Source organism: Mesorhizobium sp. M0174, assembly GCF_040322275.1.
Lineage (GTDB): Bacteria > Pseudomonadota > Alphaproteobacteria > Rhizobiales > Rhizobiaceae > Mesorhizobium.
On sequence record NZ_JAMYTB010000001.1, the window covers coordinates 336,908 to 690,401 of the forward strand.

Genomic DNA, 353,494 nt, shown 5'->3' on the forward strand with positions numbered 1-353,494 from the left:
CGCGCTCCAGACCCAACTGCGCGCATTGGCTAAGGGAGCCATCGAGCAAAGCGCGGAAGGGCCAACCATCATCACCGGGAGGGCATCCAACCGTCGGCTCGCCATCGCCTTCTCGGGCCAGGGCGGCCAGTGGTGGGCCATGGCGCGCCGCCTGTTGAAGGAAGACCGTGCGTTTCGCCGAACCGCCGAGATGTTCGACGAAGTGCTGCGTCCGATGGTCGGCTGGTCGACCGTCGAGGAGATGCTGCGGGACGAGACGAAGACCCGCATCAACGATGCCGACGTTACCCAGGCATCCATCTTCACCACGCAGATATCCCTCTACGAGCGCTGGACAAAGGCCGGCGTGCGGCCTGAGCTTCTGATCGGCCACAGCTTCGGCGAGGTCGCGGCCACCTACGTTTCAGGTATCATCGATATCGAGACGGCGGCTCGCATCATTGCCAAACGCGGCCTCATCCCGCTGAAGAGCGAGCGGCGCGGTGCAATGGCCACGATAGGGCTGACGGTCCATCAACTCGAACCTTTGCTGCCCGGTGACGAAAGCGTTGTCATTGCCGCCTACAACGGCCCGATCGCGCAAACGATTTCCGGCATGGAGGACGCGGTGCTTGGCGTGCTGGCCAAGGTCGCGGAAGCCTATCCCGATGCGACGGCCCGCCGGATGACCATGGATTTCGGATGGCACAGCGCGCATCTGGAAGACTGCAAGGAATGGTTCCTCGGCGAACTGGGTCCGGTCGCCTGGAAAGAAGGCCGTCTGCCGATCATCTCGACGGTCACCGGCATATTCGAGACGAAGTTCGACGCCGACTACTGGTGGGCCAATTTGCGCCAACCCGTCAGCTTTACCAAGGCCTTGGATTTCACCCTCGATTTCGGCATCAATACTTTCCTGGAAATAGGTCCGCACCGCACGCTGACGCCGCTCATCCGAGGCATCTCGCAGGAGCGCGGGGTAGACGCCGCCGCGGTGAACTCGCTCGATCGCAAAACTGACGATTTCTGGACGCTGGCGCGGGCCGAGGGCAGCCTTCATGTTGCCGGCGTCGAATTCGACCGGCCGAAATCGTTGAGTGGCCACGTGGCCGTTCCCAAGTTACCCTGGAACAACCAGCGCCTGCTGAATACATCCGAGGAAACCAAGAACTTCCTGTTCGAGGCACCCCGGCACGCACTGCTTGGATGGCGCGACTTCACTGCGGCGCCGTCCTGGACGAACGAAATCACGCTCAGAGGCTTCAAATTCCTGGCTGACCATCGGGTCAGCGGCGATTGCCTCTTCCCGGCCGTCGGTTACATCGAAATCATGGGGGCCGCACTGCGCGACCATTTCGGCTCTGAGTCCGTGGAACTGCGTGATTTCAAGCTGTACGAAGCGCTTTCCATCGCGGAGGACGACGTCGTACTGTTTACGACGACGTTCGATCCGGTCGGTAGCAGGCTGCGCATCGCCACGTTCCATCGAGGTTCGGAGGATGGCTGGAGGACGCGTGCCGAAGCTTATGGCTTCAGCCACAAATATGAACTTGCACCAGCTCCTGCCGACCTGCTGCTGGATCGCCCGAACCTAGTCGAAAAGACGGAATTCTACCGTCTCGCCGAACGGCACGGGCTTGAATACGGTCCCTATTTCCAGTCGGTGAACGCACTCGACATTGTCGGCGACCGCCTGGTTGCCAAGCTGTCAAGCAAGGATCCCAACTTGGCGAAGCAGTATTTCGCCTTCCCCGGATTGCTGGACGCGGTGCTCCAGGCCGGCATCGGCCTGGCTTCACATCGAGACGGCGTGTGGGTTCCAGGTGAATCGCTGCCGCCGGCTAATGAAGACAAGGCCCAGTATCAGTTGCGCCTGCCGACCGGCGCCCGCAAGATCCTGCTGGGCGCTCCTTTGACGCCCGAGGTGATCGTCGACATCCAGCCGGGTCTCGACCCGTACTCGATGCGGTTCAGCGTGTTCTCGCCGGAAGGGCAGCCGCTCATCGTTCTCGACAACCTTCAGACCAAGGCGCTGGGCAAGGTCAGGAGCAGCAGGGCCAAGCAAGGTGCCGGCTCGGGCTCCAGTGTTTTCGAGGAGCATTTCGAGAAGCAGGAAGCCAAACCGGCAGCGCCCTCATTGCGTTGCGCCCACTGGTTGGTGGTGGGTGATGGAACGCAGCGCCTCGAAGCGACATTGGCTGAGCTGGTTAGCCGCGGAGCGACGGTCGAGGTCGCAAACCCCGCGCCGTTCCTGAACCTCGATGCGGATGAAGCGCTCGCCACGATCCGGGCATTCATGACCAAATCGGGTGGGACAGGTGGCATCCTGTTCAGCGCCGCCACCCCCGAAAAACTCGACGACAAAGCAGGCGGGGACGAGCTTCTCGCCAGGATCACGCCTATCGTGCACCAATTGATCACGCTTGGAAAAGTCATCGACCGGCTGCACAGTTCGTCCGAACAGCGGCCCGAACTGGTTGTCGTCACGTCCGGCAGCCGGCTTGTGCAAGGTGACCAGCCGATGAGCCTTTCAGGCCTGAGTGAGAGCGCCTTAATCGGCATTGCTCGCACAATGGCAAACGAGTTCAAAGGTTTGGGCATCCGCCTTATCGATGCGGATCCCACATCGCTGCAGTCGGGGGTGAGCATTTCGGGCGCCGTGCTGGAGGAAACCGCAGAGACGGAATTCATCCTGCGTGGCGCCGAACGCTATGTCCCGCGGCTGGAGCAACTGGCTTTGCACGAAGTGGCGCCGTTGCGGCGGACGCTGGAGACCGCGCGGGATTCTTCAAACTTCGCCGTCACCATGACGGGGCCTGGCACCATCGACAACATCGTACTACGCGAAATCGCCGATCCCGAATTGGCGCCAGACGAGGTCATGGTCGAGGTCGCCGCGGTCGGATTGAACTTCCGCGACATCATGGCGGCCACCAGCATCTTGCCGGACGAGTTGGAGAATGACGAGGCATACTGGCGCAATCTCGGGCTGGAGTTCGCCGGCACCGTCCGCAGGGTCGGCGAACGGGTGACCAATCTCAAGCCCGGCGATCGCATCATGGGTATGGGCAAGGGCTACCTCAGACGCTTCGCCAAGCTCCGGGCGGATCTCGCCATGCGCGTACCCGATGGTATTGATCTGATCCAGGCCGCGACCCTCCCGACAGCCTTCCTTACCGCTCACTACGCTCTCAAACATATCGGCCGATTGGCACAGGACGAAACCGCGCTGATCCATCTGGCTTCGGGTGGTGTCGGGCTCGCCGCCATCCAGGTCGCGCATGATGTGGGGGCTCGAGTCTTCGGCACTGCAGGCAGCGACACAAAACGCGCCTTCCTGAAGACATGGGGCGTGGATGAGGTCATGAACTCGCGCGCTCTCGATTTCGCCGACGAGGTGCGTTCCCTTACGCGTGGCCGCGGCGTCGACGTGGTGCTGAACGCGCTGTCTGGCAACGGCATCGACAAGAGTCTGGAGTGCCTGGCGCCCTTCGGCAGGATGGTCGAAATCGGCAAGCGCGATCTCGCCGACGACAAGCCGATCGGGCTTCGCTCGCTTTATCGCAACAACGCCTATTCGGTCATCGATCTCTCGACGCTCCCCGTCGAGAAGGAGAGCCTCTTCAGGCAATTGCTGGTGGAGGTGGAGGCTAAGGTTGCCGCCGGCGTCTATAAGCCGCTGGAGGCGACCCGCTTCCCGGCATCGCGCGCGGCAGAAGCCATGCGCATGCTTTCGCGAGCGCTGCACATCGGTAAGGTGATCGTCACTTTCGACGAACCTTCCGTGGACATCGAACTTGACCTCGGCGCACAGTTCGCCGTCTCCGCTCAGGCTTCCTACCTCGTCACTGGTGGGCTCAAGGGATTTGGCGTTGCGATCGCCGAGTGGCTCAGTCAGAAAGGCGCGGGAACCATCATCCTTGCCAATCGAAGCGGTGTTCCAGATGCCGAAGCGGCTGTGGCCATCGAGATCATGGAGCAACGTGGCACGCGCATCGTTCGCGCCGCTCTGGACGTGACCGATGCTACTGCCGTCGGCAGGCTGATCGGCGAATATGCTGGGGGTGACGCTCCTCTGCGCGGCATCGTGCACGGCGCCGCGGTGATAGAGGACGCTTTCGTCTCGCAGCTCGATGCAGGCAAGATCGACCGCGTGCTGAGGCCGAAGATAGCCGGCGGGTGGAACTTGCATGTCGCCGTTGTCGAACACGATATTCCGCTGGATTTCTTCGTGAATTTCTCGTCGATCGCGCAGGTTATCGGTTCGTCTGGGCAGGCCAACTACACAGCGGCCAACTCTGTTTTGGACGCAATCGCCACGTACCGCAGGGGTCGCAACCTGGCCGGCTCGTCCACCGCCTGGGGCATGATCGCCGGCAGTGGATTCGTTGCCAGGTCGGAAGCAATGACCAACTATCTCGATAGCGTAGGCATCAAGCCGGTTCAGGATTCTGAAGCGGCGGCGGCCCTGTCCTATCTTGTGCGCGCCAGATCGGAGAATCTCGGCTTTGCCAATATCGACTGGGCTGCGATCGCTCGCACGAACCCCGGCGCAGCGACGAATCCGAGGATTTCGCCGCTGCTTGGAGACAGAACCGGAGGGCGGTCTCGCATTCAGGCCGAGCTTGCAGCCGCGCCGCGCGAGGCGTGGGACGACCTGCTCGCCGACATGATCCGGCGCGAAGTGGCGAAAGTCCTCAAGGTCGAGGCAAGCGCCTTGGCGGATGACCGCAAGCTCAGTGAGCTCGGTCTCGACTCCCTCTCATCGTTCGAACTGAAAAATCGCGTCGAGGCTCAGGTCGAAGTCGACATCCCTGTCGCCAAGTTCCTGCAAGCGCCGACGATCGCGGGACTGTCGCGCCTCGTTGCTTCCGCTTTTGAGGCGAAACTGAAGGCGTCCGCCTTGCAGGTCCTGGCCGCACAAGCGAGTTCCGATGGCGTTGCAGCGCAGGAAGCCTTCCGGCCTCTTGGCCGCCAGGTCAATGCGATGATGCTGGACGGACTGCCGATGTCGTCGGCGGTCGCAAAGGCGGACAATCAGATCCTGGTCGAGACGAGTATTGAGCCTGGCGTGTCGCTGGCCGCGCTTGCGACAAGATTGGCGCGACTGGTCGAGCGACACGACGCGCTCCGGATGACCGGTGCGATATCGGCGTCCGGCGCCGTGGAGATAGGCTTCGAGGCTCAACCGATTGTTGAAGTGCTTTCGCCGGGCGGTCGTTTGGGCGATGTGGCGCTGCCTGGTCCGCTATGGCGGATCGGCGCGTGGCAGCGGCAGGATGGCGGTCACGAGCTACAAATCCGGGCTCATCGCGCGGCTGCGGACACGTTGTCGGTTCATCTTTTGCTTGCGCAGCTTGTGCAAGGCGAAGCAGAAGCGGTCGAAGCAGGGCCTAGTTTTACCGACTACGCGCGCGCAGCTCATCCGATGCCCGGATCGAGCGAGTATCGTCGCGACCTCGCCTATTGGAAGGAGATACTTCACCACGCGCCTGCGATCGCACCGATCCCCGGCCGCAGTCGTGCCGCGTCTCCCGTCGGTATGGGAACCAACAGGGGCCGTGTCGGGTTGCTGGAGATCACGCTTCCAGCAGCAGCATTCGCGTCGGGATCGGAGTTGCCGGCCGCGCGCTTTCTGGCCGCCTATGCCAAGGCCTTGGCAAGCCGCCTCTCGCTCCGATCAATCGTCGTCGACCGCTGGTATAGCGAGCGCGGGCAGGGAGCACCAAGCGGATTGATAGGCCCCTTGGATGGGTCCTATCCGATTGTCCTGCGAGCCATGAATGAACTCGGTTACGATCTGCTGAGGAAGGTCGAGCGTGCCGACGCAAACGGCCACGCGCATCGGTCAATGGATACGTCGTCTCTGGAACTGGCGCTCGAAGAAGATCTGCGCATTCGCCATGTTTCGCTGCGCCAATTCGGCTTCGCTTTTCTCGACCGTAGCCAAGTTACGGCGCTCGCCGCCTTGGACCATCCTCTCGATGCGATCCCCGCATCCGCGCACGAGATACAATTGTCCGCAGCGACCAGCGAAGCCGGCGTTGTCTGCCGGCTGACCGTGGATCTCGACGTTGTCGAAGAAGCAGCAGCGCGGTTGCTACTCGATCAGTTTCTCGACGAGCTTTCCTGCGAGCTCGAAACGTCAGGCCGCCTGGTGCCCATCGCAATGGGCTGGAGTCTGCGCGAGTGGTCCGGTCAGCCGAGTGGAGGCCAGGATGTCGAGCGCTCACCGCTCGACGGCGTGCCCAACGTCGAAAGAGAGATAGCAGTAACTAGCACGCAATTGGGATTACTGCGTTTCCAGGAACATCCAGACGCGACTTCGCGTGCGCGTGCCGCATTCATTGTAAGCAAGGAGTTCAAGATCCGGCCGCAAATGGACGCCGATCGTCTCAGACGGGCGATCGAAACGGTCATGGCGCGACACGAGGTGATGCGTACCCGGTTCTTCCGCAAGGGGGCTAGATACGGCGCGTATCTGGAAAGGACGCCGACCGATTTCTTCAGGGTCGAGCAAGTCGCCGACGAATCCGAAGCGTTGGAGCGCGCAACCGAACTCGCGCAGGAAGGCATAGATATCCAGGCGCCGATGTTCCGTGTCACCGTCATCCGGTTCGGCTCCGAGAGCGACCTTATCGTCGCCAAGGCACATCATCTCGTTGTTGACGGCTATTCCCTCGGCCTCATCGTCGAGGAAACAGTCAAGGCTTATCTCGGCCTGCCTCTTGATCCGGTGGAAATGAGTATCGACCGATTCATCCGGGATTTCGACCATGTCGGAAAGCCTGGTTCGTTCGAACGGCGCGACGCATTCCTGCGCAAGGTATTCGCCGAGCCCTTGCCGCAAATTCCCAATCTCGGGCGCAAGGCGAAAGGCCGCCGGACGAATGTCAACCTGATCGATTGCAGCCTTAGCGAGGACGTGACGCTCTCGATAGCCAGCGACCAGCAGGATGCGCTGCGCAAGCGTGCCAGGGCAGCCGGCACGACGGAAACGGCCATGATCATCGCGGCCTTTGCGCAGACCATCGGGTCGCGCGGCGGCGTGGACGATATGGTGATGCAGGTTCCAGCAGCGTTGCGCCACGACCGGCGGCTGGAGAACTATGTCAATTTCGTCGCCTCGGACGTCCCTGTGCGTGCGCGGCTGTCTCGGTTCGAGACAATCGAAGCGTTAGCCGGTTCGCTCGGAGAAGGGATCGAAGAGGCTATCCAGTTCGCGCCCTTCATGGATTCGAACTACTTCGGAGACGTGCATGACGAAGTCGTGGCCAAGGGCTCCTATACCTCCCTCTTCGTCGCCGGCACCCAAACAGTCGACAGATGGACACGCGCCACGCAGTCGGCCCCCCTTCAAAGGGCCCATGCCGGTGGCGAACTTGATCTCGGCATGTTCAAAGTGACGCCCCTGCCTGACATGCGACGAGAAAAACCACGTACCAGCGAGATGGATCTGCGTACCTTTCCGACCGCGAACGGTCTTGGTCTGACCTTGATATTCGACCAATTGGGCTATGACCGTGCAGAAGCAGAAGATATCCTGAGGGAAGTCATCGAACGACTGTTGGCTGGGCAACCGGCGGTCGATGCAGCCGAGCAGGCGGCGATATAGTGATGCGTCGATTCAGGGGTCAGCGGGGCCGGTGGAAGCCGGTGCAGGTAAAAGGCACGTGATTCGCTTCATCTTAATCTTGTTTGCCGTTCTGGCGGCAGTCGGGCTCTTTTCTGGTTGGTATATCTGGCCTGCTCAGGTGGAGTCCTATGTCGCCCAGCGAAGGCTGATCGCGCGTGAAATCGCCGGACCCGGCCTCCTTGGTGCAACCAACCAGGTCGTCGTGACGGCAAGGATCCAGGCATTCCTGGCCGACGTTCGCGTCGACCGGAATGACGAGGTAAAGACCGGCGATATCCTCGCCACGCTAAACGCGACTGAAATCGAGTATCAGCTTGCCGCAGCGGTCGCCAACGACCGGGCCGCGGCGGAGAGCGTGCGCGAGGCCGAATTGGAGCGTGACCGGCTGGTTATCGCCGCCCGTACTGCAAAGGCAGATCTGGATCGCAGGAAGAGCCTGCTCGCCAGCAAATCGATTTCTCAGGCCGAGTTCGACCTCTTCGAAGGCACCCAGAAGCAAGCCGAGGCCGCATTGGCGCGAGCGACCGCTAGCATCGAGCGCGCAAAGGCCCAGGCCGCGGCCGCCTCCGCCGAGGTCGAGCAGATACGGAGCCGTTTCGGCGAAACCTCGATACGCTCGCCTGTCAATGGGGTGGTGATTTCCCGCAGCCGCACGGTGGGAGACCTGCTTTCTCCGGGCGTCGAACTGATGCAGATCGTCGACCCGACGTCATTGCTGGTCATGGCGCGCTTCGACGAATCCGCGATGGGGTCGCTTCGGCCGGGGCAAGTAGCCAAAGTCACCTTCTCATCGGATCCGCAACGGCCCTACGCTGCTTCCATTGCGCGGATCGGCCGGCAGGTCGATCAAGAGACGCGCGAGTTCACGGTCGATCTTAAATTGCGCGAGGTGCCGGCGAACTGGGCTGTGGGTCAGCGTGCAAGCGTCACCATCCAAGCGGAATCGCCGTCACCGGGCATCGCGGTGCCACAGCGATTCCTGGCGAGAAACCAGGGACGGGTGGGTCTTTGGATTGCACATGACGGGCGGGCCTATTGGGCTCCTGTTTCGCTGGGCTACTCCAGCGGCACCGATATCGAGATCACGCGCGGCCTAAAGGTCGGTGATGTCGTGCTCAGTCCGACAGGCCGCTTCCAGTACCAAGCGGTTAACCTCCAGGCATTGAGCAGGTGAATCTCGCGGTCAAAGATATCAGGCATAACCTGCTGAGGTTCATCCTGACCGTTTTCGGCGTCGGCCTGCTGATGGCGGCGACGATCGGCATGCTGGGCATGTATCGCGGCATCGTCTACGAAGCCTTGATCGTGATCGACGGCATTGGTGCCGACCTCTGGGTCGTCGAAGGGGGAAAGTCCGGACCGTTCGCCGAATCCTCCGCCGTACCGGCCAATCTCGATCGCCGCGTGGCCGGTGTGGCCGGTGTGGCGGCAACGCGCCGGTTCATCCAATACAACCAGCAGTTCGAAATTGACGCGCTTCCGCTGCGAATGTCCGTCACTGGTGTGGACTATCCAAGCGACAGTGGCAGCTGGATACCGTTGATCGCCGGCCGGTACTTCCAATCAAATCGCTACGAGGCCATAGCCGACAAGACTTTAGGCCTGGTTGTGGGTGACGAGATCCGGCTTGGACGAGATAGCTATACGATTGTCGGCGTGTCGTCCGGGCAGGTCGACATGGGTGGCGACGGATTGTTGTTCGTCACCATCCCGGACGCGCAGGTCATCAACCGACTGCTGCCCAGCGAGGCGATCCTCCTCAACCGTGCGGCCAAGGGCAAGACGCGCATGGGTCTCGGCGACGAGACCGGAAGTGTCGCTGCGGTCATCGTCGAAACTCTCCCGGGCGCTGACAAGGAGGTCGTGCGTGACTCGATCAAACGCTGGGGCGACGTCGAGGTCCTCACGCAGCAGGACCAGGAAACGCTTCTACTGGACGGCCGCCTCGGCAAGCTCCGCGTCCAGATCCTGGCTTTCACGACGATGACGCTGCTGATCTGCTGCGCCGTCATAGCACTGACCATCTATACGATGACAATCGAGAAGGTCGCGCAGATAGCACTTCTGAAGCTGATCGGCGCCCGTGACCGGGTGATCATCGGCATGATTGCGCAGCAGGCGGGGCTGATCGGCTTTTGCAGCCTCGTTCTGGCCATAGCCATCTCGTTTACGATCTATCCGAGATTTCCGAGAACTGTGCTGATGACCGAATCCGATCTTGGCGTGTTGTCGTTCGTGCTGATGGCACTCAGCCTTGCGGCCAGCTGGTTTGCGATTCGTCGCGCGCTCGCGGTCCGTGCCCAGGAAGTGTTGGCCTGATGTCGAAGCGCCGCCTCGCCACGCTGGAGGTTCGGAATGCCAGCAAGGTCTACGAGAGCGGCGGCTCGCCGGTCACCGCGTTGGCGGCAGGTTCGCTGACCTTGAGCCCCGGCAGTGTTACCGGTATCGTCGGGCCCAGCGGCTCCGGCAAGACGACGCTGCTGATGATTGCCGGTCTGCTGGAGACACCGACAACGGGAGAGGTCCTGTTCGACGGCAAGGTGATTTCGCGTCCCGGTGCGAAGCTCAACGAGCTACGGGCCTTCAGGCGGACCCATCTTGGGTTTGTGTTCCAGAAAGCGAACCTGATCCCCTTTCTCACGGCCGCCGAAAACATTGCCATCGCCATGCAGGTCAATGATGTCGGTCGCCAGCAGGCGCAGGCGCGAGCCAGCCGGCTTCTCGCCGCGTTGGGCATCGAACATCGCGGCTCCAATTATCCTTCCCAACTTTCCGGCGGCGAACAGCAGCGTGTTTCAATCGCCAGGGCCTTGGCAAACGATCCCACCGTTATTCTAGCCGACGAACCTACCGCCGCACTGGATGGTACACGGGCGGAGATGGTGATGAAGGTGTTCAGGCATCTGGCGGACAGCCGCAATGTCGCGATCTGCGTTGTGACCCACGATACGCGCTGGAAAACTTATTTCGATTCGATGCTCGAGCTCGAGGATGGGCGGGCACGAGAGCCGTCTCCCTTTGGCATGATGGCTGAACGGCATTGATCACCGCTCGACGCGGCCATGGCGGTGTTCCCGCTGAGAAGATGTTATGGCGATCCAACACGCGCCGCCTTCAATGTCATGGGCTGCACCGGCCGAAAGGACTGTCAAAGACTTACGAGTTGCTGGCCGAAGCGGCGGTGCTGAGGTTCACTACGCGACACGCACCGTGCGCTGCCTCGGCTTGATCGCTGTGGCGAGCAGCAGGCCGGCGATGATGAGGGCGGCGCCGGCGAGATCGTAGTCGTGCAAGCTTTCGCCGAGGAACAGATAAGCGAGAACAGCGACGAAGGCGGTCTGCAGATAGAGCAGCATGCTGGCGCGCCCGGCGCCAAGCGTCTCGACGCTACGGTTGTAGAGATAGTACATCAGGGCGCCGCCCGGGCCAGCAACATAGGCGAGGGCCAGCAGGCCGTTCGCATGCAGCGCCGAACGATCCCCGGAAAACAGTTCCCAGAGATAAAGGGGCAGTGCGGCCAGCGCGCCGGCTCCCAGCAGCAGGACCACCATCGGCAGAAGCTCGATAGCGAATTTGGCGCGACGCAGCAGCACGGTGTAGAGGCCCCAGCAAAAGGCGCTGCCGACGATCCACAACTCGCCGGGATTGAATTGCAGCTGCATCAGCGCGGCAAGGTCGCCGCGCGCCACGATCACCACCATCCCGGCCAGAGCGACCAGCGCTCCAAGCGCTTTCCAGACACCGAGGGGCTCGCCGAGCACGAAGCGGGCAAGCACCATCGTCATGATCGGCGACAGCGCCATGATGATGCCGGCGGTTGTCGCGTTGGTGTAGTTGAGGCCCGTGTAGATCATGCCCTGACACAAGGTCAGCCCGATGGCGCCGATGACCAGCACCTCGATCACCCGGGAATGGATCAGCACGAGCATCGCCCCGTGATGACGATGGACGATAGGGAGCAGGATCGCGCAGGCAACCGTCAGCCGCCAGAAGCAGAGCGCCCAGGGCGGCATCTCGGGGGCAACCCACTTGGCGGCGATATAGACGCCGGCCGACAGGAGCCAGCAGAGCGTCGCGAGGGAATAGGCGAGCGGAAGTGATGCGCCGGGCGTCGCCTTCGCTACACTTGGATGTGCTATCGGCAGCGATTGGATATCCGTCTCCTCCCACCGCAGACTTTAGCAGATTTGCAGCGCCTTGCTAAGCAGCGACAACAGCTGTTTCACCAGCCAGTGCAATCGGTGGGTCATTGTGGGTCCCGCCGTTCACGGTCTCGTTCCTTTCCAACGCATGTTGGCCCATGAGCAACTCGATACCGAAAAGCGCAAGCCGTATCGATTTCGCGCGATACGAATGTGAGATTCATATCGCGCGACAGATATTCGGGCGGTTGCCACAATCTCCTCGCGCCATATTTCTACCGAGAGCAGATCTGTCGCGAATTCCTGGCCCTCGGATCACGCGCCGCTGTTTCGAAGCAATTGGAAGAATAAGCCACTGATTTCCGTTTACACAAAGAGCACGACGCAAATCCATGCGAAGGGACTTCCGATGCATGCCGGCTTCCGAGGAAGCGTACTCGTAGCGGTGTTGGGAGCCGTCATGGCGAGCTGCGCTGGCATTCCGGCGCAAAAAGCCGAGGCAATAATCGGCTATGGCCCCAACCCCACTTTACCGAAACCAAGACCGACGCTGATCCCGACTGTTAACATCGCCGAGGCGAAAGGCTGGCAGAAAGGAGGTATGCCGACCCCGGCGAAGGGGCTGGCAGTGAACGCCTTCGCTACCGGCCTCGACCATCCGCGCTGGCTGCATGTGCTTCCGAACGGCGACGTGCTGGTTGCTGAAACCAATGCCCCTGCCAAGCATGACGAAGGCTTCAGTCTTAGAAAGGTCTTCATGGACCTGGCTATGAAGCGGGCCGGCGCCGCAACCAAAAGCGCCAACCGCATCACGCTCCTGCGCGACACTGATGGCGACGGCATTGCGGATGTGCGAACGACGTTCGCGGAAGGCCTCAATTCGCCGTTCGGCATGACGCTGTCCAAAGGCAAGCTCTTTGTCGCGAATACCGACGCGCTTGTCGCTTTCCCCTATTCCAACGGCCAGACCCGAGTCAGCACGTCGCCGGAAAAGATCATCGACTTGCCGGCCGGGGACCTCAACCATCATTGGACCAAGGACGTGATCGCAAGTCCGGATGGACGCAAGCTCTATGTCACCGTTGGTTCCAACAGCAACGTTGGAGAAAACGGCATAGCCGCGGAGAAGAACCGCGCCGCTGTCCTTGAAGTGGATCGGTCGAGCCGTCGTACTCGGGTCTTCGCCTCGGGCCTGCGCAACCCGAACGGGCTCTCCTGGAATCCTGAAACTGGCGAGCTTTGGGTCGCCGTGAACGAGCGTGACGAGATCGGCGACGACCTCGTGCCGGATTACATGACCTCGGTTCGTGACGGCGCCTTCTATGGTTGGCCCTACAGCTACTACGGACAGAACGTCGACGAACGCGCCAAGCCGCAGCGCCCCGATCTCGTGGCGACGGCGGTCAAGCCCGACTACGCCCTGGGCTCTCATACCGCCTCGCTGGGACTGACCTTCTCCAAAGGCGCCCGGCTCGGTCCGGCCTACGGCAACGGCGCCTTCGTCGGCCAGCACGGCTCGTGGAATAGAAGCGTGCATAGCGGCTATAAGGTGATCTTCGTGCCGTTCCGTGGTGGCAAACCGAGCGGCCCTCCGAAAGATGTGCTCACTGGCTTCATCGGGCGTAATGGCGAGGCGATGGGCCGTCCAGTCGGCGTAGCTATCGATCAGACTGGCGCACTGCTCGTCGCCGACGACGTCGGTAATGTCATCTGGCGGGTCCGCCGGGCGAATGGCCGTTGAGCGTAGGTGCCTTTCTGATTCCGACCTCAGCCTTCGGCTACAGCGCCACGCCCGATATGACTTTCATTCGGCTGCGACTCAATGCAAATGCCAGTTGACGACACCGCGCCTGCCGCATGTCGGCCGCTACGGCGAGGTCTATTTTGCGCATGGCTATTCGGGCAAGGGTGAACCTGTCGACGCTGCCGTTCCCCGGCGGCACGGCGCTGAGCGGCCCGCTCCACGTGCTCGGCATGCTTTGGTACGCACGGCGCGACCGCATCAAACATTGAGCGCAGGCAGTGGCAACTTCTGTCCCGCAGGATCAAGCCTGCGTAGCCGGGACGCCGATAGACTTGCCTGCTTTTCCGCAGCTAATAGATCGATATGATTGCAGGATTAACCATTTCATAGCCCAGGCGCGGCTCCGATTTGCCTTTCGAAATCCCGCTGGAGGCAGTTCCGGTTGAACTGCGATCCAGCTTTGTTTCCCTGGTTTTCTTGATCGTGCTGCGCGACACGTCGGCGCAGGCCGACGCTGTGTTGACCACCCTCTTTTTCTCGTGCGCAACGGCTGCGGTGGATACGGCAATCACCATTGCCGCACAAATAATCGCCAATCTCATTGATTCCCCCCTTAGAGCACCGCAAACGTGTGGTCGACTGCCTTGAGACGCCGGCGAAGAGGTTACTCGCGCCTGGCCGATCCATGCGGCTTCCGACTGCCCAAGAATGTGACTACATTAGCTGAAGCGCAAGTAACCATTTCGGACTAGGCAACGGGTTCACCCTTCGACGGAAAGCGGCTGAGCTGCCGGCGAAAAGGCAGGCGTTTTAGCCGTTTCCGCCGCCGGGCGCCTTCTGAGAGCGACGCAGTCGATCGCGACGGAATGCGGCTATGCAGGAGGCTGGCAGAATAGACCGACAGCTCTGCTTCGAGCGCAACGCTCGCCGGCCAGAGGCTCGGAATCACCAAAGTCGACGACGGGATTTGGCTCGTCTCCGTCATGGACATACGTGCTCAAGGCTAACTCGGCGCAGCTTCGTTGCGGCACCGGCGGGCGCGTACAGCGGAGTGCTGGAATGGCAGCTATTCACCTCTCGCCAGTCCGCTTCCGGCGGACTGCAGCAACGCGGCATTTTCCACTTTGAGGCGAAGTAATTCTCAACTATGCTTGAGCTAGGCTTTTGGCATGGGGGATATTGCCGATGGTTTCGTCACGCAGGGGTGTCGTGCTCGGCGGCCTGGCGCTGGTCGCGGTGGGTGCAACCAGCAATATTGCTCAAGCCGCGGCGGCAAAATCCTTTTTCGCGGGTACCGCCAGCGACAACAATTTTGTCTATCGCAAGACCAACTTCGCCAAGATCGATAAGAGATGGCATCGCCAGATCGTCAAGTATTTCAGCAGCGAGCCGGTCGGCACCGTCGTGGTCGATACCCGCCACCATTTCCTCTACGTCATCATGGAAAACAAGACCGCCATCCGCTACGGCGTCGGCGTCGGCAAGGACGGCTTCAAATGGTACGGCCGCGCGACGATCGACCGCCGCGCGCTGTGGCCGGATTGGGTCCCGCCCCCCGAAATGCGTAAGCGCAGGCCGGAACTACCGCCCATGATCGCAGGCGGCGCGTCCAACAATCCGCTCGGGCCGCGCGCGCTCTATCTGCACCGCGACGGCGCTGACACCGGCTACCGCCTGCATGGCACGCTGGAGCCATGGAGCATCGGCACCGACGCTTCCAGCGGCTGCATCCGCATGTTCCCGGAAGACATCATCGACCTCTACCAGCGCTGCCCGATCGGCACCGCGGTGCAGGTCCTGCCGCATATCGCCGACCAGGCGCCCGCTTCCACCACTGTCGAATGATTGGCGCCTCATGAACCGCATGATTGAAAACACGCGCCGGCTGCTCGCTGCCGGCCTGCTGATGCTGGTCGCATCCTGCTCGACCAGCAACACGCTCGCCCCTTCCACGCCTGACATCACCAACACCGAGGTTGCCGGCTTCCAGAACGTGCAGCCGGGCAGCGAGGAGGATTTTATCCTCAATGTCGGCCGCCGCACCTATTTCACGCAAGGTTCGGCCGCGCTCGATTCTGTCGCCAAGGCCACCCTCGACACCCAGATCGCCTGGTTAGCAAAGCATCCGCGCTGGCTGCTCAAGCTGCAGGGGTTCGCCGACGATCCCGGCGCAAGTGAAATGGCGCTGTCGCAGCAGCGCGCCGATGCGGTGATGGACTACCTCGCCGCCGGCGGTATAGACCGCAATCGCATGTGGGCCAAGGGCTACGGCAAGGACAGGCTCGTCCGCGACTGCCCCGACACCGCCTGCAGGTCGCAGAACCGCCGCGTTGTGTCTAATTTGCGCGATGAGAGGGACGAGTCGTAGAGGTTGCTGTTTTTCTTGTGACTCGAAGCAGAGTCTCACATACGACGGCGGCATGGCTGCTTTGCGCCTAGGGCAGTCATACAGAAACTCAATGCCGACACTTTGAAGCGGACGTTGAAGGGAGCGCCCTGTGTGCGGCGATAACGCTGTTCCGGATCGCTGGGATACGCCCGCAGCCTCGGTGGCAAGCATAACGAAAGGAACCAAGCTGCCAGGGCCAGTTTCGAAGCCGGTTCCTGAAAAGGTCAATCCATGTCGCGCGCGTGTCGCGTGGATTTGCCGAGTGTCGCAGGAAATCCTTGCAAATCACCGGTAGCTGCTTGCAACATGGCGCGAAACACAATCGGCCAGCTTTAAGGGCTAGCCGATTGTCAAGTTTACTTGAGAAATTCTTGGTAGTGGGAGACCGCTACATCGCGACACCCACTATTGAGGGGGCGCTTTTTTGCTATCGTTGGCAAGCGGCCTGACAGCAAATCGAGATCGAGCAACCACGAACTCGACGATGATGGATGGGACGAACTGCGCCGAAAAAGCTGACAAATTCGGATACTTAACGTAAAACCTTGGGTCATGCGGTACCGAATGCAGTACCGTTCGGGCGATCAACCAACGATTGGCGAAATTTTGAACGGGCTACCATTACCGATGGCCTAAACACCATCTTCGTCCTTCGTTGCCGCAAGAAAGGTTCCCCAACCGCCGGATCAATCCGATCAGCCTGTGCCAACGCGCAACGGCTCCAATACTCAAACGTTTCGGGCGGGACTGAAGAGGTTAATGACTGCCGCACCCGGAGCAGTTCGACGTATTTCCTTATTTCGCTTGGCCTGCTGAAATGCAGCCGCATTTTTAGAAGGAACGACCGTCTGGCAGGACGACGCAAGCACTTGATGGCAAGGCCGTCGAGCGGATGGAGAAAGTCAGCGACGAACAATACCGCCGCTGAACCTTACCGGGCCGCAGCGTCTCGCACTTGGCGAAGTCTTGCGCTGCCGAGTCCTGCAATAGTGACAGGCACGCTGCCAACTCACCCCAGCCAATACCTCGGCCCCGGCCCCTTGCGTCCTGCCATATCGGCAGGGTTCGCAAGGCTACACCGGTCGATCGACAGACAGCCGCAACCGATGCACTCGGTAAGCCCGGACCTCAGGCGCTGCAACTCGGCGATGCGCTGGTCGATGCGCTTAGTCCACTGGCCCGACAACCGCGACCAATCCCGACGCGACGGCACGCGATCGGCTGGCAACTTGGCCAGCTCGGCGCCGATCTCCTCAAGAGTCAGCCCAATTCGCTGCGCGAAGACGATGAAGGCGATCCGGCGCAGCACGGATCGCGGATAGCGTCTGTGTCCCGAGCCGGCCCGCTCGGACGCGATTAGGCCGCGCTCCTCGTAGAAGCGCAGGGCCGATGAGGCGACGCCGCTGCGCCGCGACACGTCGGTAATGGTCAGCATGGAATCCATGCATGAACGAAAGCACGATTCCCGCTTGACTTCAAGTTAACTTGAACTTGTAGCAAGGGCCATAAAGCTTGAAGGAGCACCGGTAATGCAGTCGAATATTGATCTTCAAGGACTTCGCGTGGCGGTCACGGGCGGCACCTCCGGGCTCGGAATGGCGCTTGTGCGGCAGCTGACCGCGCAGGGTGCGTGCGTGGCCTTCGTCGCTCGCACCGCCGCGAATGTCGAACGCATTGCTGACGAGACGGGCGCGCACGGCATTGTCGGCGACGTCGGCAAGAAGGAGGACACCTACTCGATCGCGCTACAGGTCACTGCCAGCCTCGGCGGGCTCGACGTCCTGATCAACAATGCCTCGAGCCTCGGCCCTATCCCTCTGGCGCTCCTCGCCGATACTGAGTGCGAGGAGCTGGAAGTGGCGCTCGCGGTCAACCTGGTCGGCGCGTTCCGGCTGACGAAGGCCCTGTTCGGTGCGCTTGCCGCGTCCGCACGCGAGGGCCGTGGCGCGATGGTGATCAACATCTCCAGCGACGCGGCGGTGAACGCCTATCCCGGCTGGGGCGCGTATGGGGCGAGCAAGGCCGCTCTTGCCCATCTGACGGCGATTTGGGAGGAGGAGGCGAAAGCCGACGGCATACGGCTCCTCGCACCCGACCCTGGCGACATGGACACCCCGCTGCACGCGCTAGCGCTTCCTGACGCCGATCCGTCTACATTGAAACGCCCCGAACTGGCTGCTGCCGAGATCATCGAAAAGATGATCGACGCGCTACAGGTCCGCGCTACGCTTCACGCCGGGGCATGCGCATGATTGCCGCCGATCGTTCCGATCGGCGCAAAGCCAGGCTGTTGGTCGTCGAGGCGGACGGCACGATGCGCGACCTTCCGCGTGCTGGAATCGCGACGCTATTCGGTCCCGGCGATCAGGTCGTCGCCAATGACGCCGCGACCTTGCCTGCCAGCTTGCACGGCACGCACGTCCCAAGCGGTGAGGCGATCGAGATCCGCCTGGCGGGCTGGCTGTCACTTCCCGATCCAACCCGTTTCGTGGCGATTGCCTTCGGCTCGGGCGATCACCGCACGCGCACGGAAGACCGGCTGCCCCCACCTCCGCTGTCACCAGGCGATCGCCTCCGGCTCGGCTCGCTTGACGCCGTCGTCGAGCGCCTTCTCGACCATCCACGCCTTCTCGAGTTGCACTTCCCAGGCAACCGCGCAGCAGTGCTTGCAGGACTGGCGCAGCACGGCCGGCCGATCCAATACGCGCATGTTCCCGAGCCGTTGGCACTGTGGGATGTTTGGACGAAGATTGCCGCCGGGCCGGTCGCGTTCGAGGCGCCGTCGGCAGGCTTCGCGCTCGACTGGCGCACGCTCCAAGCCTGGCGTCGGCACGACGTTGGCTTTGCAACACTCACGCATGCTTCGGGCGTGTCTTCCACCGGCGATCCCGCGCTCGACTCGCGCCTTCCCTTCGACGAGCCATACCGCATCCCTGGGCGCACCGCGGCGCAGGTCGCGCGGGCGAAGCTGCGCGGCAGCCGCATCATTGCGATCGGCACGAGCGTAGTGCGCGCACTTGAGGCAGCCGCCAATCCCGGCGGCAATGTGCGTGCCGGAAATGGCATTGCGACAGGGTGCGTCGCGCGGGGCACGCGGCTTCGCGTGGTCGATGCGATTCTCACAGGCGTCCACCAGCCCGGCGAAAGCCATTTCGAGCTCCTGCGCGCCTTTGCCGACGATGCTCTGCTCGCTAAGGCCTCCGCAGCCTTCACCGCGTATCGATACCGCGCGCATGAATTCGGCGATTCCATGCTGCTCAATCGCCAACCGCTGCTTCTATCGCGCGAACAGAACCGTGCCGAGGTGCTCGAGACGAAGCCTCTACTCGAGGCGTGGCTATGATGTCGGCAGGTTCGGTGGCATTCCGGGCCGCACCGCGAACGTCAGCTTCGGAGAAGTGTAACAGACCGAAGGTTGATTGACGGTTCTCCCCAGGTCCACCCGGTTCCGAACCGGCACAACGCGCCAATTGCCGACCTTTCCGGCGAGTGTACCACTACCCACCGCGGCCCCGAGCATTCCCGACACCGAGCCGTTGGCATGACGTCGACCGATCGCTCCGCCGCGGCCTGGATCGACCAACCGCTGGCCCACGTCGCTGAAGCCATCGGCCGGACGACGATCGGTTCCTGGCCGAGCATCAGTCCGCCCACGATGAACCGCGCTCGCCGTCTGTGGACATGGTTGCCGCCGTGCTTGAGCGCGAGTGGTGGCGCCGTCGGCCGGAAGGTCGCGACGAATGAAACGCCGGCCCAGTTCAACCGGCGCGACGTCCTTCAAAGCTGGGGGGATCGATCTTCACCAAGCGGTCTGCGGCCTCGACCGCAGCTCGTATCCTGCTGCAAAGCGCGAGATTCTTGGCCAGCATTTCTTCAGTGCGTTGAAGCGCGAGCTCAGTCCGATGGATGCGCTGCCTGGCAATGGCAACTTCCGATGTCAAAATATCGGCCGCTATCCCGTGGCCGTGGGGTTCCATAGTATCCATCAGTTTCTAATACATGGGGGGCGATATCGTTCCCTGATATCGGGCGAGCGGGGTGCCGCCGTTCCTCTATCAGTGATGAGCGCTGCCTATATGGTCCGGCCGTCTTTGCAGCCGCGACAAAGGCGCGATGAGCCGAATGACCAACGCGCTCCCTGTCAACACAGCGCCAGAAACAGGGCGCCTCCTCGATCCGTCCTGATGCGGCCCGATGAACTGCGGGATATCAAATCAGCGGCCGACTACGCTGGCCGCGATGACAGGACCATTCGTGTGGGCAAAGCGATATGGGATCGGGCGCCAGAGTGGACGAGGTGCGCCCCATCGAAATTAGCCTGCCAGCCTTGGAAATGGTTCATGGCGAATGGGGCGCGCTGGAGAGGCTGCGCGCCGGCGACAGATCAAATCGATGCTGCGGCCGCGCTCGAGTTTCAAACGGGCAACCGGCGTTGGAGACGGTCGCCGGCCGCTTCACGTAATGGCGCGGCGGGCGAACGCCGCCGCGTCAACCCAGGGTAGCACATCGCCGTTCCGATCAAGTTCCTCCGCGACGATACGTCGGCCCGGTTCCTCGACAACCGCATATCGTCGTCGGGCGCCTCCATAGATTCGTTGAACCAACGACTGGAAAGGGTCGGTCTTTCGCGTTCCGTCAGAGTCGCAAGAGCGTGGGGTGAACGGTACTACATCCACACGGCCAGACGCCATTCCAACCGCTGATCCGTCTCGACCGCTTTCGGCCGCCTCGGCCGTTTCGCTAGGTCGCTTCGCCCGGCTTATGGAAGTTCGATCTCGCCGTCCACCACGTGGTTGAGGCCGGTGCCTTCCGCCGTCAGCGTCATGCGGACCTTCAGTTTCTTGCCGCCGATTTGCCCTTCGCGCACCGTCTCCTCGATCTTGCGCTGGGAGGTGACGCCGACTTCCTTCAGGAACTTGCGGATCGACATGTTGACGGCGTCTTCGCTCATGGCGGAACTCCTCTGTATCCGGAAGGGATTGTAAGGGAAGGCAAGGGATCAAGGAAGCAGGACGGTGACGCACGGTTTTATAGAAATAGACCTGGAGCCGGGAGGAGACGTCGGGTCCTTAAACTTGATCGACCCCTGGCAGGAGGAGTGGAACCGATCGACGTCTTGCGCAGAAGGAGCACTATGACGGCCATCTCGGCCTTGCTCTGACCGATCAGGAAAAGAGTGATCTGATCGAGTACCTCAAATCGATCTGATCAGCACTCGGCGCTTCTTTGGGTTCGATTGGGAGGAAAGATCATTAAAGAAGATCGTGGTGAGGTAATTGCGGGTCGGCACAACAGGCCAAGCGCTGTCTCGCCGGAAACTTCTTAAGGTGTCGATGACCGGCGCGGGCGATTGCAGGTGCAGGTGGGCTTGCTTCCTGCATGACAGGTCAGCCTGCGGCGCGCGGCACCACCCCAAAGCCTGTGGCGCTTTGTCAGGATGTTCCAAACAAGGGTCGCCGCTGCGGCGGATGCACCCGTGGAGCCGAAATGCAAGCGAGATTGTCGCGGGTGAAATCAGCCCCGATGGTTGGTGCCGCTTTTACAAAGCACGGCCGGCCTGATCGGTCGAACCCAGCGGAGACTTTCGTTGTCTGCTGCGCTGCGGGTGATGGTCTGCAGGCATCGCGTCGAGGATGTCGGGTCACATTAGGCATTCAACAAGTCCGGAGTCAGAGCCGAAATGATCGACGACCTTTCCAACATTTGCCTTCGCCATTGACCCCTCCCGGTCAAGCAACCCAAATATCAGCGTTCCTCTGGCGGCTTGACGTTCTGGAACTGCATCAGCAGCAGCAGATCATAAATGATTTTGAGTGCGCCGCAGATCAGGAAGGGCCATGCCCGGAACGAGGCAGCGAACAGAGCGCCCGCCAGGGCGGGACTGGCTGCGGCAGCCAAACTGCGCGGGACCGATGTGAAGCTCGCCGCGGCTGCCCGCTCCGCCGCCGTGACGACGGCCATGACGTAAGATGAGCGCGTCGGGACGTCCATCTGCGAAAGCGCGGCACGGATCAGCAGCAGGGCGAGCGCCAGAGGGAGCGTCGGCGCAAGCGCCGCCAGCATCAGGGCGATGCTGGACGGAATGTGTGTGAACACCATCGTGTTGATGAGTCCGATGTGCCGCGACAGCCAGGCGGCAACGGGGAATGAGAACGCCGAAAGGATGCCGGACCAGAAGAAGAAAAAGCCCGCTTCCGAAAGCGACAGGTCGAATTTTTCAAAAAGCCACAGGACAAGCAGCGACTGGACGAGGAAGCCGCCGGCAAAGGCATCAAGGCTAAAAAGGGCCGCAAGCCTGAAAACGATATTCCGCGAGGGGCCAAGCGCGGACGTGCTGCCGGAGTCCGACGTTGGACGGCGCTGCGGGATCTGCGCGTAAAGGAGACCGCCGAGCAGGCCCAGCAACGCATAGAGCACGAACATCGCCTTGATGCCGGTGAGTTGATCGAGGCCGGCTGGAGCCAGAAGATCAGGTGTCGCCGAAGCGAGCGCGCCAACCGCGGCTGCGAGCGCACCCACAAGGCTGTAGCGCGCGAACATCTTGGTCCGCGCGGCGTCGGTGACTTCGCGTGTGAGCACGGCATGCTCTAAGGGCACGAATACGCTGACGCTGCCGGCCGACGGGTTGATGGTGCCTGCGAAGGCGATCACCAAAAGCAGCGCGTAGTCGTGGACCACAGCAAAGGCCACACCCGTGGCGACCATCAGACTGGCGGCGGCAAGCAGGAGTTGGCGGTGATCGTGTCGGGCACCAAGGAGTCCGACGGCGATGGTCAAGAGCGCTGAACCAAGCAGCGATGCGGTTGCAATGATGCCGACCTGCAGAGGCGCGAAGCCTAATGCGAGGAGATATACCGGCAACAGAACGGCCACGAAGCCGTCGCCCATGTCCCGCAGGGCTCGGGCCGCAAAAAGAAAAGTCGCCGGGCGGATCTGCTGCACTGATCTAGCCTGACCTCATCACCTGCATTGGCGTCACCGGCTTTGGCAGCGTCGCTCGACGGGGCCGGAAGGATCATGACGGAGTCGCATTAGACATTCCAGCGAGGCGAATATCGGATTCAATCCTCGGGCTACCGCCCAACAATGCTGAATCATATCGTGTCAACGGCTTGCAACGACCGAAGACGCAACTGGCGCATATTGCACTTGGCTGTCAAGGTCGGGAAGAAGGGTCGGATCGCGAAGTTCCCCGCCGCATTGAACGTCCCAAGATGGCGCATAGTGCCGTTTCGGAACCGGGTGGACCGGGGGCAGGATCGCCAATCAACCTGGGATCATGTTGCAACCAAGTTCGAATGTCGCGTTGCTGGCAAGTAGAAATGTCGCATTGGGACGTTTCAGGGGTAGGCGCCAAGTCAGGATTGCGGGGTGACGTGCATCCTGGCTTCGCCGTGAGCGCCCGATCGGGGGCGATCAAGTATGGCACTTCGGCTTTACTAGCTTTGAGAGCGGCCACTTACGCGCGAGCTTCGTTGGCCGGTGTCGGTTGCGGGTGATCCGATATTCGTCCAGCATCGCGACGACATCTGCAATGCGAAGCTTGGCGAAGAGTTTGACAACGCAGATCAGCGCAAGATGTCCGACAGGCTCTCGGGCTTCTTCTCGCCAAGCGAGAGATCAAGGCCGGACAGAAGTTCGACGAGATGGCTTCGCATCAGGTCGGACGCGTTTTGTGCGTCGTGCTTTTCGATGGCATCGACGAGGGCGTGATGGGCGTGGCTTTCGCAGGTGGTGTCGCGGCGGCGCCAGTAGAGCGCGATGATCAGCGACGACCGCGACAGCAGGTCTTTGACGAAACCGGTCAGGATAGAATGGCCGGCGATTTCGGCGATGCCGACATGGAATTTTGCCGACAGCATGATGGCGTCGCTGTCGCGGCCGGCATGCAGGGCCTCGTGCTCTTTTTCGAGATGAAGCCGCAGTTGCGCGATCTCGGCCGGCTTTGCCACTTCGGCGGCAAGCGCCGCGACCTTGGGCTCGATCAGCGCCCGCGCCTCGAACACCTCGCGCGCTTCCTGCTTGGTCGGCTGGGCGACGAACGCGCCGCGGTTCGGCTCGAGCCGAGCCAAGCGGTCATGCGACAGCGCCTGCAGCGCCGCGCGTATCACCGCGCGGCTCACCGAATAGATCGAGGCGAGTTCGTCCTCGGGTAGTTTTGTGCCCGGTGCGAGGCGGTGGCTGACGATGGCGTCGCGCAGGCCGGCATAGACCGGAAACCAGCGCATCGTCGGCTTGTCGCCATCCCGTGGCTTTGGCCCAAGCAGGTCCATCGTCTCATTGTCCCGGCGGCCGGATCGCATAGCGGCACGAACACCGCGTTTCCGGCCGCACATCGAACATCCTGTGTGGGAATGTCAACAATTTTGCACGCATCAGGATACACGGCCGGAGGGCGAAAAGGGCGCAAAGATTCCGGCGAAGGATTTTTCGAGTGGAACCTGGTAGCCGCCGCGCTTTGAGGTCGACAGGCCAAGGCCGACGAGGCTCTCGCAGAGTTTTACTGCGCAGGCGACGCCGTCGAGCACGGGAAGGCTATGTTCGCGGCTGAGCGCGGCGGCGAGGTCGGCCATGCCGGCGCATCCCAGCACAATCGCTTCGGCCCGGTCGTCGCGGATGGCGCGCTCGATCTCCTCCGAAATTCGATGGCGGGCGTTGGAGCCGGGCACTTCGAGCTCCAGAACGGGAACGTCGCTTGCCCGCACCTTGGCGCAGCGGCTGGCGAGGCCGTAGCGAACCAGATTGTGCTCGATCGCCGGCACCGAACGCGACAGCGTCGTCACCACGCTAAATTTGCCGGCAATCAGGCTCGCCATGTGAAACGCCGCTTCGCCGATGCCGACCACCGGCATCTCCCGGACGCAGCGTACTGCGTCGAGGCCGGTGTCGTCGAAGCAGGCGATGACGCAGGCGCTCGCCGCCGGATGTCTCTGGATCTCGCCGATCATTCCCGGGATGGCGAAGACCTCGTCGAAATAGCCTTCGACGCTCGGCGGCCCGTCCTTCGGATTGACGGCGATGATCCTGGTGCCGGCCGAAGCCGCGCGGCGCGCCGCCTCGCCGATCTTTTCGGTCATGGACGCGGTGGTGTTGGGATTGACGACGAGTACGTCCATTTGCGCTTTCATATTTCGCCGCCGAGATAGAGTTTCTTGACCCGGTCGTCGCCAAGCAGCTCAGCCGAATGTCCGGCCAGCGCGATCTTTCCGGTCGTCAGTGCGTAGGCGCGCTGCGAGATGCGCAGCGCCATGCGCGAATTCTGCTCGACCAAGAGAACACTGACCTTTTCGTCGCGATTGATCGCCACGATGGAGCGGGCGATGTCCTGAACGAGCTTCGGCGCGACGCCGAGCGAGGGTTCATCGAGCAGCAGAAGCTTCGGTTTGGCCATCAGCGCCCGCCCGATCACCAGCATCTGCTGTTCGCCGCCGCTCATCGTACCCGCCGTCTGGGAATAGCGTTCCTTCAGGCGCGGGAAGCGCCCGAGCACCATGTCCAGCGTCCTTGCGATTTCGGCCTTGTCGATGCGGGTGAAGGCGCCCATCATCAGATTGTCGCGCACCGTCATGTAGGAAAAGACGCGCCGACCCTCCGGCACCATGGCGATGCCCATCCTGACCAGCTCGTCAGGGCGCGTTCCGTCGATGCGGTGGCCCTGGAAATGAATCTCGCCGCTGCGGACCTTCTTCAGGCCGGTGATGGCGCGCAGGATCGAAGATTTGCCCGCGCCGTTCGCGCCGATTAGCGCGACGGTCTCGCCCTCGTTGACGTTGAGCGACACACCCTTCAGTGCATAGACATGGTCGTAGTAGAGTTCGACGTCGGAGACTTTCAGCAGTTCGCTCATGGCTAAAATCCGATCGTCTCATCTTCGGCGCCGAGGTAGGCCTCGATGACCTTTTCGTTCTCCTGGATTTCCTTCGGCGTTCCCTCGGCGATTTTCACACCGAAGTTCAGGACGACGATTCGGTCGGAAATGTTCATGACGGCGGGCATATCGTGCTCGACCAGCAGGACAGTCACGCCGCGCTTCCGCACGCCGCGCACCATCTCCACCGCGCGCACGGTTTCGTCATGGTTCATGCCAGCGAAGGGCTCGTCGAGCAGAAGGACGGTCGGATTCGTGGCGAGCCCGATGGCAATCCCGAGCGCGCGCAGATGGCCGTGCGGCAGCGTGCTGGCGATCTCATGCCGTTGCGCGCCGAGACCGAGGAAGTCGATGATCTCGTCGGCCGAGCGGCCGAATTCATCTTCGTCGCGCCGTGCGGTATTCGTGCCGAGATAGAAGCCGGCAAGGCTGGCATTGGAACGCAGGTGATGCGCGATTATGACATTGTCGCGCACCGTCATGCCCTTGAAGATCGTCGTCTCCTGGAACGTGCGCACGACGCCCTTCCGGGCGACGATATGCGGCGCCAGGCCTGAAATCCGCTCTCCCCGGAACAGCACTTCGCCCGAGGTCGGATTGAGAAAAGAGGAAATCAGCTTGAACAGCGTCGATTTGCCGGCGCCGTTGGGGCCGATGACGGAAAGGATCTCGCGTTCGCGGACCGCGAAGGAAACATTGTTGACCGCGACCAGCCCGCCGAAGCGTTTGGTCACTGCCTTGATCTGGAGAAGGTCAGTCATGGTCCTAGCCCTGCTTCCTGCCGAACAGCCGGAGGCTGAGCAGGCCGTTGGGAAGGAACAGCATCAGCGCGATCAGCACCGACGAGAAGATCAGCAACTGGAACTCGCCGGTCTCGAACAGGAAATCCCAGCCGAAATAGAGCACGAAGGTGCCGATCATCGGCCCGAAGACGTAGCTGAGCCCGCCGAGGAAGCAGTTCAGCATGAAGTTCACCGAGTCGGTGACGGTGAAGCTGGACGGATAGATCGACTGAGAGATGGCGACGAACATCGCGCCGCCGAGACCGCCGAGGAACGAGGAGATGGCGTAGGCGATGACGCGCAGATAGGCGATATTGACGCCGATCGAGGAGGCCAGTTCCTCGTTCTGCTGCAACGACTGGCAGAGTTTGCCGATGCGCGAATGGACTAGGCGGTAGAGCGCTGCAAAGCACAGCACCATCAGCACAACCGACACCAGATAGAAGGCGGGACGCGGATTGGCGAGCGTCGCGAAATCCGGAAGGATGGTCAGCCCGAATATCGAGATGCCGCCGGGGAGCGGAATGCTGACCATGCCCTTGGCTCCGTTGGTGATCGGCAGTGCCAGTGCGAGCAGCCGCGCCACTTCGGTCAAAACCAGCGTGACCATGGCGAAATAGACGCCGCGAAGCCTGAGGATGGGCAGCCCGATCAGCACGCTTGCAGCGGCGCAGAATAGCCCAGCCAGCGGCAGTGTCAGCCAGAACGACACACCATACTGGACGACAAGGATGGCCGAAACATAGCCGCCCATAAGCGCGAAGGCACCCTGGCCGATATTGATGCGGCCGATGTAGAAAGTCACCCACACCCCGGCGCTGGCGATGCTGAGCAGCGCGACCGAAGTCAGCGTGTAGTAGAGGTCGAGCCGACCCGTCGCCTCGATCAGCCAGGGCACGCCGATGAGTACGACCAGCAGGAAGACAGCGACGCCGAGGATGTTGCGTGTACGCTTCATGTCGATCACCCCCACGGCTTGCCCATGAGCCCGTTCGGGCGGATGCTCAGGAACACCATCAGCGCGGCGAAGATGACGAGATAAGTGACGTCGCCATATTGGCGTAGCACCGTCAGGCCGACCGATTCCATCATGCCGAGGATGAAGCCGCCGGCGATCGCTCCGCTGACCACGCCGGCGCCGCCGATCATCACCATCAAGAACGCCTTGATCGAGATCGGCCCGCCGATGCCCGAATTGACGCCGGTGATGGCGACCAGCAGCCCGCCGACTATGCCGGCAAGCATCGCGCCGAGCGCAAAGCCGATCATCGAATAGCGGTCGACCTCGACGCCCATAAGCTGTGCCGCGACCCGGTCCTGCGCCAGCGCCCGCATGGCGCGTCCCGGCTTGCTGTACTGCATGAAAAGCACGAAGGAGGCGATGAACAGTATGGCGAGTGCGCCGACCAGCAGCCGGTCGTAAGGCATTATGAGGCTGTCGGAGACGAAGACGCCGTTGACGATCTTCGGCACGCCGCGCTGCTTTTCGCCGAACAGGAGGAGGATCACGGCGTCGAGGAAGAATGCGACCGCCGCCGCGAGAAGCATCGTACTTTCCTCCCGCACGCTTCGCCTAATGACCGTTCTGAAAAGGAATTTCTCGACCAGCGCTCCAATGACCAGCAGCGTGATCCCGGACGCGACGAGCGCGACGACGAAAGGCATGCCGAGCTGGCCATAGACGGTGTAGGTGATGAAGCCACCGAGAACGTACATCTGCCCATGGGCAAAGTTTAGCACGTTCATCAGAGCGAAGATCAGGGTCAGACCGAGCGCGATCAAGGCGTATTGCGCACCAAGATAAAGCCCGTTGGCGATGACTTGTTCCATCAGGATGGTTCCCGGCCATTCAGAGGCTCAAGGCGAATGCACGAGCCTCTGCGGCAATCCGCTTCAGTGCAATTGCGTCAATCGACTTGAGCGACGAAGAGCGTCTCGAACTTGCCGTCGCGGTATTCCGTGACCACCATCGGGACCGAAAGCTGGCGCTTCTGGCCAAACGACGTCATTCCGACATAGGTCAGCTTGGCATCGCCCTTCAGATAGGGATTGGGCGCCGAGAAAGTGTCGATCGTCTTCTTGAACTCCTCGACATTGTCGATCGCGGCCGGGTTCGCCTTCAGCGTCTCGATGATGTATTCGAGCGCGTAGACCTTGGTGTTGGACTCGTCATTGTATTCGCCAAACATTTTCGTATAGCGGTCGACGAACTCCTTCATCATGTCGGATGCGATTTCGGGCGTCGATGCGCCGCCGACTGAGATGAAACCGTTGGCCAACTCGCCCGCGCCCTCTTCCAGCACCTTGGCATCCTGCGCCGTTTCGGTGGAGATCAGACCTTCGTAGCCGAGCTCGCGCGCGGCGCGGATCAGCAGCGGAGCATTGCCGGGCGCGACACCCGAAAGCACCAGCAGGTCCGGTTTTTGCAAAACGATCGGCGTCAGTACCGGCGTGAAATCGCGGGTATCGTTTTGGTAGACGTCCGTGGCAGCTACAACCTCAAGCCCGAGCGCCTTTGCCGCGGCAACACCGCCATCCCGTTGACTCAGCGGATCGGATTCGTTGGCGGCGACAAAGGCGACTTTTTTCACGCCCCTGTTTTCCATGAGATATTTGTAGATCGCCGGAGCTGACTGGTAGTTGGCGATCATGCCGAGCACGGCGTTGGACGCCGGCGGGGTGTAGAGTTCCTTCGGGAATGCGTAAGGAAAATAGATGATGCCCTTGGATTCTGCCACGGGACGCACCGCCGCCGCGCCGTCGTCGACATTCGGACCGACGACATAGTGGATGCCCTCCTGGGCCATCTTCTCCATGCCGGCGATCGCCCGCTTCGGGTCCTTCTGATCGTCGAAGGTGACGATTTTGATGTCATAGGTCTCGTCACCAATCTTCACCCCGCCGGTTTCGTTGATCCAGGCGGCGCGCGTCTGCATCGAGCGGACGTTGGATGTGCCCCACGCAGCGGCCGCGCCACTCGTCACGCCGACAAAGCCGATCTTGAGTTCCTTGTTGGCGGCTTGCACTGTGATTGTGCCGCCGGCCATGATTGCCAGCGCAGAGACGGCGCCGAGTGCGGCGAATGTGATTATTGAACGTCTGTTGATCATTGTTCTTTCCCCTTTGGAGGCCGCGCATTGTTGCGACAGAACTCGACCGATACGCGGACTTTTGTGAGTCAAGGCTCAAATCAATTATCTGTCAACAAAACTTTTACAGATTGTTGACAATCTTGTGCGGTCGTAGAGGAAGGACGTAGGACCGGCACGGCTTCGTGTCGGCGATGGTGCGGCATCCACAAAATAGGAATATAATCCGCATCCCATCAAGGCACATAGACTTCGTCCCGCCCTCAGCGCATGCTCGTATCGGGGAGCTGAAGGGCAACATGGACGCGATCAACGCACACCGACAAAAGGGCGGCTGTGTTGCCGGCACTTTGTAAGCCGTTCCAACGTCAAAATTGTCGGCTTGCTTCCCGTCCCTCGCGACTGCGGGGTGGTCGTTTAATCGATTGACTCGCGTAAGGCACCGGCAGTTAATCTCCCCGCCAGGGCAAAAAGACGGGCTATGAAACTGGGAGCAAACGATGACTGTCCAAAAAGAAGACTATCGAACCAACAGAGCCGACTACGCCACAGCTGCGATGCATAGCCGAGCGACCGCTGAGGGCGATCGTGATGATTTGGTGGCGAGGAAAAAGTCCCTGTGGGTAACAGATCGGCGATCTGCAAAATTGGCTGCAAACCCGTCAGAAAGCTCGCCAGAACCCAAGGCAAAAGCGCGCGGTAAGTGAATCGTGCCAGCCACTTTCTTACCGCCGCGTACTTTGTTCGCATGGTTCAAGTACATTAGATTTGTCTAATGTACTAACCAGTCAGTCGAGCATTCCCGAACGCTCGCTGGTCAGGCCAAGCGGCCCCCTAACCCAAGCCGCTGGGCCGCCCCCTAAGGAAGTGCGTGTATCCCTGAGGCGGTCGTCGGTGACCCGCCTCCGTACCGCGGCCGGGATCGCAACCACGTCATCGACCCAACGCCCCGCATCGGTACCCCTCAAACGAATGGCAATTTTCTGTCCAGATGCGTTTAGTATCCATTCTCGGGAGACCCACGCGTGGTCGCGTGGGAGACAAGTGACTCCCCTTTAAAGGCATCGAGATGCTACCAGTGCTGAAAAGTCAGTTCCTTAGACCTAAAGATCGGGCGATTTGCCAGCGGGTTGTCGACCAGATAACCGCCGACGCTAAATGGTACAGCACTTCGATAGACGGTCAGATTCTGGTCTCGACCACGCTGAATCTCTTTCAATCAGGGGTCGTAAACGAAACGAATTTGCTGGCACATGTTCGCGCGCGGCGCCACGACTTCACTAAACTGACAGCCTAGCTCCACCCGGGCGGAAACAGCGCGCTAAGCTGCAGCATACACGTTTCCGCAACGAGAAAAGGCGGCAGATCGAGGTGCCAGCCCTGTTCTGGCTGAGTATCTTGTAGACACCAGCTTGACGCGCTTCAGAACAATGGTCTCGCCGTGCGGATGTTCGTCGAGGTCATCGATTCCGACCCCATGCTCAGCGATCCGGTCAAGAAGCCGGAGACCGGACCGGATGACCGTCGCCCTGGCAGCGCCTTCCACCGGCGCAGCGATCTGCTGTTCGATATAATCCATCTCTGGCTTCGCCATGAGGTCGAGAATGTGTGGGAACATCTTGCTGTACACGCGTGGTCGATAGCGGCTCTTTGTGCCGAGAACGCGGTTGGAGCGCCTGGATCCTCGGCGACGTGATGGTGCATGAGGCCCGACAGAACGGCGTCAACGGTCAGGTCGAATGTTTCCTGATCCCGGTTCCGGCGCTTGTTCGTCCTGAGCCCGACATGGGCCTCGCAGTTCAGGAGCAGCCCGATCGCTTCCTGGACGATAGCCTTGGTGTTCTCCGATGCGGCGAACCGATAGGCATTGAAGGGACTGTCGCGCTCTTCCTCTCCGTCATCGAGTTCGGTCACGATAGGGGTAGTCTGATCCATCTGCAAAATTTCTGGTCTTCAAAATAGCCACCCCGCATACGCGGTCGCATGAACGGCGATAAGCAGGCAAGGTGTCGCGGGAGCGCTCCTCGCTATGCCGCCCTGTCCCGCTTTGCCAGCTTCGCCACGGTCGCCCGAGAGCAGCCCATTACGTCGACAATCTGATTCCAGCTGCGCCCGTCTTCAGCATCGCCGAGGCAGCGGCGTTCCGCTTCGCGTCCTCCTGCCGGCCCCGCATACGCCCGTCGGCCTTGGCCTTCTCGATCCCTTGGACCTGCCTCCTTCTTCGGTCGGTGTAGTCCTTGCGGGCAATGGCTGCGAGCATGTCCAGCATCATACTATTGATCGCCTCGGCCATGCGCCGGGAGAACTCGTCGCCTCCATCACTGACAGCCTGCCAGGATGTCGGCAGGTCCAGCGCCACGACGCGCACCTGCTTCGCCTTCAGGTCGGCTCTCAGCTTCTCCCAATCGGCCTCGTTCAACTGGGAAAGACGATCAACTTGCTCCACCAAGAGCACGTCTTGGGGATGACAATCGCGCATGAGCCGATCCAGCTCAGGACGCTTCAAGGTTGCCCCACTCTCGTTCTCTTCATACCAGGCGGCCACCGCCAGACCGCGCTCTTTTTTGAATCGTTCAAGGTCTTCCCTTGCCCGTCCTGCGTCTTATTCCTTGGTTGATGCGCGGAGATAGGCCCTGATGAAAGACATGTTCGGAAACCCTCTTCAGTTCAGTTAAGATGGTTTCCGGTTTGGCTGGTACCGCTGGAGCATACCATACGAGACCGGGTGCCTCGGTGGGTCACTTGATGAAGGAATAGGGCGTCAGGAACGGCTGACCGTACTGACCGGGCCAAGACCCCAAGAACTTGACGGAATAGCCTTTGAGGAACCCCGGTCGCCGCGTCTCGAAGTTCAGCCATGTTTTGGGAGACGAACGCCATGACCGCGAACGATTGCCGAAACATTGCCCAATACCCGGTCACCCCAAGCTCCATGCCTTTGACAAACCTGAAGCTGAACTGATCTCCCACATTCTTCCGGCCCTGCGACATGGTGTAATCCGCCCCGAGGATGTCCAGAAATGCTTGGGGCAGCCGGCCTTGAAATCGTTCATAGTTTGAATGCCATCGCGCAAACACGCCACCAGCCGGGCCGACAATCTCCCCAGTAACCCAGTGGTGAAGGGCAAACCCATGCGAGCGGCGAAGGTAGTCATTACGGAGGACATGATCGGCCCGTTCGCCGCCAGCACTCCTCCGCCCTTCAACGTAGCGGCCGTCCTCCTTCGGTCTGCCCAGTTCGGCGATTAGGCTGGGATAGTTTCGGTACACAGATTTGATCGACCGCTTGACGTCGTCATGCTGTTCAGCCGTCGTCGGGTTGGGCAGGAAGCGGCTTGCGAACGCCGCGACATCGTCCATCTCGCGTGTCCCTTCAGTGACATTGCTTGCAGGTAGTCACTTCCCCGCCCTTCGGTCGCCACTTTCCATCGAACAGCCCCCTTGGCGGTACGTGGTCGATGTCGACGCCGCGAGTCGATCCGGCACAATAGATGCAGAACGGCTGCTTGCTCCGTAACTTCTGGCTCAGACTCACCATGTTGGGGTCCAACTCTCCGACACAACATGTTACGGCCTCGCTGGCGGAAAGCGAAGGGCGCATGGGGGAGTCTCGCGCGAGCCAGTTATCCGATCCCCCGCTCAGAAATTTCTACCAAACATTCCGCCCCCTTCACACGAAATCGTATGTTGATTTTTTACCACTGTGGATCATCAATGATCGCTTGGGTTTAGCTTGAGGGGGCTCCCAGGATGGGCGATCAACCGAACTCTCCACCCGCCGCAGCTGCCACGAAGGACCTTGTTCAGAAAGTGATCCTGCAAGCCTCTCGCGGTGAAGTCTTATCCGTAAAGGAGACCATCGCAGAGATACGCCGAGACTCTTCGTATCTGCTGGTTACTGACGATGAGCTGGTCTACCTTATAGTCACTGCGGCCCCGGCCTTCGGACTGTCAGTCGCGTTCGACCTCCACGAATAGTCCTCCCGGCAGCCCATTGGTTCGACCTCAGGTGTACGTCGGGACGACCGATCCGGGGTTGTGGGACCAAAGGCGGATCGAGGCGCGCTCTATAGGGTCGAGAGGGCAGGGGGTCCTCGCGCGAGCCAGTAATCCGATCCCCTGCTGAGAAATTTCTACCAAACATTCCGCCCATCATTCAAAGGAACAAATCCGCTCGCGGTGCAGTTCGGTCCTTTTAAGCATGCAGGCCCGAACATGGCTGAAATCGATAAAGCCAAACAGAAGGTTATTGCCGAAGTTGTGCGGCGGTGGATCACTTCAGAGGTAATCCGCAATCACCTTCGCAACCTGCTAAATCTGCCCGTAGAACGGGAGCTGCCGGCTGAGCAAAAGCATTTGCTGCAGGAACTTGATAGGGCCGACAAAGAGTGACTGTATGGCACTCCATTGGTTCTCCCCTCCGGTCCCCGTCAAGACCGAGCGTCCCGGGACCCTTCGCAACGTCAACAACGCCGAGACAGCCGGCGAGGAGCTGCTGAAGTGGACGAAGCGTGGCCCTTGCTGGGACCTCGCGGTGAGCGTTTGCATGGCCGTGATATTCGACGAGATGGAAGCTGAGGAGGCCCGTAAGGCATTCCTGGCTGCCGCTAAGGAGGAGGGTAGGCTTTTTCCTGATTAGCAGGTCGCATCGCTCTTCGCGCGAGCCAAATTCGATCACCGGTCCAGACATCTCTACCAAACATTCCACCCCCTCTAATTATCCCTCAATGGCAACCCATTGGTTCGTCCCTCCCGTGTTCGTGAAGACTGAAACCGGCGACAGGCATGGCTGCAACAATGCGAGGGCAGCCCTTGAGCAACTCAAGAGGTGGACCCGCAGAGGACCCGCTGGCACAAGGCGGTGAACCTTTGCCTGTCAGATCTAGAGAGCGATCCGATTGACCCTCAGGTGGTACGAAAGGGCTTTGAGGCTGCCGCCAAGGAAGCCAAGGTGTATCTCTCACCAGAGTAGGAACCCTCCACTCGTGTTCATCGAACCGGTTCGCCATCCGGTCCAGCAGCTTACGGGATGCCGCAATTACGCGGCGGGTTTCATCAAGTGAGAGCCGAAGGTCATCGATGTCTGTGCGCGCGCGACGCTCATTCAACCGAGAACTGTCTATTTGTAAGCGAGAGCTGTCTATCAAGTGATACCAATCGGAAACCATCTTTGCAGAGCTAGCGCGCCCGCATCTCAAACTTGATCATAGCCTCTAAGAACGTTTCGTTGGACTCGTCGCGAACGGTCATCACAAATTCTCGAAAGGGCCATCCGGCAGCTTATCCTTGGTAATCTCAACCAAGGCCTTTACCGCCTCCGCCTTTGCAGCTTCGAGGTCCGGGAGATCGGTACCAACAACGTCAAGGAAGACTTTGCCAGTGTCGGTGAAGTCGAAGAAATAGCGCGGCATCCCTACAAACACAGTAACGCGAGAATGGTTCACGCTTGCGTTGCGATTGGCTGTGCAGCGGGCGCTGGCCGCTCTAATGCGCGCAACGCTAACGAGCGTGACCTGACGTCTAATGATGTCCGCGATATTTGGTTAAAAACGTACCCGCCAAGACTCATCGCCCCGATCGGCTTAGAGTTACTTCCGAAAGGAAGCGCTCTCATGCTGCCATTGCCCCACGCCGTCGATCCAAAAGTAGTTGCCGAAATCAACAATCTTCTAGACCAGTACGCCGGGGCGGTACCGGTGCCCGTTCACAAGCTCGCCGCGGTTGTCCGGCTGCGCCTCAGAAGCCATCTTTCCATCGCGACTATTGAGGCGCTGATCGTGGACGAAGCCGAGTGTCGCCACCTGCCCATGCTGTTCGAACTGCCGGCAACACATGCGGCTGTAGTTTCATCTGCTCTGGGCCGTGCGATTTGAAGTTTAGGCGCTCTGCCCGTCTGGCAACGAAAAGCGGACCTCAGGTTCGCGAAGCGGTATGCCCACGGTCTTCGATGATGAGCGCAGAGCGGCCCCCTCATGGCAACCCATTGGTTCTCCCCTCCGGTGTACGTCAAGACTGACCGACTTGGGGTCACCTACGGCTGCAACAATGTCGAGGGTGCCGCCGAGGAACTCATGAAGTGGACCGAGAGGGGACCGAAGTGGAATCTGGCGGTGCAAGCCTGCAGCGACGCCTTTGAGGGCCAGGTGTCACCCAGGGATGTTCGTAAAGCCTTCGAGGCCGCTGCCGAGGAGGAGGGGGTGCTACGCTAAATCTAGCTAGGTCTCCATTCCGCTTTCCACCGCGTCTCACGTCTGATTACTGGTCGTTCTCAAACATTGGGAGAGAATTTATGTCTGATTTCAAAGTTGGCGATGTGGTGGAGCTAAAGTCTGGCGGTCCTAACATGACGATCAACGAGGCGCAGAGTGCCGGCGGGTTTATGTGTCAATGGTTCAACAACGACGGCGGGGCGTACAAGCTTGAGACCGTCAGGATTAAAGGTGAAATGCTCAAAGCCGTGCCGAAGTAGTCGCCGCGCCTTCCTGACAGGGGGTCCCACGTTGCCTTTGATTGTTACGAACGGAGCATTGCTTGATGGCGCTGATCTTGGAGAACGTTACCAAAGCCCAGAACCTCATGAGCAAGATCGGCCCACCCATCTGCCGATGTGGGCTTATCACGGCAGCAACTTCGCGGGCATGTGCCTAGAGTTCGATACTGCTGACCTCATGATCAGTGACTTCCATGCAGAGAAACTGCGCCCGGTGACCTATGCGCGCGCAACGCTCTGCCATCGCTCACGCTCGCCGACATGGGGGCGCAGCATCTCGAAGAGGCGGTGATTGCTCGCATCACGCGCAAGCGCGGTGAATGGGCTCACGAGAAGGAATGGCGCTTCGTTACTGGCCAAGCCGGGCCTAAGCACTTTCTCGACGATGCGCTTCGTCGCGTGTGCCTGGGTCCCCGTGTCAAACCTGAACACGCCGCGCGGGTATGCGAGGTGATGGACCGGCGACCGGTGGAGGGGGGAAATCAGGGGTTTTGAACTAGCGTTTCGCAGCATTAAGCCAGCTAGGCCGCTGGGCGAATGCGAGCGGGTCGGCATCGGCAAGTTCGATCCCGTGGAGGACCTGTTCGCGGAAGCGGAACTGAAGCAGTTTCTGACGGTGCCATTCGAGGCACTTCTTGAGGAATGCCGCCGAACCGCTTCGAGACCGAACATGGAGGCAATGGCCGGGATTGATCTCGCCGGCAGCAACAGAAACGCCATTTACTTCTGGACGACCTATAAGCTCCGGAGCGGCCGTGAGGTCTTTCACAAGCGTTACTTCGACCGACGATTGCGCCTTGTCCTCGGGAAGGACTAAGTGGGGCCAGAAGACGGGATCGGGAGCATTGCCGTGGAAGGTTTGGACGAAGACACTCGGAAACGGCGGGAGACGCTGACTGCAGTTCAGTATGGCGGGATTTATCCCCCTCACGAAGCGTTCTACATCCAGTCGATCATCTACGCCGAGCCGGCTTTCGCCCTAATGGCCGAGCGTGGCACAGGACGCTATGTCGGGAGCGCCTTTATCACCTTGAACCGGGAGATGCGGGAACGCTTCACTTGCGGCCGAGGAGTATGAAACGTGCGGTGCCCCCCGCCGCAGCGACAGCCTTCGCTATTCCTTCTTGTCGACCAGCGCCCGTAGTGCCGAGACGTCATGCAGCAATAACCTGCTGCCGCGCTTTTCGATCAGGCCTCTCTTGGCGAGGTCGCTCATTTCGCGCGAGACCGCTTCCCTGTGCGTGCTCATCGTTGCCGCCAGCTCGGAATGCGTCGGTGCCGGGCTTATGGACACCTCGCCGTCCACGAGTGCGGCTTTCTCCGCCCGATGCAGGATCTCGACGATCAGCCGTTTTCGCACGACCAGAGTGCTGTATTCGAATACCCGCTCGGTCATGCGCCGGAGCTGGGCAGACAGATGCTCAAGCAGCACCCAGGCAAAAGTCGGGTGGGTCATCACGATATCCCGGAATGCTGTGCCGGACAGCCGTGCAGCGCGGGTTGCCTCCAGCGCGACTACGCTGGCAGAGCGTGCAATCCCGTCAATGCCTCCGAGCTCCCCGAAAATGTCACCCGGTTCGACATCGCGATACGCTATCTCCCTGCCGTCCGCTGAAACCAGTGTCACGCGAGCACGTCCTTCCAGCAGGAAGAAGACATCGCGACCAGTGTCGCCGTGGGAAATGATTAGCTCGTTGTGTCGATAGCTGCGCTCGTGCCACCGTTTGGTCAGCGCGGCCAGGTCGGCATCGCAAAGTCTTGAGATGAAGGCCAGAGAGCCTGTCACAACGGTCTCTTGTTCAATCAAGTGTACTTCACCTTACTCCCTATCCAAGGAAATTTGATGGCCGTAGGTCCCGCTTTCCGGGATGCAAACTGGGAGCGGATTTCGCCAATGTTTTCCCCGGTGTGGGAATTCCCACAGCCGAGCCTGGTTCGACTGTCATATCCTTGTTGCAACGTCAGGCCCGCCGGCTCGTGCGCAAGCCGGCGAAGGGAAAGGGAACAGTCATGAAATTCTTGGCTCCCGTCACAAAACTTGCTGCGGGGTTTCGCAAATTCGTCGCGCCGCGCTACCGCCCGGAGCTTTATTACATGCGTGGCCCGGGGCCAGCCACCGCCCGCCGTATGGGCACGCCGCGGCAAAACCAATCCATCGACCACTACGCCTAATTTGCCTCGCGGACGCCTGACGCTCTCGCCCGGAGTGCCGTTCGCGCCGTTCCGTACCGGTCAATTCAGATCAATGAAGGGAGGATCTGATCATGGTTATAATTCATGCTGCCGCCATTGGTCCATTTCGCAGGTGGTTACGCCTCCGCGCCGAGCGAAAAGCTCTCTTGTCGGCAACGGACCAGTTGAGCCGTTTACCCGATGACGTCCTTGGCGACATCGGCATCTCACGTGACGAAATCATGTGCGATTTGCGAAGCCGCGCCATCCGTCATGCGGAGGCAGGCGCGGCCGGCACGACGATCGAGCGCACCAGGATCGCTTCGGCCTCGATCCCGAAACGGTTGGCCGCCGGCAGTGGCTACGCCTCGGCCGAGATCCCCTTTGGCTGGTCCACGAGCGCGCGATCGAGCCTTACATCGAGGTTTCGACAAGCAGCGGCGCGCGGACGGGACCTTCGAACGGCACTACACCTGCGACCCCAAGGACTGGATGTTGACCGACGGGAGCTGGGGAGGATCTCAAAATGATCATGTCAGTTGTTAAGTCCCTCGCGCCTGTGACGCTCGGCACCGTGCTGATCGCAATCAGTCCGGCTTCATTGTCGGCTTCTGACGCCCAGGACCTCGCGTTCGCTCACGCTGACATGCCAATCAAACAGCTGAAAGACGTCTATTTGGATTGCGAGCGGGGAGGCCGCCGGTGCGCTGGGGACGGACGATGTGATGTACTGTTCGATGCGCGAGTTCCGACTAGGCGCGCGATAGCAGTTTGCGCATAATCAACGATGCATGGCCTTCTGCACCGTGCGACGCGGCCCTGCGATCGACCACTTCGAACCATGTTTGGACCGCGCACTTCGCCGATCAGCGCAGTAACCAACCCGCGGAGTTCCGCGAGCGACAGCCTTCAAACGAATCAGTCGGTGGTAGCGTCACGCATAGGGTGAATCACGAACGCGCTCGCCTGCAAACCCCTTCGCCCGGAAATCTGCCCCGGTTACGCGGTTCGCCAGCAGACTGAGAAGGAGCGGCTTCAGCCGATCGCCGATGCTATTTGTTATCTTTGTGCCGAATGGCAGCTTTGCGCCCCGATTTCGGCCGTTCGACTATATCGTTCGAACTCCCGAAAGCTGTCGGGGCTCCGGCCCTCTCAAACCCTCCACCGCCGTTGTCGCGCATGTGCCGCGTGCCACCTGCCGTGCTTTCAGCGAGCCGACCTTACCTCCAGTCTGGAACCTAGCAGTCGCCCAACTGGTTCAACCTTCCGCCACGGCCGGGCAGGGGAGGGCGTGCAAAACGGTAGGCGCGACCTAAGAAACGGTCGCGGTTCGAGTCGGTAGAGGGATACCGCCAATACAGTGCTGTGACCGAGTTCGTTTGCTGACGGGGCCTCTTAATCAGCGCAAATAAGTCCGACTCCGGACTCTGCAACCAGTTTCAGCATAAATCACTACTAGTCGCGATCTGACCAAAGCCCCGCCGGAAAAAAACGGCAAGGCCTTTTCCACGGCAGGTTTGGCGAAGCGCGGAAGGGCACTCGGCCGCCCACGTAACCGGCGTGCACGGTGAAGACGAGAAGGACGCTCTTCCAAGCGCGGAGTTCGAATCCTCCCTCACCGAAAACGGCGTATTCGCGGCACGTCAGCTTACGACACAAATATGCGGGGTTGATGGTTCGACCTGGTAGATGGCAGAGATCAACTTCGGCCTCGCTAAGCGAAGTCGTGGGGTTTATCCGACAGCGGAATCAGGATACGCGACGAGCACCCCGTGCCGGGTCAACCTCGCCGTCGGCAAGTACCGATCGGTGCGGAACCAAGCGGATTCACGCTTGTCGGCAGCGGACGCCGGCGGTGGCGATCAGCACCCGAGCAGGCTCCTCATTAGCAAGACAAACGTCCAGAGCGGAGGCCAATCTTGGCACGCGACTGCGCCATCCTGAACGACCGCTCTCCTCGGCTTAGTCAAACATACCTGCGGAATGATGCGCCTGGCCGGTGACAAATGAATCTCTGCTGGACCGCGGATGATATGGGGAGGCGCTCGCAAATCGCGCCCTACGCGCGGGTTGATCGGTTGATTAACATCAAAGCTTGAATATCAGAAATGCGCCAACTGTGACGGCGGTGGTCACCGTGGCTCGAGTGTCAGCAGATGTGGTAAGGTTGAGTGTCGGCGAGTGGCAGAGGTCGAGCAACAATGACTTTGAGGCGAACCAGAGCTTACGGCGCATCCGGCTTGGTTCTAGCGGTTTGCACTGTGTTTGCTTGGCAGAACGCCACTGCCGCTCAAAATTGCGACGCAGCCGCGACGCCTGGCGTCAATTGGCACGAGTGTGACAAGAAGCTTCTCATCCTAGAAGGACAGGACCTGAGCGGGGCGAACCTGTTCGGTGTTGATTTCACTTCGACCGACCTCAGGAACAGCAATCTCGTTGCCGCAAATCTTGAGAAGGCAACGCTTGTGCGTGCTTCCTTGGCCGACTCGACCGCCAAAGGCGCCCGGTTCGACAGAATCGAGGGCTACAGGACCGACTTCAGCCGTATGGACGCGCAGGGCGCTGCGTTTGCGAGCGCGGAAATGCAGCGCTCGAATTTCCAGGACGCCAATCTGACCAATGTTGATTTCACAAAGGCAGAACTGGGGCGTGCGCAGTTCCATGACGCCGATATCAGCGGCAGCCGCTTCTCGTTTGCCAATCTCGCACGGGCGGACTTCCGAGGAGCGACGTTCACCGCGCCGATAGACTTTGACCGCGCCTTTTTCTTTCTGACCCGTATCGAGGGCGTCGACCTTTCCAATTCGGTGGGTCTGTCCCAGTGGCAGATCAACATGGCTTGCGGAGACGCCCGGACCGAGTTGCCTTCTGGCCTGACGAGGCCTGAAGATTGGCCCTGTCAATTCCAGCAGGAATAGTTGTCGGCAAGCGAACCGCGGCAATGCTACGCCCGACAGGATGAAACTGAGAACCCCCTATGTCATCGTGTGCGCTATATAACTTTTGCGACAGCCGGGGGCGGATGAATGGAATCGGGCGTATTTCTCCACTACCCACGCGGTCCGAGGCGGCAGAAATGGGGCCGAGCAGACCGTCCGCTGCTAGGGTACCCAGCACGCGAGCGGACATGTGAGACCTCGGTGCGAAGATCCGGGATCAGGCCCATTGCGGACGTACGTGTTGGTTCGCCTGTTGGCGCCGAAGCGCCTTATCGTTCAGTCTCGCGGCACACATAGATCAAATGAACCGTATCGTCATCGATCAATGTGCTCGACACCAGTTGCAGCGGAGGCCTTGCTTGCCCCTGCCGAGCACGAACGGCCTCACGTGCAGGTGATATTCCTCGATCAGGCCGGACTGGAGGGCATGGTATCGAAGCGCATCGGCAGCGCCTGGCTGAACTGGATACGGATGTCCAGCGGGATGACGCCCAGGAACTCGCGGCGCTCCTCGACGGCCATCTCGCGCAGATCGTGAGCGTTGACCGTTGAGGTGCAGGCGCTGCTCGCCGGCCTTTCTGCGCGTCGGCGCCGATCCCGATATTGAGGCGCTGGAGCGAACATGCCAGTTCGTCGCCGAGAACGCCGACGAGCTGCGCAACAAGAACCTCGCCTGCTGGCGCCTTGGAGTGAAAGAAACGAACCCCCTCCCTCGCTCTTGGCCCGTAGTTCCAAGCAGGCACTTGCTGGCGGACCTATTGAACCAAAAGACCTAGCAACGAACTGAAATCGACAGGGTCCCTTCATAGCGGAATTAGTCGCGCTAGGGGCCCGTAAGTCACCGTGTCGGGCCTTGGCGCACAATGGCATGTGGATAGCTAAGTTTGACCCGCGGCAAGCGTCGCTGGATGGTCACGAGAGGGCGCCACTCGCACAGTCCTAAGCGACAGCGCACACTAGGCGCGCTGCCACCGCTATCGAGACATCGCCGTCACAGCTACCGCACCGATTTTGCAGCGTCGATGATCACGTCTGCGACCGAACGAGGTTTGGTCAACATGATCAAGTGATTGCCCTCGAGCTCGGTGATATGCGCTTTGATGGCCTTGGCCATCGAACCTTCGAACGCCGGCGGGATCGCACCGTCAGCCTTCGCAACCACGAACCAACTGGGCTTGGTCTCGGACGCCGCCCGGGTCAGCCGTTCGTCGAAGAGACGGGCCGCCGATGGCTGCTGCGTCGCCGCGAGAACCGCAACCTCCTCGGGGCGTCGCGTCCTGAGCGAAATACTTGCCCAGCCCCTCCTGGGGTACGGTCAGGAAGTCGCCGCTGTCCTTCTGCAGGGGTCGACGTCCAAGGCGCCGGCGGACTTCCCGCCGTAGCGCTGGTGGCTGACTGGCCCTTCGGCAGGGCGAAGGCGGCAACGTAGACCAAGGCTTTGACCTTGTCCGCCGTTCCGCCCTCGGTGATCACCATTCCGCCCCAGGAGTGGCCAACGAGGATCACATCTCCCGGCGCGGCCTCGATGGCCCGTTCAGTGGCAGCGACGTCGTCTGCAAGCGAGGTCAGTGGGTTCTGGACGGCAACGACGCGAAGTCCGGCGCTCTGCAGCAATGGAAATGACCTTGCTCCAGCTGGAGCCGTCTGGGGGGCGCTACCACATATGCATGATTTACTAGTTATTTCAGTAACTTATTCGATTTTTGGTAGCGGGAGAGGGACTTGAACCCCCGACCCCAGGATTATGATTCCCGTGCTCTAACCAACTGAGCTACCCCGCCAGGGCGGCGAAGGCCCGAAATCCAGCTTAAATCGGCAGGCATATCGGCGCGTTCGCCAAGGTCGCGCGGATATAAGGTTGCGAGGCCAAGCCTGTCAAGCATCGAAGTGGCTGCCGCGCCGGCATATTGCTGGCGCCTAAAGCTTTGCCGGGCAGACATTGGGCGCACAGGCCGGGGTTGAGTTCAGCGAGGCACGTCGCTATGTCTCGGCCACGAAAGCCATGGTCATGAATTGATGAAACCGCGCATTGCAGTCCTCGGTTGCGGATACTGGGGCAGCAACCACATCCGCACCCTAAAGGCGCTCGGCGCGCTGCATGCGGTTTCGGACGTCAACCCTGCGCGTGCGGAGGGTTTTGCCAGCGAGCAGGATTGCCTGGCGATCGAGCCGGAGGCGCTGTTTGCCCGCGACGATGTCGACGCCATTGTCATGGCGCTGCCGCCGCAGTTCCATGCCGACATGGCGGTGCGCGCCGTGCTCGGCGGCAAGGACGTGCTGGTGGAGAAGCCGATCGCGCTGACGGTGGCCGATGCCGAGCGTTCGGTGCAGGCGGCCGCCGATAATGGCCGTGTCTTCATGGTCGGCCACGTGCTGCGCTTTCATCCCGCCTTCGAGACGCTGAAGGCGCTGATCGACAATGGCGAACTCGGCGAAGTCCGCTACATCCACTCGCATCGGCTCGGGCTCGGCAAGTTCCACACCGAAAACGATGCGTTGTGGGATCTGGCGCCGCACGATCTGTCGATGATCCTGGCCATCACCGGCACCGAACCGGTCGAGGTGCGCGGCGAAGGCGCTGCCCTTCTCGACAATCTCAGCGACTTTGCGCATCTGCATATGCGCTTTCCCAGCGGCTTGCGCGGCCATCTGTTCGCCTCGCGGCTCAATCCCTACCGCGAACGGCGGCTGACCGTGGTCGGCACCAAGGCGATGGCGGTGTTCGACGATGTCGAGCCGTGGGAGCGCAAGCTTGCCGTCTACCGCCATGCGGTGTGGCAGGACAGCGGCCAATGGGCGTTCACCGCCAACGAGCCGTCCTATGTGGCGGTCGGCGAGGGCATGCCGCTCACGCGCGAGCTGGAGCATTTCATCCACTGCATCGAGACGCGGGCCGAACCGCGCACCAGCGGTGAGGAAGCCATCCGCGTGCTGCGCATCCTGACCGCCGGCACCGTTGCCCACACCAGACCCTAAAGAGAAAACGCCCTCTATTCGGCGGGAACCCGCGCCGGCTGGACGGCAAGCCGCGTCAGCATCGCCTCGGCTTCGGCGCCGCGCTCGGAGCGCTCGATGAAGCCGCCGCCGAACACGCGCGCCTCGTTGCCGTCGCCGGAATAGAGCACGCAGGCCTGACCGGGGGCGATGCCGGACTCGCCGTCAACCAGCTCCACCGAAGTGACGCCGGCGCGGTGATGCAGCACCGCCGGGCGCGGCGGCCGCGTCGAGCGTACCTTGGCGAAAAGCTCAAGCCCGGCCGCCGGGATAGCGGTCAGCGGGCCATCGCCGAGCCAGTTCATGTTGCGCAAGAAGATCTTGTGGGTCTCCAGCGCCTCGCGCGGGCCGACGACGACACGGGCCCGGTCGGCGTCGAGATGGACGACGTAGAGCGGCTCGCCGGAGGCGATGCCGATGCCGCGGCGCTGACCGACGGTGTAGCGCAAAATGCCCTCGTGGCGGCCAAGCACGCGCCCGTCTATATGGACGATGTCGCCCGGATTGGCGGCAGCCGGCTTCAGCTTGGCGATGATGTCGGAATACTTGCCCTGTGGCACGAAGCAGATGTCCTGGCTGTCCTGCTTGGCGGCGACCGTCAGTCCCATCTCCTCGGCGATGGCGCGAACTTCAGGCTTCGACAGGCCGCCGAGCGGAAAACGCAGATAGTCGATCTGCGCCTGGGTGGTGGCGAACAGGAAATAGCTCTGGTCGCGGTCGGCGTCGACCGGCCGGTAAAGCGCGCGATGGGCGCCATTGGCGCCGGAGCGGATGTAGTGGCCGGTGGCCAGCGCATCGGCGCCGAGTTCCTTGGCGGTCGCGAGAAGATCGGCGAATTTCACCGTCTGATTGCAGGAGACGCAAGGGATCGGCGTTTCGCCGGCGACATAGCTCTCGGCGAACGGGTCGATCACCGCCTTGCGGAAGCGCTCCTCGTAATCGAGGACGTAATGCGGGATGGCGAGCGTCTCGGAGACGCGGCGGGCATCGTCGATGTCCTGGCCGGCGCAGCATGAGCCGGCCCGGTGCGTTGCCGCGCCGTGGTCATAAAGCTGCAATGTGACGCCGACGACGTCGTAGCCCTCGCGCTTCAGGAGGCCGGCAACGACCGACGAATCGACACCGCCCGACATGGCGACGACGACGCGGGTGTTTTCGGGGCGTCCGGGAAGATCGAGGCTGTTCATGGTTCTTTCGTTCTGCGCGGCGCTTCAGTGCCAATGGCCGGAATATAGGTCAAGCGTCTCGACTGCGCCAGCTTTGCCGGGCCGGTTCATTTTTCCTGCCGGGTTCAACGCGCATGCCGGCAGATGTTTCAAATGCCGATGAAAAGGCTAACGCCGCGTTCATGATCCTTACCTAACCATTAGGGTCTGCTTAGGCAAATTTTAAAGCTGTGGCGGTAATGTGGTGGGGATTGGGTCTTTGAGTTTTTTGTAGAGAGTACGATGACCGATCTAATTAGACCGCGAGTCAAATATGTTATCGGGCCAGACGGCAGCCCACTTACCATCGCCGATCTGCCGCCGACAAACACACGTCGCTGGGTTATCCGGCGCAAGGCGGAAGTGGTGGCGGCGGTGCGTGGCGGGCTTTTGAGCCTCGAAGAGGCATGCCAGCGCTACAAGCTCACCACCGAGGAATTCCTGTCCTGGCAGGCGTCGATCGACGAATACGGCCTTGCCGGCCTGCGCACCACGCGCATCCAGCAATACCGGCATTAGGCCGGTAAGGGCGCTGATCAGCGCCCTTACGTTTGCGAGGGGCGACGATCTGCAATTTCAGACCGTCAGCACCACCTTGCCGATCGGCCTGGTGGCGAGAAAGGCATGGGCGGCACCGGCCTGTTCGAGCGGAAACGCCTTTGCCACGTGGACGGCCAGCTTTTTCGCGTCGATCAATTTGCCGAGCTCCACCAGGGCGGCACGGTCGGGCACTACGGACATGCGCTCGACGCGGACGCCTCGCGTCCTGGCCTTTGCCTTGGTGGCATCGCTGACATCGAGCAGCGACACCAGAACGCCGCCAGCGGTGAGCACTTTCAGTGATTGCTCCGCATGCACGCCGCCGAACGGGTCCAGAACCAGATCGATGTCGCGGGCCTTCCCGGTGAAATCATCCCTTGTGTAGTCGATCACCTCGTCGGCGCCGAGCGAGCCGACGAAATCGAGCTTTTCCGGGCTGGCGGTCGCGACGACGTAAGCGCCGTGCGCCTTGGCGATTTGTACCGCCAGATGGCCGACGCCACCGGCTCCGGCGTGGATCAGCACGCGCTTACCAGGTTCGAGCCGGCCATGGCGAACAAGGCCTTGCCAGGCCGTCAGGCCGGCCAGCGGCAGTGCGGCGGCTTGCGCGTGATCCATGCCTTCGGGTTTCGGCGCAAGCTCATCAGCCGGGACAGCGGCGAGTTCGGCGTAGGCTGCCGCCTGTTTGGGAAAGCGCGTCATGCCGAACACGGCATCGCCGACCTTGAGGCCGGAGACGCCGGAGCCCAGCGCCTCGACAACTCCCGAAACGTCCCAGCCAAGGACAAAAGGCGGCTCGCCAAGCAGCGGATAGTGGCCGCCGCGCACCGCACCATCGACCGGATTGATGCCGGCCGCCTCGATGCGGACGAGCACTTCGCCGGCCTCGGGTGATGGCGCGGGGCGATCGGCAACGACGAGGACGTCGGGTCCGCCGAAGGAATTCTGAATAATGGCACGCATGGAAGGCTCTCCTGCTGGTTTTGATGTGCCACTATCATTTTGGATAGTTACATTCTCTTGTCTAGTATGTACCTTTTTGATATATACGCACCTCATGGATAGTGAAGATGTTTCCCCTTTCGGCTATGACGCCTTTCGGCGGTCGTGCCCGTCACACGCCGTGCTCGAGACGCTCGCCAGCAAATGGGTCTACCTGGTGATCTGTGCGCTGCGCCGGGGCCGGCTCCGCAACGGCGAATTGGCGCGCAAGCTCGAAGGCATCACGCCGAAAATGCTGACGCAGACGCTGCGTATCCTGGAACGCGACGGGCTTGTGCGGCGCGAGGTTTTCCCGGTCGTTCCGCCGCGGGTCGAATATGAGCTGACCGAACTTGGCAAGAACCTGGCAGGACTGCTCAATCAGATCAGAGCCTGGTCGGAGCAGCATGTGCCCGACATCAAAAATGCGCGCGCACGGGCGGCGGAACAGCAAGAAGATTTGAGTGCCTGAGGTGGGCACAGTTCGGTGCGCAGCAATAGCGCGCAAGCGCGACGCGCGTTAAAGTCTTGTTTTCAGCCGATCATGGCGCTGCGGCCGCCGGCTTCCGTGTCGCGCGCCTTGGTGTCGCGCGATTCCAGCATCTCGGCCTTGGAAAGCTCCGCTTCGGCTTCGCTCAGCAGTGATTCGGCGACATTTCGCTGCTGGGCGAGGTCGCTTTGCGAATTTCTAAGGTTGTCGCGGCGTAGACGTGCCGCCTTGGCGAAGGTCGGATAAGCAAAGTGATTGATGTCGGTGATGCCGGCCTTCTTCTCTTCGGCAGCGATCTGAAGTTCCAGCTCGACGGCCATGCGCTCGAATTCGGCGATCATCATGTCGAGCTGCAGCAGCTGCCGCCGCTTCTCGCTCACCTGAAATTGCTTCAGCCGAACGAGGTTTTCACGTGACTTCATGATTCGGTACTCCCGGAAACGCACACCTGCACATATCGTCCAATTCACCCGGCAAGGCCCAGGCGTGACCCGTTTCCACCGGCTTTCCCGGAACTATGGGAAACAAACTCCTAAAGTTTTTTGCCGGCGGTAACCATTCGTTTACGGGCATTGTTAATCATACGGCTCAGGACTTAAGGGCGGGTAAAAATTCTGCTTCTCGTCGCGAAACCCGGCCAACGAGTCCGAAGAGTCACTTAGTCTGGCTTATTAATGTGCCGCATTAACGGTTTGGGTCTGTGATTCGTTATTGGATTCAACAAGGTGTAGAAAGGGGTTAAAAAATCTGATACCGTCACGGACGGGGAATTAGGTTTTATTAACCATTCGATGGCAGCCTCTGCTCAGGGCAATCACTGCTCCGGTCCTGGACGGGTCGTGAAATGGTCCGGCAGCAGAAAAGGGGAATGAAATGCGCGTTCTGCTGATAGAAGACGACAGTGCAACCGCACAAAGCATCGAGCTGATGCTGAAATCAGAAAGTTTCAATGTCTATACGACCGACCTTGGCGAAGAGGGCGTCGATCTAGGCAAGCTTTATGATTACGACATCATTCTCCTCGATCTCAATCTCCCCGACATGTCGGGCTATGAAGTTTTGAGAACGCTTCGCCTTTCCAAGGTGAAGACGCCGATCCTCATCCTCTCCGGCATGGCCGGCATCGAGGACAAGGTGCGCGGCCTCGGCTTCGGCGCCGACGATTACATGACCAAGCCCTTCCACAAGGACGAACTGGTCGCCCGCATCCATGCCATCGTGCGGCGTTCCAAGGGCCACGCCCAGTCGGTCATCACGACGGGCGACCTGGTGGTCAATCTCGATGCCAAGACCGTTGAGGTCGGTGGCCAGCGCGTGCATCTGACCGGCAAGGAATATCAGATGCTGGAACTGCTCTCGCTGCGCAAGGGCACCACGCTGACCAAGGAAATGTTCCTCAATCATCTCTATGGCGGCATGGATGAGCCGGAGCTGAAGATCATCGACGTCTTCATCTGCAAGCTGCGCAAGAAGCTTGACGCCGCGTCTGGCGGGCAGAATTACATCGAGACCGTCTGGGGCCGCGGCTATGTGCTGCGTGAGCCCGAAGATATCCGCGTCAGCGCCTGAGCTAGGGGCGTGATCCCAAGGTGGGCGCCGGTTTTTTCGGAAAGAACCTGGCAAACAACAAGATAGAGCCGATCCGATTTTCGTCGGAATTGAACAGCTCTGATCAGGCGGCAACCTTCAAGGCGCGGAAGCACTCGAGCAGTTGCGGCCGGTTGAACGGCTTCAGCAGGTAGCCCTGGGCGCCGGCTCGTTTTGCCCGCATGATCGCCCCGACATCGACCTCGACCAGCGAAATCAAAACCTGCGGCAATACCGGGCTTTCCATGGCGCGCACGCGGCGGATGAGGTCCTGCGCCTGCATGTCCGGCAAGGCGCCGTCGACGACGATGATATCAGGCATGTCGGCCGCGCACATCTCGATCGCCTCGTGGCCGCTGGCGGCTTCGATCACCATCATGCCGGAACCGCCCAGGATACGCCTTGCGACCTTCCTGATGACGCTCGAATTATCGACGAACATGCAGCGTTTCATTCCCGGACCCTCTTGCCGTTTGGCGAACCGGCAGCGTCGTGGCATCTGCCGGGGAACATAGGCCGATCTGGTAAAGAAGCCGAAAAGCCGTTAGGTAAAACTTTCCTGAAGGTGTTTTTAGTGAAATCTTCTTTCGCAATGCTTCACGCAATCAATCTGCAAGCGCGTCTCTCACAAATATTAAGACCACGCCGTAAATAGGACTTGGAGAAAATACTTTCCCCGCTCTTTCGGAGAACTTCAGGCTGCCGAAAGGACGATCTCGTCGGCGGTCGCGTGGATCGAAATCGTCATGTTGGCTTCGCGGGCCAGGAGCAGCGTGTAATAGGGCTGCACCGAATGCGCGTCGATCGGCTCGTCCGGCCTGTTGCCGGAATGCAATTCCAGGAATTTGGGCGGCACGCGCAGCATCGGGCCGCTCGCCGCGAGTGCAAAGCGCGGCTCGGTCTCCAGGTTCTCCAGCGTGACCGCCAGCCTGCCGCCGCGCGGAATGGCGGCGTTGGCGACGAGGATGAGATTGAGCAGCAGCTTGACCTTGTTCTTGGGCAACAGCGCACGGGTCCCGTTCCAGACCAGTTCCGGCTTCTCGTTCTTCAGGAAGGCGATGGCCACGGCCTCGGCATCCCCGGTGTCGATCAGCATGCCGGCGGAACCGGCGGCGCCGAAGGCGATGCGGGCGAATTGCAGGCGGGCGGAAGCGTTTTTGGCGCTTTGGCGGATCAGTTTCATGGCGTCTTCGTCGGCGCCGCCCTCGTCGAGCAGCTCAAGCCCGTTGTTTATGGCGCCGACCGGCGAAATGATGTCGTGGCAGACCCGGCTGCACAAAAGCGCAGCCAGGTCGGGTGCGGAAAGGGTGAAAAGCTCGGCCATCGGCAAAAATCCCTGCAAATTTCACAACACAATGACCGGGCGATCATGATCACGCCTGTCAACACGAATCACGCTCTCTCCCAAGCATTCTGAATACACAGCGCTTATGCGTGCAGCAACAAATCCAAAATTTTGATTGTCGAAAATGGTGTGTTCACGCAGCAGGGTGCTGCGCGGGCGATGCGAAACAGCCTTCGAACCGCCATCTTCATGTGAGAGTTTAATGGTTGAAAAAGGATTACGGCATAGTTTGCCCCTAACAGTCATCCTTAACGGCCGCCAAAGAGCCGTACGGATGCGAGGCGTCGGCGAAAGTGCTCCCTGACGGAGATTGGAAGCATGGTTTCCCGATTCTACGACCGGACTTTTTTCCGTGTCATCTCAATGACGATCGCGCTCATCGGCCTTGTCGCCTTTTCGGCATCGGCGGCGCGGGCGCAGGAATACACGGCCCAGGAGATCGTCGATTCCGGTCATAAATTCTTCGGCGCGACATCGGGCGGGCTCGCCACCGTCGTCGAGAGGATTTTCGCCACCTATGGCCTGCCGAACGGCTATCTGCTCGGCGAGGAGGGGTCCGGGGCGCTGATCGGTGGCCTGACCTATGGCGAAGGCACGCTCTACACCAAAAATGCCGGCGATCACAAAGTGTTCTGGCAAGGCCCGTCGCTCGGCTGGGATTTCGGCGGCGAAGGCTCACGCGTCATGATGCTGGTCTACAATCTGGACGATGTGAGCAGCCTCTATAACCGTTTTGGCGGCGTCGCCGGCTCCGCCTATGTCGTCGCCGGCGTCGGTTTCAACGTGCTGAAGAACAACAATGTGCTGCTCGTGCCGATCCGTACCGGCGTCGGCGCCCGTCTCGGCGTCAATCTCGGCTACCTCAAGCTCACCCAGCGCGCGACCTGGAATCCGTTCTGACCGGCATGACGGAGCGACGGCGATTGGGCCTGTGATCCAGCGGCCCGAGCTTTGCCGCGACATACTCTTGCCGTGGCGCCGGATTTCCGTCATGCGAAGATGGCAAAGTCGACCTTTGGCGGTTGCCATGCACAACGGATAGTCATCTTGGTCCAGTCGATCCTGTTCTTTGTTCTCGGCTTTCTCTGCGCGGGCTTTCTGGCGCTGATGATTGCTCCGGCCGTGTGGCGGCGGGCGGTGGCGCTGACGCGCAAGCGCGTCGAGAGTTCGATGCCGTTGACGCTGGCCGAGATCCAGGCGGACAAGGATCGCATTCGCGCCGAGTTCGCGGTTTCGGTGCGCCGGCTGGAAATGACCGTCAAGTCATTGCGCGAGAAGGCCGCCGAACAGCTGGTCGAGATCGGCCGCGACCGCGAAGCCCTGAAGGAATTGGCGGCCGAGCGGCAGGACAAGAACCGGGTCGTCGCCGATCTTACAACCAGGGGCGAGGAGCTTCGCAAGCGCGATGAGCAGCTGCAGCAGCTGTCGGAGCGGCTTGCGGAGACCGAGCGCGCCCTCGAAAAGCGCGGGCTCGAACTGCGGAAACTGGAGCACATGTATGACGACGCCAGTTTCTCATCCAGCAGCCGGCAGATCGAGCTGGTGGCGCGCGAATCCGAGCTGCAGAAGCTGGCGAGCGACATTTCGCTGCTGCGCGGCCAGCGTAAGGAGGCGGACAGGCGCAGCCAGGAATTGGCAGCCGAAAGCAAGGCTTTGCGGGACGCGCTGAAGGCCGAGAAGAAAAGAACCGGCGACCTCGAAAAGAAAATCGAACGCCTGCTCGCCACGCTGGCCGATCGCGAGGACAGGCTGGAGCGCCGCGAGAAGGAACTGGTGCGCCTTCGCGAAAAGCCGAAAGGCGCTGAAAGGGCGCCTGCGGCGGGTCTTGCCGGCGTGCCAGGCAGTCAGGTCAATGTGGCCGCCAACGGCGACATCGAAAAGACAACCGCCAAGCTCGACGCCGACCGCGAGCGGCTGGAGGCCAGGCTGACATCGCTGGCACGCGAGAACAGGCGGCTGAAGACAGATCTTGCTGCCGTTGAAACGTCGAAATCACGGGCCGGAGATGATGCCGGCAGAGCCGGCGCGGCATTGCGCGAAGAGATGAACGATCTGGCGGCGCAAGTCGTGGCCCTGACGGCAAAGCTCGACGGGCCGGATTCGCCGATCGCCCGGGCGCTTGCAGCGGCTGAGGATACGCGGCCGGGGAGCGGCGGACGCAGCCTTGCCGATCGGGTGCGAGCGCTGCAGAAGGCCGCTTCGACCGACTGAGATACCGCAAGTGCGAGTGCGGCGGCTCCAAAGCGCGTCGCGTTCGACCGGCCTCATCGGACGCGCTTTAAGTTATCGCAAAACCGCTGCACGCTTTTGCGCAGCCTGCATCAGGCTCCGGAAAAATGATGCAGCGCGATGGCTGACGCGGCGGCGACGTTCAGGCTGTCGAAGCCTTGCGCCATACCGATCCGTAGCGTCTGCAGGCGGGCAAGCAGGCTTTCCGGCAGGCCTTCGCCCTCGGTGCCGAGATAGAGCGCCAGCCGCTCGTTTCTCTCGGCATCGCGAATGTCGATCTGCCCGCGCGGCGACAAGGCGAATTGGCTGAAGCCTTGCCGGTCGAGCATTGCGGTGCAGCCGGCGGTATCGGCAAAGCAGGCGAAGGGGACTTTCAAGGCCGCACCCACCGAGACGCGGATTGCCTTGCGGTACAGCGGATCGCAGCAGGTCGGGTCGAGAAGCACGGCATCCGCGCCAAAGGCCGCGGCATTGCGGAAGATCGAGCCCATATTGTCATGATTGGCGATGCCGACCAGCACCACGATCAGCGCGCGGGCGGGCAGTGCGCCAAGCAAGGCCTCGGCGGAGATGGCCGCGCCCTTGCGGCCGATCGCCAATATGCCGCGATGCATGTGGAATCCGGCAATCCTGTCGATGATTTCGCCGGATGCGACATAGATCGGAAGCCCGGCAGGCGCCTTGCGCAAGACGTCATCGAGGCCGGCCAGCCGGTTTTCGAGTACCAGCACCGATTCTGCCTCGAAGCGCCGGGCGGCGAGCAGCGTGTCGAGCACCACCTTGCCTTCGGCGACGAAACGGCCTTGCCGGCCGGCAAGATCTCGCTCCCGGATGTCGAGATAGGCTGCGACGCGGGGATCGTGCGGATCGTCTATGCGGATCGGATTCATGGCTTCCTCGGCGGACCATGGCGTCGGGCACGAATCGGGACTCGGTTTCGGAAGGCATGATGCCGGATCCGAAGCTCAGACCGTATCTCAGCGTCGAAATGGATGCACGCCGTTCTAATAGTCATCCAGTCACTGGGGCGCCGGGCCAGGATGGAATCTGCCCGGGCTTTGGCGACGGGGGAATATTGATTCCCGCGGTACGGCTCTTCGGCAAAGCCGCTTCAATGCAGAATTTCGATGGGGCGAGGGAACCGCACAGGGCCATGCCGCGTCATAGAAGCGGGCTCCTGCTGCGGTCCTGGAAGGACATCGATGATCAGGCTCCTCGTCGTCTTTGCCGCCACGCTTGCCCTTGCATGCGGCGTGGGCCGCGCCGCCAAGCTCGATCCTGCCACCGTCAATCAGGCCCAATTCACTGTCGGCGAACCGAAGGGTGTCGATCCGATGCTGCTGAAGGCGCAGATCCTTCTGGATCGCGCCCGCTTCTCGCCGGGCCTGATCGACGGTCGCCTTTCCCAGAACTTCGCCAAGGCCGTCGCCGCGTTTCAGGCGGCAAACGGACTTCCGCCCGATGGCAAGCTCAGTCCACAGACCTGGAGCAAACTCATCGCAACCTCCGCCAAGCCGGTGCTGGCGACCTATGAGGTGATGCGCAAGGATGTGCGTGGACCGTTCACCCGGCGTATTCCCGCCCGCTTGGAGAGGATGGCCCGCCTGCGGCGGCTCGGCTACCGCAATGCGGTGGAGAGGTTGGCCGAGCGCTTCCATGTCAGCGAACAATTGCTGAGAATGCTCAATCCGGGCACCAGCCTCAGGAAGCCCGGCAGGACCTTGGTGGTGCCGGATGTCGACAGGGGCGACCCTCCCGCCGGCGTCGCCACCATCGAGGTCGACAAGGGCGCTCGCCTGGTGCGTGTGCTCGACCGTGCCGGCAAATGGCTGGCGGTCTACCCCGCCTCGATTGGGAGCGAGGAGAAGCCGGCGCCAAGCGGCATGGCAGAGGTCAGGCGAGTGGTGCACAATCCTACCTATCACTACGATCCGGACTTCGCTTTCAAGGGGGTCAAGACCAAGCGGCCCTTCACCATCGCCGCCGGGCCGAACAATCCCGTGGGATCGGTCTGGATCGACCTTTCCATCGAAAGCTACGGCATCCACGGCACGCCCGAACCAGGCAAGATCGGCACGACCTTTTCGCATGGCTGCATCCGGTTGACCAACTGGGATGCCGAAGACCTTGCCTCCATGGTGCAGCCGGGCACCAAGGTCGAGTTCAAGGAGGAGATTGCGCAGGCCGCCGACGAGCGTGTTCAGTAGCAAGGCTGACTTGGCAGCAAAGCGGATTTGGCGGCAAGCGGATTTGGCGGGGTGTTCTCCGCCTCGGCCGCTCAAGTCCCGGCGCGACGCAGCCGGTGAGCCATCTGCGACAGTTCACCTTCGCCGAAAATGCCGTCCAGCATATGCAGCAATTCGCGCACCGCCCCGGATTTGCAGGAATAATAGATCATTTGCCGATCGCGGCGGGTCTCGACAAGGTCGGAAGCCCTGAGCTTGGCCAGATGCTGTGACAGGGCGGATTGGCTGAGCGACACCTTCTCGGCTATGGCGCCGACCGACATCTCGCCCTCGGCCAGATAGCTCATGATCAACAAACGCTTTTCGTTGCCCATCAGCGTCAGAAACGCAGCCGCGGTTCCGGCGTTGGCGACTAGTTTGTTCGAGACCATAGATCCCCCATGCCTTCTTGCTCATCCGCCGCTATGGGGGCAATAGCGTCGGATTCCATAGACTTTCCCTATAGATGCACGCCAGCGATTCAGCGTCACTCGCAAAGGTAGAACATTTCGCTCAAATCTCAAGGCTTGCTTTCCATGCAAGCCGATTAACTGTGCGGCTGTGATTAATTTGCCGATCGGCCTGCCTTTGCCATATCGACCAGGACAGGCCTGAGGTCGCGTGTCGCTGCCAGCGGCTCGGGGAAGAAAACCCGACAGACATTGTCGCCGGATACGAGATCCATCCCGTCGGCGTCGAACCCGGTGACGATCCAGCCGTCGCCCTCGGCCCCGCCGAAATGACTTGCGTAGAGGGCAATCGCATCGAGATGGTCGGCGTTCATATGGTCGAGTGCCGATTGCTCGCCGACGGCAAGCTCTTCGACGATCGCTCCCGTCGCGACCAGATCGGTGCGGTCGAGCAGATAGGCCTTGCCGAAGCCGCCGTTCAGGCTGGCGCGCTCCGGTTCGACCCGGAAGAGCGAGAAGTCGCCGAGTCCGGCATAGAGCTTCGCCTTGGGGTTGCGGTTGAGGTAGCGCCGCTCGGCGCGGGCGTGTTCGTTTGATCCGCGTTCAAGCCGCACGGCGCGGCAGACGAGCGTCAGTCGCGGATGCGCCAGCGGATCGCCCTTGCCGGGTTCGCCGACGAGCAACGAGCAGCGCGGGTCGGCCAGGATAGCGCCGGTGTGGGCGGACAGCATCGAGACCAGGATCAATGGCGTGCCGTCGATGTCGGTGGCGACGCCGACCCGGCTGGCCAGCGGCGAACCGGTCCCCGGTTCGAGCACCGCCAGCGCGCCGAAACGGGCGCTGCGGATCAGCGTCTTTGCCAGCCTGATCGCCTCGGCGTCGGTCGCGCGGATCACGTCTTTCCTGGGTTCGTCCAAAGCACCACCGTCGCTTTTATTTCGGCGCCATGCGGATGGCGCCATCGAGGCGAATGGTCTCGCCATTGAGCATCTGGTTCTCGACGATGTGCAAGACAAGTGCCGCGTATTCCGAAAGCTCGCCCAAACGGGAAGGGAAGGGTACTGCGGCGCCGAGCGAATCCTGCACCTCCTGCGGCATGCCGGCCATCATCGGCGTCCTGAAGATGCCGGGCGCGATGGTGCAGACTCGAATGCCAAAGCGGGGCGAGATCGCGCGCCACCGGCAGCGTCATGCCGACGACGCCGGCCTTGGACGCGGAATAGGCCGCCTGGCCGATCTGGCCGTCATAGGCCGCGACCGATGCGGTGTTGACGATCACGCCGCGCTCGCCGCCCTGTAGCGGTTCGAGCCTCGCGGTCCGGTCGGCGACCAGGCGGATCATGTTGAAGGTGCCGATCAGATTGACCTCGATCACCTTGCGGTATTGATCGAGTGGGTGCGCTCCGTCCTTGCCGATCGTCTTCAAGCCGATGGCGATGCCGGCGCAATTGACCAGAATGCGCGGCTCGCCGAGCGTCTCACCCACTTCCGCGACAGCAGCGGCACCGCTCTCCGCGTTGCTCACATCACATTGGACGGCGATGCCGCCGATGTCGGCCGCCACCTTGGCCGCCCGGTCAATGCCGAGATCGAGGACGGCAACCCTGGCGCCACGGACGGCAAGAGCGCGCGCCGTCGCCTCGCCAAGGCCAGAGCCGCCGCCGGTGACGATCGCAATCTGGCCGTTCGGGTTCATCTTGACGTTCGCCTCCCTGCCCAGACTAATGCTGCGAAGCCACCGTGCAACAGCGCCGGCACGGTCACGCCATCGCGGCGATGTGCTCGGCAATCCTTGCCTGGTCGGCGTGGCAAACCTCGCCCACCAGCCTTGCCACCGCGCCCGGCATGATCTCGTGCGCCAAAAGCCGATCGGGATCGACCGGACGCGGCATCGAGATCTGCCCGCGCGGCAGCCTCTTGAAGCCGAGCGGGCCGTAATAGGGTTCGTCGCCGACCAGCATCACGGCCGGCGCGCCGGCCTTGGCGGCGGCTTCCAGCGCGATTGCCACCAGCTTGCGGCCAATGCCGAGATTTTTGAAGGCCGGCCGCACGGCGAGCGGCCCGAGCATCAGCGCGCGGCCGGCACCGGCGGCGATACGCGTCATCCGTACCGAGGCGACGACGATTGCGCCGTCGACGGCCACGAATGACAAAGCGCGTTCGTGCGAGCCAGCTTGGCGGATCTTGTAGGCGGCAAGCACGAAACGGCCCGGCCCGAAAGCCTCGTTGTTGATGGCTTCGATTTCAGGATCATGCGCCGGAGTTTCCGGCAGGTATTTCACGTCGGCAAGGCTCATGGTCTTTGCGTTCCGGTATACGAGGAAAGGTTTGCTGCAAGCGGCAGCGTTCGCCAGTCAGCGCTTCATCAAGCGCGGGCGCTCTTTCGTCGTCGGTCGAACCGGATCACGGCAAAGTCAAACATGTGGATGTCCGCTACCACCAATTTTCAGCCGCCGCAATCGGCCGGCGCAGCCGACACGCACTCGACGCAGCCGTTGACGATCTGTTCAGCGTCGAGGATTTCCGCGGGGCCGCTTGCTGCCCTACATCGGGTAGGAACGCGAAAGGATATTTCATGGGATTGCTAGTCGAAGGCCAATGGCAGGACCGCTGGTACGATACCGGGGAGAGCGGCGGGAAATTCGTGCGCGCGCAGTCACAGTGGCGCGACTGGGTGACCCGCGACGGCGCGCCGGCCGAAGGACGAAAACGCGGCTTCAAGGCCGAGCCCGGCCGCTATCACCTCTATGTCTCGCTCGCCTGCCCGTGGGCGCATCGGACGCTGATCTTTCGCGTGCTCAAGAAACTCGAGGACGTGATTTCCATCTCGGTCGTCCATCATTTCATGGGCGCCGACGGCTGGACGTTCCTGGCCGAGGACGGCGCCACCGGCGACACGCTCTACGGCCTCGATTTCCTGCACCAGATCTACACCAGGGCCGATCCCGGCTATTCGGGCCGCGTCACCGTTCCCGTGCTGTGGGACAAACGCGAGCAGACCATCGTTTCGAACGAATCCTCCGAGATTATCCGCATGCTCAATTCGACGTTCGACGAATGGGGCGATGCCAAGCTCGATTTCTATCCGGAACCGTTGCGCGGCGAGATCGATGCGGTCAATGCGCTGGTCTATCCCGCGGTCAACAATGGCGTCTACCGTGCCGGCTTCGCCACCACGCAGACAGCCTACGAGGAGGCGTTCGGCGAATTGTTCTCGGCGCTCGAGACGCTGGAGGACCGCCTGTCAAAGCAGCGCTATCTCGTTGGCGGCCGCATCACAGAGGCGGACTGGCGGCTGTTCACGACACTGGTCCGCTTCGACCCGGTCTATGTCGGCCATTTCAAATGCAATCTGCGCCGCATCGCCGACTATCCGAACCTGTCGAATTATCTGCGCGACCTCTACCAGGTGCCGGGCGTTGCCGGCACGGTGAATTTGCACCACATCAAAGCGCATTATTACGGCAGCCACGAGACGATCAACCCGACGCGCATCGTGCCGGTCGGGCCAGAGCTCGACTATGGCGCGCCGCATGACCGCGACAGGTTCAGGAAGGCTGCCTGATTTTACCAGTAAGGCGATACCGCTGCGCCATCAAAAACCTCGGCAATCCGTCGCAAAGTTGCCGGCGTCGTTCCCTGAGGCAAGCGGTCGAGCGGGAAGAAGCCGGCTTCGGCGATCTCGCGGTCAGGCAGCTTGGGTGCTGGCTGGTCGAACTCCTCGACCAGATAAAGGCCGACATGATCGCGGCGGCTGGCGCGGCGGTTGAAATGCAGCGACTTCAGCACCGGCGGTCCGGTCAGCGCGATGTTGCCTTCCTCGAAGACTTCGCGTGTCAGCGCTTCGATCATCGTCTCGCCCAACTCGACGCCACCGCCGGGCAGGTGCCAGCCAGGAACATAGGTATGGCGGATGAGGAAGACGGAATTGGAGGGGCGGTCGTGAATCAAGCCGCGCACGCCGAGCGTCATCGGCCGCCGCAGTACGAAATACAGGTGAAACAGCCTTGCCCTGAGGCCCGGCCATCCGGTCTGGCGCAGCGCTTGCTCCGGATCCGGCGTCGTCATCGTCCGCGAAACCGTGAGTGGAAAGCGGCGCGCGCCTCGCCTATGAAGAAAAGATGTTCAGGCTCGCGCATATTTCCGATGTCCATCTGGGGCCGCTCCCCGATGTAACCTATCGCGATCTCGCCTCCAAGCGCGTGGTCGGCTACGTCAATTGGCAGCGCAACCGCCGCCGCCACATGCACGACGCCGTCATCGACACGATCGTCGCCGACATGAAGGCCAGCGGGCCGGACCATCTCGCCATCACGGGCGACCTGGTCAATCTGGCGCTCGACGGCGAACTCGAGATGGCCAAGCACTGGCTGGAGACGCTGGGCTCGCCCAACGACGTGTCGGTGGTGCCGGGAAACCATGACGCCTATGTGCCGGGCGCCTTCGACAAGACCTGCCGGTCGTGGGCGGCATGGATGACCGGCGACGGCGTCAATACGCCGGTCGACCGCAACACCTTTCCGTATCTGCGCGTACGCGGCGATGTTGCGCTGATCGGCGTCTCCACGGCGCGCGCCACGGCTCCGTTCATGGCCAACGGCTTCTTTCTGGAAGGCCAGGCGGAACGGCTGCGCGGCATGCTCGACGCCACAGGCAAGCGCGGCCTGTTCCGGGTGATCATGATCCACCACCCGCCGATGCGCGGCGCCGTTTCGCAGAACAAGCGGCTGTTCGGCATCTCGCGCTTCCACAGGGTGCTTCACCGGCACGGCGCCGAACTTGTGCTGCATGGCCATTCGCATGTGCCGTCGCTGTTCTTCATCGGCGCCCGCAAGACAAAAATCCCGGTGGTCGGCGTCGCCGCCGCCGGGCAGGCCCCCGGCAGTTCGCATGCGCCGGCGCAATACAATCTGCTCGACATCGACGGTGAAAAGGACAATTGGCGGATCAGGCTGACGCGCCGCGGCCTGACCGGGCCGGCATTGCCGCCCAGCGACCTGCAGACGCTGGAGCTTGGCGTCGAGGCCGAGGCGTCGATGGCTAGAGCAATTCCAGGAAAAGTGTGAAGCGGTTTTTCGGAATTGCGTCAGAACAAAGAGATAGAGCCGTTCAGCATTTCGGTGAAACGCTGAACCGCTTTAGAAGCTGATTTTCATCGCGACGATGCGATCCCAGAACAGTACGAGCGAAATCGCCAGGCCGACCAGGGCGCCGGCGGCGATCAGGCCGAGGCCCGAGAAGAACGCCGACCAGCCGTTGCTGCGCGCGGCGATCTGCAGCGGCGGCTCGGCCTCCGCCACCAGGGCGCGTTTGAGGCCGGCGACGGCTTGCTCGATGCCGCCTTCCATCATTCTCTGGCGTTCGACAACGCGCTCGGCGACATAGCGCGTCACCTGGTCGGCAACGACCTTCATGTCGGTCGATTCGGCGAGGACGACGCGGCCGATGCGTGTGTCCTTGAGAAAGCGGTAGGTGCGGCGGTCGCGTCCCATGGCGACATGGCTGACGGCGTCGATCCACAGCCGTGGCTGCAGGCCGGACGAGACGGCGAAGTCGAAACTGTCCATGTCGGTGGGCACGTCGCCGAAGACCGGTGCGAGTTCGGCGGCAAGCAGATCGAGCCGCATGCGATGCGCTTCGCGCATGTCGACGACGACATCGTCGCGGTCGGCGAAGGCGTTCTTGACGTCGCGAATGGCATCGGACAGTTTTCGCGACTGATCGATCTGGGTGATGTTCTCGCCTGCGTCCTTCATCGGCGTTGCCTCGCGGGTTAGGTTAACACCGAATTAACACAGCCGCCGGCAAAATGCACTTGCCAGATCGACGGGCCGGCAAGGGTTCGGTGGAAGGAGCACCTGCGCCGCGGCCGTCCCGCGCGAGGGCGGATCAGCTCGCCGCCGCAGCCAATTCTGGACGAGGCCGCCTGCTGCGGCGCCGCATGTTGCGACGGACAGCCTCGACGACCAGGCCGGGCGCTTCCTCGACCAGCATGTGGCCGGCTTCCAGCACGTGGTGCAGATGAAAATGCTTCGGCAGGCCGTCCGCCTGGCTGACGGGCAGCATCGCGTCGTTGGTTCCCCAAACCACCATGATTGGCATATTCAGCGTTTTAAGCCGCTCGCTTGGGATGACGCCTTGCCGATCAGCCCTGGTCATGGCGGCCCCGAGCTCGACAAGTGTCCGTAGCTGACCGGGACGCTGCCGCATCTCGTTGACGAGATCGACCCTATGCTGCGAAGGTCGGCTTTGTGGTCCCGACATGTCGGCAAGACAGGCGCGGATTTCATCCGTGCCGGCAGCGGCGGCGTAACGACGCAGCAGCGGACCATTGATCTCAGGACCGAAACCGCCCGGCGCCAGCAGCGTCAGCGAGGCTATTTTTTCCGGCTCGTTCAATGCCATCAGGGCGGCCACGGCGCCGCCCATCGAATGGCCGACGAGATGGGCCCGCTTAATCCCGCGAGCGGAAAAATCCGTAAGGACGGCACTGGCTGCAATCCTGGCCGGACCGCTGCCCGGAAAATCGAGCGACAGCCCATGCCCCGGCAGATCATAGGCCAACGTCCGCGCGCCGAGTGCCAGGGACGCGGCCACCTCGCGCCAGTCGTCGTGGCAGCCACCGAAACCATGCAGCAAGGCGATGGTTGTCGGGCCGGTGCCCCGTTCGGCAGCGTAAAGAGATGGGCTCATGCAAACTTTATGGATCAGATGCCCGGGGGCGGTCTTATGCGAGGATCAGTCTTTGCGGGAGATCAGACTTATGCGGAGATCAGTCTTATGCGCGATCAGACCTATGTGGGATCAGATTGGCCGGTTCAAATTGTGTCTGAATTGCGCTTTGGCCGTCCGGATGGCCAGTAAAATCTTCGCGATCACCTGACGTCGTGCACGCGCCGGGAGACGTCAGCTGGCGCCGCCAAGCCCGGCGGCGCGCAGGGCCTCCACCAGCCGGTTGGTCAGATCGGCGGGATATCTTCGCTCGACGAAGGTTGCGCGCGGATCGGCTGCGAATTTCGGGAATTTGGTGGTCAGTTCCTGCAGCAGCCTGCTCGCCAGCTTCTCGCGGCCGGCAGCTTTGGCACCGATCAGCCGCGCGGCCAGATAATGCGATTTCATTTCCGTCGTTCGCAAGCCGTCGCCGGCGAGCGTCGCCTTGTTCATGTCGCCCATCATGAACTCTCCGGCGAACAGCCCGTAATCCCACCATGTCGGATGGGCGCTGGCGATGTCCACCGCGTGAGCGATGATCGGGGTGCCCTCGCTGTACCTGCCGGCGAAAACCAGCCCGTAGCCATAGGCGGCGGCCATTGCGAGATCATACGGATTGAGCTCATAGGCCTTGCGCATCCAGCGGATCGATTCCGCGGAATCGCCCATGCGCGAGTTGAGATAACCAAGGGCGCGGTGCGCGTAGGGGCTGGTCGGGCCCATCTGGATGGCGCGATGGGCAAACGTCATCGCTTTTTCGATCGTCGCGTCGGCGGGGTAGGGATAGTGGTCGGTGACCGCTTCAAGATGCAAGGACGCGAGCTCCGAATAGACGAGCGACGACTTCGCCTTCCCGTTGGCAAGATCTTCGAGGCAGCGGTAGGCGGCTTCGTGCGTCTGGGCATTCTGGTCGAGATAATATTTGCCGTTGAGCACCAGGCACGCCGTCAGCCCGGTCTGGATGCCGCTCTGCTCGATGTAGTTGTAGATCGTGCCCGAGGCGGGAAGAGCCGAGCTCAAAATGCCGGAGATCTGGTCCTCGATGGCGGTGTTCGCGCTGTCGCCGGCGGTCAGGTTGCGTGACAGCAGCACGCGGCCTGTTGCCACGCTTTGCAGCTCGAGCATGATGTCGCCGCTGCGCGGCCCGGGCAGGACATCGAATACGAAGCTGGCGGCGTCGGTAACTGGATCGGGCGGGCTGTCGGCATCACGGCCGATGAAATTGATGGTGTCGAAGCCGCTAAGGCCGGCGCGCAGCGATGCGGCGACACGGCGAGCCACGTCGCTGTCGGCCTTGATGGCGATGTAGACCTGGGGAAGGTTTTCAACCGGAGGCGCTGCAATGCTGGCGGTCGCCACCGCGGTCTCGACCGCCGTGTCGCCGCCGGTCAGCAACACCACGCTGCCCTGACGAAGGATCAGCACACCCAGCATGAGGATGACCAGCGCGATCGCCAGCCAGAAGAACTGCAAATGGCGCTGCAGCGAAGGTGCAGCAGGGGCGACGGCTGGAACGCTCAGCAATGCAGCCGGATGTGTCCGGTTGCGGGCATCTTCCGGCGATCCGGGCGGGGCGTTTGTCGCCTCCTCTGTCGCCGGCTGCGGCTTGCTCTTTGCCTCCACCTCCGCCGGCAAGCGAATGGCATTGAGTTCGTAGGATGGAACATAGCCGCCGCGCGGAATGGCGATGCGGACCGGTTCGGCAACGCCCTCATTGGCGAAATACTGCTGCAGAAGCTCGCGCAGCCTGCCGGCCTGCACCCGCACCACCGCATCGGTCGACGGATCGAAATCGCCGTCCTTGCCGAAGACGTCCATCGCTATGGAGAAGCCCTTGAGCCGGTCGGCTTCGCCTGCCTGCTCGCGCTCGACGAGATAGCGGAGCAGCTTGCGCGCGCGCTCGGATCGTCCGAACGTTTCGCTGGCAAGCAATCGCTCCAGCGTTTCGCGCACTGCGGGGGCGGCAGGCGTGGTATGCTGCAAGTGTCGATCCCTTCGAATTCGGCACAGGTTGAGGTACAATCATATAGCGCTGGCGGCGCCTTACAAGCGTGTGCTTATGGTGCGATAGCGTACCCACCGGATAAAAGTCCGGTGGGCCGATGGCGCAAGTCTGGCAGTCTCGGCTAGCCGAGCTTTCGGCCGACGATGCGGTTGGCGGCCGAAACCACGGCTTCGAGCGAGGCGGCGACGATGTTGGTGTTGATGCCGGCGCCGAACAGCTTGCCGTCCGGATGTTCCATCTCGACATAGGAAATGGCCGAGGCATTCGAGCCGCGCTGCATGGAATGCTCGGAATAATCCAGCACCGACATGGGCACCCCGACATGGCGCGACAGCGCATCGACGAAGCCGTCGATCGGGCCGGTGCCGGTGCCTGATATGGTCACCTCCTTGCCTTTGTCGAGGATCACCGCTTCGACCACGCGCCGGCCCTTGACCTCGGTGTCGGGGTAGGTGTGGTGGTCGAGGAACTTCAGCCGCGCGCCGGGCTGGTCGACATAGGTATCGAGAAAGCGCTCGTAGATGCGCCTGGCCGGCACTTCCTTGCCTTCGGCGTCGGTGATCGCCTGGATGGCCTGGCTGAACTCGATCTGCAGGTTGCGCGGCAGGTTGAGGCCGTAATCCGCATGCAGCACATAGGCGATACCGCCCTTGCCGGACTGCGAGTTGATGCGGATGATAGCTTCATAGCTGCGGCCGACATCGGCCGGGTCGATCGGCAGGTAGGGCACCTCCCAGTGCGGCGTGTTGGCCTTGCGCAGCGCCTTCATCCCCTTGTTGATGGCGTCCTGGTGCGAGCCGGAAAAGGCGGTGTAGACGAGCTCGCCGACATAGGGATGGCGCTCTGGGATCTTCAGCTGGTTGGAGTATTCGTAGACGTCCTTCATGCGGTTGATGTCGGAGCAGTCGAGCTCGGGATCGACGCCTTGCGTGTACATGTTGAGCGCCAGCGTGACGATGTCGACATTGCCGGTGCGCTCGCCATTGCCGAACAGCGTGCCTTCGACGCGGTCGGCGCCCGCCATCAGGCCGAGTTCTGTGGTGGCGATGCCGGTGCCGCGGTCATTGTGCGGGTGCAGCGAGATCAACAGGTTCTCGCGGTTGTCGAGATTGCGGCACATCCATTCGATGCGGTCTGCATAGATGTTGGGCGTCGACATCTCGACCGTGGAGGGCAGGTTGATGATCAGCTTGTTTTCCGCCGTCGGCCTGACGATCTCGGTGACCGCGTTACAGATCTCCAGCGCCACTTCGAGCTCGGTGCCGGTAAAGCTCTCCGGCGAGTATTCGAAACGGTAGCCGCCGCCGGCCTTCGCCGCCATGTCGGTGATCATCTTGGCCGCATCGGTGGCGATCCGCTTGATGCCGGCGACGTCCTTCTCGAAGACGACACGGCGCTGCAGCTCGCTGGTCGAGTTATAGAAATGGACGATCGGGTTGGTGGCGCCCTTCAGCGCCTCGAAAGTGCGGGTGATCAGTTCCGGCCGGCACTGTACCAGGACCTGCAGCGAGACGTCGGCGGGCACGTTGCCTTGTTCGATGCACCAGCGGGCGAAATCGAAGTCGGTCTGCGAGGCCGACGGGAAGCCGATCTCGATCTCCTTGAAGCCCATGTCGAGCAGCAGGGCGAACATGCGCGCCTTGCGTTCCTGGCCCATCGGATCGATCAGCGCCTGGTTGCCGTCGCGCAGGTCGACCGAGCACCAGATCGGCGCCTCGTCGATCACTTTCGAAGGCCAGGTGCGATCGGCAAGGCCGACGGTCGGATAGGGTTGGTATTTGCGGGCAGCGTCCGGCATGCCCCTTGCGGGCTTGGTGGTTTCCTCTACGTTCAGACGGATATCTTCTCTTGCGTTCATCGTCTTTTCTCCCGGCGGCTCGCGGATCCAGCTTCAGGCGGATTGGTGGCGAGCGGCGCCTTTACCAGAATTTCGTTCGCTTGATGTGACGTGCCAATTTGTAGACTGGCCAAGGAGCGTGCGCGTGAGCGGCGAATTCGACCGCCGGGCGCTCCTTCAGCGAACCCGGCGATCGCCGATAAGGCCAAGAAGCAGCAGGGTGGAGGCAAGCGCGCGAACGGTCTGGCCGGCAATACCGGTCGGACGGGACGCAAAAGAGGTGGCGCGCGGGCTCATGGCGGTTTTCATACAGGAGCGGGCAAAGCGAGGCAAGTGGGAGCCTCGCTGTCGGCTTGGGGCTGTTCGATGCCAGGGAAATCAATCAAAAGGATGACCGATGCCGGCGCTGCCCTTCACGCAGGGCGGCGCAAACCTGTCGCGATTGTCCGGGGTAGCCACATTTTGTTCTTGCTTTGTGCCGGCAGCTATGCTACTAATCTGGGTATGGTGCTAATTGGCTCCAACGACCCGCCTCCCGAGGCGGGTTTTTATTTTCGGCGTCATGCTTCGAGGACTACCCTATCGTCCCATCCGGCCGCTCCTTCCAGAGCACCGGAATCCGGTCCAGGAGGAAAGACATGGACACGCCCGATCCCATCCGCCGCTTTGTCGAAGCCACCAATGCCGGCGACACCGAAGCCTTCCTGGACAGTTTCACGCCGGATGCCTTTCTGAGCGACTGGGGCCGGTCGTTCCGGGGCCGCGAGCAGATTGCGCGCTGGAACCAGTCGGACAATATCGGCGTGCAGTCCAGGTTCAGCATCCTCGGCATCGCAGCAGCGGACGGCACCTGCCGCGTTCGCATCGCCGTCGAAGGCAACGGTTTCAACGGCGAGGGCGATATGGTCTTCACGCTGGACGGCGAGCGTATATCGAGCCTGGTGATCAGCTGACGCAGCCCAGCTGGTCTTTACTCCCGCAGGCTTCTCGCCACCAGCCGCGCCACGCTTGGGCCGACCAGAAGCACGATCAGGAAGCGTGCCGATTGCAGCGCCATGACGAAGGATATGTCGACATGCTGCGCGGCGGCGGCGATGATGGCGACGCTGTCCATGCCGCCCGGGCTGGTTGCCAGATAGGCGGTCAGCGGATCGATGCCGAGCAGGCGGCTGATCAGGAAGCGAGGCCGCCGCAAAAGCCGATCAGGGCAATGATCGAGCCGACGATCTGCGGCAGCGCGCGGGCCGCGTGGCGCAAAATGGCCCTGGTGAAATTCAGGCCGATGCTCCAGCCGATCGTCGTATAGCTCAAGGCAAGCAGCCAGGGCGGCAACTGCATGGTCACGCCGAGCCCAAGATGGATCACGGTGCCGAAAATGAAGGTGCCGAGGAAGAACGGCGACGGCAGCCGGAAAATCTTGCCGGCGAGGCCGCCAACCAGCGCCACGCCGAAAGTCGCGGCTAAGCCTTGCGGGTCGACCGGTGGGAACCAGACGATGGCCGGCACCTCGATGCCCGAGGTGTCGACCCAGAGCTTGGCCACCAGGGCTGCCGTCATCGAGACGCAGATTACGCGCAGATAAAGCATGAAGGCGACGAGGCGCTGGTCGGTGCCGAACGCACCGGCCATCAGCACCATGGCGGTGGCGGCGCCCGGCGACGAGCCCCAGACCGCGGTGGTGCCGGGCAGGATGCGCCAGCGGCTGATCAGCCAGCCGAGCAGGCTGGATGCCGCGACCGTCGCCATCACGACCCCAAGGAACAGCGGCCATTCCTTGTAGAAGACGGGAAAGATATCGGCCGAGATGGAACTGGCGACCAGGCAGCCGACGACCGCCTGGGCTGAGCCGAACAGAACCCGCGGCACGCGCACCGTGGCGCCGTTGGTGCCGGCGACGATGGCCGCCAGCATCGGTCCGATCAAGAGCGCGGCCGGCAGGGCGGCGAGTTCCAGCGCGCCGGCAAACAGCACCGAGACCACCACCAGGACGGGCCACTGCCAGGCCTTGTGGATCCGCGCCAGGTGCTCGATGGCCGGCGGGTTCGGGGAAGAATCCATAGATGGGCTCTTAGACCGGCCGCGAAAAAATGCGAACCCTTTTTGCGGGGTTGGCCTTGGGTGACGACTGCACTAGGAGATGGCCGGCAGGCCAGAGGGGGGCGCTGTCCCGCCGGCCTCTCCCTCTATTCCGCCTTCACTGGCAAGCCGAACCCGCCAACAGGATGCGTCTCCACCTGGAACTCGAACCCGGCGATGATCGGCCGTGCCTTGGCGATTGCCGCCTGGATTTCGGGCAGCTGCAGCGAAGCCTTGTGGCTTTCGGCATCGGTCCACACCTCGGTCACCCAGATCGCGTCGGCATCGGCCGGATCGGTGGCGATGATGTAGTTCAGGCAGCCGGGCATGGCGCCGGTGCTGGCGAGCAGGATATCCATCATTGCGTCACGCTGGCCGCGCATCGCCCGCATCTTGCCGATCAGTCCGTACATTCGCTTTGCTCCGTTGAGATGACGCAACCAGGAGTATGCAGTTCGCCGTCTACGGCATCAACTGCCCGCCATTGACCTCGATCACCTGGCCGATGATGTAGCCGCTCAACAGATCGGAGGAGAGGAACAGATAGGCGCCGACGCAGTCCTCGGCCGTGCCGGCGCGGCCCTGCGGGATGGTGGCGATCATGCCTTTCATCTGGTCGTCGGTCGAGTAGCGCTCGTGGAAAGGGGTGGCGATGGTGCCGGGCGCCACCGCGTTGACGCGGATGTTGAAGCCGATCAGCTCCTTGGCCATGCCGCGCGTGACGTTGGAGACGAAGGCTTTGGCCGAGCCGTAAAGGCCGGCGCCGCCACCGGCGCCGTTGCGCGCGGCGATCGAGGAGGTGTTGACGATGAAGCCGCCCTGCCGCTTCAGCCATGGGATCGCCTTGCGCGAAGCTGTCAGCACGGAACGCGCGTTGAGATCCATCACCGCGTCGTAATGCGCTTCGGTCTGCTCGGCATAGGGCACGCGGCCGAGCATGCCGCCGGCATTGTTGACGAGGCCGTCGAGCCGGCCGAAATGTTGCGCACTGTCCTCGACGACGCGCTCGACATCGGCGGGGATCGAGAAATCGCCCTGGGCGAGGAACACGTCGCCGCCGCCGTTGCGAATGGTCGCGGCCAGGTTTTCGGCAGCCGCGCGGCTCGAATTGTAATGCAGCGCGACGCGGCATTTCTGCGCGGCGTAGGCGAGTGCGAGCGCCGCGCCGATGCCGGTCGAGGCGCCGGTCACCAGGACCGCCTTTCCGGCAAGGTCGGGGATGACCAGAGAGGGGCTGACAAGGGTGGTGGTGGCTGGCACGTCTATTCCTCCGGGGACTCTGCCTGCTCTTCGTAGGCCCTCGCAGTCCTCGCGTTCAAGTCCGTAAAAGTTTAGAGCGGTTCACCGTTTCACGGAAACGGCGAACCGCTCCCTCTTTGTCTTGACGCAATTCCGGACGGAAAACCGTTTCACACTTTTCCTGGAATTGCCCTATGGCCTGAGATAGGCGTAGCCCTGGCGTTGCAATTCGGCGAGCTTGACGACGCCGCCCCTGTCGGCTGCATGGAAGCCGTCGAGCAGGTCGGCCAGGCCGATATCCATGCCGTGCATGGTGTTGGCGCAAGCGTGCGGGCTGAGCCCATCCTGGACAAGGCCGGCGAACCGCCCGGAAATGGCGGCCGATATGCCCTTCGACTTGAAGGCGGCAAGTGCTGGGCCGTGCACGACAAGCGCGATGTCGACTTTGCCGTCGGTGCCTTCGAAGTGGTTCTTGATGTTGCCGAGCACGAAATTGACCTTGTCGAGGTCGCTGAGGTGATAGGCGACCTTTTGCCTTTCCTCTTCGGCCGCCGCCGGCTTGACTTCACTAGCTGCGGCCTTGATGGGGCGCAGCCCGAAAAGCCCGGCGGCCCCGGCAAGACCGACGCGGAAAATATCGCGGCGTCGCATGGCTTCATCTCCCATTTGGCCGGCCGGCGCAAATTGCGTGGCCTCGGCCTCGATCCTAACATAAGTTCACGCCATGTCTTGTCGGGGCAGGGGGAGCCAGCATGATATCAAGGACCGTGATGGGCGCCGGAGTTGGGGTTGCCTTGCTCGCCGCCGTCGCCGGCTCTGCTTTCGCCGATGACACGCTCAAACTCACCGAGCTCAGCCCCGACGGCAAGGACGCCTGCTTCGGCCGCGTCTATGACGCCGCGCATCTCAAGTCGCATCCGCAGCAGAAGGTGACGCGCATCTTCTTCTATTACGGCCGCGATCCGGTCAGCCGGCCAAACGAGGAGCCAAGCACCGGCATCGATTCCTCCTACAATGGCTTCATGGCGACGACGGTGCGCGGCGCCGAGGCGCCTGAATGGCTCGGCGGCTGGTGCAGTCATGAGTCGGAGGACGGCAAGACCGGCCCGATCCGTTGCGGCATGGACTGCGACCGCACCATGGCTTCGCTGAAGGTCGACGACAAAGGCCGGCTGATCGTCTCGGACGTGCAGCCCGACCTCTATCTCGACGCGGGATCGGAAGACGAGCTCGGCAAGGCGGAGTATGAAAGGCAGGCGCTGGGCAAGGACGACAACGGCTTCAGGCTCGACCCGATGCCGGCCGCCACCTGCAAGGCGGAGTTCGCGCGCATCGACCCGATCGACCCGGCCCTTGGCCCGCCATTGCGCGAGCGGCTGAAGCCGGACCAGCCCTTCTGCTACGGACGCGACTACGACGCCGAGCATCTCGGCTCGCATCCCGATCAGCTGACCCAGTCGATCAGGGTTTTCCGCGGACCGGTCGAGCTGGCGTCTTTCGCCAAGGAGGGCGATCCGGCCAATTGGCCAAGCGGCGCCGATATCGCCGTTTCGGTTACCACGCGGCAGAAATCGGCCAAGGTCACGCAGGTCTATAACTGTCAGGGCGAGGGCGACCAGTGGCGCTGCGCGGCGAGCGCGAAGACGGGTGCTGCCTCCTGCGATATCGGGCAACAGGAGGTCTTCCTTCGCCGCGGCGCCAACGGCACGATGATGCTGGCCAACCCGAACAGCGGTCTGCCGATCATCGATCTGTGTTCGGCGGAGGGCGACACAATGTCCGACGACAAGGTCTACCGGCTGGAGCCGATGCCGCAGGCTGCCTGCGGGCTGTAGCAGTTCAGAGACGCGATGCCGGCGGGACAGCACCCCCCTCTGTCCTGCCGGACATCTCCCCCTCAAGGGGGGAGATCGGCAGCTTCACCGACAGCGTTCTTCTTTGAAAATTGGCGAAAGCCGAAGCGACATCCAATCTCCACCCTTGAGGGGGAGATGTCCGGCAGGACAGAGGGGGGTGCTGTCCCGCCAACCTCAAGGTTTTGGATGGCGGCGTCCCGCTATCGCCTCACGCGAACGGCACGGCGGTCGTGCCTTTGGGCAGTTTCGCTTCGTCGTCGGGTTCGACATGGATGATGACCCGCACGGAAGGGATCTCTGCCTGCAGCGCGTCCTCGATGCGGTCGCAGATGACGTGGCTGGCGCCGACCGACATGTCGGCGTCGACGACCAGGTGGAACTCGATGAAGGTGGCGCGGCCGGCGATGCGCGTCTTCAGGTCGTGGACCTCGAGCGCGCCCTTGCAATTGGCCGAGATGATGTCGCGTATGCGGATATGTTCCTGGGTGTCGACCGCGCGGTCCATCAGCCCGTTCATCGACGAGCCGATGACGTGCCAGCCCTGCCACAGAATGTTCAGCGCCACGATCACCGCAAGAGCCGGATCGAGAACCTGCCAGCCGGTCAGTACGGCGCCGACCAGGCCGATGAACACACCGACCGAGGTCGCCACGTCGGTCATGATGTGCCTGCCGTCGGCAACGAGAGCCGGCGATTTTTCGCGTCGGCCGGTGCGGATCAGCGTCAAGGCCCAGACGGCGTTGATGACCGTTGCGACGCCATTGACGGCAAGGCCGGTCCATGGCTTTTCCAGCAGGGCGGGATGCTGCCAGGACCACCAGACCTCATTGAGGATCAGCAAGGCGGCAAGCACGATCAGCACGCCTTCGAGGACGGCCGAGAAATACTCGGCCTTGTGGTGGCCGAACGGATGGTCCTGGTCGGCTGGCTTGTAGCTGACCTGGATCGCCCAATAGGCGGCGGCAGAGGCAATGACGTTGACGATCGATTCCAGCGCGTCCGAATAAAGCGCGACCGAACCGGTGACGTACCAGGCCACCAGCTTCAGGCCGAGCACGACGCAGGCGACGACGATCGACCAGAAGGCGAGGCTGGCGACCTTCTGCCTGGCGGCGGCTTTGATTTCCGCCGCGGTCACTGGGGAAAAGATCCCAACACTGAGCCCTCGAACTAAGCGGCCTTTTCCTTGGCCTTGCGCGGCAGGTGCGCGACGATGTTCTCGATGATGCGCATGCCGGCATTGTGGCCGAGCGTCATGATCGATTCCGGGTGGAACTGCACTGCGGCGATCGGCTCCTTGCGGTGCTCGAAGGCCATGATGATGCCGTCCTCGGTCTCGGCGGTGACGACAAAACCATCGGGCAGCCGTACCGGATCGGCAAAGATCGAATGATAGCGGCCGACCGTCACCTCCTTGGGCAGGCCGGAGAAGATGATGCCCGGCTTCGACACGCGGATGCGCGACGGCTTGCCATGCATCGGGATGTGCAGTTGGCGCAGCTCGCCGCCATAGGCCTCGGCCAGCGCCTGCAGCCCGAGGCAGACGCCGAAGATCGGCAGGTCGCGCGCACGGGCCCGCTTGATGGTGGCGGCGCAGTCGAAGTCCTTCGGCGTGCCGGGGCCGGGCGAGAGCACGACCAGGTTTGGCTTCAGCCGGTCGAAGATCTCGTCCGGCACCGGTGTGCGCACCGTCGAGACATTGGCGCCGGTCTGGCGGAAATAGTTGGCGAGCGTATGGACGAAACTGTCCTCGTGGTCGACCAGCAGGATGTTGACGCCGTCGCCGACACGCGCGGTGCTGCGTTCGGTGCTGGCGGCATTGCCTGATTTGGCGTCGCGGATGGCGGAGAGCATGGCGGATGCCTTCAGTTCGGTTTCGGCTTCTTCTTCCTCGGGAATGCTGTCGAAGAGCAGCGTGGCGCCGGCGCGCACTTCGGCGATGCCATCCTTGATGCGGATGGTGCGAAGCGTCAGGCCGGTGTTCATGTCGCCGTTGAAATTGACCATGCCGATCGCTCCGCCATACCAGGCGCGCGGGCTCTTCTCGTTCTGCTCGATGAAGCGCATTGCCCATAATTTCGGCGCGCCGGTAACGGTGACGGCCCAGGCATGCGACAGAAAGGCGTCGAAGGCGTCCATGCCTTCGCGCAGCCGCCCCTCGATGTGGTCGACGGTGTGGATCAGGCGGGAGTACATCTCGATCTGGCGGCGGCCGATGACGCGCACCGAGCCCGGCTCGCAGACCCTCGACTTGTCGTTGCGGTCGACGTCCGAGCACATGGTGAGTTCGGATTCGTCCTTCTTCGAATTGAGCAGCTTCAGGATCTGCTCGCTGTCGGAGATGGCGTCGTCGCCGCGCTTGATGGTACCGGAGATCGGGCAGGTCTCGACGCGGCGGCCGTTGACGCGCACGAACATTTCCGGCGAGGCGCCGATCAGATATTCGCCCTCGCCGAGATTGATGAAGAAGGAATAGGGCGAAGGGTTGATGCTCTTCAGCTTGCGGGAAATCTCGGAGGGCTGGGTTTCGCAGCGTTCGTAGAACATCTGCCCCGGCACCACTTCGAACAGGTCGCCACGCTCAAAGCTCTTCATCGCCTTGCGCACCAGCTTGGCATATTCGCCGGGCTCGTGGTCGCCGCGCGGCGGGATGCGGTCGGCGGTCCTGAACGGCTCGACGATTTCGTCGCGCGGCAGGCCTTCGGTCGAGAAGCCATCGCCGGAATAGTCGTAGCGGTCGGTCCAGGCCTTGGTCGAATAGTGGTCGACGACGAGGATCTCGTCGGGCAGGAACAGCACGAGATCGCGCTGGCTTGGCTTGCGCTCGAGCTTATAGTCGACCGGATCGAACTGGAAGGCGAGGTCGTAGCCGAAGGCGCCATAGAGGCCGAGATTGGCATCTTCCTCGGTCTTGAACAAGGCGGTGATGGCACGCAGCACGGTGAAGACGGAGGGAACGCGGCTGCGTTCCTCCTCGGTGAAGACACGGCCGGGCTTGGCAACTTCGAGGCGGACGAGTTTGTTCGACGTCTCGGTGATCGTGACATCGTCAAGGCCGGCAAGCACCGTGCCGATCACCGGCAAAAGCACCTCGCCGCGGCGGTTCAGCGCCTCGATGCGCATGGCGCGGCCGCGTGCCGAGATCACCACCGGCGGATCGATGATGGCGGTGTCCCAGCGCGTATAGCGGCCGGGATATTCGTAATTCGAGGAAAACACGGCGCCGCGGCGCGAATTCAGCCCGTCGACATAGCCATCGATCGCTCCCTCATACGGCCGATCATGGCGCTGGCGGGTAATCGCCACGCCGCCCGCGGTGACGAAGCGCTCGGCGCCATTCTCCAGAATTTTCGTCGTCATTGCCGTCTCCATCAGCGTCTTTGGGGCATCGGACCCGGGAATGGCTTGAAAAAACAAATGGCCGCCCGGACATTCCGCTGCGGCCACCCTCTATTGTCACGCGAACGCGTTCGAACAGGCCGCTGTCAGCGAGCCCACCACCAAATGGTCTTGATCGAACGCATGTTCATGGCGATTCCCATAGCGGCGATTGGCCGGCCGCGCAACTGGATTCAAATGAAGGCTTCAATCCTCCAGCGTCCCCGACCTTGCATCGGCGCTCTTCCTGTCGCCGACCAGCTTCAAGAGGTCTTCGCCGGCGCGGATGACGCGCCGGGAACGCCGCGTCAGGATGAGGCCCGCCTGCGGCGCCAACACTTCCGTGCGGCCGTCGGGCTCGCCGGGCGCGTGGACGATGGTGGCAATGCGCGCACCCTTGGTGACGCGGTCGCCCGGCTTCACGTCGTAGAGGATCGCGCCCGAGCGGGGCGCCGGCATCATCTCGGTGTTTTCGAGCGGCGCGACAATACCGGTAAAAAAACTTGGCCCAACGAAGCTGCCAGGCGCGGGCAGCGCCTGATCCTGGATGACGCCGCGCGCCACCAGCAGCCGATAGAGCCCTTCGGCATCGGCGCCGGCCAGGGCGCCGTCAACATCGAGTATGCCGCGATATTCGACCGTGGTGGCGACGCGCCGGTCCAGGCGCGCCACGTCGGCTGGAGCGTTCTGATACGGCATGATCGAGGCGCCTTCGAAGGTGCCGTCGGGATCTTCGTGCCACAGCATCACCGCATCGACGCCCATGGCCGCTGCACAATCCGCCATGGCCGGCCACAGGCTGGTGTGGACATAAAGATAGGCGAGGCCCTCATCGTCGCAATGCAGGTCGAGCACAATGTCGTGGCCGATGGAGAGCTGCAGCAGCCGCGTTTTCAGCCGCTGGTCGACCGTGCCGTGCGTCGGCAGCAGGGCGACGTCGGGCGCGGCGAGCCGCGGAAAGCCGCGATTGAAATTGGTGCGCGTGCCCAGATGAAAGCGGCCCTGATGGTCGCCGTAAAGATATTGCGCGCGGCCGATCGGATTGGCCCAGGGCACGATGGTCATATTGCCGGTGATGCGGCCTTCGGCTTCCGCCTTGCTGAGCATCGGTATCAGCGTGTCGATGGCGACGACGCCCGGCAATTCGCCAGCATGAAGCGCCGCCTGCAGATAGGCGGAAGGCGCCGTCTTGTCCGACCCGGCGAAGCGGAAGACGGGGAATTCGTAGGAAACGCCTTCGCTGTCGCCGGCGATGCGTTCGATGGACTTCTGCATGCTGCCTCCGTCAAGAGTTCGGAAGACATGCCCGTCGCCGGCGCGCTTGTCGATTGGGCCAGCCAGCGGCGCTATGGGCGCAATGAGCCTCCCTGCGGGATGCGCGAGGGGTCGCGCGATACGCCCGGTTCACACCAGCGGCTTCAATTCCTGGGCGATGGTCGGCAGAAGCTCCGAGACGTTCGGGTGGATGTGGACGGCGCGCGCCAGCGTGCTGACCGGCGCCTTGGCATACATCAGGTCGAGCACGCAGTGCACCGCCTCGTCGCCGCCCGGGCCGAGCACCGAACAGCCGAGGATCTCCCTGGTGTCGGCATCGACCAGGATCTTCATGAAGCCTTGCGTCTCACCTTTTTCGACTGCACGGCTGACGCGGGTCATTGGCCGCTGGCCGACCAAGGCGCGGCGGCCGGATTTCCTTACCGCTATCTCGGTCATGCCGCAGCGGCCGAGTGGTGGGTCGATATAGAGCGCATAGGCCTCGATGCGGTCGCTGACCTTGCGCGGATCGTTGTCGAGCAGGTTGGCGGCGACGATCTCATAATCGTTGTAGGAGGTGTGGGTGAAGGCGCCCTTGCCGTTGCAGTCGCCCATCGCCCAGATGCCGGGCACGCTGGTGCGCAACTGGTCGTCGACGACGATGAAGCCGCGTTTGTCGACCTCGACGCCGGCTTTGTCGAGGCCGAGATCGTCGGTGTTTGGCGTACGGCCGAGCGCCAGCAGAACATGCGAGCCGACCGCAGCCGCCTTGCCTGGCGAGAAGGTCACGGCGATTTCGTTGCCTCGCCTGGCGAAGCGGATGTCGTCGGCGCCGAGATGGACGGCAATGGCTTCGTTTTCGAGGATCGACAAAATGGCGTCCGAGACGTCCTCGTCCTCGCGGCCGATCAGCCGCGGGCTCTTTTCGATCACCGTGACCTCTGAACCGAAACGGCGGAACATCTGCGCGAATTCGAGCGAGACATAGCTGCCGCCGACGACGATGAGATGGCGCGGCAGCTCGTCGAGATCCATCATCGACGAGTTGGTCAGGTAAGAAATGCCGTCGATGCCGGGCAGGTCGGGCACCGAGGCGCGCCCGCCGGTGTTGAGGAATATCTTTTCGGCGCTCAGCAGATCGTCGCCGACGCGCACCGTGTTGGCGCTTACGAAGCGCGCATGGCCGCGATAGAGCGTGCATTTGTCCATGCCGGCAATCCAGTCTTCGAGATTGCCGCGGGCGTCGTTGGAGACCTTGTCCTTGCGCGCCTTGATCGCCTTGTAGTTTACACTGACGGGACCGGAGAGCGTCACGCCATAATCCGCGGCGGAGCGGGCGAGATGCGCGGCATAGGCGCTTGCCACCATCGTTTTGGTCGGCGTACAGCCGGTGTTGACGCAAGTGCCGCCGACCAGCTTTCGCTCGATCAGCGCCACGCTCATGCCGGCCGCATTCAGCCGGCCGGCGAGCGGCGGGCCCGCCTGCCCGGCACCGACGATGATGGCATCGAATGTCTTTGCAGTCATGCCGCCGCCGCCACGATCAGAAGCCCGCCGGCGATCGCCACCGCGTCCTCGATGAAGGCGGCGGGCGGGTCCTTACCGAAGGCGGTGGCCAGGCGCTTGCGCGCCTCGGCGCCGCCCAGCGTGCCGATCACCGCACCAACGGCGCCGGCGATCAGGCCGCCTATGGTGGCGCCGCCGGTGGCGCCGATCACCGCGCCGGTGAACGCGCCCAGGACGATGCGCGTGCCGAATTGCTGCGGCACCTTGCGGCTCGGCGTCGATGGCAGCTGGTCGGTGACCAGTTCGGCGATGGCCAGGATGGTGAAGACGCCGACGGCGATCCAGTGGCCCATGAAGCTCGCCCAGGTGCCGGCGACCGGCAACCAGCCAAGCCAGGCGCCCCAGGCGACCCCGGCGGGCGCGGTCATGGCGCGAAGCCCGGCAACGACGCCAATCAGGAGTGCAAGAATGTACAGCATGATCGATCCCCTCGATGGCCGGCTTGGGACAGGTCCGAGAGAGCAAGCTACCATAGGTCGGGTATTTGACCAGAGGTGGTGTCGCCGCCGGCGCTTCCGTATTTTCACCACTTGTGCTTTGGCAGAGTTGAAACTGGAGTTGCGGCCATGACGGCGAGCGAACACACGAAAATGGCGGCGGGCGAGTGGTATCGCTGCCTCGATCCGGAATTGGAGGCGCTGCGCATCACAGCGCGTGACGCGGTGTTCGAGCATAACAGCCTGCCGCCCCGGCAGCGCGGCGACATCGGGCCTGGATTGCGGGCGCTGCTCGGCGCTGCGGGCGAGGGCGCCCGGATCGAAGCGCAGTTCCACTGTGCCTATGGCTTCAACATCTTTCTCGGCGACCGCGTCTTCCTCAATGCCGGCTGCACCATCCTCGACACGGCGCCAGTGCGCATCGGCAAGGGAACGCTGCTCGGCCCCAATGTGCAGATCTATTGCGCCGAGCACCACAAGGAGGCTGCGGGGCGGCAGGCAGGGCTGGAGATCGCCAGGCCCGTCGAGATCGGCGACAATGCCTGGAGCGGCGGCAGTGCCATCATCCTCGGCGGGGTCAGGATAGGCGACGGCGCCATCGTCGGCGCCGGTGCCGTGGTGACGCGCGACGTCGCGGCGAACACCACGGTGGTTGGTAATCCGGCACGGATAATCAGGAACGGCTGAGCACCTGTGCTTCCGTCGCCGGTCATGTCGTCGTTCTGGTGGACATGGGGGCGGCTGTGTCACTTGGCCGGAGGTGGATGCAACCGTGTGTCGAGCGCAAACGCCTCCTGGGTCTTCATGGCGTATGCCCCTCTGGCGAGGCTCGCGTCGAAGATCAGGTTCCAGCTATGCTGCGATACGGCGCTCGGAATCACAACGAAGCGGTGCCGTTGCAGAAGATCGTCGCCAAACGCCTGTTGTCCGGAGCTCGGAATGCCCGGGCGCAACCAGTTGGGGTTGGGCACGGCCGCAGGGTCGACGATATGCACATCCGCGACATCGCTGACGATCGCTGCCGTCATGACATGCGCTATCGTGTCGAGCGCCCTGAAGCCCTTATGGACCGCAACTTCGAGGATCGCAGTCGACGGATCGATCGAGCAGTAGACGGCGCGCACGCCCTTGCTGTTCCAGCGTCCGCCCACCCTGTATGCGCCCTCGCCACTATCCCATGCAGGCGCAAACGCGGCTTGATCCAGGCGCCATCCGATGAGGTCGGAGCCACCAAGCGCCGCCGGCAGCGGCGTCATGCATAAACGCCATATTCAAGCCGTTCCAGATAGTCTTCTACAAGCTCGATCCCCGGCGGTGTCGCCAGAAGGTCGATTGGACGACGCTGGTCGAGCCCAATCGCCGGGCGCTCCAGCCATTGCTCTGCCTCCACCTGCGAACCGAACACGTCGGTCGCTTTCGACAGGATCTCCGCGAACTTCCAGGTTCGTCCGCTCTGGTCCTGACTGAGAGGCTTGGAAGGAGCATCCTTGCGGCGCTGGTAGGTGCGTAGGCTCATGCCGACGGCCTTCTCCAGCGAATCAGTCTTCTGGATGAAGACGAGTTGCCCGATAAGATGGTCCAGCGCTGAAGCCGGCAGGCCGTGCAGAAGCAACTCGTGGGCATCCAAAGCGCTGCTGAGGCGCCTTGCCAGAATGCGGCTGCCGCCTAGCAATTTCGCCACCTTCTGAAGTTCATTGTTTTTTGCTGCTGGCGCAGCCTTTTCCAATACCATCGCCACGGCGAGCCCTCTTCGCGTCATCTGTCGCTTTAATATATGACAGATGACGCAGAGCCTTTCAAGTACGACAGGATCGAGAGCAGGGCAAATGCTCCGAGAAAAAGATAGCCTGCTCGGGCCGGATGGCAGTCCAACGTCGGCACTGAAGCGATTGCCCTGGAATCGAGCGCGAGCCGAATTTCACCTCGGCATGTGCGCCACGCGCTCCTCCTGAGCACTCTTCGAGAATTCGCGCCGGTACTGCGCCGGCGAGGTTCTGAGCCGCGCCGCGAAATGCTGGCGCAGCGAGGTGGCGCTGCCGAAACCGGCCTCGAAGGCAACCGTGTCCATCGATTTCTCCGTTGCCTCCAGCAGCCGCTGCGCCAGCTGGACGCGCTGGTCGGTCAGCCAGTCACCAAAACTGGTGCCGATCGTTTTCTGGAAACGGCGCGTGAACGTCCGGCGGGTGAGGCCGGCGTGACCGGCAACGCTGTCCAGACTGTGCGGCTCACCCAGGGTTTTGCGCACCGCTTCGAGAGCCTGGGTGAAGCGGTCCGCATTGCCGGTCCTGGCGATGGGACGTTCGATGAATTGAGCCTGCCCGCCCTGCCTATGCGGAGAAAGCACGATCTGCCGGGCCAGGCGAAGTGCCGCCTCCGCGCCGTAACGAGCCCGTACGACGTGCAGGCAGCAGTCGAGCCCGGCGGCGACGCCGGCGGATGTCACGACGTCGCCATTGTCGATGTAGAGCACTTCCGGTTCGACGAGAATGTCGGGATAGAGTTCCTGCAGCTGATCCGCGTAGGCCCAGTGCGTCGCCGCTCGCCGCCCCGAAAGCAGTCCGGTCGCCGCAACAGCGAACGTTCCCAAGCACAGCCCGACGATCAGCGCGCCGCGCTCGTGCGCGCCAAGCAACGCGTCGATCAATGCGGCTGGAGGCGAGCTCCCGAGATCCTTCCAGCTTGGCACGATGACGATGTCGGCGTCATCGAGCGCGGAAAGCCCGTGCGGGACGCTGATGGTCAGCCCGGCATCGGTGCGGATCGGCCCGTCCTCAATCGCGCAGACCCGGAAGTCGAAGCGCGGCAGGCCGAGCTCCGTGCGATCCGCGCCGAACACGAGACACGGCACGGAGAGATGAAACGGGCTGATGCCATCGAAGGCGATGGCGGCAACGGCAGGATCGGTCATGGGAGCTCCAGCAACGGGTGAGGCCGATTGTCCCAATTCTTTCGAATAATGTCAATCGGGACACTTTTTGCAATCCGGTGCCGAGTTTATCGTCCACCCATCACTGTCCAACGGGAAAGGAACCCCCATGTCGCACCCAGCCACAGGTAAAGCTCCACGCCGCGCCCTCATCGTCATCGACGTTCAAAACGACTATGACGGCGGCAACCTCGCCATCCAGCATCCGCCCTTCCGCGAGAGCGTCGTCAATGTAGCGCGAGCGATGGATGCGGCCACCGAGGCAGGCGTCAAGGTGGTGGTCGTCAAGCAGTTGGCACCGGAAACCTCACCGGTTTTCGCCAAGGGCAGCCACGGCGCCGAGTTGCACCCGGAAATCGCCAGGCGAAACCGCGACCACTATGTCGAAAAACACCTGCCAAGCGCCTTCACCGGCACCGACCTCGAGGAGTGGCTGCGCGCCAACTCTATCGATACGATCACTGTCATCGACTACATGACGCATAATTGCGACCTCTCGACGGTCATCCACGCCGTGCATATGGGCTTCGAGGTGGAGTTCCTATCGGACGCAACGGGGTCATTGCCCTACGCCAACAGCGCCGGCTACGCGTCGGAGGAGGAAATCCATCGCGTCATGACGATCGTCCTGCAATCGCGCTTCGCGGCCGTTCTCAAAACCGCCGAATGGATCGAGTGCCTGAAGACCGGCGTGGTACCCCAGCACGACACACCCTATGCCTCCAACCAGCGCGCGCTGGCGCGGAGCGCAGCGTAGGAGACCATTGCGGACAGGCAGAAGGGCGCCGCAGCGTTGCGGCGCCCTTTGCCGTACGAGCACTGATTATCCCTAAAACAGGCCTTCGATCTGGCCGATTTCGTTCAGGAAGATCTTTTCCGACGATGGCGCTTTGGGCAGACCGGGCATGGTCATGACCTCGCCGCAGATGATGACGACGAAGCCGGCGCCGGCAGACAGCCTGACCTCGCGCACCGGTACGGTGTGGCCGGTCGGCGCGCCGCGCAGATTCGGATCGGTCGAGAAGGAATATTGCGTCTTGGCCATGCAGACCGGCAGGTGGCCATAGCCGGCGTGCTCCCAGGCATGGAGCTGATCGCGCACCGACTTGTCGGCGATCGCTTCGGAACCGCGATAGATGCGCTGGACGATGGTGTTGATCTTCTCGAACAGCGGCATGGCGTCGGGATAAAGCGGGGCAAATTGCGACGCGCCGGATTCGGCCAATGCCACGACCCTTTTGGCCAGTTCCTCGATGCCGGCCGATCCCTGGGCCCAGTGCTTGCACAGGATCGCCTCTTCGCCCATCGAGGCGACGTAGTCCTTCATCGCCTGGATCTCGGCCTCTGTGTCGGAGTAGAAATGGTTGATGGCGACCACAGCCGGCACACCGAACTGGCGGATGTTCTCGATGTGGCGGCCGAGATTCGCACATCCCTTCTTGACCGCCTCGACGTTCTCCTTGCCGAGGTCCTCCTTCTTGACGCCGCCATTCATCTTCATGGCGCGAACCGTGGCGACGATGACCGCCGCTGCCGGCCTCAGGCCGGCCTTGCGGCATTTGATGTCGAAGAACTTTTCGGCACCGAGATCGGCACCAAAACCGGCTTCGGTGACGACGTAATCGGCTAGCTTCAGCGCCGTCGTGGTGGCAACCACGGAGTTGCAGCCATGCGCGATGTTGGCGAAGGGGCCGCCATGGACGAAAGCCGGGTTGTTCTCCAGCGTCTGCACGAGATTGGGCTGCATGGCGTCCTTCAGGAGTACGGCCATCGCGCCGTCGGCCTTGAGGTCGCGGGCATAGACGGCCGACTTGTCGCGACGATAGGCGACGATGATGTCGCCGAGGCGCTTTTCCAGGTCCTTCAAGTCGGTCGACAGGCACAGGATGGCCATAACTTCCGAGGCGACTGTGATGTCGAAACCGGCCTCGCGCGGGAAACCGTTGGCGACGCCGCCGAGCGAACAGATGATCTCGCGCAGCGACCGGTCGTTCATGTCCATGACGCGGCGCCAGACGACACGGCGGGTGTCGATGCCGAGCTCGTTGCCCCAATAGATGTGGTTGTCGATCAGCGCCGACAGCAAGTTATGGGCAGTGGTGATGGCATGGAAATCGCCGGTGAAGTGGAGGTTCATGTCCTCCATCGGCACGACCTGCGCGTAGCCGCCGCCGGCGGCACCGCCCTTGACGCCGAAATTCGGTCCGAGCGAAGCCTCGCGGATGCATACGATGGCCTTCTTGCCGAGGCGGTTGAGGCCATCGCCCAAGCCCACTGTCGTCGTCGTCTTGCCTTCGCCGGCCGGTGTCGGGTTGATGGCGGTGACCAGGATCAGCTTGCCGTCCTTGTTGCCCTTCACCGACTTGATGAACTCGGCCGAGATCTTCGCCTTGTCGTGGCCGTAGGGCAGAAGATGTTCACTCGGAATGCCGATCTTCTGGCCGATCTCCTGGATCAGCTTCTTCCTGGCGCCGCGCGCGATCTCGATGTCGGACTTCACTTCGGCCATGACGGCTTCCCTCTGGATTGGACGGATTTGACTAGTGTGGTCGCAAGAACAGCCCGGCATTGCAGGCGCGAGCATGTTCTACCCCTGTCGCTGCCCCGGCGTCAACTTTCATGCAACTATGTTTCCTGCGAAGAAAATACCTCTGCCGCCGGCCGCTCTGCTACAGGTTCTTTTTTGCGCCGGTTGCAGCGCCGTATAGAAGCCAGAGCAGGGGCGGTTCCACCGTCTCAAAACAGCCGCCTAATACGCGAAAAGCGACAGAAGCAACGGCGCAAATTCACCAGCGCCGGCTGTGCGGAACGATCCGCTACTGCGTCAGCACGTTGCTGATCTCGACCATGTTCGAGCGCACCCTGAGTATGTAAAAGCCCATCGTCGTCAGATGTGTCGGCAACAGCCAGCCGTCCTCGCGGCCATTGGCGATGATGAAGGGCTGGATGCGCAGCGCCGAGACGAATTGCGCGTCCATCGTATCCCACAGGTTCTGCAGGTGCTTTTCCTTGATGACGTCCTCGAAGTCGGCCTGTGCGCCCTTCATCAGCCCGTAATAGGCATAGAGCTGGCCATAGGCGAACCAGAAGCGGTCGTCGGCGCGCGTGTCGAACCAGCCATTATTGTGGTTTTCGGCACGCTCCTTGAGGATCGCCGAGGTCGAACCGATATCGGAAGAGATGCGGTCGATATACTGCTTGAGATTGTCGGCGCGGGCATCGAATGTCGCCTGGCACGCGGCCAGCCGGGCGTTGAAGGAGCGCAGCTTGCGCACCGCGTCGCGATAGTAGCTCGGCGTCGGCGTCTTGGGGCCGAACGGGTTCAAGCCGAAATACCAGGTTTCCTCATCGAACTGCAGATTGCCGCGGGCGTCCTGCAGGTCGGCGTCGATCTGCGAGGTGGTGCGGACGCGGCCGAGATTATCGGCAAGCTCGGTCGCCGTGCGCCGCACCGCCTGGTTGATGCCGCGCTGGAACGAAGCCTTGTTGTCCATGAACGGCGTGTGGTCCCAGTCGATGCCGAACAGGCCGAGCTTGTAGAGGATCATCGACGACACCCAGGCATTCTGGTTGACGTTGAAGTCGGTCAGGTCGGCAGCAACCTGGGCAATGGCTGAATTTCCGCAGGTCTTGGCCGTGTCGGTGCCGGCGCCGGCGGAAACCTGTTCACCGGCGGAGCTGTTGCGTTTTTCGAAAGTGTATTTGTCGACGTAATTCGGGTCGAAATTGTTCCACCACTGGGTGGCGTAGAAGAAATTGACATAGAGGCCGATCAGCACGAGCACAGCCAGTCCGAGCACCGCCTTCAGGATCCAGCCGCGTTGCGTGTACCAGCGCCCCGCCCACAGGAACGGCCACAGGATCGCACCGACGAGCAAGCCGATGCCGCGGCCAATCCACTGGAAAATCCGGGTGAAGAAACTCACGATCGGATCAAGCATGGCGATGTCACCCCCTCAGTCAGTCAAGCCATAGAGGCGTGTGCGAAACGCCACCTTGTCCTTCAAATATGTGGTTTTCAGAACGTCCACAACATGCGATCGCCAGGCGTCGCTGAAGCCGTCATAATCCCTGTAGAAGCCCGGCTTGTTGAAGACGTAACGCGAGACGAAGTCCTGCGGCACGAAGCCCGAGATCAGCTGGTTGGTCAGCCAGGCGTCGGGATGGTCCGGCTTGGCGCGGATGACCAGGAAGCGCTGCTGCGGGAACACATCTTCGATCTTGAGATGGCCGAGCTGGGCGATCTCGCGCTTGGCGGCGTTGAGGAAGGGAAAATTGCCGTCCCTGGTGATCAAATCGGCATGGCCGTGGATCCAGGTCTGCAGCCAGACCTTGTCGACATCGGTCAGATTGCGGTCGGGCTCGGCGTCGCGGATCAGCGCGCGCACCACCATTTCGGCGCGATGCTCGAGATAGCCGGAGGTTTCGATCCATGAGGCGCGCGGCAGCTCGATGCGGCCGGTCGAGGCGAGGAACTTGAACACCTTGTCGGCATCGTGGATCGAAAGGTAACTCACCTGCCACGGCCGCGAGCGGCGGAAACCGGGCGCTGTCGGGTCGCTGATCACCGTCGTCACGTCGGGATCGACGAACACATAGAGCCCGCCGAAATGGCTGGTCCAATAGGCATTGTGACGGAAGATCACCTGGTCCGGCACCAGCGCATTCTCGCGGATGTCGCCGCAGATCTTCGCCAGCTCGACCATGTGGGCCAGCATGGCGTTGTCGCGCCAGGCATCCGGCTCCTGCTTCAGCCGGTCGACCAGCTTGCCGAGTTCGGCGGCCTTACCGAGCACATCCTCGGCCGAGAGCACCTTGAATTCCACCTGGTTGATAGACAGCAGGTCCTCGATGTCGTCGACCTTGGGGACCGAGTCCTCGATCTCGCCGTAGATGACGTCCTTGATCGTCAGCGCATCGATGGCGCGCTGGTTCTTCGACATGAATTCGTACATCAGCAGCGAGGTGTTGGAGAATGCCGTGTGCACCACCGGCAGGTCGATCTGCGACGGCGTCAGGATGATGAAGCGGCGGTTGACCTCGTTCGGATCGAGGTAGCTGTAGTCGCCGCATTCCTCGGCGACCTGCGGCGAGAAGCCGGTGCGATCGATCTCGAAGCTTTTCAGCTTGGTCGGCTTCAGCCCGAAGGCGACCATCGCCTTGTTGTAGCGCTGGATCAGGTGCGGCTCGTCGACCGTCAGCAGCCGACCATAGATCAGCTCGTTGTCGCGCAACAGATCGGGCTTCTTGGCGGGGCTCATGCTTTCTTCTTCCCGTTCACGGGGAGAAGGTGTCCGAACGGCGGATGAGGGGCGCGAACGCCCCTTCTTCCCTTGTGGGAGAAGGTGGCCGAGCGAAGCTCGGTCGGATGAGGGGTGTTCCAGCTTGACGAATACCCCTCATCCGTCGCCTTCGGCGACACCTTCTCCCACAAGGGGAGAAGGGGGCGTCGGCGCATCTCACGCATTCCACAGCCCCTTCTTCTTCATCTCCTCGATCTCGCGGACGGCACGCTCCCGCAGCCGAGTATCGCGGATCATCTTGCTCACCGCGGCATCGTCGGACTTGTCGGAATAACGGAATTCGGAATCCGCATAGCGATTGATCTCCTGCATGACCATGTCCATCGAGAATGGCCCGCGCAGTTCCTCGATCATGGCTTTCTTGTCGTCGTAACCCTTGTGCATGAAGGCTTCCGGCTTTTCGAACCACTCGTCGGGCAATTCGATGTCCATGGCACGCATCTTGATCGCGTCGGTGACGTTCTTGATGGCGCGGCCGGTAAAGCGCGGCTCGGCATCCTTGATCATGTGCAGATAAGTGCCGATGTCGGCCATCGTCTTCGGTGCGCCGTTCTCCTTCATATAGCGCTCGTAGACCTTCATCAGCCCGTCTTCCTGCGGCTTTTCATGTTCCTCATAGGCCTCCATCACCGCGCGCTGGATTTCCTGGGCAGCGTAGAGCTTGTGCTCGCCGAGCGGGATCTTGTGGTTCTTGCCGGCGAGCAGAACGAAGATGTCGATGTAGTCGTCGCGGCTCTGCGGGCCATCGACCAGCCAGCGCGCGCCGGCGCGCTGGCGCAATGCGTCGTCGACGTTCTCGGGATAGTTGGAAAACATGCCGAACGAGCAATTGCCGCGCACCACGGTGCCGGCACCCCCGAACGCGTCCATCAGGACGCCGGTGATTTCCTGCTGGCCGGCCGAGGCGCGATCGTCGGAGCGGCGTGCGGCGACCTGGTCGATATCGTCGATAGTGCCGAAGCCGATGACGCGCGGGTTCAGCACATTGTTGATGAACTGACGGCAGTTCTGGCCGGACTTGCCCTGGTAGGAGGAGATCTGGTCGACGCCGAAATTCTCGTAGGCGAAGGGATAGCCGGCGACCTGGCAGTAGCCGTTGAGAAGGCCGGCGATCATCTGGATCAGCGTCGTCTTGCCGGTGCCGGGCGAGCCGTCACCGATGAAGGTGAACAGGAAGCCGCCGAGTTCGACGAATGGGTTCAGCTCGCGCTCGAAGTCGTAGGCCATCAGCATCTTGGCGAGCTTGACCGACTGGTATTTGGCGATGTGGTTGCCGACGACCTCTTCCGGCTTCTTGAAGGTCATGACCAACGGTTTTGCCCGCTTGCCCGGCGCGACGTCGAAACCATCGAGCGTGAAATCGTCGACGTCGATGCGGATATGCGCGTTCTCGAACGGGCCGATGCCGTCGAAGCGGCCTTTTCGCGCCAAAAGCCCATCGATGGCAATACGGGCAAAGGCGCGCGCCCGGGTCATCAGGTCGGCGTCGTCCTTCGCGCCTGATATCGCCCTGTCGAGGCCGGCCACGATCGATTTCACCGCATCCTGGGGCGTGTCGAACAGAAAGTCCGGCTCGGGCGTGTCGTTCGGCGCCTCGCCGTCGCTATCGATCAGCTGGAACAGATAGGAGGCGAAGCTGAAGGCGGAAATATAGGCCGAAGCCGACAGCAGCTTTTTGAATGTGGCGGCCTCGTCGCCTTCGAGCGGCGCGCGGGCGTTTTTCGCCTGCAGGCTTTCGAGGTCAGAGCCTTCGGCGAAGACATCGGATATTGCCAACGCAATGGCCAGCCCACGCCGGGCGCGAAACAGCAGCGTGTGCTGCGGGATGGTCAGCAGCTGGTCGTCGGGATGGACGGCAGCGACGGTTTTGGCGAACTCGACCTCGCGCGTGCGGCGAACCGAGCCCACCGAAACGGTCGAGACGAAGCGGCGGTTGGTGCCGGCAAGCGCGGTACCGGATTCGCGCGATGGGTCCTCCAGCACGACGATGCGGGTGATGAAACTTTGCGCAGTGGCGCGGTGCTTTTCGATTGCTGCTTCCGGGATGGTGGTCAGACCGGTGTCCATGGAGGATACTCCGCGATTTGATGGTCAGACGTCGCTGATGACCTGCCCTTTGGACAGGATATGGACCTTGTAGCCCGAAAAGATCTTCTGCGCCTCGCCGGCGGCGTAAAGCGACTGATAGGCCTCATGCGGAATCAGCGCGTGGTTCTCGTAGCTCGACACGCCCTGGCGTGCGGCCTCGAGATCGTCGGTGTTGATGAAGAATTCCTGCGTCGTCTTCTCGCTCGAAAACAGCCCCTTGCGGCCGGGCTTCTCGGCCTTGGAAAAGACCTCCTGGATAGTCCAGGTCAGCAGCCAGGCGTTTTCCGGCTTGCGCACTTTGGCCAGCACTTCGTTCACCGTCGAATTGTTGTCGGTAATGCCGGCAGAATAGAACGGGCCGAGCACGACGCGGCGCAGCTGCTTGGGATGCAGCGTCTCGAAATCCTTGTCGAGGTTGACCGCGATCGTCGCCGGCGACAGCGTGTAGGCGGAATTCTTCTCGGTGAAATCGTCGAAACGGTGGGCGAGTTCGGGATTGAGCAAGCCGTCGACCGGCAGCGGAATGTCGACCCTCTCATTAAGCTTGCCGCTGCTATCGACCAGCTGCCGGATCATGTCGTCGGAGGAATCCTCGACCGTCGCCATGTAGACCAGCGGCAGGTTGGCGCTGCCGTCGAAGCAGGCCCAGTGGACCAGATAATAGGGCCGCAGCGTCTTCGGGTTGACCGAAACCTTGGCCGTCTGGGCGAGCGTGAACGGGCCGAAGGTGGTCCCGCTCTTGACGTCTTCGAGGTAAAGCCGCTCGGCCATCGACTTCTGCAACGCTTCGGGAAATTCCTTGTGGCGCAGAATGAAGTCGGCCATTTCCTCGCGCAGCTCGCTGGCCGAAGGGATGACGGCGAGACGGCTGTCGGCCTGGAGGCGGTCGTTTTCCAGTTCGAGCAGGTTCTGGAAAACCGGAAAACCGCTTTCGGCGCGCGAGATGCGGAACGTCTCGGTGAAACCCAGCCGGTTGCGCCAGCACGAGAACGACTTTTCGAGCCGCGCAATATATTCGGCGACGACCTTGGCGACGATGCCGTGCCGATAGAGCGGCGAGCGATCGTCGCGCATGAACACTTCGAGGCCGCCAAGTGCAGCCGCGATCGCCGAGAAATAGCGCGCCGCGGCTTCGTTTTCGGGGGTCATGCTGCCAGCCCTTGGGAGCAGTGCACGTGCAGCAATTACGACTGCACGTAATTTGCCGAATTGTGCTTCTTCATCACATCGTCGAAGCGGCGGGCGAAGGCGTCGTCGGCGAGCTTCTTGCGGCGCTGGATGTCGGCGGTGGCGACCATGTTCTTCTCGTGCATTTCAAGCAGATCGCCGATGTGCTTTTGCGAGGCGGCACCAATGCCGGCCATGGTCTCCTCGGCGGTGTTGTCGACCTGGCTGCCCAGCGTGTTGATCTTATGGGCGACATCCTGCTGGGCGGCGGTCTTCAGCGAATCTTCCAGGGCCTTGTACAGCACGATGCGCTGCTCGGTATCGATGGTCAGCTTGTTGATCAGCGTCGATTGCGCCGCGATCTGATTGTTGAGCGAATCGACGAAGGTCTGGAACATCGAGGTGTAGCGCTCCAGCGTCTGGCTCTCGGCCAGCAATTCCTGCTCCTTGGCCTGCTTTTCGTTGTATTCCGTGGCCAGTTTCGAGCGTTCGCCTTCAAGCTGCGTGCGCTCCTTCTGGCTGGTCGAGGCGGCGATCTTGTTCTCGATGTCGAGCAGCATCGGGTTGAGTTCCTCGATGCGCTTCTGCACGGTCTCGAGATTGGACATGGTTGTCTTGCGGCGCTCGATCACCTGCGACAGGCTGGCCTCGGAGGTCTTGTAGCGCGTGTCGAGAACCTGCTTCTGCGCCTTGAGGATGCCGACGATGGTGTCGGATTTCGCCAACAGCTCCTGCAAATTGCCGGCCAGCGACATGTTGCGGACGCGGTCGGTGCGCATGCGCTGTTTGCGCTGGCTGGAGAAGACGCCGACGAAATTCTCCCAGCCGGTGTAGTTCTTCATGCTCTCGAATTCGGCGCCGAAGACGTTGGTGGCGTCCTCCAGGCCGATGATCAGGTCGGCGATATTGCCTTCCATCACCTTCTGCTGCTTCAGCACGTCCTCGATGCGGGCATTCTCGATGTCGAAATTGGCGTCGCCGATCTTCTTGTCGGCGGTGGCGAGCGTGTCGAGCACGCTACCGGACTGCTCGATCTTGGTGCGCATGTCCTCTACGACCTGCTTGGTCTTGGCAATCTCGGCATCGAAATTCTGCAATGTCGCCATTGGGGCCTCCCGCTTCGGCATCGGTTTTCGTGTCGCGAACCGCCGTGACTATATGTGCCGGGTTTGGCGAATGAAAGACGGAAGACGGGCGACACCAGGAAACGAGGCAACTGGGGTCACGCTCAGGGCTTGGGATCAGCCTTGAGGTAGGCGATGACATTGGCGATGTCCTCGTCGCTGGTCAGGCCGGAGAAGGCCATTTTATTGCCGGGGACCTTCTGCCGCGGCGCGCGCAGGTATTCGGCAAGGCTTATTTCGTCCCAGACCAGGCCGGCGGCGCCGGCGTCCTTCATCCCCTGCGAGTAGCGGCTGAGATAACTGTCCGCGGTGCCGGCGGTGCGTCCGACGACACCCAGCAGATGCGGGCCGACCTTGTCGCGTTCGCTCGTTGCCTCGTGACAGGCCATGCATCTGTTGAAGACCTTCTTGCCGAGAGCGGCATCGCCGTCGGCATGCGCGGCAAGAGCTCCGACGATGAGGAAAGCAGTTGCAGACGAAATGGCTCGAAGCATGGGAACTCCCCGACGGCTCTGGCTGAGAGGTTTTGAAAATAGGAAGCAAGCCTTAACAAGCGCCGCACGATGACGCGATCGCGGAACGAATGTCGGCTGGGCGGACGGATGGACGCAACGCGCTGGTCAGGTTTTGATGAAGCCGATGAAATCGTCGGGCATGGCGCGGCCCATTTCCTCTTCCCAATGGCGGCGGCAGAGTGAGACATAGACGTCCTTGCCGATCGCCACCTGTTCACCCTGTTTCGCCACCTTGCCGTCGGCCCCTAGGCGTACCACCATCGTCGCCTTGCGGCCGCAACGGCAGATGGTGCGCACCTCGCGCAGCTCGTCTGATATCGCCAGCAGGGCGCGCGAGCCGGAAAACAGCTTGCCCTGGAAATCGGTGCGCAGGCCATAGCACATGACCGGAATGTTCAGCCGGTCGGCGATGCGGGCGAGTTGCCAGACCTGATCCTCTTCGAGGAACTGCGCCTCGTCGACAAAGACGCAATGCACCGTGGCGTGGTCATGATGCTCGGCGACCCGGGCAAACAGATCGTCGCCGTCGCGGAACAACTCGGCCTCCGTCTCCAAGCCGATACGCGACGAGATCAGCCCGGTATCGCCCTTGCGGTAGTGGCCGGCGATGAACAGCATCGTCGTCATGCCACGCTCGCGGTAATTGTACGAGGCCTGCAACAGCATCGTCGTCTTGCCGGCATTCATCGTCGCATAATGGAAGTACAGCTTGGCCATGCCGTCCTTTTAAGCCGAGTTGCAACAAAGCGGGGAGGGGGAGCGCCTACATTCCACCGGGAAAAGACGACTTCCATCCGTAAAGCGGCGGGCGTGTCGCCGATCGGCCAGCCTGCGCCGTTGTTCGTGATTGCCTTAGTGCTTGAAACCGCAGCAGAATGGTGTTTGGCTGACGGAACAAAGGTGGAAATAAAACCGCCACTTCGCTTCACCGAGAACTGAAATGGGAGAATTTCTATGTCGCGCATGAGTTCATTCGTCGCCGGTCTCGGCCTGGCGGCTTTTCTATCCACGACTGGGGCCTTCGCCGGTGATGCGGAAAGCTGCAAGACGGTGCGGCTGTCCGATGTCGGCTGGACCGACATCCAGGCGACTACCGGCGTCGCCTCGGTGCTGCTCACGGCGCTCGGTTACGAGCCGCAGGTGATCCAGCTTTCGGTGCCGGTGACCTATGCGTCGCTGAAGAACAAAGACCTCGACGTGTTCCTCGGAAACTGGATGCCGTCGATGACCAACGACATCAAGGACTATACCGCCGAAGGCTCGGTCGAGACCGTCAGCGAAAATCTCAGCGGTGCCGGCTATGGCATCGTCGTTCCGACCTATGTCGCCGATGCCGGTGTCAAGACGCTAACCGATCTCGGCAAGTTCAAGGACAAGTTCGACGGCAAGATCTATGGTATTGAGGCCGGCAATGACGGCAACCGCATTATCCTCGATATGATCAAGGATCCGAAGACCAATCTCGAAGGCTTCGAACTGGTCGAGTCTTCCGAGGCCGGCATGCTCACCCAGGCCGAGCAGTCGATGAAGAACAATGAATGGATCGCCTTCCTCGGCTGGACGCCGCATCCGGTGATGGGCGCCATGAAGATCACCTATCTCGAGGGGATGGGCGACAGCGGCTTCGGCGCCGCCACCGTGCATACCAATGTGCGCAAGGGCTACATGAGCGAATGCCCGAACGCCGGCAAGTTCATCGCCAATCTGAAGTTCAACCTGGACATGGAAGGCGAGATGATGGACGCGATCCTGAAGGGCGCCGACGCCAATACCGCCGCGACCGACTGGCTGAAGAAACACCCTGACGCGATCACCCCCTGGATCGCCGGCGTCACCACCTTCGACGGCGGCGATGCGGCGGCTGGGGTGAAAACGGCGCTCGGAAGCTGACCCGACCATCTGGCATGACGAGACAAGGGGCAGCCACGGTAGAAATGGCTGCCCTTTTTCATATCCTGTGACAAGATGACCGTGCGGCGAAGGACGGCGCCGGCAGAAGAGGGGCTAGATGGATCCGATCTCCAAATTCCTGGTCAGTTACAAGATTCCCATCGGGGCATGGGGGAAGGCGTTTTTCGGCTTTCTCACCGACAATTTCGACACCATCTTCAGGGCTTTTTCCAACACCCTCAACTTCCTGCTCGACGGCATCGTCGACGGGCTGCTGTTGCTGCCGCCGGTTCTGCTGATCGCGCTGATCGCTCTGCTCGCCTATTTCCTGCAGCGCTCGAAAGGCCTGGCTTTGGCGGTATTCATTGGATTGCTGTTCATCCTCAACCAGAACCTGTGGAAGCAGACGGTCGAGACGCTGGTGCTGGTGGTCGCCGCCGCCGCCGTGTCGATGGCCATCGGCGTGCCGCTCGGCATCTGGGCCGCGCACAAGCCGAAGGTGTATCGCGTCATGCTGCCGGTGCTCGACCTGATGCAGACGCTACCGACCTTCGTCTACCTGATCCCGGTGCTGACCCTGTTCGGCCTCGGCAATGCGCCCGGCCTCATCGTCACCATCATCTTCGTCATTCCGACCTCGGTTCGGCTCACCCATCTCGGCGTCACCTCGGTGCCGAAATCGATCGTCGAGGCGGGCGAGGCGTTCGGCGCCACCAAACGCCAGCTGCTGTGGAAGGTCGAGCTGCCTTCGGCGCTGCCGACCATCATGGCCGGCTTGACCCAGTCGATTATGCTGTCGCTGTCGATGGTGGTGTTCGCCGCCCTTATCGGCGCCGGCGGCCTCGGCACCGAGATCAACCGCGCGCTCGGTTCGCGCCGGATCGACCTAGGGCTTGAGGCAGGGCTGGCCATCGTCGTGCTTGCCATCGTGCTCGACCGAATGACGCGCATCGGCGTGGGAGGCAAGAAATGACCGTCGCCGTCGATTTCAGAAATGTCGACATCGTCTTCGGCGCCGACCAGGCAGGCTCGCTGGCGCTGATCGACAGCGGCGCCACCCGCGCCGAGATCCTCGAACAGACCGGCAACGTACTGGGCTGCGCCGGCGCCAGCCTCACCGTGAACGAGGGCGAGATCTCGGTGCTGATGGGGCTTTCCGGCTCCGGCAAATCGACGCTGCTCAGGGCCGTCAACCGGCTGAACGTGGTCTCGCGCGGCCAGGTGCTGGTCAAGGACGGCGACGGCACGGTCGACGTCGTGACCTGCGACGAGGCGACGCTTCGGCGGTTGCGGCAGAAACAGGTGGCAATGGTGTTTCAGCAGTTCGGCCTGCTGCCGTGGCGCACAGTGGAGGAAAATGTCGGCCTCGGCCTCGAGCTCGCCGGCGTGCCTGAAGCCGAGCGCAAGGAGCGGGTGACCAAACAGCTGAAGCTGGTTCATCTCGACCAGTGGTCGAAGAAATACGCGCATGAGCTTTCCGGCGGCATGCAGCAGCGCGTCGGCCTGGCGCGCGCCTTCGCCACCGAGGCGCCGATCCTGCTGATGGACGAGCCGTTCTCGGCACTCGACCCGCTGATCCGGACCAAGCTGCAGGACGAGCTGCTGCAGCTTCAGGCCGAGCTGAAGAAGACCATCATCTTCGTCAGCCACGACCTCGAGGAGGCGCTGAAGATCGGCACCCACATCACTATCATGGAGGGCGGGCGCATCGTGCAGACCGGTGCGCCGGAAGACATCGTGTTGCGGCCCGCCAACGACTATGTCCGCGACTTCATCGCCAATGTGAACCCGCTCTCGGTGTTGACCGCGTGGAACGTCATGCGCGACCGCCGCGACCTCGAACATGGCGAGAACGGCTGGGTGTGGCTCGACCGGCGCAAGACGACGCGCTTCAAGATCGACGAGCATGGGCTGGTGGCGGCGGCCGAGCGCGACGGCAAGCCGGCGGTATGGGTGTCCTGCGCCGATGTCGAGGCACAGCCGGAGGAGACGGCGCAGGTGTTCTGGGCCAATCCCGGCACCTCGCTGAAGACCGTGATGCTGGCCATGCATCGCTCGCAGACCGCACCGGTGGCGCTGTTCGACGACCAGTCGCGCTTCGTCGGCGCCATCGGCGTCAGGGATGTGCTGAGCGCGGTGCTGCGAAGATAATTTTTCTCCTTGGCGAGAACCGAGACCAAACGCCGGCGCGAAGGAACGCCGGCTTAGCCCGATACCGCAAGCTAAACCGCCAGCGGCAATCTCAGTTCCGTCAACAGGCCGCCATCGGGGTGATTGGACAGGATGACCTCGCCGCCGGCGCCGCGGGCGATGTTGCGGGCGATGGTCAGGCCGAGGCCGAGGCCGCCGGTCTGACGGTTGCGCGACTGTTCCAGGCGCACGAACGAGCCGAACACGGCGTCGAGCTCGGCTTGCGGTATGCCCGGCCCTTCGTCATGGATCGCCAGCGTGATTGTCTTGCCTGATTGACGCAGGCTGAGATGCGCCCTCTTGCCATAGGTCACCGCGTTCTGGACGAGGTTGGTGACGCAGCGCCGCAGCGCGACCGGCCGCGCCATGCAGATCAAGCCGCGCGAGCGCCCGTCTTCATTCTCGAAGGAGACCTCGTCGAAGCCGTCGGCGATCGATTCTACCAGCGACCAGAAATCGATCCTCTCGCTCTTCTCCTCGGTCACCTCGAAAGTGGCGAAGTCGATGACCGAGCTGGCAATGCCTTCGATGTCGGCGAGGTCGTGCGCCAGTGCGGCGCGCACGGACGAATTCCTCAGCAGTTCGAGGCGCAGCCGCATCCTGGTCAGCGGCGTGCGCAGGTCGTGCGCCAGTGCGGCCGCAAGATGCTCGCGGTCCTCGACGTAGGCGCGCAGTCTCGCCTGCATGGCATTGACCGCCTTTGCCGCGGTACGCACCTCGCGGCTGCCGCTCTCGGCGATCGGCGGGCTCTTCAGGTCCTCGCCGATCCGCTTCACCGCGGTCTCCATCATCCTGTAGGGCGCCGTCAGCCGGCGCAGCGACCAGATCGAGGAAGCCACCACCAGCCCGGCGATTAAGGCATAGAGCGGCAGGCTATCGAAGCTCAGTATCGGCCCGGCCGGCGTGTTCGGTTCGGTGAAGTTCAGCCACTGGCCGTCGGCAAAGCGAAGCGAAGCCGTCAGCTTGTCGCTCTGGGCGAAATCGGCCGCCAGCACCAGCAGGTCGCGCTCGACCTGGCCGATATCGGGACCGGCGACCGTCCCACCGGGAGCGTCCGCTTCGTGCGTTGCCGGGTCGCGGCGGACCCGTGCATCGGTGATCCCGAACTTCGACAGCCGGCCGACCAATATGTCTTCCAGTTCGGCCAGCTCGTCGTCGCCCGCTATCGACGAGGTGACGGCGGGCGTGTCGGAGACGGTGAGCGCATAGGTGGCATTGAACAGCCCGGAGGCCGTCGCCTTGCGCTGTTCTGGGGTGGCATCATGCATCAGCTGCACCAGCGAGAAGGCGCGGTCGTTCAGCCGATAGAGATCGACGACGTCATTGGCGGCCGCACGGTCGCGCGAAACGATGTAAAGGGTCGCGATCTGGCTGATCAGCAGGCCGGCGATGACGATGAGCAGCACCCAGACCGGCAGCGTTTGCGGCAGGATGCGTCTCATTCGGAGGTCGTCTCAGGCAGGAACTGGTAGCCGCCGCTGCGCACGGTCAGGATCAGCTTCGGCGTTTTCGGGTCGTCCTCCATCTTGCGCCGCAGCCGGCTGACCAGAATGTCGACGCTGCGGTCGAAGCTGTAGCCGCTGTCGCCGCCGGACAGCTCGATCAGCTGCTCGCGGCTCAGTACGCGCTGCGCGCTCTTGACGAAGGTCTGCAGGAGATTGAATTCGGCCATCGTCAGCTCGATCCTGACGTCGCCGGGCGCCATTAGCCGGCGGCGCGAACAGTCCATCGTCCAACCGGCGAAATGGTAGATCTGCCGCGAGGCGGCGCGTCGCGGCTCGGCGGCGCCATTGCGTCTCAAGACGGCACGAATGCGTGCGAGCAGCTCGCGCGGATCGAAGGGTTTCGGCACGTAGTCGTCCGCGCCCATCTCCAGCCCAACCACGCGGTCGGTTGTCTCGGTAACCGCGGTCAGCATGATGATCGGCGTCGAATAATTGGCGCGCAACTCGCGGCAGAGCTCCAGCCCGCTCTTGCCGGGCAGCATGACGTCCAGGACGATCAGGTCGACCTGGGCGCGGCGCAGGACGGTCTCCATCTCGGTGCCGTCGGCGGCGACAGATGTATGCAGCCCTCGCCTCTGGAAGAATTCCTGAAGCAGGTCGCGAATGCCCTTGTCGTCGTCGACGATCAGTATGTGGGGGTCGGATTTCACAGGAAACCTGTCATTTGTGGATCGCCCAAGCGGTGCTTCGGCCGTCAGCCAGACGATAGAATTCAGGCCATAAGTTGGCCAGTGAAGATCGGCGGCCCGATCCGGGCTGCCCAGAAACAATCCAGAAACAAAATTCTACAATCCGGAAAAACTGCCGAAAAAAATCAAGGTCATAAGTGGTGCCGTGGCGGTCAGGTCATCGGCTGCGACACGCGTTACGGGATACGGATAGACCAATGCAAAGGTTCTCGATCAGTCTGATGGGTGCGTTGCTTTCCATTTCGCTCGTCACGGCCGCGGTTGAACAAGCCGATGCAAAACTGGCCGATGCAAAGGTGGCCAATGCAAAGGCGGCCGATGCAAAGGTGGCGACCACCCGCAGCGAGCGTTGCATCGATCTGAACCGCCAGTTTGACGAAGCCCTCGAAACCCATGCCGCGGCAACGCAGGTCACCGCGGCGAAAGCACTTCAAAGAAAGGGAAACCGGTTCTGCGCCAACAAGAAACAGGCACAGGGAATCCGGATGCTCGCGAACGCCTTGAAGCTGCTTGGAGTGACACCGATCGATCCCGTTCAGTGACACTCAATCCGATCTGCACAAAAAGGAAGTGAAGCCATGAAAAAGTCTCTCCTCTCCGCCCTCGGTCTCGCCATCGCGCTGGCCGTCTCGATGCCGGTTCTCGGCGCCAGCAGCGCCAATGCCGCGACCACCACCCCGGCTGCGACGACAACGACGACCGCTGCGCCGGCCAAGGCCGTGAAGAAGGTCGCTGCCAAGAAGACCGTCAAGAAGCACAAGAAGCACGCGGTCAAGGCAGCTCCGAAGGCCTGATCAAGCGACATCTTTCTACCCTATGAGAAGACCGCTCCAGTTGCGATTTGCCTGGAGCGGTCGTCTTTTTTGTTGCGTGCAGACAATGGGGGCAGTCCCGGCCCACACCCCCGTTGAACGCCAGACGGCAGTTCCCACATAGGCACGGACTTTTGAACTGCGCCCGCCGGGAAGCCGCTCGCGCGCGGTTGAATGGACGACCGCTTTTGCCCATGTCAAAATGACCGCAAAGCCGTCGTACTCAATTGCCGGTCCAATGCCTGAAATCACGACAAAACCCCGTACCAGCACGAAGCCGAAAGTCGAACGGCCGAAGCTCTACAAGGTTATCCTGGTCAATGACGATTTCACGCCGCGCGAGTTCGTCGTGACTGTGCTGAAGGCCGAGTTCAAGCTCAGCGAAGACCAGGCGCATAGGATAATGATTACTGCGCACCGGCGCGGCGTCTGCGTCGTCGCCGTCTTCACCAGGGATGTCGCCGAGACCAAGGCGGCGCGGGCAACCGATGCCGGCAAGGCCAAGGGTTATCCGCTGATGTTCACGACGGAGCCGGAGGAGTAGGGCTCCTTTTCCCTTCTCCCCTTGCGGGAGAAGGTGGCCGAGCGAAGCTCGGTCGGATGAGGGGTGTTCCAGGGAACGCCGACGCCTCATTTCTTCCGGCACCCCTCATCCGTCTTGGCGCCTCGCGCCAATCCACCTTCTCCCACAAGGGGAGAAGGAAGGACGGTGCCGCTACCGCCCTTCGCGGTACCACATAGAGCCCATCGCCAAAAGCAGCAGGCCGAGTCCGAGGAAGCCACCGAACAGCGGCACGCGCGAGACGGCCTTGAGCACGCTGTCGTCGGTGGTGCGCAGGCCGATCCAGTCATTGCCGGAAGCCGCTCCCGAGGAGCGGACCGGGACGATTGATGGCAGCATGACCGTGCTGGTGAGATTGCCAAGTGGCGAGGCCGGCGCCAGCCGGCGAACGCTGCCGCCGGTTGCCTCAGCCGGTGGTTTCAGCCGGTTCTCGGTGGAGACCACATCGGTGAATTCCGGGGCGTTGACCGGCCCGACATGGGCCAATGCCGTCAGGTCGCCATTGCCGACCTGGTAGAGACCGATTTCGCTGGTCTCGACGCTGCCGAGGAAGACACCTGGTTCGGATTTCTCGAGCCTGACGATCAGTGCCTTGCCGGATGGCGTGATGACTTGCGCCGGGCCGGGGTCGTCGCTCATCGTCTGGCGGCGGATTTCCAGCACCATGCCGCGGCCGTCGGCGGTCAGCCGCTCTTCCTCGAGTTCGGGCTCCTTCATCAGCCAGTGGGCGATGCGCCGGTAGAGTTGGACGTGGGGCCCACCGCCCTCGAAGCCGCGCGCCCACAGCCAGCCCTGGTCGGACAGAAGCATGCCGACGCGGCCTTCGCCCTTGCGGTCGAGCAGCAGCAGCGGCCGGTTGTCGGCGCCCTTCATCACCACCTCGCCCTCGGGGTTCTCGACCCCGATGGTACGGAACCAGCGGCTCCAGTGCGGCGGCTCGGTCGCGGAGCCGTCGAGCCCACGCGTTACCGGATGACGCTGGCCGGTATCGGTGAGGCGCGGATAGAAGGCCTTGTCGATGACCTCGCCGGTCGGCATTGCCGGCAGCGCCGACATCAGCGGCGTGCGGGCGATCGAGCTTTCGCCGGCATATTCGGGGCCTGCCGCGATCAGCAGCGCGCCGCCCTTTTCGACATATTCGGAGATATAGTCGTAATAGAGGATCGGCAGTACGTCGCGGTGCTGATAGCGGTCGAAGATGATCAGGTCGAAATCCTTGATCTTCTCGACGAACAGCTCGCGCGTCGGGAAGGCGATCAGCGACAATTCGTTGATCGGCGTGCCGTCCTGCTTTTCCGGCGGGCGCAGGATGGTGAAGTGCACGAGGTCCACCGAAGCGTCGGATTTCAGCAAATTGCGCCAGGTGCGCTCGCCCGCATGCGGTTCACCGGAAACGAGCAGTACCCGCAGATTTTCGCGAATACCGTCGATCAGCGCGATGGCGCGGTTGTTGGTGTCGGTGAGTTCGCCCGGCTCGTGGTTGATGGCGAGTTCGACAATGTTGCGCCCGGCACTGGGAATGGTCACCTGCAGCGGCATCGCCTGGCCGATGTTGGCGTGCTCGACCGATACCTGCTCGCCATTGACCGATACGCGGACATCGACCGGGCCGGTGTCGTTGTTGGTGGCGATGACGCGATAGGTCATGTCGAGCGGCTTGCCGACGAGGCCGAAGCGCGGCGCATTCTCGAAGCGAATGCGACGGTCCCTTTCATGCTCGTTGCCGGTAATCAGCGCATGCAGCGGGGCATTGAAGTCGGGTGTGCCGGACGGCGCGTCATGCACCTCGCCATCGGTGATCATGATGGCGCCGCCGATGCGCGATGGCGGCACGTCGCGGAAAGCATTTTCGAGCGAGGAAAACAACCGCGTCTCGGTGCGCTCGTCGGCGGCTTCGGCCTTGCCGGCTTCGACGACACGAACGTCGAACTGCTTGAAGCGGCCGAGACGCTGCTGAAGCCCGGCTAACGCCGCGTCGGTCTGCTTGGTGCGGTCGCCGATATCCTGGCTCTGGCTGCGGTCGACGACGACGGCGACGATGCTTTTCAGCGGCTCGCGCTCTTCGTCGAGGAACACCGGATTGAGCAGCGCCGCAGCCAGGGCAATCAGGGCTGCCAGGCGGAAAATCGCACCGCGCTGGCGAAACCAAAGGCCGGCCAGCGCCAGCAGCAGCGGCACCAGGACCACTGCGAGCAGCGGCCAGGTGATGAGCGGTTCGAAGGAGAGCGACCAGTTCATGGTCTACTGCCCCAGCCGTTCGAGCAGCACCGGGACGTGCACCTGATCGGATTTGTAGTTGCCGGTCAGCATGTACATCATGATGTTGACGCCGGCGCGCAGCGCATAGATGCGCTGCATCGGATCCGAAGGCACCGTCGGCAATAGCGGGTCGCCATTCTCGTCGACCGCCCAGGCGCCGGCGAAATCATTGGCGGTGATCATGATTGGCGAAACGCCGTCGCCGGTGCGCACCGGGCGGTTCTCGGTGTTGCTGGCTTCGAGCGATGCCTCGACCCAAAGCGGGCTGCCGGCAAAACGGCCAGGAAACTCCGGAAGAATGTAGAAGGATTTGGTCAGCACGTGGTCCGACGGCACCGGTTCCAGCGGTGGCACGTTGAGGTTGCCGAGGATGTCGCGCAGCCGCTCCGTAGCCGGGCTGGTCGAATCCGCACCAATGCCGTTGGCGAACTGGTCACGGGTGTCGAACAAGACCGTTCCGCCCTGCTGCATATAGGCGTCGATGCGGGCGATGGCGGCCTCGCTCGGCATCGGGGCCGAGGGATCGATCGGCCAGTAGATCAGCGGGTAGAAGGACAGTTCGTCCTTCGAGATGTCGACGCCGGCGGGTGCTCCGGGTTCGAGCGCGGTTTTTTCGATAAGAAAGCGGGTCAGCCCTTCGAGCCCGGCGCGGCTGATCGAATCGACACCCGGCTCGCCGGTCAGCACGTAGGCGATCCGGGTCTTTGAAATGTCCCCGATCGCCTCCGTATCTCCCGGTTTGGCGTCGTCGGCACGCGCGACGTCCGCGTGGCCAATCAAGGCGCAGAGCGCAATCAGCAGGACGGCTGCCGTCGCCGCAGCGCCGGCACGGCGCGGCCGGCGCGACAACAGGCCGCCCATCCAGAATACGGCAAGCGTGTCGAGCACCATCAGCACCAGGGCGGCCGTGACAAGCGGACCTTTGAGGTTGCGCTGCTCGTCGAAGGCATACTGGATGGTGGTGACCGGCACCGTGATTTCAGGCCGGGCCAGCGGCGTGAATGCGCTGTCGCCACCGAGCAGATTGTGAGCGAACACTCCTGTCTCGGAGCCGTAGAGGCCGGGCGGGTTTTCCAGCGTCACCGGCAGCGGGCCGGCGCCGGGCACCAGAGGCCTGGCATCCGGCGTCGGCGGCACCAGCGTGCCGTCGGCGGCGATCATGCGATAGGGTGCCAGCGACGTGGCGGCTGCCTCGGCATTGGCGACCGCCGAGCCCTGGTTGCGCGACAATTGCACGATGCGCCGCAGCATCTCGACGAAGCTGCCGGAGATCGGCAGATTGGACCACGTCGCCTCGGGGGTGACGTGGAACAGTACGAGGGTGCCCTTGTCCTTCTTCATCCCGGTCACCAGCGGCGTGCCGTCGGCAAGCGTGGCCCAGGTGCGCTCGACAATGTCGGGCGTCGGCTCGGCCAGCACCTGCCTAGTAACGGTGACCTCGGTGGGCGGCGCGAGGTCGGCGAAGGGACCGGTTTTCGGGAATTCGGTGACCGGCTGCGGCGCCGTCCATGACAGCGCGCCGCCAAGCGATCGCTCGCCGGTGCGCAGCCGGACCGGCAGCAGATCGTCGTCATTGCCGGCAGCGGCCAGCCGCGAACCGGCAAAACGCACCAGTGTGCCGCCCTTGTCGACCCAGTCGACCAGCCTCTGCCGCGCCTGTTCCGGAATGGTGCCGATATCCGCCATGACGATCATCGCCGGTTTCTGGTCGAGCAGTTGCGGAATGGCGTCGGCGAGATCGACGCTCGACGGCTCGACGAGATCGGCGAAGGGCTGCAGGGCGCGGCGGATGTAGTAGAGCGGCGACAGCAGCGGTTGCGCCTGATCGGCCTCGGACTGCGACAGCAGCCCGACGCGGCGGCGCTTTGAGCTCTCATCGAGCACGCGGACGGCACCGGCCTGGCGCTCGCCATCGAGCGCGATGTAGGCGAAGTCGTTGCGCAGTTCGAACGGCACCGCCATCGTGCCGGTCGCGGTGGTTCCGCCCGGGGCAAAGGTAAGCGTCGCGTCGGCAATGCGGCGGCCCTTGTCGTCGAACGCGCCGGCCGTCACCTGTGCAGGTGCCGGGTCGCCCGGTGCGCGGATGGCGGTCAGGGCGAAGCCGTCGACCTGGTTGTCGGCGCCGGTCAGGCCGGTCAGCGACAGCCGGTCGGAGACGGCCCAGACAATACGTGCCGCGTTCTTTGACAACAACGTGTTGAAGGCGGTTTCGTCGCCTTGCGCCGCCAAGCCATCGGCGAGCACTGCGACGCTGGCGCCCGGCAGCGACTCCAGGGCTGACGCGACGCGGGCGTAGACGGCGGGGCGGTCGGTCGGGATCGGCCGCGGCTTTGCCGCGCGCAGCCGGTCGAGCGCGGCAGCGGCATCGAAGGGACCGATCTCGGCATTCGGCTTCTCGGCGGTGAAAGCGATGAGCACCGGCACGCCATTCGAATTGGCATCGGCGATCAGCCGCTCGGCGGTGGCGACCCGCTTGCCCCAGTCGGCGGCACTTGCCCAGTCATTGTCGATCACCAGCGCCAGGGCGGCGCCCTCGGCGGGCAGCTTTTCGCGCGGGTTGAAGACGGGTTCGGCAAGTGCCGCCACGACAAGCGCGGCCATCAGCAGCCTGAGCAGCGTCAGCCACCAAGGGCTCTGCCGCGGCGTTTCTTCGCGCCTCAACACGCGGGCGAGAATCCTGAGCGGCGGAAACACCTCGGTTTGCGGCCTGGGCGGGGTGAGCCGCAGAAGCCACCAGATCACCGGCAGCGCCAGCAGGCCCCACAGCACCATCGGCGCCCCAAAGGAGAGCGGCAGCCAACTCATGCGCGGGCCCTCCCGGCAAAGCTGCCCTCGGCGGTCATCGCCATATGGATGCGCACCAGCGCCTCGGAGGCAAGGCGATCGGTATGATTCACGGTAAAGCTCCAGCCAAGCCGTTTGCACCAGGCGGCCAGTTCCTGGCGGCGGGCGGCATAAAGCAGGCGATAGTCCTCGCCCAGCATTTCGGCACGGCCGGCGGTCAGCTTGTCGCCGGTCTCAGGATCGGTGAATTCGGTGCGCCCGGCATAGGGGAAGCTTTCCTCGGCCGGATCGGCGACCTCGATCAGGTGTGCGCGTACGCCGTGGCGGGCGAGCACGTCCAGCCAGGCCATGGTGTCCTCGACCGGGTCGAGGAAATCGCTGACGAGGACGATGTCGCAGAAGCGGCGAATGCCGGACAGGTCGGGCTTTGCCGGCAGGTCGCCGGCGTGCATCAGTTGCGCCGCGATGCGCTCGGCGCCATTGCGGGCGGTGAACGGGTCGGTCAGGCCGGGCCAGGCAATGCGCTCGCCGCTGCGCGACAAAAGCTCGGCCATGGCCAGCGCCAGCACAAGGGCGCGCGATTCCTTGGAAACGCCGGCTCCGGTCGATTTGTAGAGCATGGAAGGCGAGGGGTCGGCCCACAGCCACACCGTGTGGGCGGCCTCCCATTCACGGTCGCGGACATAGGTGTGGTCGTCGCGGGCGGAACGGCGCCAGTCAATGCGCGAGGAATCGCCTTCGACATAGGGCCGGAACTGCCAGAAATTCTCGCCGATGCCACGCTTGCGGCGGCCGTGCCAGCCGGCAATTACCGTGTTGACGATGCGGCGCGCCTCGACCAGCAGGTCCGGCACCAACGAAGCCCGCAACCGGCCTCTGGCGAGCGCATCGCGCGTCGCTGCCGGTGCCTGCGCTTCACCGATGCGCGCCATCAAATCCCTTTCGCGAGCTTCGCCACGACGTCGCGAACCGTGGTGCCCTCGGCGCGGGCGGCGAAGGTCAGCGCCATGCGGTGCTGCAGCACCGGCTCGGCCAGTGCGCGGACGTCGTCGACCGACGGCGCCAGCCGGCCGTCATAGAGGGCGCGGGCGCGGGTGCACAGCGTCAGCGCCTGACTGGCGCGCGGGCCTGGGCCCCAGGCGACGTGCTTGTCGGTATCGGCGTTGCCCTGGCCGGGACGCGCAGAGCGCACCAGCTTGAGGATCGCCTCGACGACGCTTTCCGGCACCGGCATGCGGCGGATGAGCGTCTGGATGTCCTTCAGCCGCGCCGGCTGCAGCACGTTTTCAGCCTTGGCATCCTCGATACCGGTGGTTTCCAGCAGGATGCGGCGCTCCGCCTCGATCTCGGGGTAGAGGATGTCGACCTGCATCAGGAAGCGGTCGAGCTGTGCCTCGGGCAGCGGATAGGTGCCTTCCTGCTCCAGCGGGTTCTGTGTCGCCAGAACATGGAACGGTGACGGCAAGTCGTGGCGCACGCCGGCAATGGTGACGTGGTATTCCTGCATCGACTGCAGCAGCGCCGACTGGGTACGCGGTGAGGCGCGGTTGATCTCGTCGGCCATCAGCAGTTGCGCGAAGATCGGCCCGGAAATGAAGCGGAACGAACGCTTGCCGAATTCATCCTGCTCCATCACCTCTGAGCCGAGAATGTCGGACGGCATCAGGTCGGGCGTGAACTGGATACGGCGTGAATCGAGGCCGAGCACGATGCCCAGCGTTTCGACCAGCTTGGTCTTGGCTAGGCCGGGCACGCCGACCAGCAGTGCATGGCCGCCGGCCAGCAATGCGACGAGCGTGCGCTCGACGACGCTTTCCTGGCCGAAGATGACCCGGCCGACGCCGTTGCGAACCCTCGAAATGTCGGCCAGCGCTTTCTCGGCCTGCGCCACCATGTCCTTTTCGCTGATCGGGCTTTCCTTGATCATCACGCTCATGCAGCATCGATCCTTCTGGTTGGAAATACCGCTTGGCACAGTGGGTGCCGCAGAATGCCGCGATTCGGCCTCGCAGGGCGCCTGTCTTTGAATTTAAATCACAGACTTAGGCTGACAAGCGGAACAACAGTGACTATTTCGTGACCATGACGGAAGCCGCAGACAATCGTGAAGAGAGCCTGACGGCCGCGACCGAGGCGCGCGGGCTGCAAGCGCTGGTCTCGCGCGCGACGCGCGCCGGCAAGGGGCCGGCGCCGGTGGAACGCTGGAATCCGGCGTTTTGCGGCGATCTCGACATGGAAATCAAGCAGGACGGCACCTGGTTCTATCTGGGAACGCCGATCTGCCGGATGCCGCTGGTGCAGCTTTTTTCCTCGGTGCTGCGTAAGGACGAGGACGGCAGGACCTACCTGGTGACGCCGGTGGAAAAGGTTGGCATCCGCGTCGCCGATGCGCCCTTCATTGCCGTCGAGATGGACGTGTCTGGCGCGGGCGACGGACAAATCATCACCTTTCGCACCAATGTCGGCGACGTGGTCGAGGCTGGGGTGGGACACCCGCTGCGCTTCGTCGATGAGGACGAGACAGGTGGCCTGAAGCCCTATGTGCTGGTGCGCGGGCGGCTGGAGGCGCTGGTGGCACGGCCGGTGATGTACGAGCTGGTCGAGCACGGCGAAGAGATCGACATCAGTGGCAAGACGATGTTTGCCGTCCGTTCCAAAGGCGAGGTCTATCCAATCATGCCGGCTGAGAAACTGAAACGGCTGAGCGCATGATGGACCGCCTATGATGGATCAGGTGACGCAGTTGGCGTTTTCCGCTGCCGAGTTTCGCCAGCGCGTCGCGGCGCAGCCGCTGGCGCATGCCGGCGACGATTTTGGCGACCACCGCTTCAATCCGGGCCATCCCAGGCTGAAGCTGGCCAAGGCGCTGCGCGATGCCGCCGTTCTGATCCCGGTGGTCGACCATGGCCATGAAGCCACGGTCCTTTTGACCAGGCGGGCGGAGAAGCTGCGCAACCATTCGGGGCAGGTTGCTTTCCCCGGTGGCACCGTCGATCCAACCGATGCGAGCCCGGAAGCGGCGGCGTTGCGCGAGACATTCGAGGAGATAGGTCTCGATAGGGATTACATCGAGATCATCGGCCGTCTGCCGGACTACGTTTCCGGCAGCGGCTATCGCATCGCCCCGGTGCTCGGGATTGTGCGGCCCGGTTTCAGCCTGACGCTGAATTCCGACGAAGTCGATGCTGTCTTCGAGGTGCCGCTGGGTTTTCTGATGGACCCCGCCAACCACACCAGAGACAGTCGCATGTGGAACGACCTCGAATGGTTCTTTTACGAGATGCCCTATGGCGGCCAGCGCATCTGGGGCGTCACTGCGGGCATCATCCGAACGCTCTATGAAAGGCTCTATTCGTGAGCAATCCTGTGTCGATTGCTGGCAAGGCCGGCTGGCTCGGCGAAAGCCACTTGCAGCGCCTGCTCGCCGCGCTCACCGACGGCGGCGAGGAGGCGCGTGTCGCCGGCGGTGCGGTGCGCAACGCGCTCATCGGCCAGCCGGTCGCCGACATCGATATCGCCACCACAACGGTCCCCGAGGAAACCATCCGGCGTGCCGAGGCGGCGGGCTTCAAGACGGTGCCGACCGGCATCGAGCATGGGACGGTCACCGCGGTCGCCCAGGGCAAGGCCTACGAGGTCACCACGCTGCGTGCCGATATCGAAACCGACGGCCGGCGCGCCAAAGTGTCGTTCGGCCGCGACTGGAAAGCCGACGCTGAGCGGCGCGATTTCACCATCAATGCACTCTATGCGGAAGCCGATGGAACGGTCGTCGATCTGGTCGGCGGTATCGCCGATATCGAGGCGCGGCGGCTGCGCTTCATCGGCGATCCGGAAGCGCGTATCCGCGAGGATTATCTGCGCATCCTGCGTTTCTTCCGTTTCTTCGCCTGGTATGGCGACGGCAGGCCGGATGCCGAAGGGTTAAAGGCTTGCGCCCGGCTGAAGCAGGGCCTCGACCAGCTCTCGGTCGAGCGCGTCTGGTGGGAATTGAAGAAATTGCTGTCGGCGCCGGATCCCTCGCGGGCGCTGCTGTGGATGCGCCAAGCCGGCGTTCTGACCGCCGTTTTGCCGGAAAGCGAGAAATGGGGCATCGATGCCATTCACGGGCTGACCAAGACGGAGAAGGACCTGGCCTGGGCGCCGGACCCGCTGCTCAGGCTGGAAGCCGTCGTGCCGCCGGATGCCGCGCGCATGAAGACGCTTGCCGAGAGATTGAGGCTTTCCGTGAGCGAGGCAAGCCGTCTGCGGAATTGGGCGATCACGGCTGCCGTCGATCCGAAAACGACCGAAGGAGAGTTGGCGAAAGGGCTTTATTTTGGCGACCGCCAAGGCTTTGTCGATCGGTTGCGGCTGTTGCTTGCTTCCGCTCGAGCCCGCGCAGTCGAAGACAGTGACGCACTGCTCGAAGCCGGCGGCTTCTCGCGCCTGCTTGCCTTCGCCGAAAAATGGCAAAACCCTGTTTTTCCGCTCAAGGGCGCCGATCTGACGACACTTGGCGCGTCACCGGGGCCAAAGCTTGGTGCAACGTTGAAGAACCTCGAAAAGGAATGGGTCGAGTCCGGTTTTGCTCTCGATCGCGGCGCGCTGCTCAAGCGCGCCGCAGAGGCACTCGAATCCTGACCGTCACGCTGCGTCGCGGACCTTTTCGATGCGCGAGCGGATCGCCTCGATCATCGTCTCGCGAATCACCGTCTCGCCATGCGTCTCGCGCAGATGCTCGACGGCACGGCGCATGACCTCAGCCTCCTCCTCGGCGCGTGTGTGCCACTCGCAGCCGGGTACGAGCGACCCGCAATGGAATTCCTTCATCGGCTTCTCCTCATCTCCTCCTTGGAGCACCGCGCACTGACACGGAAGCTCCAGACCTTTGATTGCGCGATCCGGAAACCGCGTCCGGTATCCGGGCTACACGCTGGCCAGGTTAGCATAACACGATCGAATGGTTTTGGTTGCCTTAGAGTGCCGTGCGTCCAAGCCGACACGCGGTGATCGGGTTGCGAAAAGGCGGAGCATCGCTGCTCCGCCCTCTTACGCTACCCAGGAGTAAGACCTCGTCTTGCTCCAGCGGGCAGGACATCACTTCACGATCTTGACTGCCTCGGCAATTTTATCCTTGCCGTTCATATCCCACGTGACGCGGACCTTTTCGCCGACCTTCAGGCCAGGATCCTTGAAGGTCTGGGGCAACGTAAAGGTGGCTCCGTTATCCAGAACCAGGCTCATCGCCGTTCCATCAAAGCTTTTGATCGTGCCGGTGGTGTGCTTGCCCGCAGCGAATGCGGCAGTACCAGAGGCGAGAACGGCAGCGGCGGCTGCAGTCATAATAAGCTTGCGCATGGCATGCTCTCCTGGAAAATGCGGGCACCGCTTGGGAAAGGTGCCCCATTCAATCATGGGCCGTCCGGTCACGTCGGGTCGCGGCTCTCGGGAGTAAAGAACCGCCGGCGTTTCCCGGCCCCACGCGACAAATAGCCCAATCTTTACAATGGTATATTAGACGAAAAAGATATTTTTTGGCACGCCTTGCGCCACATTCGCCGTCAAATTTCGGGGATTTGGACCCGATTGCGGCTCACCTCGTGCTCACCGAGATTTTACGGCCATTTCACTTCTGGCGGCAGGCTGGACAGGATCGAGGCGACATTGCCGCCGGTCTTCAGCCCGAAGATGGTGCCGCGATCGTGAAGCAAGTTGAATTCGACATAACGGCCGCGGCGGATGAGCTGCTCGTCACGGTCGCCATCGGTCCAGTTGTCATTGAAGTTGGCGCGCACGAGATGTCCGTAGACGACGAGAAAAGATCGCCCGACGTCCTGGACGAAGTTGAAATCGGCGTCCCAGCCGCCTTTGTCCTCATCCGAATGCAGCCAGTCGAAGAAGATACCGCCGGTACCGCGTGGCTCGTCGCGGTGCGGCAGGTAGAAGTACTCGTCGCACCAGGCTTTGAATTTCACGTAGTCGGCGATCGCCGCGTTCTTCTCGCAGGCAAATTGCATCGCTCTGTGGAAGGCGATCGTGTCGGGGTCGTCCTGGCTGCGGCGGCGGTCGAGCACCGGTGTCAGGTCGGCGCCGCCGCCGAACCACTGGCGTGAGGTGACGACCATGCGCGTGTTCATATGCACGGCCGGCACGTTGGGGTTCCACGGATGGGCGATGAGCGAAATGCCGCTTGCCCAGAAGGACGGGTCCTCTTCGGCGCCCGGCATCTGCTTCCTGAATTCGGGCGAGAACTCGCCATGGACGGTGGAGGTGTGGACGCCAACCTTCTCGAAGACGCGGCCGTGCATCATCGACATGATGCCGCCGCCGCCCTTGCCGGCATCGCGTTGCCACGGCGTCTTTTCGAAGCGGCCGGGCGACCAGCTGGCCTGCGGCCCCCGCAGGTCCTGCTCGATCTGCTCGAAGCTGGCGCAGATGCGCTCACGCAACGTCTCGAACCACAGCCGTGCCTTCGTCTTCTTCTGTTCGATGTCGGCTGGCAGCCCCGCCGGTATTTCGGGTCGTTGCAAATCCTGTCTCCGGTTGCGGGCGTACCCCGACAAATGACTCGTCTTTTCCGGCCGCGATCCCTAATCTCTTAGGTGCAAGGGTCAAGTGTGAATGGAGGTCTTTCGTGCGCACCCCGGCAAGACCGCCGCTGGATGGCCTGAAGAAGAGGCTCGACCGTTCACGCGCCGAGAACGCGCGCATGCCGCGCGACGGTTTCCTGCGCGAGACCTTCGTGCTGCCGCGTTCCGACGCTCGTCTCAAGGCGAAGGAATGGTTCGAGCGCTTTCCCAAGCAGGCCTATTGGACCGAGATCGAGAGCTGGTTCGAGCGGCCGGGCGACGTCATCGAATTCACGATCAGGCGGCTGCCGGCGGCGGATTAACGCTCGATCAGCAAGCGCCTCGCGCCGGGCCCTCGGATGCTCAGCCGGTCGCCCTTATTCCGCAGCGGGCATTTGTCGATCGACATGCAGCCGCAGCCGATACAGTCGGTCAACCCGTCGCGCAGCTTCTTGAGCTGACTAATCTTCTGGTCGAGCTCGTCGCGCCAAGCCGTCGAAAGCAGGTTCCAATCCTCGCGGGTCGGCGTTCGTCCTTCGGGCAGCGATCGAAGGGCTGTGCCGATCTCGGCCAGCGAAATGCCGACCTCCTGCGCTACCTTGATGATCGTCACACGTCGCAGCACGTCGCGGCCGTAACGCCGTTGGTTGCCTGATGTGCGGTGGCTGCGGATCAGCCCGCGCGCTTCGTAGAAATGCAGCGCCGACACCGCCACGCCACTGCGCGTCGCCACTTGGCCGACCGTCAATTCCGTTGCCGCAGCCATCTCCGATTTTCCGCTTGACCTCAAGTTAAGTTGAGCTTGTAGCGAAGAAGCCTCGAAGATGCAAACGGCAGGGGATGGCGATGGGCGTCTGGATTAGAATGACCGGAGAGGACGCAGTGTTGCGTGAGGACGATGCCTTGGTCGCTGCGGCCGGCGATCGCGTTCACGTCCTAGCGAAGCTGCCGGATCGCCTCGCCCACCACCATCGCAACGGAAAGCGCGACGTTGATGCTGCGCGCCCGGGCTGCATCGGGATGGTCAGGCACGCATCCACCGCCTCGTGGACGGCATCCGGCACGCCTGCGGATTCGCGGCCGAACAGGAGAATGTCGTCGCCGGTAAAGGCGAAATCCGTGTAGGCGGCAGCTGCTTTGGTCGACAGCAGCACGAGCCGCCGCTTGGCAAGCTTGCGCCAGTCCTCGAAGGCGTGCCAGTCGACATGCCGGGTGAGCGCCGCCATTTCGAGGTAGTCCATGCCGGCCCGTTTCAGCGCCCGGTCACCGAGCGGGAAGCCCGCCGGTTCGATGATGTCGACGCCGAGACCGAGGCAAGCGGCGAAGCGCAGGATTGTCCCGGTGTTGCCGGCGATATCAGGCTGGTAGAGCGCGATGCGGAGACGGTCGTTCATTTCCGCGTCTTTCTAATAAGTGGCAGATCAGCCACAGAGCTCTCGCGGTTTTGGAAATTCCTGGACTGGCGGGTGGTCATTTTCTGCGAAGTCGGTTATACGGCCAGCATTGTCAACCCGAACCGATGGAGGGGTAATTCATGATGGCCATGCACATCCACCACCTCTCTCGTGGGCTTACCAGCCCGACGGCGGTTTCGGTACGACGATTCTCCTGACCTTCTAGACTTCTAATCGCACCGATTCCCGCCGAAACCTTTTTCGGCCTTTGAAGGAATCCTGCGATGTTTTTCAAGCTGTGCAAGGGGCTGAACGCCCCGCCTGAACACAATTCGAGCGATGTCACCTTTGCCGCACCGCGCATGCCCGCGGCCTGGGTTGGCTCACCCTTCTATCTGCATCTTCAAGTGGAGGACGGACCGATGTTCGATCCCTGTAGAATACCCGGCTCAAGAAGCCTGCACGAGCGCAAGACTGCGACCTGGGCACTTTTGATCGGCGAGACCCACTCGTCGGCGGTTCACGCCGAGACCCGCCGGCGTCCGCATCGCGGCATGCTGCCGGACGTCGATTTCTCGCGCGCCGTTCCGGACTATAGCCGGCCGTCGCTGGTGCGCCGGATCATCAGGCTGATCCGGCCTGGTGCAAAAACCGGCGCGAAAATCCGGATTGTCAAAACGTCGTCAGCATCGTCAAGCGAGACTGTCGGCGAAAGGCCCGCGACAACCTATATAGCGCGAAGCAGGGCCGGCGAGGCGGACGATACCGTATCGCCGGTCCTTGACGCCATGCGGTCTGGGGACCTCGTCCGTTCGCGTGCCGCGTGAGCGGGAAATTGTGAGCATCACTATGTTTAGCTGGTTTGAAAAAAGGCTCGATCCGTTCCCTGCCAAGGAGCCGGTCGAGCCGCCGCGGACACTGATCGCCTTCTGCGTGCATTACACGCGCGGCGCATGGCCCTACATCGCTCTCGATGCGGTACTGGTGACGGCCATCGCTCTTGCCGAGGTGTGGATGTTCGGCTTCATGGGCCGGATCGTCGACTGGCTGTCCGGACAGAATCGCGAGACGTTCCTGCAGACCGAAGGCTTGAAGCTGGCCGGCATGGCCTTCATCGTGGTTTTCGCGCTGCCGGCAACGGTCTGGTTCCATTCGCTGCTCAACCAGCAGACGCTGATGGGTAATTATCCGATGCGTATCCGCTGGCAGGTGCATCGGTATCTGCTCAAGCAGTCGATGAGCTTCTATCAGGACGAGTTTGCCGGGCGCATCGCGACCAAGCTGATGCAGACAGCGCTCGCCGTGCGCGAGTGCGTCATCAAGCTCATCGATGTGCTCAATTATATCGTCGTCTATTTTCTCGGCATGCTGTTCATTGTCGGCTCGGCAGACTGGCGGCTGGCTGCGCCGCTTGCCGTCTGGCTTGCCGGCTATGTCCTGCTGTTGCGCTATTTCATCCCGCGACTGGGCAAGGTCGGCGAGGAGCAGGCCAATGCGCGCTCGACCATGACTGGCCGTGTCGTCGACAGCTACTCCAATATCCAGACGGTCAAGCTGTTTTCGCATGCGCGGCGCGAGGCATCCTTCGCCAAGGACGGTATGGCCGGCTTTCTCGACACCGTTTACCGATCGATGCGGTTGGTGACGCAGCTCTACGGCCTGCTCTATGTCCTGAATTCGCTGCTGTTGTTTTCGGTCGCCTCGATCTCGCTATGGCTGTGGCTCGGCCAAGCCGTGACGATCGGCGCTGTCGCCCTGGTCATCGGCCTCGTGCTGCGGCTCTGGGGCATGTCGCAATGGATCATGTGGGAGATGTCCACGCTGTTCGAGAATATCGGCACGGTGCAGGACGGCATCGCCTCGATCTCGCTGCCGCGCCTCGTCGAAGACCGGCCTGGCGCCAAGGATATTGCCGTGACCAAGGGCGAGATCCGTTTTGAGGACATCCGCTTCCACTACGGCAAGCAGAAGGGTGTGATCGAAAGCCTGTCGCTGACGGTGAAGCCGGGCGAGAAGGTCGGCATTGTCGGTCGTTCGGGTGCCGGCAAGTCGACGCTGGTCAATCTTCTGTTGCGCTTCTACGACCTCGAAAGCGGCAAGGTCCTGATCGACGGCCAGGACATTGCGGCAGTGACGCAGGACTCGCTGCGCGCCCAGATTGGCATGGTCACGCAGGACACCTCGCTGCTGCATCGCTCGGTACGCGAGAACATCCTCTATGGCAGGCCGGACGCCAGCAACGAGATGCTGATCGAGGCGGCGCGGCGCGCCGAGGCGCTGGATTTCATTGCCGGCTTGTCGGACTCGAACGGCCGTAAGGGTTTCGACGCGCATGTCGGCGATCGCGGCGTCAAATTGTCCGGCGGCCAGCGGCAACGCATCGCCATAGCCCGTGTCATGCTGAAGGACGCGCCGATCCTCATTCTCGACGAGGCGACCTCTGCCCTCGATTCCGAGGCCGAGGCGGCCATCCAGGAGAATCTCTACAGACTGATGCAAGGCAAGACCGTCATCGCCATTGCGCACCGGCTGTCGACGATCGCGGCCATGGACCGGCTCGTGGTCATGGACAAGGGCCGAGTCATCGAGGAAGGTTCGCATGAGGAACTCGTTGCCAAAGGCGGGCTCTACGCCCAGCTCTGGCAACGTCAGTCGGGCGGATTCCTGCTCGACGACGGCCCTTCTTCCAACGATGCAGCCGCCAACGATGCAATCGCCAAGGGTGAAGCCGCCGAATGATGACTGCCATCTACCGCTGGTTCGAGAACTGGGTCTATCCATTCCGGGAGCCAGCGGACCTTCGGCCACCTGCTGGCGTCAGGGGTTTCCTCTGGCATTATGTCGGGCAGGCGAAGATCGCCTTCTTCGCCATGCTGGTGATCGGCGGCATCGCGCCGCTGGTCGAAGCCGGACTGTTCTATTTCGTCGGGCGGCTGGTCGACATCCTCGACCAGCTTCCCGGCGAACGCAGCTGGCACGCGCTGTGGACTGCCGCCGGCCCGGAGCTTGTCTTCATGATCGCGGTGGTGCTGGTCATCCGCACCATTGTCGTCGGCCTGTCGGCCCTGGTCGACGAGCAGACGATCACGCCGGGTTTCTATAATCTGGTGCGCTGGCAGGCGCATCGCCATGTCTCGCGCCAATCCTACGCCTTCTTTCAGAACGACTTTGCCGGGCGTATCGCGACCAAGGTCTGGCAGGCGGGACAGGCGACCGGCGATCTGATGGAAAGCTTCATCGAGGTCGTCTGGTTCATGGTCGTCTATACGGTGACGACGCTGGCGCTGGTCGCCGGGCTCGATCTCCGGCTGGCGGTGCTGGTGGTGATCTGGATTACCGCCTTCGGCTTGCTGGCCAGGCGCTATTTGCCGGCAATCCGCAAACATGCCGAAGCGACCGCCGAAGCCGGCTCGATGATCACCGGCCGCCTTGTCGATTCCTATTCGAACGTGCAGACGCTGAAACTGTTCTCGGCCGATGGCGACGACCACTACATCAGGAACGGCTTCGACATCTATCTCGACGCGCTGCGCCCGTTCACCCGCCGGCTGACAGGCGTGCGCATGGCGCTGACGATGCTGTCGGGCATCATGATAACGGCGATCGCCTGCTTTGCCGTTTACCTCTGGGTCGAGGGTTCGATCACAGTCGGCGCCGTGGCTTTCACGCTGTCTTTGGTGCTGCGGCTGAACATGCTGCTCGGCCGGCTGATGATGCAGCTCAACGGCATCTTGCGGAATCTCGGCGTGCTGGAAAATTCCAAGGCGCTGATCTCGCAGCCGCTCGGCCTGACCGATGCGCCGGACGCGAAAGAGCTTGTCGTCGGCGGCGGGCGCATCGACGTCAGCAATGTCGAGTTCCACTACGGCAAGGGGTCCGGCGTGCTCAACGGCATCGACGTCGTCGTGCGGCCGGGCGAAAAGGTCGGCCTGGTCGGCCCGTCCGGCGCCGGCAAGACGACCTTGGTCAATCTGATCCTTCGCCTCTACGACCTCGAGAGCGGCAAGATCACCATTGACGGGCAGGACGTCTCCAGGGTCACGCAGAATTCGCTGCGCGCCAATATCGGCGTCGTCAGCCAGGATACGGCACTTTTCCACCGCTCGCTGCGCGACAACATCAAGCTCGGCATGCCGGAAGCGACCGACGCCGAGGTGGTCGCGGCAGCGAAGAAGGCCGAGGCGCACGAGTTCATCCTCGGTCTGCGCGACAATCGCGATCGTATCGGCTACGAGGCCTATGTCGGCGAGCGCGGCGTCAAGCTCTCCGGCGGCCAGCGCCAGCGCGTGGCGATCGCCCGCGTCTTCCTCAAGGATGCACCGATCCTGGTGCTCGACGAAGCGACCTCGGCGCTCGATTCCGACATCGAGGCGGCGATCCAGGAAAATCTGGCAAGGCTGATGGAAGGCAAGACGGTCATCGCCATCGCGCATCGGCTGTCGACCATTGCGGCACTCGACCGGCTGGTGGTGCTCGACGAGGGCCGCATCGTCGAGCAAGGCACGCATGACGAGCTGGTCGGGCTCGACGGGCTCTATGCCAGGCTGTGGAAGCGGCAGTCCGGCGGCTTCCTATTCAACGAGGAGAGCGCGCTGGCCGAGACCCGGCCGGCGGAGTAGTTTCGAAAAACCGGAGTAGACCATGGCGGTGAGAATGCCCTCGAATTTCGGACGGTCCGGCGCGCAGGAGAGCGCGTTGGACCTGCTTGGCCATGAAATCCTCGGCGAGAAGGCGGCCGCGCTCGGCCGCGCCGGCCGGCGCGTCGAGGAAACATTGACGAGGCTGCGCGAGAATTGCGACAGTGTCGACCGTGCCCGGCTGCTCAGGGATGCAGCCGAAGCGGTGCACGGGTATTTCATCCAGCGCGAACTCTGCGGCCTGCGCAAGCACGACGCGGTGATCCGGGAATACAACATCCCCAAGGCCGTGCTGGCCAGGCTCGGCGCCAGCGCATGATCCGAACCGGAACTGGTTTGGATAGTGTTATTCCAGCCACTCGGTGATGAAGCTGCCGTTCTCGTGTATGTCGGTGGTTTCCAGCGGGCCTGGCCCGAGATTGGTGAATTTGTGCGGCGTGTTCGGCGGTACGACCAGGATCTGGCCGGCTGTGGCCTCGATCTGCCGGTCGCCGACGGTGAACAGACCGGTCCCGGTTCGGATGATGAAAATCTCGCAATAGGGATGGCTGTGCAGCCTCGGGCCGCCGCCGGTCTCCGGCAGGTAGTTAAAGATCAGGCAACTGCTGGAACCGTAAGGCCCGCATTGCAACTCGCCTTGCCAGTGGTCGGGCAACTGGTCGGGCGCTTTGGCCCATTTGTCGCGGTCGATGACATGCGCCATGGGGCGAGGATAAACCGGGCGAGCGTCCGCTGTCGAGGTGAACGCAGCCGTTTGGTTTTGCTGCTGTTTTCCAATCGTTCCGCTGGGCAAATTACGCCCCCGCGACAATCTGCCCTTGTGCCTTCGCCCGTCTGGACAAAAACAGGCTTCACGCATAAACCCAAGTCCCAAATGCCGGAGGAATTCGCTAGCCTGTTCGCCATGCGCTGTCGGGCCGGCGCGATTGAGCGGGGAACAAGCTCGGCCGCCGGCACGGAAGAGGCGAAAGGATCAGGCACCCGTGAGCGCAACCGACACCCAGGATCCCAACCGTCGTGATTTTCTCTACGTCGCCACCGGCATGGCCGCAGTGGTCGGCGCGGGCGCCGTTGCTTGGCCGTTCATCGACCAGATGCGTCCGGATGCCTCGACGCTGGCGCTTGCCTCGGTCGAGGTCGACGTTTCGTCGCTGACGCCAGGAATGTCGCTCGTCGTGAAGTGGCGCGGCAAGCCGGTGGTCGTGCGCAACCGCACCGAAAAAGAGATGAAGGACGCCGAGGCGGTCAATCTCGCCGAGCTCAAGGATCCAATCGCCCGCAATGCCAACCTGCCGGCCGACGCGCCGGCGACCGACGCCAATCGAACCACGCCGGGCAAGGAAGCCTGGATGGTGATGGTCCAGGTCTGCACCCATCTCGGCTGCATCCCGCTCGGCCAGGAAGGCGATTTCGGCGGTTGGTTCTGCCCATGCCACGGTTCCGTATACGATACCGCCGGCCGCATCCGGAAGGGGCCGGCGCCGGAGAACATGGCGGTACCGGTGTTCCAATTCGTTTCCGACACCAAGATCCGTATCGGCTGAGGCAGGGGATATTTCCATGAGCGAGGGACACTCGACCTATACGCCCAAGTCCGGCATCGGACGCTGGTTCGATTCGCGCATGCCGCTGCCGCGGCTGGTCTATGACAGCTTCATCGCCTATCCGGTGCCGCGCAACCTGAACTATGCCTGGACCTTCGGCGGCATCCTTGCGCTTATGCTGGCGGCGCAGATCCTGACCGGTATCGTGCTGGCCATGCACTATGCAGCCGACAGCACTCTCGCCTTCGATTCGGTCGAGAAGATCATGCGCGACGTGAATTCGGGCTGGCTGCTGCGCTATCTCCATTCCAACGGCGCGTCATTCTTCTTCGTCGCCGTCTACATCCATATTTTCCGTGGCCTCTACTACGGCTCCTACAAGGCGCCGCGTGAGCTGCTGTGGATCCTCGGCTGCATCATCTACCTGCTGATGATGGCGACCGGGTTCATGGGCTATGTGCTGCCCTGGGGCCAGATGAGCTTCTGGGGCGCCACCGTCATCACCGGCTTCTTCACCGCCATTCCGCTGGTCGGCGACTGGATCCAGCAGCTTCTTCTCGGTGGCTTCGCGGTCGACAATCCGACGCTGAACCGCTTCTTTGCGCTGCACTACCTTTTGCCGTTCATGATTGCCGGCGTCGTCGTGCTGCACATCTGGGCGCTTCACGTCGTCGGCCAGAACAATCCGACCGGCATCGAGGTCAAATCGAAGACCGACACGCTCGCCTTCACGCCTTACGCGACCATAAAGGACGGGTTCGGCATGATCGTGTTCCTGTTCGTCTTCGCCTATTTCGTGTTCTACCTGCCGAATTATCTCGGCCATCCCGACAATTACACCGTGGCCAACCCGCTGAAGACGCCGGCCCACATCGTGCCGGAATGGTACTTCCTGCCGTTCTACGCGATCCTGCGCGCCATCACCTTCAATATCGGGCCCATCAACTCCAAGCTCGGGGGCGTGCTCTGCATGTTCGGCGCGATTGTCATGCTGTTCCTGGTGCCGTGGCTCGACACCTCGAAGGTGCGCTCGGCAGTCTACCGGCCCTGGTACAAGCTGTTCTTCTGGCTGTTCGTGGCCGACGCCATCCTGCTCGGCTGGCTGGGCTCGCAGCCGGCCGAGGGCAGCTATGTATTCATGGCGCAGATGGCGACGCTGTTCTATTTCGCCTTCTTCCTGGTAGCGCTGCCGGTGCTCGGGCTGATCGAAAAGCCGCGACGGCTGCCGAATTCGATCACCGAGGCGGTGCTCGAGAAGAACAAGGGCGGCGGCGGACATCCTGCTGGCGCCATGACCGCCCCGGAAACCAAGGGCTGAGCATGATCCCGAAAAGTGGAAACCGGTACTCGGACAAGGTCATGCTCGAGACGATGACAGCGCGTCAGAGAATCTCAAGGGGAATTGGCATGAAAAAGATTCTCTCCTCGCTGGCGCTGCTTGGCCTTGTGGCCGCGGGCATGGGTGCCGCAAGCACTGGAGCCAGCGCCCAGGAAGAGGCGCACAATGAGGCGGCGCCGACGCATTTCCCGATACACGAACCGAAGGAAATGGACTGGAGCTTCGCCGGGCCATTCGGCACCTACGACAAGGCCCAGCTGCAGCGCGGGCTGAAGGTCTACAAGGAAGTCTGCTCGGCCTGCCATTCGATGAATTTGGTGGCGTTCCGTACGCTGGAAGGCCTTGGCTATTCGGATGCGCAGATCAAGACGCTGGCGGCCGAATATACGATCCACGACGGACCGAACGATGCCGGCGACATGTTCGATCGCCCCGGCAAGCCGTCCGACCATTTCCCGGCGCCGTTCCCCAATGTGGAAGCAGCGGCGGCGGCAAATGGCGGCGCAGCACCGCCCGACATGTCGCTGCTGGCCAAGGCGCGCGGCGTCGAGCGCGGCTTCCCGCGCTTCGTGTTCGACATCTTTACGCAATATGCGCAGGGCGGCCCCGACTACATCCACTCGCTGCTGACCGGCTACGACCAGCAGCCGCCGGCTGGCATGGTCATACCGGAAGGCACGCACTACAATCCGTACTTCCTGTCCGGCGTGTCGCTGAAGATGCCGAAGCCGCTCTCCGACGGCCAGGTTACCTATGATGACGGCGCGCCGCAGACGGTCGACCAGTACTCGCGCGACGTGTCGGCCTTTCTGATGTGGGCGGCCGAGCCGCACCTCGAGGACCGCAAGAAGACCGGCTTTCGCGTGCTGGTCTTCCTGCTGCTGTTCGGTGCGCTGGTCTACCTGACCAAGCGCAAGGTGTGGGCCGGCGTGGCGCACTGAGCCTTGCGATATACGAGAATGCGAGGGCGTCGAAAGGCGCCCTTTTCATTGCAGGCATGTCGATTGATCGTAGCCGACGCTGAGCAAGGCCCTTTGCCGGACAATTTTCCGTCAGGCATCACATGGCGGTAGCCGGACTTGGCGGCGCCGGGTTACGATTGGCCCATTCCTTTCACGCCTTCAGCCGAATCTGAATAGCCCGGAGAGCCGCTCGATGAAATCCTCGCTCGAAGAGACGCTGCTTGCCGCGATCCGCACCATTCCGGATTATCCCAAGCCGGGCATCCTGTTTCGCGACATCACCACGCTGCTCGGCAATGCGCGGGCCTTCCGCCGCGCCATCGACGAACTGGTGCATCCCTATGCCGGCCTGAAGATCGACAAGATCGCCGGCATCGAGGCGCGCGGCTTCATCCTCGGCGGCGCCATCGCCCACCAGCTCTCGGCCGGCTTCGTGCCGATCCGTAAAAAAGGCAAGCTGCCTTACGAGACGGTGCGGGTCGCCTACAGCCTGGAATACGGGCTGGACGAGATGGAGATGCACAAGGACGGTGTTTCTCCAGGCGAGAAGGTAATCCTCGTCGATGATTTGATCGCCACCGGCGGCACGGCCGAGGCGGCCGTCAAGCTATTGCGGCAGATCGGCGCCGATATCCTCGCCGCCTGCTTCGTCATCGACCTGCCGGACCTTGGCGGCCGAGAGAGGTTAGAGGCGCTCGACGTACCGGTGAGGACGCTGATCGGGTTTGAGGGGCATTGAGCGGTTCTTCCTTCTTCCCTGGGGGAGAGGGGAAGAACTCCGCTCACTCCACCTTCACCAGCACGGCACTTTCGAATTCGATGACCTTGTCGCCGGTCGAATCGAAGGCCTCTGAGCGGAGCGTCAGCAGCCGCCAGCCCGGTCGCGAGGCGATGGGGCGATGGGCCAGCGCGGTGCGGGTGAAAGTCACGGTTTCCCCGGCATAGACAGGTTTGGGCCATTTGAGGTTCTTGAAGCCGGGCGAGGGACCGAATTCCGGCACCGGCCCGGGGCCGGGCCAGCGGGCGACCTCTGCCTCCATGCCAGCCTGGAGGTTCAATTTCATCCAGGTGGCGGCGGTGTGCCAGCCCGAGGCGCAGAGCCCGCCGAATATGCTGTTCCTCGCCGCCTCTTCGTCGACATGGAATATCTGCGGGTCGTATTTGCGGGCGAACGCCTTGATCGCCTCCGGTTCGAATCGATGTGAACCGAGCGTGACGGTGATACCGATGCAGAAGAATTCGTCGAGGCTCACGCACTGCCCTCGCGGGTGAGGAACATGACGGTGTTTTCGAGCTCGAAAACACCTTCGCCGCGCTGGTTGAACAACTCGCTGCGCATGGTCACCAGGCCAAGGCGGGGCTTCGATCTGGACAGTCGCTTGGCAAGGACGGTGGTGCTGCCGCTCAACAGGTCACCGGCCAGGACCGGCCGTTTCCATTTGACCTGGTCGACGCCTGGCGCGCCCTGGGAGGTCGAGTCGAGCAGGAAGGCATCGCACAGCATGCGCATGAACATGGCGCAGGTGTGCCAGCCCGAAGCCGCCAGCCCGCCGAGGATGCTGGCCTTGCCCGCGGCCTCGTCGAGATGCATCGGCTGGGCATCGAACTCGTCGGCGAATTCTATGATTTCAGCGGCGCTTACCAGCTTGGTGCCGAGGTCGAGCGAAGCGCCCTCGACAAAATCCTCATAAGCCCAGGTCTTTGTGGTCATGGTCTGGAATCCTGTTCAGGATTGTACAATCGCTACGCGTCGGGTCCCGGATGCAGGCAGGGCGGCATTTGGTCAAGCAATTTCTGGTGCGCCAGCCTGCTGTGCCCAAGCCGTAGCGCGCATTGACAACCCTATAGCCAGCCGCGACGGCGGAAATACCAGAAGGGCAGGATTGCCGAAAGCACCATCATGCCGATGGCGAAGGGATAGCCAAAGTGCCATTTGAGCTCAGGGATGATGTCGAAATTCATGCCGTAGATTGAAGCGACAAGCGTCGGCGGCAGGAAGATGACAGCGGCGACGGAGAAGATCTTGATGATGGCGTTCTGCTCGATCGAGATCATGCCCAGCGTCGCGTCGAGCAGGAAGCTGATCTTCTGCGACAGGAAGGTGGCGTGGTCGGCAAGCGACAGCACGTCGCGCGACAACGTTTTGATGCGGGCGCGGGTATCCTTGCTCATCCTGCTTTGCGTGGAGGCATGGGCGAGGAAGCCGGCAAGGCGCTGCAGCGAGATCAGGCTGTCGCGGACCGAGGAGGCGAGGTCCTCCTTGCGGCCAATGCCTTTCAACAGTTCCTGGAAGTCACGGTTGCGCTTGGAAACCTTGGTCGAGCGTGCCTCGAAGATGTCGCGCGAGATCGCCTCGACGTCGCGGCCGGCGCGCTCCAGAATGTCGGCGAGGCGGTCGACGATCGCCTCCAGCAAGCCAATCAGGATGGTGTCGCCGCTGGTGCAGCCGGTCGCCACCTTCTCGGCGCGCAGCGGAAAGGTCTTGAACGCCTTCGGCTCGTGGTAACGCACGGTGATCAGCCTGCTGCCGGCGAGCACGAAGGTAACCGGCGACATCAACGGATCGTTCACCTCGGTCTGCGCAGGCAGAATGGCGGTCATGAAGTAGGCGCCGTCCTCGACGTAGAGACGGCTCGAGATCTCGATCTCCTCCATCTCTTCCCGGGTCGGAACGGCAATGCCGAGCCAGGTCTCGATCGTGGTCTCTTCTTCCTTTGTCGGGCTGAGAAGGTCGACCCAGACGACAGCATCGCTGTTTTGCAGGAGATCGTCGACAGGGCGCAGGCGATCATTGTCGACGATGAAGGCCTTGATCATCGCCGGTCTCCCTTGCTGTTGCTAAAGAGGGTTTCGTTCGGAAGGGGCGCGTCAGTCAGATCGCACTGATATGGCCATGTGAGGCTCGAGACCAGCGCAGAGGCCCCTTAGACCGGGCGTGACGTGCCGTCAAGCAGCGGCAGACGCCGCCGCGATGCCTGTTATGAAGTTGTGATCGAGCAACAGCCATTGTGGAGGCCGGGCGCGTCTCGCCGGGTCAGGTGTTGAACTTGAACAGCATGATGTCGCCGTCCTGGACGACATACTCCTTGCCTTCGTCGCGCGCCTTGCCGGCCTCCTTGGCCGCCACTTCGCCGCCCAGCCTGACGAAGTCGTCATAGGCGATGGTCTGGGCGCGGATGAAGCCGCGCTCGAAATCGGTGTGGATGACGCCTGCCGCCTGCGGCGCCTTGGCACCCTTGTGCACGGTCCAGGCGCGCGTCTCCTTGGGGCCAACGGTAAAGTAGGTGATGAGCTGGAGCAGCTCGTAGCCGGCGCGGATGACCTTGTTCAGGCCGGGTTCGTCCAGACCGAGCGTTGCCAGGAATTCCATTTCCTCTTCGTCCGAGAGCTGGGCGACCTCGGCCTCGATCGCCGCGGAAATCACAACGGTGCGGGCACCTTGCGCGGCGGCCATCTTCTCGACCGCCCTGGTATGCGCGTTGCCGGTGGCGGCATCGGCTTCCGCGACGTTGCAGACGTAAAGCACCGGGTGTGAGGTCAAGAGATTCAGCCCCTGCAGGATGCGCAGATCCTCAGCCGAGATGCCGTTGAGCAGGATGCGGGCGGGCTTGCCGGCCTGCAGCAGTTCAAGCGCCGCTTCCATCATCGGAAGTACGGTCGCTGCTTCCTTGTCCTTGCCGGCGGCACGCTTGCGGATCTGCACGATGCGGCGCTCAAGGCTGTCGAGGTCGGCAAGCATCAATTCGGTTTCGACGGTCTCGGCATCAGCGACAGGATCGATGCGGCCCTCGACATGGGTAATGTCGTCATCCTCGAAGCAGCGCAGCACATGGACGATGGCGTCGACCTCACGGATGTTGGCGAGGAATTGGTTGCCAAGCCCTTCGCCTTTGGAGGCGCCACGCACTAGGCCGGCAATGTCGACGAACGAGATGCGGGTCGGGATGATCTCCTTCGACTTGCCGATCGCGGCGATCTTCTGCAGGCGCGGGTCGGGCACCGCCACCTCGCCGGTATTCGGTTCGATGGTGCAGAACGGATAATTGGCGGCCTGCGCCGCCGCCGTCCTGGTCAACGCATTGAAGAGCGTCGACTTGCCGACATTGGGCAAGCCAACGATGCCGCATTTGAAACCCATTTTTGTCTGGTCCTATCGGGAAATCGAAATTTGATCAGGGCTATGGGCGAAAGCGCCGATGATCGTCAAGCCCTGAGCACTCATGCCCGCGGCGCTGACGGCGCCATGGCTCAGTCCTTGCCGCCAAAAAGCTTCTTCAGCATGGCCGCCATCGGGCCGGTTTCGGGCAGCTTGGCCGCCGGCTGCTGCGGCCGCGCCTGGCGGACGTGGCTTTGTGCCTTTGGCGCCTTGGGCGGCGGGCGGTCGTCGTCGCCCGTCGGCGTGAGCTTGTCGCGCAGGGCCAGCGTCACGCGGTTCATGAAGGAATTGTCGTCGCCCTCGGCAAGCAATCCGGCACCGTCGGCGATTGCGTCGAGCAGCACGTCCAGCCATTCGCGGTCGGCCTTGGCGAAATCGCCGAGCACATGGCCATGCACCATTTCCTTGACGCCGGGGTGGCCGACGCCGATGCGCACACGGCGAAAATCCTTGCCGACGTGCTGGTCGAGCGAGCGGATACCGTTGTGGCCGCCGGAACCGCCACCGACCTTGACACGCACCTTGCCGGCAGCAAGGTCGATCTCGTCATAAAAGACAGTCAGCGCCGAAGGGCCGAGCTTATAGAAGCGCAAGGCTTCGCCGACCGACTGGCCGGACAGGTTCATGAAGGTCTGCGGCTTGATCAGGATCACCTTTTCGGCGGCAAGCGTGCCTTCGGCGATCAGACCCTGGAATTTCTTCGACCAGGGTGAAAAGGAATGGCGGCGGGCGATCGCGTCCGCCGCCATGAAGCCGACATTGTGCCGGTTGCTGGCGTATTTCGCGCCCGGATTGCCGAGGCCTGCAAAGACAAGCATCGTCGCCTCCGGGCGGGAAGGAGTTACTTCTCTTCGGCGGCAGGAGCCGCTTCGGGCGCAGCCGCTCCAGTCGTCTCTTCTACCGCCTCCGGCTTCATCGCCGAGGAACCGGCAATGGTCGCGATGGTGAAGTCGCGGTCGAAGATCACCGGCTTGACGCCGGCCGGCAAGGTGACGGCCGAAATGTGGATCGAATCTCCGATATCGGTGCCGGTGAGATCGATGGTGATGAAATCCGGGATCGCATTCGCCGGGCAGTGGAACTCGACCTCGTGGCGCACGATGTTGAGCACGCCGCCGCGCTTGATGCCGGGCGACTTGTCTTCATTGATGAAGTGCACGGGCACGTCGACATTGACTTCGGTGTCCTTGCCGATGCGCAGGAAATCGACATGGACCGGAAAATCCTTGACCGGGTCGAGCTGAAAATCCTTGGGCAGAACCTGGATCTTGTTGCCGTCGACGTCGATCGTGGCGACCGTGGTCAGAAACCCGCCGCCATGGATCTTGTAGTAGATGTCCTTATAGGTCAGCGCAATCGCCAGGGGAGGCTGCTTGTCGCCGTAAATCACTGCAGGCACTTTACCGTTGCGGCGAACTGCACGGGCGGACCCCTTACCGACCTGTTCGCGCGCTTCGGCCTTGAGCTCGTAAGTATCGTGGCTCATGGCATTTCCTTTCGCGTTGTTCTGGAGCGTTCGCGGCCAGCGTGGCTGGGCCGTAAACGTCGAAAGCCGCCGGGCCTGCATATCCGAAAGCGGCAGCCGCATAAGCAAGCGGACCTTTGTTCGGGATCACAAGGGAAGGCAGCCTTCCGCCGCGTTGCCTCCAAGGGTGTCTACGCGGGTGGCGGCTCTATAGCCGAAGGCGGGAAAGGGTGCAAGTCATGGCAGGCAAGGTCATGGCAGGCAGGTCTACAAGGGTTTCCCATGGCATGGCGATCACCCATGCCGGTGTCATCAGCGCCGACCTGCTGGCCTTCTTCAGGCCTTTAAGAACGTGACAAAAAACTGCCTTCTGGCGAGTGTCTTTTTTTGTCACGTCGTGCCGATGTCAGGCGATGCTCAAGCCGCCATCGATCAGCATTTCCGCTCCGACCATGAACGGGCATTCGTCCGAAGCAAGAAAAACCACTGCATTGGCAATTTCCTCGGCGGTTCCGAAACGACGGGCAGGCACCAGGCCGACCACAGCTTTCGCGCGCGCCTTCGCCGCTTCGGGGGCCAGCCCAAGTTTGTCGTTTAGCGGCGTGTCGATCGGACCCGGGCTGATCACATTGGCGCGAATACCCCGTTCTATCAGTTCGCCCGAGAGCGTCCGGGCGAGCGAAATCATGCCGGCCTTGGCCAGCGCATAGACGTGCGTTCCAGCCATTCCCATATGTGCGTTGACCGAGCCGCTGAGGATGATCGACGACGGGTTCGAAAACAGCGGAACGAGCGCCTTGACCAGGAAGTAGGGCCCCTTGAGGTCGACATCGATGCTCCTGTCAAACGCGGCCTCGGTCCAGTCGCCAAGCGGGCGCAGGTCGGCGATACCGGCATTGAGGAAGAGAATGTCGAGCTTGCCGAAGGTTTCCTCGATCCGCCGCGCTATGTCGTTCTGGGCAGCGGCATCTCCGGCGTCAGCGGCAATGACAAGTACGTCACTGCCGAGGGTGGTGCGCGCCTCCTCGAGACGGCTCGCATTGGTTCCGGTGATAGCGACGCGCGCACCTTCCTCGATGAAACGTTGTGCCGTCACTAGGCCGATGCCGCTGGTGCCGCCGGTAATCAATGCGGCCTTGCCTTTTAGTCTGGACATAAGCGAATTGCCTTTCCTGGCGCGGAGCGCTGCGCAGCATCAGGGGTAAGCCCGGTATGTTCAACTTGGAAGCGTTGCTGACCACAATTTTGCCTTCAGGGGTGACCCTCTCTGACAGGCTTTTCACCCGGCGTATGGTGAAAGAATCATCAAGGGCGCGGCAACTGCCACGCCCTCCTATCAATTCCGAAAGATGCACTGATGTTTAGCTGGCCGCCGCCTCCAGCTTCCTCGCTGCCTTCATGTTAGGCAGGAGGACCGTCAGTAGCCCGAGCAGCGGCAAATACGAGCAGACCTGGAAGACGAAATCGATGCCTTTCAGGTCGGCGACGACGCCAAGCACGGCGGCGGCGATGCCGCCCATGCCGAAGGCGAAGCCGAAGAAGATGCCGGCGATCATGCCGACGCGGCCGGGCACCAGTTCCTGGGCGAAGACGACGATGTTCGAGAAGGCCGAGGACAGGATCAGGCCGATCAGCACGGTGAGAACCATCGTCCACTCGAAATTGGCGTAGGGCAGGGCCAGCGTGAAGGGCAGCACGCCGACGATCGAGAACCAGATCATCGCCTTCTGCCCGTAGCGGTCGCCGAACGGGCCGCCGAGCAGGATGCCCAGGGCAGAGGCGCCGAGGAACAGGAACAGCATGACTTGCGACATCTGCACCGAAACACCGAACTTATGAATGGAATAGAAGGTGTAGTAGCTGGCAAGGCTGGAAATATAGGCGTTCTTGGTCAGTACCAGCAGCGTCAGCACCAGCAGCGCTCCCATCACCTTGCGGCGCGGGAAGGGCGAGACGAAGCTTGCCGCCTTGCGGGCGCCCTGCGCGGCACGCAGCCGGCTGTACCAGCCGCCGACCTGCCACAGCACGATGATGCCGATCAGCGAGCCGCCGGCGAACCAGGCGATGCTGGTCTGGCCGAAGGGCACGACGATGAAGGCTGCCAGCAGCGGCCCCATAGCCTGGCCGAAATTGCCGCCGACCTGGAACAGCGACTGCGCAAGACCGAACCGGCCGCCGGAGGCGAAGCGGGCGATGCGCGAGGATTCCGGATGGAAGATCGCCGAGCCGATACCGATCAGCGAGGCGCCGATGAGGAGCAGGAAATAGTGTCCGGCGTAGGCCAGCACGACCAGTCCGATCAACGAGGAGGCCATGCCGTAGGGCAGCGAATAAGGCATCGGCCGCTTGTCGGTGATCATGCCGATCACCGGCTGCAGCAAGGATGCCGTCACCTGGAAAGTGAAAGTCAAGAGGCCGATCTGCCAGAAATCGAGACCGTAATTGGCCTTCAGCAGCGGATAGATCGCCGACAGCAGCGACTGCATGATGTCGTTGATGCAATGACAGAAGCTCACCGCCAGGATGACGGTGAAGGCCGTCGCCTGAGCTGAGATGTGGCCGGCCGCTGCCGGCTCGCCCTCGGCGATTGCTGTGGTATCTGTCAAGGCATGCTCCGTGGTCTTTTTGGCGGGCACTTCCGCACGCGGTCTTATGGGGCCGCCTGCCTTATACGTCGCTTGTCACGCGACTTCTTTCGTGGTTTGGTCCAATAGTTTCGCAAGTGGGCCATAGCTGATGCCGCATGGCAAGGAAATGTTCAAGGCGGGCGACGCTGATCTCGGGCTGCTGCATGAGCGTCGCTGGCAATGGCTGGAGCAGGCCGTAGGGCCGGCAGTGGCGCTGCCGACCGAATATCCGGACGGCTACCATGTGCCACGGCACCATCACAGCCGCAGCCAGTTGCTGCACGCGCTGGTCGGGGTCGTGCTGGTAACGACGCGGCATGGGCGCTGGATGGTGCCTCCGGACCACGCGATGTGGATCCCCGCCGGCACCGAACATTCCGTCGAGATGCTGGGCGACGTCAGCATGCGGTCCGTCTATGTGATGCCGGAGGCCATTCCCGGCCTACCGGACGGGTTGCGTGTCGTGGGCATCACCGACCTGATGCACAGCCTGATCGTGGAATCGGAAAAGCTGCCGCAGGGCGCCGAGCTGGAGGGCCGGGGCGGACTGATCATGAAGCTCCTGCTGCACGAAATCCCGAACCTGCCGGAACGGCCGCTCGGCCTGCCGTTCCCGTCCGATGCAAGGCTGGCGACGCTGTGCCGGCGCTTCGTCTCGGCACCGTCACCGCATGCGACGATCGACCAATGGGCCGCTATCGTTGGCATGAGTCGCCGCTCTTTCACCCGCGCGTTCCACCGCCAGACGGGATTGTCGCTGTCGACCTGGCGTCAGCAGGCCTGCCTGTTCGCGGCGCTGCCACGGCTGGCCGACGGCGAGCCGATCACAAGGGTGGCGCTCGATCTCGGCTATGACAGCGTGCCGGCGTTCATCACCATGTTCAAGCGCATGCTGGGAGCCTCGCCACGCGGTTACATGCGCGGCGCCCGTGATGCTGGCGAAGGTGCGGCGAACAAGCGGTCCGGCTCGGCCTGAGTCGCAGCCCTGAAGGCGTCGCGTTCGACCCGCCTCATGCGATGCGCTTTAGGTTCTTGTTTTTATGCATGTCGTTATCGGAAAACCGCTGCACAGTTTTGCGCGACACGCATTAATCGAACAGGCTCGACACCGATTCCTCGGTCGCCGTGCGTGAGATCGCCTCGCCCATCAGTTCGGCGATGGAGATGACGCGGATATTGGCGGCGTCGAGCACTGCCTGGGTCGGCTGGATGGAATCGGTGATGACCAGTTCCTGCAGTTTCGAGGCGCCGATGCGGGCGATGGCGCCGCCGGACAAAACGCCATGAGTAGTATAAGCGGTGACGCTGGTGGCGCCGTCGGCAAGCAGCGCATCGGCTGCATTGCACAGTGTTCCGCCCGAATCGATGATGTCGTCGATCAACAGGCAATCCTTGCCGCGCACGTCACCGATGACGTTCATGACTTCCGATTCGCCGGGGCGCTCGCGGCGCTTGTCGACGATGGCGAGCTGGGCATCGATGCGCTTGGCGAGGGCGCGGGCGCGGACCACGCCGCCGACATCCGGCGAAACCACCATGACATTGGCAAGCTGCTTGTATTTCGCCTTTACGTCGCGGGCCATGACCGGCACGGAAAACAGATTGTCGGTCGGGATGTCGAAGAAGCCTTGAATCTGGCCGGCATGGAGATCCAGGGTCAGCACCCTGTCGACGCCCGCCCTCGTGATCATGTTGGCGACCAGTTTGGCCGAGATGGGTGTGCGGCCCGAGGCGCGGCGATCCTGCCTGGCATAGCCGAAATAAGGAATAACCGCAGTGATGCGCTTGGCCGAAGAGCGCATGAAGGCGTCGATCATGATGAGCAGTTCCATCAGATGATCGTTGGTCGGGAACGAGGTGGACTGCAGGATGAAGACGTCCTCGCCACGCACATTCTCCTGGATCTCGACGAAGATTTCCTGGTCGGCGAAGCGCCTGACGCTGGCCTTGCCCAGCGGAATGTTGAGGTAGCGGGCGACTGATTCGGCCAGCACCCTGTTGGAATTGCCCGCGAAGAGCTTCATGCACCGTTCCTGGCGAAGGATTGAGAGACTCCGATAGCACTCCAGCCTCTTAGTCGGGCTTTTAGCGGCCCGCGCCGGTATTGCAAGCGTCGTGAATGGGAATCCGCCGGCTAATCTCAATAAACGCTTACGGCTTGACGATGCGGCGATAGGTCCACTGCGATGCCGACGGAATCGGGGATAGCTCTATCTTTCAGTCTGAGCATGATCTCTTCCGAAAACCGGATTCCATTTTCGGAAATCATGCTCCAGGTCAGCCGGCGCCGCCGCCAAGCCAGGTGGCGAACTGGTCGATTGTCTGGTCGGCAATTGCCTGCATGGTCGCCGGCGCCACCGCCGCCCAGCCTTCACCGCCGCCGACGGAGGGTGCCTTCTGCTGGCCATTGATGCGATGCAGCCGGTTGCCGGCCGGGTCATAGATGTCCCAGACGTAGATGACGGTGGTGTCCTTGCCTTCCGTCATGGTCGAGAAATAGCCCTTGAGCACATGCGTTGGGGTCTGGTCGGTGCTGCCGGCCAAGGTGATGCCGCGCTGCCTGGCGCGTGTCTGAAGCTCGGCGGTCAGCGGTGTCGCGGCTTCTACCGAGGCGCCGACGATCGGCGCCACCTGCAGCCGGGTCCGCGCAATGGCAGCCGCGCTTTTGGCGGGCGGCACGGCTACTGCAGCCGAAGGCTGCGCTGTATCTGCAGTTTGCGCGGTGCCGGCAGGCCGAGCCGGAGTTGCGGGGGGCGTTGCGGCACTTCCGGCTCCGGAGAGCGATTGCGTCGATTGCGGGGCAATGGCCGACGGTTCGAGAACGTCCTTCGCATTGGTGCAGGCCGCCAGCGCCAGCGCCACGAGCAATGACACGGTCGTCACATGCGATCGTCTCATTAGCCTGAAAACTCCTTGGCGATGAACGCCCCTCACACTCTTTGCATTATGGATTCACTGCACGATCAAGTCGAGATCATGGCGGGACAGCGGCTTCGGCTGGGATTCGGTCGTCAGATAGGTGCGGCCAAGCGTCATCGCGGTTTCGGTTTCGGAGTCCATGATGATCATATGGGCGAACAGCGTCATGTTCGGCGCAATCGGTTCGGGATTACCCTGATAGAACATCGGCATATCCATCCAGGACGGGGTGAAGCGGGCGCCGAGCGAATAGCCGCAGGCATTAAGCCGGTGCTTGGTCAAATTGTGGACTTCGAGGGTGCGGGCATGGGCGTCGAACACGTCGCCGAACGTATTACCGGGCGTCATCGCCTTCTCGACTGCAAGTAGCGCGGCGCGGGCGGCATCGAACAATTCCTGGTGGCGTTTCGATACCTTGCCGGTCAACACCGTGCGCATCATTGCCGCATGGTAGTGGTGGAAGACACCGGCCCATTCGAGCGTCAGCTGGTCGTTCTTGGTGAGCTTGCGGCGGCCGGCTTTGTAGCGGCAAAGCAGGGCGTCGACGCCGGAGCCGATGATGAACTCGTTGGCCGGATAATCGCCGCCGCCGGCAAAGATGGCACCTTGCATGGCGGCGAGGATCAGCGCCTCATCGCCGCCCTGCTTGATCAGCGGCAGTGCTGCGTCCAGCGCGTCGTCGGCCAGATTTGCGGCTTTTTCCGCCTTGGCGATTTCTGCCGGGCTCTTGAACAGCCGTAGCCGGCTGACAATGCCGGAGGCATCCGCGATCTGCCCGAAGGTCTGCAACTGCTCGTCGAGGCGCCGGCCATTATAGGCGGTCAGGCCGTGGGTGTCGTATTCGACGCCGATGCGGGCACCGAGCAGGTCGAGTTCGTTGAGCAGGTTGCGCAGGTCTACCGCCGGATTGGCGCCGTTGCGGTCCGTCCACAAAACGATGTTGTCGATGATCGAGGTGTGGCGCGCCTGGCGCAAGTCGGCCGAACGCGTCAGCAGCACCATCGAGCCGTCGGCCTTGACCACCAGGCACTGGAAAAAGCAGAAGCCGAAGGTATCGTAGCCGGTTAGCCAATACATGCTTTCCTGGGCAAACAGCAGGACGGCGTCGAGCTTCTTTTCGGCGATCTCGATCATCAGTCGATCGCGCCGCGCGTCGAATTCCGAGCGTTCGAAATGCAGCGCCATCAGTCAGCCTCCAAAACGATTGCCGAAACCTGCCGCCCGTAGTCGGGCTCGTTGCGATGCGTGCTGCGCCGATAGGAGTAGAAAAGCTCTTCCTCGGCATAGGTGCAGCGGCCAAGTCCTTCGGCGTTGACGCCAGCCTTGGTCAGCCGGTCGACCGTGTAGCGGTTGAGATCGAACATCGCGTGTCCGGCATTTGCTGAAGGCGCGAAATAGCGAGCATTGCAGGCATCGGCGTCGACGAAACGGGCGACGAATTCCGGTCCGACTTCGTAATTCCGTGGGCCGATCGAAGGACCGAGCACTGCGACGATGCAGTCGCGCCGGGCGCCGAGGCTTTCCATTGCCGCGATGGTGTTTTCCAGCACTCCGGTGAAAGCGCCTTTCCAGCCGGCATGGGCGGCGCCGATAATGCGCGCCTCGGCGTCGGCGAAGAGGACCGGTCCGCAGTCGGCGGTCGAGGCACCGACGGCAATGCCCGGCCGGTCGGTGACAATGGCGTCGGCCTTGGGCCGCTCGCCGGCAAAAGGCTCCCTGGCAATGACGACGTCCGGCGAATGAACCTGGTGAGCGGTCAGCAGATGGTTTGCGGGCACGCCCATCCATTCGGCGACCCGGCGGCGATTTTCGCGCACCAGCGTCTGGTCATCGTTCGAACCGGCCCCGATGTTGAGGCCCCGGTAGATGCCGCTGGAAATGCCGCCGACTCGCGTGAAGTAGCCGTGGCGGATGCCTTGCGCCGTTTCCAGCAAGGGCGACCGAACGGGATCCGGTTTGGTCTGATTCAGCATGGCGGCTTTGTTGTCCGTATGGGCGATTTCGTCAAGCGAGTTGAAGGGGCGCAGTTGAAGGCTGGTCGGTTGAAGGCTGGCGAAGTTGATGTCGGGCGCTAGTCGGAGACGGGAGAGTGAGAGAGGCGGCAGCGAAAAGTCAATCCGTGCTTGGAAACGGCGGAACGGCAATGCCGGCAGGGAGGACGGCAAGCACCTTGAAGAGTTCGCCCATGGCCTGCGGGCCGGCGAGGCGCTCGACGTCGGCCGCGATCTTTTCGCGAGCTGCCTCATCGGCGTTGGCGCCGAGCCGGCCAGCCCGTTCGAGAAGCCCCATCTTGAGCAGGAATTCACCTTGCGTTGAGAGGTGGGCATCGAGGCCGTGTGCCCGAACGGTTGCCGCGAGGGGAGCGAAATCGACATGGGCTGTGAGATCGGCCTGCCCCGGATTGGCCAGCACGTCCTCATGACCGTGCTTGCGCAAGGCCTGCAAGGTGTCGCCGATCCCGGGCTGGAGATGACCGTAGTCGAGAAACAGGCCGGCTCCGCCAAATCCGGCAAGTCGCCCGGCGATGGCCGCCATCAGGGCGGCGCGGGCTGGCGCCACCTCGACGATGGCACCTTGCGTCGCATTCTCGGCACCCTCCGGCAGCAGCATCGGGTCAAGCGAGCCGGCGCCGACGAAAAAGCGCAGCCGGTTCGCGTCGTCGAGACTGATCATCCGTTCGCTCCAGCCGGCTCCAGCGCGGACGAACTGGCGGATGGGCACGGCGTCAAACAGCTCGTTACCAACAATCAGAAGCGGCCCCTGCGGCAGCGTGTCGACGGCCTCATGCCAGGCGATGGTGGCCGACGTCCCGGCAAGCGTCCGTTTCTGGACCTCGGTCAACCGCGGACTGGCCTCGATCAAGGCGAACGATGCGCTGGCGGTAAGCGTCGGATCGAGCCGCGAAAGCGTGCGCAGCATATCTCTCATCAGCGTGCCGCGGCCGGGGCCGATTTCGGCGATGGCGACCGGCGTCGGCCGGTCGATCGCCAGCCACGCCTGGTAGAGCCAGATGGCGACCAGCTCGCCAAACATCTGGCTGATCTCCGGCGCGGTGACGAAGTCGCCGGCGGCGCCAAACGGCTCGCGTGTCGTATAATAGCCGTCCTGCGGATCGAACAGGCAGAGCGCCATGTATTCGCTGATGGGGATCGGTCCTACCGCACCGATCAGCTCGGCGATGCGGGTCTTCAGCCGCGTCATGCCGGCTGCGGTTTTGTCACCGGCTTGGCTGTAGCCATCGCCCAGATGCCGGCCAGCACAATCGGCAGTGACAGCACCATTCCCATGGTCAGCCAGCTCGTGCCAAGGAGGTAGCCAAGCTGCTGGTCGGGCTCGCGGAAGAATTCGACGAAGATGCGCGAGGCGCCATAGCCGGCGATGAAGGCGCCGCCGACGAAGCGCGGCGTCTTCAGCTTGAGCCTGGAATGGGTGAGGAAGCGCAGGACCAGGAACAGCACCAAACCTTCGAGCAGCGCCTCATAGATCTGGCTCGGATGGCGTGCAAATGGGCCGCCATTGGGGAATTCGAATGCCCATGGCACGTCGGTCGGCCGGCCCCATAGTTCGGAATTGATGAAGTTTGCCAGGCGAACGAGGCCAAGCCCTACCGGCACGCCGGCGGCAACCACGTCGAACAGCGACCATGTGCGGATGCCGCGGGACCAGGAAAACAGCGTCATGGCGAGAATGACGCCGAGTAGGCCGCCATGAAACGACATGCCGCCCTGCCAGACGGCGACGATATCGAGCGGATTGGCAATGTAGCGCGGCAGGTCGTAGAACAGCACGTAGCCGGTGCGTCCGCCGAGCACCACACCGATGGCTGCCCAGACGATGAAGTCGTCGAGGTCGATGGGCTTCATCGGCAGGATGCCGTCGGGCCAAAGTTTGGGGTTGGTGACGAGGCGTTTGGCATACCACCAGGCGAACAGAATGCCGACGATATAGCCGACGCCGTACCAATGCACCGCCAGTGGTCCGATCCGGACGATGACCGGGTCGATGTTGGGAAAGGGCAGGGCGGCCAGCGGCAGCAAATATTCGCTCAACAGGGTCTCCGGGTTCCAATCAGGTTCGGGCGCGGACCATGCGGCAGGCTTTTGGCGCGGTCAAGGCAAGCATATGCTTGCATTCCGAATGGTGCGCCACTACGTCAATTCAACCAAGCGAGGATTTGCCATGGCGACCGGACCGAACCGCATTCTCGATGAATTCGCCAAGCTGATGACCGATGCAGCCGGTGCCGCGCAGGGCGTGCGGCGCGAGGTGGAGACCGCCTTCAGGGGCCAGGCCGAGCGCATACTCAACTCCATGGACGTGGTGCAGCGCGAGGAATTCGACGCTGCTCGCGACATGGCGGCGAAGGCCAGGGAAGAAAACATCCGGCTTGCCGCTCGCATCGAGGCGCTCGAGGCCAGGCTTGCCGAATTGACCGGTCAAGCAGCGCCTGTGGCTGCGGCAAAGCCGCGTGCAAAAAAATAATCAGAAATAAATCGTTAAACTTTTCCACAAAGCCGGATCGTAAAAAGCGCTTTGTCGTGAATCGCTTACCGGTACTGCGTGAATCTTTGTGACATCGCCTTTCCACATGCGAATGACGCAGTGCGAAAAATTTGGCTGGTCACGCGACTCCCGATCAATAGACTGAATTTGTTGCATGATTCGGAGCAGGGTCATGCGCCGGGCGGTGGGGTCCGGTCCGGGGTCTTTGCGTTGACGAAGTCCTGGCCGTCCGAGTTCTAGGCAGAATTGTTCGAGTGTGCCTGTGTGGTGGCGCTCCCAGAACGACAGGAAGCATTTCATGGAACTTCTCGAACTCGAATTCTCCCGCGAAATCCATCCGGTGGATGTTATCGAGCAGGTGGCGCACAACAACGACTGGTCCTTCGAACGGGCCGGCGACGACGAGATCTCGATTTCGGTTGCCGGGAGCTGGACCGACTACCACGTTTCATTCTCCTGGATGGAGGACTACGAGGCGCTGCACCTGGCCTGCGCCTTCGACATCAAAGTCCCGGAGGCGCGCGCGCTCGAGGTGATGCGGCTGCTTTCGCTGATCAACGAGCAGATGCTGTTTGGCCATTTCGATCTCTGGGAGCAGGAAGGCGCCATCATGTTCCGCCAGTCGCTGCTGCTGGCCGGTGGGGTCGAGCCGTCAAGCCAGCAGGTCGAGGTGCTGCTGTCGTCGGCGCTGGAAGCCTGCGAATGCTATTTCCAGGCGTTCCAGTTCGTCGTCTGGTCGGGGACTTCGGCCAAGGATGCGTTGGCCGGCGTGCTGTTCGAAACCTACGGAAACGCCTGACCGTCGATGAGTTCGAGCAACACGCGAAAACCCGAGATCAGCTTTGCCAATTTCGACCGTATCGACATCCGCGCCGGCACGATCGTAGAGGCCGAGCCTTTTCCCGAGGCGCGCAAGCCGGCGATTAAGTTGAAAATCGATTTTGGTCCCGAGATCGGGGTGAAGAAATCCTCGGCCCAGATCACAAAATACTATACGCCCGAAACCCTGATCGGCCGGCAGGTGTTCGCTGTAGTCAATTTCCCGCCGCGCCAGATCGGGCCATTCATGTCGGAAGTGCTGACGCTAGGCTTTCCCGATGAAGAGGGCGCCGTCGTGCTTGGCGCGATCGAGCGCAAGGTGCCGGACGGAGGCAGGTTGTTCTAGCTGCGCTGTTGCTCACGCAGCCAGTTTACGCGTGGTGCCCAGCGCCTCTTCAACCGTTTCCATGAACATTTCCGCGCAGGCCTTCCAGCTGTAGCGCATCGCGCGTTGCCGCGCCTCGGCGCGGTCGACGTGAAGGGCGGCGAGCGCTGCTTGCCGCAGGTCGTCCGATACCGCGCCGCCGATGCCGTCTCCGACGATGTCGATCGGTCCGGTGACGGGATAGGCTGCGACCGGCGTGCCACTGGCCAGCGCCTCGATGATGACGTTGCCGAATGTGTCGGTGCGGCTGGGGAAGACGAAGGCATCGGCCGAGGCGTAGATCTCGGCCAGCTCGTCATTCGGACGATGGCCGAGGAAATGGGCATCGGGATATCTGGCCTTCAGCTTCGCTAGTTCCGGCCCTTCGCCTACGACCACCTTGCTGCCCGGCAGGTCGAGGTCGAGAAAGGCCGGCAGGTTCTTTTCGATCGCGACGCGGCCGACGCAGAGGAAGATCGGTCCGGGAAATCCCAGGTCCTTTCTTTTATCCGGCCGAAAATGATCGGTGTCGACGCCGCGCGTCCACGGCCGGAGCTTGGTGAAGCCGCGCGCCGCAAGATCGTCGGCAAGCGACTGGGTGGCGACCAGCGTTCCCTGTCCTGAATTATGGAAATCGCGCAGCCAGCGATAGGCCCATGCTTCAGGCACCGGTAGGCGTGCGCTCAGATATTCCGGAAAACGTGTGTGATAGCTGGTCGTGAACGGGCGGCCGGCGTTGCGGCAGTAGCGCCGGGCCATAATGCCGAGCGGTCCTTCGGTGACGATATGAACGTGGTCCACCTTGCGCGCCTCGATCAGCCGCGCCACGCGGTGCGGCGTCGTCAGCGCCAGCCTGATATCGGGATAGGTCGGCAGAGGCAGGGTGCGAAAGATGTTGGGCGTCAGGAAATCCGTCTCGACATCGAAGGATTTCAGGGTCTCCGAGAGGCGCTCCAGCGTGTGGACGACGCCGTTGACTTGCGGGCGCCAGGCGTCGGTGACCATCAGGATGCGCATGGCGGTCCCTTGGCGGCAAGCTTGATTGGCTTGCCGCGATGCCTGAGCGGCGACCACGCCGCAGCTCTGGCGTCGCACCGGCGCACCCGGGCAGGCGCGGGGTCGAAATGAGGCCGCAGGGCCGAATCAATCAGGATCGCGCGCTTCATTGGCGCTCTTCACCATGGTTTCATGACGGGCGAATGAAGGCCGGGTCTTGCTGCCGTCAAGCCGGAACCTTGATCACCGCCCGCAAGCCGCCGAGCGGGCTGCGTTCGAGGACGATGTCGCCGCCATGACTGCGGGCAATGTCGCGTGCGATGGAGAGGCCAAGGCCGGTGCCGCTGGCGTCGAGGTTGCGGGCCTCGTCGAGCCGCACGAACGGCTTGAATACATCCTCCCGCTTTTCGGGCGGAATGCCCGGACCGTCGTCGTCGATGGTGACGAGCAGCGAACCGCGTCCATGATTGGCGTTGATCTCCACCGTCTTGGCATAGCGGAATGCATTGCCGACGACATTGGAGAGCAGCCGGGCAAAGGCATTGGGGCGCACGTGGACGTGCGGATCGCCGGTAAGTACGGTCGACAGCTTGCGCTTGCGGAGCGCGGCTTCCTCGCGAAGCTTGTCGAAGAAGGCTTCGAGGTCGAACCGGCCGGCATCTTCCGATGCTTCGCCGCGTGCAAAGGCAAGGTAACCTTCCAGCATCGACTGCATGTCGTCGATGTCCTGGTCGAGTGCCTGGGTGTCGGCCGCCTTGGTCCCGGCCAGTGCCAATTGCAGCTTGAAGCGGGTGAGGATGGTCCTCAGATCGTGGCTGACGCCGCTCAGCATGGCGGTGCGCTGCTCGAGCTGGCGTTCGATGCGTTCGCGCATCTGGATGAAGGCAAAGCCGGCGCGGCGGACTTCCTCGGCGCCGCGCGGGCGAAAATCGCGCGGCATCGGCCGGCCTTTGCCAAAGCTCTCGGCCGCCTCGGCCAGCGTCAGAATCGGCCGGATCTGGTTGCGCAGGAAGGGAATGGCGATCATCAGCAGCACCAGCGAGGTGCCGACCATCCAGATCAGGAAAATATGGGTGTTCGACGCATAGGCCTGGCTGCGGCGCACGAAGACCCGCAGCACCTTGTTCTCAAGCTGGACGCGGACCTCGACGATATTGGAATTGCCGACCGTATCGATCCAGAACGGACGGTTGATCTGGCGGGTGATCTCGGACGAAAGGATCTCGTCGAGGATCGAGAAGAACGGCTTTGGCCCGGGTGGCGGCAGCGGGTCGGGGGGGAGGAGGTCGACCTTCAGCTGCATGCGATCCTGGGCGATGCGGATGACGTTCGCGTAGTCGGCGTCATGCGGATAGGTCTCTATCAGGTCGATGATGGCGGCGATGTCGCGCACCGTGGCCTGTGACAGGCGTTGCGTCACGGTCTGCCAATGGCGCTCCATGAAGACAAAGGCGACGACCGACTGCAGCATGATCATTGGCGCTATGACGATGATCAGCGAGCGGGCATAGAGCCGCTTCGGCATGTAAAGCGACACCAGGCGCCAGAAACGGTTCCAGGCGCGCGGCACGGCCTTCAGCGCCCGCGTCGCGCGGGCGCCGAAGCCGCCATCTCCCGGCCGTTCGAGTTGCGTGGTCGCCATTCGTCTTTTCGCTCACCGGGACCCGGCAAAGGGCCGCTGTCGGCGGCATTCTATTCCACGCTGAGCCGATACCCAATACCGCGCACGGTCTGCAGCCAGACCGGATTGGACGGATCGCGTTCGATCTTGCGGCGCAGCCGGTTGATCTGGACGTCGATCGTGCGCTCGCCGACCTCGGATTCGTCGCCGACAAGCTCATGCCGCGGTATCGTCTCGCCGGCACGGGCAGCGAAGATCGCCAGGATTTCCTGCTCGCGGTCGGTCAGCTTGAGCGCCTCTCCGCCGCGCTTCAGCTCACGCCTGGCGATCTGGAACGTATAGGGACCGAAGACCAGCTGTTCGACCTTGGGCGTCGTCGCGGGGCCGCCGCGGCGCAGGATATTGTTGATACGCAGGATCAGCTCACGCGGGTCGAACGGTTTAGGCAGATAGTCGTCGGCGCCGGCCTCGAGCCCGGTGATCCGGCTGTCGGTTTCGGACAGTGCGGTGAGCATCAGGATCGGTACGTTTTTCTCCGCCCGCAGCGCCTTGGTGAGATCGACGCCGCTTTCACCCGGCATCATGACATCGAGCACGATCAGATCGAAGTCGAGGCCGGCGAGCTTTCGGCGCGCCTCGCCGGAATTTCCGGCGACGGTGACGCGAAAGCCGTTTTCGGTCAGATACTGTTTCAGAAGATTGCGGATACGGGTGTCGTCGTCGACCACCAGCAGATGCGGCGCGTCGTCTTCCGGTGCTGTCGGATGATCAACCCTCTCAATGGTCTCCATGGCTTTTCCCTGACATCTTTGCGGGCACAATGTCGATCTGCGCCCTTAGTTCCGGATTGACCATCGCTTCAAGGAACCGTTCGATAACGGCGCGTTCGGTGGCTCCGGAATCTTCCAATGCAGCATGGATGCGGCGCGACTGTGGCCGCGCCAGCGCCAGCGCCAGCGCACGGCCCTTGGCCGTCGGATAAAGCTCGCGCTGGCGGCGGTCGCGGGGGCCCTGCAATTGCACGATATGGTCGGTGTCAATCAGTTGCTTGAGCACGCGCGCCAGGCTCTGCTTGGTGATCTTGAGCACGTCGAGGAGCTCGGCGACCGTCAGGCCGGGCCGGCGATTGACGAAATGCAACACCCGATGATGGGCGCGGCCAAAACCGTAATCGGCCAGGATCTGGTCCGGATCGGAGGTAAAGTCGCGATAGGCGAAGAAGAACAACTCGATGATGGCGAAATCGATGCCGTCCTCGTCGGTGATCGCCGTCCTGATCGGCTCTGCGGCTGCGTGGCTCGTCATCTTTTCTCCGTGTGAAGCAGGAAATTATGTCAGCACTATTGACGTATTTTCCGCGCGATGGTAATTTTTGGCAAGCTTTTCGGCGGATTGCGAACGAAAAGGCAAGCGAAGCCGTTTTTTCCGGAACTTCCGGAGTTTGCCAGACCTTAAATATCCGCCTACGCTTTGAGACAATGGCCGCCCGCAGCGGCCGAGGCGAAACACGCAACGACACTGTGCGGGCTGCCGCCCGCGGGAGGTTACCATGGCATCCGTTCCCTTCGACCAACTGGACGGCTTTATCTGGATGAACGGCCAATTCGTCAAATGGGCCGACGCCAAGATCCACGTCTTGACCCACGGGCTGCACTACGCCAGCGCGGTATTTGAGGGCGAGCGCGCTTATGGGGGCGAAATTTTCAAGCTGACCGACCACACCGAACGCCTGCATGAATCGGCGCGCCTGCTTGGCTTCAAGATACCCTACTCGGTCGCCGAGATCGACGACGCCTGCCGTACGCTGTTGAAGAAGCAAGGTTTCCAGGACGCCTATGTCCGGCCGATCGCGTGGCGCGGCAGCGAACAGATGGGCGTTTCCGCACAGAACAGTCGGATCAACTGCGCCATCGCCATCTGGCAGTGGCCGAGCTATTTCGACCCGGCGCAGAAGCTCAAGGGCATCCGCCTCGACATGGCCGAATGGCGCCGCCCCGACCCGCGCACCGCACCGTCGAAATCGAAGGCGGCCGGCCTCTATATGATCTGCACCATGTCCAAGCATGCCGCCGAGGCCAAGGGCTATGCCGACGCTATGATGCTCGACTGGCGGGGCCAGGTGGCGGAAGCGACAGGCGCCAACATCTTCTTCGTCAAGGACGGCAAGATCCATACGCCCAAGCCCGATTGCTTCCTCGACGGCATCACCCGCCGCACGGTCATCGGCCTTGCCAAGGACCGCGGTGTGGAGGTGATCGAGCGCGCCATCATGCCGGAAGAGCTTGAAGGCTTCCAGCAGTGCTTCCTCACCGGGACGGCAGCCGAGGTGACGCCGGTTTCGGAGATCGGTCCATACCGATTCGAGGTCGGCGAAATCGCCAAGACGCTGATGAATGACTATTCTGCTGCCGTTCAGCCCAAGCACGCAATCGCTGCAGAATAACGAAAGTCACAGCTTTTTTAACTAGTAAGGGCGGTTTTCGGGCCGCCCTTTTTATTTAAGCGCTTCTGCATTTGACTTTCACACAATTCGGCGTCTCATGATGGGGTCGGCCCGGGAGGCTGGCAGCTATGGAGGGACTGGAAATATGGATATGAACACGCTTCTTCCGATCATTATTCAGTGATTACGGGTATCATCGGTGGTCAGGCGGTTGGCGCGGCTATCAAGACGGCGGCGATGGGGCAGCTTACCAAAATCCTGGGCGGCGCTGTTGGCGGCGTCGGCGGTGCGGCCATCCTCAACAGTCTGCTGGGTGGCGCGGTCGATCCGACAGCCGCGGCCACGGCGGCAGGGGCAGGCAGCGCGTTGAACATTTCGAATATCGTTGGCGGTGCCGGCGGCGGCGCCATCCTGACCGGCATCATCGGTGCGGTCATGAACGCGATGAAGAAATAAGCTTTGACGTTTCAGGGTTTTAAATGGGCGGCTTCGGCCGCCCATTTCGTTTTCCGTTTTGCGTTTTTCCGTTTGCCGTTTTTTTGTGGAGCGGTGGACGCCGTTCGCGTGTGTCTCTACATCAGGGTAAGGTTAGGGCTTTCCTGACGCGTTCGAGGGGGCGCGCAGCGCTCCGACAGCGTGAAAGGACGAATATGGGTCAGCTCAACGCCGGCATCGTGCCGGTCACGCCGTTCCAGCAGAACTGCACCATTCTCTTCGACATGGACGACAGGCAAGGCGTTGTCGTCGATCCGGGCGGCGACATCGACAAGGTGCTGGCGGCGCTCGAGGACAATGCGATCACAGCCGGCGCGATCTGGATCACGCATGGCCATATCGACCATGCCGGCGGGGCCATGGAGCTGAAGGAGGCGCTCGGTATCGAGATCATCGGCCCGCATGCCGCCGACCGGCCGCTGCTCGCCAATCTCGAGAACCAGGCGAAGCGCTACGGCATCACCGATCCCGTGCGCAACTGTGTCCCCGACCGGTTCCTTGCCGAAGGCGAGACCGTTTCGTTCGGCTCACACGTGTTCGAGGTGCTCCATTGTCCGGGCCACGCACCCGGCCACGTCGTCTACTATAACCGGGCGGCGAAGTTCGCGCATGTCGGCGACGTGCTGTTCCGCGGTTCGGTCGGCCGCACCGACCTGCCGGGCGGCGACCACGCCGCGCTGATCGCCTCGATCAAGGAGAAGCTTTTGCCGTTGGGCGACGACATCGGCTTCATCTGCGGCCACGGTCCCGGCGGCCGTTTTGGTGAGGAGCGGCGGAGCAATCCGTTCCTGATCTGAACCGCTTGCCGGAAACAAAAAAGCGCGGCCTGTGCGACCGCGCTTTTTTTCCGGCAGGAAACTGCCTCCGTTAATTGGCGGTGCAGAAATGCTGTTCGCCGTCATAGCCTGTGAACGTGCCGGTACGCGCGTTGAAGCTCCGGTAGCGGTCCGAGCAGTATTCGTACCAGCCGCGGGTCCAGGGCTCCGCATAGCTTTCGGCATAGGCCACTCGCGGCTGCACGTAATAACGGCGCACCGGGGCAGGCCGGTAGTATTCATCATCATAGGCCGGGTCGTAATAGCGGGGCTGCGGGCTGGCGAGCGCACCGCCGATCAGGGCACCGGCCGCAAGGCCGAGCACGCCTGCCGCAACGGCGTCGCCGTTGCCGTGGTGCCGGCGGTGATGGCGCCATTCATCGGCACTGGCCGCGGGCAAGGTCGCAAGCGTGGTCGCAACGACCGCGGCGGACAGGATGGCAGTCTTGAAAATTCGGTTCATGTCGGTCTCCTTCGTGCCGGCCCGGGTCGTTTTCGGGGATGCGGTCCGGCTTTAACGAAGATTAATATGGGACCGTGGCTGAACGGGGGCTGAACGAAATTTGGCCAGGCGGGTTCATCCAACCGGACGATTCAAGCGTGCGGCAAACACCGCAGGCCAGACCGGCCCACGTCCATTCTGTTCAGGGCCGGTTCAGCCGATCGACAGGTTGACGGCTTTCGGACCCTTGCCGCGCTTGTCCGGCTCGGTGTCGAATGTCACTTTCTGCCCATCCTCAAGACCGGGAAGACCCGACGCCTGCACGGCCGAAATATGGACGAAGACATCCTTTGCCCCGTCGTCCGGCGTGATGAAGCCGAAGCCCTTGGCGTGATTGAAGAATTTGACGGTGCCGGTCTGCGGCATGGGAAGCTCCTTTGATCCCACAAGTCCAGTCTCGGGCCGGCAAATGCCCGGACGGAAATTTGTCCTTTATTTTAGTGCCATCGGCAAGAGAAAGTTTTGCGGGTGCCGGCAAGCATCCCAGAACACAAAAGGCGCGACGAAAACCGCCGCGCCTTTATAAAATTCACGTCACACCAAGCCTTGCAGCATCCTCACACCCGAAAGGACGCGCGGCACGCCGCCGTTCAGGCGGCGCGGAGATTGACCGCTTTCGGACCCTTGCCCATACGGTCGGGCTCGACATCGAAGGTGACCTTCTGACCGTCGACGAGCGTGCGCAGCCCGGAAGCCTCGATCGCCGAGATGTGGACGAACACATCCTTGGCGCCGCCATCGGGCGTGATAAAGCCGAAGCCTTTGGTAGCGTTGAAGAATTTAACGGTGCCGGTCTGGGCCATTGGGGAAACTCCTTCACCCGTGTCAGTCTTGGTGGTTCCGCCCGCCGCCTGGCGCCGTGGGCAAGTCCCGGTGGTTGCTTCGGCAGTCATGCACTGGCGCATGGTAAAACCCCCCGCCGAAAACGGGGCTGTCAGAGATTCACAGTATCGGGGAAAGGTCGTCCAAAACGTTCCGCTCTCCGGGTCGCAAATGCCCGAACACAAAATTTATCGCACGGAAACGTGATGCTTGCAAGATAGAGCCGCGGGCGGCCCAACAGGCGCATCCCGACGCATCGCAGCGATAGTCCCGGTTCTCCGCGCGGTCATCGGCCAGACGCAGCCCAGGCATGGTCCAGCAAGCGGGGCCGGTGCTGTTTTGCCTTTGCGCCGGCATATCGCCTTGGTTCGCCATGCCGCCCGTTGCAAACAGGGGTTGCATTTGGCGGCGGGATGACGAGGATCGGCCGGACGCAGGCACCATTTGTGCAGGCACGAGCTTCGAGGGAGGGAACATTCATGCGGTTTCTTGCGGCAATCTTCTCGCGGCAGGGTTTTTCCATCCTGTTCCTGTCGGCAATTCTCGCGGCCTGCACCGTCGTGGTCGATGAGGGGCCGGGGCCGCGCCCGCCATGGCCGGGACCGCAATTCTGCACCAGGCAATATGACCCGGTCTGCGCCAGGCGCGGCGGCGACCGCCAGACCTTCGCCAACGCCTGCCTTGCCGAACGCGCCGGATACCGCATCATCCGTGAAGGCGAGTGCCGTCGCGGTGGTGGCGGCGGGGAGCAGACATTCTGTACCCGCGAATACCGCCCGGTCTGTGCCCGTCGCCATGGCGAACTGCGCACGTTCCCCAATGAATGCGAGGCCCGCGCGGCTGATTATAGGGTCGTCGATGATGGGCCGTGCTAGCGCACCGGCCTCACTGTTCGTCCGGATAGGCACCATCGGCGGGGCCGACGTAGAGCTCGGCGCCGTCCTCGTTGGAGATGCGCAGGCGATCGGGGATCTGCGGCATCATCAGCGTGTGAAGCAGCGTGGCGGCGCCTTGCAGGGCGGCGCGCAGGTTCGGCGCCTCCAACGACACCCGGTCGAGTGTCGCTTCGTCGGCGTCGCGCGAGCGGTAGAACTCGATGACGAAGTTCAAGCACGCCTCCAGCAGATTGTCTGCGATCGACCCTAGCCTTTGGACTTGGGTTTCGTACCGGTCTCCGCCTGCTTGACCGCCGAGCCGAACGGCGAGGCCGGCTTTGCAGCCACCTTGTCCTTCTTGGGCTTGCGTGTCTCGCGGTTGCTTCGCTGTTGACCCTTGGCCATTTCTGATCCCTCGTGCGTGGGTGGTAATGTCGAGAGTGCTATCGCTCAGCCGGCCGGGTTGTCGACCGGTTCGAGATTGTCTTCCGTGGTGACCCGCTCGTGGGTCTCCTGCTCGCTGCGGATGCGGTATTGCGGAGAGCCGTCCTTGACCGGCAGCCGGCTCTTGATCTGGAACAGCTCCGCGGTCTTTTGGACAAGGCCGATGCGGCTCTTCATGCGGACGGTCTGGCCGACGGTGAAGATATGCGACGGCGTATCCGTGCGCCGCGCACTCTGCTGGAAGCGGATCATGTAACATTCTCCTGATCGTGCCGAAGCGCTGCTTCGAGTTCGGCGTGGTCGACGGCGACAAGCTGGCTGGTCGGGCTTTTCACCGTCCTTGACGGCAGGTGGATGAAAGTGGCGACGCGGCGCCAGGCAAGCCACGACATGCCGTCGATCAGTTCCTCGTCGTGGTCGATGTCATACTCGCCGGCCGGCTGTACGCCATCTAGCCCGCCAAGCACGAAAGGTGCCGCGAAATGCGCGATGGAATGAGTGGTGCGGGCAGACATTCCTGTGCCTTGAAGTTTCTTTCCGGCCTGGCCCTGAAAACGGGGCCTGCATTGCGGTACCGGGTATCGGCGATTTGTATGAGTTTTGACGGGCCGAGAACCCCTGACGCCGCGAGGGGACCAAGCACGGCCCAAAAACGGTTCCATACCAATATTCTGAAAATGCGGCTTATTCAAGAAGATTCCGGCTTTTTGCCGCTACCAACGTAAAATTACTTTTCTATGGTTATTTGCGAAACGATGATACGGTGCCCAGAACCTCAAAAAATGTTTGAAGAAGTTCCGGAAGAGTTCCTCCGGCATTTGTGTTTATTTAGGTATGAAGGGAATAGAGTCATGAGTTCCGCAAGAACACCGGATGTCCCGACAGTTGCAGTCGATCCTGTCGTCAAGCCGACAAAGGTCATGTCGCCGCGCCTCACGATAAGAAGCGACGAGGCGGCAAGGCGAAGGATTGCCGACACCGACGGCACGGTGCGGCGGGCGCGCCAGCTTGCCGAAAGCAACCGCCTTATTTGACGCGCAAGCCATGACACTCAATTTTCCCAATCCCAGCCGCTCCTACGACGCTGCGGCCAAGCGCGTTCGTTTCGTCGGGCATGACGGCATGTTCGAAGTCCCGTTCTTTATCGAGGTTACGGCACTTTCGACGGTAAACCCGGCTGCAAGCGGAGCCGAAGCCGAATTCCTCAGTGCCTTCGACGCCAAGCGTTCGTCGATCCACGATATTGCGCGCGAAGCCTACTCGCACGGCCGCAAGAACATGTATGTGCTGACGCCGGCCGACTTTCGGTAAGTTCCCCGGGTTCGGAGGTTTGCTTCGTAGCGACCGCCGTCTGCTCTTGCACGTGCCGCAGCGATGGCCTAGATCGCGGCAGGCGGACAACACGGCAGGTTTCCCATCAACAGAGATCCGAGACAACCGGCAGGCGCACGTTACGGCTCAGGCGGACAGCCGCCGCTGGGGCTTGACCAGTACGTGCAGCGGGCGCTGCAGCTGCACCAGGCGGGGCGCCGGCAGGAAGCCGAGGCGCTTTACCGTCAGGTGCTGGCGCAAAAGGCCAACCACCCGGCTGCTGCGCATTTCCTCGGGCTTCTGCTGCACCAGACCGGGCGCAGCGCCGAGGGGCTGGCGCTGATCGAACAATCGGTGCGTCTGCAGCCGAACAATCCGGATTTCCTCAACAATCTCGGCACCGTGCTGCGCGACCTCGGCCGGGTAGCGGCCGCGGCCGATCTCTTCCGCAAGGTGGTGGCGATTCGGCCGGACCAGTTGGCGGCGCGCGACAATCTCGGCTCGTCGCTGAAGCAGCTCGGCCAATTCGAAGGCGCCGAAGATATTTATCGCGGCACGATCGGCCGCAACCCGTTCCATGTCCGCGCCCGCGTCGGGCTTGCCGAAACGCTGCAGGAAGCGGGCCGGCTGGATGAGGCACTGGCTGTTTTTCGCGAGGCGCTGACGATCCGGCCGAAGGATGCCGATCTTTTGCACGGCCTGGGCGTCGGGCTGATGGAAAAGGGCAATCTCGACGAGGCTGCGGATCTTTTCAGGCAGGCGCTGGCCGTGGACCCCGGCATGGCCAGGGCCTGGCTGATGCTCACGCAGGTCAAGCGCCAGAAGGAGCGCGACGCCGAGCTTGCCCGCATGGAGGCGGAGCACGCCAAGGCGCCGCAAGGCAGCCTGGCGCGCATGCAGCTTTCCTTCGGCCTCGGCAAGGCCAACGACGACCTCAGGGATTATGGCCGCGCTTTCGACTATTTCGCCGAAGGCAACGCGATCCGCCGCCAGGGCATCGACTACGATGCCGGCAAGACGCGCGGCGAGTTCGAGGCGATGAAGGCCGTATTCGACAAGACCTTTTTTGAAAAACACAGGCCGGGCGGGATCGCCGACGACACGCCGATCTTCGTTGTCGGCATGCCGCGATCCGGCACCACGCTGGTCGAGCAGATCATCGCCAGCCATCCGCAGGTCTATGGCGCCGGCGAGCTCAGCATATTGAAGACGGCGGTCGGTAAGCAGTTTCCGCTCAGCATGAAGGGCGGCTTTCCCTGGGGCATCGCCGACATGTCCGACAAGGCCTATGCCGAGGCCGGCCAGGCCTATCTCGATATGCTGCACGCCCGCTATCCAGGTTTTCGGCACGTCACCGACAAGATACCCGGCAATTTCCTCTTGGTCGGCTTTATCCATATGATGCTGCCGAAGGCCAAGATCATCCATTGCGCGCGCGATGCGGCGGCGACCTGCCTGTCGATCTACAAAGTGCATTTCCGCGGCGACAGCCACCGCTACGGCTACGATCTCGACGAGCTCGCCGATTTCCACAACCTCTACACCGATATCATGGCGCACTGGCACGCCGTGCTGCCTGATGTCGTGCACGACGTTCGCTACGAGGATTTCGTCGCCGACCAGGAAGGCCAGTCGCGGGCGCTGATCGCCCATCTCGGCCTCCCGTGGGACGACGCCGTGCTGTCGTTTCACCAGACCGACCGGCCGGTGCGCACGGCGTCGGCCGCGCAAGTGCGCCAGCCGATGTATCAGGGCTCGGTCGATCTGTGGAAGCGCTATGGCGACCGGCTGAAGCCGCTGCTCAATAAACTTGATCGAGGGGCGCCTACAGCTCGATGAAGGGCTGAAAACCGCCAAAGATCATGCGCTTTCCGTCGAACGGCATGGTCTCCCAGTCCGGCTTGAGGCGCGGATCGGCCATCACCTTGGCCATCACCGCATCACGATGCTGCCTGGATTCATAGACGACCCAGGAGAAGACGACGACCTCGTCTTCCTTGGCCTGCACGGCGCGCGGGAACGAGGTGAGCTCGCCATGGGGTACGTCGTCGCCAATGCATTCGACATAGGCCAACGCGCCATGCTCCTTCCAGACGGCGCCGGCCGTCTGCGCCATTTTCTTGTAGGCATCGAGATTTGCCTTGGGCACGGCCAGTACGAAACCGTCGACATAGGACATCTGACTTCCTCCATGTGATCGTTTTCCTCTCCCTTTAGAGCGGGGAGAGGTGATTTCAGACACAGCCTGTGTTGGATGTTAAGCTGCTTTCACCGGTGCGTTCATTGCCCATTCGACGCCGAACGGATCACGCATATTGCCCCAGCGGTCGCCCCAGAACATCACCTGCAACGGCACGACTTCCTCGCAACCCGCCTCGATGGCCCGCTTCCACCAGGCGTCGATGTCGTCGCTGCCGAGATGGAGCTGCATGGTGTAGCCCTGCGGCTTCACAGCGGCCATTCCATGCTCAGGATAGAAGTCGGAAAGCATCAGGGTCGAACCGTTGATGTGCAGATGGATATGCATGGTGCGGCCCTGTTCATCCGGCGGATAGGCAAAGACCTGCTCGGCACCGAAGGCCTTTTGGTAAAATTCTGCGGCTTTGAAAGCGCCGTCCAGCTGAAGGTAGGGCGTCAATCCGCCAAGCACTTTGGCGGCGGACTGGGTCTGCGGCTGATCATTCATGTCATGCTCCTCTTTGCGTCTGGTTGGCCTTTGCGAACCACAGGACGAACGGAACGGCGAAGATCCTACACGGCCGATGGTTTTTGGATTCGAAATGGCGCCTGCCGCGACGGCCAACTGCCACCTTTCAACCTTCGATGCGAATCCGCGGGCTGTTTTGCGCGTCGACGACGATTTCCGGCCAGCCGATATCTTTGCGCAACTCGATCGGCAATGAAAGGATGGCGCGTTCGCTGCGATAACGGGCGCGAGCCGCCGAGTAACGCGTCACGGCGTGACCTATGGATGACAGAATAGACATGATGCTTTCTCCTCGATTGGCGCCGGCATCACCGTGTCGGCGTCCCAAGGACGTGGCATGCGATCATCATCCGACAGAGCGCCGGATTTTTTTCCGCAATTTTTCAACCGCCCGCTTCGGCTACCTCCTGGAAGAAAGCTTCCGGGCTATCGATCTCGGTCAGCCGCCGTTTCTCGATCAGCCAGAAGCGGTTGCCAACCGCGCGGATGAAGGAGCGGTCGTGCGAGGCAAGCAGGCAGCTCGCCTGACGTTCCAGCAATTCCGCTTCCAGCGCTTCCTGGCCATCGATATCGAGATGATTGGTCGGCTCGTCGAGCAAATAGAAATTGGGATTGGCGAGCCTGAGCGCCAGCATCATCAGCCGCGCCATCTGTCCGCCCGACAGCACGCCGATCCGGCGCTCCTGCATGTCGATGCTGACGCCGACGCCCGCCAGCAACGAGCGGGCGCGCTGCTCGCCGACATCGAATCTGCGCGAGAGCATCGCCAGCGGCGTGTCATCGCCGCTGATGCCCGACAATGCCTGGTCGCTATAGCCGAGCACGGTCGACGGCGTCACCTTCACGCTTTGCGCCACCGTTTCCGGCTCGACGATGGCGTTCCGGATCAGGCCGATCAGCCGTGATTTGCCGACACCGTTACGGCCGAGCAGGACGATGCGGTCGCCTTGGCAGATATGGCGCTTGCCGGTGCTGAACAGAACCGTGCCGTCAGGTGTTCCGACCACCAAGTCGTCGAGCGTGATCAGCACCTTGGCATGGCTGCCGCGATTGGCGAGCTTGATCGCGCCCGCCGATCTTTCGCGGTGTGCCGGCGCTGCCGCTTCTTCCAGTCGCTCTGCCCGCTGGTTGAGCTGCTTGGTCTTGACCGTCAAAAGGTCGCTGCCGGAATTGATGCCGATATTGTTGAGCTTGGCCGCCTGCCGGCGCAGCTGCTGCGCCACTTTCATGTCGCGCTGGAATTTGCGCTCGGTCGAGGCGTCGACCTCGTCCAGCGTAAGCCTCGCCCGCGAATAGGGCAGCGAAAACACCGGCGATTGTTCGGGGCGTAGAAACAGCGTGCGGTTGGTCGTCGCGTCGAGGAACGCCCTGTCATGGCTGGCGATCACAATCGGCACCTCGCGCGGCAGCGCGTTCAACCAGGTTTCGAGTTGGCTGATCTTGCCGAGATCGAGATGGTTGGTCGGCTCGTCGAGCAGCAGGACGTCGGGATCGGTGACCCAGACGCGGGCGATCAGTGCCAATCGCTGCCAGCCGCCGCTCAAGGCCCGCATCGGCCGCACGCGCATTGGCTGCGGCACGTCGAGCGAGTCGAGAACCACATCGATGCGCCATTGTTCGCTTTCGGCCTGCTCGGCCGGCAAGACGTCGGCCACCACTTCATGAAAGCTGCGCCCGGCCAGCGCTGCGGGGATGATTTGCTCGACATAGCCGACGCGCAGGCCGCGCGTGCGGGTGATGTCGCCTGATGTCGGCTCCATGTCGCCGGTCAGGCACTTCAACAAAGTGGATTTGCCGCGACCATTGGCGGCGACGATGCCGAGCCGATCGCCGGTGCCGATGGTGAGGTCGAGATTGGAGAAGAGCGGCGCACTCATAGTGACGCCGAGGGACTTGAGGCTGATCAGGGCCATGTCGATTTCTCTGGTCTGTCCGGAGTGAGCTCCGGTTGATGCACTTTGACGGTGCGCAGGCTGGCCATCAGGCTCGGCGTTGCAGCACCACGAAGGGCAGACCAAGAAAATCGAAGCGGGAGAACCCGGACCGTCTCTGGTCAGCCCTGCAAGCAAGCTCGCAGGGCAGAGACAGGGCCGCGCTGACGGTGGTGAGAAAATAACACGCAGCCCTCCTTTCAAGACGTTCAAGTTGTAGAAACTGGCTACACCAAGGGTAGCGCCGATGGCAAGTGGCTAGGCTCCCCCTTCTCCCCTTGCTTGGTGGGAGAAGATGGCCGCGAAGCGGTCGGATGAGGGGCGCTCCAGCTTGGCACCGACGGCGATCCGTCCAGCACCCTCAACCGTCTCGGCGCTGCGCGCCGATCCACCTTCTCCACAAGGGGAGCAGGGAAGCTCGCTACCGTCCCGGCCGACCCGTCTTGCCCGGCCGGCGCTTTTCACGGCGGGCGTCGGCGGGGTCTTCGTAGGAGCCGATGCCAGCGCGCTGGCGGACGATGGGTTTGGCTGAAACGTGGCGTTCCTTCGCGCCCCCCTCTACCCTGCCACCACTTGGCATCTCCCCCACGAGGGGGGAGATTGGCTGTGGTTTCGCCGGCGCTTTTCCCTCGACCGGCTTCTCGGTCCGCCGCACCGTCATCTCGTCCAGTGAGTTCTTCCTGAACAGTGGCTTGGTCGGTTCACCCGGTATACCGAAATCCGAACCGTGCGCTTCCTGCGCCGACTGTTTCTTGAACAGCGAACGGGAGACCGCGCCTGACGGCGTCGGCATGTCGGTCCCAGGTCCCATATCGTCCAGCGAAGGTTTCGCAAACAGCGGCTTCTTGACCGGCACGGCGCCGTCGGCGCCCATTTCGTCGAGCTCCGGCTTGCGGAAGAGGTTGGGCCGGGCAGCCTTGGCCGCCTCTTCGGCGGCATGTGCCTCGTCGAGCTTCCGGAAACGCTCCTGTTCCTCTGCTGTACGATGTTTGGCCACGCCCTTGTTGTGCTTGCCCTTTTCGCGGCCCGAAACCGGGCTTTCCATGTCGGCATATTTGGCCAGCGGGTCGTCCGAGATGGACAGTTCCATCTCGCGCAGCCGCTTGATCTCGTCGCGGATGCGGGCCGCTTTTTCGAAATCGAGGTTGGCGGCGGCGTCGCGCATCTGCTTTTCCAGGGCGTCGAGATGCGCCTTCAGATTGTTGCCCATCATGGCGCCGGCGCTGTCGGTGAACTGCGAAATGTCGGCGCGGACATGATCTTTCTCGTAGACCGAATCGAGAATGTCGGAGATGCGCGACTTGACCGATTCCGGAGTGATGCCGTTGGCCGCGTTCCATTCCATCTGCTTTTCGCGGCGGCGATTGGTCTCGGCCATCGCCCGCTCCATCGAGCCGGTGACCTGGTCGGCATAGAGGATCACCTTGCCGTCGACGTTTCTGGCGGCGCGGCCGATGGTCTGGATCAGCGATGTCTCGGAGCGCAGGAAGCCTTCCTTGTCGGCGTCGAGAATGGCGACGAAGCCGCATTCGGGAATGTCGAGGCCTTCGCGCAGCAAATTGATGCCGACCAGCACGTCGAAGGCGCCGAGGCGCAGATCGCGCAGGATTTCGATGCGCTCCAGCGTGTCGATGTCGGAGTGCATGTAGCGGACGCGAATGCCTTGCTCATGCAGATATTCGGTCAAATCCTCGGCCATGCGCTTGGTCAGCACGGTGACCAGCGTGCGGTAGCCGGCCCTCGTGGTCTCGCGGATTTCGCCGACGACGTCGTCGACCTGTGTCTTGGCCGGGCGCACTTCAACCGGCGGGTCGATCAGGCCGGTCGGGCGGATGACCTGCTCGGCGAAGACGCCGCCGGACTGCTCCATCTCCCAGGCGCCGGGCGTCGCCGAAACCGCGACGGAAAGCGGCCGCATGGCGTCCCACTCCTCGAAGCGCAGCGGCCGGTTGTCCATGCAGGACGGCAGGCGGAAACCATACTCGGCCAGCGTCGCCTTACGGCGAAAGTCGCCGCGATACATGCCGCCGATCTGCGGTATGGTGACATGGCTTTCGTCGATGAAGACCAGCGCATTGTCGGGAATGTATTCGAACAAGGTCGGCGGCGGATCGCCCGGCTTGCGGCCGGTCAGATAACGCGAGTAATTCTCGATGCCGGCGCAGGAACCGGTCGCCTCCAGCATCTCCAGGTCGAAGCGGGTGCGCTGCTCAAGCCGCTGCGCCTCAAGCAGGCGGCCAGCCTTTTCAAGCTCTTGCAGCCGATATTTAAGTTCTTCCTTGATAGACTTGATGGCTTGATTCAAGGTCGGGCGCGGCGTGACGTAGTGCGAATTGGCGTAGATCTTGACGCTCTTCAGCTCGCCGGTTTTCTGGCCGGTCAGCGGATCGAATTCGGTGATCGCTTCGATCTCGTCGCCGAACAGCGAGATGCGCCAGGCGCGGTCTTCCAAGTGGGCCGGGAAGATCTCGATCGTATCGCCGCGCACCCGGAACGAGCCGCGGACGAAGTTGATGTCCTGGCGCTTGTATTGCTGGGCGACGAGGTCGGCGAGCAGCGCGCGCTGGTCGAGCCGGTCGCCGATCTGCATCTGGAAGGTCATCGCCGTATAGGTCTCGACCGAGCCGATACCGTAGATGCAGGACACCGAGGCGACGATGATGACGTCGTCGCGCTCGAGCAGCGAGCGCGTCGCCGAATGGCGCATGCGGTCGATCTGCTCGTTGATCGAGGATTCCTTCTCGATGTAGGTGTCGGTCCGGGGCACATAGGCCTCGGGCTGGTAGTAGTCGTAGTAGGAGACGAAATACTCGACGGCGTTTTCCGGGAAGAATTTCTTGAACTCGGAATAGAGCTGCGCGGCCAGCGTCTTGTTGGGCGCCAGGATCAGAGCAGGGCGTTGCGTCTCCTCGATCACCTTGGCCATGGTAAAGGTCTTGCCCGAGCCGGTGACGCCGAGCAGCACCTGAGTGCGGTCGTTGCTGTTGACGCCCTCGACGAGATCCTTGATCGCGGTCGGCTGGTCGCCGGCCGGCTCGAAATCCGAGACCATCTTGATGGCGATGCCGCCTTCGGACTTCTCCGGCCGGGCAGGGCGGTGCGGCGTCCACAGCACGCCGTCCTTGTGCAGCGGATTGCCGGATTCGATCAGCGCCGACAGCGCCGCGACGGTGGCGGTGACGCCGCCCGAGGCCATGGTCTCGGCGTCCTCCAGCGAAATGTCGAGGCCCGCGACAGGGTTGAGACCGGCCGCAGTGCGCTCCCGCGCCGAAGCCGCGCCGCCCATCGAGGTGCCGCGTGCCGTCCGGCCGGGGGAAGAGGAGCGCTCGGGGATTTTCTTCGCCGGTTTCGGCGATTTGCCGCCGACTTTGCCGGAAACGCGCCCTTCCTTCTCGGCTTCCTGCTCGATCTGCTCGGCCCAGTCGGCGATCGAGCCGGTCAGCGCCGCGCCGGTGAACTCGGCCTGCGGCGCCTCGGCAAAGCCGCTCTTGTACAGGGGCTCCGAGGCATCGAGGAAATCGGTCAGCGGACTGCGCCGCTTGGGCGGCGAAGCGCGCTCGTCATTCGCCGGCGGCGGCGTTTTCTTGTCGGAGAGTCTGGCCATGGCCCGAATATGGGAGGTATCGGCCAAAATGGAAAGAGCGGAGTGGCGGGTGGCGCGAGGGGCAATTTGGCTGCTGACAGCAGGCTGTCAGGAATAGCGTCGACGCACTCCCTCAATTGAACCAAAGCGCGAACGTCAGAAACCCGGCGCCGCCGAACTGGCGCTGGATCTGGTTGAACTCCTCGCTGGTGAGAATCTTGCCGTGTTCGAGATAGGGCGCGATGGCCGGGCCGGTGATCGACAGCACCAGGTCGAAGGGCTTCGGCTCGTCGAAGAAGCGCTTCATGTTGATGCCTTTGTCGGCGATGCGGAAATGCGGCAGCAAGGTGCGGCCTTCCAGAAGATCCTCGGCCATATCAAGGGCGGCGAGCCAGGCCTGTACCTGCTGCTGGCCGACTTCGAGACCGGTCAGCGGGCTGGCGCCTTTCTGCTGCGGCCCGGGCAGCCATTCGCGGTCATTGTCGGTTTCGGCGCGGATGGCTTTCCAGTCCTCGCGCGACAGCCGGATCATTTCCATCAGATGGCGGCGCGCCGCTTGCCGGCGCTCAGGCTCGACCACTTGCCAGTTGACGAGATGCACCAGGGAGATGAAGTCGGCGAGGCGCCATTCGGACGTTAGGATGCCACCATTCATGCCACCGTCCAGCGGCACGAGCGTATCCTGCAGCGGCAGTTTTGCGCGCGGGAACAGCATGTGGAAGGAGCCGTCGAACGTGTTCCTGAAATCATGCGCCAGCCAGAAGTCGGCCTGCGCCATCAGGAACTCGGCATAGCCCTGCAGCCAATAGCCGTCGGCGCGGTCGAAGCGGAAGGTGAGGGCGGGTGCGGCCGCGTCTGGCACACCGCCGCCGCGTGACAGAGACGCCATGATCGCGGCGGCACTTTCGTCCGGCGCGATCTGGCCATCCTCGTTGAGATCGATGCCGAGGCGGGTGAGGTCGATGACCATGCCGATGTCCGCGTCGGCGGGTACCGAACCCAGCGTGGCTGCGGATTTCTCCAGCCGGTCGCGGAAGGCGACGAGAATGGCGCGGAATTGTCCGTAGGTCAGCGGCTCGGGATCGGGGTTGTCCGGCACCGGCAGCCGCATCAGCGGCAGCATGAAGGATTGCGGGCTTTCGAAACCGTGGCGATGCAGGCCGCCGGCCAGGATCTCCAGCGCGGTGAAGAATTCGCCGGCGCCGGCGGCGTAGGCGGCTGCCGGATCGCCTGGCGCGGCGGTTTCAAGAGCGGCAAGAGCGCCGTTACGCTCAGTCACGGTTTTTGCCTCGAACAGTGCCGCGGCATCCCGCACTGCGGCGCCGGCCGAAGACAGCGGCAGGAAAAGAACGATGGCGCACGCCACCAGCCTGGAAAAACGCGTCATCGTGATCACCCCTTTTGTCGCTCCGCAATGGATCATACACGCATTTGGTTCGCGCGCCTGTAGCCCTGTGGTTCAACGACAACAGTCAGCGCTTCAATCAATCCGGCTGGCGGTCTACACAAGGCAAACCATTGGGCCGTCGCGTGTCGAATTATCCGCTTTCCTACAAACTGTCCTGGCTGCCACGCTTCCTCCGGCCTTCGCTCAATGGCGACGCGCGCGGCTTTGCTCCGGCGGCCGCAGCCCTGCTCGACCCGCCGCCGGCGCGCACGGTGCGGCTGGCTTTCGTCGGCGATATCTCGGCGGTGGCCAATCGCAGCCCGCCGGACTGCGATCCGGCGATTGCGGCACTGCTTGCCTCGGCCGATCTGGTGGTCGGCAATTGCGAAAGCCCGGTGGTGGAACGGCCGAGCGCTGTTTTGGGTACGAGGTTTGGCACGCACCACGCGATGAACGAGCGGTTCCTTGCCGAGGCGCTGGCCGCTGCCGGCATTTCGCGCGAAAAACTGGTGCTGTCGCTGGCCAACAACCATGTGCTCGACCAGGGCATCGCCGGCTTCGACGAGACGGTCGCCGTGCTGGAGCAATTAGGCATCCGCACGATCGGCACTGCGGCTCCGGTCGAGCGGTTTGCGGTTGGTTCGCTGACCATAGGCCTTGCCGCCTTTACCTTGTGGCGCAATGCCGACGCGGCTCAGTTCGCGGGCCGAGTCTCGATGGAAAGCAATCCGACGCAATGGCCGCGCGATGCCGCTTCGGGTGTCGACCTCCTCTGCGCGGTGCCGCATTGGGATTGGGAATTCCGGCATTTTCCACGTGCGAGGACGCGGGCACTGGCGCGGCTTCTGGCCGAACACGGCGTCGGCCTGGTCGCCGGACATCATGCTCATGTCGTGCAGCCGATCGAGCGGATCGGCAAGACGCTCGTCGCCTATGGACTCGGCGATTTCTTCGGCACCGCCTTCGCGCGCCAGCCTTGGCCTGGCCGCATCGGTGCCATTTTCGTCGTCGACATCAGCGCCGATTCCGGCACGCGCGGCGCCATTGCCGCCTACCGGCTGCATGCCTTCATGCGGCTGCGCGCCGGCGATCACGAGCGGCTGGTGCCGGTTGAAATGTTGAGGGGAAAATCAAGGCAAAGGGTTCTGGCCCGCCTCGATGCGATCTTCAGTGCCGGGCGGTGACGGCTGCGCTGACGCGGTCCGCCAAACCGGCTATCATGCCCAACGCGGGCAGGCTTGTGGCGGCGGTGGGTGATGGAAACTGCGGATTTCATGCCGAGCGAAGCGGTGATCGCCGGCCTCAGGAAGAACATCGAGGCCTATGAGGCCGAAAGAGCTTCGGCCCATCGCCGGACGCGCTGGCGGGTCCCACTTTTCATCGGGCTGGTGCTGGCGTTCGTGGTGTTTGTGGCCTGGCTCTTCAACGGGGTTGCCGACCCGAACGAGCAGTGGGTCTCGACCCCGCATGTGTTCCTCTATGTCGGCGGACTCCTGGCAGCGATCTTGCTCTATTTCCGGGCGATCAAGCCAGCGAGCAAATTGCAGCAGTCGTTTCGCAGCACGCTGTTGCCGATCATCTTCGGTTTCATCGAGGACATGCGGTATCGGCACAACGTCAAGCCGAATTCGTTCGACCGGCTGCCGCGTGAGACGCTTGGTTCGTTCAACCGACAGTCTTTCGACGATGTTTTCTCCGGCCGCTACGAAGGGTTTCCATTCGAGCTGTACGAAGCAGATCTACGGGAAGGGACGGGCAAGAGCACGACGGCAGTGTTCAAGGGCGTGATCGTCGCCTTCGAGACGATCGTGCCGTTCCCCGGCACGTTGGTGGCCGCGCGCCGGACCAACAAGGTCGTCGGCTTTCTCCGCGGCATCTTCGGCAGCAAGATGCAGGAACTATCCAGCGGCGTGCCGGAGCTCGATGCCGCCTATGAGTTCCGCACCGACAATATCGAGGCGGCGCGGCCGCTGGTGACGGGCCGGCTGGCGCAGGCGCTGCAATGGCTCGGCGAGACCCGGCCGAACGATCCGGCACGCGTCGCGCTCAACGGCAGCGACGGCTTCCTCCTGCTGCCGCAGGAAAGGAATTTCTTCGAGCTCCCGGATAGCTCCACGCGCCTCGACTACACCAAGCATGTCGCGCCGATGATCGCCGACATGGGCGCGATGCTGACGACGGCGGCTTTGGTGCGCAAGATCGGGGCGAGGGACGAGGAGGCGGGGTAGTCCGGCTGGGCGGTCAGCAATCGAAGCCGCGTTGGCTACGCATGTAGTCGACTTCTTCCTTCGGCATCGACTTGAACATCACACAGACGGTGAAACTGCCAACCTGGTGACCGTTTTTGGTATATCCCCAGTCGGAAATATCGTCTCGGTTGAATTCTACATACTGGCCAGCCACGACGTTGTGGACGCTATGTGGCTCATTCGCCAATATCCCCACGAATCCGGTTTCGTTCCGCTGGAACGGGATGACCCAGAAGTGTTCGGTCACATGTCCGTCCTTGATCATCACCTTCAGTTTGAATGTGTCCGTTCCAGGTGGCGGTGTCTGGGATAATGCCAGGAATGCATCCAGGGTGGCACGTGCCTGTGCAGTCGCCGCCGCCATATCTGGATCGTCAGGCGCGACTGCGACGACGCTGTCGTCGCCCTGACTGGAGTCGTGAGCCTCGGCGCATATCGGAGCAAGCTCTAGCATCAGGGACAGTATCGCGCGGGACACGAGCTTCATGGAATGGGCGCCCATACAATGGTCAGCATCATCATAGATCCGTTCGGATCTTCAATCATAGCGCGAAGCATACCTTAATTGCAACCATAAGAAAATGCTCCTGATGCCGCAACTGCCGCTAGTTCTGCTACGCACTCCGGCTCTGGTTTTTGCCGGAAACCCGCGCTATCCCTGAGGCAGCGAGGGGTATCATGTTCGAAGAACGCAAGGGGTTTCGCCTGTCGCGGCGGCTGCTGCTGGGTGCGGCGGTGGTCGGCGGCGCGATGGTCTGGGGCGGGACGACAGTGGCGCGGCTGGCGCGCGGTCCGTCGGGGCAGAAGAATTCCGGGCGCATCGCCGACATTGACGGCATCGATCTGGCGCAGAAGCCGCTGGAGGGCCCGCCAGCCTACGATCCGTCGCTGCCATGGCTGACCAAGGGCGGCGACATCAACGATGCCAGCGGCCTGTCGATGACGCCGGTCTACGGCGTTGTCGAAGTCAGCGAGGAAGACCACATTGCGAGCGCGCTGGCCTTTGCCCGCACCAATGGCCTGAAGGTCTCGGTCGCGGCGGTGCGCCATTCGATGGGCGGACACGCTTTCGACGACAACGCACTGGTCCTCGACATGCGCAAATTCAACAGGGTCAGCATCGACCCGGCTGCGAAGAGGATGACCTTGCAGCCGGGCGCGCGCTGGCACGACATCCAGAACCTTTTGCACCCGCGCTTTGCGGTAAAGGCGATGCAGTCGACCGACATCTTTTCGGTCGGCGGCTCGCTGTCGGTCAACGCGCATGGCATGGACCACCAGGCCGGCTCGGTCGCCGGCTCGATCCGATCGATGCGGGTGATGCTGGCGGACGGTTCGGTGACAACCTGCTCACCGGCCGAAAACACCGAGCTGTTCCGCCACGTCGTCGGCGGCTACGGCCTGTTCGGCGTGGTGCTGGAGGCGACGCTCGACATTGTCGACAACGACGTCTACCGGACCTCGCGCGAGATCATCAAATCGGACGACTTTCCAAGGTTTTTCGCCGAGGGGCTGGAGCCAAACAGGGCGATCGGTCTGTTTTATGGGCACCTGTCGACAGCGCCGGGTAATTTCCTCGAGGATATGATCGTCTACCGCTATGACAAGGTGGCCAACCAGCCGCCGGCCGACCAGCCGGCAATCGGCGAACCGGGTTCAGTCGGGCTCAAACGGGTGATCATCAACCTGGCGAAATGGGGAAGCCTGTTCCAGGAACTGAAATGGTTCACCGAAAAGACGCTGGAGCCGCAATTCGAGAGCTGCACGGTGGCGCGCACGACGGCAATGGCCGAAGGCGAGGCCTGCCTCGTCACCCGCAACAATCCGATGCATGATTCAGTGCCCTATCTGTTCAACGATCTGCTCGATGAGACCGACATCCTGCACGAGTATTTCATCCCGCGCGCCGCCTATAACCCGTTTATCGCCGAAGCGCGCGAGATCCTGCGCAACCAGAGCCTGCCGGTGCTCAACGCGTCGGTGCGCGTCGTCCACAAAGAGGATGTGGCGCTGAATTATGCGCCGGAGCCGGCCTATTCGCTGGTGCTCTACATCAATCAGCCGACCGACGCCGACGGCAATGCCAGGATGCGGGCGCTGACAAGGGCGCTGATCGATGTGACGATCAAGCATGGCGGGCGTTTCTTCCTGCCCTACCAGCTCCACTACACGGGCAAGGAACTGCTTGCGTCCTATCCGGAACTGCCGTCCTTCCTGGCGAAGAAGCGGCAATACGATCCGGATGAGCTGTTTTCGTCGACTTTTTATCGCGCCATCAGGGCATTGATCGGCACGGCCTGAGCGTCGGTTACAGACCGTCAGGCAGTTTCGCCGCCAGCCAGTTCGCCGAGCGCTTGGCGATGCCGATCGTTGCCGCTGCGGCGCGGCCGAGATCGGTCTTGACCACGGCGTAACCCGCCTTCGTGCGGTAGAGCACCGCGCGGCCGCCATCGACCGCCGCTTCATAGGCGACTGGCCGGACGGTTTCCGTTTCCGTCGCCGTTGCCTGCGTTCCGACGGCAGCACTGGGCCGATGGCTCAGTTCCGGTGGCAGCGGGTCTGTCGCGGCGGTGCTGGCCGTCGTCAATTCGGGCTCCGAAGCGGTCGCCGCGAGCTGAGATGACGAGTTCTGTGTCCGGCAGATGCCGGAGACCAGCGGATAGTCAAAATTGCGCTCGTGCAGCATCTGGCTTTTCATCGCCGCTTCGCATTCGGCGATGGTCGACCATTTGGCGGGCGTCTCGCCGATATATTCGCAAAGCCTGGCGTCGCAATCGCAGCCGACGATGGTCATGGCGACAAGGGCGGTCTTGATCACAATCTTGTCCCTCCGAGTTGCCTGGCGATGTGCGCAAGACAAAGTGCTGCGGGGTCATCAATCGTTGCGGAACAAGGCGGGATTTGGCCGCGATTGTGGAATGAGCGTGGCGGAGCATCACGCAACGTCTTGCCGGGGCCGGCTGTGGCCGAAAGGCCTCAGTAATCGTAGACGTGCTCGAGCCTGGCGCCCGCCGTCATCAGCGCCGGCAGCACGATGTGCAGCTTGCGCACGGCGACGGTCAGGCCGGTGCGTCGCGTCGAAGGTTCCGCCGGAAGCGGGTAGCTGAACAAGGTGCGTGCACCTTCGGGAACATTGATTTCGTCGTTGGAAAGCATGGTGACCATGATCTCGTCATTGCCGCCGATCTCGACGAAGGAGATGCCCTTGCCGATCAGGCGCGGGATCATGTCGGTGAACACCTGATAGCGCCTTGTCACGAAGACCATGCCATCGGCGCCGAGATCGCGCTCCAGCAAGGTGTCGGGCTCGTTGCGCGTCACCTCGCTGACCGGACCCTTGGCCCAGACGTGAATGTCGAGCAAGGCCGGGTCGGTGGTGGCGGCGAGCGCCGACTTGATCAGATCGGCGTAGCCTTGCTTGATGGTGTCGGCGAGGCCGAAGGCGAGCTTGCGTTCGCTGGTGCGGAAGGCGCTGTCGTCCGCTGCCGGCTGAACGGCGAACAGGCCGGCACGCTTTTCGGCATAGGGAAACTGGTACCACGGCACCTGGTCGAGAAAACCGGCATAGTCCGCCGCCACCTTGGCCTGGTAGATATCGACGGCGGTGCGCTTGCCGGCGGTCGCTTCAGTGACGCGGCCGACCGTATTTTCATAGGCCCACTGGATGGCGTGCTCGATCGTGTGGCTGGTGCCGATGATCACCAGCATCTGGTGGTTGTCGAGGTTGAACTTGTAGGCGGAGCTGGCGCGGATGACCGTCGCATAGTCCTGCCAGAAACGGCCGATATAGGAGAGATAGGGAAAACCGCTCGGCTGGTTCTTGTCGACGAAGCCGGCATATTCGCGGGCGGCGTAGACGATGGCCCATTCCGGATAGGTGAGAAAGGTCGATTCCTCCGTCCGCTGGTAGCCGGGGATTTCGGCACGGATCTTGTCGGCCAGCGCCTTCGGCGGGGCACCCTCAGCGACGCCCGACAATGGCGTTGTGTCCAGCGACGGCGTCGTGAGAAAGCCGTAGGCCAGCCCGGCGATCGGGATCAACACGACAATGACGACGAGCCAGAGGATCGCCTTGATGATGCGCTTCAGCCAGCGGAACAGGAACATGGCCGGTCAGGCCGTGGCGAAATGGTCGTACACACGTTTCGACAGCCAGAACCCGACATAGACGGCGAAGCCGCCGATGACGATGTGCGGCAGGTTGGCGAAGAAGCGGGCCGGGAATTCGATGTCGTTCAAGGAGCGGAAGCCGTTGATGAAAATGCCGCCATCGAGGCAACCGGAACCGGTGACCAGGCCGAGCACGCCGTCGAACAGATAGACCGAGCCGAACAGCTTGAAATAGAACACGGCCTGGCGGTGCGAGATGAAGGCGGCCGCCAGCGCCCAGACGCCGGAGAAGGCGTGCAACAAATCATCATACCATTGCAGCGAGAACAGGCCGAACAGATTGCCGCCGGCATCGTTGAAGGCCGGCACATAGCCGATGGCAACAACGCCGAAGAACAGGAAAGCATAGGCAACAGCAAGCTTCTGGATGAGCGTCATGAAATGTCCCCCTGCCGTCAGCCCTTTTAAGCGGCCCCCGACGGCAAATGGATAGTAGCTGATTTTGGCGCAGGGTGAAGCGTCGCCGACAAAATCGTCAGGCGGGGCCACAAAGACAGTCGGCGCCGGGATTTCTCCCAGCGCCTCCCTGTCAGATCAGGACACGGTCGCGGCAGCAACTCCCGAAAGGTGTCGCGCCATGCCGGCCTTGATTTTGACGGTCCTGCCAGTCGCCACCCGAGGGTAGCGTCCGTTCCGGACCACGCCGGTCTCCGCTCTTGCGAGCTTTGCCCAGCGCGCCATCGAAGGTTTTTGCCGTCCTTCATGGCAGCATCGGTCCGCCGTCGGCGTTCGCACGCTTTCCGCGGCCCCGTAGCTCTCGGCTTCCATCCCTCCAACAGGCAAGCCTGTTCTCGTTCAGGGCCGTACGGGCCTCAGGAAATCTGCCGTTCCGCTTTGCCTTTCGGCGTCGCGATCGGTAGCCGCCTGAGATGGGTTTAATGTATGTCGGATAAGTGTTTGGCGGAACTGCCGCATGCCTGTGGATAGCGGGATTATCGGGGACTGACCCTGCCAAAACAGCGACTGCCGCCGCCGGTCGGGATTTTGCCGCCTCGAAGCCGAAACCGCATTGTCGGACATTCGATCTTGCCCCGCGGGCCGGCGCGGGCTTCAATGCCGGCAAATGATTGGAAGGCGTGTTCGATGGCCTTGGGGAGGCGGGCTTGAAGGTCGCGGTGGTTCTCAATCCGATCGCCGGCGGCGGCAGGCTCAAGCGGCATTGGCCCGAGGTTGCGGCGTCGCTGAAAAGACATTTCGGCGATTTCGAGCTGCGTGAAACGCAGGCCGAGGGCGATGCCGAACGGCTGGCGCTCGACCTTGCCGCCATCGGCTTCGAGCTGGTGATCGCGGCCGGCGGCGACGGCACCGCCAGCGAGGTCGCCGACGGGCTGCTGAAAGCTTTCCGGGAAAGCGGCCGGACGGCCGAGCTTGGGCTGCTGCCGTGCGGCGCCGGCATCGACTTCGCGCGCGGGCTCGGCCTGTCGAACAATGTCGACCTGACACTGAAGCGGATTGCCGAGGCCAAAGGCCGCAAGGTGGATGCCGGGTGCATTAGCTATGTCGACGACCACGGCGCGCTTGCCAGCCGCCATTTCATCAACATCGCCAGCCTCGGGCTCTCCGGCGCCACCGACCGGGCCGTCAACGCCGACAAGCGCAAGGGCAAGGTTTCCGCCAAGGCGATGTTCTACTGGCGCACGGTCTGGGAGTTCCTCCGCTACCGCTTCCAGGACGTCGCAATCACCATCGACGACGGTGCCCCGGTCGAGGCGCGCATGGCACTGGTGGCGGTGGCCAACGGCAAATTCTTCGGCGGCGGCATGATGATCGCGCCCGACGCCGAGCTTAACGACGGCGAGTTCGACATCGTCATTCTGCGTGCGGCCGGCAAGCTGAAGCTGATCTGGGACATCCGCCTGCTCTATGGCGGGCGGCACCGCAACCATCCGGCGATCACCATCCTGCGCGGCAAGAAAGTGGTTGTCGAGCCGCTCGGCGATGTGCAAAAGAACGCCGCGCTGATCGACATAGACGGCGAATCGCCGGGTCGCATACCGGCGACCTTCGAGATCCTGCCCGGCGCCTTGACGCTAAGATATTGAATCAAGGCATTGAGGGGTTGATTCAAGTTCTTTCGGCGGTGATTCCGGCGATCCGGCCAATGTGCTGAAATCGCGTGAGAATTGCCTGATGTCAGGCCTCGAGCTTGGCCGGGAAACCAGGCGCGCGAAGATCGGTTCCGATCGCATCTTCCAGAAGCCTGACGATCATGGTCGACCAATTCCTTGAAACAGTGATTTTGGCAGGTGGCGGCCCATCGGCAGCGAACGTCGGTCGTTCCTGTCGGTGGTAAATCGCAAACCCTGGAGATTGGCCGAATCCCCCCCAACTTCGTCATCCCAGGGCGAAGCAGGAGCGAAGCTCCATCGCGGAGACCCTGGGATCCATGCCGTAACCTTGATCAAAGAGTGCAGCGGAGCAGAATTTTGCACCGCAGCAGCGCTCTGAAGTCGCGGCATGGATCCCGGGGTCTGCGCCGCGTCGCTCCGCTCCTTGCTCCGCCCCAGGATGACGAAGCGATGGGCGTTTGCGCTAATCGCCAAGGCATGCGGTCCGTCAACGCAAGCGACCCGTCAAGTCCTCTGTGCCGAGGAACCAGGCGCCGGGCCGCGGTCGTAGACGGCGACGGCAAAAGCCGTTGCGGATCAGGCTGGCGCTCACGGCATCAGCGGGGTCTGCATCATCTGCAAATGCAGGTCCTTGCCGGTCCAGGGATGCGCTTCGCAAACGGCTTCATCGAGTTCGACGCCGAGGCCGGGCTCCTTCGACGGGATGACATTGCCGTCCTGCCATTCGATCTTCTTCTTGAGCAGCTTCTCGTGAAATCCGCCCCACTGCTTCAGCGATTCCAGAATGAGGAAGTTGGGCAGCGTCACCGCGAGCTGGATGTTGGCGGCGCCGACGATCGGCCCGCAATAGCAGTGCGGCGCGATCTGGATGTGATAGGCTTCGGCCATGGCGGCGATCTTCTTGGTTTCGAGAATGCCGCCGGAGCGGCCGAGGTCCGGCTGCAGAATGGTCGCCGCGCGGTTCTCGATCACACGCGCGAATTCGAACTTGGTCGTCAGCCGCTCGCCGGTGGCAATCGGGATCGAGGTCGCGCGGGCGACCTGCGCCATCACCTCGGGCATGTCGGGCGGCACCGGCTCCTCGAACCACAGCGGGTCATAAGGCTCGATGGCGCGCGCGAGGCGCAGCGCACCCGAAGCTGTGAACTGGCCGTGCGTGCCGAACAGGATATCGGCGCGGGTGCCGACCGCCTCGCGGATCGCCTTGACCATACGGGCGGAGAGATCGATGTCGACGAGGCGCGGCTGGTGGCCGTCGAAGGCGGTGTAGGGGCCGGCTGGGTCGAGCTTGACCGCGTTGAAACCCTGCTCGACATATTCGAGCGCGCAGGCGGCGGCCAGATCGGGGTCGTTGTAGACGTTCTTGCCGCGGGCGTCCTCGGAGTGGACGCTGCCGCTGTGCGGGTAGAGGTAGGTATAGGAACGCAGCGTTTCGTGCACCTGGCCACCAAGCAACTTGTAGACCGGCTTGCCGGCCTCCTTGCCGATGATGTCCCAGCAGGCGATTTCGAGCGCCGAGAAACAGCCCATGCCCGACACGTCGGGGCGCTGGGTGAAGCCTGACGAATAGGCGCGGCGGAAGAAGTTTTCGACGTCGTGCGGATCGCGGCCGACGAGATAGCGCTCTGCCATGTCCTCGACCATTTTTGCGGTGACATGGGCCGAGAAGGTGGCGTTGTAAGCTTCGCCATAGCCGACGACGCCGCCATCGGTGGTGAGCTTGACGAAGATGAAATACTTGCCGCCGATGCCGGGCGGCGGATTGCCGACCACCCAGGTCTTGACGTCGGTGATTTTCATTGCTGATCCTCCAGAACCAGTTCGGCGCCCTTCCATCCGGTCATGATCGCGGCGGCGTTGGTGTTGCCGGTGATGTTGTCGGGAAAGATCGAGGCGTCGATGACGCGCAGGGCTTCGATGCCGTGCACCCGCAGGCGCGGGTCGACGACGGCGCGCGCGGCGTCAGGCCCCATGCGGCAGGTCGAGACCGGATGATAGACGGTGCCCGAGCGCTTCCTGAAATCCTGGATGAGATCTGCATCGGAGGTGATCGAGGGACCGGGCAAAACCTCCTCCTCGATGATCTCGGCCATCGCCGGCATCGATGCGATCTTTCTGACGAATTTCACCGCTGCCAGCATTTCGGCGACGTCTGCCTCGGTTGAAAACGCGTTGGCGACGATTTTGGGATAATCGCGCGGATTGGCGGAGCGGATCATGATTTCACCGCGGCTCGACGGACGGCAGTTGGACAGCCCGATGGAAAAGCCGGGCCACGGATCGGGCGTCAGGATCGGCCGCTCGCCGCTCTTCGGAATGACGGTCGAGAAGGCCTGGAAATAGAGCTGCATGTTGGGCCGTGCCGCGGCCGGATCGGTGCGGAAGAAGCCGCCGGCATTGTTCATCGACAGCGACAGCGGGCCTGAGCGCAAAAACACGTACTGCATGCCGACCAGCAGCTTGCCCCACCACGGGCGCAGGACCTGGTTGAGCGTCGGCAGCCTGCCCTTGAAGGTGTAGTTGATGCCGACATGGTCCTGCAGGTTTGCCCCGACATTCTCGTTGGCGTGAACGACAGGAATGCCGAGCGCGCCAAGCAGCGCCGACGGGCCGATGCCGGAGAGCTGGAGAAGTTGGGGCGAATTGACCGAACCCCCCGACAGGATGATTTCGCGGCCGGCGCGGGCGGTTTTCGTGGCACCATTCTGGAGATACTCGACGCCGATGGCGCGCTTGCCCTCGAAAAGGATTTTGGTCGCCAGCGCGTTGATCTCGACGCGGACGTTTTTGCGCTTCATCGCCGGGCGCAGGAAGGCGCGCGCCGCCGACATGCGGCGGCCGTTCCTGGTGGTGATCTGGTAGACGCCGACGCCTTCCTGCGAGGCGCCGTTGAAATCCGGGTTGAGCGGCATGCCGGCTTGATTGGCGGCCGCGAGATAGCGCTTGGTGAGCGGATGGACGGAGGTCGAGCAGTCGGTGATATGCAGCGGCCCACCGACGCCGCGCCATTGGTCGGCGCCGGCCTGGTTGTCCTCCAGCGCCTTGAAGGCGGGCAGCAGGTCGTCGAAGCCCCAGCCGGGATTGCCGGCGTCCCGCCAGGCGTCGAAATCCTCGCGCGCGCCCCTTATCCAGACCATGGCGTTGATCGAGCTCGAACCGCCGAGCAGCTTGCCGCGCGGCCAGTGGTCGACATTGCCGGCGAGACCCGGGTCCGGCTCGGCCTTGTAGTTCCAGTTGACTGCCGGATCGAAGAAGGTCTTGCCATAGCCGAGCGGCATCTGCACGTAGAAGCGGCGGTCGCTGCCGCCGGCCTCGAGCACCAGCACCGAGAAGCGGCCGGAAGCCGACAACCTTTCGGCCAGGACCGAGCCGGCCGAGCCGGAACCGACGATGATGAAGTCATAGGTCTGCATGGTGGATAAAGATGGCCCTGAATTTCGCCCAGCCTAGACGCCGCGGACCGCCGCCATCACGGAGCTTCCGGCATCGCTTGTGAAAAAAGCGACTGGCGCGCGCTGCTCACGCTATGACGCGACTGCTTTGCGGAAGGCGCGGCTGGAAATTGAAATCGTGTTATCGCATGGGTCATGGGCGTTGGCGAAAACATAGCCGCCCGCCTCATGCAGGGCGCCGAATAGCAGGCCGTCGCTGGCGCGTTGCGCAGGAAACGCCTGGACGTCCTCGACATCGAAACCAGTTTAACGGTCGATTTGTCCCGACCGCTGTCCTTTGCCAGCCTGGTGGAGCATCAGGCGTGTGCCTCCGGCTGGACTGACCAATTCGATAATACGGTCACCGTCCTCTCGATGCGCTTTGAAACCGAAATGCTTTTCGTAGAAGGCGACTGTCGCTTCCAGGTTCTTGGCGTAGAGAACAATTCGATTGAGCGCTAAAGCCAATTGTTCCTCCACCAACCGATCCGAGCATCACAGGCGATGATCGGCAATCTGCTTGAAATCATAGCGCATGATCGGGCGGGCCGGGGTCCTGCGGGCGACGACCCTGAACCCGGCGCGCGCGAAGGTGGAGGCATATCCGCTGCCGGAAGCGCTCGGCGATACGTCTGCGTCGAAAGGATAGGCTTCGAGCGCCGGAGCATTTGCGTGCCTTGCGACTTCCAGGGCCTGTGCAATCAGCTGGGATGTTACGCCCCGCCGGCGGTATTGTCTTCGCACGTAGAGGCAGGACAGGGACCAGACCGGCCTGTCATCCACGCGCTTGAGCCGAAATAGCCGATCGAGCCAGGGCAGAGCATCTCGCGGTGTCACCTGGCACCAGCCGATAGCCATGTCGCCGTCGAAAGCAAGCAAACCCGGAGGCGGACCATGCTGGACGGCTTGCCGGAACGCTGCCTTGTTTTCCTCACCGGATCGTTTTCGATAAGAACGACCGATCCGCCCGTACATACACCAACAACGACTGCAGACGGCGCTGTCACCGAACAGGTCCTCGAGTGCCGGCCACAGATCGGGCGTCAGTGGGCGAAAGGTAAGCTTCATGTCAGCCGTCATCCGCTACCTATCTTGCCCAGTCTAGCCTGCACTGCGCGCTAGCGCATCATAGATTGCAGTTCATGCGGGTGATGTTCGAAAAGGGGATTTCGCTCAGCATCCCCGCCGTTCTCCGGCTCGGCGCAGAAAATTGATTGCTGCCTAATCTGCAGCAGTTAACTGCATCCCATCGCTATTCCCGCTGTTTATGAGGCGCATTATTGATGTCGCAAGGAGTTCGCCGTGAACAGCGCCGACCCGCCCGAAGGTCTTCCATTTCCATGGAGTGGTCCGAGCGGTCGGCATCCGCCCTGCGGCGATCCCGTACCCTGCGCCCAGCTTTCAGCTGCAATTCGAAAGACAAGACCATGAATATCAACCGTCGAACGTTCGGTATCGGCACCTTTAGTGCCGGCGCCCTGCTACTTCCCCCGATCAGCCTCTTTGGGAGCAACGCTGCGGCTATCGCCGCCCCGTCTCCGGCTTCGCTTGCGAGCGCCCACAGGTTCATGCTCGGCGACCTCGAGATCACAGCACTGAGCGACGGCTACCTCAATCTCGGCCTCGAACTCTTCCCTTCCGCAGATACCGCTGCCGCCGAAGCGCTGCTGGCAAAGGCATTCCTGCCAAAACCACTCCCGACCTCGGTCAATGCTTACCTTGTCACCAAAGGCGACAGACGGGTACTGATCGATACCGGCACGGCATCGGCGCTGGGGCCCATACTGGGACATATACCCGAGGCGCTCGCCGCCGCTGGCGTCGGGCCGGAAGAAATCGACACGATAATCATCACCCACCTCCATCCCGACCATGCCAACGGCCTTGTCGGTATTGGCGGCACGGCCGCCTTCCCGGCAGCGGAGGTCGTGGTTGCCGCGCCGGAATTCGCTTTCTGGCACGATGACGGGATACGGTTCAAGGCGCCCGACCAGATGAAGCCGTACTTCGAAATAGCGCGCAAATCGCTGCTGCCTTACCATGGCAAGGTCCGGAAGATCAAAGGCGAGGTCGAGATCGCGCCCGGGATCAGCGCGTTGCCTGCGCCTGGACACACGCCGGGGCATCTCGCGCTTCGAATTGGCTCTGGTGATGCCAACCTGCTGCTCTTGACTGACGTAATCCACGCCTCCGCGCTGCAATTTGCGCATCCGGAATGGGCAATCGCCTTCGACGTGGACCAGGAGGCCGCAATCGCCACGCGCAAGAAGGTGCTCGACATGGTGTCGGCGGATGGCCTGCTCGTCGCGGGTATGCACCTGCCCTTCCCAGGCATCGGTCATGTCATCCGCGACGGCAACGCCTACGCCTACGTCCCGACACCCTGGCCCGCTTTGTGAAGCACGGCTATCGGCGAGGGCTTGGTTCTGTCGCGCCATCGGGCGCGCCAGCCTTCTCACCTCGGCCATAGAATGCAATCCTACTGGTTGGGCTCGTCTAGCTGCGCACAGCATCCTTTCAACACCGTCGACCGATACCCGAACTGCAGGCCGCGACACCATTCAATGGCGTTGACCTGTCCGTGCCGCGACGGTACGGGGTCTGGGCGATCGGTTCGAGAGGATTGGCCAATGGTGCATTATGCGGACGGGCGGCCGATCGGCGATCTTACGCTCAGGACGCTGGCTATGCCTTCGGACGCCAATGCGGCAGGCGACATTTTTGGCGGCTGGGTGATGGCGCAGATGGATCTCGCCTGCGGCATCCGCGCCGCCGAGCGCGCCAAGGGCCGCGTGGTGACGGCGGCGGTGAAGGAAATGTCCTTCGCCAAACCGATGAAGATCGGCGACACGCTGTGCATCTATACGCATGTCGAACGCGTCGGCCGCACCTCGATGACGCTCAAGGTCGAGGCCTGGGCGCAGCGCTATCTCTCCGACCTGATGGAGAAGGTCACCCATGCCGACTTCGTCATGGTGGCGCTGGACGGCGAAGGCAAGCCGAAGGCGGTTCCGGCCGAAGGCTGACCCGGCCTGATTCCAGAAGACGGATTTAGACAGCAGTCTCTCCCGCGCGGGGGATGCGGACAGCGATCCCGCGTGGTCTTTGACCGACGGGTTCCCGCATGCGCGCCTGCAGCGCGACCGACGGGATCTTGGGAGGAAAGACAATGCGTCAACACATGCTGAACGCTGCCCTGGCGAGTGCCTTTGCAGCCTTGCTCTGCCTGTCGTCAGCAAGCGCCTTTGCCGAGGTCAAAAAAGGCGATCCAGGCGCCACCTGCACGTCGGAAAATCGCACAATCAACGGGCAGGCGGCCAAGTGCGAGATCTGCTCGGCGACGAAATGCGACACCAGCGGCACGACGGTGAGCAATTGCCGCAAGGAGACGACCACGACCTGCACGATTGGCGGCAAGGTGGTCAGTCCCAACCCGAAATGGAACCGGATCGAGAAGCTGCCGAAGAGCAAGATGCAGTTACAGCAGTAGGGCTCGTCCGGAGCATCCCCGACAGCTTCAAACCCTTGCAGCGCAAGGGTTCAGCTGTGCATGGCGTCGAATTTTTCTCGCGCGGCCTTGACGCGCTCCGTGTTCTTGCGTGCCCATTCGCCGAGCGCATCGACCGGCACCAGCAGCTCGTAGCCAAGATCGGTCAATTCGTAGTCGACCCGCGGCGGGATGGTCGGGAATACGGTGCGGGTGACGAAGCCGTCGCGCTCGAGCCCGCGCAAGGTGGTGGTCAGCATCTTTTGCGAAATGCCGCCGACCGCGCTGCGCAACTCGTTGAAACGCAGCGGCCCGTTGCCGAGTTTGCCAACGACGAGCACAGTCCATTTGTCACCGACGCGCTGCAGGATTTCCGAGACGGCGCGGCAGTCCTCGGTGCGGTGCGGGTGCCTTGGTAACAAAAAAGTGCCTCCTTGCACATTGAGCGGCCGGTTACTCATATAGCTCAGGTATCTAAACGATACCAGTATTGCTGTAAGGAGAGCCCCTCTATGTCAAAACCCAAAATCGCCATCGTCATTGGTTCGACCCGCGCCGCGCGCTTTGCCGACGTCCCGGCCCAATGGATTGCCAGGATCGCCAAGTCGCATGCCGATATCGACGTCGAAGTCGTCGACCTGCGCGATTTCCCGCTGCCGTTCTTCGATGAGGTCGCATCCTCCGCCTGGGCGCCGTCGCAGAACGAAGTGGCGCAGCGCTGGCAAAAGAAGGTCGCCGGATTCGACGGCTTCATCTTCACCGCCGCCGAATACAATCATGGCCCGACGGCCGTTCTGAAGAACGCCATCGACTACGCCGCCAACGAGTGGAACAAGAAGCCGGCCGGCTTCGTCGGGTATGGCAGCGTCGGTGGCGCGCGCGCGGTCGAGCAGCTGAGGCTGCATGCGGTCGAGTTGCAGATGGCGCCGGTGAAGTCCGCCGTACACATCTCCTGGGCCGATTTCCTTGCGGTCAAGCAAGGCGACAAGAAGCTCGACGAGTTCGAGCACCTCAACCAGGCGGCAACCGCGCTGGTCAACGACATTGCATGGTGGGCGAGGGTGCTGAAGACGGCGCGTCAGGCCGATGCCGTCGCCGAGGAAGTCAAGGCGGCCTGAGCATAGGTTCGAACAGTCCTCCCAAGGATTAATTCTCCCAAGCATTGGGGCGGCGCATGCGCCGCCCCTTTTGTTTCACACGGCATGGGCGTCCTGCGCTTGCCGTGGCCTGATGATGCAATCGGCAAGGCGGTCCATCTCGTTCAGCTCGTCGGCGTGATGCTGGCCCCACTTGCAAAGTGCCAGCAGGATCGGCTCGAGGCTGAGGCCGAGCCGCGTCGCCGAATACTCGACGCGCGAGGGGATCTCGGCAAAGATCTCGCGGCGGACGAGGCCGTGCTCTTCCATTTCGCGAAGCTGCTGGATCAGCACTTTCTGGGTAATGCCGGGCATCAGCGCCTGCAGCGCCGACAGCCGCCGGGGCCTGTCGAAGAGATGGTACAGGATGACGGCCTTCCAGCGGCCCGAAATCACTTTCAGCGCGCGCTCCGCCGGCAGCATCGGCAGCCTCTTGATCAGCTTGGTCATGGTCACCTCCCGGTCAGCAGCGGACAAATCGGTGTGTAGTCGAAGCCAGGCAGATAGTGGCAAACAGCGGCCGATGCCAACAGCAATCGGTGCCTGCGATGAGAGCTATTCAACTGAACCGTTTCGGCGAGGCCGACGTTCTCGAGATAGTCGCGGTGCCGAAGCCTGAGCCGCAAGCCGGCGAGGTCCTGGTCCGCGTTCATGCGGCCGGGGTGAATTTCTTCGAAGTGCTGATGCGCGCGGATCGCTATGCGGTGACGCCGCAGCTGCCGATGATCCCTGGTGTCGAGGCCGCCGGGATCGTGGAGGCGCTTGGGCATGGGGTGGAGGCTTCCTTGCTCGGCATGCGCGTCGCTGCGCCGTTGTTCGCCTCAAGCCAGCCGTTTGGCGGCTATGCCGAGTATGTGACGATCAACGCAAGCCTGGCCGTGCCGCTGCCGGATGCGCTCTCGTTCGAAGACGCGACGGCATTGATGGTGCAAGGGCTGACGGCGCTGCATCTATCGCGGCAAAGCCGGCCGGCCGGCAAATCGGTGCTGGTCGCCGCTGCCGCGGGTGGCGTCGGTTCGTTGCTCGTCCAGCTTGCCAAGCGCGCCGGCGCGAGCCGTGTCATCGCGGCAGCCGGCAGCAAGGCCAAGCTCGATCTTGCTTTGTCGCTGGGAGCCGATGCCGCCGTCGACTACAGCAACGCGGATTGGCCCGAGCACGCCCGGGCAGCGACAGGTGGCGCTGGCGTCGACATCATCTACGACATCGTCGGCGGCCCGCTGACGGCGGCCGCGCTCGAGGCCCTGGCGCCTTGCGGAGAGCTGGTGTTTGCCGCCCTTGGCAGATACGCGCTCGGCGCCCCGGAGATGGAGGCGATGATCGGCCGCAACCAGTCGCTGAGGGGTTTTGCCCTGCTTCCGTTGCTGTCTACGGACGGGCTCCGTGACGGCCTTTTGGAACTTTTCGATCTGGCCGCTGGTGGTCAGCTTGTGGTGACCAAAGGTGGCCGCTTCCCACTCGACCAGGCCAGCCACGCACACCGCCTGCTGGAGGAGCGCGGCGCAACCGGCAAGGTCGTCTTGATACCTTAGCAGGTGGTCGGCAAGGAGCCGAGGATCCGGGCTTGTGCCGTACAGGCCGTCAGCGAACCCGGTAGAACGGATTAGGCAGCAGGAACAGCTTCTCGGCATGCCCCCCGAACAGGTCGGATGGCTGGTCACCGACATTGGCAATTATCGTGTAGCCGGCCTTTTCGATTTCGGCCCTTATGGGTGCCTTGAAATCTGCTGCGGAGCCGTATTTGGCCCCAGGCTGGACCATGTAAAGGTGCTCATAGCCGGCATAGCCGGCCGACTGCAGGTTCTGTTCGGTTGCCTGACGTTGGTCCTCCGGACGTCCGGTGATGAAGAACACCGCGACTTTCGCCGTTCGCGCCTGCCGGAAAACCTCCAGCACAGGGTCGATAGCCGGATCCTTCGCAAGCTGATCCCAGGCGGCCCAGCCACAGGGGCCGTCGATTGCGATGTCGCAGGCGCCGCCGATCGGGCGGCCGAAATTGTCACGTGTGATCACTTCCCAGTTGGCCAACGCCGTCTCGTCGATGTCGAGCACCAGTGCGGGGCGAGGCACCTCCATTGCGCGCTTGACGACCCAGTCGCCTGCCTGCTTCGCCACAGCGGCAAGGTCGCGATCATAGTCGCCGGAATCATGATAATTGGCAGCCGCCAGCATCGCATCGCCGACATTGGCTGGCTGGGACGGGCTTGTGAGAAGGAGCGAGTCGGAACGCGCCGGCCCAGGAACATTTGTGCCGATCATCAGCACGATTGCCCCGACACGCGCAATTCTATTCCAACCAATCGCCCGCATCACGAGACTTTGCAGTCACGAGAAGTCGGCTGTCAAGCGAGGTCTTCCACAGGTCCTCGAGACTGCGACGCTGAATTGGACATTCCAGATGCCGAATGTCTCTATGGGTTGCTGCACGCTACACGATTTCCGCCGTCGCGGTCTTTGCCCCCGACAGGTGACGCACCGCCGGAACCGCCGGTCGAAATGCGTCACCCGAAAAATCATGCCGTTACGCGCTTTGCCGTGCCTACGCCGCCTGAACGATCTCGACCAGTTCAACGTCGAACACCAGATCCCGTCCCGCCAAAGGATGATTGCCGTCGAGCTTGACGCTGGTGTCGTCCACGCCGACGACTGTTACCGGCATCGGGCGCCCCTCTGCGGTTCTGACCTGCAATCGAGTGCCGATATCGACGTTGATGTTGTCTGGCACGCGGGCGCGGTCGACGGTCATCACCGCTTCGGGGCGGTGGGGGCCATAGGCGGCGTCGGCGGGAATGGTGACGGTGCTTTTCGCGCCCACCTCCATACCCTCGACATGGGTTTCGAGACCGGCGATCACTTGTCCTTCACCCAACGTGAATTGCAGCGGTTCGTTGCCGGAAGAATCGAACTGAGTGCCGTCAGCCAGGCGGCCATTGTAATTGATGCGCACGGTGTCGCCATTCTTGGCCTGTGTCATGATAGCCATCCTTTGAAAGTTTCGAGGGGCCGGCCAGAGCTCACAGTCCCGTCCTCGATCATCCACGCACTCGGGTGCGCGGCGCGAAACGCTAAAACTAGGGACCTGGCTGCCGATGTAAACCCCGATTGGGCTACGCCGGCATGATCCGCCAGCGTTCGTCGCCTTCGGCAGGAGTGCGCCGGACTAGCGGGTCATGCCGACTCAACCCATTCAGGCGGCGTGCAAATGGCGGCTAGATCAGGTTATGGCCGCCATCGATGCGGATTGTCTCGCCGGTCGTGAACTCGCTTTCCATGAGGTAGACATAGGCGGCGGCGACGTCCGCAGCGGTCGGAATTTTTCTCGACGGCAACCGGGCAGCCATGTCGGCAAAGAAGCTGGATTTGGCTTCTCCAACAATGTCCCACATCGGTGTGTCGACCCATCCGGGAGACACGACATTGACGCGCGTCGGGGCCAGTTCGAGCGCCAGGGCGCGGGCGAAGTAGCTGAATGAGCCGGCAATCGCTGAGACGACCGAGCCTCCCGGCACTGGCGGCTTGTCCTTGTTGATGCCCGAGGTGAAGGTCATGGAGCCACCGGCCTTCAGGGTGCGCACAGCGTGCTTGGAGAGCATGACGGCCCCAATCAGCTTGTTGTCGACGAAGCCTCGCACAGCCTCCATGTCGGTACTGCCGATCGGATCGCCGGGCGGCAGTGTTCCGGCGGTCGATACCAGGTGGTCGAAGGGACCGATCTCCTCGAACAGGCGAGCGACGTCCGCTTCGTCGGTCATATCGGCAACCAAGCTGGTCACGTGCCCCGTATTGAGCGTCCGTTCGGCCGCCTGCAGTTTCGCGGGCGACCGGCTGACGATCACGACCTTCGCTCCGCAATTGAGAGCAGCTTCCGCGACGCCGAGACCGATGCCGGAGCTGCCGCCGATGACGATGACTTTCCTGTCCACGAGCGATGTCATGGGAGGTCTCCATTCGTTTGCGATTTCGGTGAGGGTCAAGCTTTGCCGTCGTAGGCGGCTTCGAGGTCGGCGATGATGATCTTGCGCATCCCGTACATCGCCTGCCGGACGCGGTTGGCCTTTTCGCGGTCCGGGTCGGCGCTGAGCCGCGGCAGGATTTCCGGGATGACCTGCCAGTAGACGCCGAACTTGTCGGTGAGCCAGCCGCAGGGTTGTTCCCTGCCGCCGCCGGCGGTGAGCGCCTCATAGTAGTAGTCTGTCTCGGCCTGGTCCCTGGTCTCGATGTAGAGTGAGAGCCGCTCGTTGAAAGGCGGCTGCGGCCCGGCATTGAGCGCTGTAAGGTGCAGACCCTCGAGCTCGAAATCGAAGGTGGCATGCGGGACCGTCTTGTTGGTTCCGGACACCCAGTCGGTGTATTCGAGCGTCTGGAGCGCTTTGCTGTTCTTGAAGACCGAGAGGTAGAAATCGCGGGCCTCCTTGGCGTCGGTGTTGAACCAGAGGAATGGGTGGATGGTGGCCATGTCCGTTCTCCGTTAATTCCTTGCGGCAGCGATTTTTGGCGAAGAGCCTGTCCGCTGTTGCTTTCATTCAGGCTTAGCGGTAGTCCGACGGCCGATAGACCGAGCCGTCCCAGTCGCGGGCAAACCCGAGGTCTTCGAGCCGGCGGGTCGAGAAGCGTGCAATCTGCCGCTCGGTCCGGCGCCGGCTGCTCGAGGCGAGGATGCGGCCGGCCATGCCGGTCAGGACGTCGACGATGGGTTCAACTCGTTTGGCGTTCATGGTGCTCTCCCAGAGTGGCGGCAGTTTTGGTTTCAGCAGTTGCCCCGCGACTTTCGTCAGCGAGAGTATAAGTCACATCAAATCGCCTTTTGCAGCGGCGGTGAATGACTGAATACGCGAGCAAACATGCCGTCTTCCGGCCTGGACGACAAACGACTTATCGGCGACAATGTGTGAGCATCGCTCACATATAGGTATCGATCCATGCCCCGGAAGCTGCCTCCCCTCACCACCTTGCCGAGCTTCGAAGCGGCGGCGCGCCTGTTGAGTTTCTCCAAGGCGGCAGAGGAACTTCATGTCACCCACGGTGCGATCAGCCGGGCGATCAAGAACCTTGAGGATCAGCTCGGTGTGCAGTTGTTCGAGCGCGGTACGCGTTCGGTGAGCCTGACCGCCGTCGGCGAGCCCTATGCGCGGGCGGTGCGCGAGGTGCTCGACCAGTTGGCCGCCGCCACTGCTGCGGCAACGGCCCGCTATTCGAGCTCGACACTGAACGTCAGCACCTCCGATGGCTTCGCGGGGAGATGGCTGGTGCCACGCCTCTACCGCTTTCACCGTGCGCATGGCGACATCGATGTACGGGTTTCGACGAGCGGGAAGCTGACCAACTTCCTCGGCGACGGCATCGATGTCGCCGTCCGTTATGGCAGCGGAAACTATCCGGGGCTCACGTCGGAGTTCCTCACCGGCGAGGAGGTGTTTCCAGTGTGCAGCCCAAAGCTTCTTGAGGGTGCGCATCCGCTGCGCACGCCTCAGGACCTCAGACACCACACGCTGATCCGTGACAGCTTTCCGATCGACTGGGCGACCTGGCTGGCGAGCGCCGGGGTCGAGGGCGTGGACCCGCAGAGCGGGATTACCTTCGACTCTGCCACCTTTGCCATGGAGTCGGCTGCACAAGGCGAGGGGGTGGTGCTGGGTCGGACCATGCTCGTTGCGGCCGACCTCGCCGCCGGGCGGCTTGTCCGCCCCTTCGGCCACGCCCTGAAATCCCCTTCCAGCTTCTATCTCGTCTACCCGCCGGAGGCGATCCGTCAGCGCAAGGTCAAGGCTTTCAGGGATTGGCTGCTTTCAGAAGTCACGCCGCAAATGGACTGACAGGAAGGCCGAGAGAACAGGATCGTCTACGGGTCAATCGCCCGGTGACTGTCGGCTCGCCCGAACTGCGGTGATGATCCAGGCGCGCGAGTCGAAAAGCACACCGTCCGCGGTCAAGTGCGCGTCGAGCAGATCGCGCAACCGCCGTAGCGCCGCGTCGACATCCACATCCGCGCGGGCGAGCGGATCCTTGACCAGTTGCAGGCCAAGCAAAGCGTCATAGGCCGCATCGACGTCCTGGCCGTAGAAGACCGGCTCACGCACTTCGGCAAAGTCGACCGAAACAAAACCGGATGCACGCAAGATCTCCGCGGTGATGGCGGGGTCGCCAAGCGAAAACGGGGTGGCGGCGCCCGCCGATATGGCGGTCCCCGGCGCAATTGCCCCCTGAATGGCAGTTGCCCACTCATTACGGTCCTGGCATTGCCATACCATCCACACAAGACGTGCCCCTGGTCGCATCGCCCGGCCGATATTAGCGAACGCCGCCGCCGGATCGGCAAAGAACATCACGCCAAATCGACTGATGCACAGATCGAAGCCGGCAGGCGGAAATACCAGCAATTGCGCATCGCCGCGCTCAAAGGCGACGTTTCGCAATCCTTCTTCGGCGCTACGGCTCCGGGCGATCTCGAGCATCTGCGCCGATACATCCACGCCGAGCACGCTCCCTTCCACCGCGACACGGGCGGCATCACGAGAGGATTGTCCCGAACCGCATCCGATATCGAGCACGCAATCGCGCGTTCCCGCCTTGACCGCAGCCCTGAATACCTCGTTGTGCCGCCGCAGTTCGGCGTCGTAAAACTCAGCGCAGTTCAACACCATCGCACGCCTGTCTGGAGGTGGGCCGGCAGCATTTCCGGCCGCTCTGCCCTGATCTTTTCGCGTCGGGCTAACCCCGAACTGTCAGCCGCGCCGCGCCGCCTCGATCGCTGCAACGTCGATCTTTTTCATCTCCATCATCGCTTCAAATGCGCGCTTTGCTTCATCGCCGCCGGCGGCCATCGCTTCGGTCAGCACGCGCGGCGTGATTTGCCAGGAGATGCCCCATTTGTCCTTGCACCAGCCGCAGGCACTTTCCTGGCCGCCATTGCCGACGATGGCGTTCCAATAGCGGTCGGTCTCCTGCTGATCGTCGGTGGCGATCTGGAAGGAGAAGGCTTCGTTGTGCTTAAACGCGGGCCCGCCATTGAGGCCGAGACAGGGGATGCCGGCGACCGTGAACTCGACCGTCAGCACGTCGCCTGCCTTGCCGGACGGGTAGTCGCTGGGAGCGCGGTGGACGGATTTCACCGAACTGTCGGGAAAAATCTCGGAATAGAAGCGGGCCGCAGCCTCGGCGTCCTTGTCGTACCAAAGGCAGATCGTGTTCTTGGCGATTGTCATTGCTGGTCCCTTTGCTTTCGAAATCAATCGGGGCTTTTGAAATCAACCCGGGTTTTTCACAGCTGGCCTCGGCGTTGCACCGGACATGGAAATGCGCTCGTGCCATCGACGTTCCGGCAGCAGCAGCTGCCCGGAATCAAGGTACCACGGCTGGTGCTTTCAGGACCAGATGCGGGCAGTGACTCGAACCGGCGATGGTCCGCCTGGTCCGACCGGCGGCCTCACTCTTTGCGTAGGGCAGCGCCGCTTTGCTCAAGGTCGCGCTGGCTTTCCGTTGGCGCGCCGTTGCCTCAGAAGGCGCATGAGCAAGTTCCGTCTGTCCTTGCGCGGGACGAGTTCGATATCGCTGACAAGTTTTGCGCCGCCCTTGTGCCGCTCCAATGTGATCTTGCGGCTGTGGAAGGCCTCCAGCTCGGCGCGGTGCGCTACGCTTATGATGGTGACCTTCGGCAATTCGCGAATAATCATCTCCATCATCTTGTCCTGGCTCTTCTCATCGAGTGCCGACGTTGCCTCGTCCAGCACGATGATATCGGGGCGGTGCAGCAGAAGACGCGCAAAGGCGAGGCGCTGCTTTTCGCCACCCGACAAGGTCTGGTCCCATGGCGCGTCCTCCTCGATCCGGTCGTTGAGGTAGTCGAGCCCCACCTTGTCGAGGGCAGCCTTGATCTTATCCAGCGTCCAGTTGTCGGCGGCGCCTGGATAGGCGACAGCGCGGCGAAGCGTCCCGGTCGGGATGTAGGGCCGTTGCGGCAACATGAACAACCGTCTGTCGGCGCGGATGTTGACGCTGCCGCTACCCCATGGCCACAGACCCGCGACGGCCCGCACCAGCGTACTCTTGCCCGAGCCGGATTCGCCGGCGACGAGCACCCGCTCGCCTGGTTCGATCACGACCTCGGTTTCCTTGACCACGGCGGTGCCGTCGTCGAGCGACACGGAGAGATTGTTCAGGCTGAGCATCGCATCGCCGCCGGTCTCGCCGCGCTTTATGCGTCCCAGCGTGTTGCTCTGTTCCGCCCGCTCGAGCCCGTCGAGCGACATCATCAGCGAGGCGATGCGCCGTGCACAGGCGTTCCAATCGGCGAGACGGGGATAGTTGTCGACCAGCCATCCGAACGCGCCCTGCACGATGGCAAAGGCCGAGGCAGCCTGCATGACCTGTCCAAGTGTCATGCTGCCTTCGAGGAACTTTGGAGCGCAAAGCAAGACCGGCACGACAGGCGCAAACAGGCTCGACCCCTGAGACACCAGTGCCGTGCGCATGTGCTGGCCTGCAAGGAGCGCCCATTGCCTGAGCACATGGGCAAATGTCTTGTCCATGCCGCTGCGCTCCTCCTCCTCGCCGCCGAGCAATGCGATGCTCTCGCCGTTTTCCCGCACGCGCGTCAGCGTGTAGCGGAACTCGGCTTCCGCCTGATTTTTTTCCTCGGAGAGGTGGACGAAATGGCGGCCAATGACCGCCATCGAAGTGGACGTGATCGCGGAATAGAGCACTGCGGTGATGACCAGGAAGCCGGGAATGGTGACGGTCGAACCTGCAATCGTCAGGGTCAGGGCGCCGCCGATCGTCCAGAGCACCACGATGAAGGTCGAGGCCGACAGAAATGCGACGATGACACCGGCGATGAAATCGACGGGCGATTCGGTGGCAATCCGCAAATCCTCGGCGATGCGGGCTTCGGGGTTGCTATGATCGCCGCCGACGAGGTTCAGCTGATAGTAGCGGCCGCTTGCCAGCCAGCGCGCGATGACCGCGGTGGTGAGCCAGGACCGCCAGCGGCGCTGTATCCTCATGCGAAAGAAGACTTGTGCCACCACAAGGCTGGCGCTTCCGATCACGAGTGGCAGGAATACGGCGCTCAGCCAATATACGGTGTGGGCATTGCGTTGCTCAATGGCGTCGAAAATTGCGCGATTCCAGACATTGATCCCATACTGGAAGCCGACATTGGCGACGATCAGGACCAACAGCCCGATCGTCAACGGCCAGGCGACCCTGTCGCCACTGCCGCTCCAGTAACCGCTCGCGCTGATCCAGAAGCGCTTAAGCAGGTATCTCTTGCGCGCCCGCTCTGCCTCTTCAGGTGTCAGCTCAGGATCGGGTTCGGTGACATCCGGCGGCGGCGCGGGCTGGCCGACGACCTCTGACGCGACTTCGACAGTCGATTGTTTCTCGCGGCGCGACTTCTCGGCATCGCGCGTTCGGGCGCCGTCAACCGATTTCAGCTTAAATTTAGCCTCGGGCATCCGGCGATAACGGCTTAAAAATCAGAAGGTTTCATAGCGTCCGCTCGAGATCCGAGATGCCAACAACGCCAAGGCTTCGCAGCTGTTCCGGTGCTCGCAGCAGCCTATGGTCGTTCTCGATGACAGGCTTTGATCGTTGCGGGGCAGAATTCGCTCAGGCTCTCAAGATTTGTCCGCATGCTGCATTCGAAGAGGCTGGACGCAAGCGGCGCGAAAAGTGCCATCGGCCCGAGTCAACAGGATCGAGGAGGAGAGATCATCTCGATTGCGATTGCGAGCATTTGCTGCCCAGCCGGACCGCGCCAGCCCCGAATTCCGGAACAAGGGTGCGATTTTGCCGTTGAGCCAGAAACCGGAAGCGACCCGCATGTCCGAATTGCCGAATGAAGAGATCGAAGGGCGGCTGAACGCCCAGCGCGAGACTCTGGCGCTGGTCGTTGCGCTGCTTGCCAGCAAGGATACGGCACCCGAGCGAATATGGGCCGAACTGGAGGCCCGTTTTCAGTTTCAGAACAGTCAGGAGGACCCTGGCGTCCTGCCAAGCCGCGCATTTGCCATCGAAGCTACGAAGATGCGGGAGTTCAAGCTGATCGCCGAAGAGGCGCAGGCGCGCAATGCGGAATGGAACGGCAGGGACAAGCCACAGGGCGCCAGCTGAAACCCCGGAGAGTGGATGCAGGACCGGCCATTTTACGATGACTGAGCAAGCGTCAGCTTTGCTGCAAAAGTGTACGTGCCAACTCTTGCCATTCCTCGTCAAGCGTTAAGGTCGACGGCGCCGCGTTGCTGCGGCGATACCAATATTCCGCATTCGACTGGTCGCCTTCCTTGCGGTGGAGATAGGCATGCACGTGCATGCCCGCCGTATTGTCGCGCTGCTGCGCGCACTCGTGCGCCTTAGTCCAATCGCCCTTTGCATCCCACCACAACGCCTGCAGGGCAGGGCTCAAGCCGGCTGGCGGCTGTGGTTTTGCAATCGAATCCCTGAAGGTTTGCAGATCCATTTTTCCACCATAGCGACGTTCAGGGCGCCGATAATACCCGCACCGGCAGCCGACCGGAAGCGTGCTTTGGGCGGGACGACCGGAATGGGGGGACGTCCGATAACCGAACGGCCAGACGGTTGATTCGATGACGTGCATGAAATAGTGCGCACCACAACACCATGACGCCTGAGACAGCGAGGATGAGCCGATGACAGCCCCCGACAAGCCGCGCCAATTCTACCACGGCACCCGGGCCGACCTTAAACCGGGAGACCTGATCGAAGCCGGTTACAGCTCCAATTACGGGGCGCGAAAGCAGGCAGCCTGGGTCTATCTAACCGGCACTCTGGATGCCGCTATCTGGGGTGCAGAACTGGCCGCCGGTGACGGACGCGAAAGGATCTACATCGTGGAACCAACCGGCCCGGTCATGGACGACCCCAATCTTACGGACAAGAAATTTCTCGGCAATCCGACGCAGTCCTATCGCTGCCGCGAGCCGCTCAGGATCACGGGCGAGGTCACCGAATGGCAGGGCCACTCCCCCGAGCGGCTGAAAGAGATGAAGGACCATCTCGAACGGCTGAAGGCACAAGGCATCGAGGCGATCGATTGAATTGCCAAGTTTGGCCCTAGCCTACGGTCGGCAGCAGTCCCCGCGAAATACGGCTCCACGTCCGCAATGGGTCCGCGAGTTGTCGTTGCTTGCAGGGCTGGAGAGCGGATGCTCCTTTTCATCTCGTCGCGAACGTGATGATCTCTGGGCTCGAAGGGCCAAGTGGGCTGCCGTCAAAGCCGCCGAATTGCTGTTCGATCCGTAGCCCCGCGTTCCCCAGCAGGCTCGATAAGGCGTCCGTCTCGAGGAATCGCAAGGTGCTGCGACTAACTTGCGGAAGGCTCGGATGCTTTCCGCCGAACCTGTGGGTGAATGTCACCGTCTGTCCATCGAACGGCATGATCACCTCTGTTGTGATCTGCACCAGCGACCCGTCAGGCAGCTCAACGACGACCGCATTTTCGGGTGTCCAGTGCTCCCACGCCCGCACCGAAGGGTTCCGCGTTTCGAACGCGAAGCATCCGCCTGGCACAAGGGCGTGTCGGACAGCCGCCATGAAATCCCTCAGGTCTTCGTCGCTGACAAGGGCCTGGAATGCGTGCCCCGTCATCACAATGAGATCAAACTCAGCTGTCCAGCCGGCCGATTGGAGATCGCCGAGAACCCATTCGATATCCGCGCGTGTTCGTGCGCGATTCAACACGCCGGGTGCCGGGTCGATGCCGCAGAGCCGCCCTGAATGTCCGGCCAGGCGTGCCTCGTGAAGGAGGGTGCCCGTTCCACATCCGACATCAAGCACCGCGTCTGCTGTTAGAATGCGGGGCAGGTAGAAATCATAGTCGTCGCGCGCAGATCTCGGGTGCCAGGCATCGTAGACGGCAGCGAGATATGGGTCGGCGAAAAGGTGGTCGACCATAGGCGGTATTCCCAATCAACTTTGACTGTGCGAGCGGTGTCGCCGCGAGCATATAGCCCATAAGTCGCGTCGATCGTTTACCGCACGACCTCGCGGTGGCGGCCGGGCAGGCGGGTGGCGATGAGCTTGTCGATGCGGCGGCCGTCGAGGTCGACGACCTCGAAGCGCCAGCCTTGCGCGTCGACACATTCGCCGGTCGCCGGCAGATGGTGCAAATGCGACAGCACATAGCCGGCGACGGTTTCGTAGTCGCGGTTCTCGGGCAGGTCGATGCCGAGGACCTCCGCCATCTCGTCGGCCTGCATGTAGCCGGCAAGCAGCCATGAGCCGTCCTCGCGCTTGACGGCGTTTTCCTCTTCGCCGGCATCGAGATCCGAACGGAAGACGCCGGTAATCGCTTCCAGTATGTCGGCCGGGGTGACGATGCCTTCGAAATGGCCGTATTCGTCATGTACCAGCGCCATCGGCACGTCGGATTCCTTCAGCGTCGCAAGCACGTCCAGCGCATCGGCCTGGTCATGCACGATTGGGGCCGTGCGCACGTGCCGGCGCGGGTCGAGAGCGCGGCCGCCGAGCATCGCCGCCAGCACGTCGCGGGTCTGGACGACGCCGATCATGGCGTCGACGCCGCCGTCGCCGGCCGGCAGGCGCGAATGCTGGGTGTCCATCAGCAGCTTCCTGATGGCCGCCTCGTCGGATTGCAGATTGATCCAGTCGACCTCGGTGCGCGGCGTCATCACCGCGCGCACGGCACGGTCGCCGAGCCGCATGACGCCGGCGATCATCCGCCGTTCGTCGGATTCGATGGTGCCGTGGTGCTCGGCTTCGGCGACCAGCATCTTGATCTCCTCGTCGGTGACCTTGTCCTCGCTCTGGCCGCGCTGGCCAAGCAGCCACAGGAGGGCGCGGCCGGAAAAATCGAGCAGGAAGACCAGCGGCGCCGAGACGCTGGCGAGGATGGTCATTGCCGGGGCGACCCTGACGGCTACCCGTTCGGGGTCGCGCAATGCGATCTGCTTGGGCACCAGTTCGCCGATGATCAGCGAGCCATAGGTGATGAGGGCGACGACGATGCCGACGCCGAGCGGATCGGCGAGGCTTTCGCGGATGCCGGCCGACGCCAGGGAGGTGGCCAGCCGCTCGCCGAGCGTGGCGCCGGAAAAGGCACCGGACAAGACGCCGACCAAAGTGATGCCGATCTGCACCGAGGACAGGAATTTTCCCGGATTGGCGCCGAGCGCCAGGGCCCGGCCGGCGCCCTTGACGTTGCGGTCGATCATCGTCTTGAGGCGCGCCGGCCGCGACGAGACGATGGCGAGTTCGGACATCGACAGAAGGCCGTTCACGCAGATGAGGACGACCACGATGGCAATTTCAGCATAAAGCATGCCGGGTCCATAGCATTGCCGCGCGGTTTTCGAAAATAGGACGGTCGCGCTTTTTAAATTTAGCGAGCCGGGCAATCAGGCGGCATCCATGCCGCATCCCAGGGCGGCGCGGAAAAATGCTCGATCAGGGCGTCGACGACGACGCGCACCTTTGGCGCGAGATTGCGTGTTACCGGCCAGATGGCATGCACCACGGTGTTTTCGACAAGACAGTCCGACAGAACCATTTCGAGCTCGCCGCGCCTGATGCTGTCGGCCGTCAGCCATGTCGGCAGATAGACGATGCCGCAGCCGGCCAGTACCGCATCGAGCATCGGTTCGCCGTGGCCGAGCACCAGCCGCGCCTTGGGCGCGAATTTTTCGAGACGGCCGTCGACATGCCTGACGGTCCAGGGGTGGACCGTGCCGTCGCGGCCGTAGCCGATGAGGCTGTGCCTGGCCAGGTCCTCGATCGATAGCGGCCTGCCATGGGCGTCGAGATAGGCGGGGGCGGCGCAGATGGCCGAACGTTGGGCATAGATGCGGCGCGCGGCGATCGACAAGCTGTCGTCGAGGTCGCCCATACGCACCGCCAGGTCGATGCCTTCCTCGATCAGGTCGACGCGCCGGTCGTTGAACGAGATTTCCATCGTCAGGTCCGGGAATTTTTTGGAAATGTCGAACAGAACCGGGGCGACGCACCGCCGGCCGAAGGCCAAAGGCAGGTCGACGCGCAGCCGCCCGGAAGGCACCTGCTTGCGCGAAGCCAGCAGTGACTGCGCGGCTTCGATCTCGGCCAGTGCCCTGACGCAGGCTTCGTAATAGCTCAGGCCCTCGCTGGTCGGGCTGAGGCTGCGGGTGGTGCGGTTGAGCAGGCGGACGCCCAATCGCTGTTCCAGCTGCGCGATCGACTTGCCGACCGCCGATTTCGTGACATGCAGCCGCGCGCCGGCGCCGGTGAAGCTGCCGGCCTCCACCGCGTGAACGAATGCGACGATGCCTTGCAAATTGGCCGATTCCAATGAAGCGCTCCTATTGTAGAGTTTTGCTCCTTAATCTGTCGCAGAATATGCCACATGGAAGCACTTTTCTCCATAGTGAAACGGCATAAATGTCTCGCCCACCATCAACCACGGAGCGCGAACCAATGAGCACCCAAAACAGATCCTGGCAGATGACCGGTTTCGGCCTGTCCAGTTTGAAGCCGGCCGAGGGAAAGCTGCCCCGACCCGGGCCGCATGATCTTCTGGTACGCGTCACAGCGGTATCGCTGAATTACAAGGACAGGATGATCGTCGATGGCGTGCTGATACCGGACCTCAGCTTGCCGTTCGTGCCGACATCGGACGCGGTTGGCGAAGTTGTCGCCACCGGCAGCGAAGTCAGCCGCTTCGGAATCGGGCAGCGGGTGCTCGGCCAGGTGATCGCCGACTGGCCGGACGGCAACGCCCCGCCGGTGCTGCACAAGCATACGCTTGGTTCGTCACTGCCCGGCATGCTGTCCGAGCATGTGCTCTTTCACGAGGATGCCGCCGTGGCGGCGCCGCCGTCGCTCAGCGATGTCGAGGCATCGACGCTGCCGATCGCGGCGCTGACGGCGTGGTTCGCGCTGGTCGAGGCGGCCAAGCCTATCCCGGGTGAGACCGTTCTCATCCAGGGCACCGGCGGCGTGTCGCTGTTTGCGCTGCAGTTCGCCGCCGCTTTCGGCCTGCGCGCCATCGTCACCTCGAGCCGCGACGAGAAACTCGAGCGGGCAAAAGCGCTCGGCGCCTGGAAGGGGATCAATTATCACAGCCATCCGGCATGGGACGAGGTCGCCCGCGAGCTGACAGACGGCGCCGGCGTCAGGCACGTGCTGGAAATGGTCGGCGGCGACAACGCGCGGCGCTCGCTCAATGCGCTGGGCGCCGACGGCAGGCTGTCGCTCATCGGCCTTCTCGGCAGCATGGAGCTCAGTTTCCCGATCATTCCGTTCCTGCGCAACCGGATCGTCGTGCAGGGCATATCGATCGGCCACCGCCGCGCCTTCGAACGAATGAACCAGGCGATCGAGACGCTCGCGATCAGGCCGGTGATCGACAGGGTGTTTGGCTTCGACGAGGTGCCGCAGGCATTCGAGCGTCTGGAGACCGGACCGTTCGGCAAGATCGTGATCACCGTCCCCTGAGCCCATCGGGCGAAATGGCTGTCAGACGGGCCGATCGCGCGCCTACGGCAGTTGCAGCAGTACGCCGATGATGGCCTTGCCGTCGGTGAAATAGGGATCGCCTTCGCCGTTGCGCCCGGTCCTTGTGGCGCCGACGCCTGGTATCTCGCTGGTCGAGATCAGCATGCCGGCGGCGGAGAGGTCGTGCATCAGCCCATCGCGCTCGGCGTCGATGTCGGGGCCGATGTGATGAGTGATCGCGCCGGTGTCATGGCTGAGGCCGACGCCGCGGTCAAAGCTTGCCGAGCCAAGCCAAAGCGGCCGGCCGTCGTCTCCGGTCGCAGCGGTCTGCCAGAAGCGGACGTGGTGGCGCCGGTCGGCGCTGTCGCCGACCGGCTTTTCGAAGGCTAGGTCCTGGGCGCGGCCTTCGAACAGCAGCCGGCTGACCGGCGCGTCGGGATAGGGGCGCTCAAACAGCACGCTTTCGCCGATCTCGATCGCCGTCTTCAGCGAGACCGCGTCTGCCGTATCCCAGCCGGCGACGGCAAAAGCATGGACAAGCTCCTTCTTGGTGCCGACAAGGCCGACATTGATCGGATCGCCCGGAATGCCTTGCGGCGTGTGCGTCACCATCTCGAATTGCTGATTGCGAAAATTGCGGTCCCGTAACGTCCAGAACTCAGGCGCGGCGAAATAGGCGAGCGAAAGATAAGCGGCACAGCATGCCACCAGCCAGGTCGTTGCACGTCGTCGAAGGCTTCGTTGGCTCATGCATTGGCTCGAACTGGCAGGCCCGTCGGGCCGTCGAAATCCTTGGCAAGCGGCGCGCAACCGGTCTATCCTCATATTTTAGCATGAAATGGCGTAGAACCGGCTAGCACGAATGAGGGCGTGATGGAGGGTAAACCGGCGCGCGGCACTGCCATGGCGTTGACCGCCGACTTTATCGCGCTGGTCGAACGGGTCGAGCCGGATCCCGGCCCCGAGCCGGGGACGACCGAGCATAGCGACGCGGAGTTCGATGATCTTGTCGAGCAGCTGCTTCTGGAATACCGGCGCCAAAGCGCTCTGGGTCTTTGCCTACGGCTCGCTGATCTGGACGCAGACGCTGGCGCGGGCAGCCGGACATTGGGGTTCGTCCGCGCAGTATCTGTTCCGCGCCGTCAGCATGCTTGAGGAAAGCGGAATCCGCGACGAAACTTGTGGCACGGCCAGGATCTGGTGGCGCAGCACGTCATGGCTTTCACCGGCGACACACAGCGCGGCTGATCCAGGCGCTGTTGCACGAAATGACTTGTCGCATTTCATCTGAAAACCCGAATGGTCAGCGGCAGGCGCGATAGCCGTTCTTGCGGTTCTTGATGTCGAAATGGAAATGGTTGCGGTGGTCGTAATTATAGCCGGGGCCGAGCACGGTGGTGAAATACTGGCAGCCATCGGCCCGCACATTGTTGAGGAAGCCGCGCGTGCGGAAGGCGAACAGGCCGGGCTTGCGGACGTCGATGTCGTCGCCATTGTTAAGCTCGATGCTCATCACGTCGAGCGCATTGCCCTTGCCGTGTTCCGACAAAACACCTTCGCCGGCGATCCTGCGGCAGGAATAGCTCGAGCCCTGGTGGATGGTCTTGACGCCTGAAAAATAGCGCCAGCGGGCCGACGGGACGAGTTCATTCCTGGTCCAGCCGGCAAAGCTGGCGGCCATGTCGCAAGTCAGCGTCGCGGCCGGCTTCATCGCGACGCTGCCGATGGCCGAGACCCTGACCGGATAATCGATGCCGCATTGGCCTTCATGGATCGGCGCGACGTCGGTGTAGACGACGCCGAGGCGTTTCAGCTCCTTGCGGCAATCGATCTCTGCGGCCGGCATCTGTTCGGCCGGCGACATCGGATTGTCCATGCGCGGATAGGCGGCCGTCATATAGGGGTTGGATGGGACGAGGCGCTGCATGCCGGAATATTCTGGGCCGGAATCTTGCTGGCCGGAATAGGGCGGAACGGCAGCGGTCTGGCTGCCGACGTCGACGGCCGGCTGCAGCGACAGCACGCTGCCGGTGTTGCAGGCGGAGACCGCCGCAATGGCAAGCACGACGGCAAGCCTGCCGGCCATGCGCGCGCGTCCTGTGTGCCGCGCAGCGACAAGCGCAGCGCGAATTAGCCCGGCCATCGGAAGGGTTCCTGTCCCAGATGGGACAGACTCTAAACCTGAAGAGTAAAGGAAAAATCAGCGGCGCCGTTCACGTCTGCGGCCAAATTGCGGCGCCCATCATCGCGGCCGGCGTCATTGGCAAAACGTGCCGCCATTGCGGCGCGGTTCGAGATCGAAATGGAGATGCTGCGAATGATCGGCATCGCTGCCGGGGCCAAGCACGGTCTTGAACGGCCCGCAGGCTGCCTTGCGCACTGCGTCCAGGAATTTCGCGTCCTTTTCCGGCGGCGCCGGGCCGACATCGATCTCCTTCCCGTCCGAAAGCTTGAAGCTGGCGATATCGAGCGCATTGCCGAAGGCGTGCTCCGACAATTTGCCGCCACCATTGCGCGACCGGCAGACAAAGGCGGAGGCCTGGCCAATCGATTTGAGGTCCTCGCCAAACTCCGCCTTTGCAGCAGGCTGGATGACCGAAGCAGCAAAGCGTGCGGCGGCCTCGGCCATCTGGCAATTCAGCTCGGGCTCCGGACCGATGGCGATGGATTTGCCGAGCGTCTTCAGCACGATCGGGTAGGGGATCGAGCAACCGACCGCCGCATCGCGCTCGGGCTTGCGCTCCACGAAATCGACGCCCATCGATTTCAGCCGCCTGCGGCAGGCCCATTCCTCGGCCGGCATTTCTTTCTCGGCAATGGCGACCGATCGAGGATCGGGAAGGATTTCTTGCTCCGTCTTTTTGTCTGCCTCGGCCGGGTTTCGTGGCGCGACCGATGAGTTTGCCGGCGGCTCGGCCTGCGCCGGCTTTTCAGGCGGCTGTGGTGCGATCGCCGGCGGTCTCGGCTGCTCGGTCCTGGACTGGCCATTTTGGGGCTGATCGTTTTGAGGCTGACCGTTTTTGGGCCGCTCAGCCTCCGGAGCGGGGCGTGGTTCGGGGACCGGGATCTCGGTTGGTGCTGGCGGAGTGACTTGCTGGTTGAGTTGCGGAACCGGTGCGGTTGGCGGCAGCTCGGGGGCCTTGGCTGAAACGGGTCCCGCCAGCGGCGTAGCCGCAACGGCCAGCAGCAATCTGCCCAATCTGAAAAAGCCAAACGCCGCCATTGTATCGCAACGGCCAGAATGCAGCGAAGTTGCCTTGGGCGAGGGGGGCTGGCGATCACAATCGGTAACCGCGCTGTTACGCGCCGATCGCTTCCAGCCCCTCCTCGAGCCAGTCCGCCAGCAGCGGCATGCCGAGTAGATATTTTGCCGTGCGCTTGTTGGCGCGCTCGCGGGCGGCGGTCAGCGCGTCCGTCCATTCCGTCGCGTCATAGTCCCCGCGGCCAACCCAGGCCAACGCAATCAGTTCGGCCGCTTCGTCGACATTGAGATCGTCGATCAGCTCGCGCAGTTCTTCCTCGGTGAGATCTTCGGAGCTTTCCTCGGCAAGGCCGTCATGATGGTGGTTGTCGTGCGCGTTGCCGTCGAGCTCTACCTCGTGCTCGGCGCCGTCGGCATAGTCTTCGTTGACGGCGGCGCTGAGCGCCTTCGCCTTCAGGATGAACAGGCGCACGGTGTCGGGACCGATCGAAAGCTCCCAGTCTCGTTCAACGCGTTGCTGCACCGGCCGTCTCCCTGCTTCGTGCTCGGTCGGCCCGATGATAGCGGATTTGCAGCGCTCGTCACGTTCTCTTGCGCGTGGGCGTTAGTCGCGAACCATGATTATGATGCCCTCTCTTCCCGGAATAAGATGGCCTTGCTGGGAGAGATCGCGGTTTTGAGATAGGATGACATTTTCCGGGACGAAACGGCTTTGGCCCGGCGTTAGTGTTGCATTGTCAGGTTCAAAGGAGAGTGTAATGCGCAGACGATTGCTGATTTACGCCATGGCCATTGCCGCCCTGCCGCTGATTGCGGCTCCGGCGTTTTCGGCTGGTGAAGGCGGGGGAGGTGGTGGCGGCGGCGGCCAGAGCCAGTGCAAGAAGGGGGAGGCCTGGGACAAGAAGCAGAAGAAATGTGTCTCGCCCAAGCAAGGTATGCTGGATGACGACAGCATCTATGATGCCGGTCGCGCGCTGGCGATGGATGGACGCTATGACGAGGCGATCGCCGTGCTCAGCCTCGCCGCCAACAAGCAGGACCCACGCATCCTCAACTATCTCGGCTATTCGCACCGCCATTCCGGCCGCGTCACCGTCGGCCTCGGCTATTACGAGGAAGCGCTGCGCATCGACCCGAACTACACGCTGGTACGCGAATATCTCGGCGAGGCGCACCTGCAGATCGGCGATCTTGCCGGCGCCCAGGAGCAGCTCCGCGAAATCGAGAAGCGCACGGGCAAGGGATCTCGCGAATACGGCATGCTGTCGGAGCAGATCGATCATTTCATGAGGAGCTGATCCGACCTCCGGACGCTGCTCATACCGGCTGCGGCGATCGCAGCCGGTTTTTTGCTGTGCTCACATGCTGCTCCGAACTGGAATTTGGCATCACGGTACACGTGATGCGCTCCTTGACGTTAGGTCAGCCGCGCAATCGGTGGATGATTTTTCAAAATCCGACTTTTTGGACGTGAAAAACCCGCGAAGATTGCTATATCTTGCAAAGATTGTGGTGAGACGGTTCCGTTAGCGAGGCTGCCGGACCGTTTTCTTTTTGTACCATCGACAAGGTCGCTCCCGATTGCGGGGGCGGCGGCAGGAAAGGTCAGGCATTATGAACAAGGTCCCGATGACAGGCGAGGGGTTCGCGTCATTGAAGGAAGAACTGCGCTGGCGCCAGCAACAGGAGCGGCCGCGTATCATCGAGGCGATTTCCGAAGCGCGCTCGCATGGCGACCTCTCCGAAAATGCCGAATATCACGCGGCAAAAGAGGCACAGAGCCTCAATGAGGGCCGGGTCAACGAACTCGAGGACCTGATCGCGCGGGCCGAGGTGATCGACGTCACCAAGCTCAGCGGCGACAAGGTCAAGTTCGGTGCCACCGTGGTGCTGGTCGACGAGGATACCGAGGAGAAAAAGACCTACCAGATCGTCGGCGACCAGGAGGCCGACGTGAAGTCCGGCCGCATCTCGATCTCCTCGCCGATCGCGCGCGCCCTGATCGGCAAGGAAGTGGGCGATGCTATCGAGGTCAACGCACCGGGCGGCGCCAGGGGTTATGAGATCGTCCAGGTGCAATTCATTTAGAACCTTTTGATAATTCTACTCTGGCGGCCGACTAGCGCGGTTTTCTGCCCTTCCGGTGCTCACGTACTTTAAGTACGCTCCGCTCCGGTTCTCGAAAACCACGCTATTCGACTCGCCAGAGCGAATTCTGAAAAGGTCCTATGCAGAGCCTTGTAATTTAAGCGCCAGCAATCTCTCTGCTTCCGCCATCACCTCCGGCGGCGTGACGCTGCGGCCAGGCGCGGCCAGTAGCGTCGATGCGAACGGCCCGCGCGGGCCGGTCAGGCCGGGCTCCGTCGCCAGGAATACAGCCACCGTCGGCACGCCGAAGGCGCTGGCGAGATGGGTCAGGCCGGTGTCGGCACCGATGACCAGCGTCGAGCCGCCGATGACGGCGGCGATCTCGGCAAGCGGCGATCTGGGAACCACCACGGTTTGCGAAACGGCGCGGGCGATCGCTTCGGCAACCGCCTGTTCCCGGTCGTTCGACCAGGTGGTGACCGGGGTCATCTCTCGTGCCACGAGAAGCCTGGCGATTTCGATCCAGTCCGCAACCGGCCATTTCTTGTCCTCGCGGCTGGTGCCGTGCAGCAGGAAGGCAGTTTGGCCGGCGATCGAGGCCGAGCCGTCGGCTGGCGGCACTATGCCGGAATCGAGGTTGGAGAGATCGGGCTGGTAACCTAGCGCCAGCCCGAACAACCGCCGCGTCCGTTCGATGGCGTGCAGGTCGCGCGGCACCGAGTATCGCCGGTCGTAGAACATTGTCGCCGACGGTTCGCGTGCGCTCGAGCGGTCGAAGCCGGCAATTGGTGCTGCCGCCAGCCGCGCCACCAGCGCCGATTTCAGCAGCCCCTGCGCGTCGATGACGAGGTCGTAATGGCCTACCCGCAAGGCGCGGCGCAAGCCAGCCGCCTCGCGCCAGATGCCGGCGTCGAACAGGTTCTGCTTGCGCCAGCGCCGGATGGCGATCGTCTGAATCCAAGCGATCGCCGGGTGCAGCGCCACGATGCCAGCAAAGGCCTCTTCCACGCACCAGTGGAAGGAAATATCCGGGCGGGCGCGGCGCGCGTCCTCCACTGCGGGAAAGGTGTGGATGACGTCGCCCATCGACGACGTCTTGACGATCAGCACCTTCATGCGGCGGCCGGCATTTCCAGCAGCCGCTCCGCCGCCGCCACGACGCGTTCGACCTCCAGCGTCTTCAGGCAGTTGAGATGACCGAGTGGGCAGATTTTTTTGTGGCAGGGCGAACAGGACAGGCCGAGCCAGACCAGTTCGCGGCGTTCGGCGAGCGGCGGCGTGTTGTCGGGCGAGGTCGAGCCGTAGACGGCGACGACCGGCGTGCCGACGGCGGCGGCGACATGCATCAGCCCGCTGTCGTTGGAGACGGCGAACCTCGCCGCGGCGATCAGGTCGATGGCATCCTCCAGCCGCGTCTGGCCGGCAAGGTCGGAGGCGCCCGGCGCCAGCGCCGCGATTTCAGCCGTCACCTCGGCGTCGTTCTTCGATCCGAACAGCGCGACGCCAAACCCTTTCGCCATCATCTCGCGGGCAAGGCCGGCATAGTGTTCGCTTGGCCAGCGCTTGGCCGGGCCGAATTCTGCGCCGGGCATCAGCGCCACGAATTTCCCCGCCGTCAGCCCGAAACGGCTGAGCAGTGCCGCCTGGCTGGCTTGATCGACAGCGAGCTTCGGTGCCTGGAAGGCGCCGCCGCGGGCAAGGCTGAAATAGGCCTGCGCGGTGCGCCGTTTCAGGCGATCGGGCAACGGCACGATGTCGGTCAGCAGCCCGTAGCGCATTTCCTTGAGATGGCCGACACGGCGCGGAATGCCGGCAAAGAACGGGATCAGCGCCGACTTCCAGCTTCCCGGTAGGACAAAGGCCATGTCGTAGCGGCCGCGCAGCAGGCGGCCGAAGCGCCTTCGGACGCGGAATTCGAACGCGCCGGATGGCAGCGGCAGGTCGATCTGCTGGCGGATTTCGGGCATGCGCTTGACCAGCGGTGCTGCCCACGCCGGCGCCAGCACGTCGATGGCGGCGTTCGGATGAAGCTCCCTCAGCGCCTGGAACAGGCACTGCGCCATCACCATGTCGCCCACCCAGCGTGGGCCGATCACGAGGATCGTTGGGCTTTCAGCCATTCGACATAGTCTCTGACGCCGGTTTCCACTGTGCGGAACTGGCCATTGTAACCGGCTGCGCGCAAGCGGGACATATCAGCTTGCGTAAAGCTCTGGTAGCTGCCCTTGAGGTGGTCGGGAAACTCGATGAATTCGATCTGGCCCTTGCCGAGCGTATCGATCACCGTTTCGGCAATGGCGCGAAACGGCTGGGCCTTGCCGGTACCGCAGTTGAAGATGCCGCTAGAACCGCGTTTCCACAGCCACAGATTGACGTCGGCGACATCGCCGACATGGATGAAGTCGCGGCTCTGCTCGCCGGGCCCGAAACCGCCATAGGCGCCGAACAGCTTGGGGTTTTCGCCGCGTTCGACCTGGTTGAACAAATGCAAGGCGACAGAGGCCATGGCGCCCTTATGTGCCTCGCGCGGTCCGTAGACGTTGAAATAACGCAGGCCCGCGACCGGCGAATGGTCGGTATCGAAAACGGTGCGGCGGACATAGTCGTCGAACAGCTTTTTCGAATAGGCATAGACGTTCAGCGGCCGCTCGCATTCCGGCTCCTCGCGAAACTCGGCGCCGCCGCCATAGACCGAAGCGGACGAGGCATAGAGGAAGGGTACGCGCAAGGCCAGGCAGGCGTGCAGCAGGTGCTTCGAATAGGTGTAGTTGACCTCCATCATGAACTTGCCGTTCCATTCGGTGGTGGTCGAGCAGGCACCCTGGTGGAAAACCGCCTCGATGCGGCCGAGGTCACCGGCCTCCATCCGCGCCAGAAAGTCGTCCTTGTCGAGATAGTCGGCGATCTCGAGGTCGGCGAGATTGGCGATCTTGTGGCCGTCGGTGAGGTCGTCGACGACGAGGATGTCGCTGAAACCGTCGGCGTTGAGCGCGGCGACGATGTTGGAACCGATCATGCCGGCGCCGCCCGTGACGATGATCATATTAGTACGCCCTGACTTGCCGTTGCTTGCCGATTCCGGCCCTTATAGGGGAGGCCGGCAGGCCTGTCGATAAAGCAGGTGGCGGGGCGGCTGGATGAGCGCCACAGTGCCGCCGCAAACGTCACGTTTCAGTCGGCCTGCCGGCCAACCGGCGACAGGAGCAAGGTAATGCCGTCAACCGAACTGCTTGTCGCCTTTTTCGCCACCACGGCGATCTTCGCCTATATCCCCGGCCCCGCCATGCTCTATGCCGCTGCGCAAACCATGGCGCGCGGCCGCTGGTCGGGCCTGATGGCGGCGCTCGGCATCCATCTTGGCGGCTACGTTCATGTCTTCGCCGCCGCTGTCGGCCTGTCGGTGCTGTTCCATGCCGTGCCGGTGCTTTACATGGCGGTCAAGCTGGTCGGTGCGCTGTATCTGATCTGGCTCGGTGTTTCGCTGTTTCGCGCCAAGGCGCAAAGCGACGTTGTCTTGCCGGGAATTCAGCCGAAATCCGCCCGCCGCGCCTTTTTCGAGAGCGTTGCCGTCGAGGTGCTCAACCCCAAGACGGCGATTTTCTTCATGGCGTTCCTGCCGCAGTTCATCGATGCCTCGGCGGCGTTTCCGGTGTGGCTGCAGTTCGTCGTGCTTGGAACGATCGTCAATTTGATGTTCTCGTCGGCCGACATTGTTTGCGTGGTGCTGGCCGGCGCAGTGATCGCCAGGCTGCGGCAGTCGAGCCGGGCGCAGCGCCTGATGCGGCGGGCCGGCGGTGCGGTGCTTGTCGGACTGGGCGTGCATGTCGCGTTGCAGAAAAGCTGACGCATTGCCTCGCCGCCGTCATCGGTCGAAGGCCTGCCGTTGCGTCGGCTGAAATTGCGGTATATCGGCATCGCCATGAACGGCCGGCCCTGCCAATCGAATTCCCCGTCACCGAAAATCGGCTCTCCCACGCATTGACATGATCAAGCTGCCCTCTCCCGAACCTCTTCACCGCGCCATTTCGCGCTTCGGCAGCGCCACCGTGCTGGTGGTCGGCGATTTCATCCTCGACCGTTTCGTCAACGGCGTGATCGAGCGCATTTCGCCGGAAGCGCCGATCCCCGTGCTGCACGGGCGCGGCGAAACGCTGGCGATGGGGGGCGCCGGTAATGTCGTGGCCAACATCGTTTCGCTCGGCGCTGCCGTCATACCGGTCTCGGTGATCGGCGTTGACGAGGCCGGCAAGAACCTCATGCGCATGCTCGGCGAATTTGGCGTCGACACCGGCGGGCTGGTGCAGGATGCCGATCGCATGACGTCGTCCAAAAGCCGCTTCAGCGCGCTCAACCAGCAGGTGCTGCGTTTCGACGAAGAGGAAATCAAGCCGCTGGGCGATGCCGAGCGCGCGACATTGGTCGAGCATTTTCGCGAAGCGCTGGCACGCGCCGACATCGTCATCCTGTCCGACTATGGCAAGGGCGTGCTACTCGACGGCGTCGCGGGCGAGCTGATCTCGATCTGCCGGCAAGCGGGCAAGCCGGTGCTGGTCGACCCGAAGGGCCGCGACTATGCGCGTTATGCCGGCGCGACGGCAATCACGCCCAACCGCAAGGAACTCGGCGAGGCGGTCGGCCACGCAGTGTTTGCCGATGACCAGATCGAGGCGGCGGCGCGCCAGCTGATTTCGGCGCACGGTTTCGATTTCGTCGTCGCGACGCGCAGCGAAAAGGGCATGAGCGTCGTCGGTGCGGACGACGCCCGCCATATCGCCACGCAGGCGCGCGAAGTGTTCGACGTTTCGGGCGCCGGCGACACGGTAATCGCGACCTTCGCGCTGGCTCTTGCAGCAGGGGCTGATCGTGTCTTGGCCGGATCGATCGCCAACGCCGCCGGCGGCGTCGTCGTCGGCAAACGCGGCACCGCGCGGCTGACGATCGAGGAACTCACCGGTGCGCTGTTTCGCTCGCATGGTCCGGTCGCCCACAAGGATGCCATCCTCGATGCCGCGGCCGCGGCGCGGCTGGTGGCAGCGTGGAAGGACGAGGGCTTGAGCGTCGGCTTCACCAATGGCTGTTTCGATATCCTGCATGCCGGCCATGTCAGCCTGTTGCATGCGGCGCGCAGCCAGTGCGACCGGCTGGTGCTCGGTCTCAACAGCGATGCCTCGGTGCGCCGGCTGAAAGGGCCGGGGCGCCCGGTCAACGACCAGCATGACAGGGCCTGCGTCCTTGCAGCACTTGCCTCGGTCGACGCCGTCGTCATCTTCGAGGAGGATACGCCGCTTTCACTGATCGAGGCGCTGAGCCCGGACATACTGGTCAAGGGCGCCGACTATACTGTCGATCAGGTGGTTGGCGCCGATGTCGTGCAGAAGGCCGGCGGGCGCGTCGTGCTGGTCGATCTCGTCGCCGGCAAGAGCACGACCGGCACCATCGGCAGATTGCGCGCCGGGAACTGAGGGTTTCATGTCCGAACTGAACGATTACCTGGCCCGCTCGGCGGCCGCGATTTCGGCGATGGTCGAGCGCGACCTGACCAGCGAGATGGAGCGGGCGGTCAGCGCCGTCGTCGCCGCGCTTTCGCAGGGCAAGGCCCTGCTGATCGCAGGCAATGGCGGCTCGGCCAGCGACGCCATCCATATCGCCGGCGAGCTGGTCGGCCGCTTCCTCAGGGAGCGCAAGGCCTATAACGTCATCGCGCTGCCGGCCAACGCGGCGGTGCTGACCGCCTGGGGCAATGATTACGGCTTCGACACGGTGTTTGCGCGCCAGGTTGAGGCGCATGGTTCGGCAGGCGCCGTGCTGCTCGCCATCTCGACCAGCGGCAATTCGCCAAGCATCCTCGCCGCCGCCCAGCAAGCGCGCATGATGGGCATGACGGTGGTCAGCCTGACCGGCGACACCGGCGGCAAGCTGAAGCCGCTCTCCGACATCCTGCTCAACGTACCCTCGACCTCGACGCCGATCATCCAGCAGGGGCATTTGTGCCTTTACCACCATCTCTGCGAACTGGTCGAAACGCGCCTCTGCGACGCAGGGTGATTGCGCCAGGCCGGTAGAGGCCGTCAATTGTCAACGGGGAGAAGTAGCCGCAACGCTGGCGACCCCTCTCCCCGTCCTTCACGGGGAAGGTAAGGTGAGGCCAGCGCCAGTCTGTATTATTTGACGCATAGCCACATTTTGTTCTTGCTTTGTGCCGGCAGCTATGCTACTAATTCAACTACGGTGATGATTCCCACCGACGATCCGCCCGCCGAGGCGGGTTTTTTGTTTCCGGGTTTTGTTTCTCCGGGGCTTTGCCTGGTCTCAAGCCGAAAACGCCACCAACCCTTCGTCCTTGACCCGGCGGATGGTCAGCGCGGTTCGCACCGTATCGACATTGGGGGCCGAGGCCAGTTCCTCGATGACGAAGGTCTGGAAGGTGCCGAGATCGCTCGCCACGCAGTGCAGCAGGAAATCGGATTCGCCCGACACCATCCAGGCATCGCGCACGATCGGCCAGCCGCGGGTGCGCTCGGCGAAGGTCTTGAGCTCGGCGTCGGCCTGGTGGTGTAGGCCGATCAGGCAGAAGGCGACGACGTCGAGGCCGAGTGCCGGAGCGTTGAGCAGGGCACGGTAGCCGCGGATGATGCCGGCCTCTTCCAGCCGCCGGACGCGGCGCAGGCACGGCGGCGCCGAAATGCCGACGCGGCTCGACAGTTCGACATTGGTCATGCGTCCGTCCTGCTGAAGCTCGCGCAGGATCTTCCAGTCGATGGCATCGAGATCGGCCTTGATCGGCATGGCGGCTTCCGTGGTGACGCGAAAGAATCTTTCGCGACTTTGTAGTTAAACGACTTTGCTGTCTATTCCATCCGCTGGATCGAGGATTTTCGCAGCATCTTGCTGCGGTTGCTTGTCGCCGTCGCCGGCGCCGAAGCTTTCCGGGGACGAACGGCAACTTGCCTTGCTGGCGTCGCAGGCAACACTTACATTACGCGCAACAATCGACGAGAGTTCATGCCACAATCCATGGCTGCTCCCCGCAGAGGCTTTTCATGATCACCAAGCACGCGCCTGTTCTCATCATCGGCTCCGGCCCCGCCGGCTATACGGCGGCAATCTATGCCGCCCGCGCCATGCTCAAGCCAATGCTGGTCGCCGGCCTGCAGCAGGGCGGGCAACTGATGATCACCACCGACGTCGAAAACTATCCGGGCTTCGCCGAACCGATCCAGGGTCCATGGCTGATGAGCGAAATGCTCAGGCAGGCCGAGCATGTCGGCACCGACATCGTCAACGACATCATCACCGAGGTCGACCTGAACGTGCGGCCGTTCCGCGCCAAGGGCGATTCCGGCACGATCTATACCGCCGACGCGCTGATCATCGCCACCGGCGCGCAGGCGAAATGGCTGGGCATTCCGAGCGAACAGACCTTCATGGGTTTTGGCGTCTCCGCCTGCGCCACCTGCGACGGCTTCTTCTATCGCGGCAAGGATGTCGCGGTGATCGGCGGCGGCAATTCGGCTGTGGAGGAAGCGCTCTATCTCTCCAACCTGGCCAAGAGCGTCACCGTTATCCACAGGCGCAGCGATTTCCGCGCCGAGCGCATCCTGCGCGAGCGGCTGCTGCAGAAAGACAATGTCCGCATCATCTGGGACACGGTGGTCGACGAGATCACCGGCAGGCCCGGCAAGGCGCCGCTGCCGCCGTCGGTCGAAGGGCTGAAGCTGCGCAACGTGGTGACCGGGCAGGAGATGCATCTGGTGGTCGACGGCGTGTTCGTGGCGATCGGCCACGCGCCGGCGGTCGAGCTGTTTGCCGGCAAGCTGAAGCAGAAGCCGAACGGCTATCTGTGGACGGCGCCGGATTCGACCCGCACCGATATGCCGGGTGTGTTCGCCGCCGGCGATGTGACCGACGACATCTACCGCCAGGCGGTGACGGCGGCCGGTCTCGGCTGCATGGCCGCGCTCGAGGCGGAAAAATATTTGGCGGGGATCGAGGTTCACCGCGAAGCGGCGGAGTGATTGTTGAACAAGCGGCTGAGACAAGCCGCGCAAAAGCCTGATTTTTCATTCAGACGCCAAAACAGGCGGACGCCAGAAAACAGGACGAGGGGAAATCATGGCGTTGGATTGGGACAAGCTACGCGTGTTTCACGCCGCGGCGGAAGCGGGGTCGTTCACCCATGCCGCGGAAACACTGCATTTGTCGCAATCGGCGATCTCGCGGCAGGTCAGCGCGCTCGAGCATGACGTCGGCGTGCCGCTGTTCAATCGCCATGCCCGCGGCCTGGTGCTGACCGAGCAGGGCGAGATGCTGTTCCGCACGGCACACGACGTGCTGATGAAGCTCGAAACCATCAAATCACGATTGACCGAAACCAAGGACCGGCCCTCCGGCGTGCTCAGGGTGACGACCACGGTCGGCCTCGGCGCCGGCTGGCTGACCGAGCGCGTGCAGGAATTCATCGAGCTCTATCCCGAGGTCAGCCTGCAGCTCATCCTGGCCAATGAGGAGCTCGATCTCACCATGCGCCAGGCCGACTGCGCCATCAGGCTGCGCCAGCCGCAGCAGCCGGACCTCATCCAGCGCCGCCTGTTCACCGTGCATTTCCATCTCTACGCGGCGCCCTCCTATGTGAACAAATACGGCAAGCCGAATTCGATCGCCGAGCTGAAGGCCCATCGCATCGTCACCTTCGGCGTGCCGGTGCCGGCGCATCTGTCGGAACTGAACTGGCTGGAGACGGTCGGCGATTTCGAAGGTGGGCAAAGGGTGCCGACGCTGCAGATCAACGACATCCTGTCGATCAAGCGAGCGGTGCAGGGCGGCGCCGGCATCGCCATGCTGCCGGATTATGTGGTCAGCAAGGATTCCGGGCTGGTGCAGTTGTTGCCCGAAACCGAAGTGCCGTCCTTCGATACCTATTTCGCCTATCCCGACGCGATGAAGAACCAGGCGAAGCTGCATGTCTTCCGCGATTTCATCATCGCCAAGGCGCGCAGCTGGTCGTTTTAGTTACCAGTGCCGCTCGTCGACTTCTGAGCAACGTCGGGCGATGGCGAAGGCTTCGGCGAATTCGTCCTTCTTCCCGTCACTATACGTGGAGAAGATGGCGGCAGCCAGATAAGGGGCAGCGCCAGCCTTTGTCGCACTTGCCCTTCGATGGGCAGTCCTGATGCCCCCTCATCGCCCTGCCGGGCACTTCTCCCCGTATGGTGACGGGGAGAAGGAGCTGTCTCACCGGTTTCGCCAATTGTCGGCGTCCAGAAATTAGCCGCGCCAAGGCGTCAGCCGGGGCAGCCAGCCTGGTACGGCCCGGCGGTAGGCTTCGTATTCGGCGCCGTAGCGGCGGGCAAGCGTCGGTTCCTCATATAGTTTCACGAAGGAGATCATGGCGGCCGCGGCGATGACTAGATAGGCGGCGACCGTCCCGCTCGAAAACAGCAGTGCCTGGCCGAGGACGATCGACAGCACGGCGACGTACATCGGGTTGCGGACATGGCGATAAATGCCGCCGACGACCAGCCTCTCGGTCGGCGCGACCGGGGCTGGCGTACCCAGGCCCTCCAGGGCAAAACGGGCAAAGGCGTGCAGCAGCACGATTGTGCCGGCCACAATCAGCAGCCAGCCCACAGGAACGAAACCGGGCAGTCTCGACCAGGGCAGGCGATAGCGATCGGTCAGCAGCCAAGGCAGCAGTCCGGCGACCACGCCGGGCGCTGCCGCAAGGAAGATGACGCTGCCGGCGATCGCCGAAGTGGCTCGCATATAGCTCTCCTTACGGGTGCGGCCTTGAACGGTCTCCTGCAAAGCGCTTCAGGTCTTGTCCGGCATGTAACCCAAACCGCTACACCCTCAGGTCAAGCTCGATGGCGGGCTTTTTGGGCGGCATGCACCAGCAAGGTCTGGCTGCCGAAAAAACAAACGCGTGCTGCACGATTCCACGTCATTCTGCGTTTTTCGACTTTCCGAGCAGGAATCGCTGCTGATTCGCGGCTGCGGATCGATTTTTGCCTTGCCGCACGCTGTATTTCAGCGATTCAACTGGTCCTATTGCGCTTCGGGACGGATTAGACCACAGCCGGCGCCTTTTTGCATGTGAGTGTTGCAAAATAGATGCTTGTTTCTTGGGCATGAAGAGCACATATATAGATCATCTCCTGAGCGCGTTCTCCTCCCATTAGCGCTCTCGAGTGTTCCCCTCTGGAGGTTAGCCTTAACAGGCACTTCCAATCAAACTCAGCCGGGTCTTCATTGATCCGGCTTTTTTGTTGCCCGAAACCAACACTTCGCCGGAAAATCGGCCGGAACTGGCGCGTAACAGTGACATGTAACCTCGGGTAACATGCGTTGGCACGCCAAATCGGGTAAGCAGAGCATAGGACGCGGTGTGGCTCGTCCGGGGGATGGGGGCATCACTCGGACGACCCGGGCTCAGGCAGCTACCGCGTCCGAACCATCCTCCGCCGCCAGACACCGGCGGCAAGCATGCGGCGGACCTGCCGTTTCGCCTCCCACGAAGTCGGTCCGCAACGAAACGGCGCCCGAATGATCCGGGCGCCGTTTCCTTGTTTGCTTCCTTGTGTTCTGGCCGCCGCAAGCTGCTGTTCAGGCGGCCTTGCCGTTGGCGTTCAGCGCTTCGTCGGCCAACCGCCCGGTGAGTTCGGCCATGTGGTCGAAGACGGCCCGATAGCTGGCGACACCAGCCGTGGCCGAGCGCAGCTCGATGATGAGGTCGCCGATCTCGGCCTGCGGCATGGTCGCCTCAACCACGTCCCATCCCGGCCAGTCGGGCCGTGCGTCGTAGCCGAGGATCTGGCCGCGCCGCTGCGGGATCAGCGCGATGATCTTCGACGTCGCATCGGACGGCGTGACGATCTCGACCTTCATCACCGGTTCGAGCAGCACCGGCGAGCAGGCGGCCATGCCTTCCTTCATCGCCAGCTTCGCCGCCATCTGGAAGGCCATGTCGGAGGAATCCACCGCATGGTAGGAGCCGTCGGAAAGGTTGACGGCAACATCGACGACCGGAAAGCCGAGCGGGCCGGATTTCAGGTAATCGCGCACGCCGGTCTCGACCGACTGGATATAGGTCTTCGGCACGACGCCGCCGGTGATCGTATCGGTGAACTGGAAACCGGACCCGCGCGGCAGCGGCTTGATCTCCAGCACTACGTCGCCGAACTGGCCGTGACCGCCCGACTGTTTCTTGTGGCGGCCGCGCTGCTGCGTCGCTTTGCGGATCGTCTCGCGATAGGGCACGGCCGGCACATGGCCTTCGACCGGGATCTGGTTCTTGCCTTCCAGCCGCTCGCGCACGACGCGCAGATGCATCTCGCCATGACCGGACAGTACGGTTTCGGCTGAATCCTGGTTGTGATGCAGACTGAGCGAGGGATCTTCCTCGGCCAGGCGCTGGATGGCCGCCGACATCTTGACCTCGTCCTTGCGCTCTTTCGGCCGCAGCGCGAAGGCGAAGACCGGTTGCGGCGGGGTCAGCGTGACCAGCGGCTTGATGCCGCCCTTGGTCGAGTTAAGCGTCTGGCCGGTCCTGACGGCGTCCAGCTTACCGAGCGCCACCGTGTCGCCGGCCTTGGCCGAAGTCAGCTTGACCTGGTCCTTGCCGAGCATCTTGTAGATGCCGGAGACCTTTGCCGTCTCGCCGCTGGGAAGGAACAGCTCGGCGGCGTCGGCGACCTGACCGGACAGGATGCGCGAGACCGACAGCTTGCCGCCATGCGCGGTGTGGATGGTCTTCATCACCTGGACCACGGTGGCATTGCCGTCGGGAGCGCCGAGACGCTGGCGCGTCGCCGCGATATCGGGTGCGTCGTGACGGATCGCCTTCAACAGGCGCAGCACACCGTTGCCCTTCTCGGCGGTGCCGATCAGCACCGGCGTCACCGTGCCGTCGCGCAGATCCGCGGCGAGGTCATCGAAGATCGCGTCCTTTGGCGGTTCGATCTCATCCAGCAATTGCTCCATCAGGCGGTCGTCATGGTCGGCGAGCGTCTCCAGCATGGAAAAGCGCGCCTCGAGCTCGCGCGCCTTGTCGTCGCTCGGGATCTGGGCGACCTCGCTCTCGGCATATTCGCGATAGATGTAGGCACGCTCCAGAGCGAGGTCGATCGAGCCGATGACGACGCCGTCCTTGCGCAGCGGGATCTGGCGCAGCAGCAATGGCACCGAGCTTGCCGGCTGCAGCATCTTCAGCGTGTCGCGCACGCCTGATATCGCCTTGTCGACCTTGTTCACGAACAGCATACGCGGCACGCCGAGATCGTCGAGCTTGCGCATGATCAGCTGCAGGGCAGGGATCTTCTTCTCGTCAGCCTCGGCGACGACCACGGCGACGTCGCAGGCAGCCAGCACCGGCTCGGCTTCGAAGGAGAATTCGATGGAGCCGGGACAATCGACGAAGGTGAACGGCTCGCCCATGAAATCGGTGGTGGCGAAGGTCGCCTCGACGCTCATGCCGTGAGCGCGCGCTTCGGGCGAATGATCGGAAACGGTATTTCCGGACGAAACGGGATTCTGGCGGGGAATGGCGCCCGTACGGGCGAGTATGGCTTCGAGAAGTGTCGTCTTACCGCTTGCGAAGGGACCGACTATGGCAATGCATTTCGGTCCCGTGCGTCGTCCTCCGGCGCGAGTACCCATGGCTGACCTCCACTCAGGCGTTTCCCTGTGAGCGGCGGCCGGCCTGTCGGCCGTCGCGGGCGAGGCTTTTTTCAATTTGCCACCTACCCAAAGGGCATCGTCCCACGGGCAGGCCGGGAGGGCAAGGGATTTGAGGTTGAAGGGATTTGAAGTTGGGGCCGGTTCAGCCGGTGCCGGTTCGGCGCGACGCCAGTGGCGTTGCGTCGACGCGCTGTACTGCCACCGTCTCGGCAAAGCGCGCGAGCAACGGGTTGAACAGGTCCGCACGCTCCCAAAAAGGCGCATGCCCGGCACCGGGAATGATGTGGCAATGCTCCCACAGCGAGCCGCAGGCGAGCGTTTCAAAATAACCGAGCCGGACGAACGGATCGTTCTCGCCATTGACGATAGCGACCGGAAACGCGGCTTGCTCGACCACTTGTCTCTGGTCGGCGCCCTTGCCGGTGAGCATGCCGCGCGTCACCGCGGCGCGCAGCCGGCCGTCGGTGCGCAGGATGGTTTTGCGAAAGGACGGGTCGGCGGTATCGCCGAAGCAGAGCGTTTCGAAGCGCTCGGCATCGCGTTCGGAATACGTCTTTTTTGACGCCAGCAGCATGTCCCAATGCGCGTGGAAGCCGCGCAGCATGCCGAAAGGGCCCTTCGATACCGGCGGCGCGCCGGTCAGCATCAGCCCGCCGACGGCGCGGTGAAAACTCGCGAGCTCGATTGCCACGTGCCCGCCAAGAGACCAGCCGAAGACAACGGCGCGACCGATGCCCAAGGCATCGAGGAGCTGAGCCGCCGATTGGGCAAGGCCGGCGATGGTATAGTCCGTCGCCGGATCGCGGGCGTCCGACGATTCGCCATGGCCGGGCAGGTCGAAAGCAATCAGCCGATGGGCGGCGGCCAACGGGCTGTCGAACTGGCGGGCGAATACGGTGCGCGAACTGCCCGAGCCGTGGATCAGGACAAGCGGGATGCCGGGTCCCGACGACTGGCTGAGGCGCAAATCCGCTTGCGGCGTGCGGATCGTGCGGTGGGAAACGGCCATATCCGGTTGGACCTTCGAATTGTCTCGAGGTCAACATCGCATGCTGAGGTCACCATGTTGTTTAGAACGGTGGTTAAGAAATGATTTCTCGGTTTCTGCCGGCTATGATGGCCGAATCCACCACAGCTAACCCCCGGAGCCTGATGATGGAATCCACGCTCGACCTTCTCCTCTCGATCAGCAGCATCGCGACGCTCGGCCAATATGCCTGGTCGATGCGCGGGCATTTCCAGTCGCCGAGCATGTCTCAAGGCGCCATGATCATTTCGGCCGTCGTGGTCGGCACGGCGCTGTTCTTTCTGGCGCTGCTGTGGATCGAGCGGCAACCGGTTGCAGCGAAGATCGGCGGGTTTGCCGTCGAACTGGCAAGCTCGGCGCTGTTCTGGTGGGCGATCTCGGTTTCGCGCAAGGCGCGGCTGCGTTTCGCGTTTGATCCGGACAATCCCGACAGCCTGGTGACCGAAGGCCCTTATAGCCATGTCCGTCATCCGTTCTACACATCCTACATCATCTTCTGGATCGGATGGGGTATCGCGACCTGGTCGGTGTGGGCGGTCGTGCCGGTCGCCGGCATCGTTGCGATCTATGTGATCGCGGCCTTGGACGAAGAGCGAAAATTTTCACGTACAAGGTTGGCCGGTGCCTACCAGGCCTATAGCGGACGTGCCGGCCTGTTCTGGCCGCGTTTTGCCCGCAGCCGGCAGGAGATGCAGCCGGCATCGGACGAAAGTGGTAGTCTCTAAGACACTGGATTGGATCGAGGATTTGCGACGATGAAGATTATTGGCTGTGGCAGCGTGCCGACGATTGTTGCGCCGGAAAAATACTTCACTGGCCGGGTTTTGCAGACGCCGATCATCGGGAAGGAGGCACCGGCGCGGCTACGCGCCACACTGGTCAGTTTCGAGCCCGGCGCCCGGACCCACTGGCATACGCATCCGCTCGGCCAGACGCTCTACGTCACGTCCGGTGCCGGTCTCGCGCAAAGCTGGGGCGGGCCGATCCAGGAGATCAGGGCCGGCGACGTCGTCTCCTTTGCGCCCGGCGAAAAGCACTGGCACGGCGCCGCGCCGAAATCGGCGATGACGCACATCGCCATGCAGGAGGCGCTGGAGGGCGTGCATGCCGACTGGCTGGAGAAGGTCAGCGACGAGCAGTATGGCGGCTGAAACGTCTCAGACCAGCGCGGCGGTGAAGCGCTGGATGCGCGTGCAGGCTTCTTCGAGCAGAGCCTCCGACGTGGCGTAGGAGATGCGGAAGTTCGGGCCGAGGCCAAAGGCCGAGCCGAAAACAACCGCCACGCCCTCGGCCTCGAGCAGTTCCGAGCAAAAGGTTTCGTCACTGTCGATCACCTTGCCGCTCTTGGTCGTCTTGCCGATCAGCTGGGCACAGGAGGGATAGACGTAGAACGCACCCTCCGGCGATGGGCAGGTGATGCCGCGTGCCTGGTTGAGCATCGAGACGACGAGATCGCGCCGGCCCTGGAAGATCGCCTTGTTCTTCGGGATGAAATCCTGCGGCCCGTTCAGCGCTTCGACCGCCGCCCATTGGGCGATGGTGCAGGCGCCGGAGGTCTGCTGGCCCTGGATCATGTCCATCGCCTTGATCAGCGGCACCGGGCCTGCTGCATAGCCGATGCGCCAGCCGGTCATGGCATAGGCTTTCGACACGCCGTTCATGGTCAGCGTGCGCTCATAGAGCTTAGGCTCGACGTCGGCGATGGTCTTGAAGACGAAGTCGCCATAGGTCAGGTGCTCGTACATGTCGTCGGTCAGCACCCAGACGTGGGGATGCTTCAACAGTACGTCGGCCAGGCTCTTGAGCTCCGCTTCGGTATAGGCGGCGCCCGAGGGGTTCGACGGCGAGTTCATCAACAGCCATTTGGTGCGCGGCGCGATCGCCTTTTCCAGCACGGCCGCCGTCAGCTTGAAGCCGTTGTCGATCGAGGTGTCGGCAAAAGTCGAGGTGCCGCCGCAGATCGCCACCATTTCGGGATAGCTCACCCAGTAAGGCCGCGGGATGATCACCTCGTCGCCGGGGTTCAGCGTCGCCATGAAGGCGTTGAACAGGATCTGCTTGCCGCCGGTGCCGACGATGGTCTGCTCCGGCCGGTAGTCAAGATTGTTCTCGCGCTTGAATTTTTTCGCGATCGCCTCGCGCAGCGGCACGATGCCGGAGACCGGCGGATATTTAGTTTCGCCGCGGCGGATGGCCTCGATCGCGGCGCTCTTGATGTTGTCGGGGGTGTCGAAGTCCGGCTCGCCGGCGCCCAGCCCGATCACGTCGCGGCCGGCGTTTTTCAGCTCGCGCGCCTTCTGCGTCACCGCGATGGTCGCGGAAGGCTTTACGCGGGAAAGGGCGTCGGCAAGAAAGGCCATGACAGATATCTCCAGGAAGGACCGGCGCGGCGAAGGCGCCGCGGCGCCTCTCATGTCGCATCATCTGGTCAAGCGCAAGCCCAGCGCAGGCATTGTCGAATGAGCCAGCGCGCAATGCTGGCAACAATAAATTCATCAACGATCGGTAAAAGCTTGAACGGCAGGGACCGTAGCCGGTCCGCCTGTCTCGCATAGCGAGGAACCGTGACGCGCAGCATCGAGCTTGCCCATATCGTCCGCCATGATGACGGCACCGCCAGCGGTGTCTGGGGGGTCTATACGCTGCAAAGCGCTTTCCAGCCGATCTTCGCCTTCAACAAGGGCAAGCTTTCCGTCGTCGCGTTCGAGGGGCTGATCCGGCCGTTCCGCGACGGCGAGCCGCAGCCGCCAATGAGTTTCTTCAACAGCTGTCCGGCGGTCGACCGCCTGCACATCGAGGCGCTGACACGGACGCTGCACCTTCTGAACGCCGGCGCCTGCCTGCCGCGAGACGCCTCCATCTTCATCAACTTCGATCCATCGGTGTTCACCGATCGCAGCATCGCCGACAAGGCGCTGCGCGACATGCGGCTGGTGCTGCACGAGGCCGACATCGATCCGCGCCGCGTCGTCTGCGAGGTCACCGAGCAGAAATCGGCGTCGCAGGAAACGCTCTACAATTTCGTCGAGGCGCTCAGGGGCAATGGTTTGCGCATTGCGGTCGACGATTACGGCGCCGACGAATCCGACATCAATCGCATCAAGGAACTCAGGCCAGACATCGTCAAGTTCGACGCCGACTGGATCATGACGCTGATGGAGTCCGGTGCCGGCTTCGCCTTGCTGACCGCCATGGTGACAAGCTTCGAAGAGCAAGGCATCCGTACGGTGTTCGAGGGCATCGAGACGGGCTGGCAGCTCGAGCTTGCCGAAAAGTCGGGCGCCTCGATGGTGCAGGGCTATGTGCTGGCGCGCCCCGAGCTTGCGCCAACCAGCTTCCACGTCTTCGACAAGAGCGGGCAGGCGGCCGCGGTGCCGGCCGATGCTGAGAAGGTTTCTGCGGCCGTTTCGCCATCGCGGCGGCCGATGCGGGCCTTTGGCCGCAGGGTGACATCGTGACCGGGCGGGCCGACATGCGGCGCAAGGTCGGCGAGGCGATCTTTGCCGACGAGGTCGGCATCGAATATGGCGTCTACGGCGCATTCCGGCTGAGGAGCGCCTACCAGCCGGTCTTCGCGCCGCGCGGCAGGTTTCTCGCCGCCGTCGCGGTCGAGGGACTGATCGAGCCGCATCGTGCAGGCAGGCCGGTGGCGCCTCAAATCTTCTTCGAAGGTGTGCCGGCAGCGGATCGGCTGTTTGTCGAAACCATGTGCCGGGTGCTGCATTTGCGCAACTTCCGCAACATCGGCGTCGACGGGCTCGACCTGTTTTTCAACTACAATCCGCTGATCAACGATGACCCCGCACGGGCGCTGGCCGAAATCAGGCTGATGACCAGGCATCTGGCGGATTTCGGCCTGCATCCCGGCATGCTGGTCTGCGAGATCACCGAGCAGGCTGCCGGCGACAAGGTGCTTGTCAGCCTGGCGCGCGAGATGCGGCGCGACGGCGTCCGCATTGCCATCGACGATTTCGGCACAGGGCATTCTACCGAAGAAAGGGTCGCCCTCGTGCAGCCCGACATCGTCAAGATCGACGGCACCTGGTTCGCCGAATTCTGCCGCCATGCCGCCGCCGAGCGGTTTTTCCGGCCGCTGGTTTCGACGCTGCACGATCGCGGCGCCAAGGTGCTGGTCGAAGGCGTCGAGAACGCCACGCATCTGCGCGTCGCGCTGGATGGCGGCGTCGACCTGCTGCAGGGCTTTTACCTTGCCCGGCCGGCGCTGGCCGGAACGCTGTTCGACGAGGAGCCGCTGTCGATCGACAGGCTGCTTGGCAGGGACAGCAACGTCATCCCCTTGTTCGGCTAGGATATGCCGATATTCAAGTGATGCCGGCCTGCGAACGGGGGGTCCTGCGCTTCCAGTGCTCACGTACCCAAACAGTACGCTCCGGTTCTCGGAACCCGCCCTTCTCGGCTCGGCCTGACTTGAATCTCGACATATCCTGTAATGCATCAGCGGCGCTGATGGTTACGCCAAAACAAATCACTGGATGAAGCCGCCGCTGCCGCGATAGAGGCTGGATCAAGCCTTGAGACGGGTGGTTGCGAGCAAGGGGAGCATCGATGATACTCTATGGAATGATCGACAGCGGCAATTGCTACAAGCCGCGCCTGTTGATGGCCAAGCTCGGCATCCCTTTCACCAATGTCGAGGTCAGCTCGCATACCGGCGAGACGCGCAAGCCCGACTATGTCGCCAAGAACCCGAACGCCATGGTGCCGCTGCTCGAACTCGACGACGGCCGGCGGCTGGCCGAATCCAACGCCATCCTGCTCTACCTCGCCGAAGGCACGCGGTTTCTGCCGGCGGACAGATACGAACGCGCGCTGGCCTATCAGTGGCTGTTCTTCGAGCAATACAGCCACGAGCCTTATATCGCGGTGCGCAGAGCGCTGCTCACCTTTCCAGAACGCGCGAAAGACGCGACACCCGAGCGGCTGGCGGTGACGCTGGAGCGCGGCAACAAGGCGCTCGGCGTCATGGACCAGCACCTGGCCGGGAGCAGCTTCTTCGCGGGCAGTGCGCTCAGCGTCGCCGACATCGCGCTCTATGCCTATACGCATACGGCCGAGACGGGCGGGTTTCAGCTCGACGCCTATCCGGCGGTTGCCGCCTGGCTGCAACGGGTCGAGGCCGATCCGGGGCATGTGCCGCTGGACTGGTTGCCTTAGTCATGCTTGTCGCCGCTTCGCGGCTCGCTCCGGGCGTTGGGCTTGTGGCCTTCGGCCAGTGGCGTGAATGCTCGCACGCCTTTGCTCAACGAGGGCAGTTTTGCGTAGGCCTCCCAAAACGAGGGAGTGGCAAAATGATTCACAGAGGCCGGGTCCGGCCGGCGCGATGATCAGCCAAGGCCTGCTCGGCAAGCTTGTCCAGCCTGCCGCCCTTGGCGTCGGCTTCGATCTCCCGGTCCCACATGTCGGCTTGCAGCGCCTCGAACCATGCGGCAAACGCCTTGAGCTCTTCGGGGCCTTAGTTCGGCGACGGATTTCTCAATCTGTTCAAGCTTGCTCATGGTCGATGGTACAATGACCGGGGTAAAAACAACCACAAAGTGGTCCCATAGGACCAAGGCGACGGTTCACCGGATTTCAGACAGCAAAAAGGCGGGACAAAATCCCGCCTTCCCATGCTTGGTAGCCTGATCGGGAGCGTTTTGGCCGGGCCGGCAGCAATCTGCTGCTTCGGCTTGTCGGGTCTTTCGCTCCGGCGCGCTTCTCGCGCGACCGCCAGTACATCCGTGACTTGCCGCGCGCCCCGGGCTATCGCCCGGCGCGCGCCATTTTCAAGATCAGGCCGCCTTGCTCAGAGATCCAGCGGACGACTTGCCAGTGCGGCGGTCCTGCTCGATCTCGAAGTTGATCTTCTGGCCTTCGACCAGGGTCGACAGTCCAGCACGCTCGACTGCGGAGATGTGGACGAAAACGTCCGCGCCGCCGCTATCAGGCTGAATGAAGCCGAAACCCTTGGTGGAATTAAACCACTTGACCGTACCTGTTGCCATTTCGATAGTCCTTACGTTTGCTTTAGTTTGACTGGACCGAAACCCAGCCGGTTTGTATCGAGATTTTGGAGATAGAACGTCAGCAAACGCGAATATCGCGAGGCCCGGATCGATCGGCCGAAATATCAATGGACCGCATATAATATGCCTTCGCGCAAAAAACAAGACGGGGCGGAAAATGGCACGGCGGCAACGCTGCCCAACGGCCGCCCCAATCGCGTGAGAGCGTCGTCGTTGCGCGCCTGACGCGGGAGGATCGCGCCGGCTTCGGGCGCGACTGGGTTTTGGGGAGAGGGACATGAAAATCGTTCTGCTTGCCGCTTGCCTGACGCTGGTGGCCGCCGAGGCGCAGGCGGTCTCGCGCTACGACCCGACCCGCATGAGCTGCGGCAAGGTGCAGGCGACGATCGCGCGCGAGGGGGCGGTCATCCTGCGCTACAGATCGACGCGCGTGCCGGGCCTGGCGCTCTACGACCGCTATGTGCGGAGCCAGCAATTCTGCGACATCGGCGAGGTCAGGGCGCGGGCCTCGGTGCCGAGTGCCGATACGAATTCGTGCACCGTCTACAAGTGCAAGCGGGTGGAGATCGACCGGCGCTTCCGCCGGCGCCTGCTTCCGGATTAGGCTGGTCGAGATGGTGCGCGGGGTGCCGGCCTCACCTGAATATCAGCACAAATATCAGCACAGCTAAAACCCGAACGACACCTGCGCTGGGGGCGGCGGGCCGACGCGTACGCCTTCCATTGCCAGCATCTTTTCCTTGGTGGCCGAGCCGCCGGGCGCGGAAAATCCGCCGATCTTGCCGCCGGCGGCAAGGATGCGATGGCAAGGGATGACCAGCGGCACCGGGTTGGCGCCGAGCGCCGCGCCTGTCTCACGCGCCAGCCCGGCATGGCCGGCGCGTTTGGCCAGTTCGCCATAGGTGGTGGTTTCGCCGAAGGCGAGCTTTCGCGCCGCGTCATAGATCGCCAGGCGGAACTCGTCGACGCCGCTGAGATCGACCGGCACGCCGGAGAAATCGATAACCTCGCCGGCGGCATAGGCCTTGATCGACGCGATCAGCTCGGCAACCCATTGCGGCTCGGGCTTCACGGCTTGTTCGACGTCGGAGGCATGGCGCAGCAGCCGGCGCTCTACCGCGTCCTGGTTGCGCTGCGACAGGCAGAGCCGGGTTAGCCCGGCTTCGCTCCAGGCGATGCCCATGAAGCCGAGCACGGTTTCGAAGACCGCGTGGCCAGCGGTGGCATGAGAGGCGTCCATGGCGTGCTCCTTTCCGGAATCCTTCGAAGTACAAATCCAGAACAATATCGCATTTCCCGGCCCGGATCGCCACCCGAAAACCACCGTCTACCGCGGATTGCCCGGGGAAAGATGCTGGTGTAAGGACTTCTTAACACCCGACGAACCGGACCCGAGCGCCGCTTGCCAGCAAAATTCCTCTTTCCCGTCCTAGCGGCGGTGTTGGCCGTGGCCGCTCTCAGCGGCTGCACCTCGACTTCGCCGGTGACCCCGGCCCCTGCCTTCACGGAAAACTCGGCCAACACCGATGCTGGCTTCACGCTGGCGCTGCCCGACACTGTTTCGGTCCTGCCGGAACCGTCCGGCGTCGCCCAGACAGCAGCACTGCCGGTCGAGCCTGCGGCCGCCTTTGCCGGGCCGACGCCGCTGCCGGCAACGACCCCGGCCGTCATGACCACCAATGCCCAGCCAGCCACCGCGGTGGCTGCCGTCGCCATGCCAGTCACCGGCCAGACTGCCGCCATGCCCGGCGTTCAGCCGGTCGCCTACACGGTGCCGCAAAACCCGGCCGTTCTGGCCGCGACCGACCCGGCGGAGGGCCAGTCGAACGCCGGCGCCCGCAGCGAGATCGAGCGGCTGATCGAGAAATATTCCGCGCTTTACCAGGTGCCGGTCGATCTGGTGCGCAGCGTCGTCAACCGCGAGAGCACCTTCAACCCGAAAGCCTACAATCAGGGGCATTGGGGGCTGATGCAGATCAAGCACGCGACGGCGCGCGGCATGGGCTATGACGGGCCGGCGAGCGGCCTGTTCGACGCCGAGACCAACCTGAAATATGCGGTGAAATATCTGCGCGGCGCCTGGCTGGTGTCGGGCGGCAATCCCAAGCGCGCCGACCGGCTCTACCAGAGCGGCTACTACTATGACGCCAAACGCAAGGGGATGCTGGGCGAAACCGGCCTCGGCAGCGACAGCCTGCGCCGCCGCATGCAGCCCGATGCCTGAGCCGCGCCCACCGGCGCCGAACGACATAAGACTGCGCAAGATCCTCGACGACACGCTTCTGGCGCCGCGCTGGCCGGAAGGTTTTTTCATGCGCGGCTTCGAAGCCGCCGATGCGCTCGCTTTGCATGCACTTTTGACCGCGGTGTTCGACGACGGCGCCGATGGGCCGTTCGACGAATGGTGGCCCCGCATTTCGGGCGACGCGGAATTCGATCCCGCTTTGTGTTTCCTGGTCATCGACGGCAAGGGGCGGTTGGCGGGCGCGGCGCTCTGCTGGGCGACGGGGTTCGTCAAGGATCTTGCCGTTCATCCCGAGGCGCGCGGCAAGGGCATAGCCGAGGCGCTGATGCGCTACGCGTTTGCGGTGTTTCAGGCAAGGGGTGCGGCGCATGTTGATCTCAAGACCAATACCGTCGAGAACGCGGCCGCGGTCAGGCTCTATCAGCGGCTGGGGATGATCGAGGTGGATTGGGCGGGGTGAGGAGCGCCGTTCGTCCTTTTTGAAGGCGGCAGCCCGGGTTCTTGTCGCCACGGCGCCTGCGCAAAAATGTCGGAACCGTTTCGCGCGATGCGTCCTTGGGAGGCAAGGCGCGTTGCCACGAACGGCGCGCCGCCAAAAAGCACGGCAGATGGAGATGACGATGATCAGCTTTCCCAATGAATCCCAGGAATATCGCGCCGCCCGCGAAAAACTGCTGCAGCAGGAGATCGAGCTGCGCCGCGCCATGGAGGATGTGGCGGTCGCCCGCCGCGCGCTGCCGACGGGCGGGCTGGTGCCGCAGGATTATGTGTTCGACGGGCTCGGCACGGACGGCAAGCCGGCCAGGATCAAGCTTTCGGAACTGTTTGCGCCGGGCAAGGACACGCTGATCGTCTATTCGATGATGTTTCCGCGCCATCCGCAGGAGACGCGCGACGTGGCGACGAGCGGCGGCACGGCGAAGCTGCCCAGACCGGACCAGCCTTGCCCGTCCTGCACGGCGCTGCTCGATCAGTTCGACGGCGCCATTGGCCACCTCGAGGCCGCCGGCTACAATTTCGCTGTCGTGGCCAAGACCGCGCTGGAAAACCTGCTGACGCTCGGCCGCGACCGCGGCTGGAAAAATATGCGGCTGGTCTCGTCGGCCGGCAACAGCTTCAAGCGCGACTATCACGCCGAGGCCGAGGATGGCGCGCAGCTCCCCGTGCTGTCGGTGTTCCACCGCGACGGCGACGGCATCCGCCACTTCTGGAGCTCCGAACTCGGCTTCGCGCCGCCCGAACCCGGCCAGGATCCGCGCGCCATAGGCACCTGCGAGATCCTGTGGAACCTCATGGATTTCACGCCGGAGGGCAGGGCGCAGAGCTGGCAGGAGCAGCTGCAGTATGGGGAAGGATGCTGCCACTAGCGTCGCTCGGCGCCGCCCTCATCTGCCTGCCGGCATCTTCTCCTCGTAGAGGGACGGGAGAAGGGGGCTGGCGGCAAACTCAGCTCACTTTCTTCAACTCTGGAGATTGGCGAAATGCGTGGCGACGGCATCCTTTCTCCCCGTCACTATACGGGGAGAAATGCCCGGCAGGACAATGAGGGGCGGCGCAGACCCTATGTGATTTGACGCTGCGGCGCGCTGACCTACCCTCTAATGCCGGAACCGAGGAGACGAGCGATGCTGTCACCTTTCATTCGGGGCGCCACGCTGGCAGCGGCGGTGATGCTTGCCGCCGGCACCGCAGCCTATGCCCATCACGGCTGGTCGTGGACGCAGGACGGGTTTTTCGAACTCAGGGGCAGGATCACGGCCATCTATATCGGCAACCCGCACGCCCACGCTCGATGTTGACGCGAAGGGAGAGGCCTGGCGGGTGGAGATGGCGCCGCCGTCGCGCACGATCGCCGCCGGCTTCACCGAGGAGGTCGCCAAGGTCGGCGACGAGGTGACCGCGATCGGCCACCGCTCGCGCGACGAGAGCGAAAAGCGCATGAAGGCAGTGCGCGTCATCGTCGGCGGCAAGCCCTATGACGTCTATCCCGACCGCGTGCCGCCGGCCTGAATGGACGGGTTTTTCGCCGGCATCGAGCAACTCGCCTTGGTGCGGGGACTGAAGGCCTCCTTCGTGGCCTACCCCATCGTCAATGCGCTGCACATCATGTCGATCGGCGCGCTGCTGACCAGCGTCTGGCTCATGGACCTCAGGATCCTGGGCGCCTTCCGCTCGCTGCCGCAGGCGCCGTTCGTCGCGCTGCTGCGCCGGGTGGCCTTATGTGCGTTTGGTGGGGCGCTTGTCACCGGCGCGCTGCTGTTTTCCATCAGGGCGAGGGAGTATGCGGCGATGCCGATCTTCCTCGCCAAGATGGGGCTGATCCTGTTCGCTGGTGTCAACTTCCTCGTCTTCATGCGCCGGGCAAAGGGTGGTGGCGACCCGGCCGGTGGGGTCACGGCCGTGCTGGTTGTGCTGTCGCTGGTGTTGTGGACGTCCGTGCTGTTTGCGGGGCGGTTTATCGGGTTTCTCGGCTGAGGCGAGCGAGGCGCTGGCGTTCGCAACGTGCGAGATGGTTCGTGGCTCGAAACGCAGACCGAGGCGTGGCTGAAAGGCGCTGAAACATTGCCTCGAAGCGGCCGGCACCTCGTTGGAAAACATAGTCATGGTGCGCATCTACGCCGTCAATTCCGGCTTCTACAAACCATCAACCGCGTCTATGCGAAGTATTTTTCGACGAACTCGCCGGCGCGGAGTTTTGTGCCGGTGGCCTCGTGGCCGATGGAGTTTGATATCCAGATCGAGTGCGTGGCGGTGGCGTGAAGCGTCAACTTCTGCCCTTCCAGGATAATTTCCGCTTGTCTTTAAAGTAAAGTCGTCCCCAAATCCATCTGGGGATAGGGAGGGCGAGTCATGAACAAGCTGCCGAAAAAATTCGTCGCTTCAGCTTGTCGAAAATGAAGTGATCAAACGCGACACAATTGACGGCGACAAGGCGAAGGAAGCTGTAACCAGGATGCGCAAGGCTGCAAGCAAGTTGGAGAGAACAAAGAACAAAATCGTGAAGGAAGCCGTCGTCGATGTTGTGGATTAGCCTACGAAAGTACCAGACATTTTTATGGATCAGGCTGCCGCTGGCGATGTTCGTCGCTTTTATGGCGTTGCCTCAACCCGCCACTGCAAAATGCGCCGATATTCCCATGGCGGTGGTCGGTCCTATGACCGGCGATTGGGCGTACGACGGTGAGGAGATGCGGCGGGGCGCTCAACTTGCAGTAGACGACATTAATGCCAAGGGCGGGGTACGAGGATGCAAGATAGTACTCACCGTGCTCGATGATCAGTATACAACAGCCACCGCGATAGCCCTCGCCAAGAGATTGGCAAAAGAGGGGGTTCGCTTTGTTATCGGCCATTTCAACTCAGGCAGTTCTGTCCCTGCCGCGATGATCTATGCCAAGAACAACACTTTGATGGTCAGCCCCGCGTCGACAAATCCCGCTCTTACCGAATTCAAACTTTGGAATGTCATTCGCACGGTCGGTCGTGACGATGTTCAGGGGATGTTTGCCGGCGAGTATATGGCCGATCATTTCTCAGCACAAAATCTTGCCATCGTTAGCGATGGTACGCCCTATGGTGATGGCTTAGCGAACAAGGCAAGAAAAGCGCTGCGAGCAAAGGGACATCCTGAAAAGCTGGCCAAAAAGATCAAACCCGGCCAAGGCGATTTTGCAGACCTCATCAGCAAACTTAAATCGATGAAGATCGAAGTTCTCTTCTTCGCGGGGCTTGCCGATGATTTTGGTCCGCTCGTTCGCCAAACCAAGGAAGCTGGGCTGAAGGTTCAGTTCATCTCCGGAGATGGGGCTCTAGTTCACGATCTGCCCGGGAAAGCGGGGCCCGCCTTGGAAGGCGTGCTAATAGCATTTTCGCTTGAGGACCGGAGCAATCCCGCCGCAGCCGACGTTGTCGCGCGCTTTCGTTCTCAAGGATTCGAGCCGGCAGACTACACGCTGAAGTCCTATGCGGCAGTCCAAGTGGCGGCCAAGGGTATCGAAATGGCAGGTGGTCAGGCGCCAAGGGCTGTTGCGGCTTCTATAAAATCCGGCCAGCCAATTCCGACCGTGTTGGGGAACCTGACCTTCGACGCGAAGGGAGATCGAAATCAGCGTGACGTAACAATGTACGTCTGGAAAAGGCGGGGAGGCGGCACACTCATGATGGATTTCCAATCCCCATAGCTTACGCAAAATACTCCTGCAGCGGCCGCACCTCTAGGCTCCCCGCCCGCAGCGCCGCAATCGCTTCCGCCACCGCAGCCGCGCCCGAAAGCGTCGTGTAATAGGGCACCTTTTGCATCAGCGTCGCTCTGCGCAGCGACTTCGAGTCCGAGACCGCCTTCTGGCCGTCCGTGGTGTTGAAGACGATCTGCACCTGGCGGTTGCGGATGGCGTCCTCGATGTGCGGGCGGCCTTCCAGCACCTTGTTGATTTTCTCTGCGGCGACGCCGTTCTCGGCGAGGAAGCGGGCGGTGCCGGAGGTGGCCAGCACCTTGAAACCCTGGCCGGCGAGGCGCTTCACCGCCGGCAGGATGCCCTTCTTATCCTCGTCGCGCACCGAGACGAACAGCGCGCCCGCGCGGGGGAGATCGACACCCGCCCCCAGCTGGCTCTTGGCGAAGGCGAGTGCGAAGTCGCGGTCGAGGCCCATGACCTCGCCAGTCGAGCGCATTTCCGGGCCGAGCAAGATGTCGACGCCGGGGAAGCGGGCGAAGGGGAATACCGCTTCCTTGACCGCGATGTGGCCGGGATTGCGGGGGTCGGGCATGGCGCCGTAATGGGCGAAGGCGTCTTCCAGGCTCTCGCCGGCCATGATGCGGGCGGCAATCTTGGCAATGGGACGGCCGATGGTCTTGGCGACGAAGGGCACGGTGCGCGACGCGCGCGGGTTGACCTCGAGCACATAGACCGTGCCGTCCTTGATCGCATATTGCACGTTCATCAGACCGCCGACATTGAGCGCGCGGGCAAGTGCTGCCGTCTGGCGCTCCAGCTCGTCGACAAGCTCCGAGGGCAGCGAGTGCACCGGCAGCGAGCAGGCACTGTCGCCCGAATGGATGCCGGCCTCCTCGATGTGCTCCAATATGCCCGAGACGTAGGTCGACTTTCCGTCGCAGAGACAGTCGACGTCGACCTCGATGGCGCCCGACAGATAGGTATCGAACAGCAGCGGGTTCTTGCCAAGCAGCGTGTTGATCTGGCCGGTCTTGTCGTTCGGGTATTTCTGCTTGATGTCTTCCGGCACCAGGCCGGGCACGGTGTCGAGCAGGTAGGATTGCAGCATGCTCTCGTCGTGGATGATCTGCATGGCGCGGCCACCCAGCACATAGGACGGGCGCACCACCAGCGGGAAGCCGAGCTCGCCGGCGACGAGGCGGGCCTGCTCGACGGAATAGGCGATGCCGTTCTTCGGCTGGCTGAGGCCGAGCTTGTGCAGCAGCTTCTGGAAGCGGTCGCGGTCCTCGGCCAGATCGATCATGTCGGGCGAAGTGCCGAGGATCGGGATGCCGGCCTTCTCCAGCGCATCGGCGAGCTTCAGCGGCGTCTGGCCGCCGAACTGGACGATGACGCCGACCAGCTCGCCCGAGGCCTGTTCGGTGCGCAGGATCTCCAACACATCCTCCGGCGTCAGCGGCTCGAAATAGAGCCGGTCGGAGGTGTCGTAGTCGGTCGAGACGGTCTCCGGGTTGCAGTTGATCATGATCGCCTCGAAGCCGGCGTCGCGCAGCGCAAAGGCCGCATGGCAGCAGCAATAGTCGAACTCGATGCCTTGGCCGATGCGGTTGGGGCCGCCGCCGAGGATGACGACCTTTTTGCGCGATGAGACCTGTGCCTCGTTGGCCAAGGCGCCGGCAAAGGGAACCTCATAGGTCGAATACATGTAGGCGGTGGGCGAGGCGAACTCGGCGGCACAGGTGTCGATGCGCTTGTAGACCGGATGAACGTCGAGCTTGTCGCGAATCTTCTGGACTTCTTCGACGTCTTTCCTGACCAGGGAGGCGAGGCGGGCGTCGGAGAAACCCATCGCCTTCAGCATGCGCAGATTGGCGGCGTCCTCAGGAATGCCGTGCTCGCGGATGCGATCCTCCATGGCGAGGATGCCGGCGATCTGCTCAAGGAACCACGGGTCGATCTTGCACATTGCGTGCACGTCTTCCAGCGAGGTGCCCATGCGGATCGCCTGCGCCACCATGCGCAGCCGGTCCGGTGTCGGCGTGCCCAATGCCGCGCGAATGGCGTTGCGGTCGTCGACGTGGCTGGCGGGCGCGCTGCCGTGGCCGATGCCTGGGATCTCGATCTCGTCCAGACCGGTCAGGCCGGTTTCGAGCCCGCGCAAAGCCTTCTGCAGCGATTCCTGGAAGGTGCGACCGATGGCCATGACCTCGCCAACCGACTTCATCGAGGTGGTCAGCACCGGCTCGGCGCCGGGAAACTTCTCGAAAGCAAAGCGCGGGATCTTGGTGACAACATAATCGATGCTCGGCTCGAACGACGCCGGTGTCGCCCCGCCGGTGATGTCGTTCTCCAACTCGTCCAGCGTGTAGCCGACGGCGAGCTTGGCGGCGATCTTGGCGATCGGAAAACCGGTCGCCTTGGAGGCCAGCGCAGACGAACGCGAGACGCGCGGGTTCATCTCAATGACCACCAGACGGCCATCGGCCGGGTTGACGGCGAACTGCACGTTGGAGCCGCCGGTCTCGACGCCGATTTCGCGGAGCACCGCGATCGAGGCGTTGCGCATCATCTGGTATTCTTTGTCGGTCAAGGTCAGGGCAGGGGCGACGGTGATCGAATCGCCGGTGTGCACACCCATCGGGTCGATGTTCTCGATCGAGCAGACGATGATGCAATTGTCCGCCTTGTCGCGGACGACCTCCATCTCGTACTCTTTCCAGCCGAGCACGCTCTCCTCGATCAGCACTTCGGTGGTCGGCGAGGCGTCGAGGCCGGACTGGACGATCTCGAAGAATTCGGCCCGGTTGTAGGCAATGCCGCCGCCGGTGCCGCCCATGGTGAAGGAGGGGCGGATAATTGCGGGCAGGCCGACATGGTCGAGCGCTTGTGCTGCAATCGCCATAGCATGGCTGATATAGCGCTGCTTGCGGTCGCCCTCGCCTAGGTTCCAGCGGGTTTCCAACGCGTCGAGCGCGGCGTCGAGGTTTTCCGGCTTCTCGGCCTTCAGCGCGGCGCGCTCGGCCTCGTGCGTCTTGCGGTCGGCATTCTTGACGTCGGTGGCGTTGGCCAGCATCGACTTCGGCGTTTCCAGGCCGATCTTGCTCATCGCCTCGCGAAACAGTGCACGGTCCTCGGCCTTGTCGATTGCGGTGGCGTCGGCGCCGATCATTTCGACCTGATAGCGGTCGAGCACGCCCATGCGGCGCAGCGACAAAGCGGTGTTGAGGGCGGTCTGGCCGCCCATGGTCGGCAGCAGCGCGTCGGGCCGCTCCTTGGCGATGATCTTGGCCACCACTTCCGGCGTGATCGGCTCGATGTACGTGGCGTCGGCCAGCTCCGGATCGGTCATAATGGTGGCCGGATTGGAGTTGACCAGGATGACGCGAAAACCCTCTTCCTTCAGCGCCTTGCAGGCCTGGGTGCCGGAATAGTCGAACTCGCAGGCCTGGCCGATGACGATGGGGCCGGCCCCGATGATCAGGATCGACTTGATGTCGGTGCGTCTTGGCATATCGAAGGTCCGTTCGGCAGGCGGCTTGCACGAAAAACCGGACGGGAAGACCCGGCCGGTTGTGCTCGCGATTCTGGTATCAGGCTAGGAGGGCCTTATAGGGAAGAGTTTTGCCGGATGTAACCCCGAAAATGAGGCAGTAGGGCAGTAGGGCAGTAGGGCAGTAGGGCAGAGGTTGAGCGCCCTTTAAACATATTGCCCTACTGCCCTACTGCCTTATTCCCCTTACCACTATCCCCCAGCGCCAGTTGATCCGTAATCTCGAAGCGTTCGGACGCGCCGACGCGGATCATGTTGAGGCTGCCTTCGCGCGTGAAGCGGAATTCGCCCGGCCCATTCGAACCGGCCGGCTTGCCGGCGTAGAAGCTGATGATGCGCGTGCCGCCGTCGGGCCAGGTCACGGTCACGTCGGTTTTGTCGCCGGTGCGCGCGACGCCTGCCTTGCAGTTGGTCATCGGCTGGCCGAGATAGCGCGCGCAAGGAATGACGTTGCCGGCACCTGGGAATGGTGTCCCCGGCGGCTGTAGCCGTGCAACGGTCTGTGCGTCGGGCGGAGGCGCCGCATTGGTCGCGCCGAAATTCTGGACGGGATCCACTGCCGCGGGCGCCGATCCATCAACCTGTCCAGTCGAGGGATTGCCAGCGGCCAGGGCCAGGCGGTAAGCGTCCTCGATAGCCACCCTGCCGATTGCGTCAGCGGAGTTCAGCGACGTTTCGGGAGCAGTTGCGCCGAGGCGCGTTGTCAGATCGGGCAGCGGTTGAGAGGCAGGGCTCTCCGCATTGGCCGCCGCCTGGGGTGTCACTTGCCGGGGATTGATGGGGTCGAGGTAGCGTGCGGGTGCCCATCCGCTCAGCTTCGGGTCGTCAATGTCTTCGACCTTGCACCACTTGTAGCCGCTGACCTCGCCACAGCCGAGATTTTTCACGCTCGATCCACTCGGCAACCGCGCCTCGATCTTGCCCATGGCCGACGCCGTGGCGCGCACGTTCAGAAGGTCATCGGGAGCGAGACCCGTCACAATCGAGATGATGGGCTCCGGCTCCTGGCCGTTGGCCGGCAGCTCCGCCAGCATCAGCGGAGCGGCCACCACCGCAAGCAGCGTCGTCGGGAGTGTTACTGTGCGCCTAATCATCTGCCATGGGCGGTAAGTTCAATTGCCGAAGGCGCGGCCAGGCACGAAAGCGCCGCCGCACGCCAGCCGGTTTTTATAGGCGACGAGGCGGCGCTGTGTAAGCCCGAAAAGGCGCCGCGTGTTGAATCGCGACCAGGCCGCTTCCGTAAACTAACAGCCGGCAAAATATTGCACATTTCATGTAAATATGCACTCTCTCAAGTAAGGTTGAGGAGGGCAATATGGTCGACCTTGAAATATTCGCGCAAGTGGAAAACATAGTTCGCCAGCGTATCAAGAAAACGCGCGCCGAAATTGAGGCTTCACTTGGTCACATCGCCAACGGCAATCCGCTGGCCGCCGAACAGACCCTCTCCAGGCGCCTCGACAGGTTGCAGGTAAAGGCGTCGCTCAGCCGCACCGAAGCGGAGATGATATCGGCAGCAATCGACATGAGATCTGCCGGGGAAAGAAAGGCCGCCGCCAAACAGCCAGGACCGGAGGCAGTTCTCGGCCCAACGCTCGATTTCATCGGGGTCGCATTTCTGGAGCGTGGGCGCCGTGCTGCCGACGCGGTCGGGCGCGTTGCCTTTCTCAACGGCAATCCGCAAGGATCGGGTTTTCTGGTCGGGCCAAGGCTGTTCCTCACAAACAACCATGTGATTTCGTCGCCGGCGGATTCCCGGCGCTTCCAGGTCCAGTTCGATTATGAGCAGGACGGTGCAAATGCCGTGCGCACGCCGACGACGTTCCTGTTCGATCCTGAATCCTGTTTCGTGACCGATAGCATAGAAGGTCTGGATTACACGCTGATCGGGGTCGGCGAGCGGCGTTCCGGCCCAAAGGAACTGGGGGAGTTCGGTTTTATCTCGCTGTCGGACGCGCGCGACAAGCATATGCTCGGCGAAATTGCCAACATCGTCCAGCATCCCGATGGCCGCTTCAAGGAACTGGTGCTGCGTGAAAACCGGCTGGTGGCCCGCGACGAAACGGTTCAAGTGCTGCACTATGTTGCCGATACCGAACAGGGTTCGTCCGGTTCACCGGTCTTCAACAACGAATGGGAGCCCATTGCCCTACACCATTGGGCCGGCCCGTTCCACGAGGTGACGGGCATAGCTGGCTACGCGCTTGCGCGCGAGATCAACGAAGGCATACGGATCAGCGCCATCGTTGACGATCTGGGCGCTAGAAAGTCCAGGTTGCCGGGCTCATCGGCATCGGCGGTTTCGGAAGCTCTGGCGATTTGGTCCGGCACGCCGCGCATGATGGATGAGACAGTTCGGCTGAACGCCGACAGTCGCGGAGACGTGCCGGACAAGCCGGAGCAGCGGCCTGAACCGGATCGCGGCCCGCCGGCGACGAGACATAATGCCGATGGCTCGGTCACGTGGACTTTTCCCGTCGAGATAAATGTCCGGGCGCCGTTGATCGACCGCGACGGAGGCGATGCAAGACGAAACGACGGCAAAGGTCCAGCAAGCGAACCCGCCAAGGTCATGGCCATCGCCGAGGCCGCGGGTTGGAAAACAGAGGATTTCGACGATCGTGGAGGGTATGAACCCGGCTTCATACCGGGCTTTGTCCTGCCAATGCCGACGGTTGCCAATTCACCCTACCGGTTGGCCAAAAACCTTCTTGCCAAACCGGGCGAGGACCCACACGAATTGCGCTACCATCATTTTTCGATCTTGATGAACGCCGATCGCAGGCTTGCCTTCGTCACCGCCTGCAATATCGATGGATCCCGTACCAAGGCGGTCGATCGTGAGGACAAGACGGTCATCGACAACCCGTCGCTTGTCGACTTGGGGGTGGAGTCGATTTCCGGTTCGGAAGCCAGCGATGCTTTCCGGCCCGATCGCCGCATCGACCTTGGCGAGCAGATGACCCAGGAATTCTATTCGAGCCAGAATGTGCCCGGATTTCCCGTCGCAAAATCCAAGGAACGAATCGCTCGAATGTTCCAGAAGGGCCATATTACACTTCGCGGCGACCCCGCATGGGGCGTCGATCAGGAGGCGGTCGCGGCAGAACGCGACACGTTCTTTTATACCAATGCTGCGCCGCAAGTCGGCTTCTTCAATCAGGGAAGCTCGCTTGACCATCCCGGCTCCAAGGGGAAGCTGAGATGGCGCGCGGTGGAAACCTATGTGCTGCGCAACGCTTATACGACGCGAGGCCGGGTCACGGTGTTTGCCGGGCCAGTGTTCCGCGAGGACGATCCTCCCTACCGCTTCGACAGCCATGTTCCGCTGAAGTTCTGGAAGATCGCGCTGTGGTCCGATCAAGGTGGCCTGCGCGCCATCGCGCTGCTGGCCGACCAGAAGCCGGTTTTGGAAGTGATGCCCGAAGCGTTCGGCGAGCGTGCCGAGGCATTCGACGACCCGCTTGAAATTGCCAGGGTATCGGAGTTTCTTTCGACGGTGGCCGAGATCGAACAGCTGACCGGCCTGAACTTTGGCCAGCAGGTGCGCGACGCCGACATTCGGGCCGGTTCCGAATCGGCTCCAGCACAGACTTTCAACCCAAGGCATCTAACGCCCAGTACGTCACGGCCAAAGGCTTCATCGCCCAAGACTTCGACGCCCAAGGCTTCGGCGACCAAGACTTCGACGTCCAAGACTTCGGCGGCCAGCGCCCGACGTCCTGCCAGGCGATCGAAGCGATCCGCGTCCGACGACTGAAGATTGCGGCTTCTGCCGGTCGAAGGCGGTCATCCGTTCAGCTAGGCATGAGCAAGCTCAGCCTGGCATGAGCAAGCTCAGCCTGGGATGAGCAAGCTCAGCCCGGCGGCATGAACGCGTTCCGCGTTCAGCCGGACATAAATCCGGTGCGCAGCGCGTGAGCCCATTCGGGCCGTCCCGCCTGCTCGGCCTGATACGCCGCCGCCTCATGGTCATAGTCGACGGCGATGGATTCGAAACGATCGGGGTGCAAGTCGACGATGCCATAGCGGGCGTGTGGCGAGCCTTGCTCCGAGACATGCGCCGGTGGGGTCGAATCGTCATAGGCCGGGCAGCCGATGCTGCCCGGATTGAAAATGACCGGACCGCCGGGAATGCGGATCAGCTCGCTGCGGTGGCTGTGGCCGCAAAGCATGATGCGGCAGGCGGGATCGACCGCGCCGAGCCGCCGCTCGATTGCGGCCAGCGGCGCGCGCACCAGCCGGCCCTCGACGATCGCGTCAGTCAGGTATTTTTCGTCGTGGTCGGGCCGGGCATGGAAGGCGATCACGCCGGGCGCCACCTCCAGCGTGACGGGCAGCACTTGCAGCGCCTCGCGTTGGCCTGCCGTCAGCCGTTCCTGCGCGTAGCGGTCGGACGGCCACATGGTCTCGTCGGCAGTGTCGCGGGCAACGCGGCGGTCGTGATTGCCGCGTACCGTCGGCAGGTCGAGCGCCTCGAGCCGCTCCATGGTCTCGCGCGGCCACAGCGGGCCGGAAACGCAATCGCCGAGATTGACGATGAGGTCGGCGCCGCCGCGCTGCCGCAGATCGTCGAGCACGGCGTCGAGCGCCAGGACGTTGCCGTGGATGTCGGCGAGGACGGCAATGCGCATGGCAGGCTCCGTTAATTGGAATGGCTGGACGGCAGGTGAAGCTACTTTGCTCGTCTCGCGAAGCGGGCGAGAGCGGAACCCAGCTTCGCGCCCGTCAGGCGCGGACTTCGATCTCGTGGCCGCCGACCGCCGGTAACGACGCGTCGTCGCCGGCCGCGGCAATAACGCTGTCGAGCAAGCCCGGGAAGCGGCGGTCGAGATCGTCACGGCGCAGCGTGATCAATCGGCTGGTGCCAACCGCCTCGGTGCGGGTGACGCCGGCCTCACGCAGCTTGGCCAAATGGTAACTCAGATTGGTCTTCGAGGCGAAGTCGAGGAACCGGCTGCAATTCAGCGGCACGCCCTCTTTGCTGGCGAGATAGCGCACGATGGCCAACCGCGTCGGGTCGCCGAGCACAGCAAGCACGTTCGGCAGGCTGATCTGGTCGGCGGTGGGATGGGGCAAGGTCATGCCCAGGAATTAAGCACATTCGGAGCCGATTTCAACGCATCTCCTCTCGTGGTTAATGGACACATAGTTTCGTCCCGCCGCCCCGTCCTCACACCGGGCTGTCAGGATGGTTCGGCTATTTTGCAGCGGCTTTATTGACATCATGCCCTGTTATGTCCAATTGTTCAATAACCTTTGAACTAAGGAAATTGCCATGGATAAGCGCCTCACCTGGCTTGCGCTCGGATCGTTCACGATTTCGACCGAAGGTTTCGTCATCTCCAGCCTTTTGCCCGATATTGCAAAGGATGCCGCCATCTCCGTTCCGCTAGCCGGCACGCTGATCACCGCGTTTGCGCTCGCCTATGCGATCGGCACGCCGATCCTGGCAACGCTGACCGGCGAATGGGACCGTCGCCGCGTCATCCTGTGGACGCTGGTGTTCTTCGTGTTGGGCAACGTCGCCGCGGCGCTGAGCTCCTCCTTCGAATTGCTGTTGATCGCGCGCATCGTCATGGCGCTGTCGTCAGGCCTGTTTGCGGCGACCGCACAGGGAACGGCCGTTGCGCTTGTCGACGATCATCACCGCGCCCGCGCCATCGCCGTGGTCGTCGGCGGCACTACGGTTGCGGTCGCGGTCGGAGCACCGCTCGGCGCGCTCGTTGCGACGGTTGCCGGCTGGCGCGGCACCTTCTTTGCCATTGCCGGCCTTGGCGCGCTCGCCGGCGCGATCCTGTGGTACCGGCTGCCGCGTGGCATCGTCGGCACAAGGCTGCCGCTCCGGATGCGGCTGGCAGCGGCACTTCGCCCCGGCGTCATGCCTATCCTGGTGACGACCATCCTGGCCCTGATCGGCGCCTTCACCGTCTTTGCCTTTGTCGCGCCGCTCGCGATCGAAGGCGGCGGACTGAACCCGATCGCGCTTCCCGGAATGCTGCTCGCTTTCGGCGTTGGCGCGGTCATCGGCAATATCGGCGGCGGTCAGGCCGCCGACCGTTTCGGCGCGACGCGCACCGTCTGTTGGTCGCTGGCGCTGAGTGCCGCCATGCTGGTCACGTTTTCGTTGATCCCGATGTTCCTGCCGCGCGAGATCGCCGGGCCGGCGCTCATGGCCATGATGGTGCCGTGGGGCATCGTCGGCTGGGCGTTCCCGCCGGCGCAGGCCAGCCGCATCATCAAGCTGGCGCCCGATGCCGCGCCAATCGTGCTGTCGCTGAACGCTTCGGCGCTCTATCTCGGCGTCGCACTGGGTGCCGTGGTCGGCGCCGCGGTGCTGCGCTATGGCGCACCGGCCGACCTCGGCGTGGTCGCGGCGGCATTCCCGATCATCGGTCTGGGCGTAGTGCTGGCGGGCCACCTGGCGGCGCGACCGGTGGCGATGCCGGCCGAATAGGGCTGTTAGCGGAGCTTGTCTGCCGGCCGCCGATAATTCAACTCGCGGCCGGCGGTACGTCGAAATCAAGTGCGGCGATTTCGTCCAGCGCCGCTCGCAGGCTTGCGGCCTGTTTTTTTCCAAACATCTCCTCGAAGCGCTGCTGAGCGACTTGCCACAGCTTCAGAGCTTCTTCGAGCTTGATCCGGCCCTGCGATGTCAGCCTGACGCGCCTGATGCGGCGGTCGGCAGGGTCGGCGAAGGTCTCGATATAACCGTCCCTGATCAGCGGCTTCAGCGTATGACCGAGGGCCGACAGGTCCATGACGAGGGCCGCGGCAATGGCACCCATCGTCGGTTCGTCGCCGATGTGGATCTGGTAGAGCAGGCCCTGCTGCGTGGCCTTCAGACCCGATGGGGCCAGCACATCGTCATAGAACTGGCCCAGTTTCCGCGTCGCGCGGCGCAGCATGGCGTTGTTGCAAAGCGCCAGGCCGGGCAGGGTGGTTTGGGACATTGGCGGATTTCCGATGAGGGACCGGAAGGGCCCCTCGATGCAAACCAGAAATAGTCCTTGCTCCCCCGATTGACAAGATGGTGGCATATGCCTACGTTCCAATGGTGGCATATGCCAATAATTCGTGTGCCAGTCGAAGCAGGGTGTTGCCCTGCGGCACCGGCATTTGGAATCGAACCAGAAGGAACAAGACAATGAGCAATCAGGACAAAGGTACTGCGGTCGTCACCGGCGCCTCGTCCGGCATCGGTGCGATCTATGCCGACCGGCTCGCCGGCCAAGGTTATGATCTGGTGCTGGTGGCGCGGCGCGCCGATCGGTTGGAGGAATTGGCGGAGAGGCTCCGCTTCGCGTATGGCATAAAGGTCAGCGTCATCGGCGCCGACTTGTCCGACGACGGCGATCTGCGACGGGTCGAGCAGGCGATATCAACCGACGACAGCGTGACGCTGCTGGTCAACAATGCCGGCCTTGGCGGCGCGCAGGTGGTGGCAACGGCTGAAGCCGATGTCGCCGAGCGCATGATCAAGGTCAATGTCGTGGCGCTGACTCGGCTGACGCGCGCGGTGCTGCCGGGGCTGCTGTCGCGCAACCGCGGCGCCATCGTCAACATCGCCTCGGTCCTTGCCTTCGATACCTCGTTCGGCGGCATCTACAGCGGCACCAAAGCCTACGTCGTCAACTTCACCGAGGCCTTGCAGCGGGAAGTCGCGGGCACGAAGGTCGCCGTGCAGGTGGTCTTGCCGGGGGCCACGCGGACAGAATTCTGGGAAGTTGCGGGAAGCGATATTGCCAATGTGCCGCAAGAGATCGTGATGACGGCCGACGATCTGGTCGATGCAGCGCTGGTTGGCCTGGCAAAGGGTGAAGCGTTCACGGCACCGGGTCTTGCCGATGTTGCCGGGGTGGATGCCTTTCTTGGCGTTCGGCAAGGCTTCTTCGGCAGTCTTCTGGCCGGCAAGCCGGCGGCGCGTTACACTGCCTGACATAGCTAAAGACTAACCTTACGCTGTCCGCCACATCGGAATGATCGAGGCGGCCAGCAGCAGGCCAAGCACGGCGTTGAGCATGCGCCACTGCCGCTCGGTTCGCAGCAACCGGGCGAGCAGCGTGCCCGCCACGCACCATGCCGCCAAGGATAGAGCCGCTGCAAGGCCGAAGACGGCGCCGAGCAGCAAGGCGAGCTGCAGCGGCCCTTTGGCGAGCGCGGCAAAAGATGCCGCCGCTCCCAGCCCCATGGCCCAGCCCTTTGGGTTCATCCATTGCAGGCCGGCGCCGCCCAAAAAGCTGTTCGGCTTTGCCATGGCCACGTCCAGACTGGGCGGACCGCTGCGGCCGATCTTGAGCGCAAGCCATACCAGATAGAGGGTACCAGCCATTTTCATTGCTAGTTGCAGCGAAGGAGCGGCGGCCAGCAGACCAGCGAGCCCGGCAGCACCTGCCGCAGCCACTGTGGCCAGGCCGGCCGCACTTCCGGCCATCAGCGGGATAGAGCGGCGGAAGCCGAACTGCGCGCCGGACGCCGTCGACAAGGTCGTGGCGATGCCGGGCGTTAAGGTAGAGACCAGCGCGAACAGGACGAGGGGAAGGACGGTTTCAAACATGCTGCTTCCTTTGAAGCCTGCACGGTAGCCTGTTTGGCTCATCAGTAAATGCAATGTTTGCTATGACATGCATTAGCAAATATAATGGCTTGATGCTCCGCAACCTCGACACTGCCCTGATCCGAACCTTTGTCACCGTTGCCGACAGGGCCAGCATGACGGCGGCGGCCAACGCGCTGCATTTGACGCAAGGTGCCGTCAGCCAGCAGGTCAAGCGTTTGGAAGAGGTTCTCGGCTGCAGGCTGTTCGAGCGCGATCGGAGCGGATTGCGGCTGACCCGCTCCGGCGAGCGGCTGTTCGGCAAGGGCAAGCGCCTGCTTTCGCTCAATGACGAGATCCTGGCGGAGATGGCGGGCGATGCAGTTGCCGGTCAGGTGCGGCTTGGCGTGCCGTACGACCTTGTCGGCACCTTGCTTGCGCCGGTGCTCAAGGCCTATGCCGAGGCGTATCCGCAGGTCGAGATCTCGCTTGTCTGCGCCTCGTCGCCGGAGCTGGCTGCGGCCTTGGCGGCCGGCACGATAGAGCTCGCGGTGATCGAGGAACCGGTCGGTCGGTCGGCCGGCGAATGCCTTGTTGTCGACCGGCTGGTCTGGGTCGGCGCCAAAGGCGGCGGCGCCCGCAGCAAACGCCCCTTGCCGGTTTCGATGGTCGCCGAGACCTGCGCGTTCCGTCCGGTTGTACTGGAGGCGCTTAACGAGCACGGGCTGGCATGGCGCACCGTATTCGAAAACGGCAGCATCGACGCGACGACGGCAACAGTGCGTTCGGACTTGGCCGTCACCACCTGGTTGGCGTCGACCGTACCTGCGGACCTTGATATTTTGGCCAACGATCCGGATTTGCCGTCATTGCCGAATTTTGCAATCAATCTGCATTTGCCGAAGCACAGCGTTGCGCCTGCCGTACTGGCATTCGCAGGCCACCTCCGCGATGGATTGGCACGGCGACGAGAGGCGGCTTAAAAACAGCAAAAAGGACGGCCAGTGTTCAGCCGTCCTGGATCGCCCTACGGCATCTACTTCCAGTTTTTGCGCCGCTCGATCTCGGCTTCGGAAGGCTGTTCCGGAACAAAGGACCCGGTCTTGATCTCGCCGGAGCGCTCATAGCTCGCCATGAGGACGCCGGTGGTCGATGCCTGCGAACGGGTCAGCTTGAAGGCGGCAGGTATTGTGCCGCTGCCGAACAGTTTTTTGCCCTTGCCCAGCACCAGCGGGAAAATCTGCAGGCTGATCTCGTCGATCAGGTCATTGGCGAGCAAGGTCTGGATCAGCTCGCTCGACCCCTGGATGAGCAGATCCGGGCCGTCCTCCTGCTTCATCCGGCGCAATCTCGCCACGACGTCGCTGCCGAGCGGCTGGCTGTTTTGCCAGGACAGCGTATCTGGCCTGTGCGTCGCCACATATTTGGTGACGGCGTTGAAGCTGTCGGCGATCGGGTCATTCTTCTGGTAAGGCCAGTGGGCGGCGAAGATGTCGTAAGTCTTGCGGCCGAGAAGCAGCGCGAACGGTTTTGAAAACGTCTCGCCCATGGCGGCGCCCATCACATCGTCCCAGTAGTGGAACGTCCAGCCGCCGAATTTGAAGCCGCCGACCGGGTCCTCTTGCGGACCGCCGGGCGCTTGCATGACGCCGTCGAGGCTGACGAATGTTGCGGCGATGATCTTCCTCATTGGAGCTCCCTTTCCCTGATCCGTGCCGTGATGGCCGGACTTCGAGCCAAGGACGGGCGAACGGACATTTGTCCGACAGCGGCCGGCAAAATTCCAGGGCTGGAAGGGCGGATGACTGCCGGCCTTGTTGCGTCGGTTTGGAGCAGACGCTCAGCCTAAACCAACGACCGTATCGTAGAGCAGCTTGAAGTTGAGCACCAGGATGAGGGCGGCAACCACCCAGGCCAGCACGGCGACGGCGCGGGAAATGGCGAAGTTGCCCATTTTGCGCTTGTCCGAGACGAACTGCACCAGCGGGACGACCGCGAAGGGAAGCTGCATCGACAGGATCACCTGGCTGAAGACCAGCAACTGGCCGGTGCCCTTCTCGCCATAGAGGGCGGTGACGACCACCACCGGGATGATGGCGATGCCGCGCGTCAGCAGGCGGCGCGCCCATTGCGGGATGCGCAGCCGCAAGAAGCCTTCCATCACGATCTGGCCGGCCAGTGTCGCGGTGACCGTCGAGTTCAGGCCGGAGGCAAGCAGGGCCACGGCAAACAGGATCGAAGCGATGCCGAGGCCGAGGAGCGGCGACAGAAGCTCGAAGGCCTGGCCGATCTCGGCAACGTCATGATGACCGGTGCCGTGGAACGCCACCGCCGACACGATCAGGATGGAAGCATTGACGAACAACGCAAGTATCAGCGCGATGGTCGAGTCGGTCGTCGCCCATTTGATGGCGTCGCGCTTGCCGCGATCGGTGCGCTCGTAGGCGCGGGTCTGCACGATCGAGGAGTGCAGATAGAGATTGTGCGGCATCACCGTGGCGCCGATGATGCCGATGGCGATGTAAAGCATCGCTGGATTGGTGACGATCTCGGACGACGGCACGAACATGGCGTGCAGGATGGAGCCGACCGGCGGCGCGGCGGCAAAGATCTGAATGGCGAAGCAGCCGAAGATGACAATCAAAAGTGCTATGATGAAGGCCTCGAGGAAACGGAAGCCCTTGTTCATCAGCAGCAGCAGCAGGAAGGCATCGAGCGCGGTGATAATGGCGCCGCCGATCAGCGGAATGCCGAACAGCAGTTGCAAGGCGATTGCCGTGCCAATGACCTCGGCCAGGTCGCAGGCGATGATGGCCAATTCGCAAGCGACCCAGAGCATGAAATTGACCGGTCGCGGATAATAGGCGCGGCACGCCTGCGCAAGGTCGCGGCCGGTGGCGATGCCGAGCCGGGCGGCGAGCGCCTGCAGCAGGATCGCCATCAGGTTCGACAACATGATGATGAAAAGCAGCGTGTAGCCGAACTGGGCTCCGCCGGCGAGGTCGGTCGCCCAATTGCCCGGATCCATATAGCCGACCGAAACCATGTAGCCCGGCCCCATGAAGGCGAACAGCCGGCGAAGCCAGATCCCCGAGTGCGGCACCGCGATCGTTGCGTTGACTTCGCGCAGGCTGAGCTGCTCGTCGTCCTCCGGGCGGGCAAATCGCCACATGGACCGGGGGGCTGAGGTGGCTTCGGCTTCCGACATGAAATGGCTTTCCACTGGAACGATCGATGTTCTCTCCTTATCTATGCCACGGCTGAACATTATGCAATATGCTATATTTCATTGTCGGAGCTTTTTCGTGTAGCCGCTTGGCCGTGCGGCCGGACCGCAGTGACCGCCGGTTGCGCCGGCCACCGAATGGAAATAAACGGCCAGAACAAATAGGGTTCCGTGTTATGACTGCAATGTCGATTCAAACTGCCGGGAGGAGCGCGTATTGGCGCTGAAGAAAAGACCGGTTCCTCGCGAAAAGCCGCTGCCTGATGCAGAAATCCACTCGGAAGGCTTCAGGCAGACGCGTGAAGCGCGCCGCAGCGCGCTGGTCGAGGATTATGTCGAGCTCATCGCCGACCTGATCGAGGATGGCAACGAGGCGCGCCAGGTCGATATCGCGGCACGGCTCGGCGTCGCTCAGCCGACGGTGGCGAAAATGCTGACGCGGCTGTGCGCCGACGGGCTGGTCTCCCGGAAGCCTTATCGCGGCGTGTTCCTGACCGAGGCCGGCCGCAAGGTTGCGGAAGAGAGCCGCATTCGCCACCAGACGGTCGAGGCCTTCCTGCGCTCGCTCGGCGTCAGTGCCGAGACGGCGCGCATCGACGCCGAAGGCATCGAGCATCATGTCAGCGCCGAGACGCTCGAAGCCTTTCGCAAGGCAATAATCGCCGCCCGCTGAAAAGCACGTGGCGCGACTCGCTTCCCACGAGCAGGGCGAACGCCACAGACCTTGCGATGTTTCGGCCAGAGCAAACAAGCGTCAGCAAGCATTGCTTGTTCGCACGAAAAATACTGTGACTTGGCGTAACCGTTGAGATAATTGTGGTCGTGTCCCATCGAACCGGGACGCGGCCCGATCGGCCGGAAGAAATTGCGTCATGGGGGTTGCCATGCTCTGGAAGGGCCGTCGTCAGAGTGACAATGTCGAGGACGAGCGCGGCCAGAGCGGCGGGTTTGGCGGTGGGCCGGGGCAGTTTCGCATCCCGATCGGCGGTCGCGCCGGCGGCGGCGGCATGTCGGGCATCATTATCGTAGGGTTGATTTTCCTGGCAGGGTGGTATTTCGGCTTCGACCCGAGCCAGATCCTCGATGACAGCGGCTTGCAGCCCGGTGGCGGCGGCCAGATCACCGACAATAGCGGCGGCCAGGGCGGCGGCACCGGTGCGCCCGCGTCCGACGAAATGAAGCAGTTCGTGTCGACCGTGCTGGCCGAGACCGAGGATACCTGGACCGGTATTTTCCAGTCCGAGGGCCTGACCTATCAGGATCCAAAGCTGGTCCTGTTCAGCGGCCGGATCGGCTCTGCTTGCGGTTCTGCCTCATCGGCGGCCGGACCATTCTACTGTCCCAATGATCGCAAGGTCTATCTCGACACCACCTTCTTCCAGCAGCTCGATCAGCAGTTCGGTGCCTCCGGCGATTTCGCACAGGCCTATGTGATCGCGCATGAGGTCGGCCACCACGTGCAGAACCTCGTCGGCATCCTGCCCAAATTCAACCAGATGCGGCAGAATATGAGCGAAGCCGACGCCAACCACATGTCGGTGCAGGTCGAGTTGCAGGCCGACTGCTTTGCCGGCATCTGGGCACATTTCACCGGTCAGAAGGGCATCTTGGAACAGGGCGACATGGCGGAGGCACTGAACGCCGCCAAACAGATCGGCGACGACACGCTGCAGAAGAAGATGCAGGGCTACGTCGTGCCGGAAAGCTTCAACCACGGCACGTCGCAGCAGCGGCAGACCTGGCTGGCGCGAGGTTTCCAGAACGGCAAGCTTTCGGACTGCGACACGTTCAACAACCCGATCTGAGCCGACAGTTTTCTCGTAGTTATCTGAGAGACTGCATCGCAGTCAGGGGATGTCAGGATGAAAACACTCTGCCCGTTCCCTCATTGTTCCCGGCGATGTGCTCGCCTATAAGGTGTGTCCCCGTTCGCTCGGGCGGCCCGAGGAGATACCATCATGATAGACCCAAAAACCGCCAGGCGGGGCCTTGCGCTTGTTTTCACCACCCTGCTGCTCGACGTCATCGGCTTCGGCATTATTATGCCGGTGCTGCCGGCCTATCTCAGGGAATTGACCGGCGTCGGCATCAGCGAGGCGGCTATCGAGGGCGGCTGGCTGTTCTTCGTCTATGCGGCGATGCAGTTCGTTTTCGCACCAGTGATGGGCGGGTTGAGCGACCGGTTCGGGCGGCGGCCTATCCTGCTCGCCTCGGTGCTGACGTTCGCTATCGACAATCTGATCTGCGCTATCGCCTGGTCCTATCCGATGCTGTTCATCGGCCGCGTGCTGGCCGGCATTTCCGGCGCCAGTTATTCCACGACATCGGCATTCATCGCCGATATCTCGACCGACGAAAATCGTGCGAAGAATTTTGGGCTGCTCGGCATTGCTTTCGGCGTCGGCTTCGTCATCGGGCCGGTTCTGGGCGGGTTGCTCGGCACGTTCGGGCCGCGTGTGCCGTTCTATTTCGCTGCAGGGCTTGCGTTCGCAAACTTTCTGATCGCGCTGTTTCTGTTGCCGGAAACACTTGATAACAAGCACCGTCGCCGCTTCGAGTGGAAACGCGCCAACCCGGTCGGCACGCTCGTCCAGATGCGCAACTACGAAGGTATCGGCTGGATCGGACTTGTCTTCTTTCTGATGACGCTGGGGCACATGATGTATCCTGCGGTCTGGTCGTTCGTCTCCAGTTATCGCTATGGCTGGAGCGAACAACAGATCGGCTTCTCGCTCGGCGCTTTCGGCCTGTGCGGGGCGATCGTCATGGCGACTGTCCTGCCGCGCGTGATCCCTAAACTTGGCGAGTGGAAGACGGCGGTAATCGGTCTGGCATTTACCGCACTCAGCGCCTTCGGCTACGCCTTCGCGTCACAAGGCTGGATGATCTATGCAGTGATCGTCGTCGGATGTCTCGAGGCGTTGGCCGACCCGCCGCTCAGAAGCCTTGCGGCCGCCAAGGTGCCACCTTCCGCCCAGGGCGAACTCCAGGGCGCAATGACCTCGATCTTCTCGATCACCTCGATCATCACACCGCTGCTTTATACGGCGATCTTTTCCTGGTTCACGGGGCCGAACGCGCCCGTGGTTTTCGGCGGTGCCCCGTATCTGCTCGGCGCGATTTTCCTCACGCTGGCGCTCGTCGTCTTCGTCACCAGGGTGGCCAAGCCGACGCCGAAGGAAGTCAGACGCATGCACGCGCAGGAAGCGGTGACGGACGGGGCTTGATTGGCGCCGGGAACCCGGCCGGCGCCCGTCAGTCGAATCCGTTTTTACGCAATGCGCTAAACACGCTCGGCCAGTGCCGGCTCGCCGCGCTTTTCGCGGATCAGGTTGACGAAGCGGCGAAACAGATAGTGCGAATCCTGCGGCCCGGGCGAGGCTTCGGGATGATGCTGGACCGAGAAGACCGGTCTGCCGGTGAGCGCAATGCCGCAATTCGAACCGTCGAACAGCGAGACATGGGTTTCCTCGACGCCGCTCGGCAACGAGTCGGCGTCGACGGCAAAGCCATGGTTCATCGAGACGATCTCGACCTTGCCGGTGGTGTGGTCCTTGACCGGATGATTTGCGCCGTGGTGGCCCTGATGCATTTTCGCAGTCTTGCCGCCCAGCGCCAGCGCCAGCATCTGGTGGCCGAGGCAGATGCCGAACAGTGGGATATCGGACTTCAAAAGATCCTGAATGACCGGCACGGCGTAGTCGCCGGTTGCTTCCGGATCGCCAGGGCCGTTGGATAGAAAAATGCCGTCGGGCCGCATCGCCAGGATCTCCTCGGCGCCGGTTTTTGCCGGCACCACGGTGACCTTGGCGCCGAGGCCGGCCAGCAGGCGCAATATGTTGCGCTTGACCCCGTAGTCGACGGCAACGACGTGCATCGACGGATCAGCCTGTTCGCCAAAGCCCTCGTTCCAGACCCAGGGCGTCTCGCGCCAGACCGAGGATTGACCGGAGGTGACCTCCTTGGCCAGATCAAGCCCGATAAGCCCCGACCATGCGGCGGCGCGGCGCTTGAGATCATCGACGTCGAAGATACCGTCGGGCGCGTGCGCGATGACGGCGTTTGGCATGCCCTTTTCGCGGATCAGCGCGGTCAGCGCCCGCGTGTCGATGCCTGAAAGTGCGACGATGCCGCGCTTCTTCAGCCACTGGTCGAGACCGGTTCCGGCGCGATAATTCGACGGGTTGGTGACGTCGGCCTTGAACACGGCGCCGACGGCACCGGCGCGGGCCAGCGGGTTGAGGTCCTCGATATCTTCGTCGTTTGTGCCGATATTGCCGATATGCGGAAAGGTGAAAGTGACGATCTGGCCGGCATAGGATGGGTCGGTGAGGATCTCCTGATAGCCGGTCAGCGCAGTGTTGAAGCAGACCTCGGCGACGGCGGAGCCGGCGGCGCCCAGACCGCGACCCTCGATGACGGTGCCGTCGGCCAGCACCAGCAGAGCAGTCGGCTTGTCGGTGGCCCAAGGGGGGGGCGATGCGGCGGTCATCGTTGCCACGGCGGCACTCCTAAAGGTGCGCCCTCAGTCGGCGCAACAAAAAGCGCGAAGCGGCGATCTCACAGCCTCGGCGCGCTAAGTTTTCACGTGTGCATGTCGTTGCCCAAAACAGCTACGCACTTTTGGGCGACGTGCACTAGAATTCAGTTCATGCAAGGCCCAGTACATAGGGGAAGGCGCCAAGGCGGTCAATGATGCCAGGAAGTGCGAGCCCGGATTTATTTCGTCGAACAATATCAGGGATTTGCCCGTAGTGTCGCATTTGCGTTGGGCTTTCGGCACGGCTATTGTCCGCCGCATTCGAAGGAGAAAGCACTATGCGAGGCAAAATCGCCGAATCCCTGAAGAGCGCGATGAAGGCGCAGGACAAGCGCCGGCTGCCGACATTGCGGCTGATCCAGGCGGCCATTCACGACCGCGACATCGCCAATCGCGGCGCCGGCAAGGAGCCGGCGAGCGACGACGAAATCCTGCAGATACTGGCCAAGATGGTGAAGCAGCGCGAGGAATCGGCCAAGGCGTTCGATGACGGCAAGCGGCCGGAGCTTGCGGCGCAGGAGCGCGACGAGATGGCCATCATCCGCGACTTCCTGCCGACGCAACTGGGCCAGGTTGAGACGGAAAGCGCCGTCCGTTCCGCGATTGCCGAGACCGGCGCCAGCGGCGTCAAGGACATGGGCAAGGTGATGGCGGCGCTCAAGGAGAAATACGCCGGTCAGATGGATTTCTCCAAGGCGAGCGGCATCGTCAAGAGCCTGCTTCAGTAAGCTGCCGAAGGCCCTTGCCGTCGCGCCCGTGATCGAACTCGTCAAACCGGCGCTTGAACACCTGCCGTCCTACAAGGCGGCCCTCGAGCGTGGCTGGTCGCCGGACAATGTGCGGCTACTCGACGCGACGCGCGAGCAGCTTGCGGCAATCGAAAAGGATCCAGCGACTTTCCTTGGCGATCTCGACGATTCCGATGGCAAGGGACCGCCGATCACCTTGCCCGACGGTTCGACGGTGCCGCGGCTGCCCGGATTCCGGCGCTGGATCTGGGACGGGGAAGTCGCAGGCTCAATCGGCTTGCGCTGGCAGCACGGCACCGCGGCGCTGCCGTCGCATGTGCTCGGCCACATCGGCTATGCGGTGGTGCCGTGGAAACGGGGACGCGGCTATGCGACCGAGGCGCTGCGGCTGATGCTGGTGGAGGCGAGGGCTGTTGGCCTGCCCTTCGTCGAAATCACCTGCAAGCCTCACAATGTGCCCTCGCAGAAGGTCGCTCTGGCCAATGGCGGCCGGCTCGTCGGGCGTTTCTTCGAGGACGCCGCCTATGGCGGCGCGGAAAGCCTGCGCTACCGGATCGATCTGTAGCCCTATTCGGCGGCAGCCGGCAGCGGCGGCGCAGCCCGGCTTCGCCATTCCCAGACATGCGAGGCAAGCGCAACCGCGACCGCGACCAGCATGGCGACCGCGCCAACCACCGGCAGGCTGCGATAGCCATAGCCGGCATTGAGCATGGCCGCGCCGAGCGATGCGGCGAGCGCGATGCCGACATTGAAGCCCGACGGAATGAGCGACGAGGCAAGATTGGAGGCGTCCGCGGTCCAGGTCAGTATGCGGGTCTGGATCGGCGTGCCGATGGCGAAGTTGAGGCCGCCCCAGACGAAGATCGCTATCACCATCGGCAGTGGGTAAGAACTGACGGCATAGATCAAGGCGAGCATCACCGCCTGCAGGAAAAGCATGGCGATGAGCGACGACATTAGCTTCCAGTCGGCGAGCCGCCCGCCGACGAAGACGCCGATCGTTGCGCCGACCCCGTTGAGCAAGAGCACCCAAGGTATCCATTTCTCGTCGAGGCCTGTGACCTCAAGCAGCGTCGGCGTGATATAGGTGAACAGGCCGAACTGGCCGATCATCAGCATCAGCATGATAATGAGCGAGGTCCAGACCTGCTGACGTGCGAGCACGCGGACCTCGCTTCCAAGGCTCACTGACGGGCTCGACGATCCCGTCTTGCGCGGCAGCAGAGCGCCGATTGCCGCGAAGGCCACCACACCGAGCGCGCACATCACCCAGAATGTTGCACGCCATCCCCAGACGTTGCCGATTGCCGTGCCGGCCGGAACGCCGATGACGTTCGATACGGTGAGGCCGGACAGGATCAGCGCCACCGCCATGCCGCGCTGGTCTTCGCGCACGAGGCCGACGGCCACCACCATGGCAACGCCGAAATAGGCGCCATGCGCCACGGCCACCGCTATCCGCAACAGCAGCATCGAGGCGAAGTCGGGCGCCAGCGCGCAGGCGGCCTGGCCGATGGTGAAGGCTGCAGTCAGTCCAAGCAGCAGGGCCTTGCGGGAGAACCTTTTGGTGGCGAGCGCCAGCAGCGGGCCGCCGACTGCAATGCCGCCGGCATAGCCGGAAACGAGATAGCCGGCGGTCGGAATCGCGACGCCAAGGCCATCCGCCACCTGCGGCAGCACGCCGGCGATGACGAATTCGGTGGTGCCGAAGGCGAAGGCAGCTATGAACAGGGCAATGAGGGGCAGCATGGCGCGAAGGAGATCCTCGGACAAGCTGGCCTCAAACCACGGATGAGGGCGGCGGGCAATCCAGAAATTGGCGACGCCGCTTTAGCTTTTCTTGATCGCCGGTCTGGCGCCCGCCGCGGAGGCAAGAGCTAGGCGGCTGCCTTCCTCCCGTAAGGAATTTTCAGCCACGCCCGTTCGTGAAGATAATAGAGCAGCGACTTGGTGACGACCTCGGTCAGGCCGATGGCCGCGGCGAGCTTGATGCTTCCGGTCACGACGAGCGAGATGATCATTGTGTCGATGGTGCCGGTGACGCGCCAGGAAAGCGCCTTGGCGAAACTGCGAGAATGGGTGTCCATCGACTTTCCTCCCGGTAGATATGGGACGATCCTTTAGCCGACAGACGGGAAAACGCGCAAAGATAATTTTTGCGCATTGGCCCACAGCAATTTTCATAGGCGATGTTCTGAAGCTACCTGGCCTGTGGACGCAATCTATCCAGCCTTCAGCCGTGAACCGGTGAGCAGACCGCGCTCCTCAAGCACGGGATAGGCCATCGAGGCGAGCAGCGAGTTGATCTGCTTGAGGTCCCGAATGGTGTCGAGATGGATGGAACTGGTCTCGACACTCTTGGCGGTGCCGTCGCGCAGCCGCACGAAATGGCTCTGGCTGGTTTCCTTCTCGCGGTCGCGCAGCCGGTCCTTTTCCAGCACCAACTGGCGAGCGGTCTCCGGATCGCGAGACACCAGCACGTTGAAGGCAAGCCTGGCATTGGCAAGCACCAAGGCATGGAAGGCGCAAAGCTCACGCCATCCTTCCGGCGTGAACTCCAGCCCGCGCTCGAATTTCTTCTTCACGTGGACCAGCATGTTGCGCACGATGATGTCGCCGACCTGCTCCAGCTTGACGCAGGCGCCGATCAGCTCCTGGCAACGCAGGGCCTCGTCCTCGCTCAGCGGGTTCTTGGTGACCCTGGCCAGATAGAGCTTGATCGCCGCGTGCTTTCTGTCGACACGGTCGTCGAGTGCGGCCAGCGCGCCAATCTTGTCGGCATCGGCGCTCTCATAGAGCTCGATGATCCGTTTCAGCATGATCTCGACCGTTTCGCAGACCCGCACCACCTCGCGGGTGGCGTTGGCTAATGCCTGGCTCGGCACGTCGAGCGCACTTTCGTTGAGCGCGGAAAGCTCAACGACGTCGAGCGCGTCGGCGGGCTGCGGCTTGGTGCCCAGCGCCACGATCTTTTCCGAGGCGCGATAGACCAGGCGCGCCAGCGGCACGCCGGCGATCAGGATCAAGATGTTGAAGGCGATGTGGGCATTGACGATCTGCTCGGGCACGGTGCTGCCCAAGAAGGCGACCCGCGGCTTGAACGTCAGGAACAGGATCAGCATGATCAGCGAACCCATACCGCGCATCAGGAGATTCCCGATCGGCACGATGCGAACGCCGGGCTCTGCGTTGCGGGTTAGAAGCGGCGCGATGATCGAAGAGCCGAGATTGACGCCGAGCACCAGCACGATGCCGAGTTCGGGCGGGATGAAACCGCGACCGGCGAGCGTCACCATCAGCAGCACCGCGGCGATCGAGGAATGGAACAGCCAGGTGACCAACGCCGCCAGAAGATAGGCGGTGACCGGATCGCCGGAGAAGTAATCGACGATGAGCGGCATCAGCGTGCTCTGGCGCAGCGGCTCCGACGCCTGGCCGATCATCTCCAGCGACAGAAGCAGCAGGCCGATGCCGACCAGGATGCGGCCGAACTGGCGCCAGTCGCGCCGCTCTGTGGCCATGAACATGACCGTGCCGGCGACCAGGCAGACCGGCACCAGCAGCGACAGATCGAAGGTAAGCAGCTTGACCACCAGCGCCGAGCCGATCTCGGCACCGCGCACCGCAAGCTGGCCCGACATGCCGCTGACAATACCGGAGCCGGCGAATGAGCCGACCAGCAAGGTGACGGCGGTCGAGCTTTGCAGTGCGACAGCCAGGCCGCAGCCGGCCAGAACCGCCATGAAGGGATTGCGCATGGTGGCGCGCAGTTTGTGGCGCAGCACATCGCCGTAGGCGCGCTCGACGCCGGTCTTCACCAGACGGGTGGCAAACAGCATCAGTGCCACCGCACCGGCAAGGTGCAGCAAAACGACGGAGCCACTCATGCCCGACTCCGCAACCCGACCGGTATCAGCGACGCGGGCGCCGTGACGTCAAGGGTGCAAAAGTGGGCGCGAATCGTGGACATTGCAGAGGTTGATATTACTCCGATTTATTTTAGCCGAATAATAAATTTTGCCCGGTTCGGACGCATGTTGGCACGCGACGGGGCGTGTCGGAAATGGATGGCTGACAAAATGGTTGCATTGCCCGCGGAGTTGCGGAGGGTCACGCGTCCATGCTCGGACGGCCGCTTTAAAGGTAGCGCTGAATTAGGCGTTCTAACTGTAGGAAATCATTACGAAAACGTAATATCTGTGTTCAGTGTCGGTTCATCCTTCCGGCTCTAATCCGTAGGCATCGACAACCAAGGAGTACCCGCTATGAAACGCATCGTTCTTTCCGCGATTGCCTTCTCGATGCTGGCTGCAACCGCCTTGCAGGGCCAGGCTGCACCACTGACCACACCAAACGCGCCGCAGTCGAACTACAGCCAGGTCGACTGGCAAAGGCCCGGCAGGCATGTCGACGTGAACAAGCATATCGACGTAAACAAGCGCGTCGTAGTGAAGAAGAAGATCGTCGTGAAGCGCAGCCATTGGCGCAACGGCCAGAGATATTCCAGCTGGAAGCGTCACCAGCCGATCCGCGACTATCGGCACTATGGCCTGCGCCGTCCGGGTCCCGGGCAGGAATGGATCCGGGTCGGCAACGACTATCTGCTGGTCAGCGTTCTCTCCGGCCTGATCTTCGGCGCCATCGCCGCGCAGTGAGCCCGGAACGGCTGACCGCGCTGCGTCGGTTTAGATCGAGAAGGCGGCCCGCGGGCCGCCTTCTCTTTTTGGCCTGTGAAAACCGGGTATGATCGCCATTAGGAGTCGTCGGGCTTCGACCGTGTGATTATATGGAGGCCAAACGAGCTGTCCCCCATGCGCTTTCCGCCTGCTTTCCTCGACGAGATCCGCGACCGCGTGCCGATTTCTTCGGTGATCGGCCAGCGCGTCGCGTGGGACAGGAAGAAGACTAACGCCCCGCGCGGCGACTATTGGGCGTGCTGTCCCTTCCATGGCGAGAAGAGCCCGTCCTTCCACTGCGAGGACAAGAAGGGCCGCTACCATTGCTTCGGCTGCTCGGTTTCGGGCGACCATTTCAAGTTCCTGACCGAACTTGACGGGATGAGCTTTCCTGAAGCGGTCGGGAAGATCGCCGACATGGCCGGCGTGCCGATGCCGGTTCGCGATGCCCAGGAGGAGCGGCGCGAAAAGGAACGCGCCAGCCTGACTGACGTCATGGAGATGGCGACGGCGTTCTTCCAGGAACGGCTGCAGGGACCGGAAGGGGCAAAGGCCCGCGCCTATCTGCGCGACCGAGGGCTGACACCGGCGACGCAGCAGTCTTTCCGCCTCGGCTATGCCCCCGACAGCCGCAATGCGCTGAAGGAGCATCTTGCCGCCAGGGGTGTCCCCAAGGCCGACATCGAGGCGTGCGGGCTGGTGCGCCATGGCGACGACGTCCCGGTTTCCTACGATTGGTTCCGCGACCGCATCATGTTCCCGATCCCGGATTCCAGGGGCAAGATCATCGCCTTCGGAGGGCGGGCACTGGCGCCGGATGCGCTGGCCAAATATATGAACTCGCCCGATACGGAGCTCTTCCACAAGGGCAACGTGCTCTACAATTTCGCCCGTGCGCGGCAAGCACTGGGAAAGGGGGCGCTGGCCAAGGGCGGCACCGTCATTGCCGTCGAAGGCTACATGGATGTGATCGCGCTGGCGCAGGCCGGCTTCGAAAACGTGGTGGCGCCGCTCGGCACCGCGTTGACTGAAAACCAGCTCGAACTTCTATGGCGCATGGCTGGCGAGCCGGTGCTGTGCTTCGACGGCGACCAGGCCGGGTTGAAGGCAGCGTGGCGCGCCGCCGACATGGCGCTGCCGGCGGTCCAGGCAGGCCGCTCCGTGCGCTTCGCCCTGCTGCCGGAGGGCAAGGATCCCGACGATCTGGTCAAGGGTGACGGGCCGGATGCGTTCCGCGCCGTGCTTTCCGAGGCACGGCCGCTGGCCGACCTCTTGTGGATGCGCGAGACCGCCGGCGGCATCTTCGACACGCCGGAACGGCGGGCGGAGCTCGAAAAGACGCTACGCGAACTGACCAGCCGCATCCGCGACGAGAGCCTTCGCTATCACTACCAACAGGAAATGCGCGAGCGCGTGCAGAGCTTCTTCGGTGCCCAGCGCGGACGCCAGGGACGTCAGGACGGACGGCCCGGTGAGCGCTTCCCGGGCAGGGTCTCAGCACCCGGCGGACAGTTTGCACGTGGCGGCAATGCCGGTGGGCGCACCGCGATCACCGAAAGCCTCGGCCGCTCGGCGCTGGTCAAACGCGGCGGCGAGGGCATGTCGGTGCGCGAGGCGACGATCATTGCGGCCCTCGTCAACCATCCCGTGCTGATCGACGAGAATTTCGCCCATGTCGAGTTCCTCGATCTCGCCAATTCCGATCTGAAGCGGCTGCATGCGGCCATCCTCGACGCCATGGCGCACGATATGGCCAACAACCGCGAGGCTGTAATCGCGACGATCGAGCGGGCCGGCTGCGGTGAGATCTGGCAGCGCGCGGTGGCGCTGATCAAACGTGCGCGGCAATGGCCGGCGCTGGAAACGGCAGCACTCGACGATGCTCGCGATGCGTTCAGCCAAGCTCTCCACTTGCAGCGCAGCGCGCGCACCTTACATAAGGAGCTGAAGCAGGCGGAAGCAGCGCTCGCCAGCGATCCCACGGACGAAAATTACCGGCACCTGGTCGAAATCCAGGCGCAATTTCGTGATGTGCAGGCAACGGAAGCGCTGATCGAAGGGTTTGGCGTATCGTCGGGCAGAGCTGGGCGCGTTTAGATCGAAGCCTCCAGAAGACTGAAATGTAAGGACGTGCTTGCGCGTTGAATAATGTAAGGACGTGCTTGCGCGTTGAATCAAGCGTGCGGTGCTCTAAGTCGGGTAATTGATTCGCTTTTTTCATGCGAATCATGCGAGAGGCGCTTGACCTTCCGCCAGAATGGCGGAATCAGGTCGATTCGAAACGTTAACCCGTCCCGGCATCGACGGGAATGCAGCGATGTAAGGTACTGATCACTGGACAGGCAGTCAGCTTGCCACAGATATCAGGGTTAATCTGGACTTAACGAGAGATGCAGTTACTGGCCCGGTAAAGCGCGTTCTGGAAGGAGCGCATCCAATTTGACCGGACCGGCAGCTTACGCGGCTTTGATACTCAGCCGCTTGGAGAAAATAAAGACTATGGCGACAAAAGAAAAGGAAGAAGTCGAGACCGAACGCGAGGCCGCGACCGATGGCCCTCTGCTCGACCTTTCCGACGATGCTGTCAAGAAGATGATCAAGGCCGCCAAGAAGCGCGGTTATGTCACCATGGACGAGCTGAATTCGGTGCTGCCCTCGGAGGAAGTGACCTCCGAGCAGATCGAGGACACGATGGCCATGCTTTCCGACATGGGCATCAACGTGGTCGAGGACGACGAGCAGGGCGAGGAGCCCGAAGCCGCCGATACCGCCGCTGACGCCGAGGAAGACGCCAACGAGCTGGCCGAGCAGACCGGCACTGCCGTCGCCGCCACCACGACCAAGAAAGAGCCGACCGACCGAACCGACGATCCGGTCCGCATGTATCTGCGCGAGATGGGCTCAGTCGAGCTTCTGTCGCGCGAGGGCGAAATCGCGATCGCCAAGCGCATCGAGGCCGGCCGCGAGACGATGATCGCGGGCCTGTGCGAAAGCCCGCTGACTTTCCAGGCCATCATCATCTGGCGTGACGAGCTCAACGAATCGAAGATCCTGCTGCGCGAGATCATCGACCTCGAGGCGACCTATGCCGGGCCGGAGGCCAAGCAGGCGCCGGTTGTCGAGCGTATCGAGGAAGCCAAGACCGAGGAAAAGTCGCGCCGTTCGCGCGAGGACGAGGACGACATCACCAATGTCGGCGGCGACACGCGTGGCCTGGTGGACGATGACGAGGAAGACGATGACGAGGCGAGCCTGTCGCTGGCGGCCATGGAAGCGGAACTGCGCCCGCAGGTGATGGAGACGCTCGACGTCATTGCCGACACCTACAAGAAACTGCGCAAGCTGCAGGACCAGCAGGTCGAGAACCGGCTGGCTGCCGCGGGCACGCTGTCGCCCAGCCAGGACCGCCGGCTGAAGGAATTGAAGGACCAGCTGATCAAGGCGGTGAAGTCGCTGTCCTTGAACACGGCGCGCATCGAGGCGCTGGTCGAGCAGCTCTACGACATCAACAAGCGACTGGTGCAGAACGAAGGCAAGCTGCTCAGGCTGGCCGAAAGCTATGGCGTGCGCCGCGAGGAATTCCTCAAGGAATATCAGGGCTCGGAGCTCGATCCGAACTGGACCCGCTCGATCGGCAATTTGACTTCGCGCGGCTGGAAGGAATTCACCAAGAACGAGAAGGACGCCATCCGCGACCTGCGCGCCGAGATCCAGAACCTCGCCACCGAGACGGCGATTTCGATCCAGGAATTCCGCAAGATCGTCAACCAGGTGCAGAAGGGCGAGCGCGAAGCCGCGATCGCCAAGAAGGAAATGGTCGAGGCCAATCTGCGCCTCGTCATCTCCATCGCCAAGAAATACACCAATCGCGGCCTGCAGTTCCTCGACCTGATCCAGGAAGGCAATATCGGCCTGATGAAGGCGGTCGACAAATTCGAATACCGCCGCGGCTACAAGTTCTCGACCTACGCGACGTGGTGGATCCGGCAGGCGATCACCCGTTCGATCGCCGACCAGGCGCGCACCATCCGCATTCCGGTGCACATGATCGAAACGATCAACAAGATCGTGCGCACCTCGCGCCAGATGCTGCATGAGATCGGCCGTGAGCCAACGCCGGAAGAACTGGCGGAAAAGCTCGCCATGCCGCTGGAAAAAGTGCGCAAGGTGCTGAAGATCGCCAAGGAGCCGATCTCGCTCGAAACGCCGGTCGGCGACGAGGAGGATTCGCATCTTGGCGACTTCATCGAGGACAAGATGGCGATCCTGCCGATCGACGCAGCGATCCAGGCCAATTTGCGCGAGACGACGACGCGCGTATTGGCCTCGCTGACGCCGCGCGAAGAGCGCGTGCTCAGAATGCGCTTCGGCATCGGCATGAACACCGACCACACGCTTGAAGAGGTCGGCCAGCAATTCTCGGTCACCCGCGAGCGCATCCGCCAGATCGAAGCCAAGGCGCTGCGCAAGCTCAAGCACCCGAGCCGGTCGCGCAAGCTCAGAAGCTTCCTCGACAGCTGAGGCCGGGTGACGGATAAGCAGTTTCAAGGGCGCCGGTGGCGCCCTTTCCGTTTGGGCACAGGCGATCACGATTGAAGGCGCCGCTCTTGCGTGTCGTGCCCTACGAGAGGATAATTCCGCGACGGACGCATTCTCTGGGCGACAAACCCGGATGCCCGCCCCGGCAGTTGGACGCCGTGCTCCGTGGCACCGGAGGGAGGTGTGCCATGACAACTTACATCGTGCTGATCAACTGGACGGAGCAAGGCGCCAAAAACGTGCGCGAATCGCCGAAGCGGCTCGATGCCGCCAAGAAGCTGCTGGGAGACATGGGCGGGTCCTTCAAGGCATTTTATCTCACCATGGGGGATTGCGACATGGTGGCCGTGCTCGAAGCGCCCGACGATGCCGTCCTGGCTCGTTTCTCGTTAATGCTGGCGACGGCTGGCAACGTCAGGACTCGGACGCTCAAGGCTTTCCCGGAGGATGCCTATCGCGAGATCATCACCTCGCTCGGCTAAGCCGCGGCGCCTGAAGCGCGTCGCGCTGAACGGCCTTTGCGACGCGCTTTAAGCTCTTCTTTTTATGCATGTCGTTATCGTAAAACCGCTGCGTACCCTTTGGGCGACCTGGATCAGCGAAACCGGCCATTCCGCCGGTATCGTGTCACGTTGCGGCGCAACGGCATTTCTCGGATAATCCGTGCGTGTCCTCTGGTGCCGTTTCGAAACATGAGCAAGCCTCTGCTGACCGTCTGGTACAATACGCGCTGTCCGGTCTGCGATGCCGGTATCAGCCGGCAGAAGCGGCGACTGATCGAGGCGGTCAAGGCCGGGCGGATCGAATTTCGCGACATCAATGCCGAACCGGCGGCGCTGGCCGGATACGGCATCGGGCTGGAGGACATCCGGCGCCGGCTGTATGCGATCGACGCCGACGGCAAATTGCTGGCCGGCGCCGATGTTGCCATTGCTGTATGGCGGACGACGCCCGGCGAAGGCTGGCTCGCAACGCTGTTCGGCAATCCCGGCGCACTGCCGTTGACGCGCTATGGCTATGATCGCTTCGCCGATCTGCTCTATGCATGGAACCGGCGCAAAGGCCGCTGGTAACGGTATTATTCGCTCCGCACCGAAAGGTCCGGAGATTGTTTCCAGGCCTTTCGCGTGCCCTGCTATCGAGCCACGGGCTCGCAAAGCCAGCCAATGATGCAGCGCACCGCCGGCAGTACCGGCAGCAGCGTCGGAAAGGCCACCAGCCAGGACAGGCCCCAAGCCGTCAGCCAGGTGGCCGGCATGTCGGGCTGGAAGCCAAGGCTTTTCAGTGTCGAGATGAACGACACGATGAACGTCATCAGCAACGACAGCACCAGCGGGCCGAGCACGGCGGCATAGCGCGCAGGCAGCTTGCTGCGCGGGGTTTTCATGGTCATTTGGATTTCCCTGAAGCATCCGGTTCGTCGCCTTGCATCCATTCGCCGGTATTGTCGGCGTAACTGCCCGGAACGACCGGGGTGGATGCGTTGCTTCACGTCAGACGCTTACGGAGCGGCCTTCGGCCCTCATGCAACCTCTAGCTGCCCTCGCTGGCGAAATCAATCCTGCTGGTGCCATTTTCAGATACATCGTAAGATATATCTTGACTCGACCATGGCGGGCACTTAGTTGAGATATATCGTAAGACATAACTCAAGGAGCAGACAATGCACAAAGGCAATCATTTCGGGCATCATCGTTTTGGCGAACACGCCGAGCGCGTTTTCATGCATATGGCCGGCAAGTTCGGTGGGCGCGGCGGCTTCGGTCCGTTTGGGCATGGCGTGAGGGGCGGCGGACGCGGCGGGCCGGGCGACATGTTCCGCGCCGGGCGCATGCTGGCCGACGGCGACCTCAAGCTGATCACGCTGTCGCTGCTGGCCGAGGCGCCGCGGCACGGCTACGACATCATCAAGGCGCTGGAGGAGCGCACCAGCGGCTTCTACAGCCCGAGCCCCGGCGTGGTCTACCCGACGCTGACCTTCCTGGAGGAGGCCGGCTACGCCGTTTCTGCGCCGGAAGGCAACAAGAAGGTGTTTTCAATCACCGAGGCGGGGCAGGCGCATCTCAACGAAAATCGCGAGATGATCGACCACGTGCTCGACCACCTCGAGCGCTTCGGCCGCAAGATGGCGAAGGCGCGCGACTGGTTCGGCTGGAACGATGACGGCGACGGTGGCCGGCGCGGCCGCGGCCGCTCGGAAAAGCGCGACGAGTTTCGCGCCGTGCGCCACCGGCTGCGCGCCGCGCTCGGCGAAATCGTCGATGCGCCTGAAGCAAAGCAGGCCGAGGCAATCAGCATATTGGAAGCTGCCGCAGAGGCCTTGGAAGCGTTGTCGCGCGACTGATCTCTGGCTGCCAAGCCAGCTGCGGCCCTTGCCCGCTCGGCCAAGGACCGGTACTGAAAATCATCCTGCACCGCGCTATGTGGTGCAGGATGATTGCCGTTGGAGGATACCCCATGTCTTTTCTGAAGCGTCTTTTCGGCGGAGGCAACGAAGCCGCCGAGCCAAAGACAGCGGCGCCGGCAAAGCAGATCGAGCACAAGGGATTTTTGATCAGCGCCACGCCCTACAAGGCGGAGGGCCAGTACCAGACCTGCGGTGTGGTTTCGAAGGAGATCGACGGCGTGATGAAGGAGCACAAATTCATCCGCGCCGACCGCTTTGCCGGGCTTGATGACGCTGTCGACATCTCGATCAAAAAGGGCATCCAGCTGGTCGACGAGCAAGGCGAGAAGATCTTCGGATAGATCGGCTACTACAGCCTTGGGTCGATTGGCTCGCTTTCCAACGCCAGCACGGCGAAGACACACTCGTGAACCCGGCGTAGCGGCTGCTTGGCGACAAATCGCGTTAGCGCTTCGTGGCCAAGCGCGAACTCTCTGAGCGCCAGGCTGCGCTTGCCGGCCAGGCCGCGTTCTCGGAGGCGGACGAGATTGTCGGGCGCGTCATATTCGGGACCATAGATGATGCGCAAATATTCCGGGCCGCGGACCTTCAGCGCCGGCTGGATGAGCCCCTTCTTGCCACGGCTGACGAATAACCAATGGCAGTTGTGTGGCCCACCACAATAGGTTGTCGCCAACGAAAACAAGGGCAGGCGCCGGGCGCCTGCCCTTGTACAATTCAGATTATGCTGACGCTTTACGCCGCGGTGGCGACGCGCTCGGCATTGCCGGTCGCGGCCACAATGGCGTCGACCTTGGCCGAGGCCTTGGCCAGCGCTGCTGCTACCGCATCGGCGCCCATCCCGACTCCTTCGATGCGGATGACCTCGACATCGTTCATGCCGAGAAAGCCGAGTACGCTGCGCAGGTAGGGAATGGCGTGATCGAACTGCACGGCCGCACCTTCGGAATAGATGCCGCCCGAAGCCAGTACGATATAGACCTTCTTGCCGGTGACGAGGCCCTTGGGGCCGTTCTCGCCATAAGCAAAGCTCTTGCCGGAACGGGCAATGTGATCGACCCAGGACTTCAGCGTCGAGGAGATGTTGAAGTTGATGAAGCCGGTGGCGAGAATGACGGTGTCGGCCGCAAACAGCTCGTCCAGTACCGTGTCGGAAACGCCGACGACCTCAGCCTGGCGCTGGCTGCGCGCTTCGACCGGCATATATATGCCGGTCGAATAGTCGGGGTCGATATGCGGCAGCGGGTTGGCTACGAGGTCGCGGGCGACAAGCCTGGCCGAGGGATTGGCGGCAAGCAGCTTCTCGGCGAGTTCGGTGGCGATGCGGGTCGAGTGCGAGGCGGCGCCGCGTGGGCTGGATGTGACAAGAAGGATCGACATGATGGGTCTCCAGGGTTGGACTTAAAATCTCCCGGCAAATATGTGTGCGCAGACCCATTTGAAAAACTGGTATATTTTTTATATGATCCATCTAAATTGTGGATTGAACGATGCAACCGAACCCGACGCTTGACCAACTGCAGATACTGGTTGCGGTGGCCGAGACCGGCAGCTTCTCGGCCGCCGGGCGCAAATTGAATCGCGCGCAATCGGTGATCAGCTACGCTATCGCCAACCTCGAAGCGCAGCTCGGGCTGAAGCTGTTCGAGCGCGAGGGCACGCGTGAACCGCAACTGACCGATGTCGGCAAGGCGACGCTGGAAGATGCGCGACGCATGGTCGGCGTGCTGCAACGCATCCGCTCGCGTGTCGACGGATACCGGCAGGGATTGGAGGCGGAAGTTACGCTGTCGGTCGACGTGACACTACCGTCGCCGGTGCTGGTTCGGGTGCTAAAGGCATTCGAGGCGCAGTTCCCGGCAGTGACGCTGCGTCTGCATATCGGCTCGCTTGGCCTGATCCTCGATCATGTTGTCGGCGGACAGGCCGATCTCGGCATCGGGGGGCTTCTGGGTGAGACGGACGTGAATCTGCTTCGCATCGGCTTCATCTCCCTGGTGCCAGCTGCAGCGCCTGAACACCCGCTGGCGCTGCTGCCGAGACCAGTGGCGCTAGAGGATGTCCGCGAACACATCCAACTGGTCGTCTCGGACCAATCCGAGCGTACGCGCGGGCGTGACTATGGCGTCTTCGCCTACCGCACCTGGCGGCTGACGGATGTGCGCACCAAGCACGTGCTGATGCGCGAGGGGCTGGGCTGGGGCGGGCTGCCGCGATGGCTGATTGCCGATGATCTGGCGAACGGCCGGCTCGTCGAACTCGATCTCGAGCCTTACAGCGAAGTCCGCTCGCCGCTCTATGCCATGCATCGCGCCGATCGCAGCCCGAAACCGGCGGCCGCCTGGCTGATCGACCAGTTCAAGCGCCAGCTCGGCTGTTTCAACGAGTTCGAGCCGGGTGAGATGCCTGCGAAGGAGCCGGAGACAGGCCGTCGATCAGGGCCATGAGAACGGCGCGGTAATCCTCGATCGAAGCTCCAGCTTCAATGGCGAGCGCTGCGCGGTCGAAGGCAGCGGCGAGCAAAGCGGTCAGTGCTTCCACAGGCAATCTCTTCGTGGAGTGCGACCGCATCGCGGCGATAAGGCCCTCGCGCAGCGAACGGTTGCCATGGCGATTGTCGATCGCATCCATGGCGGCGCGGCCGAGCACGGCCGGGCCATCAAGCAGCAAGAGTCGGGTGCGGCCGGGGGCACGCATGGCAGCCAGATAGGCATCCGAGCCGGCAATCAGCGCATCGTGGGCAAATAGCGAAGGCGGCGACGCGCGTTCGATCTCTTCCGCGATGGCTTGCGCCTCCTGTTCGACCACAGCGGCAAACAGCGCCTGCTTGTCGGCAAAGTGATGATAGAGCGCGCCGCGCGTTACGCCAGCAGCGGCGACGATCTCGGGTGTGCTGGTCTCGGCATAGGACTTTTCGGTGAACAGTTTTCGCGCTGCGGCGATGAGCTCGGCGCGTGTCGCCTCGGTGCGATCACGATTGGAGCGACGAGCGAATCCCTGTTGCATGCATGCAGCCTGTATGTTAGTTCAATTTACATGCAGACTGTATGTTATTCGCCGGGAGAAGGAAAGATGAGGACGACGAGCTATTATCCGGTGCTGATGACGGGCGATGTTGCCGGCACTGCAGCCTTTTATATCGCGCATTTCGGCTTCAAGCCGCTGTTCGAGGCCGACTGGTACGTCCATCTGCGCTCGGCAGAAGATCGTCGCGTCAACCTCGGCATCGTCCAGGGCGATCATGAGACGATCCCGAAGGAGGGGCGGGGCCGCACCTCCGGCCTGCTGATCAATTTCGAGGTCAGGGATGCGGATGCCGTCTATGAGCGGATCACCGCCGCCGGGCTACCGATCCTGCGAACGCTGTGCGACGAACCCTTCGGCCAGCGCCACTTTATCACCAGGGATCCCAACGGCGTGCTGATCGACGTGATCAAGCCGATCCCGCCGAGCCCGGAATTCCTAGCGCAATATGCCGATGGCGCGGCGGGCTGAGCGAGACAGCGGCCGCTGGCAGGAACTGTCCGCAGACGCGACGTGAGGGCTTTAGCCGCGTGGCCGGTCACGCCTTTGCGGTTTATGCTTTGGGGTTAATCAACCCTGGGCCTTCTCCATGCGTGAAATCTGCCTTGTCCGCGCACCCTCCAACCTTGGCCTCCGCCCGCTCCGGCCGGGGCATATTCCGGGGACCTGGCGCGCGCCGCAGGCGCTTACCGAAGCCGGCTTGGTCGAGATGCTTTCGCCCGCCAAAGTGGTTGATCTTGATCGGCCCGCCTATAGCACCGAGCCACAGCCGGGCACCCGGCTGCGCAACGGCAACGCCATACGCAGCTTCAATCTCGCACTCGCCGAAATCGTTGCCGGCGCGCTGGGACGAGGCGAGTTTCCGCTGGTTGTGGGCGGCGACTGCGCTGTCCTGCTTGGCGCGCTGGCCGCAGCACGGCGATCTGGTCCGGTTGCGCTGGTCCATGTCGATGGCCACAGCGATTTCCGCCATCCGGGCAATTACGACGTCAACGCCTCGCTCGGCTCGGCCGCCGGCATGGACCTTGCGCTCGCAACCGGACGTGGTGAGCCGTTGCTGACCGACTGGCCCGGCATCGCAAGACCGCTTGTCGCGGACGAACAGGTGATACAGATCGGCGAACGCGAGAACCGCAACGCCAACTTCGCCTGGCCGGACATCCATTCGACCGCGATGACGTTGATCGACGTCTTTGCCGTGCGCGAGCTTGGCGCGGCGAAGGTCCTGGACAAGACCTGGAGCACGTTGGCGCGAACCGGCTGGCCCCACTGGGTGCATTTTGACGTCGATGCGCTCGATCAGACAGTGATGCCGGCAGTGGATTCACCGGGCAGCCCCGGCATCGATCCTGACGATCTCGTCGACATTCTCACGGCGCTGGTGGCGGATCCGCGCTGCACCGGAATGGATATGACCATTTTCGATCCGGATCTCGATCCGACCGGCGAATTGGCCGCGCTGCTGGTGTCGCTGCTTGGCCGGATCTATGCGCCGCGATAGAGCCTGCCCATCCCGATAGGTTCGGGATGGGCTCTATCTTGTTTGACCATGATGTTGTCCGAAAAACCGGTTCCCACTTTTGCTGCGCTGACCTTCGGTTCGGGATCAAGGTCGAGCACTCAGCTTCGCGCCACTGGCATCACCGTGACCTGAGTAATGCCGGAGCGGCGCACCACCGTGCACAGCGTCTCGTGGCCGATGCGCTCGGCGTCGAGCATGCGCACCAGATCGTCGACACCGGTGACCGGGCGGCCGTCGATGGCGGCAATGATGTCGCCTTCCCTGAGGCCGGCCTTGTCCGACGGGCTGTTCTTTTCGACGGTGCGCAGGCGCACCGCCGTGCGGCTCGATACTTGCGACAAAAGGGCTGCGCGGCGCGGCAGGTTGGTGGTGTCGGCTGAAACGCCGATGAAGGCACGGCGCACGCGGCCGAAGCGGATGATTTCCGAGATGACGAAATTGGCCGTGTTGGAGGCAACCGCGAAGGCGATGCCTTGCGCACCATGGATCATCGCGGTGTTAACGCCTATCACCTCGCCGGCCGAGGACACCAGTGGTCCGCCGGAATTGCCGGGGTTGAGCGCGGCGTCGGTCTGGATGACGTCGTCGATCAGCCGGCCGGTGGAGGCACGCATCGAGCGGCCGAGTGCCGAGACGACGCCAGTGGTGACGGTCCATTCGAAGCCGAGCGGGTTGCCGATGGCAATTGCAATCTGGCCGCGCCTCAAACGCTTGGAATCGCCGAGCGGCGCAACGTCGGCAAAGTCACCGTCGGCGCGCACCAGCGCAATGTCGGTGTCGGGGTCGCGGCCGAGCACGCGGCCTTCCCTGGAAGCGCCGTCCGGCATTGATACGCGCACGCTGCGCGCATCGCCGACGACGTGGAAGTTGGTGACGACCAGCCCGTCCGGCGCGATGACGAAGCCGGAACCATGGCCGCCCGGGCCACCGATGCGCTCGATGCGGCAGACGGCGGGCCCGATGCGGTCGACGGCATCGGCGACCGTCGCCGAATAGGCATCGAGAAGGGCATCGTCATATTGCAATTGCTGAGCGGGCAGGGCCACCTGAGGACTCCGTTTGGAACAAGATGAACAATGCCTATATGTGCGGAGCAGCCGGACCGGCCGCGACCTGACCAGATGGCCAGTCAAATGCTCAACTAGCCGTCAGGCGAGTATCCGCCAACCCCCGCCGGGCGATATCTGGGTCACGAAGAACCCAGGAGACAAATCATGAGCGATTTCAATCTGAGCATGTTATCCGACGCCATTGCCGACATCGCGGCAGCTGCGGCACCAGCGACGGCCAGCTTCGCGACGCACCAGCGGACGTCAACTGCTTTCCACTGGCGGGACGGCTATTTCGTCACTGCCGAGGAGGCGGTCGAGGCCGGCGAGGAGATCGAGCTGACGTTTTCTTCGGGCCAAGCCGTCAAGGCCGAACTGGTCGGCCGCGACCCGTCCACCGGCACGGCCGTTTTGAAACCGGCCGGCGCGCCGAGCGCCCCGTCACTGGTAAAGGCGGAGGCGGTGCGGCCGGGCAATCTGGCAATCATCGCGGGCAATAGTGACGGTACGTCACTCGCCACCTTCGGCACGGTCGGCGAGGTCGGTCCGGCCTGGCGCTCGATGCGGGGCGGCACGATCGACCGGCGCATCAACCTTGCCGTCAATGCCGGCGGCCGTTTCGAGGGCGGCCCTGTGCTCGACGCCAAGGGCGGACTGATCGGCATGCTGCTGTTCGGGCCACGCCGGCGGGCACTGGTCATGCCTTACGAAACGATCGAACGGGCAGTCACGACACTGCGCGAGAAGGGTCATGTGGCGCGCGGCTATCTTGGCGCCGGCCTGCATCCGGTCCGCAATGGTGATACACAGGGCGCCATGGTGATGAGCCTGGACGATAACGGCCCGGCGAAAGCAGCCGGTCTCAGCCTCGGCGACATCATCGTGTCGTGGAACGCAGAGGCGGTGCATGGCCCGCGCGAGCTGATCCGCAAGCTCGGGCCAGACAGTGCCGGTGCCCTGGTGACACTCGGCGTGGTGCGCGGCGGCGAGAATCGTGAGGTTTCCCTGACCATCGGTGAAAAACCACTGAGCTGAGGGATAGATGGTAAGCGGTGAGGTCGCTGGCAGACGGCTGACGGTGCTGATCGCGCTCGCTGACGCCGAGCGCGCACGAAGTCTGTCCGCGGCTCTCGCCGCGACCGATGATCTGCGGCCGGTTCTGGCGGGCGATGTCGACGGGCACGGGGCGGCGGATGTCGCCATCGTCGATGACCATGGAGTACAAGGCGGTCTCTTCGACGCGGCTATGCCTCGCGTGCTGCTATTATCGCGAGCGGCCCGTGAACGGCCGGCCGATACAGTGTTTGCCGTGCTGCCGGTGCAAGCGGACGAGTTGCTGATCGCCGCCGCCGCGCGGCTGGCGGCGGCGGGCTACCGGATTTCGCGCGACAGCCATGCTCTATCCGATCTGCATCACGATTTGACCTTCCACGACAGCGGCCGGTTCGAGGAGGAACCAACTGACGAGCATATCGTCCGGCCGACGCTTTCGCCGCGCGAAAGCGAGGTGCTGGCGCTGCTGGCCGAAGGCGCGCCCAACAAGGTTATCGCGCGACGACTGGACATCTCCGTGCACACGGCGAAGTTCCACGTCGCGGCTATCTTGACCAAGCTCGGTGCCGTCAACCGCACCGATGCGATCGCCATCGCCATGCGGCAAGGCTTGGTGCTGGTCTAACGTGGATCAAAGGGCCGGTTCGATGTCGGTCAGCCGGAAGTCGTCACCCTTGAACAACAATGGCATGGCTTCGAGACGGGCCGTAGCATAAGCAATGCAGTCGCCGAAGTTCAGAGCGGCAGGATGCCGGCCTTTGCCGTAGCGCAGGAAAGCCTGACGGGCGACAGCGGCGTGGTCGGCCGTGAAGGGTATCGTTTCGATCGAGGCAGTGCGCAAAAAGGCTTCGAAACGATCGATAATCTGATCCTGCCAGCGACCGACAAGCACCATTGTCGTTTCGAGCAATGTCGGTGCCGCAAGCAAACGTCTTTCAGCCTGGGCGATTGCCAAAACGAATCGATCGTAGCCCGGTTCCGCGCGCAAGATGGCGACCAGCGCCGAGGAATCGATGATCATCGCGTCGGGATGCCCAGCTCATCGTAACCGAGAATTTCATCTTCGCTCATCGCGTCTTCGCGCTCCGGTATTCGTGCGGCCCGTTCGGCAATGGCCATCAGACGTTGAAAGAGATCACCGGTCTCCTCGCGGGGCACAAGCCGTTCGCGCGCAACTTCCCGCTCAAGGCTTTGACGGACGGCCTCCGTCACCGATACCCGGCGGCGGCGGGCGAGCTCACGCGCCAATTGCTCGACCTTGGTATTCTTGATAGACAAAGCCACTTATATATTCTTCCTGTTTAGGTAGAATATAACAATTTTGCTCGGCGATTCAACGCGTCTCACGAAATCCACAACCCTCCGTGGCGTCACACCGTTACGGCCGCAGGCCCTTGTATCCGTCGTTGGTGCGGGCAAGGATCGCAAAGAGAAAAGATAGCGGAAAAGAGCGTAGCACAAGGAGACGCAACGATGTCGCTCAAGGGAAAGACGCTATTCATCTCCGGCGGGTCGCGCGGCATCGGACTGGCGATTGCGTTGCGCGCGGCGCGCGACGGCGCCAACGTGACGATCGCGGCCAAGACCGCCGAGCCGCATCCGAAGCTGCCGGGGACGATCTACACGGCGGCGCAAGAGATCGAGCAGGCCGGCGGCAAGGGGCTGCCAGCGCCGTGCGACATCCGTGATGAAGCGCAGGTCGCCGAAGCCGTCGCCAAGACCGTGGAGAGGTTCGGCGGCATCGATATTTGTATCAACAATGCCAGCGCCATCCAACTCACCGGCACGCTGGAGACCGACATGAAACGCTACGACCTGATGCACCAGATCAATACGCGCGGCACTTTTCTCGTCTCCAAAATGTGCATTCCATACTTAAGGTTGGCGGAAAATCCTCACATTTTGAATCTGGCACCGCCGCTCGACATGAAGGCCAAATGGTTCAAGAACCATGTCGCCTACACGATGGCGAAGTTCGGCATGTCGATGTGCACGCTGGGCATGAGCGCCGAGTTCGCCAGGGATGGCATCGCGGTCAATTCGCTATGGCCGATCTCTACCATCGACACGGCGGCGGTGCGCAACCTCTTGGGCGGAGCGACGGTGGCAGCGATGAGCCGTTCGCCCGACATCATGGCCGATGCGGCATACGCCATCCTGGTCAGGCCGTCGCGCGAGGCGACCGGCAATTTCTACATCGACGAAGAAGTGCTGCGTGCCGAGGGCGTCAGCGATTTCTCGACCTATGCGCCGGGCGCGACAGGCCCGCTCGCCGGCGACTTTTTTGTGCCGGACGAGGTGTTCGGGCGGACTGATACCAAAATCAAAGCTATCTACTGACGGAAGTATCTACCTACAGAAGTATCCTCAAAAGACCGGCACAGACGCATGCTCACTCCCCGGCTTTCTTGGCTTTGCCCAGGCCCATCAGCCGGTCGATATAAGCAAGCATGAATGCCGAGGCGACGAAGGCCAGATGAATGATGGTCAGCCACATCAGCTGGTCGGTCGTGTAGGAGACCGAGTTCAGGAACACCTGCAAGAGGTGGATCGAGGAGATCGCTACGATTGTCGAGGCGACCTTGACCTTCAGCGAGCCGACATCGATCGTGCCCAGCCAATGCACCTTGCCGTCATTTTCATCGAAGCGGCTGACGAAGTTTTCGTAGCCCGAGATGATCACCATCACCACCAGTGAGGCGACCAGCGCGGCATCGATGAGGCCGAGCATTTTCAGGATGGTGTCGGTGTCATCGAGCGTGAAGGCGACAGGAACGAACTCGAACAGCTTCTTGCCGAAGGACACGGCATAGATGGCAAGTGCCGCGCCCAGTCCGAGATAGAAGGCGACCAGCAGCCAGCGCGAGGCGAGAATGATCGATTCGATGGCAAGTTCGATGCGCTTCATGTGACGGTTCCGGGCTTCTTTGCGGAGCGCCGTATTTCGGGCAGGCTGCGGCGGTTTGCAAGGTCCTAAAAAAACGAAACCCCGCCGGGAGGGGACCGGCGGGCTCGCGTGTCCCGCTGGAGTCGGGGCAGGGCAGGGAAGCCATGTCCAGAATTTGGGATTGGTAGCCGCGCGTTTCAAGATTGATGACCGCGCGACTCAATGGTTGATCGAATCGCGCGGTTCACATTGCGGTTTATTGGGCGCTGGCCACCGGCGCCACCAGGGGGGTAATCCGGCGGATGGCGACGCGCCGGTTCTCGCGATTGGGTCCCGACGTGTTGACCTTGAGATACTCCTCGCCATAACCCTGCGTCGTCAGGTTCTCCGGCGGGATGCCAAAGGCATTGGTCAGAGCTTCGGCGACCGCCTCGGCGCGGCGGTCGGACAGAGCGAGGTTCGCCTCCGGCGTGCCGACTGCATCGGTATGGCCTTCGATCAGGAAGGTCTCGGCCGGGTTTTTCTTCAGCAGCTTCTCCATGGCGTTGGCAACACCCTCCAGCTTCTGGACCTCGGTGTCGGAAATCGAAGCCGAACCGAACTCGAAGTTGAGCGTATCGAGGTCGATCCGGCGGGCGATGTCACGCACTCGGGCCGAGCGCTTGACCTCGTCGACCGAATAGAGGCGCTGGACCCTCTCCACCGGCGGCCGTTCGAGGAAGGTGTAATAGTCGTCCGGATCCTCGACCTCTTCGGAATCCAAAATGTACTCCTCTTGCGGAATGGTAAGGCGCATCGGCGGCAGGTCGTCGCCCGGGTCGCGCCAGTCTGCATCATCGTCATAGTAGCGCTCGTCGACATAGCTCAGCACATATTCGCGCCCGTCAGGCGCGATGCGTGAACGCTGGATGACGTCGCCGTAGCGGTTGCGGATAGTGACGATCCGGACACCATTGTCACGCTCGACGATTTCCCGGGTGCGATCGCCCGACAGGTCCTCATAATAGACATTCCTGGCGCCGCGGTGCATGCGCGGGGCATCGCTGCTTTCCACGAAGGTCTGGTTGTTGAACTGCAGGATGACGCGGTCGCCGAATTCCCTGACGACGTTGGCGCCCTGCGGGCGCGGACGGCGGCGAACATCCTCGATGTCGGGCGCACGCTCGACGCGCTTGCCTTTTTCCTCGGTCACCGGAACGATCTTTTCAGGCTTGATCTCCTGCTGGGCTGCCTTGTCGTCGGTAGGTGGCGGTCCCTCCTCGATCGGAGCAGGCTTCGGGGCTTCCACCTGGTTCTCGCCCTGCTGGGCTGGCTGGTTGCCCTGCTGCTTACCGGCATTTTGGCCGCGCTCCTTGCCGCCCTTGCGCTTGCGCAAGACATCCTTCTGGCTGTCCAGTATGGGCGCGTCGTTCGGGTTGGCGGCGGCTTCGCCCTGAGCAGGGAGCCCACCCTCGGCGGGTGCTGCCTGTTCGCCCGTCGTCGTGGGCTGCTCACCGGTTGCGGGCTGCTGTTCGCCGGTCACCGGCTCTTCCACAACGGGCTTCTTGCCACGCTTTTTCGCCTGGTTCTCGGGCTGTTCGCCTTGAGCAGGAGCCGCTTGCTTCTCGGTTGGAAGTGGCTCGGCCTGTGGGAGAGGCTCACCGGCGGGGCGTTCCTTCTTGCGCGGCGCCTGTTCGGCCGGTGCCGCCTCGATCTGCTGGTCTTGCTTGTTCTTCCTCTTGCGCGGATTGACTTGCTCGTTGTTGTCGTTCGCGGGTGCAGCCTGCTCGGCCGGCTGTTCGGCAGGCGCGGCCTCCTGCTGTTGCTGGTCGCGCTTCTTTCTCCTCGGCTTGAGCTGCTGCTGATCGTCGTTCGCGGGTGCAGCTTGCTCGGCCGGCTGTTCGGCAGGCGCGGCCTCCTGCTGCTGCTGGTCGCGCTTCTTCCTGCGCGGTTTGAGTTGCTGCTGATCGTCGTTAGCAGGCGCGGCCTGCTGGTCAGCCGGAGCGGCTTCGATCTGCTGCTGGTCGCGCTTCTTCCTGCGCGGTTTGAGTTGCTGCTGATCGTCGTTAGCAGGCGCGGTCTGCTGGTCAGCCGGAGCGGCTTCGATCTGCTGCTGCCTCTTCTTCCTTCGTTGATTTCCTTGCTGCTCTTCGCCGGAAGGCGCGAGCTGTTCAGCAGGCGCGGATTCACTCTGTTTTTGCTGCTCGCGCTTGTTCCTGCGCGGCTTCTGCTCGGGCTCGCCCGATTGTTCGGCGGGCGCCGCTTCGGATTGTTTTTGCCGGTCGCGCCTCTTGCCGGGCTTCTGTTCCGGCTCCGACTTTCCGCCTTGAGCGCAAGCTTCGGCCGATTCGCCCTCGGCACAATTCGACTGCGCCGGGATAAACATTGCGCTGTTCCGGGCGGGGCCGAATGCAGCATTGCCTTGCAGCGGGAACGCGCCTAACGGCGCGGACGCCATCAACAGGCCAAGCGCCGTGCCTGCCAGAATCCGTGGTTGGCGTTTCATCATAAACACTCCTTGTGGCGTCCCATCCGTGCCCAAACTTTCAGCAACCATGTTTGGTTCCTGTTTGTAGGTCTTAGCGGTGGTACAGGGCGATTGACCGGCGTTTTGAAGGCGACTTCGTGTCATTCGTATGTTCCTGGCGTATCGTTCGGACGAGGCGCAAGTGTTGCCGTGCTTGACCTTGAGGCGTCCGAGGGCCACATGCCGACAATGGACAAGCCGTTCTGGAAGACCAAGACGCTCGAGGCGATGACCCCGGCCGAGTGGGAATCACTCTGCGACGGCTGCGGCAAATGCTGCCTGTCCAAACTCGAAGACGAGGACACCGGAGAAATCTACTGGACCAGCGTCGGCTGCCGGCTGTTCGACGCTGGAAGCTGCCGCTGTTCCGACTATGCCAACCGGCTGGCGCGTGTTCCGGATTGTGTCGGGCTGACGCCGCAGAATGTGCGCACCATCAGCTGGCTGCCCAAGACTTGCGCTTACCGGCTGGTCGCCGAGGGCCGCGATCTCTATTGGTGGCACAGGCTGGTGTCTGGAAGCGACGAGACCGTGCACGAGGCAGGCATCTCGATGCGCGGCCGAGTCAGCGCCAGCGAGACCGACCTTGCCGAGCCGGACGACTATTTCGACCATATTCTCGCGGACGAGCCTTAGGATTTTATCGCAAAATCGAGAATCCGGAATCGACGGCAAAACGGACGTTGTCCATCCACCATGCTATCCACCCTATGTAGCACCGCCGTCCATAGCACCGCCTTCAGAAGCGAGAGACTATCCCGGTTCTGCCTCATGAACTGGAGATGAATGGCCGGTTCGCAAAAAATTCAGACAGGCGGGTGCATTCTCCTCCCATCGGTTCGACGAAACGGGTGGAAACCCTCAACAAGGAGAGAAGACAATGTTCAACACCATCAAGACGGCGGCTCTTTCGGCTCTTGTCGGCCTTGGCACGCTTGCTGCCATCCCCGCTCATGCTGACAGCATCTATCTCGGCTTCGGCAACAACCAAGATCCGCGCGTCGGCGTCTATACCGGCGACGAAGATGATGGTTACTATCGCGAACATCGCCGTCATGGCGGCTGGCGCCGGTCCTGTTCGCCGGAGCGTGCCATCGACAAGGCCGAACGCATGGGCCTGCACCGCGCCCGCATCATCGACATCAACCGCCGCACGGTCAAGGTCGCCGGCCGCCAGTATGGCGACCGTGTCGTGATCGTATTTGCCAACGAGCGCGGCTGTCCGATCATCTATCGCTAAGGTCTTCGGGCCTGCGGCCGGTTGACTTGCAGCCGGTAGAGTAGCGGAGCCCTTTCCGCCAGGACGGAAAGCGCGGCTCAAAAACCCCGGAGGATCGATCCTCCGGGGTTTTGCATGTGCAAGCGATGATCATTTCAATTCGAAAGTCACCGTCACCTGTGCGGTATAGGAATTCTCGCCGGCTTGCACCGGGACCGACGCGCCAGCGGCATCGAATGCCTTGGCGTTGATCGGCATCGGCGGTGGTGCGAAATTCTGGTCGGTGATTTCCAGGACCCGGCCGATGCCGACGCCGGCCGCTTCGGCCAGCGTCTTGGCCTTGGCCATGGCATTGGCGACGGCCTTCTTGCGCGCCTCGGTGACGGCTGCCGCCGGATCGTCATTGGAGAAGGAGATGCCGCCGCCCTGGTTGACGCCGAGCGACACCGCCTTGTCGAGAATGTCGCCGGTCTTGTCGATGTCGCGGATGCGCACCGACAGCGTGTTGGTCACCTGATAGGCGACAAGCTCGGCCTCCTGGCTGCCGTCGGGCTTGTTGGTGTAGTTATAGCGCGGGTTGATCTGGATGCCCGCGGTCTGCAGGTCGCGCTCCTTGATGCCGGATGATTTCATTGCAGCGATCACCGCGGCCATGGCGTCGTTATTGGCATCGAGCGCTGCACGTGCCGTCTTGGCTTCGCGCATGACGCTGAGCGTCAGCAGAGCCAGATCGGGTGCTATCGCCGCCTCGCCTTCACCGGTGACGACGATACGCGGCGGCGGTGGTGAATCGGCGGCGGCCGCGATCGCCGGAAATGCGACTGCGGCGGCAATCGCCAGGGGCAAAATACGTCTGGTCATAAAATCTCCTCGATCTGCGATCCCAAGACAGCCGAGTAGGCGGTGTCCAATGGGCGACGTGCATAGGTTATCAATATGGGCTGATTTGGGCGATCTCTGCCAGCTCCTTGGAACGCCTGCTCGGAAAGCCCTCGGAAAGCCTTGTGCGGTTCAGGGAAAAACACTAATCCAGCGCCGTGGGGCCTGTAGCTCAATGGTTAGAGCCGGCGGCTCATAACCGCTTGGTTGGGGGTTCGAGTCCCTCCGGGCCCACCATTGGCTTTTGTGGCCGTTGATTTAATTGGATTTTTTGGCCATTTTTGTCCCACCTCTTTCAACCCCCTCAGGAAGTGGGACAATTTTGTTCTCTTTTCGATCGATAACCAGCAGGTATTTCGCCGCTCTCGCTACCTTCCGGCGACGCGCTTTCTTGATGTAGTGGTCGGGCTGCTGGTACGTAGTCCACCCATATATCGCCTTCAGCTGCTCGTGCGTCGCGCCGTTCTCAGCGGCGATCGTCGCGCCGGCCTTGCGAATTCCATGAGCACTGCAGTGCGGCAGCTCAGCTTGATCACACCACTGGCGCATCTTGTTGCCCAGACCGTTCTCCGAGAACGGGCGACCATACTCATTGACCAGGAAGGTCATCTGGTCGGAGGGCGTGTGCTCAAGTTCCGCCTCTAGTTCGGGCAGAAGCGGGAGCTCCACCAACACCGCATCCTTGTTACGACTGGTCTTCCCAGGCTTAATTCTGATCCACTTCTCCCACTGCTCGGTCTCCTCGTTGTAGACGAGCGTGATGTGCTGTCGACCGAAGATCGCGACGTCGGACAACCGCAGGCCAGTAAACATGAAGATCGAGAGCGCACGTCTGGCTGCGGTACCCAGCGGATGCCGCTTCTCATATTGAACGATCTCCGACACGTCCCATGGGTGCCAGCCGTCGCCGCTCTTTAGCCGTCTGATGCCGCGGGCGGGATTGGAGTCGACGCCCGGAATCTCTGTGTCCTTTGCCCACTCAAACATCGCGCTGATGGCTTTTACGATATTGTTTGCCGCGCCAAGGGCGTCGAGCCTGGTGTCCCTGATCTCCTTAACATGAGACCGTTTCATACCGGCGAATGGCAGAGATCCCTTGGTGGGATACTGAGGATCCGGGTCACCTTCGAGGGGATGAGGTAATTCGCATACGCGCTCCAGAATTGCTCGTCGGCGCGCCATAGTGTCTTGGGTGATTTCCGTGCCGCCCCGACGGTAATACTCCTGGCAAAGCCACAGCAACGTGCCTTTCTTCGCTGGCTCGGAAGGCTTGGGGAGGCGCCGGCAAATCTCGGGAAGAGTGCCGGGCCGAACATAAGTGACCTCGGCGCGCGCGCACCGCAGTTCCTCGAGGAACTCGTCGCTGCCGGTCGGTTCACGGAGCCGGACCTTCTTCCGACCCGGTGCGCGAAAATAGTACCGATCATTGCCGTGGCGATCAGTGTCCTTCACTACGCCCTTAAGATCGATTTTCACGGGCTCATCCGTCATGTTCGTGGTTTTCGATCCCAAGGATTGTCTAGTGGCGGCGAATCTTCGTCAAGCTTTGGTGCTCCTCCGATTTGGCGGTGAGGGAGCTTTCGAAAGGCCAATACAAGTTCCTCGACGTCCCAAACAATGCGCCCCTTGCTCGGCATTCGTGGCTGGGGCATCCGGCCGTCCTGGACCATTTCATCAAAGGTCGTTGAGCTTACGCCGATGAACGTCGCAGCCTGCTCGCGATTGATTCCTACCGGCGGGAGCGAGGGCGGCAAGACGCTCGGGGTGCGTAGCATCGGTTTAGCGCGTTGAAAGCGCGTTTTTGACGCCTGCCTGTCTTCCTATGTACCTGTCCGAATATTGCAGACGCTCAATCATGTCCTAGCCCTGTGCTTGCAGGCTCACCCTAGGTCTCCAGACCTCAGGATCGCTCAAGACACCGGATTCTTTTCCAGCCTTTGTGTACGATGATGGGTATCTTAATGCGCTCGAGGCCAAGAACTGAATGGTCGGCGACTTGGAAGGGCAAAATGACCGTGGAACCACGAATCTGAGTCAGAGGCGGAATCATGGCTGTGGTTTCAGACGGTTATGACTCTCATGCATGCGTAACAACCAACAAGAATACCAACAAAATGTTTCTGTGGTTACTTTCATTCCTCATGGAATGCGCGACTGATTTGGTCCGACAGCGGCTTCACAAAATAAGAAAGCGCCGTACGCTCGCCCGTCTGGATCATCGCTTCGGCCGGCATGCCGGGCACGAGCGTCAGGTCCTTGAGCTTCGTCAGTTCCGCATGCGGAACCGACAGACGCACCAGGTAATACGAAACGCCGTTTTTTTCGTCCGTCGCCAGATCGGCTGCGATCCGGCTGACATATCCGTTCAATACCGGCGTGGTCCTCAGATTGAAGGCTGACATCCGCAGCACGGCCTTGTGACCAAGCTGGATTTGGTCGATGTCCTTCGGGGTGATTCGTGCTTCAAGCGCAAGATCGTCGCCTTCCGGCACGATTAGCATAATCGGATCGGCGGGCGTGATCACTCCTCCGACCGTATGAACTGCGAGTTGTTGAATGGCGCCTGACTGCGGCGCGACAATATCGATCCGTCGCAGTTCCTGTTCAGCCGCCACCTTGCGCTCAACATACTCCCCAACCTGCGCCTGAACCTCTCTGAGCTCCTGGCCGACTTCCGTCTTGAAATCCGGATCGATCTGCAGGATCTGCAGGCGCGTTTCGGCTATGCGGGCTGCCGTCTGTGCCTGATGTGCAATCTTCTCACCGCGTTCGCCGCCGAAAGTGGCAACCTGCGTCTTCAGACTGTTCAAGCGTTGGTCCGAGACAATGCCTTGGTCGCGCAGCCCACTCAGGGCAGCAATTTCCTTTTGGAGGATCTCGGTGCTTTTCTCACAAGCGATTGCCTGCGCCTTGAGCCCCTCGATCTCGTGCTCATATTGAGTGATGCGTTCCGCTAGCTGCGCCTGCCTTCCGTCGCGGGATTGTCTGCGGAATTCGAACAGCCGCGTCTCGCCATGTACTGCCGAAGCTACGTCCGGAACATCTCTGCGGGCGAGCAGCCAGTTCGGGAAGGCGATCTCCGCCAGATCGTCACGCTCAGCTTCGAGTCGTGCCAGGTTGGCGGCCAGCTCATCGAGCCGCTTGGTGACTACAGCGAGAGTGGCGCGCGTCTGGGTGGCGTCGAGCCGCATGAGGATGTCGCCGGCTTTTACTTTATCACCTTCGCTCACCAGGATTTCTCCCACCACCCCGCCGGTCGGGTGCTGCACCTTCTTCACATAGGAATCGACGACAAAGTGTCCGGACGCGACAACCGCGCCGGAGAGATTCGTGAAGGCCGCCCAGGCTCCGGCTCCTCCCACAAAGATCACGCTCGCCAGCAGGCCCGCCACCAGGTGCCGGCGAATGGACCTGGAAACGTCATTGTTCTGATGAATGCCGGACACCGGGATCCTCCATGTCAGCGCGCTCGTTATCCTGTGTAGACTCGATGGCCTTGACCCCAGCGCCTGATGCCATCGCTGCCCCCTTAAGGACTTTGGAAAGCGCCTCATCACGCGCACCGAATGCTCGCTGCCGTCCACCTTCCATCACCAACACCAAATCCACGGCGCGGATGGCGCTCGGCCGATGGGCAACGACAACCGCAATGCCCTTGCGCTCGCGCACCGAGGCGATCGCCTTGACAACCGCAGCCTCGCCTTCCGCATCGAGATTGGCATTGGGTTCATCCAGCACAACAAGGAAAGGGTCTCGATAAAGAGCACGGGCAAGACCGATACGCTGGCGCTGCCCGGCGGAAAGTGCCGATCCGGCCTCACCAATCGGAGTTTCGTAGCCGTGCTCAAATCGGAGGATCAGTTCGTGCGTGCCCGCTGCTTTCGCCGCGGTGACAATAGCCTCAGGGTCAGGATTATCTTCAAAACGAGCGATGTTTTCGGCAATGGTGCCGTCGAATAGTTCAACACCTTGCGGCAAATAGCCGATATGACGGCCTAGCGCTTCCCGGTCCCATTGATCGAGGCTTGCGCTGTCGATGCGAACCTTTCCGGCGACCGGCGCCCATGCGCCGACGATGGCGCGCGAGAGTGTCGACTTGCCCGAACCCGATGCACCGATGATCCCGAGTGCGCTTCCCGCCTGAACGGCAAACGCAAGGCCGGTCACGGTCGGCTTCCTTTCGCCGGGCGGAACGATTGTCACGCCTTCGAGGCGGAGTTCGCGTTCAGGTGCAGGCATTGGCATAACAGGAGCGGTTTCAGGAACCTTTCCCAAGAGGTCCTCCAGCCGCGCCCAACCCTGGCGCGCCATGAGGAAGGGTTTCCAGCTTGAAATGGCCAGATCGACCGGAGCCAGCGCACGCCCCATCGTGATCGAACTGGCAATCATGACCCCGGCCGTAGTCTCCTGCCTGATGACAAGGTACGCGCCGACGGCAAGAATGGCCGATTGCAGCAGCACGCGCAGCGACTTTGAAATGCCACCCAGCCCACCTGCCACGTCCCCGACTTTCCGGTTGGCGGCCAGATACTTGGCATTGGCCTTGTGCCATCGGGCAGCGATCCGCTTTGCGAGACCGAGAGCTTGCACGACCTCGGCATTGCGGCGCGCTGCTTCCAGTAGACCATTGCGTACCATGTTGTGGTCAATGGTATCGCGTATCGGCCCTTGCGAGAGAGTGTTGGTAAGGAGTGTCAGAGATGTGAGACCGATCGCCCCGATAAGTGCCGTCATGCCGATCCAGAAATGAAAGAGGAAGCAAATGCCAAGATAAAGCAGCATCCATGGCAGATCGAAGAACGCTGTCGGGCCGTTTCCACCTAAGAATCCGCGAACATTGTCGAGATCGCGTAGCGGCTGCAAGCCGTCGCCCGGCATGCGCGTTAAAAGCGGAAGGCGAACGATCGCATCGTGAACGCGTCCGGAAAACTGTTCATCGAAACGCTCGCCAATCCGCAGCAGCACGCGGGCGCGCAAAACGTCGAGCAGGCATTGGAACGCATAAAGCCCTGCAGCAAGCACGACGAGCCCCACTAGCGTCGATACGCTGCCACTTGCCAGAACGCGGTCGTAGACCTGAAGCATGAACAGCGGCGAGATCAGCGCAAGCACGTTGACCACGCCGCTGATCAACAGAATTCCCCAAATAGCGGAAGTCAGAGGGAAAGGTCTCAAAGCTGAATCCTTCAAGGAATGGTTACTCACGTAGGTCTCCGTGAGGATCTGGCGACCCAGCTCCCTATATTGCTCCCCGAGCGGCAACCGACTGCATCCGCTCGCTGATTCAGGATCAGTGCTCCCGCCGAATGTGTTTGGTTTGGCATCTAATGGAGCGGGTCAACAACAACACCGTCCGGCTGAAGGTTTGGAAGGGCAACGTCATCGTGGCCGGCCGCAAGGGCCCGAACAGGCTTCCGCCTCCACGCCTTCAGGGAGATTTCGGTGTACGACCAGCGCGACGTGCAGGGCTTCGTCAAGCTGTACACGCTGCGACTGCTCCCGGGCGCCCCGGCCCATCGCAAGTAGCGGAAACGGAAGCGCCCGCCCCCGGGGGGCGGGGCGCTGTTCCGTATGGGTTTTCTGGATCAAACGAAGGTGAAGTCCGACGCGGTCAGGCCTAGGTCGGCCACGGTGACCACACCGCCCAGGTGGACGAATTCATGCGCGTTGTTGTCGGCGGTGACATAGGCCAGAGTTGCGACTCTGTCGGTGTAGCTGCTTTGGTAGACAATGATGTCGCCGGCGTGCTCGCCGGAGATCGCACTCGCGGCTTCAGAAGCAGAGTTGAAAGATTCGCCAGTGATTACCACGACGTGTTCGCCGTTCGCACCTGAGGCCGCACCACTGTAGAAGCTGCTCACCGGGTAGCCGGACTGTATGCTGGCGTTGTTGACGAAGTTCGCGCCAAAACCGTCATTGTAGAGGCCCACCGCATCGAAGGCGAACTTGTCCTCCGCCGGGTTGAAATCGGTGATAGTGGTAATGTCCGACTTCGACCCGACAACCCCAGGCACCGGATTGTGGAACTGGAACACGAACGTGTCACTGTCGGTGCCCCCGGTCAACGTGTCCTGGCCGTCACCCACGTAGAGGACATCCTGGCCGGGACCGCCGCTGAGCCTGTCATTGTCCTCACCGGAGACGCGCGGGTTGAAGCGGCCGTTGTCGCCGGAGAGATCGTCCCAGCCATCTCCGCCGAAGATGCGGTCGTTACCCTTGCCGCCGATGAGTCGGTCACTGTCCGGGCCACCCGAGATCTCGTCGTTGCCGCCACGACCGTCAATCCAGTCACCGCCCTGGAAACCCTCCATCCAATCGTCAAGCTCGGTGCCGATGAGTGTTTCGGCACCCGGGCCACCCTCGATAATCTTTGCCATCGAAAATACTCCTAATGATGCACCCTGCCTGACGCGTTCATATTGCTCATCGGATAATTAGAGAAATCGATTGCTTGGATAGACACACATTTACGAAATGGATGCATTCACGTTCACTTCGCCCTTCTGCTGAGCAGTTGCGGGCTCGCTGGCGGCGGGGACGCTGGTCGCCCAAGCAATCGATGAAGATTCGACACTCAACCGGGACTAGGACGAACTTCGTAACGGGGCCGTCCTGGTTGGGCCCCAAACTTCTCTCTGTTTGCTCGACGCCGGCATACCCGCACCGTGAGCGCTGGACGAGGACAAGTTCCGCTGGCGGAGAACGGCGTGATCGGCTTGCCGCGCCGAAACTGATGGCGCTCGTCGAAGGCATGGACTGGACACGCGTTCGAGCCGAACGGCGACGGCGTCCGGCCGGAAGGCGGTGGCGAAGTGACTCAGGCGCAAAAGGCGGGCTTCAGGCCGTGCACAATAAGCTTCTGTCGGCGTCATGATGAGAAGCGCTTCGGCCCGTCCCCACGAAATCGATACGCTCAAGGCGATGTTCGTCGCCATGGCGGCGGAGAAGGCCGAACTGCAACAACTCCGGAGCGAAACACTCAAGGCCGAGATCGTCCGGATGGCGACACTCAACGAGCGTGCCCAGGTGAGGATCGCCGACCTTCATGGGATCGTCAAGCAGCTGGAGCGCGCCGCTTCGGTCGCAGCTCCGAGAAGCTCGAACGTGCCTAGCAGGCCTTCGCCTTCGAAATCCAGACCGGGCTCGGCGCGATTGAGTCCGAGCTCGAGGCCGCAAGACCGACAGGCGAGCCGCGACGTGCTGCGCGACCGCGCAAGGCGTTCCCGGCGCATCTGGAGCGGGTCGAGATCGTCATCCAGCCCGAGCCATGGGGGAAGAAGCGCTCCCGCAGCCAATCGTCCAGTCCGTCAAACGCGGTCGGCCGCACAGGCTTGCGAAACGGAACAGTCCCGCCCTCGCTTAGATACCGAGGCACCGTGTTGCGAGCGCACCCGAATTCGTTCGCCCGTCGGTTCCCCAGCCAAGCTCATTCAGCGGCAGCATCGCTGCCACCTCTTCAGGCTGAAGGATCTGCTCTCCCTGCATCGTTCTCGACAATGCAGGAATCGCCCAATCCCAATCGCCATCCATGCCTCCTCTCATAACCGAGGGGTCGTCGGCCGACAACTGAGACGTCCGGTGCTCTTAGGCGGGGTAATCATACGAGATGCCTCCTGCAACATCATTTCCCGCATCCATAGGCTTGCCGGATCATTATTGTGAAGCGCAGGCCATTGGACGGCCTCCGTGAATGCGGCAGGAAGTGGCGGCGGAAGTTCGACAATCCGCAGGGGTGTTAATTTTGCGAAATGCTGCGCCAGCCGTAAGGGCATTGTCCCGATGCGGTTGGTGCCTGATAGAAGGGGCGGGATCATGCTAAAGCCCTGTACGACGACCTCGATACGTCTCTCGAAACCGTTCTCGAGCAAATACCATTCCTCGATGGAGGGCTGCCGGGTGTCCCCGAATTTAAGCACAACCTGCCCCATCGACAAGTATCGGTCGAATGTAAGTGGCTCTGACAGCTGCTTGTTCGTGCCGCAGCCTACGCATACGAGCATATCTTCGAACAGGGCTGCGCGAGGATGTTTCGACATAAACACTTCGGGCATAATCAGAAAATCAACGTCGCCGCGCCGGAGAAGCTCCTCGGGGTCGTCGGAAATAAGCAGACATTCGAAGCGGACGGCGGGAGCTTCCCGCGCAGCACGCTTTACGATCTTCTTAAAAAATACGAGCGTGAGGTAATCGGAAAGGATGATGCGGAAGCGACGATCCGATCGGGCCGGGTTAAAGGCGTCCCAGGAAATAATCGACAGCTGGATGTGCAGCAATGCCTCCCGGACTGCTGTGGCGAGCCCCTCCGCGCGCGGTGTCAAAATGAGTTCGCGGCCGTTCATCGTAAATAGCTCATCGCTGAAATAGGCGCGTAACCGACCGACGGCGGCGCTCATGGCCGGCTGACTCAGGTTAATACTGCGGGCCGCGGCGGTGACTTTACGCTCCCTGATCAAAGCGTCCAGCACAACCAGGAGATTTAGATCGAGTCCCTTAAAACGCATGTATTGACCTATCCGACGCGTGGATGGGTATCGCCCAAAGAATCAATTTTACGAATGGTAAGTAGCGTCAACGCATCAGCCGACGACGAAATAGAGCAACCGATAGGAAGAACGGCAAAACCGTGTATATGCAAAGCGCGCCGATATGCAGGCCCATGCTGCCGGCCGGACGGCCAAGCATCGCCGGACGAATGAGGTCAATTGCATGTGCGAGCGGCAACAAGGAGGCGACGTCCTGAAAAGCGCCGGGCAATTGGTTGACCGGAAACATCGCGCCGCAAAGGAACAGCATGGGTGTTACAACAAGCGTATTATAAAATATGAAATATTCATAACTGGGCGCAAGCGCCGTGACGACCATCGCTAGACTCGCGAAGGCGAGGCCACTGAGAGCGATGACTGGCAGCAAGCAGAGGATGGATGGCCACGATGTGTAGCCGAGCGTGGTGGCAACAATAGTGATTGCTGTGCCCGCCATCAGGGCCTTGGTGGCTGCCCACGCCAATTCGCCGAGTAAGATATCGCCGAGCGTCAGCTGAGTGCATAGCATTCCTTCCCAGGTGCGCTGGTTGTCCATGCGGCCGAAACTCCCGTAAACCGTTTCAGCAGTCGCCGATGCCATCGCGCTTGTGGCAACCATGCCAGCCGCGAGAAACGCAATGTACGAAGTGCCCTCAACAGGACCTATCATTGTTCCGATGCCAAAGCCGAGACCGAACAGATAGATCATCGGATCGGCGAGGTTGCCGAGAACCGATGCAAGCCCGATTTTCTTCCATCCAAGATAGTTGCGGCGCCAAACCGCGACCCAATTCCACGCATTGGCGGGCATGGCCGCCGCATAACGTTCGCCCATTGTTCAGTCCTCCATCTCGCGCCCGGTTAGCCGCAAGAACACATCCTCGAGATTGGGGGGACGCTGCAGAAGGCGCAGACCGGCGCGCCCGCGTAGCTGCACCAGCACCTGCTCCGGATCGGGTGCATAGCAAAAAAGCGTCTCACCGCTCACCTCGATGCGCTGTGCGTACGGCCGGATCAGCGCACCCAGTTCATGCGGATTGCCGCCGTAGACCTCGACCACGTCACAGCCGATCTGCTCGTCAATGAGTGCGGACGGGCGGCCTTCGGCGATCTTGCGCCCCTCCTCCATAACGCACAGCCGATCGCACAGCCGCTCGGCCTCTTCCATGAAATGGGTAGTCAAAAGAATAGTCTTGCCCCGCGCCAGCAGCGATCGCAGCCGTTCCCAGATCAGGTGGCGGGCCTGCGGATCGAGGCCGGTGGTCGGCTCGTCCATCACCAGCAAGTGCGGGTCATTGATCAGCGCACGCGCGAGCGTCAGGCGCCGCTTCATGCCGCCGGACAGTTCGGCGACGCGCGCATCCGCTTTGTTCTCGAGGCGGGCGAACTCAAGCAGCGACGGTATGACCGCTTCGATCTGGCGTCTGCTCATCCGGAAGTAGCGCCCGAACACCAACAGGTTCTCGCGTACAGTGAACGCGGTATCAAGATTGTCGAACTGCGGGACCACGCCGATGCGCATACGTGCCAAACGCGCGCGCGCCGGCACTGGAGCGCCGAGCACAGTAATCTTCCCCGCATCAGGCGATGTCATGCCGAGGACCATACGCGCAATCGTACTTTTGCCCGCACCGTTCGGTCCCAAGAGCCCGAAGCATTCCCCCGCCGCAACGCGGAACGACAGTCTGTCGACAACGAGCTTGTCATAAGTTTTGCTTACGTCAGTAAGATCGATCGCTACCATGGACATGGGTTCATTTTACCGAGAGGGACGCCAAGACTGGCGGTTGCTTGGTTGCCTGCCGGACCTGAAACTGTGACTCGTCTTCGCCATCCCAGCCGTCGATAACGAACTGATCGACATCACAAGGATTTAGCCCCTGTTCCGCCAAAGCGGCGACAATTACGTCGAGATTATCGATGGTTTGATAACGCGGATTGTTGTGCCGCTTTTCCTGCTCAACGCAGAAGACGAGCCGTCCATCCTCGACAAGGGCGATCGCCCCATCATGGGTCAGCTTGGTACCAGAGATGCGCATAGTGTCTCCACGTTAACGGCGATAGATTCGATTGATCAGGAAGCGGAAAGCGGGTTCCGGAAACGGACGAGCAAGCAGTCTTCGTTGACCGACTCGCCCCGACACTCAAGACGCTCTACCTCGATCAACGTTTCGTTCAGCATGGCGATGACCGGCTCAGCACCAGCGGCGTGACCCCAGCGACGGCAATTAGCATCCCTTGCCGATCCGAAGATCAGATGCCCGCCTGGCGCAAGCACCCGCACCAGGTTTTTGACGGCCGCGCGCATCTCGGCTATGTCTTCGAGGTAGTATAGGACCTCCGCCACAACGATCAGGTCAAACAACTCGTCGGTCGAAAACTGTTGAACATCGGAGACTATCCAGTTGATGCGCGACGGCTCCTTTATCCGTTGACGTGCTCGAGCAATCGCTTGCGCCACGACATCGATGACGGTGAGCCCTTGGCAGTTGGGAGCTAATTTTTCCGTGAATGCGCCGGCAGCGCACCCGACTTCGAGGGCATTTGTAATGGAGCCTTGGGCAAGCGCCAGCTGGAGCATTTGCGTGTGGCGCTCCCGCTCGAACGGATTGCCGTCGAGGCGCCACGGATCGTCTGCGGCCAATTCCCGATCGAGCAACTGATGATTCATGTTCTGGGTCAAACTCGTCCACCTCTCGTCCACCTAGGTAATTAGCGATCACTCGTCGCCGCAGATGTTGCTCGACAGCGCTAATCCCGAAGAATCCGCGCAAGATTGAGCCTGCGAAGCGGAGCCGCATGCGGTGAGAATTCTGCCCTGCTTGATCCAGTGATCGGAGTTTGGGTGGGGGCCTGTTTTCCCCCAGTGTTCGATGTAGGGACAGCAGAGCTTCGCGACAGCCAATCGCTATTGCTCAATGTACACAGCGCGTAGGCCTTCAAGGGAAGTAAGAGAAAGATGTTGATGAACGTGTGCAGGGAAAAGCCCAGAAATCGAAACTGTCGAGCACGAAATGCTACCACGCTGCATCGGAGCATGGTCATGGACACAATCATCAGTCCTGTCCACCAAGGCACAGTGCCTGTCAGTGCGAAATGTGCGAGGCCCGTTAGTACCGATAGGGCGAGGAGTAGCGGCCCGAGATTCTGTCCGACCACGTCCAACGTGAGATAGCTATTGAGGCCGGGCAGCAAGCGCAGCCCAAGCAGCGTGTCCCGGAATGTGCTTCGTGCCCAACGGAGTTGTTGGCGCAGATACGGTCCGAGTCTGTTCGGAACGACTGTGGCCGCGATGGCGCCCGGAACGTACTCGGTTCGAAAGCCTGCTTTCAGCATGAGGATAGTGAGATGGCGATCCTCCCCGAAGTCGCTTGGCTTGCCCCGAAAAAATTGCGACTCGTACTGGTCCAGTAACAAAAGGAGCGCAGACCGGCGGTACATGGCACATGGGCCGCAACAGCACATAACGGCACCGAAGCGAGCCTGTGCCGCGCGCTCCTCGTTGCAAGCCAGCCAGTACTCCATGTCTATCAGCCTTGTCAGCCAGCTCTCGCTCCGGTTACTGGCAATCAACTGACCCATGACTGCGCCGACCGCTGGATCTCGCATCTTCGGTACAAGCTTGGTGATGACGTCGGACGCGAGTATCGTGTCTGAATCAACGTTAAGCACCAAATCCCCGGATGAGCGGCGTATCGCGGCGATCTGCGCCTTGCGCTTTCCAACATTCTCGGGAAGCAAAATGATGTCGAACCTAGGGTCGCGCGCGTAGGTTTCGTGGACAGTTCCTACGGCTTCGCGATTTCCAGAACCGTCATCAACCACATAGACCCGAAGTCTTCCGGCGTATTCTTGGTCTGCAATGGACGCCAGGCACTCTGAAAGCGTGCGCGGATCCTCGTTGAAGCAGGGGACGATGACATCCACGCTGGGCAGTTGATCGGAGCCGACGAGATCCTCCAACGCCGATGAGTCGTTTGTCGGCAGAGCATAAATCCCCTGCATGCTCTTATAAGCAGTCGAGAGCAGTGCATAAAGCGAAATGGCCACAGTGCTGGTTGTACCAAGAAGAGTCATGGGATCTCGTTTGTTCAGTGATGTTGAGGAAGTGAGCGGATTACAAATCCGCGCTCATGAAGTGCTGGAATCAGACGGGACAGCGCCGTGACCGTCTGGTCGCGCAGACCGGCGTGAGCGCCCTGGCTCAACTCGCCGGGAGGGCATCCGTCGTGCAAGAGTACGATTGCGCCCGGCCGGACAGAGGCGAGCACGGTATCGATAATCGCGTCGACCCCAGGGCGAGACCAATCTCGAGGGTCGACGGACCAATGGAGGGCCGTCAGCCCGGCGATCTGTGACGCTGTGAAGATTTCTTCGCTCCAGGCGCCGTAGGGCGCGCGAATATAGCGCACCGAGGCCTGAGGGCACGCCCTCATGATGGCGCCGTTCGCTTCAAAAATCTCACGTTGCACTTCGCCGAAGCCGCATTTGTACAGATCCGGATGAGTCATCGTGTGGTTGCCTAGCTCGTGCCCTTCTGCAAACATTCGTTGGATTAGATCCGGGTGCTCTAAGGCGTAGGCGCCGATGACGAAGAAAGTCGCCGGCACCCGCTGCTCTGCCAACACATCGAGAATCTCCGGTGTGAAAAGTGGATTGGGACCGTCGTCAAACGTCAGATAAACGCTGCGACGGCCGGTGCCGTCAGAGCACTCACGGCGCACTTCGTACAAGCAATCGGGACGGCTCATAGCTCTGGTCCGTTCCGATCGATCATCGTGCCCGTGGGCCATTCGCTGATCGGCCGTCCAACTGGCAGAACAATGGTGAGTGCGTCATCGATGCGTGTGGGCGGCAGGTCGAGGCGCGCCTCTGGTCGGGTGGAGCGCACGCGAATTCCCGACAAAACGGCCAAAGGGCTGTATCGCCGCGCGAACCTCTCAACATGATTCCGCAGCGCGTCCCGGACGGTTCCGAAAGCGAATGGAACGCCAAGCTCCTGCAGTATTGGAAGCATGACATGGATTGAATGGGCGATTCCGAGACCCTCAAGATCCGGACGTACCCCGTACAGGCCCAGCTCAGCCACCAACAGATCGACCGCGTCAACCTTGATGAAACGGCGCAGTATGCCCATGTGAGCCGCTACACCGCTCGAATCATAGGCGATTGCGCGGAGTTCAGGCCTGGCTCCGGCCCAGCTTCGACTACCTTCGAACGGTTCTGCGTTGGACGCCCCAGTCGGCCCGTAGGTATTACGAAAGAACTGGGCGAGCTCGACGTGGTCCGAGAGCTGCAACTCGTTTTCCCAGCACAATTTCCACTGCACCTGAGGGCGCATTCAGGACCTCTCTTCAAAATGGTTTCTTGCGGGCCGCATTACCCGGCCAAAGCGGCGGCGTTGTTGGCTGCACTCAACCGTTGTCGTTAGCGACGGTGAGCCAGCCGGTGGGGCTCGCCAATGAGCTCTCTCGATGTTCCCGCCCGTGTGGCGGCGCCGTCGATTTGAGCTTGACGTCGGTCATTTACGTTCCTCTAATGCATGGTTCGTAAATTCGTAAAATTGATTGTTTAGATGATGCCCATCCACACGCTGGATAGATCAGGATATGCGGTTTAAGGGGCTGGATCTGAATCTCCTCGTTGTGCTGGACGCTCTGATCAGGGAGCGTAAAGTCACTGCCGCGGCCAACAGTATTAATCTGAGCCAGCCGGCCATGAGCGCCGCCGTCGCTCGGTTACGCGCCTACTTCAGCAATGAGCTATTTACGATGAACGGCCGCGAGCTCATTTTGACACCGCGCGCGGAGGGGCTTGCCCCAGCAGTCCGGGACGCATTGCTGCACATCCAGCTATCGATTATTTCCTCCGACGCCTTTAACCCAGCCCAATCGGATCGTCTCTTCCGAATCATGCTTTCCGATTACCTCACGCTCGTGCTTTTTAAGAGGATCGTAGAGCGTACTGCGCGGGAAGCTCCCGCCGTCCGCTTCGAATGTCTGCCTATTTGCGACGACCCCGAGGAGCTTCTCCGGCGCGGCGACGTTGATTTTCTGATTATGCCGGAAGTGTTCATGTCGAAACATCCTCGCGCAGCCCTGTTCGAAGATATGCTCGTATGCGTAGGCTGCGGCACGAACAAGCAGCTGTCAGAGCCACTTACATTCGAGCGATACTTGTCGATGGGGCATGTCGTGCTCAAATTCAGGCACACCCGGCAGCCCACCATGGAGGAATGGTATTTGCTCGAGCACGGGTTCGAGAGACGTATCGAGGTCGTCGTACAGGGCTTTAGCCTGATCGCGCCGGTCCTATCAGGCACCAACCGCATCGGGACCATGCCCTTACGGCTGGCGCAGCATTTCGCAAAAACAACACCCCTGCGGATTGTCGGACTTCCGCCGCCACTTCCTCATCCCGCATTCACGGAGGCCGTCCAATGGCCTGCGCTTCACAACACTGATCCGGCAAGCCTGTGGATGCGGGAAATGATGTTGCAGGAGGCATCTCGCCTGGCGCCTTTGCTTGAAAGCTATTGAGCGTCTCGGGCACGACCATCCGACCTTGCAGTTTAAACACCGCCCGCAAGAATATGTCATTAATCAGCATGTTAGGCGCGCTCCGGCGCGTGTTACCACTATGTTTTGGGGGTGATCTCAGGCGAGTTGTTCGTCGAGGTTGTGTGGCAGAGCGATGCCAGCTGCCTTCAAAACGTTGCCCACTTTGGCCGTGACGTGGTGGTGACGACGCGAGCATTCTTTTCGATGGTGGCTTCCTGGAGGCGGTCGCGATCGCGTAGGAACGGTTGCCATTCGGGCGTCAGGCCTTTGGCCCGGCAGAGCGGCGCAGTTCCTTGCTGAGTACGAGGGCCAGGAACGAGCAGAACACATGTCCGGGTTGGTACTGAATTGACTGCCGCCTCCGATTTCGCGTGCGAAGTCCCAGAAGGTGTTTAGCCCCACTCAAATGCCAACTTTGCCGGCCATGCCGCGGCTTTTCACGCGGCCAGGCGAGGAGATGGCGGTCGACGAGGTCGATACCAATGGACTGTGCCGGCCTCGCTCGGCTACTGGCGTGAGGCATCCTTGACGACACCGCCCTGCACCGACAACGTCGAGATGTTGGCAATGAAGCCGGTCGAGGTCGACGCTGCGGATGTAGGCAATTTACCTCGCGCTTCGGGCTGAACGCGCGGCCGATCCGTTCACCCAATCGGCGCTTCATCCTGGGCCGCGGCTGAGGCCTGTGGGGTGCGGCTACCCCGCGTGGATGGGATAATCAATCAACTTTCTCTCATTCATGAAAGGAAACTCCCCGCTTACGATAGAAGCCATCAGTTTCATATATTTTCCGGCAGATGGATGTCGAACGGCAGAAATGTCTGTCCTGGTGTTTCAGCAGTGCCGGTCTCGATAGCCCGCGTCATCAGCGTTATCAGCTCCTGGGAAAGCCGGCGCATTGGCGTGGCGACCGCCATCGTGATGATGTTATCAGCGAGTGCCGCCCGAGATTCCGGCGTGATTTCATTCACGATCGCGACGAGATCGCGACTTTTACCCTCTTCCCGGACCGCGGAGATGGCGCCCTCCATGCCGCCCCCGGCGACATAGAAGCCGACGAGCTCGGGTTCCCGCTGCATGAGATCAAGCGTTGCCTCGTAGGTGACCTGCCGTTTCTCCAGGTTCACAAGCGGATCGAGCACCTCGAACGTCGGCGCGTTCTCACGGCAATAGGAGCGAAAGCCGACGTCACGGAGCTCGTGCCCCTGGAAACGATGGCTACCGACAAACACCGCCACCTTGCCGGGCCGTTTTGCGACCTTGGACACCATCCAAGCGGCCGTGCGCCCCACCTTGCGGTTATTGAGGCCGATATAGCCCTGTCGCACGCCGGCGGCGAAGTCGGAAAGCAGCGAGAAAACCGGAATGCCTTTGGCCTTGAGGTCCTCAACCGCTGCTGTAATTTTTGGGTGGTCCGGTGCCACCATCGCGATCGCATGGCAGCGTGCGCCCAAATCCTTGAGCGGTGCGATTAGGTCGCTCGGCATATGTGACGGGGCGAATTGGATGAGCGGAATGCCGTGGAAGGACTGGGCCAAATTGACCGACGCTTCGACCTCGCGCGCAAAGTCTTGGTAGAAATGCTGGGCCGGTTTTCTCAAGATGAAGCCCAGACGGTAGCACGGTAGGTCTCGCCGCAAGCGCTGCTTGATGAGCCCGGCAGCATGATAGCCGATCGCGTGGGCGGCGTCGTGGACCCGCCGCGCGGTCTCCTCGCGCACCGGATGGCGGGCGTTCAGAACCCGATCGACCGTTGCTACGCTGACTCGGGCTTCGCGGGCGAGATCGGTAATTGTGGGGCGCTTGGTCATGGGTCCTATTCTGATTGGTTTTTGACGCAGGCTGGCTCTCTGTCACCTAGCGCGATTCGACAATGCTTTCGGGTGGGCAAAGTGAAGACGCCCGCATACTGAATGATCGACAGCGAATTGGACTACTCCAGACGTAGACCGGCCGGGTATAACGGAAGGTTCATTCGCTTAGGGCGGCGATGATTTGCACTCACACATTTAGCGCTTCTGATACATGGTCCGTGAGGCGCCGTTTAGAGCCTGCGAGTCGATCGTTCAGGTCATGTGACCAGCTTGGCGAAACCGGTCGCGGTGCGTCGCCCTTACTCGGCGGAGGATAGCCGGTTTGATGCCTCGGCAAGCTGATGACCGCAGAAGGCGGCTTTCATCTGCGCTTGGTCCAATTCTCCTTCCCAGCGGGCGACGACGAGGGATGCCACTGCGTTACCAACGCAATTCGTCAACGCCCGGCATTCGGACATGAAGCGGTCGATGCCGAGTATCAGGGCCATCCCAGCAACGGGAACACTCGGAACTACGGCGAGCGTAGCAGCCAGGGTGATGAAGCCCGCACCTGTTACACCTGCAGCGCCCTTGGAGGAAAGCATCGCAACGAGCAGCAGCAGCACCTGATCGCCGATTGACAGATCCGTGTTCGTCGCCTGCGCGATGAAGAGGGCCGCCAGGGTCATGTAGATATTCGTGCCGTCCAGATTGAACGAATATCCGGCCGGGATGACGAGACCCACAACCGAACGCCTGGCGCCCGCCTTCTCCATCTTCTGCATGAGCGAGGGGAGCGCGGCCTCCGAGGAGGACGTTGCGAGGACAAGCAGCAGCTCTTCCTTGATGTAGCGAATGAGAGAACAGATCGAAAAGCCGTTGTAGCGGCAGACCGCGCCGAGAACCCCGAACACGAAGAGGAAGGCGGTGAAATAGAACGTCGCGACCAGCATCGCGAGGTTGACGACCGAACCGATGCCATATCTGCCGATGGTGAAGGCCATTGCGCCGAAAGCGCCGATCGGCGCGGCTTTCATCAGAATGCCGACGAGCTTGAAGACAGGCGCGATGAGCGCCTGAAGGAAGGAAACGACAGGCTTGCCCGTCTCTCCGGCCATCGCGAGCGCCATGCCGAACAGAACCGAGAAGAACAGCACCTGCAGGATGTCGCCTTCCGCGAAGGCGCCGACTATCGTTGGCGGGATGATGTTCATCAGGAAGCCGGTGACCGACTGCTCGTGGGCCTTTGCGGCATAGGTATTCACGGCCTGGACATCGAGCGAGGCCGGATCGATGTTGAGGCCGGCGCCAGGCTGGACGACATTGGCGACGATGAGGCCGACGATCAGCGCGAGCGTCGAGAAGGTGAGGAAATAGACCATTGCCTTGCCGGCGACCCGGCCGACCTTGTGAAGATCGTTCATGCCGGCAATGCCGGTCGCAATTGTCAGGAAGATGACAGGCGCGATGATCATCTTGACCAGCTTGATGAAGGCATCACCCAGCGGCTTCAGGCTCTCGCCGGTCCCCGGATAGAAATAGCCAATTGCGACGCCGAGGGCGATGGCGGCAAGCACCTGCGCGTAAAGCTTGGCATAGAAGGGTTTGCGGGGCGCGGGACTCGCGCCGCGGACTTGTGCAGCTGACACTGTTTCTCTCTCCCTGACCGGATCGAGGTGGCGTGACTTCTCCCGGGCTTCTCCCTATCGCGGCGCTCCGGTCGAACGCTGCACCAAGGCCGCCGCAATACCCATGCCAAATGGATCCGCATGACCTGAACTGACGTTGGGCTCGCCAATGATGGGATGAGCGGTGGCACAAGACGGGAATGACAAGGCCGCCGTCCAGCACGCGCTTGATGTTCTCCGGCAGATTGCCGGTCGATCTCTCTGGCTTGCGGTTTTGCTGCACATCGTGGCGGGCTCCTCGGTTTGCCGACTTTGGGAAGGGCCGCATCGCTGGCACGAGGGCGCAGAATTGCCGTGTTCTTTGCCGCGCTCCCGCTGCAGCGACAGCTTGAAAGCGACGTCGAGACGTAGGGATTGACGCCGCTGGTGCTGACCGCGACGATGCGGTTCAGAAGTTCCGAGCACCGCCGAGAAAGCCGCGCTCGACCGCCACCTTCGCGCCTTCACACGCGACGCCGCCGCCTTATCTGTGTCATCAATGTCGAGGAAATGGCGGTTGCCGCGACCGACCAGTGTCGTCGGCAGTGATTATCGCTCCCGCCCCTGGTTCGCAGGCGCTGGTGACTGGCACGGCCCGGCAACTCGGCGCGGTCAGCCGCTCGGGCACCGCATCGCCGGCGCCGTATTTCTGTCGTTCAACATCGCCGACAAAAATTAGAACTGATGAATTCTATCATAGGCCGCGAGGTTTCCTTTCACGAATGAAAGAAAGCTCGATTGACTATCCCGCCTCGCTCCAGTCTTTTGAAAATCAACGTGTGGTTGCCCCCGTGCAAGCCGAGAACGTGGCCAAGCTTCGTGGAGGGAGAGCCAAGCGATGCGTCAGGGGTCGACCCGCTTTGCACTCGACCACACGGCGGTGGCACGAGTTCACGTCAGAGCATTTTCGCGCTTGCCCGCGACGTCGCGGGCGCACATGCCGCCGGCATGCATTTCATGGCGCGAGATCGAGGATCATATGCACCACAACATTCCCAAATCAGAACAAAATGCCAGCGAGTGCCGCATTTCGCTTCCGGATGCGAAAAGGGCTTACCCAAAGTCCGAGATGAACACCGCGGTCCCTTTTGTGCCATCGCACGAGCACGCGCTTACCGGCATCTTCGAAATATCGAAAGTACTCACCGACCCCGCCCGGCTCGAAGTCACGTTGGCCATGGTCGTCGATCTCCTGCCCTCGTTTGTGCAGATGCGGCACGGCATCATCGCTCTCTTCGACGCTGAGGGCGTACTGGACATCACCGTAGTCACCGGCTGCGACGAGAACAGCGATGAGCGCTCCCGGATGCGCCTGCCGCGCAAGGCAATCGATCTGATTGTGACGACGGACACGCCGCTCGTCGCCGAGAACATAGCGGTGCATTCGGCCTTCACTGCCGCTGACATAGAGGTGCTTGGGGCCTCCGACACCGTGTCCTTCATCGGCGTTCCCATTCGTGTTGATGGGAACGCCGTAGGCACGCTGACTATCGACCGCGCCTTGGACAGCAGGTCAACGTATCGGCTCGATTATGATGTCCGGCTGCTCACCATGATAGCCAACATGGTGGGACAGACAGTCAAGTTGCACCGCTTCTCCGCGGGCGACCGCGAACGACCGACGGAGGTGGAAGATCGGCTGCAAACGCAATTCTCTGATGTCAAGCACCCTGCACCGCAGCGCAAGAAGGTTCACGTCAAGGGAATGATTGGCGACAGTCCGGCGCTAAGCGCGCTGCTCGAGAAGATCGCAGTGGTAGCTAAGGCAAAGACCACGGTTCTGTTGCGAGGCGAATCCGGTACCGGGAAGGAGCTGGTCGCGAAGGCAATTCACGAGTTGTCGCCGCGCGCCAAGCGGCCCTTCATCAAACTCAATTGTGCAGCGCTGCCAGAGACAGTCCTGGAATCCGAATTGTTCGGTCATGAGAAGGGTGCCTTCACAAGCGCGTTCAATTCCCGCAAGGGTCGCTTTGAGCTCGCCGACAAGGGGACGTTGTTTCTGGATGAGATCGGCGAGATCTCGGCCTCCTTCCAGGCAAAGCTACTGCGCGTGCTGCAGGAGCAGGAGTTTGAGCGCGTCGGCAGCAACCAGACCATCAAGGTCGACGTTCGCGTGATTGCCGCCACGAACAGGAACCTTGAAGAGGCGGTTGCAAGGAATGAGTTCCGCGCCGACCTATATTATCGCATCAACGTGGTTCCCTTGCTGGTGCCGGCGTTACGCCAAAGGCGCAGCGATATTCCGCTCCTCGCAGCTGAGTTTCTCAAGAATTTCAACGATGAGAACGGCCGTACGCTGACCTTCGATCCGCGTGCGATTGAAGTACTGATGAAATGTGAATTTCCCGGCAACATTCGCGAGCTTGAAAATTGCGTGCACCGGACAGCGATCCTGGCGGAGGGACGATCAATCGGGAGAAACGACTTTGCGTGCTCCCACGACCAATGCTTTGCCGAGGCGCTGCGGAAGAGCAGATCGGGCAAGGCCGCGCTGCAACCAGCGCCAATCCTCCCAGAGGCAGTGAATCCGGCCACGCCGCCGGATGCGGCCGCTCGTTCGGCCGCCACCTCAGTCCCGCCTGCCGGAGCAACCCACTCATTGGGCGCGAGGACCACCGACGCCGAGCGCGTCATTGCTGCCATGGAAAGATGTGGCTGGGTGCAGGCAAAGGCGGCGCGCCTGCTTGGACTGACCCCGCGCCAGATTGGCTACGTGCTGAGGAAATACGGCATCGAGGTCAAGCGTCTGTGAAAGCATGACTCAGGCGGATTAGCTGAGACCGCTTAGCGGCTTGGCCCGCGCAGGGATGCAGATCCGCGTCCGCGTCAAGTCGATCCGACCGAGGACAGCCTGGCCGAATTCCCGTGGCAGCCGGCGTTGCGACCATCTTGTGAAAGGCGACGCTGCCATCGTCAATCCGTCCGCCATGTTGCTCTCGTTGCGAGCTCATACGGATGCCCCTGTGCGACTGAAACGGAGATAAAATATGTCCGATGCAAAACTGCAAGCTGTGCTTTCGTCTCTTCCGCAAGGGACGCGACAGTTAGATGCTCTGCCGTCCAACGGACCAGCGCCGGACGAAAGTTTTGTCAAGCTGAATACGAATGAGAACCCGTTTCCGTTGCCGCCAATCATAATGCAAAGTGCAGTGGCGGCCCTCAATCGCCAGTATCTGTATCCGGACGACGATAACATCAGCTTGAGGGAAGCAGCGTCCAATACCTATGCGGTATCCACGGATCAGGTCATCGCAGGCAACGGGTCGTCTGAACTGCTCGGACTCATCTACAGAGCTTTCCTCGCCCCTGGCGACAAGGTGGCGATGATATCGCCAGGGTTTTCGTTCAACCGCAAACTTGCCATGTTGCATGGTGCTGAGTTTCTCGAGATCGGATGTCAAACTCATTCGCTGCCAATGGAGCAATTGCTTTCCGGTCCGGCAAAAGACGCCAAGTTCATTCTGGTGGCCAATCCAAACAATCCGACCGGAACATTCCTCTCGATAAGCAATATCGAACGCCTCGTGGCACAATCGGATCGCCTGGTCGTCCTTGATGAGGCCTACGTCGACTTTGCACCCGATCACGGGCTGCGCCTCATCAACCGTTATTCGAACCTTCTGATCTTGAGAACATTTTCGAAGAGCTATGCCGCCGCCGGCATTCGCGTCGGTTTCGGTTTCGGTCACCCTGAGATTATTGGCAGGCTGCGCAACATCCAGAACGTCTTCAACATGAACGTGATCGGGCATGCGGTTGGTATCAGCGTGCTTGCGCATCGCGGCGCCTACGCAGAGAACCACAAGCACATCAGACATGAACGACAGCGAGTGACAGCCGCACTGTCGCAACTTGGATTTTCCGTAACGCCCTCCCACGCAAATTTCTTGCTAGCCCGTGTGCCAGCGGGACAGGACGGCTCATGGTGGCAAGCAGCCTTGGAAAGGCAAAAGATACTCGTTGCCTACTTTCCGGACAATGGTTTGGAACATAGCATCCGCGTCAGCATCGGCACAAAAGAGCAATTGGATGCATTTCTTGCTGCCGCTCGCGATATAGTTGAAAGCTTAAACATACCAAGCACCACGGGCAGGGGAGCGTCAGGCTCTGCTCGTTCGGTACGCTGACGCTAATCCGATATCACACATTGCTATCTTTAGACTTGCTTGGTCACCCAAGCACGACAACATTTTTCTTTAAAATCAGGGACAATATCGAGTGACAAACGTCTTTCCTTCAAACCTAGCCTTCGGCATCTTCGATCATCTGGACGAGGACGGCCTCGATATCGCCCGGCAGTACGAAGATCGCCTGATATTAGCAGAGGCGTGCGATCAGCTAGGGTTCTATGCCTATCATCTCGCAGAGCACCACTGTACCCCCCATGGGAGAGGTCCATCGCCGAATCTGTTCTTATCGAGCGTCGCCCAGCGCACCCGGCGCCTGCGTCTCGGACCCTTGGTGATGCTGCTTGCGCTTTATCATCCGCTGCGTGCGTTCGAAGAGATCTGTATGCTGGACCAGTTGAGCGGTGGCAGGCTCGAACTGGGCATAGGGCGCGGTGCTCTCCCGATCGAATTGGGTTACTTCGGGATTGGTGCGGACGCGGTGCCGGGCCGCTATGCGGAAGCCAGCGAAATTCTTGTTGAAATACTTGTTAATGCCATGAAGGTTGGCACGCTGTGCTATCAAGGCCGCCATTTTGAGCTCAATGACGTTCCTTTGACGCTAAGACCTCATCAGCGTCCACATCCGCCGACATGGGTCGCCGCCAATCGACCCGAGTCCGCAGCCTGGGCCGCTGCGAATGGAGCAAATATGGCGTGTGTAGGACCTTCCTCTTCTGTTCGCAAAACTACTGATGCGTTCCGCGCCTATCAAGAGGACAACACTGGCGCGGGCGATCGAGCGCCATTTATTGGATTGCTCCGCATGGTCGTGGTTGGGCGTTGTGACACACATGCCTATTCGCTCGCGGCACCTGCTTACGAACGATGGCTCAAGAGCTTCCAATTCCTTTACGAGCTTAACGCTATCCCCACTCCACCCAACCTGCCGCTGACCTTCGATGCGGCAGTCGAGAGTGAATTGTGCGTGGTAGGATCAGCAGCGTCTGTGCGAGAAGCTCTGCTCAGTCAGTTGGAAGAGGCAGGTGCTAACTACCTTCTTTGTCAACTGGCATTTGGGAATCTGCCGCTAGATGCTTCCCTATACACCGCGACGACCATTCAATCCGAAATCATGGCTCGACTTGGCTGACCATGAAATTCGCGGTCTGATCCGAAGGTAAATCGTTGTAACAGCGCTCCCTCACATTGCTCGAGCGTGCACGTGGTGGGGATTGGGAAATCGTGAGGGAGGCCAAACTGACGACGAGCCGGCGGCACAGATTACCAGGTTTGTGCGTTGGCCGGCATCTGGGCACGGTGTGAGACTGCACGATCCTAAGGAGATGATGGCCGAGCGCGTCACGATGCCGGCACGCATCTGCTCGTCGCGCTCGCGCTAGTCGTTGCCCATAGCCCGCCGCAAGAGGTTCTTCTCGACCGGGGCGGCGCCGGTGGCGGCTCCCGCATCCAGCTTCATCAGCGGCTCGGCGGTAGCAAAGCCGTCACTCGCTACGGCGCTGTTGAGGGCGCGCTCGCGAGCGGCTTTGCTACGCCGAGCGACACCACCTGCAGCGAGTTCGCCCGATGTCGCGGCGTGCACCGCGGTCGGATAACGACGCTGGAGGAAATCGTTCGCAGCCGGTCTTCACGATCCGCGCGAGTGCTTTGCATGAATGCTGCCTGCTTCCTCGTCTGCGGCGGCCTGAGTGTCCGCCGGCACGCCCGAAGTCAATGTCAGTACCACAAGGCCGCCAAGACGTCAGGTCTGGGAGCCGGCTTGTACGGTCGTATCGTGTTCTGGAATATCGTCAAAGGAGGCGTAGTTGAGATTGTAGAGTTTGGAATACAGGCCCCCCATGGCTATTAGCTGATCGTGGTTGCCAGTCGCAATAACTTGGCCATTCTGAAGCACGATGATGCGGTCGGCACCCCGGATCGTGGCAAGACGGTGGGCGATGACGAGGCCAGTGCGCCCTTCAAGCAGCTTTATCAGAGCCTTCTGAATCTGCATTTCCGTGTAGCTATCGATGTTGGCGGTAGCTTCGTCGAGCACGAGGATCTTGGCGTCGGCGACGAGGGCGCGGGCGAAACTGATAAGCTGGCGCTGGCCGAGAGATAAGTTGTCGCCGCGTTCGCCAAGTTGGGTCTCATACCCGTCGGCGAGGCTCATTATGAAGTCGTGGGCGCCGACCGCCTTGGCGGCCTCGATCACCTTGTCGCGCGTGGCTTCCGTCTTGTGGTATCGAATGTTCTCGAAGACCGTCCCGGTGAACAGGAACGGCTCCTGCAGCACCATGGCGACCTGGCGGCCGAGCGATTCCTGGGTGAGATCGCGCACATCATGTCCGCCGACCAGCACTTGGCCCTGCTGAACATCATAGAAGCGGTGGACCAGGGCCATCGCGCTCGATTTGCCAGAACCGCTCGGCCCGACCAGTGCGACCGTCTCGCCGGGATTGACCCGGAAGGAGACATTTTTCAGCACCGAACGGTTCGGATTGTAGCCGAAGGTGACGTCCCTGAACTCGACCGAGCCGTCCATTTCGGGCGAAAGCACCTCGGCATTGGGTTTGTCCTGAACATCGATCTTGACGTCGAGCACATCGGTCAGGCGCTTGCCTGAGGCCATGGCGCGCTGCATGACCGAATATTGCAGGGTGAGTGAGCGGATCGGGTCAAAGAAGCGCTGGATGTAAAATAGGTAGGCAACCAATACGCCCACATCTATGCGGCCATTCATGACCATCGAGCCGCCGACCACAATAACGGCGGCCATGGCGAGGCCGGTGAGGCCATCGACGATAGGCACCATGACCAGTGCATATTTGGCAGCGATCAGGTGGGTCCTGAGGTTGGCATGGGCCTTGTCGTCAAAAAGGATGAAATTCACCTGCTGGCGGTCCATTGACTGGACGGTGCGCACGCCGTGAATGGCTTCGGCCAGCGCGCCGTTGACGACGGAATTAGTCTCGTGTGCGGCCATGAAGGCGTCGCGGGCACGCGGCAGCCAGACAATGCGGACGATCACCAGGACCGGCAGAACCGAGAGCGTCAAGAGGCCGAGGCGGAAGTCGAGCCACAGCATTACGAAAACGATGCCGAAGAGAAGCGCAACATCGCCTACGGAATATACCGAGGTTTCGAGGAATTCCTGTATGGAGTTGACGTCGCCTTGCAGGCGCGACATGAGGCGTCCGACCTCGGTCTTGTCCATGAAGGAGAGCGAAACCTTCTGCAGATGGCCAAACATGGCGCGGCGGATGTCGAACAGGACAGTTTCGGCCACTTTCCCAACCACGGTTTCCTGCATGTAGCCGGCAGCGAAATTGACCAAAATCGCCAAAACGAACGCGCCGACGGCCGCGAGCTGGGCTGAGCGATCGGTCCTTGCCGGGTTCATGCCCTGGTCGAGCGCGTAGCGGATGATCAACGGGATGAGAAGCTGCGTCCCGGTGAAGATCAGCATTGCTGCAATCGTGATGACTACCCTGGCCCGATAGGGACGGACGAAAGCCCAGATGCGCCGGAGGATGCTCTTGTCGAAAGCCCGGCCGAACATCTCCTCCTCGATGCGGTGCGAGCCGACAACCGCGCGCGGAGGGCGTCTACCGTCGTCACGTTCGGCTTCGACTTCGCCGGCGCGGCCCTGCGCCATCAGCGGGCGCCCCCATACTGGGTCATATTGTCATGACCCGGGCGCGTCTGGAGATCGTAAAGGGCCCTGTAGCGTCCCCGCTTCGCCAAAAGCTCTTGATGCGTGCCGCGTTCTACGATTTCGCCGTTATCGACAAAAAGGATCTGATCGGCATGCACAAGCGCACTCAGCCGGTGCGCGATGATGATCGTCACCCGATCCTTGGCGAAGCGCCGCATCGCCGCGCGGATGCGCTGCTCGGTGCCGGCATCGATCGCGGCCGTTGAGTCGTCGAAAACGACGACGGAGGGGCGCAGCATCATGGTGCGAGCAATCGTGAGACGCTGGCGCTGGCCGCCAGAGAGAGAGACGCCGCGTTCGCCCACGACCGTCTCGTAGCCCGCTGGGAGCCCGAGGATGTAGTTGTGGAGCTGGGCGAATTCGCCGGCGCGTTCGATTCGCTGTCTCTTCGCCCAGGGATCGCCATAAGCGATGTTGTTCTCGATCGTAGTGGTGAATAGGAATGCATCCTGCTGTACGACGGCGACCGCCTTGCGAAGCGTCGCGAGGGTGACATTGCGTATGTCCTGGCCGTCCAGCGTGATGGCGCCACCGGTCACGTCATAAAAGCGGGGGACCAGATGAGCTATCGTCGATTTGCCCGAACCCGGCGGACCGACGATCGCGATCGTCTCGCCTCTACGGGCCTCAAAGCTGAGGTTCTTCAGAATGGCGCGGTTTTCGGCGCTGGGGTACGCAAACGAGACATTGTGGAAGCGCAGAGTGCCGTCGCTTATCTCGAGCGGTCTGGCCTCGAGAGCATCCCTGATTGTGATCTCCTGGTCGAGGAGACCGAAAAGCCGCGAACCGCAGCTAGAAGCGCGGGCAAAGGCATTGACCATGAGACCGATCTGGCGGACTGGCATTTGCAGGATTGTCATGAAGGTCAGGAAGGTCGCCACCGTTCCGACACTGATCTCGCCAGCGACGAGCTTGCTGCCACCGATCCAGAGCACCAATCCCATTGCGAAAAAGAAGGACAAGGTCATCGCCGACGTGCTGGGCACGTAGATGTCAACGCGGTCGTGGGCGAGGTCGAGCGCGTTCTTGGAAGCGCCGTCGAACTTCAGCATCTCATAGGCTTGAGCCGCAAAAGCGCGGACCACGCGGATGCCTGCGAGATTTTCCTCCATCACGCGGCTTAGTACCGAAAGCCGCTCATGCAGGTCGAGCCAGGTGGCGCGCAGCCTAAGCTGTGTGGCCGATGAGCGCCAGGCGACAAAAGGCACGAAGCTCAGCGCGACCAGGCCGAGCATGGGATCGGTCGAGATCATCATGTAGGCGCCGATCCCGATCAGCATGGTGAGCAGGACCACGCGAACGAGCGCGGTGGAAAAATACATCCGCACGCCTTGGAGGTCGAGCATTCCGATGGTGATCAGATCGCCTGAATGGACCCGGTCGTGAAAGGAAAAGCTGAGACGCTGGATCTTGTCGTAGTAGGCGAGCCGCAGTTCGTACGCGACATGATGCCCGACGGCTTCGGCAAAATAGTTCTGCGCCATCGTGAAAAGGCCGCGTAGCGCGCTGACGGCGAGCAGCAGGAGAGCCGGGATCCAGAGCGCTTGTCCTGCCGCGGTCCCCGCGACACCGCCCCCGATGGCTGTCTGGGTCAGGTCGACGGCCCGGCCGAGAAGCTGGGGAATGAGCAACTGGAGGATTGCCGCCAGGACCGTCGAGCCCATAGCGAAGGCGACCTGCCAGGGATGCCGCAAATTCATACGCGTGATGCGCAACAGCGTACTCAAATCCCGGCCCCAGCGCGCCGCTTCCACATGGGTCAACGAATTCAGAGCGTTCGTTGCGCTGCCGATAGCATCACTGCTCACGGGTGTATTCCCGACTGCATTTTGCGCCTTCGAGGCAAGCCGAAGGACCAATCATCAAAGGGGCCCGCCATTGTTAATCCTGTCCACCACCTGCAGCAGTGCCCGTTCCTATAAGCCGAGCCGCGGCTTCACTTACTGGCATGTCGATCACCGTGATTCCGCTTGCCGCAAGGAAACGCGCTTCGTTTCTGGTCAGCGTTTCCGCGTCCATTACCGTGCAATAGGGACCGCGGGAGCGCTTCATGATCTGTCTGGCGTAGGTGCGCAGCATCTGATCGTTGAAGCGGCAGCCAACGAAGAAAAATCCGCGGGTGATGCGCCGTTCCTTCACCACGTCTGGGATCGGCGTCTGTATATCGATTTCGGTCAGGACTTCGACATAGTCGGAATCTGCGACGAGAAAGTTTTGCGCCGGCCCAATACTCCCGTGAGGTGTATAGAGAACCGTCTTTGCCCCCGATTGGGGGTCGAGTTCCCTCCCGGACAAATCGTAGGTTTTCGTCCAAATGTTACCGATTTCGTTCGCCCGCGTGACGCCCTGGATCTCGACGACGTCCGTTCGGCCGGTCTCTACGAGAGCCGTGCGCATCGCGCCGTCGTACCAGCTGTCGATGATGAGGGAGAGCGGCAGCCTTGCGAGCCAGGCGTGGAGGAGGGTCGGCGCCACCGGCGCTGCGAATATGTCGCTCATCCAAGCTTGCAGCGTTCGGCGATGCCGGCGCTGTTCGATGAACTGCGCAACCGACCACATATTGGTGCGGATCCTGGAAGGGGCTGGCGCCCGCGCATTGAGTGCCGCGGCAACGACCTCCGGCCTATGCGGCACAGGCGGTTCCGCACAGTTGAATTCAAGAAGACCCGGACCGAGATAGGGGATCACCTCATCGGCGGCGAGCGCTTTCTTCGCCAGGTCAAGCAGCTTTTCGGCAAAACTGTCCCGCACGATGACGAGGTGGCCCGATGTCCGGATCGTGTTCATGCTCGTTTCCTCCCGACTTATCAAGGGGCAGCATCAGTCCTCTTCGGAAACCTTCCTTGCCTCGACGGTGATCGGCAGACGCGTATCCCGTGGAAGATCGGGTAGGAGGAGCCGCCACCCGTTCCTGAGCGTCACAGTTCCGCCCCACAACTCTTCCTTCTCAAGCTTGATGATCGGCTCTTCGAGGTCCTTTTTGGGGACATACGCCGACAAGCCAGCATCGGTCCTGCGGATCATGACTTTCATCTGGCCGTCCCTTCATTGGTATTGTTTTCAGCACTGCAGGGCGCCTCGGCTTTGTCGAGGCTCATCAGTTCACGCGCTCGCATGCCGACGACGGTGCCACGGTCGATCCATTCGACCGCATAGATGAAGAATTGCTGGAGAAAGGTGCCAATGTCGCGCACATATCCCTCGTCGCCCTTCCGCACGAGATTTTCGCCGATCTCCCTGCCAGGATAGGTGCCGTCATTCTTTATGTGGCGAGTGGCACGTACCCGCTCTCCCGGCATGAATCGTGGAGGCCTGCGGATTTCGACCTCCTCTTCGCGTCCGAGCGACATGTCCGTTCCCTGATTTCTCTTGAGGCTGCAGATTGTGAACAAAGGCGTTCCAGGCGTCCTGCGAAGGCATCCCCGACCATGTCGGCAGCCCAATGTTCGTCACGCAGGAACGCAGGTCTTCGGCACCGGGCATACCGAGGCACATTGCTGCGCATCGAAGACCCCCTCGCATTCGGTGCACTTTTGCGGCTCGATCACATAGCTCTCGCCTTTGAACTTGATCGCGCCGGAGGGACACTCGAATTCGCAGGCGCCGCATTGGGTGCATTGGGATGCGATGATCTTGAAAGCCATTTTAACTCCTGGTCCGAATGAATGAGACAGCTCAGGCCGTCGCCGCGAGTGCGGGGGTCCCACACGCGGCGGCGTAAATCGCGCTGATTGCGGTCTCGATATAGTCATGGGCATAAGCGTCGGTGGCTCGGATTCCAGCGTCCGCGAGCTGATCCTGCGGGCAATTTCCGATCTTGGCGCACAGCACGAAATCTATGCCTTCAAGCGCTGCGATGACGCCATCGAGGGCGGCTTCTCCGCCCCAGCCGCCGAGACAATACTGCTCGACCTTGCGATGCTCGACAAAGCTGATCCCTCTCGGCGAGGCTTGATAAACCTGGAATTCCTTCGCATGGCCGAAATGTTCATTGACGCGGCCGCCGCCCTTGGTCGCCACCGCGAAGAGAAGGGACTTGCCGGGGCTCGCTGCCTTGACCAATCCGATCGCTTCTCTCCTAGCCGCCACGTGATCACGGCGCTCCTCCGCGACCAGCTTCCGATAGGCCTTGCGATTGCCGGCATCGTAGGTGACCTCGGCGGGAATCCGGTCGACTGTGAATTCCTGGCCACGATCCTCTCCGAGCAGGCCGACGGCATCTGCCCGGCACTGCCGGCAGTGGCGCATCAACTGGGCGCCGCCTTCGACACGATCCTGAAGAGCCTTCATCTCCATTGCGTTTGGGCCGCGTTGCCCGCTCAGTCCGTAGTGCGTGCCGTGCGCCGGGTCCGAAATCAGCGGCATGAGGTTGTGCAGGAACGCGCCTCGCTCCTTGACCCATCTATTCACCTCGATTAGATGCTCATCGTTCACGCCGGGGATCATCACCGAATTGATTTTGGTGAGAATGCCGCGCGCGGTCAGCATCTCCAGACCCAACATCTGCCGCTCGTGCAGGATCCGGGCGGCTTCGATGCCGACGTAGCGGCGATGGTCGTAAAAGATCCAAGGATAGATCTTTGCACCGACCTCAGGGTCGACCATGTTGATGGTGATCGTCACGTGATCGACATTCATGTCGGCAAGCTCATCGACATGGTCCGGCAGCGCGAGCCCATTCGTGGAGATGCAAAACTTGATGTCTGGGATTTCCCTGGCAACTCGTTCGAACGTTGCCTTCGTCTTCTTCCAGTCGTAACAGGCATCGCCAGGTCCGGCGATGCCGAGCACGGAGAGCTGCGGCACCTCGTTGGCGACCGCGACCACCTTGCGTAGCGCCTGGTCGGGCGTCAGCTTTTCGGAGACGACCCCAGGCCGGCTTTCGTTGGCGCAGTCATATTTGCGATTGCAGTAGTTGCACTGGATATTGCAGCCGGGCGCGACCGCGACGTGCATGCGCGCGAAATAGTGATGCGCCTCTTCTGAAAAGCAGGGGTGATCCTTGATCTTTTCCCAGATAGCCGGATCCATGTCGTCCGGCTTTATCGACGAGCCGCAGGACGAAGACGCGCAGCCACCGGCTTTCACGGTGGCAAGCAACTGGTCATCGAACGTCGTGCTGAGGCTCTCAAGCGAAATTGCCGGTGCGGACATCGAACGGCTCCGTTGCTGGGTGAATGTCGCAGTTCAAACCGCAAGAGCTATGCCAGCTCAAAGAGCGGGTTTGGTTCACGAATTGGCTTTCGTGTCGGATTCCGTCGGATTGCTCCGACACACCTTTGTCGGGCTTCCGACAGTGGACAAGCAAATCGGGTTGCGAAGGCTACCAGCCTTGGGCGCGAAGAGTGTGAGGGAGACTACTCCGGGCTTACGTTTGACGTCATCACGACTTCTAGAATTTCTTCACCTCGATGCCATGCCGGCGCAGCGCGTAGCCGATTTGCCGCGGCGTGAGGCCGAGGATACGAGCCGCCCTGGCCTGAACCCAACCGGCCTTGTCCATCGCGTCGATCAGCCGGTCGCGTTCCGTCAGACGCGGGGGACAAGCGGGATCGTTCGGATCGCCGGCCGCTAGGGGAGATGCGTTGCCTGCGGAGGCACCGATGCGACTGGCCGGCAGCCGCAATCCGACCGGCACTGCGTTGACCCGTGCGAGATCGTCGATGGCATTGCCGCCATTCGAGCGGTCGGCTCGCTTCCAGAGGAGCCAGGAAAGGCACTGGCTCTTCTTACAGGCGAAATCGGATTGAGTGATCGTCCTTGAACGCGCAAGTGTGGCCGTCCTTTGGACGCAGTTCTCCAGCTCGCGGACGTTACCAGGGAAGTAGCATTGCGAGATCAGGTCAAGCGCCGACGGCGCGAAGGCGAGTGCGCGATCGTTCTCCTTGTTGAATCGGTTGAGGAAGGCGTTCGCAAGGCGTGGAATATCGCCGGGTCGCTCTCTGAGCGGAGGCAGGATAATTGGCACCACATTGATGCGGTAATAAAGGTCGGCCCTGAACTCCCCTTTTATGACGGCCGTCTCGAGGTCCTTGTTGGTGGCGCATATGAGGCGCACGTCGACCTGTAGCGTTTTGGTGCCGCCGACTCGCTCCAACTCGCCTTCCTGCAAGACACGCAACAGCTTGGCTTGAAAGGCCGGCGAAATCTCGCCGATTTCATCAAGTAGCAGCGTTCCCTCATTTGCCAATTCAAAACGACCGGCGCGCTGGGAGATAGCACCCGTGAAAGCGCCCTTTTCATGCCCAAACAGTTCTGACTCCAGAACGCTTTCAGACAGTGCGGCGCAGTTCAATTTGACGAAAGACTTCTTCCTCCGACGTGAGAGCTTATGGATGGCTTGCGCAAAGAATTCCTTGCCGGTGCCGCTTTCACCCCGCAGTAGCACGGTGGAATTGGTCCCTGCTACGACCGAGACGGTTTCGAGCACCTGCTTGAGTGCGGGGCTTTCCCCGATGATCCCGTCGATTTTGACATCCGCGTGCCGGGCAGGGTCGTAGGTCCTCCCCTCGTTGGGCGATTTCTCCGGTCTCCATTGCTCATGGACAGACCGCTGACGATCTGTACTCAGGATGCGATGGAGACGGATCGTCCGGCCGACAAGGTTGGCGACCATCGTCAGGAAGTATGTGTCCTCGTCCTCGCGAAAGTCGGCGGCGCCGTCTCCGGCGCGGTCGATCGACAATGTCCCAAGGATTTTATGATCAGCCTTTAGCGGGATACCGATAAAGGCAATTGGGATGGTGCCGCTGCTCGAATATGTTTGAAGGTCAGCCTGAAATAGTTGGGACTTGCGGACGTCCGGTATGAAGAGCGGCGTTCCCGTAGCGACGATTTGATCTGTTATGGCCTGTGGTATGACGCGGCGAGCGCCTGATTGAGGTGCGTGGGTATTGCCGGCAGTTGCGGCAATCTCCGGCTCTCCTTCAGCGTCCAGGACGACGATTGCTCCGTGACGCATCTGCAGAAACGAAGGCAGGATGTTCACGACATTGGCGAGCGTAATCTCCAGCTCGCTGGGGGCGGTCAGCACCTTCGATATCTCGTAGAGTCCCCTGAGCGCGATATCTGCTTGGGGCATGCTTTTGATGGGCGGTTCAGGGCGGGTATCCCGAGGTGCTACCTCGTCGACCCGATCTTGCGGTACGTGAGCCATGGAAACACCTCAGCGGTTGTCGTCCAGAGTGCTCCTCCTTTTTTGTCTGAGTCTGAATTCTGAAAGCACAGTATTCACGAGCTTCTCTTCGTGGCGCGGCAATTCAAGTAAAGATAGACTTGGCGTTGGTCGCGACCTCAACTGTACCAAGATTGACCCTCTTGATACGGTGCGTGCGTCCTCATCCGAATTTGAAGAGGACTCCGAAGCCGCCGCGTGGATAGTTCCACTCGATCTCGCCACTGGTCTCGCACAAAATCCGGCAGGTGCCGCACTCCATGCAGCCGTCGGCAGTGATCTCCACTTGACCTTTGTCGTTCAACTCATAACATTTCGCGGGGCAGACGTGGGTCAGCGCGAGCAAGTTCGCGCTTGGCCTCTCGTGCGGTCGCACTTTGATATGCGGACGGCCGGAATCCACCAAGTAGCGGTTCTGGTAAAGCTTGTCCTCGACACGTGACTTCGTCACTGCGATCGTCATTTCGTCTCCCCTCAGCGCCACGCCAATGCAAGGCGGACCGCGTCGCTGACCAGCCCCCAGCGCGAGCGCGCCTTGATGAAGGCCGCCGTGGTCGCCTTTTCCTTCTCGATCTTCGGCGTGCCGTCGACACGCATGAAGTTCTGCGCGGCTTGCGACATCAACCGCGGATAAGCCGTGAAGTAATTGCAGGAATTGGTGTGGAGCAAGGCCGGCATGTCTTTGTATTTCCTTAGGTCCTTGACCACGAAGGACTTGTCCAGCATGGCTTTGTAAAGGGCGAGATTCCGTTTGGTCATAGGACCGTTGCGGCTCTTGACCTCGATGATTGCCTCAGCCGCGATGCGGCCGGAGGTCATGGCGAGGTTCGAACCCTCGCGGTGAATGGCGTTGTTCAGTTGCGCGGCATCGCCGACCACGACCCAACCGTCGCCAAAGAGCTGCGGAATAGCCTTGTAGCCGCCTTCGGGAATGAGATGCGCGGAATATTCTTTCACTTCCGAGCCGGCGATCAGCGGCCGGATCGAAGGATGGGTTTTTAAGGCGTCGAGGAGGACGTAAGGGCTCTCGACCATCGCGGCGAAATCGGAGACGAGGCAGCCAATGCCCAGTGAGATCGACTCCTTGTTGGTGTAGAGGAAGCCGAGCCCGGCCATGCTGCGGGAGGTCGTGCCCACCGCCTCGATCACGCAGCCTTCATCGCCTTTGAGGCCGAACCGCTGCTCAATGACCTCTTCGGGCAGAAAATGCATTTCCTTGACGGCGAGCGCCACGGTTTGCGGCTTCGGCATCTCGCGCAGGCCGGCCCGCGTGCCAAGCAGTCCGCAGACACCTTCTGCGAGGACGACCACGTCCGCGTAGATGGCTCCGCCGGCCCGGTCTGTGCGGACGCCGATCACCCTGTCCTTGGCGTCACGGATGAGTTCCGTCACGGTCGTCTCACACAGAACCGTCGCGCCGGCCTCGCGCACCTTACGTGAAAACCATTTATCGAACTGGGCACGGATGATCGTGTAGCGGTTGGGCTTCGCCTCATTGAAGTCGTCCGACCGATAGTGAATCCCGGTATGGGACGTGTCGTCCATCACCCAAAGCCGCTGTTCAACCAAATGCCGCTCGAGAGGCGCATCGTCCCGGAAATCCGGGATGATCTTCTCCAGCATGTTCGCGTACATGATGGCACCCTGGACATTCTTGGAGCCCGGATATTCACCCCGCTCCAACTGCAGCACCTTCAGGCCGTGACTGGCCATGGTGTAAGCAGCTGCGTTTCCGGACATGCCGGCCCCAATAACAATGGCGTCGAATTTTTCCTCAATCATGTCCATCCCTTAGCTCGCAAGCTTATCGCGACTGTGGGGCGACAGCCGCCGGGTGAAGGCTTCCGTCAGTGCGGGCAGGAAGCGGATCGCGTCGGTGACGATCCCGAGGTGAGCGAAATCGAAAATCGGCGCGTTCGGGTCGGTGTTGATGGCGACGATGAGATCCGCCCCCTCGACGCCAACCCGGTGCTGGACGGCGCCGGAAATCCCAGCCGCTATGTAAAGCTTCGGCCGGATGGTCTTGCCAGTTTGGCCGATCTGCCGATCAGCCGACATCCAGCTCTTCTGGACCAACGGTCGCGAACAGCCATGCTCGGCACCAATTGCCCGCGCGAGATTCTTCACAAGCTGCAGGTTCTCCGCCGCGCCAAGACCGAGGCCTCCCGCAACCACGACGTCGGCATAGGCAAGATTTGCCTTTGCCGACTGACTATCCGGCAGGAAGCCCAGGATTTTGGTAACGATCTCGTCCTCGGCTACCGAGAGCTTGTGCCGGATGACACGCCCGACCGGTTTATCCGCCCGCTGCGGCATGGGCATGACCCTCGGTCGCACTGTCGCCATCTGGGGTCGGAAATTGAGCGTATAGATCGTGCACAACAAGGAACCGCCGAAAGTCGGACGGGTGGCGGCGAGCGAACCGTCGGTATCCACATCAAGTTCGGTGCAGTCGGCCGTGAGCCCTGTCTGCAAGGTCGTCGCCACGGAGCCGGCAAGATCCCTGCCGAGTGTGGTGGCACCGAGAAGAAGGATCTCGGGTTTGTGGGTATCGACCAGATCCGTCATCGCCTTGGTGAATGGCTCGTTCCGATAGTCGGCGAGCAGCGGCGCCTCGACGATGTAGACAAGGTCGGCGCCATAAGCGAACGCTTCGGCAACGGCGTTCCCGATGGCCTCTCCCGGCGGTCCAAGCACGACGCCCGCAAGCTGGACCTGAAGCTTGTCTGCTAACTTGCGGCCTTCGCCGAGCAGTTCGAATGATACGGGATGGACCTGACCGCGTTCGAGCTCGATGAAAACCCAAACGTGCCGGTAGTCCTTGAAATGCGCGGGCAGCTCCTTCTTTATGCCGGCACGGCCGGCGGCAGGGCGAGGGGTTTCTCGGTTCGCGGTCGACATCGTCTGCTCCTTGCCCTCTCACACGCCGCCGTTGAAGGCGAGCTCATGTTCCAATGCCGGCTGGCGGGTGAAAATTGCCGTGATGAGTTCGTCAGCGACATCGCGCAAGGCCATCTCGGCGGTGTCGATTTTTGCCGCCTTTTCCGCCCGCGCAGGAGGCGCGAAAACGCGCTTGACGACCGTGGGTGAGCCGCGCAGGCCGCATTTGGTGAGATCCTCAATGCCAGCATCGGCCGCACTCCATTTCAAGACCAGGCTGCGCGCGGCGCACAGGGCGTCCTGGATCGAGCCCCGGCGGATCTCGTTTGTGCCTTCCAGCATGGTGATGAGGCAAGGGAGCCTGCTCTTCAGCATCTGTGTGCCGCCTTCGGAGCGGCGCTCGACCTTGATCTCGCGTGCAGCAAGGTCAATAGAGGCGATCTTCGCGACATAGGTCAGTTGCAGGAGTCCGAGGCGCTTGGCGATGCCGGGCCCGACCTGGGCGGTGTCGCCATCGATCGTCTGCTTGCCGGTGAAGACGAGGTCTGGCGTGCCGAACGTCTCGCCAACCTTCGCGATTGCCTGGGAAAGGGCGAACGAGGTCGCCAGCGTGTCGGAGCCGGCAAAATAGCGGTCGGTCAAGAGCACCGCTCGGTCGGCGCCGTAACCGAGCGCCTTGCGCAGCGCGTCCTCTGCCATGGGCGGACCCATAGTGAGCACGGTGACTTCGCCACCATAGGCGTCGCGCAGTCTGAGGGCTTCTTCGAGGGCGAACAGGTCGTAAGGGTTGATGATAGTCGGAACACCCTGGCGCATGATCGTGTTCGTCACCGGATGGACCCTTATCTGTGCCGAGTCCGGCACCTGCTTGATGCAGATTACGATGTGCATTGGCGGTTTCTCTAGGCTCCTGTCCGGATGCGGGCTTGGCTGTTATCTCTTTGGTGCGCATCATTCGTGCCAACTGTTTTGCGCTGCCCCTATTCCCAGAACTTCGCTTGGTTGCTTCTGAGGGCGCCGTGGTGATGACCGGATTTGTCGGCTTCTCGACATTGTCGCGTCGCAACCCGTGTCGCGGTCATTCCTGTCCGAACCGCTTCAGTACGGAGTCGAACGGGACAAAGGTGCGGCCCGGCGTGGCAGGTTTGTTCGGATCGTGGTCTTTGAGCACCTTGAAGACCCGATGGGTGAGCGGCGAGGAAACCGCGAAGTCCTCGTAAGCGCGTTCGAGCGTCGCGCGCACCCGCGCGGCAATCACCTGGTCGGGCAGACCGGAGAAATCCTCTTCGGCAAGGTATTGGCCCACGCGCTTCATGATATGGAGCCGCGAGACATTCAGCACCTTCGGATCATAGGAGACGCCAAGGACTGCGAAGAACTCCTCCGCAGCCGACAGGCGCTTCAGTCGTGCGAGGATGTCGGTGACATCGATAGGGCGGCTGTCAGCGGAACAATTCATTTCATTCTCCCTGGTCGGAAAATTGTGGTGTCGGTGCGCTCGCGCACGGCTGACCTGGACCCGCACAGCTCCGCGAGGGATGCCTCGCTGCACATTCCATCGTAGAGCTCGACCAGTTGAGTTGCAGTGACGGTCGATTTGGTCTCGGTCGCCTCGCGCCGGACGCGGGCCACCATCGCGGCTGCCAGATCCGGGTCGAGATCGCGACCGCTTTCGCTCAGCACATAGGCAATCGCAGTGGCGCCGGAATGCTTGACGATACGCCGGCAGCGGCCCCCGAGAGCCGGATCGAGCCCCTGATAAGTACGCGGGTCCTTCAGCAGCCATGCGACGTGAATGCCGGATTCGTGGGTGAAAACATCGGCGCCGACGACCGGCTTAATGGCCGCGGTCTGCCGGCGCGCGGCCCAAGCCACCTGGGCGGCGAGGTCGGGCAATGCGGTCAGCTCGATGCCGGTATCCGCGCCGTCGAGGACCGCCATCGCGGCGGCCACCTCTTCCAGCGCGGCATTGCCCGCACGCTCGCCGAGCCCCAGGACGGTGACGGAGGCATGGCGCGCGCCTGCGCGGATCGCGGCCAGCGTGTTGGCGGCAGCAAGTCCGAGATCGTTGTGCGCATGAAATTCAAGGTCGATTGGAGACTGCGCCACGAGCTGGGCGACAAGTTCGAAGGTCGAAAACGCATCGAGAACGCCGACTGTGTCGGCTAGCCTGACGCGGCTTGCGCCGGCGCGTGCAGCCGTCTCGATGACGCGGGCGAGATGATCCCGATTGGCCCGCGAGGCATCCTCGCAGCCCACCGCGACGAAGCCGGCGGCGGCTGCGCGCCTGACCATATGTTCGATGACCTGGAGCGCTCCCGCCTTATCGAGGCCGAGCTTGGCGGCAAGTTGGATGTCCGACGCAGGCAGCGATAGATTGACGGCGTGGACGCCGCTCTCGATCGCTGCATCGAGATCCAGCGACGTCATCCGGCACCAGGCCATGAGCCGAACCGGGAGACACCGCGCGACCACGGCGCGAATTGTTTCGATCTCGTCGACGCCCATGACCGGCGTGCCGATCTCGATCTCTGTGACGCCGGCCGCCGCAAGAGACTCGGCGATCTCCAGCTTTTCCGTCGTGGTAAAGGCGACGCCGGGCGCCTGCTCGCCATCGCGCAAGGTCGTATCGTTGAGAAAGACATGACGGGTCATGAACGGTAGCCGGTTCTGCTGCCGCTCAGGCATAGACCGGATTGAACGTCTTCGGAGCTTCGCTTACCCGGCCCAGAACTGGGAAAGCCACGCAGCTTCTCCACGATTGCCGGCATGACCTCGAGCACCCGGTCGACGTCCGCTTCGCCGTTGTCCCGCGCCAAGGAGAAGCGGACTGCCGCGTGTGGCGTTTTCATCGCGCTCAGGACATGGCTCGGTTCCAGAGAGCCGGAGGTGCAGGCAGAGCCGGAGGAACACGCGATGCCCACGCGGCTGAGGAGGAGTGGAATTCCATCACTTTCGACATGTTCGAAGGAGATGTTTGCGGTGTTGGGCAACCGTTCCAGGGGATCTCCAGTGACACAGGTGCTTGGGATGCGCTGGAGAATCCCGTCCTCTAAACGGTCGCGGAGCGACTTTACCCGTGTGGTCTCGTCGTCCATGAATTTCAAGGCGAGTTCGGCCGCCATGCCGAGCCCGACTATGCCGGGCGTATTCTCGGTGCCAGCACGCCGGTTGTGTTCTTGGTGGCCCCCCTTGATCAGCGAGTGGAAATTGACGCCACGTTTTACGAAAAGCGCGCCGATCCCTTTCGGCCCGTGCAGCTTGTGGCCGGAGAGCGACAGCATGTCGATTGCGGTCGACTTCAGGTCCATCGGAAGCTTGCCGACCGCCTGCACAGCATCGGTATGGAAAAGGGCGCCCACTTCCTTGGCCAACTCGGCAAGCCTGGCCACGGGGAAGATCACACCAGTCTCATTGTTCGCCCACATTATCGAGACGATTGCCACCTGTGGGGTGAGGGCGGCCATATAGGCGTCGAGGTCGAGCCGGCCACGGCAATCCACCGGGATCCTGTGCACCTTGACGCGGCGGGTCTTCTCAAGATGCGCGCAGAGCGTCAGCACGGCGGGATGCTCGACCGCGGACGTCACGATCTCGGTTCGGTTGGGCGCCGCCTCGAGCGCCGAAAGAAGCGCTGCATTGTCGCTTTCTGTCCCACCCGAGGTGAAGGTGATCTCATCGTCGAACTCCGCGCCGATCAGAGCTTGCAACTGCCTCCGCGCCTTTCTCACCGCCGCACTGACTGAGGCGCCAAGAGCGTGCGCCGACGAAGGGTTGCCGAATTGATCCCTAAAGAACGGCAACATCGCTTGCACGACCTCAGGATCGACCCGTGTGGTTGCGTTGTTGTCGAGGTAGACAGGTTTCATGTGCGATCCTCAGTTGACCGGAATGACGCGAGCGCGCGACCGCCTCATTGAGCCTCTGGCGTATGCCGTTGATGATGATGGGCCCAAACTGGCAGCCGGCGCAGACGCCCGAGAGTTTGACGTAGACCGGATCGGCGTCGACATGGACAAGTCCGCAGTCGCCGCCGTCAGCCCGCAGGTAAGGACGCCCGAACACGACAACGTTATCGATAAGCCGAATTTGGCGCAGCGGCGCGATTTGGCGGCCAGCAGCTTGGGTGCCACCAGGAACCGAACTGTTTCGGGAGGCGACGTTCTTTGCGTCCTACCTGAAGCGATTGCCGGTCCCAAGATCGGCTTCGACCTTGCCTTGTTCTTGAGGACAGGGACATCTGTTGTGCCGGCCATATAAGCCTCCTCTGCCGCATATGAGTCCGTCGGCGGCAATCGCTTCATGGACCCGCACAGGCGCTTCGGGCGATCAACTGAAGGACTTGCCGCAGCCGCACTTCTCGCGCGAGTTGGGGTTATCGAAGACAAAGCCGGAAGATTCGAGCCCGGTGAGAAAGTCGACGGTCATGCCGGCGACATGCGGTTGGGAGCCCGCGTCCACGAACAGCTTGATCCCATCTGTCTCGGTGATCGCGTCGCCCTCGCGCGACACGCTCTCCAGGCCCATTAAGTATTTGAAGCCGGCGCAGCCGCCGGCCTGGACCATGATGCGAAAGCCTTCCGCCGGCTCGCTGGCGCGGGAAAGAGCAGTCTTGATGGCGGCAACAGCGTTGTCGGTGAGCGTAATCATGGCTCCATTCTCCTCAGTCCGGGACCTGCTTGCGCATCACGCTGCATGCACCGTGCCAAAGCGAAAACCGTTTCAACGCAGCGCGGCATCTCTGACCCTGCGGTGGTTCTTGTGAGTCCATTGCTGCGAAGGTGTCGGCCAACCGACACGTACGTCGGGTTTGTCGGGTTCGCCACGCGGGATGTTGGGCCTGAGTTGTTGGCTGAACTCACATTAAACCAATGACCATTACAGAAGACTCCTTCTGAGCTTGCTTGGGCGCAATTGGCACGGTTTTTGAAGCTCCACTGGCGAGGCGGCAAGAGACTGCCGATCCACAATCGTGTCGTGGGTGCCCTCGCGAACGATGCGGCGAAGCAAGGGAGCAACATGCAGGACTGGGTCAGACACGCTTGGTTTGGCAAAGCAGCGCCGCCCGTGGCATCCGAATGACCGATTGGCCGATTGCGACAACACCCACAATCGCTCACCACCGCCCGGTGGCCACCGACCGGCTCGATGAGATTCCATCGGCATGTGCCTGCTCGTGTCACTCGATCGCCGCTCCGACAGCACCCCCGGTTTTCGCGCGGGTGCGACGACGTGCGCACGCTGTCCAGCGACATTTTGTTCACGGGCTAGCAGCAGATCAGGGTCGAGCATCGCGGCGCGCCCTATCGGCTGAAGATTCACCGGCAGGGCAGCTGATCCTCACACGTAGGTGGAAGCAGGGGTAAGACATGGACCAGCGCGAGAAACCGTCGCCGGACGAAATCCGGCGGGCGTGCGAAGACAATCCGAAAATCCGGGAGCATGATCTCGCCGCTCGATTGGGCATTTCGGAAGCCGAATTGGTCGCGGCGCATTGTGGTCACGGCGCGGTGCGCATCGAGCCGCGCGTCGATGATCTGCTGACCGGCCTCGAAGCGGTCGGCGAGGTGATGGCGGTCACCCGCAACCAAAGTGCCGTGCACCAAAAGATCGGCGTCTACGACAAAGTGGTCACCGGCAACCCGCATGCCATGGTGCTCGGCGACGAGATCGACCTGCGCATCTTCCCGAAAGCGTGGGCGTATGGCTTCGCCGTCGAGAAGCGCGAGGGAGCCGAGATCCGCCGCAGCCTGCAATTCTTTGATGCCACCGGCGAGGCGATGCACAAAGTACATCTCGGGCCCGCCTCGAACCTGCAGGCCTATCAGAATCTGGCGGCAGAGCTCGCATCCTCCGACCAGGAGCCGATCATATCGGTCGAGGCGAGCGGGGCGCTCGATAACGCAGTGAGTCCAGACCAAGCCGCCACGGTCGACGACCTACGCGAGCACTGGAGCCGGCTGAGCGACGTGCATCAGTTCTACCATATGTTGAAGGCACTGAAGCTCAGCCGCTGCCAGGCGATGCGTATGGCCGACGAGGATTACGCCTGGCTGCTCGACAATGATGCCGTTGGCGCCCTGTTCCAACAGGCGGCCGAAGACGAGATGCCGATCATGTGCTTTGTCGGCAATCATGGTTGCATCCAGATCCATTCCGGCCCGATCAAGTCGGTCAAGCAGATCGGGCCGCGGATCAATGTGCTCGACGAGACCTTCCATCTGCATCTTAGGACCCATCACATCCGCGAGGTCTGGGCCGTGCGCAAGCCGACGAGGGACGGTCACGTCACGTCCATTGAAGCCTATGGCGCCGACGGCAAGATGATCATCCAGTTCTTCGGCACGCGCAAGGAAGGCGAACGCGAGCGCAGCGACTGGCGGTTTCTGGCCGAGAGTCTGCCACGCGTTCCCGGTCCGACCGACAGGGATGTGTAGAGCCGACAGGCCCTCGGATTGAACCGGCCGCCATAGGACTCGGCACCACGTTCCGACAGCGGCTCGCGAGGAAATATAGGTCCATGTGCGATAGAGCTTGCCGTGTTAGCGCATACGCACGGTCAGGTGTGCACGCCGGAATTGACCGCATCGATACAGTCAGGCTCGTCGCCGGCCGGATCGCTGCGCACGAGTGCATCGCTCGTCTGACCGGAAATCCTTGCAGCGGCTACAACAACGCATATGCCATCAGCGCCGAACCGAAGCGGAAGCGCGGCCGGGTCTTGTCGGACCGCACCCGAACCTTGCGCTGGATCGCGTCGTTGCTCAATCCGGGCCGTGCGAGCGATCTCCTCGCTCGTCGACCGGAAGGCTGTGCAGCAGCAGCCAAGCCGAACAGCCCGATGTCGCGGACTCGACAAAACCGACCACGCATGTCGGTTGTCGGACGTTGTCCTAAGAATGATGGACAGGTGATCATCAGCGGCGGGCCTAGTGCAGGCTGGCATTGCTTGGTGCAGCGCCATGGGTACGCCTATCCGGCACGCGACTTGCTTCGACAATTTGATCAGCAGGGCATCAGCAGTGCGTCACGGAGCTCAGAGGTGATTGACCAGCCTCTCAACCCTAACGGGGATAAGCGGCGGCTTTGCTTCATGACCGCAGCGCGGCGGAGATGCCCCTTCTGATCGACTTCGCAATCGATCTCATCCGCGCTGGTGCAGGTGGGCTGTATCAGGCGACAGAATCTAGAAGGCGCCCGACAAGAGACGTGCCCATGCTGGAAATCGACTTTATGAACAGCGGTGCAATCTCAATCGAGCCATGAACGCCAATGTAGAGAAAACAAAATGGCGACCAACCCCGTTCCAGATCATGTCCCGCCCGAAATGGTGAGGGACTTCAGCCTGTTTACATCGCCAGGGATGCCACCAACACCCAACGGGGATCCACACGCAGCTGTCGCTTGCGTACATGACGGGCCTCCGATCTTTTACTCCCGCTACAACACGCAAGATGGCCGGGGTACCTGGGTCATCACCCGTGCCGCGGACCAGCGGAAGGTGCTGCAGGACGCAGAGACTTTTTCCAGCCATCGCAGCATCTTCTCCTCCATACTGGGTGAAACCTGGCCGACGATCCCGCTTGAGCTCGATCCACCGGCCCATGGCGTCTTTCGCTCACTGCTCAGTCCGCTGCTTTCGCCAAAGCGGGTGTTGGCTTTGGAACCGGCTGTCCGCGAGCGGGCGGTCGAGCTGATCGAAAGGATCGCCGCGTCGGGCACAAGCTGCGACGTGATGAAGGATTTTGCCTTTCCTTTCGCGGTGAGCACCTTTCTTCGCTTTCTGGGGTTGCCCGATGACCGACTCGATACATTCGTCGGCTGGGGGAAAGATCTGCTCCACGGCGACGATAAGGAACGACCTGTGGCTGCCCGGACGATCGTGGCATTCATCGACGAACTTGCAGCCATGCGCCGCCAGGAGGCGGTTGACGATTTCATGACCTTTATCGTGCAGGCACAGGTCGAGGGCCGCCGGCTGACGGACACCCAAGTCCGCGGCATCGGCGTGCTTGTCTTCGTCGCTGGGCTCGACACGGTCGCAGCAGCTATAGGCTTTGACTTGGCGTACCTCGCGCGCAACCTCAAAGATCAGCAATTGCTGCGGAGCGAACCGGACCGCATCCCGCTCGCAACCGAAGAATTGCTGCGGGCCTATCCGCCCATTCAGTTGATCCGCGTGGCTACGAAAGATATCGACTTCGAAGGCGCGCCGATCCGGAAGGGGGACTATGTTTCCTGCGCCACGATGATTGCCAATCGTGACCCGGCGGAATTCGAATGCCCCAACACAATCGATTTGGAGCGGGAGGACAACCGCCACGCAGCGTTTGGCTATGGTCCCCACCGTTGCCTTGGCTCACACCTTGCCCGGCGGGAGATTGTCATTGGCCTGGAGGAGTGGTTGGCGCGCATCCCGGCTTTCAGGATCAAGCAGGGTACGGCACCGATAACTTCTGGCGGCCATGTGTTCGGGATCGAAAATTTGATCCTGGACTGGTCTTAGGCCCGCCCCGAGCAGGGGCACAGACAACGGAGTCAGCTCCATGCGCATCATCGTCCAAAATGCCAAATGCCAGGGTCACGCGCGATGCGCGGCGCAAGCGCCGGACATCTTCAAGCTTGATGACGAGGGTTACATCCTGCCTGGTGACATTGAAGTTGCGGAAGGGGAGGAGCTGCCTGCATCGCGAGGCGCGCGATCCTGTCCTGAACGTGCGCTGGAACTCACCCGCCGCTGACGCTTTTGAATCAGACGTCATTCAACCGTGAGTCTGGCGGGCCTGAATGGGGTCGACCATTTCGCCGCATTGGAAAGAACAGCACGCGACCTCTGTCCCAGCACGGTCCACGTCCAACTCCGCGGGGGCATTTCCGGCGCCGAGGTGTTCCCCATGAGGCGCAAACGGCAGGGCGGGGGTTCGCGAAACACCTCTTCCAATCATAGAATTTGCGACAGAGCCGAGGACCAGACGAAAATTACCGAACTACTCGACCGCGAGGCGATCCGCGACTGCCTCTACCCGAAGAACTCCCCGACCCATGTTGCGGCCGGCCGGGTCTCTGCATGACTTGATAGGACAACCCAGGAGAACGGCACCATATTTGCCCAACACTATGCCCGGCTCAGCACCGGCCGATGGCCGCAAATCGAGCTGGACAGGAGGTTCGACCAGCATGTGCTTGCCTGTGTGCTTTCACGTGCGCTCGAGGAGATCGAGGCCGGCGAGGCGACGGCGACGGAGGCAACCGGCCTTTCGCGCGCCGAGCTGCGCGATGTCCTGGCCCGCTGTTTCCCTGCTATTCCTATCAACGGGTTTGCCTTGGAAGAGGTGAGCGAGCCCGAGCCGGATCTGGAGGAAGAACTTCTGCGCGGACTGCTGCTGGCGCATGCCCGGCCCGGCGACCCGGCGAGCGCCCGCTTCGCTAAGATCATCGCCCGGCGTGCCATGCGCAATGACCATCTCTGGCAGGACCTTGGCCTTTTTGATCGAACCGACCTCGGCCGCCTGCTCGCCTCGCATTTTCCGACGCTGGCGGCCGGCAACACCCAAAACATGAAATGGAAGAAATACTTTTACCGCAAGCTCTGCGAGGCCGAAGGTTTTTCGCTGTGCAGCGCGCCCAGTTGCCGGGTATGCAATGATTTCGAAAGCTGCTTCGGCCCGGAGGAAGGCGAAAGCCGGTTCACACGGATCAAGAACGGCGTCGCCTCGGATTGAGAGCCGCTTTCGTCAGTCGTACAGCGCCAGCGCTCGCGCCGCGCCATATGTCTCCTGTCGAATGTCGACGGACGCCTTCGAGGATTTGAATGCTGTGCCTGCTGTCCGATTGCTCGCGATGCTCGCTTCGGCGGGCGCCGTCATCATGGCGGTGCACGACCCGACCCGCACCATCCCCGCCGAGCAACTGTGTTCTCCGGGCCGTTGCTCCTCATCTGCCTGGCCGGGCTCCATTCGGAGCGGGCCGGCGTCTTCGACACCGGGCTCGAGCGCAAGATGCTGGCCGGCACCTTTGCGGCGCCTCGGTGGCCGCGGTTACAGGCTCGGCCTGGGCGCCGCCGTAACCACCGCCGTGGATTTTTGCGCTAGTGCACGGGTTCGCGATGGAATGGGAACTCTCGACGCACTGAAGAAGGAGCTTGAGGCCGTCGAGTCCGAGATTATCAATCTCGGCGGTGGCAGCGACCACCCTTGTCGCCAATGGAGCAACGAAAGACCTCGATTCCTTTCGGATCGATTGCGCGGGCGTGGGCCGGCAAGTTTCCACTGGGATCCATCTTACGGAGCGCGCGGTCATCGACGATCGCGCGTCGCGCATACTCTTTGGCCTCGAACTCGTTATTGGGAGCAATATGCTTGCCTATCACTTGCGGACCCACTCCCACGATTTCTGTGGCAAAGGTCTCGATTACGTAGTGGAAACCGTCAGGGCGATCTCCAAAAAGCTCTTTGTGGTTGATCATCTGTGTTCCTCGAAATTTGATGGGCATAAAACAGATGTATGGAATTCAGCACTGGCCGCCACAAGGGCGCAAACCCGATTGCGAATTGTCGGAAAGTCGCGAACATTTCTGCTATACTGTTTTGTAAGAGCAAAAGTCCGCGCGGCTACCGTTAAGGACCACACTGGCACCACTACCAAGGGCGACACCCCGGACACCGGACGGGCGCTATCAGACAGCCAGGTCGAACGGAAAATCTAGCCGCGCGCTCCCCGATGGAAATGATCGGACGCCCGGCTCGGTTAGCGCCGATGCTCTCACCAGCATGAAAGACCTGCCAAAAAGACGGTGCTCTGTCAGTCCCTAGATTGCGGAACGACAACACCGACCATGCAGCGATTGAAGGCAAGTCGCCCATGGTGCGGGAGCTTCGGCTCCCTAACCGCTTTGATCGCAAGATCAGGAATCGGAGTTATGGCGCGGGCAATGGAAGCCTCCGCGCCGGTCTATAAACCTAAGCTCTTCACCACTTTTGAACGCAGACGTTCGATCGATTCCCCTGTCCTAAGTGTCATCATTTCGTGCTGACTTTTAGGACAGGGGGAAAGTCTCGCTACGACCGAAACACCCGGCTCATCCTGGCGCTCGCCGCGATCGAACCTTGCCCTTCAGCGGCAAGCGCGAGCCCTACCAATTCGTGGATGCACTCATGGCCGCTTGGATCTGGCCGGCTAGCGTTCAGGCTGATGATGGCAAGACGGCGTGATGGGGAAGCGCACCGAATACAAAGACCAACACCGCACGCTTAACGGTGAGTCCTACTCATTCGAAGTATACGAGCAAAACGACATGATCCATGTCCAAGGCAACGGTGACAAACGATCGACCGCCAAACCGGCGTCCGGCGATGCCGGCACAGTGATCATCAATGATTTGATCGCAGAGCTTTTCAGGCGATGCAGGATCAAACCTGTCGGACACTGACAAGAATGGCGGGGCATTTTTACTCCGCCATTTCTCTTAGGGTGTCCAGTGCCCGCTTCCCTATCCTTTGTCGCGCCCCGTTAGGCATTCCACGCTTTGTCTAATACAATTTTGACTCGCTTTAGGGAGTCGGCCGTGCGCGGGCAAACGAATTTATAGGCCTTCACTTCATAGCGGGGTGCACCCCTTGCCGTGATTGCCTTTATCGCGGCCGCCAATTCCAGCAGCTTTGATTGGTCCCCACGGTTGATCACGATCGCGGGGAACCCATACGATCCTGGACTTGTGTTCGCTTTCAACCAAGCCTCTACCGCAGGACTCTTTGGCACTTGGCTGCCAATCGAGAGGTCCACACGGTCGCGGGTCTTTACATCAGCCGTGATTTGACAAAACCATCCGAACAATTTGTTCCGCGCATCATAGTCTCCCTCGTTCCGATCATCGACAATAAATCGCGATGCGGTGTCTAGATTCTTCTGACGCTTGTCGGCAAAGTGCCCATACTCGTCAAGAAACACTTGCTTCAGCGCTCGGGCAGAAAAGTCAGCGGTCATATTAGTCCCTCCAAAACCCACAGTTCTTTCAGTAGCCGAGCCGCCTCCCTCCGTGCAAGGAGCTTGACCTCAGTGGTTCCTGGTTTGTTCTTATCGTGCCCATGGTGAGGCGTAGTGGCGGCCCATCGCCGACAAGAATCGATCGTGAGTGGCCCTATCAGGTCGCGCTGCTTGACGGTCCTTGTGTCGATCGGACCTTCACGCTGATCAGGGATTTTTGCCACCAGCGCGGCCTTGCCTTCCTGATCAGGCACGCGACGGCGATCTGGTCGAATGGCAGGGAAGAGCTTTTCCGGCTTCATTGCTTCGCCGATCTTGCATCGGCCGAAGCGTTCCGTGACCATTTGAGCGGCGTCATGTTCGATCCAAGGATGGACCGGGCAGACGGAAAGCGCGTGGTGCATGGCACCGAAGCGAACCATGGCAAAGAGTGTTGGACCTTGGCCCGCTTAGCGTGCGGGCGAGCCTAAGAGATTAGAGGGGTGCAAATATGTGCCGCCAGCGCCGACCGACCAGAAGCCCGCCGCTCGCGCGGTAGGGCTTGGATTTGCCCCTATTTCATTTGACCCCTGATAGATATTCTCGTTGGGGAATCGCTACGGGTAGTGGGGGACGAAATGGCTGACGAAATCGATTTGGAACTCGTTAGAAGCGGAGCTAAAGACCTAAGCAGAACGGATCTTAGAAACGCCGACCTTACCGGGAGGGATCTTTCAGGGGCTGATTTCTCTGGTGCAAAACTCGATAGGATAAGGGCGAAAGATGCCAATCTATCCGGAGCTAATCTAAGTAGTGCCTCTATCGTTGGCGCCGATTTTTGTAACGCTGACCTTTCCGGTGTCGTCTTTCCTGCGGTGATGGTAGCCGTGAAACTTAATAATTCTAATTTGAGAAACGCAAAAATAGGTTTTAGAGGATCACGCGTTGACTTTAGTTCAGCAAACATTAGCGGAGCTGACTTTACCGGAGGAATATTTGGAGAGGACATAAAGTTTGACAATGTGACATACGATGAGCAAACACGATTTGATGATGTAGAAATTCTCAGGAGCACATCTAGGTATCCCGTTTTTAGCAGATATAACTACTCTGGCGGTAAGCTTGTTCGAAAAGACGGAGCGACTGCAGCTGCGGCTCCCAGCGAAAAAGAGAGCAGTGAAGATAAGGAGGACGACTTAAGATCGGACAGTTCTCCGGATGCCAACACCTCCAACCGCAAGGGCAATTCTGGCGACCTTGCAAGAACGATCGAGATTCGGCTAGCCGAAGCGCCGAAAGGTTTCGCTCTTATGGCAGCCATGCTCTCTGCTGCGGTGCGGGAAGAGTTAGAGGAAATGCAGTCTTCGCGCCCAAACAGGCCCGACGATCTCGCTCGCTTCGAAGGGCTTACATTTAGAGGAATTAGCAAAGTCTCTTGATCGGCTAGCTGAAGCTATCGAACAAGCCGGCAAGAACCCCGGTAGTGGCGACTATTCGTCGGCTCGCGAAATTGTCACTGCAATTAGAGATCGGATAGAGAGTTGGGCGAGCGAAAACAAGGGCATGGTCGCGGGAATTTGGCGAACTGGCATTATTGGTGTGAGCATGTCGTTTTTAACACTCTGCGGAGCGCCTGCAACTTACGCAGCGTTGATGAGCATGGCCACTTTTGGTGGGGCGAAGTTGATCGAAGTCGTGAAAGATTTCGCTAAGAAGAGTGGCGACAACGACTAGGGATGAAGCGCCGCCACGAAGGGGAGAAAAATGCCACTAGCGGAACATTCGGTCTTTAGAAGGCCGGCAAAGGAACAGGTTCTATGGCGATATATGAATTTTCCGAAATTCGCCTCAATGATTACAACGAAAATTCTTTGGTTTTCTAACATGCACACTCTGAGCGTGGATGATCCATATGAGGGAATATTGCCGGCCGGAAATTATGCCCATCGCCAGTGGAACAACGAAGCAGACGTTCCACAAAAAAAATTAAACGACATAAAACGAGGAAGTTTCATCGGCAAAGGTGGAGATATCAAAAGCGATATTAAAGCATACAAAGCGTTGTTAGATAATGAGGTTGATGAAGCATATAATGCTCGAAAAGAAAATTATATTAATTGCTGGCATATTTCGAGTTATGAGTCTGCTTCGATGTGGCACATTTATGGGGAGAGGCAGTTTGGGATTGCGGTGACCAGTGATATTAATTCTATAGCAAAAGCATTCAACGCAACCAAGGAAGAGATATTCGCCGGGAGCGTCGATTACATAGACTATGAATCAGAAACTTTAGACATGTCCAATGGGTTCATTCCGGCTTTACACAAACGCCTAAGCTTCGGGCATGAAAAAGAGATGAGGCTTCTCATTTGGGACTTTTCTGACAGCGAGATGGATGTCCTATTTCCGTTGAACGGGACATTGCGCGTCATGAAAGGAGAGCGACCAAAAGCTGAGCGCGACAAAATTGATCCCGCGCCCGGCAAGGCTGTCCGGTGTGATTTATCAGAACTGATCCTGGGCATATATGTTTCGCCAGCATCCCCTATATGGTTTGAAGACGCCGTCAGGTCGTTTTGCGAGCTAGCGCGCATAGACAAAAGAATCGTCAGATCGGACCTCTTGGCAGGGCCAGTTCGTTGAACCGCGCACTCGCGATTGCGGCCTAAAAAGGTGCCCTAGAATACCTTACATTAAAAAATTGAATTTCCTGTAAGCATTGATTTTGTTCAATAAAGATAGAATGGCTGGGGTTCCTGGAAGCTTTTCGAACTTTCTGGATCGCGCCTCAGCCCGAATTGCGGGTGCTCATGGACAAGGTGGGGCACTAGATTCGGTTTTTGGATAATTTCGACGGTGTCGACTTCTGGCACGTGTGTGCCTTCCTGATAGCGCGCGTTAGCACGCTCCTCCAACTTCTTTTTGATCTGACCGGCAGCTTTGCGCTGCAATATGGTCGTTCGCTGTCTGCGTCGCCGATCCCAAATGGGGTCGTTTACTGAGTTTGCGTTGTCAGCGATCGAAACAGCGGGAACAGGCCCTGTATCAATGCGCGATTGCGTTCGAGACGTTGCCGATAACCCTTGACGGCGGCAGCCGGAAGACCGATCGCCTCTTGGCGCAATGCAATGACGAACACGCCCGCATCAAGGCCGTCGGGGCCAAGGACCAGACACCGTTCGACCAGAGCCGCGACCACCATTGTCGTATCCTCGCTCGCCGGCAGCGCCGCGATGTAGGTCAGGCGCTCGCCCAAGGCTGCATAGAAGGGCTCGCGACGCTCCAAACGGATGGCGTCTGGATCGAGCGCAATCGGATCGCCCGCGGTCAGGCGGACAGCCTGTGCCAGCGCGATCGGCCTGGCGAGCTGATCGTTATCCGCAGCCTCTTCGATGACCTTACTTAGACGGTCGAACACACCTGCCCGCCGCGCGAAGCCGAGGGTTACAAAAGCCCAATTCTGTACCGTGATGAGGTTCGGCGCCGTGGGCAATGGGATTGCGAAGGGTGCAAAGAGTAACGCATTGTGCCGAGCCGCTCGCCAGAACTGTTCAAGTGCGCTCACGATAGGATCAAGCAGCGCATCCAAGTCGTTTGGAGAGAGGGACAGGGCCTCGGCGATCGTGTCCAGTCGGTAGGTCAGGGTGCTTAGAGGCTGGTAGGCAGTCGCGATGGCAATGTTGTGCCGCTGCGTCGTTGCCGTGCCTAGCAGGACAATTAGGCCGCGCACGGCATCGTCTATGCCGTCTCGGCCGACGAGTGCAGGCGTGGCGAACAGCACCGAGATATTTCCCGTGACGCTCGAGTGGTTCGACTTCAGGGCGCCGTCTCGCACCGCGCGCACGACCTCCTGAATGCGCTCGTCCTGCGCAGCCGGAGCATCGAGATAAGGAAGAATCTCGTCGAGCAGCGCGAGGAGACGGGTGCTTTCCGTCGCGTCGCCGAGACCGTGTCGCAAGATCGTTTGTGCGCACCGGGATCCGAATTCTGAGTTTTCCACCCAAAGCGCCCGCACCTCATCGCATGCAATGAAGGTAATGGCGGGTGAGATGATCGGCCAGCCGCTCTCTGATGGCGGCCTGTCTTCGAGAATGGTGAGGGTGACATCTGCCAAACGGGTCAGGTCATCGGGGGCAACTGCTACCGCACAGCCGACCGCCGCTTCCAGACCAGCTGCCATCAGGTCAAATCGCTTGGTAGAAAAGCCGGCAAGGATCGCATCGGCAATGATCCGCGAATTGGACAGCACAAATTCAGGGCGTGTCCGTGCAATTTCCTTGATTGCGACTAGGCTTGTCTTCGGCAGGCTATGCCCTTGGATAAATGAGTCTCCTGGCGGTTCCTCAGCAAGTTTTGCGATGGCATCAATTAACAGACGCGCGATATGCTCCTTTTCGGCGCTTAACTTGCCCAGCCAGGCGATGAAGAGCTTCACGAGCACATTCAGACGCTCGCGCCGAACGCCCGTATGCCTCTGGGCGACTTCCGTCGCAAAGCCGATCACCTCTTGTGTCACATAGGCATCGACAAGGTCCTCGCGGCTGGCTTCGGGGCCCACGGCATCCTGCCGCCCGCTGCTGATCACCAGCCGCACCGCGAGATCGAAGCTCTCCGGCGTACGGTGTCGCCCGATCTGCTCGTACAGTTCGTCGAAAAGCGACCGCCCATAGAATGCCATGGCCTCGGTCGAAAGCGTGGCGCCGCCCAGCGCGTTCAGACGGCGAAGCGCAGCCCAGAAGCGTCGATGAGCGTCGGTGAACTTCTTGTTCGCCCACTGATCGAGGGGTACGGCGAGATCATGCGAGTGCTGGAGCAGGGGAGCGCGGAGTACGCAGGCGCGCACATCCGAAGGAAATATCCCGTGTTCGCTTTGACTAGCAGCATGCATTGCCGCCAGCGCTGCATTCAGCGCGAGCAACGGCCTAGTCAGAAGGGTTTCCGGCGCTTGGACCGCATCGAGCATGGCGTAGGTGGTTTTGGGCGATCCCGTCATTCCGGAGACGGTAGCAAGCGATTGGAGCGTCATGTCCGCAACCGCCTCCATGAGCTGGGACCAGGTACCGTCGGAAAAACCTTCGCACAAGCGCTGCGTAGCCCCGTAGAGCGCCCCGGCCAGACTCGGTTGGTCTGCGTCCAGCGCGAGGTCACCCAGATGCTTTGTGGCGACGATCCGTAGTGCAGGGTCGAGCGGCCCGAGGGCTTCTTCGGCCGTTCGAATGGTCGCCGGGTCCACTCGGTCGCCAATGGCGGAAACAAGGCTGATTGCCTTCGCAATCACGGTTAGTGATGCGGATCCACCCTCGGCGTTTGCAAGCCAATAGCTGATCGACGTGAAGTCGACGGTGGCCAGTTCAAAGGCAGATGCGATCGACCGGCACCGTTCGCGAAAGGCTTCCGGGATGCGGCTATCATCATAGTGGACGCGCGCATCGGATTGCCAGGTCAAGACACGCAGCACATCCTGTAAATAGCTTGCCAAGCCTTGCTGGTCGGGCTTAAGGCGGATCGTCCAGGTCGCCAGGTGCGGGGGGGCGCCCGACATCTCCTCGATGCACAAGTCGCCGAGTTCTATCGTGCCGTCACTTGTCGCGCCTATGGTGGCGGCGCAGAGCTCGCGAACCAGATCAGCGGAGAGGAAATGACTTAGCGCAATCCATGCTGGAGCATTGTTGCCGAAGCTCATAATCCGTAGCGTGTTCGGACTCATAGTGTTTGGCCTGCTTCCCAATCGGCGAATGCGAGGTGGTTCGGCGACTGCCAGCGGCCAAGCAATACCTCGCAGCTGTTTGGCGCGCCAATCGGCCGCCAAATTGAGGAATGGCGTAGCATGCTCGACAGATTGAACCCGAGAACGCGCACCGCCTCGTCATTGGTGGGCTGCGTCAGCGCGGCGATATAGCCCCGCCATTGCCAGTCTTTAGGTTCGCCTGGCGCGGACTGATGCCAGTCATTGTTCCCACCATTAGTTTTGTTGCGCCCGTAACGATTCAATCCGACGGCAGGGTGCAATTGCTGCTCACGCGGATCTATCGGCTGGAAGATGCCCGAGAGCCCGCCTTTTGATCCACCTTTTAGGGTCTCGAAGTTAGAAAGTATAAAGGTCGCGAAATGATGGCGAGGCAACTCGCCGCCTTGTGCCGCGCGGCAGAAGGCGTCGCGAAATTCTAGGTGCCATTCCCGCGGACGCGGCTGAGTCGTCGGCGGCCCATATTCGACTTGGGGCGTGTGAGTCGGGACTGACACCACGTCGATATGATCAGGTGGGTTGGCGAATGGTGACTCAGCGGCGTTCACTGCAACAAGTGGCGTGGGTGTGGCGCGGTCAGTCGGAAGGTTAAGGGCATCCGAGCAGATCAATGGTTGGATAGTAACGGACAGGTAACGCTTGTCGACGGGCAACAGCGTCACTAGCGAAAGTAGGTTAGCCTCCTCCATCATCCTCTCGGGAAGCGGACTAAACTCGTACTGTGAACGCACCAGTTTCGGGTGGATACAGATACGTAGGTGCTCATCCACGTCTAGCGTGAACAGGCAGCCCAGATTGAAATTGAGATTTACCGGCTGGTTCTCGAACCACGAAATAAACGGCGCGAGATCCTGCGGCACAATGGCCGGGATGGAGAGCAGCGCCTTGAGGAGTGACGTGATCTCTGCGTTCGAGAAGAGGTGACGCTTATCGTCGCCGTCTGGTCGAAGTCCAACATGAATACAGCCCAACGTGCTAACCTGGCTGATCGACCGCAGTACCGATAGCAAGGCCTTCGCCGGGGCGAACGCTTCGGGGAAAGTAGCCAGGTCGAAGGGCGTACCCGCTTGGAAGCTGGTCTTGGTATAGCCGTCCATCGCACGTGGCGTGGGATTTATAAGTTCGGTTATTACTTGCTCGAAGATGTCGCCATGAACGGCAGGTGCATAAACACTGGGCTCGACGACTCGAACGACGAAACTGCGACGATCTCGCAACACCTTCCATACTAAGTGATTGCTCAGCAGCTTGGATGAAGAGTTATTCGCGGTCAGAAATAGTCCTCAGTTTTCACGAGCAAGATTTTGAAGTGCTGGGCTATAGTCCCGAGCGAAGATGCCATCCTGCAGACCGGTTGCGCAAGCCGTGCGCAATTATCAAGCGTGGAAAAGCGGTTCTTTCGTATGTTTCCAACCGCGCTCGTCTGGGGTCGGCAGGCCGTTTTCAGGACCCCTTCGTGCCCTGCGGGGTGGTTGGCCCGTCAGCCCTATCGAGTTCGTCGTTCAACTGTGCGGAAGGAGATCGATGCTCAACCGAAGCGTTGCTGCGTTCCCATAGGGGCCCCTCATAACGGAAGGATCGATAGGGCGTTTTTCGACCTCAGCGGCTTAAAGCTGCCTGTCTGCAGACGGCCCAAAGCCGGTCATCAGATAGTTCTACAATCGGCCATCGACCGGGTTTCCTGGAAGCTTTTCGAACTTTCTGCCTTGCGCCTCCAGCTGAATTTCGCGCGCTCATGAAGGAAGTTGGCGACCCTGGACATGCAGTGATGCAAGCATGATCGAACCGCTTATTCGGGGGTTCGAGTCGGGACACCGCTACAAGCGTTCCCCACAGCGAACAAACTGGGAAAAAATTCGTGGGGACCGATCGGATCGGGAGGCTGCTACAGTCATAATCCACACTCTGAATCCGTTCCCTTCGCGTATCGGGCAGCATCCTAGTCCATGTGCGCCTCACGCGGATGTCCAAACAAAATGAAGGTACTCAGCACTTCGGCCGAACCACCTAACCGCCCGGCTTCATCACCCAGTTTAGAGAAACTTGTATTTGTCCGCTTCGTCTCGCATTCTTTGGAGAGCAATTTCGTTATGTGCAAACCGGAACGCCTTCTCATATTCCTGACCGTTCGCTAACGCGCGATAGAATGCCCGTGAAAACGCGATTGCCGCGTCATCATTGATCGACCCGTCGCAACCGATAACGCATTTCACGTGTGCTTTGACCGCCTTCGCAACGTCCTCGGAATAGCAGGCGCTAAGTACCACGCATTCGATCGAGTCCGAATGCAGGCTCACAAGGTCGGCGATTGCGTTAGCGTCAACGGGAGCGGCGTTGCCGAGCCGATCTTCGAAGTAAAGGACGCCCGTCTCGCCATGGCCGCTAAAATGTAGAATCTGAGGCTTTTCGTTGAATAACGCATCTTGGATTTGATCAATGCGCACAGCCCATTCGTTCGCGACAGTGACGACGACCTTCCGGTTTTCGACCGCGCGCAACTTTTCTTTAAGGTCGCGGGCCTCCTCATCGAGGCGAAGGGGATTGGCGTCCTTTGGAGCGGCCGACAAAATGAGAACCTTTAGCGCCCGGTCTTCAGGCTTCGACTGCTGCCTGAGAATGCTCACAAATTCGTCCTCCCCACCAAAAAGATCAAAAGTCCCGTGACGCAAGTCCTGCAATTTGAGTTTGCGGTAAAGCGGCTTGCCTTCCGCACCCAATAGAAGGTGCTCCCGTAGCAGGGGGTCGGATTCAAAGAGCTTCAACGCTTCCTCTTCATAGAGGACGCAGGCGTTCGAGAACCTTGCGAAATGTTGAGCGAGAAGCTTTCGGACGTAGACGACCGATTCTTGCTTCGACCAGTCGAGAGTTATGCCTTCCAGTCCGTCATAATAGACGGCCAGAAGCCCCTTGGCTAAGCCCTCTCGCGCGTCGGGGTGCGGCAAATATGGCCCGTCCAAAATGATCGAATGACGCTTGTCATGATCTTTCTCTCTCATTGCGACCAACTGCATCACTTTGGACTGTACATTTGGCGCGAGTGCATCGATGGGGTGAGTTTTAACGCCAAGATCGCTTATGCCCAGCTTGTGATTTTCAATGATCGCCCACACTGAGTATTGCATGACGATGTTGTCCGGGTATCCACCCAGAGCCTTAATGATCCGTCCGTTATTGTGCTTGGGATGAAAGAGATTATCGATGTCTCTGTTTAGCCCGACCGTGATTAATGCAAGCTTCAACACCTCCTTGTCGGCTTTGTCGATGTCTATGCGGATTCCTGACAAATCGAGCAATTTGGGATTTGTGTTTTGGAGCGCGGCAAGCGTTCGTAGCGACGGATCGCAGTTTTTGAAGATATCAATTTCCTCGACCTTACCTGCATACATGCTGGCCAGGGCGGCAATACCCGCAGCAGTGATTTCTGGATCGCCCTCATAGTGCTTTAGAGCGAGCTTGATGGGGTTGTCGGAAAAGGTCCTTCGTCCAACTTGCGCCAGTGCATTCAGGCTCCATCTCACAACCTTCGGGTCTTGGTTGCTCTGTACCAGTAACCCGTCAATGGTTGTCTCAACCGCATTCAAACTCTCGGCGTTGAAGCGGAAACCGCCGCGATAGAGGCGTGATACTTCTTGCAGCGCCTTTTTTCGCCGGCGCGCGTCGCCGTGGTCCAGTTCGAACCTTATGAAAGCCGTCTGCTGATTGCTGACTACGGGGCTTAGCGCCATGAAAAGGGCTGCGGACCAAGAGGGCTATGGACAAAGTGTTTCTAAGGCTGCGCGAGACCACGGTTCAAAATCGTCTGTGTTGTTGGTTCGCAAAGAAAGATCAAGCCAGCTTACATCATTCAAAGACAAGCGCCGAGTCGTCGGCTCGAACCAGTCAGGACATTTCCACTCCATTATTAGCAGTATTATGGGCTTCGGCATCTCTTCATCGATCTTGAGGACATGGGTGGATGAAGGAAGCTCGATTTGCCCATCGCTTGTAAATGCCCGGAGAGAAAGATCAAGGTCTGTCAAGAGGGCGTCAAGTGCTCCTTCGGCGGCTCCATAGTCGCCCTCTGAAAACAGCGTGTGGTCTTGAAATCCTACGATGCCGGGGAAGCCAATCGTCCTTCGATTCGCAAACTGGTCACGGTCATCACGGTATCGACCCACTCTATAGGACAGGACTTTATGCGCGCGCCTCACGAGCGAAAATGACCATACGATCGCGTAGTCGTCTCCTACGCTCTTCGGGTCTACATACTTCAACGCGTCCTGTTCCTCGGCATCCTTAACCAGATCGTGCCAGTTCTGGAACTGATGGAAACGACGGGAGAAAATGTACCGGCGGGAAAGCGCCAGACTCGGCTTATTGAGGAGATCGCGAGTTCGTCGTCGTGCCGGAAAAGCCCGCTTATATTTCTCAGGCACTGCCGGATCGGACATCAGTTCCGAAAGAAAGAATACCCCCGGCTCGGTGCGATAGAACAGACTGGTGTGGCGGCTGTATAGAATTTCCTCACTTAGCCGTGCCTGTAGGGTTTTGTATTGCGTCTTACCATAAAGGTGTTCTGGGACGATGCCGGCCCGATACGCCGCGCCAATGATCGCCCGCGCGCTCATAGGTCGCTTGGACGCTCTTAGAACCTTCACGGCGATGTCGAGGTACGAGTCCAATTGGTGTGCGCAATTTGCTGTTCATGGGTGTTAAAGTGAGGCTATCATATGAGGCCGGGCGATGCGACGGGGCGTGATTTGATATCGTGCGGACACTTCCGTACTTCGGCCGCGTTGTCCGGTCCATGGACAGCCTGCTTCCTAACAGCGGCGCAAGCATTGGCTATGGCGTGCCGTCAGAGCAAAACATGTCGGACTGCATGAGCACTTAGAAGCGGTTAGAGAATTTGCCATCGCGCGGGACGCGATACTAACCAATCTTCTAGCCGGATACCTAACTAATTTGTTCAAGCCATCGCGTCGCATTTTGCAAGGGACCGACGCGGAATCCGTTGGCAGCGTTGAAATGGTCGCATCGGGCTAGGGAAATTTTAGTACCTCGCAGGATGATAGCAGAATAATTCCTAAGCAACGCCTTGCAGAATGCGATATAGATCAGATTGCCACTTGGTAATGACCAAGCGTTTCTACTCGTTGTGAGACGTTTCTAACTCTTTCTCGACAACGGCACGAAAATCTGTCATACACAAGCCGTGAAAATACTCAGCCAACGGCGCGACGTGACTGCTCCGCAGATCGTCGCGCCTGTTTTCACCTGACGCCTGGCGTTTGACTTTGACTGATGCCGGTGTTTTCGACTGAGTATATTTTCACACCTCCGAAAACATGCGGTTTTTCCAACGCAGTGCGTAAGCACCGCGCGCGATCGTTCGCGTGCGCTTTCGGAGTAGTTTTCTATGTCTGAGTCCAACCCTTCGGCCGAACGTTTCATCAATGACGCATTTCACCAGGTTCTTCGCCGGCATCTCGGCGAGTTCGATGTCTCGCCGGACAATCGTGCAGCGCTGATTAGCAGCAAAGCTGCAACCCCTAACAAGGTCGGCGGCATCTGCATCCGCCTTTCCGGCCCTCGTGAGATGTCGGAATTGGACGACTTGGAAAACCTGTTGGCCCCGTCATTTATGATCGAGGGACCGGAGGAATACCACCTCGTCTACCTATTCGAGGCTCATGATCAGAAGTGGGTGATCAATACTTGGCTTGCCGGCCTTGATCGTGAAAAACTTCCCCTTGCCATGTTTCCGCCGAACGATCTCGGTCGTGCGCTTTTTGAGCGTTGGCAAAAGAAATGCCCAGACGTTATTTCGCTCAGATTTCCACTTCCCGTGGCCTTGTTTCGGCTGGAGCCGAGTGACCAGCACACGCTGGAGCAGAAAGGAGAACTGACCATCTATTCGATGGAGCAGATGGAGAGCCTCGTTTCCAAGCATCTGGGGGACAGGTAATGTCCAAGAAGCAAACTTCGGCCGAAATCACGGCCGCCATCGAACAACCATCCGCATCAATCCATCCACTCAAGCCTGCCCGGATCGCGCTCCAGTTGCTCGCGATGCTGGGTGAGTGGGCATCCGGTTCCGGTGAGCACGGTGCACTCGATTCTGCGCAATCGTCTCTACACCGGATTGTTTCAATGGAACGGCAAGTTGCATCAAGTTGCAACAAGGCAAGCACAAGCCGCTGGTGTCGATCGAGTTGTGGGAGCGGGTGCAAGGCGTTCTGACGGGCCGACATGCGACGCCTATCCATTCCGACGGCTATGAATTTGCCTTGTGGGCCTGATGACCTGTGCCAGATGCGGCTGCGCGGTAGTGGCCGAGATCAAGAAGGGCAAATACATTTATTACCACTGCACCGGTCACAGCGACAAAGGCCGCGGTGGTTATGCCGGGTGCCGCCGCAAATACGTCCGCGAGGAGGTCCTCGAAGAAACCTTTGGCGCCTTGCTGGACAAACTCCATTTCGATGAGGAAATGCTGGATTGGGTCCGCGACGCGCTCAAGGCCAGCCACGCGGACGAGCGGAAGGAGCAGGAACAGGCGATCCTGCGATGCCAGAAGGAATACAAGCGCCTCGAGGATCGGCTACAGGCAATGTACCTGGACAAGCTCGACGGACGCATCGACAGCGCCTTCTACGATCGAATGTCAGCGCAGTGGCGGGTCGAGCAGACGCGCTTACTCCGTGAGATCGAGCGGCATGGCGAGGCCGAGGAATCATACATGGAGGATGGCGTGCGCTTGCTGGAGTTGGCGCGCAACGCCCGCCAATTGTTCGGCCGGCAGGCACCTGGTGAGAAGAAACGGCTGCTGCTGTCGAACTGCGTGGGAAGACGGCGAGGTCCGCGCTGTCTTTAGACAACCGTTTGATTTGCTTGCCGAAACGACTGCGGCGCTATCGACGGGCCAGTCCCGAGGGATTGTCACGAAACCTGGATTCGAGCCAGGACTAACGGAGGCAGAGACGGATCTATCCGTTGTTTTTGCTAGGAAATGCAGCCGTGTTGCAGCCGTGTTGCAGCCTTCGTTAGGAAAGCAGTCGAGCCTCGATCTCAGCGACTGCCGTCTGATCGGCGGCGTCATCTTCGAAAAGGTGGCCATAAGTGTCGAACGTCACCCTGATCGAGCTGTGTCCCATATCGTCTGTACACGCTTCGGCGAGAGCTTCTGTTGGATGAAGAGGCTCGCCGCCGCATGACGCAGCGCATGAAAATTGTACTTGGCGATTTTCATTGGAGCACCGTCAGCATCGCGCCTGACGGGGTGAAAACTAAATAGCCCAGCACCAACGAGGAGGGGCGTCCAGACGCGCGCAAGAATGTTGTGGTGGTCGAGCGGCATTCCTTCGTCGGACGCAAAGACATTCACTGCTGGTCTATGTCGCGTCCTAATGATGCCATCTGCCTGGTTGGTGCTGTTTAGCACCCGCGTCGGCCTAGGGCTTCGCGCGATCGACGACAATACGGCCGCCGTTGACACCACTGGCATTTCGCGACCTGTCTGCGCTATCGTGCGGCATCTTCACCGGCGTTCTGACGGGCAAGGCCGGCGCGTAGCTGTCGCTCGCCCAGAATGCCGGCTTGTCGTGAAGGATATGACCGCCAGCAAGGGTTCCATCGCGCTGGCAGCGTCATCGTCGCCAAATGGAAACCGGTGCCGGCGAGGTTCGCGTGTCTGGCGGCGAAGGTCGCCATGACCCGGAGGTGAAGCCGGCGAGGCGCTTGCGCTGGTCCATGCGTAATCGCGCCGCGCCGTGCATGCGATTGCATCTCTCGTCCCGTTGCGCTGCTGAGGCCTCTTCTGTCAGGCGGTCTAGGTTTCGCGCTTCGGGCCTAGCAGGAACACTGTCAGGGCGGCGAGGAACGTGGCAATAGCACTGTAGGCAATGCCACTGGTAATCCCGGCATTGTCCACCAATAGTCCGCCGAAAATGGCGCCGGCTGCGATTGCCACTTGGAACGCTACGACCATCAGCACACCGGCGCTTTCGACCTGCTCGGGAGGGGCGCCCCGCACCATCCACGTCTGCAATCCCACCGGCACCGCGCCGAAGGCCAAGCCCCACGCGGCAACCGCAAGCGCCGAGGCCGAGGCCGATGCTCCCGCCGTCAGCAGCGAGACAGCGGCTATCGCTATGAGCAGCGGTGCCAGGGCCGCGACTGCCTTGAGACTGTACTCGGCCAGAAGCCCGCCGGCTAAATTGCCGAAAAAGCCGCCGATGCCAAAAGCAAGCAACACTAGCGAGATCGTCTCGACATCGAGCGCGGGAACCTTCTCGAGGAAGGCGCGGATATAGGTGAAGCCGGCGAAGTGGCCGGAAGCGACCAGCAAGACCACCAAAAGCGCGACCTTGATCATCGGATTCTTGGCCACATGCAGCAGGCTGCGGAAGCTAACCACTCCAACCGGAGGCAGCCTCGGAATGGTTATGAGTTGCACCAGCAGTGTAGCGGCGCCGACGACTGCGGCGAGCATGAAGGCGCTTCGCCATCCCCAGATATCGCCGACATAGGCGCCGATTGGAGCTGCGCAAACGGTAGCGACGGAAACGCCGGTGAGGATGATCGACATGGCGCGCGGCAGGAGGTGGCTTGGAACGAGCCGCATCGCCAGTGCTGCCGACACCGACCAGAAGCCTCCGAGCGCAATGCCGAGCACGACGCGTGCAGTCAGGAGAACCGCCAGCGACCACGCGCCGGCCGCCAGAACGTCCGACAGTATCAGCAGCAGCGTCATCGCCCACATGACGATCCTGCGGTCCAGGCGCTTTGTGATGATGGCCACCGTCGGCGCCGAGATCGCCCCGACGATAGCGGTCGCCGTCATCGCCTGTCCAGCCGCACCCTCGGTGATACCGAGATCATGCGCGAGCGGCGTGAGCAGGCTGACAGGCAGAAACTCTGCCGTCACCAGCCCGAAGATGCCCAAGGAAAGCGAAATTACCGCACCCCATGCGGGACCAGACGGTTGGTCGGGCCTTTCTGGGTCGTGCAGAACAGCGTCCACGACGCCTGCCGCGGATTGGGTCATGAACGAAGTCTCCACTTTGGATGCCCTGCAACATGATGTTGGCTGCCTTGACCCAAATTAAAAACACAAGCGCCTTTCCCGGCGGCGTTGCACGGAGGAGGGGATGTTCATTGCCTCGCGATATTTTGTGACGGTGCGGCGCGCAACATCGATGCCGGTTTCCTTCAGCCGAACAGCGATGTCATCGTCGGAAAGCACGTCCCCGTGAGATTCTGCGGCAATTATCGCTTTGATCCGATGGCGGACAGCTTCGGCGGAGTGCGCATCGCCGCCTTGGCAGGACGCGATCGCGACGGTGAAAAAATACTTCAGTTCAAAGACTCCGCGCGGGGTAAGCATGTACTTGTTCGAGGTCACCCGGCTTACCGTCGACTCGTGCACGCCGATCGCGTCAGCGACGGTTCTGAGATTGAGAGGCCGCAGGTGGGCGACGCCATGTTCCAAAAAGGCATCCTGCTGGCGCACGATTTCAGCCGCAACCTTAACAATCGTCTTGGCGCGCTGATCGAGGCTGCGGATTAGCCAGTTCGCGTTTTGCAAGCATTCGTTGAGAAATGCTTGATCTTTCGAATTTTGGACAGTTTGACGCGACACTTCGGCATAGTAGGTTTGGTTGATCAGCAGCTTGGGCAGTGTGGCCGGATCAAGTTCGATCTGCCACCCGCCTTCCGGCGAGGGCGTGACCCAGACGTCGGGTATGATTGATTCAGACGCACCGGATTGGAATCGGTTTCCAGGCTTGGGATCGAGCGCCCGAATCTCATGCATCATGTCGAGAAGGTCGTCTTCATCGACGCCGCAATGCTGCTTCAGTGCCTGAAAATCGCGTCGCGCAAGCATTTCAAGATTGGCAACCAAAGCTGCCATTGCCGGGTCGAACCGGTCTCGCTGGCGCAACTGGATTTCAAGGCATTCTCCGAGAGTTCGGGCGAAAATTCCCGGTGGGTCAAAGTGCTGCAAGGTTCCGAGAACCCGTTCCACATCAGCCTCCCGGACATTCAGGCTCTCGGCCAGCTCCAAAAGGTTTGCCCGAAGATAGCCAGTGTCTTCCAGATCGGCGGCAAGCTGGCCAGCGATCAGCCGCTCCTGTGGTGTGAACCCAGTGAGGGCGATCTGACGAGCGACATGGTCGTGCAATGTCTCGGCGAGGCTGGCAAACTCGTCGAGGGAAGGGCCATTACCCGGCGGGTTGTTGGTCGTGTTGCGAAGTGATTTCCATTGCCCGAGCCGTTCAGGCGACCCGGCCCCGGTCGGTCCGTCAACGGCGTTTGCGCGTGGGCCGACAGGCTGATCCGCTCCCGAAATCGAAACATCGCCAAAAGGCCCGCCATCGTTTGACGCAGATTCCAAGAGCGGGTTCTTCTCGATTTCCCGCTCCACGAACTGATGCAGTTCAGTATGCGCCAGTTGCAGCAAGCGAATCGACTCAATGAGTTGAGGCGATGCGACCATGGATTGCTTCTGGCGCTGAAGCAGGCTTGCTGAGGATTGCATGGTGAGCGCGATAATCCTGTCGAGGAGCCTCTTGGGGCGGGCAATGGCACCAGTGAGACGTTTTCTAGGTCATGCGGCGGCTTTCAGCGTTTCGAGAACGTTTTGCGGGGATGAGACGCCATAGGGGTCGGCCTCGCAGTTGTCGGAGAAACCTTCCTCCTCGAACCACTGCTCCACCACGCCATTGTTGATCAGGGCGGCGTAGCGCCAGGAGCGCATCCCGAAGCCGAGATTGTCCTTGGCGACCAGCATGCCCATCTTGCGTGTGAACTCGCCTGAGCCATCGGGGATGAGCTCGACCTTCTGCAGGCCCAAGGACTTCCCCCACGCATTCATGACGAAGGCATCGTTGACGGAGACGCAGTAAATCGCGTCAATTCCCTCCTTCTCAAACTCATCATAGAGCTCTTCGAACTTGGGCAGTTGGTAGGTCGAGCAGGTCGGAGTGAAGGCGCCAGGCAGCGAAAACAGGATGACGCGCTTGCCGACAAAGTAGTCGTCAGATGTCTTTTCTTCCCAGCGATATGGATTTGGGCCCTGGACTGACTGATCGCGAACACGCGTGAGAAAGGTGACGAAGGGAACTTTCTTTTGAACGGTCATCAACTTGCTCCTGAGGAAAAAACTGGCGCGCTGGATTCCGGCAGAGGCTGGCGCAATACCGAGCAAAGGCTCGTATGCCGGGCATGAAATGAGGCCCTCGCGGCTCGCACCCTCCTTTTTCCATCCCGATGTAGGGGAACGTCTTGGCTGCTGGTCTTCGTCACCAGAACGTCATCGATCTGAGCGAGTGGAGGCTGTCGAGCCGCTTGGGCAATCTTTCCACGGCTATGGCGCCGGAAGCGGCATCGATCGCTCGCGCTCGTGCCCGCGAAAAAGTGATAGCGGGCCCGAAGTAGCCAATATCCGAAGCGTATGGAGGCCTCAATGTGACTTCACGCAAGAGACCCGCGTTACTGAGCTGGTTCGGCGTATTGTCGACATTTGCCAGTGACCCGCCGACCTTGGCTTCGGTGGCTCTTTGATGGGGCTCTTGGGCACTCACATGCTGATCAGAACCGGTAGACGGCAATCGCGCGAGCGCCATGTGTTGGCGTGCCGCCATCGGACCAGCCGTGCGCAAAGCGGCTGCCGAGCACGGACCACCGGAGGAGACGATGTCCCGATGTTCAGCGGGAACGGGCACCGTCTCCTCAGGCCACGGTCTAGAGCTTCGTGTGTCGGGCATGGCGCAAGTCGCTTTCATCGTGGTTTGGTGGGCTCTAACCAGGAGCAGCAAGCGGCGTGCCATTTCAAATAGAGATGCTTTTGGACCGCCCCCTTTGTCTCGGAGCCGTGTCTTGGCCGAGATCAGGCGCGCGCTATAACTGCCTCGTCACCACACTTGACGATGGTGCTGTATGGTGCCGAGGTTCGGCGCTTCCGCACCGGCTAGGCAAAGACGAACCGGAAGCCGAGCCGATGCACTATCTCCCACCGGCGGGCACTGCAGCGATTGCGTAGCGTGTGCCGCTAGCGTGTTCTTGCGTGCGCAGGCACGGCTATCGCGAACACGCGCCTGTCGCAGCAACCATGAGCGTGCGCTCTCCGGCAAGCGCCCTGATTCCGTGAGGATCGAATTCTCCAAGCGTGTCCCATTCGCAACCCTCTTATGTTCGAAACTGGACCAGAATGTCGCAAGCCCGACCGAAAGGTGGCCGAGGCGTACTATCCGACACTGTTCTGTCGCCTTTGTTGGCCCGCGACACCGGCCTATTTCGCCGAGCTCTTGTCTGGCCTCAGCCTAAACCGATGAAAAGCAATCACAATTTTTTTCTTCTGCTGGGTCGGCCAAATTGGCACGAGTTTTGAAGCGCCTTCGTTGCAGGCCGGGAGCCGCCGACCGACTTTCATTTCGTGGATGACACCGCGATTGATGGAACGAAGAAAGAAAAGCAAAATGTCAAATCCGCGTCGGATAGCGTCTATCAGGAGGGGGCCCTCGGCGAAACCGCCCTACCAAACAGCGCGCTGCCCTTGTCGACCCTTGCGCAGGAAATCTTGGCCGGCGGCGAGTCAAAGTCCCACCACACCGACTTTATCCTGACCTCGAAGGTGCAGGATAACGTTCTGCATCTCGCCGCCGGTGTGCCTAGACAGTTAAGCGTTAGCCGATCCTGATAATCGGTCTGCCTTCGGACGACGTCGTCTACATGCCGTCTTAGGTCTTCGCTGCCGCAGCGCCCGCCGGTCACCTTCCGCCCTTCCATCGCTATAGAGTGAAGTGCCAGCATGTCCGAACAACCTTTGCCGACGCTGCCGATGTGGCGCGTCGATCACATTGAGCCCTCGCCCGAGATGTTGGCGCTACGGGCCAACGGTCCGATCCACCGCGTGCGCTTCCCGTCCGGGCACGAAGGCTGGTGGGTGACAGGCTATGACGAGGCCAAAACGGTGTTGTCCGACCCGGCGTTCCGGCCCGCGGGAATGCCGCCGGCGGCATTCACCCCGGATTCGGTGATTCTCGGTTCGCCAGGATGGCTGGCCTCGCACGAGGGGGGCGAGCATACGCGGTTACGCACGATCGTGGCGCCGGTCTTCAGCAACGGTAGGGTGAAGCTGCTCGCGCAGCAGGTCGAGGCGATCGCCGCGCAGTTGTTCGAGAGGCTGGCGGCCCAGCCCCAGCCCGCCGATCTGCGGCGCCACCTCTCCTTTCCGCTTCCGGCCATGGTCATTGGCGCGCTGATGGGCGTGCTTTACGAGGATCACGCCTTTTTCGCCGGGCTGTCCGACGAGGTGATGACGCACCAGCATGAAAGCGGCCCGCGAAGCGCGTCGCGCTTGGCTTGGGAAGAACTGCGCGCCTACATTCGCGGCAAGATGCGGGACAAGCGCCAGGATCCGGGCGACAACGTGCTGACGGATCTGCTCGCGGCGATCGAACAGGGCAAGGCGACCGAGGAAGAGGCGATCGGCCTGGCGGCGGGCATGCTGGTGGCGGGGCACGAGAGCACGGTCGCGCAGATCGAATTCGGCCTGCTGGCCATGTTCCGCCATCCGCAACAGCGCGAACGCCTGGTCGGCGATCCATCCCTGGTGGACAAGGCGGTGGAGGAAATCCTGCGCATGTACCCGCCGGGCGCCGGCTGGGACGGCATCATGCGCTATCCGAGGACCGGCGTGACCATCGCGGGCGTGCATGTTCCCGCGGAGAGCAAGGTGCTGATCGGCCTGCCGGCGACGTCGTTCGATCCGCGCCATTTCGACGACCCGGAAATCTTCGACATCGGACGTGACGAAAACCCGCACTTGGCGTTCTCCTACGGGCCCCACAACTGCGTCGGCTTGGCGCTGGCCAGGCTGGAACTCAAGGCGGTGTTCGGGTCGATCTTCCAGCGCTTTCCCGCGCTGCGCCTGGCCGTGGCGCCCGAAGAACTGAAGTTGCGCAAGGAGATCATCACTGGCGGGTTCGAGGAGTTCCCTGTGCTCTGGTGATGCGCGGACGCCACCAGGAATCGCGATGTTCTCGAATTGCCGGCGCGCCTGCCGCGCGCCGATCAGATCAGCCAGCCAACAGGTGACTAAGATGGACGTGCAAGAAACCACGGCAGCATGCCGGGACGCCTTCGCCGAACTGGCGTCGCCAGCGTGCATTCAGGACCCGTACCCATTCATGCGGTGGTTGCGCGAGCACGATCCGGTACATCGCGCGGCGTCGGGCCTCTTTCTGTTGAGCCGCCACGCCGACATCTACTGGGCGCTCAAGGCAACGGGCGATGCTTTTCGGGGGCCGGCACCAGGCGAACTGGCGCGCTATTTCCCGCGTGCGGCGACTAGCCTGTCGCTGAGTTTGCTGGCGTCCACTTTAGCGATGAAGGAACCTCCAACGCATACGCGTCTGCGCCGGCTGATCTCGCGCGATTTCACCATCGGCCAGATCGACAAGCTGAGGCCGACCATCGCTCGCATTGTCGCAGCGCGCCTGGACGGCATGGCGCCCGCACTGGAGCGCGGGGAGGCAGTGGACCTGCATCAGGACTTCGCGCTGGCCTTGCCCATGTTGGTTTTCGGCGAACTGTTCGGCATGCCCCGGGACGACATGTTCGGGCTCGTCGCCGGCATCAGCGCCATTCTGGAAGGCCTGAGTCCGCACGCCAGCGATCCCCAGCTCGCCGCGGCGGACGCGGCCAGCGCCAGGGTGAAGGCCTACTTCGGCGACCTCATACAGCGCAAGCGCACCGATTCCAGCCACGACATCGTGTCAATGCTGGTCGGCGCACACGACGGCGATGCCGAGATGCTGTCGGATGCGGAATTGATCAGCATGCTCTGGGGCATGCTGCTGGGCGGCTTCGCCACCACTGCCGCGGCCATCGGCCATGCGATCCTGGTGATGCTGGCGTATCCCGAACAGCGGCACTGGCTGCAGGGAGATGCCGTGGGGGTGAAGGCATTCGTCGAAGAAGCCCTGCGCTACGACGCGCCTGCTATGTTCAGCTCCATTCCGCGTATCGCCCAGCGCGACATCGAACTGGGCGGCGTGGTGATCCCGAAGAACGCGGACGTGCGCGTTCTGATCGCGGCCGGCAATCGCGACCCGGACGCCTTCGCCGATCCCGACCGCTTCGATCCCGTGCGGTTCTACGGCACCAGCCCTGGCATGTCGATCGACGGGAACATCATGCTGACCTTCGGCCACGGCATCCACTTCTGCCTTGGTGCGCAACTGGCCCGGGTGCAGTTGGCCGAAAGCCTGCCGCGGATCCAGGCGCGCTTCCCCACGCTGGCATTGGCCGAGCAGCCGACCCGGGAGCCCTCCGCGTTCCTTAGGACGTTCCGCGCGCTGCCGGTCCGGCTGCATGGGCAGGAGGGCTGAGATGCGCGTCGTGGTCGATCAGGATCTGTGCGGAACTACCGGGCAATGCGTGCTGACGCTGCCGGGCACCTTTCGCCAGCGCGAACCGGACGGCGTGGCCGAAGTGTGCGTGGCGACGGTCCCGCACGCGCTGCACGCCGCCGTGCGGCTTGCGGCCAACCAGTGCCCGGTCGCCGCCATTCGGGTCATCGAAAGCGACGCCGGCCATGACGAGCGCGCCAGCGCCGACCCGGCGCCTTCTCCGGCGCAGGCCCAGCGGCATGCCGCGAAAGACCAATGCAATTCAGGAGAAACGATGGGACGGTTTGAAGGCAAGGTGGCCGTGGTGACCGGCGCTGGCGCCGGCATCGGCAAGGCATGCGCTCTCGCCATCGCGCGCGGGGGCGGCAGAGTGGTGGTGGCCGACATTGATGGCTCGGCGGCCATAGCCTGCACCGCGCAGATCGCGGCCGAAGCAGGCCACGCGCTGCCCATAGCCATGGATATCGCCGAGGAGCAGGCGGTGGCAGCGCTGTTCGAGACGGCGGAGCGGCACTTCGGGGGGGTCGACCTGCTGGTGAACAATGCGAGCGCCATGCATCTGACCCCGCGCGACCGCGCGATCCTCAACCTGGACCTGGCAGTCTGGGACCAGACCATGGCGACCAATCTGCGCGGCACGCTGCTCTGCTGCCGGCAGGCCATCCCACGGATGATCGCCCGCGGCGGTGGCGCGATCGTCAACATGTCGTCGTGCCAGGGGCTCAGCGGTGACACGGCGCAGACGTCCTACGCCGCGTCGAAGGCGGCGATGAACATGCTCTCGGCTTCGCTCGCCACCCAATACGGTCATGCGCAGATCCGCTGCAACGCCGTTGCGCCGGGTCTCGTCATGACCGAGCGTCTCCTCGCCAAGCTGGACGAGTGCATGCAACGGCATCTGCGCCGGCACCAGCTCCTGCGGCGCGTCGGCCGCCCCGAGGATGTGGCCGCGCTGGTGGCGTTCCTGCTCTCCGACGATGCTGCGTTCATCACCGGCCAGGTCGTGTGCATCGATGGCGGCATGCTGGCGCATGTGCCGACATACGCCGACGGTGGCAACAGCTGCGCCGCGCGCCCTGCCGGCGACACCGAACTGGCGGCGGCGGCGCGCTGCTGATGGACATACTGCTCAACCCACTCAACCGTCGGCACCGGCTGCGATGCGACGTCCCGGTCATGCCTGGCGCTTTCCCCCTGGTCGGGCACCTTCCCGCGATCGTCTGCGACCTGCCGCGCCTGCTGCAGCGCGCAGAAAGGACGCTGGGTAGCCACTTCTGGCTGGATTTCGGCCCTGCCGGACACCTGATGACCTGCGTGCATCCGGATGCGTTCGCACTGCTCCGGCACAAGGACGTGTCCTCGGCGCTGATCGAAGAGATCGCGCCCGAATTGCTTGGCGGAACGTTGGTTGCCCAGGACGGCCGCGCGCACCGGCAGGCGCGCGATGCGATCAAGGCGGCGTTCCTGCCCAAGGGGCTGACCCAGGCCGGCATCGGCGACCTGTTCGCGCCCGTCATCTGGGCGCGGGTGCAGGCGTGGCGCGAGCGCGGCGACGTAACCATCCTGCGCGAAACCGGCGACCTGATGCTCAAGCTCATCTTCAGCCTCATGGGAATCCCCGCGCAGGACCTGCCGGGATGGCATCGCAAATACCGGCAACTGCTGCAGTTGATCGTCGCGCCCCCGTTCGACCTGCCCGGACTGCCCTTGCGGCGAGGCCGCGCCGCCCGCGACTGGATCGACGCGCAGTTGCGCCAGTTCGTCCGCGACGCGCGCGCGCATGCCGCGCGCACCGGGTTGATCAACGACATGGTGAGCGCCTTCGACCGTAGCGACGATGCGCTTTCCGATGACGTCCTGGTCGCCAATATCCGCTTGCTGCTGCTTGCCGGTCACGACACCACTGCCTCGACGATGGCCTGGATGGTGATCGAGCTGGCGCGGCAGCCTGTGCTGTGGGACGCCCTGGTCGAGGAGGCGCAACGCGTGGGCGCGGTGCCGACCCGGCACGCGGACCTGGCGGAGTGTCCGGTCGCCGAGGCGCTGTTCCGCGAGACGCTGCGCCTGCATCCGGCGACCACGCTCCTGCCGCGTCGCGCCCTGCAGGAATTGCAACTCGGCCAACGGCGCATTCCCGCGGGCACCCATCTGTGCATCCCGCTGCTGCATTTCTCGACCTCGGCGCTGCTGCACGAGGCGCCTGATCAGTTCCGCCTGGCACGGTGGCTGCAACGCACGGAGCCGATCCGGCCGGTGGACATGCTGCAGTTCGGTACCGGCCCACACGTCTGCATCGGCTACCACCTGGTATGGCTGGAAATGGTGCAGTTCTGCATCGCCTTGGCGCTGACCATGCACAAGGCCGGGGTGCGGCCGCGGTTGCTGAGCGGCGTCGAAAAAGGCCGGCGCTATTACCCGACTGCACATCCGTCCATGGCAATCCGCATAGGCTTCTCATGAGCTGGCATCGCATGCCCCGTGTGGCGAGGCAGCGGCGCCGGCGAGGCGCGGCATTGCTCCACTCGGCGCGCGCGCTCGGTGCGACGCCGGCAACACCGCGGCGGCTTGGCGCTCGCCGTGGCCATCTCGTGTCAGGTACAAGGACATGAAAAACATGCAGACCGGTTCCACGCTATACGACGACCGAACTGGCGTTTCCGCGCTCCGCGGATTGGGCGCGCAGGCGCGCGGCGCATCCGGCAGGCTGCTGCCGGAGATTTGGATGCAGGACGGCGCAAAGCGGGTCGAACAGGCGCTGGCGCGTCTTCTCTGCGCCGAAGACGACGGTGAGACCGAGCTGATGGCGGCGATGCGCTACGCCACCTTGCATGGCGGGAAGCGCACCCGCGCCTTGCTCTGTCTGGCTGCCGGCGCACTGGCCGACACGCCGGCGCACATGCTCGACGACGTCGGCGCCGCCATCGAGATGATGCACGCCTGTACCCTGGTCCACGACGATTTGCCCGCGATGGACGACGACGTGCTTCGCCGCGGCCTTCCGACCGTGCACGTCAAGTTCGGCGAAGCCACTGCGATCCTGGTCGGCGATGCGCTGCAGGCGCACGCCTTCCTGACCCTGGCGAGCCTGGATGCGCCGGGCGACAACCGTATCGCGCTCGTGCGCGAACTGGCGCAGGCCGTGTCCGCCGAGGGTGCCGCAGGCGGGCAGGCCATGGATCTGTCGCTGGTCGGAAAGCACGCCGAGCTGGACAGGATCGTGGCGATGCACCGGATGAAGAGCGGAGCGCTAGTGCGCGCGTCCGTTCGCATGGGCGCGCTATGCTCCATCGCGGAGGATGCCGCGCACGCTGCGCTGTACTGTGCGCTCGATCGGTACACCGCCTGTTTCGGCCTGGCGTTGCAGGTGGTCGACGACATTCTCGACGCGACAGCGGATACCGCGACGCTGGGCAAGACCCCCGGCAAGGACGCGGCGGCGCAGAAGCCGACCTGCGCGTCGATCATGGGGCTGCAGGCAGCGCGCCAGTTCGCGCTGGATTTGTTGCGCGACGCCGGGGAAGCCATCGCCCCGTTGGGGCCGCGTGCGGAACGGTTGGCGCAGATACTGCAGCGGGCCAACGGGTATCTGTTCAAGCACGCGCCATGCGCATGAGCACGCCCGTCCCCATGGAGTCGCCCCTGTGCCGCTGCGATCGGCCGGCGGCAGCGGTGCATGCTGCACTATGTCCGAGTCCGCGGCGATGTGCGCGGCGTCTGCCGATCCTGGTTCTCGTCAACCGTCTGCAGAAGGAACATCCCGCGTGAACGCGCTGTCCGAACAGATCCTTTCCGAATTGCGCCACCTGCTGAGCGAGATGAGCGACGGCGGCAGCGTCGGTCCGTCCGTCTACGACACGGCGCGAGCTCTGCAGTTCCACGGCAACGTCACCGGCCGGCAGGACGCATACGCGTGGCTCATCGCGCAGCAACAGGCCGATGGCGGATGGGGAAGCGCGGACTTCCCGCTGTTCCGCCATGCGCCCACGTGGGCGACGTTGCTGGCATTGCAGCGTGCCGATCCTCTTCCCGGCGCTGCCGACGCAGTTCAGGCTGCAACCCGGTTCCTCGAGCGCCAGCCCGATCCCTACGCGCATGCGGTGCCGGAAGACGCGCCGATCGGCGCGGAGCTGATCCTGCCGCAGTTGTGCGGCGAGGCCGCATCCTTGCTGGGCGGCGTGGCGTTTCCGCGCCACCCGGCGCTGTTGCCGTTGCGGCAAGCGTGCCTGGTCAAGCTGGGGGCGGTGGCGACGTTGCCGAGCGGCCATCCGTTGCTGCACTCCTGGGAAGCCTGGGGGACGTCGCCGACCACCGCATGCCCGGATGACGACGGCAGCATCGGCATCAGTCCGGCGGCCACCGCCGCGTGGCGTGCGCACGCCGTGACACAGGGGAGCACGCCGCAGGTCGGGCGCGCCGACGCGTATCTGCAAGCGGCATCGCGGGCGACGCGCAGCGGCATCGAAGGTGTCTTTCCCAACGTCTGGCCGATCAATGTATTCGAGCCATGCTGGTCACTGTACACCCTGCATCTGGCCGGTCTGTTCGCGCATCCCGCGCTCGCCGAGGCGGTGCAAGTGATCGTCGCGCAGCTCGACGCCCGCCTGGGCGTGCGCGGTCTGGGCCCGGCCTTGCACTTCGCGGCCGATGCGGACGATACCGCCATTGCGTTGTGCGTCCTGCGCCTCGCAGGCCGCGACCCGGCGGTCGATGCGTTGCGCCATTTCGAAATCGGCGAGCTGTTCGTCACCTTCCCCGGCGAGCGCAATGCCTCGGTGTCGACCAACATCCATGCCCTGCATGCGTTGCGACTATTGGGAAAGCCCGCCGCCGGCACCAGGGCCTACGTCGAGGCCAATCGCAACCCGCACGGTCTATGGGACAACGAAAAATGGCACGTTTCGTGGCTGTATCCCACCGCGCATGCGGTCGCTGCGCTGGCGCAAGGCAAGCCCCAGTGGCGCGACGAGCGCGCGCTGGCGGCGCTGCTGCAGGCGCAGCGCGACGACGGCGGCTGGGGCGCCGGTCGCGCGTCCACATTCGAGGAAACCGCCTATGCGATGTTCGCGTTGCACGTGATGGACGGGAGCGAAGAGCCGACAGGGCGCCGGCGCATCGCGCAGGCGGTGGTGCGTGCGCTGAAGTGGATGCTCGCCCGCCATGCGGCGCATGCATTGCCGCAGACGCCGCTGTGGATCGGCAAGGAACTGTATTGCCCCACCCGGGTGGTGCGCGTGGCCGAACTCGCCGGGTTGTGGCTGGCGCTTCGTTGGGGGCGGCGCGTCCTGGCCGAAGGAGCAGGAGCGGCGCCATGATCCAGACCGAACGCGCTCTGCAACAGGTGCTGGAGTGGGGGCGTTCCCTGACCGGGTTCGCCGACGAGCATGCCGTGGAAGCGGTCAGGGGCGGCCAGTACATCCTGCAGCGCATCCACCCTAGCCTGCGCGACACCAGCGCCCGCACCGGCCGCGATCCGCAGGACGAAACGCTGATCGTGGCGTTCTATCGCGAACTGTCGCTGCTGTTCTGGCTCGACGATTGCAACGACCTTGGCCTGATCGCGCCGGAGCAGCTCGCCGCGGTGGAGCAGGCGCTGGGGCAGGGCGGGCCGTGCGCGCTCCCCGGATTCGAAGGCTGCGCTGTGCTGCGCGCTTCGCTGGCCGCGCTCGCCTACGATCGTCGCGACTATGCTCAGCTTCTCGACGATACCCGGTGCTACTGCGCGGCGCTGCGCGCCGGACACGCGCAGGCGGCAGGGGCGGAACGCTGGTCCTACGCCGAGTACCTGCACAACGGCATCGATTCGATCGCCTACACGAACGTGTTCTGTTGCCTGTCGTTGCTGTGGGGGCTGGACATGGCGACCTTGCGCGCGCGTCCGGCGTTTCGCCAGGTCCTGCGGCTCATCTCCGCGATAGGGCGCCTGCAGAACGATCTGCATGGACGCGACAAGGACAGGTCGGCCGGCGAGGCCGACAACGCGGCAATCCTGCTGCTGCAGCGCTATCCGGCTATGCCTGTGGGGGAGTTTCTCAACGACGAACTGGCCGGCCATATGCGCATGCTGCACCGGATGATGGCGGAAGAACGCTTTCCCGCGCCGTGGGGACCGTTGATCGAGGCCATGGCGGCCATCCGCGCGCAGTACTACCAGACCTCGACCAGCCGCTACCGCAGCGACGCTGCGGGGGGAGGCCAGCGTGCGCCGGCCTGAACGCACGGGAGGCGGCGGCGTGCGCGCGCTGCCGTCGGTCCGATCCGGCGCAACGCCGTCGCCCGATGCGATGGATGGAGCGAGCATGAGCGACACCGCCCTGAGCCGGCGCAAGGACGACCATCTGGACATCGTGCTGGATCGGCGAACGGCGTCGGCCACGGTCGCCGCCGGCTGGGAGTACATCCGTTTCGAACACTGCGCATTGCCCGAGTTGGACCTGACGCAGATCGACCTGCGCGCCTCGCTGCTGGGCAAGACCATCCGCGCGCCGCTGCTGATCAGCTCCATGACCGGCGGCATGCCACGCGCCGAGGCCATCAACCGGCATCTGAGCGAGGCAGCGCAAGCCTTGGGGATCGCCATGTGCGTCGGTTCGCAGCGCGTGAGCCTGCAATCCCGCAACTCCCAGGGGCTGACGCGCGCGCTGCGCCGCCTGGCCCCAGACATTCCCTTGCTGGCCAATATCGGTGCCGCGCAACTGTGCGAGGCCGACGGCCTGGACCTGGCGCGCCGGGCGGTGGATGCGCTGGAGGCCGATGGACTCATCGTCCATCTCAATCCGCTGCAGGAAGCGGTACAACCGGAGGGCGACCGCGACTGGCGCGGCGTCCTGGCGCAGATCGCTCGCGCCGCGCGCAGCGTGGGCGTGCCGATCGTGGCCAAGGAAGTGGGGTCGGGCCTGTCCGCTTCGGTGGCCTGTGCGCTCGTCGACGCGGGCGTGGCGGTGATCGATGTCGCCGGCGCCGGCGGCACCAGTTGGGCCGCGGTGGAGGGCGAGCGCGCCCGCGATGCCGCCGACCGTGCAGTGGCGATGGCGTTCGCCGATTGGGGGATTCCGGCCCCGGCCAGCGTGCAGGCGGTACGTCGGGCGCTGCCAATGGTGAAGCTGATCGCGTCGGGCGGGATCCGCGACGGCGTCGACGTGGCCAAGGCCATCCGCCTGGGCGCGGACATCGCCGGGCAGGCGGCCGGGGTCCTGCGCGCAGCTACGATATCCACCGAGGCGGTTGTCGCGCATTTCGAGATCGTCATCCGCCAGTTGGCCGTCGCCTGCTTCTGCACCGGCTCGGCTGATCTGGCGACGTTGCGTCAGGCGCGCTTGTTGCCCTCGGCACATCCGCCCACCGGTTGATGCCGGCATCGCCCGCACGTGGCGGCGGGCGCCTAGTCTTACTGAGTCAGAAAGTCGCGGATGCGGGGGATTTGCGCTGGTCGCGGATTTGTTCGGGTGCTGCTTCATGATCAGGGAGGCGCCCCGCCATGCCCGACTGGACAGCCGAGAATGAAGCCGCGTTCGACGCCTATGTCGATGCTTTGACGGGTGATCGGTCACGCCGACCGAGCTGAGCCCCTGAAGGGTCGGAACAAGGTGCGCCGGGAGACCGGCAAGGAGTAGATGGTGCAAATCCATTGCAATGAAGGAGTAGCGATCCACATTGACTCCGAGTCATGCGGCAGCACTGCAGAACGCAGTCGTGAATCATGAGGCGGCTTAGGGGCACCAAATCGAACCGCCGAGAAAGTCCCATTATCGTTTTGATTACCGTGACTTAGGCTGGTGCCTCGCAGAGACCAAATTCCGATGTTGTGGACCTTATGCGATCCCAATGTGGACCGCGCGTCGATCATACAGGCCGAAACGCCTTAGGCAATCGATATTACCGCCCACGGGCAGCGGATCATTTCTGGTTGATGAACCGTAAGGCACCAGTCAAAACTCTTGCCCCCGCCGGTTGCACTGGTCATAACTTCGCTCGCGGAGCGATAGGGGGAAGTCATGGAGTCGTAGGCGAGATTTGCAGCCGGTTGAAGAGGAGCCCGGCTATCGCAGAAATCGCGACACTCGGAACAACCGCGATCACGAGCACGCCAGATAGGTCGGTATAATGTTCCCACAGATCAGGGGTTCGGGGCGAAGGAATAAGGCCAGAGCGCCCCACAATGTAATGTTCAACAAGGCACAACCGACGAACAGGAGCAACCAGAAGTGTTTAGTGCGAGGTTGTGAGGAATAGAATGAAACGACCAAGCCTAAAATGAACAGCCCCAGACAATGGCTAACCGCGAAAGCTTGCCCAAAAAACGACAGGGGGATTTTTCCATTCCAAGGGCGGACTAGCATAACTAGTTGGAGACAACTCGGAATCGCGACCATCAAGATGCTGAGAAGTGCGTCATCGACGCCTTTGACGCGACCCAGGACGAAGTTTAGTCCAAAAATCCCGACTAGAACGGCAGTTCTGCACCTGAGAAGCTATATCCGAGACCCTTTGACCTACCGCTGCTCTGCGCCAAGTGCGATACATAATGTTATGCTGTTCTAATATTTCTCCAATTTTCCCTTTATGTTTTTCCGTGAATTTGGCGATACTTACTTTCAGGTCGGCCCTTTCTTTGTCCGTAACCATCTCGTCCCTCCATTGGCCGCCTGACAATTTCTGACACATAACTGACAGTGAAAGGAATATCCGGCGGCCGGGCTTCAGGCAACAATGCGGTCACCCTGCTAAAGGGAAATCGCAAGAAGATGAAAATGCTGAAGTCTACCTCGACGTCGTTCTTCCTGTTACTGGCTGCCACGAGCACCGGCCACGGCACGGACGCCTACACAGCTACCAACCCCCACGACAATAGCTACGTCGAAAGGCCCGTTGCTCCCGCCGTCACTCCGCCGAGCCACCTTTTCGTGGGTCCGCTCCCGGATGGCAACGCCGTCGGCAGCGGCTCCTACACCACGCAGGGCGGTGTCACCTTTCAGGGCTATGGCGGCACCGCTGGTGGCGGTAGCGGTGGCGGCTCGGTGACCTTCCCGATGCCGGGCGGCTAAGCTGCCTGGACGGAAAGGAGCGCCTCTAAGTTCATTCCGGAGGCGCTCCTCAGAATTCACGTCAAGGAGATCAAGATATGCAAAAGCTTTTAAACGCAATCTATGTAGCAATGCTGCTCACCATGGCTTCACCAGCTGAGTCGGCCGAACCCGGTAATCTTTTGCCGGAACCGACCGACTATTCTAGCTCAAACCGCCGCCTGAGCCGCCGACTGGCCCGACTATCGGGCCGCGCCAAGATCGGATCATCCCGCCGGGATGCGGGATGAACTGCCCCGGACCGTTCGACAACTATCCGGGACAGGATCTGCCGTCCCGCCTTCCAATGCCGCTTCCTGCGCCCTGGATCCGCTGAACGAACCTCGTGATGCAAGAATGCAACGGCGCTTCTGTGCGCAGTAACCCAAATGCGTGGTGGGTCGACGGTTTGCATTGCGTGCCCCTGAGGTTTTCGACACCTGCACGGGAGCTTCGACAACAGGAGAACTCGGTGCTGTCCGCTTCGTCGGCGCGCCGGTCAAACTCCATGGCAATACCGATCAACTCATCAGTCGTAGACGGTGTGGCCGTGGGTGGTCGGCGGAGCCATCATATCTCCGGCGCAGTCGCACGCGCCGTCAGCTTCTTGTAAATGGCAAGCCGAATTATACGGTCCGCAAAGCGCGCTGACCTCATCAGAGTATGCCCTGATGCGCCTACCATCACCAAGCGCGTGACTTCGTTTCGACTTAAACTCCATAACGCTGAGCGCTTGTCGAATGAGATGATAGCTGTCCGGCCAACGGACCGGTTTCTTATTGTGTTAGGTGGAACCTTGAATATTCTGACCACATGACAATAGAGAATGAAGCCGCCAGTGAAGCCGTGGCACGGCTTGGCCTACTGAAGCCCGAGGCGGCGAAAACAATCTCCAGACTACTGCTAGCCGAGATGGGGGACCATCCTCGCGCGATCTGCACAGCCTATCGGAAGAACGGCGTTCAAATCTCCCGTGAAGAAAAGAAGGCGCTCGGCATCCGCGTCAACGCATTCCTTAGCTACGCTGCTTTCAACGAGTTGTCGGAAGCCGGAAAGGGCGCCCCACTCAGCGCCCATGAGACGACGCTTCTAAGAGCGACATTCAGCGTTCTGCGATATAGGGCTGTCGAGAAGGAAACAGACTTTCGTAAGCAACTTGGTGCGTGCTTTCTGGGATTCGAGTACGACGTTCTGGCGGCGAACTGTCCGACCTGTATTGGCTTGAACGGGACGATCGCAAGAAGCGCTAAAGAGGCCATATTTCCGAATCCCAGTTGCACTTGCGTGACCGCGAACTACGGCCTTCGCCCAAAAGTTGATTGGCTTGCTGATGTCAGTTAGGTGATGTGTCAAAGCCCGGCCCGGTTCACCAGTGAGACTAGAAAGCTTTGCATTGGAGATCCTGTAAGCGTGCTGGCCAAGCCGCCAACGCCTCGTTGGTAAAAATAGCCGACGAAGCGGCGGTATCGATCTCTATCTACAAAGTCGCACCGAGGGGCGAGGATGCGGACAGGCACGCGTTAACGGCGTTGGCTGCCTTGAAATACCAAGCTGCGAGGACACGAGCAGGCAGATGGCTGCAGATAACAGAATGTTCTGCATTCGACATACCGAGGAAAAAAGAAGAATCAGTACAGGCTGGAAAAACCAGTGGCATTGTCTGTTCGAAATGTGGTCCCTGTTCAAAAAAACGATTCTCTGTGCGCTCAATGGAGTCATGAATCCTTAATGCGACGCTCTGACAGTAAGCCTCCAATGTTGAAAGCGCGGGCCAGGAATGGGGCGCACGTATTCCAAGCGCTTCAGCGCATAGCGGACGTCACGTCTCGCAATGTAGTGCGAGGCATCATTTCCCGTAACGACGATGCGCAAGCCTCATTGCCAAATGTCAACCTCCTACGAAAAAACGTTCCCACGGAAGCCTTAGCCAGCGCTACCGATGTGTTGATGGGAAAACAGGGAGCTTATCCATTCACGAACGTAGGACATACTTATCGATCACAATTACGCTTACATAATCTAGAAGCAATTAGCTCGCAGCGCGAAATAGCATTCATGTCTGGTCGATTAAACAGCTGGCACGACGAGACCCTTGAAGTACTCGGAGCCATGAAGACTCTCGCTCCACTAACGCGTTCAGACGATGTCGATGCCCTAAATGCACTCGCTTTGTTCGCTGAACGTTGGGGCTCCTCAAATTTCGTGACGAAAAAAGTCGCATACATCGTTGCGACATCAGCAAACGAACCAGAGTTGCAGGAAGCTTTCGCGGAATTTTCTAAAGTACTCGATCACCACAAATACCCGTCGCCTCATTATATATCCATGGAGGCTTTGGATATGAATTTCCCATATTTCGACACGTTGACTTCCAGGATCAGAGTTGCGCTTCGGTTTTTGGACGATGATTTCAGAAAGATTCTTCCGCTCTTCAATGTCTGTCCTACGCCGATCAGCGAAGCTGACATAGGGGCATTCCTCCGAAAATGTCACTCGATGTCTTTCGTGGATGAAGTTTTGGGGATGCTAGTTGTTCGCCGACTAGGCAGTGAGTGGCCAACGATCGGTTCATATGTGGAAAAATGGTTGAATCCGAAAATAAGCGGCACGATGGAGGAGGTTGGCGGTACACCATTTGAAACAGAGGAACTCGTGTCAGACGTGGCCCCGCGGTCCGCTGATCTGGCATACTACAGACGCTCCATGGCGTTTCTTGAATTCGACGAGCCAGCAACTTTCAGAAACTACGCGGACAGGATCATCGGTCCGAGGCTCCTACCAATAGCTGGCGCTGCCCCAATCTCGGAACCTGATCCGCCTTCCAAACGCGACTTGACTAAACGCCTTTTCGGATTCCGGAAGCACGAGGATTATCGAAAACCGCAGAACAAGGGTTCGTTTCTAAGAACTTTAGATTTTTTACGGTTCATATCGTCGTCATCTTACGAGCCTCTGAATCATTACGAGATAAGATATATATTTGATAATACTACTTCGTTAGACATATTATTGAACGAACCTGAGATCGAAAAGCTATACTCTTCAGCAGATGAGAAATCACGCCACGTGATAGCGGTCTTGTCGTTGGCACTACACAAAGCGAAAGCGCATGACGAAGATGTAGATTTTAAGTTTCGTTTCGAGATGGCCCAAACCGTCCTCTCAAGCTTCTCAGGCTCAATAGAGGCGTTTATCGACTGGTTGTTGGAAGATACTCCAGAAATAGCCAATTTCTTGCTGCACACGCTGGATAGAACGACGCTCCAAAAAATTTATTGGATAGTAAAGTCGCCCGATCAGGCTGATACAACTCGTCAGTACCTACTTCGGGCTGTAGGAAAACGGAAGCAGAAGCTGGAATACTTTGTAGAGGCTGATGCAATAGAGGCCCAGCGCGGTGTGGCAAAATTGAGAAAATACTTTGATGATAGTCGGATATACGTCGATGGTATTGCGATGAAGCGGTGGCTTGTAGATAATCCGAGCGCATATGCACAGCAATACGAGCGTATTATTGGACACAGCGTGGATCTTAATAAAACCAGATCGGAAAAGGCAAAGATATCTTTCGAGGACGTCGTTATAGATATAACCGTCGCGGCGGCGTACGACTATATCTTATTTGAGTTCGCTAGAATTGCGTTTGCAGAGTTTTGTCTTAATAACACGTTCGGCATAGAGTCATATTTAGGGAGGCGAATTAGGCATAATACGTTGAGTGGCATGATGAGAGACGGTGTAGAAACTCTCAAAGATGCGGTGCATTTCCATCTTTTGATGACTGATGATCATTTCATGCTCGCTTATGATCTTTGGGTAAATGACTATCGGGCATTGATAGATAAACTAAGGCGCGAGAACTTGCAGTTCAAGGCGCAGCAACGCCCGCATGGGTGGTTCTCCGCAGAAGTTACGTTAGAAGATCCGACGACGCATGCAAATCTCATAAGCCTACGACAGCTTGCGGTCGCGGGGGGAAGCATTGATGTTTTCTACGATTTGATGGTGCGGTTTTGTTGGCAACAGATCGAGCCGCAGCTAAAGACCGTCGCGAAGAACATCACAGAAGACGTTTTGAATTCGGCACTCGCCGATATTGATAATCGGTTCCACGGGTTCAGCAGTGCGCTGCATAGGCAATTCAGGGCCGAAATTACAGATGCCATCCATGATAGGTTTGCGCGGCTAGGTAGCTGGTTCAGAGAACCTGAGAGCGGCTTTGTCAGTGCTACACCGAGGCAATTAGGTGACTTAGTCCAAATGGAAGCTGTGGGGGTAGGGGGCCATCCTGCGTTGGCATGGTCGGGCGACGCGGAAGATTTAGAACTCGATGGCTTGTCGGTCCATCGCGTTTACGACTGCTTGTCGGTGCTCATCCGGAACGGAGTTCACTACGGAGACGAAGATCGGTCAATATCGATCGCGGTGGAACGAAAAGGAATGCCAGTTCCGCATCTTGAAAGACTGCGCTTCTGCGTAGCGTCCGTAATCTCAGACGGCGATAAGCGATCAGAGCACGTTGATCGTATCAGGGCCAGCCTTGATGCCGAGGATCTTGCTCAGGCTATGGTGCGCGAAGGCTACACAGGAATTAAAAAACTGCGGTTCATCACCAAGCATAGTGAGGGGACATGCAGCGTCCAATTGAGGAGTCACGAAGAGGTAATTGAGATCGAGTTTACCCTGACGGTCGAGCTTGCCGGAGCGAGTGCGTCCTGATGCGAAAGCTATACAATCTTCTTTTGGTCGAAGATGAAGAGCACAAAACTAACGATTTGCTTCGGAGACTAGAGGTTGCAGGATTTGGCAAACCGACAGTCGCAACAGGGGTTAGAGACGCGGTCTTGGCAGTGATGCAAAGGCCGTTCGACCTCATCGTTTTAGATATGGCGCTTCCCACATTTGCAAAAGGTGAGGTGGCGAGTGCCGGAGGTGTAGCTCAATCAATGGGGGGTATCGAAATTCTACGCGCATTAAAATCTAGTGGCGCGAAAGCGAATTTGATTATCGTCACTCAGTACCCGGAAATTCTCATTAATGGGGAGAAGATAAGGCTATCAGCTTTGCCTCGGCTTTTGACGGCGCGCTACGGGCAAAATGTATTGGGATCAATATTGTATTCATTCAAAACACCGGAATGGGAAAAAAGCTTTGATGCGGCGCTTTGGAGATTGACGTGAGAATAGTCGTATTTGAGGATGACAACGATAAATACGCTTCTATAGCAAAGGTGTTGATCGCAAAAGGAGTGAAGGAAAACGCAATAAAGCGGATAGATAATATAGCGAAGTTCGTCTCTATAGCTAAAGAGGATTTCGATCTTTGTGTTATAGATTTGCTTATGCCTACCATTCCGAAGGGCGGCGCAACGAGCTCTGGAATGGAGATCCTCCATATGCTGGACTATGCTGGCAAAAAACGTGTCCCACTCTTAGCAATCACATCGTTTGTCGATGAAGCCGAGAAGTATCGGGATGCGTTCGCGGCTCGCGGATGCATAATTTACGATTTCAACCGGACAGAAACATGGACGGCCGCGTTGGATGTCTTTCTTGCTCAGGCCCGCGATCGCGGTCGATATGATTTTGTGATCTTCACTTCTATCTCTGAGGAGCGCACGGCCTACCTTAGATTGCCGGGTTTCAAGCACGAAAGCTTGCTTCGGTATGGCGTCGATCATTGGGACCTAACTTTGGGTTCCGCCGATGGAACAGTCATATTGTTGCAGCGCATGGGACTTGTGAACGCATCTGTGGAGATTGCGCGTGTCTTGGAGCTGTATGCGCCTCGAATTGTCGCGATGAGCGGCATTTGCGGCGGTGTGGCTGGTAATTCTGTCCTCGGACAACTGCTCGTGGCCGAGCGCTGCTGGGAGTATCAGTCCGGCAAGTGGTACGATGATGCATTCAAGGCGGAGCCTTACCATTCAGTCATGCCGGGACGGACCGGGACAGTTTTAGCAAAAATGATCGAAGGCCCTGACGTTGTTACTCAGTTTGAGGCTGGCTTTCCTGGAACAGTACGCCCCCGAACTATCACGCAGCCTCGTATTGCACCATTTGCTTCGGGTTCGGCAGTGATCGCTAGCGAAAAGCGGCTCCGCAGTGTTTCCGATCAACACAGGAAAGTCGCTGCGATCGATATGGAAACGTTCGGGCTGTACCGAGCGGTCGAAATGTCGGGTAGAGATGTCCATTCGTTTTGTGCGAAAACCGTTGTTGATATGGCTAACGTAGCAAAAGACGATGAATTGCATTTTTACGGAAGTTACCTGTCGGCAAAATTCACACTGGCGGCTGTTGAGAATTTGGTCACGGAAAAAAGGCATTAGTCATTTAATTAGACACTGCCTTTTATGGCAGCCTGTTGCGCGAACAATTGGCAGCATACCCCAAATGGCCCCAGAACAGGTTTTTCGTCAACTTGCCGAGCCATCTAGTCCGGTCTGGTGCATGCCACCAGCCGAAAAATCGAAATTAGGTTACAACCGAATAGCGAGGCAATTTCGCAATCTCCGCCGCCATGGTCTTTAGCGTGACCTCGCCGTAGGTATCGGCAACCGTACTAGCTGCCTGAACATCCAGAATACGGGGAGGGTGACCTTGCCCCTCTGATCTAATCCGGTGTGAAGTTCGTTCTGGCCCATCGAGAGGACCAGGACATGAAACGTAGCCGCTTCTCTGAAGAGCAGGTCATCGGAATTTTGAAGGAACATGAGGCCGGGGTATCGGTTGCCGATCTGTGCCGCAAGCACGGGGTCAGCGACGCCTCGATTTACAACTGGAAGGCCCGCTTCGGCGGGATGGATGTCTCCGAGGCTCGGCGACTGAAGTGTAAGCGGGTAGCTGATGCCGTTCAGCGATGGTAGTTCCAAGGCATGAGCGCCTCGATAGCGCTGTTTGGCCAGCCATTGGCGATGCGCTCGAGGGTCTGGGTGAGCCAGGCGTGCGGATCGACCTGGTTCATCTTGGCGGTGGTCAGCAGCGTGGCGATGGTGGCCCATGTCCGTCCGCCGCCGTCGCTGCCAGCGAAGAGGCTGTTCTTTCGGGTAATTGTCTGTGGCCTAATGGCGCGCTCGACGGTGTTGGAGTCGATTTCGATGCGGCCGTCGGTGAGGAAGCGCTCCAGCGCGGCACGCCGGCCGAGCGCATAGCGGATCGCCTCGGCCGGCTTCGATTTTCCCGACAGCTTCGGCAGCTCCTTTTCCCACAGCGCAAAGAGAGCGGCAACGACGGCGGCGGATTTCTCCTGACGCGCAGTTATCCGTACTGCCGGGTCCTGGCCGCGTACGGCCTCCTCGGCGGCCCACAGTGGGGCCATCTGCGCCACCGTCTGCGAGGCGATAACGGAGGAGCCTGCGGCATGCAGTTCGTAGAACTTGCGCCGCACGTGCGACCAGCACGCCGCCAGCGTCACGCCGTCGTTGCCCCGATCGGATCGGGCCAGCCGGTTATAGGCGGCGTATCCGTCGACTTGCAGGATGCCGCGATAGCCGTCCAGATGACGGGCGACACATTCGCCGGCGCGGCTGTCCTCGAAGCGGTAGGCGACGATGGGCGGTCCACTGCCGCCAAAGGGCCGATCATCGCGGACATAGGTCCAGAGGTAGGCCGTCTTGGCCTTGCCAGATCCCGGCGCCAGCGTTGGCAGCGTGGTCTCATCGGCGAAGACCCGCTCCCCCTGCTTGATGCGGGTCAGTGCGTAATCGGCGAGCGGCTCGAGCTCGAAGCCGAGCTTGCCCATCCACTGCGCCATCTGTGACCGGTCGATCTCGACCTGATCGCGGGCATAGATCGCTTCCTGGCGGTAGAGCGGCAGGCCATCGGCGTATTTCGACACCGCGATCTGCGCCAGCAGCGCTTCGGTCGGAATGCCGCTTTCGATGATGCGGGCGGGCGCGGCTGCCTGGATGACGCCGTCCCAACCCTTGTAGGCATATTTGGGGCGACGCGTAACGATCACCCGGAACTTCGCCGGGGTGACATCGAGCCGTTCGGAGACGTCCTCGCCGATCAGGATCTTTTCCAGCGCTTCGCAGCCAGCAGGCGTCTCGGGCTCGATGACCACCTCGACCCGTTCGAGATGGGCCGCAAAGCCTTTACGAGGGCGCGGGGCGCGCTTCGCTTTCGAGCCGCCCGCAGACTTCTCCATCTGCGCTTGGATGGCCGCCACGCCGGTTTCGATCTCGTCGAAGACCAGAGCGTACTGCTCCTCGCTCAGCGCACCGGCCCGTAACCTTTCGGAGCGGCTGCCGAAGCGCGACCGCTCCAGCATCTTCACCACCGCCGTCAGTCGTGCGATCCGCTCCTCGGCGCTCTTGTTGACCAACTCGAGATGCGTATTGTGGGCTTCGAGATCGGCATTACGCTCTTCCAGACCGCATCGCCTTGAGCGCGTCAACGTCTGTCGATGCCGGCTCAATACTCCCCAGAAGTGCCGTTTGAATCTTCCCCAGTATAGCGCTGCCGCCGGTCTTCCGGAGCGCGCTCCGGGAGACCGGCGGCGC

339 protein-coding genes, 2 tRNA genes and 15 pseudogenes (1 of these 356 only partly in view) are annotated in these 353,494 nt (G+C 61.8%); 153 read left to right on the plus strand and 203 right to left on the minus strand.

What is annotated here, in order from left to right; all coding sequences use genetic code 11:
• The 4 genes in view from NKJ13_RS01605 to NKJ13_RS01620 are tightly spaced (at most 58 nt apart) and all read left to right on the plus strand, a layout consistent with a single transcriptional unit that may run on beyond the window.
• Positions 1-7,594, plus strand: the 3' portion of a protein-coding gene (locus NKJ13_RS01605) for an SDR family NAD(P)-dependent oxidoreductase (protein WP_352776992.1). Its footprint begins 1,574 nt before the window's first position; 7,594 of the gene's 9,168 nt are visible here — the last part of the coding sequence; the start codon falls outside the window, past its left edge; it ends in the stop codon at positions 7,592-7,594.
• A gap of 58 nt (positions 7,595-7,652) precedes the next feature.
• The gene (locus tag NKJ13_RS01610; protein ID WP_352736947.1) at positions 7,653-8,789 is read left to right on the plus strand and encodes an efflux RND transporter periplasmic adaptor subunit; all 1,137 of its coding nucleotides are present in this window, start codon (positions 7,653-7,655) and stop codon (positions 8,787-8,789) included.
• On the plus strand, positions 8,786-9,934 hold the full coding sequence (locus NKJ13_RS01615; RefSeq protein WP_352736946.1) for an ABC transporter permease: 1,149 nt from the start codon (positions 8,786-8,788) through the stop codon (positions 9,932-9,934). Before NKJ13_RS01610 ends, NKJ13_RS01615 begins: the two co-directional genes overlap by 4 nt.
• Positions 9,934-10,659 (plus strand): ABC transporter ATP-binding protein, encoded by a 726-nt coding sequence (locus tag NKJ13_RS01620; protein WP_352478380.1) that lies wholly within the window; start codon positions 9,934-9,936, stop codon positions 10,657-10,659. Before NKJ13_RS01615 ends, NKJ13_RS01620 begins: the two co-directional genes overlap by 1 nt.
• 150 nt (positions 10,660-10,809) lie before the next feature.
• Here NKJ13_RS01620 and NKJ13_RS01625 read toward each other — a convergent pair whose 3' ends face one another.
• Positions 10,810-11,769 carry a DMT family transporter gene (locus NKJ13_RS01625; protein ID WP_352737025.1) on the minus strand — a complete coding sequence of 320 codons (960 nt, stop codon included), beginning with the start codon at positions 11,767-11,769 and terminating at the stop codon, positions 10,810-10,812.
• Between the two features lie 397 nt (positions 11,770-12,166).
• On the opposite strand from NKJ13_RS01625, the gene NKJ13_RS01630 reads away from it, so the two are divergent.
• Together NKJ13_RS01630 and NKJ13_RS01635 are read left to right on the plus strand one after the other, a co-directional pair.
• A complete protein-coding gene (locus tag NKJ13_RS01630; protein WP_352736945.1) occupies positions 12,167-13,498 on the plus strand; it encodes a PQQ-dependent sugar dehydrogenase in 1,332 nt (443 codons plus the stop codon).
• Positions 13,499-13,592: 94 nt separating this feature from the next.
• Positions 13,593-13,770 (plus strand): annotated as a pseudogene (locus NKJ13_RS01635) (FAD-dependent oxidoreductase); the annotation flags it as partial.
• An 81-nt stretch (positions 13,771-13,851) separates the two neighbouring features.
• Here NKJ13_RS01635 and NKJ13_RS01640 read toward each other — a convergent pair.
• Complete coding sequence (locus tag NKJ13_RS01640) at positions 13,852-14,103, minus strand: hypothetical protein (RefSeq protein ID WP_352736944.1); 252 nt, start codon at positions 14,101-14,103, stop codon at positions 13,852-13,854.
• 583 nt (positions 14,104-14,686) lie between these two features.
• Between NKJ13_RS01640 and NKJ13_RS01645 the strand changes: the two genes are divergently transcribed.
• Together NKJ13_RS01645 and NKJ13_RS01650 are read left to right on the plus strand one after the other, a co-directional pair.
• On the plus strand, positions 14,687-15,346 hold the full coding sequence (locus tag NKJ13_RS01645; protein WP_352736943.1) for a L,D-transpeptidase: 660 nt from the start codon (positions 14,687-14,689) through the stop codon (positions 15,344-15,346).
• 10 nt (positions 15,347-15,356) lie between these two features.
• Positions 15,357-15,869, plus strand: coding sequence for an OmpA family protein (locus NKJ13_RS01650; protein ID WP_352647462.1), 513 nt, complete (start codon positions 15,357-15,359; stop codon positions 15,867-15,869).
• Positions 15,870-16,899: 1,030 nt separating this feature from the next.
• Here the strand turns inward: NKJ13_RS01650 and soxR (NKJ13_RS01655) are convergent.
• Positions 16,900-17,334, minus strand: coding sequence for a redox-sensitive transcriptional activator SoxR (gene soxR, locus NKJ13_RS01655; RefSeq protein ID WP_127862987.1), 435 nt, complete (start codon positions 17,332-17,334; stop codon positions 16,900-16,902).
• An 85-nt stretch (positions 17,335-17,419) separates the two neighbouring features.
• On the opposite strand from soxR (NKJ13_RS01655), the gene NKJ13_RS01660 reads away from it, so the two are divergent.
• Positions 17,420-18,142, plus strand: coding sequence for an SDR family NAD(P)-dependent oxidoreductase (locus NKJ13_RS01660; protein ID WP_352736942.1), 723 nt, complete (start codon positions 17,420-17,422; stop codon positions 18,140-18,142).
• Positions 18,139-19,233: an S-adenosylmethionine:tRNA ribosyltransferase-isomerase gene (locus tag NKJ13_RS01665; RefSeq protein WP_352736941.1), complete on the plus strand. Its 1,095-nt coding sequence runs from the start codon at positions 18,139-18,141 to the stop codon at positions 19,231-19,233. Before NKJ13_RS01660 ends, NKJ13_RS01665 begins: the two co-directional genes overlap by 4 nt.
• 415 nt (positions 19,234-19,648) lie before the next feature.
• Here the strand turns inward: NKJ13_RS01665 and NKJ13_RS01670 are convergent, their stop codons facing one another.
• The 11 genes and pseudogenes from NKJ13_RS01670 to NKJ13_RS01715 form a co-directional block, all read right to left on the minus strand.
• Positions 19,649-19,867 carry a hypothetical protein gene (locus NKJ13_RS01670; protein WP_352776994.1) on the minus strand — a complete coding sequence of 73 codons (219 nt, stop codon included), beginning with the start codon at positions 19,865-19,867 and terminating at the stop codon, positions 19,649-19,651.
• Positions 19,868-20,350: 483 nt separating this feature from the next.
• A pseudogene (locus NKJ13_RS31560) lies at positions 20,351-20,470 on the minus strand (AAA family ATPase); the annotation flags it as partial.
• Positions 20,471-20,649: 179 nt separating this feature from the next.
• Positions 20,650-20,841: a DUF6494 family protein gene (locus NKJ13_RS01675; RefSeq protein WP_023679340.1), complete on the minus strand. Its 192-nt coding sequence runs from the start codon at positions 20,839-20,841 to the stop codon at positions 20,650-20,652.
• A 794-nt stretch (positions 20,842-21,635) separates the two neighbouring features.
• Entirely contained in the window at positions 21,636-22,778 is a 1,143-nt protein-coding gene (locus NKJ13_RS01680) for an MFS transporter (protein ID WP_352737024.1), read from the minus strand.
• Positions 22,779-23,458: 680 nt separating this feature from the next.
• On the minus strand, positions 23,459-24,163 hold the full coding sequence (locus NKJ13_RS01685; protein ID WP_352478397.1) for a GntR family transcriptional regulator: 705 nt from the start codon (positions 24,161-24,163) through the stop codon (positions 23,459-23,461).
• 102 nt (positions 24,164-24,265) lie between these two features.
• Complete coding sequence (locus tag NKJ13_RS01690; RefSeq protein WP_352736939.1) at positions 24,266-25,006, minus strand: aspartate/glutamate racemase family protein; 741 nt, start codon at positions 25,004-25,006, stop codon at positions 24,266-24,268.
• Positions 25,007-25,014: 8 nt separating this feature from the next.
• Positions 25,015-25,737, minus strand: coding sequence for an ABC transporter ATP-binding protein (locus tag NKJ13_RS01695; RefSeq protein WP_352478401.1), 723 nt, complete (start codon positions 25,735-25,737; stop codon positions 25,015-25,017).
• Positions 25,738-25,739: 2 nt separating this feature from the next.
• On the minus strand, positions 25,740-26,519 hold the full coding sequence (locus NKJ13_RS01700) for an ABC transporter ATP-binding protein (protein ID WP_352478402.1): 780 nt from the start codon (positions 26,517-26,519) through the stop codon (positions 25,740-25,742).
• A gap of 4 nt (positions 26,520-26,523) precedes the next feature.
• Positions 26,524-27,498: a branched-chain amino acid ABC transporter permease gene (locus tag NKJ13_RS01705; protein ID WP_352702916.1), complete on the minus strand. Its 975-nt coding sequence runs from the start codon at positions 27,496-27,498 to the stop codon at positions 26,524-26,526.
• A gap of 5 nt (positions 27,499-27,503) precedes the next feature.
• Positions 27,504-28,370, minus strand: a complete 867-nt coding sequence (locus NKJ13_RS01710) for a branched-chain amino acid ABC transporter permease (protein WP_352478406.1) — start codon at positions 28,368-28,370, stop codon at positions 27,504-27,506.
• A gap of 77 nt (positions 28,371-28,447) precedes the next feature.
• Positions 28,448-29,650 (minus strand): ABC transporter substrate-binding protein, encoded by a 1,203-nt coding sequence (locus tag NKJ13_RS01715; protein WP_352478408.1) that lies wholly within the window; start codon positions 29,648-29,650, stop codon positions 28,448-28,450.
• Positions 29,651-30,129: 479 nt separating this feature from the next.
• Here NKJ13_RS01715 and NKJ13_RS01720 point away from each other — a divergent pair, with 479 nt between their 5' ends.
• Positions 30,130-30,336, plus strand: coding sequence for a hypothetical protein (locus NKJ13_RS01720; protein ID WP_352506248.1), 207 nt, complete (start codon positions 30,130-30,132; stop codon positions 30,334-30,336).
• Between the two features lie 614 nt (positions 30,337-30,950).
• On the opposite strand, the gene NKJ13_RS01725 is transcribed toward NKJ13_RS01720, so the two are convergent.
• The gene (locus tag NKJ13_RS01725) at positions 30,951-31,208 is read right to left on the minus strand and encodes a hypothetical protein (RefSeq protein ID WP_352506247.1); all 258 of its coding nucleotides are present in this window, start codon (positions 31,206-31,208) and stop codon (positions 30,951-30,953) included.
• Positions 31,209-31,324: 116 nt separating this feature from the next.
• On the opposite strand from NKJ13_RS01725, the gene NKJ13_RS01730 reads away from it, so the two are divergent.
• Positions 31,325-31,591 carry a hypothetical protein gene (locus NKJ13_RS01730; protein WP_352506246.1) on the plus strand — a complete coding sequence of 89 codons (267 nt, stop codon included), beginning with the start codon at positions 31,325-31,327 and terminating at the stop codon, positions 31,589-31,591.
• Between the two features lie 121 nt (positions 31,592-31,712).
• Here the strand turns inward: NKJ13_RS01730 and NKJ13_RS01735 are convergent, their stop codons facing one another.
• Together NKJ13_RS01735 and NKJ13_RS01740 are read right to left on the minus strand one after the other, a co-directional pair.
• Positions 31,713-32,174, minus strand: a complete 462-nt coding sequence (locus NKJ13_RS01735) for a recombinase family protein (RefSeq protein ID WP_352736938.1) — start codon at positions 32,172-32,174, stop codon at positions 31,713-31,715.
• Between the two features lie 122 nt (positions 32,175-32,296).
• Entirely contained in the window at positions 32,297-32,989 is a 693-nt protein-coding gene (locus NKJ13_RS01740; protein ID WP_352691722.1) for a hypothetical protein, read from the minus strand.
• 855 nt (positions 32,990-33,844) lie between these two features.
• Between NKJ13_RS01740 and NKJ13_RS01745 the strand changes: the two genes are divergently transcribed.
• Entirely contained in the window at positions 33,845-34,021 is a 177-nt protein-coding gene (locus tag NKJ13_RS01745; RefSeq protein WP_352478410.1) for a hypothetical protein, read from the plus strand.
• A gap of 4 nt (positions 34,022-34,025) precedes the next feature.
• Positions 34,026-34,268: a DUF982 domain-containing protein gene (locus NKJ13_RS01750; RefSeq protein WP_352478412.1), complete on the plus strand. Its 243-nt coding sequence runs from the start codon at positions 34,026-34,028 to the stop codon at positions 34,266-34,268.
• A 610-nt stretch (positions 34,269-34,878) separates the two neighbouring features.
• Here the strand turns inward: NKJ13_RS01750 and NKJ13_RS01755 are convergent.
• Positions 34,879-35,040, minus strand: a complete 162-nt coding sequence (locus tag NKJ13_RS01755; protein WP_352702918.1) for a DUF6894 family protein — start codon at positions 35,038-35,040, stop codon at positions 34,879-34,881.
• Positions 35,041-35,241: 201 nt separating this feature from the next.
• On the opposite strand from NKJ13_RS01755, the gene NKJ13_RS01760 reads away from it, so the two are divergent.
• The 5 genes from NKJ13_RS01760 (at position 35,242) to NKJ13_RS01780 (ending at position 37,197) form a co-directional block, all read left to right on the plus strand.
• Positions 35,242-35,502 carry a hypothetical protein gene (locus tag NKJ13_RS01760; protein ID WP_352478416.1) on the plus strand — a complete coding sequence of 87 codons (261 nt, stop codon included), beginning with the start codon at positions 35,242-35,244 and terminating at the stop codon, positions 35,500-35,502.
• Between the two features lie 126 nt (positions 35,503-35,628).
• Positions 35,629-35,838, plus strand: coding sequence for a DUF982 domain-containing protein (locus NKJ13_RS01765; protein WP_352776995.1), 210 nt, complete (start codon positions 35,629-35,631; stop codon positions 35,836-35,838).
• Positions 35,839-35,918: 80 nt separating this feature from the next.
• On the plus strand, positions 35,919-36,098 hold the full coding sequence (locus NKJ13_RS01770) for a YodC family protein (protein WP_352478420.1): 180 nt from the start codon (positions 35,919-35,921) through the stop codon (positions 36,096-36,098).
• A 592-nt stretch (positions 36,099-36,690) separates the two neighbouring features.
• On the plus strand, positions 36,691-36,936 hold the full coding sequence (locus NKJ13_RS01775) for a hypothetical protein (protein WP_352737698.1): 246 nt from the start codon (positions 36,691-36,693) through the stop codon (positions 36,934-36,936).
• A 33-nt stretch (positions 36,937-36,969) separates the two neighbouring features.
• A complete protein-coding gene (locus tag NKJ13_RS01780; RefSeq protein WP_352506240.1) occupies positions 36,970-37,197 on the plus strand; it encodes a hypothetical protein in 228 nt (75 codons plus the stop codon).
• A gap of 36 nt (positions 37,198-37,233) precedes the next feature.
• Here the strand turns inward: NKJ13_RS01780 and NKJ13_RS01785 are convergent, their stop codons facing one another.
• The gene (locus NKJ13_RS01785) at positions 37,234-37,905 is read right to left on the minus strand and encodes a Crp/Fnr family transcriptional regulator (protein WP_352478425.1); all 672 of its coding nucleotides are present in this window, start codon (positions 37,903-37,905) and stop codon (positions 37,234-37,236) included.
• Between the two features lie 224 nt (positions 37,906-38,129).
• Here NKJ13_RS01785 and NKJ13_RS01790 point away from each other — a divergent pair, with 224 nt between their 5' ends.
• The 3 genes and pseudogenes from NKJ13_RS01790 to NKJ13_RS31565 all read left to right on the plus strand — a co-directional run.
• Positions 38,130-38,291: a hypothetical protein gene (locus NKJ13_RS01790; RefSeq protein ID WP_167522729.1), complete on the plus strand. Its 162-nt coding sequence runs from the start codon at positions 38,130-38,132 to the stop codon at positions 38,289-38,291.
• Positions 38,292-40,492: 2,201 nt separating this feature from the next.
• Positions 40,493-41,209 carry a pentapeptide repeat-containing protein gene (locus NKJ13_RS01795; RefSeq protein ID WP_352702922.1) on the plus strand — a complete coding sequence of 239 codons (717 nt, stop codon included), beginning with the start codon at positions 40,493-40,495 and terminating at the stop codon, positions 41,207-41,209.
• A 577-nt stretch (positions 41,210-41,786) separates the two neighbouring features.
• Positions 41,787-41,910 (plus strand): annotated as a pseudogene (locus NKJ13_RS31565) (DUF4326 domain-containing protein); the annotation flags it as partial.
• Positions 41,911-42,427: 517 nt separating this feature from the next.
• Here NKJ13_RS31565 and NKJ13_RS01800 read toward each other — a convergent pair.
• Complete coding sequence (locus NKJ13_RS01800; protein WP_352776996.1) at positions 42,428-42,844, minus strand: alpha/beta fold hydrolase; 417 nt, start codon at positions 42,842-42,844, stop codon at positions 42,428-42,430.
• A 90-nt stretch (positions 42,845-42,934) separates the two neighbouring features.
• Positions 42,935-43,011 (minus strand) — tRNA-Met (locus tag NKJ13_RS01805).
• 235 nt (positions 43,012-43,246) lie between these two features.
• Here NKJ13_RS01805 and NKJ13_RS01810 point away from each other — a divergent pair.
• Positions 43,247-44,206: a Gfo/Idh/MocA family protein gene (locus NKJ13_RS01810; RefSeq protein ID WP_254819113.1), complete on the plus strand. Its 960-nt coding sequence runs from the start codon at positions 43,247-43,249 to the stop codon at positions 44,204-44,206.
• 14 nt (positions 44,207-44,220) lie between these two features.
• Here the strand turns inward: NKJ13_RS01810 and mnmA are convergent, their stop codons facing one another.
• On the minus strand, positions 44,221-45,411 hold the full coding sequence (gene mnmA / locus NKJ13_RS01815; RefSeq protein WP_352776997.1) for a tRNA 2-thiouridine(34) synthase MnmA: 1,191 nt from the start codon (positions 45,409-45,411) through the stop codon (positions 44,221-44,223).
• Positions 45,412-45,672: 261 nt separating this feature from the next.
• Here mnmA and sciP point away from each other — a divergent pair, with 261 nt between their 5' ends.
• Positions 45,673-45,948, plus strand: coding sequence for a CtrA inhibitor SciP (sciP, locus tag NKJ13_RS01820; protein WP_023679563.1), 276 nt, complete (start codon positions 45,673-45,675; stop codon positions 45,946-45,948).
• A gap of 57 nt (positions 45,949-46,005) precedes the next feature.
• On the opposite strand, the gene NKJ13_RS01825 is transcribed toward sciP, so the two are convergent.
• On the minus strand, positions 46,006-46,932 hold the full coding sequence (locus tag NKJ13_RS01825) for an NADP-dependent oxidoreductase (RefSeq protein WP_352776999.1): 927 nt from the start codon (positions 46,930-46,932) through the stop codon (positions 46,006-46,008).
• A gap of 94 nt (positions 46,933-47,026) precedes the next feature.
• On the opposite strand from NKJ13_RS01825, the gene NKJ13_RS01830 reads away from it, so the two are divergent.
• Positions 47,027-47,422, plus strand: coding sequence for a winged helix-turn-helix transcriptional regulator (locus NKJ13_RS01830; protein ID WP_352737758.1), 396 nt, complete (start codon positions 47,027-47,029; stop codon positions 47,420-47,422).
• A gap of 62 nt (positions 47,423-47,484) precedes the next feature.
• Here the strand turns inward: NKJ13_RS01830 and NKJ13_RS01835 are convergent, their stop codons facing one another.
• Positions 47,485-47,862 carry a flagellar export protein FliJ gene (locus NKJ13_RS01835; protein WP_023719275.1) on the minus strand — a complete coding sequence of 126 codons (378 nt, stop codon included), beginning with the start codon at positions 47,860-47,862 and terminating at the stop codon, positions 47,485-47,487.
• Between the two features lie 451 nt (positions 47,863-48,313).
• On the opposite strand from NKJ13_RS01835, the gene ctrA reads away from it, so the two are divergent.
• A complete protein-coding gene (gene ctrA, locus NKJ13_RS01840; protein ID WP_006203583.1) occupies positions 48,314-49,009 on the plus strand; it encodes a response regulator transcription factor CtrA in 696 nt (231 codons plus the stop codon).
• Between the two features lie 103 nt (positions 49,010-49,112).
• Here ctrA and NKJ13_RS01845 read toward each other — a convergent pair whose 3' ends face one another.
• Entirely contained in the window at positions 49,113-49,481 is a 369-nt protein-coding gene (locus NKJ13_RS01845) for a response regulator (RefSeq protein ID WP_352737701.1), read from the minus strand.
• A 240-nt stretch (positions 49,482-49,721) separates the two neighbouring features.
• A complete protein-coding gene (gene chpT / locus NKJ13_RS01850; RefSeq protein ID WP_254819119.1) occupies positions 49,722-50,351 on the minus strand; it encodes a histidine phosphotransferase ChpT in 630 nt (209 codons plus the stop codon).
• A gap of 339 nt (positions 50,352-50,690) precedes the next feature.
• Here chpT and NKJ13_RS01855 point away from each other — a divergent pair, with 339 nt between their 5' ends.
• Positions 50,691-51,272, plus strand: a complete 582-nt coding sequence (locus NKJ13_RS01855) for a DUF1134 domain-containing protein (protein WP_352777002.1) — start codon at positions 50,691-50,693, stop codon at positions 51,270-51,272.
• A gap of 147 nt (positions 51,273-51,419) precedes the next feature.
• A complete protein-coding gene (locus NKJ13_RS01860; protein WP_352737702.1) occupies positions 51,420-52,583 on the plus strand; it encodes a coiled-coil domain-containing protein in 1,164 nt (387 codons plus the stop codon).
• Positions 52,584-52,693: 110 nt separating this feature from the next.
• Here NKJ13_RS01860 and NKJ13_RS01865 read toward each other — a convergent pair whose 3' ends face one another.
• Positions 52,694-53,491 (minus strand): TrmH family RNA methyltransferase, encoded by a 798-nt coding sequence (locus NKJ13_RS01865; RefSeq protein ID WP_352737703.1) that lies wholly within the window; start codon positions 53,489-53,491, stop codon positions 52,694-52,696.
• 312 nt (positions 53,492-53,803) lie between these two features.
• On the opposite strand from NKJ13_RS01865, the gene NKJ13_RS01870 reads away from it, so the two are divergent.
• A complete protein-coding gene (locus tag NKJ13_RS01870) occupies positions 53,804-54,808 on the plus strand; it encodes a L,D-transpeptidase (RefSeq protein ID WP_352777003.1) in 1,005 nt (334 codons plus the stop codon).
• A gap of 71 nt (positions 54,809-54,879) precedes the next feature.
• Here the strand turns inward: NKJ13_RS01870 and NKJ13_RS01875 are convergent, their stop codons facing one another.
• The 4 genes and pseudogenes from NKJ13_RS01875 to NKJ13_RS01890 all read right to left on the minus strand — a co-directional run bounded on the left by NKJ13_RS01875 (position 54,880) and on the right by NKJ13_RS01890 (position 57,533).
• Positions 54,880-55,218 carry an ArsR/SmtB family transcription factor gene (locus NKJ13_RS01875; protein WP_254819124.1) on the minus strand — a complete coding sequence of 113 codons (339 nt, stop codon included), beginning with the start codon at positions 55,216-55,218 and terminating at the stop codon, positions 54,880-54,882.
• Between the two features lie 173 nt (positions 55,219-55,391).
• Positions 55,392-56,198, minus strand: coding sequence for a HugZ family pyridoxamine 5'-phosphate oxidase (locus NKJ13_RS01880; RefSeq protein ID WP_352777005.1), 807 nt, complete (start codon positions 56,196-56,198; stop codon positions 55,392-55,394).
• Positions 56,170-56,932, minus strand: a pseudogene (locus NKJ13_RS01885) (3-hydroxyacyl-CoA dehydrogenase). Before NKJ13_RS01885 ends, NKJ13_RS01880 begins: the two are co-directional and overlap by 29 nt.
• A gap of 64 nt (positions 56,933-56,996) precedes the next feature.
• A complete protein-coding gene (locus NKJ13_RS01890) occupies positions 56,997-57,533 on the minus strand; it encodes a GNAT family N-acetyltransferase (RefSeq protein WP_254819127.1) in 537 nt (178 codons plus the stop codon).
• Positions 57,534-57,811: 278 nt separating this feature from the next.
• Between NKJ13_RS01890 and NKJ13_RS01895 the strand changes: the two genes are divergently transcribed.
• Positions 57,812-58,801 (plus strand): glutathione S-transferase family protein, encoded by a 990-nt coding sequence (locus tag NKJ13_RS01895; protein WP_352737704.1) that lies wholly within the window; start codon positions 57,812-57,814, stop codon positions 58,799-58,801.
• A 2-nt stretch (positions 58,802-58,803) separates the two neighbouring features.
• Here NKJ13_RS01895 and NKJ13_RS01900 read toward each other — a convergent pair whose 3' ends face one another.
• A complete protein-coding gene (locus NKJ13_RS01900) occupies positions 58,804-59,304 on the minus strand; it encodes an NUDIX domain-containing protein (protein ID WP_352508992.1) in 501 nt (166 codons plus the stop codon).
• A gap of 53 nt (positions 59,305-59,357) precedes the next feature.
• On the opposite strand from NKJ13_RS01900, the gene NKJ13_RS01905 reads away from it, so the two are divergent.
• A complete protein-coding gene (locus NKJ13_RS01905) occupies positions 59,358-60,302 on the plus strand; it encodes a metallophosphoesterase family protein (RefSeq protein WP_254819270.1) in 945 nt (314 codons plus the stop codon).
• 72 nt (positions 60,303-60,374) lie between these two features.
• On the opposite strand, the gene NKJ13_RS01910 is transcribed toward NKJ13_RS01905, so the two are convergent.
• From NKJ13_RS01910 to leuA, 4 genes are all read right to left on the minus strand, one after another.
• On the minus strand, positions 60,375-60,992 hold the full coding sequence (locus NKJ13_RS01910; RefSeq protein WP_254819130.1) for a hypothetical protein: 618 nt from the start codon (positions 60,990-60,992) through the stop codon (positions 60,375-60,377).
• Positions 60,993-61,125: 133 nt separating this feature from the next.
• Complete coding sequence (locus NKJ13_RS01915; RefSeq protein WP_352737705.1) at positions 61,126-61,929, minus strand: alpha/beta fold hydrolase; 804 nt, start codon at positions 61,927-61,929, stop codon at positions 61,126-61,128.
• A 213-nt stretch (positions 61,930-62,142) separates the two neighbouring features.
• Positions 62,143-63,930 (minus strand): tetratricopeptide repeat protein, encoded by a 1,788-nt coding sequence (locus NKJ13_RS01920; protein WP_352651068.1) that lies wholly within the window; start codon positions 63,928-63,930, stop codon positions 62,143-62,145.
• Positions 63,931-64,073: 143 nt separating this feature from the next.
• A complete protein-coding gene (gene leuA, locus NKJ13_RS01925; RefSeq protein ID WP_352737706.1) occupies positions 64,074-65,810 on the minus strand; it encodes a 2-isopropylmalate synthase in 1,737 nt (578 codons plus the stop codon).
• A 617-nt stretch (positions 65,811-66,427) separates the two neighbouring features.
• Here leuA and NKJ13_RS01930 point away from each other — a divergent pair.
• On the plus strand, positions 66,428-66,742 hold the full coding sequence (locus NKJ13_RS01930) for a nuclear transport factor 2 family protein (RefSeq protein WP_254819134.1): 315 nt from the start codon (positions 66,428-66,430) through the stop codon (positions 66,740-66,742).
• Positions 66,743-66,759: 17 nt separating this feature from the next.
• Here NKJ13_RS01930 and NKJ13_RS01935 read toward each other — a convergent pair.
• The 4 genes and pseudogenes from NKJ13_RS01935 to NKJ13_RS01950 all read right to left on the minus strand — a co-directional run bounded on the left by NKJ13_RS01935 (position 66,760) and on the right by NKJ13_RS01950 (position 69,755).
• Positions 66,760-67,847, minus strand: a pseudogene (locus NKJ13_RS01935) (AbrB family transcriptional regulator).
• A gap of 125 nt (positions 67,848-67,972) precedes the next feature.
• Positions 67,973-68,278 (minus strand): putative quinol monooxygenase, encoded by a 306-nt coding sequence (locus NKJ13_RS01940; RefSeq protein WP_352478046.1) that lies wholly within the window; start codon positions 68,276-68,278, stop codon positions 67,973-67,975.
• 49 nt (positions 68,279-68,327) lie between these two features.
• Positions 68,328-69,125 (minus strand): SDR family NAD(P)-dependent oxidoreductase, encoded by a 798-nt coding sequence (locus NKJ13_RS01945; protein WP_352478045.1) that lies wholly within the window; start codon positions 69,123-69,125, stop codon positions 68,328-68,330.
• Between the two features lie 171 nt (positions 69,126-69,296).
• Positions 69,297-69,755 carry a DsrE family protein gene (locus NKJ13_RS01950; RefSeq protein WP_352456435.1) on the minus strand — a complete coding sequence of 153 codons (459 nt, stop codon included), beginning with the start codon at positions 69,753-69,755 and terminating at the stop codon, positions 69,297-69,299.
• A gap of 101 nt (positions 69,756-69,856) precedes the next feature.
• On the opposite strand from NKJ13_RS01950, the gene NKJ13_RS01955 reads away from it, so the two are divergent.
• A complete protein-coding gene (locus NKJ13_RS01955; RefSeq protein ID WP_352508985.1) occupies positions 69,857-70,939 on the plus strand; it encodes a hypothetical protein in 1,083 nt (360 codons plus the stop codon).
• Between the two features lie 229 nt (positions 70,940-71,168).
• Here the strand turns inward: NKJ13_RS01955 and NKJ13_RS01960 are convergent, their stop codons facing one another.
• The 5 genes from NKJ13_RS01960 to NKJ13_RS01980 form a co-directional block, all read right to left on the minus strand.
• A complete protein-coding gene (locus NKJ13_RS01960) occupies positions 71,169-72,098 on the minus strand; it encodes a cation diffusion facilitator family transporter (protein WP_502896230.1) in 930 nt (309 codons plus the stop codon).
• 32 nt (positions 72,099-72,130) lie between these two features.
• A complete protein-coding gene (locus NKJ13_RS01965; protein ID WP_352737708.1) occupies positions 72,131-74,320 on the minus strand; it encodes an anthranilate synthase in 2,190 nt (729 codons plus the stop codon).
• A 225-nt stretch (positions 74,321-74,545) separates the two neighbouring features.
• The gene (locus tag NKJ13_RS01970) at positions 74,546-75,613 is read right to left on the minus strand and encodes a M14 family metallopeptidase (protein WP_352777006.1); all 1,068 of its coding nucleotides are present in this window, start codon (positions 75,611-75,613) and stop codon (positions 74,546-74,548) included.
• Positions 75,614-75,742: 129 nt separating this feature from the next.
• Positions 75,743-77,119 carry an FAD-containing oxidoreductase gene (locus NKJ13_RS01975; protein WP_352737710.1) on the minus strand — a complete coding sequence of 459 codons (1,377 nt, stop codon included), beginning with the start codon at positions 77,117-77,119 and terminating at the stop codon, positions 75,743-75,745.
• Positions 77,116-77,577 (minus strand): DUF4126 domain-containing protein, encoded by a 462-nt coding sequence (locus NKJ13_RS01980; protein WP_352737711.1) that lies wholly within the window; start codon positions 77,575-77,577, stop codon positions 77,116-77,118. The genes NKJ13_RS01975 and NKJ13_RS01980 overlap by 4 nt, the downstream gene beginning before the upstream one ends.
• Positions 77,578-77,724: 147 nt before the next feature.
• On the opposite strand from NKJ13_RS01980, the gene NKJ13_RS01985 reads away from it, so the two are divergent.
• A complete protein-coding gene (locus NKJ13_RS01985) occupies positions 77,725-78,282 on the plus strand; it encodes a sugar O-acetyltransferase (RefSeq protein ID WP_352777007.1) in 558 nt (185 codons plus the stop codon).
• Between the two features lie 59 nt (positions 78,283-78,341).
• On the opposite strand, the gene NKJ13_RS01990 is transcribed toward NKJ13_RS01985, so the two are convergent.
• The 3 genes from NKJ13_RS01990 to NKJ13_RS02000 form a co-directional block, all read right to left on the minus strand.
• Positions 78,342-78,851, minus strand: a complete 510-nt coding sequence (locus NKJ13_RS01990) for an RES family NAD+ phosphorylase (protein ID WP_352737713.1) — start codon at positions 78,849-78,851, stop codon at positions 78,342-78,344.
• Positions 78,848-79,327: a type II RES/Xre toxin-antitoxin system antitoxin gene (parS, locus tag NKJ13_RS01995; protein WP_352737759.1), complete on the minus strand. Its 480-nt coding sequence runs from the start codon at positions 79,325-79,327 to the stop codon at positions 78,848-78,850. The genes NKJ13_RS01990 and parS overlap by 4 nt, the downstream gene beginning before the upstream one ends.
• A gap of 186 nt (positions 79,328-79,513) precedes the next feature.
• Complete coding sequence (locus NKJ13_RS02000; RefSeq protein ID WP_254819147.1) at positions 79,514-80,503, minus strand: helix-turn-helix domain-containing protein; 990 nt, start codon at positions 80,501-80,503, stop codon at positions 79,514-79,516.
• 127 nt (positions 80,504-80,630) lie between these two features.
• Here NKJ13_RS02000 and NKJ13_RS02005 point away from each other — a divergent pair, with 127 nt between their 5' ends.
• Entirely contained in the window at positions 80,631-81,278 is a 648-nt protein-coding gene (locus NKJ13_RS02005) for a cysteine hydrolase family protein (protein ID WP_352737714.1), read from the plus strand.
• Positions 81,279-81,350: 72 nt separating this feature from the next.
• Here the strand turns inward: NKJ13_RS02005 and NKJ13_RS02010 are convergent, their stop codons facing one another.
• The 8 genes from NKJ13_RS02010 to NKJ13_RS02045 all read right to left on the minus strand — a co-directional run bounded on the left by NKJ13_RS02010 (position 81,351) and on the right by NKJ13_RS02045 (position 91,435).
• Positions 81,351-83,030 carry a formate--tetrahydrofolate ligase gene (locus NKJ13_RS02010; RefSeq protein WP_352777010.1) on the minus strand — a complete coding sequence of 560 codons (1,680 nt, stop codon included), beginning with the start codon at positions 83,028-83,030 and terminating at the stop codon, positions 81,351-81,353.
• A gap of 307 nt (positions 83,031-83,337) precedes the next feature.
• Entirely contained in the window at positions 83,338-84,462 is a 1,125-nt protein-coding gene (locus NKJ13_RS02015; RefSeq protein WP_352737716.1) for a DUF2333 family protein, read from the minus strand.
• A 15-nt stretch (positions 84,463-84,477) separates the two neighbouring features.
• Positions 84,478-85,782: a DUF6638 family protein gene (locus tag NKJ13_RS02020; RefSeq protein ID WP_352737717.1), complete on the minus strand. Its 1,305-nt coding sequence runs from the start codon at positions 85,780-85,782 to the stop codon at positions 84,478-84,480.
• A gap of 198 nt (positions 85,783-85,980) precedes the next feature.
• On the minus strand, positions 85,981-87,891 hold the full coding sequence (locus NKJ13_RS02025; protein WP_352737718.1) for an AAA family ATPase: 1,911 nt from the start codon (positions 87,889-87,891) through the stop codon (positions 85,981-85,983).
• Positions 87,892-87,915: 24 nt separating this feature from the next.
• The gene (locus NKJ13_RS02030) at positions 87,916-89,061 is read right to left on the minus strand and encodes a hypothetical protein (RefSeq protein WP_352509802.1); all 1,146 of its coding nucleotides are present in this window, start codon (positions 89,059-89,061) and stop codon (positions 87,916-87,918) included.
• Positions 89,062-89,096: 35 nt separating this feature from the next.
• A complete protein-coding gene (locus NKJ13_RS02035; RefSeq protein ID WP_352478015.1) occupies positions 89,097-90,185 on the minus strand; it encodes a hypothetical protein in 1,089 nt (362 codons plus the stop codon).
• Between the two features lie 122 nt (positions 90,186-90,307).
• On the minus strand, positions 90,308-90,697 hold the full coding sequence (locus tag NKJ13_RS02040; RefSeq protein ID WP_352702956.1) for a c-type cytochrome: 390 nt from the start codon (positions 90,695-90,697) through the stop codon (positions 90,308-90,310).
• A gap of 126 nt (positions 90,698-90,823) precedes the next feature.
• A complete protein-coding gene (locus NKJ13_RS02045; protein ID WP_352646628.1) occupies positions 90,824-91,435 on the minus strand; it encodes a thymidine kinase in 612 nt (203 codons plus the stop codon).
• A 237-nt stretch (positions 91,436-91,672) separates the two neighbouring features.
• Between NKJ13_RS02045 and NKJ13_RS02050 the strand changes: the two genes are divergently transcribed.
• The 3 genes from NKJ13_RS02050 (at position 91,673) to choV (ending at position 94,759) form a co-directional block, all read left to right on the plus strand.
• Positions 91,673-92,608, plus strand: coding sequence for a choline ABC transporter substrate-binding protein (locus tag NKJ13_RS02050; RefSeq protein ID WP_352646626.1), 936 nt, complete (start codon positions 91,673-91,675; stop codon positions 92,606-92,608).
• Positions 92,609-92,726: 118 nt separating this feature from the next.
• Positions 92,727-93,581, plus strand: coding sequence for a choline ABC transporter permease subunit (choW, locus tag NKJ13_RS02055; RefSeq protein WP_352646625.1), 855 nt, complete (start codon positions 92,727-92,729; stop codon positions 93,579-93,581).
• Complete coding sequence (gene choV, locus NKJ13_RS02060; RefSeq protein ID WP_352646623.1) at positions 93,578-94,759, plus strand: choline ABC transporter ATP-binding protein; 1,182 nt, start codon at positions 93,578-93,580, stop codon at positions 94,757-94,759. The genes choW and choV overlap by 4 nt, the downstream gene beginning before the upstream one ends.
• 71 nt (positions 94,760-94,830) lie before the next feature.
• Here choV and NKJ13_RS02065 read toward each other — a convergent pair whose 3' ends face one another.
• Entirely contained in the window at positions 94,831-96,240 is a 1,410-nt protein-coding gene (locus NKJ13_RS02065) for an ATP-binding protein (protein ID WP_352509806.1), read from the minus strand.
• Complete coding sequence (locus NKJ13_RS02070; protein WP_352509808.1) at positions 96,237-96,953, minus strand: response regulator; 717 nt, start codon at positions 96,951-96,953, stop codon at positions 96,237-96,239. Before NKJ13_RS02070 ends, NKJ13_RS02065 begins: the two co-directional genes overlap by 4 nt.
• A 236-nt stretch (positions 96,954-97,189) precedes the next feature.
• Between NKJ13_RS02070 and NKJ13_RS02075 the strand changes: the two genes are divergently transcribed.
• The 3 genes from NKJ13_RS02075 (at position 97,190) to clpS (ending at position 98,348) form a co-directional block, all read left to right on the plus strand.
• Positions 97,190-97,534, plus strand: coding sequence for a hypothetical protein (locus NKJ13_RS02075; protein WP_292665026.1), 345 nt, complete (start codon positions 97,190-97,192; stop codon positions 97,532-97,534).
• A 36-nt stretch (positions 97,535-97,570) separates the two neighbouring features.
• The gene (locus NKJ13_RS02080; RefSeq protein ID WP_352450529.1) at positions 97,571-97,786 is read left to right on the plus strand and encodes a hypothetical protein; all 216 of its coding nucleotides are present in this window, start codon (positions 97,571-97,573) and stop codon (positions 97,784-97,786) included.
• A 256-nt stretch (positions 97,787-98,042) separates the two neighbouring features.
• The gene (clpS, locus tag NKJ13_RS02085; protein ID WP_023679498.1) at positions 98,043-98,348 is read left to right on the plus strand and encodes an ATP-dependent Clp protease adapter ClpS; all 306 of its coding nucleotides are present in this window, start codon (positions 98,043-98,045) and stop codon (positions 98,346-98,348) included.
• A gap of 171 nt (positions 98,349-98,519) precedes the next feature.
• On the opposite strand, the gene NKJ13_RS02090 is transcribed toward clpS, so the two are convergent.
• From NKJ13_RS02090 to NKJ13_RS02105, 4 genes are read right to left on the minus strand one after another with little or no spacing between them, the layout of a single operon-like run.
• Positions 98,520-100,604 (minus strand): hypothetical protein, encoded by a 2,085-nt coding sequence (locus NKJ13_RS02090; protein WP_352777011.1) that lies wholly within the window; start codon positions 100,602-100,604, stop codon positions 98,520-98,522.
• Between the two features lie 3 nt (positions 100,605-100,607).
• The gene (locus NKJ13_RS02095; protein ID WP_352777012.1) at positions 100,608-103,430 is read right to left on the minus strand and encodes a DUF4159 domain-containing protein; all 2,823 of its coding nucleotides are present in this window, start codon (positions 103,428-103,430) and stop codon (positions 100,608-100,610) included.
• Positions 103,427-104,341: a DUF58 domain-containing protein gene (locus tag NKJ13_RS02100; RefSeq protein WP_352737722.1), complete on the minus strand. Its 915-nt coding sequence runs from the start codon at positions 104,339-104,341 to the stop codon at positions 103,427-103,429. Before NKJ13_RS02100 ends, NKJ13_RS02095 begins: the two co-directional genes overlap by 4 nt.
• Positions 104,341-105,345 carry an AAA family ATPase gene (locus NKJ13_RS02105; RefSeq protein ID WP_254819166.1) on the minus strand — a complete coding sequence of 335 codons (1,005 nt, stop codon included), beginning with the start codon at positions 105,343-105,345 and terminating at the stop codon, positions 104,341-104,343. Before NKJ13_RS02105 ends, NKJ13_RS02100 begins: the two co-directional genes overlap by 1 nt.
• A gap of 146 nt (positions 105,346-105,491) precedes the next feature.
• On the opposite strand from NKJ13_RS02105, the gene NKJ13_RS02110 reads away from it, so the two are divergent.
• Genes NKJ13_RS02110 through NKJ13_RS02120 form a run of 3 tightly spaced genes read left to right on the plus strand, consistent with a single transcriptional unit; the run spans position 105,492 to position 108,032 of the window.
• On the plus strand, positions 105,492-106,121 hold the full coding sequence (locus tag NKJ13_RS02110; protein ID WP_352737760.1) for a DUF1285 domain-containing protein: 630 nt from the start codon (positions 105,492-105,494) through the stop codon (positions 106,119-106,121).
• Between the two features lie 13 nt (positions 106,122-106,134).
• The gene (locus NKJ13_RS02115) at positions 106,135-106,767 is read left to right on the plus strand and encodes a CoA pyrophosphatase (protein ID WP_352687909.1); all 633 of its coding nucleotides are present in this window, start codon (positions 106,135-106,137) and stop codon (positions 106,765-106,767) included.
• The gene (locus NKJ13_RS02120) at positions 106,764-108,032 is read left to right on the plus strand and encodes a CCA tRNA nucleotidyltransferase (RefSeq protein WP_352737723.1); all 1,269 of its coding nucleotides are present in this window, start codon (positions 106,764-106,766) and stop codon (positions 108,030-108,032) included. Before NKJ13_RS02115 ends, NKJ13_RS02120 begins: the two co-directional genes overlap by 4 nt.
• Before the next feature lie 3 nt (positions 108,033-108,035).
• Here the strand turns inward: NKJ13_RS02120 and NKJ13_RS02125 are convergent, their stop codons facing one another.
• The 3 genes from NKJ13_RS02125 to hemF all read right to left on the minus strand — a co-directional run bounded on the left by NKJ13_RS02125 (position 108,036) and on the right by hemF (position 109,921).
• The gene (locus tag NKJ13_RS02125) at positions 108,036-108,221 is read right to left on the minus strand and encodes a DUF1059 domain-containing protein (protein WP_023679490.1); all 186 of its coding nucleotides are present in this window, start codon (positions 108,219-108,221) and stop codon (positions 108,036-108,038) included.
• 267 nt (positions 108,222-108,488) lie between these two features.
• Positions 108,489-108,749 (minus strand): DUF1344 domain-containing protein, encoded by a 261-nt coding sequence (locus tag NKJ13_RS02130; protein WP_352737724.1) that lies wholly within the window; start codon positions 108,747-108,749, stop codon positions 108,489-108,491.
• A 257-nt stretch (positions 108,750-109,006) separates the two neighbouring features.
• Positions 109,007-109,921 (minus strand): oxygen-dependent coproporphyrinogen oxidase, encoded by a 915-nt coding sequence (gene hemF / locus NKJ13_RS02135; RefSeq protein ID WP_352737725.1) that lies wholly within the window; start codon positions 109,919-109,921, stop codon positions 109,007-109,009.
• A 104-nt stretch (positions 109,922-110,025) separates the two neighbouring features.
• Between hemF and NKJ13_RS02140 the strand changes: the two genes are divergently transcribed.
• On the plus strand, positions 110,026-110,283 hold the full coding sequence (locus NKJ13_RS02140; RefSeq protein ID WP_023679487.1) for a hypothetical protein: 258 nt from the start codon (positions 110,026-110,028) through the stop codon (positions 110,281-110,283).
• Here NKJ13_RS02140 and soxR (NKJ13_RS02145) read toward each other — a convergent pair.
• Both soxR (NKJ13_RS02145) and NKJ13_RS02150 read right to left on the minus strand, forming a co-directional pair.
• Complete coding sequence (gene soxR / locus NKJ13_RS02145) at positions 110,280-110,726, minus strand: redox-sensitive transcriptional activator SoxR (protein WP_352704087.1); 447 nt, start codon at positions 110,724-110,726, stop codon at positions 110,280-110,282. The genes NKJ13_RS02140 and soxR (NKJ13_RS02145) overlap by 4 nt on opposite strands.
• A gap of 170 nt (positions 110,727-110,896) precedes the next feature.
• Positions 110,897-111,354: pseudogene (locus NKJ13_RS02150) on the minus strand (tRNA (cytidine(34)-2'-O)-methyltransferase).
• Between the two features lie 284 nt (positions 111,355-111,638).
• Between NKJ13_RS02150 and NKJ13_RS02155 the strand changes: the two are divergent.
• Genes NKJ13_RS02155 through NKJ13_RS02170 form a run of 4 tightly spaced genes read left to right on the plus strand, consistent with a single transcriptional unit; the run spans position 111,639 to position 116,310 of the window.
• Positions 111,639-112,181, plus strand: coding sequence for a hypothetical protein (locus NKJ13_RS02155; protein WP_352737726.1), 543 nt, complete (start codon positions 111,639-111,641; stop codon positions 112,179-112,181).
• Positions 112,182-112,203: 22 nt separating this feature from the next.
• Positions 112,204-114,093: an ABC transporter ATP-binding protein gene (locus NKJ13_RS02160; protein ID WP_254819175.1), complete on the plus strand. Its 1,890-nt coding sequence runs from the start codon at positions 112,204-112,206 to the stop codon at positions 114,091-114,093.
• Complete coding sequence (locus tag NKJ13_RS02165; RefSeq protein WP_352737727.1) at positions 114,090-115,973, plus strand: ABC transporter ATP-binding protein; 1,884 nt, start codon at positions 114,090-114,092, stop codon at positions 115,971-115,973. The genes NKJ13_RS02160 and NKJ13_RS02165 overlap by 4 nt, the downstream gene beginning before the upstream one ends.
• A gap of 22 nt (positions 115,974-115,995) precedes the next feature.
• On the plus strand, positions 115,996-116,310 hold the full coding sequence (locus NKJ13_RS02170) for a DUF6665 family protein (protein WP_023679480.1): 315 nt from the start codon (positions 115,996-115,998) through the stop codon (positions 116,308-116,310).
• A 27-nt stretch (positions 116,311-116,337) separates the two neighbouring features.
• Here NKJ13_RS02170 and NKJ13_RS02175 read toward each other — a convergent pair whose 3' ends face one another.
• Positions 116,338-116,694 (minus strand): cupin domain-containing protein, encoded by a 357-nt coding sequence (locus tag NKJ13_RS02175; protein WP_254819178.1) that lies wholly within the window; start codon positions 116,692-116,694, stop codon positions 116,338-116,340.
• Between the two features lie 280 nt (positions 116,695-116,974).
• Here NKJ13_RS02175 and petA point away from each other — a divergent pair, with 280 nt between their 5' ends.
• The 4 genes from petA to NKJ13_RS02195 all read left to right on the plus strand — a co-directional run bounded on the left by petA (position 116,975) and on the right by NKJ13_RS02195 (position 120,575).
• Positions 116,975-117,535 carry a ubiquinol-cytochrome c reductase iron-sulfur subunit gene (gene petA, locus NKJ13_RS02180; protein ID WP_352477980.1) on the plus strand — a complete coding sequence of 187 codons (561 nt, stop codon included), beginning with the start codon at positions 116,975-116,977 and terminating at the stop codon, positions 117,533-117,535.
• Between the two features lie 16 nt (positions 117,536-117,551).
• The gene (locus tag NKJ13_RS02185) at positions 117,552-118,853 is read left to right on the plus strand and encodes a cytochrome b (RefSeq protein ID WP_352687891.1); all 1,302 of its coding nucleotides are present in this window, start codon (positions 117,552-117,554) and stop codon (positions 118,851-118,853) included.
• Between the two features lie 89 nt (positions 118,854-118,942).
• Positions 118,943-119,815, plus strand: coding sequence for a cytochrome c1 (locus NKJ13_RS02190; RefSeq protein ID WP_352477976.1), 873 nt, complete (start codon positions 118,943-118,945; stop codon positions 119,813-119,815).
• Positions 119,816-120,029: 214 nt separating this feature from the next.
• On the plus strand, positions 120,030-120,575 hold the full coding sequence (locus tag NKJ13_RS02195; protein WP_352687889.1) for an adenine phosphoribosyltransferase: 546 nt from the start codon (positions 120,030-120,032) through the stop codon (positions 120,573-120,575).
• Between the two features lie 43 nt (positions 120,576-120,618).
• Here the strand turns inward: NKJ13_RS02195 and NKJ13_RS02200 are convergent, their stop codons facing one another.
• The 8 genes from NKJ13_RS02200 to NKJ13_RS02235 form a co-directional block, all read right to left on the minus strand.
• Positions 120,619-121,089 carry a MaoC family dehydratase gene (locus tag NKJ13_RS02200; RefSeq protein WP_352687887.1) on the minus strand — a complete coding sequence of 157 codons (471 nt, stop codon included), beginning with the start codon at positions 121,087-121,089 and terminating at the stop codon, positions 120,619-120,621.
• Positions 121,086-121,547, minus strand: coding sequence for a MaoC family dehydratase (locus NKJ13_RS02205; protein ID WP_352477973.1), 462 nt, complete (start codon positions 121,545-121,547; stop codon positions 121,086-121,088). Before NKJ13_RS02205 ends, NKJ13_RS02200 begins: the two co-directional genes overlap by 4 nt.
• Before the next feature lie 131 nt (positions 121,548-121,678).
• Positions 121,679-122,653 (minus strand): magnesium/cobalt transporter CorA, encoded by a 975-nt coding sequence (gene corA, locus NKJ13_RS02210; protein ID WP_352737728.1) that lies wholly within the window; start codon positions 122,651-122,653, stop codon positions 121,679-121,681.
• Positions 122,654-122,870: 217 nt separating this feature from the next.
• Complete coding sequence (gene ychF / locus NKJ13_RS02215; RefSeq protein ID WP_352737729.1) at positions 122,871-123,974, minus strand: redox-regulated ATPase YchF; 1,104 nt, start codon at positions 123,972-123,974, stop codon at positions 122,871-122,873.
• Between the two features lie 110 nt (positions 123,975-124,084).
• Entirely contained in the window at positions 124,085-124,810 is a 726-nt protein-coding gene (gene pth / locus NKJ13_RS02220) for an aminoacyl-tRNA hydrolase (protein ID WP_352687881.1), read from the minus strand.
• A gap of 23 nt (positions 124,811-124,833) precedes the next feature.
• Positions 124,834-125,478, minus strand: a complete 645-nt coding sequence (locus NKJ13_RS02225; protein WP_352777016.1) for a 50S ribosomal protein L25/general stress protein Ctc — start codon at positions 125,476-125,478, stop codon at positions 124,834-124,836.
• Positions 125,479-125,863: 385 nt separating this feature from the next.
• Positions 125,864-126,613: an SDR family oxidoreductase gene (locus NKJ13_RS02230; protein ID WP_352508134.1), complete on the minus strand. Its 750-nt coding sequence runs from the start codon at positions 126,611-126,613 to the stop codon at positions 125,864-125,866.
• Between the two features lie 205 nt (positions 126,614-126,818).
• Entirely contained in the window at positions 126,819-128,063 is a 1,245-nt protein-coding gene (locus NKJ13_RS02235; protein WP_352508132.1) for an MFS transporter, read from the minus strand.
• 130 nt (positions 128,064-128,193) lie between these two features.
• On the opposite strand from NKJ13_RS02235, the gene NKJ13_RS02240 reads away from it, so the two are divergent.
• Positions 128,194-129,060: an AraC family transcriptional regulator gene (locus tag NKJ13_RS02240; RefSeq protein ID WP_352508131.1), complete on the plus strand. Its 867-nt coding sequence runs from the start codon at positions 128,194-128,196 to the stop codon at positions 129,058-129,060.
• Positions 129,061-129,172: 112 nt separating this feature from the next.
• Here the strand turns inward: NKJ13_RS02240 and NKJ13_RS02245 are convergent, their stop codons facing one another.
• The 6 genes from NKJ13_RS02245 to lgt all read right to left on the minus strand — a co-directional run bounded on the left by NKJ13_RS02245 (position 129,173) and on the right by lgt (position 135,052).
• Positions 129,173-130,108, minus strand: coding sequence for a ribose-phosphate pyrophosphokinase (locus tag NKJ13_RS02245; protein ID WP_254819191.1), 936 nt, complete (start codon positions 130,106-130,108; stop codon positions 129,173-129,175).
• A gap of 253 nt (positions 130,109-130,361) precedes the next feature.
• A complete protein-coding gene (locus NKJ13_RS02250; protein ID WP_352508129.1) occupies positions 130,362-130,982 on the minus strand; it encodes a hypothetical protein in 621 nt (206 codons plus the stop codon).
• A gap of 54 nt (positions 130,983-131,036) precedes the next feature.
• Positions 131,037-132,188, minus strand: coding sequence for a M24 family metallopeptidase (locus NKJ13_RS02255; RefSeq protein WP_352508128.1), 1,152 nt, complete (start codon positions 132,186-132,188; stop codon positions 131,037-131,039).
• Entirely contained in the window at positions 132,188-132,976 is a 789-nt protein-coding gene (gene pgeF / locus NKJ13_RS02260; RefSeq protein ID WP_352777017.1) for a peptidoglycan editing factor PgeF, read from the minus strand. Before pgeF ends, NKJ13_RS02255 begins: the two co-directional genes overlap by 1 nt.
• 139 nt (positions 132,977-133,115) lie before the next feature.
• Positions 133,116-134,204, minus strand: coding sequence for a class I SAM-dependent methyltransferase (locus tag NKJ13_RS02265; RefSeq protein ID WP_352737731.1), 1,089 nt, complete (start codon positions 134,202-134,204; stop codon positions 133,116-133,118).
• The gene (lgt, locus tag NKJ13_RS02270; RefSeq protein ID WP_352777020.1) at positions 134,201-135,052 is read right to left on the minus strand and encodes a prolipoprotein diacylglyceryl transferase; all 852 of its coding nucleotides are present in this window, start codon (positions 135,050-135,052) and stop codon (positions 134,201-134,203) included. The genes NKJ13_RS02265 and lgt overlap by 4 nt, the downstream gene beginning before the upstream one ends.
• Before the next feature lie 130 nt (positions 135,053-135,182).
• Between lgt and NKJ13_RS02275 the strand changes: the two genes are divergently transcribed.
• Complete coding sequence (locus NKJ13_RS02275) at positions 135,183-135,485, plus strand: accessory factor UbiK family protein (RefSeq protein WP_352508124.1); 303 nt, start codon at positions 135,183-135,185, stop codon at positions 135,483-135,485.
• Here NKJ13_RS02275 and NKJ13_RS02280 read toward each other — a convergent pair whose 3' ends face one another.
• Positions 135,486-135,806: a hypothetical protein gene (locus tag NKJ13_RS02280; RefSeq protein WP_352737732.1), complete on the minus strand. Its 321-nt coding sequence runs from the start codon at positions 135,804-135,806 to the stop codon at positions 135,486-135,488.
• Here NKJ13_RS02280 and NKJ13_RS02285 point away from each other — a divergent pair.
• Together NKJ13_RS02285 and NKJ13_RS02290 are read left to right on the plus strand one after the other, a co-directional pair.
• Positions 135,805-136,305, plus strand: a complete 501-nt coding sequence (locus tag NKJ13_RS02285; protein ID WP_023678420.1) for a type III secretion system chaperone family protein — start codon at positions 135,805-135,807, stop codon at positions 136,303-136,305. The two genes, NKJ13_RS02280 and NKJ13_RS02285, sit on opposite strands and share 2 nt — an antisense overlap.
• Before the next feature lie 6 nt (positions 136,306-136,311).
• The gene (locus NKJ13_RS02290) at positions 136,312-136,671 is read left to right on the plus strand and encodes a tRNA-binding protein (protein ID WP_352737733.1); all 360 of its coding nucleotides are present in this window, start codon (positions 136,312-136,314) and stop codon (positions 136,669-136,671) included.
• Positions 136,672-136,683: 12 nt separating this feature from the next.
• Here the strand turns inward: NKJ13_RS02290 and NKJ13_RS02295 are convergent, their stop codons facing one another.
• From NKJ13_RS02295 to NKJ13_RS02310, 4 genes are all read right to left on the minus strand, one after another.
• Complete coding sequence (locus tag NKJ13_RS02295) at positions 136,684-137,706, minus strand: glycosyltransferase family 4 protein (RefSeq protein WP_352508123.1); 1,023 nt, start codon at positions 137,704-137,706, stop codon at positions 136,684-136,686.
• A gap of 205 nt (positions 137,707-137,911) precedes the next feature.
• Complete coding sequence (locus NKJ13_RS02300; RefSeq protein ID WP_352508121.1) at positions 137,912-139,327, minus strand: ATP-binding protein; 1,416 nt, start codon at positions 139,325-139,327, stop codon at positions 137,912-137,914.
• Between the two features lie 50 nt (positions 139,328-139,377).
• Positions 139,378-140,097, minus strand: coding sequence for a response regulator (locus tag NKJ13_RS02305; protein ID WP_023678415.1), 720 nt, complete (start codon positions 140,095-140,097; stop codon positions 139,378-139,380).
• A complete protein-coding gene (locus NKJ13_RS02310) occupies positions 140,084-140,611 on the minus strand; it encodes a MarR family winged helix-turn-helix transcriptional regulator (protein WP_023719182.1) in 528 nt (175 codons plus the stop codon). Before NKJ13_RS02310 ends, NKJ13_RS02305 begins: the two co-directional genes overlap by 14 nt.
• Before the next feature lie 244 nt (positions 140,612-140,855).
• Here NKJ13_RS02310 and NKJ13_RS02315 point away from each other — a divergent pair, with 244 nt between their 5' ends.
• The 3 genes and pseudogenes from NKJ13_RS02315 to NKJ13_RS02325 all read left to right on the plus strand — a co-directional run bounded on the left by NKJ13_RS02315 (position 140,856) and on the right by NKJ13_RS02325 (position 143,041).
• Positions 140,856-141,749, plus strand: coding sequence for a branched-chain amino acid aminotransferase (locus NKJ13_RS02315; protein WP_352508120.1), 894 nt, complete (start codon positions 140,856-140,858; stop codon positions 141,747-141,749).
• A 145-nt stretch (positions 141,750-141,894) separates the two neighbouring features.
• Positions 141,895-142,205 (plus strand): annotated as a pseudogene (locus tag NKJ13_RS02320) (hypothetical protein).
• Between the two features lie 194 nt (positions 142,206-142,399).
• Complete coding sequence (locus NKJ13_RS02325) at positions 142,400-143,041, plus strand: MBL fold metallo-hydrolase (protein ID WP_352713127.1); 642 nt, start codon at positions 142,400-142,402, stop codon at positions 143,039-143,041.
• Positions 143,042-143,111: 70 nt separating this feature from the next.
• On the opposite strand, the gene NKJ13_RS02330 is transcribed toward NKJ13_RS02325, so the two are convergent.
• From NKJ13_RS02330 to NKJ13_RS02340, 3 genes are all read right to left on the minus strand, one after another.
• Positions 143,112-143,522, minus strand: a complete 411-nt coding sequence (locus tag NKJ13_RS02330; RefSeq protein WP_254819204.1) for a BA14K family protein — start codon at positions 143,520-143,522, stop codon at positions 143,112-143,114.
• A 192-nt stretch (positions 143,523-143,714) separates the two neighbouring features.
• A complete protein-coding gene (locus NKJ13_RS02335; protein WP_006202521.1) occupies positions 143,715-143,927 on the minus strand; it encodes a cold-shock protein in 213 nt (70 codons plus the stop codon).
• A 224-nt stretch (positions 143,928-144,151) separates the two neighbouring features.
• Positions 144,152-144,364, minus strand: a complete 213-nt coding sequence (locus tag NKJ13_RS02340; protein ID WP_006202520.1) for a cold-shock protein — start codon at positions 144,362-144,364, stop codon at positions 144,152-144,154.
• Positions 144,365-144,862: 498 nt separating this feature from the next.
• On the opposite strand from NKJ13_RS02340, the gene NKJ13_RS02345 reads away from it, so the two are divergent.
• On the plus strand, positions 144,863-145,258 hold the full coding sequence (locus NKJ13_RS02345) for a Kazal-type serine protease inhibitor family protein (protein ID WP_352737735.1): 396 nt from the start codon (positions 144,863-144,865) through the stop codon (positions 145,256-145,258).
• A 10-nt stretch (positions 145,259-145,268) separates the two neighbouring features.
• Here NKJ13_RS02345 and NKJ13_RS02350 read toward each other — a convergent pair whose 3' ends face one another.
• From NKJ13_RS02350 to NKJ13_RS02365, 4 genes are read right to left on the minus strand one after another with little or no spacing between them, the layout of a single operon-like run.
• Complete coding sequence (locus NKJ13_RS02350; protein WP_254819206.1) at positions 145,269-145,493, minus strand: hypothetical protein; 225 nt, start codon at positions 145,491-145,493, stop codon at positions 145,269-145,271.
• 32 nt (positions 145,494-145,525) lie between these two features.
• Complete coding sequence (locus tag NKJ13_RS02355) at positions 145,526-145,663, minus strand: hypothetical protein (protein ID WP_254819207.1); 138 nt, start codon at positions 145,661-145,663, stop codon at positions 145,526-145,528.
• A gap of 45 nt (positions 145,664-145,708) precedes the next feature.
• Entirely contained in the window at positions 145,709-145,954 is a 246-nt protein-coding gene (locus NKJ13_RS02360) for a hypothetical protein (protein ID WP_352687863.1), read from the minus strand.
• Positions 145,951-146,217 (minus strand): hypothetical protein, encoded by a 267-nt coding sequence (locus NKJ13_RS02365; RefSeq protein WP_352687861.1) that lies wholly within the window; start codon positions 146,215-146,217, stop codon positions 145,951-145,953. The genes NKJ13_RS02360 and NKJ13_RS02365 overlap by 4 nt, the downstream gene beginning before the upstream one ends.
• Positions 146,218-146,553: 336 nt before the next feature.
• Between NKJ13_RS02365 and NKJ13_RS02370 the strand changes: the two genes are divergently transcribed.
• The 3 genes from NKJ13_RS02370 (at position 146,554) to NKJ13_RS02380 (ending at position 148,852) form a co-directional block, all read left to right on the plus strand.
• The gene (locus tag NKJ13_RS02370) at positions 146,554-146,736 is read left to right on the plus strand and encodes a hypothetical protein (protein ID WP_352737736.1); all 183 of its coding nucleotides are present in this window, start codon (positions 146,554-146,556) and stop codon (positions 146,734-146,736) included.
• Positions 146,737-146,746: 10 nt separating this feature from the next.
• On the plus strand, positions 146,747-147,013 hold the full coding sequence (locus tag NKJ13_RS02375) for a DUF1488 family protein (protein WP_254819211.1): 267 nt from the start codon (positions 146,747-146,749) through the stop codon (positions 147,011-147,013).
• A gap of 183 nt (positions 147,014-147,196) precedes the next feature.
• Positions 147,197-148,852 carry a tetratricopeptide repeat-containing sulfotransferase family protein gene (locus NKJ13_RS02380; protein WP_352777022.1) on the plus strand — a complete coding sequence of 552 codons (1,656 nt, stop codon included), beginning with the start codon at positions 147,197-147,199 and terminating at the stop codon, positions 148,850-148,852.
• Here NKJ13_RS02380 and NKJ13_RS02385 read toward each other — a convergent pair.
• The 6 genes from NKJ13_RS02385 to NKJ13_RS02410 all read right to left on the minus strand — a co-directional run bounded on the left by NKJ13_RS02385 (position 148,839) and on the right by NKJ13_RS02410 (position 156,621).
• Complete coding sequence (locus tag NKJ13_RS02385) at positions 148,839-149,192, minus strand: DUF1428 domain-containing protein (RefSeq protein ID WP_352508113.1); 354 nt, start codon at positions 149,190-149,192, stop codon at positions 148,839-148,841. The two genes, NKJ13_RS02380 and NKJ13_RS02385, sit on opposite strands and share 14 nt — an antisense overlap.
• Positions 149,193-149,270: 78 nt before the next feature.
• A complete protein-coding gene (locus tag NKJ13_RS02390) occupies positions 149,271-149,699 on the minus strand; it encodes a VOC family protein (RefSeq protein WP_254819275.1) in 429 nt (142 codons plus the stop codon).
• A 127-nt stretch (positions 149,700-149,826) separates the two neighbouring features.
• Positions 149,827-150,000, minus strand: coding sequence for a hypothetical protein (locus NKJ13_RS02395; RefSeq protein ID WP_023719167.1), 174 nt, complete (start codon positions 149,998-150,000; stop codon positions 149,827-149,829).
• Positions 150,001-150,103: 103 nt separating this feature from the next.
• Positions 150,104-151,633 carry an ABC-F family ATP-binding cassette domain-containing protein gene (locus NKJ13_RS02400; protein WP_352737737.1) on the minus strand — a complete coding sequence of 510 codons (1,530 nt, stop codon included), beginning with the start codon at positions 151,631-151,633 and terminating at the stop codon, positions 150,104-150,106.
• Between the two features lie 439 nt (positions 151,634-152,072).
• Entirely contained in the window at positions 152,073-155,255 is a 3,183-nt protein-coding gene (uvrB, locus tag NKJ13_RS02405; RefSeq protein WP_352737738.1) for an excinuclease ABC subunit UvrB, read from the minus strand.
• Positions 155,256-155,367: 112 nt separating this feature from the next.
• Positions 155,368-156,621 (minus strand): hypothetical protein, encoded by a 1,254-nt coding sequence (locus NKJ13_RS02410; RefSeq protein WP_352704125.1) that lies wholly within the window; start codon positions 156,619-156,621, stop codon positions 155,368-155,370.
• Positions 156,622-156,764: 143 nt separating this feature from the next.
• Between NKJ13_RS02410 and NKJ13_RS02415 the strand changes: the two genes are divergently transcribed.
• Positions 156,765-157,805: a CapA family protein gene (locus NKJ13_RS02415; RefSeq protein ID WP_352737761.1), complete on the plus strand. Its 1,041-nt coding sequence runs from the start codon at positions 156,765-156,767 to the stop codon at positions 157,803-157,805.
• 72 nt (positions 157,806-157,877) lie between these two features.
• On the plus strand, positions 157,878-158,849 hold the full coding sequence (locus NKJ13_RS02420; protein WP_352737739.1) for a hypothetical protein: 972 nt from the start codon (positions 157,878-157,880) through the stop codon (positions 158,847-158,849).
• A 13-nt stretch (positions 158,850-158,862) separates the two neighbouring features.
• Here NKJ13_RS02420 and NKJ13_RS02425 read toward each other — a convergent pair whose 3' ends face one another.
• Positions 158,863-159,357, minus strand: coding sequence for a YegJ family protein (locus NKJ13_RS02425; RefSeq protein ID WP_254819220.1), 495 nt, complete (start codon positions 159,355-159,357; stop codon positions 158,863-158,865).
• A gap of 191 nt (positions 159,358-159,548) precedes the next feature.
• On the opposite strand from NKJ13_RS02425, the gene NKJ13_RS02430 reads away from it, so the two are divergent.
• On the plus strand, positions 159,549-161,171 hold the full coding sequence (locus NKJ13_RS02430; RefSeq protein WP_352737740.1) for an FAD-binding oxidoreductase: 1,623 nt from the start codon (positions 159,549-159,551) through the stop codon (positions 161,169-161,171).
• A gap of 7 nt (positions 161,172-161,178) precedes the next feature.
• On the opposite strand, the gene NKJ13_RS02435 is transcribed toward NKJ13_RS02430, so the two are convergent.
• From NKJ13_RS02435 to NKJ13_RS02445, 3 genes are all read right to left on the minus strand, one after another.
• Complete coding sequence (locus NKJ13_RS02435; RefSeq protein WP_352737741.1) at positions 161,179-161,688, minus strand: hypothetical protein; 510 nt, start codon at positions 161,686-161,688, stop codon at positions 161,179-161,181.
• Between the two features lie 158 nt (positions 161,689-161,846).
• The gene (locus NKJ13_RS02440; protein ID WP_352737742.1) at positions 161,847-162,977 is read right to left on the minus strand and encodes a hypothetical protein; all 1,131 of its coding nucleotides are present in this window, start codon (positions 162,975-162,977) and stop codon (positions 161,847-161,849) included.
• A 6-nt stretch (positions 162,978-162,983) separates the two neighbouring features.
• Complete coding sequence (locus NKJ13_RS02445; protein ID WP_023719157.1) at positions 162,984-163,418, minus strand: DUF4383 domain-containing protein; 435 nt, start codon at positions 163,416-163,418, stop codon at positions 162,984-162,986.
• Positions 163,419-164,143: 725 nt separating this feature from the next.
• Here NKJ13_RS02445 and NKJ13_RS02450 point away from each other — a divergent pair.
• Positions 164,144-165,082, plus strand: a complete 939-nt coding sequence (locus NKJ13_RS02450) for a diacylglycerol/lipid kinase family protein (protein WP_352777025.1) — start codon at positions 164,144-164,146, stop codon at positions 165,080-165,082.
• Between the two features lie 615 nt (positions 165,083-165,697).
• On the opposite strand, the gene NKJ13_RS02455 is transcribed toward NKJ13_RS02450, so the two are convergent.
• The 4 genes and pseudogenes from NKJ13_RS02455 to NKJ13_RS02470 form a co-directional block, all read right to left on the minus strand.
• Positions 165,698-166,909, minus strand: coding sequence for a mandelate racemase/muconate lactonizing enzyme family protein (locus NKJ13_RS02455; protein ID WP_352777026.1), 1,212 nt, complete (start codon positions 166,907-166,909; stop codon positions 165,698-165,700).
• Entirely contained in the window at positions 166,906-168,522 is a 1,617-nt protein-coding gene (locus NKJ13_RS02460; protein WP_352777028.1) for a GMC family oxidoreductase, read from the minus strand. The genes NKJ13_RS02455 and NKJ13_RS02460 overlap by 4 nt, the downstream gene beginning before the upstream one ends.
• 111 nt (positions 168,523-168,633) lie before the next feature.
• Positions 168,634-169,008: pseudogene (locus tag NKJ13_RS02465) on the minus strand (VOC family protein).
• Positions 169,009-169,035: 27 nt separating this feature from the next.
• Positions 169,036-169,608, minus strand: a complete 573-nt coding sequence (locus NKJ13_RS02470; protein WP_352777029.1) for a GNAT family N-acetyltransferase — start codon at positions 169,606-169,608, stop codon at positions 169,036-169,038.
• Between the two features lie 359 nt (positions 169,609-169,967).
• Between NKJ13_RS02470 and NKJ13_RS02475 the strand changes: the two genes are divergently transcribed.
• The 3 genes from NKJ13_RS02475 to NKJ13_RS02485 all read left to right on the plus strand — a co-directional run bounded on the left by NKJ13_RS02475 (position 169,968) and on the right by NKJ13_RS02485 (position 172,030).
• On the plus strand, positions 169,968-170,939 hold the full coding sequence (locus tag NKJ13_RS02475; RefSeq protein WP_352737747.1) for an MBL fold metallo-hydrolase: 972 nt from the start codon (positions 169,968-169,970) through the stop codon (positions 170,937-170,939).
• A gap of 231 nt (positions 170,940-171,170) precedes the next feature.
• Complete coding sequence (locus tag NKJ13_RS02480) at positions 171,171-171,566, plus strand: acyl-CoA thioesterase (protein WP_023678380.1); 396 nt, start codon at positions 171,171-171,173, stop codon at positions 171,564-171,566.
• A gap of 98 nt (positions 171,567-171,664) precedes the next feature.
• On the plus strand, positions 171,665-172,030 hold the full coding sequence (locus NKJ13_RS02485; RefSeq protein ID WP_352777030.1) for a hypothetical protein: 366 nt from the start codon (positions 171,665-171,667) through the stop codon (positions 172,028-172,030).
• A 50-nt stretch (positions 172,031-172,080) separates the two neighbouring features.
• On the opposite strand, the gene NKJ13_RS02490 is transcribed toward NKJ13_RS02485, so the two are convergent.
• A complete protein-coding gene (locus tag NKJ13_RS02490; protein WP_254819229.1) occupies positions 172,081-172,449 on the minus strand; it encodes a winged helix-turn-helix transcriptional regulator in 369 nt (122 codons plus the stop codon).
• Positions 172,450-172,539: 90 nt separating this feature from the next.
• Here NKJ13_RS02490 and NKJ13_RS02495 point away from each other — a divergent pair, with 90 nt between their 5' ends.
• Positions 172,540-173,145, plus strand: a complete 606-nt coding sequence (locus tag NKJ13_RS02495) for an NADPH-dependent FMN reductase (protein ID WP_352477902.1) — start codon at positions 172,540-172,542, stop codon at positions 173,143-173,145.
• A gap of 75 nt (positions 173,146-173,220) precedes the next feature.
• Here the strand turns inward: NKJ13_RS02495 and NKJ13_RS02500 are convergent, their stop codons facing one another.
• Positions 173,221-173,613 (minus strand): winged helix-turn-helix transcriptional regulator, encoded by a 393-nt coding sequence (locus tag NKJ13_RS02500; RefSeq protein ID WP_352646532.1) that lies wholly within the window; start codon positions 173,611-173,613, stop codon positions 173,221-173,223.
• A 98-nt stretch (positions 173,614-173,711) separates the two neighbouring features.
• On the opposite strand from NKJ13_RS02500, the gene NKJ13_RS02505 reads away from it, so the two are divergent.
• On the plus strand, positions 173,712-174,692 hold the full coding sequence (locus tag NKJ13_RS02505) for a quinone oxidoreductase family protein (RefSeq protein ID WP_352777031.1): 981 nt from the start codon (positions 173,712-173,714) through the stop codon (positions 174,690-174,692).
• Between the two features lie 49 nt (positions 174,693-174,741).
• Here the strand turns inward: NKJ13_RS02505 and NKJ13_RS02510 are convergent, their stop codons facing one another.
• From NKJ13_RS02510 to NKJ13_RS02530, 5 genes are all read right to left on the minus strand, one after another.
• Complete coding sequence (locus NKJ13_RS02510) at positions 174,742-175,419, minus strand: HAD family acid phosphatase (RefSeq protein WP_352506708.1); 678 nt, start codon at positions 175,417-175,419, stop codon at positions 174,742-174,744.
• A 280-nt stretch (positions 175,420-175,699) separates the two neighbouring features.
• Positions 175,700-176,134 carry an FKBP-type peptidyl-prolyl cis-trans isomerase gene (locus tag NKJ13_RS02515; protein ID WP_352506709.1) on the minus strand — a complete coding sequence of 145 codons (435 nt, stop codon included), beginning with the start codon at positions 176,132-176,134 and terminating at the stop codon, positions 175,700-175,702.
• 235 nt (positions 176,135-176,369) lie between these two features.
• Positions 176,370-177,134: an SDR family oxidoreductase gene (locus NKJ13_RS02520; protein WP_352506710.1), complete on the minus strand. Its 765-nt coding sequence runs from the start codon at positions 177,132-177,134 to the stop codon at positions 176,370-176,372.
• Positions 177,131-177,616 (minus strand): VOC family protein, encoded by a 486-nt coding sequence (locus NKJ13_RS02525; protein ID WP_254819234.1) that lies wholly within the window; start codon positions 177,614-177,616, stop codon positions 177,131-177,133. Before NKJ13_RS02525 ends, NKJ13_RS02520 begins: the two co-directional genes overlap by 4 nt.
• Before the next feature lie 73 nt (positions 177,617-177,689).
• A complete protein-coding gene (locus NKJ13_RS02530; RefSeq protein WP_352506711.1) occupies positions 177,690-177,875 on the minus strand; it encodes a DUF1127 domain-containing protein in 186 nt (61 codons plus the stop codon).
• Positions 177,876-178,079: 204 nt separating this feature from the next.
• Here NKJ13_RS02530 and NKJ13_RS02535 point away from each other — a divergent pair, with 204 nt between their 5' ends.
• Positions 178,080-178,973 (plus strand): transcriptional regulator GcvA, encoded by an 894-nt coding sequence (locus NKJ13_RS02535; RefSeq protein ID WP_352506712.1) that lies wholly within the window; start codon positions 178,080-178,082, stop codon positions 178,971-178,973.
• A 33-nt stretch (positions 178,974-179,006) separates the two neighbouring features.
• Here the strand turns inward: NKJ13_RS02535 and NKJ13_RS02540 are convergent, their stop codons facing one another.
• From NKJ13_RS02540 to NKJ13_RS02550, 3 genes are all read right to left on the minus strand, one after another.
• A complete protein-coding gene (locus NKJ13_RS02540; RefSeq protein WP_352506713.1) occupies positions 179,007-179,801 on the minus strand; it encodes a class I SAM-dependent methyltransferase in 795 nt (264 codons plus the stop codon).
• An 81-nt stretch (positions 179,802-179,882) separates the two neighbouring features.
• Positions 179,883-180,356, minus strand: a complete 474-nt coding sequence (locus NKJ13_RS02545; protein ID WP_352450557.1) for a VOC family protein — start codon at positions 180,354-180,356, stop codon at positions 179,883-179,885.
• A 258-nt stretch (positions 180,357-180,614) separates the two neighbouring features.
• On the minus strand, positions 180,615-182,612 hold the full coding sequence (locus NKJ13_RS02550; RefSeq protein WP_352751904.1) for an ABC transporter ATP-binding protein/permease: 1,998 nt from the start codon (positions 182,610-182,612) through the stop codon (positions 180,615-180,617).
• Between the two features lie 367 nt (positions 182,613-182,979).
• Between NKJ13_RS02550 and NKJ13_RS02555 the strand changes: the two genes are divergently transcribed.
• Positions 182,980-183,270: a hypothetical protein gene (locus NKJ13_RS02555; RefSeq protein WP_352506715.1), complete on the plus strand. Its 291-nt coding sequence runs from the start codon at positions 182,980-182,982 to the stop codon at positions 183,268-183,270.
• A 52-nt stretch (positions 183,271-183,322) separates the two neighbouring features.
• Here the strand turns inward: NKJ13_RS02555 and NKJ13_RS02560 are convergent, their stop codons facing one another.
• Positions 183,323-183,616, minus strand: a complete 294-nt coding sequence (locus tag NKJ13_RS02560) for a hypothetical protein (protein ID WP_352704151.1) — start codon at positions 183,614-183,616, stop codon at positions 183,323-183,325.
• A 190-nt stretch (positions 183,617-183,806) separates the two neighbouring features.
• On the opposite strand from NKJ13_RS02560, the gene arr reads away from it, so the two are divergent.
• Positions 183,807-184,214, plus strand: a complete 408-nt coding sequence (gene arr / locus NKJ13_RS02565) for an NAD(+)--rifampin ADP-ribosyltransferase (protein WP_352506717.1) — start codon at positions 183,807-183,809, stop codon at positions 184,212-184,214.
• A 118-nt stretch (positions 184,215-184,332) separates the two neighbouring features.
• Here the strand turns inward: arr and NKJ13_RS02570 are convergent, their stop codons facing one another.
• The 3 genes from NKJ13_RS02570 to NKJ13_RS02580 form a co-directional block, all read right to left on the minus strand.
• The gene (locus tag NKJ13_RS02570; RefSeq protein WP_352684361.1) at positions 184,333-185,070 is read right to left on the minus strand and encodes a class I SAM-dependent DNA methyltransferase; all 738 of its coding nucleotides are present in this window, start codon (positions 185,068-185,070) and stop codon (positions 184,333-184,335) included.
• Between the two features lie 77 nt (positions 185,071-185,147).
• Complete coding sequence (locus tag NKJ13_RS02575; protein WP_352777033.1) at positions 185,148-186,458, minus strand: hemolysin family protein; 1,311 nt, start codon at positions 186,456-186,458, stop codon at positions 185,148-185,150.
• 59 nt (positions 186,459-186,517) lie between these two features.
• Positions 186,518-187,459 carry a LysR family transcriptional regulator gene (locus NKJ13_RS02580; RefSeq protein WP_352737754.1) on the minus strand — a complete coding sequence of 314 codons (942 nt, stop codon included), beginning with the start codon at positions 187,457-187,459 and terminating at the stop codon, positions 186,518-186,520.
• A gap of 125 nt (positions 187,460-187,584) precedes the next feature.
• Here NKJ13_RS02580 and NKJ13_RS02585 point away from each other — a divergent pair, with 125 nt between their 5' ends.
• Positions 187,585-188,604 carry a zinc-dependent alcohol dehydrogenase family protein gene (locus NKJ13_RS02585; RefSeq protein ID WP_352737755.1) on the plus strand — a complete coding sequence of 340 codons (1,020 nt, stop codon included), beginning with the start codon at positions 187,585-187,587 and terminating at the stop codon, positions 188,602-188,604.
• A gap of 42 nt (positions 188,605-188,646) precedes the next feature.
• Here NKJ13_RS02585 and NKJ13_RS02590 read toward each other — a convergent pair whose 3' ends face one another.
• Positions 188,647-189,354: an LssY C-terminal domain-containing protein gene (locus tag NKJ13_RS02590; RefSeq protein ID WP_352777035.1), complete on the minus strand. Its 708-nt coding sequence runs from the start codon at positions 189,352-189,354 to the stop codon at positions 188,647-188,649.
• Between the two features lie 123 nt (positions 189,355-189,477).
• Between NKJ13_RS02590 and NKJ13_RS02595 the strand changes: the two genes are divergently transcribed.
• Complete coding sequence (locus tag NKJ13_RS02595; protein WP_352777037.1) at positions 189,478-189,759, plus strand: hypothetical protein; 282 nt, start codon at positions 189,478-189,480, stop codon at positions 189,757-189,759.
• A gap of 148 nt (positions 189,760-189,907) precedes the next feature.
• Here the strand turns inward: NKJ13_RS02595 and NKJ13_RS02600 are convergent, their stop codons facing one another.
• From NKJ13_RS02600 to NKJ13_RS02610, 3 genes are all read right to left on the minus strand, one after another.
• On the minus strand, positions 189,908-190,747 hold the full coding sequence (locus tag NKJ13_RS02600) for an extensin-like domain-containing protein (protein WP_352740158.1): 840 nt from the start codon (positions 190,745-190,747) through the stop codon (positions 189,908-189,910).
• 114 nt (positions 190,748-190,861) lie between these two features.
• Positions 190,862-191,827 (minus strand): extensin-like domain-containing protein, encoded by a 966-nt coding sequence (locus tag NKJ13_RS31570; protein WP_502901864.1) that lies wholly within the window; start codon positions 191,825-191,827, stop codon positions 190,862-190,864.
• 76 nt (positions 191,828-191,903) lie between these two features.
• The gene (locus tag NKJ13_RS02610) at positions 191,904-192,329 is read right to left on the minus strand and encodes a DUF3775 domain-containing protein (RefSeq protein WP_254819248.1); all 426 of its coding nucleotides are present in this window, start codon (positions 192,327-192,329) and stop codon (positions 191,904-191,906) included.
• Positions 192,330-192,564: 235 nt separating this feature from the next.
• On the opposite strand from NKJ13_RS02610, the gene NKJ13_RS02615 reads away from it, so the two are divergent.
• Positions 192,565-193,104: a tetratricopeptide repeat protein gene (locus NKJ13_RS02615; RefSeq protein ID WP_352740162.1), complete on the plus strand. Its 540-nt coding sequence runs from the start codon at positions 192,565-192,567 to the stop codon at positions 193,102-193,104.
• A gap of 316 nt (positions 193,105-193,420) precedes the next feature.
• A complete protein-coding gene (gene greA / locus NKJ13_RS02620; RefSeq protein ID WP_023719113.1) occupies positions 193,421-193,894 on the plus strand; it encodes a transcription elongation factor GreA in 474 nt (157 codons plus the stop codon).
• A gap of 138 nt (positions 193,895-194,032) precedes the next feature.
• Here the strand turns inward: greA and waaC are convergent, their stop codons facing one another.
• The 3 genes from waaC to rfaD are packed head-to-tail and all read right to left on the minus strand — an operon-like array spanning position 194,033 to position 196,937.
• Positions 194,033-195,010 (minus strand): lipopolysaccharide heptosyltransferase I, encoded by a 978-nt coding sequence (gene waaC, locus NKJ13_RS02625; protein ID WP_352740164.1) that lies wholly within the window; start codon positions 195,008-195,010, stop codon positions 194,033-194,035.
• Entirely contained in the window at positions 195,007-196,014 is a 1,008-nt protein-coding gene (waaF, locus tag NKJ13_RS02630; protein ID WP_254819251.1) for a lipopolysaccharide heptosyltransferase II, read from the minus strand. The genes waaC and waaF overlap by 4 nt, the downstream gene beginning before the upstream one ends.
• The gene (gene rfaD / locus NKJ13_RS02635; protein ID WP_352740167.1) at positions 195,987-196,937 is read right to left on the minus strand and encodes an ADP-glyceromanno-heptose 6-epimerase; all 951 of its coding nucleotides are present in this window, start codon (positions 196,935-196,937) and stop codon (positions 195,987-195,989) included. The genes waaF and rfaD overlap by 28 nt, the downstream gene beginning before the upstream one ends.
• 168 nt (positions 196,938-197,105) lie before the next feature.
• Here rfaD and NKJ13_RS02640 point away from each other — a divergent pair, with 168 nt between their 5' ends.
• The 3 genes from NKJ13_RS02640 (at position 197,106) to NKJ13_RS02650 (ending at position 199,939) form a co-directional block, all read left to right on the plus strand.
• Complete coding sequence (locus tag NKJ13_RS02640; RefSeq protein ID WP_352687813.1) at positions 197,106-197,738, plus strand: LysE family translocator; 633 nt, start codon at positions 197,106-197,108, stop codon at positions 197,736-197,738.
• Between the two features lie 139 nt (positions 197,739-197,877).
• Positions 197,878-199,356 (plus strand): D-glycero-beta-D-manno-heptose-7-phosphate kinase, encoded by a 1,479-nt coding sequence (rfaE1, locus tag NKJ13_RS02645; RefSeq protein WP_352740169.1) that lies wholly within the window; start codon positions 197,878-197,880, stop codon positions 199,354-199,356.
• Between the two features lie 7 nt (positions 199,357-199,363).
• Entirely contained in the window at positions 199,364-199,939 is a 576-nt protein-coding gene (locus NKJ13_RS02650; protein WP_352477858.1) for a D-sedoheptulose-7-phosphate isomerase, read from the plus strand.
• A gap of 264 nt (positions 199,940-200,203) precedes the next feature.
• Here the strand turns inward: NKJ13_RS02650 and NKJ13_RS02655 are convergent, their stop codons facing one another.
• Positions 200,204-200,680: an Lrp/AsnC family transcriptional regulator gene (locus NKJ13_RS02655; RefSeq protein WP_023678347.1), complete on the minus strand. Its 477-nt coding sequence runs from the start codon at positions 200,678-200,680 to the stop codon at positions 200,204-200,206.
• Between the two features lie 254 nt (positions 200,681-200,934).
• Here NKJ13_RS02655 and trxB point away from each other — a divergent pair, with 254 nt between their 5' ends.
• Positions 200,935-201,909 carry a thioredoxin-disulfide reductase gene (gene trxB, locus NKJ13_RS02660; protein ID WP_254819256.1) on the plus strand — a complete coding sequence of 325 codons (975 nt, stop codon included), beginning with the start codon at positions 200,935-200,937 and terminating at the stop codon, positions 201,907-201,909.
• 97 nt (positions 201,910-202,006) lie between these two features.
• Entirely contained in the window at positions 202,007-202,903 is an 897-nt protein-coding gene (locus NKJ13_RS02665) for a LysR family transcriptional regulator (protein WP_023719100.1), read from the plus strand.
• Positions 202,904-203,158: 255 nt separating this feature from the next.
• Here the strand turns inward: NKJ13_RS02665 and NKJ13_RS02670 are convergent, their stop codons facing one another.
• From NKJ13_RS02670 to NKJ13_RS02680, 3 genes are all read right to left on the minus strand, one after another.
• Positions 203,159-203,656, minus strand: a complete 498-nt coding sequence (locus NKJ13_RS02670) for a methyltransferase family protein (RefSeq protein ID WP_352740171.1) — start codon at positions 203,654-203,656, stop codon at positions 203,159-203,161.
• A gap of 840 nt (positions 203,657-204,496) precedes the next feature.
• Positions 204,497-206,548 (minus strand): elongation factor G, encoded by a 2,052-nt coding sequence (locus NKJ13_RS02675; protein WP_352740173.1) that lies wholly within the window; start codon positions 206,546-206,548, stop codon positions 204,497-204,499.
• A 163-nt stretch (positions 206,549-206,711) separates the two neighbouring features.
• Positions 206,712-207,578, minus strand: a complete 867-nt coding sequence (locus tag NKJ13_RS02680; RefSeq protein ID WP_352477851.1) for an alpha/beta fold hydrolase — start codon at positions 207,576-207,578, stop codon at positions 206,712-206,714.
• A 146-nt stretch (positions 207,579-207,724) separates the two neighbouring features.
• Between NKJ13_RS02680 and NKJ13_RS02685 the strand changes: the two genes are divergently transcribed.
• Positions 207,725-208,321: a methyltransferase family protein gene (locus NKJ13_RS02685; RefSeq protein WP_352687802.1), complete on the plus strand. Its 597-nt coding sequence runs from the start codon at positions 207,725-207,727 to the stop codon at positions 208,319-208,321.
• Positions 208,322-208,351: 30 nt separating this feature from the next.
• Complete coding sequence (locus NKJ13_RS02690) at positions 208,352-208,747, plus strand: (R)-mandelonitrile lyase (protein WP_352777040.1); 396 nt, start codon at positions 208,352-208,354, stop codon at positions 208,745-208,747.
• A 6-nt stretch (positions 208,748-208,753) separates the two neighbouring features.
• Here the strand turns inward: NKJ13_RS02690 and NKJ13_RS02695 are convergent, their stop codons facing one another.
• The gene (locus NKJ13_RS02695) at positions 208,754-209,956 is read right to left on the minus strand and encodes a pyridoxal phosphate-dependent aminotransferase (RefSeq protein WP_352506735.1); all 1,203 of its coding nucleotides are present in this window, start codon (positions 209,954-209,956) and stop codon (positions 208,754-208,756) included.
• A 204-nt stretch (positions 209,957-210,160) separates the two neighbouring features.
• Between NKJ13_RS02695 and NKJ13_RS02700 the strand changes: the two genes are divergently transcribed.
• From NKJ13_RS02700 to NKJ13_RS02710, 3 genes are all read left to right on the plus strand, one after another.
• Entirely contained in the window at positions 210,161-211,054 is an 894-nt protein-coding gene (locus NKJ13_RS02700) for an EAL domain-containing protein (protein WP_352777043.1), read from the plus strand.
• The gene (locus tag NKJ13_RS02705; RefSeq protein WP_352506737.1) at positions 211,051-211,905 is read left to right on the plus strand and encodes an EAL domain-containing protein; all 855 of its coding nucleotides are present in this window, start codon (positions 211,051-211,053) and stop codon (positions 211,903-211,905) included. The genes NKJ13_RS02700 and NKJ13_RS02705 overlap by 4 nt, the downstream gene beginning before the upstream one ends.
• Positions 211,906-212,162: 257 nt before the next feature.
• A complete protein-coding gene (locus tag NKJ13_RS02710) occupies positions 212,163-212,771 on the plus strand; it encodes a glutathione S-transferase family protein (protein WP_352506738.1) in 609 nt (202 codons plus the stop codon).
• 617 nt (positions 212,772-213,388) lie between these two features.
• On the opposite strand, the gene NKJ13_RS02720 is transcribed toward NKJ13_RS02710, so the two are convergent.
• Positions 213,389-213,601 (minus strand): cold-shock protein, encoded by a 213-nt coding sequence (locus NKJ13_RS02720; protein ID WP_023678332.1) that lies wholly within the window; start codon positions 213,599-213,601, stop codon positions 213,389-213,391.
• Positions 213,602-213,899: 298 nt separating this feature from the next.
• On the opposite strand from NKJ13_RS02720, the gene NKJ13_RS02725 reads away from it, so the two are divergent.
• Positions 213,900-214,226, plus strand: coding sequence for a hypothetical protein (locus tag NKJ13_RS02725; protein ID WP_352477837.1), 327 nt, complete (start codon positions 213,900-213,902; stop codon positions 214,224-214,226).
• 63 nt (positions 214,227-214,289) lie between these two features.
• Here NKJ13_RS02725 and NKJ13_RS02730 read toward each other — a convergent pair whose 3' ends face one another.
• Positions 214,290-214,862, minus strand: coding sequence for a methylated-DNA--[protein]-cysteine S-methyltransferase (locus tag NKJ13_RS02730; RefSeq protein WP_352687794.1), 573 nt, complete (start codon positions 214,860-214,862; stop codon positions 214,290-214,292).
• 207 nt (positions 214,863-215,069) lie between these two features.
• On the opposite strand from NKJ13_RS02730, the gene NKJ13_RS02735 reads away from it, so the two are divergent.
• From NKJ13_RS02735 to NKJ13_RS02765, 7 genes and pseudogenes are all read left to right on the plus strand, one after another.
• Entirely contained in the window at positions 215,070-215,846 is a 777-nt protein-coding gene (locus tag NKJ13_RS02735; RefSeq protein WP_352777045.1) for a transglycosylase SLT domain-containing protein, read from the plus strand.
• Complete coding sequence (locus NKJ13_RS02740) at positions 215,839-216,327, plus strand: GNAT family N-acetyltransferase (RefSeq protein WP_352704194.1); 489 nt, start codon at positions 215,839-215,841, stop codon at positions 216,325-216,327. Before NKJ13_RS02735 ends, NKJ13_RS02740 begins: the two co-directional genes overlap by 8 nt.
• Before the next feature lie 160 nt (positions 216,328-216,487).
• Complete coding sequence (locus tag NKJ13_RS02745) at positions 216,488-217,234, plus strand: DUF899 family protein (protein ID WP_352687789.1); 747 nt, start codon at positions 216,488-216,490, stop codon at positions 217,232-217,234.
• A 258-nt stretch (positions 217,235-217,492) separates the two neighbouring features.
• Positions 217,493-217,877: pseudogene (locus NKJ13_RS02750) on the plus strand (DUF6152 family protein).
• Positions 217,878-218,342 carry a DUF6644 family protein gene (locus NKJ13_RS02755; protein WP_352704196.1) on the plus strand — a complete coding sequence of 155 codons (465 nt, stop codon included), beginning with the start codon at positions 217,878-217,880 and terminating at the stop codon, positions 218,340-218,342.
• Positions 218,343-218,766: 424 nt separating this feature from the next.
• Positions 218,767-218,898 (plus strand): hypothetical protein, encoded by a 132-nt coding sequence (locus NKJ13_RS02760; RefSeq protein ID WP_302897169.1) that lies wholly within the window; start codon positions 218,767-218,769, stop codon positions 218,896-218,898.
• On the plus strand, positions 218,885-220,048 hold the full coding sequence (locus tag NKJ13_RS02765; RefSeq protein WP_352704198.1) for a branched-chain amino acid ABC transporter substrate-binding protein: 1,164 nt from the start codon (positions 218,885-218,887) through the stop codon (positions 220,046-220,048). Before NKJ13_RS02760 ends, NKJ13_RS02765 begins: the two co-directional genes overlap by 14 nt.
• 1 nt (position 220,049) lies before the next feature.
• Here the strand turns inward: NKJ13_RS02765 and carB are convergent, their stop codons facing one another.
• Positions 220,050-223,553: a carbamoyl-phosphate synthase large subunit gene (carB, locus tag NKJ13_RS02770; protein WP_352777047.1), complete on the minus strand. Its 3,504-nt coding sequence runs from the start codon at positions 223,551-223,553 to the stop codon at positions 220,050-220,052.
• A gap of 200 nt (positions 223,554-223,753) precedes the next feature.
• Entirely contained in the window at positions 223,754-224,626 is an 873-nt protein-coding gene (locus NKJ13_RS02775) for an SH3 domain-containing protein (RefSeq protein WP_352740196.1), read from the minus strand.
• Between the two features lie 281 nt (positions 224,627-224,907).
• On the opposite strand from NKJ13_RS02775, the gene NKJ13_RS02780 reads away from it, so the two are divergent.
• Complete coding sequence (locus NKJ13_RS02780) at positions 224,908-227,352, plus strand: DNA/RNA non-specific endonuclease (RefSeq protein ID WP_352740198.1); 2,445 nt, start codon at positions 224,908-224,910, stop codon at positions 227,350-227,352.
• 127 nt (positions 227,353-227,479) lie between these two features.
• Here NKJ13_RS02780 and NKJ13_RS02785 read toward each other — a convergent pair whose 3' ends face one another.
• Together NKJ13_RS02785 and NKJ13_RS02790 are read right to left on the minus strand one after the other, a co-directional pair.
• A complete protein-coding gene (locus tag NKJ13_RS02785) occupies positions 227,480-228,226 on the minus strand; it encodes a metallophosphoesterase family protein (RefSeq protein ID WP_352740200.1) in 747 nt (248 codons plus the stop codon).
• A gap of 94 nt (positions 228,227-228,320) precedes the next feature.
• Positions 228,321-228,677 (minus strand): ArsR/SmtB family transcription factor, encoded by a 357-nt coding sequence (locus NKJ13_RS02790; protein ID WP_352506754.1) that lies wholly within the window; start codon positions 228,675-228,677, stop codon positions 228,321-228,323.
• Positions 228,678-228,870: 193 nt separating this feature from the next.
• On the opposite strand from NKJ13_RS02790, the gene NKJ13_RS02795 reads away from it, so the two are divergent.
• Positions 228,871-230,049: an MFS transporter gene (locus NKJ13_RS02795; RefSeq protein ID WP_352740202.1), complete on the plus strand. Its 1,179-nt coding sequence runs from the start codon at positions 228,871-228,873 to the stop codon at positions 230,047-230,049.
• A gap of 37 nt (positions 230,050-230,086) precedes the next feature.
• Here NKJ13_RS02795 and NKJ13_RS02800 read toward each other — a convergent pair whose 3' ends face one another.
• Complete coding sequence (locus NKJ13_RS02800) at positions 230,087-230,545, minus strand: MarR family winged helix-turn-helix transcriptional regulator (protein ID WP_352740204.1); 459 nt, start codon at positions 230,543-230,545, stop codon at positions 230,087-230,089.
• Positions 230,546-230,739: 194 nt separating this feature from the next.
• On the opposite strand from NKJ13_RS02800, the gene NKJ13_RS02805 reads away from it, so the two are divergent.
• The gene (locus NKJ13_RS02805) at positions 230,740-231,531 is read left to right on the plus strand and encodes an SDR family NAD(P)-dependent oxidoreductase (protein WP_352646456.1); all 792 of its coding nucleotides are present in this window, start codon (positions 230,740-230,742) and stop codon (positions 231,529-231,531) included.
• 18 nt (positions 231,532-231,549) lie between these two features.
• Here the strand turns inward: NKJ13_RS02805 and NKJ13_RS02810 are convergent, their stop codons facing one another.
• Positions 231,550-232,149, minus strand: a complete 600-nt coding sequence (locus tag NKJ13_RS02810) for a LysE family translocator (RefSeq protein ID WP_352740209.1) — start codon at positions 232,147-232,149, stop codon at positions 231,550-231,552.
• 92 nt (positions 232,150-232,241) lie between these two features.
• Between NKJ13_RS02810 and NKJ13_RS02815 the strand changes: the two genes are divergently transcribed.
• Positions 232,242-233,111, plus strand: a complete 870-nt coding sequence (locus NKJ13_RS02815) for a LysR family transcriptional regulator (protein WP_352478095.1) — start codon at positions 232,242-232,244, stop codon at positions 233,109-233,111.
• Positions 233,112-233,164: 53 nt separating this feature from the next.
• Here the strand turns inward: NKJ13_RS02815 and NKJ13_RS02820 are convergent, their stop codons facing one another.
• Both NKJ13_RS02820 and NKJ13_RS02825 read right to left on the minus strand, forming a co-directional pair.
• Positions 233,165-233,818, minus strand: a complete 654-nt coding sequence (locus tag NKJ13_RS02820; protein ID WP_352740205.1) for a dihydrofolate reductase family protein — start codon at positions 233,816-233,818, stop codon at positions 233,165-233,167.
• 150 nt (positions 233,819-233,968) lie between these two features.
• The gene (locus NKJ13_RS02825; protein WP_352477808.1) at positions 233,969-235,336 is read right to left on the minus strand and encodes an Nramp family divalent metal transporter; all 1,368 of its coding nucleotides are present in this window, start codon (positions 235,334-235,336) and stop codon (positions 233,969-233,971) included.
• 235 nt (positions 235,337-235,571) lie between these two features.
• Here NKJ13_RS02825 and mntR point away from each other — a divergent pair, with 235 nt between their 5' ends.
• The 3 genes from mntR to NKJ13_RS02840 all read left to right on the plus strand — a co-directional run bounded on the left by mntR (position 235,572) and on the right by NKJ13_RS02840 (position 238,581).
• A complete protein-coding gene (gene mntR / locus NKJ13_RS02830; protein ID WP_254820344.1) occupies positions 235,572-236,027 on the plus strand; it encodes a manganese-binding transcriptional regulator MntR in 456 nt (151 codons plus the stop codon).
• Between the two features lie 211 nt (positions 236,028-236,238).
• On the plus strand, positions 236,239-237,159 hold the full coding sequence (gene ypfJ / locus NKJ13_RS02835; protein ID WP_352478094.1) for a KPN_02809 family neutral zinc metallopeptidase: 921 nt from the start codon (positions 236,239-236,241) through the stop codon (positions 237,157-237,159).
• Positions 237,160-237,312: 153 nt separating this feature from the next.
• Complete coding sequence (locus NKJ13_RS02840) at positions 237,313-238,581, plus strand: TCR/Tet family MFS transporter (protein ID WP_352740207.1); 1,269 nt, start codon at positions 237,313-237,315, stop codon at positions 238,579-238,581.
• 56 nt (positions 238,582-238,637) lie between these two features.
• Here NKJ13_RS02840 and carA read toward each other — a convergent pair whose 3' ends face one another.
• Positions 238,638-239,846: a glutamine-hydrolyzing carbamoyl-phosphate synthase small subunit gene (gene carA / locus NKJ13_RS02845; protein ID WP_352777116.1), complete on the minus strand. Its 1,209-nt coding sequence runs from the start codon at positions 239,844-239,846 to the stop codon at positions 238,638-238,640.
• 326 nt (positions 239,847-240,172) lie between these two features.
• On the opposite strand from carA, the gene NKJ13_RS02850 reads away from it, so the two are divergent.
• Complete coding sequence (locus NKJ13_RS02850; protein WP_254820347.1) at positions 240,173-240,622, plus strand: GatB/YqeY domain-containing protein; 450 nt, start codon at positions 240,173-240,175, stop codon at positions 240,620-240,622.
• 28 nt (positions 240,623-240,650) lie between these two features.
• Entirely contained in the window at positions 240,651-241,208 is a 558-nt protein-coding gene (locus NKJ13_RS02855; RefSeq protein WP_352738971.1) for a GNAT family N-acetyltransferase, read from the plus strand.
• Between the two features lie 2 nt (positions 241,209-241,210).
• Here the strand turns inward: NKJ13_RS02855 and NKJ13_RS02860 are convergent, their stop codons facing one another.
• The 3 genes from NKJ13_RS02860 to NKJ13_RS02870 all read right to left on the minus strand — a co-directional run bounded on the left by NKJ13_RS02860 (position 241,211) and on the right by NKJ13_RS02870 (position 244,530).
• A complete protein-coding gene (locus tag NKJ13_RS02860; RefSeq protein ID WP_352739034.1) occupies positions 241,211-242,392 on the minus strand; it encodes an MFS transporter in 1,182 nt (393 codons plus the stop codon).
• Between the two features lie 128 nt (positions 242,393-242,520).
• Complete coding sequence (locus tag NKJ13_RS02865) at positions 242,521-242,730, minus strand: DUF2061 domain-containing protein (RefSeq protein WP_023678301.1); 210 nt, start codon at positions 242,728-242,730, stop codon at positions 242,521-242,523.
• A gap of 135 nt (positions 242,731-242,865) precedes the next feature.
• Positions 242,866-244,530 (minus strand): Na/Pi cotransporter family protein, encoded by a 1,665-nt coding sequence (locus NKJ13_RS02870; RefSeq protein WP_352506762.1) that lies wholly within the window; start codon positions 244,528-244,530, stop codon positions 242,866-242,868.
• A 378-nt stretch (positions 244,531-244,908) separates the two neighbouring features.
• Between NKJ13_RS02870 and NKJ13_RS02875 the strand changes: the two genes are divergently transcribed.
• The 5 genes from NKJ13_RS02875 to NKJ13_RS02895 all read left to right on the plus strand — a co-directional run bounded on the left by NKJ13_RS02875 (position 244,909) and on the right by NKJ13_RS02895 (position 250,931).
• Positions 244,909-245,298, plus strand: a complete 390-nt coding sequence (locus tag NKJ13_RS02875; RefSeq protein ID WP_352738972.1) for an RcnB family protein — start codon at positions 244,909-244,911, stop codon at positions 245,296-245,298.
• Between the two features lie 156 nt (positions 245,299-245,454).
• A complete protein-coding gene (gene dnaG, locus NKJ13_RS02880; protein ID WP_352738973.1) occupies positions 245,455-247,416 on the plus strand; it encodes a DNA primase in 1,962 nt (653 codons plus the stop codon).
• Between the two features lie 402 nt (positions 247,417-247,818).
• On the plus strand, positions 247,819-249,840 hold the full coding sequence (gene rpoD, locus NKJ13_RS02885; protein WP_023678297.1) for an RNA polymerase sigma factor RpoD: 2,022 nt from the start codon (positions 247,819-247,821) through the stop codon (positions 249,838-249,840).
• A 206-nt stretch (positions 249,841-250,046) separates the two neighbouring features.
• Positions 250,047-250,340, plus strand: a complete 294-nt coding sequence (locus NKJ13_RS02890; RefSeq protein WP_352450720.1) for a GYD domain-containing protein — start codon at positions 250,047-250,049, stop codon at positions 250,338-250,340.
• Positions 250,341-250,550: 210 nt separating this feature from the next.
• Positions 250,551-250,931: a thiol-disulfide oxidoreductase DCC family protein gene (locus NKJ13_RS02895; protein WP_352738975.1), complete on the plus strand. Its 381-nt coding sequence runs from the start codon at positions 250,551-250,553 to the stop codon at positions 250,929-250,931.
• Positions 250,932-250,993: 62 nt separating this feature from the next.
• Here the strand turns inward: NKJ13_RS02895 and NKJ13_RS02900 are convergent, their stop codons facing one another.
• Complete coding sequence (locus NKJ13_RS02900; protein ID WP_352738977.1) at positions 250,994-251,251, minus strand: DUF2798 domain-containing protein; 258 nt, start codon at positions 251,249-251,251, stop codon at positions 250,994-250,996.
• A gap of 270 nt (positions 251,252-251,521) precedes the next feature.
• On the opposite strand from NKJ13_RS02900, the gene NKJ13_RS02905 reads away from it, so the two are divergent.
• Complete coding sequence (locus tag NKJ13_RS02905; protein WP_352738978.1) at positions 251,522-252,202, plus strand: PadR family transcriptional regulator; 681 nt, start codon at positions 251,522-251,524, stop codon at positions 252,200-252,202.
• 113 nt (positions 252,203-252,315) lie between these two features.
• The gene (locus NKJ13_RS02910; RefSeq protein ID WP_023678291.1) at positions 252,316-252,606 is read left to right on the plus strand and encodes an HlyU family transcriptional regulator; all 291 of its coding nucleotides are present in this window, start codon (positions 252,316-252,318) and stop codon (positions 252,604-252,606) included.
• Positions 252,607-252,614: 8 nt separating this feature from the next.
• Here NKJ13_RS02910 and NKJ13_RS02915 read toward each other — a convergent pair whose 3' ends face one another.
• Both NKJ13_RS02915 and NKJ13_RS02920 read right to left on the minus strand, forming a co-directional pair.
• Positions 252,615-252,950: a hypothetical protein gene (locus NKJ13_RS02915; protein WP_352738979.1), complete on the minus strand. Its 336-nt coding sequence runs from the start codon at positions 252,948-252,950 to the stop codon at positions 252,615-252,617.
• Between the two features lie 50 nt (positions 252,951-253,000).
• Positions 253,001-253,645 carry an FMN-dependent NADH-azoreductase gene (locus NKJ13_RS02920; protein ID WP_254820355.1) on the minus strand — a complete coding sequence of 215 codons (645 nt, stop codon included), beginning with the start codon at positions 253,643-253,645 and terminating at the stop codon, positions 253,001-253,003.
• A 110-nt stretch (positions 253,646-253,755) separates the two neighbouring features.
• Between NKJ13_RS02920 and NKJ13_RS02925 the strand changes: the two genes are divergently transcribed.
• Positions 253,756-254,712: a LysR family transcriptional regulator gene (locus tag NKJ13_RS02925; protein ID WP_352738983.1), complete on the plus strand. Its 957-nt coding sequence runs from the start codon at positions 253,756-253,758 to the stop codon at positions 254,710-254,712.
• Here NKJ13_RS02925 and NKJ13_RS02930 read toward each other — a convergent pair.
• Positions 254,645-255,271 (minus strand): TetR/AcrR family transcriptional regulator, encoded by a 627-nt coding sequence (locus tag NKJ13_RS02930; RefSeq protein ID WP_352738984.1) that lies wholly within the window; start codon positions 255,269-255,271, stop codon positions 254,645-254,647. The two genes, NKJ13_RS02925 and NKJ13_RS02930, sit on opposite strands and share 68 nt — an antisense overlap.
• 66 nt (positions 255,272-255,337) lie before the next feature.
• Here NKJ13_RS02930 and NKJ13_RS02935 point away from each other — a divergent pair, with 66 nt between their 5' ends.
• Both NKJ13_RS02935 and NKJ13_RS02940 read left to right on the plus strand, forming a co-directional pair.
• Entirely contained in the window at positions 255,338-255,760 is a 423-nt protein-coding gene (locus NKJ13_RS02935) for a VOC family protein (RefSeq protein ID WP_352704230.1), read from the plus strand.
• Between the two features lie 118 nt (positions 255,761-255,878).
• Complete coding sequence (locus tag NKJ13_RS02940) at positions 255,879-256,790, plus strand: arginase family protein (protein ID WP_352477778.1); 912 nt, start codon at positions 255,879-255,881, stop codon at positions 256,788-256,790.
• Between the two features lie 119 nt (positions 256,791-256,909).
• On the opposite strand, the gene NKJ13_RS02945 is transcribed toward NKJ13_RS02940, so the two are convergent.
• On the minus strand, positions 256,910-257,857 hold the full coding sequence (locus NKJ13_RS02945; protein ID WP_352506773.1) for a S1C family serine protease: 948 nt from the start codon (positions 257,855-257,857) through the stop codon (positions 256,910-256,912).
• 168 nt (positions 257,858-258,025) lie between these two features.
• Here NKJ13_RS02945 and NKJ13_RS02950 point away from each other — a divergent pair, with 168 nt between their 5' ends.
• Positions 258,026-258,895: a S1C family serine protease gene (locus NKJ13_RS02950; protein ID WP_352738986.1), complete on the plus strand. Its 870-nt coding sequence runs from the start codon at positions 258,026-258,028 to the stop codon at positions 258,893-258,895.
• Positions 258,896-258,902: 7 nt separating this feature from the next.
• Positions 258,903-259,538: a helix-turn-helix transcriptional regulator gene (locus NKJ13_RS02955; RefSeq protein ID WP_352506775.1), complete on the plus strand. Its 636-nt coding sequence runs from the start codon at positions 258,903-258,905 to the stop codon at positions 259,536-259,538.
• 6 nt (positions 259,539-259,544) lie between these two features.
• Here the strand turns inward: NKJ13_RS02955 and NKJ13_RS02960 are convergent, their stop codons facing one another.
• Positions 259,545-259,934: a type II toxin-antitoxin system VapC family toxin gene (locus NKJ13_RS02960; protein ID WP_352506776.1), complete on the minus strand. Its 390-nt coding sequence runs from the start codon at positions 259,932-259,934 to the stop codon at positions 259,545-259,547.
• Entirely contained in the window at positions 259,931-260,197 is a 267-nt protein-coding gene (locus NKJ13_RS02965; RefSeq protein WP_352738988.1) for a type II toxin-antitoxin system VapB family antitoxin, read from the minus strand. Before NKJ13_RS02965 ends, NKJ13_RS02960 begins: the two co-directional genes overlap by 4 nt.
• A 189-nt stretch (positions 260,198-260,386) precedes the next feature.
• Here NKJ13_RS02965 and NKJ13_RS02970 point away from each other — a divergent pair, with 189 nt between their 5' ends.
• The gene (locus NKJ13_RS02970) at positions 260,387-261,253 is read left to right on the plus strand and encodes an SDR family oxidoreductase (protein WP_352506778.1); all 867 of its coding nucleotides are present in this window, start codon (positions 260,387-260,389) and stop codon (positions 261,251-261,253) included.
• 52 nt (positions 261,254-261,305) lie between these two features.
• Here NKJ13_RS02970 and NKJ13_RS02975 read toward each other — a convergent pair whose 3' ends face one another.
• On the minus strand, positions 261,306-261,821 hold the full coding sequence (locus NKJ13_RS02975) for a TIGR00645 family protein (RefSeq protein WP_254820365.1): 516 nt from the start codon (positions 261,819-261,821) through the stop codon (positions 261,306-261,308).
• A gap of 235 nt (positions 261,822-262,056) precedes the next feature.
• Positions 262,057-264,285, minus strand: coding sequence for an OmpA family protein (locus NKJ13_RS02980; RefSeq protein ID WP_352739036.1), 2,229 nt, complete (start codon positions 264,283-264,285; stop codon positions 262,057-262,059).
• Positions 264,286-264,495: 210 nt separating this feature from the next.
• On the opposite strand from NKJ13_RS02980, the gene NKJ13_RS02985 reads away from it, so the two are divergent.
• Entirely contained in the window at positions 264,496-264,942 is a 447-nt protein-coding gene (locus tag NKJ13_RS02985) for a YcgN family cysteine cluster protein (RefSeq protein ID WP_254820372.1), read from the plus strand.
• A gap of 244 nt (positions 264,943-265,186) precedes the next feature.
• Complete coding sequence (locus tag NKJ13_RS02990) at positions 265,187-265,546, plus strand: hypothetical protein (RefSeq protein WP_023678277.1); 360 nt, start codon at positions 265,187-265,189, stop codon at positions 265,544-265,546.
• Positions 265,547-265,675: 129 nt separating this feature from the next.
• On the opposite strand, the gene NKJ13_RS02995 is transcribed toward NKJ13_RS02990, so the two are convergent.
• Entirely contained in the window at positions 265,676-266,386 is a 711-nt protein-coding gene (locus tag NKJ13_RS02995) for an SIMPL domain-containing protein (protein WP_352506781.1), read from the minus strand.
• 179 nt (positions 266,387-266,565) lie between these two features.
• On the opposite strand from NKJ13_RS02995, the gene NKJ13_RS03000 reads away from it, so the two are divergent.
• Positions 266,566-266,641: transfer RNA gene (locus NKJ13_RS03000), tRNA-Ile, on the plus strand.
• A gap of 21 nt (positions 266,642-266,662) precedes the next feature.
• Here the strand turns inward: NKJ13_RS03000 and NKJ13_RS03005 are convergent.
• The 13 genes and pseudogenes from NKJ13_RS03005 to NKJ13_RS03065 all read right to left on the minus strand — a co-directional run bounded on the left by NKJ13_RS03005 (position 266,663) and on the right by NKJ13_RS03065 (position 280,267).
• Positions 266,663-267,880 (minus strand): tyrosine-type recombinase/integrase, encoded by a 1,218-nt coding sequence (locus tag NKJ13_RS03005; RefSeq protein ID WP_352777049.1) that lies wholly within the window; start codon positions 267,878-267,880, stop codon positions 266,663-266,665.
• A 656-nt stretch (positions 267,881-268,536) separates the two neighbouring features.
• Entirely contained in the window at positions 268,537-269,850 is a 1,314-nt protein-coding gene (locus tag NKJ13_RS03010) for an HlyD family type I secretion periplasmic adaptor subunit (RefSeq protein ID WP_352777050.1), read from the minus strand.
• Entirely contained in the window at positions 269,825-271,594 is a 1,770-nt protein-coding gene (locus tag NKJ13_RS03015) for a type I secretion system permease/ATPase (RefSeq protein ID WP_352450798.1), read from the minus strand. The genes NKJ13_RS03010 and NKJ13_RS03015 overlap by 26 nt, the downstream gene beginning before the upstream one ends.
• A 395-nt stretch (positions 271,595-271,989) precedes the next feature.
• Positions 271,990-272,781: a calcium-binding protein gene (locus tag NKJ13_RS03020; RefSeq protein ID WP_352483785.1), complete on the minus strand. Its 792-nt coding sequence runs from the start codon at positions 272,779-272,781 to the stop codon at positions 271,990-271,992.
• A gap of 890 nt (positions 272,782-273,671) precedes the next feature.
• A pseudogene (locus NKJ13_RS03025) lies at positions 273,672-273,934 on the minus strand (hypothetical protein); the annotation flags it as partial.
• An 8-nt stretch (positions 273,935-273,942) separates the two neighbouring features.
• Positions 273,943-274,905 carry a LysR family transcriptional regulator gene (locus tag NKJ13_RS03030; RefSeq protein ID WP_352516375.1) on the minus strand — a complete coding sequence of 321 codons (963 nt, stop codon included), beginning with the start codon at positions 274,903-274,905 and terminating at the stop codon, positions 273,943-273,945.
• A 67-nt stretch (positions 274,906-274,972) separates the two neighbouring features.
• Entirely contained in the window at positions 274,973-275,761 is a 789-nt protein-coding gene (locus NKJ13_RS03035) for an ABC transporter permease (RefSeq protein ID WP_352483783.1), read from the minus strand.
• Between the two features lie 3 nt (positions 275,762-275,764).
• Positions 275,765-276,676 (minus strand): nodulation factor ABC transporter ATP-binding protein NodI, encoded by a 912-nt coding sequence (gene nodI, locus NKJ13_RS03040; protein WP_023719311.1) that lies wholly within the window; start codon positions 276,674-276,676, stop codon positions 275,765-275,767.
• A gap of 43 nt (positions 276,677-276,719) precedes the next feature.
• Positions 276,720-276,965, minus strand: a pseudogene (locus NKJ13_RS03045) (carbamoyltransferase N-terminal domain-containing protein); the annotation flags it as partial.
• A gap of 35 nt (positions 276,966-277,000) precedes the next feature.
• Positions 277,001-277,597, minus strand: coding sequence for a nodulation methyltransferase NodS (nodS, locus tag NKJ13_RS03050; RefSeq protein WP_031194123.1), 597 nt, complete (start codon positions 277,595-277,597; stop codon positions 277,001-277,003).
• Positions 277,598-277,677: 80 nt separating this feature from the next.
• Positions 277,678-279,003, minus strand: coding sequence for a chitooligosaccharide synthase NodC (nodC, locus tag NKJ13_RS03055; RefSeq protein WP_352777054.1), 1,326 nt, complete (start codon positions 279,001-279,003; stop codon positions 277,678-277,680).
• Positions 279,004-279,017: 14 nt separating this feature from the next.
• Positions 279,018-279,677, minus strand: a complete 660-nt coding sequence (gene nodB / locus NKJ13_RS03060) for a chitooligosaccharide deacetylase NodB (RefSeq protein ID WP_352466666.1) — start codon at positions 279,675-279,677, stop codon at positions 279,018-279,020.
• On the minus strand, positions 279,674-280,267 hold the full coding sequence (locus NKJ13_RS03065; protein ID WP_352457034.1) for a NodA family N-acyltransferase: 594 nt from the start codon (positions 280,265-280,267) through the stop codon (positions 279,674-279,676). Before NKJ13_RS03065 ends, nodB begins: the two co-directional genes overlap by 4 nt.
• 268 nt (positions 280,268-280,535) lie before the next feature.
• On the opposite strand from NKJ13_RS03065, the gene NKJ13_RS03070 reads away from it, so the two are divergent.
• The gene (locus tag NKJ13_RS03070; protein WP_352457033.1) at positions 280,536-281,465 is read left to right on the plus strand and encodes a LysR family transcriptional regulator; all 930 of its coding nucleotides are present in this window, start codon (positions 280,536-280,538) and stop codon (positions 281,463-281,465) included.
• A gap of 117 nt (positions 281,466-281,582) precedes the next feature.
• Here the strand turns inward: NKJ13_RS03070 and NKJ13_RS31575 are convergent.
• The 3 genes and pseudogenes from NKJ13_RS31575 to NKJ13_RS03080 form a co-directional block, all read right to left on the minus strand.
• Positions 281,583-281,820 (minus strand): annotated as a pseudogene (locus NKJ13_RS31575) (IS1634 family transposase); the annotation flags it as partial.
• Between the two features lie 445 nt (positions 281,821-282,265).
• Positions 282,266-283,297 carry a LacI family DNA-binding transcriptional regulator gene (locus NKJ13_RS03075; protein WP_352466665.1) on the minus strand — a complete coding sequence of 344 codons (1,032 nt, stop codon included), beginning with the start codon at positions 283,295-283,297 and terminating at the stop codon, positions 282,266-282,268.
• 302 nt (positions 283,298-283,599) lie between these two features.
• On the minus strand, positions 283,600-284,928 hold the full coding sequence (locus tag NKJ13_RS03080) for a dicarboxylate/amino acid:cation symporter (RefSeq protein ID WP_352615322.1): 1,329 nt from the start codon (positions 284,926-284,928) through the stop codon (positions 283,600-283,602).
• A 997-nt stretch (positions 284,929-285,925) separates the two neighbouring features.
• On the opposite strand from NKJ13_RS03080, the gene nifA (NKJ13_RS03085) reads away from it, so the two are divergent.
• From nifA (NKJ13_RS03085) to NKJ13_RS03095, 3 genes are all read left to right on the plus strand, one after another.
• Positions 285,926-287,698 carry a nif-specific transcriptional activator NifA gene (gene nifA / locus NKJ13_RS03085; protein ID WP_502901873.1) on the plus strand — a complete coding sequence of 591 codons (1,773 nt, stop codon included), beginning with the start codon at positions 285,926-285,928 and terminating at the stop codon, positions 287,696-287,698.
• A 235-nt stretch (positions 287,699-287,933) separates the two neighbouring features.
• Positions 287,934-289,073 (plus strand): histidinol-phosphate transaminase, encoded by a 1,140-nt coding sequence (gene hisC / locus NKJ13_RS03090; protein ID WP_352777057.1) that lies wholly within the window; start codon positions 287,934-287,936, stop codon positions 289,071-289,073.
• A gap of 91 nt (positions 289,074-289,164) precedes the next feature.
• Positions 289,165-290,205, plus strand: a complete 1,041-nt coding sequence (locus NKJ13_RS03095) for an LLM class flavin-dependent oxidoreductase (RefSeq protein WP_352777058.1) — start codon at positions 289,165-289,167, stop codon at positions 290,203-290,205.
• A 246-nt stretch (positions 290,206-290,451) separates the two neighbouring features.
• On the opposite strand, the gene NKJ13_RS03100 is transcribed toward NKJ13_RS03095, so the two are convergent.
• The 18 genes from NKJ13_RS03100 to NKJ13_RS03185 all read right to left on the minus strand — a co-directional run bounded on the left by NKJ13_RS03100 (position 290,452) and on the right by NKJ13_RS03185 (position 307,474).
• Complete coding sequence (locus NKJ13_RS03100) at positions 290,452-290,655, minus strand: hypothetical protein (protein ID WP_352777060.1); 204 nt, start codon at positions 290,653-290,655, stop codon at positions 290,452-290,454.
• 159 nt (positions 290,656-290,814) lie between these two features.
• Entirely contained in the window at positions 290,815-292,710 is a 1,896-nt protein-coding gene (locus tag NKJ13_RS03105) for an ABC transporter ATP-binding protein (RefSeq protein WP_352720351.1), read from the minus strand.
• The gene (locus tag NKJ13_RS03110; protein ID WP_352777061.1) at positions 292,710-294,578 is read right to left on the minus strand and encodes an ABC transporter ATP-binding protein; all 1,869 of its coding nucleotides are present in this window, start codon (positions 294,576-294,578) and stop codon (positions 292,710-292,712) included. The genes NKJ13_RS03105 and NKJ13_RS03110 overlap by 1 nt, the downstream gene beginning before the upstream one ends.
• A 73-nt stretch (positions 294,579-294,651) precedes the next feature.
• Positions 294,652-295,557 (minus strand): SIR2 family NAD-dependent protein deacylase, encoded by a 906-nt coding sequence (locus NKJ13_RS03115; protein WP_352777062.1) that lies wholly within the window; start codon positions 295,555-295,557, stop codon positions 294,652-294,654.
• Positions 295,558-295,590: 33 nt separating this feature from the next.
• Positions 295,591-295,803, minus strand: coding sequence for a putative nitrogen fixation protein NifT (nifT, locus tag NKJ13_RS03120; protein WP_023678250.1), 213 nt, complete (start codon positions 295,801-295,803; stop codon positions 295,591-295,593).
• On the minus strand, positions 295,800-296,120 hold the full coding sequence (locus tag NKJ13_RS03125) for a nitrogen fixation protein NifZ (protein WP_352491475.1): 321 nt from the start codon (positions 296,118-296,120) through the stop codon (positions 295,800-295,802). Before NKJ13_RS03125 ends, nifT begins: the two co-directional genes overlap by 4 nt.
• Before the next feature lie 99 nt (positions 296,121-296,219).
• Complete coding sequence (locus NKJ13_RS03130; protein WP_023678248.1) at positions 296,220-296,414, minus strand: 4Fe-4S dicluster domain-containing protein; 195 nt, start codon at positions 296,412-296,414, stop codon at positions 296,220-296,222.
• Between the two features lie 31 nt (positions 296,415-296,445).
• Complete coding sequence (gene nifB / locus NKJ13_RS03135) at positions 296,446-297,924, minus strand: nitrogenase cofactor biosynthesis protein NifB (protein ID WP_352777064.1); 1,479 nt, start codon at positions 297,922-297,924, stop codon at positions 296,446-296,448.
• Positions 297,925-298,162: 238 nt separating this feature from the next.
• The gene (gene nifA / locus NKJ13_RS03140) at positions 298,163-299,926 is read right to left on the minus strand and encodes a nif-specific transcriptional activator NifA (RefSeq protein ID WP_352777066.1); all 1,764 of its coding nucleotides are present in this window, start codon (positions 299,924-299,926) and stop codon (positions 298,163-298,165) included.
• 181 nt (positions 299,927-300,107) lie between these two features.
• A complete protein-coding gene (locus NKJ13_RS03145; protein WP_023678245.1) occupies positions 300,108-300,407 on the minus strand; it encodes a ferredoxin family protein in 300 nt (99 codons plus the stop codon).
• Between the two features lie 11 nt (positions 300,408-300,418).
• A complete protein-coding gene (locus tag NKJ13_RS03150; RefSeq protein ID WP_352777121.1) occupies positions 300,419-301,726 on the minus strand; it encodes an FAD-binding protein in 1,308 nt (435 codons plus the stop codon).
• Between the two features lie 9 nt (positions 301,727-301,735).
• A complete protein-coding gene (locus NKJ13_RS03155) occupies positions 301,736-302,845 on the minus strand; it encodes an electron transfer flavoprotein subunit alpha/FixB family protein (RefSeq protein ID WP_352777067.1) in 1,110 nt (369 codons plus the stop codon).
• Positions 302,846-302,863: 18 nt separating this feature from the next.
• Positions 302,864-303,715: an electron transfer flavoprotein subunit beta/FixA family protein gene (locus tag NKJ13_RS03160; RefSeq protein WP_352777068.1), complete on the minus strand. Its 852-nt coding sequence runs from the start codon at positions 303,713-303,715 to the stop codon at positions 302,864-302,866.
• A 187-nt stretch (positions 303,716-303,902) separates the two neighbouring features.
• A complete protein-coding gene (gene nifW / locus NKJ13_RS03165) occupies positions 303,903-304,283 on the minus strand; it encodes a nitrogenase stabilizing/protective protein NifW (protein ID WP_352503026.1) in 381 nt (126 codons plus the stop codon).
• Positions 304,280-305,479: a hydroxymethylglutaryl-CoA lyase-like TIM-barrel protein gene (locus NKJ13_RS03170; protein ID WP_352777070.1), complete on the minus strand. Its 1,200-nt coding sequence runs from the start codon at positions 305,477-305,479 to the stop codon at positions 304,280-304,282. Before NKJ13_RS03170 ends, nifW begins: the two co-directional genes overlap by 4 nt.
• Positions 305,476-306,693 carry a cysteine desulfurase NifS gene (gene nifS / locus NKJ13_RS03175; protein ID WP_352687733.1) on the minus strand — a complete coding sequence of 406 codons (1,218 nt, stop codon included), beginning with the start codon at positions 306,691-306,693 and terminating at the stop codon, positions 305,476-305,478. The genes NKJ13_RS03170 and nifS overlap by 4 nt, the downstream gene beginning before the upstream one ends.
• On the minus strand, positions 306,644-306,889 hold the full coding sequence (locus tag NKJ13_RS03180; RefSeq protein WP_352472419.1) for a NifU family protein: 246 nt from the start codon (positions 306,887-306,889) through the stop codon (positions 306,644-306,646). Before NKJ13_RS03180 ends, nifS begins: the two co-directional genes overlap by 50 nt.
• 264 nt (positions 306,890-307,153) lie before the next feature.
• Positions 307,154-307,474: a HesB/IscA family protein gene (locus NKJ13_RS03185; protein WP_352777072.1), complete on the minus strand. Its 321-nt coding sequence runs from the start codon at positions 307,472-307,474 to the stop codon at positions 307,154-307,156.
• 719 nt (positions 307,475-308,193) lie between these two features.
• Here NKJ13_RS03185 and NKJ13_RS03190 point away from each other — a divergent pair.
• The 5 genes and pseudogenes from NKJ13_RS03190 to NKJ13_RS03210 form a co-directional block, all read left to right on the plus strand.
• Positions 308,194-309,261, plus strand: a complete 1,068-nt coding sequence (locus tag NKJ13_RS03190) for a hemin-degrading factor (protein WP_352591396.1) — start codon at positions 308,194-308,196, stop codon at positions 309,259-309,261.
• Positions 309,262-310,112: 851 nt separating this feature from the next.
• Positions 310,113-311,330, plus strand: coding sequence for a cytochrome P450 (locus NKJ13_RS03195; RefSeq protein ID WP_352777073.1), 1,218 nt, complete (start codon positions 310,113-310,115; stop codon positions 311,328-311,330).
• Positions 311,331-311,370: 40 nt separating this feature from the next.
• Entirely contained in the window at positions 311,371-311,565 is a 195-nt protein-coding gene (locus NKJ13_RS03200) for a ferredoxin (protein ID WP_352763166.1), read from the plus strand.
• A gap of 360 nt (positions 311,566-311,925) precedes the next feature.
• The gene (locus tag NKJ13_RS03205; protein ID WP_352777123.1) at positions 311,926-312,546 is read left to right on the plus strand and encodes a nitrogen fixation protein NifQ; all 621 of its coding nucleotides are present in this window, start codon (positions 311,926-311,928) and stop codon (positions 312,544-312,546) included.
• Positions 312,547-312,735: 189 nt separating this feature from the next.
• Positions 312,736-312,878, plus strand: a pseudogene (locus NKJ13_RS03210) (ABC transporter permease); the annotation flags it as partial.
• Positions 312,879-312,989: 111 nt separating this feature from the next.
• On the opposite strand, the gene NKJ13_RS03215 reads toward NKJ13_RS03210, so the two are convergent.
• Positions 312,990-313,289, minus strand: a complete 300-nt coding sequence (locus NKJ13_RS03215; RefSeq protein WP_352639898.1) for a hypothetical protein — start codon at positions 313,287-313,289, stop codon at positions 312,990-312,992.
• Between the two features lie 744 nt (positions 313,290-314,033).
• Here NKJ13_RS03215 and NKJ13_RS03220 point away from each other — a divergent pair.
• Positions 314,034-314,252: a hypothetical protein gene (locus NKJ13_RS03220; protein ID WP_352639894.1), complete on the plus strand. Its 219-nt coding sequence runs from the start codon at positions 314,034-314,036 to the stop codon at positions 314,250-314,252.
• Between the two features lie 80 nt (positions 314,253-314,332).
• Here NKJ13_RS03220 and NKJ13_RS03225 read toward each other — a convergent pair whose 3' ends face one another.
• Together NKJ13_RS03225 and NKJ13_RS03230 are read right to left on the minus strand one after the other, a co-directional pair.
• Positions 314,333-314,806 (minus strand): hypothetical protein, encoded by a 474-nt coding sequence (locus NKJ13_RS03225; protein WP_352777075.1) that lies wholly within the window; start codon positions 314,804-314,806, stop codon positions 314,333-314,335.
• On the minus strand, positions 314,803-315,228 hold the full coding sequence (locus NKJ13_RS03230) for a hypothetical protein (RefSeq protein ID WP_352777076.1): 426 nt from the start codon (positions 315,226-315,228) through the stop codon (positions 314,803-314,805). The genes NKJ13_RS03225 and NKJ13_RS03230 overlap by 4 nt, the downstream gene beginning before the upstream one ends.
• Positions 315,229-315,423: 195 nt before the next feature.
• On the opposite strand from NKJ13_RS03230, the gene NKJ13_RS03235 reads away from it, so the two are divergent.
• Positions 315,424-316,224 (plus strand): pentapeptide repeat-containing protein, encoded by an 801-nt coding sequence (locus NKJ13_RS03235; protein ID WP_352777077.1) that lies wholly within the window; start codon positions 315,424-315,426, stop codon positions 316,222-316,224.
• Positions 316,225-316,549: 325 nt separating this feature from the next.
• Positions 316,550-317,428 carry a hypothetical protein gene (locus NKJ13_RS03240; protein WP_352777079.1) on the plus strand — a complete coding sequence of 293 codons (879 nt, stop codon included), beginning with the start codon at positions 316,550-316,552 and terminating at the stop codon, positions 317,426-317,428.
• 352 nt (positions 317,429-317,780) lie between these two features.
• Here the strand turns inward: NKJ13_RS03240 and NKJ13_RS03245 are convergent, their stop codons facing one another.
• The 4 genes from NKJ13_RS03245 to NKJ13_RS03260 all read right to left on the minus strand — a co-directional run bounded on the left by NKJ13_RS03245 (position 317,781) and on the right by NKJ13_RS03260 (position 325,192).
• The gene (locus tag NKJ13_RS03245) at positions 317,781-320,468 is read right to left on the minus strand and encodes a hypothetical protein (RefSeq protein WP_352777080.1); all 2,688 of its coding nucleotides are present in this window, start codon (positions 320,466-320,468) and stop codon (positions 317,781-317,783) included.
• A 20-nt stretch (positions 320,469-320,488) separates the two neighbouring features.
• Positions 320,489-321,628: a hypothetical protein gene (locus NKJ13_RS03250; RefSeq protein ID WP_352777082.1), complete on the minus strand. Its 1,140-nt coding sequence runs from the start codon at positions 321,626-321,628 to the stop codon at positions 320,489-320,491.
• Positions 321,629-322,564: 936 nt separating this feature from the next.
• Complete coding sequence (locus tag NKJ13_RS03255) at positions 322,565-324,256, minus strand: CHAT domain-containing protein (RefSeq protein ID WP_352777084.1); 1,692 nt, start codon at positions 324,254-324,256, stop codon at positions 322,565-322,567.
• 24 nt (positions 324,257-324,280) lie between these two features.
• On the minus strand, positions 324,281-325,192 hold the full coding sequence (locus NKJ13_RS03260) for an HTH domain-containing protein (protein WP_352777086.1): 912 nt from the start codon (positions 325,190-325,192) through the stop codon (positions 324,281-324,283).
• 737 nt (positions 325,193-325,929) lie between these two features.
• On the opposite strand from NKJ13_RS03260, the gene NKJ13_RS03265 reads away from it, so the two are divergent.
• Both NKJ13_RS03265 and NKJ13_RS03270 read left to right on the plus strand, forming a co-directional pair.
• Complete coding sequence (locus NKJ13_RS03265; RefSeq protein ID WP_352777087.1) at positions 325,930-326,478, plus strand: hypothetical protein; 549 nt, start codon at positions 325,930-325,932, stop codon at positions 326,476-326,478.
• Positions 326,479-326,841: 363 nt separating this feature from the next.
• Complete coding sequence (locus NKJ13_RS03270) at positions 326,842-327,387, plus strand: recombinase zinc ribbon domain-containing protein (RefSeq protein ID WP_352777089.1); 546 nt, start codon at positions 326,842-326,844, stop codon at positions 327,385-327,387.
• A gap of 954 nt (positions 327,388-328,341) precedes the next feature.
• Here NKJ13_RS03270 and NKJ13_RS03280 read toward each other — a convergent pair.
• The 3 genes from NKJ13_RS03280 to NKJ13_RS03290 form a co-directional block, all read right to left on the minus strand.
• Positions 328,342-329,559 (minus strand): MFS transporter, encoded by a 1,218-nt coding sequence (locus NKJ13_RS03280; protein ID WP_352777091.1) that lies wholly within the window; start codon positions 329,557-329,559, stop codon positions 328,342-328,344.
• A 57-nt stretch (positions 329,560-329,616) separates the two neighbouring features.
• Entirely contained in the window at positions 329,617-331,053 is a 1,437-nt protein-coding gene (rpoN, locus tag NKJ13_RS03285; protein WP_352777092.1) for an RNA polymerase factor sigma-54, read from the minus strand.
• Between the two features lie 69 nt (positions 331,054-331,122).
• Complete coding sequence (locus NKJ13_RS03290) at positions 331,123-331,656, minus strand: peroxiredoxin (protein WP_352777094.1); 534 nt, start codon at positions 331,654-331,656, stop codon at positions 331,123-331,125.
• Positions 331,657-332,949: 1,293 nt separating this feature from the next.
• Here NKJ13_RS03290 and NKJ13_RS03295 point away from each other — a divergent pair.
• From NKJ13_RS03295 to NKJ13_RS03370, 16 genes and pseudogenes are all read left to right on the plus strand, one after another.
• On the plus strand, positions 332,950-333,213 hold the full coding sequence (locus tag NKJ13_RS03295; RefSeq protein ID WP_352777096.1) for a hypothetical protein: 264 nt from the start codon (positions 332,950-332,952) through the stop codon (positions 333,211-333,213).
• Between the two features lie 111 nt (positions 333,214-333,324).
• Positions 333,325-334,527: a cytochrome P450 gene (locus NKJ13_RS03300; RefSeq protein ID WP_352777098.1), complete on the plus strand. Its 1,203-nt coding sequence runs from the start codon at positions 333,325-333,327 to the stop codon at positions 334,525-334,527.
• Positions 334,528-334,618: 91 nt separating this feature from the next.
• Positions 334,619-335,908, plus strand: coding sequence for a cytochrome P450 (locus NKJ13_RS03305; RefSeq protein WP_352777099.1), 1,290 nt, complete (start codon positions 334,619-334,621; stop codon positions 335,906-335,908).
• Position 335,909: 1 nt separating this feature from the next.
• Positions 335,910-336,035 (plus strand): annotated as a pseudogene (locus NKJ13_RS31580) (ferredoxin); the annotation flags it as partial.
• A gap of 168 nt (positions 336,036-336,203) precedes the next feature.
• A complete protein-coding gene (locus NKJ13_RS03315; protein ID WP_352777125.1) occupies positions 336,204-337,046 on the plus strand; it encodes an SDR family oxidoreductase in 843 nt (280 codons plus the stop codon).
• A complete protein-coding gene (locus tag NKJ13_RS03320; protein WP_352777100.1) occupies positions 337,046-338,389 on the plus strand; it encodes a cytochrome P450 in 1,344 nt (447 codons plus the stop codon). The genes NKJ13_RS03315 and NKJ13_RS03320 overlap by 1 nt, the downstream gene beginning before the upstream one ends.
• Before the next feature lie 154 nt (positions 338,390-338,543).
• Positions 338,544-339,542 carry a polyprenyl synthetase family protein gene (locus tag NKJ13_RS03325; RefSeq protein ID WP_352777127.1) on the plus strand — a complete coding sequence of 333 codons (999 nt, stop codon included), beginning with the start codon at positions 338,544-338,546 and terminating at the stop codon, positions 339,540-339,542.
• Between the two features lie 148 nt (positions 339,543-339,690).
• On the plus strand, positions 339,691-341,241 hold the full coding sequence (locus NKJ13_RS03330; RefSeq protein ID WP_352777101.1) for a hypothetical protein: 1,551 nt from the start codon (positions 339,691-339,693) through the stop codon (positions 341,239-341,241).
• Positions 341,238-342,140 carry a terpene synthase family protein gene (locus NKJ13_RS03335; RefSeq protein WP_352777103.1) on the plus strand — a complete coding sequence of 301 codons (903 nt, stop codon included), beginning with the start codon at positions 341,238-341,240 and terminating at the stop codon, positions 342,138-342,140. Before NKJ13_RS03330 ends, NKJ13_RS03335 begins: the two co-directional genes overlap by 4 nt.
• Positions 342,141-342,210: 70 nt before the next feature.
• Positions 342,211-343,275 carry a type 2 isopentenyl-diphosphate Delta-isomerase gene (gene fni / locus NKJ13_RS03340; protein WP_502901874.1) on the plus strand — a complete coding sequence of 355 codons (1,065 nt, stop codon included), beginning with the start codon at positions 342,211-342,213 and terminating at the stop codon, positions 343,273-343,275.
• 1,395 nt (positions 343,276-344,670) lie between these two features.
• The gene (locus tag NKJ13_RS03345) at positions 344,671-344,970 is read left to right on the plus strand and encodes a hypothetical protein (protein WP_352777106.1); all 300 of its coding nucleotides are present in this window, start codon (positions 344,671-344,673) and stop codon (positions 344,968-344,970) included.
• An 831-nt stretch (positions 344,971-345,801) separates the two neighbouring features.
• Positions 345,802-346,329 (plus strand): hypothetical protein, encoded by a 528-nt coding sequence (locus NKJ13_RS03350; RefSeq protein WP_352771760.1) that lies wholly within the window; start codon positions 345,802-345,804, stop codon positions 346,327-346,329.
• Between the two features lie 309 nt (positions 346,330-346,638).
• Positions 346,639-349,707, plus strand: a complete 3,069-nt coding sequence (locus tag NKJ13_RS03355) for a hypothetical protein (protein ID WP_352777109.1) — start codon at positions 346,639-346,641, stop codon at positions 349,705-349,707.
• The gene (locus NKJ13_RS03360) at positions 349,707-350,168 is read left to right on the plus strand and encodes a hypothetical protein (RefSeq protein WP_352771764.1); all 462 of its coding nucleotides are present in this window, start codon (positions 349,707-349,709) and stop codon (positions 350,166-350,168) included. Before NKJ13_RS03355 ends, NKJ13_RS03360 begins: the two co-directional genes overlap by 1 nt.
• Positions 350,165-351,319, plus strand: a complete 1,155-nt coding sequence (locus NKJ13_RS03365) for a phosphorylase family protein (protein WP_352777111.1) — start codon at positions 350,165-350,167, stop codon at positions 351,317-351,319. Before NKJ13_RS03360 ends, NKJ13_RS03365 begins: the two co-directional genes overlap by 4 nt.
• A gap of 330 nt (positions 351,320-351,649) precedes the next feature.
• A pseudogene (locus NKJ13_RS03370) lies at positions 351,650-351,820 on the plus strand (transposase); the annotation flags it as partial.
• A 23-nt stretch (positions 351,821-351,843) separates the two neighbouring features.
• On the opposite strand, the gene tnpC reads toward NKJ13_RS03370, so the two are convergent.
• Positions 351,844-353,388, minus strand: a complete 1,545-nt coding sequence (gene tnpC / locus NKJ13_RS03375) for an IS66 family transposase (RefSeq protein WP_502901867.1) — start codon at positions 353,386-353,388, stop codon at positions 351,844-351,846.
• Positions 353,389-353,494: the final 106 nt, after the last annotated feature.

Bases quoted from the DNA above. Each gene is read 5' to 3' on its own strand.
- NKJ13_RS01620 (WP_352478380.1), top strand. From the start codon at position 9,934: ATGTCGAAGCGCCGCCTCGCCACGCTGGAGGTTCGGAATGCCAGCAAG.
- NKJ13_RS01630 (WP_352736945.1), top strand. From the start codon at position 12,167: ATGCATGCCGGCTTCCGAGGAAGCGTACTCGTAGCGGTGTTGGGAGCC.
- NKJ13_RS01640 (WP_352736944.1), bottom strand. From the start codon at position 14,103: ATGAGATTGGCGATTATTTGTGCGGCAATGGTGATTGCCGTATCCACC.
- NKJ13_RS01645 (WP_352736943.1), top strand. From the start codon at position 14,687: ATGGTTTCGTCACGCAGGGGTGTCGTGCTCGGCGGCCTGGCGCTGGTC.
- NKJ13_RS01650 (WP_352647462.1), top strand. From the start codon at position 15,357: ATGAACCGCATGATTGAAAACACGCGCCGGCTGCTCGCTGCCGGCCTG.
- soxR (WP_127862987.1), bottom strand. From the start codon at position 17,334: ATGGATTCCATGCTGACCATTACCGACGTGTCGCGGCGCAGCGGCGTC.
- NKJ13_RS01660 (WP_352736942.1), top strand. From the start codon at position 17,420: ATGCAGTCGAATATTGATCTTCAAGGACTTCGCGTGGCGGTCACGGGC.
- NKJ13_RS01665 (WP_352736941.1), top strand. From the start codon at position 18,139: ATGATTGCCGCCGATCGTTCCGATCGGCGCAAAGCCAGGCTGTTGGTC.
- NKJ13_RS01670 (WP_352776994.1), bottom strand. From the start codon at position 19,867: ATGGAACCCCACGGCCACGGGATAGCGGCCGATATTTTGACATCGGAA.
- NKJ13_RS01675 (WP_023679340.1), bottom strand. From the start codon at position 20,841: ATGAGCGAAGACGCCGTCAACATGTCGATCCGCAAGTTCCTGAAGGAA.
- NKJ13_RS01680 (WP_352737024.1), bottom strand. From the start codon at position 22,778: ATGGGCGACGGCTTCGTGGCCGTTCTGTTGCCGGTATATCTCCTCGCA.
- NKJ13_RS01685 (WP_352478397.1), bottom strand. From the start codon at position 24,163: ATGGACCTGCTTGGGCCAAAGCCACGGGATGGCGACAAGCCGACGATG.
- NKJ13_RS01690 (WP_352736939.1), bottom strand. From the start codon at position 25,006: ATGGACGTACTCGTCGTCAATCCCAACACCACCGCGTCCATGACCGAA.
- NKJ13_RS01695 (WP_352478401.1), bottom strand. From the start codon at position 25,737: ATGAGCGAACTGCTGAAAGTCTCCGACGTCGAACTCTACTACGACCAT.
- NKJ13_RS01700 (WP_352478402.1), bottom strand. From the start codon at position 26,519: ATGACTGACCTTCTCCAGATCAAGGCAGTGACCAAACGCTTCGGCGGG.
- NKJ13_RS01705 (WP_352702916.1), bottom strand. From the start codon at position 27,498: ATGAAGCGTACACGCAACATCCTCGGCGTCGCTGTCTTCCTGCTGGTC.
- NKJ13_RS01710 (WP_352478406.1), bottom strand. From the start codon at position 28,370: ATGGAACAAGTCATCGCCAACGGGCTTTATCTTGGTGCGCAATACGCC.
- NKJ13_RS01715 (WP_352478408.1), bottom strand. From the start codon at position 29,650: ATGATCAACAGACGTTCAATAATCACATTCGCCGCACTCGGCGCCGTC.
- NKJ13_RS01720 (WP_352506248.1), top strand. From the start codon at position 30,130: ATGACTGTCCAAAAAGAAGACTATCGAACCAACAGAGCCGACTACGCC.
- NKJ13_RS01725 (WP_352506247.1), bottom strand. From the start codon at position 31,208: ATGGATTATATCGAACAGCAGATCGCTGCGCCGGTGGAAGGCGCTGCC.
- NKJ13_RS01730 (WP_352506246.1), top strand. From the start codon at position 31,325: ATGGTGCATGAGGCCCGACAGAACGGCGTCAACGGTCAGGTCGAATGT.
- NKJ13_RS01740 (WP_352691722.1), bottom strand. From the start codon at position 32,989: ATGGACGATGTCGCGGCGTTCGCAAGCCGCTTCCTGCCCAACCCGACG.
- NKJ13_RS01745 (WP_352478410.1), top strand. From the start codon at position 33,845: ATGGCTGAAATCGATAAAGCCAAACAGAAGGTTATTGCCGAAGTTGTG.
- NKJ13_RS01750 (WP_352478412.1), top strand. From the start codon at position 34,026: ATGGCACTCCATTGGTTCTCCCCTCCGGTCCCCGTCAAGACCGAGCGT.
- NKJ13_RS01755 (WP_352702918.1), bottom strand. From the start codon at position 35,040: ATGCCGCGCTATTTCTTCGACTTCACCGACACTGGCAAAGTCTTCCTT.
- NKJ13_RS01760 (WP_352478416.1), top strand. From the start codon at position 35,242: ATGCTGCCATTGCCCCACGCCGTCGATCCAAAAGTAGTTGCCGAAATC.
- NKJ13_RS01770 (WP_352478420.1), top strand. From the start codon at position 35,919: ATGTCTGATTTCAAAGTTGGCGATGTGGTGGAGCTAAAGTCTGGCGGT.
- NKJ13_RS01790 (WP_167522729.1), top strand. From the start codon at position 38,130: ATGAAATTCTTGGCTCCCGTCACAAAACTTGCTGCGGGGTTTCGCAAA.
- NKJ13_RS01795 (WP_352702922.1), top strand. From the start codon at position 40,493: ATGACTTTGAGGCGAACCAGAGCTTACGGCGCATCCGGCTTGGTTCTA.
- NKJ13_RS01810 (WP_254819113.1), top strand. From the start codon at position 43,247: ATGAAACCGCGCATTGCAGTCCTCGGTTGCGGATACTGGGGCAGCAAC.
- mnmA (WP_352776997.1), bottom strand. From the start codon at position 45,411: ATGAACAGCCTCGATCTTCCCGGACGCCCCGAAAACACCCGCGTCGTC.
- sciP (WP_023679563.1), top strand. From the start codon at position 45,673: ATGACCGATCTAATTAGACCGCGAGTCAAATATGTTATCGGGCCAGAC.
- NKJ13_RS01825 (WP_352776999.1), bottom strand. From the start codon at position 46,932: ATGCGTGCCATTATTCAGAATTCCTTCGGCGGACCCGACGTCCTCGTC.
- NKJ13_RS01830 (WP_352737758.1), top strand. From the start codon at position 47,027: ATGGATAGTGAAGATGTTTCCCCTTTCGGCTATGACGCCTTTCGGCGG.
- NKJ13_RS01835 (WP_023719275.1), bottom strand. From the start codon at position 47,862: ATGAAGTCACGTGAAAACCTCGTTCGGCTGAAGCAATTTCAGGTGAGC.
- ctrA (WP_006203583.1), top strand. From the start codon at position 48,314: ATGCGCGTTCTGCTGATAGAAGACGACAGTGCAACCGCACAAAGCATC.
- NKJ13_RS01845 (WP_352737701.1), bottom strand. From the start codon at position 49,481: ATGAAACGCTGCATGTTCGTCGATAATTCGAGCGTCATCAGGAAGGTC.
- chpT (WP_254819119.1), bottom strand. From the start codon at position 50,351: ATGGCCGAGCTTTTCACCCTTTCCGCACCCGACCTGGCTGCGCTTTTG.
- NKJ13_RS01855 (WP_352777002.1), top strand. From the start codon at position 50,691: ATGGTTTCCCGATTCTACGACCGGACTTTTTTCCGTGTCATCTCAATG.
- NKJ13_RS01865 (WP_352737703.1), bottom strand. From the start codon at position 53,491: ATGAATCCGATCCGCATAGACGATCCGCACGATCCCCGCGTCGCAGCC.
- NKJ13_RS01870 (WP_352777003.1), top strand. From the start codon at position 53,804: ATGATCAGGCTCCTCGTCGTCTTTGCCGCCACGCTTGCCCTTGCATGC.
- NKJ13_RS01875 (WP_254819124.1), bottom strand. From the start codon at position 55,218: ATGGTCTCGAACAAACTAGTCGCCAACGCCGGAACCGCGGCTGCGTTT.
- NKJ13_RS01880 (WP_352777005.1), bottom strand. From the start codon at position 56,198: ATGGCGCCATCCGCATGGCGCCGAAATAAAAGCGACGGTGGTGCTTTG.
- NKJ13_RS01890 (WP_254819127.1), bottom strand. From the start codon at position 57,533: ATGAGCCTTGCCGACGTGAAATACCTGCCGGAAACTCCGGCGCATGAT.
- NKJ13_RS01895 (WP_352737704.1), top strand. From the start codon at position 57,812: ATGGGATTGCTAGTCGAAGGCCAATGGCAGGACCGCTGGTACGATACC.
- NKJ13_RS01900 (WP_352508992.1), bottom strand. From the start codon at position 59,304: ATGACGACGCCGGATCCGGAGCAAGCGCTGCGCCAGACCGGATGGCCG.
- NKJ13_RS01905 (WP_254819270.1), top strand. From the start codon at position 59,358: ATGTTCAGGCTCGCGCATATTTCCGATGTCCATCTGGGGCCGCTCCCC.
- NKJ13_RS01910 (WP_254819130.1), bottom strand. From the start codon at position 60,992: ATGAAGGACGCAGGCGAGAACATCACCCAGATCGATCAGTCGCGAAAA.
- NKJ13_RS01915 (WP_352737705.1), bottom strand. From the start codon at position 61,929: ATGAGCCCATCTCTTTACGCTGCCGAACGGGGCACCGGCCCGACAACC.
- leuA (WP_352737706.1), bottom strand. From the start codon at position 65,810: ATGAACGCAAGAGAAGATATCCGTCTGAACGTAGAGGAAACCACCAAG.
- NKJ13_RS01930 (WP_254819134.1), top strand. From the start codon at position 66,428: ATGGACACGCCCGATCCCATCCGCCGCTTTGTCGAAGCCACCAATGCC.
- NKJ13_RS01940 (WP_352478046.1), bottom strand. From the start codon at position 68,278: ATGTACGGACTGATCGGCAAGATGCGGGCGATGCGCGGCCAGCGTGAC.
- NKJ13_RS01950 (WP_352456435.1), bottom strand. From the start codon at position 69,755: ATGCGACGCCGCGATATTTTCCGCGTCGGTCTTGCCGGGGCCGCCGGG.
- NKJ13_RS01955 (WP_352508985.1), top strand. From the start codon at position 69,857: ATGATATCAAGGACCGTGATGGGCGCCGGAGTTGGGGTTGCCTTGCTC.
- NKJ13_RS01965 (WP_352737708.1), bottom strand. From the start codon at position 74,320: ATGACGACGAAAATTCTGGAGAATGGCGCCGAGCGCTTCGTCACCGCG.
- NKJ13_RS01970 (WP_352777006.1), bottom strand. From the start codon at position 75,613: ATGCAGAAGTCCATCGAACGCATCGCCGGCGACAGCGAAGGCGTTTCC.
- NKJ13_RS01975 (WP_352737710.1), bottom strand. From the start codon at position 77,119: ATGACTGCAAAGACATTCGATGCCATCATCGTCGGTGCCGGGCAGGCG.
- NKJ13_RS01980 (WP_352737711.1), bottom strand. From the start codon at position 77,577: ATGCTGTACATTCTTGCACTCCTGATTGGCGTCGTTGCCGGGCTTCGC.
- NKJ13_RS01985 (WP_352777007.1), top strand. From the start codon at position 77,725: ATGACGGCGAGCGAACACACGAAAATGGCGGCGGGCGAGTGGTATCGC.
- NKJ13_RS01990 (WP_352737713.1), bottom strand. From the start codon at position 78,851: ATGACGCCGCTGCCGGCGGCGCTTGGTGGCTCCGACCTCATCGGATGG.
- parS (WP_352737759.1), bottom strand. From the start codon at position 79,327: ATGGTATTGGAAAAGGCTGCGCCAGCAGCAAAAAACAATGAACTTCAG.
- NKJ13_RS02000 (WP_254819147.1), bottom strand. From the start codon at position 80,503: ATGACCGATCCTGCCGTTGCCGCCATCGCCTTCGATGGCATCAGCCCG.
- NKJ13_RS02005 (WP_352737714.1), top strand. From the start codon at position 80,631: ATGTCGCACCCAGCCACAGGTAAAGCTCCACGCCGCGCCCTCATCGTC.
- NKJ13_RS02010 (WP_352777010.1), bottom strand. From the start codon at position 83,030: ATGGCCGAAGTGAAGTCCGACATCGAGATCGCGCGCGGCGCCAGGAAG.
- NKJ13_RS02015 (WP_352737716.1), bottom strand. From the start codon at position 84,462: ATGCTTGATCCGATCGTGAGTTTCTTCACCCGGATTTTCCAGTGGATT.
- NKJ13_RS02020 (WP_352737717.1), bottom strand. From the start codon at position 85,782: ATGAGCCCCGCCAAGAAGCCCGATCTGTTGCGCGACAACGAGCTGATC.
- NKJ13_RS02025 (WP_352737718.1), bottom strand. From the start codon at position 87,891: ATGGACACCGGTCTGACCACCATCCCGGAAGCAGCAATCGAAAAGCAC.
- NKJ13_RS02030 (WP_352509802.1), bottom strand. From the start codon at position 89,061: ATGACCCCCGAAAACGAAGCCGCGGCGCGCTATTTCTCGGCGATCGCG.
- NKJ13_RS02035 (WP_352478015.1), bottom strand. From the start codon at position 90,185: ATGGCGACATTGCAGAATTTCGATGCCGAGATTGCCAAGACCAAGCAG.
- NKJ13_RS02040 (WP_352702956.1), bottom strand. From the start codon at position 90,697: ATGCTTCGAGCCATTTCGTCTGCAACTGCTTTCCTCATCGTCGGAGCT.
- NKJ13_RS02045 (WP_352646628.1), bottom strand. From the start codon at position 91,435: ATGGCCAAGCTGTACTTCCATTATGCGACGATGAATGCCGGCAAGACG.
- NKJ13_RS02050 (WP_352646626.1), top strand. From the start codon at position 91,673: ATGTCGCGCATGAGTTCATTCGTCGCCGGTCTCGGCCTGGCGGCTTTT.
- choW (WP_352646625.1), top strand. From the start codon at position 92,727: ATGGATCCGATCTCCAAATTCCTGGTCAGTTACAAGATTCCCATCGGG.
- choV (WP_352646623.1), top strand. From the start codon at position 93,578: ATGACCGTCGCCGTCGATTTCAGAAATGTCGACATCGTCTTCGGCGCC.
- NKJ13_RS02065 (WP_352509806.1), bottom strand. From the start codon at position 96,240: ATGAGACGCATCCTGCCGCAAACGCTGCCGGTCTGGGTGCTGCTCATC.
- NKJ13_RS02075 (WP_292665026.1), top strand. From the start codon at position 97,190: ATGCAAAGGTTCTCGATCAGTCTGATGGGTGCGTTGCTTTCCATTTCG.
- NKJ13_RS02080 (WP_352450529.1), top strand. From the start codon at position 97,571: ATGAAAAAGTCTCTCCTCTCCGCCCTCGGTCTCGCCATCGCGCTGGCC.
- clpS (WP_023679498.1), top strand. From the start codon at position 98,043: ATGCCTGAAATCACGACAAAACCCCGTACCAGCACGAAGCCGAAAGTC.
- NKJ13_RS02090 (WP_352777011.1), bottom strand. From the start codon at position 100,604: ATGAACTGGTCGCTCTCCTTCGAACCGCTCATCACCTGGCCGCTGCTC.
- NKJ13_RS02095 (WP_352777012.1), bottom strand. From the start codon at position 103,430: ATGAGTTGGCTGCCGCTCTCCTTTGGGGCGCCGATGGTGCTGTGGGGC.
- NKJ13_RS02100 (WP_352737722.1), bottom strand. From the start codon at position 104,341: ATGGCGCGCATCGGTGAAGCGCAGGCACCGGCAGCGACGCGCGATGCG.
- NKJ13_RS02105 (WP_254819166.1), bottom strand. From the start codon at position 105,345: ATGAGCGTGATGATCAAGGAAAGCCCGATCAGCGAAAAGGACATGGTG.
- NKJ13_RS02110 (WP_352737760.1), top strand. From the start codon at position 105,492: ATGACGGAAGCCGCAGACAATCGTGAAGAGAGCCTGACGGCCGCGACC.
- NKJ13_RS02115 (WP_352687909.1), top strand. From the start codon at position 106,135: ATGGATCAGGTGACGCAGTTGGCGTTTTCCGCTGCCGAGTTTCGCCAG.
- NKJ13_RS02125 (WP_023679490.1), bottom strand. From the start codon at position 108,221: ATGAAGGAATTCCATTGCGGGTCGCTCGTACCCGGCTGCGAGTGGCAC.
- NKJ13_RS02130 (WP_352737724.1), bottom strand. From the start codon at position 108,749: ATGCGCAAGCTTATTATGACTGCAGCCGCCGCTGCCGTTCTCGCCTCT.
- soxR (WP_352704087.1), bottom strand. From the start codon at position 110,726: ATGGCTGCGGCAACGGAATTGACGGTCGGCCAAGTGGCGACGCGCAGT.
- NKJ13_RS02155 (WP_352737726.1), top strand. From the start codon at position 111,639: ATGTTTTTCAAGCTGTGCAAGGGGCTGAACGCCCCGCCTGAACACAAT.
- NKJ13_RS02160 (WP_254819175.1), top strand. From the start codon at position 112,204: ATGTTTAGCTGGTTTGAAAAAAGGCTCGATCCGTTCCCTGCCAAGGAG.
- NKJ13_RS02165 (WP_352737727.1), top strand. From the start codon at position 114,090: ATGATGACTGCCATCTACCGCTGGTTCGAGAACTGGGTCTATCCATTC.
- NKJ13_RS02170 (WP_023679480.1), top strand. From the start codon at position 115,996: ATGGCGGTGAGAATGCCCTCGAATTTCGGACGGTCCGGCGCGCAGGAG.
- NKJ13_RS02175 (WP_254819178.1), bottom strand. From the start codon at position 116,694: ATGGCGCATGTCATCGACCGCGACAAATGGGCCAAAGCGCCCGACCAG.
- NKJ13_RS02185 (WP_352687891.1), top strand. From the start codon at position 117,552: ATGAGCGAGGGACACTCGACCTATACGCCCAAGTCCGGCATCGGACGC.
- NKJ13_RS02190 (WP_352477976.1), top strand. From the start codon at position 118,943: ATGAAAAAGATTCTCTCCTCGCTGGCGCTGCTTGGCCTTGTGGCCGCG.
- NKJ13_RS02195 (WP_352687889.1), top strand. From the start codon at position 120,030: ATGAAATCCTCGCTCGAAGAGACGCTGCTTGCCGCGATCCGCACCATT.
- NKJ13_RS02205 (WP_352477973.1), bottom strand. From the start codon at position 121,547: ATGACCACAAAGACCTGGGCTTATGAGGATTTTGTCGAGGGCGCTTCG.
- corA (WP_352737728.1), bottom strand. From the start codon at position 122,653: ATGATCAAGGCCTTCATCGTCGACAATGATCGCCTGCGCCCTGTCGAC.
- ychF (WP_352737729.1), bottom strand. From the start codon at position 123,974: ATGGGTTTCAAATGCGGCATCGTTGGCTTGCCCAATGTCGGCAAGTCG.
- pth (WP_352687881.1), bottom strand. From the start codon at position 124,810: ATGCTTGTCTTTGCAGGCCTCGGCAATCCGGGCGCGAAATACGCCAGC.
- NKJ13_RS02225 (WP_352777016.1), bottom strand. From the start codon at position 125,478: ATGAGCCACGATACTTACGAGCTCAAGGCCGAAGCGCGCGAACAGGTC.
- NKJ13_RS02230 (WP_352508134.1), bottom strand. From the start codon at position 126,613: ATGTCCAGACTAAAAGGCAAGGCCGCATTGATTACCGGCGGCACCAGC.
- NKJ13_RS02240 (WP_352508131.1), top strand. From the start codon at position 128,194: ATGCCGCATGGCAAGGAAATGTTCAAGGCGGGCGACGCTGATCTCGGG.
- NKJ13_RS02245 (WP_254819191.1), bottom strand. From the start codon at position 130,108: ATGAAGCTCTTCGCGGGCAATTCCAACAGGGTGCTGGCCGAATCAGTC.
- NKJ13_RS02250 (WP_352508129.1), bottom strand. From the start codon at position 130,982: ATGAGACGATCGCATGTGACGACCGTGTCATTGCTCGTGGCGCTGGCG.
- NKJ13_RS02255 (WP_352508128.1), bottom strand. From the start codon at position 132,188: ATGGCGCTGCATTTCGAACGCTCGGAATTCGACGCGCGGCGCGATCGA.
- pgeF (WP_352777017.1), bottom strand. From the start codon at position 132,976: ATGCTGAATCAGACCAAACCGGATCCCGTTCGGTCGCCCTTGCTGGAA.
- NKJ13_RS02265 (WP_352737731.1), bottom strand. From the start codon at position 134,204: ATGACGCGGCTGAAGACCCGCATCGCCGAGCTGATCGGTGCGGTAGGA.
- NKJ13_RS02275 (WP_352508124.1), top strand. From the start codon at position 135,183: ATGGCGACCGGACCGAACCGCATTCTCGATGAATTCGCCAAGCTGATG.
- NKJ13_RS02285 (WP_023678420.1), top strand. From the start codon at position 135,805: ATGGAACTTCTCGAACTCGAATTCTCCCGCGAAATCCATCCGGTGGAT.
- NKJ13_RS02280 (WP_352737732.1), bottom strand. From the start codon at position 135,806: ATGAAATGCTTCCTGTCGTTCTGGGAGCGCCACCACACAGGCACACTC.
- NKJ13_RS02290 (WP_352737733.1), top strand. From the start codon at position 136,312: ATGAGTTCGAGCAACACGCGAAAACCCGAGATCAGCTTTGCCAATTTC.
- NKJ13_RS02295 (WP_352508123.1), bottom strand. From the start codon at position 137,706: ATGCGCATCCTGATGGTCACCGACGCCTGGCGCCCGCAAGTCAACGGC.
- NKJ13_RS02300 (WP_352508121.1), bottom strand. From the start codon at position 139,327: ATGGCGACCACGCAACTCGAACGGCCGGGAGATGGCGGCTTCGGCGCC.
- NKJ13_RS02305 (WP_023678415.1), bottom strand. From the start codon at position 140,097: ATGGAGACCATTGAGAGGGTTGATCATCCGACAGCACCGGAAGACGAC.
- NKJ13_RS02310 (WP_023719182.1), bottom strand. From the start codon at position 140,611: ATGACGAGCCACGCAGCCGCAGAGCCGATCAGGACGGCGATCACCGAC.
- NKJ13_RS02315 (WP_352508120.1), top strand. From the start codon at position 140,856: ATGGCATCCGTTCCCTTCGACCAACTGGACGGCTTTATCTGGATGAAC.
- NKJ13_RS02325 (WP_352713127.1), top strand. From the start codon at position 142,400: ATGGGTCAGCTCAACGCCGGCATCGTGCCGGTCACGCCGTTCCAGCAG.
- NKJ13_RS02330 (WP_254819204.1), bottom strand. From the start codon at position 143,522: ATGAACCGAATTTTCAAGACTGCCATCCTGTCCGCCGCGGTCGTTGCG.
- NKJ13_RS02335 (WP_006202521.1), bottom strand. From the start codon at position 143,927: ATGCCGCAGACCGGCACCGTCAAATTCTTCAATCACGCCAAGGGCTTC.
- NKJ13_RS02340 (WP_006202520.1), bottom strand. From the start codon at position 144,364: ATGGCCCAGACCGGCACCGTTAAATTCTTCAACGCTACCAAAGGCTTC.
- NKJ13_RS02345 (WP_352737735.1), top strand. From the start codon at position 144,863: ATGCGGTTTCTTGCGGCAATCTTCTCGCGGCAGGGTTTTTCCATCCTG.
- NKJ13_RS02355 (WP_254819207.1), bottom strand. From the start codon at position 145,663: ATGGCCAAGGGTCAACAGCGAAGCAACCGCGAGACACGCAAGCCCAAG.
- NKJ13_RS02360 (WP_352687863.1), bottom strand. From the start codon at position 145,954: ATGATCCGCTTCCAGCAGAGTGCGCGGCGCACGGATACGCCGTCGCAT.
- NKJ13_RS02365 (WP_352687861.1), bottom strand. From the start codon at position 146,217: ATGTCTGCCCGCACCACTCATTCCATCGCGCATTTCGCGGCACCTTTC.
- NKJ13_RS02370 (WP_352737736.1), top strand. From the start codon at position 146,554: ATGAGTTCCGCAAGAACACCGGATGTCCCGACAGTTGCAGTCGATCCT.
- NKJ13_RS02375 (WP_254819211.1), top strand. From the start codon at position 146,747: ATGACACTCAATTTTCCCAATCCCAGCCGCTCCTACGACGCTGCGGCC.
- NKJ13_RS02385 (WP_352508113.1), bottom strand. From the start codon at position 149,192: ATGTCCTATGTCGACGGTTTCGTACTGGCCGTGCCCAAGGCAAATCTC.
- NKJ13_RS02390 (WP_254819275.1), bottom strand. From the start codon at position 149,699: ATGAATGATCAGCCGCAGACCCAGTCCGCCGCCAAAGTGCTTGGCGGA.
- NKJ13_RS02395 (WP_023719167.1), bottom strand. From the start codon at position 150,000: ATGTCTATTCTGTCATCCATAGGTCACGCCGTGACGCGTTACTCGGCG.
- NKJ13_RS02400 (WP_352737737.1), bottom strand. From the start codon at position 151,633: ATGGCCCTGATCAGCCTCAAGTCCCTCGGCGTCACTATGAGTGCGCCG.
- uvrB (WP_352737738.1), bottom strand. From the start codon at position 155,255: ATGGCCAGACTCTCCGACAAGAAAACGCCGCCGCCGGCGAATGACGAG.
- NKJ13_RS02410 (WP_352704125.1), bottom strand. From the start codon at position 156,621: ATGACGCGTTTTTCCAGGCTGGTGGCGTGCGCCATCGTTCTTTTCCTG.
- NKJ13_RS02420 (WP_352737739.1), top strand. From the start codon at position 157,878: ATGGAAACTGCGGATTTCATGCCGAGCGAAGCGGTGATCGCCGGCCTC.
- NKJ13_RS02425 (WP_254819220.1), bottom strand. From the start codon at position 159,357: ATGAAGCTCGTGTCCCGCGCGATACTGTCCCTGATGCTAGAGCTTGCT.
- NKJ13_RS02430 (WP_352737740.1), top strand. From the start codon at position 159,549: ATGTTCGAAGAACGCAAGGGGTTTCGCCTGTCGCGGCGGCTGCTGCTG.
- NKJ13_RS02440 (WP_352737742.1), bottom strand. From the start codon at position 162,977: ATGTTCCTGTTCCGCTGGCTGAAGCGCATCATCAAGGCGATCCTCTGG.
- NKJ13_RS02445 (WP_023719157.1), bottom strand. From the start codon at position 163,418: ATGACGCTCATCCAGAAGCTTGCTGTTGCCTATGCTTTCCTGTTCTTC.
- NKJ13_RS02455 (WP_352777026.1), bottom strand. From the start codon at position 166,909: ATGAAAATCACCGACGTCAAGACCTGGGTGGTCGGCAATCCGCCGCCC.
- NKJ13_RS02460 (WP_352777028.1), bottom strand. From the start codon at position 168,522: ATGCAGACCTATGACTTCATCATCGTCGGTTCCGGCTCGGCCGGCTCG.
- NKJ13_RS02470 (WP_352777029.1), bottom strand. From the start codon at position 169,608: ATGAAGCTTACCTTTCGCCCACTGACGCCCGATCTGTGGCCGGCACTC.
- NKJ13_RS02475 (WP_352737747.1), top strand. From the start codon at position 169,968: ATGAATATCAACCGTCGAACGTTCGGTATCGGCACCTTTAGTGCCGGC.
- NKJ13_RS02480 (WP_023678380.1), top strand. From the start codon at position 171,171: ATGGTGCATTATGCGGACGGGCGGCCGATCGGCGATCTTACGCTCAGG.
- NKJ13_RS02485 (WP_352777030.1), top strand. From the start codon at position 171,665: ATGCGCGCCTGCAGCGCGACCGACGGGATCTTGGGAGGAAAGACAATG.
- NKJ13_RS02495 (WP_352477902.1), top strand. From the start codon at position 172,540: ATGTCAAAACCCAAAATCGCCATCGTCATTGGTTCGACCCGCGCCGCG.
- NKJ13_RS02500 (WP_352646532.1), bottom strand. From the start codon at position 173,613: ATGACCAAGCTGATCAAGAGGCTGCCGATGCTGCCGGCGGAGCGCGCG.
- NKJ13_RS02505 (WP_352777031.1), top strand. From the start codon at position 173,712: ATGAGAGCTATTCAACTGAACCGTTTCGGCGAGGCCGACGTTCTCGAG.
- NKJ13_RS02510 (WP_352506708.1), bottom strand. From the start codon at position 175,419: ATGATCGGCACAAATGTTCCTGGGCCGGCGCGTTCCGACTCGCTCCTT.
- NKJ13_RS02515 (WP_352506709.1), bottom strand. From the start codon at position 176,134: ATGACACAGGCCAAGAATGGCGACACCGTGCGCATCAATTACAATGGC.
- NKJ13_RS02525 (WP_254819234.1), bottom strand. From the start codon at position 177,616: ATGGCCACCATCCACCCATTCCTCTGGTTCAACACCGACGCCAAGGAG.
- NKJ13_RS02530 (WP_352506711.1), bottom strand. From the start codon at position 177,875: ATGAACGCCAAACGAGTTGAACCCATCGTCGACGTCCTGACCGGCATG.
- NKJ13_RS02535 (WP_352506712.1), top strand. From the start codon at position 178,080: ATGCCCCGGAAGCTGCCTCCCCTCACCACCTTGCCGAGCTTCGAAGCG.
- NKJ13_RS02540 (WP_352506713.1), bottom strand. From the start codon at position 179,801: ATGGTGTTGAACTGCGCTGAGTTTTACGACGCCGAACTGCGGCGGCAC.
- NKJ13_RS02550 (WP_352751904.1), bottom strand. From the start codon at position 182,612: ATGCCCGAGGCTAAATTTAAGCTGAAATCGGTTGACGGCGCCCGAACG.
- NKJ13_RS02555 (WP_352506715.1), top strand. From the start codon at position 182,980: ATGTCCGAATTGCCGAATGAAGAGATCGAAGGGCGGCTGAACGCCCAG.
- NKJ13_RS02560 (WP_352704151.1), bottom strand. From the start codon at position 183,616: ATGGATCTGCAAACCTTCAGGGATTCGATTGCAAAACCACAGCCGCCA.
- arr (WP_352506717.1), top strand. From the start codon at position 183,807: ATGACAGCCCCCGACAAGCCGCGCCAATTCTACCACGGCACCCGGGCC.
- NKJ13_RS02570 (WP_352684361.1), bottom strand. From the start codon at position 185,070: ATGGTCGACCACCTTTTCGCCGACCCATATCTCGCTGCCGTCTACGAT.
- NKJ13_RS02575 (WP_352777033.1), bottom strand. From the start codon at position 186,458: ATGCTTTATGCTGAAATTGCCATCGTGGTCGTCCTCATCTGCGTGAAC.
- NKJ13_RS02585 (WP_352737755.1), top strand. From the start codon at position 187,585: ATGAGCACCCAAAACAGATCCTGGCAGATGACCGGTTTCGGCCTGTCC.
- NKJ13_RS02590 (WP_352777035.1), bottom strand. From the start codon at position 189,354: ATGAGCCAACGAAGCCTTCGACGACGTGCAACGACCTGGCTGGTGGCA.
- NKJ13_RS02595 (WP_352777037.1), top strand. From the start codon at position 189,478: ATGGAGGGTAAACCGGCGCGCGGCACTGCCATGGCGTTGACCGCCGAC.
- NKJ13_RS02600 (WP_352740158.1), bottom strand. From the start codon at position 190,747: ATGGCCGGGCTAATTCGCGCTGCGCTTGTCGCTGCGCGGCACACAGGA.
- NKJ13_RS31570 (WP_502901864.1), bottom strand. From the start codon at position 191,827: ATGGCGGCGTTTGGCTTTTTCAGATTGGGCAGATTGCTGCTGGCCGTT.
- NKJ13_RS02615 (WP_352740162.1), top strand. From the start codon at position 192,565: ATGCGCAGACGATTGCTGATTTACGCCATGGCCATTGCCGCCCTGCCG.
- greA (WP_023719113.1), top strand. From the start codon at position 193,421: ATGAACAAGGTCCCGATGACAGGCGAGGGGTTCGCGTCATTGAAGGAA.
- waaC (WP_352740164.1), bottom strand. From the start codon at position 195,010: ATGAAGGTGCTGATCGTCAAGACGTCGTCGATGGGCGACGTCATCCAC.
- waaF (WP_254819251.1), bottom strand. From the start codon at position 196,014: ATGGCTGAAAGCCCAACGATCCTCGTGATCGGCCCACGCTGGGTGGGC.
- rfaD (WP_352740167.1), bottom strand. From the start codon at position 196,937: ATGATCATCGTCACGGGCGGCGCCGGCATGATCGGTTCCAACATCGTC.
- NKJ13_RS02640 (WP_352687813.1), top strand. From the start codon at position 197,106: ATGCCGTCAACCGAACTGCTTGTCGCCTTTTTCGCCACCACGGCGATC.
- rfaE1 (WP_352740169.1), top strand. From the start codon at position 197,878: ATGATCAAGCTGCCCTCTCCCGAACCTCTTCACCGCGCCATTTCGCGC.
- NKJ13_RS02650 (WP_352477858.1), top strand. From the start codon at position 199,364: ATGTCCGAACTGAACGATTACCTGGCCCGCTCGGCGGCCGCGATTTCG.
- NKJ13_RS02655 (WP_023678347.1), bottom strand. From the start codon at position 200,680: ATGCCGATCAAGGCCGATCTCGATGCCATCGACTGGAAGATCCTGCGC.
- trxB (WP_254819256.1), top strand. From the start codon at position 200,935: ATGATCACCAAGCACGCGCCTGTTCTCATCATCGGCTCCGGCCCCGCC.
- NKJ13_RS02665 (WP_023719100.1), top strand. From the start codon at position 202,007: ATGGCGTTGGATTGGGACAAGCTACGCGTGTTTCACGCCGCGGCGGAA.
- NKJ13_RS02670 (WP_352740171.1), bottom strand. From the start codon at position 203,656: ATGCGAGCCACTTCGGCGATCGCCGGCAGCGTCATCTTCCTTGCGGCA.
- NKJ13_RS02675 (WP_352740173.1), bottom strand. From the start codon at position 206,548: ATGGGTACTCGCGCCGGAGGACGACGCACGGGACCGAAATGCATTGCC.
- NKJ13_RS02680 (WP_352477851.1), bottom strand. From the start codon at position 207,578: ATGGCCGTTTCCCACCGCACGATCCGCACGCCGCAAGCGGATTTGCGC.
- NKJ13_RS02685 (WP_352687802.1), top strand. From the start codon at position 207,725: ATGGAATCCACGCTCGACCTTCTCCTCTCGATCAGCAGCATCGCGACG.
- NKJ13_RS02690 (WP_352777040.1), top strand. From the start codon at position 208,352: ATGAAGATTATTGGCTGTGGCAGCGTGCCGACGATTGTTGCGCCGGAA.
- NKJ13_RS02695 (WP_352506735.1), bottom strand. From the start codon at position 209,956: ATGGCCTTTCTTGCCGACGCCCTTTCCCGCGTAAAGCCTTCCGCGACC.
- NKJ13_RS02710 (WP_352506738.1), top strand. From the start codon at position 212,163: ATGATACTCTATGGAATGATCGACAGCGGCAATTGCTACAAGCCGCGC.
- NKJ13_RS02720 (WP_023678332.1), bottom strand. From the start codon at position 213,601: ATGGCAACAGGTACGGTCAAGTGGTTTAATTCCACCAAGGGTTTCGGC.
- NKJ13_RS02725 (WP_352477837.1), top strand. From the start codon at position 213,900: ATGAAAATCGTTCTGCTTGCCGCTTGCCTGACGCTGGTGGCCGCCGAG.
- NKJ13_RS02730 (WP_352687794.1), bottom strand. From the start codon at position 214,862: ATGGACGCCTCTCATGCCACCGCTGGCCACGCGGTCTTCGAAACCGTG.
- NKJ13_RS02740 (WP_352704194.1), top strand. From the start codon at position 215,839: ATGCCTGAGCCGCGCCCACCGGCGCCGAACGACATAAGACTGCGCAAG.
- NKJ13_RS02745 (WP_352687789.1), top strand. From the start codon at position 216,488: ATGATCAGCTTTCCCAATGAATCCCAGGAATATCGCGCCGCCCGCGAA.
- NKJ13_RS02755 (WP_352704196.1), top strand. From the start codon at position 217,878: ATGGACGGGTTTTTCGCCGGCATCGAGCAACTCGCCTTGGTGCGGGGA.
- NKJ13_RS02765 (WP_352704198.1), top strand. From the start codon at position 218,885: ATGTTGTGGATTAGCCTACGAAAGTACCAGACATTTTTATGGATCAGG.
- carB (WP_352777047.1), bottom strand. From the start codon at position 223,553: ATGCCAAGACGCACCGACATCAAGTCGATCCTGATCATCGGGGCCGGC.
- NKJ13_RS02775 (WP_352740196.1), bottom strand. From the start codon at position 224,626: ATGCTGGCGGAGCTGCCGGCCAACGGCCAGGAGCCGGAGCCCATCATC.
- NKJ13_RS02780 (WP_352740198.1), top strand. From the start codon at position 224,908: ATGGTCGACCTTGAAATATTCGCGCAAGTGGAAAACATAGTTCGCCAG.
- NKJ13_RS02785 (WP_352740200.1), bottom strand. From the start codon at position 228,226: ATGCGCATTGCCGTCCTCGCCGACATCCACGGCAACGTCCTGGCGCTC.
- NKJ13_RS02790 (WP_352506754.1), bottom strand. From the start codon at position 228,677: ATGACCTTGCCCCATCCCACCGCCGACCAGATCAGCCTGCCGAACGTG.
- NKJ13_RS02795 (WP_352740202.1), top strand. From the start codon at position 228,871: ATGGATAAGCGCCTCACCTGGCTTGCGCTCGGATCGTTCACGATTTCG.
- NKJ13_RS02800 (WP_352740204.1), bottom strand. From the start codon at position 230,545: ATGTCCCAAACCACCCTGCCCGGCCTGGCGCTTTGCAACAACGCCATG.
- NKJ13_RS02805 (WP_352646456.1), top strand. From the start codon at position 230,740: ATGAGCAATCAGGACAAAGGTACTGCGGTCGTCACCGGCGCCTCGTCC.
- NKJ13_RS02810 (WP_352740209.1), bottom strand. From the start codon at position 232,149: ATGTTTGAAACCGTCCTTCCCCTCGTCCTGTTCGCGCTGGTCTCTACC.
- NKJ13_RS02815 (WP_352478095.1), top strand. From the start codon at position 232,242: ATGCTCCGCAACCTCGACACTGCCCTGATCCGAACCTTTGTCACCGTT.
- NKJ13_RS02820 (WP_352740205.1), bottom strand. From the start codon at position 233,818: ATGAGGAAGATCATCGCCGCAACATTCGTCAGCCTCGACGGCGTCATG.
- NKJ13_RS02825 (WP_352477808.1), bottom strand. From the start codon at position 235,336: ATGTCGGAAGCCGAAGCCACCTCAGCCCCCCGGTCCATGTGGCGATTT.
- ypfJ (WP_352478094.1), top strand. From the start codon at position 236,239: ATGCTCTGGAAGGGCCGTCGTCAGAGTGACAATGTCGAGGACGAGCGC.
- NKJ13_RS02840 (WP_352740207.1), top strand. From the start codon at position 237,313: ATGATAGACCCAAAAACCGCCAGGCGGGGCCTTGCGCTTGTTTTCACC.
- carA (WP_352777116.1), bottom strand. From the start codon at position 239,846: ATGACCGCCGCATCGCCCCCCCCTTGGGCCACCGACAAGCCGACTGCT.
- NKJ13_RS02850 (WP_254820347.1), top strand. From the start codon at position 240,173: ATGCGAGGCAAAATCGCCGAATCCCTGAAGAGCGCGATGAAGGCGCAG.
- NKJ13_RS02860 (WP_352739034.1), bottom strand. From the start codon at position 242,392: ATGCTGCCCCTCATTGCCCTGTTCATAGCTGCCTTCGCCTTCGGCACC.
- NKJ13_RS02865 (WP_023678301.1), bottom strand. From the start codon at position 242,730: ATGGACACCCATTCTCGCAGTTTCGCCAAGGCGCTTTCCTGGCGCGTC.
- NKJ13_RS02870 (WP_352506762.1), bottom strand. From the start codon at position 244,530: ATGAGTGGCTCCGTCGTTTTGCTGCACCTTGCCGGTGCGGTGGCACTG.
- NKJ13_RS02875 (WP_352738972.1), top strand. From the start codon at position 244,909: ATGAAACGCATCGTTCTTTCCGCGATTGCCTTCTCGATGCTGGCTGCA.
- dnaG (WP_352738973.1), top strand. From the start codon at position 245,455: ATGCGCTTTCCGCCTGCTTTCCTCGACGAGATCCGCGACCGCGTGCCG.
- rpoD (WP_023678297.1), top strand. From the start codon at position 247,819: ATGGCGACAAAAGAAAAGGAAGAAGTCGAGACCGAACGCGAGGCCGCG.
- NKJ13_RS02890 (WP_352450720.1), top strand. From the start codon at position 250,047: ATGACAACTTACATCGTGCTGATCAACTGGACGGAGCAAGGCGCCAAA.
- NKJ13_RS02895 (WP_352738975.1), top strand. From the start codon at position 250,551: ATGAGCAAGCCTCTGCTGACCGTCTGGTACAATACGCGCTGTCCGGTC.
- NKJ13_RS02900 (WP_352738977.1), bottom strand. From the start codon at position 251,251: ATGACCATGAAAACCCCGCGCAGCAAGCTGCCTGCGCGCTATGCCGCC.
- NKJ13_RS02905 (WP_352738978.1), top strand. From the start codon at position 251,522: ATGCACAAAGGCAATCATTTCGGGCATCATCGTTTTGGCGAACACGCC.
- NKJ13_RS02910 (WP_023678291.1), top strand. From the start codon at position 252,316: ATGTCTTTTCTGAAGCGTCTTTTCGGCGGAGGCAACGAAGCCGCCGAG.
- NKJ13_RS02920 (WP_254820355.1), bottom strand. From the start codon at position 253,645: ATGTCGATCCTTCTTGTCACATCCAGCCCACGCGGCGCCGCCTCGCAC.
- NKJ13_RS02925 (WP_352738983.1), top strand. From the start codon at position 253,756: ATGCAACCGAACCCGACGCTTGACCAACTGCAGATACTGGTTGCGGTG.
- NKJ13_RS02930 (WP_352738984.1), bottom strand. From the start codon at position 255,271: ATGCAACAGGGATTCGCTCGTCGCTCCAATCGTGATCGCACCGAGGCG.
- NKJ13_RS02935 (WP_352704230.1), top strand. From the start codon at position 255,338: ATGAGGACGACGAGCTATTATCCGGTGCTGATGACGGGCGATGTTGCC.
- NKJ13_RS02940 (WP_352477778.1), top strand. From the start codon at position 255,879: ATGCGTGAAATCTGCCTTGTCCGCGCACCCTCCAACCTTGGCCTCCGC.
- NKJ13_RS02950 (WP_352738986.1), top strand. From the start codon at position 258,026: ATGAGCGATTTCAATCTGAGCATGTTATCCGACGCCATTGCCGACATC.
- NKJ13_RS02955 (WP_352506775.1), top strand. From the start codon at position 258,903: ATGGTAAGCGGTGAGGTCGCTGGCAGACGGCTGACGGTGCTGATCGCG.
- NKJ13_RS02960 (WP_352506776.1), bottom strand. From the start codon at position 259,934: ATGATCATCGATTCCTCGGCGCTGGTCGCCATCTTGCGCGCGGAACCG.
- NKJ13_RS02970 (WP_352506778.1), top strand. From the start codon at position 260,387: ATGTCGCTCAAGGGAAAGACGCTATTCATCTCCGGCGGGTCGCGCGGC.
- NKJ13_RS02975 (WP_254820365.1), bottom strand. From the start codon at position 261,821: ATGAAGCGCATCGAACTTGCCATCGAATCGATCATTCTCGCCTCGCGC.
- NKJ13_RS02980 (WP_352739036.1), bottom strand. From the start codon at position 264,285: ATGAAACGCCAACCACGGATTCTGGCAGGCACGGCGCTTGGCCTGTTG.
- NKJ13_RS02985 (WP_254820372.1), top strand. From the start codon at position 264,496: ATGGACAAGCCGTTCTGGAAGACCAAGACGCTCGAGGCGATGACCCCG.
- NKJ13_RS02990 (WP_023678277.1), top strand. From the start codon at position 265,187: ATGTTCAACACCATCAAGACGGCGGCTCTTTCGGCTCTTGTCGGCCTT.
- NKJ13_RS02995 (WP_352506781.1), bottom strand. From the start codon at position 266,386: ATGACCAGACGTATTTTGCCCCTGGCGATTGCCGCCGCAGTCGCATTT.
- NKJ13_RS03020 (WP_352483785.1), bottom strand. From the start codon at position 272,781: ATGGCAAAGATTATCGAGGGTGGCCCGGGTGCCGAAACACTCATCGGC.
- NKJ13_RS03030 (WP_352516375.1), bottom strand. From the start codon at position 274,905: ATGCGTTTTAAGGGACTCGATCTAAATCTCCTGGTTGTGCTGGACGCT.
- NKJ13_RS03035 (WP_352483783.1), bottom strand. From the start codon at position 275,761: ATGGGCGAACGTTATGCGGCGGCCATGCCCGCCAATGCGTGGAATTGG.
- nodI (WP_023719311.1), bottom strand. From the start codon at position 276,676: ATGTCCATGGTAGCGATCGATCTTACTGACGTAAGCAAAACTTATGAC.
- nodS (WP_031194123.1), bottom strand. From the start codon at position 277,597: ATGAATCATCAGTTGCTCGATCGGGAATTGGCCGCAGACGATCCGTGG.
- nodC (WP_352777054.1), bottom strand. From the start codon at position 279,003: ATGACTCTTCTTGGTACAACCAGCACTGTGGCCATTTCGCTTTATGCA.
- nodB (WP_352466666.1), bottom strand. From the start codon at position 279,677: ATGAGCCGTCCCGATTGCTTGTACGAAGTGCGCCGTGAGTGCTCTGAC.
- NKJ13_RS03065 (WP_352457034.1), bottom strand. From the start codon at position 280,267: ATGCGCCCTCAGGTGCAGTGGAAATTGTGCTGGGAAAACGAGTTGCAG.
- NKJ13_RS03070 (WP_352457033.1), top strand. From the start codon at position 280,536: ATGCGGTTTAAGGGGCTGGATCTGAATCTCCTCGTTGTGCTGGACGCT.
- NKJ13_RS03075 (WP_352466665.1), bottom strand. From the start codon at position 283,297: ATGACCAAGCGCCCCACAATTACCGATCTCGCCCGCGAAGCCCGAGTC.
- nifA (WP_502901873.1), top strand. From the start codon at position 285,926: ATGCACCACAACATTCCCAAATCAGAACAAAATGCCAGCGAGTGCCGC.
- hisC (WP_352777057.1), top strand. From the start codon at position 287,934: ATGTCCGATGCAAAACTGCAAGCTGTGCTTTCGTCTCTTCCGCAAGGG.
- NKJ13_RS03105 (WP_352720351.1), bottom strand. From the start codon at position 292,710: ATGGCGCAGGGCCGCGCCGGCGAAGTCGAAGCCGAACGTGACGACGGT.
- NKJ13_RS03115 (WP_352777062.1), bottom strand. From the start codon at position 295,557: ATGAACACGATCCGGACATCGGGCCACCTCGTCATCGTGCGGGACAGT.
- nifT (WP_023678250.1), bottom strand. From the start codon at position 295,803: ATGAAAGTCATGATCCGCAGGACCGATGCTGGCTTGTCGGCGTATGTC.
- NKJ13_RS03125 (WP_352491475.1), bottom strand. From the start codon at position 296,120: ATGTCGCTCGGACGCGAAGAGGAGGTCGAAATCCGCAGGCCTCCACGA.
- NKJ13_RS03130 (WP_023678248.1), bottom strand. From the start codon at position 296,414: ATGGCTTTCAAGATCATCGCATCCCAATGCACCCAATGCGGCGCCTGC.
- nifB (WP_352777064.1), bottom strand. From the start codon at position 297,924: ATGTCCGCACCGGCAATTTCGCTTGAGAGCCTCAGCACGACGTTCGAT.
- nifA (WP_352777066.1), bottom strand. From the start codon at position 299,926: ATGGCTCACGTACCGCAAGATCGGGTCGACGAGGTAGCACCTCGGGAT.
- NKJ13_RS03145 (WP_023678245.1), bottom strand. From the start codon at position 300,407: ATGACGATCGCAGTGACGAAGTCACGTGTCGAGGACAAGCTTTACCAG.
- NKJ13_RS03150 (WP_352777121.1), bottom strand. From the start codon at position 301,726: ATGATTGAGGAAAAATTCGACGCCATTGTTATTGGGGCCGGCATGTCC.
- NKJ13_RS03155 (WP_352777067.1), bottom strand. From the start codon at position 302,845: ATGTCGACCGCGAACCGAGAAACCCCTCGCCCTGCCGCCGGCCGTGCC.
- NKJ13_RS03160 (WP_352777068.1), bottom strand. From the start codon at position 303,715: ATGCACATCGTAATCTGCATCAAGCAGGTGCCGGACTCGGCACAGATA.
- nifW (WP_352503026.1), bottom strand. From the start codon at position 304,283: ATGAATTGTTCCGCTGACAGCCGCCCTATCGATGTCACCGACATCCTC.
- NKJ13_RS03170 (WP_352777070.1), bottom strand. From the start codon at position 305,479: ATGACCCGTCATGTCTTTCTCAACGATACGACCTTGCGCGATGGCGAG.
- nifS (WP_352687733.1), bottom strand. From the start codon at position 306,693: ATGAAACCTGTCTACCTCGACAACAACGCAACCACACGGGTCGATCCT.
- NKJ13_RS03185 (WP_352777072.1), bottom strand. From the start codon at position 307,474: ATGATTACGCTCACCGACAACGCTGTTGCCGCCATCAAGACTGCTCTT.
- NKJ13_RS03190 (WP_352591396.1), top strand. From the start codon at position 308,194: ATGGACCAGCGCGAGAAACCGTCGCCGGACGAAATCCGGCGGGCGTGC.
- NKJ13_RS03195 (WP_352777073.1), top strand. From the start codon at position 310,113: ATGGCGACCAACCCCGTTCCAGATCATGTCCCGCCCGAAATGGTGAGG.
- NKJ13_RS03200 (WP_352763166.1), top strand. From the start codon at position 311,371: ATGCGCATCATCGTCCAAAATGCCAAATGCCAGGGTCACGCGCGATGC.
- NKJ13_RS03215 (WP_352639898.1), bottom strand. From the start codon at position 313,289: ATGATCAACCACAAAGAGCTTTTTGGAGATCGCCCTGACGGTTTCCAC.
- NKJ13_RS03220 (WP_352639894.1), top strand. From the start codon at position 314,034: ATGGGGAAGCGCACCGAATACAAAGACCAACACCGCACGCTTAACGGT.
- NKJ13_RS03225 (WP_352777075.1), bottom strand. From the start codon at position 314,806: ATGACCGCTGACTTTTCTGCCCGAGCGCTGAAGCAAGTGTTTCTTGAC.
- NKJ13_RS03230 (WP_352777076.1), bottom strand. From the start codon at position 315,228: ATGGTTCGCTTCGGTGCCATGCACCACGCGCTTTCCGTCTGCCCGGTC.
- NKJ13_RS03235 (WP_352777077.1), top strand. From the start codon at position 315,424: ATGGCTGACGAAATCGATTTGGAACTCGTTAGAAGCGGAGCTAAAGAC.
- NKJ13_RS03240 (WP_352777079.1), top strand. From the start codon at position 316,550: ATGCCACTAGCGGAACATTCGGTCTTTAGAAGGCCGGCAAAGGAACAG.
- NKJ13_RS03245 (WP_352777080.1), bottom strand. From the start codon at position 320,468: ATGAGCTTCGGCAACAATGCTCCAGCATGGATTGCGCTAAGTCATTTC.
- NKJ13_RS03250 (WP_352777082.1), bottom strand. From the start codon at position 321,628: ATGGACGGCTATACCAAGACCAGCTTCCAAGCGGGTACGCCCTTCGAC.
- NKJ13_RS03255 (WP_352777084.1), bottom strand. From the start codon at position 324,256: ATGGCGCTAAGCCCCGTAGTCAGCAATCAGCAGACGGCTTTCATAAGG.
- NKJ13_RS03265 (WP_352777087.1), top strand. From the start codon at position 325,930: ATGTCTGAGTCCAACCCTTCGGCCGAACGTTTCATCAATGACGCATTT.
- NKJ13_RS03280 (WP_352777091.1), bottom strand. From the start codon at position 329,559: ATGACCCAATCCGCGGCAGGCGTCGTGGACGCTGTTCTGCACGACCCA.
- rpoN (WP_352777092.1), bottom strand. From the start codon at position 331,053: ATGCAATCCTCAGCAAGCCTGCTTCAGCGCCAGAAGCAATCCATGGTC.
- NKJ13_RS03290 (WP_352777094.1), bottom strand. From the start codon at position 331,656: ATGACCGTTCAAAAGAAAGTTCCCTTCGTCACCTTTCTCACGCGTGTT.
- NKJ13_RS03300 (WP_352777098.1), top strand. From the start codon at position 333,325: ATGTCCGAACAACCTTTGCCGACGCTGCCGATGTGGCGCGTCGATCAC.
- NKJ13_RS03305 (WP_352777099.1), top strand. From the start codon at position 334,619: ATGGACGTGCAAGAAACCACGGCAGCATGCCGGGACGCCTTCGCCGAA.
- NKJ13_RS03315 (WP_352777125.1), top strand. From the start codon at position 336,204: ATGGGACGGTTTGAAGGCAAGGTGGCCGTGGTGACCGGCGCTGGCGCC.
- NKJ13_RS03320 (WP_352777100.1), top strand. From the start codon at position 337,046: ATGGACATACTGCTCAACCCACTCAACCGTCGGCACCGGCTGCGATGC.
- NKJ13_RS03325 (WP_352777127.1), top strand. From the start codon at position 338,544: ATGCAGACCGGTTCCACGCTATACGACGACCGAACTGGCGTTTCCGCG.
- NKJ13_RS03335 (WP_352777103.1), top strand. From the start codon at position 341,238: ATGATCCAGACCGAACGCGCTCTGCAACAGGTGCTGGAGTGGGGGCGT.
- fni (WP_502901874.1), top strand. From the start codon at position 342,211: ATGGATGGAGCGAGCATGAGCGACACCGCCCTGAGCCGGCGCAAGGAC.
- NKJ13_RS03345 (WP_352777106.1), top strand. From the start codon at position 344,671: ATGAAAATGCTGAAGTCTACCTCGACGTCGTTCTTCCTGTTACTGGCT.
- NKJ13_RS03350 (WP_352771760.1), top strand. From the start codon at position 345,802: ATGACAATAGAGAATGAAGCCGCCAGTGAAGCCGTGGCACGGCTTGGC.
- NKJ13_RS03360 (WP_352771764.1), top strand. From the start codon at position 349,707: ATGCGAAAGCTATACAATCTTCTTTTGGTCGAAGATGAAGAGCACAAA.